This is a genomic window from Rossellomorea vietnamensis, from assembly GCF_025398035.1.
Classification (GTDB): Bacteria; Bacillota; Bacilli; order Bacillales; family Bacillaceae_B; genus Rossellomorea; species Rossellomorea vietnamensis_B.
The window spans coordinates 2,832,501-3,282,500 of sequence record NZ_CP104558.1 but is presented as its reverse complement, the minus strand read 5'-3'; the positions used below and the strand labels follow the sequence as shown (position 1 = coordinate 3,282,500).

The following is a 450,000-nucleotide window of genomic DNA, read 5'->3' as shown; positions in this document are numbered from 1 at the left end:
GTTATGAGCCGTCTGCTCTAACCAACTGAGCTAAGGGTCCTTATAAATCGCACGTTATGTATTAAGTAATAGCGGCGGAGGGGATCGAACCCCCGACCTCACGGGTATGAACCGTACGCTCTAGCCAGCTGAGCTACACCGCCACGAATCTACTATATGTTTGATTTCCTGAGAAACCAATGAAGTATATTTCACTTCCGTAAATAAACTTGGTGGAGCCTAGCGGGATCGAACCGCTGACCTCCTGCGTGCAAAGCAGGCGCTCTCCCAGCTGAGCTAAGGCCCCAAAGAAGTGGTCGGGAAGACAGGATTCGAACCTGCGACCCCTTGGTCCCAAACCAAGTGCTCTACCAAGCTGAGCTACTTCCCGATATATATGGCGCGCCCGAGAGGAGTCGAACCCCTAACCTTTTGATCCGTAGTCAAACGCTCTATCCAATTGAGCTACGGGCGCAAATTAATTCTATATTAGTGATGTATGGAAAGTTATTTTGCTATCGCAAAAAACTTTGGTGCCGAGGACCGGAATCGAACCGGTACGGTAGTCACCTACCGCAGGATTTTAAGTCCTGTGCGTCTGCCAGTTCCGCCACCCCGGCTTACTTGGAGCGGAAGACGGGATTCGAACCCGCGACCCCCACCTTGGCAAGGTGGTGTTCTACCACTGAACTACTTCCGCGCTAGTAATGGTGCGGGTGAAGGGACTTGAACCCCCACGCCTTGCGGCGCCAGATCCTAAGTCTGGTGCGTCTGCCAATTCCGCCACACCCGCATATTCTATTCATTTTCACATTAGAGAAAATGAAGGTAAGATATTTTGCTGGCGCAAAAATCTTTGGTGAGCCATGAAGGATTCGAACCTTCGACCCTCTGATTAAAAGTCAGATGCTCTACCAACTGAGCTAATGGCTCATTTTCATATAAAACCAAATGGTGCCGGCAAGAGGACTTGAACCCCCAACCTACTGATTACAAGTCAGTTGCTCTACCAGTTGAGCTACACCGGCATGTGTTTTGCTGCTTAATGAAAGCAACGCATGGAAAGATATTTTGCTGGTGCAAAAATCTTTGGTGGAGGATGACGGGATCGAACCGCCGACCCTCTGCTTGTAAGGCAGATGCTCTCCCAGCTGAGCTAATCCTCCATAATATAATGGTAAGTTCATTTTACATTCTAAAAAAATGGTGACCCATACGGGATTCGAACCCGTGTTACCGCCGTGAAAGGGCGGTGTCTTAACCGCTTGACCAATGGGCCATTCTGATGAAAAAAATCCATGATGGCGTCCCGTTAAGGACATGTATAACTATAACAATTTATTTCGTAGAAGTCAACTTCTAAATAATCAAAAGTGAAAACTTTTTTCTCTTACTTATCGCACATTTTTTTGTGAGCCGAAAAAGAATATACCACATCTTCAAAGAGTATATCAATAGATATTTTAACCTTAATAGATTATTTTCTAATATTAATGTTAATATGCAAAGGTACATCTGTTATTTTTATATTTCCCCAGAAAAGATAATTTGCACTATTATAAACAAAGGTGTGTTTAGTCGATATACCTTCTGTCTTATAATGTATTTACCCATTAATCATAGTTTGTTTTTAAATTTTTTATATTACTGAATCGATAAAAGGATCTCACCCTTTACCCTTAAAATGAGATCCTTTTACCATTGCATTATTTCTTCTCAATCACGGTAAAACATGTACTATCCGGAAGGCGCACCGGATTTCCGGTTTCATCGGTAAGCTCGACTTTCTTTTCTAAATGTTCTTCATACCCTTCTTGCAGGTAATGCTCAAATAACAGGATTTCAGCCTGGTCTCCGAGCGTCGCCTGGATAAACTCCCGAAATCTTGATGGAGTGAAATAGCCGAATTGTTCCTGTACTTCATGGGGGTAAGCTTCTTCACCCCATGTATACGTATAAAGGAATTCCATCGCATCGTTTACATCAAGAAGGACGGCATCTTCTCCTACTAAGGTATAGGTGATCGACCTCCCCTTGAAGTCCCCCACGTATCTCTTGAAAAAGGAAAGGCCCCGTGGATCTTTAAAGCGAATGATCCGCTTCTCTTCTCCGGGCTCTGTCATGATGCCGTCCCGGATGATGATCCTTCCTTTTGGTCTGAGAGCTTTAAGGGAACTCTTTAAGGTTTGGGCAATGACCCCATGATTGAATTTTTTACCTTCGTACGGAATATAGGAAAACATCTCATGGAGGATCGACGAGAATACGATCGTGTCGGCCCCTTCGTTCCCGATGTAGTCTTCGAGCTTGAGAGCATCTCCCTGCATGACTTCCCATGGGGCGTTTTCCCTTTGCTTCTTCCGTTTCAGCTCCTCCACCACATTGACGGCAATGTCGATTCCGATGACGGTGGCTCCGGGGTGGTGACGGGTCAACAGGTCCAGCATGACTCCTCCCCCCGGACCGATATCGACCATTGTCTCTCCTACAGCGTAGTCCGAAATCTTTTTCTTGAAGTCCTGTGAGCTATTCATATCACTTAGGTAGGTTTGTTCATTGTTCAGCCTGTCATAGGCATCCTTCCTGAAGTTGAACAGGTCATATAACAGGACGATGGCCCGATCATAAAGGGGTGATTTTTCAGCTTCCTGGCAGAATTCAATCAGCTTCTCCCCTGCCCGTGAAAAAGAAAACCCGACCCCCGCCATTTCTTCCTGTGCATGAAGGGGCGCTGTGATCAAACGGACATGATCGTTTGAAGGGTGCTTACCGTTGACGATCTCTTCGATTGTGCATTCTGCAAGATACGATTCTATGATTCTTTTTTTATAAACATTGACGGTCTTTCTTCCTTTATAGTCGTAATACAGCTCCTTCATCAAGGGCTCAAAGGAAAGGTGTTCCAAGGCAATCTCCCGTGTGTTTCGTTCAATGAGCAGAAAGATCTTAATGCATTCTTCAAACGTAAAATCCGTAAGAGAGCCCTCAACATACCACATATCCGTTTTCCGAAAAAAATGTTCCAGAAGCTTTTCTGCATCGGGATGGGAACTCAGCCTTTCATCGTATACAGCGCCAACGTTTTCCCCCTGTAAAGAAGCAAGATTTCGCAACCTACGGAGCCTTTCTTGAAACGTTTGCTCTTTGGACACTTTTCCATCGCAAATCCAGCGGTTCACCTCTTCCATTTCCTTTTGTACCGAACTCCAGATCTCAGGGGATACTCCCGCTACAATACATTGATTCAAAGCATACAGAAGAGGAAACATTTCTTCTGTCGCCACGTCGATCAGAGGTCTCATGGATGAGTATCTGACTTCACCCCGTATGTATTGACCGGCGAGACCGTGTGTCAGGATCAGCACGTACAGTAGCTTCTCCCTCTCACGATTACGTTTTGCTTCCGGTCGTTTTTCCATTTCCGAAGCGTAAATTTGGGCTGACCCAATATTATGAATGGCGAGATGAAAGCCGTGATCGATCCACTCTCTTCGTTGGTGGGGTAGGCCGCACTTGGCCGTTTCGCTCCACATGAGGACTTCTTCCACTAACTCTTTCTCTTGTTGGTGCAGACTCAACCCGTCCAGTACTTGGAGTGTTCTTTCTACGTATTCCAGCACCGGATTTTGTGCCATTTGTTCAAGCGATTCAACTTGTTCAAGGTTCACGTTTTTCTCTTTCGTAAGAGAAAGGTATTTGAGCCACGTATGTTCCCGCAGTATGAGTGTATTTCCTGATCTCAATTCTTCTATTGCACGTAAGGATGAAAGCATTGTTTTCGCTCCCTTTTTCTCATTATTTACCTTTCCATCATACCTCACTCTGGTAAAGGAATGTCTGAATTTCCTTTTTCATAGACTTAAAGTAAAGGAAGGGAGCTGGTCTCAATGCTTGAGTGGAGCGCTGTTATCGCAGCCGTCGCGTTAGATTCTTGTGGCTTATTTGATTTTGACATTAAGGAGAGTCATGAACACGCTGGACGAAACGAAGAAGACACTGTCTGACATGAGGAAGGCCGTGAATGGGATTACAGAGGAGGCAGAAGAACTGATCCATACGGCCAACCAGATTTCTGTTGATGTAAAAGGAAAGATGAAAGCCGTTGATCCGCTGGTCGAGTCCGCACATGATGTCGGGGACATGATCCACAGTGTGACAAGCTCCGTGAAAAGGGCCGCTTCGCAAAATCGCACTCCGAAGACCATCCATACTCAGGAAAGCAAGCAGGTGCAGATTAAATTGAAGTAAACGGAAAAGAGGCCTGACTAAACGGCCTCTTTATTCTAGTCCATGCTCAAACCAGTCCACCTGCGACCTCCAACAGCCAGTACCCATGCATGAGAAAAACACAGCTGTAGGATACTGCCGCAAAGACTGACACGAGGAGCAACACCCTTGAGGACCGTTTATCCGTTTTAAGATGAAAAAGAAGGAACAGCAAAACGAACGAAAGACCGACCTTCAATAGTAGAAACAACCAAGGGTCCGTGAGATAAAGGGTATGCATGAGGGGATTGGATTCTGATATATACTGAAAATGCAAACCATACATTGTGACGAATGCATCTACGAGGTTAAGGAGTAAGATATAAAGCAGCAGGTACCTCATTATTAATCGATTCTCCTATTCGCTATTTATCGTGGTTTTAAACCATCATACCATACATTTCATTATAACACTCCTGTTTTGTTCTTAATAAAGAATATCAAACAAACGTTTATTTAGATCCTTACCACCTTTGTATTGATATGGTTGGGACCACTATTCAAACGTTTGTTTAAAATTCCGCAAAAAAAATCCCAACCCTACGAATAAGGTTGAGATTCCATAAATCTATCAATGTTTCTTTCTCTTCTTTCCTTTCTTCCCCTTCTCCTCCACTTTGATAACCACGGTAGTCAAAGGATCCAGGGTCAATGTGTCGTCGCTCATGGTAAAGCCTGACTTTTTTGAAACAGGATGCGTCCCCGCTTCATCATTATCCACCACAACTTTTCCTTTAGAGAAGTCATAGTCTCCGATAGACAGCGTCCTTGCTTCGTCATCTGCATTTACAAATACATAATACTCACCCGTATCATCCGTCGATACGTTCTTATACGCAAGCAGTAAGTCCGTATCAGCGATTTCAGGGATATCCATCAGGGATACATTTTGGTCGACCAGTTCTTTGTCGCCGAGTCGGAACGCATTGGTGGATCTTCTCAGCCTGATCAGACCTTCTGTGTATTCCCGTGTGGTTGTGTTGATTTCGTATTTCTTCTTGTTCGTTGCTTTTTCCCAGTCAAACATGTTGATGGCGTCGGATGAATCGTATGAGTCGTGGATGAAGTAGCCGAATGGGTCTCCATTTTCGTCCTCTAGCTCATGATATTTCTGTTCCGGTACGCCTTCGCCGAGCCACTGCTTGGTCCGGCCATATTCCTGGCCACCATGAAGGAATGCCGTCCCTTGTGATGTAAGAATCATCGAGTTCCCGAGTCGAATCCGCTTATGGATTTCCAAGTTATTTTCCGGGATGGCCGGGTCCTTTTTGATCGATTGGGCAATGACGTCGTACAGCGGCAGATTATCGTGGGCCGCGATGTACTGAACCATGTCGCCCGGATCGTCGTCAGCCGTGTTACCCGGCTGTCCCTTGATGTTATTAAAAATAGTGTTGATGTCCCGTGCGCCACCGGTCAGGAAGCGCGGCTCACCTTCTGAACCGAAACCGGATTTCAGTTCGTTCCGGATTTCGTCGGAGAAGACTCCCACGTCGTCGGTTTTGTCCATCCAGTCCTGATCAGCTCCCATTCCTTTTAAGGAAGGATCCGACAGGTGACCGGCGAATGTTCTCCAGCCTTCCCCGATGAACAGGGCCTTAGGGTTGATTTCGGCCGCTGCGTCGTAGGCTTTCTGGATGGCAGGATAGCTTGCATCCCCCATCATATCGAAGCGCATACCGTCGATCTTGTATTCGTCGAACCAGTATTTCACGGAATCCACCATCAGCTTCTCAGCCATCACATGGTTGGTGGCGAGGTTATTCCCGAAGCCGCCGAGGAAGTTCCCCTGCTCATCCTGGAACGCATAATAATTCGGCACGATATCGTTCAGTGTGCTTGTTTTGGCCATATGGGTGTAGACGACGTCGAGGACGACTCCCATGCCTTTATCATGAATCGCATCAATCAATCGCTTCGTTTCTTCGATGCGCAGCTGTGGATCGGTGGGATCCTCTGAATACGCACCGTCCGGGGAGAAGTAGCTGTGAGGATCATATCCCCAGTTGTACTCGTTGCCTCCCGCGGAATACTCAAGCTCCCGTTCTCCCATCTTCGTTTCATCACCGTAATACCAGGCCATGATCGGAAGCAGCTGGACGTGGGTCACACCCATTGATTTGATGTAATCAAGCTTTTTAATGAAGGCGTCATACGTGCCCCAACGTTCCTTTTTCAAATCCTTCTCGATGGACGGGTCGGACGTGAAGTCACGGACATGGATTTCATAGATGACCGCATCCTCCCGTTTTTCATAGCCATCGATGGAAGCATGAGTGAATTTCTTAGGGTCCGTCCCCTTCAAGTCGACGATCGCCGCTTTTCCGACGTTATCGTCGTCAGGTCCTGTTTCACCCTCTGTGTTGACGGTGAAGGCCGCCATGGATTTGGCGTACGGATCGAGTACTTTTTTCGTTACGCCATCATTGGTCACTTCGTATTGATAATAGAAGCCTTTCAAATCTTTCACTTTGAGGTCTTTTGCTTTCAAGTCCGTTGACCAGACACCCTTTTCACCTAAAGTCATTTCCACTTTTCCAATTAGTGACCTTGCGTCTTTTTTATGATAAATATTTGCGACCACCTTACTTGCTTTCGGTGCCCACAGTTTTAATGTGGCATTTCCTTTTTTATACGTGGCACCCAGGTCATCCCCATCGTAAGCATACTTGTTATCAAGCAGTCGCCATCCGGCTTCTGCCGAAACGGTCCTGCCCGAGTAGGTGATGGAAAGAGGGAGCTTTTTCAGGTCAAAATCAGCTTTCACTTCCACTGTTTTGTCTCCGGTAATTTTAACGCTATTTACTTTCACATCGGAACCAGCACTGTCTTTGATGGCAATGCCTGAAAGCAGTGCTTCCTCCGTCAAACCATCTGTCATCGTAAAATTCAGGCGGATCGTGTCATCCGAAATGACTTCAGATGAAACGAGTCCCGTCGCCACATCTCCATGAGGGGAAATGAAGACAGTATCTTCGCCCTCTTTTACCCAGAGTTGATCATATTTATCGAGGAGGTTGAAGGTTTTGTCTCCGCCGTCCTTATTACCGGTCGCTTCATTAAGAACTAGGAAGCCGATCTGTTTGGCATCGGCATTCAACTCAACGTCTACATACGCTCCGTATCGATCCTTCTTTGAAAAGTCGAGCGCGCCCGTCGGCCAGTCTGTTGTCGGGGATTTCACATCTCCCCACGTCCATAGGCCGAAGTTTTCATAATTCCCGTCTTCACGGTCATAGTGGATTCGGACCGTGTTCGCAGGCAGATCAACCGGCTCATACGTATACACCTTATCCGATCCCTGCTCGATCCAGATTTCATTCACGTCAGGGTTTGTGATGGAGAAGGATTTGTCTCCGCCATCTTTCCCCGCATCTCCCTTCGTCACATCCATGACGAGGAATCCGATGTTTTTTGCCCCTTCAGCAAGCGGCACGTCAATGTAAGCCCCGTAGCTGTCGGTTTTTTCAAACATCGTCGCGCCTGTCGGCCAGTTTGCTGATGGAGAGGCGACATCATTCCAGAGCCATGCACCGAAGTTTTCGTAGTTAGCATCCGTCCGGTTATAGTGGATGCGGATGTTGTTTTCAGGTACAGGTTCCGCTTCTGGATCTTCTCCTCCAGCCACTGCACCCTTGATGCTGCCGCCTTCAACCGTGAGAAGTGCCGTACCTCCGTCTGTTTTGGAAGGAAGGGTCAACGTTACCTTACCCGATTCAGTTGTAGGATAGGTTTCTCCGGAATAAGCATTGGTCACGACCGCATCTGGTGAATCAACCGTCAGCGTGATCTCTTTCGCTTCATCCGCGACGTTTAACCCGACGTACACGGAGTCGTCTTCATAGTCACGAGAGAATAATAGGAACTGGTCGCTATTCGAGCCGCCGACTGTATGCCTCTCACCCTTTGCAAACACATCCGAATGGGCTCCCCTGAAGTTTAGGATCTTCGTATAGTGATCCAGCACATCATTATTCTCTACATCATCCCAGTTCAGGTCATAGCGGTTATCATACTGAGGATAATTATTCGCACCACTCTGCCCAAGCTCTTCACCATAATAAATGACCGGCTGTCCTTTCGACGTAGCCTGAAGGGAGGCAGCAAGCTTCAGCTTGCCTTCGTCACCGCCGAGTGAATACAGGAATCCGTCTTCATCATGGCTCCCCAGGAATTGTCCAAGTGTGGCCGTGTTATCAATCTTCCCGTTTCGGGCCGTCAGTTTATCATTGGCCGCTTTCAAGTTGCCGCTCACAAACTCACGGGCGATATCCTTGAATCCGAAGTCAAGGAGGGAATCCATCATCCCTGTATCAAGGTAACCGTAGTCATTGTCGGAACTTGCGCCCCAGGCTTCCCCGATCATTTTGTGCTTCGGCATTTTTTCAGTGATCGCATTCTTGAACGACATCCATGTGGCGTCTTCCACATGCTTCACCGTATCGACACGGAAATAGTCGATCGTATTGCCTTTATCCGTTTTCGCTTTCTCGATCCAATCGGTCTGCCAGTCGATGATCTGCTGACGCGCTTCAGGATCTTCGGTCATTACGTCAGGAAGCCCGGCCAGTTCACCGACCACTTCGTCACTACCAACATTGCCCTGACGAAGGATGTCGCTGTACTTTTCACGTTCGGCGTCAGTCGGATATCCGGCAGGACGCTGATCTTCAGGCAGCTCGCCGTCGATTTCTTTCAATCCGTAACCGGTGTGGTTCAACACGACATCGACCATAATCTTGATTCCGCGATCATGTGCCTCATCAATCAGGTTATGGAAGTCGTCCATGCTTCCGAAGTGAGGATTAAGCTCGCCGAAGTTGCTCGCCCAGTAGCCGTGGTAGCCGAAGTAAGGCTCCCCCTCTTCCCCTTTTCTCACATCGTACTTCACATTCTCCACAACCGGACTGATCCAGATCGTGTTCACGCCAAGCTTATCAAGGTAATCGAGTTTGTCCGTGATCCCTTTAAAATCTCCGCCTTGATACGTGCCGCGTTTCGACTTGTCATAATTCAGGTTGTAAGGATCATCGTTCGACGTATCTCCGTTAAAGAACCGGTCCGTCAGCATGAAATAAATGATCGATTCATCCCAATCAAGGTCGGAATCGCCGACAGACTGCCTTGCTTTCACTTCGATTTCAGTACTTCCTTTATAGACGTTTCCGTAGGAGTCGACTGCGGTTAGAGGAATCGACTTCGTCCCTGCCGTAATGTCATCATCCACGGAAAGGGTCACTTCATTCAGTGACGGATCGATCTCAAACTTCTCCGATCCGCCTAATGAAGAAACATCCGCCGTGATTTTTTGAATCTTTAAACCATCTGTCAATCCTTCGATGTCAACATTCAAGACGGCATTTTCGTTATAGTCCACAGCTGCAGGAGCCACAGAACCCGTCACTGTCAGATCGGCTTTCTGGAAATCAAGAACCGATTTGCCGTCCACCGTATTGTAAGGATCACTCACTTCCGTCGTCACACCATCTTTTGTGACTAAAAAACTGTACTCATTTTTCCCGTTAGGAATGTTGTCGTATGGCAGAACGAACCGCTCATTCTCCGGCTCATACGTCATTTCCTTCGTTTCTCCGTTGTACTTTAACTCCACTTTTTCGATCGTATCCATTTGATCGTTTTGGAAAAGGTTCTTGTCACGATAGTAGAATGTCGCATCCCCCTGATCGATGACCGGTGCGGACCCGTCCGGTACGATGCGGATCTCCTCGACACCACTTGTTATGTAGGCCTTGGTGAGGGTGTCGTTCTTATTCACTTTAATGAAGCGGTCGCCGAATTCTTTTTGAGCCGTACCCCAATCCTCGGTACTGCGCAGAACAAACCCGAACTGCTCCGTTTCAGGTGCGACGGCGATGTTCGCTACCGCCACTCCGTTTTCATAGGAGTCGAAGTTGATTTGATCATCCTTCACCCCTGTATTCCATGCCCATATGTTCCAGCCGTCGTACGTTTCGTCTTCACGGTCATACGTGAAGCGTACCGTGCGGTCACCGGAATCCGCTGCTGTCGCCGCCTCATTTCCATCGGCAACCGCAGAAGCCGCCGGAGCGAATGGTGACCACAGACTGATCAGCATCATCAATGTCATTACCACTGAGAAGTGACGCTTTGTCCTATTTCTCATTCATGTTTTCCCCCTTAATTGGATAATAGAATAATAGAAGTGCTCGTGATGATAGTTGTGAAAACGTTTGCACAAATGGTTAAAAAAATGTAAGGTGACTCCCGGGGTAGTATTTTCGAACTAATGCAAACGCTTGCAATTGTCTGTCTTTTTTATTCTACAATAGATGGGTTGGGGGTGGCTATATGACTATTGGGGGATTTTTTACTTATTTTGCTTGTTCAGTAGGAACGATCTACGGTTTAGAAATGAAGGGTTTGAATACTCCCCTCTTGCTCCTCCATATATTAGCCTATTTCCCTCGCGCCATCATATAATAGAAGGAAGGATTTCATGACAGGGGTGAGTTTTATGAAAAAAATGGTTTCACTTACCTACTTATTCGGAGTTGTCTTCATTTTAACCAGTGCACTTTATTTTTTCGCTTCTAACTGGCAAATGTTTTCGCGGCTTGAAAAAGTGGCCTTAGCGGGGGCATTGATTCTATTGTTCTATGGAGCGAGTTTCCTGTTGGAACGTGTTTTGAAGGGAGCCCATTTCCTTTCGAATTGGCTGTTGGTCAGCGGGGTGATTTCCTTTGGTCTTTCCGTTGCGTTGCTCGGGCAGCTGTACAATTCCCATGCGGACAGCTATTTATTGTTTCTTGTCTGGTCCATTCCCGCCCTGCTGTTCAGCTTGTACACGCGATACGGCGGATTTTACTCATTGACCCACATCCTCCTCCATTTGACGATCTACTTTTATTTGTTCCCTTCCACTCCATTCGGGCACTGGACCCTCGCCCATGTGTGGATTGCATTCGGAGTCGGCATCGCGAATATGCTCTTATTTTTGATTATCAAAAAAGGATATATCCATTCAAAGCCATTGCTTTACCTGAGTCTCGTCTCTGCCAATCTTCTTCTTATCGTCACGGCTTTCGAAAATGAGTATTCCGCTTTCTTCACTCTGTTCTATATAGGCATCCTCGGAGTCGGGGTGTACCGGTATTTTCATAAGGAAACATCCATCTTTATCATTCTATCAATGTTCGGAACGGGGTTTATCATCATCAAAATGTTCGAGCTGATGGCAAGATACGTGTCCAGCCTGTTCTTCATCGGTCTTTTACTGGCAGCCATTCTGTTATTAACGGGAAGTGTTTTCCTTGTGAGCTATTTACGGAAGCATTCCGCTTCCCGGCATTGGACAAAGACGATCTTCGTGGCAAGTGTCACGACTATCGCGTCTGTTTTCATCGTAGCGTCTGTTTTCGGCCTGCTTTCATTGTTCATGGTGGATGTCTCCATGACCACTCTATTTGTATTGGCGACGGTATTTCTCGTCATTCCGAGTACAGTAACCAACTGGCCGTCCCCTGTAAAATATTCGCTTATAATGACCGGCATCGTGATCGGAATGATAGCAAGTGTATTTGATGAATTTTCGTTTGTGATGTTCTTTGTTTTCGCCTTTGTATTCTATTTTGAAAAACGGACTGCTGCGCGATTTATCTTTTACCTGCTTTTTCAATTGAATACAGCGATCTTCTTAGGGCAAACGATGGAACTGGGTGCTCATGCCCTTCTGCTGGTGATGGTGCTCTTAAACGTGATTGCATACCTCCTGCTGAAAAATAAACAGGTCCTTCAGTATGGAGCGTTTCTCAGTGGATTCACAGCCCTTTTCTCGTTAACGACGATTGATCTATCGTTGAGTCTTCATATTATCTATTGCACGTTGTTTTTCCTGATAGCAACCTTATGCGTGTATGTTTTCAAAAAGCAGGGTCTCCGGCTTTATTGGGTATCATCCCTAGTATTCTCGTTCATGCTCATCGTCCAGTTGTATTACGATCTGGCCTGGAAGCTCGTTCATAAATCCTTGCTCTTTGCCGTTTTGGGGATCGGCTTCTTACTGGTGGCCGGTTACCTGGATAGGAAGGGTGGCTTTGAACGGAAATCGCACTCGATACTGGCAGGGAAAACGCTCGGCATCCTGTTCATCATATGTCTTCAAGGCGGATGGATCGGGTATCAGGTGTATTCGAACGAAACCTTACTCCAAAACGGGGAAACGGTCATCCTGGAACTTCAACCAGTCGATCCAAGATCTCTCCTCCAGGGGGATTATGTGGAATTGAACTACAGTATTTCTCAACTGGAGGATACCTCCATCGATGACAACGGGCCCGTCACGATTGTATTACGTGAAAACCCACAGGGGGTCCATGAATATTCAGGAGTTTATAAGTTTAATGGGAAATGGAATGCGTCTTATGAAAAGAAACCCGATGACGTGCTCTTAAATGGGAAAGTGACAAGCTCGTGGGACAACAGTGCCCAGGTCACGTATGGAATCGAACATTTCTTCATTCCCGAAGGAACCGGCCTCGATGTTGAAGGGAAGATGAAGACTGCGGTGGTGAAAGTGAGTGATAAGGGGGATGGGATATTGGTGCGGTTGCGGGACTAGAGGAATGGTTGTTATGTGAAACTGTTTTTATGGTATGGGGGGTGGGATCTTTCCACCTCTATTTTGGATGAGGGTCCGGGGTAACATGTGCGATGCCAGCCCCTCATTGTTCACCTTTATTTAGATTTAATGAGTTCCGTCATAATTGAATTCTCCTTATATCCCTCAGATGTTTCTTTATGTACCCCATTATCATTGACAATGATTTGATAAGTCCCTTTAGGAATTGTGTCCATACTTTCTAAATCATTTGAAACTTTTTCTAGAATGCTTTTACTCGGAGATACCCTCTCCTCTTTCATAAACAAAATAATATTAATGTTTAGATATTCTTCAGCAAATAAGTCCTCATTGAATGCACGTTTCAGATCTTCTTTTTTGGCATCCGGATTTTTCATATATAATTCAAACACTGGCTGTATTGCCTCATCACCATAAAATGAAGTCATCGTATAATAAGGGGTCATGACACCTGATCCACCGACTTTCTGCAGTGATTCGACCGTTCTCCCTGTTACCTTATTATCCGACACCACTTCGTCAAGGTATTCTTCCAGGTTCTGAAACTCATCATCAAATATCAGTCTATATAAACCTTCCCTGATCCCTTCTTCCACCACATCTTCCTGGGACATGACATCTTCAGACATGATTTCTTTCGTTTCCTGATTGATTGGGACAATGGCATAAGAATAGAAATGAACAGGTCCGGTTGATTCAACAAACACCGTCATTCCATCAGCATTCCCCACTAGATTACGAACTTCAATTTCAGTCTTATATTTCTCTAAGAAGAAATCCTTTACCGCCTTTTCCACTTCCCCGCATTTAGCCTCGGCAATCTTATCGTTTTCGTCACCATTTTTCAAAGAGTAACCTTCTCCTTTGTATTCCTGCACGCTGGCATATTGAGCTTCCTCTTGATCCAGCGTACTCTTCTTTTCTGAAAATGTATTCATACATCCAGCTAGAAGAATTGTCAGTCCTATTCCCAATATGACTCCTCTAATTTTTCTGTCCATGAGTATCTGCTCCCCCTATACGGGTCTATGTACCAACAACTAAATGAAATCCCTTAAAATCGGCAAAAAAAGAGGAACAAGCAAAGGACCTGTCCCCCTATAATGTGACACGATCCACTTGTTCTCGCAGTAGGATCATGTTGTCTTTCAGTCTTTTTGAAATTTCGCATAAAGCCTGGACGGAGTTTCCTTTATGATGGCTAAGCTGGTAGACTATATCGTCAAAGAGCAGCTCCATCTCTTCATGGATGGCCATGGCCGATACATTGTAAAGGTGGATATTGGCGTAGTCCGTTGAGTCAAAGATGGCAGAGTCGATATAGGGCTTGAAGCTCTCCAGTAAAGCAGGGAATCCGATGGTCAACCTGGTTAATCCATCCCTGAGACCTTCAATGGTTCCAGCCAGTTCGTCGATTGGCTCCAATGCGGAAGATACGTATGAGCGGATTTTGTCATCGAAGTCTGAGAAGATGCTGATGATTTTTCCAGGGACCGTTCCGCTTAGCGCTATGTTCATGGCGCCTTTGATTTGAGCTGATATCATCTCCAACGTATTCTCAATGGCGAACGCAATTCCGGTCAAGGTTCCTAACAACGGAAGAAGCAGACCGTGTGAAGCTCCTTTGAAACTCTCAAAAGATCCTTCTAGAATGACTTCTTTAACCTTCATTCCTATAAGCATATGATCAGAGGTTTGCAGGATATAATCGTTTTTCTTCGGCATCGTCACCGTATGTTGAACGGAAGCCCCAGAAGAAATGCTGGCGCTCAAGGAGGCATCCCGCTCACCGAAGTTCGTTCCCAAATCGGAGACCTGTTGTTTGAACTCTGCAATGTTACTATTCAGCTTTGCAGTATTGTGGTTGATAATTTTATAGTGTGCCAGAATATCGTTTACAAGGACATCCTCAAGGGTCTCTTTCCCCCCGCTAAATAGCTGCGGGATTTCTTTATGAAGGATGTTCTGAAGGAACCCGGTCAGATTGGTGATTCCACCTTTGAACTCCAATAACTGACTACGTGCCTGCCCGAAAATACTCTCCACACTGATACTTCTGTTGAATAAGTGCTCAACCAATTCAGCAGGCGGGGAATTCAACACTCCATTGAGGGATCGGCTTGCATTTTCAGCCATATCGACAAGGGAAATGAGATGATCGATTTCTGAGGTCAACCGGTGACTGGTTGTCGTGATACCGATGAATAAAGGGTTACCAATCAGATTTTCAAAGGAATCCTCAAAGATCATCTGCAATCGGCTTAACCGCTCTGAATGACGGTCGCCTTCATGCTGGGCGATCTCTTCTGAATGGATCAGGTACTCCTGAGCATGACCCAGCCTTTCAGAAACATCCCCTTGCATCGCTTCCGCCAACAGGTTGAGGTTGTCACGATTGATCTCGATTCTATCTGAATGTCCGCCATAAAGGGGTTCGCCGGTCCAGATGCTTGTCATGATGTGGGCATCAGCTTCGTCGTAGATTTTACCATAACCCGGTTCTCCATCTATGCCTATAACATATTTCCCCCCATCGGTATATCCTGTGTGATTATTTTTCAGGATGTTAAACTTATCACCGATCTGCGGTATTCCTGTTGATATATCATACCTCTTACCGGGGATGCGTGAATCGAGATGCAGGGCAATAAGGGTGCCTGTCAGGACATCATAGTTGGTGAAGTAGTTGGTGATGTTGTCGTAGCTTTTGTTAGGGTCCGCCATCCCTTTTGGGAGAAGAGCAGCGTTAAGCGTAACAGATTTCACTTCTGGATGTTCAATGGCTACTGAATTGGCCAATGGTCCACCTAAAGAATTTCCAGTAACTGATTTCACACCTCCCAAAGATTCATATTTTTTGTTCATCTTATTATAGTACTCCTGAGCTGCCTCCAGTTGGGGAAGTGTAAGGTCACTAAGTAGTTGAGCGTCGGTTAGGAGATCTTGTTTTCCATTATCCGCTGCTGCATCAGTCCCTACATAAACTATAGAGACTTCCTTTGTTGTATCATTTATTACCGTCATTGCATCCAAACCCGTAATATCACCATATTTAGAGTCCATTACTATATATACTTCATTATTTACTGTTAAAATGTCACCTGTTTCTGCACCCTTGTAAGCGTGTAACCCCGCCAACTCTACTAAATTTTTATCATTGTTTTTCGTATTAACCTTTTCTAGTTTGGTTAAATTATTCACTAGGATACACCGCCTTACTCCTTAATAATTTCATTTGGGATAGCTTTTTCTAGTGAATTATCTTTTACCCCTTCAAATGATTGTTTCAGAACTGTATTGTCGTTAAGGAAGATGCTATAAGCCCCTCTTGGTATATCAACCATACTTTCAATATCGCTAACTACTTTATTAAAAACTTTTTCATCTGGATCAGTATTTTTATCTTTCATAAACAAATTTATAACGACTCTAAACTTAGTAGGATCAAATGCTTGCTCATTATAAGCAGCCCTTAATTCTTCTGTGCTAACCTGAGGATCTTCCATATATAAATCATAAACCGGTTTAATTGATTCATCATTCACAACAGTAGATGACAGGAAATAATAAGGAGTCATATAACCAGATCCACCCACATTTTGGAGGGATTCAACCGTTCTTCCAGTAACAGGTTCTTCGTTTGCAATTTTTTCTAAATAATTATCTAAGTGATCAAATTCGTCTTTAAATATACTCCTGTATAGGCCCTCAGTTATAGCACTCTCCACCTGTCCCTCTTGAGAAAACACACGGTCGGATTGAATTTTTTCATTGGATTTATCAATGGGAACAATTGCATACGTGTAAAAATGAAGCGGATTGGTTGATTCCACAAATACTGTAGCTCCGTCTTCATTGCCCACAATATTATGCACCTTCACATCTGTCTTATATTCTTTCAAGAAAAAGTCTTTAACCGCTTTCTCTACCTCCTCATGATTCGCTTCTGCAATTTTGTCTGTTTCTTTCCCGTTTTTAAGGGTATACCCTTCTCCCGTGTATTCCTGCACTCTTACATATTGATTCTTGACTTGTTTTTCAGCACTCTCTTTCTCATCCACACCATTACCATTCGCATTATCCATATTCATACATCCTCCAAGTAATAATGAAAGTCCGATTCCATATATGATCCACTTATTTTTTCTGTTCATGAATGTCTGATCCTCCTAATTGGATGGGTTCATTTTAAAGAATTACCTTTATATTGTATAAAAGTCTGTAAAGTATTAACAGTTCAATTGGGAATTCCTTAGATCAATCAGGAAAAACAGGAAAAAAGTAGTGGTGATGATTCGTTTCTACATTTCTTTTAACCTATTCTTATTGCTGGAATTGTCGTGAGTCTTCAGACTTATACATTTGTATAATTACCCCAATTATTCAAATCATAACCTGTTGGTCTAGAAATTTTTGTAAGGTATGAACAGGGTAAGAATCCCTATTTCCCCCTAATCACTTCCTGCTCGATTGAATTATCTTTAAAGCCTTCAAACGATTCTTTATGGACGCCGTTGTCATTTATCGCTACCCTGTATGTCCCTTTTGGGAAATCGTTTCTTTCCTTTATATCCCTTGCAATCCGTTCCATGACCTCTTCACTGGGCTGGACGTCCTCTTCTTCCATGAAGAGCATGATATTAATCCTTAGGTTATCCGCTTCGAATAAGTTCCCATCATATGCTTGCTTCAATGTTTCGATACTCATTTGATGATCTTTCATATATAATTCATACACAGGCTTGATGGCTTCATCGCTGTTTAGTGATGACACAAAATAATAAGGCGTCATATATCCAGAGCCGCCAACATTTTGAAGGGATTCTACGGTTCTACCAACAACCTTTTCCTCCGAAACCACCTTCTCAAGATACGAATCCAGCTTCTTAAATTCTTCCTCGAATATCAACCTGTATAACCCTTCCCGAATGCCTCTTTCCACTTCCCCTCCCTGTGTCCTCACCACCCCAACGGAAATACGATCTGTTCCCTGATGAAAGGGGACGATGGCATAGGTATAAAAATGGACAGGTCCCGTCGATTCAACAAACACCGTCACTCCGTCCTTATTTCCTACGAGATTATGAATCTCCACCTCGGTTTCATAGTTCTCCATGAAAAATGCTTTGACAGCTTTCTCCACTTCTTCACGGTTCGCTTCTGCAGCCTTACCGTTTGCTGCTCCATTTGTCAGTCGATACCCTTCCCCTTTATAGTCCTGCACCCGTTCGTATTGTTCTGTCACTTCTTTTGATGTGCTGCTATGTTTCATACAGCCTCCCAGTAACATGGAAAGTCCGATTGCATACTTGATCCACTTATTTTGCCGAACCATGAAATTTCACCCTCCTATCCATTCCATCTATTCCTTCACGATGGAATCCGGAAACGATAATTCCAAGGAGTTCTCTTTCACCCCATCATCCACCTTTTCATTGATTAAATTGTCATTGATGAAGATGTTATAATTTCCTTTCGGTATCGAGTCCATCGCCTTTAGGTCTTTTTTTATTTGATTAAATAATTTTTTATCAGGTTCTGCCTGTTCCTTTTCCATATATAATTGAATCGTAATCGTATAATCCTCTGCTGAAAAGTCCACCCTTGAGAATAGCGGTTTCAGTTTACTCACCGGAGTATCCGGGTCTTGTAGATATGCTTCATATACTGGCAGGGTCGCTTCATCATCAGGAGGGACGGACAGATAATAGTATGGAGTCATATAGCCTGATCCCCCTACATTTTGAAGGGACTTTTCCGTTTTCCCGACCACTGGGTTCCCAGAAACAATTTCACTCAGATATTGATCCAATTCCTGAAACTCTTCCTTAAATAAAAGTCTGTACAGCCCTCCTTGAATGTTGCCTTCAATGTCCCCGTCCAGAGATGAAACGTCCCTGACCTTTTTTTCACTTAAGTCCATCGACACAATGGCACTATTATAAAAGTGGACGGGGCCTGTCGATTCTACAAATACTGTCGCACCATCCACATTTCCCACTATGTTATGGACTTTGACATCCGTTTTATAGGTTTCCATAAAGAAATCTTTCACTGCTTCTTTTACTTCTTTGCTTTTTTCTTCAGCGATTTTGTCCGCTTCTTCTCCACCTCTAAGCACATATCCATCCCCATCGTACTCTTGCACTCTTACATAAGTGTCTTTATACGGACCATTCGTTTCATCCTTTTTATTTAAACAGGCTCCCAGCAATAAGGACAGGCCAATCATTCCACATATACTCTTCTTGTATTTAGTCTTCATGCGTTGCTCATTCCTTCCATATATCAAGGGTCAATTACCATACCTCACTGCTGCTTGAACGACCGCTTCATAATCTCATCCGGAGTGGTTCTTTTAACGGAATTTTCATTTATCCCTTTAGACTAAGATGGTTTGAGTACGGAATTGTCCTATACCAACCCTTCTGTTATGGCACTTCTCCCCTGTCCTTCGTGGTAAATAGACCTAATTTTCACGTTATCCCATAAATGTATAATTACCCCAACTCCTATCGTTATAAGCTATTTGTTTGATTACAAATGAGTTGTTCGGAAAAAAATTACATAAGGAGATCACGTTGCCTGAGCTAGGAACGAAGTCAATAAGGTCTCGGATATTCCGGGTTGAAATATCCAAGCCCCATCTATATAACCCTCTCATTTAAGAAGCCCAAAGGAACAAGTTCCCTTGGGCACATAAATACGATCAAGCTATTGAGTGATTTGCATTTCTAAGTGACTCAAAACGTTCCAACCGACTAGGCTGCATCCCCCCGCTCTTTCTCCAAAGCTCTCCTCCGAAGGCCTCTTCCACCGATCACACAGGAAATTCCTATTAATGTAAGGGCAATCAAAGATAAAGTGCTTCCTTTTTGGTAAGGAAGATTCGTGTAATATCCATACTTCTCTCCAGAGAGTCCCCTAATCCATTGTGTCTCCATTTTAGACTTACGATTCACCCCGAAATTACTTACCTTTATCACTCCATTTTCATTTACGTGGTACGTACGAAATTGTTTTGATTCAGGTGTCAGGCGAAGGGCCATGATAAATGATTCTTTCCCGGTTTTCTTATCCACCATGACCTTGTATTGAATGGCATCAGTAAACGCACTCATTTCCTCTGCATCAGATTCAACCTTGAAGCCTTTCATCTTTGCCTCAGGTTCATCTTTCACTTCCAGAATAATCGCTCTGTCCGGTCCATCTTTCTCTTCCAGAAACGTATTCACCTTTACTCCATGAAACACCTGGACAGGATAGACCTCGCCATCTTCCTCCAATGACCTGAACTCATACTGTTGATCGAATCGGGATTGATAGAATGTTTCCCTGATGGATTGAAGGACAAAATAAGCAGCCAGGGTGAGGATAAGCAACCCTACTATGAATATGAAGTGACTTACATATAACAACCGTTTTTTCATAGTGATTCATCACTCAAATCTATAGAATTTGATTTGTATACTACTTCTTTAACTGTTCTCCATTCCCCTTTGGGAAACACGCCAATTTTTTTGAAACTTTTTGTTGAAACAGAGGGATTGATGTCTCATTATAAGAGCCAAGGGACCTGTACCTGTGAGATATCTGTAGGGGGTGGGAAAATGGATTATTCAGTGATAGGAAAGAAGATTAAAGAAATGCGGAAGGTAGTCGGAATTACGCAGAAGGAACTGGCTGAAGGTATTTGTACACAAGCACTTATCAGCCGGATTGAAAAAGGAGATATTTACCCCAGTGCCACCACCTTATACCAAATTGCCATTAAATTGGGGGTGGATGTAAACTACTTCTTTGAGATTGGCACTACACCCCGGCTGGATTACATAACTGAAGTGGAAAAACAATTACGGCACTTTAGGATATATAGGGAATACGAAGAAATGATGGAGCTGATCAAGACAGAGGAAAAGAATCCCCTATTCTATAAAGATGACGAGAAACTTCAACTTCTTTATTGGCATAAGGGAATCTATCAGTTCGAAGTCGAGAAGGATCCTTCGAAGGCTTTTTCTCTTCTAGACCAAGCCTATCATTTGACTGCACACCGAAAAAAGGCCATGTCAGAACGCGAAATGCAAATCCTTTCAAGTAAAGGTTCCATGAACTTCACGTTAAAGCACTATGACTCAGCCCTTCATTATTATAACCAAGTGGAGACGGCCATTCATAAAACCGTTCCATTGCAGGATAAATCGATCAAGACCAAATTATATTATAATATAGCCAGAGTATTGACACGTATGGGCGAACTGGAACAATCAACTCGCTATTGCACCAAAGCCATTAAATGGTGCCTTGAGGAAGAATTGTTATGGGGCGTCGGGGAATTGCATTATCAAATAGGCTATAACTATGAGCTGGCTCATCAATATGAAAAGGCACTCTCATACTTTCGCAGGGCTTTGCATATGTTTGAACTGCGGAAGGACGTTGCCTACATTTCATTTCTCCGTCCAAAAATGGAAGAGATGGCAAAAGACCTCTCGGATTAAGATGAAATGACCTCCAACAGTAGGGGGACGGTTCTTCTGCTTCCTCCAAAATGCAAAAATAAGCACGGGAACCGTCCCCGTGCTTCCCTTGAAAGGTTGATGATGTATGCCCATAATACGACATGATATTTTTATCGATGCACCCATCCACGTTTGCTTTGACTTAGCAAGAAACGTAGATGTCCATACCGAAACGACAAAGAAGACAAAGGAAAGAGCGATTGACGGTGTGACAAAGGGACTGATGGAGAAAGGAGATACCGTTACTTGGGAAGCCACCCACCTGGGAGTCAAACAAACCTTAACCGCCAAGATCATAGAGATGAAAAAACCACATCAATTTACAGATGTCATGATAAAGGGAGCATTCCACTCATTCACCCATGTACACGAATTTATTGAAAGTGGCACAGGGACGATCATGAAAGATACCTTTACGTATCAATCTCCACTTGGCGTACTGGGAGTCATAGCTGATAAGATATTCTTAGAAAAATATATGAGAGATTTTCTTGTTGGTCGTGCGGTAGAGTTGAAACGGATTGCTGAGAAAGATAGATGAGACACTTAAGATTCGAGGGTGTGATTTCTTTCTTCTCGGGCAATGTCGAATTGACCTTTACTCTCATCTAAACAGTTGTTTACATAAATGAAAAGCATAACAGAAGCAAGGGGACGGTTCTTCTGCTTCCTCCAATACTTAAAAAGAAGCACGAGAACCGTCCCCGTGCTTCCTTTCATTCTCAATTTTTAATCTATCGTTTCACTGTGAATTTTTTCGGAACCGTTGAGAGGGTCAATCCACTCTCATCTTTCACCGTCACCTTCACATAATAATCTCCATCCGGATATTCACTGTCAGGAACCCAAGGCAGATTATAGATGGAATGCTCGTTATAAATATCTGCTTCTTCAAGCGGGTTCCCCTCTGCATCGGTGATTTCCAAATGCCAATCAAGGCGTTTGTACTCGAAGAGCGTCAGGCGCAACGGTTTCGTTTCACTTACGCTTGATGCGTTGTTGATGCCCAGATAGTTAATCAGTGGCTCGGCGTTTAGATACGATTCATCCCCCTGATACGCAACCCCTACATTTCTGGCGTTGTCTAAACCTGAGATAGTGACAAGCTCAGGCTTCACTTTGGAGATATACTCTGATGCCCCGTTTTGAAGCCTTTTCCATTCACCATTAACCCAAAGCATGCTGCCAAGGGGTCCGGTGCCTGTGTCTGTTACATCCCAACTGATATGGTAGTTTCCATCCGGCATTTCTTCCACCTTGATGTCTTCCACTTTAGGAGCTTTGGAATCTACCTTTACCGGAATCTTGGTCACTTGTGGCTCTGCACCTTCATAATTCAATGTACTTGTATAGACGTAATAGTACTGTCCATCCGGTACTATTTTTCCTTCATGATCAGTAGAGTTCCAGAAGAATCCTTCCATTTTATAAGAGTAATTCCTGAAGCTCATAATGTTTTTTCGGAATGGATACGGACGTCCATCCTCTGTGAATTCACTGAAGTTTCCTATTTCTTTTATGGTATTGCCTTTCTCATCCTGAATACTCAAGGACATCTCCTTCAGATTGCGCAACGCGGTGAAGGAAGGAAAAACCCCTTCACTGACGGATTGTGGCGAGACACCTATCTTTTCTTTCTTGAATGTTTGGGTAACGGGATCATATCCGACAGGCAGGTCATCTATCTCATTGAATAGGACGGTGTACCCCAGGAACGCATCCCCTGTCACAGGGCTTTCATCCACATTCGCCATGGAATCCCAGTCACCGTAGTATCCCATAAGCGGGACGGAAAGAGTCGTCAGGTCTTTTACCGAGCTTCCCTTTGGCACAAAACGGACAAACCCTTCGATGAAGCGCCCTTCGCTCAACTCTTCAGGCAGTTCAACCGAAATCTTCACCTCTTCATCACGCTTAGGTTTGTATTGGATCGGTTCGTCCTGGTTGTACGTCCGGCCGTTGATCTTGATGTCCGCTCCTGTCACCGGGACACTGTGAAGCGTTAAGTATTCTCTTTCCACTCCATCATGTGTTTGCTTCGTCGTTTCATCTGTGACGAGATCAATCATAATTTCATATTGATGCTGAGGCTTCACCAGGTTTTCCTTTAAAGGCTCCACATTCAATGTAAAATCAAAGCTGCGTCCCACCTCTTTTAGAGCAACAGATGCAGCCTGTTCTGTCGGTACCCCGACACGTTCAAGAAGATAAGGCGTCTCCACTGCACGGTCGATTTTCATGATTCCGGCACCTTGTCTTCTTGGGGAATAGACCGCATTTTCATCGGTTGGATCTGTCAATGTTTCGGACGTATTCATCAAGGCGTTCTTCGCTTTCAACACGGTTTCCTTATTTTTTGGAAGACCCAGCTCCTGATAATAATGCTGTAAAAGAAGGGCTGCGCCGCCTGCTACCTGCGGGCTCGCCATGGACGTTCCGCTCATGGTTTCATATTCGTTATTGATCACCGTCGAATAAATCTTCCCGCCCGGCGCCGTGATTTCCGGCTTGAAGCTTAGATCTGTTGGAGATCCGAAAGAGGAGAAGGTCGACATCGGCTCTGTTGCCGTGTTTTGAACCTTTAGTACATCGTCAGTCAGCTGAGCCGTCAATTCTTCACCAGACTTCAATCGCTCTGCGAGTTCATTTCCTCCTGCTTGATCCGTTGTGACAGCCGGAATGAAGTACGGGCTGAAGTATAGATTTGTTGCATACGATGTCAACTGGGGAGGCGGAATCACCATCACCGCTACCGCACCTTTTCCTGCAGCTGCTGTCTGCATATACGTTGATGGGGCATAGTATTGTGATGGCTGTGCGACTGCAATCTTCCCTTTCAAATCAAGATCCTTGACCGCTGCTGAATTCCCCTCACCAACGTAGACCAGTTCGTATTCCTTAGATGGATCCAGCGTCCCGTTCAATTTCTTGATCCCCTGTTGAATTTGATAGCCCAACAGACTTCCATCCGACAAACGCAGACCGTCCACGGTCATCATGTCGTTCTCTGAAGAAGCGACTTGCAGGGCATAAGGCGTCACGCCGGGATCTCCTACGAGCCCGATGTCAGGATTTTTCGCTAAAGGCAGTTGAGACCTTTCCAGCAAATTGTTCTTTGTGCTGTAAGCCGCATTCCCTGCCGCCGCAACAACCAGTACGCCTTGTTCCGTTGCATATTGAATCGAACGCTGGACGGGATCATCCGGATCGACATTCCCAGCCTCGGATCCGAGGCTGAGGTTGATGACATCCGCTCCCATTTCCACAGCATGATAGATTCCTGCCGCGATATCATCGTCATAAGCGCCGCCACCCTTATCGGAGAAAACCTTTTCCGCTAAAAGCTGTACATCGGGAGCGACTCCCTCTACTTTTTTCTTTTTTTCTTCATAGGCTCCAACGATTCCGGCTACGTGGGTACCATGGGAATTGGAAGATGGAATGACGTCAGTATCGTTGTCTGCCCAGTCGTATCCTGTAGGGACTTTTTCTGTATACCACGTTTCATTTACTTCGGTTTGCTGAAATTCATCCTGAAGATTGTCCTTGGTCAACTTTGCAGCCTTTTTTCCTTCTTCTGAAAGCTGCATCGCTTCATGACGATGGTCCACCCCGGAGTCAACGATCCCTACGACCATCCCTTCTCCGCGCGTGTTATATTTCGTCCACGTGTCCATTGCTTTCACGAGTTCTTTGCTGTCTACAACGGTATGCTCATACTGCCTGGAAATGCGAACATCCTTTACCCCATCCAGCTTAGCAAACTTTTGGGCTTCCCCGAGGGTTGTATCAACGCTGAATCCGTTGAAGCCTTTGAAAAATGTATGTCTGACTTTAGTCGTTGAAGATTTCTTTCCGGAAATCGCATTCTTCACTTTCTCCACTTGTCCCAAGGTGGATGACTTCGCATTTTTGTCCACCTCGACCTCCACAATGACCCTTACCTTTTCGTTCGGATTGAAGGCAGATTGATCCATCCCATACAGTGGATCATGATTCTCCTCCATCGCCTTTGCAAAGGGATTGGATTTCTCAGCAAGCACCGAATGTGGCACCTTGTTCTGTTTAGAAAACTGGAATTCCGCACTTGCTGATGCCCCGAACGTCCCTGCAGCCATCACGCATGCCAATAAAGATGGTACGATTTTTTTCTTCATGCCCTAACTTCCCCTCTACTATCTTGTAATCTAACGTTTCTTACTTTTAATAGTAGATAGAGAGGTCACCGCAGTAAATGGGGGTTTTCCACGCACAATCCTAAGGAAAAATAAAGGCCTTTTCTACCAAATATAGTCATCGAGAGCATAAATATATAGTTATAAAGCCTGTCATTTTGTGCTAGAACCCCCCTTTTATTAAAATACCTTCCACTCAATAACCCCAAGTTGGGAAGCAAGTGCTTCCGCTTAGAAGCAGGGGGACGGTTCTTCTGCTTCCGCTTAAACGCAAAAAGAAGCACGAGAACCGTCCCCCTGCTCCCTCCCAAAAAAGATTACACAAATCCTTCAACGGGTATATTGTCTTGTAGACTATATAACTAAGAAAGGATGATTCTGTGCTAACAACGATTTCGTGGATTTTTCTGGGGATAGGGTTGTTGTCTTCCCTGATTATATTAGTGGATGTGCTCAAGCATCCGCAGAAGATGAAGATCATGAACATAGTGTGGCCAATCAACGGATGGTTCTTCGGCCCAATCGCTCTGTGGACGTACTTCAAGTGGGGGCGGGTGAAAGCGAAGGATTTAGAGAAGGAAGACAACCGAGGTCATGGGGCCAAGGTATTCGTCTCCACCAGCCACTGCTCGGCAGGATGCTCCTTCGGTGATGCGGTCGGTGTTCCGATTGTCGCCATGACGGGTCTCACAATTGCAGGCTCTACCTTATTTGCTCATTATACTGTGGAATTCATACTTGCCTATTTATTTGGTATCATCTTTCAATTCTATGCAATTTATCCTATGAACAAGGACGATGGGAAGCTCAATGCCTTCAAACAAGCAATCAAAGCCGACTCCCTCTCCCTGATCGCCTTTGAAGTCGGGATGTTCGGATGGATGGCCGTTGTCCATTATCTGCTATTCGCTGAGCCGCCGAAGCCGACAGAACCTTCTTATTGGTTTATGATGCAAATTGCGATGATATTAGGATTTCTAACGAGTTATCCCGCGAATCAGTGGTTAATTAAGAAGGGGTTAAAGGAAGCGATGTAGGAGCAGGAGGATGGTTCTTCTGCTTCGCCCCCCCCCTCCCTAGCAATGCTCTCAAAAAAGAAGCCCGAGAACCGTCCCCATGCTTCCCTTCACAATCTAAAAGTCAAAGTGATCTGGATCGGCACCTGTCCGCTCATTCAGATTCAAACTGCTGATCCGTTTCATGTCTTCTTGTTCGATATTAAAATCAAAGATGTCTGCATTTTCCTTTATACGGTGTTCCTTGGTCGATTTTGGTATCGTGACGACACCATTTTGAAGATCCCAGCGTAAAAGAATTTGGGCGGGGGTTTTTTGATATTTTTCAGATAGGGCTACAATGGTTTCATCTTTCATCAATCTCCCTTTCTTAAGGGGAGACCATGCTTCTAATTGAATTCCCTGCTGTTTGCAATAGTCGTGGAGTTCTTCCTGGGTTAAACTGGGATGATATTCAACTTGATTGACCATTGGCTTTATTTCACCGTCTTCAATGAGATCTTTAAGATGGTGAATTTGAAAGTTACTTACCCCGATCGCTTTTACTTTTCCTTGTTTATATAAGGTTTCCAGTGCTCTCCAAGTATCCATGTATTTTCCCTTAACCGGCCAATGAATTAAATATAAATCCAGATACTCCAACCCTAAATTTCTCAAGCTTACGTCAAATGCTTTCAGTGTTGAATCATATCCCTGATCTGAGTTCCACACCTTTGTGGTGATAAATAACTCTTCCCGCGGGATGGCAGTCTCCTGGATTGCTTTGCCCACCCCTTCCTCATTATCATAAAAGGAAGCCGTGTCGATACTGCGATAACCGTGATGAATGGCGGCTTTTACAGCATTCGTTACTTCTGCGCCATCCTCCACTTTAAATACACCTAACCCCATCCAGGGCATTTGTACACCGTTTGATAAAACAGTAGTATCCGATAAGCTATTCATTCAGTTCTCTCCTAACTGATACATTATTTTTTACATCTACCATTATTGTGATTTTCTCATGACTCGGATGTATGTTTCTCCAGCACTTTCTCGGTCAAATGACGTAACTCCTTCACCACGTTCGGGGGCGTGTTGCCTTTGAGATACTCCACCATATTCTCCGCTGCTTTTAAAGCCATATCAAACCGGGCTTTTTGAGTGGCCGATCCGATGTGAGGGGTAGTGACCACATTTTTCATTTTCAACAAAGGGTTTTCACGATCAATGGGCTCCTGTTCATAGACATCAAGGGCTGCCCCCCTAATCCACTTCTCTTCCAATGCTTGAATCAAGGCCGGTTCATTGACCGTCTTCCCACGTGAGCAATTAATAAAAAACGCTGAAGACTTCATCCGTTTGAATTGATCGGTATCCATGAGGTGATAGGTTCCTTCAGACAACGGCACCATTAGCAAGACAAAATCCGATTTCTGAAGAAGAGCATCCATTTCACTGTATTCTATCCCATATTCCTGCTCCATTTCAGGTCTTCTTGAACGGTTATGATAAAGAACACTCATACCGAATCCAGCCGTTGCCCTCCTTACAACCTTCTCCCCGATTCTCCCTAACCCAATGATCCCTAATGTGGCATGATGAACGTCCACACCGAAAAAGAACGGATCGTCATTCTTTACCCATTTCCCCTTTTTCACATAGGAATCCAGCTCAGATATCCTTCGGGCTGAGGAAAGAATCAGTCCAAATACGAGATCAGCAACCGTTTCATCAAGAACGTAAGGGGTATGGGTGCCCAGTACTCTTCTTTCTTCCATCAACTTCAGATCAAATGCATCATAGCCTGCAGCTATATTACTGACTAATTTCAATTTAGGGGCGTGATTCAGGAGGTCCTCCGTAATGACTCCTTTAGGCGTGATTAACCCGACGACATCCTGTAATTCTTCTATTAATCTCTCATATGGTATCGGTTCTTCATGTTCCCATACCTTATAATCGCAATAGGAACTGAGGTAGTCTTCTACCTCTTGCGGTATAGGTTTTGCAATAAACACTTTAGGTTTCATCATTCCTTTTCCTCCCACATTACCATTCTGCGATACTCCCATCTTTATGTCTCCACACAGGGTTTTTCCAGTTATGCCCGATTTCAGCCTGTTTCCGGATAAACCCTTCATTGACTTCGATTCCTAAGCCTGGACCTTCGGGTATCTTGACATACCCATCCTTGTATTCAAAAACAGAAGGATCCATGACATAATCCAACAGATCGCTTCCCTGATTATAATGAATGCCTAAACTCTGTTCCTGTATAAACGCATTATGGGATGTGGCATCAACCTGCAGGCAGGCAGCCAGAGCGATCGGTCCAAGAGGACAATGAGGGGCAAGGGCCACATCGAAGGCTTCTGCCATGGAAGCAATCTTTTTACATTCTGTGATTCCCCCTGCATGAGACAAGTCAGGTTGAATGATATCGACATATCCATCCGTCAGGACCTTTTTGAAGTCCCACCTGGAGAACATTCTTTCACCTGTGGCGATGGGAATCGACGTATGAGCGGCAATTTCACGCAGTGCCTCGTTATTTTCAGGAAGGACAGGTTCTTCTATGAACATAGGGCGAAAGGCTTCCAGTTCTTTGGCCAGAATCTTTGCCATCGGTTTATGTACCCGTCCATGAAAGTCAATGCCGATTCCGATATAATCCCCAACTGCTTCTCTTACAGCTGCGATTCTCGCAACAGCTTGATCAATCTTTTCATAGGAGTCGATATACTGCAGCTCTTCCGTTCCGTTCATCTTCACGGCAGTAAAACCCGCATTTACGACCTGCTTGGCCGCACTCCCTACATCAGAAGGACGATCTCCCCCAATCCAGGAATAAACCTTAATCGAATCACGACAGGCACCACCAAGCAGTTCATAGACGGGAGCATCATAGTATTTCCCTTTGATGTCCCATAGTGCCTGATCGATCCCGGCAATGGCACTCATGTGAATAGGGCCCCCTCGATAGAAGCCGGATCGATACATCATATTCCAATGGTCTTCGATTCTCATGGGGTCTTTTCCAATCAGGTTTTCCATCATTTCTTCCACGTATGCTTTCACTGAATGTGCCTTGCCTTCAATGACCGGCTCTCCCCACCCAACAAGTCCTTCATCTGTTTCGATCTTCAGAAACAGCCAGCGTGGGGGCACTTGAAATAACTCAAAGCTTGTAATTTTCATCATGTATCCTCCCGTTTCTTCTGCCCTTCATCACTTTACCCACTAATGGGGAGAATAAAGTGGCAATGGCCAAGCCGATTAGTACTGCCGTAATCGGTCTCGTATAAAATATATCAAGATTTCCCTGTGACATTAACAACGAACGCCTTAAATTACTTTCTAACATCGGTCCGAGAATCAACCCTAATATAATAGGAGACGCGGGGAACCCATATCTCTGGAGAAAATATCCTGCAACCCCTGCTATAAACATGACTAAAACGTCAAAATAGTTATTCCCCAATGAATAGGCCCCCAGCACACACAGTACCAGAATGATCGGAGTCAGGATCGTTTTAGGGATCAAGAGGACTTTGGTGAAAAGTCTGATTCCGGCCAAGCCGAATACAAGAAGTAACAGGTTCGCAAGTAACATGCCGACAAATAGTGTATAGACTAAAGGACCGTTTGCTTCAAATAACATTGGCCCCGGCTGCAGCCCCTGAACCATCAAAGCCCCGAGGAGGACTGCTGTCACGGCATCACCAGGGATACCCAATGTTAATAACGGGATCATGGCACCTCCAGTCACACTGTTGTTGGCAGCTTCCGGTGCAGCAACCCCCTTCATCGATCCTTTTCCGAATTCTTCTTTGTTCTTAGAGAATCTTTTCGCTTCATTATAAGCAACAAAAGCGGTTATATCTCCCCCCGCTCCCGGGATCATCCCGATGAACGTACCGATTCCAGCTGATCGAAGGATAGTCCCAATGAGTGTTCTGAACTCATGCCACTTCAATTTCACTTTCTCAACCATGATGACCTTCTGGTTGGTTGAAAATATTGTTTCCATTGACTTAAATGCTTCTGAAGCAGCAAATAACCCAATCATCACGGCAATTAAATTGACCCCACTGCTCAGGTTAAGGTTACCGAATGTAAACCGGGGGAACCCTCCCATTGGATCCAACCCGATTGTTGAGATGAGCAGTCCGATAAACCCAGCAATCAATCCTTTTATCAACGACTTTCCCGCTATACTGGAAATGATCGATAACCCGAATAGCGCAAGGGCAAACGATTCCGGTGCACTGAACTTCAACGCGAATTCTGCCAGCTGCGGAGCCACCACAATCAGGACAATCACACTGATAACCCCACCGATTGTCGAAGCAAGGGTTGAGATCGTTAATGCTTTATGTGCCAGCCCCTTCTTGGCCATTGGATACCCATCAATGGCAGTAGCAGCAGACGCCGGGGTGCCAGGTGTATTAATCAAGATCGCCGTTAATGATCCCCCATATACAGATCCAAAATACACTCCTATTAATAGAAGGATCCCGGTTACCGGATCCATTCCAAACGTGACGGGAAGAATCAGGGCGACTCCCATGGTTGCCGTCAAGCCTGGAAGAGAACCGATACAGATTCCGACAACAGTACCCGTCACTAAGAAAAGAAGTACCTGCCACTGAAAAACGTTGACTAAACCGTCCATAAATAAGCTCATCTAATTCCCCTCCCTTATGTAAACAATGTCCCGAGTGGAAGGGACACGCTTAAGAATTTCTCAAAGAATATATATATAAAAGCAATGGTACCTAGAGGAACAGCAGCCAAAGTATAGATACTTTTCACTTTAGTGAATAAGAGGAAGCTGACTATGACAGCTGCGGTTGAAAGATAGAAGCCTACATATGGAATCAAGATTAAATAAACGGCCACCATGGCCATAGCTGCAACTGCATATAACATCGCAGCTTCTTTCTTTTCTTCCTTCGCTTTTGACCTGACTTCTTTCACTATCAAAATCAAACTTAGCAAAATAAGAAACCCACAATATATTTTCGGCATGAAATCCGGCCCCGTCTCCTGCATCTGATTCTGCGGAAACGCTTGGGACATCGAATAAAAATACGCTGAAATTCCAATTATAATGACACTCATGATTACAGTAGGTACTCGCAAAATATTCACTCCTTCAATCTTGCCTCAAGATAAACAACAGGAAAGATTGGGGCATAAAACCCCAACCTTTGTGTATCATCCATTCAGATCAAGTTCTTTGATCATCCCTCCGAAGAATGTATCATTTTCTTTCATGAATTCTTTGAATTCAGATGAACTTTTTAATGAAACTCCAAGTCCATTGGATTTCATAAAGTCCATGAACTCCTTCTCTTCTGCACCTTTCATAAAGGCATCTTCCAATACTTTCACCACTTCATCAGGAGTGTCCTTCGGTACCGTCAACCCTCTCCATGTTGCAATGGTATTCATATCGAACCCTTCCTCTTTAAAGGTCGGGACATCGGGTACGATGTCTGAACGATCGTCGGACATGACGGCAAGCGTCTTCACATTACCTGCTTCCAATTGGGATTTCACTTCTGCAGGACTGACAGTAACAGCATCAACATGGCCGCCTACCAGAGCTGTCACAGCTGGAGCCGCTCCCTCAAAAGGAATATGATTTAACTCAATATCGGCATTTTTCTCCAGGCTTTCGGCAGCAATATGCCAGATGGAGCCTGTCCCTGCGTTGCCCACTTTGACTTTACCAGGATGTTTCTTGGCATAGGCGACAAATTCTTCGACCGTATCATACGGTGCATCTGCCGGTACAGTAAGAGCCGCCGGGTCAAGGTTAACTAACCCGATTGGTTTGAACTCTTCATAAGATAACGGTGAAAGTCCTAAATGATCCAGCATCGTCAATTCAACAAATACCATTGATACGGTATACCCGTCCGGCTTGGCATTCGCTCCTTCTGTCATTCCTACCGCTCCGCTTCCACCTGGCTTATTGACCACTCCAATGGATTGACCCAAATGTTCTTCGGTAGCTGAAGCCAAGGCCCGTGCAGTAGAATCGGTACCACCACCGGCAGAAGAAGGAACGATTAACGTAATCGGTTTCTTAGGAAAATCAGAAGCATCTCCAGACGATTCGTTCGAAGATGATTGTGAAGTAGATCCACATCCTGCGACAGTCAACACTAAACTTAATAAGATGAATACCCCTATCATTCGTTTGAACAGATTCATATATATGTCCCCCTTATACTTTTTTACAAGCGCTTTCAAATAATTATAAATTTATTGCCAAATATCTTGAGGCGATTTCCTGTGCTCCCAATACAACAGAGCCTTCCACCTGTTCGTCCGTTGCCTCCAGAATTTCTCTTTCTGGATATGAATGGCGTAGTAAGAAGGTAAACGCTTTCCTAAGCGGATACGAGCCTCCCACAATCATCCAATTTGTCGGCACGGAATCAAGCGTAGAGCCTAAAGCTTTTATATCATGAAACAAGACGGCTCCCACAAGATAATTTGCCCTCTCATTCTCATTCAGTTCCGTAAACAGTTGCAGTAACCGGATTTGATAGAAGCTTCGGGTTAACCCCACTTTGCCTGCTGCCTCGTATCCCTGAAGGAGCAAGTCATTGTCCAGCGATTCGATTAACACCTCACTTAAGGAGTTTGATAGAATCGTCTCTTTTTGGATGGCGTGCAATACTTCGCCTCCTAAAGTAGAGAGGCAGGATCCTATCCGTCGATCCTCCAAGACCTCCACAAACTTTGTGTGAGAGCCGGGCAGGACCATCACCCCTCTACCTGAAACCTGAAATTGCTCCAACAGACCAAATGTTTCTACTTCTTCCCCTCTCATCACATCAAACCCATTGATATGATGGTGAGGCTCTTCTTCCATAACTTCCGGTGTGTTTTTTAAACCCGGCACCAATATGCAAGGAATCCCTCCAAATTCATCTGCCCCATTTACTACCTTCGAGTGCTGAACGAAATCATTCAGACTTGCAGGTCCCGGTACATGAGGAACTTCAGCCAGACCGAGATTAGACGTGATCATTCCGGATGCCACGATATACCGGATATCCTCATCAGATAGAGCATTTTGCTGTAAGATCTCTTGAATCCCTTCCTGAATGGCCGTTTTCAACTGAGCATTATTCCCGTCGATTGCCGTGTTACGGACACCTACGCGTTTCTTTACGACAGCCTTGACTGTTCTTTCCTTTTCATCAACCAGTCTTATTCTTGAATTAGTTGTTCCAGAATCAATTAGAATCACATTCATATCAGCACCACTTTTTTCATACTTTATTCGTTGTCGCTTCTTGCTGTATTTGTACAAACCTTCTTGCTCGCTCCTCGATCTCAGCGAAATCACCGGATAGGATGAGGCGTTCATCTACTAATGAGCTGCCAATACCAAGGGCCGCGGCTCCCGCCTCAATATAAGAATGGGCATTATCCAGTCCAATCCCTCCGACGGCCATACATTTCAACTGGGGAAGAGGACCGTGCAGATCACGAATATAGGATGGGCCAAATGTCCGGGCCGGAAATATCTTGACCATGCTTGCACCGTATTCATATGCAGTAAGAGCCTCCGTTGGACTTAATACTCCTGGTATCACGGCAACGTCATAACGACGACCCATCTCGATTGTCTCTTTCTTTAAGGTTGGGGTCAGAATGAAATCGGCTCCTGCCAGTATGGCACTTCTGGCTGTCTCGGGATCCAATACGGTACCGGCTCCGACTACCATCTCGGGAAATACTCTCTTCACTCTTTCAATCCCCTGTAAAGCACCTGGTGAATTCATGGTGATTTCCACTATCCGTATCCCGCCTTTAAATAAACTGTTCACGACAGATTCAACTTCATCTGTTGATGTTATGCGAATAATAGCCACTAATTGGTTTTGCTCAATCGCTTGGATCACTTGATAGGACATATTTCCACCTCCTCATCACTTTGTTCCTTATTAAGGAACACTATTCCATTTAAATGTTATAAAATATTCGTTCCGCAATAAGGAACGATATTCCATAAATAATTTATTTGTTTAAATTATAAACAAAGGTGGAAAGCGCTGTCAATTTAATTTTTTGAAAAGTTGAAAAACACATTAGACCCTGGCTCCCAGCAGGCGAGATATTTCCGTTGAAGCGTGAAGAACTTCTTCGGCCATTCTCTCAAGCTTATCATCCGTTACTCTCATAATCGGACCTGCTACACTGATCCCTGCCACTACTTCTCCATTATGGTTAAAAATCGGTGCAGCCGCACACTTGATTCCCATTTCATGCTCTTCATCATCAATGGAAAAGCCACGGTCCCGTATCAAATTTAAATTCTGCAGTAAGTCATCCCGATTCGATAACGTTTTTTCGGTGAATTTGTGTAACCCTTTTGTACTGATAATATCCTCTACCTGCTGCTCTGGTAGAAATGCCAGAATCGCCTTCCCAACTCCCGTACAATGCATAGGTGCTCGCTTTCCAACCTTGGAAAACATTCTTATCGTCTGGGAACTCTCAATCTTATCAATATACACAATCTCTTGTTGATCCAGTATGACCAAGTGAGCAGTTTCCTCCATCGTTTCAGCCAACTTATGTAAATAAGGGGATGCCAATTGGCGCACATCTAAATTCTCCGATACAACCTGTCCATACTCAATCAACTTCAAACCCAAGGAATATTTATCATTTTCCTTATTTTGCTGAACAAAGCTTTTCTTCAATAAAGACATTAACAATCGATGAACCGTACTCTTTGATACATCCAAACGATTAGCCAACTCAGTAACCCCATAGCCTGAAGGATTCTCCTGTAAAATATCCAGAATCATTAAAGCCCGATCAACCGATTGCACTGACGTAACCTCTGCCATATAACCAACTCCTAAAATTTCTAGTGTGAATTTCATCATACCATAGGAAGCAAGGGGACGGTTCTTCTGCTTCCATTTCCCCTCTCTCGCAATGCCCTCAATAAAGAAGCAAGAGAACCGTCCCCATGCTTCCCGCTTCCCCCATGCTTCCCCCTAAACCTTAAACACCAAACTAGGAGAAACCCCCAGTATCCTCGCAGCCTGCCTTTGTGACAATCCCTGAATTCCTTTTACGTTTCGCAATATGGTATTTCTCTCTTCCCTGGACAAGCTTTTCACTTGTGGGATTTCATAGGATCCGAGACATTTCATGATTTCAACTCTGGCCTCATCGTCGGTTAATCTTCTGAGTGAGCTCGCCTCCAGGCATTGATCATCGTTATTTCTCTCGTTAAATTCTTTAAATTCAGTCTGGGCAATGGATGGATGGGGAGAAAACATACTGAATAGATAGTGGGGATCAAGCAGGGTTGGTGGATAGACCGTCTTCCCGTAGTAACCGGGACAGCTGCTCCACTTCCATTCATGGGGTCGAGAAGCCATTCCTGCCTTTATTGGATTCTGGTGGATGTATCGTGCGACAGTCAAAAAATACATGCGGTTTTCTACATTTTCACTTTTAAACCGGTCTTGGAAAAGGTGACCCGTCGTATTGTACTTGAAGTTGTAATAAAAGGCGTAACTCACACCCACCCGTTTCATCACAAGTGAAATATCTTCACTTCCCTCTTTCATCAACAGGTGAACGTGATTTCCCATCAGGCACCATGCGTACATTCGAAAGCCTGATTCGCTTTTATATTTCTGCAGGAGATCCAGGTATTTTATGCGGTCAAAATCATCGTGAAAAATTTCCTGTTTATTCGCTCCCCTCACAATGACATGGTATACTCCCGTTTTGCTTTTCCTTCTTGCATGACGAGGCATTCATTTCACCTCCTTCTATCTTCCTTTTCTGATTTTAGAACTTTAAACAAGAACATTTGCTTACTATCACAAAACAGCTGAATTTCCACCAAATTGAAGTATTACAGATAAGTAGATTAAATCTGTAGACTTAAAGAGAGTATAACGAAGGAAAAATCTGGAGTTCATTCTAACTTACCATAATATTCTAAAAATAAGCAACAGGAAAAAAGAAGCACGAGAACCGTCCCCGTGCTTCCCTTCCAGAATATAGTTTACCCAGACCCAACTTTCAGCATTTCCAACACTTTTTTAACGGACTGAACGGATTTGTCTAAATTAGATTTTTCCTCGCCTGTCAGTGAAATCTCGATGACGCTTTCTATTCCCTTCCCGCCTAATACGGTAGGGACTCCAAGATAAACATTGTTGTAGCCGTACTCTCCCTCAAGATAAGCGATGGATGGCAGGATTCTCTTTTTATCCATTAAGATCGCCTCAGCCATTTGGACCATTGCTGCCGCGGGGGCGTAATAGGCGCTTCCCTGTCCTAGGAGGTTGACGATTTCCCCTCCTCCTTTTCGTGTTCTTTCAACGATGGCATCGATTCTTTCTTGTGGAAGGATTTTTTCGAGTGGAATGCCTCCTGCGTAGGAATAGCGCACAAGTGGGACCATATCATCTCCATGCCCCCCGAGGACGAATCCTGTGACATCCTCGACGGAGACATTTAGCTCCTGTGCGACAAAGGTATTGAATCGAGCTGTATCGAGGACTCCTGACTGTCCGATGACCCTGTTTTTGGGGAATCCGGTGGTTTTATAGCAGACATACGTCATGGCATCGACCGGATTGCTCAAGACGATGATATAGCTGTTTGGGGCGTATTTCTTTATGTTTTCAGAAACATCCGTCATGATTTTTTCATTGGTTGCGACCAGGTCGTCCCGGCTCATGCCCGGTTTTCTGGGCAATCCCGCTGTAATGAGGACGAGGTCGGCATCTTGAATGTCTTCATAGCTGGATGTCCCTGAAATCTTGGCATTAAAGCGCTGTACAGGACCTGCTTCGAGCATATCCAGGGCTTTGCCTTTGGTCGGATTGGTTTGCGAAGGAATATCAACAATGACGATATCTCCAAGGTCTTTTTGAGCGAGCATCAGCGCTGCGGTGGTACCTGTGAACCCAGCCCCGATGACGGCAATCTTTCTCCTTTTAAATGACATGCTTCTTTCCTCCGTTCTCTATCATCCTTGATTTTCTCCACTGTTACTACTTCGGTGATGGATTTTCACTATTGTCTTCTGCCTTTTTCGAGTCGGCTTTTGAAGGTTGCCGAACTTCCTCCTTTTTCTTAGAAGGTCTTTTCCCTTTAGGCTGCGGGCCCCTCTTATCAGGCTTTACCTCAGGTAATTTTTTATCTTTCAAAAGAACATTCCCAATCTCTTCATCCGGATGGGGAATAACCAGTGCGGATACGAGTTCTCCAACCCGTTTGGCAGCTTCTTTCCCCGCATCGACAGCCGCCTGTACAGCACTGACATCTCCCTGTACCAAAACGGTCACGAGGGCGGCATCGACTTTTTCCTGCTTGACCAGTGTGACATCGGCTGATTTCAACATGGCGTCCGCCGCTTCAATGGAACCGATCAGTCCTCTTGTTTCGATTAATCCCAATGATCTGCTCATCGTTCTTCACCTCTTTCCTTTTCCACATCAATCGAGTCAATGATTCCTATAATGAGGGCATCGATGGGCAAATTAGGGTCCATGGACATATTGGCCGCAGCACTTCCCCGGGTTACCAGTACTTGATCCCCGACGCCTGCCCCGATCCGGTCAACCGCAATGAAGGGCACTTCCATCGACTGGCCATCGGGGAGTTCAGGCTGAACGACGAGGAATTTCAACCCTTTCAGATCATCCTCTTTCCTTGTCGCCCATACGTTGCCAATTACCATCCCTAATTGCATGATCTTCTCTCCCCTTCTTTAGTCCATCACCTTGATCCTCTTCCCTAAATCCCTTGCTGTATCACGTGCCAGTGGGGTGATGATCGTCTGTTGATCGACTTTGATTTCATCTTCCTGATGATCTTGAACATCTCTTTGTGTGAGTAGTGGTTTCTTTGGCACAGTCGCCGTCAATTCCTGTTTTCCTTCTTCCCTCTTGTGATCGATGAAGGTACTCCATTCTTCTACCTTGACTCCAAATTTCAGCAACAGCTTTTTGTAAGAGAGTAACTGCTGAATATAGTCCGAGTTCTGTCTGCTGTGATCAAACAGAAACTGGCTAATATACTTCTTTGGAATAAGGGTAACGGGTACATACTCCAGAATACAACGTGATAGGAGTTCACTTTCGGGCGTATCCCCTATACCGAGTGCTCCTTTCACGATCAAATCCTGTGTTGCCTCTAAAAATACGACTCTCTCAGCTGTATGGAGTTCCGCGTGTTCAAGAGAGTCGCAGAATAACAGGTTCCACGATGATTCCATTTTCACGAATTGCTCAGGCTCTAAGCTGGCTATGTCTCCTATCACAAGGAGGTTGGGCTTTGATATATAGGGCGGCTGGACTTCTGTAGTATGGAGCTTCCTCAACACCTCAGTGACGATTTGTTCGACTAATTCGCGATCGATCATAGAATCTCTCCGTTTTTCACCAGTGTCCCTGTCGTTTTCCCCGTAATCAATCCAGCATTTGCTTCGTCCGTATCGACATGCATTTCAAGCTTGTACCTGGAAGATACACGAATCAGCACCTTACCCAATGTAACAGGACGATCGCCGTCCACTTTCACTTCCACTATTTCTCCATTTCCCACTCCAAAACTCTGAGCGTCTTCCGGTGTCATGTGAATATGAGTCTGGGCAATGATCAGTCCCTCTTTCTTGTAGAGACTCCCTTTTGGACCCACAAGCGTGATAGGAGCCGAACCATTTATATCACCGGATTCCCGGAGAGGAGGCTTAACCCCCAGTTTAATCGAATCGGTCCGGCTCACTTCTACTTGGGTCATGGTTCGGGCAGGACCAAGAATGCGCACTTTTTCAAGGCTTCCTCTTGGTCCCACAATGGTGATGGATTCGTTTGCAGCGAATTGACCGGGTTGGGACAGATCGGCCTTCTTCGTCAGCTTATAGTCTTCTCCAAAGAGAACTTCCAGATCGGACTGACTTACATGGCAATGCCGAGCAGAAACCGCCATCGGAACAGAGTGCTTCTTTTCTGTTTCCTGAGATAATCGGGACATGACTTCTTCCACAATCGTTTGAATGGCTTTATTATTCATGTTTCATACTCCTCACTGTTTGACCGATTTATACTTCAACCGTTTGTTTCGGCAGAATGCTTTCTAATTCGTTATGTGGGCGTGGGATCACGTGGACACTCATGATTTCGCCTACGCGCTGTGCGGCTGCAGATCCTGCGTCAGTTGCCGCTTTAACTGCACCGACATCCCCTCTTACTAATACCGTGACAATTCCGCCACCTACATGGACTTTTCCGACTAAATGCACATTTGCTGCCTTTACCATGGCGTCAGCTGCCTCAACGGATGCTACCAATCCTTTTGTCTCGATCATTCCTAATGCTGTTAGTTCTCTACTCATTTTTCATTCCTCCAATTTATTGTAATTGATATTTTTTTATAACTTGATTCACCATTTCAGCAAACTGCTCAGGGTCCATCTCGTTTTGAGGTACCTGCTTTAATACCTGTTCCACAATTTGTTCGACCTCTTGATTCTCTTTCGACTCTTTCTTTATAGAGACGGGAGGTGATGCTTTCGGTATGGAAGGCTCCTTGATCCCATAGGCCATTCTCTTAATATTGATGAGATGGCGGGCAGAAACATTATCTGATGTAATATTGCCTCCGAAGGACCCGCACCCGAGCGTCAAGGATGGCTTTAAGCCTGTTGTGGCCCCTACTGCCCCGATGGATGACAGAGTATTGACCATCATCCGGGACACAGGCATCTCAATGGCCATTTCCTTAGCCACATCATCATTGGTCGTATGGAGTGATAAACTGTGGCCCCTTCCCCCAAGATGAAGGAGCTTTAAGCAATAATCCTTCGCTTCCCCGTAACTGTCGGCTGTATATAAAGCGAAAATCGGTGACAGCTTTTCAATGGAAAAGGGGATATGCTTCCCAACCCTGGTTTCCTCTGCGATTAATACTCTTGTGTCTTCGGGTACGGTGATCCCTGCCAAACCGGCGATCTTCACTGCATGCTGACCGACAATATGAGGATTTAATTTACCGGGTGCAGGGGAAATGATCTTCTCCAGTGCAGCCTTCTCTTCCTCATTCAGGATATATGCCCCGTTATTCTTCAGCTCCCTCATGACCATTTGCTGAATATTACGGTCGACCACGATGGCCTGCTCCGTTGCACAAATCGTTCCATTATCGAATGATTTGCTGTCTACGATCATGGATACCGCCTGACTCACCTTCGCGGATTTTTCAATATAAACCGGAACATTCCCCGGTCCGACGCCATAGGCAGGCTTTCCGGAGCTATAGGCTGCGCGGACTAAGCCTCCGCCACCTGTTGCCAATATCACATCGATTTCCCGGTGCTTAATCAACTCATTGGTTGCCGCCATGGAGGGCTTCGAAATCCATCCGACCAATCCTTCGGGAGCCCCCGCTTTAACAGCGGCATCATGGCATATCTTTAATGCTTCAACGGTACAGTTCACTGCCCGGGGGTGGGGACTGACGACAATCGCGTTTCTCGTCTTTAGCGAGATCAATGTTTTGAAAATGGCCGTTGAAGTAGGATTGGTTGTCGGGATGATTCCTGCTACGACTCCGAACGGATAGGCAATTTCCGTTACTTTCTTTACCCGATCCTCACCTATGATCCCTACCGTCTTTTCATCCTTGATCGATTCATAAACGTCCATGGATCCGACTTCATTTTTGATTTTCTTGTGCTCCACTAATCCCATACCAGTCTCTTCTACAGCCATTTGAGCGAGCTCGAGTGATTTTGCATAGGCGGCTTCTGCCACCTGCTTCACAATATCGTCTACTTGTTCCTGGCTAAAGGACAAGTATTTCATTTGAGCCTCTTTTGCCCTGCTGACAGCATCCCTCATTTCCTGGATGGATTGGAGATCTTTATCGAATGGCACATTACCACTCTCCTTTCCTGTTCTTAATGGTGATCAATATCTGGCTGGATTGTGACTGATGTCTGTTATGGCTTCACGAAAGGCTTCAGCCGCAGCCTGACATGCTGATTGTGATCCTGTCAGAAGACCACCTCCAAAGTTGGTTTCAGATGGCGGACCGAAGAATTTAACCAGCTCCACATCAGCTGCCTTTAACGCAGCATCCAGACCATATACCGCTTCCAGCGGAGGGGCGATCAAATAGGCCAGCGGCTCTCCCTGTTGGATTCCTGCCTCTTTGGAAAGATACGTCCCAGTCCTGGATACCACATGGGCATAAATCGCATGACTCTTCTCAACATCCAGGGCTTCAAAGAAAGCTCCTGACTCAGACGTTTGAAGTACGGCCTCCATCCCACTTTTCACTTCATCGGGGGAAGGTCCTGCCATGATCCCGATCATCTCCCCGGATAGCGGACCTGACGAATGGGCGGCACCTCCGTAAAAGGACCGGGCGTAGACCACTTCCACTTCAGCGCGCTTTGTCGCTTCATCAAGTGCTGTATATCCAATATCATCGACGGTCGAGGTGAAGATGGCCAGGCTCCTGTGATGTGGCTCCAATTTAAACTGTTTGGCTAATTCGTCATCTACATTCGGGATGATCCGTATCGCCAGGATATCTGCATAGATCCGTTCTAATGCCATTTCCGTCCCCTCCTATTCTTCCTTCTTCACAAGTGACACACCGCTTGCTTCATATTTTAAAATTTTCTGAATGACCGTCCCCAGATACGCGCCTGCTTCAACAGGGGGGATACCACCTTTATGAATGTTGGAGATCACCATACGATCGGCTTCAATGATCCCCTTTCTCGGTTTGTAGCATAAATAGGCACTTAACGATTCTGCACTGACAAGTCCAGGTCTTTCTCCTATCAATAACACGACGACCTTAGGCTTCAGCAGTTCCCCGACGTCATCCATGACAGCCACTCTTCCCTTTTCGATATAGAACGGGGTTCCCATATCAAGATCGAGACTGGTAAGGGATTGCTTTAGTGAAAGAAACACATCTTCTACATTTTCTTCAATCGCACTTGAACTCAAGCCGTCCGATACGACGATTTGGACGGTCGGGGCTTGTTTGCAGCGATCTGAAATGGTTCGTTTTGCCTCTTCAGAGAGCTTCCTTCCATAATCCGGCCTGCGGATATATACCTCTTTATCCTCGACCTGTGTGTTCACCTTGAACAATTCCAGACGGGATAAAAGCGATTCCTTTACATCTCCGTATACGGCATCCACTGCCGCAGCATGGTCGAAGCGGAATTTCAGCCATGTATCGGTTTTGGGCCTTACCCCCGCCCTTCCCACTCCGATCCTTGCCGGCGTCTTATCCTTCAGCTCCTGAAGTTCCTGAGAAACTGATTCCTCTCCCCGACTTGGCCGCTTTTCTGAGGGGGGCTTCGCCTCACTCTCTTGAGGAGCTTCACTGTAAGGATTGAATTTGATCAGCTCACCCTGGTGTTTCGCAGGCGATTCATCCTGCTTGCGGGAATAAGCGGTTTTATTTTCATTCCCCGATGTATGATCCCAAAATTTGACCGGTGACGCTGTATTTACTCCTGTATGTTGCTGGCCTTGCATTTTCTCCATGACCAGTTTGGTTACGTGTTCGATAAGCTCTGGATTCAATTCCTTCAACTCCTATCGTGAAAAGATGGTCGGGTCTCCGGCGATTTTACCGAGTTTACCGTTTTCAAAGATTCCCATTTTCTCAAGCCATTCTTCAAATACCGGGGATGGGCGTTTCCTCATCGTCTGTCTGATGGCGGCCACGTCATGATAGCTCAGAGATTGATAGTTCAGCATGCAGTCATCCCCCATCGGAGTCGCGATGACAAAGTTCACACCGGAAGCGGTCAAGAGTACACCCAGATCCTCGATATCATTTTGATCCGCTTTGATATGATTCGTGTAACACACATCCACCCCCATTGGAATGCCGTGCAATTTCCCCATGAAATGGTCTTCGAGTCCGGCCCGGATGACCTGTTTATTGTTGTAGAGGTATTCGGGTCCAATGAAACCGACTACCGTGTTGACAATAAAAGGATCGTAACAGGCGGCAAATCCATAGTTTCTTGACTCAAGGGTCATCTGATCGATATCGTAATGGGCTTCAGCAGAAAGCTCTGATCCCTGCCCTGTTTCAAAATATAACCTCTGAGGACCTGTTCCCGTCCCAAGCGTCCTCGCCGTATCATTCGCTTCCTCAAGTAAGGACGCCGAAATACCGAAGGAGCGGTTGGCCGCTTCCGTGCCTGCGATGCTTTGGAAGATCATATCTGCCGGCGCGCCTTGTTCAATCGCCTTCATTTGGGCCGTCACATGAGCAAGGACACAGTTTTGAGTGGGAATGTTCCAATCGTCCATGAAGCTCTTGGTAGCATGAAGCAGACGTTTGACGCTTTCAACTGAATCATCCACAGGGTTAATTCCAATGACAGCATCCCCCATACCGTAGGAAAGTCCTTCTTTAAGGGAGGCGATCATCCCGTCCACATTATCCGTCGGATGGTTTGGCTGCAGCCGTGAAGCGAGTGTCCCCTTATAACCGATCGTACTGTTACATGTAGTTAAGATTTCCATCTTATTCGCTGCATGGACGAGATCGAGATTGGACATGATCTTTGCCGCCGCCGCAATCATCTCACTGTTCAATCCTCTACTGATTCTCTTTAAATCACTACCCGAAGTGGCGTCATCCAGGATGTACTCCCTCAACTCTGCCACGGACCAATTCTTAATGGATTCATAGACAGGCTTATTCACCTGATTCTCTATCATTCTGGACACTTCATCTTCTTCCGGCGAAAGGAGGGGATGTTCCCTGATCTCTGTAAGAGTCAAATGACTCAATACTTCCTTTGCTGCGATCCGTTCCTGAACCGTCTCAGCTGCGATGCCTGCCAGGCGGTCACCTGATTTTTCTTCGTTCGCCTTAGCGAATAATTCTTTTAAAGACGAAAATGAGTATACTGCTCCTTCATACGTTGTTTTAAGCTTCACAACGGCGCCTCCTTTCTCAATGATGGAAGGTTAATGTTTTGATGACGACCGGGACGACACTTGTCTGCAGGAGATTGCCTATATCGATATAATCTCCGTGCTCTACATTGATCTGGTCGATGCAAAGGATCGTCTGTGTCGGGTTCAGGACCTTGAGTGTCTGTCCCAGCACTTTTGCATGGTCACTTTCAAGGACAATCACAAGTGCCTGACCCGGATTTGGCTTTGTTTTGATAGCGTCGAGTAATGCTTTCGCCATCCTCTGTACATCCTGAAATCCCAGGTAAGGAATTTGGGTCAGGTACAGGGCAAAGTTAATCCCCTCCCGCTGCGAATCGTACACTTGCACAGCCTTCTCAACTGCTTCATGTATAAGGCTCAGCCCCTTTTCTAAATCATGTACAAATGGAACCTGGTAAACTGGAAGATTCCTTAATGGAAGATCTCTGCTTTCAACATGAATGGTTGCCCCACTTATTTCAGTGGTCTGTGTCCCGGCTCCAAGTACAGTGGCACGGACCGTTTCTTTGGGATTCACCCACTCCCACCCATTCAACTCTTCATTTTCTTTTAGAGAGGCTGCGAGCATTTTCCCGATATCATCATATTGTGCTTCGGAATCCTCTGGATTTTCATATTGATAGATGCACTCACTGATTCCACCGGAAAACATGATAGCATCTATCCTTTCCGTCCAATTCGGCTGATGACCCAATAGAAGGGGAAGATCGGTATCCAATAGATTCCGATTCAGCATCCTGGCGATGACTTCTGCCATAAAATTGGTTATTTTTTTGATTTCTGATGAGGAATTTACTTCCCCTTCCAGGAGGGACTCTCCCCAGCTTTGCAGAACATTTACAATAGGGGGGGAAATACGTTGTATGGTATCTCCCTTGAATTCGATTAATCTTCCTCCAATATGGAGTGTACAAGTCCCGCAGAGTCTGCCGGATTGATAGACAGCCACGTTTGCTGTGCCACCGCCGATATCGATATTTGCGACGACCTTCCCCGTCTTCTTTGAATACTCGTAAGCACCGGATCCTTTGGCCGCAATGATTCCCTCTAAATCAGGACCTGCAGTCGCTACAAGAAAATCCCCGGCGTGGTCGGATAAATGGTGGACCATTTCCTGTGCATTTTTCTTTGTGGCTGTCTCACCCGTTATGATCACAGCCCCGGTCTTTATATCACTGGGACTGATACCCGCATTTTTATATTCTTCAATGACTAGTCTTTCCACTGCTTCTATATCAATTGAGGTGCTGGATTGAAGTGGAGTCCTGAAAATAGGGCTTCTGTAAAGAATCTCTTTATCAATAATCTCAATACGAGGCATATGGGTCCCACCGGCCATATTCATCAGAGAAAATTTACTGATCACCATCTTGGTCGTACTCGTCCCGATATCAATCCCGGCACTCAAGATCTCCTCTCTCTCTGGATCGTAACGTTTCAAAGTATCCACCTCCCAGCTGCAAAATCATTCGTAAAGATAAAAAAAGACGCCCAATACGAACCGTCATACGTCATGACAGTTGTATTGAGCGCCTTTGCCCGGATATCTTGTTATAATTAGAATATAGTCTATTTTTAGAATTTTGTAAAGGTTTTCATATGAAGAATACGTTCTCTCCACTCAAAGTGGAAATATACTCCCTCATATCACCGAGAGAATCACAGTTTACCAGATTCCGAATTTCCTGCATGCCCCTTCCGTTAAAAGAAGACGTGAGCACGATGGGACCAGACGGAATCACACGTTGCAGTTGTCTTACAGCTTCTTCCACATCGGCTTGATCGTGATCACATTTGGTCACCACTCCGATAGGAAGTTTATTGATACCTGTACTGAAATTTGGTGGAAAGATGGTCTTCTTTCGGGTCGCATCCTGCAAGTATAAGACATGGGTCACTTCCAGGGAAGTTGCCATGATGTTTTTATAATAAAATGGGTTTTCCGTGTATTCACCAGGAGTATCAACAATCCAGTCAGAATAGCTAAGGGATTGTGTCTTCACTGCCTTTTGCTTCCTTTCCAGTAGGGCATTCGTCAGAGTCGATTTCCCAGCTCCGATCGATCCGATCAGCATAGCCCTGTTCTTTCTCGTCATCCTTCATCCCTCCTTATGATTTGGTTATTCGTGAAGGGGTGTAATGCAGGGTTTCAGATAGAAAACGGTTGATTTCTTCCATCGCCATCTCAACGGAAGAAACACTCCCGACAATGACCAGACTCCCCGTAAAGCGATCCAGAAATCCCAATTGCACATCGGCTGCTTTCGTTGCCAAGTCTCCTGCGATGATGACCGTCTCACTTGGCGTCAAGGTTAAGATTCCCAACGCCCCCGCCTGTTGTATCCCTAAGTTTTCAAACATACCTTCATCGGGATTGGCGATCACATGACTTAATGTGACCTGTTTACCCGGTACGAACTCTTGTATAAATCGCTTCTTCTCATCCATGATGGATTCCCGCTCCCTTCGCTGCCACAGCCTTTACACTGCTTTTGCTTTATCCTCTTCCGGCTTTTCTATATATTCATCCTTCCCTATGATTCCTTCAGCTCGATCTTTCTTCTCAAGCTCCAAAGCTTTCGGTACAGATAACCAATAAGCAAGACCTATCCCGATGACCCCAGCGGAAATTTTCCCAACGATAATCGGAAGGATCAATGTCGGCTGAAAGTTGGCTGTAAAGGATAAATGATCCCCAAGGAGAAAGGCCGAACACACAGCAAATGAGATATTGATGACTTTATCCTTTGGCGGCATCGTTTTGACCAGCTTGAACATGGCCAGGATGTTCGCGATGGTCGCGACGATCCCGGCACTTCCTTCTTTACTCAATCCGACTTTTCTTCCCATCGCTTCAAGGGGACCGCCTGCATATTTCTGCAGTAAGTAAACCATAGGGAACGCCCCTGCAAGCATAATCCCGATGTAACCCGCCGTCTCTAGCGCACGGAATTGATCCTCTTGATCCGCCATGATCGGATGGAACCCCCAGCCTCCCAAGACTGTTGAAAATACACCTGTAAAAATCTCAACGATTGAAAAGACGAGAACCAGCTTTATCGCCGCATCCATAATCCGCCCAAACCACATAAATCCATTGATCATCAAGTCTGGCAGGAAGTAAAGTCCTACTGCGATCAAAACGACAAAGAGAAGGAGTGGACTTAAATTCAATAGAATCTGCCCGTACCCCAGGGCAAACTGATATTTCGCCTCTCCTGAAGTTGAAATGAAATCCCGGACATACGAATTAGATAATAGAATGATCGTACTTGAAATAAGGGCACCAATCGGAATGGTCAATACGCCTGACATGACTCCCAGTGCCATATATTTATGATCACGCTTATCAAGCATGGCAAGTCCCATTGGAATCGAGAACACAATGGTGGCCCCTGCCATAAATCCGACGATCATCGCCATGATCCACCCTTCTTGTGTCTCCTTTAATACTTCCGCTAATTGATAGCCCCCCATATCCGTCGCCAATATGGCTGTCGCAGCGATTGCCGGATCGGCTCCGATGGATGCGAAGAATGGGCCGCATACCTTATTAATGAACCATGAAAGATACGGAATGGACGCCATGATCCCAGCTGCGGGTACGAAAATATGGCCAATTGCATGCAAACCTTCCATAAACTGTGCCCCAAGACCTTCATCACTGTTACGGATTGCTGCGAATGCCCCCAGTACGGCACATGTCATAATGATATAGATCACAATATTCCCGATCATTTCCATACAATTACCTCCTTGTTTTTTCTCAGCACTAGTATCGGATCTTTTAAAAATGCACAAAGGTGCCTAACGGTCATGAATAGCACTAACCGCTTAAGCACCTTTGCCTGGTTTTTTCACTTGTATAGAAGTCCTTAGCTTTTGTATTTCAGAAGTACCTTTTTGGCCACGATTTCAAGGGACACCTGCTTGTCCATGCTGATTTTTCTCATCTTATTGTAGGCCGTGTTTTCTGGAACATGAAATTTTTCCATGATCAATCCTTTTGCCTTTTCAATCATTTTCCGCCCTGTCAGTTCGTCCTTCATGTCTTCCACTTCTTGTCGATAAGCTTTAGCTTTTTCCGCTTGCTGCAGGGCGATTTCTACTGCCGGGATCAGACTTGATTCTTTCACAGGCTTTACCAGGTACCCCAGGATATTCGCCTGCTTCGCTTTATCAATGTATTCCCGCTGGCTGTAGGCCGTCAGGAGGAGTATTGGAATAGTTGTACGCTTGGAAATGATTTCACTTGCCTTCAGCCCGTTTAATTTCGGCATCTTAATGTCCATGACGATTAAATCAGGATTTTGTGAAAAAGCTTGTTCAACCGCACTTTCTCCGTTCCCGACCTGGGCAACCACGTCATATCCTGCATCCTCGAGCATCATCGAGATATCCAAGCGCACGATGGATTCATCTTCGACCACCATAATCCGTTTACTCATACAAGAGCCTCCTCCTTTTCAAGCGGAAATGTCACCAGAGCCACTGTACCGGCGTTTTGAGCCGGTTCGATCGAGAAATCGCCCGACAAATCATGCTCAATCATCATCTTGACAATATCCAATCCGAGTGAAGGTTTATATACGGTCGATAAACCTTCACCATTATCAATGACCCGGACCTCCAAATGGTCTTCGACGCGCATGAAGACCACTTGAATTTCCCCCTCCACTTTTTGTTTAAAGGCATGCTTCATGCAATTCTGGATCAATTCATTCAGTACTAAAGCAACGGACACTGCCTTATTCGATTGAATCAGCAATTGAGGACCGGAGTATGTGATGTTGATTGACTTATGTCCTTCTGCTTCTGATACCAGCATATTCCCGATTTTTTCAATTAAGCGATAGAGATCAACCTCATCCACACTGGAAGTGGCCAGGATGATTTCATAAACCGACGCTATGCTTGATATACGATTCAGGCTTTCAACAAAATATACTTTGCTTTCTTCCGGTAACCCTCTTCTCATTTGTAAGCGCAATAAGCTCGCTACCGTCTGAAGATTGTTTTTTACGCGATGATGGATCTCCCGTATCGCAACAGACTTCACGATCAGTTCCCTTTCCTTCTCCCTAAGTTCCGTAATGTTTTTAAAAATGATGAACGTCCCATTTGGCTTGTCCGGGTTTCCGAGCTGAATTTTCTTCACTTTGAAGACATGCTGGTAGAATTTAATTTCCTTCACCAGCAACTCTTCCGGACACTTAAGGATTTCTTTCATTTCCGGAAAGTAGTGTGCCAAATAATCCCCGGGGAGGCACTCTCCCATTCCCAGATTTTGAATCATACTGGCTGCAGCCGAATTACTATACAAGATCTTGCTGTCATCCTCGATAAAAAATAAGGACTCTTCAATGACTTCGGGAATGATAGGGTGACCTTCACTTGCCCCTATCAGGATTTCACTCAAGGCTTCCGTCGCCTCTGACAAGGCATCCAACTTTTGCTGACGCTGCAGCTGTTCACTGATATCCTTTTCCATAATCAGTGTACCGATAACGCTTTCATTTTCTCCCTTTATCGGAACAACACTCTGTTCAACGGTCTTTCCTTCTTGTGTAATCGCCCGATTATGAAAGACGTGCTGACCCGATCTCAACGTATATAAAACGGAAGGCTCGAATGGTTCATAGACAATTTTTCCTGCGACAGCATTTTTATAAATCGCTTTGGAAGTCGATGGTGCCGCCTCAGCTACCACAATCGCCTGTGTTCCTTCTTTGGTAAGACAATCCACAAATATATGCGCTTTATTCAAGTCAGCCATTAAAGGAAGATTCACTGCTACTTCTTTTATTTTCTCTATCTCTTCTACTGATAGATTCGTATGGATTTCGCATAAATGTTCTACTGTGTGATGTTCCATTGACAAAAAACCCCTGTTCCGCACAGAAAATTCTGAATATAGAACATTATATTTCTCCTTTTTTATGGTTGTCAATGGTAATATCTATAAACATTCTTTCAAAGGCTCATACATTAGCAGCGTTGCGGGCCTTATTTTAGCTTTGCATACTTCACACCGCTTACCTTATGCTTGAGGACATCCTCGAGTAAGTCCGCCAGGTAGGCACCTGCTTCCACCGGTGGAATCCCCCCGTCGTGGATGTTGGAAATGACCGTACGATCTGCCTCGACGGTATCGTCACCAGGCTTATAGATCAGGTAGGCACTGATACTCTTTGAAGTCGCAAGCCCCGGTCGCTCTCCTATCAGTGAGATCACTACATCACAGTTGGTGATCTCCGCTATCTCATCCTGTATCCACACGCGGCTTCTTTTAATAAATACGGTTTCTCCGAGGGAAATATTTTTACCCTCCAGACCTTGAATCAATGCGGGCAATAAATCAGCGATATTCTCTTCGATTCCCGTGGAGCTCAATCCATCCGATACGATGATTTGAACCTGTTTATTCTTTGAAAGGTTGTCTTCTGCCCACTTTTTTGATTCGTCATTCAGTCTGCGGCCGCTGTCCAGATTCATTAAATATTCATCCATCGATTCGGATTTCGACTGAAGGACGGGAAGCTTCATCTTGTCAAGGAATTCTTCTGAAACACCTTTGAATACGGCATCCTGGGCAGCTGCATGATCAATACGAAAGTCCAGGTATTCTTTTGTTTTCATCCGGGTTCCCGTCCGTCCGATGCCGATTCTTGCAGGTGTGATTGCCCGTGCCCGCTCGATGACTTCCCGGTCAACCGGATGATCGACCCGCACAACCTTCTGTTTTTGATATGTGAACGTTTTATCAGCTTGTGACTCTTCCTGTTGTGAAGTTTCCGGACGCTTTGTTGTTCCTTTTTCCAGCTCCTCCAGTACTTGTTGAACAATTGTTTGAATATCCATTATTTCTTCCTCCTTTCTTATTTGAATATGGAAAGATCTCCAGCCCTCGCTGTCAACCGGCCATTTTCCATGATGCCCATTTTCTCCAGCCAGCCTTCGAACTCCGCAAGTGGACGGAGCCCCAGCATCTCCCTTAAGCTTGCATCATCGTGATAGCTCGTATCCTGGTAACTGAGCATGACGTCATCTCCTCCCGGCACCCCCATATAGAAGTTGGCTCCTGCAAGCGCCGTCAGCATCCCGCCGATCTCCTGATCATTTTGATCCATCTGCATATGATTCGTATAGGTAGGTGCGATTCCCATCGGCAGTCCATGAAGTTTCCCCATGAACAGATCTTCAAGGTCGGCACGTATCACTTGTCTTCCGTCATAAAGTGTTTCGGGACCGATGAATCCCGAAACGTTATTCACCATGAACGGCTTCCAATGACGGGCATATCCATATGTTCTTGCCTCCAAAGTTTGCATATCGACTTCCGCATGAGCATCAAGTGAGACTTCCGATCCTTGTCCGGTTTCAAAATAAAGCTGGTTCGGACCTGTAGAAGAACCCAGTTTTGCCATCATGTCGAATGCCTCGTCCAATAGTTCCTTCGAGACTCCGAAATCATTATTTGCTTCCTGAGTACCTGCAAGACTTTGGAACATCAACGCCAGGGGAGCACCCCTTTCCAAGGCTTTCATCTGAGTGGTAATGTGGGCCAGGACACAGTTTTGAGTGGGAACTTCCCACTTTTGCATAAAATCATGGGTCATGTGTAAAATTTTCGAAACGGACTCTACCGAATCATTATTGGGGTTGACACCGATCACTGCATCCCCGGACCCATAGGACAAGCCTTCTTTCATGGAAGCCAGGATCCCTTCCGGATTATCCGTCGGGTGATTCGGTTGACACCGGAACGCCAGGCGACCCGCTTCCCCGATGGTCGTATTACAGTGAGCAGTCGGCCTGATTTTCTGCGACGCCATCACCAGATCAATACTTGACATCAGCTTCGCCACCCCGGCAATCATCTCACTCGTCAGTCCTTTACTGATCCTGAATAAATCGGAGGTACTCGTTTGATGGGCTAACACATAGTCCCGGAGCTCCCCGACCGTCCACCCTGAAATTTCTTTATAAATAAATTGATTCACATCATCATAAATGACCCTCGTAATTTCATCCTTTTCATAAGGGATGACCGGATTTTCAAAGATATCCTTCAAGGTCATTTCACTTAACACAATCTTGGCGGCCATCCGTTCCAAATAGGATTCAGCCGCAACCTTTGCCATGATGTCCCCCGACTTCTCTTCACTCGCCTTTGCGAGAACCTCCCTCACAGAGCGAAACTGAAACCTGACATTCTTGACTGTACATGTATACATGTGTTCCTCCCACCTTTCATTTTTCAAAAAAAACCAACACCACAAAGAAAACGTTTACATAAATAGATAATCCTTGTTTAAACCAAAAAGGCGCCCGAATAGATCAACCAGACAATGGTTTATCTATTTAGGCGCCTTCACCAGAAATGTTCACTTGTGTTTTCATTATAGCAAGTTGTTTTCAGAAAAAAAAGACATTTTATGAATAGATACATTTTGTCTGGGAGCAGGGGGACGGTTCTTCTGCTTCCTTTTTTCATTTAAAGAAGCACGAGAACCGTCCCCCTGCTTCCCCCTACAACTCCCTCCTCACCCTCTTCACAAACTCCTTCACCCTCCGCGATGGAACCTTGTCCTTCCGCCTGATCCACGCAAGATGAAGCGGTTCACTCCCCGCCCCTTCAATCTCTACCGGAATGATCGGTTGATTCGTATAAGGCGCACGGGTCCGGAACGAGTAATCCATCCCAAGGGTCACCGCCACCCCGCTTTGAACCGCCCTCTTAATCGCTTCGGTATTATTCGTGGTAAAAAGAATATCGATGGGTCCATACGGCGATAAGGTATCGTGGGCAAATTGTTTAATATAGTCATCATTATAAAGAACAAATGTCTCTCCTATCAGCTGCTGAGGTGAGAGTTGGTCGAATGCGGCCAACGGAGAATGTTCGTGGACACCCGCCACCATCCTTCCTTCCATGAGCTCCTCCGCAACCAGTTCATGATGTTGCACACCGAAGGTTTCTGAAGTCAAAATCAATCCAATGTCCAGCTCGTTATTCTCGACTCCTTCGATGATCTTCACCGGACCCATCTCATGTATCTCCACTTTCACGTTCGGATAATCGCTCTTATACGCCGATACCATATCAATCAGAAGGTTAATGGGACCGGGAATGATGCCGATTTTCAACTCCCCGCCAAGGGTATCCGTACACCGGTTTGCTTCTTCCTTCAGTTCCCCAATGGCAGCAAGAACATTGTCCACTTTCTTCATAATATTCTTCCCATCTGCCGTCAACACAGTCCCCTGACGATTTCGGGTAAAAATCTGCACTCCCAACTCCTGCTCCAGCTTGCTGATGGACTGACTCACGGCTGACGCGCTCACATGCAAATGCTCCGCCGCCTTCGTAAGCGCCCCTGCCCGTGCCACCTCTGCCACATGCTCCAACTGTTCAATATTCAAGGTCCGTCCCTCCTTAAGTAATACTTAACTAAATGTTATTTTTATTAAATTATAATAAATTTATGTGAATGTTAAAATTTATTTAGATTTAAAAATAAGGAGGAAATACACATGACGAAAAGAGTAGCGGTTATTACAGGCGGAGCAAGCGGTATCGGTAGAGAAACCTCTCTGAAATTTACTAAAAAAGGTGACCGGGTTGTTGTCGCGGACTTTAATGAAGAATTGGGAAATGAAACAGTCGAGATGATCCGTTCTGCGGGTGGCGAAGCGATCTTCATCAAAACGGACGTCTCCAACCACGAAGACGTAACCAGCTTAGTCGAGAAAACCGTCGAAGAATATGGAAGAATCGATATCATGTTCAACAATGCCGGAATCGGATCACCTACACCTGTACTCGATATGAACATGGATGCCTACCACAGGATCATCAATATCAACCAGCACGGCGTCGCATACGGCATCATCGCAGCGGCTAAGAAGATGAAGGAACTGAACATCAAAGGCGTCATCATCAACACCACCTCCGTATTCGGGGTACTCGCATCACCGAACACATTCGCCTACCACGCCACCAAAGGAGCCGTCAACATGATGACCAAATCAGCGGCATTGGAACTAGCTCCATACGGAATCCGAGTCGTCGGCATCGCACCGGGAGTTGTGGACACCCCGATCATCCAAGGCTATAAAGACCACGGCATCATTGATTCCATGAAGGCGAAAGTGATGGGGAATAAACTCACCCAGCCTAAACAACTTGCTAATGCAGTTTATCTTCTCTCATTGGAGGAAGCGGATGCGATTAACGGCAGCGTTGTAATGGCTGATGAGGGGTACGCGTCGTTTAAATAAGAAGCAGGGGGACGGTTCTTCTGCTTCCCCCTAAAACACAAAAGAAGCAAGAGAACAACGAACTCGCTGTCGCGATGGCTTAAAAGATTCCTTCCAACTAAAAAAAGTATGTTCTTTTGTGGTATTGTTTAATCGCCAAACCAAACAATCCGTAGTAAGAACGTACTTTTTCATGTGCCTGTTATTTCATCGAATTCCTCATATTTGTATACCATTATTCTTATTACCAAAAACACACCACCTCCATAGAGTAGATTTCTAGGAGGCTATTTGCGTGGACACAACAGAAGAAGATATGGAAGCAACAGAACCGTCCCCCTGCTTCTTGTGTTTTTTTATAGGGTTAGATATAGTGGGATAGATTGAATTTTCTGGGAGGAAACTAAATGAAATCCATTATTGATATGGTCATCGTCATTCCCGCTTATAACCCTGATGAGAAGTTGAAAATGTTGGTTGATGACATTATGGCAGCCCATTTTTCACGCGTTATTGTTGTAAATGATGGTAGTAAAGAAGAATGTGCCGGCATTTTTAGAGAGTTGGAGGGCATTGATGAATGTGTGGTCTTACATCATAGTGTTAATCAAGGGAAAGGTCAGGCTTTAAAAACTGCCTTTGCATATTTTAAAGATCATTATCATGATTCACTTGGGCTTATTACCATTGACTCTGATGGTCAGCATACAGTAGAAGATATGAAGAAGGTCGCTGCTAAATTAGAAGGCCATCCTAATAGCTTAGTACTGGGGTCCAGAAATTTCTCAGAAGAAAATATTCCTTTGAGGAGTCGTTTTGGAAATAACCTTACTAAAGTCGTGGTCAAGTTCGCCAGTGGAATAAACGTTTCCGATACACAAACGGGTTTGAGAGGAATACCAGCAGTGTATGTGGATGATCTTCTAGAGGTAAAAGGTGACCGCTACGAATACGAGATGAACATGTTACTGGAATGTAAGAAGAAGAATATTAAGATTGAAGAAGTGAATATTAAAACAATCTATATAGAAGAGAATAAATCGTCTCATTTTAATCCAATCAAGGATTCTATCAAAATCTATTCCGTTTTCTTAAAGTTCATCGTGTCTTCCTTTGCATCATTTGGGGTGGATATCCTATTATTTACGTTTTTCGCGTTGATGCTAAAGGATACAATACCAGAATCCTTCATCATTGTTTCAACGGTTCTGGCAAGAGTTTTATCTTCATTCATCAATTTTATGATTAATAGAAATGTAGTATTTCAATCAAACTCATCCCATACGATGATCAAATACTATGCCCTCAGTATTGTGCAGATGGGGATCTCAGCGCTGGCTGTACAGTATATCTATTCAGCGGTCAGTTCAGGAGAGGTATTTATCAAGATTATAGTAGATTCCCTTTTATTCCTTGTTAGTTTTGTCATTCAACGAGAATGGGTATTCAAAAATGAGGTTGACCGGAGTGAGCTGTTGAATCATGAGTAGAAGCAGGGGGACGGTTCTTCTGCTTCCCCAGAATATACAAAAGAAGCAAGAGAACCGTCCCCTTGCTTCTTCCTTGCTTCTTCCAATCATGAAAACTTCTTCCCTGAAATCCTTCTCATCAACTTGCAAAATTCTGGCCATTCTTTTGGGAACCGGTTATCTCCGTGTTTTATTATCTTTCGGTCCCCCTGATGAATTTCCACCCGCCAGTGGGTACCATCAAGGACGCCAGGTTCCACGTACTTCGCTTTCCAGTTCAGTAAGTCCAGTCTCTTAAGCTCGGCTTTTAGATTGTCGGCCGTTTTCCTTCTTATCGATTTGCGAATCTCTGTTTCCCCATCTTCGTTCCGTTGGTTCCACGAAAGCTGGAAGCGATCCAACTGAATGTCGATTGTGTATGAGTCACCGAAGAATCCTCCCACTGAAGCTTTCAGCCTACTAACCTTCTCATATTCCCTTTCAATGGCTTCCTCCCTATTCCACTGGTTTTCGCAATGCTTACAATAGAATTCAGGTCCATCCACTAATGCAAAACATCCGCCCAGCTTAAACTTTTCATTTTCCTCATTTGGATATGCAAGGGCCGGTTCACCGTAGAGGATCGGCACAGTATCCTTACTACCGCAGGCGGGACACTTTTTAACGTTGATAGTCATTGATACTTCTCCTTTTTGTTTAAGAATTTCGTAAAGTACTATCTTTTATTTTATACGGTGAGTCTTCCGTTTTTTTGAGGGGGTTAAAGAAGAAGCAAGAGAACCGTCCCCTTGCTTCTCTAACTCTTCCTATACTTGTCTTCAATAATGCTATAATTCTCATGATTGATTTTATCCCACTTGGTCTTCTTATAGTTAAGTCCTTTGAGTATGTAATTGATCCGTTCAGGGTCATATTCCCTGAAGTATACGGAATTGGCCCACGTTTTCATTTGCTGGTGTTCCGGATGCTTCTCATCACGATAGGCTTCAAGAAATTCATAAAAACCATGCAGACCGCCTACATCTTCGGGGGGAGATTCCTCTTCTCCATCCAGAAGGGTTGGATAACCAAAGTAGTAATCGTCGACAATCTCCTCAAGCTTTACGGTGAACTGCCAGCCATCACCGAAATCATAGGCATACCGTACCTCCCCATACTTCTCCAGATACTCATCGATCTTTAATCCGGTTGGTTTCCGCACTTCAATCTTCAGTCTCTCCAGGGCATTCTTTTCAAATTTCAGCATTTCTGGTGGAACCGATTTTAGCCTTTCCTCATACGCGGCCTTGTTTTTCTTATAGTGCTGATGCTCAAGGTAAACTTCTTCATGGTCTGTGACAATCTTATTCTCTTTCGTCAGGTCGAATTCATAGTTGTGATACCCTTCACTGGGATATCCGCCTCGGAAGTTCGTCACGTTCTGGATGACGTCATGAAGCCTTCTATATGTCGCACCCGCTGGCATGATGACTCTTCTCCATATCAACGGCTCGGACTCTTCTAATTCAATTTTGACAATGTAAGATTTCAATTGGATTCCCTCCCAATTAAGAGTTTCATTTCAGATAAGGTGTAAACTGCTCCCCGAAGGAATAACCCTCCCGCATCCCCCATAAATTTAAAGTATACGAAAGGAGCTGGGCCCCATGCTTGAATGGAGTGCTGTTATTGCAGCCGTCGCATTCACCATTCTCGTCGTCTATTTAATTATGACATTAAGAAAAGTAATGACAACACTGGCTGAAACGGAAAAGACGCTGTCTGATACGAGGAATGCCGTCAATGGCATCACAGGCGAGGCAGAAGAACTGATCCATACAGCCAACCAAATTTCCGATGACGTAAAAGGAAAAATGAAAGCCGTCGACCCTTTAATCGAGTCCGTACATGATGTAGGTGATATGTTGCACAATGTGACCAGCTCAGTAAAAAGGACTGCTCTACAGAAAAGTCCTCCAAAGACCATCCATGCACAGGAAAGGGATTCAATTCAGATTAAATTGAAGTGAAGCAGGGGGAAGCAGGGGGACGGTTCTTCTGCTTCCCCCTTTGAAATACGGGGAAAGGAAGCATGAGAACCGTCCTCTTGAATTCTGATTGTTGTACTAGCCCTCGAAGAAAGCTCTTATTTAAACCTTCAACTCACTGAACAGCATTCCCCTAGCTATCACCTCTCATCCTCCTCATTCAAAGTGGCCTGACTGGTTCATCATATTTAATCCTCTTTGTATTCTTGCTACCGCAAATGGCAGGACACCTCTTCATGTTTGTTGTCATGAACACTTCACCTTGACCAACAAGGATATTCATATAAACCGACTATTTTATACGGATAGTTTTCGTTTTTTGGTGAGGACAAAACAAGTTAAGTTATCTATTATTAAAGAAGCAGAGGGACGGTTCTTCTGCTTCCAGACAAACTAAAAGAACCTACTTTTTCATACGCTATTATGTCATCAAATTCCTCTTTACCCTATTATAGTCGGAAGAAATGTTCCAACCATCGCGATAGCGATGTATTTCACTTCTCCCAAATGCCCCAAAAAGAAGCAAGAGAACCGTCCCCCTGCTCACAAAATAAAAAACTTGAAACTTATTCATCCCATCCCCACTCTAATAATCAAAAAGGAGGGCAAGCAGTGAATGAACTTAGTCTTATCAGGAAGGCCATAAAGGGCAATAAGAAGTGTCTTGAGGAGCTTCTTGTTATGCATAGTGATCAGTTGTACCGCTCGGCGTTCTTGTATGTCAGAAATCGTGAAGATGCCCTGGATGTGGTTCAGGAGGCTTCTTACAAAGCGTTTAAATCAATCGGCAAATTGAAAAATGAGAAATTCTTTTTAACCTGGCTAACCAGGATCCTGATTCATTGTTCTTATGAGGTATTAAATAGAAAGAAGAAAGAGATTCCTCTAGACATTGTAAAAGAGAGAAACGTTGATCGAGCGGAACAAGGAGTCGAGAGTCTGGACCTAATAGATGCCATCAACCAGCTAAATGAAAAACATAAAGATGCCATCATTCTTTTCTACTTTCAGGATCTCCCCATAACCCAAGTAGCTAAAATTATGAACATACCAGAAAACACAGTGAAAACCTATCTGAGCAGAGGCAAAGAGAGATTGAAAAAATCGTTAGGAGGAATGAACCACAATGGAAAAAAACTCATTTCAAGAAGCATATGAAAAGATTGAGGTGCCCCAGGAGGATGTATTAAAATCCATCCGGAAAGGAAGGAACCGGGCTGATTCTGATGCACATAAAACGAAAAAGAAAACCGCTATATGGTCGTCCGTTGCAGCTGCCACCCTTTTCGTTTCTTCCAGCTTCCTTTCCCCTTCCCTGTCTCATGTCATGGCGGATGTCCCTATCCTCGGGAAAGTATATGAAACGTTTAACGATTCCGTTGGCATAAGCTTGCAATCACAAGAACTCATAACGGAACTCAATCAAACCGCCAGCAGTAAAGGAATCGATGTCTCTATTACCAACGCCTATTATGACGGAGCGGTTGTAGGAGTGACGTTTAAGGCGAAAGGAAAGATGAACACAGAGGACAATGGACAGGTCGCAGGATTTTATGAGATTTTTGACGGAAATGAAGGAATTTCAGATAGCAAAGAATACGTGCATATGGAACCGGCAGATGATGGCTATATCGGCCACATACAGCTAAGTTATCCAAAATCGGAATTGCCATCAGACACGACCTTCCCACTCGAATTCAAAACGATTGGCGGACAAGAAGGTAGCTGGAGATTCGATGTCCCCATTAAGCAGCTGCCTTATGAAACCGTCACACTTGATCAAGAACGAAGTGATGAGCTTTCAGACGTCAACGTCCATTTTGATTCCGTCATTCTCGGGAAAGCATCGACCGCCATTAACTACACGGCAACATTCCCTGTTCAAGGAAAGCATGATCAGATGCGCCTGGAAGTCTATGATGACAAAGGAAACGAAATGAACCTTTCCATGGATGGCATTGACCTGGAAACGACGAAAAATGGGGATCAATACATTGTTAAAGGAAGAAGCATCCTTCCACAGTCGGTAATAGGAGAAACAAAATACCTGGAAATACATCCGAAGGTAGCCCTTAATACAAAGGACCAATTTGTTCCACTGAATGCCTCAACTCCTACGGAAGTGAAGGCAGCTAGACAGAATCTATCTGTTACGATTGAAGATATAACGGTTGATGACAATACCCTTGCCGTTGACTTCCAATGGAATAACGGGGATGCAGTGAACAAGGACTTTAGTTTCTTTAAGGATTTCGTCCAACATGATGTCATTCTAGTGAAGGCATCAGAAAAAGAAATCTATGAGGAACCTATCAAGCACTCCGTCAAAACCCTTCAAAAGGATGAATTACGATTCAGAAGTACATTTGATATCAGTCAACTCGATGATTTCAGCCTGAACTCTTATGTCTTGAGAGCTGAATTAGGCTCGTTAAGTGCCAACATCCCTGTTGAATTAGATGAAGTGAAGATTGAGTTAGAGTGAAGCAGAGGGACGGTTCTTCTGCTCCCCCATTAAAATGCAAAAAAAGGAAGCAAGAGAACCGTCCCCTTGCTTCCGGCATTATTTATTGAATCTGAATTAAACTATTATCCAGTGCATCCACCACTTTATCCGCTACGGCTCCAGGTCCGCCCCATACGATGAAACGAGAGTATTCTCTCAGAAGGGATTGGGTAGGAGTCGGGATAGACTGATCGCTTACCAATAATATTGGCACATTATGTTTAGCTGCCAGTGCCGAACCTGCAAGAGCATCCGGGAAATTATTTCCTGTTGCTACATAGGCTGCGTTCTTCCCGAGTGGTAAATGGTTGATGATCAACTTGGCTGTTTCATACCGGTCTGCTCCACCGTAACGAACCGGATTTGGCAATTGACTTTCTACGAACTCACTGACCGCCCCTTCCCCACCTACAACAATGGACGATGCTTTACTTGCCAATGCTTTTTTCGTCACATCCGGTAGGGACGATCTATCGGTTAATAGAATAGGAATACTATTCCTGGAGGCATATGGTGCCACAGAGAGAGCGTCAGGGAATTTTTTCCCGTTGGCAACGACGGCTTTCGTTGATGGTATTTCTTTCGCAATAAATGCAGCTGTCTCGTAACGATCGTTTCCGCCTATTCTTTTCACAGAAATCCCCAAGTATTTCAATTCATCTGTAACATGACTTGAAACGGCTCCTTCACCACCTAAGATGATGACCTTCTTCGCTTTGAGACGCTGCACTTCCCTCCACGTGGCAATCGGAAGTTGTTTCTGATCCGTCAAGAGGACCGGTGCGTTGTGATAATAAGCCAAAGGCCCCCCTGCCAGGGCATCCGGGAAGTCATTCCCTGAAACCAGCACAACGGTATCAGATGTTTTCCAACCATGCTGAGAAATTCCGACGGCTGTATCGAAACGTTTGGCTCCCTGAATCCGATCCGTTAACTCCTGGACTTTGAATTCATAGTTCATCCCTGGCGTCCCCCAATTATTCTCAAGCCTCACATAATAGGTTCCCGCAGGAAGGTCCAGTCTCTCTTCATCAGGACCATATTCCGCAAAATGATGATCCGTATCGAGGTCTACATACTCTTTTCCATTTTCATCTATGAGTTTTATGTTCCATGAACCTTGAGCATACCGGTCTATGCTCAGGGCAACATTATTGGCACGATTTAACGTGAATGTGAAATAATCGATATCATCATGCGTTTGTATCTGTCCTTTGTAGGCTCTATTGATTTGGATGGCAGAAGCAGCTTCAGCCTTGTCGTTAAACTCTTTTTCGTAGAAGTCGTTCGCTGTTTGCTGAACGATGAACGTATAAGGGACTCCTTTGGATTTATATTCCTCGGTGCTCACTTTAATAAAATATTCACCAGCAGGCAGCCCAATACTTACCTCTTCATACCCTGTGACCCCAGAATGATTTCTTGTGAAAAAATGGGTATAAGGATGTCCATCCTTATCCGTGATTTCCACATTCCACGTAGCACCCTCTGCCCGATTAAATCGAATCACCGTATTTCCCGCTTTATCCAGATTGAATCGATAATAGTCTACATCCACCGTCGTTTCCAACGTTCCTTCATATTCCTGATCAAGAAGAATGGGAACAGCATCTTCCATCGTGTTCGCCTGGGAACTAGACGCTTCCACCGGTGCACGGTTGTTAATGATTAATAGCAACATGGTCATCATACAGAATATACTCAATACTTTCCTCACAATTGTCCTCCTAATAAAATGGATTTTTTTTACAACAAATCCATTATACTATGACTTCAGACCCGAAATAACCTTAAATGGCAATTTAGTGTATTAATATATTAATAAGGGAAGCACGGGGACGGTTCTCCTGCTTCCTCACAACACAAAAAAGAAGCACAAGAACCGTCCCCCTGCTCCCTGCTTCCCCCCAAAAAAAGAGCCGGGGGACCTGTCCCCCGGCTCTTAAGAATATTAGTTATTTTCCGGATCCGTATCATCGTGATACGTCGAGTCACCACTCATGGCGTTAAATGTCCAGTCCACTTTCAACGTATCACCCTGGAATTGGTTCTGGTCTTCCCCGTTGTCCACGAACTCGAATAATACGAAGATCTTTTCTTCCTGTCCGACAGAGATCCCATCCGGTACTGGCAGGGCTCCGTCATTGCTGCTTCCAATAAAGGAACCGATGGCGGTTACGTCCGGTGTTTCCCCTTGCAGTTCAGCCAATGTGGTTTCAACCGCTACGTTGGTGGCACTGCTTGTGTTGTACATGATGGTGACTTTGATATGCTCTGCCATGTCGCCAGTGTTATCACCTTTTGCATCCTGCACTTGATACTTGGTGTCCAATAGAACCTGGTGGATATCAAGGGACCCATTGTTTTTCAGGGTGAATTCACGGTAAATTTCGTCACCGGGCTTGATGTTGTCGATGTTGACAACGGCACTTGGGTTCATGGACAGGTCCAGTGTACCCGCGGCGAAGGTATTCTCTGTCGCCTCTGCATCGCTGAAGTAGGCGAACGTCCCCCCTCCGATCAATGATAAACCCAATGCGGCACTCATAATACTTTTGCTTACATTCTTGGTAAAACTCATGAATAATTCCTCCCTTTTTAATAGAAAAAATATAGTAAACTTCTATGTATGTTTGGTGATACATAGGAGATGAAACCACATTATGCTTTGCTTCCTTCAAGTTCGTTTTTAGCTACAAGGATGGAGCGGAATGATGAAACCAGCAATAAGATTCCCGGCACGATCATCAATAATGCGGAACCGGCTTTGGAATGGGCATAGTTCAAGACATAACCTATATAGGGAATCGTCAAGTTGGTATACTTTCCGATGATCGCTGACTGAGGAACCGTCCATAGATCAGGGCCGTTATTGTGATCCCCTTTGGTTTTATACAGAGCTTGTCCATTTTCTTGGATGACTTCCGTGATTCTGTGTGTAATCAGCTTGCCCTCCATGCGAAAGGTGATGATATCTCCTTTTTGATAAGAGGTCTGCATGTCTCCAAGCTTGATGGAAATGATGGAACCGGTCTGGAAGGTGGGCTCCATGGATCCTGATAAAACGGCTTTCACCTGGTACCCCAGAAAAGTCGGTTCCCCCCCTGACAATCTGGAAGAAAGAACAATAAATGCCGTTAAACAGATCATCACGAGAAAAAGCGTTCCCACTGCGCTACTCACGATTCTCCATCGCTTCTCTTTCATGTTCTGTCACCCCCTTTACTTCATCCCCGGATTCCGAGTTCTCTGGATCCGTCTTAGATGGTTCCGTTTCCGGAGCAGTCTGAATGTCTTCTGCAGCAGGTTGGTCTCGGTCCTCCAGTTCCTGCATCTGCAATAGGATCGAAGAACGTATCTCCTCTATATGTGAGAAATCAACCTCCTTCCACAACCCTTCAATGTGCTGAAATCCCTCGCGTACATAATCATATGTATGGACGTCCGCGGCCTTCTGTTGCTGGATGCCCCTGTAATACGTGGCCATTTCCTCATATAGATGCTGCAACATACCCATTTGGCGGGTCAGCTCCCCTTCCACTGCCGTCACTTCTTCCAATTGCCTTTCCAATTCTTCCATTGAAGCACCAGGTGAGGGAGCTACAATCTTCTTCAACGTGTTTTCCATATCTCCTGACACCTTTTGGGCGCCTTCCTCAAGATCCTGAATGGTTCCCGGAAAAACAAATGCCGCCTTCATGGTGATGGATTCCGGTGAAGCCTGACTTGTAAATGCCGCTTCTGTTTCCCCCACCAGCTGAGTTCCGGCATAAAAGGCCATGCAGCATAGCGAAGGCATTAGAATGGTTCGATGAATCCGTCTCACACCATCACTCCCCTTTTGCAGAACCACTCATTTGACTCTAAGTATACAGAATCATCAAACAATTTAAATTGGGTTAATTTCGTTGAAAAACAGGAAGGAAATATGTCGAATTTACTCGTAAATCGGAAGAACCGCATGTCACCGGACAAAAATTAACCCAATTGATTTCACGGTCCATTTTCTAAATAATTTAAATTGTTAGATATCTCAATCCAACGAGAGGGTGAATGTATTTGAAAAAGAAAAAAAAGAAGAAGATGAGTAAGAAAGCGGCGATTCCTGCTGTACTGGCATTATCGGTCACATTAGGAGGACTGGCACCGACTTTACCTGGATTGGCGGGACCTGCAAGCGTCGTTTCTGTACAAGCTGAAGGCTTAAGTAAGCAGGAGGTCGTGAAGGCGTTCCTTCAATCGAAAGTATTGGAGAAAACAAAATCGGCGGCGACAGGAGATCAGTTCAAAATCATCAGCGAGGAAGCGGACAGCGAAACGGGTACATACCATGTACGTACGGTGGAACAGTATAACGGCATCCCAATTTACGGATCCGGCCAGACTGTTGCTCTAGACGCCAATAACAACGTGTATGCATCCTTCGGTAACGTGACACAGAAGCTAGCCCGTACCATCATTCCAACAGAAGCAGCCATTGAAAAGAAAGAAGCTGAAAATATCGCCAAAGCAGGTGTAGCATCCGAGATTGGCGTGGATGAACTGAAAACCTATGATGGCCTTGACACAGAGTTAACGATCTATCCGTATAAAGGGAAATACTACTTAACGTACCTGGTAAAAGTATCCACTTCGACCCCGGCACCGGGCTATTTCCACTACTTCGTGGATGCCACGAACGGAGAAGTGGTCAACAGTTTCAACGCCATGCATGAAGTGGACCCGACAAGTCTTACGGTAGCTCAAGGAAGAGGATTGAACGTATTCGGGAAAATGCAGTATTTCCCTGTAGGAAAGGACGCGGCAACGGGAACTAGCTATTTATATGGAGGATCCATTGCGGGGGGAACATTCGGCAACCCGAATATCGTCCCACTTGCGACGTTCGATGCCCGCCGCATGCCTGAAACGTCATTCATCCTGCTCTCGGCACTCTTTGGCTTCACCGGATTTGAAATCAATACGAAGAGTTCTTCTAACTACTTTTATGACCCGGCAGCCGTATCGGCCCATACCAATGCCGACAAAATCAATAAATACTATCAAGGTGCCCATAAGCGTAACGGGATCGACGGCAAAGGGACGCCGTTCATCAGCACGGTTCACATCGGTTCCAAATGGAATAATGCAGCCTGGAACGGCAAGCAAATGCTATACGGAGATGGGGACGGGGTAACCCTTGGTTCCTTAGCCGGCGGACTTGACGTGGCCGGCCACGAAATCACGCACGGTGTCATTACCAATACGGCCAACCTGACCTATCAAGGCGAATCGGGAGCCATCAATGAATCACTCGCGGATATCTTCGGAGAAATAGCGGAAATGTACTCTTCCGGTTCTTATAACAATCCTTCAGAGTGGGAAATGGGTGAGGATATTTATACACCGAACAAAGCAGGGGACGGCGGTCTACGTTCATTGAAGGATCCACGTACTAAAACCCTTCCTGCCGCATACGAAATGAGGGATAACCGCTACCCGGATCACTATGACGACCGCTACACGGGAGAACTGGATAAAGGCGGCGTGCACATCAACAGCAGTATCAACAATAAAGCGGCCTACTTAATTTCCGAGGGCGGTACACACAACGGCGTAACCGTCACCGGACTTGGTGCCAGTCAAACAGGTGCCATTTTCTACAGTGCACTGACAAAGTATCTGACGCCTTCCTCCGGGTTCAAAGAAATGCGCGAAGCTGCCATCCAGGCAACCCGCGACAAGTTTCCGGATAAGAATGGACAGCCATCCGCACAGACGCAAACTGTCATCAATGCTTATGATGCTGTTGGGGTGTCAGCACAATAACTATGACAGAGTATTTTGGGGAGCCAGGGGATCAAATCCTTTGGCTTCCTTTTTCAGAAGCAGGGGGGAAGCACAGGGACGGTTCTGCCGCTTCCGAAGAAAAAGCAAAAGAACCGTCCCCCTGCTTCCTTTATTTTCATTTCACATGACCACACTAGTCCCACGCTCCCGGAACGCTTCAAGTTCCGCCATCAACTTCGCCTTCTCCACTTCAAAATCTTCGTCTAACGATTCATCTGGCGCTTCCACGATTCCTTCTTCTGTAAACCAATCCGGTAGCAGCTCCGTACGTACCGGTTTCCGTCCAGCCCTGCGTGAAGGGTTTTTAACCACTTTCTCAACCATAACCTGCTTCTCTTTCTCCCGCTCATCGTTCACATCCTGCACTTGCAGCAGCTCCCACTTCACAAGGATCGCATCCACATAGCTCCAATAATGCTTCCCCTGCTCAACCGCTCTCTTCATAGCTTCCACAACGAGGCTGTCTGAAAGTCTTTCAGACCAGGACTTAATTTTCTCCTGCATATAAGACCCTAAACGCCCAAATTCATTTTCTTTAAAAAAAGTAACAGGACAATTGCCGCGCTGTTGTTGTTCATTCTTTTCTGAAGGATTCTTTGAAGTACTCTCTGTATACGTCCCCTGATCCATCTCAGGTCCCCACTTCTTGTGACGGGACAGGTTTTCCTTTGGAACGGACGGGCTGGTACGTTCCGGCGTAACAGGTGGGCAAACGGAAGTGAGCTCACTCACATTACACCGCTCCTCCATCACCCGTTTGATATTCTCAGAGATTGGCTGTACATACATCACATTGCTTAAAATGATACTAGAGGATGAAATCGTCCTGAACTCCCTGATAAGCAAATGTTGATCCACAAGAAAATCAATCGCATCCTTCACCTGGCGCTTCGTAAAACCATATGTATCGGCAAAAGCCTGATAGCTCTTCTGCAACATATCACCCTTGAATTTCGTCCTGGCCCCCGTGATCATCCCACTCTCATCCCGGATCATCGTCGGCCGGTACCAATACACAATATCCGCAAGTAGAGTAATCGCAACAAAGTGTGCCTTCCCGCTTGAAAACGTAATGTTCTTATACCATAAATGAGGAACGATATTCCCCACAATCTCCAATTCAGCAATTTGATCCGCTACCTGACACCCTGATCTCATACATTTCTCCACCCTTCTCATCTATTCATCTCTTAAATAGATTGAAAGAGAGAAAAAGGACACCCTATAGAAAAATTAAATTTAATAAGCAAAATATTTTTTATTATGTATTAAACTTCTAATAAAGGTGTTTGCTGGTATTATTAGTACATGAGAATATAGTACCTTCTAAAGGAGCACAAACAATGACCTCTAATTTAAAATTCGATACAAACCATAGAACGCTGACATAATTAGTAGTCAAAGTGACCATATTTCTTGGACACCTTAAAAAGGACCAGAATCGAATACTACTTTTACGTGTAGTAGTCAATCTATATAAACCATTAAAATCTTAGAGGAGGTGATTTGTCATGATTTTCGACCATTACGATTTATTAGAACTATTTGAAAGAGAGCCCTTAGAGTATAGGAGTGATCAAGGATTCTACATGAATAGTAAAACAGATCCACTTGGAATAAAATTACTATTCAGCATGTCCATCTATACTGATAAATGCATGGTCAGTTTAATTTATAAAGAGCATGAACTGACTCTCGTAAGTTTAGAGATTAATAATGTTATTAAAGTGGAGAAAAGGGAGGATCTTCTATTTATTCATTCAAAAAGTGCAAGTTCACCAATCATAATCAATTTCAAGCCAAGATTTTCTATAAGTGAAATTTGTTTATAATAGATTAGGATAAGGGAGGTAAATTCATCATCTGTCGCGGGGCTGGCCCCATATTACCTCTCCTTCCTATAAGGACTAACCTCAACCTCCTCTACCTCCCAATCACGCCCTTGTTTCGTTAAATAGATGTTAGCAGTCCCTTCATATATAGCCTCTATTCCAGTTTGCTCATTATTCTCAATGATTTCAAACGTCACCTTCACAATCTCAGGTCTGTCAGGGTAATCACTAATAATGGTATTCGGACTCTCTAGGTCTTTCTTTCGAGGATATTCAAAAAAGTATCGAAGCTTCTTTTGGTCTTCCTCTGAGATCCCTTCGACTTTCTTGTTTTCTTTAAGGTCCTTGATCATATTCGTTACTACCCTTTCCTGTGTTTGGTTTACCATATTGAATACAAGATACAGCGTTGCCACTCCCACTAGAATGACAGCTATGATGAGCAACGGCTTTTTGTTAAGATTCAATCGTCACACCCCTTTCCACATTCCCTATCTGAACAATGACCCGTCTGTCTTATCATTCCACGTATTTAGATCTTGAGTGAATCCAAGGGTGGAACACGCTAACAGTTGTAGTAAGATGAGAGAAAGGTCTCTTGGGTGTACACGCATGTTGAACTGAAACGTCTTAACTAAAAAATATCATTCTTTATCTCACACTGCCTCTAGTCGTACTATTCCCATAATTTGTTACACCAATCCCCAATTTAATAGAATGATAATAAAAAAGGAGAGATACATATGAAGAATCTATTCGATCTAACCGGAAAAGTAGCAGCCATTACAGGAGCAACACGAGGTATCGGACGCTCCATGGCAATTGCCCTGGCAGAAGCCGGAGCAGATATTGCCTTACTTCAAAGGAACCCGGAACAGACTGATGTGAAGGAAGAAATTGAACACCTTGGTAGAAAGTGCTCCATCATACCATGCGATCTTGAAAAGCCAAACGAAGTGAAATCCGCTATCCCGAATGTGATCTCGACATTTGGAAAAATTGATATTCTCGTAAACAACGCCGGCATCCAACGCCGCTCTCCTTCCGTTGATTTCCCGGAATCGGATTGGGATGATGTGCTGAATATCAATCTAAAAGTGGTCTGGCTATTATGTCAGGAGGCAGGACGTCACATGGTGGCTCAAGGAGGAGGCAAAATCATCAACACCGCTTCCCTTCTATCATTCCAAGGAGGATTGACCGTTCCAGCGTATGCAGCAGCCAAAGGCGGTGTTGCTCAACTGACAAAAGCCCTCTCGAATGAATGGGCAAAAGAGGGTGTCAATGTGAACGCGATTGTTCCAGGGTATATTGCTACAGAAATGAATACTGCTCTAATCGACGACCCGATTAGAAACAAACAGATTCTTGATCGGATTCCTGCCGATCGTTGGGGGGAGCCCGATGACTTTAAAGGGACCGTTGTGTATTTAGCTTCAGAGGCTTCAAAGTATGTACATGGGCATTTGTTGGCTGTTGATGGGGGATGGCTTGGTAGGTAGTTCGATGGTTAAAAAGATCCGGAGATCCCCAGTGACGAAGCGCATGGATTGTATATGTTGAGTATGGGTTGATTATTTTATTGCGCAGGAATAAAGAAGAAGCTTGAGGCACCAGCCCTCAAGCTTCTTCTTTACGGGTTCCCGATAACGGGGAGCACGTATAAAATATTGTTCAGTTGTCGGATTCCATTGTTAATTGTGTAAACCCTCTATCTCTTTTCTCTCTTCTGACTCTCGATATACTTCTTTTCCTGCTCGGCACTCAACGGAGACGTCGCTTTCCCGATATTTCCGTCCTGCAACCGCCAAATCGTATTATGATCCTCCACCACTCCGGAAAAATCACCTTCTTTCCAGGCTGTGAGGATATCCTCATACACGTACTCATCTTCATATTTGTTAATTTGTAATTGATCCAACAGATAATCAATCCGTTCATCGGTGATCTTATAGAACGACCACTTCTCTTTCGCCCTCACCTTTTGGTGGCTCATGGCATGTATGTATTGGCGCATCAGGTTTTCACTCAGAGGCGTCTTCACCTTTTCACCGAATGGATTCTCTTCCCCATTTGGATTCATTTCTACTCCCGCTGTGGACACAGCCTCTAATTGATTCGATTGATTACCAGTTTCCGAATTTCCCAGACTGCCAACTGCAATATAAACACCCAGTCCCGTCAGGAGCACAACACTTCCTACTATAACGCTCACCGTTTTTTTACGCAGCATGGTTTTCCCCCTGTATGATTTCTGTCCTACCTTCTTCTAGATGTCAGGCTGAAAGTCCTGCCAAGTATTGTTATATTACCATATTTTTCTTTGAGTCAAAAGAGATGGTCGCTAAGTTGGTTGTCAACGGGGACTGAATTCCGTATAATGGATCGTTGTTTGTTAAAAAATTTCCAACTATACATAAAGGGAGATCTGATATATTTGAAGAATCAGTCGTGGTTGTCACTTCAGTTCTTTGCGATATTTTTTACATGGGGGATTTTCATTCCTTACTGGACAGCGTGGTTAGTGGAGAGTAAGGATTTCTCCATTTCGGCTGCGAGTACCGTGATTGCCGTCGGGATGATTGCCCGTTCGTTTTCGAGCTTCTTCGTATTTCCGAAGTTGAGCCAGACGGTTTCATTGGGACGGTTATCCAGATGGATTGTATTGGTTTCAGGGGTAGCGCTACTGATGTTTTTGCCTATGGATTCTTTCGGGATGGTGCTCGGGTGTATGGTGTTATTCAGCCTTGTGTATCCGATGCTGCTTCCGATGGTGGAGAGCATGGCGGCTGTGATGATGAAGGAAGACGGGATTGATTATGGCCGGAGCCGTTCCTGGGGATCGATCGGGTATACGACCGCACTGCTTGCGGTTGGATTTTTGACATCGATTTTTACAGAGGGTGCCGTGATTTATCTTCTGTTTGGCGGGATCGTCGTGATCTTGCTTTCTTCCCTCACGAAACTGCCACAGTCCATGAGCGGTACCCGTGGTCAGGAGAAGCTTTCTTACGGGAGACTTCTGAAATCCCGTAAGTTTGTCTGGGCGATGGTAATCGTTGTCTTGAGTCAGGGAGCACATGCTTCTTATTATAATTATGGCGTTCTTTATTTGAAGGAATTAGATGTAAGCGCCGTGTATATCGGCGTGATCTTAAATGTTGCCGTGTTGTCTGAAATCCTTTTCTTTGCATTTTCAGACCGGTTGCTGAAGGGAAAGAGCATTTCCCTCATGTTCATAATAGCAGCAGGGGCTGCTGTGACGCGTTGGACTTTGTTGTTCCTCTTCCCCAGCACCCCTGTCTTCATCTTTACCCAACTTTTCCACTCTCTAACCTTCGGATTGACGCATTATGCATTTATGCGGTTGATTTATGAAGAATTGGAGAGCAAGGATATTCCCGCTGCCCAGGGTGTGTACACCTCCCTAGGTATGGGATTGAGTACGGCGGTGCTGACGTTCATCGGTGGCTTCCTGTATGATATCTCACCTAGTATGGCGTTTATGGGAATGGCTATTGTTGTGGCGCCTTGTGTGGTGCTTGGTGGTTGGATGTATTGGAAGTATGATCGTGGGGTTGAGGGTGTGTTTAGTTATAAATAGAAATAGGTTGACCGTTCGGACGTTAGGTTCCGGGCGGTTTTTTTATATTAATTACTTTGTATAGATGGTGCCTTTTGTGGATCCGCTTTTTGTCAGAGGGAGTGATTTCAGGATTTCTGCTGCGGTTTTTGCAGAAGAAAGGTGAAGGAAATCTCTCAGTTTTTGGTTGGTGATGGTAGGTTCTATGAGGAAGAAGTAGTCTTCTATGGCTTTGACGTGGGCGGTTCTGGATAGGTGATGGCAGTTTGGACAAAGCCATGTTCCTATTTTCCTTATCATGATGTGGGAGCATCTTTCACATTGGACTCCTTTAGTGAGATCAGCTTCTGTCAGTTGGTAGGTTGAGAGGATTTTCGGATAGGGTGGTTGATGCTGATTCAAGAGGAGTCTTTTTACTTTTTTGAGATCGGTGACTTCACGGGTGAACCTGTTATTGAGCTTACTGATTTCACTTACGATGTTCTGGGCATGGATCATTTTGTCGTATGGAGGAATCCTTTTGTGACCTGGAGCCATTTTAAGAATTGTAGCAGGGTTACTGAAAGCGACGAGGAATTCAATTGGCGGACAAGGGAGTTTATTATTGAAGAACCATTTCTGGAGGAATATTTTTTGTCGGGTGGCCTGGATGATGGGATCCGGGTAGCCCGTTTCGACTCCTTTGTAATATTGCGAAAGCTGATTGAATTCGGGATCAATGGTCAAGGTTCCGGCAATATTCTTGATTTCGATTAGCAGGGAATAACAGGGTGTGACCAGAAGACAATCAATCTGGAAATGATCCGGAGCGAGTGGCAGCCTGAGGTCACTGAAAATCATATACTTCTTGTCGGTGAGGAAGCTTACATGATAATCCACAGTCTTCTCTCCCTGGTAACCGGCTTTTCGTTTTCTGAAATCTTTTTCAATGAGGGGTCTTTTGGGATGGTTTGGTGGGGTCAGCCTTTGTAGTAAGGCTTCTGTTTGTAGGAGTTTGATAGGAGGGGTTCGTTTTTTTACATTCATTTAGAGGGGGTTCACTCCTTTGGGGATTTGATTGTTTATTAGTTCTACTTTTGTGGTGAAAATCCTGCTTTTTGAGGGGAATTTGTTTTGGATTGTCTGGTTTTGGGTTGGTGTGGTGTTGTGGATGGGGGTTGCGGGCCGTTTGGGGCCTGGTTTCTTTGTTTGGATCCTTGTCGCGAAGGAATCATGCGGGTTTGGAGGAGGATCGTGCCGGATTTGGGATTATCGTGCGGGCTGTGGGGTTTTCATGCGTCATGCTGATTAATCATGCGAGATTCCAAATAATCGTGCCACCGTGTCGAATTCTCTTTACCCGTGCCTATTACTAACCTCTTCCAACTCCACTCTCCCTTCTCCGTGAACAGGCAGAGGCTCCGTTCTCAAAACAGCGTATTTTTAGGCTTTTGATCTTCGTTCTGAACGAATTTATTCTTTAGATTGTCTGTTTTAGTTGGGAATGAGGTCCTTGCCAAGAATCATGGGCCGTTTTAGAATCGTATCTTCCTAAACAAGCCACCCTCGCGAAGGAATCATGCGGGTTTTAAAGAGGATCATGCCGTATTACAGATAATTGTGCGGCATATATTCCTTTCGTGCGAGAAACAAATTTTTCATGCGAGATTTCCAATAATCATGGCACCGTGTCGAATAATCTTCATAACTCAATAAAAAACGCCCCACCCATCAAGGGCGGGACGTTCCAATCAAACTTAAAATCTCTTATACCCAACAAACTTAGGATTCCAGTACGTATTGCTCAACTTCGATACGACCACTCCACTGTCGGATGCGTGGATGAATTCTCCGTTTCCAACGTAGATCCCCATGTGGCTGATGCCGGCTTTATACGTATTTTCGAAGAATACGAGGTCGCCTGCTTTCGGGCTGGATACGAAATAGGATTTGCTGTAGTAGCCTTCGGTGTTCGTACGTGCAATCGATTGTCCTGCCTGGTTGAAGACGTAGTAGATGAATCCGCTGCAGTCGAAGCCGGATGGTGATGTGCCTCCCCACGCGTACGGAGTTCCTACATATTTCTTGGCGATGTCGACGACGCTTGATGATGGCGTTTGAGTTCCACCGTCAGATGTACCGTTAATGGAAAGCTTTTGACCGACGTAAATGGTGTCTGAGCTTAACCCATTCCAGGACTTGATGGATGATACGCTCACGTCATAACGGACGGCGATATGTGACAGGGTGTCCCCTGATTGTACTGTGTATGTACTTGATCCTGTTGGTGCTGGTGTCGTCGTTGTCCCGCCTGAAGAAACGATCAACGTTTGACCAGGGTAGATGACATCACTACTCAGGTTGTTCCATGATTTCAATTCGGCAACATACACATCGAATTTGGCACCGATTTTTGATAGATAGTCACCTGATTGGACGGTATAGGTTTTGGCAGAGGAACTGCTTGGAGCCGAAACCTCCAGTACTTGGTTCACATAGATCAAGTCGGAGCTCAGGTTATTCCAGTTTTTCAAGTTTGAAACGGACGTATCATATTTATATGCAATCACGGAAAGGGAATCACCTGATTGTACGCGGTAAGAAGCCGCTTCCGCTGAATTGGCAGCCATTGTCGAGACGAGTGCAGCAGTTGTAAAGGCAATGATTGTTTTCTTCAAAAAAATGTCTCCTTCATAAATAGTGTCGAATTTTGTTGCTTGTCCATTATGGCTGAAGGAGGTCGATATTTTAATAGGCTAAAATTCTTATATGAAGAAAAATCAGGAAGAAACCCCAGTATAATAAGGGTTGGTACTTTATGGTTATATTTCCATTTGTAAATGTTTACACTGCAAAAGTGGATATCTCTTTGAGGAACTCCCTGGGTGAATGTCCTTATTTGTCAAAAAATCGTTATCAGCCCTGGTATCATACCATTTAGAAATTTATGGTTGCGCTTACAAGATTGAAGTGACACATTATTGGGTCTATACTCTCTATTTCCGGAGCTGTATGACGGCTGACGGACATCCAAATGAACCAGTCGTTTTCCACCTCCTCATCCCTATGACCCATCGCTCATTTACTTCAAGAAAATTCTGAATGACAAGATGATTTTTATCGATTAAAATTAGTAGAATTTATCTTACATATAAGCAAGGGGCGGGTTGTGTTGGCAGGAAAAATAAGGCTGTCAAACTTTGAATCTCTCAGGGTCCTTTCCATGATCATGATTGTTCTGTTGCATTTTGGGACCTACGGTTTTTCGAAGTATATTAACATATCGGAGTTAAGTAGTATCAATCAATTCCTTTTTAACTTCATCAAGGTTCTGTGTCTCGTTGGAGTCAACGTGTACGTGTTGATCAGCGGATACTTCTTGTGTACGTCAACATTCAAGATGAGCAAAGCGATAAGGGTGGTTCGGGAAACCTTTATTTTCTCGGTGCTGATTTTTGCCGGTATGGCGGTCCTGCAGCGGACTGATGGATCTCTTGCTGGCATGCTGCCATCGTTCCTTCCAGTCTACCTGTCGACTTATTGGTTTATCACGGTGTATATCCTGTTATTCCTGATTTCACCGTATCTCAATATCGTCATCAACCAGTTATCAAAGAAGGAATACGAGAAATTGCTACTCCTATTATTCCTGGTCAATTGTGTCTGGCAGTTCTTCCATCCCCTGCAAAGCTTCGGGGTCAATGGAGGGTACAGTATCGTGCATTTCATCTTTCTCTATTTTGTCGCCGGGTACCTCAGGCATCACGGAACGTTTATCTCTTCCTTAAGCACGGGCTATTATTTAAGCGTTTACATTCTTATAGGGGCAGGCACTGCCCTGATGCTGCAGCAGGCATGGGAGCTGCCGTTCAAGCTGCTGACCTATAACTCCCCACTCACTGTGATCATGTCGTTGGCACTGTTCCTGTTCTTCTCGAAGCTCAGCTTTGTCTCGAGACCCATAAATGCCATATCAGGCTATGTACTTGGCGTCTACCTGATACATGAGCATCCCCTGATCAGGCAGCGATTATGGGGCAATGTAATGGAATGGATGAATGTCAGGAGCGAGTCTCTCCTGATTCTGCAATATCTCGTGTATGCTGTGATCATCTTTGGCGTTTGCCTGGGAATCTCTTATGTGGTGTATTCCCTCATTAACTATAAAACGTTTATTAAAAGAAAGAAGCCGGCCGGGAAAGTGAAGATGGCTGGTTGACTCTACTGCGCCAGCTGGGAATCAGCTGGTTTTTTTATTGCTATCTTTCCAAAAGAGGTTTAACTCTAGAATAATTAGGTAATTTTACATATAAATGTAAATAGGGAGGGATACTTTGGACGCCTTAATGTTTATACTCAATATTCTGATTGCCGTTTATTTGTTTGTGGATGCCCCAAAACATAATAAAAATAGATGGTTATGGGGGATTCTTGGACTATTTTTTAGTTTTATCGCACTGGGAATCTACTGGATACTGACTGGCAGGAAACTGTTGGGTTGGATTGTCCTGATTGCCTATATCATCTGGGTTATTTTAGGGCTTATTGGAGTGGTGACGGTTGGTGTGTTTAATGGCCTGAATCAATGATAAGAGAGGATGTCTGCTTTTGGATCGCAGGCGTCCTTTTTTTAGGAATGAAAGGAGAATTCTCATGTGGGACGATCATACTCAACGAACAGACAAAGGATTTGAATGGTATTACTTCAACCTCACTTATAGAAGGAAGATGATCCGTACATTATGGATGACACCGCTCGTCCTTGTTTTGTATTTTCTACTACGATTTATCGGTTTGGATCTTATGTATACGCTCATCTTTGTAGGGGTCGGGCTGTTAAGTCACATCCTTCAACTTGCGTATAACTATCATATGTGGAACAAATACGAGAGGAATATTTCATGACGTAATGAATTCACCTTCATCTATTGATATACTTTTTACAGCAAACGAAGAAGGTGATCCCATGATAAAAGATAAGTTAAAAGTAAGCTTCATCTCCATTCTACTCGTCCTATTACTAGCCCCTATCCTGTTCCCGATGGAGTCCTACTTTCAGGCAATGGTCATTTATGCATTAATCGGTGGGGCACTCATGCTTTTGGTTGGCGTCCCCGCTACGTTCCTGGCGGGAGTGGTCACAAAAAAAATTAAGAGAGCGATTCATTTAGTCAATTTCATTATTCATGTTCTCCCTGCCCTTCTTGTCAGCATAAAGATGTTCACCCCTGTCTCTACCCTATTTTCTATGCCTTATGCAGGTCTGCCGATTTTCGCTTCAACTGTTTTCTATGTTGTGGATGAAGTGATTTATCAAAAGATTGACTTAAAGGGCCGGCTTGCGAAAGGAATCTTTTTGATTCCGGTCGCTGTCTTTTTGCTGTTTGTCGGCCCTTCTCTTTTCACTGGATTTTCATCCCACCTAACGGCCACACAGATTAAGGAAAAGGGCTCGCCTGAGGTTGCCCTAATTTTCCAAGGAGAAGAGATTCCCATCAACAGCAGCTATTGCTGGATTTCAGACGGTGATGGTTGTGTCTATGGCACAGACCCTTTTCCCCTTCCTGAGGAAAAAGTGAAGAATGTGAAGGAAATAACGATGACTTCACCCGCTACACTCGATTTTTCATTTGAGAATAGTGAGGGTGAGCCCACTATTTATGCTTACTATCATGATGGAAAGGGTTTCAAAGAAATAGAAGCAGCAGGAAACAAAATAAACATCTCAAATGATATTCCTGAACAAGCGATCAAATTTGTTGTGAAGTGGGACAATAATAAAATGGTCAAGTTCTTTGTTGGTGTGAGGACTGGGATACTTACAAATGGGAGAACATTTTAAGGACTCTATTAAACCTTGAGGCATTCAGTTGCCTCAAGGTTTTTTATGATCACTACCAACTTAAATGTAAACGGCTACACTTTTTCGTTGACAACTTGTATATACATGAATACAATAAGAGTATATCTTGTATATACAACACTCCCCACAAAATGAAAGCGTTTTGACAAAAGCATGGTTTAAAGCGTTTTTCACATACTATTTAGGGGAATTCCATTAATAGAAATGAAAGCGGGTACAAGTTAGGCGGCCGGCAGCTTTCACCATTCCAAGGGAGGGAATTTCATGAGCGTGAAACGTGAGGACGTTCTCGAAATCATTGAAGCGATTGGCGGCAAGGATAATATCCGTACAGCCACGCACTGTGTGACTCGTCTGAGGCTTGTGCTGAATGATGAGAAGAAAGTGGATAAAGAAAGATTAGAGGCAATTGATCTGGTGAAGGGTTCCTTCTCCTCCAACGGTCAGTTCCAGGTTGTCATCGGACAAGGTCTTGTGAATAAAGCGTATCAAATTTTGGCAGAGGAAACAGGGATCGAGCATGCATCGAAACAGGATGTAAAGGATGCGGCTACCCAGAACCTGAATCCCCTGCAGCGCGCGATCAAGGTACTGGCGGATATCTTCATTCCGATCCTGCCTGCGATTGTAACGGCCGGTTTGTTGATGGGTCTGAATAATATTCTGACCGGACCGGGGATTTTCTATGATGAGAAATCGGTCATCGATGTTCATAAGCAGTGGGCAGACTTTGCCTCGATCATTAACTTGATTGCTAACACGGCCTTTGTGTTCCTGCCAGGGTTGATCGGTTGGTCAGCAGTCAAGCGTTTTGGCGGAAGTCCATTACTCGGTATCGTATTAGGTCTTATGCTTGTTCATCCGGACTTACTGAACGCTTGGTCCTATGCAAGTGCAGAGAAGATTCCTACATGGAACTTATTCGGATTTGAAGTCGACAAGATCGGGTATCAAGGACAAGTTCTCCCGATTCTTTTCGCTTCCTATCTATTAGCGAAGATTGAAATGTTCCTGGATAAGAGAGTTCATGACTCCATCAAGCTATTGGTCGTGGCCCCGGTAGCCCTTCTGATTACTGGATTCGCCGCTTTCATCCTCATCGGACCTGTTACCTTCTTTATCGGGAACATGCTGACGGATAGCGTCGTATGGGTGTTCGATCACGTATCATGGTTAGGTGGTCTCCTGTATGGTGGTTTATACGCCGTCATGGTTATCACGGGGATGCACCATACGTTCCTTGCAGTGGACTTACAGCTGGTCGGTAGTGAAGGTGGAACATTCCTATGGCCGATCCTTGCCCTATCGAATATTGCACAAGGTTCAGCAGCGCTTGCCATGATGGTGGTAGCGAAAAAGGAAAACGAAAAGCTTCGCGGCCTGGCAGGTACGTCAGCCATCTCGGCTTATTTAGGTATTACGGAACCGGCGATGTTCGGGGTCAACCTGCGCTACCGCTATCCGTTCATCAGTGCCTTGATCGGATCTGCCATCGGTGGTGTACTCTTAGCGATGACAGGAACGAAAGCATTCTCCATCGGTGTAGGTGGATTGCCTGGATTCCTATCCATCATTCCTGAATACTGGCTTCCGTTCTTCATCGGAATGGCCATCTGTATCGTCGTACCGTTCGTACTGACAATCGTCTGGTCCAAATTCAGCAAAAATGAACCAGCCTAAACAATAGAGAGAAAACAGTTGCAACAACTTGTATATACAAGTTAAACTTAGGGGGACAAATCAATTCTTAGCACTTATCTGTAAGGGATAGTGACGGGGATGTTTGTCTCCCTTTTTCTTGGGAGGGACGGACCTTCAAATCTGCTTGTTTTGGAGCGTCTTTTCCTATTAGATAAGGGTTTGTGACGAAGAATGGAAGGTCCGTCCCTCTAAACAGGCAGACCTTTCAAGAACAAATCGCATTAAATCAATGATGATATGAAATAAATGAGGCGGATGAGCTAAAAAGTTGAGGTCCGTCCCTCAAAAATATGTGAAGGATGGTGCATGTGGTATGAAGCAGGCTTGGTGGAAGAGGTCGGTTGTGTATCAGATTTATCCGAAGAGTTTTTATGATACGTCGGGGAATGGCGTTGGGGATATTAAGGGGATTACGGCGAAGCTGGATTATTTGAAGGAGCTTGGGATTGATGTGGTGTGGATCACGCCGATTTATAAGTCTCCTCAGAACGATAACGGCTATGATATCAGCGACTATTTCAATATTCATGAAGAGTACGGGACGATGGAGGATTTCGATGAGCTTCTGGAGGAAGCTCACTCCCGCGGCATCAAGATCATCATGGACATCGTGATCAATCATACGTCGACAGAGAATCAGTGGTTCATTGAGTCCCGGAAGTCGAAGGACAATGAGTACCGTGACTTCTATATTTGGAAAGACGGCAAGCCGGACGGATCCGAACCGACCAACTGGCAGTCGAAGTTCGGAGGGAACGCATGGCAGTATGATGAGGAAACAGGTCAGTACTACCTTCATCTCTTTGACGTCACTCAGGCTGATTTGAATTGGGAGAACGATGAGGTGCGAAAGAAATTGTATGACATGATGCACTTCTGGCTGAAGAAAGGTGTCGACGGCTTCCGTCTTGACGTCATCAACCTCATCTCCAAAGATCAGGATTTCCCTGATGATGACGGTTCGGTTGCTCCCGGGGACGGACGCAAGTTTTACACGGACGGTCCCAAGGTTCATGAGTATATGCAGGAAATGAACAAGGAAGTCTTCTCCCAATACGACATCATGACCGTCGGGGAAATGTCTTCGACCACGATCGACAACTGTATCAAGTATTCCAACCCGGAACGCAATGAGCTCAGCATGACGTTCAATTTCCATCACTTGAAAGTGGATTACCCGAACGGGGAGAAATGGTCGGTGGCTGACTTCGACTTCCTGAAATTGAAGGACATCCTGTCTACCTGGCAGCGTGAAATGAACAAAGGCGGCGGTTGGAACGCCCTCTTCTGGTGCAACCATGATCAGCCTAGGATTGTGTCCCGCTACGGTGATGACAGTGAGTACCGTAACGAATCGGCTAAGATGCTCGCGACAACGATCCATATGATGCAGGGTACCCCTTATATCTATCAGGGGGAAGAGTTCGGAATGACAAATCCAAAGTTCACGAGCATCGAGGAGTATCGAGATGTAGAGTCCCTCAATACGTTCAATATATTGAAGGAACAAGGAAAAACGGAAGAAGAGATCCTCGAGATCCTGCGGCATAAATCCCGTGACAACTCACGGACACCGGTGCAGTGGAACAGTAACGAGAATGCCGGGTTCACAAGCGGTACCCCTTGGATCCCTGTGGCGAAGAACTACCAGGAAATCAATGCGGAACAGGCACTGGATGACGAAAATTCTGTCTTCTATCACTACCAGAAGCTGAACCGCCTCCGTAAGGAATATGACATCATCGTGGATGGTGACTACCAGCTGATTCTGGAAGATCACCCGGACATTTTTGCTTATGTACGGAATGGTGACGGCGAAAAACTGCTTGTGGTGAATAACTTCTACGGTCGAGAGACGGAGTTCACGCTTCCGGATGAGGTGGATGTTGCAGGCTGGTCGAGTGAGATTCTGATTTCGAATTATGATGATGCGAAGAATGTGTATTCTCAAATTTCGCTTCGTCCTTATGAGTCTGTGGTGTTCCGATTGACTAAATAAAGAAGATGAGGCATTGTTCATTTGAGCAATGCCTTTTTTCACGTAAAGACGATTAAAAACCCATAATATGGGTATATGGTAGTTAAGTCACGAAGTCAACTTCAGTACAAATCACCCATACCCAACTACTATTTCCATTTGATACCATTATATCTGTATGTTTACTATTAAAAAGGGGGATGAAAGTCTTGTCCTATTTATCATATTTAACTTCCCAACTACATGAAAAAAAAGAGCAGCTTGTACGCTTGAGAAATTCCCTCTCCAGCCTCAATGCCCTTCAGGGAGAATTTCTTCAGCATCAATCTTCCGTTACAGCACCGGACCTTACCCCCACTACCTGGCAGGGTACATTAGCCAAAGCTTTCTCGGAAATACGGGAAGATATGTTGCTTTCCTATAAAGATCTATCTCATAACCAATTGGATACAGCCATCACCACCATCGAAGACAAAATCGCCTCACTCCGGACAGAGATCCAGTCCCTCGAAACGAGCATCGCCAATGAACGTGCCCGTATAGAGCAAGAACAGCGAAAGGAAAGATGACCATGAACCAAAACATTATCCTGCGCATGGGTGAAATCAATGAATCCTTGAAGAACATCCAGGCTGCCACGGAATCTTTTGAACCAACCCTAGTAAAGGACATGGCGTCCTCCAATAACCTGGACGTTGTGACGAGATTGAACGAATTGAATACGCAGCTGGAGGATGTCGCCCGGGTATATAAGAACCTCCTGACAGCGAATAATGCATCTGCGGCCAACGCCATCCAGGACTTTAAAGAAGTCGACGACACCATTTCCGCTTCCATCCGGTCGCGTTAGGAGGAAATAGAGGAAAATGAAAACTCTTGATAACCAATCATTACATAGCGGTATAGAAGATTTACGAAGCAAGCTGGAAACCCAGAAAGAACAATTGACGGGGCTCAGGCAAGCCGTCGAGCAGTTCTCCGGTTCCCATGATGCCTTCAGCGGGCAGGGTGGTGACGCCGTCAGGTCTTTCTACCAGGATCTTCACACCCCTTTTCTGACGTTCTACAGCCTTACCCTGCTAAACTATGAAAGGGTCCTGACCGCTTTGAAGTCGGCCTCCATTCAACTGGAATCCGACACTTCAGGATTTATTCGTCAACCATTCCTCGATGGGGAGCTGAGGGATGGCCTGAACAAAACGGAAAACACCACCCTGGATCTCGTAGATGAGACGAATCAGGCATTGGACGCCATCCGGGATATCATTCATGTCCCTTCCATCCAGGACCAGACGTTCCTCAGTAATACGAAACGAGCCGAACAGAAAATCACACAGACCCTGGAGGATTTAACTTCTTTTGACACGGACCAAACGAAAGCCCTGGATACTGTGGACCATGACATTCAGCTGATGAAACGTTATATTTATGAAATAGAGGGAATGTTTAAGAATGGGAAGATCACAGTCGATAGCTACTCCGGTACAGAATTGAATCAATCCTTTCACCGCCAGCCTTTCATGAGTACGCTCTCAGACAAGTTGGAGTTTGAAAGTCTGCTAGTATCCAGAATGACCATTTCGAGTGAATACGATTCCCTGAAGCAATTGCTGATGCTGAACGGGCAGGGGAATACCAGTTCATTCATCTCTTATTATTCAGATGATCTTGCTATGTCAAGTGTTGGTAAAGCCCAAACTTCTTACAGGGTATGCTACCCTCCGGAGAAAAATGAATATGTCATAGATAAAAAAGTAGAAGATGGATTTGGTTCTGACGGTGTCGGGAACGCAGGTCTGAACTTTACGAATGACTATGATGAGGGTCACCTTGCATTTAATTTAGACGGCTCTGTCGTAAATACCAATAATATGGACGACGTTCCCTCCTTTGTGGAGCAAAAGGTTTTATTCGGAGAGATGGACGCCGACATTCCTTATTCATTCAAATCCACAGGTGAAGCGCTTCTCTACGGTCAAAATATCGGGTTGAAAACTGAAGCAAACGTATCGAAAACGACCTTTGCCCACGACAATTCACCTGCTGCCCTTGACCTGGCATTTGGTCAGGCAGAAGCGAAAGCAAACGTCGAAAACTACACGGCAAGTGCAGGTATAGGAGTTGCCGCCGCCAAAACGGAACTAAAACTTGAACCCCTGAATTGGTTTGGCTACGAACCCCTGGAAGAGTGGTTTGGTTTCGATTATGATCCATACATCGCTGTCGATGTATCCTTAGGCAGCGCAGGTGTCAGTGGTTCAGTCGGGATGGAAACCGGGGTTTATGCCGCCTACGGAATTGGCGTAGGAGTCAAAGGCGGACTTGAAGAAGATAAGAAATAACCAGATCAAGGAGGATCACATGCCAACCACCAAAGACAAATCCAGAAAATTAATTCGATTGCTCCTGCTTATTTATCCCATCTTTATGGGCCTCATGGGGACCATTAGCTTGATTGTCCTCGTCACATGGGGAATACCACAGGAAGACTTGCAATCCCAGCTGCCGGCCATCTTGATCTTGGCCCTGGTCATTTACGGAACGTGTGCAGCTTCCATCGCCATCCGTGCCATTTTTTTTAAAAAGGAAAAGATTTCTCAAGAGTAGGTCATCCCCTGCTCACTATTCTTCAGGAAAGTAGGGATATACGATGAGTAAAAAAGACACCACCCTCCTCCCCATCGGAACGGTCGTGAAGTTAAAAAAGGTAGACAAACCGGTTATGATCTACGGCCGTCACCAAATTCAAAAAAAGACCGAAAACATCTTCGATTACATAGCGGTCCCTTATCCAGAGGGAAACCTGACAGAAGAATTCAACGTCTTCTTCAATCGTGAGCTTATCGAAGGCGTCATCCATCCGGGACTCGTTTCTCCTGCAGAAGAACTGATGAGGGAAAAAGTAGAAGAGGATATGGAGAAGAATCGTAAGAATGAAAGGAACCAAGATGAAAATTAAATTTCTATTTATGCTTATATGTATCACATTCACTTTACTTGGCTGCAGCCAGACAACTGCCGATAAACCTGATAAGAAAGAGGAAGTAAAAGAAGAAAGCCTGGATCCGACTAAGCTTCTTCCCATTGGAACCGTCGTAAAGCTGTCTAAAGTGGATAAATCGGTCATGATTTATGGCTACAATCAAATCCAGGTGAGTACGAATAAACAATACGACTATATCGGGGTTCCTTACCCGGAAGGCAATATTTCGCCAGACTACAATGTTTTCTTTAACAGGAACCTGATCGAAGAGGTTTTACATAACGGCTACGTGACCGATGAAGATAAGAAGATTCGTGAAGAAGCCGACCGTGAGGAAAATACTTACTAGGAGGTGTACCGATGTTTTCAGACAATCCATCCCTAAGAAAAATCATCCGGACCGGACTCCTTGTATTTGCCATCATGGGCTTCATCAGCGGAACCTTGCCACTGGCCATCATCAGCCCTGCCATTTTCACCGGCACTTCCATGCCTGAACAGCTTCCTGCATTTACGGTCATTGCCGTGGTCAACTATGGCTTTGCCATCCTTTTGCTTGTTGTCCGTTCTAAATTTTTTAAAAAGTAAACTTAACCCGTTTTCGAGTTAACATTTAAACACTTATATGGGATAATAAAGGAAAAAGGAGTTCCTGCCATGAATGCTGCTCCAATGGTTCAAACCCTCAAGCAAGAAATGGAATCAAAACGTCTGGAACTAAAATACTTTGCCCAATACCATGGTTTCTCACATCCCGCGACGGTGAAACTCAGCCAGGAACTTGATGAACTCTTTAACCTCTATCACCAATTGAATCAAAAATAAAAGGCTGTGCCCGGGCACAGCCTTTCTTCATTATTCCGTCGCTTCCTCTTCTCCCTCACTTGCCAAGAAGAAAATCGCTGCAACCTTCCATCCATCTTCTTTCTTATGGAAGACGGTTACCTGCTTCCCTGAACGGGTCACTTCCTTATCACTGTTCGGATCTTTCGTCGTCGCTTTAATTTCTGCATACACATCCGCTTTCTTGCCGGCATAGTTGATGATCTTCACATTATCCACCGTACGCTTCGAATCGACACTATCAAAGATCTGCTTCACATAGCGCTCTTCATCTTCGTACTTGAAGTTCACCGGTGTCTTCGAGATGACACTCATATATGATTCGAAATCTTCTTCGTTAAAGGCATTGATATATTGATTAAAGGCAGCGTCGATCGCCGATTTTTCTTCTGCCGGGATCCCTTCCGCTTCCTTCAGCTCACTTGCATCCTCCACGATCTGCGTCATTTGGGTCAGGGATGCCGCTTCATCAGTCGCAGGATCATCTTTCGGGCTGACCTCTTCCGTCTTCTTTGCCGTCTCTTTGTCTTCCTTCTTCTCTTCGTCTGCCCCACAAGCACCCAATAATAACGTGCTCATGCCAATTCCCAACATGATTTTCTTCCAATGCTGTTTCGACAATGCTCTTCACCCTTTTCTAAAATTTGCACTATCTCCATTCTATTGAAAATATTCACAACACTCAAGTTCAATCTCATTTCTTCCTATTAATTATGGTAAAATAATAGCAGGTGATATTATGACGAAAAGCAATAAATACCAACAAATCTTCGAGGATCTCTCTGAAAAAATACAGAACGGCACGTACACAGCGAACTCGATCCTGCCATCGGAAAACGAGCTCTCGGTGATTTATGCCACTTCACGTGAGACTATTCGTAAAGCGCTTACATTACTTGCTCAAAAAGGGCTGATACAGAAACTGCGCGGAAAAGGCTCCCTCGTCCTCGACGTGTCCCGCATGAGCTTTCCCATCTCAGGACTGGTAAGCTTTAAAGAGCTGCAGACCTCCATGGGTCGCGATCAGATCGAGACGTTTGTCCACGACTTCGGATTGATTTCTGCCGATGAAGGGATCGCTACTCAACTAGAAACGTCCCGTGACGCTGAAATTTGGAAAGTCGTCCGTTCCCGTAAAATCGGCGGCGAAAGGATCATTTTGGACAAGTCCTATTTTCTTAAAGATCAAGTCCCTCTCCTGACAAAAGAAATATGTGAGAACTCCATCTATGAATATCTCGAGGGAGAGCTCAGACTGCCCATCGATTTTGCCAAAAAAGAAATTGTTGTGGAAGAGTGTACGGATGAAGACCGGGAGTATCTGGATCTGAATGAATATGATCATGTAGTAGTTGTGAAGAACTATGTCCATTTGAAAGATGCGACGTTGTTTGAGTACACAGAATCGCGGCACAGGCTGGACATGTTCCGGTTTGTGGATTTTGCACGGAGAAAGCATTGATTGAGTTTGGTCCACTTCCTGGATTGGGGAGTGGATTTTTTTATTTGAAGCTGTTTTAGGAACCGAGTATCTGCTTGTTGACGAAGACTGGATCTGAAGCCGGGGGAGCATCATGATGGGGACTGGTAAAGAAAATTCGACACGTCGGCACGATTATTTGAAATCTCGCTTGATTAATCACAACCCCGCATGAAAATTCCATCTCCCGCACGATTATCTCTAATCCCGCATGATCCCCCCGAAAACTCGCACGATTCCCCGTGAAAAGAACCCAACTAAGGAGATCCCGCCTCTAATACGGCCAACAATCCCCTTCCCGGACCACACTCCCACCCAAAACAGACAATCAAAAAGCGACCCTCCACCAGGAAGGGCCGCTCTCTCAACAACAAATTCACAATACTCTATCTATCAACCGGACCTTATCGTACTTCCACCCAACCGTTCTTGATGGCAGTGACTACTGCCTGGGTACGGTCGTTTACGTTCATTTTTTGTAGTATATTACTTACATGATTTTTAACAGTCTTTTCACTGATATATAATCCTTCACCGATGCCACGGTTGCTCTTACCGTCTGCAAGCATTTGCAGGACTTCACATTCGCGGCGTGTTAACAGGTGAAGCGGGCGGCGAACTTCGGATTGCTGGAACCCGCCTGAATTTTGGGCGTTTGCCAGGCGCTTGTATTCTGCAACCAGATTATGCGTCACTTTAGGATGGACGTATGAACCGCCTTCAGCGACGATTTTCACAGCGTCAACCAGTGCGTCTGAGTCCATTTCTTTTAATAGGTAACCAAGTGCACCCGTTTTCAGTGCATGGTTCACATAGTTCTCGTCATCGTGGATGGACAGGATGATGACTTTCGTATCCGGGTACTTGTCCATTAGTTCACGAGTCGCTTCCACGCCGTTTGTCTCAGGCATGTTGATATCCATGAGGACTACGTCGGGTTCATGTGCTTCGACGAGGTTCATTGCTTCTGAACCGTCATCACCTTCTGCTACTACGTTGAAAGAAGGTTCGAATTCGAGGATTCGTTTAACCCCTTCCCTGAAAAGCTGATGATCGTCAATGATAACAATATTTGTTGCCATGTCTTTCGCCTCCCTAAACCTTCGAAAATTTACGTATTAAGCGGAACCTGGATCAGTATGACCGTCCCTGCTCCTACTTTTGAGTCAATCGTGATGTCTCCTTCGAGAAGGTCGACACGTTCTTTCATCCCCATGATTCCAAAGGATCCTGTTTTTTGTTTGTCTTTATCGAATCCCTTGCCGTTGTCTTTGATGACAACTATTATTTGGTCTTTCTTTACTTCTACTTTAACTTGGATATGCGTGGCTTCTGCGTGCTTAAGGGCATTCTGGACACTTTCTTGTACCAACCGGAACAGAGCGACTTCGAATTTGGAAGGAAGTCTGATATCGAGCCCCATATTCACAAACTGTATGGAGGTCTCCTGGTTATACTCTTCGATTGTACTCAAGTATTTTTTGAGGGTCGGTATCAACCCGAGGTCATCAAGCGCCATCGGTCTGAGGTCATAGATGATGCGGCGGACCTCATAAAGGGCTGATCGGACCATCCGTTTCAAATCGCGGATTTCCGTGATGGCATGCTCTGTACTCTTTTCCCTGAATACTCGTTCAATCAGATCCGAGCGAATCATCACATTGGCCATCATTTGAGCAGGGCCGTCATGGATCTCCCGGGATAAGCGCTTCCGCTCGTCCTCCTGGGCCTCGATGATCCGTAGCCCGAAATCCTGCCGCTGCTTCGCGTCCTCAAGCGCCTCGCCCACTTGCCTTAAGTCACTATTCAAATAATTGAGAACGACGGATATCTGTGAGCAGAGATTCTCTGCCTTTTCAATCGTGTCCCCGAGTGCCTGCAAGCGTCTTTCCAGTTCATCCCTGCGGTTCCGAAGCTGCTTTTCCTGCTGTCGGTTCATGGATAGCTTCATCTGCAGGTCATGAGCCTTCTCGTACGCTTCTCTTACCTGGTCTTCTGAATAGGTTTGGAAATGCTTGCTGACTTCAGATAGTCTGAGCCGGGCAAACTTTGATTTCTGCTGGAGTTCATCTCCTTCATCAATCACCCTCAGGACCATTTCTTTCACTTCCAGTAATTCTCTCATCAATTCTTCATAATCAGTTCGACATTGCTCGCCAATCTGGAAGATCTCATCCTTACTTTCGTCAACCGTATCGACCATCTTTTTCAGGATGCTATCCAACATCTTGGTGTCTATTTTTTTAAGTGACACGGTACACCCCTCTTTTGTTCCACAATAGTCGTCCGCCTAGCTTCATGGAAACTATCCTTGCATAGTAATAATCGGTTTTATTCGTTCAGGACATCATGTCCATAGACCTACTGTTCATCTATACTAGATCGTACCTATTATCATTTCAATGGAAAGTCACTAAACTCCTTTATTCATCTAGGCATATTCCTATGTAATACTTCTACCAAGGGATTATTCGCTCCAGGAATAATAGAGAAACTATGGCAATTATCTAGACCATTCGGCTTCCCTAATGAAGCGTTGGAACAACTGAAGTATTACTATCAGCGTCCATTATACCATGTCACATATTGTCGGAGATTAAAGTTTGATTACATTGTATTACCATTATTTCATGCAGAACCAGTTTTTGCCGTGGAAAGCATCCAGAATTGTGCATTCTTCACCATTTTTCTATATAGTAGAATTAGGATATAAGCGCGGACTTTGTCGTAAGCTGCGGCAATCATGAAAGGAGAAATGATTTTGCTACATCAGTATAATACCGTCAAGGGTTTTGGAGAAAATGAAATCAATATCGAACGCTCACGATTCATCACTTATGTGAATCGGGTCGAGACCGAGGAAGATGCTCAGGAATTCATTGCATCGATCAAAAAGAAGCACCATGATGCCAATCATAACTGCTCTGCCTATATGATCGGCGAGCAGAATATGACCCAGAAAGCGAATGATGACGGAGAACCGAGTGGGACAGCCGGGGTTCCGATGCTGGAAGTGTTGAAAAAGCGGGACTTGAAGGACACTGTCGTTGTGGTGACACGTTATTTTGGCGGGATCAAGCTTGGGGCTGGCGGACTGATCCGCGCGTATGGACGGGCCACGTCTGAAGGCTTGAACGCGACAGGGATCGTCGAAAGAAGATTGATGCGCATCATGAAGTCCACGATTGATTATACGTGGCTCGGGAAAGTGGAGAATGAAGTGAGATCCTCCCCTTATCAACTGAAGGACATTCATTACCTGGAGTCTGTAGAGGTTGAGGTCTATGTGGAAGAAGCAAATACATCTGCATTCACGGAATGGATGACTGAGCTGACAAATGGGCAGGCCGTCATAACGGAGGGTGATGTGGAATACCTTGAATCCCCTTTAGTAACCGACTCCTAAAAATGTTTAGATTGGAAAAATCTTTTTTCTTACAACGCCATCATTAAACTCATACTAATTGTATAGAGAGTACCCTCGAAAAAATGACTCTTTTGACGGATAGTGCTCTCCATTATTTTCGCCTACAATGGTGAAATTAATCGGACAAACTGACGTTTAAGATGATCTGGTTATGGGGTAGTAGTAAATAACTTGTTACTTTTTGAAACTTTTACTTGTATTTCGACGTCTAAGTAAGTAAATTCAATTCATTTTTTGACAAATGAACCCACTACGCATTTTAGTAATTCTTGCCTTTAAAAAAGTGTTGCACATCATCAAATATGTGTTATTCTTACAATTGGAGTGCCTATAGAAGAAAAAGAGGTGAACGAATGTACTCTCTAATTGATTTTGTAATTGCTTTTGCTATTTCTTTAGTTGTTTCCGTAGCAGTGACTCCATTAGTGATCAAATTCGCCAAACGATTTGGCTTTGTCGATAAACCGGATCATCGAAAGGTCCATAAAGGGCTAATGCCCCGTGTAGGTGGATTATCGATCGTCATCGGTGCATCAGCCGGCCTGTTGTACTTGAATGATTTGATCTTACCACTATGGCCCGTCATTCTTGGGGGAGGAATCATCCTGATCGTCGGGATCCTTGATGACCGCTTCACCCTATCACCAAAAGCAAAACTTGTTGGACAAATCCTGGCAGCATGCATCGTCGTGTTTGCGGATTTTAAAATTGACTTTATCACATTGCCGTTTGTGGCAGAGCGTATATATTTAGGGAATTTCAGTTATGTGTTCGGGATTTTATGGATTGTCGGTATCACCAATGCCATCAACCTGATTGATGGTTTAGATGGACTGGCAGGCGGAGTATCCGTCATCGCCATGACGTCCATCATGGCTCTCGCAGCCATGAATGGCCAATACATGGTGGTTGCCCTTACGGTAATCTTAATCGGTGGGACCATCGGATTCCTGTTCTTCAACTTTAACCCTGCCAAGATCTTTATGGGTGACACTGGAGCCCTGTTCCTTGGCTATTGTATATCGATCATCTCATTGCTTGGATTATTCAAGAGTGTGACGATCTTCAGTTTAGTTGTTCCAATTATCATCCTGGCTATACCGATCTTCGATACGTTCTTTGCCATCATCCGACGTATCCTTAATAAACAAAAGATTTCAGCACCAGATAAATCGCATCTGCACCATCGCTTACTGGACATGGGCTTCTCTCATAAAGAAACCGTACTGATCATCTATGCGATCGGAGCATTTTTCGGACTATGTGCCATTCTTTTCACACGATCTACCCTATGGGGAGCCATTCTTTTCTCTGCAGTGCTTGTCATATTGATTCAACTGACTGCAGAAGTGGTCGGACTGATCGGTCAGCACAAACCGCTTCTTAATACGATGAAGAAACTGCGTGAACGTTAATACGCACCCGTTTATTTGACGGAAATGCTAGTTTACTAGAAAACCTTGGATGGATATCCAAGGTTTTCTTTTTTATGATTGGAATGGTTTGTGTCGCATTCGACAGGAAATGCGTTAAATTGCGTTCGTTTGGATACGGATAGTCACTATAGCCTGTCTACGACTCAGATCGCAGGAGAAGGCCTTAGAAAGCATTTTAACGTTATATCGTGCTTGAACCTGTGTATTTTACCTTTAATTTGTATGTTTTAGCTGAGAGTGTGCTCCTGAATGCAGCCAATGGGCCGGATCAGGTGGATTATTCTTTGCTCGGAACGTCGGCGCAGGATAATCATGCGGGAATGGACCATGATCATGCGGGATATAGGATAATCGTGCGGGTTATGGGTTTTTCATGCGGAATTCTAGATTTTCATGCGACATTTCGCAATAATCATGCCGGCATGTCGAATTTTCTTTACCCTGTTCACGAGCCACGCCACACTCCAGCCAAAAAAACGCCCATCCCCCAAGGAGACAGGCGTTCACTCTTTATTCCTCTTCTTCTTCAAAGAAATTACTGCGGATGACCAGATCAGATACTTGCTGTGCACGTAGTTCGAACTCTTTGTGTGCCTGGTCTGCTTCGTTTTCCATGATGATTTTGTTTTCCAGCGGAATCACAGCGAAACTTTCTTTTGTCGTGAGGATGTTTCGGCCTGTGATGGACTGGTCATATTTTTCTTCAGGGATTCCAAGCATGTAAGCCAGAGTCGGGTACATGTCAATCTGACCTACGGCTTTCGTGATTTCAAGTTTCTCAAATTCAGGATTGTAAATGATGAATGGTACTCTTCCTAATTCATCGATTCCCTCGACTTTCGGATTTTCCTTCATCATTTTTTCTTTGTAGCTGTTTTCAAATCCGGCGTGATCTCCGTAAATGGCTACGATGGTGTCGTCCATCATGCCCCGCTCTTCCAGGTCAGCTATCATTTTACCGATCGCCATATCCAGGTAGTGAATGGTCTGCAGATAATTAGCCGCGGACGTTTCACTATATTGAGATTCAAATTCCAGTTCTCTGTATGTGTCCGGCAGGATGAACGGCGTATGGCTTGTGAGCGTGATCATCAGGCCGTAAAACGGATCTTCCTTTTTGCTCAGGATGTCGACGGATTGTTTGAAGAATTCCACATCGCTCAGACCCATGCCGATGTGTTCCCCTTCTTCGAGATCCTCTATGTCATAATATTTATCGATCCCGATATGAGGATACGCTTCTCTTCGGTTCCAGTAGGTTCCTTCGTCACCATGGAAGGCCAATGTGGAATACCCTTTTTCCTTCAACAGTCCTGGAAGGGTTGTGTAATGATTGGTTGGATACCTGAAGAAGGTACTTCCCTCTGCCACCGGAAGCATGGATGTGTTCAGGATGAACTCGGCATCCGAGCTCCTGCCCCCTTTTGTTTGAGGGTAGAAGTTGGAAGCATAGATGCTGTGCTCCAGCAGGCGATTCAGGTTCGGCGTGATTTCCTTGCCGTTGATCTTCTGTCCGATCACCCAGTTTTCAAGGGATTCGGCTTGGATCAGGATCAGGTTCTTGCCTTCTGCAATCCCCTTATATTCCGGATGGAGATCCTTATCTTCTTTCCGGAACTCATCTTTCTGTTTGTACCAATCTTCCACCAGCTGTCTTTCTTCGTCACTTAAATTCATATACCGGTTATTTTGATAGAACAGGTACAGATCCAGCGCGCTGTATTGAAGTGGATTGAATTTCATCATGTAATCATATCGATCATAGATCTTGAAGATTTGTGCAAATGGAGCTCCATCGATGTAGTGATTCTTCATCGGTTTAACGGCAAGGATACAGAAACCTGCCAGGAACACGATGATGAAGGTTCTCCAGTGTATCTTCGGGATGGAGAATGATTTCTTTTTCACTAAGACGAATAGAAGGATGATATCCACGACGAATAAGATATCAAGTCCGTTCATAAGCTCCCGGATGCTCGGTCCGAGTCCTGAAAGATTCGATGTCTGCAGGACAGCAAAGAATGACAGCGGTGTTCCAAAGTAGCGGATATACCACATTTGAGCGAGAAGCAGGAACGTGGCCACCACATTGATGAGGATGATCACTGTTTTCCTTGACCATGTCTTGAATAAGAACACAAAGGAGAATAACATCAAGATTGTCCCTGGGAGGGTAACGAATAAGCTCTTTACTTCGAATAACCCTTTGCCTAAAAATAAATAAAATAAGACAACTTTAATGGACAGTCCAATGGCAGAAATCAATAAAAGTTTGTCCTGCCATATGGATAATAATCCTTGTTTCAGCTTGTTTACCAGATTCATAGTTTTTTATACCCCGTTTACATAATTGTAATAAAATTTTAACACTTTTCCTCTTACTTATAAAGCGAAGAAGTGACATTTTATTGTATCCTCCGACATGCTGGAACAGAAAAAACCCGATTTGAGTCGACTCAAATCGGGTTTCACTTCCATTATCTACTAGTCGGCGTCCAAGTGGCCTGCCTCTTACCGGAGATCGCTCTCAAGGTACCGAGGAGGGCTGCATAGTTCACCAGGCAGAAGTAATATGGAATATAGGTAATCTTATTGCTTGTCACTTTTCCTAGCAATGCGAGGATATAGAATAATAACTGTAAACCGAACATGACTTGATATAACGGTTGATCCAATAAGAATAGATTGATGATGAAGATCGCAATCATATAATAAGGGACTAACCATCTCAGGAATTTATGTGACATGTATTTATAGAAGAAATCGAAATTCTTGAACGGATTCAAGACATTTTTATAGCTCATGATGCCCGTGAAGCTTCGTGTGACGATCCGTACCTTCCGGCCAAATTCTTCTGAAGACTTTGGTGACGTTTCTTCCATCGTGATGGCATTTGGCTCATAGACGAATCGCTTTTGCTGGCTGATGATGATCAACGGGTTCTGCATATCATCCCCGACATTCGGATTCATTTCTTTGAACAACTCTTTGCGAAGGGCATAGATGGAACCGTTCGCTACGATGGTCGTACCTGTTGCCGTCTCAAGCATCTTCAGGAGCTTTTCATACTTCCAATAAGCGCCCTCTGATTCTCCGATAGATGAATTGGTTGGGTTCGTCAATCGAAGCTCTCCGCAAACCCCGCCGATTTCCTCATCTTTAAAGTGCTTCACTAAATGATGGACGGCGTCCTTCTGGTAAAGGGAGTTCGCATCAGAGAATACGAGGACCTCACCAGTTGCTAGAGGGACGGACTTGTTAAGGGCTGCCGTCTTCCCTTTCCGGCCTTTCACGACATTCAATTTTACGTTCGGGTATTTCGCCACAAACTCATTGACGATGTCATTCGTTCTGTCTGATGAATCATCTGAGACAACGATGATTTCAAGCTTGTCCTGTGGATAATCAAGTTCCACGGAGTTTTGGACTTTTTCAGCGATGACTTTCTCTTCGTTGTATGCTGCGATGAAGAGCGTTACCTTTGGTTCATAGCCCGTTTCCGTCATTCGATCCTTTTTTACTACTCCACTTATGAGTTTCAAGAGAATCGGATAACCGGCGTAGATATAAACCGAAAGAACGATCAGCAGCCAAAAGATTATTTCTAGTATCATATCATGACTTCCTCTCATACCGATTGAAGGTGGACCCCTGTGAAGGATCCACCTTTGTTATTATGATGTAACGGTTTTTCTGCCGATGGATGCATAATAGAATCCGTTCTCTTCCATATGGGCAGGGTCGAAGATGTTACGACCATCCACGATCACTTTGCTTTCAACAAGCTTAGACACTTTCTCAAGGTCAAGCTCTCTCACTTCATCCCACTCCGTCAGGATCAGGATCGCATCTGAATTCTGGATGACTTCATATAAATCATCACCCGTACGAAGATTTGGGATCAATGCCTTTGCATTCTTTTCTGCAATGCGGTCATACGCGAGTATGTCCGCTCCGAGCTCCTGCAGTTTCGGAATGACGTCGACAGAAGGTGCGTCCCTCATGTCGTCCGTATTCGGTTTAAACGCAAGACCGAGGACGGCAATCTTCTTATCTTTCAGGTCGCCGTTGAAGGCTTCCACGAGCTTGTCGACCACTTTGAAGCGCTGAAGCCCGTTCACTGCTTCTACGTCTTTCACGATCTTGAAGTCGTATCCTACTTGATCGGCAATCTTTACAAGGGCGCTTGTATCTTTAGGGAAGCAGGAACCACCATATCCGATGCCGGCATTCAGGAACTGCGGGCCGATCCGTGGATCATATCCCATTCCCTCTGCCACTTTCGTTACGTCCGCACCTACAAGCTCGCACACGTTGGCCACTTCGTTGATGAAGCTGATCTTCGTTGCAAGGAACGCGTTGGATGCGTATTTGATCATTTCAGATGTTTCGATATTCGTCACGACGATATTTTTAGTGAAAGGGGCATGTAATTCCTTCAGGATCGCTTCCGCTTTCTCTGATTCCACACCGATGACCGCTCTTTCCATATTCACCGTATCGTGAATCGCTGAACCTTCGCGAAGGAACTCAGGGTTGGACGCGACATCGAATTCGTCATGTCCGACTACTTCTTTGATGACACCTTTGATCATGGCACCTGTCCCGACCGGCACGGTGCTCTTCGTGACAATCACTTTGTAATCGTTCAGGTGTTCGGCAATCGAACGGGCAGCCGCTTCGATATACTGCAGGTTCGCCTCGCCGTTTTCTTTAGGCGGTGTACCGACTGCGATGATGACAAGATCCGCGTCACTCATCCCCTCGGCATAATCCGTCGTGAAGAATAGGCGGCCTTCATTGATATTCTTCTCCACTAATTCCGTCAAGCCCGGCTCATAGATGGGAATGATCCCGTTTTTCAGGTTCTCCACCTTTTGGGCGTCTATATCTAAACAAGTCACTTTGTTCCCGGCGTCACTGAAGCAAACACCCGAAACAAGTCCTACATAACCTGTACCAATTACACATATGTTCATCTTAATTTCTCCTTGTTCATTCTGAAATGATGTCTTTTAACCAATCTTTCAATGGACCTTTCAGGTCATCTCTCATTAGAGCAAACTCGACTGTTGCTTGAACAAAGCCGTACTTGTTTCCAATATCATACCTTTTACCTTCAAAAGAATATCCGTAAACATTTTGCTGCTCGTTCAGTTTTTGAAGGGCGTCCGTCAATTGAATTTCGTTTCCTTGACCAGGCTCCAGGTCCCCGAGGATATCCAGGACATCAGGTGTCAGTACATAACGTCCCATGATGGCCATGTTCGAAGGGGCATCTTCCAGGTTCGGTTTTTCAACAAGTCCCTTGACTTTGAAAAGCGGACCATCGTTCGTCGGGTCTTCTACGTCGATGACACCATACTTGGATACGTCCTCGTCGGAAACTTCCTGTACACCGATGATGCTCGACTCCTTCTCTTCGAATTCATCGATCAATTGTTTCAGACAAGGTTTCTCGGAAATCACGATGTCATCCCCAAGTAAGACAGCGAAAGGATCGTCGCCGATGAATTTTCTCGCACACCAGATCGCATGTCCAAGTCCTTTCGGTTCTTTCTGACGGATATAGTGAATGTCTGCCAAATGAGAGATTTGCTTGATCTCCTCAAGCTCATCATACTTCTCTTTCATCGCAAGCATTTCTTCCAGTTCCAACGATTTATCGAAGTGGTCCTCGATGGCACGTTTTCCGCGGCCTGTCACGATCAGGATATCTTCAATGCCTGAGTTGACGGCTTCTTCAATAATATATTGGATTGTAGGTTTATCTACAATTGGTAACATTTCCTTCGGTTGTGCCTTTGTTGCCGGCAGGAATCGTGTTCCCAACCCCGCTGCCGGGATAATCGCTTTTTTCACTCTCAAAGAACTCACCTCTTAGTTTTGTATAAATCCATTGTTCTTATTCTACCGGTTCGAAGTCTTTTAAATAGTTTCTGCATAATGTGGCCCATTTACGCTCTTGATGAGCCAAATTCATTAAATTTCACGAGTATTATACCATATGTTATTGATTTCTTAATCTCACAGGTTTAATGTGCTATAATATAGCGAGTAATTTCAGATGTGAGGATGAAGAAAATGATTAGTGTAATCGTACCAACTCTTGGAACGAAACCAGAGGAATTGAAACGATTGTTTGAAAGTCTTAATAATCAAGTATATAAAGACTTCGAAGTCATTATTGTATCACAAGACAATCACAATTATATTACATCCGTTTTAAAAGATGTTAACTTTAAATACAATCATATTGAAATAGATCGCAAAGGCTTATCACTCGCTCGCAATGTTGGCATAGAGCATGCCACGGGAAGTATCCTGACGTTCTCTGATGACGACTGCTGGTATAATGATGATTCATTCCAAGTGGTCGTGGACTATTTTCACGAGAACCTGGAAACGGATGTTGCCTGCTTCCAAATCTATGACCCGATCAAAAATGTCTACTACAAAGAATATGACGAAGAAGAGCAGAAACAGGTTACAACCGGTAAGCTGTTAAAGAAATCTTCTATTGAAATTTTCATCCAAACGGCGAACATCGAACGCTCCCTCATTCAATTCGACGAGAAGTTCGGATTGGGCGCAATCTACCCTTCAGGGGAAGAAAATATCTTTTTATTCGATTTAGCACGGCATAACAAGTCGATCAGCTATTTCCCAAAGGTTGTCGTGAACCACGAGAAACCCGATATGCAGACCCGCTTATATGAAAAATCATTTATCGGGAAAGGGCCTTTGTTTAAGAGAATGTATAATACGCCGACAGCTGTTGTACTCCTGACTCTATTTACGTTGAAGAAATATCGTCATCTGGAGGAGCCGTTCGGGTATTACAGTAAGGCATTCAGAGAGATATTCCGGTATGAGAAGAAGTAAGGATTGAATGGTTTTAAGAGAAGCAGATGCCTGGTAGGGGTGTCTGCTTCTTTTTTTGTGGTTTACGCTGATCGATTCTCTACGAGTATTTCACTCGATGGGAGGTTTTCGTTCTCACTAGACTGGTTTTTAGCTGAAGTTTGTCTGTTTTGGTGGGAGTGTGAGCCTGGACGGGGATTTATGGCCGTATGAGTAGGCGGTTTCTCCTCATTGGGGTACCCTCGCTTCGGAATCATGCGGGTTTTGAAGGGGATCGTGCCGGATATAAGATTATCGTGCGGGTTATAAATTTTTCATGCGGGATGCGGATTATTCATGCGAGATTTCAAATAATCGTGCCGCCGTGTCGAATTTTCTTTACGCGACCCCCTCCCCAGTTAAAGCTAAAAAAAGGTGCAGCCCACACAGGCTGCACCTTTTCCATTACTTCTCTTTTAAAATGATTTCCGTAATGGTTCCATTCTCTTCAGTCAGTTTCAGTTCGTTATCACCGAGATCCATGTCATTTTCAAGATCTCCATGGATCTTTTCAAATTCGTCTGCCGGGATATTGACCGGGAACTTGATTTCGATGAGTCTTTTATCTTCGTTATATCCTACAAATGCGTTGAATTGTTTGTAGTAATAGAAGAATTGGACATCGCCTTTGCCTTCGAAGATGTATACGGGTTCGCCGTATTTATTGAATAGGTTCTTTTCTGAATACCCGATTGGCAGTGGGGTTTCCGGTAAAAGACCTGCATCGAGATATTGCTGGAACTCATCAGAAAGTACTTTTCGATTGTTTTTCTCGTAGTCGATCCGGAAGCTGAGCTTTTTGGATTCATCCAGGAGCTCTTCGTCGGTCATCTCCAGAAATTCATCGGTTGCCAGATCTTCATTGAAGGCACCGATCAGTTCAACAACCGGGATTTCCTCCTGGGCGAGAAGGATTTTCGAGATTTTACCTTCTTTCACTTCAAGTACGACGGTTTGCTCGTCCACGATCATATAGACATAGGACTGTTCATCGGTTTCATCTGCTTTGTATTCAAAAAGGTCCAAGTCCAGATGGTTATCGATGACCTTTTCGAGATCATCCCCTACGTTGATCGTCTTTTCAATCTTGAATTTCTTATTGGATGTGATCAAATAGTCCGCTTCGCCGCCGGTAAAATGGACACGGAGCTTCTGTTTCTCATCATCCAGTACTTCATCCTTGGATTCGGGATTTTTCATGACCTTGGACACTTCCTGGTATCTTTCCCCCAGGCCAAAGTTCAGGAGTGAATATTCATTTCCGACCGATTTATATTCACTTTTTTGCACCTCTTTTGTTTTCACGCCAACGACAATGCCGAACAAAAGAACCACAAAGATCAAATAGGATAGAAAGATTTTATATGAACTCAATTGTATCACTCCGTTACATTTTGCTTGTGCTTCATTTCACCGAGTTTCACCAGCACGGCGATGACTAATAGGACTGCCCAGAACCTTGGTGTCACATAATCGGCTCTGTATAAGGATGTGACCATCAGGTGAAAGTACTCTGTTAATGCAATGAAGTAGTACATATTTTTCATCCCGTTCTTTAATAGGAAAACGGCGATGGATAAAAGACCTGCGAGTAAAAGGAGAAGTCCTACCACTCCTTGTTCGAAGAGAACGTCGATGAACATATTATTGGCGGATATCGCCAGGCTCATCTGGGTATGTGGGACGATCTTCGTTCCTGCCAGGAATTCATAGGCTCCTGGACCGTATCCAAACAATCCTGACACGATGGAATGATCGAACAGCCATTTGAAAGGCATGACGTACATATAAATCCGGCTCGATTGTGTCGGATCGAACAGATTATCCCTTCTCCCCCAGATAGGCGAGAAGAATTTGGCCAATAGATCCGGATTCACGAGATATAGACCTGCAATTCCGATGACCCCGACCAATGGAATCATCCAGAGGATCTTTTTCGGGAATCTTGGATGGAACATGAGATAGACCATCAGGAATCCGATGACAATAACAAGATTAAAGTAAGCACTCACTGAGAAAGTGAAAGCCAGGATGAAAAGAGTCGGCAGAAGCAATGCGACTGCATAGACCCATTTACGCTTCACGACAAGATAACCGAGAATGATCAGGTCGATCAGGAATGGTCCCATATAACTCGGTTCATTGGTGAAGGACGTAATCCTGAAATCGAACAGGGTCACCCCTTCCACGCTGTGAACGAACGATCGCGTGTTCAAATTCAGGAATGGAATATTAAATATGAAGTATGCCAGCTGCCAAAATGCCACCGCCACTAGAAGAGTGATCGACAACGCATAAACGTTGATGATGCTCTTACTGTCCTTCGGCTCATTCACGAGCAGGCGGTAACCGAAATAGACAAACATGAAAAAGCTGATATAGTAAGCGATTCGAGTGACCATGGAGCTTTTCAGATAGTTCACATATTCTACACTATTCAACACGGTAGCCGTGTAAAAAGCAGATAGTACGGCCAGTCCCAATGAAATCAGGAACAGGATCAGGAAACGTTTCAAATACTTATCAAACTCAGAAGTTTGCGTTAATTTTTTTCGATTGAGCAAGTAGTAGAGAAATAATAATCCCCCGACTCCCAATGTCAATACCGCCGGAACCGGTACAGGTAGCAGCTTAATGTATTTTGCTTGAGTAGAGAATTGCGCGAAGAACAAATATCCGGCCACTAAAATCAAGATGATCTGCTTCAGCCTGGGCTCATACTTGTTCATGAGTGTGGAAAAATTCATACTAAACTCCTCATTGTCTTTTTAGTTTATTGAATATAATCTATATCTTTTAACAGGAGAACTCCGTCTTTCTTCTCCCACTCTGTCATATACACGAGCTCATTCTGCTTATTAAAACGATAGAATTTATCGACGGCTTCGGTGTGAAAATAACTCTTGTGCTGAGAAGTAAGTTTCTCTTTAAGATAATTGAAATCCGTTTCCGTCACCGAATTATCCGGACTCAGCATAAGCTTGAAGGTACCCCAATCCGTATTCTCAATATTATTGCGGATATATTGATCGGCTTCCAATAGGTTTCTGAATTTCAACGGCTGTTCCCCGCATCCACTAATCAGGATCGTGGTCAGCATCAATAGAGCAGCAAACTGTTTCTTCATTACAAACTCCTTCCCTGTGAGGACTATCGTCTCTTCCATGTCAGCTATTCTTTATAGTAAAAGGGACGCACCCTGTTAAGTATTGATAATTGAACAACAATAAAAAATTATACAGGAAAACCGGTCATTTGAAAATGCTTTGTTCCATGCGTCCCTAAGGCTGTCTCGGCGTTGGGAACACTGTAAAAAGGACAGAGCTTCATACATCCCTATATGTTAAATATGTGTTACAAACATGTTTTGTAGTCATAATTATGGGATAGTGTTCCATTTTGTTTGGATTGGCGTGATAAAGATGACGGGATTCGGGTTAAGAAATTTCGACACGGTGGCATGATTATTTGGAATTTCGCATGATTAATCAGGAGGCTGCTTGAAAAACTCACCTGCCTCACGAATATCCTAAATCCGGCATGATCCTCTTCAATCCCCGCATGATTTCGACCAAGCTGCCCCCTTGAGGTCACCCCACCCCTAACAATAACAGGAAAAATTCCGCTTATTTAGGATTGATGCACGAAATATTGAGAAATAGAAGGAATTATTCCGGCTATTTCCTCAAAAGCATGAAAATAGAGCACCTTTATCTTGCCTTAACCGGAAAAACTCCGCTTATATGCACCCATTCCAGCCCTATTATGCAGGATAACCGGAAATATTCCGCTTATTTAAACAATCCGAAGACACTCATAATGAACAAAAAAAAGCAGCCTCATTCAGTTACGAATAAAACTGCTCATTTGTGTGTTTACTTAGTTTTTGTATTCAAAATTCAAATCAATCCGCAAATGCTTCTTGAATATCGCGTCGAACAGTTTCGTTTATCGCTCCGTTCCCTCCAAGGAAGTACGTGTCGGCTAGGACGGTGCGTTTATCGAGCCAGTCCCCTACATGATCCGGTAGCGCATCTTTACGCGTCAGGACAAGTGGGGATTTCATGGCTGCTGCAAGGGCAGAAGCTGGCAGGGCATCGATGAAGACGTCACCGCGGGCAAAGAATAATGTCTTTTCTTCGAATTGATCACTGTATTTCTCTGCAATCGTCAAGCTTGTCTGGTAACGATCCAGGCCGTAGACCCGTGTGACATTCGGCGCCAGGTTGGAAAGTTCTCGCTCCACTCCGGTTGAGACGGCTGATTGTCCACCGATGATGGTTACGTTCTTGATGTCATGTTCCTTCATATATGCTTCTACACTTTCATGCAGGGTATCTTTCGTTGTGTACAGAATCGGAATCTGCATCATGCTCGCATATGAAGCGATCGACAGGGCATCCGGAGATTTCTCGTCTTTCGTCACCACAAAAATTTCATCCTTATTGTTTACTTCGTCTGCCACTTTGACGGCTGTCTCATAACGTTCTTTTCCGCTGATGCGGGTAATGTCACCATCGTTGATAAAAGATAGACCTTTTAACTGTGTTTCCACATTGGTACCGATGGCATTGCTTCCGCCCAGTAAGTAAACCTTTTCAGGCTGCAGGCGTTTAATTTCATTCAGGACCGTGTCCGGAAGTGATTTGGACGTAGTCAGCAATAACGGAGAATCCAGCTTCTTCGCAAGGACACTTCCTGTCAGTGCATCAATCGATAAATCCCCGCGTCCGATGACGACGGCCTTTGATCGATTTTCCCAACCGTAGTCAGAAACGCTTACGCTTGTTTCGTAGCGGTCGATCCCTTCAAGTTCGTGGGAATAAGCGCCTAAGTCAAGTTCTCTGTTCACACTGGTTGTCGGGTAGTAATAACCAAGAATCGTCCTGAAATTGTTGCCTTCTTTGGACATTTGGTAGGCACCGTATTGGCTCATACCGATTCCATGACCGAAGCCGCCGCCGTTGATAGTGTAGGACTCATCATTTTTATCCAGGCTTTTTACATAAGGGCTCTTCATGATGGAAGTCCCCAGCATGAAACGGATATTATACGAACGATCTTCAACCGTTTTGGTTTGAAGCTTGATGGTCTCGTCTTCATTTTTCACGAAGCCATCGTCGGTTTTTTCATAATACGTAAATGATACTTTTCCTTTTAACACATCTGTTGACGTGAAGGAATCATCCGGGATATCAAAAAACATATCTTTGATTTCTACGATTTTGATGTCGCTTTTTCCGTCGATCATCTTTTTACTTTTCAGCCACGTTTTCATGTTAGAGATGATAGTTTGATCTGTTTCCTTTACATCTGTCCACCATGATTCGGGTTTCTTGAGATCCAGTTCGCTATTGTCAAACTGCGACTTGGAAAGAGCGACCTTCCAATCGCTGTGTGGAGAGAATTTGGCATCATAGATGTCCTTTTTGGTTTGCAGATACGGAACCAATGCCGATCCCCAGACATTTTGATTTGAAAAGACTCTTCCACCATTGGATGAGGAGTAGAATGCTTCCGCATACTTATCGCCGTTCTTCAGGACTTCCCCTTGAGTTTCATTAACGGCTTTTGTCGTATGGGAATCCCAATCGTATCCCTTATAGACTTGGTCGCTTTGACCATCATAGATGGACCAGTTTCCTTTTTTCAGTACGAAGGTCCTTGCTGCTACGGCCTGTGCTTTAAGGGCATCCAATCCGCCATTTGCGCCCCATGAAGAAGGCATTTCAGCCGGAACGACCCCTTTTAAATAGTCTTCGAGATTAATATGGTTGACGGGACGGACGTATTTACCGGATTCCACGGTAAATTCCACTTCGCCTAAGTATTGCTTCTCGGAATTTCCTTTGATCGTCATGGCTCGGTCCATCGATTCTGTGATGGTCGGAATGATGGTTACATTGCCACTGAACTTTTTCACTAAAGAACTGCCTTTATAAAGGGATAGGTCCCCTGACTCCACTTTCATGGTATAAGAGGCACCGGGCTGGATGAAAATGGACGTTCCCTTCACCTGATAGTCACCATTTGTTGTAAAAGGTAGTGCGGTCTTGCTTCCGATATAGTTTTGCAGTTTGACCTCGATTGGCTGACCTGCTGCCTGGGTGCTTAGAGGGGCTGCGACCAGGGCCGTGGAAAGGAACAACATGGATAGTGCTTTCTTCAAGAGTTTTCCTCCTTGCAATATGTAGTAGGGAAGGTGCCCTGGTTGAGGACACCTCCAAGTATTAAAGTTCTTCTACTTTTTTCAATACGGATTCTATTTTCTTGCCGTTTTTACCGGTGTCTTCATATACTTCCTTGATCATACCGATTCCCGGAGCATAGTAGATGGTATTGATGGTTTCCTTGTTTCCGGCTTTCACCGTGTTGCGGACAATGACGACATGTTCGAATGTGTCATATGGGACTTCCAGCGTTTCGTTCTCGCTGATGATTTCCCATTGAGGGGTGTCCCCTTTTCCCTTCCGGCTGATATCCGCCATCGGCTGCATTTCTTTATTCGGTTTGAAGTTACTCAGCTTGCTTTCTTTCGGATCCTTCGGGCTGCTTTCTTCATACACCACCTGGATGGCATCCTGATCCCATTTAAGGATTTGAAGAGTGACCATTTCCCCTACTTTGAATACACGTTGAACATGTGTATCGTTGTGATCCACGATTGTCTCTGTCAGGCTGAAATCTTTGTTTTCAAAAGTCTTGATCATATTCTTTTCAGGCTTCAGCTGTTGAAGCAGCAGATTCACTTCTTCTTTTTCAGAGGAAGAATCCTGATCTTCTTCTGCTGCGGGTTCTTCTGAATCTGTGTTTTCTTCTTCCGCTTCTTCACTGCTCTCTTCTTGGTCGGCAGGAGCCTCCACGGTTCCTTCATTTAATGCAGCGTCTTCTTCAGACGGTGTTTCTTTTTCTACACTTGTATTCTCAGGCTCCTTCTTCTCCGCTTTCTCACTTGGTGAGGAAGCGCTGCAAGCAGAAAAAACAGTCATAGACAAGATGAGTAGGTACGTCAGAAAGATATTTTTACGACTGTTAGACATGGTTGTCCTCCTTAATACAAGACATTTTTCATTTTTTCGATAATGGAATCATCGACCTTACCGCCGACTTTGATGACTTCCTTCACTCCACCGGATGGCTGGTATTCAAGAATGAAGTCTTCGAGTCGGCCATCCAATGAACCGCCTACCAAGATGATCGGTGCCTTTGTTTTCACGGAAAGGGCAGAAGCTGTCAGGGCATCAGGGTAATTCGTTCCAGTCGACACGATGAACTTGTCTGAACCCATGACTGATTTGAATTCAGTCAGCACTCTTGCAAGGGTTTTGTACCGGTCGGCTCCTGAAAGTCTTTCCACGTTCGTTGAATATTTCTTGATCGATTGTTCGACGGTTGAAGAAATCGCATTTCCTCCACCCAGTACCTTCACTTGTTTTCCTTTTAAATAGGTAAGAGCGGAAGAATTGATGCTGTCCTTCCCTGTTAACACGATCGCCCACTGATTCGCTGAAGCAATCGGTGCCGCTCCCAAGGCATCCGCATAGTTCTTACCGGATGCTGCGAATACACCTTTCACATTCGTCAGCTGCTTATTGATGAGCAGGTTCGTTTCATAACGGTCGGCTCCACCTAATCGTGTCACTTTCATTCCAAGCTTGGCCAAGCGATCCTGAACCGCGTTCGAAACGGCTCCTTTGCCACCGATCATGAATACTTCGTCAGCATTCAATCTTGCAAGCTCTTTTTCTACTTCGGCTGGCAGATAGCCTTTGTCCGTTAATAGAATAGGGGCATTATCCAATTGGGCTGCGAGCGGTCCAACAGACAGTGCGTCTGCAAAATCGAAGGCTGTCGCCAATACGACGGCTTTTTTCGCTTTTGAGCTTGCGAAACCGTTCGGATAAAGATCTTTGGAAACCTTGATGGACGTCTCGATTCGATCGAGGCCGATTAAGTTTGTATCGTTGATGAAGCGATTGATCTTCACGCCGTCGATGCTGGACCAGATGACGCCTTTGGAATCAATATCCACCACTTTAAGAGGCGTCGCTTTCCATTTTGCGTAATCGATTGCACTGTTCAAGTCATAATACGACCATAAGCTCTTTCCATCTTTGGTTTGAACACTGTATTTTTTGGGTAAATAATTAGACCAAAGGATCTTTTCAGTGTGTTCATCTATCACTCTCGTATTTGCAAGTGTTCCGGCATACTTTATGGCGTCATCTTTAATCGGGTAGGTTTTAAGCTTGTCCTTCCCTTTTTGATAGACACCGTATTCATTCAGATTCTCATACACTTTCTTTTGCTGATATTTATCAAATACATATGTATTTGCTTGAGATTTCGAATATTCTATGGCTTCATTCTGCGTGTCATAGATCTTCAGGCGTTTTCCTTCTGCATTGTAGACCTCGAACACTTTGAAGAACGAAATGATTCCGTTTTTAATTCCTTCTGCGGCATTATTCTGGAATGACCATGTTTTGATCAGACCTTCTTCCGCGGGGTTGGACATATAGCCCATTTCCAGTAGAACAGAAGGCATTTGCGTATTACGGATCACATAGAATGCCTGATTATTCCTCATTCCATTATCCTCAGTTCCGATTGCGTTCACAGTACTTGGATGGACCCTTTGTGCTAATCTCCTGGACTCACTTCCATAGGCCACCTGGATGGGATCTGGCGGATATTCCGCTTCCCACGCATATTTATTATCATAATGATACGATTCGAATCCACTTACATACGGATTGGTAGGTGCCGCATTGTGGTGGACGGATACGAATACGGTTTGATCATTTTTCCCTTTGGCAAATGCATTGGCTAAATCTGTACGTTCCTGCAAACTCAAATAGTTTGTATTGTCCGTACGCGTCATGTAAACATTAAACCCTGCAGCTTTCAACTTATCTCTTAATTTCTCCGAGATTGCCAGATTGGCATGCTTTTCATAAAAACCAGTTGAATTCCCAGAAAATCCTGATGTTCCTGAATCCCAACCTCCGTGACCTGGGTCAATGACGACATTCTTCTCTGCTGATGCCAGCATAGGAACGACAAGTACCATCGCCATTGTAACAACAAGCATCGCAATCTTTTTCTTCATTTTTTTGCATTCTCCTCCATAATATTAAAATTTTCCTTTATTCTACCATTATTATCGGCAACATATGACATACTTTTGACATGTTTTCGCAAAGTTTTACATAATTGTAAAAAAAGACACCCATACGCCTGGGATACAGGACGCATGAGTGTCTACTAATTTTATAGGTAGTGAGGATCTTATTTCTCTTTTTTTACTATTTTATTATAAAGGTCTATCATCCGTTTGGAATTCTCTTCCCAGTCATAATGATGGAGAACATGTTCCCTGCCGTTTCTCCCCAATTTTTCCCGTTCAGACGAATCCTTATAGAGGAATAGTAATTTTTCTGCCAAAGCTTGTGGGTCCTTTGCCGGGATCAAATATCCGGTTTTCCCGTCCAGGACTACTTCCGGAAGCCCTCCCACATTCGTGGCGACAACCGGTACCCCGCATGCTTGTGCCTCTACGGCCGAAACACCGAAGCTTTCAATTAAAGATGAGATGACGAAAATTTGGAGGGACGAGATGAATGCAGGCACATCCTCATGAGCGATCCTGCCCAGGAAGTCCACGTTCCCAACAATCTCCAGCTCCTCTGCCAATTTCCTGTATTTCGCAAAGTAAGGTCCGTCCCCGGCCAGTTGCAGGCGGACGTATTGGCGTTCAGGGCCCAGTTCATCCAAAAAGAGCTTGAAGCCTTTCAGGAGGTATTCGATCCCGTACTTCGGTTCCATCCCTTTCGCAATCCCGATCCTGAATTGACCTTCCACCTTCTCTTCCGGATTCGGCTTGAATTGGTCAATATCAACCCCAAAAGGCGTGATGGAAAGCGGCTTGTTTGCATCGATGTACTTTTTCGTTTCAAGCTCCAGGGCAGGACTCGTAGAACAAATATAATCCGCCTTTTTCAATGCATACTGAAGGATGATCCGATTCATCATATTCTTATTGGGAAAATCATAAATATCCGAACCCCAGACGGATAAAATGTAAGGGTTGAATCCTGTAAGTGCCCCGATCAGCCCATAGCTTGACGCATAATGAGAATGAATCAGGTCCGGATGCCAGTTCCGGATGATCTTCTTTAGTCTCGATACCGTAAATAAATAGGAAATCTTATGATTCAATTTCAAATTTAAATAGACTCTGCTTACATTCTCCCATGGGATTGTTTCAGTAGAGTCTTTGTGGTTCTCTAAACTAATATTCATGACCTCGATACCAATCGAATTATAGTAATCAAGCCATTTCTTCGTATGCACATTATTCGCTGGTGCTAATAATAAAACTTTCATAACTCGGGTACCACACTCTCTTTTTTACTACTGCCTAGCTGTCATGCCTGGTCATTTGTTTCAAGCTGTTGTAAAAATCCGTTCAACAAAAGAAATATATTCAACAATATCGTTTGTGATATAATATACTAATTGATTTGATACTTCTTATCATAATATAAAATGCGAAGAAATTGAATTTATTTGTAAAATCTACAACAATTTTGTTAATCCACCAGTTAAAAATCGTACGTTCAGAGAGGGATTTTCATGTTTAAGCATACATTCATATATTTTCTATCAAAAGGTGTACCCGGAATCATCAACTTTGTGGCCATCGCCCTTTATACCCGTCTTCTCTCACCAAGTGAATACGGGGAATACGCCCTGGTGATTGCAGCGGTCACCTTTGTGAATACGACTCTATTCCACTGGCTCCGCTTAGGACTGCTCCGCTATAACCCTAAGTACGAAGGCAATCAGAAAGCGATGTTCATCAGCTCGATCACAGCGACGTTCATCTCCATGACGATCTTGACGATTTTCCTTGGTACAGGGGCATTCATCGTCTATACTCCTTTCCACTCCATGGCTCTGCTCTGGTTCCTGGGGATCGGATTGCTGACGATGCAAAGCATGTTCGACCTGTTCACGGAATACTTACGTTCAGAGCTTTCATCTAAACTGTTCGGTGTGGTCACCGCTTTAAAAGTGGTGCTGTCACTGATCGTTGCCGTCATTTTAATTAAGTTCTTCGGATTCGGTGCGGAAGGGATCGTCCTTGGGCTGATCATCGGGATTTTCTTATCCCTCGTCTTCTTCATTCCAAAGTATATGCATTTGGTTTCAATCAAAATGATCGACCGGGATATGATCAAGGAAGTCGTGAAGTATTCCGTTCCGTTCATTGCGGCCCTTTCAATGGAAGCCATCATCCTGAATACGGACCGTTATTTGATCGGCTGGTTAATGGATACAGCGTCTGTCGGTATTTATGCCGTTTCGTATGACCTCGCCAAACAGATTCTGTTCCTGTTGATGATGATCATTAACCTCGCCGCCTATCCGTTGGTGGTGAAGGCACTTGAAACAGGCGGCATCAAGGAATGCCAGAAGCAGCTGAACGAAAATACGTCCCTGCTTTTACTTGTTTCCGTTCCGGCCACAACCGGCATGATTCTATTGAGCGAATCCTTTACAGATATCTTCCTGGGGGAATCCTATCAAGGAAAAGCAGCGGTCATCTTTTCACTGATCTCCCTGGCGATCTTCATCCAGGGATTTAAGATGTACTACTTCGACCTTGCCTTCCAGCTTGGTAAAAATACGAAGCTTCAAATCTGGCCGGTTTTGGCAGCAGCCGTTCTCAATGTCATCCTGAATCTGCTGCTCATCCCGAAGTACGGGATTTTCGGATCGGCTTATGCAACCATCATTTCATACGTTGTATCTGTTCTATTGAGTGCTTTGATCGGGAAGAAGATTTTCCCCCTCACTTTTCCATTCAAGGAAGTGGGTAAAATCTTTATCGCGACGGGCATCATGGCCCTTTGCGTCTGGCCGGCACTCGGGATCGGCGGGATCCCCGGCTTCATCGTCCAAATCGTTGTCGGCATTGCGGCCTACGGGGCTGTCGTATTGGCACTTGATATCAATGGAATTCGACGGCTTATTATGCGTCGAGTGAAGAAATCTCCTCAGTGATTGAGGGGATTTTTTTGTTTTTGGGGTTGTGAGTGGATGGCGGTGGGTGCCTGGCACTATTTGTGGCTTTTGTGCCTGGCACCATTCAGGTTTTTTGTGCCAGGTACAACTTAACGTTTTTGTACCAGGTACAATTCACAGGTCTTGTACAAAGTACAACTCACCACTCCTGTACCAGGTACACCTCCCAACTTCTATACCCCCCCAACTCAAAAACAACCAAAAAACCCACAGAGCATCCGCCCCGTGGGTTCCATCTATCATCTTTCCTATTCCTCGTAACTACCCGACTCCTCGATTCCAGTCGAGTCCTCATAAGCACCGCTCTCCCCGGTTTCATCGTAACTACCGGTATCTTCGGCGGCACCATCTTCACTCATCGTTTCTTCCTCTGCATATTCTTCGTACGACTTAGGTTCTTCACCGTTCAAAAAGTCTTTTATCGCTTCCGTATTGGCTTCAAGGTCTACGTCCAACACGGCGCCGGCCCCTTCATAGCGGGCGTTTTCAAACGAATTGTCGATTGGTACCCTCATCGTTTCGATTTTATCGGCGGGATTCAGGACGAATTCCTTCGCAAGGCTGATCCGGTCCATGGCTCCGATATTCGTTTCGATATAAGGTGACACCGTCCCCATGAGTTTAGGGATCTTGGAAACCCCGTTCAAGGACAGCATTTCATCCTTCAATGCATTGATGACTTCCTGCTGGCGTTTCACCCGCCCGAAGTCTCCTTCTGCATCGTGCCTGAATCGTGCGTAACCTAGTAGTTCTTTACCGTTCAACTTCTGCAAGCCGGGTTCGAGGCTCACATTTATATTCGTGGACATTGCTTTTTCAACATTCATTTCAATTCCATTCGGTGCCAGAACATCGACTACTTTTTGGAATCCTTTAAAGTCCATTAACGCATAATATTGAACATCGATATCGAAGTTCTCTTTCAGCGTTTGACGGAGCAGCTCAGGGCCACCAAGGAAATAGGAAGTGTTCAATTTATACATTCCGTATTCCGGAACGTTCACATACATATCTCTCATCAAGGAAACCAATTTGGCGTCCCCTTTTTCTGGATCGTACTGAGCGATCATGATGGTATCTGTACGGGCCTTCTCTTCACCCCTTGTATCAGATCCCAGCAATAGTACATTCACTTTACCGTGTTCATCTTTTTTTCCATGAAATTCGGGAACTTCTTCAGAAGCCGCCTGTGGCTTCCCTGCCTGCATGATTCCCCTTTGGTATTGATAGAGAAAATAGGCTGTGACAATACTTGCCCCTAAAAAAGATAATACGAGAAATATCCGGAAGAATCTCTTCCTTCTTCTCATCCGCTGTCTATAGTCATTTCGAGTCTTCATGTATGTTTTTCACCTTTCAAGTCGAAGATCAATACGAAAAATAATTTTATCATGAAATAGAGTAAAAAAATAGAATCTTACATAAATGTAATCTCTGTTTAATAAACCTATGAAAAAGACTCTATCGATGATCGATAGAGTCTTAGCTTTATATCTTAATAATACAGCTTTTTGTATAAATCTCCAAGCTCATCTTCCACATTGATCGCGCCTGGACCTCCAAGGAGGAAGAACTCTTTGTATCTTTCAGAAAGGATGAAATTATTGACGCTTGTCGGCAGCTGCTCCGGATTCGATAACAGCAGTGGAGCTTGCTGTTTCGCCGCTAAAACTGAACCAGAGAGCGCATCGGGGTAATTCTTCCCGCTTGCTACAAGTACGTTCTCCCCTGGGTTGGACAGTGGCAGCTTTCTCGCAATTTCAAGGGATGTTTCATAACGATCGATACCGCTGACCCTCTGTTCTCCTTTTACCTTCTTCATGACTCCGTTGGTAATAACACCTTCTCCTCCAACAACAATCGTACCGTCCACTCCGTTCAGAGCTTCCGTTGTGTATTCTGAAACAGAATCTTTCGCTGTCAGAAGAATCGGGTACCCTTTAACTGACGCATAAGGAGCAACGGAAAGAGCGTCCGGGAAGTTCTTACCTGAAGCAATGATCGCTTTATCCGGATTGGCCGCTACCTGTTCGGAAATCAGCTGAGCCGTCTCGTAACGGTCGATTCCACCGATGCGGTCCACCGTCAATCCCATTCCTGTGAGGGTGTCCTGGACGCCCTTGCCAACTGCGCCTTCCCCTCCGAGTATGATGACCTTGGATGCTTTCAGGCGTTGGATTTCGTTCTTTGTTGATTCCGTCAGTTTCGCTTTGTCTGTTAAAAGAAGCGGCGCATCCTTTTTATAGGCAAGCGGTCCACCCGTGAGTGCGTCCGGGAAATTATATCCTTGAGCAAGGACCACGGTATCCGCCTGGTTCCATCCAGCTTGAGAAATGTCCACCGCCGTCTTGATCCGATCGATCCCGGAGAGCCTCTCCCCGATTTTATTCAGTTCACTTGAAGCCACATAGGCTTCCTGCTTATTATCTTCCCGTTCCACATCGTACCAGACGAAGTGATTCGGATTTTTGGATGTGTCGTACTCGAATCCTTTAAGGATTTCAAGGACTTCCGTTTCCTCTGCTGGAAGTTTAGTAGAAACCTCTTTCGTATCAGAACTCGGGCCTTCCCTGAACTTCGATCCATGGGCAGAGATGACTAAATCCCCCGGCTGATAAGCGTGTCTCGTGGTATGGGAAAGGCCATCCACCTCATATTGCTTCTTATTAAATAGAAGATAGAAGTTCGGGTCTCCCGTATAAGTGAAATCTTCTTTCGCAAACGGGATTTCGACTGCATCACTCGGGAATATCCCTGGATTCCCACTTGAAAGCTCGGCGTATACACGATCCTGATAGCTGCCGAAGTTTCTTTCTCCCGTTGCCATTATAATCGGACTATTGGATTGGACCTGTCCGTTGTAAGCCAAAATAGCAAAATACCAATTTTCAATGATGTTCCGCTCATTGTCACCGATCGTCGGGATGCTCGTGGATCGATCCCAGTCTGTCAGACCTTTTTCACCAAGCTCCCATTTTTTGTTGAGAATCTTGATTCCTGCTTCAATATTGAAGGCTATATCGCTTTTTAACCGCTCAACATCGTAGCCGGCAGTATTCGTCACCTGCATGATCCCGATACCGCCATCACCGGATATGTTCGGTTCACCGTCAGCCGTGAATTGCTTCCAGCCGCTTTCCTCGGCAGCCAGTGCCTTCACGACTTCCGCCGGTACGTCGTATTTCATTGCCGCTTCCGTCAGTAGTTTATTGATTTCATATTTTGAAGGGTTCTCGTACCCTGCCGCTTTAGATGTGATCGGATTTGCCAATGTTGCAGTAAGAGCCACAGCCGCGATTCCAGAAACCAGTTTCTTCATATTAAAGTTCATTATATTCCCCTTTTAATGTTATTTTATTCCATCTTATCATAGTATCTAGTAAACTTTAATACTTCGAGGGCAAAAAAAGATAGAGAGGTATTCTCCCTATCTTACTTGCTCTTCATATACTGATCGATTTGCCACGCCTTTTGAACCGGTATGGCGCCTGGTCCCCCCAGGATATGATACGACTTTCGATTCGTAAATACGTTGATGGATTTCTGTAATTCCGGGTTTTCCTTGTTATCCACCAGAACGATCGGGCTGTCGGTTCTTGATGCCAACGGACTGATGCTGAGGGCATCGGGAAACTTTTTACCCGTGGCAAAGTACAGGGACTCTGCTCCTTTTGATGCGAACGTCTGATGAACTTTCATATTGGTCTCATACCGATCAAGTCCGTAAATACGGAAGTGCCCCGGCAGGTTATCCTCCACTTTAGAAGAGATGATTCCTTGACCGCCGATGACGTACGTCTTGGAAATATCGTTCTCTTCCATATAACTGCGAACGGTCAGTGGAATATTCTCTTTTTGGACAAAGAGGACGGGGTATTGCAGCCTTCCACTATACGAAGCGATTGAAAGAGCATCAGGATAATTTTGCCCTGAAACGACAAACGCTTTATTGGATGTATACGGAATCAGCTCATTGATTGCTACCGCTGTTTCATAACGGTCCAGCCCATAAATCCTGCGGGTATCGATTTCCAGATTCTTCACTTCATTTTCAACACCGCTTGAGATAGCATTTTGCCCACCCATCATCAATACGTGAGTTGGGTTTAATCTCTTTAACTCTTCCTTGACCGATTCACTCAACTTTCCGTTTTTCGTTAAAAGAATCGGGCTGTCCAAATATGCTCCCAGGGGAGAAGCCGCTAGACTGTCAGGGAAGGAGTTACCGCTCGCCAGAATCACAAACGAGCCATTCAATGTTTCCCCATCCATCTTCAATTCTTTCTCCTTTAAAGACGGCCAGCCATTTTGAGATATATTGACGGCCGTTTCCACAGACGTCTGGCCATAGATGCGATTTTTTGTTTTAACGTAGTTCAATGCTTCCTCTGCATTGATCAAGCCTTTCCCCAATAGTTCGATTTGGGGTAATGGTGTTGCCGAGTTTTCCATTACATCTTTCACCTGTAAACCTGTCAGGAAAGGATACTGCTGCTTCACCATGGAGGAAACCGAGCTTACGATGGCCGTGGACATGCTCGTCCCATCCAACGTTTCATACCCACTCATCCATGTACTGAAAATATTTGTACCCGGTGCTGAAACATCTATGGTTTCCCCGTAATTGGAGAACGCAGATTTCGTTCCTTTCGCACTGTCTATACTCCCAACGGCCAGAACATCTGCATACGTTGCCGGATAAAGAACCGCATGGTCATTATCATTGCCTGCGGCCCCCACTACGAGTACCCCCTTGTCCACGGCGTAATCAATGGCGTCTTCCAGGGCATCCATATTGTTGTAGCTTCCAAGGCTTAAATTGATGATATCCGCCCCATGGTCAACGCTATATCGAATTCCTTGAATAACCGTAGACATATATGTAGTCTTGCCTTCAAACACTTTTACAGGCATAAGTTTCACGTTTTTAGCGGCTGAAGCGATGCCCATTTTATTATTAGTCACAGCCCCCACAAGTCCTGCTACGTGAGTTCCGTGTCCTGTACTATCCATTGGAGGCTCATCTTCATGTATAAAGTTCTTTCCTTCTATTAGTCTGCTGCGGAGCTCAGGATGTTTCAGGTCGATGCCTGAGTCCACAATGGCTACCGTCACTTCTTCTTCCGGTTCATACTGTTCCCATGCTTCTACTACCTTCATTACCTCGAAGTCACGGGACTGTTTTTCAAAATACGTATCGTTCGGTGGAAGAGCCTGGGTATAGACAAGTTGATCGACTTCTGCCGATTCTATGTCTCTATCTCCATTGAGCTTTGACAAAGTATCTGAAACATCTTCTTTGGGAACCGACACTACCTCGTATTTGTCCTCTGATGTTGTCGATGACTGCGTCGACACATCCCCTTCGTCTTTATGCACAATCAAAACCCGAACGTCATTCTCATTTTCTGCCTGAGCAAATCCGTTTGGAAGTACAACACAACCTATTAAAAATAGTATAGAAACGATGACCCTCATCTTCATCAAGCGACTCCCCTCTCAGTTGAATGCCATTTACATCATCTGTAAAAAGTATATAAGAAGGTAGTAGGTCTGTCCATGAATTCCGGGAATTTTCAGAATGATAGTCTGAAAGACCTTAAAAAAAGCCACCCGCTATAAATAGCGGATGGCTGAGCAATGGCTTACTCTATTAGTTTGATACTTTTTCCTGAAGATCTTCTCTTGCACCTTCACCAACTGCACCTTTACCACCAAGCACAGTCACAGAAGAGATTTTGTTCTGGTACAGATACTTCGTTAAGAACGCATCCACTTCTTTAGGTAATCCGTTTGGATCTGTCAGTAATAATAATCCTGAGTTATCCGTTACAAGAGGAGCAGCGGATAATGCATCAGGGAAGTTCTTGCCGCTTGCCACATACAATTTGTCAGTGCTATTAGCGAACTCACCGAGGATTGCTGCAAGAGTACCATAACGGTTCACACCAGAAAGTACTTTCACGTCTACGGCAACCTTCTTGGCTTCTGCTACAACACTTTCAGGAACAGCTGATTTACCACCAAGCACATAGACCTTCTCGTCTTCAAGAATCGCCTTTGCTTCGTCGGATAAGCCTTTGCCGTCTGTTAACACGATCGGCATATCATTTGCACCGGCAATAGCTGCAGCACTTAGGGCATCTGCAAAGTTCTTACCAGTGGCAACGAATACTCCGTTTCCTTTGAATCCAAGCTCTTGAAGCTTCGAAACGATGGCAAGATTTGTACCATAACGGTTTGGCATTCCATCTGTTTCTAAACGTTCGATATCGGAAGAGTTGATTGAAATGCTGTTTAATTGTGCAAATACATCGGCAGATACGACACCTTCTCCACCAAGGATGTACACATTTTCAGCACCAAGTCGTTCGATTTCATTCAACACGTCTTTCGAAAGCTTTCCATTGCTTCCCACCGGCAGGATCGGAGCATCGATTGCTGATGCTAAAGGACCAGCGGATAAGGAATCAGGGAAGTTATATCCTGTAGAAAGGATAACCGTTTTGTACTTATGGTCATCTGCAAATCCGTCTTCATGAAGTTTCTTGGACACTTCGATTGCCGTACCTTCACGGTTCAGACCAGACACTTCGGAGATGATGTCACCGTCTACTTTAATAGGAAGAAGTGATAGTACTTCATCTGTTTTGGCGTCAAGTAAATATACTGCTCCGATTGAGCTGACTGACTCGGATGGAGTGGTAATGTTTACATCCGCCTTTAAGGATTTTCCTACTTTAAGGTTTTGTGACGCATTAACATCTACTTTACCTTTTCCTTTTTCACCAGGAGAAAGTACTCCGAACTCATTGATTGATAGATCAAGAGTCGTTGTCGGATCCATCGTTGCGTACCCTTCAATGGCAATGGTATACGTATCATCCGGTAATGACGTCAAGGAAACCTTTTCATCAGATGTGGCACCAGCAGAGTAAGATACCATGTTCCCTTTAGAGTCATAGATATATAAATCCACATCATCAGTTGGATGTGATGGATTTGACGTTTGGACTTCTAAAGATACATTGTTCTTTACTTTGATATCTTGGAAGTAGTAATCGTTGTTGCCTGGTACTTCTACTTTCTTGGAAGAAATCTTCGGCGTACTGAACGGTGCACCCACAACCTTCACATCTCTTGCTTCAGATAAGTAGTTTGAGAATGTGACAGATTTCGTCATTTCACTACCAGCTGCAGCATTACCCAAGTCGATTTCACCCGGTACAGCAACTACGTCCTGAACGACTGCCTCTAATTGATATTTATTGACTTCTTTACCTGCTTGAGGTCCGGAAGTTCCATATACATGTACTTCCCATACCCCTGGTTTAGGTGATTTGAATACATGGTCTTCAACACCTAACCCACCGTAACCGGCATATCCTTGGAATTCACTTACTTCCACTCCGTCAGGATTAAAGACAATCGCGCGGACGCGGCCTTTATAATCTTCGTTTTCACTGAGTGCATTCAGTGAGAAACGAACTTCACTCACACCAGGTTTCACATCAAATGTATACCCTTTTGTTTGAGAAGATTGTACTTCACCTTCTTCGCGGAAACGGAAACGATTATCTTGGTTAAATTCATAACCAGTGACAATAGTTTGAGCAGATCTTGCTTCTACATAAGGAGTAGAGGCATCGTCGAATACTAACGTCTCAGCATTCACACCTGTTTTTAACTTAGACTGATCGTAATCAACCGTGATCGTTTTGCTCTCTCCGGCTTTCAGATTCAATGTTGAAACAGATGGCTTGATCCAGTCCCCTGTTGGAGATACATCCAGCTTCTTATCTTCATCTGACTTGTTCTCTACTAATACTTCAACTTTTTCAGGGATTTCTTTATTTCTTACGTATAGACCCGGACCACCGGAGACTTTCTCTCCATGATAGACCGTTATGTCTACATCTTTAATGTCAGAAATGAAATTCTTGCGCAGATACTCATAAGCTGCCGGAACATCGATCAGTCCGCCACCTTCCTGCGCACGGTTGTATCCATCCAGATGATTGGCCGTTGCAATCAATGCTTCACGGGCAATTTCATAGTTAAATGGAATACGATCTTTCTCTGCTGCAGATTTAAGTAGTGCCACTGCACCAGCTACATATGGAGAAGACATACTTGTACCCTGCATGACGACATACGGTCCATTTTGCACCGGATGAGCAGCAAAAGCAGATCCCGGTCCAACGATATCAGGCTTTTGATTTCCAGCTTCGTTTGGTCCTACAGAAGAGAAGTACCATAATCCCTGTCCTTCTTTCGGAGTGCCGTCTGCATTTTTACCATAAGGATATGAATTGTATTCCTTTGCCCACATGTCAGCCGTGATATGTGCACCGACCGAGATGATAGGTGCTACGTCTCCAGGTGATCCAACTGTATCGACACCAGGTCCGGCATTTCCGGCAGATGTAACGAATACAATGTCCGTATCTTCACTTAAAACGGTCATTAATTCCCCATAAGAACCTAAACCGTCATTTAAATCCGGTGAAGAACCCAAGCTTAAGTTGGCAACATCGACGCCGAATCCACCTTCGGATTCTGGAAGCGCAGCATCAACCATAGCCTTTTGGATACTGAACGTAGGCGCACCACCTTCAGCTTTAAATACACGCATACCAACAAGTTCAGCTCCAGGAGCAACCCCTTCACCCGCTACAGCTCCGAATGCATTTGCTCTTGCAGGGCCATTTGCAGCCGAGATACCTGAAACGTGAGAGCCGTGACCGTTGAAGTCAGTGAATAGATTGATCTTCTTCAGGCCGGCACCGAACCAGTCCAGCTCCATATCATTAACGCGGAAGTTCGCTCCGTATTTGTCATCTTCCACATTCACATCGAATGTACCTGTTTCGTTATTTGCATAAGCCGTTTCATCAGTGAAATCATTATCCATATCTGTATCGATATAGACTTTGTCTCCTGCCAGTAAAACAGTGAAGTTATCTGTATTCCCATTTGTTCCATCCGCGTTTAAATCCTGGTTGGTCCAATATGGGCTTTCTTCCGGCTCCGGATTTGGCTCAAAAGCCGTCCTTCCAAAGAATAATGTATCATCGGAAGCGTCAATTCCTGCTGTATTATATGTAGTTTCCCCTACCGTAACGGAGTCCCCTTCAGCATGCCCGCCATCGAATAGTACGTCTCCCTCAGCAAGGTAGTTCAAACCGCTGCCTAAGTATTCTTTATAACGATCTTCAATGCCATACCCAAGTTGGCGATTCGAAATCGTGTAGTCCCTTACTGCAACAATTTTAGAATCCCCATATTTACGGGTTCCCTCTTCCAAACCTTCTGTAAAGGATTCGTGACCTGGATCCGGACCTGAGTCAATAATTCCGATACGTACGCCGCTGCCATCGAACTTATCGTGGAAATCATCCACTCCAGTCGGAGCATGAGTTTCTGCCTGATTCGGTTTAACGACCGCATCCTGATCCACTTTATTTTGGTTTTTGACTTCCAATTCAGGATCCTTGACTTCACCTAATTGGATTTCACTATTTTTCCCTACAGTACGGACACTTTTAAGATCCAGAACTTCCATCACTTTGCGCGTCGGTACATCTGCAAGGTAAACATAGTTCTTGTAATTCTGTTTCACTTTAACCCCAAGCTTTTCTAATTGACTTGTCGCATCTACCTTACCGTTCCCTACGATCACAAGCTCCTGTACAGCTTGATTACTCATTGAAAGAGCTACGACTTCCGAGAAATTAGAAACCTTGAATTTCTTCGTTTCCTGTAGAGCGGCATCCGCTTTATCAGGATTGAATGTTGCTACACCAGCGAAAGAAGAGGCTACCAAAGTTGCACTAGCCATGACCGAAAATACCTTTTTCTTAAACGTCAATCCGTTTTCCCCCTTGATAGTTTAGTATTAGTCCGAAATACTCCGTATCTTCCAAAAAAATATAATTATGGAAAAATTCGAACTCTATTTCCCATTTTAAGGCCACTATCTTCTTTAGTCAATAAAAGGAGACGTTATTTTCAGAAAAAATAATATATTATAACTATTGCATTTTTGCTTTCTACCTATTTTCTAATTCAAAAGAAATGTTTAATCGTATCCACAGCCGGGTAAATAGAAAAAAACTGCTTGCCAATTCCGGCAAACAGTTTCTCCTAATCTATTAATTTACTACCTTTACAGCGCCTAAATAACGAGGTTTCCAGTATACGTTATTCAAACTTGTAATCTCTACCCCACGGTCGCCTGCATGGATAAATTCATTATTTCCAATATAGATCCCTCCATGGGATGGACCTGGTTTATATGTTTCGAACATGACGATATCCCCTACTTCCGGAGATTTAGAGCGGCTTCCGAAATTCCAGATATCCGCTGTTGTCCGGGGTAGATCAATATCATATTTATCATATACATAGTTTAGATAACCGCTGCAGTCAAATCCACTTGGCGTCGTACCTCCCCATTTATAAGGGGTTCCTAGATACTGCTTTGCCGTTTTGATCAAAGCACCTGTATCGAAGGAAAATAGACTTTGAGCCTTTTCGGATATGACAGATGTCCCACCGATGATTGTGAACTGATTGATCCCTAACTTATCCACGGTCGACTTTACAGAAGACGGGACGTTATTAGATTGGATCAACATAACCGGTGATCCTTTTTTTGCTGCCAGAACAGATCCGGTCAGTGCATCTGCATAGCTTTCGCCTGTTGCGATCACTGTACTGTTGGATGCCGAGTAATACTTCTCAGCCACTTTTGTCGCTGTATCGTATCGGTCTTTTCCTGAAATACGTGTAGCCCTTGGTAATTGGTTCTTCACTCCATCGCTGATGACACCGGTTCCACCGATAAGGATGGATGAACTGTACTTGCTTAAAGCCTTTTTCGTTTCTGCCGGAACATGATTTTTCTCGGTCAACAGGATCGGGATTGATTTACTAGCCGCGACAGGAGCAATGGCCAGGCTGTCAGGAAAGTCCCTGCCGTATGTAACGATCGCCTGGGACCCACCAACTAAGTCTGCGATTTTTGCCGCTGTCTCATATCGGTTTTCCCCTGCCACTCTTGTACTGGTGATGCCTAAACTTTTAAGCTGATTTTCAACGGACGGTGAAATGACGGAACTTCCACCTAATATGTATGCCTTACTCGGTTTTAACCGTTTTAATTCTTCTTTCACGCTATTCGGTACGCTGTCCTTGGTGACCAACAGGATCGGCGCATTATATTTATCTGCTAACGGTGCTCCAGCCAGTGCATCGGGAAAGTTATTCCCCACTGCGATCACGACTGTGTTCGCACTGCTCCAGCCCTGCTTGGAAACTTTGACCGCCGTTTCATAACGATCTATACCGCTTACTCTATTTATTTGTGTATCTGCAGCCGATGCAGATGTCTGAAATAACAATAGGAACAAAAAGCTTATAACCGTGACGAAGGTAATAGATACAGGTTTGTGATTATTCAACATTTCTCAATTCCCCTTCTCTATTTCTCTATAATTCTACAAAACCCATCTTACCATTAAAGTTTTCGAAATAATTTTACATTTATGTAACAAAGCCCGTCATATTTCCCCGTTTTCTGTAATATTATCTCCTTCAAACGACATAAAAAGGGCCGTATCTCCCGGGATACGGCCCCTTTTCTATTATTCGTTTTCCTTGTTCCAATATTCCAAAAGTCCCTCTCTCATCGTGAACTTCGGTTCGAATCCAAGTGATTTCAGTTCTGAGATATCAGAGTAGGATTCTTTAATATCGCCGGACCGCTCTTTCTTTTTCTCGATTGGTAATGTCGTTTCCGTAATTTCTTCATATAAGCCGATCAGTTCATTCAGGCTTGTCGATCCACCCGTACCTACATTGAACACCTTCCCGATCGCATCCGAAGTTTCGGAAACAAGGAAGACGGCTTGAACGACATCTTTTACATAGATGAAATCTCTCGTTTGTTCCCCATCACCAAAGAGAGTAAAGGTTGTCTCTTCCTTTTTCATCAGCTGTTTAAATTTATCTGTCAGGATCGATACGACTCCTGAATACGGCGAAGATGGATTTTGTCTGTTTCCAAAGACGTTGAAGAAACGGACGGCTGCAGTCGGAATATCGTATAACCGGCTAAAGGCCAACACGTACTGCTCAGAAGCAAATTTATCAATGGCATATGGCGTGAGTGGTCTGATCGCTGACGTTTCTTTCTTCGGAAGTGTCGGTTCATCCCCATATACGGCGGCCGATGAAGCAAAAACGAAGCGTTCCAAACCACCTTGTTTCCGGGCTTCTTCTAGTAAGTATAAAGTCGCTTCCAAGTTCGTTTGATGAGTATGGAGCGGGTCTTCAACCGAGGCAGCCACACTTGCAATCGCGCCCAAGTGGAAGATTTTTTTGAATTGGTTCTGCTGAAATAAATCCGATATCGTTTCTCTTACGGAAATATCCCCTTCGACAACCGTCAGTTGATTGCTTTTCGGAAGATTATCCATTGAACCCATGGAGAAATTATCTATCACGACTACTTGCTCGTTATTATTTAATAATTCTTCTACAATATGTGAGCCTATAAATCCGGCTCCCCCTGTGACAAGGACCTTGCTCATGTATGTTGTTCCCCTTTCAATATGGAGAGATTATCTTCATTCACTTCTGTAAGTATAGCAAAAAACACATTGGGTTTCTATTCAGTCATCGAAATGTAACCAAGCCTTAAATTATACCCCGTTCATTACCATTTCAATCACCTTCGTTCGTGTCATAAAAAGGCGAAAAATATTTATTTCAAACCATCTAGAAAAAATTCGAAAACGCGATTATACTATTCTAGATGTGAGTTTCAATTGGTATGGGAGTGCCTCTGCACATCATTTTCCGTTCAATATTATTGAACAGTATTCACAAAATCATACAGAAGAAAACTATCGGGGGAAAGAAAGATGAAAAAAGGATTATTTGCTTCAATCAGTTCAGTTTTACTAGCTTCCTGTTTCCTTGGATCTCCTGTTTCAGCTGAAGGTCCAGTAAAGGAAAAGATGGACCTGTTAGCTTATGACGGGGAAGGCTTTTTCACAGAAGAAGAGCCGAATGACAGCTTTACCGGAGCCAATGACATTCTTTTAGAGGATATCGTTACAGGGACGTTCTCGAAAGATGATGTGGATATGTATAAAATCCAGGTCGAGACAGAAGATCCCCTTGAAATATATGGTGGCAGCTGGGCTGAAGACCCAAGCATCCTATTAGACATTACTTTATACGATGAGAATAAGAATAAGCTTGCACCTGAAGAAGCCAGCGCAGATGAGGCGATCGGTTCCATGGCCTCCTACTCTGTCACTCCAGGTATCTATTATATATCTGTTCGTGATCGACATAACCTCGCTAACGGAGAAGAATACGCATTCATTGCGACTCAGGCACTCATGGAAGTGGGTGTAGACCGACTGTATGGAGATGACCGGTATGAAACGGCACTTGAAATCGCCTATCAAGGATTTGATTATGCTGATGAAATCATCCTGGCGACAGGCACCAACTTCCCGGATGCCCTGGCAGGAGCACCACTTGCCTATCACAGGGACGCTCCCATCTTGTTAACGGGAAAAAATACCCTTCATCCAACTGTTAAAAAAGCCATCAAAGATCTGGAAGTCGGGAAAGTGACAATCCTTGGTGGACCCGGTGTCATTTCTGATAACGTGGTGAAAGAACTGAAAGCACTTGGCGTCAATGTGTCTCGCATCAGCGGAAATGACCGGTATGAAACGGCCGTAGCCATTGCTAAGAAGCTTCCACACAATGACGCAGCCGTAGTCGTGAGCGGAAAGAATTATCCGGATGCCTTATCGATTGCATCCATCGCCGCACAATATGGATATCCGATTCTACTATCCGATAAAGACAGCATCCCTGCCTCCAGCCTGACTCAAGCCAAGACATATGAGACCAACTATGTCATCGGCGGTACAGGAGTGGTAAGCAATACTGTCCTGAAGAAGTTAAACATGCCAACAAGAATCGCAGGTCAAAACCGTTACCAAACCAATGCGAACATCATTCATGAGTTCGATATGTCGACTCAATATGTTTTCGTTGCAACGGGTACTCAGTTTGCCGATGCCCTGACTGGATCAGTCCTGGCCGCTAATTGGGGAGGGCCACTATTACTGACGCCTCCGAATGAACTTCATCCTGAGATCAGGGATTTAATGATGGATTCTACCTATATGGCAACGATCCTTGGTGGACCCAACGCAGTCTCTGATAAGGTGGAAGAGGAGATTTGGTCTACTATTGTTGGAAATGAATAACCAGGATGCGCTCTTACAAGGGCGCATTTTTTTATTCGGAATAATTAATAGAATTTTCTGTATTTTAATGGTAAAATAGTAACGGATAACGATCATACATAAGAAAGAAGGCTTACCAATGGAATCTCTCACACAATCTGTCGCAACCATCTTTAAGAAACTTATGATCCACCTTGATCAAGACGAACTTCGTGAAGAAGTAAATACCCGTTTACTCCAGACGATGAAACAATCACCTACAGAAGATGAATATAGACAAAACCTGATGAGGGCCATCGTTCTTCATGGTGAATCAACCAAAGCGCTTCACGGGATCCTTCACCCTCTTCTATCAAACTCGAAATATCCTGATCTAGAAGGCGTTTCAAAGCTGAGGAATCTTGCACAGGGCAGGATTGAAAAAGAGATGGATACACTTCTTACCCTATATAAGGAGCAGCTTGAAAAGGAAGGCATTCCAAATGATGCCGTCACCCAGCTTGAAATATATTTCACCACGACCATGGTTGAGCTTCGATTGACGTATAGGTTCATCGATGCGTTTGGCACCGAAAGCAACCGGGCATTATTTGTGCCGTTATTTTCTTACCCAGCAGAGGAAGTCGGTGAGACCATCTTAAAGTATTCAAGAACCTATTCAAGCCTCCTCTTCGAAAAGACCCTCAGTCAACAAAACTAAAGAAGGTCCGTCCCTCGTGTGAGAGGGACGGACCTTCTACTATCTACACCTTCAAGTACCATTTCTTCCTGTGACAGATAAAAGCAACGATGGTCCAGAATAACAGGTTAAGCAGTCCGTATGCCAGTTGGGGATGAGGGGCAAAGGTGCCCATCCACTCATTGATCACCCTTGATAATGATTTCTCAATGCCATCATCCATGACCGATAGATGGATCAACACAGAACCAAGCATGAACTTGCCGAAATAGATTAAGAAGCTATTGCGTCCATATGCCTCCAAAAACCATACGACCGGCTTCAATGCTGTTTCTTTCGCGTCCACTTTCCTCTTATCAAATATAAGATACAAAACCGAAAGCATGCTGGATGCAAAGCCCGCTGCCAATAAAGCAAACGCCGGCGTCCAGAGCCTTTTGTTATAAGGAAGGAAATGATCCCATACAAGGGAAAGAACAATCAGTACAATACCAATCCCCAACAGCTCTCTCCATGCACCGGTTTTTTTACGTGTGAGGATCAAGCGTCCAAATGCATATCCAAAAAGAACATTGGATAATGCCGACAAACTGGTGACCAGGCCTTCGGGATCATAGCCTCGCTCCCCTTCATGATACAAATGCGCTTCCCCGAACACAGCGCTGTCGATCATATGGAAAGGATTGCAGTCGGGCTGTGGCAATCCTCCTTCACATGATTGTCCCGATTGAAGGATCAGTCCCCCATATAAAGAGGACACCAATAAGGCAATCAGCATCAGCTTCCAAGGAGATTGGACAAACTTCGTGATCAGCACGGTCACGATTCCCAGAAGAGCGAACATCTGAAGCACACCGCTCAATCGCAGAGTAGGGAAATCCAGCGTCCACTCCACGATAATGGTGAAAATGACCCCATAGACAATCAGGCGAACCGTCCGCTTCAGTATCTTCTCCCATTTCACCCCACGTTGGTAAGCAATCGCCATACTCACCCCAAAGATGGTGATGAACGTAGGCAGAATGATATCAATCAAGGTGACCCCGTACCATTCCGCATGCCGGAAGAAAGGATACTCAATCTTCCCATAAGGAATCGTACTCAAAAAAACGGATAACGCGACAATGATCCCCCTGAGCATATCAAGGGAGTAAACTCTTTTTTTCTTTTTCACTTGAATGGGTTCTTCTAATGGTTGAACTTGTTCCATACTTCGATCCTTTCACTTCACGTTCTATACTTTCCTACTATGAAAGTATACACCAGCACAAAAAACTTTGATAGAATCAATTAGTAAAGATTTAACTATTTTCACACCCTGGAGGTCATCATGCGCATCGTCTATGTTTCTCTCATATTGTTACTCACAACACTACTCGGGGCATGCTCCCTTTTCGAAAAAGAACCCGAAACATCCGTCTTCTACTCCCCTCATGCAGACGACGAAACTCTCAGTCTCGGCCCGTCCATCCTGCGTCAGATCGATAAAGGAAATGAAGTCGCCGTGGTCCTCCTTTCACATGGGGAAGCCAGCCAATCGATTAAAAAGGTCAACGAAAAATTAAAAGACAAAGACCTGCCTGCCATCTCCAAAGAAGAGTTCGGCAACTCCCGGGTAAAAGAATTCAAAAAATCCCTCGAAGAGCTGGGAGTCAAGCCAGAGAACGTCTACATCTATGACCTTCCCGACGGGGACATCCAAAAAGAGGACGTCATGAAAATCATGAAGGAAATGGATAAACGCTACCCCGATGCCCGCCATCATGCCCTATCCTATAACGACCCTCACAGGGACCATGCCGCTTCGGGAGCCGCTTTAAAGGAACTTGCTGATGATGGGACCATTTCATCTGCACTCTTTTATCTGCCTGTGCAGGAGTTTGAGAATATGGACTATGATGATACTTATCCTGTGCCAGATAGTCTTAAGGACAATTACAAAAAGAGTTTGGCAGCCTACCGGATTTGGAAGCCTGAGGAAGGGTTGTATTCGATTGGGTATACTTCTGTGAAGCCTTATTTTATGGAGGCTGGGAGGTATGGGGAGAGTCGGTGGCATAAGTGAAACAGAGTTTAGGATAATATAAAATCAATATTCCAATATAAAGGAGTTAGATAGATGAAGACATCGAGACTTCCCTATCACTATATTTCCATTGTCATTGTGGCAGTCATATCTGTTTATGTATGTTTAAAAGTGTATCCCATTAAGAACACCGCGGATTTGGTCTTATTTGTGACCACTGTGGGTAGTCTGGTTGTTTCGTTTTCTGCTTTTATCTTTGCTATGAAAACGTATTTGTCGATTGATAGTGTAAATGTGATTACTCAAATGGAAGGAAACGTGCTTGAGAACGAGAACTATGTCACGTCTTTCACTAGTTTATTGAAGCAATATGATATGGAAGATCCTGATCAAGTGGGTGAAGAAATCTTCAAGAATTTAGAAAAGAAGTTTACCAAACAGTCAAAGACTGCCATTGAGTTTGCTTCAAGTCTTCAGTATTTTATTGATATTATTGTATTTTTCCCATATCTCTTCAACTCTAAAGATGACACCTATCGTAGTAAAAATATTATTCGAATGGGGAAGTTGGTAAAGTTGATTGAAAAACGAAAGAATGCGTTAGTCTCAATCAGCACCGGAAATTTAATTCTTATAGAGGAAACCGTTAAATTGATTCGTGCCATTATCAATTATCAAAAACTTGTAGATGAGCGAGACATTGTGGACTCTACTCTCTTAGAAGTAAAAGGAACCATGTTGAAGAATTCTGTGACTCAAACTGTTTATTATAACTACTTAGGATTGTATTATTACCGAAAAGCAAACCACGTACTAAGAAGAACAATCTCTTTAGACAGCATGGATGTTTTCTCTATAGAAGGACTCAAGAGAATCCACCAACATATTTCACTATTCTCTGACGACGAAAGGGAACTAATCCAGATTTACCTGCAAGAGGCAAAGACCTGTTTTCACAAAGCGATGGATGTTAGTGAAAAAGATATTATGTGGGAAGGTTTCATCTTGTACAATGAGGCAAAATCTACGTATTTACTTCAGTTGTTGCAAGGCAATCATGAAGGACAGAACTGGGAAGCGATGATGAATCAAGCTTTGACCGCCAGGAAAAGAATCACAATCTTCCTCCATGACATACTGGAAAGAGATACCCCTTCTCACCTACAAACCGCTTTTGAGTTCGAAAATCAACTAGCTGGATTAGTAAAGATGAATATACTTATCGCAGAAAAGAAAGACATCACGGATTCATTTAATAAGGAGAAATATGTGTACCCCCTATATGAAGGTTTACTCCAGAGCAGGCTGATACAAAGACCCAACCCGGGAAGTTTTAAAAAAATTGAGGAATTTCAAGAGGATATTGTTAAGCGTTTGGAAAATAAATAAACTCTTAGGGACTACTGAATATTGCCAAAGGAATTGTTTTATCAAATTGAACAATAGGTGTCATACAGATTTCCTAAAGAAGTAATGAGGCATTTTTAATAAAGTGAGATATATCCCTTCTGACAGCCCAGAAGGAATACACACACATATAACCATTATCGAAGTAAAGTAAATTAATTTAAAAACCCTTTAACCAGTTTTACCCAACCGAAAAAAGAAACCCAAAGGGGGATACTTAACAGAGTTCCCCAGTACATCCCGACAATAAAGTTACCTTCTCTCTTCATTATTCAAGCACCCCTTACGTTATAATCATTCGGTGTCATGAAATGTGTATATTCATTATATATAGTGTAAGTCTAGAAAAGTGTCGGATTAAAAGTAAAATCCTTAGGAACTTTTATCATAATTTATCGAAGAGCTTGTTATGATTGTTAAGTAATAAGTTCCCGAATCATTCACTCATCAAACTTTGTAACCTTTCAGACACATCCCTTATACATATATATTCTCTCATGATGCTTTGACTAACGTGAAGATATACATTGTTTCCATGCATGTATGCGATTGCCAATAAAGTTAATATATTGAGAGTCAAACATGATATACTATATATTGGATATTATTAGAAGAATGCGAGGAAATCCTGAAATGAAAAAAGCAATTATTATCATCTCAAGTATTATCGGTGTCATCCTGTTGGGTGGGGGAATCTACGCTGGCTACCTGTACCAATCAGTCAAGAACACTACCAGCGAGATGCATGAAGAGGTTAAGAGGGAACATAGTACCCCTAAACCAGTGTTATCTCAAAAAAATGATGTTCCCGTTGAGCCCATTTCCATTTTACTAATGGGAGTAGACGAGAGAGCAAATGATAGAGGAAGATCAGATACTTTAATTGTCATGACATTAAATCCAGAAAAAGAAAAAATGCAGATGATCAGTATCCCCCGGGATACCCGAACAGAAATCATCGGGCATGGTACAACGGATAAAATTAACCATGCTTATGCCTTTGGCGGTGCAAAAATGGCCATCGAAACCGTTGAGAATTTCACAGATATCCCTGTCGACTACTACATCAAGGTAAATATGGAAGCCCTTAGCTCCTTAGTCGATGCCATGGGTGGGGTGACAGTCCATAACGACCTGGATTGGTATGACGAGGGTTATTATAAAAAAGGGTACCATTATCGTGAAGGGGATATTAAGTTGAATGGCCCTAAAGCGTTAGGGTATGTACGAATGAGGCACTTAGATCCCAATGGGGACTTTGGACGGAATGAGCGACAACGTCAAATCATCACAGCCATTATCGACAAAGCTTCCGACGTAACAGCAGTAACGAAATTCGACGACATTCTGAAAGTGCTAGGAAGTAATGTGAAAACCGACATGACGTTTGAAGATATGATGGATATCCAGAAGAATTATCGAAGTACCAAGAATACAATTGAACAATATGAAATTAAGGGGCAGGGCGGTTTGATCGGCGGAACGTATTATTTGACCGTTCCTGATAATGAGCAGGAAAAGGTTACAGAGATGCTGAGGGAGAACTTGGCTGCAAGCTAAAAAGGTTTTGGGAGAATCGGGCTCCCAAAACCTTTTTATTTACTGCTGTTTCTCATAATAATAATTCAACCACTTCTCCACTTTATCCATCTTCTCCACTACTCTATCCTTCACTATTGGATTCAGTGTTTTAAAGGAGTTAATCAGTTCAACCGTCTTCTCAAACTCCTTCTCTACTTTGTCTATTTTGAGAGACTGATCCGGCCGCTTCATCATTTTCTCCCATTTACTAAGATTATTCTCCAGCTCTTTTCCTTCTTCCTTGTTAACCGCTCCCTTTGGTATATAAATGGAAGCCACCTGTTCCTTCAACTGCTTAACCGTAGCATGGACAGCCGCTTTGGGATCTTCCCCAGGGTTAATTGCCGCATTTCTCCACGGCCCTTTCCCCAATGCGTCCACAGAAGGGGCACTGGCCTGACCGAAGGCGAACATGTTCACACCTGACGTTCCATGACCTGCTGCCAATACATCATTGACGGCTGCTTTTTCACCAAGGTGATGGAAGAACGAATAGATCCCCGTATAATACATCATCGAAGGCGGAGTCAGCTTTTTACTGGCGATGACCGTCGATTGGATGCTATTGAAATCATGTCCATACGCCTGCGGGATGACACCATCGATGTCCTCTACCCAGTCGCTGATCAGGACAGCCTCTGCCCCCGGTTCAGGAGTCGCCGTGACCATAAAGGCAGGGTATATGTCTTTACTCTGTACATGAAGCTGATCGACAAACGTGTTTTCCTGTTCACGCAGCCAATTCTCCCACTCTTCCCATAACGCATCGGACTCTTCTAAATCCATTGGATCGACTCCGAATTCCGTTTCGAAACGTTCACGATTCGAAGCACTGAAACCATAGCTCTTATCAAACGGATGGTGCGGATAACGCATATAGTCGATATTTACACCTGTGATCTTATAGTCCTCTTGCTGTTCTTTATAGATATCCAGCATAAAGTCCTGGACGTCAGGGTTTGCAATGTCCAGCCAGTAATAGTTGCTGCTGGAATCACTTCCCGGTGTGCCCGGTTCATCATTTCGCTGTACCGCGCTCCATTCAGGGTACTTTTTGAACTGTGACGGCAGACCAAGGCTGCTGTGGCCGATCATGAAGCCATCCGTCCACGATTGAATCGTGATCCCCCGCTTCTTGCCTTCTTCAATGAAAGCTTTCAGGATGTCCGAACCGTATTTCCCATAGTCCTGATTGGCGAAGTTCGGGTGCTGCTTTGGCAGACCGTAGGCTTCCATCGTGTCACTCGGGAAGATCGTATATCCCCAGAACGTCGTTTCAAGATACAGAGAGTTGAAGCCTGCCTCTTCCATCCGGTCCAACGTCGTGATGACGTCATCCAGATCCTTCTCTTCCGGTCGATACCAGATCGCACGCTGCTCCCCTACTTCAGAAGGAAGGGAATAGTAGTACGCGTCGTAGGCGGCCTGAGTCGCTTCTTCCGTATATTCCAAGGCCTTTTGAGGATCTTCACTCTGGATATCTCCTGCCTTTTTCAAAAAATCCTCCGCTTCCTTTACAGAAGCATGTGCTTTCTTAAACTCTGCATCAATATAATTTTCCTCAGCATGAGCGATGCTTTGCTTCGCTTCCTGCAAGGTTTGTTCACTTTTAAAAATATAGGTGGACGCGTCGCGGATCAATTCAATTTTACCGTCCGCATCATACTCCACTTTCATCCCAATCTCTGCTTTTTTCAGGTATTCCGCTTCTGTTCCGTGTCCGCTTACGACAAATCCGTTGGACGGAATGCTACTGTCCCCTCCGCCGATTTTCGTGACGACTCCATCGGTCACGGTAATTTCATATCCATATGGATTTGTTCCTGTGCTTGAACCAAAGGCAGGAGTATACAGCAAGAGTTGGTTGGCTCCACGATTTCCCGGAAACGGGGCTCCCTCAGGATTTGATTCATCGGTTGGGTCAATATCATCTAATGTATTGGCATAGGTCCTTTCAACCGGTTCATTGATCGAAACACTCTCTCCCTTTTCCAGGCTCTTCAGGAAACGCATGATCTCATCTGTCGTTTGCGGTCCCGTTGACAGGACGACCCCGTCTTCAGGAATCGCACTGTCTCCCTGCCCGGAAGACACAACATGATAACTGTTCCCCTCATCCTTCTTGAGGATCACTTCATACGATGACCCGTTTGTTTCGGTAAAATAACTGAACGTGGGATCAAACACGACAAGCTTGTTCGTATTGTTGCGATCATTTTCTGCATTGACGATGATGCTGATTCCATCCTCATCGACGACTTTGGTCGCTCCCCCTTCATCCGCTTCCGCTGTGAGTGCCGGGGCTTGAAGAGCCGGGATTGTCAGTGCGAGGGCCATGGCTGACATTGTCATTTTCTTTCCGATTAACCACTTTTTCATAGAGTACCTCCATATAATCGTTTTATATGTATGCGCTATCATGATGTGGCAGTTTCATTCTATCATAATTTTCTGAATAAAAGGAATACTTCTTCATAATAGAATATTAAGATGGATAAATTCTTCATTTTTAGACAAATCGAACGTCCAACTCTAGACCTTTCGACTTATAAAACGTGCGGAGAGACCCCCTGTTAACAGGGAGCCCTCCTAGATCGGCCCTACTTCTGGCCACTTCAATTCAATCCCTTCTACCACCAGCAGTGCCTGAAATTTCCGCAACAACGCTTGATCCTCCCTCACTTCACGGGGCAACACGCCTTTCTCCATGGCAAAAGAAGCAAGATACCCTGCCGATTCCCCGATATTCCATTCCACCGGATGCACCCTGAAGCAGCCGTTCGTAATATGGGTAGATCCGATATTCTTACACGCTGGAAGCACATTGTTCACCCGCACCGGCAGCATAGCCCCCAAAGGAATCTCAAACGGATAACTTTCAGCGTAAAAGAACGTATTCGTCTCCGTCGTCGGATGCAAATCGATCCGGTAACAGCCGATCCCCACAGAATCATTCACCTGTTTTATGCCGTCCCTCGTATTGGCATTGATGTCTTCTTCGACTACCGTCGACACGGCTTTGATTCTCCTCGATTCACGAATATAAGGATATTTGGCGAGACCATCCTCCGTCCCGAGAACATCCCCCCGCAACCTCAGTCCAGGGTACCCTTTTCCCCCATCCGGCCTAGGCGCTTCCGTCTGCAGCCAGTACAGCAGGGAAAGACTCAGCTGCTTCGACTCATGGATATGCTTTGCCCGGTCTTCATCACTGACATCGATGATCGAACCACTCCAATAATCGTTCTGCGGCCAATTGATCAGGGAGATATCCCCTTCATAGGCGCCCTCAACAAAAAGGCTCGGGTCCACGATCCGCCGGTAATCCCACAGCCCCCACAGGTCTTCATGATGGAACATCGCAAATTCCTTCGAACCACCCGTATGGGCATCGGGGGCGAACCAGCTTAACTGCTGATGCTGTAAAAACGGGGCACGATAGTCTTTCCAGAACTCATACTGTTCCGGCTTTTCAATGACAAAATTTCCGCCCTCCACATAGTCCACTGCGAACACATACGTGAAGGACTGCATGTCCTGCGGCCTGGCTTCTTCCGGGGCATGCAGCTCGCCTGTATCCTTTTTGGCTTCTGCCCCTGTGACGTATTCCACTCCTGCCAATGGCAAAAGCTCTCCGGTTTCCGTCGCATCCAGATAATAATGCCCCTGCAGGACTTTGACAGGTCCGTCCCTATGCTGAACGGTAACAGATCGAACATCGTCTCCATCCACGTCCGCACCGGTCACTTTATAATCAGTAAGAATTGATAACCTCCCGCTGCTCGTATAAGGAATGAGCATCTCCTGAAGGACGGCTAGGGCCACTTTCGGTTCATGGCAGAGCCTGCTGACCCATCCCTTTCCTGGATTCAGCCGTTCATCCCGCCTTGCCTCTTCCTTCAGAGGATAGTGACGACGGTAGTACTCCCGCACACGGTTCCGGAACTCACGGTATGTCCTCGTGCAGCCAAACTGCTCGATCCACTGGTGCTCATCCGGCGGGACCGCCTGGCTCGTCAGCTGTCCCCCTATCCAATCGGTCTCTTCGGTCAGGATGACTTTTTTTCCACGTTTCGATGCAGCGAGTGCAGCCGTACATCCCCCGATTCCGCCACCGATGATGATGATGTCTGCTTGTAACGTTTCCATTCCTTTCACACCTTTCTCATAAAAAACTAAACGATGAATCCTGCCCCGATCACCCCTGAGTTGGAACCAAGCTTTGCAGGGACGATCTTGACGAGTTCTTTCAATTCCGGATACACATACTCTTTCACCTTGGCCCTTAATGGATGGAGAATCTGCTCTTCTGAACTCATCACGCCCCCACCCAATACGAAGACGTCAGGATTGATGGCATGGGTGAGATTGGCGATTGCCATGGCCAGGTATACGACAGCTTCATCAATAATGCTCTGGGCCGCTTCATTTCCATTACGAGCTTCGTTAAACACGGCTTCGGACCCACCGGGGATCCCAATTGACTCCCCGGCTGCCCCAATGGCCGTTCCGCTTGCCAAACTTTCAAGTGCGCCAGGATTTAACGAAGGATGCTTTCTTCCATTCGGCACCACAATCATATTGCCAACCTCTCCGGCATATCCATTTGCACCTTGAAATACCTTCCCGTTAATGACAAATCCACCACCGACACCCGTGCTTACCGTCAGATAATAAACACTTTCATAGCCGGCGCCCGCTCCAAGCTTCGCTTCAGCCACAGCCGCCACATTCGCATCATTATCCACCTTCACGGGTAATTCAAAATGCTCCTCGATAATCGCAGCCAAGGGAATCCGCTCCCAGCCAGGTAAGTTAGGGGGAGAAAGAATCGTGCCGGATCGCGCATCCAGGGGACCAGGGCTACCGATCCCGATGACGAGCACACTCTCGTCCCCTTTCACCGTTTCAATGAGTGAAATCAAGTTGGCGATGACCTTCACCGGCCCTGCGTGAGCCTCCGTCTTCTCTTTGGCTTCTTTCAGGATCCTGCCTTTGTCATCTAGGAGTGCGGCCCGCATATTCGTTCCACCCAAGTCCACCCCGATCCGTAAGGTCATGACTCACCACCCCTGCCTATACCGATTTCGAACGTCCTGTCCCAAGGCAGGTAAATGTCCTTCAATGAAAAATGGAGATGGTATCGTTCCAGGAAGTCAGAAGCCTCCTTACGGAATAGTTCCGTCACCCTGCTCAACAGCTCTTCCCGGCTGACTGCCGACTCATCCACTACAGCCCTAACCTCTTGACGGACAATCGACTGATACACATAATCATCCAATAATCTGAGGGTGATTTCAGCCTGCAGCCTTTCCTTTACCTCTGCTTCAGGAAGGGAAGGCTTCTGCTTCTGAAGGTGAACCATCGCCGCCTGTGCCACGACCGTCCCGAGCGTATTGCCCGCTGTATTCCAGCCTGCAAATCCGGCAAGCTCACTCACCTTGACCTCAGACAGCAACTCCGGCAGCATACGAACATCGACTCCGTTCGCATAGGCTGTATCTGCCACCGCCACAAGCTTATCCTGACGAAGATAATGAGAGATGCGCTTGATCCACTCCCCTATATTCCGATCAGGGGTGTCGACTTCCCCCAGGTATTTTTGCAGGGCAAGATCTCCCTGTCGCTTCCCCGGTACATTGGCGGCAAACACAATATCCGCTTCCCCCGGGTGATTAACCGTGTACCCGCCAAAGGCAAAGATCTGTCCCTTCACCGATTCACAGATCGGCCGGTCTTCATACATGGCCGTCGATAACGCACCCGTTTCACCACTGTATATCGGAAAAAACGTCGGGAACGGGACATTTTCAAGCTGATAGATCATCTTTGCCACAAGGGTATTGGCCACTTCATCCGCTCCCGGATAAATGAATACACCCTGAAATAACTCCCGTTCAAATACCTTCCTTGAAAGGTCTTCCTGCTCCCCGATATTCAAGCCATACTCGGACGTATCATCCTGCGGGAATACCAGTACATCAAGTGTTCGATCTTCCACCATATCCAAAAGGGAAACGTTTACACGATAGTTTTTCAGTCTCGTTGATAAGTAGTCTTCCAGCACCTCTGAAGGGATCCGACTCCTGAGATTCTGTACATTTCGATTGGATTCCTCACACCCCGTTTTCTCAAACCGGTGAATATGGAAGGAATACTCCCAAAGCTCGACTCCGTAATCACTCCAGTATTCCTTCTCTTCCTCATTGACGTAGTTATTGGAGATCCTCATGGTGGAGCTGAACGCCATCAGGGCTTTGCCGGGATACTTTTCTTTTAATGAGCGAAGGATCCTGATGCGCTGCTTGATGGTCTCCTCTCCGTCGGTACAAACACGGGAAGGAACCAGTCCTCCATATCCGAGCATGTCAACGGAAAGGACAAATCCATCCACATCGGGAGCCACTTCCCAGATCCACTTTTTCAAAGCCTCGATATCTCCGGGGTTCTTCAAAAAGCCCAGGAGATCTTTAGACGGAAGCAATACTTCCCAATTGCCGATCGAGGCGATCTGCCTTGGAAGCTCCCTTGTTACCGGTCTCCCATCCACAGGCAGGAGGGCAATCTTTCTATTCATGCTTGTTTCCTCCTTTTATGAGGTAAGTAGCGATTTCCTTCGGTTTCAATGTATCCCTGCCATTGAGGACAGGTTCACGCAGAAAGTTCACTCGCTCACCACGTGGGGTTAAACTAAACGGCTGTTCCTGTTCCGTCGGATTCCATAGACGCAGCTCCACTCCATCCTCTACTCTTCTAAGGGAACTCCACTGTACCTCTTCATTATCGATCTCTACTAAACGACCGATTCCCTTCGCTTCACCGGGATAGATCCGTGGGGGAACACGGAACAAGTGGGCTTCCGTCGCCACGCGCCCCATACTCTTTTGGGGGTGGAATTCAAATGATGCGCGGAAGGTATACGTGCCGATACACTGGGCATCCGGCGTTTCCATATTTGGTCCCGCTCCCCCGCCACGTGTCCGTAAATCATCACGGGACAGCCAGCCGACGCTCCTGATCAGCGTCACATCAAGGGAATCTTCTTCTTCCATTCTGGTAATCTGGTACTCCTGCAACCCTCGATGGTAAAAAGTGAATCCGCTATCCGAACGCACAAATGATAGAGAAGGCTCGACGACAACCGGCACTTCCTTTTGTTTCACTGCGTCAAACGCTTCATCCTTCTTCGCTTCCCGCTTCACCACATCGAACGCCGTATCACTATACGTGTGATCAACGGACGTTCCCAACGGATATTGAACACGTAACCGCTGGTCCCTCGAGCGATTATCGATCACATACGATACATCGATTTTCCGATCTTTTTCTTTTACAGTAAGAGTGATCTCTACAGTCGTTATAACCGTTTCTTCTGAAGGACCGGTTCGATCCCCATTCAACCCTGACGGTGTGACAAGCTTCAGATCATACGATAACTCTTGAACGCCTGACGCTCTCCGGACCTTTCCTGTGCCCTCAAGCTCAGCTACCGTCTTCACATCGTTCACTGGCGGGGAGTAGTTATACTCGTCACCAGCGTCTAAGGTGCTGTAGAACCGATGCAACCCCTGATGATGCTTGCCCGTTTCTTTTTCAAGTAGTGAAAGGGTTCCATCCTCGTCCAGTTCGATAGAATAATATTCGTTTTCAATCACGCTGTCCTGTGACTCAAGGATTTCTTCATAGCTTCCCTCCACGACTGTAAAAGCAGCGAGTGAAGTGGCAGCAAGATCCTCCACATAAAAGTCCAGCTCATAAAATGTCCCCTCTTTAAAATCCGGGAACGCGTCCAAAGGAGAAGCAAAATGTCTACCCTTCCGCTTATTCTTGATCACAGGGGTAAGAAGCTTCCCGTTCTCGTCCTGTAAACGGAACGATCTTTCTTTCTCGAGCCAAATCTCCCCCGACATCCAGCCGGTGAACGGCCTTGGATGAGGATTGAAGACCGTAAATACGCTGTTATCATCAAACGGCTTTCTCCGTCCTGCTCCTGAAAACATTGGATCCTGAACGCCGAGATGAGTGAGCGATCCCTTCTGTATGGACGAAAGCCTCTGCCTGAGCATCATCGTTCTCGTCTCCATTTCCTTATGGACCTCATCAATGCTGCAGCCACAAATACTGTCGTGAGGATGATTCAAGAGTAGAAGCTTCCAGGATTCCTCCAGGTAACGAAGAGGATACTTCTCTTGCCCGGCAAGTGTCGCCAGTGGTTCCGTGTAGCCCGTCAACTCATCCTCCATCTCCTGATTTTGAACCTTGAGATAGCTTCTTGCCGAAAGGACATTGGGAAGAACATAAATATGCTCATTGCTTCTCATCTCCCCGACAAACACAGGCAAGTCAGCCGGGATTTCGGCCTGAACGCTCTTCAGAAACGCTTCATAGGTGCTGGACACAAACTCCACTTCCCCTTGAAGCTCATGGATCTGCTTCATCAGATTTCCGTGCTTCGGCATCAGATGATCCCCGCCATTCGTCAACAACAGCTGAGACGTTGTCGCATACGGTGTGACCTTCTCCACATAGGACGTCAACTGCTCTTCTGGATGGTCTTCATTCAAAAGGGGCTGATAATACCCTTCTGGCAAAAAGGCCGTGAAAACGCTGGACCCGTTCGGCGCTTCCCAATGAAACTCAGACGTTTCGGGCTTGATTCCCCGCCACAAAATGGCGTTATCAATCCCAAATCTCTGTAACAGCTGAGGCATCTGACTTACGTGACCGAATGTATCCGGTAAGTACCCGACCTTCTGGGTCTCTCCATATCGACCGGCGATCTTCAGTCCCATCTCCATATTCCGGATCAGGGATTCTCCGCTCACAAGAAACTCATCGGCCAAGACATACCAAGGACCGATGATGATTTTCTTTTCTTCTATGAAATGAAGGACTTTTTCCTTCAGGCTCTCTTCGCAAACCTCAAAATAATCCTCCAGGGCAGCCATCTGGCCATCCAGGACAAATTGCTCCAACTCTCCCTTTTCAAGACCCGACACAATCCGGTCCATCACCTGTACGAGCCGGTGGCGGAATACTTCAAATGGTAAGTACCACTCCCTGTCCCAGTGGGTCTGGAAGACGATATGACACGTCATTTTCTTGCTCATTATCCTTTCACCGCCCCTTTCATGGCACCTGCAATGAAGTGGCGCTGCAGGATGGAGAAGATGATGATGATTGGAAGAATCGAGATGATCGATCCTGCCGCGATGTATCTCCAGTTAGCCGAGAACGAACCGGCGAGGGTGTTGACGCCGAGTGGCAGTGTGTACATACTCGTATCGTTCAAGATGATGAGCGGCCAGAGGAAATCACCCCATGCCATCATGAACGTAAAAATGGCCAATGTGACGAGTGATGGTTTAACGAGTGGCATGAGGACTCTCCACCAAATTTGAAACGCATTGGCTCCATCCATACGGGCTGATTCATCGAGCTCATACGGGATCGTGAGGAATGCCTGACGCATCAGGAAAATCCCGAAAGCCGTGGTGGCGTGGGGCAGGATCAATCCTGCATAGGTGTTTTGCAGTCCTAGGTCCAATGCCAATAGGTAAATTGGAATCATCAGGAGCTGAAACGGTACCATCATCGTACTGAGAATGAGGACGAAGACGATGTTTTTCCCGCGGAAGTTCATGCGGGCGAGCGGGTAGGCGGCCAGTGAACAGAAGACGATATTCAAGATCACCGTCACCACGGATACGACAACACTATTAAACAGGTAACGCCAGAACGGGAAGAAATCCATCACTTCCACGTAGTTACCGAACGTGATTTTTTCGGGGATGAACTGAGGCGGGTACGAGAAGATATTCTCGCTGCCCGATTTGAGCGACGTGGCCAGGAGCCATAGGAATGGACCGACCATGATGAGTGTGACGAAAAGTAGTGTTGCATATTGAAGAACGACTTTCCCTACCTTTTTTACGTTTATCGGCTTTTTGACAGTTAGTTCGGTTGAATGTTCGTTACTGGTTCCAAGAGAAGGAGAACTCATGGAGAATCACCCCTTTATCGCAGATTCTTTTTTGCTCATGAACTTGATATTAATGACAGAGAAGATCAATGTGATGATGAATAATACGACGCCCGCCGCACTGGCATAGCCCATTTGCAGCTTATCGAAGGCTTCTTCATAAATGTAGAAGACGAGTGTTTTCGAGCTGTTCAGCGGTCCTCCGCCGGTCATGACGTAGATTTCTTCGAATACCTTCATGGCGGAAATCGATGACATGATGGTGACAATCATAATGGAAGGCATTAATAAAGGAATGGTAATATGCCAAATCTGTTTCCATTTGCTTGCTCCGTCAATGTCCGCTGCTTCATAAAGATCATCTGAAATCGACTGCAGTCCCGCCAGGTAAATGACCATATAATAGCCGAGTCCCTTCCAGATGGTGACGACCATGACGGCAAAAATCGATGTCGACGTCGAGGTCAGCCAGTTCACAGGTTCGTTGATTAAACCAAGTGATTCCAATATGTAATTCAGAATTCCTTTATCGGCGTAAACCCATTTCCACGCAATCCCCACCACGACCATGGAGGTGACGACCGGTACATAATAGGCGGAACGGAAGAACCCGATCCCCTTCACCTGCTGGTTCACAAGGATTGCAAGGAAAATCGGCAGGATCACGAGTGCCGGAACGACGATGACCAGATATAATAAGGTCTGCCCGAGCACTTTCCAGAACAGGTCATCAGCGAACAGCCCTTTGTAGTTTTCAAGTCCGATGAATTCAGCATCGGTGACGATATTGTAATTGGTGAAGCTCAGCCAGATGGCATTGAGCATGGGATAAAAGATGAACGCACCCAGGATGATGACACCAGGTATCAAAAACAGAAATGGTGTTAACGGATGATTTCTCATACGGACTCCCCTCTTTTCTCCATCGCTTGAAATACGAGCTTGGCAGCTCCAAGCATTCCCGCCTGATTTCCCAGTAATGCAGGGTAAATGCTTGTATTAACAAAATATTCCTTCAATTTAACCTGGAAGTCGGCCCACCAATGGTCCTTGGAGTCAATGACCCCTCCCCCGATGAAGAGGACTTCCGGATCGACGCTCACAGAGATGTTGTACGCGGCGATGGCCAAATAATCCAGATAACGGTCAACCACCCTCTTGACCTGTTGATTTCCATTTGAATATTCTTCAAAAATCTCTGAGCCATGCGCGAAAGAAGATTTCGTTTCGGTGAAAACGTCCTGCACCAGTGCCGTACCCGACAGATACTGCTCCAGGCAGCCCTTCTTCCCGCAATTGCATGGCTTTCCATTTGGAACGAGCACGACATGTCCCCATTCCCCACTTTGATGGTGATGGCCGTGCAAGACCTCACCTTGTATGGCGTTCGCTCCCCCGACTCCGGTCCCAAGGGTCAACATGATCGCTGATTCGGGGTTTCCTTCCCACTTCCAAAGCTCTCCAAGGAGAGCGACATTCGCATCATTGTCGACGGCACATGGCAGTCCGTAGCGCGTTTCGATTTCTTCTTTCACATGGGTTCCCTGCCACGATGGCAGGTTATCGGTTGCATAAACGACGGTCCCTTTCACCGGATCCACACGACCTGCCGTGCCAATCCCGATTCCTGAAATCGTGCCGTCTTTCTTCATTAATAGATCAATCACTTGAAAGATGGAGCCGAGGATTCCCTCTCTCCCGTTCGAGATATCGGTGGGGACCGTTTCCTGATGGAGGATCGTGCCATCCCGATGGACAATCGCCCCTTTGACCCCGGTACCACCGACATCGATTCCTATGACCTTCATCGTTTCACCTGCTTACCAGTTTAATAGATTTTATCTACAACGGCTCTTGCGGTTTTCTCCTTCATGCCAAGGGAGAACTCTTTATTGTGAAGGGCAAGTCCGGTGCATAACAGATCGATGACGAAAAGCTGTGAAATCTTCGCGATCATGGATCCACCTTCAAGCGGAGATTCCTTCCCGCCGCTTAACAGAACGGCATCGGCAAGCTTCGTAATCGGTGAACGGGCATAGTACGTGATGGCAATGACGCTTGCTCCGTTTTCTTTGGCCAGTGTCAGGGAATCGATCGTGTCCTTCGTACTTCCCGAGATACTCAATCCAACCACCACATCCCCTTCTTTCACAGTGGCAGCCGTCATGGATTGGATGTGGGGATCGATGACCGCATCCGACCGGTATCCGATCCGAAGGAAACGATTCTTCGCATCCAATGCCGTCAATCCTGAAGTCCCGACTCCAAAGAAATGGATGGATTTTGCTCCCGAAAGAAGTCTGATCGCTTCCTCCAGCGTTTCTTCATCCAGCTTATTCACGGTTTCATCTACCGCGTTCTTTGTATAAGCAGCAATGGATTGAATAAAGCCCGTTGGCTTGCTCGGATCGGACTCTTCTTCTTGAGACATAGAGGATAAATCCTTCGCCATGGCCAATTTAAATTCCTGATATCCCTTCATGCCAATCTTACGACAGAAGCGCAGCACCGTCGTTTCCCCCACTTCCGCTACATCGGCAAGATCTGTCACCGAGTAATAGAGTGCCTTCTCCATCTGTTCCAACACAACCGTCGCCACTTTCTGTTCAGACTTTGTGAGGGAAGGATAATAGCTGTTAATTAATCCTCCTAATTTGCTCTTTGATGCCGTTTGTGCCTGCATCTTGATTACCTCCTTTATTCTGGATGGATTGTACAAACCGTTTCGTGATTTCCTGCGGCCTTGTGATGGCCGAACCAACCACAACGGTATGAGCTCCCATATCCAATGCCTGACACACTTCTTCGGGAGTCGAAATCCGCCCTTCGGCAAACACCGGAATCTTGATAGTCTCAACCAATCTTTTCAATAATGTAAAATCAGGTTCACATTGCTGAGGCGAATACGGCGTGTACCCCGACATGGTGGTGCTGACACAGTCAACGCCCAGTTCCACAGCGTTGATGGCTTCTTCATAGGTGGATACATCTGCCATGATCGTTTGTCCTTTTGACTTCAGATAAGCGATCAAGCTTTCCAGTGACTCACCGTTTGGACGTGTTCGCGTTGTCGCGTCGATAGCAATCATGTCCACCCCTGCTCTGATCAGTTCATCAGCTTCCTTCGTGGTAGCCGTTATGTAGACATCACTTCCCGGGTAATCCCTCTTCACCAATCCAATGATCGGTAAATCCACGTACTCTTTAATGGCCATAATATCAACCGCACTGTTTGCCCGGATCCCCGACGCACCGCCGACGTAAGCTGCCTTCGCCATTTTCCCCATTACATCCGCCCCGTGCAACGGTTCATGCTCAAGGGCCTGGCATGACACCACAAGCTTTCCCTTTAATTGTTCAAAAACGATTTCCTTGCTGATCATCCTGTCTTCACCGTACTTTCATTGAAATGCAGAAAGGGAGATATACTCCCTTTCCGTCATTCCCTTATTTAGATAGCGTTTCGTTCCATTTCATTTCAGCCTGATCTAATGCTTCGTCCACTGTCATATCCCCAAGCATCGCTGCATGAAGGGCTTCGTTCATCGCTGTACGCAGCTCTTCAAAGTTCTTCATTGGTGGGATCAGCACTTCACTGTCCTTCAATTGACCAGCCGATACGATGCGGGCTTTATCAATAGGTGTCGCATCCGCAGGCTCTTCACTGAAGTACGGATCATCAAGAGCCGTTTCAATCGATGGAAGGATCGCTGTCTGTTTATCAAATTCAACCTGGTTCTCTGCATTCGTCAAGAAGATGGAGAAGTCCACAGCTGCCTTTTGGTGCTCAGATTGCTTAGGCACCACGACGTTCATAGCCGCTACGTTTTTCTTGTTTGTGTCACCCGTGATGATTGGAGCTGTTCTTGTCGCTTTTAAAATATCAGGAGCATTTTCTTCGACGATCGTCAGGAATTGTGGACCTGAAGGCAGGATCGCGATTTCACCCGCTTGATACAAATCGACAGCTTTAGAGTGTCCTTCCGTCAATACTTCACGTGGAATCAAATCATTCTTGTAAAGGTCTACGAAGAAGTTGAATGCTTCTTTCCCTTCAGGCGTGTTGAACGTTGCTTTCGTCATATCTTCATTCGTTAAATCCACGCCCATCATGACCATCGTTTCAAGAAGGTGACTTCCATCAAGAGCCGGGAAGAACGCGTATTTACCCGTTTTGTCTTTGATCGTTTTTGCGACATCTGATAATTCTTCGAATGTAGCTGGTGCCTTCTCCGGATCAAGTCCCGCTTCCTTGAAGATATCCGAGTTATACATCGTTACCTGAGAAGACAGGTACCAAGGAATACCGAACGTCTTTCCGTCGAATGTGTTGGAAGACCAGATGTTCTCGAAGTACTTACTCTTCACATCTTCCGGAACCATTTCATCCATATCGACAAGCGCATCAAGCTCGGCAAGTTTCGCTGCGAATTGTGGATTCAGGTTCGCCACGTCAGGAGCCGTTTTGGATGCGACGGCTGAAAGGATCTTCGTCTCCATATCCCCCCAAGGAATGTCCACCCATTTCACTTTCACGTTTGGGTTTTCCTTTTCAAAGTCAGCGATGACCCCATTTAAGTAATCATCAAAAGTTGGAGATAATTGCATCGTCCAGAATTCAATCTCGACCGGATCCTCTTTGGTTCCTTCTTTTTGTTCCCCAGTAGAGCTTGATTTGCTGCTGTTACAGGCAGCTGTAAATAGCATAGCAAACATCAACATAAGCGTTAATAGAAACTTTCCATTTTTAAACATTGTGTTCATCCCTTTCCCCTTTTGTATTCGTATCAATAAAATAGTTCAATGCCCGCGGCAAGTCCCTTCTCCAAAAATCCCACAGGTGCTGCTCGTCTTCTTCGCAGTATGTAATAGTATCTGTGATAGATTGAAGTTGGTTATGAAGAATCCGGTTGAAAGATAAGATTGGTAGAGTTTCTCCGGTAAGTGGATAGATAACGGACTCTTCCCCACGGCCTACTACTTGATACACAAACCAATCTGTTTTTTGAAGATTGCGAACTTTTACCCCGTGAAAATCTGTAAAGGCACCGGATTGTAGTAGCATGTGTGACCACGACTCAGGAGAATCACAAGCTATACCCATAGAGACTGCTGCACCAAGAGAATCCCCTAACAACCCTATTTTGCGAAGCGTCTTGCCATTACTGGTAAATCGACGACGTATGTCCCGAAGAAGTTCCTTATTAAAGAATTGGACGTAGCTTTCATGTTGCTTCCCCTTTGGATGATAAAAATGATAGCGTTCTTCTGAACTGGACGGAGGTACGAGCACCAGTACCACATGATGAGATTTCGTGTTTTCCAGAATCGTTTCAAGTGTCGGGAGAATCTCTCCATGCTCCACATAATCCATTCCATCCTGAACAAATAAAACATCGACTGTCTCTTCATGACCCCTTTTGTACTCATGGATGTAGTATCGTTGATCACGGCGTAAATACCGGCTGGTAATCACGCATTCTTCCAAGCTTGCATTCAATGACCGTATTCTCCCCCTTTCCAAGAGTAGGTTCCCCTATTAGGTTCTATCCTAGCATATGAAAGCGCTTTTGTGAATATGTTCTCCATTTTTTATTTTTTTGGTGGATTATTACTCCAAAATTAATCAATAGGGATACCACTCTTCCTTTTAAACCAATACAGAACATTAAGGACGTAAGCTAATCTCCAGATTTCCGATCGCTAATTGATCCTTTAACCTTAGTACTAATAATCCTATTAACTTACCTTTTTATAATTTGAAAAGTAACCCAGGGACGGACCTCCCCACTAACCTTCTAAAATTGACTCCCATAAGGTAAAATAATGACATGATCCAGAACGAACAAGGAGGATTTTGATTGATCACAATCAAGGAAGTGGCCAGAAGAGCCCAAGTATCAAGCGCAACAGTATCCAGAATGTTGAATGATTCAGGGTATGTAAGTGAAGAGGCACGAGATCGAATTCTGAAAGTAATAGAAGAAACAGGATATGTTCCAAGTGAGAATGCGAAGTCACTGCGGACGAAGAAAACGAAGGTGATTGGGGTCGTCTTGCCGAAACTCGGTTCAGAAACGACGAGCCGGATGGTGAATGGGCTGGATCAGGTCTTTGCCGAGAAGGGTTATCAAATTTTACTCGCCAACACCAATTTAAATGCTTCTAAAGAGATCGAGTTTATCAGACTGCTAAAAAGCAGGGATGTTGAAGGAATCGTCCTTTCGGCTACGAATACGAGCGGACCATTGATGGATGAAGTTCAAAAGTTGAAGATTCCGGTAGTGGTCGTTGGGCAGGACCTCCCCGACACGCCTTCCGTTGCCTTTAATGAGATGATGGCTTCAAAGGACATGATCGAATACTTCATCGAAAAGAAGCATGAGAAGATTGCCTTCATCGGAGTGAGTGAATCGGACAGGGCAGTAGGAGTGTTAAGAAAACAAGGCTACTTGTCAGCGATGGAAGAGCATGGACTCCGGATCGAGGAGCATTGGATTCAAACGGCTGTTTTCGATGTGGAGTCCGGTTATCAGGCGATGCAGAACATCATGGAACATTCCAAAAAGCGACCCACAGCGGTATTTGCTGTGACGGATCGTCTTGCCATCGGAGCCATGAATTATATCAAGCAGGCTGGGTTGCGGATACCTAAAGACATTGCATTGGCTGGAGTAGGTGCTTCCGAGCTCTCTCAATATGTCACTCCCTCCCTCACCACTGTTGACTTCCATTATCATAAAGCCGGACAGGAAGCAGCCAATATGATCCTGGCTCAGATCAATCAAGAAGACATACCGAACGATAAAATGGTATTGGACTATAGACTAGTAAAAAAAGATAGTGTATAATTTTGTGTAATCGATTACACAACGTTTTTCCTGTACGTATGTAATCGATTACACATCATGTTTATTCATTTCCATGGTATCGGCATCAATCTGCTGATACTATTAATTTTCTGAAATATGTAATCGATTACACACAAAAGAAGGAGGAGAAATCATGTCTGATAACAGAAAGATTGCAGAAGACATTCTATCAGGTGTCGGCGGTGAAGAGAACATCCTTTCCGTTGCCCATTGCGCCACCCGTTTACGAATCATGGTAAAAGATAAAGAGAAAATCGACCAAGCTGCCATTGAAAATACGGAAAAAGTAAAGGGAGCATTTTTCAACTCCGGTCAATATCAAATTATATTAGGAACCGGCACGGTTAATCGCATTTATGAAGAAGTGAGGCAATTAGGAGTCGCAGGATCCACAAAGGCTGAACAATCGAAAGAAGCTGTAAAAAGCGGAAACGGTTTTCAACGTGCCATTCGTACATTTGGAGATGTGTTTGTACCGATTATACCCGTCCTTGTCGCAACCGGTCTGTTCATGGGATTACGGGGACTCGTACTACAAGAACAGATTTTAGCGATCTTCGGCATGACACCGGATGATATATCACAGAATTTCATTTTATTCACCCAGATCCTTACAGACACAGCATTTATCTTCTTACCCGCCCTCGTCGCCTGGTCGACCTTCAGAGTATTCGGCGGGACACCGATCGTTGGAATGGTCCTTGGACTGATGCTTGTGAGTCCAGCGTTGCCAAATGCCTGGGGGGTTGCAGGAGGGGACGTCCAGCCACTTGAGTTTCTTGGATTTATACCTGTAGTAGGGTACCAGGGTTCCGTCCTTCCAGCTTTCATCGCCGGTATTCTAGGGGCAAAGCTTGAGAGACAAATACGGAAATGGACCCCGGAAGCACTGGATTTAATTATCACACCCTTTCTTACGTTATTGATTATGATCACTCTCGCACTGTTCGTGATCGGACCTATATTCCACAGTCTGGAAAATGTAATCCTTGATGGAACAGTGGCTGTTCTGGAATGGCCTTTTGGCATTAGCGGACTTATTATTGGCGGGATCAACCAAATTATCGTTGTAACCGGGATTCACCACATCTTTAATCTCTTGGAAATTCAGCTTCTTGCCAAATTCGGAAACAATCCCTATAATGCGATCATTACTTGCTCGATTGCAGCACAGGGCGGCGCAGCTTTGGCAGTTGGATTAAAGACCAAGTCCAAAAAACTGAAAGCACTGGCTCTTCCTTCTTCCCTCTCAGCATTCTTAGGGATCACGGAGCCAGCTATCTTCGGAGTCAATCTACGCTACGGAAAACCGTTCATCATGGGGCTTATCGGCGGAGCGGCCGGAGGTTTCATTGCATCTCTCATGGGATTGAAAGCAACAGGGATGGCCATTACGGTTATTCCCGGTATGTTGCTATATTTAAATGGGCAAATCCTTCAATATCTATTCATTAACCTTGTAGCAATCGGAGTAGCCTTCGTCCTTACCTGGATGTTCGGATATTCGGATAAGAAAAATCTTGAAACTGGAAAGTAGACAAACACTATAGAAAAGCAGGTGAATGGCCCTCACCTGCTTTTCTTTCATACACGTAACGAACCCTACACGAAAGGATTTATCCATTATGACAAAATATACCGAACCGAAATATAAAACCCTCCACGAAGCAGAAGCAAACGAGTTGGAAATCCTTAAAGAAAAAGTGGCAGCATCCATTTGGAAACCCGCTTTCCATATCCATCCGGAACACGGTCTCTTAAATGATCCCAATGGTCTTGCCTACTTCAATGGTACGTATCATGTCTTCTACCAGTGGTTTCCGTTCGGATCATACCACGGGATGAAGCACTGGGCCCATGTGAAGTCCGATAATCTGGTAGAGTGGGAACAGCAGCCCACAGCCCTTGTCCCTATTGAGGATTATGAATCACACGGTGCCTATTCCGGAGCTTCCATAGAAGTGGATGGTAAGTTGTACCTTTACTATACCGGTAATATAAAATACAGCGCAGAAGAACGATCGGCCAATCAGTGTCTTGCCATCATGGAAAAGGATGGACAAGTCCGGAAATATGATCATAATCCGATCATCGAGGGTGTCCCGGCTGGATACACCGGTCATGTCCGTGACCCCAAAGTGTTTAAAAAAGGGAACATATATTACATGATGCTCGGGGCTCAACGCGAAGATAAAACCGGAGCGATCATTGTATATGAATCGAAGGATGCCCTGGACTGGTCCTTTAAGGGAGAGTTGAGACTGGACCTGGATTTACCGGAATCCTGCTATATGCTGGAGTGCCCTGATTACTTTAAGATCAATGGTCAAGACGTGCTCGTAGTCTCACCACAGGGGCTTGAAGCCAAACACCACGACTATCAAAATCTTTACAATGTGATATACGCACTTGGCAAACTGGACATCGAAAACCTTACATTCGACGTGACCGATTATCAGGAATTGGACAAGGGCTTCGACTTTTATGCTCCTCAAACATTCGAAGGAAAAAGCCATGAACGGTTAATGTTCGGCTGGGCCGGTATGGCCGAAGTGGAATATCCAACCGACAAAGAGGATTGGGCCCACTGCCTTACACTTCCCAGGAAGCTTGATATCGTGAACGGCCTTCTCGTTCAAAAGCCGGCTACTGAATTGAAGCAGCTTCGAAGCAAATCACATTCAGGGAGCCTGACGTTGGATAAAGACTCAACCAATCTCCATTCCGGTTTCCGTTCATTTGAGTTGGAAGCATCCATCGAATCCCATGGAGCAGACTCTTTCGGGCTGGAACTCTTCTCATCGGAAACAGAGGGACTTGTCTTAGCATTTGATCGTTCGAACCAAACGGTGACGTTGAATCGCGAGAATTTCCATTCCTCATTTGATAAGCAAAATGGTTTGGTGCGAAGTGCTGAGCTCAGCATCGGGGACAGCGTTAAACTACAGGTATTCTGTGACAGAAGCATCGCCGAAATTTTTATCAATGACGGTGAAGTGGTCTTTACAACAAGGGTCTTCCCCATAGAGCAATCAACCGGAGTCAAACTGTTCACCGATAAAGAACTAACCTGCAGCTACGCGATCCATCAAATGAAGAGTACGAACTCACTTTAGATAAATGTCTTCCCCCCACTGGTATGATTTAGATCGTTGGGACGTAGGAACGGGTACACATAAAGACGAAGGGAAGAAACCCTTCGTCTCTTTTTTATTTTGATCGCTTACTTGTTCCGAGATTTTATAAATGAATAGTGAGCTGGAGATTTTTCGACACCTTGGCATGAATATCTCGAATCTCGCATGATTAGTTGGATACAGGGTGTAATCTTTCGAAAAGAGGCATGATTTTTTGATTTCCCGCTCGATTATAGCCAATTCTCGCATGATTCATTTAAAAATATTGATTTACTTAGTCCAAGTTTCCCCCCCCAAGATGGGCTTCTAACCTAAATAAAGAAAATGCGACCTGAAATATGGGAAAAAGACGAGGTCAACACCCTGTCCAACTTATTTCTTCAATAATCGCACAACCTGCTCCACCGTCACCCGGATCTGTTCACTCGTAACCTCACTCCTCAAGGCTTCCTCCAGCGACCGGCATTCCGTCTGAATCGAAAACACCGCATCGAGATACTGATTCACCTCAGCCAAATCCGTATCGATCCGACCCGCAAGCCCGATCACTCTCTTACCGTGCTTCTTCGCAAGTCGCGCAACCCCAACAGGTACTTTCCCCATTAATGATTGCTGATCGAGACTTCCTTCACCGGTAAAAACAATATCCGACTCCATTACTTTCTCTTCCAACCCCGTAAGTTCTATAATCGTGTCCACGCCTGATTGAAGATCACCATTTAAAGCGGCCACGATACTTCCACCGAGTCCTCCGGCAGCTCCAGATCCGGCTACCTTTTGAACGTCAACACCATATGCTTCTTTAAATAGGGACGCAAGCCTCACCAACCCGGCATCAAGCTCAAGAACCCCTTCAGTTGTGGCCCCCTTCTGCCTGCCAAAAATATGAGCAGCACCTTTCTCTCCATAAAAAGGATTCGTGACGTCACTCGCAATCGTAAACGAGCATTCCTCCAGTCCGGGTAACCGTTCACGATCAGAAAACGAAGCCGCGTGAAGCATCGGATTCCCTTCCACACCGAGCTCGGCTCCATCCCCATCATAAAACGTCCATCCCAAAGCCTGCAGCATCCCGGCGCCACCATCATTCGTCGCGCTACCCCCAAGGGAAATGACGATTTTACGATATCCGTTCTGAACAGCATCCTTGATCTGTTCACCCAAGCCATACGTATTCGCCTTCATCGGGTCCCGCTTCTCAAACGGAACAAGGGGAAGTCCACTGCTTCTCGCACTCTCGATAAACGCCGTGTCCCCGTTCAGAACAACATATCGGGCAACAACAAGATTCATTAACGGATCATGGACCTCTACTTCTTTCTCTTCTCCATCAAGGCAAGTGAGCAGGGCATCCAGGGTCCCCTCTCCACCATCCGCCATAGGAGAGTTTTCTACATAAGCGGATGGGCAGGCAGATAGAATCCCCTTCCGCGCTGCTTCCCCCACTTCAAAGGCAGATAATGAATCCTTATAAGAATCCGATGCTATTAAAACATTCATCTCCTACACGCTCCTATAAAAAGATGCCAGAAGCCTGACAAAGCGACTGACATCTCCATTCATCTATTGTTTTACCCACATAAATTCATATGGACGTAATTCCACAACTTCACTTACTTCTTTCCCGCTCACGAGATCAACTCCTGAGTGGGGCAGGTTCACTTCAACAGACTTCGCATCCAGATTGACGACAAACAAGATGCTTTCTCCTGTTTCCTCATTGAATCGCTTCAGTCCGAATACATTCCCACCAAGTTCCAACACTTCCTGTCCTGCGTACGGAGAAAAAGCTGATTCCTTCTGACGGATCGAAATCATTTCCTGCAAGCCTTCGAAAATCCCTTTGCGACGTGAATCCGTCTGTAATTCCTCTAGGATACTGCCAAGCTCCAGCTTCTCACGATTGATCCGGCGGTTGATGCCAGATGCTTCAACACCGGCTTCATCATTATGAGAACCAAGTAAAGAATGATAATAAATAGCCGGGACTCCCACAAACGATAACAGGATGGAATGTGCAGCCAGCATCTTCTTCACTTCAAGTTCTTCCGTCGTATCCTCGCCTTGATTGACCAGGGCTGCCGAATAGTTGATGTTCAGTTCATAGACAGACTGGCTGCCGTCACTATTGGCCTTATACGAAACACGACCGCCGTTTTCTTTCACTTTATTCACAAGCAGCTGTTTGTCGTCCTCGGTCAGGATCCCTTCAGTCGGACGCATCCCGATTCCATCATGGCTTGCAAGGAAATTGAAATAGGTTGCAGTATCCGAAACAGTATCAATCGTTTTCGCCCATTCCGTCAGCTTTTCACCATTGTGCGTCGTCAGTGAAAACAGCACCAATGGAGGCAGGGAGAATTGATAAACCATATTGGCTTCATCCGTTCCATCACCGAAATAGCTGATGTTCTCTTGATGAGGGACATTGGTTTCCGTGATGATCTGCGTATTCGGCTTGAAGTAGTCCATGACCTCTCTCCACAGCTTGATGATTTCATGTGCCTGTGGCAAATGGATGGAAGTGGTGCCTGATTCCTTCCAGATGAACCCGATGGCATCCAGGCGAATGCTTGTCCCGCCTTTACTTGCATACTCCAGTAATATATCCGTTGTTTCCTCTAATACCGGGAAGTGGCGGAAATTCAAGTCAACCTGGTCTTCACTGAAGGTCGTCCAAGCCGTTTTCACGCCGTCACTTCCTTCGTATTCATGATACAAAGGCGAAGTGCGGGGACGGACCACGGCACTCGTGTCAAAAGAAGGATCTTTCGGAACGAAGTATTCCTGATATCTCTCTTCACCCTTTAGATACCCTTGGAACCATTCACTCGATTTCGAAATATGATTGGCTACAAAATCAAACATTAAGCGGTAATCCTGAGACAGCTCTTCAATGTTCGACCAATCACCGAGCTTCTCATCCACTTGACGATAGTCCACGACAGAGAATCCATCATCGGACGTATAAGGAAACATCGGCAGCAAGTGGACATCCGTAACAGAACCCTTCACCTTTTCATTTAAGAAGGTGTGAAGAGAGGAAAGCGTGGGCTTGCCCTCTTCATAAATACTGTCACCATATGTGATGAGATACACGTTTTCTTCTGACACGGGTGCTGCACTTTCCCAAGAGTAGCGGCTCCATTTATCCAAAAGCTCCGTAAAAGAAGTCAGGAACTCCTCTTTGAAATCATCCCCGTAAATCGTTCGCAATCTCTTTTCTACATTTTGTACTAATTCTTGCTTTGTCATCTTTTCACCTTCTTAAGATAGTTTTAATGTAAGGTAGCCCTGCGGATTGACTTCAATCTCCGTTTCAGCATCCTCTTGATATTCCTCTGCCAGATTCGTGATGGACACCTTACTGAATTTGTGTTTCAACGTCACGGTTTGAACGGTTTCCGTCGGGTTGAACAAACGAACAACCATCGACTTGTCATCATAGGCCCGCTTGCAGCTGCTCATCACAATAGAAGGATTGTCCATTTCCAATAATGAAACCTGGTCATCCATCTCCTTCACCGGATAAGGAATCTCAAAACGCTCCAACCGCTCTTCAAAGGTATTTAAGTTTTGTTTCTGATAAGAAGCATGTCGATCAACGTATTGATCCGTCAGCCCGAACATCTCCACAGGCTCTGCATCCCCGACATAAAGTGCATATTCAAACACCATCTTCTGCTTCATCTGCGCGTCAGGGGTGTAGACAACTTTATTGTTAATACCCGATGCTCTTCCCGGACGCCACATAAGATCATCTTTCCCTAACAAACCGACGCTTCTGAATAGAGTAAGAGCAAGTTCTCCTGTCTCCTTCACCACTTCATACTCCTTGATCCCTCTAGTAACGGCAGCAAATGTATGAGAGTCGGTCGAAACCCCGGCAAAGTTCTCAAGACTATAAATCGGTACCGGCGCTTCCGCAAAACCATTCTCTTTCCACCCCGTCATATACGGATTGTCCACACTCCGCTCAATCAGCCCGAAGCCCTGATCGGCAAACGTAGTTTGAGGCTGCTTCACTCCAGTATTCAATCGAACCCGTACACGGTGATCTTCCACTGCATTGTTGATCGTATGCTGGACCCGAACGAACTTCTCCTGTTTTCGAAGTTCAATCGTTGTGATGATTACCAATGATTCACTGTTGATTTCCCCCTGACGGTCCTCCAGATTCCCTGGAACAAGTGCCTCATGCTTCACCATGATTTTCTGTGATAGCACGCCTGCTTCAACAGAAAGCAGTTCACCCTTTTCCATCCAGAGAGGTTGATCCCCTTCCAAAGGAGAGAAGTCATAAGAATCTCCCGCATCTCCTACATTTTCAAAACGAAGCAGATTGGAGATTACAGTGCCATTGTCTTTCTCCGTCAAAGTGAGGTTCCCTTGGGCAAATTCCACTTTAACGTGTTCATTTTCAACGGTCTGAGTACCGCTCTCTTCAAGCTTATTCAACCCATCGTTCATTTCTTCCACGAGGTACGTCTCATACCCTAATCCAGCAACATCCCTCACATCTGCCATCACGACGGTACGGTAATAACCCGGCACTTCTACCTGCTTCTCACCTTCTGCTGTGACCACGATTTTCTTGCCACCGCTGATATATTCCTGGTCAATGGCTTCGATCGCTAGATGCTCTCCATCACGTTTCTTCACGTTGAATTGGTCAGACTTCGTAAACAGGATAGCCTCAACCGTTCCGGAAAAAGTAGACGCATTCGTATTAAAGAAGACAAAAATGGAGTCATTACCGAGTTTCCTACTGATCGCTTCTGTCATTTGTTTCTTTAAGATATTCAGGAGCCCGTCTGCGATCCGGTTCACCTTTTCCAGTCGCTGGACGATATCACGATTGGTATCATCTGAGTTACATCCGCCGATGCTATCATGGGCATGGACATCAAAGAGTTCCTTCCACATTCCGTCCAACCACGCTTGCGGGTAACGCAGACCGAGAGATTGACCGATGACAGCCAATGGCTCCAGTATATTCAGGATTTTATGTTCGACTTCATAATTGGCTTTCTTAATATCATAGCGCTGGGAACGAATCGTGTTATGAATGCGGGACTTCTGGGTCGCCGTCAGTTCGCCTTCGATCACATTTGTGAAATCAGACCCATTTTCCCACGCATCCTTCATGAACGTTTCATAGTCGGAAAGGACAAACTCATAGTCCTCGGAGTCCTCATTGAGCTTCTTGATGGTCTCAGGGAAATGCTCACGGACAAGCACCTGATCCCCGCCTGCCGGAAGTAAGAGAAGATCACTATTCTGATTCATATCAGCAAGCTTCTCCAGAATCGGAAACAGTCGTTCTTCCTTATACGCCTCTGAAGCCTCAAGAAATTTCCCCGGTCCATAACCGAAGTAAATATTGTTGGCATTCACCGTTTCGCCATCAGGGGATTTCCATGTGAAGTTCAAATCACCCTTTAACTGATCCGTATAAATCCCGCGCTGCAGCACACTGTTATCAATCCCGAAACCTTTAAAAATAGAAGGAAGATACTGATTCTGTCCGAAAATATCCGGCAAATACCCGCAGTTCATGCTGTGACCGAAGCTCTTTGAAATCTTCGTTCCGTATAGGAGGTTACGAGTGATGGATTCTTTATTGACAAGTAGGGAATCCGTCTGCGTATACCACGGTCCGATAAACAGCTTCTTTCTTTCCACAAGCTGCTTCATTCGGTCCCTGTTTTCAGGGCGGACCTTCAGATATTCTTCTACGATGCTTGCCTGGGCATCAAATACATAGCCCGTATAGTCTTCGTCTGTTTCCAGGACATCCAAGAGATGATCCAGGTTTTCTGCAAGTAACACATTCGAATCTTCTATTGTAAAATACCATTCACGATCCCAGTGGGAATGAGGTACGACATAAACGCGCTTTTTCATGGATGTTCCCTCCAAATAATAGGTAAAGGGTTCCGGATCATTGACGACCCGGCCCCCTTTTTATGATTATTTTTCGTTCTTTTTCAAAATGGCAAAGCGGATGAAAATGTTTGCGAAAGCGATGAACAATACCCCGACGGCAAGTCCAATGAGATATGCCCAAATGTTTTCAACAAGCGGCCATCCCCAAACAGCCGGAAGTGGATACCACTGAACAGCTCCCAGAACAACTGCTGTTACAGATCCTAAAATCGCTCCGATGATGTTGATCGGAATCGTGATCAATGGGTTCCGAAGCATGAATGGTATCGCACCCTCACTGATGGCGATAAATCCTAGTAATAATGACGTATTTCCTGCCACACGCAGGTTCGCATCGAACACACGGCGACCCACAACATACTTATCGATAACCGTTGCCAGTCCCAATCCGATCGGCGGGATGACAATCGCCAATACGCGGGCAGTCAACGGATAGATTTGATCTGCTGCAAGTCCGATGGCAATGGCACCGGCTGCTTTATTAATCGGTCCACCTAAGTCAAAGGCTGTAGCTGCAGCGATGATACTTGCCAGTACGACATTCCCTGCACCTTGTGCCGCTGTGATCCAGTCACTAAGAAGCGCATTTAGTCCTCCGAATACAGGATCCACAATATAAAAATTCAAGAAGAAAATCGTTAACACGGAAATCGCTGGAATGATGAGCATCGGCTTCATCGCGATCAGATTTTTATTCAGCTTGATTTTTTCATTTAAGAATTTAGACACATAACCTGCTGTCAGTCCAAGGATCAAGGCTCCGAGGAAACCTGATGGAATTCCGCCTTCAATTCCCCAGAACGTATAGTGAAGACCGGCTGCGAATACCCCTCCGATAAATCCGGACACGAGTCCGACACGATCGGCGATGGCGTATGCCACAAATGCACCGAAGATCGGGTACATGAATTTAAAGATCATCCCACCGAACTTATCGAGATGATGAAGAATGACCAATAGCTCATTTGAAGATGTAGCATATTTAATATCATTGATGGTATCAACAAGCCCGAGCGGCATGGCGGCGAGCTTTGCAATCCCCATCATAAGACCCGCTGCCACAAGCACCGGAATCATATACGAAATACCAGTCATGACGGCCTGTGTGATCTCAGACATAAGCCCCTGTTTACTTCCACTCGAGGAAACTTCGTCTTCACTGCTGTCTCCCGTTACAGTTCCATCAGGATTCGTCAATGCACGGTTGATGATATCCTTAGCGTGCTTTAACGGTTCGGCCACACGCGTCTGCACGTAAGGCTTACCAGCAAAGCGCTCTTTATTCTTAGGCGCAATGTCAGTCGCAAATACAACGGCATCCGCTTCTTTCAAGATCGCCCCGCGGTGCTCGTCTTCAATTCCATTTGCACCCTGTTTCTCCGTAAGAACGCGAACACCCAGCTCTCGCCCTGCCTTCTCCAGAGCTTCAGCAGACATATACGTGTGGGCAATACCCGCAGCACACGCCGTAATCGCCAGTACTGTTTTGGTATACTCTTGCGGGGTCTCGATCACATCTTCTTTTTGATCCAATAATGTTAAGAACTCTGAAGGAGAAGAAGCGTTCATCAAGTTATCGATATAGCCCTTGTCCATCAGTCTTGTACTCAGTTCAGACAGGACGCTCAAATGGGTCGATCCAGCCTCCGAATCCGGAATGGCAAGCAAGAACACGAGCTGCACTTTGTTCATCGGATCTATGCTTTCCCACGTATCGAGGCTGTTTCGAAGCCTCGCGACAGCAAACTTCGCTTTCTTCACAGCTTTACTTTTCCCATGAGGAATGGCAAGTCCAGCCTCAAGCCCCGTAGGAGAAATCTCTTCCCTCTCAAGGACCGCCTGTAAAAATTCTTCCTTCGATGTTAAAACGTCCTGTTGAAACAATGCATCAACCATTGTTTCAAGAACTTCTTGTTTCGTGTTTGATTCAATATCAAATATGACTAGTTGTTCATCTGTCATTTGTCTTAATTCCAATGAGGTTCACCTCTCAATAAATAATATGCGTGTATGAAATCCCTTACAATGTAGTTATATCACAGAAAGAATCGGGACTTTTGTACATAGAGCGTACAATTGTACAGAATGAAAACCTTTTCTTTAAAAGGAGTATGCCAAAGAGCATAGGAATCAGTGTTATAATGAATGATAGATAATGAAACGGTTTACAAAAGGAGTATCGTATGGGGAAAGTATTGGATCGGTTTTCTTCTTCTATCGGAGAATTAACACATGCTGAAAAACACGTCCTTTATTATGTAGAGGAGAATCTGGAGACGGCGAAGAATCAGTCATTGACCGCAATGGCTGAAAGCAACAGCGTAAGCACAACCACGATCATCCGCATGTGTCATAAGCTGGGGCTAGGCGGCTTCTCTGAGTTTAAGTTTAACCTAAAGAGCATCGATGAAAACGTGGGGCCGGCTGACAATATGCTGGACCGTTACCGCCAGGATACGAATCGGACATTGGAATCGTTGCGCGTGGAAGAATTGGAGAAAATCAGCGAACAGCTATTGAAGGCGAATCGCGTCATGATTGTCGCCGTAGGACTGACGAAGATGGCAGGAGAATACTTCAGCAAACTGTTTATGCAGGTGAATAAGCCAACATCTTACGTGTATGAATCACATATCATCGACCTGCTCCCGAATATGGTACAGCAGGACGACCTCATCGTCTTCATTTCATCCAGCGGCGAAACGAAGACCATTGTCGGGGCAGCTGAGAAGATCCGTTATAAAAATGCGGACTCACTGGCGATCACCAATTCAGCTGATAGCACGCTAGCCAAGATCACCAGGAATGCGATCAGTGCCGATGTACAAAAAGTACAGTTTGCCGGGTATGACTTGACGCCAAGGTCAACGATGGTGATCTTGATTGATTTGATTTTTGAGTTTTATTTGAAGAAAGTGATGAAATGATCACTAAACGGGTGTTTAGTTGGATTTTCCCTATAAAATAGGGATTACCTTTCTTCAATCAAACGTTTGTTTAAACGAAAGAAAAGCACGAAGCTCCATCCCTAAGGGAGGGCTTCGTGCTTTTTATTATTCTTTACACATGAGAAACAATCAACTCAACCTGTCCTTCAATCTCAAATGTCTCAATATCGGCAGGCAGGATGAAGTGATCTCCTTTTGTAAGAGAATACTCTTCTCCGTGCACCTTCAGTACTCCGCTTCCGTCCAGTACACTTGCCAGTTGGAATGGCTGGTCTTGTACGAATGAAGAATGGCCGTCGACTTTCCATTTATACACCGTGAAGTATTCCGCTTCCACAAACTTCGTGGATTCTACTCCTTCACGCTTCTCCACAACCGGTTCAACTGCCTCAGTCTTATGAGGAATCGTGGTCACCTCTATGGATTTGTCGATATGCAATTCACGGGTATTTCCTTCTGCATCCCTACGATCATAATCATACACCCGGTACGTCGTATCAGAACTTTGCTGTGTTTCTAACACCAATGTCCCTTTGCAAAGGGCATGAATGGTGCCGCTTGGGACGTAGAAGAAGTCACCAGGTTTCACCGGGATGCGGCGCAACAGGTCATTCCACTCGCCTTTTTCAATCATCGACACGAACTCTTCCTTTGTTTGAGCAGTATGTCCGAAGATCATTTCGGCATCCTCATCACAATCAATGATGTACCAGCATTCTGTTTTACCCAGTTCTCCGTTTTCATGCTCTTTTGCATAATCATCATTCGGGTGTACCTGCACAGATAGATCCGCGTTGGCGTCCAATATTTTCGTCAACAACGGAAATACAGGTGACGGGTGCTGACCGAATAATTCACGATGGTCATTCCAAAGCTCACCAATCGTCTTACCAGTAAACTCACCGTTGATGACGGTGCTCTGTCCGTTCGGATGCCCGGATATAGCCCAGCATTCGCCTGTAATATCTGATGGAATATCGTAATTGAATTGGTCTTTTAATGCCGTACCTCCCCAGATTCTTTCCTGGAATACGGGTTGTAGAAATAGTGGTTGGTTCATGATAGCCTCCTCATTTTTGCTTTTCATATGTACTTGTATGATTTCTTGAATCTTATCCACGACCTCATTCAATTGATTCTTTTGACTATCACTACGTGGATGCTTCAACTCTTTGATCAAGCTATCATCAATCGTTAAACTCTTTAACTCTTCCTCACTGATTGTCTTACATAAGTGACGTTCTTTCAAGAAGGAAATGGTATTTTGATCTTCTTTCATGGTTGGACGGTCGATCATTAATAACGGGGTGTTTCCGACGACCGCCTCAGTTACCGTACCCCACCCAGCCTTTGTAATGGCGAGATCCGCAGCAGCGATGAAGTGATGAGTGTCCAGGTAGTCTGGAGGGATTCGATAGACATTCTCTTTCTCGATATGTGTATTGGAAGAAACAATATAGATGACATTCCGATTATCCCAAAACGCAAACTGATCAAGGGCATTGTGAGAGATTTTCATCCCCAACCCAAAGTACACGATGATCTTCACCCCATCGGGATTAAGCATCCTACGAATTCTTTCCACTTCATGATGATCCATTTCACGAGAAAAGAAATCAAAGGAATATTTTTCACCATCCCAAACTGGTTCATTCTCACCAGCCAGGGCGATCAAGGTATCCATCGCATCATATGCCTTCCTAAAAGGTGCAAGCTTCTCTGCACTGATTAATCCATCGTAAGCCGTATACCAAGTAAAGTTCGATATCCCAATTGAAGGGACACCTGCCCTTTTCCCGGCTTCAAATGCCGTTGGGACGATATCCGATAGGATCATATCCACTTTTCCATCTTGAAGAAATCGGATTTCCTTCTCTACCTTTTCATCCCATTTTTCCATATATGCATCATATTCTGTATTTAACCGAACAACATCCGGCTCCAGAGAATCTTTCTTAAGAAAATACCCTAAATCCGTGGTGACATGTCGGAACCTGACCCGCTCATCACAGAGATACTGTTCCAGAAAGGGCATAGCGAACGAATTACACATCACTATTTCCACTTGTGGTAAAGCCTTAAGGAGACCTTGGATGATAGCAGAACTTCTCGTCGCATGCCCAAAGCCATAATCAGAGATATAATAAGCAATTCTCAACATCATTGTCCTCCTTTCTTATAAAACTAACCCCAGTGCCCCGACCAGTCCTGCATTGTTTCCTAGACCAGGTGGTACGATGTAAGTATCCATCTCTTCAAGGATTTGCTTGTGGTGTACATACCCCGCCAGAATCGTAGTTACCTGTTCTCTTATAAGCGGGAACAAGTGCATCTGATTCATCACCCCGCCACCAAGAATGACTTTCTTCGGTGATAGGATCAGAATGTAATTCGCAATCGCCTGAGCGAGATAATAGGCTTCCATTTTCCATACCTGATTGTTGTCTACCAATTCAATGGCTTTCTTTCCCCATCGGGCTTCAATCGCAGGTCCGGATGCCACTCCCTCTAAACAATCCCCATGGTAAGGACAACCACCTGCATATGTGTCATCCGGGTGTCGCCGGACCATGATATGACCCATTTCAGGATGAGTAAGACCATGTACGAGCTTGCCTTCCGTCAGGGCTCCTACGCCGATTCCTGTACCGACCGTTATATAGAGACAGCTGTCTAAGCCCTTGGCCGCTCCCCAGACGCTTTCACCAAGTGCAGCGGCGTTAACATCTGTGTCAAATGTAATGGGGATAGGAAAGTGCTTCTTCAGCTCTCCAATCAGGTTAAAATGACTCCAATGAGGCTTTGGTGTGCTGGTGATCGACCCGTATCCCCGGCTTTCCGGATCAAGATCGATGGGACCGAAAGACCCCACACCCAATCTTTCTATCTTCTTCCCGTCGAAAAACTCCACTACCTGTTTTAACGTCTCTTCCGGGGTCGTCGTAGGAATCGTGACCCGCTCCAGAATGTCCCCCGTCTCATTTCCGATTCCACAGACGAACTTTGTCCCACCGGCTTCAATCGCTCCAATAATCATGCCGATTCCTCCTTCTCACATTCAACTATTATATTACCATTCAAAAACCAGTCGAGTGGTTATCCACCATAAAAAAAGCCAAAACCGGCATGCGATTTTGGCAGATGATTACTCTATGTAGGTCAGTGAGTCCAGAATCTCCATCAAGCTTAACTCAGCACATGCCATGGACGTGTCTGCTACTCCATAATACATTTTCACGACATCTCCTTCGACCAGGACACCACAGGAAAAGACCACATTTCCAAAGAATCCGTTCACTTCATAATCCGCTTCAGGTTCTACTAACGGGGTTTCGGAGCGAGCAATCACCTTTGAAGGATCATTCAAATCCAGTAAAACCCCGCCCATACAATACCGGTGATCATCTGATGCCCCGTGATACAGTTCAAGCCAGCCTTTGTCGGTCTTAATCGGAACGGCACCTCCACCGATGCGTCCGTTATCCCACATTCCATCTCTCAAACCAATTAGATGTTTGTGGTTCCCCCAGTACAATAAGTTATCTGATTCAGCAATCCAGACTTCAGGATTTCCGTTACTGTTCGGAACGGGACGGTGAAGGGCATAATACTTTCCATTGATCTTCTCAGGAAAGATCAATACGTCTTTGTTCTCCGGAGCAAAGATCATCCCATGATAGGTCACCTCTTGGAAATCCTTTGTAGACACCATGGACTCACCGACTCCCACCGGGGATACGGCGCTATAATAAATATAATAAGTCTCTTCTATTTTCGTAATCCGCGGGTCTTCGATTCCGAAGGTTTCCAGCTTGGTAGATGGGTAGATAAAGGGCTTTTCATCGATGGAAAAGGTTCGTCCATCCTTACTTCTCGCAATTCGGAAATAAGATAAGGAGGTTAAATAAGCAAATTTGCTGCTCCCACTATATCGGATGACTCTCGGGTCGGAAAAATCATAAGCCGGGTCGTTGATATCCAGTTCAAGAATGTCGAGTTCTCCTGTCTGGTCATTTAAAATGGGAGCTTTCACGATTGAATCATTTTCTGATAGGGGTCTTTCTGCTACGCGAAGTAACAGGATCGTTTCACCATTGTATGTCGTCACTCCCGCATTGAAAGCACCGATCACTTCAAATCCTTCATGAAAAGGCTTCACATTCAAGGGGGTAATCAATGGATTTTCTTCATATCTGTATACATTCATCTGCTTTGCTCCTCACTTCTCAAATTGTAAAAATGGATCTTCCACCACGATTTTTTGGGCTTCCGCATCGCTGATCCCTGCATAGAAATGAGCGGTTCCATCACTCTTTCTGACTAAGCCGCCGCTAAAGACGACGTCCACTAAATCCGGACGTTTGGCTTCCCCTTCAAGGAAATCAGAACGGGTTCCGATCAATTGAATATCTGAATGGTCCCCTGTCTCCGGGTTCAAGACAAAGACCATCGGATAATAATGTCGGTTTCCTTCCTCATCGAAAGAGGCGATATGCCCGAGGATCCCAACTAGCCCATTCGAAAGGAGGTGGGCCTCATTTGCGCCTCCCCATTCATCATCGATAAATTGACCTACTAGTAAGGGAGCGCCCTCGATTACCTCAGTCGTTAATTCTTCCAAGGAAGCGATCTTCACAAATCCAATTTTGCCCCTGCCTCCCTTATCACCTTGAGGTCGCGTTAATACACCGATTGTGCCATCCTTAAGCTCTACCAACCGAATATCTTTCATTCCATCAGGTCCTTTTGCACATTCCGTTAACTCGTCAATTGAATACCCTTTGTAGAAAACGGTTCTCCAACCCAGTGCATTCTCGATCGTCGGGTGAGGGAAGATTTGAACCCCTCCAAACAGAAGTTCCCCATGAATAATCGTGTAAAAAGGATCTTGAAGCTCAAAAACAGGTGCACCTTCTCTTCGAACCCAGACACCATTCTTCTCCACGAAGAAAACGACTTCGGAATGTTCGGTATCCCTTCTTTCAACGCGTCCGGCTATAACATATTCCCCCCTGTCCAGAAATGGGGCGGTGATATTATACACGTCATGACCCTCCACTCCTTCAAAGACCAATTTCTCTGCCTGTTCCGGCCCCTTTTTATGTTGAAGCTCGTTCACTAGTTCCTGACATGTTTTCACGTTTCCTTTATGTAATGCCATTAGCTAAAACCCCTTTATAATGTGATAATCATTGCCTCGTAAGGTAACAATTCGATCGTATTTCCAAACTTCAATTGTGAGCGCTTACTTGAAAGGGCCAAATGTGACTCCTTCGAGATCATATTCTGCAAGTTAACTTCTAGGCATTTCTCACTGAAATTTAAGAGAACGAGTACTCTGTCACTATCATGACTCTTCACATATGTAAGAACCTGACCGGACATACCCATTTCCTCATATTCCCCGGAATGAAGGGATGACCACTCTTTCCTAATCGCTATAAGCGTTCTGTAGTAAGATAGGATTGAATCGGGATCGGATTCTTGACTAGAGACGTTCGTATCATTCGCAGCCGGGAAAATCCAAGGTTTCTTTTCAGAAAATCCGTGATACCTTTCAGCATTCCACTGCATCGGAGAACGAGAGGCATCTCTACCTTTGTCATTCGCAACACGCAACGCTTCCTGTTCTGTCTTCCCTTCACGGATGGCCGATTCATAAGCGGTCTTACCTTGAACATCCTTCATTTCCTTGATGTCATGAATCGTGACGTCTTCCATCCCTATCTCTTCTCCATAATAAATGAACGGAACTCCTTTGGCCGTCAGCATCAAGGTGGCGATCAGCTTAGCCCGATCCAGGTCTTTCTTTCGATCACCACAGCCAAACCTGGAAAGTGAACGTTTCATATCATGGCTCCCAAAGAATAATGTGGGGATCTGTTCCTCGGAATGTCCTTTTTCCATATCGCTTAGTTGCTTATACATATCCGGGAGATTGAAAGATTCTAAGCTTCCCAGGTTGAAATTAAACACGACATCCAGTTTGTCTTTTCCGCTATATGTCGTTAATACATCGAGTTCATCCGATCCGACTTCCCCGACCATGAATTTGTCCGGGTATTGATGCACAATGGCGGAGAGGTCCCTTATGACATCCAGAATCCCTTCCTGATCCTTATCATGGAGATGGATTTGTTCTCCTGTCTCTTCATCATATGGATTGTCTTTCATGTCAGGATGTACTTTCAAGAAGTTGATGACGTCCAACCTGAATCCATCCAGACCCTGGTCGAGCCAAAATTTCATCACATGGATCATTTCTTCCCTCACTTCAGGATTGTGCCAATTTAAATCCACCTGCTCTTTGGCGAAGGCATGGTAATAGTATTGGTTCGTTGCTTCATCCAACTCCCACGCGCTGACTCCGAAGAAGGATTCCCAATTATTCGGATGGTCCTTCCATATGTACCAATCCCTCTTCGGATGATCCTTGGAAGATCGGGATTCTTGAAACCAGGGATGCTCACTCGAGGTGTGGTTCAATACGAGATCCGCCACCACCTTGATGCCCCGGTCATGGGCTTCTTTGATGAAAAGTTGAAAATCATCCATCGTTCCGTACTCTTCATCAACTCCATAATAATCCGAGATATCATATCCATTGTCCACTTTAGGAGAAGGATAAAAAGGAGTCAGCCAGATACCGTCAATTCCGAGCTCCTTTAGATAATCCAATTTTTCAAGAGCTCCCTTAAAGTCGCCTACCCCATCTCCGTTCCCGTCGAAGAAACTTGGCACATACAGTTCATAGAAGACTGCTTGCCTCCACCATTCCCCTTTCATAAAGAACACGTCCCTTCTGAACGAACAACATTACAAATTAAATTATTTTAAATTACAAAAATTCTATATACGTCATTCTTACATTACAAATATAGTTAAGTCAATAAGCTTTTACAATTGAATTCTTCCGCTCTATTAAAAGAAAACCACTATTATACATCTATTACCTCTTATTGATAGTTCACTATTTTTTAAAAATTCCAATTGACTACTAGATTTTAACATGGCATAATCATGTCAAGAAGTAACGTTACATAATATCAACTCACTTATTTTGTAATGCAGAAAAATGATAACGCTACCAAAACAATTCACAATGGGGGTTACGAGATGAAGGGAAAATGGTTTTCTAAGCTTACTGCAGGACTATTGATGTCTTCTTTACTGGTTGCAGGCTGTTCAAACTCAGAGGAAGGAAGTACCGGGGAAAAAGGCGGTCCAGTTGAATTAAAGGTTGGGACGTGGGCTGGAGCAACAGAATTGAAAGAGTTCCAGGAGATTGTAGATCAATTGAATGAAGAAACAGATGAATACAACTTGACGATTCAAAGTATTCCTGCTGACTACTATAAGAAAATCCAGACAATGGCGTCAGCCAAACAAGCACCTGACCTCTTCTGGCTTTCACAGGAATATATACCGATGTATGCGGAACTTGGGGTGATTTCGCCTCTCGATGAATATGTAAAGGATCATAAAGAAGTCGATCTCGACGATTATTTCGAAGGGCCGTTAGCGATTGGACAAATGAAGGACAAGCTATACGGACTACCTTGGATCAATCAACCCATCATGCTGTATTACAATAAATCTTTATTTGAAAAAGAAGGCGTAGAAGTTCCACAAGCAGACTGGACGTGGGACGAGTTCTCAAAAGCTGCGAAAGCCATCACAAAGGATACAGACGGCGACGGCAAAACGGATCAGTACGGAACCAATATTGATGGATGGCCTCCTATTTCCACTTGGGTTTGGACATATGGTGGGGAAATCATCGATAAAGACGGAAATGTGAAAATTGATGAGCCAGAAGCCATTGAAGGAATCAAGAAGTTCGACGAGCTGATCAATAAAGATAAGGTCGCTCCGGATAAGACTCAATCTCAAAACACGGGGGGGCCTGAAATGTTCAAAACAGGTAAGATCGGAATGTTCTTCGGTGGTGCGGGGGATGACTTCGAGAAGCAGATCGGTGATTCATTTGACGTCGGTATGACTGAAGTTCCTCACGCTACTGAACAAGCGACATTCAGCTGGATTGCCGATACGGTCATGTCGAGCAATACAAAGAATAAAGACGTTGCGGCAGAAGCGTTAATCGATTTAACCAACGCCATGCACGAGTGGAAGATCCTCCCTCCTACAAAATCAGATCTTGAGAACGTAGCAGACATCCGTCCTGAGAAGGAATACGCCCTTGATGTGATGAAGAAGGCGTCAGAATACTCCAGAGGATACAATAACCAAAGTAAACAAGCTGAAATCGATACAGCGATCTGGCAATACCTATACGAACCGATTCTACTTGGAGATAAATCTCCTGAAGACGCTGCGAAAGAAACAGCAGAAGCATTACGTAAAATCATTGGCCAATAACATAATTCAAGAGGATAAGCTGGTGCAAATCAGCTTATTCTTTTTCCAAAGGTGTTGATAAACATGAATAAGTTTAAAAAGTATGAAGGACTATTATTTATTTCACCCTACATTCTCGGGTTTCTCATTTTCACCCTTTTCCCGATTTCCTTCGCATTCTATATCGGGTTTACCGATTGGAACTCGTTTACGGATCCAACGTTCATCGGACTTCAAAACTATGTAGACTTATTTAACGATCCCAACTTCTTGAATTCACTTAAAGTGACATGTATTTACGCTCTATTCGCCATTCCCCTTGGAATCATGTCTTCCCTGACGATTGCAGCGATCGTGAATATCAAAGTAAAAGGCGTCTATTTCTTCCGGACGGCTCTCTACATGCCGGCAGTCGTATCAGGTGTTTCCATCGCCCTCTTATGGCGCTGGATCCTTGATCCCGAATACGGTCTTATCAATCTATTACTCTCTTACATAGGGATTGACGGCCCGAACTGGCTTGGGGACCCGAACTGGGTACTCCCTTCCTATATTATGATGGCCATCTGGGGAGCAGGCGGCGGAATGCTCACCTACCTTGCCGGACTACAGGATATTCCCCGAAGCCTTTATGAATCGGCGGAAATCGACGGAGCGAATTGGTGGACGAAATTCACCAAGATCACCATCCCGATGCTAAGTCCTGTCATTTTCTACAATCTTGTCATGGGAATCGTCGGTGCCTTCCGTAAGTTCAACGATGCCTATATCATCGGAGGAGCAGGAAACCAGGGTCAATTCTATATGGTGTACCTTTATGAAAATGCCTTTAGCTATTATAAAATGGGTTACGCAACGGCCATGGCCTGGATCCTGTTTCTCATCATCCTTCTCCTGACACTCCTTGTCTTTAAGTCTTCATCCCTATGGGTGTTTTATGCAGGGGAAGTCGAGCCCTCTCAGAAGAAGAAACGGAAGTTCACATTATTCAAGAAAAAATCTTAAACCCAGGAGGTGAAAGACCTTGTCAGCTACAACCATGACGAACCAGCAACGAAAAAAAGTCGAAACTCTATTCGTCTATCTATTCTTAATCCTTGCATCCATCGCCACCATCCTGCCATTATTCTGGATGATTTCAACATCTTTGAAGTCAGGGGACATCATCTTTGAAATCCCTCCGAAATGGATTCCGGAAACGTTTGAATGGGAGAACTATAAAAAGGCCGTCACGGACATCCCTTTCTTTCTTTACTTTAAGAACACCGTCATCATCACCGGATTCCGGATGTTCGCCGAAGTGTTCGTATCCGCACTTGTCGCTTATGGATTTGCACGATTCAACTTTCCCGGAAAGAACTTCTGGTTTGTGATCCTGCTCTCAACCATTATGTTACCTGGAGAAATCACGATGATCCCTGTCTTTATCATGTTCAGTGAAGTTGGCTGGATCAACACGTTCAAACCGCTGATCGTCCCTTCCTTCTTTGGGGGACAGGCCGTGTTTATCTTTTTACTGCGTCAATTCTTCATGTCCATACCGAAAGAGTTGGAAGAATCAGCTGTCATGGACGGTGCGAACAGGCTTCAGATTTTTTATAAGATCTTCCTGCCATTGTCGAAGCCAGCTCTCATCACAATCGGTTTATTCTCTTTCCAGGGCTCCTGGAATGACCTATTGGGTCCATTGATGTACTTAAATGATTCCAGCAAGTTTACCCTGCAGCTTGGACTCGCCATGTTCAACGGAATGACCAAGGTGGAGTGGGGTCCATTGATGGCCGCATCCTTACTCGTACTCCTTCCGACCATCGTGATCTTCTTCTCGATGCAGAAGCACTTTGTTGAAGGAATTACCGTGACCGGCATCAAGGGGTAATCAACAAGGGGTGAAGGGGATTCCCCTCACCCCTGCTATTATTCTATTACATTGGAGATGACACATATGAATCTCTCAAAAGACTTGAACGAAAATATCTTTTACCGCATTCTTAATTTCACGTATTGGTTCTTACTGACCAATATCTATTTCTTTCTGTTTACCATTCCATTTTGGCTGGTGGTACAGCTCTTCTGGGACCCTGCCAATCTATTCAGCTGGGGCATTCTTCTCGTCAGCTTGCTGCCGTTGGGTCCGGCACTGACCGCCGTATTCAGTGTCATGGGGAAGCTGCATCGGGAGAAGACCATTTCAATTACCAAAGACTATTTCACAGCCGTGAAAGAAAACATGCGGCAAGCCCTGCTTCCATGGACCATCCATTTATTGATCACGTCCATCGTCACAGCAGATATCATATTTCTTACAGACCATGAAATCGGATCTTATATTACGCCGCTATGTTATTTGATCCTGATTACAAACGCCATATCTTCCTTATATCTATACCCCATACTGTCCCGTTTAGAAGTCCCACTTAGAGGGCTCTTTAAACTTGCCTATGGGTATACATTATTCAATATTAAAACGACCCTTATCCTTATTAGTATGGTAGCCGTAACTGGTATACTAATATATATCATTCCATTTATTTCATTATTCTTTATAATCGGACCATTTTGCTATGGGGTCATGTGGATCATGAAGAGTATCATACAAGAACTAGAGAAGAAATTAATTGTTTAGCAGATTGCGAGTGAATATTGATGAAAAAGAAAGTAACGATGCAAGACATTGCCGATCGTTTAAATATATCGAAGAACTCTGTCTCACAAGCCCTAACAGGAAAACCCGGAGTCAGTGAAGAAACAAGGGATCTAGTAAAAAATGCCGCGATGGAGCTTGGCTACGATTATCCGAAAGCCCGCCAAGTAGCTAATGGAAGAAAACAAGGAAGCATCGCGCTCATTGCATCGGACCTGGCCTTCTCACTGAAAAGCTTCTTTGGTGAAATATTCTTAAGCATTGAAAAAGAAGCAGTGCAGAGAGGGATGACCTTGCAGATTCAGTCCATCAACAAGGAAGCTACAAAACAACTCATTCTCCCTTCCTTCATCGAGAATCAATCAGTTGATGGCATTATCATCCTCTCACATATCAGCAATGACTACATCAACAAAGTCATTGCGACAGGCATACCGACCGTGATGATCGATCACCACCATCCAACGAATCACTCAGATGTGATCATCACCAATAATCGATTCGGCGCCTATAAAGCCGTCGAACATTTGATCAACCTGGGTCACAAAAATATTGCCTATATAGGAAATGTCGACTACTCCCCCAGCTACCAGGAGCGATATGAAGGATATGTCCATGCACTACGGGATCATGGGCTGACACCCGCTGAACCTCATATGTTCACCGATGCAGTCGAAGAAGAAAATGTCATCTTTGATTATATTCAGAACCTGACAGATAAACCGACTGCCTGGTTCTGTGTCAATGACGGGCTCGGGTTTCTCGTGAGTTCGTGCCTTCAGCAGCAGGGATACAAAGTCCCCCAGGATGCTTCTGTATGCAGCTATGACAATGGGCAACTTTCACAGTTGGCCAATCCTAAGATCACTACGATGAATATTGACTTGGAGCTGTATGGAAAGAAAGCTGTTGAGCAGTTATGTTGGAGAATGGAGAATCGGGGGGAGCCATTTCAGGAGATATTGATTTCTTCGCAGTTGGTTGTGAGGGCGTCTACCAGTTCACCACCGGTGAGAGTGTATTAGACATAACAAAAAGACCTTGAAGAAGGGAATACCGCTCTTCAAGGTCTTTTGTATTATAGTTAAACCATTACCGTACTATTTCTGTGCCACTTCCAAGCACTCTCGATAATATTCTCCAGCTCATACCCAGCCTTCCACCCTAATTCCCGATAAATCTTCTCAGAAGAAGCTACGAGTATTGCCGGGTCTCCAGGACGTCTATCTGAAAGAATAACATTCGCTTCAATACCTGTTACTCTTTCACAAGTATCTATGATTTCTTTTACAGAATATCCTTTACCATTTCCTAAGTTATAGGTCGCTTTTTGGAGCTTCCCTTCTAATAAAGCATTCAGGCTTAAGATATGAGCATTGGCCAAATCTGTCACGTGGATGTAGTCTCGAATGCATGTCCCATCATGAGTGTCATAGTCTGTCCCAAATACGGAAATACTTTCGCGTTTTCCTAATAATTGTTCAAGGACAATCGGGATTAAGTGTGTTTCAGGATCATGATTCTCCCCAATCTCTTCCGATATATGAGCTCCAGCAGCATTGAAATACCTTAACACAATATAGTTTAATCCGTAAGCCTGATGGAAGTCCTCCAAAATCTGTTCAATCATAAGTTTAGAACGTCCATATGGATTTATAGGATTGGTTACAGTTTCTTCTGTAATGAGATCAGTATCCGGAATACCATATGTAGCCGCTGTAGAAGAGAAAATAAAGTTCTTCACGTCCTTCTTCAGCATCACATCTAATAGAGTTAAAGTATTTGAAACGTTGTTGTCGTAATACTTATAAGGATTCTGTACCGATTCTCCTACTAGACTATTAGCAGCAAAATGCATAACAGCTTCGATTGGATATTTTGAGAAAAGTTGTTCCAGTGTTTCTCTATTTCCTAAATCTCCTTGGACAAAACGAACCCGTTCATCAATCAAATTCTCGTGTCCGGTTGATAGGTTATCCAGAACGACTACCTCTTTTTCCTCAACCAATTCCTTTACTAGGTGACTGCCAATATACCCCGCACCGCCAACTACTAGAATCATGTCACTTTCTCCTCTCATACTGTCACTAGATTATGAACCCTATCCATTACTCCAATTTCAAGCTTCTTTAACTTTTCTTGGCTATGAGCCAGTGAATTGCCTTGCACTCCAAAATAAAACTTAGCTTTCGGCTCTGTCCCTGATGGGCGTACACAGAACCAAGAACCGTCTTCTAAGAAATACTTGATGACATTTGATTTTGGAAGGTCGATTGCTTCCTTTATACCGGTTTCAAGGTACACCCTCTCTGACGTCTTATAATCTTCAATAGACTTCACCTTAATACCAGCAATCTTTGCAGGAGGTGTATTTCTGAAGTCTGCAAGAATTTCAGAAATTTGCTCCGCCCCCGCTTTTCCTTTAAGGGTTAGAGACTGAAGAGATTCTTTATAATATCCATACTGTTCAAATATCTCCATTAGCCCATCATACAAAGACTTACCTTGTGACTTATAAAATGCCGCAACTTCTGCAGTAAAGATAGCTGCCTGAACAGCATCTTTATCACGAACAAAATCCCCAATCAGATATCCATAACTTTCTTCATAGCCAAATAAGAAAGTATACTCACCATTTTCTTCATACTGTTGGATTTTCTCTCCAATGAACTTAAAGCCAGTTAGAGTATCAAGAGTTGGAATGCCAAAGCTTTCTGCAATCACTCTTCCAATTTCCGAAGTAACAATTGTTTTAATAACGATTCCATTTTTAGGTAATGTTTCATTCGCCATTTGCTGATTTAAAAGATAATGAAGCATCAGTGCTCCCATTTGATTTCCTGTTAACACTTCATATTTGTCTTCAGCATTCTTCACTGCAACACCTAAACGATCAGCATCTGGGTCTGTACCCATCAAGATATCAGCATTTTCTCTCTCACCATACTGAATAGCCAATTCAAAGGCTGCATGCTCTTCCGGATTAGGAGATTTTACTGATGAGAAATTAGGGTCCGGTAACTCTTGCTCTTTCACGACGGTAACATTCTTAAATCCAAATTTTTTAAAACCTTTTCTTACTGGGTGGTTGGCCGTCCCATGAAGTGGAGTGAAAACGATCTTTAGAGAATCAGCAACTTCTTTGATAACATCAGCATTCTGGCGAATTGTTAATAATTCTTCATGATAAGCCGTATCTACTTCTTCTCCAATATAAGTTAAGGTTCCATTGCTCAATAAATCAGACTCATCAGCAACTTCCACATCTAGTTCATTTTCCACACCATTTACATATTGGATTAATTGGTCAGCCATAATAGGAGGAATTTGTCCTCCATCAGGTCCATATACTTTATATCCATTGTATTCGGGTGGGTTATGGCTAGCTGTTATCACTATCCCCGCATAAGTATTTAAATGGCGTACAGCAAATGACAGAACTGGGGTGGGACGTAATTCCTCAAATAAGTATGACTTAATTCCATGCCTACCAAGAGTCTTTGCAACTTCTAATGCAAATTCTGGAGATTTGTGACGGGAATCATAGGCAATGGCAACTCCCTGTTCTATAGCTCCATCTCCTTTTTCCATAATAAATCTAGCTAATCCTTCTGTTGCTTTACGGATCATATAGATATTAAGACGGTTTGTTCCAGGCCCCAGCTCACCTCGAATTCCTCCAGTACCGAATTCAAGGTATTTATAAAAAAGTTCTTCAATTGCTTGCTTATTATTATCTATATTTATTAATTGCTTCTTTAAATCTTTATTTAAATCAGGATAACTAATCCATCTTGTATAATTATGTTTCCAATCCATATTCTCACCCCATTCTTAACTTAGTATTTTTCTTAATAAGAAATCATTTTCGATTTAGAAGCTTGGAAGTTTTCTAGTACCTCTTCCCAAGTAAAATACAAACGGGTAAAGTCTTCTTCTGTAATCGTTACTCCTGATTGTACTTCAATGAATTCCAAATCTGTAATTGCCTTTATTCCATGTCTTTTTCCCGCAGGTAAGTGAATAGTATCCCCCGCTTTTACTCGTGTCAAGTGATCGTCTAGAGCTAGCTCACCTTCACCTTTAACAATGGTCCACACTTCATCTCTTAAATTATGACAATGATAGCTAGAGTTTTTACCGGCATGAATGCAAATGCGCTTCGTAACCATTTCTGGCCCATCCTTATATTTAGCGTAATCTAACACTCGTGACCAACCCCAAATACGCTCTTCGTACATTGGGGGCTGAGTGATTCCACCGATGTATTCCTTTATTCTAGGGCTAGATGCCTTGTCCGCTACAAGAATCCCATCAGGACTGGCAGCTACTACAAGATCCTTAGCCCCTATAACTGTTACAGGAATATCCAGTTCGTTTACTAAGTGTGTGTTTACATTATCTTCTGAAAGTATTCCTTTACCAATTTGATTAGTATCCATTTCTTCGGTCAATGTATTCCAGGTACCAAGGTCTTTCCAATATCCCTCATATGGTAGTGCAACAATATGCTTCGCATTTTCCACTACTTCATAATCAAAGCTAATTTTAGGAAGTTGATTGTATTCTTGAATAAGTTCTTCATAGTATATTGGAAGACCTTTTTCTCTCAAGACATCTAAAATATAACCTAACCTGAACGCAAATACACCGCAGTTCCAAAGTGCATCAAGTTCAATTAACGATTGTGCTTTCTCTTCACTAGGCTTTTCTGTAAATCTACCTACCTTAAAGTGCTTTTTATTACTTTTTTCGTGAGGGACAATATAACCGTACTTTGAGGATGGGTAAGTTGGAGTTACGCCCATTAGAACGAGATCAGCATCAGTTTCTTTTAGAACTGATTCTAACTCTCTTACTTTATCAAAAAACTTATCTTCTACATATGGATCGACTGGAAGTACTGAAATTACTTCATCAATTGAAGTGTTTTCAGCTGAGTATAGATAAGATGCTGCAAGTGCAATTGCAGGAAATGTATCACGGCGTTCAGGCTCAATAATTAAAGGTACATTTGTTCCCAATTGACTATGGATCATATCTCGCTGCATTTTTGAAGTGGCGATTACAGCAGAATCACTTAACCCCACCGTTTCAAGTTGGCCCCATACTCTTTGAACCATTGATTGACTTTTTGCTTCTTTACCCTCTAACACCTTTAAAAATTGTTTTGATCGTGTATCATTAGAAAGTGGCCATAATCGCTTACCTGATCCTCCTGATAATAATACTAACCTCATTGTGTTTCTCCCTTCACACAAAAAAACAGATCATAAAAGTGGATCTGTTTTTCATTAAGTATTTATTATGAATTTATAACCTCATGTAATGTTTTTCTATATTTATTAATGGAAATATCTCTCTTTAAGTATTTATCTAGATAATCTCTACCATTGTCACCTAAAATTTTCAGGTCTGCCTTATCCATTTGGTAATAGTATTCAACTTTTTCAATTATTCCTTCATAATCTTGAGGCTCTACCACATGGCCAGAATTACTTTTAGAAATAAGAATTTCAGCCTCACTATCTTTTTCCAATACTCCAAGAATCGGTTTACCAGCTGCCATGACACCGTATATTTTACTTGGAACTGAAACACCTTTGATACCTTTTTGATTGACTACTAAATGAACATCAGCAGCATTTAAAGAGTATTTGATAAATTCTTTTGGTTGATAAGGTAAGAAATGAACGTTTGATATATTATTCTCTCTAATGTAAGACTGCATTTCAGACTTTACTGCACCTTCCCCTATAAAGACAAAGGCAAGGTCTTTATAATCCTTAAAGTGTTGAGATATTTTAATAATATTTTCAAGGTCATAATAAAGCCCAATATTACCAGAATACATGATGATAAATTTATTCTCTAATTCATTATCTTTGAGAAAGTGTGTGATTTTAGTTTCATATTTAGAGAGTGGTTTAATTTCATCCTCATCTGTCCAGTTATTAATAACTACGTGGTTTGGAGTTTTATTAGAACCAAAGCGATCTTTAAGAGTTTGTTTCATATCATTCCCTACAACAATCACACAATCCGAGTAACTACAACTCAACTTATCTACCTTTTTTGCCCAATTGAAAATAAACTGTTTATTCGTATAGCTTACAGCCATAGCTTGTTCTGGATTAAAATCTTGAATGTTGTAAATATGTTTTGAGCGTTTAAAAAACTTTCCTATAGACCCTATTAACCCGCCCAACACAGGTGGTTGAGATATAGTATAAATTGCATCGATACTATTTTCCTTTAAAAGAGCAACATTTGCTAATATGAAATAAGTAAATATGTACTTTATTCTACTTACCTTAGAAGTTTTATCCACATTTGGCAAACGTAAACGAATAACTCGAATATTCTCTAATTTATCTTTTGCAAATATTTTTGAGGTATTTGAATATTCACCAGCATACCCTGGTTGAGCCGCTATTACAGTGATCTCAAAATCCTTTTGTAAATTCAAACATAATTCAGTAAGTAACTGACCAGTAGAAGCTAAGTCAGGATAAAAATAATTAATTACAAATACTATCTTCTTTTTCCTCAAAATAGTTCATCTTCCTTAAATCGATTTTTAACATATTTTGCTGGTGATCCTGCATAAACTTGGTTAGCAGGTACGTTTTTTAGAACCGTGCTACGTGCTGCTACAACTCCCATTTCATGAACTGTTACTCCTGGATATACAAACACATCACTAGCAATCCAAGCTCCATCCATAATTATTATAGGTTTAGTTATTAAACCAAAGTGTGGGTCTTTAATATTGTGACTACCTGTACAAAGATAAGACTCTTGTGAAATTACACAGTTACTCCCTATTTTAATTTCGTCAAGACTGTATAATTGGACATTATCGCCAACCCAAGAATATTCACCGATAGAAACCTTCCATGGATATGTAAATTTTGCGCTTGCCCGAATCTTAACTCCTTTTTCAATTTCAGCTCCGAACATTCTTAATAAAAAATTTCGCCATTTAAACATATTATGCAAAGAAAATCTAAATAAAGTACCTTGAACAAACCACCAAATTAATACAACGAAGCTACTTTTCCCACGAGAGTACCAGTCTTGATTATAATTATTTAAATTAATTTTATTCATAACTATCACCTATTTTTAATAGGCCTTCATAAATTTCTACAGTCTGAGATACATATTTTTCTTGAGTGAATTCTCTTTCCAATAATTCCCTTCCATTTTTACCCATTAATTTATAGTCATTGTTCAATATTTCCTTGACCCCTTGGGCTAATTTTCTACTATCAGAAGCGGGTACAATAATTCCTGTGTTATTTCTAACCATTTCAGGTACACCACCGACGTCTGTACCGACTATAGGAATGCTACAACTCATTGCTTCAAGGATTACTGTAGGAAAAATATCATAAACGGATGGTAAAATAAAAATATCTGATTGATTAAGTAGGGAAGGGACATCTCTTCTCAAACCTAAGAAAAATACTGTACCCTCTAAATTTAATTTTTTAGATTTATTAATTAAAACTTCTTTATATTCTTTTTCGTGTTCAAAAGCCACATCACCAATTATCACAAACTTTAAATTAGGGTTTTCTTTCTTCAATTCGTTTGCAGCGTCTAATAAAAACTCGATTCCTTTCATTGGAGAGAGTCTCGCAACCGTTATAGCAATTTTGTCTTCTTTTGAAAGGTTCAACTCTTCTCTTATATTAGATCCTAATGGGTTATTGTCCTTTATGCTAATACCATTATATATTTTTCTAACTTTATTGGACTTAAGTCGCCCCCACTCCATCACTGATTTGCTACGATTACATAGAACTATTACAGCGTCATTAAATAGATGGTTTAAATATCCTACAGCTTTATACGCTATGAGTGGATTTCTAGGTAATTCATGTATAGTCTGTACAGTAGGAACGTTAAGGATTTTACCCACTATATTCCCTCCCATCAACTCCATTTTATGGGAATGTATCAGATCAATTTTATGATTTTTTACAATTTTTTTCAAACGACCAATTGATTTAATTAGTATATAAAAATTTTCAATATAATATTTCCAGCTAGTAGGTTTACCAAAAACCGCTAATGGTTCAAATAGTACTGTAGCTCCTAATTTTTGATACTTTTCTACATAAGGACTCTGATTAGGTAAAACTACAAAAGGCTCATAAATATTTTTATTCAACCCATCAATAAGTTGAAGTAATACTGAGTCTACTCCTCCAACATGGCTTGCATATGGCTGGATATACAATATTTTCTTTTTCATTTTATCCCTCACCAACCCCTAATTTTTTTAATCTCATTCTTCAACTGTGTTTCTATTTCTCTAATTTTAAAGCTGACTTTTTCAACCGGAAAGTCCTGTTTCTTAACTATATCATTCATTTTTCTGTATAAATCATCTACAGAAAAATCATCTACCTTAAGTGTATATTTTTCAAGGCCCATATCTTTAAAGGTTCCTATTGTTTTATATTGATAAGCTAGAGCTATAGTAGGTGTTCCTCCGGCCAATGCAAAAATTGTAGAATGCATTCTACTTCCTATGAACATGTCCATATCACCGTATAAGTCAACCAGAAATTCAGGAAAATTCTCAATTTTGTCTAAATTAACAATACTGCTATTAGTAGCTCCTAATTTTGCATTTAATTTTTTTGAAACTATCAAGTCACTATCATTTTCTCCAACTGTGACTTGAGGGAAGATATAAAAATGGCAATTCTTATATTCTTTTAATAGGAGGTTGCATGCTTCTGATACTTTATTTATATAAAGGTCAATATCTTTTTCACTACTATTCTCTTTCGCAAACCTCCAATCTAACAAAGTTAAACCTACATTTATTTGGTCTGCTCTAAATTGTTTGAATTCCGATCCTAGTTCTTTTTTTGGTAACGTAAAACCAATATCAGGTATTTGTATTACATTACTCAGTCCTAAATTTTCTAATAAATTTGTAGTTATATTTTCTCTACTTATGAAAGTGTCTACTTTTCTTAACACTTTTTTCACTATCAATTTATCAATACTATAGTTAAGAGGTCCTACACTTTGTGGAAATGCAATTGTTTTCTTCGACATCTTTTGGGCTAACCAGATATGAAATAAAGAATTTAATAAACCTATACCTAAAGGTCCTCTTCGTGAGGAATATAGGTACCCTCCCCCAACGCTAATTACTACATCAGATTCTTTTATTATCTCAGCATGTTTTGAATTCTTTGAAAGTGATTTAAATAATATTTTTGCTCCATTAATATAACGTTTTATACTAGATTGATTTTCTTCTAGTTGCCATACAGTTGGTACAGAATTCACATTATATTTTTCGTAAAAGCCTTGGTTCTCTTCTGAAAATGAGGACATTACTTTTATTTCTGCCCCTGGATATATCCCTCTTATAAGGTGAATCATTGCAACTACAATTCCTGCATCTCCTCTATTTTTTGCCGAGTATGCATTAATAAATAAAAATTTCATTTTTTTTCCTACTTTCATTCTGTATAATTTTTGATCACTCTTTTAAAAGAAAGAATAAAATAAAAGGTACTTATTATTGCAGATATTAATATACTAAGAGCAGAACCTAATACATTATAACTATTTGCAATAAGCATTCCTATCGTTAAAGTGAACAGTGCAGACAAAAAATTACCTATAAAAAAATATTTAGTTTTGTTCATACTTCTTAGAGCAACAATAAAAGGTCTATTCAGACCCAATACCAATTGATATATTCCAAAAATTAATATTAAGTATTTATAGCTACTATATTTATCATTAAAAAACAGATCAAATGCTATATAAGAAAATAAGCTTACAATTACCACTAATCCAATTAATGGAAAAAAATATTTTTTCCCAAGAGTACGGATATAAGTTTTAAATTCTTCTTTAGTTTTCTCAGCAAACACCGTAGAGGATAATGGTGTATAAGTATTTTCAAAAAGCACTAAAAATATTGTCATTAGTCCTAAAAAGTTTAAAGTTGTTCTTAATGCACCTAACTCGACATCTAAGAGAACTTTTGAAAGTAAAATAAAATATCCTTGTAAAGATGACCAATATAGTGCGCCACCAATAATTGTCCACTTTGAAAAATTCCAATGTAAATTTAAAATATTTCGGTTCCTTATTTTTTCAATTTTTATATTATTAATACTTTTACTAAAAAAAACATAAAATAGTATAGAAAATAAATAGCTAAAAAGTAATATCTCAAGACTAAGTGTAAGATCCAACTTCCTCAAAAATATAACATTACCTATAATATAAGTCATAACTAAAATACTACTGCTGACAAACAAGCGACCTAATTTATTCCTTGCATAAGATTGCTTTCTAATTAGTTCATAAGTGGACCATAAAATTGTTAATATAACAGCAACTGCTACATTATAAAATATCATCTCGTAAAGAAAAAATAATTTTATTAATATAAGAACAAGTACTGACAAGACCGTAGAAGTTATTATGTTAATCTTAAACAAGTATTTTAAGTACATAATAGTTGAATGATTAAATTCAGTTGGTAAAAATACTAATACCGGATTCGCACAGAAGTTCGATACTATCAAAAATATAAATGTAATCGCAGAAAAAATTACAATAAAATCAGCAAATTCCTCATTGGATAGAAATTTACTGTTTGCGAATATTATTATAAAATTTAATAAAGATATGAGCGACTGTTCGAGTAATCCATAATTAGAAATTATTTTTTTAATTTTGTTAAGCATTATCTAAGCAATCCCTATCTAAAATATAAATTTATTAATTGCAATTGATTTTTGTAACTACTTATTCCCAATAATCTATTTTTTTCGCAAATTAGAGATTTAATTAATAAAAGCACATGGTAGCTTTCCATGTGCTTTTATACATATTTGTATTTAAAAATTAATCAAACATTCTTTTAATCACATTTTCATCTTCAACCTTTTTCATATCTGATTTAACCATTATTTTTACTAATTCATCAAATGAAGTATTAGTAGGATTCCAACCCAACAATGCTCTTGCTTTAGTAGGATCACCTAATAATTGATCTACTTCTGCTGGCCGGAAAAACTTGGGATCTACTTCTACGATTACTTCACCAGTAGCCTTATTAATTCCTTTTTCCTCTACTCCATTACCAGTCCACTCAATTTCAATACCAGTGTGTTTAAAAGATAACTCTACAAACTCTCTTACAGTATGCATTTCTCCAGTAGCTATTACAAAATCTTCAGGTTCATCATGTTGCAGGATTAACCACATACATTCCACGTAGTCTTTTGCATAACCCCAATCACGTAACGAATCAAGATTCCCTAGTGATAACTTCTCTTGCTTCCCTTGAGCAATCCTTGCTGCTGCAAGACTAATTTTACGTGTAACAAAAGTTTCCCCACGACGTTCTGATTCATGGTTGAATAATATACCGTTTACAGCAAACATGTTGTAGGATTCACGATAGTTCTTTGTAATCCAGAAACCATATATTTTAGCTACTCCATATGGGGATCTTGGGTAGAATGGTGTTGTTTCTTTTTGTGGAACCTCTTGAACTTTTCCATATAGTTCTGAAGTTGATGCTTGATAGACGCGGGTTTTTTCTGTTAAGCCAAGAATACGTACCGCCTCTAAAATGTTTAAAGTTCCTTTTGCATCAACATCTAGAGTATAACCAGGCATATCAAATGAAACTCGAACATGTGATTGAGCTGCTAAGTTATAAATTTCATTCGGCTGGATTTCACTAATTAAACGGGTGGTATTTAAAGCATCTGTTACATCTCCATAGTGAAGGTGGAAATTTTGATTATTTACTAAAGCATCTGCTTCATCAGCAGACATAATGTCTTCTAAGCGTTCTTGGTTATAAGAAGAACTTCGACGAATTACTCCATGAACCTCGTATCCTTTTTCTAATAAGAATTCCGCTAGATATGATCCATCTTGTCCTGTTACTCCGGTGATTAATGCTTTCTTCATTTTAGTCCTCCATCTATATCGACAATTAATTTGTATTGTTGAGTTTATTTTTTAGGAACCATTGGTATGCTTTTTGCAATCCTTCTTCTAGGGTTATTGATGCTTTCCACCCTAATGAATTTATTTTGGTAACATCCACTAACTTACGCGGTGTTCCATCTGGCTTTGTGGTATCAAAATGAATATCCCCTTCAAATCCCACTACAGCTTTAATTTTTTCGCCTAGTTCTTTTATGGCGATGTCTTCCCCAACACCAATGTTCACAATCTCATTACCTTCATAGTTTTCCATCAGGAATAGACATGCATCTGCTAAGTCGTCTGAATACAAGAATTCACGCTTAGGGGTCCCTGTTCCCCACATTTCTACATAAGGAGCATTTGTCTCTTTCGCTTCATGAAATTTACGAAGCAACGCTGGTAGGACGTGAGAAGATTGCAAATCAAAATTATCATTTTCTCCGTATAGATTTGTTGGCATTGCCGAAATGTATTTCGTACCATATTGACGATTGTATGATTCACACATTTTAATTCCTGCTATTTTAGCTATTGCATAAGGCTCATTAGTAGGCTCTAATTCACCAGTAAGAAGATAATCTTCCTTTAGGGGTTGAGGAGCCATCTTAGGATAGATACAAGTACTCCCTAGGAATAATAATTTTTCAATATTATTTCTATAAGAGGCATCGATCACATTTGTTTGTATTAAAAGGTTATCTCTAATGAAATCTGCAGGGTATTCATTATTTGCGACAATCCCACCAACTTTTGCGGCAGCTAAGAATACGAATTCAGGTTTTTCTTCTTGGAAAAATTGACTTACTTGACCTTTGTCTCTTAAATCCAGCTCTTTACTCGTTCTATATAGAAGATTTGTAAAACCTTCAGATTGTAATTTTCTTAGAATAGCAGAACCAACTAATCCTCTGTGCCCTGCAACATAGATCTTAGCATCTTTTCTCATTGTTGACCTCCACACTCAGTATGCATTTTTCGAACCAAATAATAATAACACTGTCTTAAAGATAATCTTTATATCAAACCATGTATTTCTGTTCCTTATATACTTCAGGTCCAATTCAACCATTTCATTGAATCCAATAGTACTTCGGCCACTCACTTGCCATAAACCAGTGCAGCCCGGTGTAACCAGTAAGCGCTGCTTATCATAGTTTGTATATTCAGCCACTTCCCTAATTAATGGTGGTCTTGGACCTACTAGGCTCATTTCACCTTTGAGTACATTAAACAATTGAGGAAGTTCATCAATACTTGTTTTTCGAATGAACCTTCCTATTCTTGTAACACGGGGATCATTCTTCATTTTAAACATGGCCCCGGTCGTTTCATTTTGATTCAAAAGCCCAATCAAGCGCTCTTCTGCATCGGCCACCATGGACCGGAACTTATACATATTGAACTCTTTACCATTTTTGCCAACTCTTTTTTGAGTAAAGAATATTGGTCCTTTCGGATCTTCAATTTTAATAAGAAGAGCAATAAGTGCAAATAGCCCACTAAGTGCAAACAACCCTATAGAAGCTCCAATGATATCAATTATTCTTTTTTGAGATGAATATAATTTTGAGTCCTTTACTTTTATCTTCGCACCAGATTGACTATTTATAAAATCTTCTCCAGCTAGGTTTGTCATATTTTTACCTACCTTTACTTAATTATTAATTTCTGGTTTTCCTCCACTAGGGAACCCATATACTCTAGGATCGAATTTCTAATTTCATCGTGTTGTAATGCAAAATCAATTGTTGTTTTGACAAATCCAACTTTTTCTCCGACGTCATAACGTTTGCCTACGAAATCATAAGCATATACTTTTTGAGATTTATTTAATTTTTGAATTGCATCCGTTAGTTGAATTTCTCCTCCTGAACCAGTTTCTTGATTTTCAAGTAGTCCGAATATTTCTGGAGTAAGTACGTAACGTCCCATAATCGCTAGATTTGAAGGAGCGGTACCTAACGCTGGCTTTTCCACAAAGTTATTTACCTGATATCTTCTATCTTCATTTGTAATTGGATCAATAATTCCGTAACGGTTTGTTTGGCTCGGTTCCACTGTTTGTACACCAATTACAGAAGATCCTGTTTCTTCATATTGATTTATTAGTTGCTTAACACATGGTGTCTCACTTACTACGATGTCATCACCTAGTAATACTGCAAATGGTTCATCTCCAATGAAGTTTCTTGCACACCATACAGCGTGTCCTAAACCTTTCGGCTCTTTCTGCCGAATATAGTGAATATTTACTAGGTTGCTTGAGTGTTGAACTTTCTCTAGTAAATCTAGCTTTCCTTTTTCAGCTAAGTTTCTTTCTAGTTCAGGTGCTAAATCAAAGTGATCTTCAATCGCTCGCTTACCTTTACCAGTTACTATAATAATTTCTTCTATTCCAGAAGCAATTGCTTCTTCTACTATGTATTGAATAGTTGGTTTGTCTACAATCGGTAACATTTCTTTAGGCATAGCTTTCGTTGCAGGTAAAAACCTCGTCCCTAATCCGGCTGCTGGAATAATTGCTTTTCTTACTTTTTTCAATTTCAAGTCCCCCTTAAGTGTGTGTTGAAGGTTGTTTTAGAATACGACATAATAAATACCTAATGAAAAAACACCATTTCCAAATGTTTTTTCATTAGGTATCCAATTGGAACCCCAACCAACTATTACATAAAGCGTTTTCATTGTTTTTCTTTACTTATGTTTATTAAAATAGTAAATGTGGGCATCTAACCCTTCCTCACATCTCACCACCGACGACGAGCGTCTAAGGTAAAGTTTCCTCTTCACCCACGGCGTGACCGAGTGCCTCCAATGATAATGGTAAGGAGACATTCCCAAAATTCTACTGTTGTCTTTGTGCAACTTTATGTTTCCAACTTACCAACGACAATAGTACCTTAGGATTACCTGTATCTTGATTTTCTTATTAGAAGATTCCGAGGAACTTCTTTTTCTTAATCAATTCAGGTATTTCTTTATATATATTTTTTCCATCCACCAGCAATTCTGCGTTTTCTGTAAAGTAATAGACCATGTCTACTCCGTACTTTTTCTCGATATAATCCATAGCCTCTTCCATTTTGAAGGTGCGATTGCGTATGTTATGAGCATCTGATGCGATGAAGTGTGTCAGGTTGGCGTTGATCATTTGCTGTGAGAATTTCTGGATGTTCTTGCCGAAGTATCCTGTCAGGCTTGATGCAGTCAGTTGCGTAACCGCTCCTCCTTGTACAAGCTTGTAAAGCTTTTCCGGTCGCTCGATCAGCTCGGCATTCCGTTCGGGATGAACGATGACAGGGGTCAGACCCCCTACCTGAATGTCATATAGAAGCTTTTCCGCATATCTCGGAACTGAACTCGATGGGAATTCTATAAAAAGATACTGGGATACTAGGTTTAGGGGTAAGATGTCTCCCTTTTGGTAATCTTCTAAAATCTCACCATAAATGCGGCACTCTTGTCCCGGAAGAACTTCCAGGTTGATCTGTTCTTCTTTAAATCGATCATTTATTTCTTTCACAAGTGACAGGATGTCCGACTTCACGTTGTCGTATTTTCCATTACGGTGATGAGGAGTTGCAATGATTGTATGGATTCCTTCCGAGACAGCCTGCTTAGCCATATCGATACTGTCGTAAATCGTATTGGCACCATCATCTATTCCCGGCAGAATATGGCTATGAATATCAATCATTCCTAACTCCTCCTTATTCTAGTTCTTTCGACTTAATTTTACATCGACTACAATTTTACATCACTAGGTATATTTGTAAAGGGGTGAATTTTGTCGAATTCAATTTAATTTCCGTAATAGTAATAATAGTCTGTTTCGGTAGCTTTTTTATTGTTAAGTACGCATCCTAGCAATTTTCCCTTTGTTGATTGCAGAAGCTCCTTCGCTTTCTTCGCTGGTTCCATTTCCGTTTTCCCGCTTGAAACAACAAGGATGCTTCCGTGACACTGATTCGCCATAATTTGGGCATCGGTTACGACCAGTACCGGTGGGGTATCAAATATGATCAAGTCGTACTCTTGGTACGCTTCTTCAAAGAAGTTCTCCATTGCTCTTGAACTTAGAAGCTCTGCCGGATTTGGTGGAACCGGACCGCTTGAAAGAATATGAAGCCTGTCTACCCCGCTGTCTTTAACGGCTTCCTTCAATGACACTTGTTTCGACAGGATATTCGTCAATCCTGTTGTGTTCGGGAAGTTAAACGTATAGTGAACCGTCGGCTTTCTCATATCTGCATCCACAAGCAGTACCGTCTTACCCTGCTGAGCAAAGACTACGGCTAAATTCGCTGCTGTTGTAGACTTTCCTTCTCCGGGTCCTGCAGATGATACCATGATTGAACGGTATTCCTGATCGACGGATGAGAATTGAATATTGGTACGGATCGTACGGTATTGCTCCGAGACGGGAGACTTCGGGTTCACTTTTGCTATTAGCTTACGTATATTTGAGTTCATTGATTTCTTCTGCTTATTAAACACCGACACTTTCACCTCTGCGTCTTGACGTTCTTTCCTGACGATGAGCTACCTTTTGAAATTCACTATCGGTAATCGTTGGAATGACTCCCAATACAGGAAGTTCGAGACCTTTCTCTATGTCTTGCTCTGTTTTCACTGTGTTATCCAAGAATTCTAATAAGAAGGCAAGTCCTACTCCTGCCATTAATCCCACTACAAGCGCTATGGCGATATTCAATAGTGGCTGCGGTTTAATTGGCGAAGGGTTCTCCCCGAGCTCCGCCTTGGCAAGAATGCTCACATTATCGACGTTCATGATTTTCACAATTTCAGTTTGGAAGACTTCCGCAATTTTATTCGCGATGGCCGCCGCTTGTTTAGGATCTTCATCCTGAACAGAGATGTTAACCACTTGTGAATCTTTTTCACTTTGCACCGTCACTTTTTCATTCAGTGCTCCGGTTGTCATATCCAACTTAAGATCATCAATAACAATATCCAGAATAGCAGGGCTCTTCATTATGACATTATATGTATTGATTAATTGCAGGTTCGTTTGCACTTCTCCTACATTAAATGACTGTTGGTCGTCATTCGATTTATTCACGAGCAATTGAGTGGACGATTGATAGATTGGCGTGAGGGCGAAATAGCTGATTGCCGCACTTACCAATACTGCCATTAGGGTCAGTATGATGATGAGACTCATGCGCTTTTTCAGCGTCTGAATGAGCTCCTTTAAACTGATGGTTTCTTCCATGATAGCCTCCTAAAATTCTTTAAAAATAAAAATCTCGTCATATTATATCATAAGTTCTTGTTATTTTTAGGGAATCTTGTCATAATTTTAATAGAATTGAAATCTTTTGTTATATATCTATTAAACACTAGATTGTTTTTTATTGGAAGGGTCCCTATGGATTTGGTTCCATTTTCCATGTTTATTACTTTTAGGAGGTTCGTAATGAAAAAGGTCTTTATTTTGTTTTTACTTATATTATGTGGTGGTGTCATTGTATACGGAAACCTGCACTGGAAGTCTATGACGTCCACCTCAGATGTCAAATCAGATACTGTGGCTAAAGAAGATGAGCCCAAATCGGTTACTGATGAGAATTCCGATTCCGTTGAAGGCGATGAGAAAGAGCTGGCAGAGATGGGAAATTGGCCGGAAGACGCCCGTGCCCTTTATAAAGGAAAGCTTGAAGCAGGCGAAACATTCCATGTGGTCCTCTTAGGTTCAACTGAAATGGATTCGGTTGAGAACGGCTGGAATGACCTCGTGACGAGCGCTTTAGAAGAAGAATACGGTGACACCATATCCGTTGAAAGTCTGTCTTATGACCTCAACACACTTGATTTCGTCCGGGAAGAAAAGTATGAAGAGGTCGGGGAATTACAACCTGGGCTGGTCATCTTCGAGCCGTTTGTCTTCCAGGATAACGGAAACGTTCTGATTGAAGACACGCTTCAGAACATCGAAACCATCCGCGAGGAAGTAAAGACATTATCCCCCGGGGCTTCATTTGTTCTTACTCCCCCCCAACCCATTTACCAGCCGGCAAACTATAGGGCACAAGTTACGGCGATCAAGGAATTCGCCGAGGATAACGACATTCCGTATATCGACCATTGGTCAAACTGGCCGGATGTTGAAGATGAGGAAATCAAGTCTTATTTAGATGAAGTAAGCAGTCCTAACGAAAAGGGTCACCATGCTTGGGCTAAAGGGATCATTGAATTCCTGATCAAAAAGTAATGTTTTTTTACTAATTAAGGAATAATTTAGCTTTTCTCACCAAATTATGTGATAAAATGACGGTATCATCTATCAAACTATGACAAAAAAGGAGAAGTGTATGTGAAAAAGACATTAGTATCTGTAGCAGCTACGGCTGTTCTCTCGTCTTCGTTTGTTAGCTATGCCGCTGCAAGCACCCATAAGGTGGAATCAGGTGACTCCCTTTGGCTGATCGCAACTAAATACGACACTACCATCGCCAACTTGAAGAGCTTGAACAAGCTCCATTCGGAAATGATCTTTCCGAATCAGGTATTGAAGGTGGCAGCCAACGGGTCTCAACCTCCTAAAGCATCTAAGCCGACAAAGCAAACTACGGGGCAAACGTCCGCCAATACGTATACGATCAAATCCGGGGATACATTAGGTCAGATTGCTGCTACTCATTCTATTACGCTAAATGATTTAATGAGCTGGAATGGTTTACGTAATCACCTGATCTATCCAGGACAGGTATTAAAGGTGTCGAAAGCGGGAACCACGACTGCTCCAAGTAAACCGGCTGCGCCCTCACCTGAAAAGCCAGCTCAAGATGCTCACACTTCAAGCTATTCGGTGAAGTCAGGGGATACGTTATCTCATATCGGGATAAAATTCGGTGTGACTGTAGCAGAACTGAAAAAACTGAACGGTTTATCAAGTGATTTCCTGTTTATTGGACAAGTTCTGAAAGTGTCGAACTCAGGATCGCAGACTGCACCTGCCAAACCAGCACCCGCTCCTGCTAAACCGCAACAGAATCATTCAGTGACTACATACACGGTAAAGTCCGGTGATACCTTGTCTTATATCGGTGCAGCATTCGGTGTCAGCGTAAGCGAATTGAAGAGCCTGAACGGACTTTCGAGCGACTTCCTTCGTGTTGGACAGGTGTTAAAAGTAAAGGGAACAAAAGGGACGGCTCAAGACGTTAAGCCTCCTGCCTCAAGTTCATCATCCACTTTCTCTGTAAATAAATTATTAAGTGAGGCAACGTCTCATATAGGAACTCCTTATGTATGGGGAGGATCTTCGGTTGGCGGCTTTGATTGCAGTGGTTTCATCTACTACGTTTTCAAGGAAGCCGGAGCCAAGGATGTCAAGCGTCTTTCAAGTGAAGGGTATTATAGCCGTTCCTATTATGTGAATTCTCCTCAGCCGGGAGATATTGTATTCTTTGAAAATACATATAAAAAAGGCATTTCTCACTTAGGCATTTATGTAGGGAATAATGAATTCATACATGCAGGGGATAATGGAGTCGAAATATCCAGCCTGAGTAACTCCTACTGGAAATCCAAGTTTGATGGTTTTAAGAGATTTTATGAGTTATAAAATAGTAGATCCCGATGACGATGATGTCATCGGGATCTATTTTTTTATGGTGTGTAGAAGTCCTGGGTGTAGTACACTCCGTACTCTCCTCCGTAGTATGTACCCACTCCCAGTTTTTCATAGAGGGGACTGAGGATGTTTTTGCGGTGGCCGGGTGAATTCACCCAAGCGTCATGGACGGCTATGGCATTTAACTGACCCGCTGCGATGTTTTCCCCTGCTGATGAGTAGGAGATACCCGCCTGTTCCATTCTCTGAAAGGGTGTGAGGCCATCGGGGTTATCATGACTGAAGAAGTTTCGGATGGCCATGTCTTTACTATGGGCCCTTGCCACTTCCCGGGCCCTTGAATCTTCCTCGAGAGGCTCGAGGAAATGACGGGCACGCAATGCATTGCCTTGATCGAGAAGTTGTTTCTCCATACTGATTCTTACGTTTTCTTTATTGAAATCAGGGTTAGTCATCGTGAAGTCCTGCCTGACCATGAAAATCCCTGTTAATGTATCACCGTCGTTCTGGTCATAATACAAACGGATGAGCTTCTCATCATAGACGTAGTCGCTTCCCTGGTCATACTCAGCACCGATTTGATCCATGAGACTCCGCACTTCCGGTTTGTTCATGCCCAGCTTAAGACCCGACTGCGACGTCCAGCTATCGGAATTTGAGTACATCGCCACCACGATCCCGTGAAATACCCCAAATTGAATATATGTTTTAGGATCTTCGTTATACACATACCAATCAAAGTTGAACCGGCTCTCATCGATTCGGTCAGGTTCTCCTAAGACGGAACGCAAAAATGCTTCTGTCGCATCCACATGGACTCCCTGGAACTGAAACTCTTCGGTACTGCCTACTAATTGTTCTTCCACTTTATAAGATATTGCATTTTTCCCGCCAAAGATCGAAAACGATGGATAGGAGTTTACTAGACTTTCAATGGAAGGAGGGATATCATCCTTCTTCACTAGAAGAATCGGGGCGTTGTCTTTAGCCGCCAGAACAGACCCTGCCAGTGCATCGGCGAAATTACCGCCCGTAGCGACGTAGGCCGTTTCCTTCCCAAGGGGCAATCCTTCTATGATATTCTTTGCAGTCTCATAACGATCGGCACCGCCATAGCGGATTGAAGAAGGAAGATCTGTTGCGACACGTGAAGAAATCACGCTTTTCCCTCCTACAATGATGGTGTCTTCTTTTTCATCTGTTATTTCTTTAGTACTTTCAGGTAAGTCTGTCGATTCCGTTAAAACAATCGGGATGCCGTTCTTTGCGGCATATGGTGCCACTGCCAGTGCATCCGGGAAGTTGCGGCCGTTTGCCACGATGGCTTGATCAGAAGGGAGATAGTCTGCTATTTTCGCAGCGGTCTGAAACCGGTCATCTCCTCCGATTCTCGTAATCTCCAAGCCTAAGTCTTTTAGCTGCTTTTCCACATAGAGGTCAATCGCTCCGACCCCGCCTAATATGTATACCTGCTTTGCTTCCAGTATGTTGATGAACTTTCTTGTTTCCGCGGGCAGCCGATGCTTATAGGTCAGCAAGATTGGGGCATCCAATTGATAAGCAAGGGGGCCCCCTGCCAGTGCGTCCGGGAATGTTTCCCCGCTGGCGATGACAACGGTTTCCGCCTGATCCCATCCCCTTAGAGAAATCATTCCAGCTGTATCATATCTGCTTTCGCCAAATATTCGATCTACACTCGTATCTGCTTTTGCCTGGTCCATCTGAATCAGACTGAATACAAGACTGAATAACAAAAGTGTGATTCCGACTTTTTTTATCAAAGTATCCTCTCCCTCCGGTTGTCTACTTTTATTATACCAAAATAATCCAACTCATCCGTGTAAAACCTTACATTCATTGGGATTTTCTTTATGCATTTCCATAGTCAGACAAAATTTTACTAATGTATTTCTTTTTCGACGATTTTCTAGTATATTTTTCTTATATGTAAAAAAAATTATTATAGGTGGGAAACAATTTGAGAACGGATAGACATCAAAAAAAACGCAAGTGGCCGAAAGTGGTGGGCATTATCTTCCTCCTCCTTCTAGTAGCAGGGGCCGGATATGCCTATTCCATTTATCATTCCTTGAGTAAAACGGCTGAAACGATGAACGAAGAGATCGATCGACCGAAATCGGATAAACGAGCGGAAGAAGTGAAATTTGAGAAAAAGCATCCCTTTTCAGTTCTGCTTCTTGGAGTGGATGAGAGGGCCGGTGATAGGGGCCGTTCCGATTCCATGATTGTCGTAACGGTAAATCCTCATGAAAAATCAACGAAAATGCTTAGTATCCCCCGAGATACAAGAGTGGAAATTGTGGGTAAAGGAACAGAAGATAAAATTAACCATGCCTATGCTTTCGGCGGGGTTGAAATGTCCATGGATACTGTAGAGAATTTCCTTGATATCCCAATTGATTATTACGCCAAAATCAACATGGAAGGCTTTAGAGATATCGTAGATGCAGTTGGAGGCGTAAATGTACAAAACAAATTCACCTTCAACTACGAGGGGTACACATTTAAAGAAGGCACATTGTCCCTGACTGGGAAAGAAGCCCTTGCGTATTCCCGTATGCGTTATGAGGATCCAAGAGGAGACTTCGGAAGGCAGGCCCGGCAACGCCAGGTGATTGAAGCCGTAATCCGAGAAGGTGCCAGCGTCTCTTCACTTTGGAACTATGGCGATATTTTCGGAGCGATCGGTGAGAACGTAAAGACCAACCTAACGTTGGATGAAATGGTGGAAATTCAAAAGAACTATAAGAGTGCAACCGGAAGTATTTCTCAAAGCCAAATCGCAGGAGAAGGTACGAAAATCGGCGGCATTTACTACTATCTTGTGCCTGAAGAAGAAAGACAAAAAGTACAGAGTGAATTGAAGGATCATTTGGATTTGAATGAATAAAGTGGAAGGTCGGCCTTGGTGGCCGGCTTTTTTTATGAGGGACGGACCTTTGGGTGATAGACATGGTGGAATTGGATGGAACGATGAAAAAGAACCAGCCTGGAGCTGGTTCTTTTCGCACAGCTGGTAAAAAGCAAACGGTTTAATTAACCTCTGACAGCTCTTTAATTTTATTTCGGATAAAGTTAATGTATTTATCATCTTCCTGGAGTTCAAACACTATCAGTGCTTTTTCCATATAGCTCTTCGCTTTCAATGGCTGATTCAACAATTCTAAATTATAACCGATTTGATAATGCAGTTCTCCTAATAAATATAAACTATCCTTGTTTAAACACCATTTAATGGCATCCTCGCAATATTTATTAGAGTCATTAATCCTGCTTAACTTCGTTAACACCCTCGACATGTTATAGTATAGTCTCGTCTTAAGGGTATAGTCATTGATGTGAGGTAGCGTTTGGATATGGCCTTTTGCTTCTTCAAAGACCGTCAATGCCTTTTCGTTATTCTCCTTATAATAAATACCCCCAATGGTCAAGAGAATTTCAATTTCCCGTTCTAACATTACTTTACCCTTAACATGTGTAATTTCTAAAGCTTCTCTTAACGTGGAAATGGAAGATTCAAGATCCTTCTTCACTTCCCAAAGATAGATCCCTTTATGCCAAAGGAGCAGCTGCATATTCTTTTTATTTTGAAGGAAGAGCGGATTGACTTCTTCTGTCCGTACAATATCCATCATTTCTTCAAATCGCAGACTTCTTCTCATGATTTGAAGTTGTTTAAAAACTTCTTGCACATAGTCCAATCTGGGGGTTGTACCGATATCAAAAAAGTAGTTGACATCCACCCCTAACTTCTGTGAAATTTGATATAATGTAGAGGCATAAGGAAAAACATCTCCCTTTTCAATCTTACTGATTTGAGCCTGCGTACAAATTCCGTCAGACAATTCTTCTTGAGATAGTCCACTATTCTTTCTTAACTCTTTTATCTTTCTTCCTACTGCCCCAAAATCCATTAAACCCTCTCCTAAATATGCCTAGAGTTATATTTTTGTCTATATACCGTAGAAAACACCGTAATTTCTTAGTAAAATAAGAATAAAGAAGGATACATTCCCTTTTTACAAACAAAGGAAATGTGTTTTAATAATTATAACATTACTTACAATTATAATAACGAATCTTCTTTCAAAGAAGAAAGGGAGGAAAGACCTATGAAAAGACGTTTTCTTACAATCTTGACAGCTTCAGTCCTGCTCTTAGGATTTGCTGGAACCACTAGTGCAGCTGGTACATCTGCAGATGCAAATGTTACTACTCCTCAAACAGATTTACCTGGTTGGGCATACTAAGTATTTAAACAATGTTTTATAGGGCTTTCTCATCTTGAGGAAGCTTTTTTTCTTGTTATGAATTTTCCTGTTTATATGCCTAGAGTTATAAGAATGAGTGAAAAACGGTATATTTAGACCTTAATCAAAGTTGTATATCCAATATTGCTTCATAAGCCTAAATTCCCTCTTTTTTGAATTGTGATAGGATAAAAGTACAATAAAAGAAAGGGGGCTTCATGATGAAAAGCATAAGCATGAAAGTAAATCCTCTATATTCTGATGTAGATTTGTCGATTGTATTTCAGTTCGAATTTTCCAAAGGTAATTGTAAGGTCGGGGAAGCCATGGTGTCTACGTATTCCATGGACAACAGTGTTACCTATCGAAAGTCCCTACTAGTTCCAGCAGCAAAAGTTGATAAGTGTGCGGTCATTGATCAGTTCGATATTATCGGAGACCTTGAAGAACTCTGTATGAAAAAACTCCAGCATTTCCTTAAAGTCATTGGGATGAAAGAAATTCATTCGGGTTATGACATGGTTATGGAAAAAAAATAGTTCGATTAATATTTTTATTCTCAACGCATTCGTTCTTTCGCTATCGTTCTTGGTAAATTTTTCACAAACCATTGAGTGGTAAGATAAAGAGGTACAAATTTCTCTTAATTACAAATTAATATAATCAGATTGAAGGGGGATTCTTAATACTACCTTTCCTCTGTTTGTGGAGAGAACAATGGCTTTTAACAATTGTTTTAATTTGAGTTAAAGCATGATTAAGGAGAGAGCAAAAGAACGCCGCCTCTTCATATCCAATAAATCCAATGAGGAACAAGTAAGTCCTAAGAGTAATAATAGGGCTTATTTGTTGACTATAAAGACGAGTCAATCAACTAATCCTCAATATATCTGGAAAACGCGCTTGATTAGTCAGTGGTGCCTTAAAAAATGACAAATGACTATCATTCAGCAAATTTTAAAAATTAGCATTTATAATCAACATATACATGACTCACTATAAAAATTTACCAATTCAAGTAGTCGATTGGCTGCGTAATCTCTTTTTATTGTGCACTTAATAGGGGGCATTTTATCTTGATAGTCTTTCATTTATTTTTTACACTATACCCTCTATTGATGTTTGTGCTTAATCAATCCGGAAGTACACTAACTTCTCCTTGACTTGAATTAAGAATTTGCAAATTCTTATTTGTATTGCCACTGAATAATCCGTCCACTTGAAACCTTTTACTACCCTTTATTAATACTCCCTGTTTCGAATCACTTACATTCATTTCAATATCAAAATCAGAACTATTAACTATAACAACACCTACCTCATCAAATCCATTTACTATTCCATCCACATTGAAGTTAGAAGAACTATCCAAATAAATGGCAGATTTCTTATATTTAGAAAAAGTGTTACCTGTTATAGTAAAATTATCACTATTAATAGCTTTAATAGCATGGCCATCCTGTTTTTCTGCTGGTATGAGATTAGTACTTGGAGTATAGCCGTTAAAATTATTTCCGCTAATTGAGAATAAAGATATGTTGTTCAGATCAACTGCATTTCCACTAGGAGAGAAACCTGCAATATATGCTGAGGATAAACCTTGATCAAATTGATTTCCAATAATAGTTATATTATTCATCGATTTTTCATTAATGTTTGTATTATTTAGTTTTATATGAGCTTTATTATTAGCAAAAAAATGGTTATCTGCGATAATGACTTTTCTGAAGGTATCTCCTTCAACAACTAATCCTCCACTTTTGTTTAATTCAATTGTATTTCTAGAAAAATTAAGTGTGACAAATTCTCCCCTAACAGCCATATTGGTTTGAGTAAACCAACAATTTTGAATAGTCACATCTGTCAGGCTTCCTTTAGTTAGTATACCTGAAGCATTATCTGAATCTGATTCAATGATTTGAAATAATAAATCACTAGCAATAAATTTTGCACTTCCTTGATTAGAAACTGTGATTAACGGAAATGATATTGGCTTATCATTTGTACCTTTAGCTCGGATAACACTTGAGAACCCTTCCCCCGATATTTGAACCTTACTTTTTTCTGATATCAACAAAGTTGATGAAATTATATACGTTCCGGTCGGAAAGTAGACTAATCCACCTTTAGAATTGTCAATAGAATCAATTGTCCTTTGTATAGCTTCGGTGTCATCGTTTTTACCATCACCCACAGCACCAAATTTTTTTACACTATATACCTCGTCTATTACTTTTGGAGCAAGTCTATTTTCTAGTTCGTTTACAATTCCACTTAACAATAATAACAAACAAAAAAATATCAAAATACTGTACCACTTCATAAAATAGCCACCTTTTGTATTATAAGGATATCATCTTTAATGATATATTGTTATTTTCGAAAAGAACTTCTAACATAAATTATTTTAGATTTTACGTTTACATTTTTGCATGGTATAATTCTCTAAGTTTAGTAAGTGGAGGTAAAATTTCATATATGTCTATTAAATTCTCATTTCACAAGAATATTACTTTTCTTATATCCCTTCTCATATTAGTTTCATTAATTACCTATTTGCCACAGACTTTGGCACTCATGAAAGGCTCAAACATTCATACTTCTGAAGAAGCAGGCTTAAGATTTCTAAGAGAAGCTATATTATGTATTATTGTCTTCTATATGATTTTTTGGATTAAAAAATATCCATCTCCTTCTAAGTCATTTTTGGCAGTCACTATTTTCTTTTTCTGCTATACATTATTAGAAATAGCAAATATGATTTCTAAAGAGTATCCTTTACTGGTCCCTATTTCCGGCCTAAGGATTTTTCAATATACTCCTATTGCGTATGCAGGATTTATTTTAGCTTCGAATAACTATACTGTTTCATTGGAAAAAATCGCTAATTCGCTTAAATTTTTTCTCTTAATCCAATTAGTAGCTGGAATTTATCAAATATTAAATGCTCCTCCTTTTTTCGGATCAACTATTCTTGGAAGTAGACCTTTCGGTACGTTTTCAAGCCCAAATATATTCGGACTTACATTCGCTTCTTGTGGTCTTCTATTCTATTTCACTAATAACAAAAAAAATAATAAATGGATTCTATTAAGCTTGATTGGAGCCTCTATAAGTGGTTCAAGATCAGCTTTTCTTGGTGCGGTAATTATTTTGGGTTTTATATTTTTATTTAAATTGACCAAAAAAAGTAGATTATTATTTATTCCATCCATTCCATTGATATTAACCTCTATATATTTCATATCACGCTCCCCTTTAATAAGTGGTCGTGATATTCAAGGAGAGCCACGTTTCGCAGTTTGGGATACCATTTTACAAAACCTAAACTCTTCCTTTGACTTCTTATTTGGTTGGGGGTTAGGATTGGGATCTAATACTGTCACAAATATTTTTGGTTATGACTTTTTTGATGGACAGTTTTTCTCAGATAGTGTATATATTTTTGTTTTTAGTAGTTACGGCATAATTGGGTTTTTATTCTATTTAGCTGTATTAATTTTCACATTGCTATATTGTAAGAATATGAAGTCTACACTTTTAATATTTTTTATAGCATTTTATAGTAACATCTTTGTTATATGGGAAATATTTCCAGCCAACGTCATTTTGATGCTTCTATGGGGATGGGTTTTAGGGGATGTAAAATATTCAAATAAGCAAACTGAAAACAATACTTTATCCCTAAAGTTAATTCCAAACGCAAAAAGCTCATAATTGGAAATGTTTTCTCTTTCTATTAATTCTTACTCCAGCATTTTAAGCGAAAGTTCTTGACCCCTTGAAACTCTCTGAATCCGTATTGCCAACATATCTTTAATGGGTCTCTTGTTTTGGTTTCTTAAGTAATATTTATAGATAATGATCCTGAACTCAAATTTATTTATTTTTTCATAAAATCGCACTTGTTCTAATATGAATTAGTTTTAAATCTCTACTAATTCATTCACTTAAATATTGGTACCATCAATAAAATTGTTTCTTGATCAATCAGTTTTTCTTCACTGAACAAACATTCGCGAATTCATTCTGTCACTACTAGTTAAACATTGAATTAGCTGAATGTGCGATAACTTAGTTCATATTTTTTAGCTAGCAAGATCAATCGAGGATGATAAGCCGACAGCATTCATCTCGAAGAAATGGTTCGAACACCTCATGAGAGATACTTCCAACCAAATGATGGAATGGAATTAAATAATTCTTACAGATAAAATTGTGTATGATATTTTATCAGAAGTGGTCCTTATTTTATTTCATAGGAGGATTTTGTCTCTCCCTCTTTATTGAAATGGTACTTATTAATGTAATTTCAGACCATCCGTCCAAATAATTTCTGGATATCCCCATTGATTTATGGGAGAAGAGTCATTTGTCGTGCTCCCATAGCTTACCCCCGTATCGTAATACCCATCTATTCCATTCTCAATATGGACAATATAGGAGAAGGTATTCCATAGGGATTCTTCTTCCTTCTCTTCACTTGAAGCATCCGTTAGTTTCTTCAAGAAGGAGTGAGCGATGTGTTTTATTTCCTTTTCGGATGTTTCTTGTGGAACAACGATGTTAAATTCCAAAGGATCCTGCTGAGATCGTAAGAGGACTTCAATCGCCTTGGTATTGTTCACCACTTCTTCTCTCGCCTCATCAAGCCACTCTGTACGGAAAACCACCGTTTTTTCCTCATCACCGAGGTACTTTACATCGGAACTTGCCGTTGCAGGAGAACGATCCTTTTTTAATAAGGAAATGGACGTAATATATGAGCTGCGATCAATGATTTGCACCCCAGCCTCTGTATAAGGTTCCCCTTTATTTTGTCCATCGAGATTCAATATCACCATATAGTCGCCATAATAATACTTAGCGTTAAAAACCTCCCGGGTGCCATCATACGCATAATAAGGGTCTCCGAGAGTCTCAATGACCTGCTTCAATGTATATACAGAGCTGATACTGGATTGAATCTGTGATAACTTCCTTTCTTTCTCACGATATTGTAGGAGGTAATTTTCCACTCGATCATACTCTTTGCCGACTTCATATCTATCCTCAAATTGCGCTTGGATATCATCCATTGAATCTCCTATTGTAAAAGGTGTTCCCATGAATGTTCCTTTCCCGGCTTCCTGTTTGAATACTTCAGGACGATTCAGAATATCTGTGAAGTCAAAGAGAGCTAAAGGCACCACTTTATCAGCTTCAGGTGTCTCTTTCTGTTCTTCGTTCTGCACTTCTTCTTCCTTAAATTCTCTTTCTTCTTCTATTTTTTTAACAGGGTTCGCAGACCTCCTTGTCCAGGCTTTTTCATCTTGTATCTGCTCGTCAAACTTGTCAACAGGGATGAATGTAAATTGATCTTCCGTCTCTTCTGTTTCGTTCTCTTTCACTTTTTCATCCTGGAACAGATAACTGCTCGTTAAAATGGAAAGGATGACGATGAAACATAGGGGAGCCGCAATGTTTATACATATCGTCTTAAATGAAAATCTATGTTGTTTCTCACTTCTGATTTTTTTCATGATGGCTCTTTTTTGACTAACAGGAGTTGTTTTCTGAAAAATTTCCTTTTCAATTTCATTCTTGATGTTTTGGAATGGGTCCTTATTCATTTGATAACCTCCCTCCCATTGTTTTCTTCAGTTTTTCTCTCCCACGGTCCAGTCTCGTCCGGACGGTAGAGGGGTTGATCCCAAGCATATCGCCGATTTCCTGTGTGGTGAGTTCTTCATAATAATATAGTAGAATGATTTCCCGGTATTTGATAGGCAAAGCCAGTATATGGGATATGACTGAGTCATTTGCTTCATTGGTCATCAATTCCTCTTCCGGAGTGACTGTCGTCGATTTGTTCAGGATCTTATGGAATGTATGTACGACTGTATTTCTTCTAAAATAAGCTGAACACTTATAATCCTTGCACTGGTTAATGACGATACGATATATCCAGGTTTTGTAAGAAGAATGTTGATTAAACTGATGCAGGGCCTGGAAAGCCTTAATGAACACCTCTTGGGTAATATCCTGTGCCGCTGACCAGTCCTTCACATACAAGTAGGCCAATTTGGTCACCTGCATCTCATACTCATCAATCAAATCTTCAATCACCCTTTCCCTGCTTACCTCCATCTGCATCACTCCCCTCTTCTCCTGCTGCCACGCTTCTTCCACTTTCCATCCCCCTTGATCATCCGGGTGCCCCCGCTTAGTCCGCACCCGGCAAGGTCCGTCCCTCACCGCTTTGAGGGACGGACCTTCATTCGTTTAATTGTAATGTATTATTTTACATTTTTGTAAGTTTTCTTATATTAGACGAAGGGGGAAGTATGGGTGTCTCAGATTCTTAAAAATTCTCTATCCTTTTATCTGCACAAAATGAACTCATCCATAGAAAAAGCTTTGGCAGCATGGACGCTTCCAAAGCTTTTTTGCTATTTTGATAGTGTTTCAAGAATAAGATGCGCCGCCACCCTGCTCGTCATGTCTCTGGTGTCGAGGGTCGGGTCGATCTCGACGATGTCCATGGTGGTTACCTTCGGGTGCTCCAGCGCGGTCTGGACCGCCTCCATGAGCGTATCCGGATGCATCCCCCCGGGACCGATCGCCGGGCAGCCCGGGGCGAATGCCTGGTCGAGGACGTCCATGTCGACGGAGAGGTAGATGGTGTCGACCTTGGATTCCAGTTGGGTTAGAGCATGTTGGATGAGTTCGGTGATCGACGAGTTCGATTGTCTGACGTCCTTCATCGTATACACCGTTACACCCTGCTCGATGGCGTAATCATGGTAGGCTTTCGCATTGGCGTAGTTGCGGATGCCGATTTGAATCAGGTGATCACCCTGGAGATGCCCTTCTTCTATTAATCTTCTGAAAGGTGTTCCGTTGGTCGGCCCTCCGTCTTCGGTGTTTCTGAGGTCATGATGAGCATCAAACTGGATGATGCCCACAGTCCCTTTCGTTTCCTTGATGGCTTTAACCGTTGACGTAGTGATGGAATGGTCTCCGCCAAGGATGATGGTGAAGGGTGCGGTGTTTGTTTCGGTTACTGCTTTGGTTGATTCATAGATTCGTTGATGTGATTCTTCGATGGAGGTCGGATGCATGGAGATGTCACCGAAGTCGATGATGGTTTTGCTGTCTTCTTGGAGGTCCGTCCCTCTCTCAATATTGTAGGTTGTGAACGAGTTCAGGCACCTTCTGATGGCGTCGGGTGCGAAGCTTGCCCCTGAGTGGGAGATGGAGGGTTTAGAGAGGGGGGCGCCGATGATGGCGATGTCCCCTTTCTTTCCCTCTTCCCATGGTGTCAGGAGTTCTGCTGCTTTCGTTGTGTAGCGGTCTTTGAACTGCGCCTTTCCTGCGGGCTTAATGTGTTGAAATGTGCTCATGAAGCTTCTCCTTGCGGTAGATGATGCATCCGTCTTTCATGACGGTGTTGGTATGGTTGACTCCGTAGTGATACGGGACATAGTGATAGTTCGGGACATCCCACAGTACAATATCGGCTTTGCGGCCTTTGATTAACTTTCCTGCCGAGTCTCCCCTGTTGATGGCATAGGCGGAGTTGACGGTGACGGCGTTCCAGATTTCTTCCGGCGTCATTTTCAATTGTAATGACGCAAGGTTCATGATGAACTGCAGGTTCTCCGTCGGTGAGCTGCCAGGATTGAAGTCGGTGGATAGGGCGACAGCCGCTCCCGCTTCGAGCATCCCTCTTGCGTTCGCGAATTTTCCTTTGTTTAGGTAGAAGGATGTGCCTGGTAGGAGGACTGCGATTGTGTCGGTTGCTCCCAGTGCAGCGATGCCTTTGTCAGACGCGCCCACTAAGTGGTCTCCGCTGGTGGCGCCGATTTCTGTTGCCATTTCAGTTCCGCCGAGTGGATGGATTTCGTCGGCGTGGATTTTGACGGAGAATCCTTTTTCTTTGGCCGCTTTTAAAAACTGGCGGGACTGTTCGACGGAGAATACGCCTGTTTCGCAGAAGATGTCGACGAATTCAGCTAGTTGTTCTTTTTCGATGTCGTTTAACAGGTCAAGCATTTCCTGCAGGAATTCATCGGAGCGGCCTTTGAATTCCGGTGGGATGGCGTGTGCTCCCAGGAATGTGGAGACGATTTCTGCCGGGTGTGTTTCGTTTAGTTGCTTGGCTACTTTCAGCTGTTTTAGTTCGGTCTGGCGGTCAAGACCGTATCCGCTCTTTGCTTCTACTGTTGTGACTCCGTAAGAGATCATTCTGTTCAGATGGAAGCGTGCTTTTGTTAGAAGTTCTTCTTCGGATGCTTCGCGGGTAGCACCTACTGTAGATAGGATGCCTCCTCCCCGCTTGAGGATCTCTAAGTATGGAACACCCTGCTGCTTTAGGGCCATTTCGTGTTCACGGGAGCCGCCAAAGACCAAATGAGTGTGCGGGTCGACTAGACCGGGTGAGACGAGCTTTCCTTCTGCGTCGATCCGTTCCGTTGCTTTCATGGATTGCGCGTCTTCATGCGTGCCAATCCAGGCGACAAGGCCGTCCTTGATAGCAAGTGCCGCATTTTCCAGAACAGGGAGGCTGTTCATCGCCCCTCCTTTCAAAGGTCCGTCCCCGTGATCCATGGTCAGGAGCTGGCCGATGTTGTCGATGATGGTGTCGAATTGTGTAGTGGTCATCTTATTCTCCTCCTTTGTTCATCGGGATGTGAATGTTGTGTTTTTCGGCTGTTTTTTCTGCAATATCATAGCCTGCGTCGACGTGGCGGATGACGCCCATTCCGGGATCTGTTGTGAGCACCCTCTCAAGACGTTCCTGTGCAAGGTCCGTCCCGTCTGCCACAACGACCATTCCGGCGTGCAGAGAATACCCCATCCCTACTCCGCCGCCGTGGTGGAAGGAGATCCAGGAGCCGCCTGCCGCTGTGTTGATGAGGGCGTTCAGGATGGCCCAGTCACCCACTGCGTCACTGCCGTCCTTCATACTTTCCGTCTCACGGTTTGGTGAAGCTACTGATCCGCAATCGAGGTGGTCACGGCCGATGACGATTGGAGCTTTCAGTTCGCCATTTCGTACCAGTTCGTTGATGGCAAGACCCATTTTCACACGCTCACCGTAGCCTAACCAGCAAATTCGGGAAGGAAGACCTTGGAATGCCACCTGCTCCTGCGCCATATCGATCCAGCGATTCAGTGCTTCATTTTCAGGGAAAAGCTCTTTGATCAATCGATCCGTTCTGTAGATGTCTTCCGGGTCACCTGACAGTGCCGCCCAGCGGAAAGGTCCTTTTCCTTCACAGAATAATGGACGGATATATGCAGGAACGAATCCGGGGAAATCAAATGCATTCTTGACCCCTTCATCCTTCGCTACCTGACGGATGTTGTTGCCGTAGTCAAATACGATGGAGCCACGGTGTTGGAACTCGAGCATCGCTTCCACGTGTTTGGCCATACTTTTTTGTGATAGTGCTGTGTAAGTTTTCGGATCCTGTTTACGTAGTTCAGCTGCCGCTTCGAGTGTATATCCTTCAGGGACATAGCCGTTGAGTGGATCGTGGGCTGATGTCTGGTCGGTTACGATATCAATTTTGACGTCACGCTTGAGGAGTTCATGATGAACCTCAGCCGCGTTTCCAAGTAAAGCGATGGACAGAGGCTTGCCCTGGTCCCTTGCTTCATATGCCATCATCAACGCTTCTTCGATGGACTCGGTTTTCACGTCACAGTATTTTGTATCGAGGCGCTTCTGGATCCGCTCTGCGTCCACATCTACGGCGATCACGACTCCTCCGTTCATCGTGACGGCGAGTGGCTGTGCCCCACCCATTCCGCCTAATCCGGCTGTGAGGGTGATCGTCCCTTTGAGGGAGTTATTGAAATGTTTCTTCGCCAGTGCCGCGAACGTTTCGTACGTCCCTTGCAGGATTCCTTGGGTCCCAATATAAATCCAGCTTCCCGCTGTCATTTGGCCGTACATCATGAGGCCTTTTTGATCGAGCTCATGGAAGTGCTCCCAGTTTGCCCACTTTGGAACGAGGACTGAGTTGGATAGCAGGACCCTTGGCGCTGCTTTATGAGTTTTGAACACACCAACCGGCTTTCCGGATTGGACGAGCATGGTTTCATCGTTCTCCAGGTTTCTGAGCGTAAGAACGATGGCATCGAAAGACTCCCAGTTACGGGCCGCTTTCCCGATTCCGCCGTATACGACGAGCTCTTCCGGTATTTCAGCTACTTCAGGATCGAGGTTATTGTAGAGCATGCGGAGGACCGCTTCCTGCTCCCATCCTTTACATTCGAGGTCCGTCCCTCTTTTTACGTGTACGATTCGTTTGTCTGCCTTAACCATTTGTCGTTTCCTCCTTTGTTTTGGTTGGTTTGATCAGTGTGCTCAGGGTTGTTTGCTGCAGCCACTGGTTGGCTTTTTCTATATCTTTCGAGAAGATCCGGTCCTTCGTGATGGAAGGAATGACTTTTCTCGCTTCTTCGTAAAATTGTTTTGTTTTGCTGGCCATGAGGTCCGTCCCTCGATGTTCTGCTGCCTGCAGGTTGCAGATGAGCTCGACGGCGAGGACTCTTCTCGTGTTCTGCAGGATTTGATAGGCGTGACGGGATCCGATTGTCCCCATGCTGACGTGGTCTTCCTGGTTGGCAGATGACGGAATCGAGTCGACGCTCGCCGGATGGGCAAGGGTTTTGTTCTCGGATACGAGTGATGCCGCGCAGTATTGCATGATCATGGCGCCTGACTGCAGCCCAGGTTGCGGGCTCAGGAACGGTGGCAAATCATTGAGCTGCGGGTTCACGAGTCGTTCAATGCGTCGCTCTGAGATGTTGGCGAGTTCTGCTATGGCAATTTTCATGAAGTCCATGGCGAATGCAATCGGCTGTCCGTGGAAATTCCCGCCTGAAATGATTTTTTCACCATCGTCAAAGATCAACGGATTATCCGTCGCTGCATTCATTTCGATTTCGAGCTTTTCCTTTACATAATCAAGGGCCTGCCAAGAGGCTCCATGTACTTGGGGGATGCATCTTAAGGAGTAGGCGTCTTGGACTCTCAGCTCTCCTTGTTTGGTTGTAAGCTTGCTGTCTTGTAAGTAGTCTCTGATTCTTTGCGCCGTTGCTACCTGTTGAGGATATCCCCTCACTAAATGAATATCTTCGTCGAAGGCATCCATGATTCCTCTTAATCCTTCTAAGGTCAGACTGGCGATCATTTCACTTTGGAAGGCCAGTTCCTCTGCTTCCAGGTATCCGATGACGCCCATTGCCGTCATGGCCTGGGTTCCGTTGATGAGTGCCAATCCTTCTTTCGCCTGAAGCTGGATTGGGAAGATGTTTTCTTTAGAAAGGACAGTGAGTGTCTGGTGAACATCACCCTGATAGTGGACTTCCCCTTCACCCATCAACGCCAGTGCCAAGTGGGATAGCGGCGCTAAGTCACCGCTTGCTCCTAATGAACCCTGTTGCGGGATCACCGGATGGATCCCTTTGTTCAGAAATTCAGCGAGCCGCTCTACGATGACCGGTCTGACACCGGAATACCCTTTTAACAGAGCATTACATCTCAAGAGAAGCATGGCCCGCGAAACGTTTTCCGGAAAGGGATCACCCACTCCACACGCATGAGAATGAATCAGGTTCAACTGAAGCTCCTCCACATCATCCGCATCGATCAACACATCACTGAACTTCCCAAAGCCCGTATTAATCCCATACACCACACGCTTCTCCTTCACAATCCTCTCAACCGCCTCGCGACTCTTCCGCACCCTCTCCATACTAAGCGGCGAAAGCTCCACAGGCTCCTTCCCATAAATGACCCTCTTCGCCTCATCCAAACTCAAACTGCAACCCGTCAACTCCACCATCTTGGATCACTCCTTCTATTTTTAGGGACGGACCTCTGAAAATCAGCTGTTTTCGATTCGTCCCCACTGCTATTTACCGTTATTACTGGTTTTTTTGCTTTCATGCTTTAACCTGCTGCGGGACGGACCCCTTCGTAAGTTCCTCTGTCCACACAAAAAGGAGGCTCGACCAAAGACAGACTTCTGCCTTTGGTCGAGCCTCCTTTCAACTAATATCTCTAGGCTCTCATTATTTAAATGTGATTGATTCCAAGTCCGATCGTTTCGTGCTCCAACCCCTTAATGGGCGCACCAATCGTTCCATATAGCGCTACGGCGATCCATTCGCCTTCCTCTTCACTTTCATACGGAGTCCCTCTCACAACGGAGAAGCGCAGGCCCACTGTCCGCAGAATCTCGCCCAATTGAGTCTGACCGCGGGTGACCCCTGTCAGTGCTTCCATGATCGCGTGATACAAAGCATGCATCTCCCGGTACAGATCTTCCCGGACCAGGTCACTCCGCTTCGCCGCTGTTTCTATCGCGGCCACGATTTTCTGGCTGTCCATCGATCCGATCTTACCGGTGCAGTAACTCCAATTCAGCTCATTGAAATGACGGTTCCACTCTTCCTCTTCCCTGTCTAACAGGAGAAGGAGCATGGCGTTCTTTCCGATACGAGTATGATCTGTCTTCTTCAAGTGGCATTCGCACCTTACATGAAAATTCTAAAAATACTAATAACTACTATTATTGTATGGTGTGATTCATAAGAGGTCAACGAAAAAAAGGGTGATTTTAGAAACTTAGAGAGGTAGTTTGGTAGCGTGGTAAAGGGTTTGCGGCGGGATGGGATGGGGAGGTCCGTCCCTCAAAAAAAGACGTACCTGTTCAGGTTCGCCTCATTCCTCCTTTACTCTTCTTGTTTTTTTCCTTTTCCTTTGAATACCTGGGGATTGTTCATAAGGTAGGTGACGGTTCCGTCATCGGACTTCAGGCTTAAGTAGGATAGGATATCCTGCTTGTCTTCGCTGGTGATCGGGCCGTCTACAGGGTATAGGGGCAGGATATTCAGTTGCTCCGTACCCTCCCGCTTTTCGAGTACGATCTTGCAATCCTTTGGTGTGTTGTCGCCTATCCGGACGAATTTGAACGGGATGGAGTGACTCCGGTCGACGGGAACGGCAAACAATGTCGTGAACCCGACTGTTTCAAGAATCTTATCCGAGTACATGATGCTCTCAAGGGCATGAGAAAACCCCGGCGGACGGTTGACCACGACCAACTTATTATAATAATGCTGCCCTTGAAAAACGACTAAATGTTTCTTTGATCTCTTGACGATTCTTTTGGAAACATGAAAATCCTCGAATACTAACAGAAATTCTTTTCTCATACTTTCCTCCTCCTTGAAATAGGAATTTTGTCCTACTGACTATGAATTTCGACACCAGTATCCAAAATCCTCTATATCTCTCCAAAAATATTTTATTTTTTTAACTTTTTATTTGGATTTTATTATGATTCTTTGTGCTGTACTTCTTTCTCTACATATTCCTTATATCGACTGATTTGTGGTGCCGGAAAATAATTGAGGGTGCGTTCCTTTGAAAGTAAGGGGTTATCAATGGAATGGATGTAGAAAGGATAACTGCTCCAGGGGTATGTCTCGGGATGGATGGTGAGTTTCGCTTCAACCGGATTGTGGTGGATATACCTGCTCGCTTTAATGAAATAGGATGGTGTATCTATCTTGGTCGATCCATACCGCCCTTGAAACACATGACCTACATAATCATATTTCTTGTTGAAATAAACGGCATAGCGGGTGTGAAGGATACGGATGATTCTCTCAAGTGGAACATCGTGGGTTTCGATCAGCAGATGGATGTGGTTGGACATCAAACAGTAGGCGTGGATGGTAAATGGGTCCTTTTCTTTCGTTTCCTGCAAATACGTTATATACTTCCTGCGGTCTTCATCATCATGAAACAGATCCTGCTTCCGGTTGCCCCTCGCCGTCACATGATACGTCGTTCCCGGACTCCAATTCCGAGGCGTTCGAACCATAACAACAACTCCTTTTCTTCAATCTCCTAATCTTACACATTACCTATTCGACACAAATGCGTAAAATCCTCTTTTTCATTTGAGGGACGGACCTCTATTCATTCACGGACCTCTGTAAATGAAACGGGTAGAGAGGTCCGTCCCTCACTCTATCTCTCTCTTCTGTCGTAGTCAAGATTGGTGATGTTTCTGTGTGTGTAGTAGATGACTCGTTTTTTTCCATGATGTTTGGTGCTGAATATTAGATTCGACTCCGGTTTCAGCTGGATCCATGTAATGACTTTCTTTTTGCCCTTCGTTGAAAGACTGGCCACTCTCTCTTTTTGCTGTTCCCCCATTCTATCTCCACCTTTTCCCCCAATTCGACAAAATTACAATTATATTTACATTTTAATACGTATTACTGTAATTTTGTATACCTTTTCCAAATTATCTTAAATCGTAATCAAAATAACGATTTCAAAACGTGTAATTCTCTAATGCGTGAACATAAAAGCTTTATCTTGAAGAAAAAAGGGATAGTCGGTGAAAACAATGGATTTACATGTAGAATTACAGCATTATCGCAATGATGTATTGGAGCTTACCCAGAGAGAAGCCGCCCTTCGCCTGAATATCAGCCAGGGCGCATTATCAAACTATGAAACTGGTGCAAGGGACATCCCCTACAAGATGCTGCTTACCTTTAAGGAAGTCTATAAAATCCCCACCCACGAAATGAACCGGATCATGTACGGGGAGGAAAGCGACAGCCTTGGACAAAGCCACGACCCCATGATCCTGAGGGAAACCTTCGAAGACGAAGAAACAAAAGAAATCCTGAAAACCCTCGGGGAGCATCCCAAATTCAAGCGAACCCTGTCATCCCTCTCCTACTTCACAGAAAAGCGCAAAGAAAAATTCATCGCCCACGTGAACCACTTCTATCAGACTATGAAGGGCTGGTAGAGCTCGCTGAGAGGGACGGACCTCAGATTTCTTCTTATGAAATAAGGGAAATGCCTGGTATGACAGCGTTCCTTATGAAGTTCACGTATAAAAATAAGGTCCGTCCCTCAAAGATGAGGGGCGGACCTTGAGGGGCGGACCTTTGTTTTAGTTGGTTTTTCCGTAGCTTAGGAGGTTGGTGAAGATTCGGTAGCCTCCTGGGACTCCTCCTTGGATTTGGCGGTAGAATACGAGGTTGGTGTATAGGTAGGTTCCTTCACCGTATTCGGCCATGAGGATGCCTCCGTCGAATGAGTCTTCGCCCGGGTCTGCCATGCGTACGAATGTTTCGTAACGGTCATCCCAACTCATCGGGTAGTATAAGCCTCTTTCTTGTATCCAGTTATCCCAGTCCGATCCGGTGATCGTATTAGGGTAGTTGAATAATGGTGATTCCGGCTGCAATACCGTCACGGCCGCGTCTTCATCCGTCACTCTCCAGCGGATCGACGGGTTACCGATGGTTAACGGATATGGTGCTGTCGTCTCTTCATCCCATCTGTCGTTCGGCTTATGGTATTGAACAACCAGATGGCCCCCGTTTTCGACGTATTCTTTCAGGCGTGGATTATTCGCAACAAGGTCATCCCTTGATAAATAGGCGCGGATCCCGGTCACGATCGTATCGTATTGGCTGAGATCTCCCGATGCCAAATCGTCCTCCGTGAGGGACGTGATGTCCATCCCCACATTGCGTAGATAGTCTGCCACTTTATCAAAGCCGCTTTCAATGTAACCTACTTTCAAGTTGTCGGGAGTCAGCAATTCAAACGCCACTCCGTTCACCTTTGAATCATACAAGTAATAAAACGTCCCGATATGGTCATAGCTTATTTCCTGGACCGTTGAAGAGAAGGTTTTACCGTCGACAACGGCTTGTGCATCCACTTTGAAATTCCCTTCACCGATGTCTTCCGGCGGACTGAGTGTAAAGGTAACGTCTTTCTCCTCCTGTGACTCATCAAATTGAACGGTCACCTCTTGTGGGGATACCTCCCAGCCTTCGGGAGCCGATAAGGATACCTGTGAAGTGGTGGCTCCATCGCGATAGTTCTTCACCTTCGCCACCACCGGGATTTCGTCCTGTACATCAGCCCGGTTAACCACGATATCTTCCGGATTAAGGGTGATGCCTACATCAGGTAAAACGGCGATGGTTCCGTCCAGGTTCTGGACGTGGGTCGATTTAGCCCCGGCAGACTCAAAGCTCACTTTCGCCTGGATGGCCGGATCTTTGTATGCGTGATAATAGTCAGCATCTTCCGGTACTCCTACGGTAAAGGTCATTTCACGCTCCTCACCAGGTTTCAGGTCTACCGATTTTCCATTTTTGGATACCTTCCATCCTTTTGGTGTCAGTAGCTCGACTTTCGCTTTTTTCAGCTTCTTTTCTCCCTCGTTGGAAAGCTTAACTGTCACCTCTGCATCTTGACCCTTTGTCAAAATATTGGTTTCTGAAGAAGCCTCCACATTTAATTCCGAAGCGACAAAGCTCACAGTGTTCAACTGCTCTTTCTTCAGGGAAATCTTATGAAGCAAATCTTTCTTCATTTGGCCATCAAGCTTTGCCTTTGCGGTTTTCTTCTCAATTTTTTCTACTTCTTTCAATGCCTTCTGTGTTTTATCGAATGCTTCCCCTCGATCAGGATAGCTTGAAATGATCCCTTCCAGGCTCTTTTGGAACTTAGTGAAATGAACTTTGAGTGACTTCTCACCCTTAGGCATCTCTTCCGCCCACTCTTTAAAATCATATGGGATCCCTTCGAAAAGTTCATCAGTTCCAGTCGTTTGTACAGAACTCTTCTCTAAGTCCAATAGAGTCTGTCTTGGCTCGACATCCACTTCACTCCCCATCCCCTGGCTCTTATGCATATAGCGGGATTCTTCCCCGATTTGCGGGTAAGACATTTCATAGATGGGATCATAATCCCCTACTTCTATAGACGTGGTGGCTGTCTCTTCTGATTCCGCAGGTAAATAGAACTTTTTCACCTGCCAAACCGACAAACCTTCTTTCAATTGGTCCGGGAACACGTCTGGGTTTGCAGCGTCCTCGAAAGCACGTTCACTAAGTATGGAGATGGCACGATGATGTCCATGTTGGGTGTCTGAGTTTCGGAAGGATGGCATTAGAATATCCGGCTGGTAGGTCCGAATGAACCGGATGAGCCTTTCGTAAGTGAGTTCTTCCCCCCACTTTTCCAGTGTTTCATCTGGGGTCTTTGAAAATCCAAAGTCGTAAATCGGATCTGAGGTGGTTTCACTGAGGTGGTAGGCTTTTACGCCTGTGATCTTGGCTGCTTCGATCATTTCCCTGGAGCGGATGATCCCGAGGGCGTTCCCGAGCTCCTGGCCGATTTCATTTTGGCCGCCCTCTCCCCTATTCGCAATCAAGCTGGAGGTCTTCACTCCGAGACCCCTGGATAAGTACGCAAGGAAATCGCTTCGTTCATCATCGGGATGAGCCCCGGTGTTCAAGAACGTTACCGTCGTATCCAACGGCTTGACGGCATTCCACAATTCTACATCATGCTCTTCTGAATGAACGACACCACTAAAAGGTAAAAAAGAAAGCACCAACAACAGCGAAAGCAAATAGCTCATAAACTTCATTGTGTAACCCCTTTCATTTTTCAGGAATTTGGTTTACCGTTCAAATGCCGCCAACACTCCTTTCGTCATAGGTCTTTAGTATGTTAGTTAAATTACCTAACTAACTAAACCCAGCAGCCTCTCCTAATTAGTATCACACCAGGATAATATTGTAAATATATATTTTACAGAAAATTCAAACTGTTGTCATATTACTTTTTTAAATGTTCATAAAATTAAAATAACTATTGTAACTTATTCCATAATAAGGTATATTTCTTGTTAATTAGTAAAGTTTACTAACCAAAATAAAGAAGGCCGTGATGCAATGAGTTTGAGAGGGGCACCTATGCAGATGAAATCGATGAATAAAAAGAGAGTACTTCAGTGCATTCAAGAGAACTCGCCTATTTCCAGGGCAGAAATTGCTGCACAGATGAACCTGAGTAAGCCGACCATCTCGTTGATTGTAGATGAATTGATAAAGACAAATTGGGTGTATGAAAAAGGGATCGGGCCCTCTTCATCACATGGAGGACGGAAGCCGATCCAGCTCTTTTTCAATGAAAAAGCCGCCTATGTGATTGGAACGGACATCGGAGGTACGAAGGTCAAGACGATTGTTTCCGATTTGAGCGGAAACGTCCTTCATTCAAAAAGCTTTTCAACATCCCATTATTTGCAGACAGGTCTTTTGGATCAGATTGCAAAAGATGTCTTCCGCATGCTAGATCATCTGGACATTCCGACCGGTGATGTATTAGGAATGGGCATCGGTGTTCCGGGGATCACACAGAATGGGGTGGTCCTTGAAGCCCCGAGCCTCAATTGGATCCGATACCCGATCCTTTCAGAAGCTGAAAAACACTTCCCCTTCCCCATCCACGTCGACAACGATGTCAATGTTGCTGCACTGGGGGAGCAGTGGGTCGGAAGCGCGAAAAACAATCGCCATGTCCTGTTCATGGCTGTCGGGACCGGTATCGGAAGCGGGATTATCATCAATAACCAGCTTTACAGGGGTCATTCCAATGCCGCCGGCGAGATTGGGTATATGGTGACGGATAAGGAGGACCTCCAGAATGATTTCAAACCGATGTTTCATCGGTATGGTTATCTTGAGAGTGTAGCAGGCGGCAAGTCCATTGGACATAAACTGACAACCCTCGTATTGGAGAATCCTGATCATCCTGCTTATGAAGAGGCGAAACAATCAGAGTTATCCGGGGAAAGTGCCTTTCAACTGGCAAAGTCCGGAGACCCGACTGCCATCTCCGTCGTCCATGATGCGATTGACCATTTGGGATACGGAATCATCAATGCCGCAAGCTTACTGAATCCAGAGGTCATTATTTTAGGAGGTGGTGTGTTAAAATCATCGGATTTCATTCTTCCCAGACTGCGGAAAATGGTTGATGAGTATCTTCCCAGTTCAGTAGAATTGAAGATTTCACAATTAGGGGGAAATGTGGGCGTTTTAGGTGCAGTTTCACTATTTTTACGCGAGCATGAGGGTTTGATTAATTTTTGATAACAAGGGGGATTTTTCATGAAGTTGAACAAGAAATTATCGATGGTGGCAACGGTATCTCTATCTGCTTCTTTACTGCTTTCAGCTTGTGGTGGATCAGAGAAAGGGTCAAGTTCAAGCAGCTCTGGGGAAAAGGATAATAAACTTGAAGAAAAGATTGTTGTGTATTCTCCTCATGGAAAAGACATCCTGTCTAAATTCGAACAGCAATTCGAAGCAAAATATAATATCGACGTTGAGTGGCTCGATATGGGTTCCCAGGAAATCCTGGACAGGATCCGGTCGGAAAAAAATAACCCGCAGGCAGATGTCTGGTGGGGGGCTCCTTCCACCAACTTTGATCAAGCGAAAGATGAAGGACTGTTGAAACCTTATGAACCATCCTATGCGTCAAGCCTGGATGAAGGCTTCCACGATCCTGAATGGAACTGGTCCGGTACGAGTCAGACTCCGGAAGTCATCATGTATAACAGCAAAGAAATCACGAAAGAAGAAGCCCCTAAGGACTGGGATGAACTACTGGATCCGAAGTGGAAAGACGAAATCATCATTCGTTATCCTCTCGCTTCCGGAACGATGAGAACGATTTTCTCGGCGATGATTTATCGTGATTACAAAGATTCCAATGATCCGGCTAAAGGATATGAATGGCTCGAGAAGTTAGATGCAAACACGAAGGAATATTCAGCAAACCCTGAAATGATGTACAACAAGGTCGCGAAAGGCGAAGGAGCCCTTTCCGTCTGGGCGATGCCTGATGTCGTCATGTTAAAAGAAAACAAGAACTATCCGTTTGAATTCATCATTCCTGAGAGCGGGACGCCGGTCTTGACGGAGGGTATCGCTCTTGTTGAAGGTGCACCTCATCCAAAGGCAGCTGAAGCCTTTTACGAATTCGTCAATACTCCGGAAGCCGCTAAGATCCTGGCGGAAGAATTCTACCGTATCCCGACGAGGGACGATGTCGAGGGACTTCCTGAATGGATCACGAACACTGAAATCAAGAGTATGGACATCGACTGGAAAGTATTCCAGGAAAAAAGTGATGAGTGGATGAAGCATTGGGATGAAAACATCAAAAACGGAGAGAAAGAAATTAAAGAATAGGAAGTGTAACCGGTATGGCGTCGATAAAAATAGATAATGTCCAGAAAGCCTTTGGAAAGGTTGTAGCAGTTGATGGATTAAACTTGGATATCAAGGACGGTGAATTCTTTACCTTCCTTGGTCCAAGCGGTTGTGGTAAGACAACCACCCTAAGGATGATTGCCGGATTCTACTATCCTACTAAAGGTGTCGTCCGTTTTGGTGAAAAGGACATGACGCGCGTACCTCCTGAAAAAAGAAATACGGGCATGGTTTTCCAGAACTATGCCCTTTTTCCTCACATGACGGTATTTGAAAATGTCGCTTTCGGCTTAAAGGTCCGGAAGCTGGCTGTTAAAGAAGTAAAGGCCCGGGTTCAAGAGGTATTGAATAAAGTCAGACTTGAACAATATTCCGATCGTCAGGTGAGTCAATTAAGTGGAGGTCAACAACAGCGTGTCGCGTTAGCCCGTGCATTGGTGATTGAACCGGAAATCCTTCTGTTAGATGAACCACTCAGTAATCTGGATGCGAAACTTCGTGACGAAATGAGAAGCGAGATCCTCAGGTTACAGAAAGAATATAAGATCACCACCATTTATGTGACCCATGATCAGGCAGAAGCCCTCTCCATGAGTGACCGGATTGCCGTTTTCAACTTCGGTGTATGCCATCAGGTAGGGACACCGACTGAAATCTATAATTCCCCTGCCAATGACTTTGTCGCAAGTTTCATCGGGGAGATCAATCTATTACCCGTTTCCCTCAACCGCGTCGAGGAAGACAGCGTGTATGTCTCCTCCAAAAACGGCACCATCATCCAAGAGATCACTGTACATAACCACCCTCACATCGGTGAAATGAATGAACAAGGTGACATTGCCCTCTCGATTCGTCCAGAAGCTATAAAACTCGTGGATGTTGACGGGGAAAATGTTTTCAGGGCAACCGTGAAGGAAGTTCACTTCTTTGGGTCCGTCATCAATGTGCAAATAGAAGTCGATCAACAACTGTTACAAGTTCATACCTTGAATACACTACTTTCCAGCAAACTTCAACCAGGTGATGTCATCCGGATTGAATTGCCTAAGGAACATATGCGTATCATTCCAGTGATCAGCGGTGATGCCCCATGATCAAAAACCGTGATACTCGTTTGACATTATGGCTGCTGCTTCCTGTACTCCTGGTGTTGATTGCTTACGTCCTTTATCCTTCGTTGCGGACATTTCTGGAAAGCTTGAACAAAAACGGCAGCATAGGCTTTGAAAATTACTCAGACTTTTTCACTCAAGAATCGAAAACCAATCTGGAAGCTTTATGGAACTCCGTTTATATTTCGGTGTTAAGCGTTCTCGTTTCTGCCCTCATTGGAATTCCACTGGCGTTTATTTTTAACCGCTATGATTTTCCGGGTCGCAATTTCTTTTCAACAGCCGCTATTATGCCCATCGTCCTCCCTTCCCTGGTCGGGGTCATGGCCTTCATGTTTTTATACGGTGAGACGGGATTAATACCGAACGCCATCAAGGATTTGTTCGGTTTAAAGGACGTCCCCTTTAAAATCGGCGGTGTATCGGGAATCTTGATTGTCCACGCATACACCATGTATGTGTATTTCTATATGACTGTCTCATCAGCCATCAATAAAATTGATCCATCCCTGGAGGAAGCGGCCTTTAACCTGGGGGCCAACCGATTCAAGGTATTCTGGAAGGTAACCTTTCCATTATTGACTCCAGCGATTGTCGCTGCTTCATTGCTTGTATTCATGATTTCAATGGCATCGTTCAGTGCCCCGTTTCTACTGGCGGGCGGATATCGCGTTCTAAGCTTACAAATTTATTTTTCCAAGATCAATGGTGATATGGAAGTCGCCGCTACACAATCTGTCATTCTATCAATTGTATCAATCAGTTTCTTACTTTTCATGAGATGGTATCAAAATCGTAAAGATTATCGCATGGCTTCGAAGGGGATCGGTGCCCATCGAAGTGAAGTGAAAAATCCATTGATGAAGTGGGCATTGGTCGCTGCAGGTGTCATTGGGGTGATCATCCTTCTCCTCCCTCACTTCACCATCCTGCTTCTCTCACTCGTTCCGGATGGTACCTGGACTTGGCAAACGTACCCTTCGGTGTTTAATTTCGAAAATTACCGGTTACTCTTTGAGGACCCGAATATATTTAAACCGCTTAAGAACAGTTTGATTCTTTCTTTCATTGCAACAACGGGGAACCTCGTTTTCGGGGTACTGACATCTTACTTATTGGTCAAACGCAAATTTGTCGGAAAAAGCTTTGTGGATATTTTAGTGATGATTCCTTGGGCACTTCCGGCAACCGTTATCGGGATGAACCTGATTTTCGCCTTTAATGAGCCGACCATCTTCTCTTTCGGCAACATTCTTGTCGGCACGTTCTGGATCCTGCCGCTCGCCTACTTCATCAGGCATATCCCATTGGTTGTCCGTTCAACGAATGCCGTACTTGAACAGCTTGATGACTCGATTGAAGAAGCTGCAAGGAGCTTGGGGGCCAAATGGTTCTATACCTTCAGGAAAGTCATCCTGCCGATCATCATGCCGGGCGTCCTTGCCGGGACACTCCTTGCTTTCGTAGAATCCGTCGGGGAGTTTCCAACGTCCGTCTTACTTTACACCTTATCCAACCGCCCTATATCCATTGAAATCATGAACCAGCTTCGCATGTTCAATATGGGGCAGGCTGCTGCTTATGGAATGATTCAAATCGCGATCATCGCCATCATTCTGTTCATTTCAAATAAGTTTTTCGGTGTGAAAGCCGAGAGATCATTATCTTAGAATCGGAGTTGAAAGAATGGTCAATTTAGACGATTTCATTAAAAGTGAAGGCAGTTCTTTCCCTGGCAAGACCTATGTTGAAGAGCTGCTCATGCCTGTGTTCAATGATCAAAGGGACTATCTGTTTCATGTCATGTTCGATATTCACAGGGCCCATGTCATCATGCTGTCCGAACAAAAGATTCTTTCTAAGCACGAAGCCGAAAAAATGTTAGAGGGGATCAACCGTGTAGCAGAAACGGATGTAGTCGGAGTATGCTACCAGCCACAATTTGAAGACCTGTTCTTTATGATGGAGGCTAAAATCGGGGAGGAAATCGGAGACGAATTAGCAGGGAAAATCCATATCGGACGAAGCAGAAATGACATGGGGGTCGCCATGTACCGCCTTGTACTGAGAGAGCACCTCCTGCGACTCTTACAGACTTCCAACCAATTAAGCGAAGTATTACTCTCTCAAGCCGAGCAGCATACGGAAACGGTCATGACAGGATATACGCATACACAGCCCGCTCAGCCAACCACTCTGGGGCATTATTTCTTAGCCATTTACGATGTCCTGCAACGAGATATTAAACGGCTTGAATCAGCCTATGAAACAGTGAATCAGTCTCCTTTGGGGGCCGCTGCCCTTACCACAACCGGCTTTCCCATCAATCGGGAGCGCACCCGTGAATTACTGGGATTTGATTCAATCATCGAAAACTCCTATGATTCGATCGGAGGCGCTGATTACCTCCTGGAAACCTCTACAGCCCTGATGACATGCATGGTCAACACCGGACGATGGATCCAGGACTTCCTTCAACATGTCACAAGGGAGTTCGGAACGTTTCTGGTGGCCGATCCATATGTGCAGGTAAGCAGTATCATGCCCCAGAAAAGAAACCCGGTGTCCATCGAACACTCCCGCTCCATCGCGAGCAGCGCATATGGGGATGCCCTTGCCGCAATGAACATGGTGCATAACACCCCGTTCGGTGACATCGTCGATACGGAGGATGACCTGCAGCCGCATCTCTATCGTGCGTTCAACAACGCGAACCGTGTCTTAAAGCTTATGTATGCCGTCATCGCCACCTTAAAAGTCAACAAGGATCATGCCAAAGAAATGTCCAAGAAATCCAGCATTACGATTACCGAGCTTGCTGACACCCTGTCCCGGGATTACAGCATCCCATTCCGAAAAGCACATTCCATCGCCAGCTTCATTTCCAGAAAAACGATTCAGGAAAGAAAAGAACTTTACGACTGGGATGTTGAAGAGATCAATAAAATGATTCAAGAACATGCCGCCATTACATTGACCGATGAAAAATGGAAGAAGATCATCTCTCCGGAATATTTCATCAAAATAAGGGATATCCAAGGGGGCCCAAGCCCTGAGGAAGTAAAAAGAATGATCAACACCAGAAACAAAACTCTCACCCTTCAAAGGGAAGAACTGGATTACACGGTTCAAACGTTGATCCAAAGAAGAAAAGATTTGGTGTCCTTCCGTTTTTAATACAAAAAAACCAAAAGCGCTGAGACTCCCCATTAAGGATTCTACAGCGCTTTTTCGCTTTGATTTAATGAAAAACCATTCTGTAACTCTTGCTTTAACCAATCAATCATCTTATCCGTATCCATATTCCCCTGCTGACCCTTGTCATATGCTTTCTGGATAACAGAAAGGACATGCTGATCCTTGCTTATATTTCTATTCAAAACGGACAACCTCCTACATTATCAAACAGTTTCTATCACTTTATTACACTATTATACGAAAGTTCAAACATCAATTACTAGATAAAATACCATATTAATACAATTTACAACAAAATATTTTTCGACACCCTCCGAAATAAACAGGACTTTTCACCCATTAACTTTTAGCAATTATTTCCGATAATAGGATGGTATGGGGAAATACCTAACGATCGATAAATATAAAATACATACGTTCGTTATTGTCTAGCAGCTTCAAGTCAGGAAAAGGGGGAAATTTAAAGTGGCATTTTTAACACCGGAAGAGGCAATGAAAAAGAAGAAAACCCAGAAAGTTATTACATATGTAAGTTTCGTAATTATTACGATTCTACTAATAGCAGGAACCACCTACTTAACCTATCAAGCATAAACTGACCAAAAAGCGTCCATTTGACGCTTTTTTATTTTATTTCTTTATTCGTTCTACAATTTATGGAAAAGTTCGATGATTTTCGATAGAATAATAGATGGAATCTATTCAAGTTGGAGGACAACATTTTATGCATAGAGAAGTCAGACTTTTCAGGGGTTTGAAACACCCATCAACCTTCTTTTATCAACTTAATGAGATGGAGGCACTAAACGGATATAAGAAAAGAGTCTCATTCCTCTTCTTACTGTCCATTATAATATTTGGTTTGATTTCGTCTTTCGGAATAGGAATGGACCCTTTGTCTAAAGAATTGACAAAGCTGTCCCCGACTGCATTCGAATTGGAGAAATTTTTATTTTTCTTAGGGAGACTAATAGCCGGATTGCTTTATGCAGCCATTATTCTCTTTTTATCATCACTCATTTTCTGGACCATTTCAAACGATGGTGAGTACAGGAAACTGGTTGTCACTCAAGGTCTGGTCCTGATCATTTTATTACTTGAAAAACTGACCTACATACCATTATCACTCTTCTTTTCCCTTGAATGGTACTCCTCACCGGTCTCTCTAGGGGTACTTGCTCAATATGTAACATCAAAATCGTATGTGATTTATTTAATGGGAAGCTTCTCCCTTTTTAAAATATGGGTTTTCTATATTCAATACAAAGGAATCAAACGACTAACCAATCAAAAAAACTGGATCATCTGGCTAGCCATTCTTTTGACAAATATATTCTTATGGGCTCTAAATGCGTTATTGGCTTTTTTAAATATATCGACCCTAATTTAACTTTCTAAAGGCTGTGATACATAATGAAGAAACGAACCATATTTTATAGCACATTGACGTTCTCTCTATTGTTTATTGGTACAAACACCTATTTGATCGAAAAAGCAAATAGCAAGGTGGACCGTGAAGTGCATGTGGACAACTGGGAAGTCAGCAGCAAAGATGACCTGGCCAAAGAGCTCCCCAAGCCCGGTGTCGTTACAGCCGAAGATGAGAGCTACATCTATTTTAACGACGAATTCGGATCCTTCAAGAAATTCTTAGTGAAGGAAGGTGATCAGGTTTCGAGCGGAACCCCCCTCTACGAATATGAAGTAACCGATCAAACACTACAAAAAAGTGTCTTGAAATCCGAAGTGGAAAAACTGGAAGATGAGATCGATAGCATCGAGAATACCATTGGCGACTTAGAAAGCTTGGAATCTTCACTTCCGTCTGTGTCATCCGATGAAAAGGAAATTCCCATTGCGGCAAGCGCACTTCAGTCCGAAGTGGAATTAAAAAAAGAAATCGCTGCAAAAGAACTTGAAGTCGAACGAAACGAAAGTCAGATTGATAATCTGGAACGGCAAATTTCAGATATTGACTCGTATGAAACGACCTTGACCTTTCAAAGCAGCGTGGATGGAACGATCAAAAATCTCTCACATAAGTTAGACAATCCTTTAATCACGATCGCTTCAGAGTCTACCATCGTGACGACCGACCTGACAGAGGAAGAAATCGTAACCGTGAAAGAAAACATGAATGCCACCGTCCAATCGGATGTGGAGAAAGCAACCCTAAAAGGCATTGTTACAAAGGTCTCCAACCTTCCCAAAAATGATCCGCACTTGCAAACGGATAGTATGTATCCTGTCGAGGTAAAGATCCAAGATGATAAAAATAACCTTCTTCCCGGGCACCACGTGTTTTTATCCATCATTACAGAGAATATAAACGGATCCATTGTGCTTCCTGTTACAGCGATTGAAAAAGACAGTACAGGAAAATTTGTCTGGATCCTTTCAAAGGACGGAACCGTTGAAAAGAGAAAAATTAAAACAGGGCTGGAAGTGGGTGGTCAGCAGCAAATAATATCAGGAGTAAAAGCCGGGGAATATTATATTGTTTATCCTGATGACATCACGGCATTAAAACACGGGACGCCCTTCATAACAGGGATTGATTGGAACAGGATCAATTGGAAGGGATTAAAGAAATTGGACCGTGCAACTGTATTAGAAAACCTTTTGGTCGGAATATTAGAGCGTAAATAGCATTCCACGGGACAATATTAGGCGATTCGTTTAACTGACGAATCGCTTTTTTCATTTCATTGATCTCTTCATACATACTCCTCCCCTACCAACAAATACTATACCCACACTAAATGAAAAGGAGCCCGAATCCACCATGAAAACACTCAAACGCCTCACCATCCTCCTATCACTCCTAACCCTCACCCTGCCCACCACCACAACCGCCGCCCCGCCACCCCACAAAAACGTCATCCTCATGATCATGGACGGCACCAACTCCGACATCCTCACCCTGTCCCGCTGGTATCGAGGGACGGACCTCAAGCTCGATACGATTTTGAGAGGCGGCGTCCGAACCTATTCCGCCCAGTCCGCCATCACCGATTCCGCTGCGGCAGGTTCTGCCATGGCAACAGGTGTGAAGACGAAAGCTGATTATATAGGAATGAATCCCGACAGACGGCCCGTTCTGACCGTCCTCGAAGGCGCTAAGCTGTCCGGCTACAACACTGGCATCGTGTCCACCTCCCCCATCCAGCACGCCACCCCCGCTGCGTTTACGTCCCATGTATTGAACCGGGATGAGTTTGGAGATATCGGTGAACAGCAGGTGTACCAAGGGCTGGATGTCGTATTGGGAGGCGGCGGCGCATGGCTAAAGCCGCAATCCAAGGAGCCCACCAAAGACGATGACGGCATGCTAAAAACAAAGCAGGTCAGCCGTGAAGACGGAGAAAACCTTTTTAAAGAGATCCATTCTTCAGGCTATGAGTTGGTTCGGAAGAGGGACGGACTTCTAAGGGGGACGACCTCACCCAAGCTATGGGGCGTGTTCGCTGATGAGGATATCTCTTATGAACTGGACCGCCCTCATCTGAACCCTGATGAGCCTTCCCTTGCAGAGATGACCCATGCAGCCATTGACCGACTTTCTCAAGGGGAAAAGGGATTCTTCCTCATGGTCGAGGGCAGCAAGGTGGACTGGGCCGCTCATAAGAACGATCCGGTCGGCATGATCAGTGAGGTATTGAGCTTTGACGATGCTGTACGTGAAGCCCTTGATTTTGCCCGTAAAGACGGGAACACCATGGTGGTTGCCGTGACGGATCATGGAAACAGCGGACTGACACTTGGGAATCACGGGACAAACAGAGATTATAAAAGTCTGCCTGCCGATAAGTTCATCAAGCCACTGAAGAAAGCCAGGCTTACCGTCAAGGGCGCCACATCCCAGTTGAAGAAGGATCGATCGAATTTAAAAGAGGTTCTTTCAAGCTATGGGTTGGGTGAACTGAACGGGAGGGAATATGGCAGGATGGAAGCCGCAAAGAGCGTTGACGATCTTGAGAATGAGATGGTGAAACTGATGGCGAAGCGGGCAAACCTCGGCTTCACCACCCACGGTCATACCGGGGAAGACGTCTTTTTATACTCATATGGACCAGATAAGCCGGTCGGACTGATCGAAAACACCGACATCCCGCGGGTGATTTCTACTTATATGGGATTTTCATTGGGCACCGACCCGTTCGCTTCATGGTATGTGGATGGGGTGAAATTTTATCGGGAGAGGGGCTATGAGGTTTTGGTTGAGGGACGGACCTCTAAAAACCCTGTGATGGTGGCGGAGCGTGACGGCGAGGTGCTCCGCTATCCCGAAAATAAGGATTTTTACTGGAGAAATGATGAAAAAGTGGGGTTGAAGAGCGTGAATGTGTTTGATGGGGAGAGGTTTTATGTGCATGTGGAGGAGTAGGTGGGAATTGGGACGGTTTTGAAGGGGGACCTTATATAATCGACTTCCTAAATATATTATCGACCGCCCCCTTCACCTCCTTGCCAGGCACCAAACCACCTCCCCTCCCACACCATTCGACAAACCCCACACCCTCTCCCCACCACTTCCCCCACCCCATGTTCCTTTTCCCCCTCCTTTTGCGTTATAATAAAAGAATGCGATTTTATAGATTGGAGAGGTTGGTTGATGTCGATTCGTATTCAGGAGTTGAAGGATAAGTTGCTTCCCATGAGTCAGTCGATACAGGGTGAGCTGGACCCGAATCAGGACGAGGGCAAGAACGTCGTGTCGAAGGGCCTTCTTTTGTTCCGTCAGAATCTGGTTTCGAACGTAAAGGTCCGGGATGATGAAGTGACGGCGGAGGTGCAGGACGTGACGCCTGTGAGCTTGGAGCTGAACTTATTGTTCCCCCTTTTAAGCAAGTGCTCATGTCCTAAAGGTAGTTGGTGCCGGCATCAAATGGCGACCTTTTTTATGCTCTATAACAAAGTGGGACGGGTCAGTGAGTGGATCCAGAATTGGCGGAGTCAGTCACAGCCCGCCACTCCGGAAGCACAATCACTGGATGATTTAATGAAAAAGCACGGTGCCTTAAAAAAGGCAAGCGATCTATTGAACGAACGGAAAACACGTGGAAATACCCCTGAGGAATGGTGGCAGTTCTTTGACTCCCTTCTGAAAAAGGAAGATCTGGAGCTACTTGAAAGACAGCCCTATTTGATGGACGTCCTCGTGCAGAATATTACGAAGCGATTTATGAAGGAAGCGCCGTTCGAACGGGAATGGAAGCCTCTTTATCAGCTGTTTGCGACCTTTTATCTCTCGATTGAAATCGACCTTTTTCTACAAAAACGGAATGTCGAGCTGAGCCGCGAGCAGTACAGCATGTATGATTTCCTGTTAGGAGAAATGGAAGACGCCGTGGAGAAGCTGTCGATCCATGCCATGCCGTTCAGCTTCGATCCTTATATTGCTTTCTTGAAAAAGCAGACGATCGAAATGAGTGATTCAACGGAGAACAGCACGATGATGAAGGCCGAGGTGTACCGCTTTCTATGGTACTACTTGTTCAAACAGAAGTCGTGGCGCCGGGAAGAAGTGACGCGCTTGGAGGAACAAGACAAGCAGGATCCGACCTTCTTCAACGTCGCCCTCCTTCATCAATACCTCCTCCTCGAGGATTTGAATAAAGCAAGTGAAGTCGTCGATGAACTTGGAACAGAACTTGTCGCTTACAGTGAGTTCTGGCTCCGCAAATTTTTCGTCGGGAAGCGGTACGAAGTAGGTTTCTTCCTGGTACGGAATATCCTGTCCAGGATGCCGGATCATCTCGAGACCCTTGATTATTATGAAGCGACCCGGTTCGTCCGCTGGTTCGTGCGGATTTTACCGATGGATTGGCTGATGGAAAAGGATAGCACGCTAGTGAACGAGCTGCTCCTCTCCATGCTTCCGTACAGCTTTTTCTCATACAACGAATATCTCATCACGGCGAAGGCTTACCGTGAATGGGTCGAGCTGCAGAGATATATGAACTACAGCATCGGTGAAATGGAAGGCATGGGTCTCCGTGACGTCACGAAGGAAGCACCCGAGCTCGCCCTGCCCATCTATTACACCGGCGTCATCACAGCGATCGACCAGAAGAACCGCGACAGCTACAAGCTTGCGGTCCGTTATATGAAGAAGATCCGGACCATTTATAAAAAAACGAAGAAAACCGATAAGTGGGATGTGTATCTCACCTATATTCTGGAGAAATATAAGCGTTTACGCGCGTTCCAAGAAGAGTGCAGAAAGGGTAAGTTAATCGATGCTTAAACTGTCTTCCGTGAAAATCAATGTCCATACAACTGAATATGAAGACCGTTTCTTCATTACTGCGGAAAACGACGAAGGCAAACTCCTTCCCCCGAAAGACTGGAAAGGGCAGCTGTTTCTTTGGCATGAAGAAAGCTACTACGGTACTCTGCTTGAAGAAACCGAGGGCGGAATCACTGTCACCAAGTGGCAGTTCCTGACCCTTCTTGCCGGCGAGCATTTCAGCGGCATGATCCAGTGGGACTGGGATGAAACCGGTCAGGCATGCATTGCGATTGCCCCTGTCATCTATGAGGCAGTCGAAGCCGGTCGCTGGCTTCCGCGGTTTGAAGAATGGCAGGAAAAAGGACTGCAGTTTCACATTCCCGATGAAGTCTGGTCGAATTTTAACGACGAATTCTGGGAAGAAGAGCTTCCCGGTGGAGGTCCGTCCCTCAAGAATTTAACGGAAAAATGGTTCCAGGGAGCGTTGAATGAGGCGATGGAGTCGGGTGGGTCCAGTGCGATGAAGCGGATCCAGAAGCTGAAGGAGAGTACGCTGACGTCTGAAGAGCTGGATGCGTATTTTGATGAAAGACGATGGAGTGAATGGATCGCCGGGGCTGATGAGGAGCTGCCGTTTTCCATCGGGCTCCGGATCACGGAACCTCTCGACGAAGATGAATCCTGGGAGCTTGAAACGATTTTACGGGACCGCAAGAAACAGAACCGGATCATATCCCTTGCTGAAGACACGGTCCCTCCTTCCTGGAAAAAACATCTGAACGACGTATCCGCTGAGCAGGAACGGTGGATGAAGATGCTGCCGATCCTCCGCGACACGGATGGCTCACTCAGGACGGCTCTCGGTGAGCATGACGCATGGGATTTCCTATCGGTCTTAAGTGAGAAACTCATCGACCTGGACATTGAGATCCTCCTCCCATCCTGGTGGGAAGCGATGAAGGATGCACAGGTGCTGGTGAAAGCCAAGCTAAAAAATACGGATACGACCTATCGTAAATCCTTCGTTGGCCTCAACGCCATGCTCGATTTCGACTGGCGTCTCTCCATGAACGGCGTCAATCTTTCCGAGGACGACTTCAATCAGCTTGTCGACGACCAGCGCCGTCTGGTCAAAATCCGCGGTCAGTGGATGAAGCTCGATCCTGCCATGATTCGCCGCATTCAACAGATGATGACAAAAGCCAAACAGGAAGGAATCTCGATCCAGGATATGCTCGAACAGGAGCTTGTCCCCCGTGACGGTGATGAGTCGGACGTGGATCCAGATGACGATGAGCATGATCCTTATCAATACGCACGGATTCAGCTCGAACTCAACCGCTCCATGAAAAAAATGGTGCATCAGCTGACGAATGTATCGTCGATTCCGCTTACGGAAACGCCTGATACCTTTATCGGCGAGCTCCGCCCCTACCAGCAGCTGGGGATGAGCTGGATGCTCTTTTTACGGAAGTTCGGCTTCGGTGCCTGTCTTGCCGATGACATGGGACTTGGAAAAACCGTGCAGCTGATCACCTACCTGCAGCATGTGAAGGAAACCGAAAAGCCGGAAACCCCTTCCCTGATCGTTGCCCCTACTTCCGTTCTCGGAAACTGGCAGCGTGAGTTGGAGAAGTTCGCACCTAGCTTGAAAGTTCACCTACATTACGGGCCGACCCGTGCGAAGGGTGAAAATTTTGCGGCTGCCCTCAAGGACGTCGATGTGGTGCTCACCTCTTACGGTTTGTCCCATATCGATTATGACGAGCTATCACTCGTCGAATGGACATCGATTTCCCTTGATGAAGCCCAGAATATCAAGAACGCCAATACGAAGCAGTCCCGTGCGATCCGAAAGCTGAGCGGCAAGCATCATATTGCCCTCACCGGGACCCCGATGGAAAACCGTCTGTCGGAACTGTGGTCGATCTTTGATTTCCTGAACCACGGCTATCTCGGTGGGTTCACCCAGTACCAGAAAAATTACATCGCTCCCATCGAAAAAGATGAGAACGAAGAAAAAGTCAAAGAGCTTCAGGCCAAAATCAAGCCGTTCTTACTGCGTCGTACGAAGAAAGATCCTGAAGTAGAATTGAACCTTCCTGAAAAACTCGAGCAGAAAGAATATTGTCATCTCACTGCCGAGCAGGCGGCCCTGTATGAGCAGCTCGTGAAGGACACACTTGCTAAAATTGAAACACTGAGCGGATTTGAGCGCAAAGGACTGATCCTGCAAATGCTCAACCAGCTAAAGCAGCTTTGTAACCACCCGGCTCTTTATTTAAAAGAACCGGATCCGAAGTCGATCCTCTCCCGCTCTGAGAAAATGCAGAAACTGAAGGATATCGTGGAAACCGCGTTGGAATCAGGAGAGGCGTGTCTGATCTTCACTCAGTACATATCGATGGGTGAAATGATCCAGGAAGTAATGAAAGAAGAGTTTGATGTAGACGTGCCGTTTTTAAACGGAAGCATGACCAAAGGAAAACGGGATGAGCTCGTGGAGAAATTCCAGAACGGCGAATTCCCTGTCTTCCTTCTGTCACTGAAAGCCGGCGGTACCGGTCTGAACCTGACCGCTGCCAACCACGTTGTCCACTACGACCGCTGGTGGAACCCGGCCGTTGAGAACCAGGCCACTGACCGTGCCTACCGGATTGGACAGAAACGTTTCGTCCACGTTCATAAGCTCGTATCATCCGGTACGTTAGAAGAAAAGATCGATGCCATGCTGATGAAGAAGCAGGCTCTGAACGACGAAATCATCCGCAGCGATCAGTGGGTGACGGAATTATCGGATCAGGATTTGGAATCGTTGTTGGTGTTGGAATAGAATTGATGAGCCTCTTTCCTTTTGTGGGAAAGGGGTTTTTTGTTGAGAAATTGATTGGTTGTGATTTTTTCACAAGTTAGATTTTTTACAAATATAATTGTATTTTTAATTTAAAAAGGGGGCAACAACCATATCGATTCTCGTTTACAAACAAAAAAACACCAGTCTCCCCTCAAGGAAACCGGCTCAATATGAAGACTAAAAGGGGAATATTTCACTTCCTAACCGCTACACATGTTTATGTCTAATGAGGCAAATCAGGGGCATCGTGCGGGTGACCATTGGAATTTGAGACATTGCTTATAGGTTGGTTGGATTGACGCTTATGGAAAGAAATCTGGTTGAGGATTATAAAAAAATCAGGATGAGGTTTTCAAAACCGGGTTCGGGTATTCGTACCCTTGTTCAAGGGCGGTTACCCGTTGAGATAAATAGAAGTTTTCGACATTGACTCTTGCTACTTTTTTAATGAGGTCCTCCGTCATTTTTTCCAGTCGATCGACTCTTTGTTCAAGTTCTTGCAGTGTGGCCACAACTCCATCTCCCTTTAAAAATATTAGAACGGCAACTCGATTGGTTCCTTCTTACTTGGTTCAGGTGTCACCGGGGACGCCTGCTTACTGTCCAGGAACCGGATGTTTTCAGCGACGACTTCTGTGATATAGGTGCGCTTTCCTTGATCATTTTCAAAGTATCGCGTTTGGATGCGTCCCGTCACCCCGACGACGGAACCCTTCCTGCAGTATTTCTCAGTATTTTCCGCTGCACGGTCCCATATCGTACAGAGTACAAAGTCGGCATCGATCTGACCTTGCTGGTTTTTATATGGCCGGTTCACGGCAATCGTCACGCTAAGTACTGATTTTCCTTCCATCGTTTTTCTCGCTTCCGGGTCTTTTGTCAGCCTTCCCACCAGGGTCACTTGGTTGATCACTTGGGTTCATTTCCTCCTTTCTGTTAAGGTGTACTCATCTTACCTCCGAACTGCAATTCTTGTAAAATCGTGAATTTCCGAAATTCGAGGCAAAAACGGCTTGAATTTCGGAAATTCGCCTAGGGAGATTTTCCGGTTTTTCATCAAAATCATGCTCAAAAACACAAAATTGCATCTTTCGTCATTTTTTTCATTGTTAAATGTATTTGGGAAACAATTCCCCCCTGTGATATAATTTGATAAAACCTTTAAATGGGAGATGTTCGTTCATGAAAACCTTTAAAGTGATTTCCCTTCAAGTAGTGGAGGACGAGGAACTGCATGACTTTGAGCTTGTGGACGGTCTGATCATCAACAAAGAAGACGGTCAGAAAACATGGCTTGTCGAAACCTATATGTCGAATGAATACATCGACTTTTTCCAAAAGGCTCAGCAAAGTAAAAATGATTTGGAAATCCAGGTCGTGATTTCCCATGCAGCCAATGATCCCGCCGCCTTCATGACATCCATCCGTTGCATCAAGGAAATGGATGACCATATCAGCATTATGTTTGAAGGGAAACTGAAGAAACAGCGGAATGAGTATGCAGAGATCCTGCTTGATGACCTCGTACAAAAAGGGTATTCCGGGGATGAACTTATTCGTGAGTTCCGTGAGAAAATGGTGTCTAAGCCAAGAATTCCGGCAACGGCAAAGCCGAGCGTTTGATTATACGAAAATATGTAATTTCTTGTCGAAATATTTATGATATAATAATATTTAATATTGTGACTTCAAACATGAAGTTCTTAGGTAGGTGTCCATGATGATTGGAGAGAGAGTGAAGAAATACAGACAAGAAAAAAGGATGTCCATGACGGAGCTCGCCGAAAAAGCAGGCGTAGCGAAGTCCTATTTGAGTTCAATTGAACGTAACCTTCAACAAAACCCTTCCATTCAGTTTCTGGAGAAAGTATCCGCTGCTTTAGGTATCCCAATGGATGCTTTATTGTACGATCAACCCGATGATCAAAACATTGATCACGAGTGGATGAAAATTGCAGAAGAAGCGATGGACTCAGGAATCACCAAGGAACAGTTCCGGGAGTTCATTGAATTTAATAAATGGAAATTAGGCAATAAATAAAGTCTTGCGAAGGGTTCGCAAGACTTTATTTATATTAGATCACTTTGTATCCGGCCTTTACTTCCTGGGATTGCTTTTGTAAATATTCCCTGATTTGTTGCTTAGATATTCCTGCTTCCAAGGCTTCTTTGACTAGCTCAACCCATTCTTGGTCCAATTCTTTATTCCCCAAATTGTTTCCCTCCTAAAATACACTAAACGTATTCCAGGCAATCCAGCCGCCGTCGTATTAATATGTATTTTTAAATCACGTATGAAGCTTTTCAATATGTAGTCTTATCGGAAAGTGATTTACCATTAATACTTTAGACCTGTGACTTTGCGTCCCCATCTTTCAATGGGTTTGCCTTTTTCTGCCCCCACTCTTCATCCCTTTTCGTTATATCAATAGTACCATCTTTTTTCATAATTTTTTGTCTTTTCTAAGAAAAAATTTACACTTTTTTCCTACAAGTGAATGCTTTTTTCGACATTATCCCCGATTATTACTAAATAAATTGATGAATATTTTGAAAACATAAAAGTATTTGTCGAATTTTAAAGATATTTCTTATTCATATTCTTTTCATAAGCTTCTAACTTTTTTCGAAGCGGGACGAAATCACCATGCCTTAAGAAGGGCGTATAAAGTGGTGCTTCAGTTAAGTCATGACCGCATGAAGGACACATCCAATCACCTATTTCAGTGCTGCTAAACGAAGATCGAGTGCATCGATTGCAAACTTTTTTATACATTTGTCCACCTCTCTAGTTTTATTACGGCGACGTTCTTATTAATATATACATATTGTTCTATATAAAGAACTACATAAGTCAACTATAGTCTAATTTCCAAAAAAATGAAAGCCTGTATGTTCTATTTTATAAAAAAACAGAGACAACCCTTAGTCGCCTCTGTCTTAACATCTTACTCGTCCTTATTATCCTTATCCTTCATATCAATATCATCTTCTACAGCGTCTTCTTCAGGGGTGTTGTTATCCTTCGCTGCATCTTTATCGCCTTGCTTGTTCTTGTCTTCTGACTCAGGGTAGTTCTCTTCATTCAAATCCCCATTGTCGTTCATATCGTTATTCTCATCCATGTTGTCGTTTTCTTCCACTGGTGCTTCGTCTTCCGGAGGAGGCTCCTGATTGGCGTTACATCCTACAAGAAGGAAAGCGGCAAGTGCTGATCCACTAAGGACCGATAGTAACTTTTTGCTCATGATGTATGGCTCCTTTCGATGTTGGTTAATGTAAGACCGTTACGTTGGTCTTTTGTTAGCTTTCCCGGAAAATGAATTAACTTGCATATGGAAATATTTTTTCACTATAAAAAAAGCCGGCTTTGACGTGAAATGAATCACACCAAACCCGGCTATCTATACGTGACTACTCCTACTTATCCCCAAGAGCAAACATCATCTCTAACTCACAAGCAACTTCACCATCAACGGTTGCAACACCTTTTCCTTTACCGATCGGTCCTTTAAAGCGGATCATCTCCACTTCGAGTCGGAGCTGATCACCAGGCTTCACCTGACGCTTGAAACGGCATTTGTCGATGCCTGTGAAGAACGCAAGACGTCCGCGGTTATCCTCCACCTTCAGCATTGCCACGGCCCCTACCTGAGCCAGCGCCTCGACGATCAGTACACCCGGCATGACAGGGTAATCAGGAAAGTGACCATTGAAAAACTCCTCATTTGCCGTCACATTCTTGATCCCGATTGCCTTCTTGCCTTCCTCCACTTCTAAAATCCGATCCACAAGCAAAAACGGATAACGATGGGGAATAATCTCTTTAATCTCATTAATATCAAGCATGCATGATTCCTCCTACCAATATGTATGTACACCTTATTGTACAGAAACCGGGGTTATAATAGCAACAGGATGGGAGGGACGGACCTCGAAAATAGGTTCAATTGTTCAAGGGAATCGCTTTATACCAACGTTATTTATGTGAAAGGGGAGCAAATTCGAGGTCCGTCCCTCCCCGCTCCACACCCCATTAAAAAAGGGACGGACCTCGAATCACAAGCTCCATCCGCAACGAAACCTTGGTATATCAAGGTTTACTGCCGCAAAAGCTAACGATTTCGAGGTCCGTCCCTCAAAATTATTTCTTCACTACGATATCAATGATATGCTGCCAGGTTTCTGCTTTGAAGACGTCGGCTGCGTTTCCGTTGCCGATGCCTGCGAAGCCGATGACGGCACCAAGTGCAAGGCTTCCTGCAAGAAGAAGGATGAACAGAAGGATTCTGAGCCAGATGGGAAGCATGCGAACACGCACCCAGCGTGATGGCTTGGTTTCGTCCTTTTGCTTTGCCTTTTTTTCTGTTTTCACTGATTCTCTTGTCACTTTTTCTTGCAGTAGCTCTTTTTCACTCATAGCATTTAACTCCTTTTAGCGTATCCCATTTACAAGGCCCATCATTTGATCTGCAAGGGAGATCGATCGCGCCTGGAATTGATATGATCGTTGGACACTCAGCATGTCCGTCATTTCTTTGCTGATATCCACGTTCGAACCTTCTAATGAACTCTGAACCATGGAAATATCCGTTCGTGCTCCACCCGTCACGTTGGTCACGACTTCATCTTCCGTGACGCCCAGTTGATCAAGGTTGTCTGCAAATCCTAAAAGATTCCCGCCATACTGCTGAAGAAATTGAGATTTCTCAACGGTCACAACGCCTAGGTTAAAGCGTTCTTCCCCGCCGCCGGAATCCGTAACAGTCAGAACCCCGTTATCTCCAAGCTGAAAGGAAGTGGCGTCCTCAGAAAACGTAATATAGTTATCATTCTCATCCAGAACCGGCAGCCCGCTTCCGTTCACGAGCATCATTTCCCCGTTCCCGACAGGACTCGCTGAGAATGCTCCGTCCCTCGTATAGCGCACGGCACTCGAGTCCTCATCTTGAGACAGCACCTTGAAGAACTGACGATCGTTGGTCAAAGCAAAGTCCAACGAACGGCCTGTAGCTTTCAGCGACCCTTGATTCAAGATCAGCTGGGCCTGTGAAAGCTTGGCACCGTTCCCTTCCCGGACTCCCAGAGGGGTGAGCCTGCCTGTTTCGAATTTGTCTACGCTTTGATTTTTCACCTGCTGCACAAGCATTTCGGAAAATGTTGCATCCCGGCGCTTGTATCCGTTTGTATCTGCGTTCGAAAGATTATGACCAATCATATCCATTTGTTTCTGCAATTGGCCCAATGTGTTGGTTGCTGTAATCATCGTCCGATTCATGACACGTTCTCCCCTATTATAAGGTATTCAGTGACGAAATTCATTTACAATACTTGCTATCCGTTGACCCTGCCGATTTCGTTGGCTGCCTTTTCCATGCTCCGGTCATATGCCTGAAGCACCTTCTGATTGGCTTCAAATGCCCGGTACGCCGACATCATGTCGGTCATGGTACGGGAGGCATCCACATTGGATCGCTCCAGAAAGCCCTGCTTGGCGGCAAAAGAAACATTATCCTCTGCATAGGCATCAGGTAGGGCTGCATTGCCTTCTGTGGCAAACAGCCCATCTCCCTGCTTGACTAACTGGTTCGGGTTATCCGAATATCCGACTCCCAATGTTGCGACTGCATTCCCATCCACGACAATCTGACCGTTTTCACCGACTGTGAACTGATCGCTTTCCAGTTGAATCCGGTCACCATTTTCATCCAGCATATAAAAGCCGCTGTTTGTAGTGAGGAAACCGTTGCCGTTTACCGTCAGGTTTCCGTTTCGCGTATAGCGGGGACTTCCATCTTGCCCTTCCACCGTCAGGAACACCGATCCACGGACCCCTGTCTCTTCATCGACAGGCATGGAACCATCCAGAAGCGCCACATCCAAGCCACGACCCGTTTCCTGCAGGTCACCCTGTACAAAGGAAGGAATCGTTTCCTGCATATACACCCCTGTATTGAGTGCCCCCACTCGTTGATTAAAAGGAAGCGACAGCTTTTTTTCAGTCGGGATCGATGAAGAATCCATCCGGTCCATCAGCATTTCAGGAAATGCCCGCATCGAAGCTTGATCCGCTTTATAACCCGGTGTATTGGCATTCGACATATTGTTTGTCAGCATCTCAGTCTTCCGCTGCTGAGAAAGCATGCCGGATGCTACTGTATAAAATCCTCGAAACATCTACTTTCACCTCTTAACCGTTATATCGGATCGATGGTGCAGTGGTTTTAGCCGATTCTTCTTCTCGAAATTTTATCGATATTCTCAAGCATCAATCCCGTTCCGATAGCTACGCAATCCATCGGGTTCTCAGCGATCAATACCGGAACTTTCAATTCTTCTGCAAGAAGCGTATCCATTCCGTGAAGAAGGGCGCCCCCTCCAGTTAAAATAACTCCGCGGTCAATGATATCCGCTGACAATTCAGGCGGCGTCTTCTCAAGGACATTTTTCGCAGCCTGTACGATGACCGCCACTGACTCACGAAGCGCCCCTTCGATTTCTTTGGACGTCACTGTGATTGTACGTGGAAGTCCTGATACCATATCGCGTCCACGGATGCTCATTTCCCTGCGATCTTCATCAAGTGTTTCAGAGAATACCGTCCCGATGTTCACCTTGATATCTTCAGCCGTACGCTCCCCGATCAGAAGCTTGTACTCTTTTTTAATATAATTCAGAATTTCATGATCAAATTTATCCCCGGCCATCTTGATGGACTGACTCGTCACGATGTCACCCATGGAAAGAACCGCTACGTCCGTCGTTCCTCCACCGATGTCCACGACCATGTTACCAGTCGGATTGAAGATGTCCATACCGGCACCGATCGCCGCCACTTTAGGCTCTTCCTCAAGATAAATCTTCTTTCCGCCGCTCTTTTCAGCCGCTTCCCTGATCGCCTTTTGCTCAACGCTCGTGATGTTCGTCGGGCAGCAGATCAAAATGCGCGGCTTCGAAAGGAATCCTTTTACATTCAATTTGTTAATGAAGTGCTTCAGCATGGCTTCAGTCACATCAAAGTCTGCGATGACTCCGTCTTTCAGCGGACGTGTCGCCACAATATTTCCAGGAGTACGTCCGACCATGCGGCGCGCTTCCTCACCGACAGCCAGCACCTTACCCGTATTCTTATCCAGTGCCACGACCGATGGCTCATTCAAGACAATCCCTTTTCCTTTAACATGAATCAATACATTAGCCGTACCAAGGTCAATCCCAATATCTTTCGCGAACATCTTGTGTTTCTCCCTTCTACTTTTACAATTTCATGAACTACATTCATCTATGGTTTCACTAGTATGTCATTACGTTTTAACGTTAAGGCAGAACTTTCACCTAATTAATTATTTTACCATAAATATGTCGAAGAGAGATGGTATTTGTCAAAAAAATGTATTGATATTGTTATTATCTTGGAAAAAGGTGGGTGTTTTGGAGGGGGATGTTACAGGAGTGTTAAGTTGGGGTGTTGGTGGGGCGATTATGGGGGGCAGCTGCTGAATATTCGAGTGATTTCAGCTGCTGATTTTTCCTTATTTTTTGACAGGTGAATTTCACCGTAAAATCAGCTGTCAAAAATTCAAGGATATTCAGCTGCTGAACGGACATTCCCCTAAAACGCAAAAACACACCAAGCACAACCCATCACTATGGGGCTTGGCGTATTTTGGTTAGCTGTGGAGCTCTTCTTTTTTGTACTTTTGCTTGGTTGCCTCTCCACCTCGTAGATGCCGGATTGATTTATGGTAATCAAGTATGGTTTTGACTTCATTTGCGAGATCCGGATTGATTTCTGGCAGTCGTTCTGTTAAATCTTTATGGACAGTACTTTTGGACACGCCAAACTCCTTCGCAATTACACGAACAGTTTTCTTCGTCTCCACGATATACTTACCAATCTTGATTGTTCTCTCTTTGATGTAATCGTGCACACCACTCGACCTCCCTAAATTGGATGTGAGAAGTGTGAAATGAGACTCGCTTTCGCATCAATGAAATAGTACAGACCCCTTGCCCATGGGCAAGCGGCAGAAAGCCTTATTTAGGACGGCAGCTTCCTGATGTTACAACGTATAAACAACTTATTCAGCTAATGACCAATAGTATAATGACGATTCCTCACCTCAAACACTCTCTGTTTTGATAGGTTTGTTTCATTTTATTAGCTTGTGCCCACATATATGCACAAAAAACACAATAAGGACAAGGTTTCGCTTGAATTTTCTGAAAAATAAGCGTGAGGGACGGACCTCTACATGGATAAATGGACCCAAATGCCTGACATGACGAATGATCCGATGCCATTCGACACCATCTGTATCGTTTCCCCTTCCCTCACTATTTCCTGAGAAATGAGTCGATGAATCTGTGAAAATGTCTGATGATCTCTGCACACAGGAAAAAGCCGTACCGGGATTCACCCTTAGTACGGCTTAGCTCAGTCATCCTTTAAAATTCACCTCATCATCCACCCAGACTTCCCCGTCCTTAAAGGTCATCTGCTCCGGATAACGAAGGTCCATTACTTCTTCCTGGATCTTCTGTGAAGGAGCTTTCGTCATGAGGGACACGACGATATTGGCAATGGCCGCTGAGGCTGCTCCGAACACACCTGCTCCAGTATCAATGATGCCGAACAGGGTCACGCCTGATCGTGCCAGGAAAATGTAGGTGAGTGTCACGGCGAGCCCCACAAGCATCCCTGCAATCACTCCCTGGGCATTGGAGCGCTTCCACCAGACGCCTAGTAACAGGGCCGGGAAGAACGTCCCTGACGCCAGGGCGAAGGCCCAGGCGACGATTTGCGTGATGACTCCTGGAGGATTCAGCGCCACCACACCTGCCAGGACAGTAGCCACCACGATCGACCAGCGTGCAACCGCCAGACGATTCCGCTCTGTCGCATTCGGTTTGAAAACACGGTAGTAAATATCATGGGCAAATGAAGACGAAATGGCGATCATCAATCCGCCTGCCGTCGATAACGCCGCTGCCATGGCACCTGCCGCCACAAGCCCGATGACGACTACGCCAAGGTTCGCAATCTCCGGTGTCGCCATGACCACGATATCATTCGAAATGATGATTTCCTTCCATTGAAGAATTCCGTCTCCATTCGCATCGGCCACCTGCAGTTTTCCCGTATCGACCCATGAGGCTGTCCAGGCAGGGAGATCGCTGATTTTACTTCCCGCTACTTTTGTCATCAAAATAAAACGGGAGAATGCCGCATAAGCTGGTGCTGATAGATAAAGAAGGCCAATGAAAAGAAGTGCCCAGGCACCTGACCAGCGCGCCGCCTTCATCGTGGACACCGTATAGAACCGGACGATAACATGGGGAAGCCCGGCGGTACCGGCCATCAGTGTGAACATGAGGGCCATGAACTGCCACTTCGTTCCGTTTGTAAAAGGAGCGAAGTATTCCGACACACCGAGCTCACGGTCGAGTTCCCCGATCTTCCCGACCAGCTCACCGTACGATATCCAAGGGGCAGGGTTCCCCGTGATTTGCAGGGACATGAAGATGACCGGGATCAAGTACGCAACGATCAACACGATATACTGAGCCACCTGGGTCCACGTGATCCCCTTCATGCCGCCGAACGCAGCGTAAAAGGCAATGAGGACGACCCCGATCATCGTACCGACCTTGGCATCGATTTCAAATAAACGCCCGATGACCACGCCAGATCCCGATAGCTGACCGATCGAGTACGTGAAACTGATGATAATCGTACAGATCGCGGCGATGACCCGGGCCGTATGACTGTTATACCGGTCCCCGATGAATTCCGGCACCGTATACCGCCCATACTTCCTGAGCTGTGGTGCAAGCAGGAAGGTCAATAATAAATATCCCCCTGTCCACCCCATGATATAGGCAAGGCCGTCGTAACCGAGAATCATGACGGTACCGGCCAGTCCGATGAATGATGCCGCACTCATCCAGTCTGCCCCGATCGCCATCCCGTTGAAGATCGGCGGCACCCCACGTCCGGCTACATAAAAGTCCGATGTCGCCTTCGCTTTGTTATAAACCGCAATTCCGATATATAATGCAAACGTCAACAGAATAATAGACGTCGATACGATAAACTGAGTATCCATTCATTCTTTCCCCCTGATTCTTCTCTTTTTTGTTTAATGATCCAGTGTTTTCCCGTAGCTGATCTGCTCATTCCGGCTTTCATCCAGCCCATATTTCTTATCGATCCCGTCACTCACCCTCGCATTCACGTAAAGTAACACAATGAAAATGATGATCGATCCTTGTGCGCCCATGAAATAATGGAACGGAAATCCGTTGATGGTGAAGGTGGAGAAGCTTTCGGCAAACAGCACGACACCAAAGGAGGAAAGGAGCCAGATGACTAAGTACAGTGCCATGTATCGATTTTTTTCTTTAAAATACTGATCGGCTTTCGCTCTATCAATCTTCTTCATGTACGTATCCCCTTTTCAAGCTCATTATTTTAAACTGAATATAAATTTCACTGTTTCAAAAAACGGCACCGGAACAATGGCGATCTGCACAATAAAATAGATAAATAAAGACAGAAATGGTATGGTCAGAAAGAATGCCCGCTTTTTCCTCAGGGCAAGGATGATGCATCCACCTGTGATGAGTAAAAATAGCATGAAGTAGATCAACGTTTCACCTCCCTCTTTATAAAGACTTAATTTTCTGAAATTTTATTCATGCCATCATTATCTTTACTGGAAAAAGCCTGGTCAATAAAGAAAAAACGACAACTGTGCGACACAGGTTCACCAGTCATTTTTCTAAAATAAGGATATTTCAAAAGATATGGATATTAAACGGTAGAATGATAATGGAAATGCTTTACCAGTAAACCTTCCTCCCTGTCGAATTTCCAAGGAAATTTTTTAGGACAAGCAAAAAGACTGACCGGTATTTCGGTCAGTCTTCATTTATGTGTGTTACTCTTCGTCTTTTACGTCAGCGTTGTCTTTGCTTTCTTGTTTCGGCTTGGCCTGGTTCTGCTTTTCTTCAGTTGACTTGTTTTCTTCAGTGGACTTGTTTTCTTCAGCTGCGTCTTTTTCTTCCGTAGCTTTGTCCTCAGTAGCTTTGTTTTCGCTAGCTTGGTCTTCTACGGCATTTTCTTCTGCAGCTGCTGCATCCGGCTGTTCACCTGAAACTTTCTTGTCTTCAAGCTGTGCTTCTTGAAGTGTGGCAAGAGACTTATTGAAGTATTCCATTGGATTCACGGCTACATCCGCTTTACGAATTTCAAAGTGTACGTGAACACCGGCTTCTTCATTGAATAAGCTCTTTCCTGCTTTCGCAATGGCTTGTCCTTGATCGACTACATCTCCAACCGCGACTTCAAAATCTTTCACTGATTGATAGCGAGTCACGATGCCTTTGCTGTGCTCGATTTCAATCGTGTTACCAAGTAAGGAATCTTCCTGAACCTTTGTGACTGTACCGCTCATGGCAGCCAGAACATCGAATTCTTTTCCATCTTTGGAGATGTCGACTCCTTGGTTCGGGTAGTACATGTTTCCATACACGACTAGGGCAGCTTCCTGTTCTTCAGCTGAAGCTTCAGTGTCGTAGAATTGTTTTTCGATCACTGTATCTTCAGGGCTTGAAACAGGCATTACAAAGTTTTCCAATGAACGATTGACTTCTTCTGCAGGCTGGTTGAACTCATTGTCAGTAGGAACTCCATCATAGCTGTAATCCTTGGCTTTCTCGTTTACATCATTTCCTGCCTGGTACCACAGAATCCCCGTGATAATGATTGCTGCACTTGCTAAATAGATTGCTGGGTATGCCCAACGTCTTTTCAAAAAGTTTTGAGAAGGTTGTTTCTTTTCTTCCTCTCTCATTTTCATCACCTCAGCAATCATTCTGAACAGAATTCAGAAAATATATACACATCCGGAAAAAAATTTTAATTTCTTATGTTTCGACAAAGTGGGGAGGATTATGTATGGTTGTTGAATTTTTCTCGAAAAAAATGTGGCAAACTTCGAAACTATGGAGTGATGATAACGAAATCCCGGTCCCCCGTGGTACAATACTAGAAACTGAAAGGACGGGACCTATATGAAGAAGCTACTTAAATATCTGCTGACGGCTGCGCCTTTCCTATATATGATCCTGATCTGGGTCATGTCGAGCAATCCCGATGATGCTGTGCTGCGGTTCCCTGATGATGGGATGGACCGGTTCATCAAGGAATCCCTCCACTTGGTCGAGTTTGGGATTTTATATGCATTGTTTGTCGTCGCCCTGCTCGCACACGGAAAACTTCGGTTCACATTGAATTTCACGGTTGCACTAATAGCCATTTTTTATGGATTCACAGATGAGATTCATCAGTCCTTCGTGCCGTACCGGTCTTCCACGATGATTGATGCCGCCAAGGATCTGATCGGGGTCACGGTTCTGTTCTGGATCGTGAACCGGACGTATTTCCGGAATCCGGATCACAGGTTGACGAAGGCGATGAAGAGGTTTGAAGCTTATGTAAAAAAGGATTGAGTACGGTCACCATGACCATACCCAATCCTTTTTCTTATCTTTGTGCCGTCACCTTCTGCAGGAGTTTGCTGGATTCTGTTATTTTGACGTCTTTATAGTAATGGGTCACAATATCTTTATAATTCTTGCCTTCCTTCGCCATCCCGTTTGCCCCATACTGACTCATCCCGACTCCATGGCCGAATCCTTTCGTGGCAATGACGATGTGGTCGTCCTTCAAGTACCAGGTGAAGTCCGACGACCTGAGGCCCAATTTATCCCTGATCTCCCGCCCGGTGAATTCCTTCCCGTTGATTTCTACTTTTGCCACCCTTTTGCCTTCGGTCCTTGATGTGATCGTTCCCACCGACCCATCCTTAGGCAGGGTGACACCTAGCTTCTGCTTGAATTCATTGATCGGGATGATCTTTTGATCTTCAAATTTAGGTGATGCTTTGTCCCAAGGACTTTCCACACTCCGTAAATACGGAATATCATCTGTCCAATATGCTTCTGAGTTTTCCGTATAGCCGTTGCTTGTTGAGAAGAAGGCGGCCGTAATCGGCTTATCATCATATGTGAGCACTTTCCCCTTCGTTTCAAGGACGGCTTCTGAAATCTTCTTGATTTTCCAGTCATAGTCGGAGCCCCATAGGGTGGCCAGTTCCTTTTGGTTTTTGTACACCTGATGGGATACCGTATCCGTCACATCGGCTCCCTTCGGCACAGAAGGATCATCTGACATAAGCTGATTCACCATATAGGTCCTTGCCGCAAGGGCCTGTGCCTTCAACGCTTCCTTTTCAAAATCTGCCGGCATTTCACCTGCCACCACCCCTACGACATACTGCTCAAGGGGAAGCTTCTCGATGAGATCCTGGCTGGATCGATACACCGCCACCTCGACCGAGTCTGCCAATTCTTCAACGGATGGTTGATTTTTCAGCTTTTCGTCCAGGTTTGCCGTGTCCTTGTCTGATGAAAATGGGAGTACCAGCAGAGTGGGTACAAGAAAGATGATGCTGATAAAGATTGAGAAGATGATCACTACGGGTTTCAACTGCTTCATGTTCGCGGCCTCCAATGAAAGATTAAATAGGAGAATGTCCTAGCACACTTCTCCACTCTCTTTCATATGTATGGTAGTGGACAAGCAATTATGATTGTGAATTGGGAGAGTTTGTGAGTAGGTGTGATTGAGTGCAGAGGGATGTGACTTTTAAAAATAATCACTTCAATAGACAGCATGAGATTCCGCCAAGACTTATGGGAATCCAGCCGTTTTCCTTGCAAATAGAGCCGATCCAGAGCATAATCCGGCCACTTTCATGATAAATCCGGCCGATTCCGACCAAAATCCAGCCGAAATCACAATAAATCCAGCCGAATTACTCTTTTTACCAATTAACGTCACCCACAACAGGCAACAAACCACTCACCAGACCGACACACATCCCCCACACCAAAAACACCAAACAAAAAAGGCAAGCCCTCCAAAAAGAGCTCACCTTTTCCACTATCTATTTACGCATCTTTAATCATGTCTTGCTGCTCAGAAACAGGTGTTTCTTCGACTTCCTTCACACGCTCGATATCGGCTCCAAGGCCTGCAAGCTTCTGATGGAAGTTCACATATCCACGATCTAAATGCTTGAGTTCTGTTACGCGGGTATAACCGTCTGCCACTAGACCAGCGATGGAAAGTGCTGCTGCTGCACGAAGATCCGTTGCAGCCACTTCTGCCCCTTGAAGAGGTGTTGGTCCGTTCATGATGACAGAGCGTCCTTCGATCTTGATGTCTGCTCCCATGCGACGGAATTCTTCTGCATGCATGAAACGATTTTCGAAAACCGTTTCAGTGATGACGCTGGTACCGTCAGCTGCAAGAAGCAAGGCCATCATTTGGGATTGCATATCTGTCGGGAAACCTGGATGTGGCATCGTTTTGATATCGACGGATTTCAGTTTCTCCGGTCCGATGACGCGAAGTCCTTCTTCTTCATCGATGATCGTAACGCCCATCTCTTCCATCTTCGCCACTAATGAAGACAGATGTTCAGGAATCGCACCTTTTACAAGGACATCCCCTTGAGTGATCGCAGCTGCCACCATGAATGTTCCCGCTTCGATACGGTCAGGGATGATGCTGTGCTCGACGCCGTATAGACGGTCTACACCTTCGATACGGATTGTGCCGGTTCCTGCACCTACGACGCTTCCTCCCATTTTGTTCAGGAAGTTCGCTAAGTCGACGATTTCAGGCTCTTTTGCCACGTTCTCAAGGATGGTCGTTCCTTCTGCAAGAACGGCTGCCATCATGATGTTTTCTGTTGCCCCAACGCTTGGGAAGTCCAGATACACCTTGGCACCCTTCAATCTTCCGTCTACTTCCGCTTCGATGAAACCATTTCCTACCTTCACTTTCGCTCCCATTGCTTCGAAGCCTTTCAAGTGTTGGTCAATCGGTCTTGATCCAATCGCACAGCCACCAGGAAGAGCGACACGCGCTTTACCTGTACGGCCCAAGAGTGAACCCATTACAAGAACGGATGCACGCATTTTACGCACATATTCGAACGGTGCTTCAACAAACAACTCTCTTGATGCATTCACGATGACTTCACCATTGTTAAACTCTACATCTGTATTTAAATGACGTAATACTTCATTAATCGTATATACATCGGAGAGTGGTGGTACATTTTTAATGACACTTTTTCCTTCACTTGCTAATAATGTAGCAGCGATGACTGGTAAAACGGCATTCTTTGCTCCTTCAACTTGCACTGTACCGCTTAAACGCTGACCGCCGCGGACGATAATTTTTTCCAAGAGTATTCCCCTCCGCGTCCAATTTCTCTATATTAATATTCAATAATTAGGATGGGTGTGCCAATCACAAAGGTTGTCTTAGCGCCCATTCCGCTTTTCCGTAGACCTAGTTGTATATTCATATCATCATTTTTTGTTGGTATAGTCCGTGACATTTGTTCCGAGTAAGCTGAAATGGAATAAAAGTCTTCTTCTTTAAGTGATTCCAGTTCTTTTGCGTCTAATTTCGACATTAGTTCGACAGCCTGATTCGACAAAACTTTCTCAAGCTTATCATTGAATTCGCCTTTTATACAAGAGAAAATCATAGGTTTAGAAGTAAAAATGATTTCCATATTTGGGATAAATTCGGATTTGATATATTGCTTCGTCTTTTCTCCCAACGCTTTCTGATTTCCGCGCATTTCATACATAATGTACGATACGGAATGCCCGTTTGTGGGGGTATGCTGCAGTTTAATGGTTTCTTCCCCGTGAGACGTCTGACGTTGTCCCACAACCACTACTCCTTCAGCCGACTTTTCTGTATCCCAGTCAAAATCAGAAAATGTTTCCTGCATAGTAGTACTATATTTGGCAAACCCTTTATTCGTGAAGCTTTTTTTGTTTTCTCTTGCATATAGAGACCATTCAGTTATCTGACCTTGAGAATGAACAATGGCTTGATCAAGCTTTTCAATGTCTAATAAATGTTTGGCTACGATAGTGTTGTTCCCATTAATGACCGGAAGAAAACCTAATCCAACCAAAAAGATTAAAATAAAGTAAAAATACCGACCCATTTTTCATTCCTCCCCTTACCTAAAAGTCTGTCCGAATAGGGGGAGAACATACTTGAAAATTGTCGTCATCTTTTTACAATTATTGAGGCTTTCAAGCGAGTCTTGTGAAAAGGGTTTCACTTTGAAACTTTTTCACAAAGGGACGAACACAAAATTAATCTTACTCAAAACAGTGTCCCTTGAAAACATGCAGGAAGACCTATTTTTTGTCAGAATCTCTACTTATTCAAAGAAAACCGGCAAGCTCTGAGACCATAGGTAATAATCCAGTAAAAAACGGCTGACGGCTGATCCGATTGCGACCGTTAGTAGGACATACAATAGTCTCCCTTGTGCGACCCGATTCTTCTTCAGGAGCTTGTCCAGCTGAATGGCTTGCAACGCCCAAAACGTGATCCCGAATACAAACAGATGCACAAGCATGCTGACAAGGGCCTGTTGACCAAAGCTTTCCACCACTCTTCTCACTCCCTCAAATAACCTAGTTCGACACACATAGACCATTTTAGCACATTATTCAGTAACATTATATGTATTTTGCAAAATTTTTGAAGAGGTCCGTCCCTCAACAAAACCACCCATTACAGAGGGTTGTAATGGGCGGTTTTTATTTATTAGAGGGCGTATGTTATAAGGTGGTGAGGTGTAAGGGAGAGGTGTTGGCAGGAGGTTTTATTTCTTTTTCTTTTTGCCTGTTTGTCCTTGTTGCATGCATTCGTAGTAGTATCCCTGGCAGCCGCATTTAGCCTGTTTGCCCTGGCCCTTTTGTTTATCTTTTCCGCCTTTGGCATCGGGCTTGGCCATATCACCGATCATCCACTGATATTCTCCATAGCTTTGACACTGCTTCTGACCTTTTCCTTGTCCTTTTTTCGAACTCATTTTCCCATCCTCCTTTTGTCCTTTCCTATAGTCTACGTTCCTCTCCCCTCCCGCGTTTGGGTTGTCCCCGCCTAAATCAGAGCCTATTTTTCTTATCCCATCAGCTCTCACTCCCCCTCCATCCCCCCGCCCATTTCGTCTCCAATGGCAACTAGTCCACCAAAAAGGGCGTCTGTAATAGTACGGCATCACGGCATGACACATATACATAAAGTGAAAATGTTTATATACAACTGGAGGGAACAGGTATGAATAAAGAGTTAATGTCTTCGCTAGTCGGGAAGATTGTCAAGGTGAATCGCGGCGGCCCTGAGTCACGTACCGGAAAGCTTCTATATGGAGGGGACGATCATTTTGCCCTTTTAACAGAAAAAGATGGTGTGATTTACTACAATACATCCCATGTTAAGAGCATTTCCCAGAACATTAAATCAGGCTTGCCGTTTAATGTGGAGGAACTTTCTGAAGAAGGTATGGAGTTTATGAAGGAAGACACGTTTGGCGCTTTACTCACAAGCTTGAAATATCAATGGGTGAGCATCAACCGCGGTGGCCCTGAGAAGCTTGAGGGGATTCTTGAGAATTCGAATGATGAGTTCGTCACGCTTGTATTGAATGAAGAGGTTGTCCGCCTGGCCGCATTCCATGTGAAAAGCATCAGCTACGGCGTGAAGGCCAAAAAAGCCGAGAAAACGGAAGAAGAGAAGTAATTTTCTCTATAAGGAAGGAGAATAATTGAATGAGTAATTTCAACGATTCATTAAAAGGGTTAACAGGTCATCAGATCAATATTGTTCTAAATGACGGTACAAAGCTGTCAGGTCAATTAGCGGAGGTCAGCATGGACTACCTGACCGTCTACTCCAGTGAAAACGAAACATTGTATTACCCAATCTCACAAATCCAGGCAGTAACGAAGAATTCCAAGTATGTGGAAGCGCTGCCTGTAATGGATGATCACTTGAAGGGTGAAAAAATGGCCGATGTATTATCCCAGAGCTTACTCAGCTGGGTGACGATCAATGGATCCGGCAAAGCTTCCTACTCAGGAATCCTTTCAGCCGTGGAAGAAGATCATATCATCTTGACCCAGGGGAAAGACCGGGTGTACCTAAAGCATGCTTCCGTTCTGAACATTTATGACGGAACAAAGAAAACGACATCGGATAATCAAGAAAACTCATCCAGCAGCAACTCATCCAGTAAAGACAATTCCTCACAGAAACAGGACTCTTCAAAGAATCAGGAATCGTCCAACAAGAGCAGTTCAAACCAGAAATCATCCCAGCAAAGTTCCAAAAACCAATCCTCTACTAAAAACACGAAGAAAAAACAACAGCCTGCTTTCTATTACGATGAACTTGAAGGGGCAAAATCCTCTTCCTCCAAAAAATCAACCTCCAAGTAAAGACGACAGAATCCTGAATAAAAGTTGGTCATAACGAATGAACAGGCTTATGATATGCATGAAAAATCTCAGCATCCTCCATGATTGACAGGTTGCAGTTAAAGAAGATGCTGGGATGATTCATAAAGGATTGCGATTCGAAAGGAGGAATGATCATGTTCTTGATCATCTATTTCGTACTATTAGGAAGTATCTTTCATCTCCTGTTTATTAAACCCGCTATTTCAAAGGTGGACAAACATCCAATCTTTGAGCATTTAGATACTTCGCCTTCTTCCATTATAAAAGAGGCGAAATCACATGCCCGATAATATGTTTTGGATTATGACATTCATTTTTTCCCTTACCATCATCGTCATGTTATGGAGACCGTTCGGAATCAACGAAACCATCCCCACATCCATCGGGGCGGCCATCGTCCTTCTTATCGGGATCGTCCCCTTCAGCGATGTGTTTACCATCGTGGATATTGTGAGCGGGGCGGCTCTTACGATCTTATCGACGATCATGATGTCCATCGTCCTTGAGAGTATCGGTTTCTTCCGGGTCGTCGCCGTGAATATCGTCAACAGGTCGAGGGGTTCGGGGCTCAGGCTGTATATCTATGTGATGTTGTTGTGTTTTATGATGACCATGTTTTTCAATAACGACGGAAGCATCCTCATCACCACTCCGATCATCATCCATATGACCTCCCTATTGAAGCTCAAGAACCATCAGAAAATCCCCTACCTGCTTTCGGGTGCCCTTATTGCCACTGCAGCCAGTGCACCGATTGCCGTCAGTAATATTTCCAATCTCATAGCCCTGAAAATTGTCGGTCTTACCTTGCAGGACTATGTTCAGATGATGTTCGTGCCATCCATGATCGCCATCCTCGTCATTGCCTATCTTCTCTACCTCTACTTTCGTAAATCAATCCCGAAAAAAATCCTGGATGTCTCAATCAACTGGAAAAAAGATGCCCAAGCCTACTCTTACTCCCACCCGCTTTCCACGAAGGCGGAGAAGAAAGAAATCGATTTTACCCTGATCAAGTATTGTTTGCTGATTGTCGTCCTCACAAGGGCCGCCTTTTTTGCCCTTACCCCTTTTGGCATCCCACTTGAACTCATCGGCATGGTCGGGGCCGTCATCCTGATCTTCTTCCGGTATATCCGGACCAGGATGGGTGTCGTGGATATTATACGAAGGACCCCTTGGCATGTTCTATTATTCGCTTTCAATATGTACGTGCTGGTGTATGGACTGAAAAATGTCGGGTTGAGCGACTTCATCGTCGAGCAATTCAGGGATCATATTGTCGGACAGCCCTTCAATGCCAGTATCATCATGGGGATCTTCCTGACCGTCATCTCCAATCTCTTTAACAATCTGCCGGCGGTGATGATCGGCACATTATCCATTACGGAAATGGGACTGGACCCTCACATTTTGCAGATTGCTTATCTCGCCAACGTGCTCGGGAGTGACATCGGTGCGTTATTGACTCCAGTCGGAACGCTCGCCACATTGATCTGGATGTTCATCTTAAAGACCCATGGAATCAAAATTTCCTGGAGCCGCTACCTGAGGGTGACCATATTCATTGTCCCAATCAGCCTACTAGTCGGATTATACAGTTTGTACCTTTGGATAGAGTGGTTATTTTAAACTAGGAAGGAGTATCAAAGCTTATGAAAAATGTTTATTCTGCCTTTACCGGTGAAGCAGTCATGATCGAACTGACCGGAAAGAAAGTCATCAACGGATTTCTGATCGAGGTGGGCAGCGAGGTCATGATCGTCTATAACGGAGACGATTATATCTATATCTCCACGTCTCATATAAAAAGTATGTCGGTTGTGTCGAAGGACTCCATCGGGATCGATGAACCATCTGTAAGTCCACAGCTCGAACAGGAAGATCAATTATCCCTGCGAAAGATCCTGACCACGGCCAAGGGGGTCTTCCTTGAAATCTACACAACGGGCAATCAGTCGATACATGGCTATATAACAGGGATCATGAACAATTACTTTGCCTTTTATTCCCCAGTGTACAAAACGATGTATATCTCCCTGCAGCATTTAAAATGGCTGATTCCCTATTCCACCAATCTCTCTCCCTATCGCTTGAGTAAGGAAAACCTGCCTGTTAACCCGTCAAACTCCATCACCCTGGCCAGAAGCTTCGAGGTTCAACTTGAAAAATTGAGCGGGCACCTCGTCGTATTAAACCTGGGAGTCCAGGAAGAAATGATTGGCAAGATCGAGAGAGTGTCGGATAATATCATGGAATTGATTACAGCCAAGGGAGAATCGACCTACTTGAATATGCAGCATATTCAAACCATCCATTTGCCATAAAAAAAGAAACCACCTCTCTAAAGGAAAGGTGGTTTCTTCGTTATTAGAAATTACGTTCGGAAACGTTAATTCTGTTCATGGCACGCTTCAGAGCGAGTTCGGCACGACGGAAGTCTACGTCGTCCTGTTGTGCCTGCATGCGGTCTTCAGCACGGCCTTTTGCTTCTTTCGCGCGTTGTACATCGATAGCTTCTGCTGTTTCAGCAGACTGTGCTAAAATTGTCACCTGTTCAGGACGTACTTCTAAGAATCCGCCACTGACAGCTACAAGCTCAGTGTTGCCACCTTTTTTCAGGCGAACCGCACCGATTTGTAGTGGAGCAACCATCGGAATGTGTCCAGGTAAGATTCCAAGCTCACCGCTTTGAGCTTTCGTGCTCACCATTTCCACTTCTGAATCGTACACTGGGCCATCGGGAGTGACAATATTGACTTTTAATGTCTTCATTTTCTTCCCTCCTGGTCCCTAATTATACCTCTACGCCCATTTCTTTAGCTGCAGCCAGTACGTCCTCGATCGGACCTACAAGACGGAATGCATCTTCTGGAATGTGGTCGTATTTACCTGCAAGAATATCAACGAAGCCTTTAACTGTGTCCTTTACTTCTACGTAAGAACCTTTTTGGCCTGTGAACTGTTCTGCAACGTGGAAGTTTTGAGATAAGAAGAACTGAACGCGGCGTGCACGTTGTACTGTCAGCTTATCATCATCAGAAAGCTCATCCATACCAAGGATCGCGATGATATCTTGAAGTTCTTTATAGCGCTGTAACGTTTGTTGAACGTTACGTGCAACATTGTAGTGTTCTTCTCCAACGATTTCCGGAGAAAGAGCACGGGAAGTCGATGCCAATGGATCTACCGCAGGATAGATACCCATTTCAGAAAGCTTACGCTCAAGGTTCGTTGTTGCATCCAAGTGAGCGAATGTCGTTGCAGGAGCCGGATCCGTGTAGTCATCGGCAGGTACATAGATCGCTTGGATCGATGTTACAGAACCTACGTTTGTTGACGTGATACGCTCTTGCAGTTGACCCATTTCAGTCGCAAGTGTCGGCTGGTAACCAACGGCAGATGGCATACGGCCTAGTAGGGCAGAAACCTCTGAACCTGCTTGTGTGAAACGGAAGATGTTATCGATGAACAGAAGTACGTCTTGACCTTGCTCATCACGGAAGTATTCAGCCATTGTAAGACCCGTCAAGGCAACACGCATACGTGCTCCTGGCGGCTCGTTCATTTGTCCGAATACCATCGCTGTTTTCTTGATAACGCCAGAATCGCTCATCTCGTGGTAAAGGTCATTTCCTTCACGCGTACGCTCTCCAACACCGGCGAATACAGAGATACCACCGTGCTCTTGAGCGATGTTATTGATAAGCTCCTGGATTAATACGGTTTTACCAACACCGGCACCACCGAATAGACCGATCTTACCACCCTTGATGTATGGAGCAAGTAAGTCTACTACTTTGATACCTGTTTCAAGAATCTCAACTTCTGTAGAAAGTTGATCGAATGTAGGTGCCTGTCTGTGAATCGGATCACGACGGATACCTGCTGCTAGAGGCTCGTCTAAATCGATTGATTCACCCAGAACGTTGAATACACGACCTAACGTTACATCCCCTACTGGTACAGAGATTGGTGCTCCTGTATCGAGTACTTCGGCTCCACGTTGTAAACCATCCGTAGATGCCATTGCGATCGTACGTACAGAATCATCACCTAGGTGAAGGGCAACCTCTAATGTAAGTTCAGCTCTATCTGCAATTTGGACCTTTAAAGAGTTGTAGATATCAGGAAGTTGGCCGCTGGCGAACTTGACATCAACAACTGGACCCATTACTTGAAGAACGTGTCCTTTGTTCATCTCTTTCCCTCCTAACTAGCTTTTGACAAAAACTTTATAAAGTATAAACGGTTCTATTAACCGTCAGAGTTCTATTCGAGTGCCGCAGCCCCGCCGACGATCTCCGTGATTTCCTGAGTGATCGCTGCTTGACGCGCACGGTTAAATGATAGTGTAAGGTCACTGATGATTTCTTTTGCATTATCGGTTGCATTTCTCATCGCTGTCATACGGGCGGCGTGCTCACTTGCTTTACCGTCAAGGAGAGCCCCGAAAATCAGGCTTTCAGCGTATTGAGGAAGCAATACCTCAAGGATTTCCTCTGCAGAAGGCTCGAATTCATATGAAGCAAGCTTTCCTGAAGGAGTCAGATCCGTTAACGGTAATACTTTTTTCTCCGTAACATCCTGTTGGATCGCGCTCACATAGTGGTTGTAGAACATATACAGTTCATCATATGCCTCGGCAGAGAACATACCCACCGCTTTGTTTGCGATATCTTTAATGTCTGCGAAATTCGGTTGATCCGGAAGACCCGTTACCGACTCAAGGACATTAAAGCCTTTTTTACGGAAGAAATCAGCACCGACACGGCCCAGAGCAATAATGGCAAATTCATCATTCGAACTGTGACTTTCTTTAATTCGATTGCTAACAGCACGGATTACACTGCTGTTATATGCCCCCGCCAAACCACGGTCTGATGTAATGACCAGATACCCGGTTCTTTTAACGGGGCGGGAGACTAGCATCGGATTCCTCACACCTTGACTGCCCGCTGCAACGGATGTCACCACTTCAGAAATTTTATTCATGTAAGGTACGAATGACTTAGCATTCGTCTCCGCACGATTCAATTTAGAAGCCGATACCATTTCCATTGCTTTGGTGATTTGACTTGTCTTTTTGGTAGAAGTAATACGAGTTTGTATATCGCGTAACGATGCCACTGGTTCTCACCACCCTTTACATATTGTCAGACATAGGGAGCGGGGCTATTTAAGCCCTACTCCACTATGGTCATTGCCGTCAGACGGCAACCCTTATTCAGACTTGATGAACGTCTTCTTGAATTCGTTGATCGCGGTTTTCATTGCATCATCTTCAGGAAGACCTTTCGTCGTACGAATATGGTCTAACAGTTCAGTATGGTTGTGATCTAACCAGCTTAGAAGTTCAGACTCGAAACGACGGATATCTACAACTGGAATATCGTCTAAATGACCTTTAATCAGTGCATAGAAGATCATGACTTGTTTTTCAACTTTAAGTGGTTTGTTAAGATCCTGCTTCAGTACTTCTACAGTACGGGCTCCACGATTCAGTTTCGCCTGAGTCGCTTTATCAAGATCCGATCCGAACTGAGCGAATGCTTCAAGCTCACGGTAAGCGGCTAAGTCAAGACGAAGCGTACCGGAAACCTTCTTCATTGCTTTGATTTGTGCGGATCCACCAACACGTGATACGGAAAGACCCGCATTGATCGCCGGACGTACACCGGAGAAGAATAGGTCAGATTGTAAGAAAATCTGTCCGTCCGTGATGGAGATAACGTTTGTCGGGATATAAGCGGAGATATCTCCTGCTTGTGTTTCAACGAATGGCAATGCTGTGATGGAACCGCCACCTTTAGCATCACTCAATTTCGCCGCACGCTCAAGTAAACGAGAGTGCAAGTAGAATACGTCACCAGGGAATGCTTCACGGCCTGGAGGACGACGTAATAATAGGGAAAGCTCACGGTAAGCAGAAGCCTGCTTGGAAAGATCATCATACACAACAAGAACGTGCTTGCCACTGTGCATGAATTCTTCCGCCATTGTGATACCAGCGTATGGTGCTAAGAATAGCATCGGAGCCGGTGAAGCAGCTGATGCCGTTACAACGATTGTGTAATCAAGGGCACCGTGCTTACGCAATGTTTCTACCGCGTTACGTACAGTTGATTCTTTTTGACCGATGGCAACGTAGATACATACCATGTCCTGGTCTTTTTGGTTAAGGATCGCATCGATGGCAACAGATGTTTTACCTGTTTGACGGTCACCGATGATCAATTCACGTTGTCCACGACCGATCGGAACTAACGCATCGATCGCTTTGATACCCGTTTGAAGTGGCTCGTGTACGGATTTACGATCCATAACACCAGGTGCTCCACTTTCAATCGGACGTGTTTTCGTTGTTGCGATTGGACCCAATCCATCAACTGGTTGTCCAAGTGAGTTTACTACACGACCAACTAGTTCTTGTCCTACTGGTACTTCCATGATACGTCCAGTACGACGAACCTCATCGCCTTCACGAATGTCAGTATATGGTCCGAGAATGATGATACCTACGTTGTTTTCTTCTAAGTTCTGTGCCATACCCATGACACCGTTAGAAAATTCAACAAGCTCTCCAGCCATGACATTGTCGAGGCCATGAGCACGAGCGATACCGTCACCGATTTGGATAACTGTACCTACGTCGCTTACTTTCATCTCAGACTGATAGTTTTCAATTTGCTTTTTTATCAGCGCGCTGATTTCTTCCGCCTTGATGCTCATGAATTTCACCCCTCATTTATACGAAAGTTAACGAATTAGTTCACGCTCAAGACGAGTCAACTTACCTTGCAGGCTGCCATCATAGATGCGAGTCCCGATTTGGACCTTGATGCCGCCCAGTAAATGTTCGTCTGTCACATTGGTAATTCTTAATGATTGTTTTCCGACTTTTTTTGCAAAAGAAGACGACAATGCTGTTTGCTCATCTTCAGTTAAAGGACGTACAGAGTACACTGTCGCATCTGCAATCCCGCGTGCTTCGTTTGTCAATTCGATGAATGCCTCAACCATGCTTGTGATTTCGCCCGTACGGTGACGGTCCGTCATCAGCATCAATGTGTTAAGGACATACGGGGAAGCTGTGGAAAATGCTTCCTGAATCAATGACTTCTTCTTATCTAACGTAAGCTTAGGATTTTCAAAAAGAACCGTTAATTCGGTATTCTCAAGGAAAACCGCTCTCACTGTACGCAGCTCTTCTTCGATTCCTTCAAGCTGATTATGATCCTGGGCAATCTCGAAAAGAGCTAACGCATAGCGTTTTGCAACTGTAGAGTAGCTCATCGCTCTTCCCCTACCTCTTGAATATAATCGTTAATTAACTTCTGTTGATCATCTGCAGAAAGTTCTTTCTCAATGACCTTAGAAGCAATAAGTACTGATAAAGAAGCAACCTGTTTCTGAAGTGCTGCAACAGCTTGTTCTTTTTGCGTTTCGATTTCGCGTTTTGCAGATTCTTTCAATCTCTCTGCCTCTTGACGAGCAGTTGCGATAATCTCTTCACGTTGTTCAGAACCTTGTTTCTTAGAGTTTTCAATCATCGTTTGAGCTTCAAGACGGGCTTCTTTCAGAAGTTTCTTTTGCTCTTCTAAAATATTGTTTGCCTCAGTGCGGCTCTTTTCGGCTGCCGTGATCTCACCGGCGATGTGGTCTTCACGCTGCTGCATGATTCCCATTAATGGACCCCAGGCGAATTTCTTAAGTAGCGCCATAAGGACCAGGAACATGATCAGCTGAAAGACGATATCCCCCGTGTTAAGGCCGCCGTGACCTGCTGCCTCACCTATAACGAATGCGTTAGTTAACATACTCGATTCACTCCCTTCAAGAATCGATTGGATCGTATTTTTTATAAATGAACCGTTCTTGCAAAGAATCTATTCTCTAGTACATAGGAATGGCGAAGATAATCGTCAAGACGAACTTCGCCATTCAACCTGTCCGTTTTATTAGCTTCCTAGTGCGATGAAAGCGATAACTACGCCGATGATAGGAAGTGCCTCAACTAGTGCGATACCGATGAACATTGTTGTTTGTAAAGTACCACGTAATTCCGGTTGACGTGCGATTCCTTCTACTGTACGACCTACGATAAGACCGTTACCAATACCTGCTCCTAGTGCTGCTAAACCAACTGCAATTGCTGCTGCGATAAGACTCATTCTAAAGTTCCTCCTTTAATGTATAAGAAAAATATTTTTTACATATATGTTTGTCCACCGTAATGAACAGGTATATATTAATGGTCGTGGCTTACTTTGTGAGCCATATAAACCATTGTTAACATACAGAAAATGAACGCCTGGATCGATCCGACAAACACCGAGAATCCTTGCCAAGCAAGCATTGGTGCGATCGCTCCGATCGTTCCGCCGATACCACCGTTAACGGCTAGACCCGCAAGTAGTGCAAGCAGGATTTCACCGGCATAGATGTTACCGTAAAGTCGAAGACCCAATGTAAGAGTATTTGCAAACTCTTCAATGATTTTTAGCGGGAATAACCACCACATAGGTTTGAAAAAGTCTTTCCCATATTCGCCAAACCCCTTCAATCTGATTCCGTAGAAATGGGATAGTACCACTACCATAACCGCCAGGGTCATCGTGATGGCAGGATCGGCTGTAGGTGACTTCCACCATAATTCGCCGTCATATACGACAGAGAATGGCAGACCCAGCATATTCGACACAAAGATATACATGATAATCGTGAGACCTAAGATATGAAAACGGCCACCCGTCTTCCAGTCCATGTTGCTCTTAATGATCCCCTTGACGAAGTCCATCACCCACTCGAAAAAATTCTGCATTCCGGTCGGTTTCAGGGCTAAGCGACGTGTAGATAAGAGGGCAATAATAAACACTATGGCCGTTGCGACCGTGATCATCAAAACGTTCGCAAGGTTAAAAGTCAAACCCAGGAAATGGGCTGTAGGTGCTCCATGATTCAAAATACTTCACCTCTCTTCCCCGCTATTTATTAGTTTTGAAGCTGCTGAAAAAATAATCTATCATAATGACAATATAGGTCGTCATTAATCCAATAATAAGACTTAGGAGATGAAATGTTTCTGGAAATCGTGTGGCAATGATGACTCCAAGGGCGGCTGCGGCCATACGGGAAGTGGTTCCTAGTGATCTCACTTTTTTCCCGGCTACCACGGCGTCCCCGAACTTCGAGACCCGCTTGGTCATGCCCCAGTGCATATAAAGACTTAGTAATGTCCCTAAAATTAACCCTAAGAATACTGATTTGTGGGTGGTGAATCCCCAACCCAGGACGTAAATAGAAAGCACATAAATTATGTATTTCCGCTGTCTATTAAACATTTGATGGAGTTCCGGCATATCTTATTATTCTCCTAAGAAGAAATGTCGTACTGTTCGAAGCATCGCATAAATCCCTGCGGCAAGGCCGAGGAGCAAACCGATGATTAAAAAGAGTGGTGCTGAATCAACCTGCTGATCGATCCATCTCCCCAGGAAAATCCCGACTAAGATAGACCCGACAAGCTGTGCTAAAATGGCCGAATAAATCGCCATCGCTTTATATGGGCTTTCGTTTTTTTGACCCATTTCAACCTCTCCCATTCAAACGAAATTTGAACATGAGGCAAGCATTTCAGACATGATGTAAAACCGATTGCATAAGGGTTTACGCATTGTGAAAACCTTATCATTTTACATCCTTTGTAAGCATACAATAGGGCTTAATCTATGTCAATGCGTTCAAGTTAAAAAGTTCACAACCTATCCACGTGTTCCCAGATTGTTCACATTTTAAACACAATTAGAAAAGCGGAGGCGGGTTGGTCAGGCCCGACAAGCATAAGATGAAATGACCGGAAAGGCGTTCTTTGCCTTTTTGGTCGGCTTGACTTATGACCTCGAGCCCCAAGCCCCCGGAGCTGGACATCGCGATAAGCGTACCCTCACGCACAACTTAGTAATATATTAACAAATTCATAGTTCCCCACTTCACATGCCACTCCATTATATAGAAGATTCCCTTGCTGAGTAACCCTTGAATTTAATGTAAATACTTCCAGTCAAATAGGAAAAACCGGACTATCGTTTCCGATAATCCGGTTTTTGGCGTTCACTGATTATTTCGTTCCGTACAAACGATCTCCCGCGTCCCCAAGTCCAGGAACGATGTAGCCTTTTTCATTCAGCTTCTCATCAAGAGCGGCGATGAAGATATCAACATCAGGGTGTGCTTCCTTGATGGCGTCGACACCTTCAGGACAAGCAACCAGGCACATGAACTTAATGCTTACGGCACCGCGCTTTTTCAATGAGTTGATCGCTTCAACAGCAGATCCGCCCGTTGCAAGCATCGGGTCAACCAGGATGAAGTCACGCTCTTCCACATCACTTGGAAGCTTCACGTAATATTCAATCGGCTTAAGAGTCTCAGGGTCACGGTATAAACCGACATGTCCCACTTTCGCAGCCGGGATCAATTTAAGGATTCCATCGACCATTCCAAGGCCGGCACGCAAGATAGGGACGATCCCTAATTTTTTCCCTGCAAGGGTTTTCGCTTTCGCGTTACTTACCGGCGTTTCAACGTCGATATCTTCCAGTGGCAGATCACGTGTAATTTCAAAAGCCATCAGTGTTGCAACCTCGTCAACAAGCTCACGGAACTCCTTAGTTCCTGTTTCTTTATCACGGATAAACGTCAATTTGTGTTGGATCAACGGATGATCAAATACATATACTTTGCCCATACGACTCTCTCCTTTTAATTCAGTTTTATGTAAAAATGGTTTGTCCACTTCATTTACACCTCAGACTATTGTACATAAAAGACAATTTAAGAGCAACATGAGATGGGAAGTGTAATGGAATCGTTAGAATTGAGAAAGTTGGATGGGGAATGTTAGTTGGTGTGAGTGAGGTTTTGTTTTTTGGATAATTATGTTAATCGGCTGGATTTTTTTGAAAAGTGGCTGTATTCTCGGTGAAAACGGCTCGATTATTACGAAAAAACGCTGGATTCACGGCTGTTCTGGCTGGATTATTCCAAAAAACGGCTGGATACCCAACAATTCCAGCTGGATCCCCGCCACTTCCCAATGGCCCACATTCAAAATCGACCACTATATCCTTAAAAATCTATTTTTCTACTCATTCCCCAACCAAAAAAACCTCCCCACCAGGAACATCCGTCCCTAATGAAGAGGCCAACATCTATTATCTCTCAGGATATAATTCAAATTTGCTTGTTAGATCCAACACACGCTTGCGTGCTTCTTCCAATTTCGATTCATCTTCATGGTTCTTAAGAGTCAACGCCATGATGGAAGCAATTTCGTCCATATCATCTAAACCGAATCCTCTGGACGTCACAGCTGCCGTACCAATACGGACACCGCTTGTGACAAATGGACTTTCCGGATCGAATGGAATCGTGTTTTTATTGACGGTAATTCCGATTTCATCAAGAACCTTTTCAGCGACTTTACCAGTCAACCCAAGTGAACGAGTGTCAATCAGTAATAGGTGGTTATCAGAACCGCCTGATACAAGATCGATTCCTTCCTTCACAAGACCTTCTCCTAAGCGCTTCGCATTGTCGATGATGTTCTGTGCATATTCTTTGAAAGAGTCCTGCAGTGCTTCACCGAAAGCCACGGCTTTAGCAGAAATCACGTGCATAAGAGGTCCGCCCTGGATTCCAGGGAAAATAGACTTGTCTATCTTCTTCGCAAACTCTTCTTTACAAAGGATCATGCCGCCGCGTGGTCCGCGTAATGTTTTGTGAGTGGTTGTTGTAACGAAATCTGCATACGGAACCGGATTCTGATGAAGACCAGCCGCTACCAGTCCGGCGATGTGAGCCATATCCACCATCAGGTATGCTCCCACTTCGTCTGCGATTTCACGGAATTTCGCGAAATCGATCGCTCTTGGATACGCACTTGCTCCCGCTACGATAAGCTTAGGTTTGTGCTCTAACGCTTTTTGTCTAACATCTTCATAATTGATCAGGTGCTTTTCTTCATCCACACCGTACTCTACGAAATTATATTGAATACCGCTGAAGTTGACCGCACTTCCGTGAGTCAGATGTCCCCCATGAGATAAGTTCATTCCAAGAACCGTGTCGCCCTGTTCAAGGATGGTGAAGTAGACTGCCATATTGGCTTGTGCTCCTGAGTGAGGCTGAACGTTGACGTGTTCCGCTCCAAAAAGTTCTTTCGCACGGTCGCGGGCCAGATTTTCGGCTACGTCCACATGCTCACAGCCACCATAATAGCGACGACCTGGGTACCCCTCTGCATACTTATTTGTCAGAACGGAGCCTTGTGCTTCCATAACGGCTTCACTGACAAAGTTTTCAGATGCAATTAACTCGATCTTTGTTCGTTGACGCTCTAATTCATCTTGAATCGCTGCATAAATTTCCGGATCTTGCTTGGCAATTTTACTCATACATATCCCCCTTTAATTCATAGGCCCAACTTGCGGCGCCCCGTTGATTCATTCAATCCCATTCTAACACGATTCACCAAAAGGCGAAATAAAAACCTATAGTCAAAACGTAACGTTCGTGTTTAGCACCTCATGTATAGATCAATCCAATATAAAGGTCCGTCCCTCAACAAAGAGGGACGGACCTTCTTCCATGTTTTATTCGTATACGGCCCTGGTTCCGCCGATGAGTTTTGGTCTGGTTTTGGCGAGGGTGACGTGGGCTTCTCCGAGGCTTTTTTGTGATACCCGGATCGGGACGGCAACGTGTTTCAGGTGCATGCCGATGAAGGTGTCCCCGATGTCGATGCCGGCGTCGGCTTTGATGTGCTCGACCATGACCGGGTCGTCGAAGGAATGATAGGCTTTCGTCGCCATGGCTCCTCCTGCTTTTCGTACAGGAACGACGGTGACTTCATCGAGTCCCCGCTTTTCCGCTACTTCCCTTTCAAGGACAAGGGCCCGATTTAAATGCTCGCAGCATTGAAACGCCAGGGAAACTCCTGTAGAATCCGCCCAGCTCTTCAGCTCGTCATAAATCATTTCCGCGACTTCAATGGTTCCCGACGTTCCGATCCGCTCCCCCATTACTTCAGAGGTGGAACAGCCGACGACAAAGACTTGTCCTTTTTGCAGTGGAACCTGACTGCTGAAATCACGCAGGATCGTTTGCAGTTCATCTTTCAATTGAGCGATTTCCATGAAACCCACTCCTTATTGTTTGTCTTCGTATGCCGTGATCTTTCCGACTCGATTTGCATGGCGTCCGCCTTCGAATTCGGTTCCAAGCCACGTTTTGGCGATTTCTCGTGCCAGTCCCGGGCCGATGACGCGCTCACCCATGGCCAGCATATTGCTGTCATTATGTTCGCGGGTCGCTTTCGCACTGAATACATCATGTACAAGGGCGCAGCGGATCCCTTTTACTTTATTCGCAGAGATGCTCATGCCGATCCCTGTCCCGCAGATCAGAATCCCGCGGTCGAATTCGCCGCTTGCCACTTTTTCCGCAACGGGAACGGCGTAGTCCGGATAGTCGACGGATGTGCCGCATTCACAGCCGAAATCCTCATATTCAAGACCCATTTCTTCCATTAATGACTTGATTTCTTCTCTAATATTCACTCCGCCGTGATCCGACGCAATCGCAATTTTCATCTTCTCCCACTCCCCATAACCTTTGATACGTTTATTTTGCCACATCCTCTTCATTATATAAAGCTTTTCAGCATGAAAAAAAGGGTGTGAGGTCCGTCCCTCACACCCGCTCATTTTTCACAAATGAAAACGTGTAATCGTGCTTTTCAGTGCTTCTGCCTGTTCTTTCAGGTTGAGGGCCAGCTTCTCGACGTCATTCATGACGACCGCTTGCTCTTTCGTGGAAGCTGATACTTCCATGGCACCCGCTGATGTTTCTTCTGCGATGGCGGCTACTTCCTGGGATTGCTGGGAAGTGAGCTGGATGCTGTCCATCTGCTGATCGACGAGGACTGAGATGTTCTGGACCGCGTCTGCCACTTCATGAATGGTTGTCGTCATGGTTTCAATCATTTCATTCGTCTGCGTTCCTTTTTGGGCTTCCGTGTTGGCAGAATCGACCTGGGTCGTGATCTGTCCAACCACGTTCCCGACTTCTGTCTGGATATTTTTGATCAGTTCCGAAATGCCTTGAACCGCTTTTCCACTTTCATCGGCCAGTTTCCGGACTTCCTCTGCAACCACTGCGAACCCTTTCCCATGCTCCCCGGCACGTGCCGCTTCGATGGAAGCATTCAAGGCAAGAAGATTGGTTTGGTTCGCGATGTCCCCGACCAATTGGATGATCTGCTCCACTTTTTTCGCATTGTCTTCAAGTCGGCGCACGGCGTCCAACGAATCTTCATTCCCTTTTGCCAGTCGATTGATGCCTTCGACGAGGGAATGAATCACTTCTTTACTTCCCTGAAGCTCCGTCACCATGTTTTTAGACATATGCTCGGATGATTTCGAATGATCCTGTACTTCCCGGGCAATCCGGATGACATCCTCCACGGATTCAGCCGTCGTTTGAATCGCCGTTGCCGAGCTTTCGGCACCCGCTGAAATTTCGCTGATCGTTTTGGAAATCGAATACGCCTGTGTAGAAGCGATTTCCGATGCTTTAGAAAGCTCGATGACATTCGTATTGGTTTTGTTAAAATTGTCATCGATGCTTGAAACCATGTCACGTAAATTATGCAGCATTCGGTTGAACGCCAGTGCCAGTGAACGGATTTCGTCATCGGATTTCGGTACATCCACTTCGATGGCGATGTCCCCTTCAGCGGCTTTCAGTGCAACCTGTTCCAAGCGTTGCAGCGGTTTGACGATGAATCCCGCTGCAAAAAAGGCCAGAACCGCCGACCAGAATACACCCATGCCAAGGGTCATGATCGTGAACCACAGCTCATTCATATCCGGCGCAAAAGCAGGTTTGATTACATAAATAAAAAAGGCACTTGTGGTATACGTCACCAACGCCAGAAGCGTGATAAAGAAGACCAATTTCTTTCTAAGACCCGACTTGTAGCTCTTCACTTTCCCCATCTTTCTCTCTCCCTGTCTCTAGCCAAGCTTTTTCATTAATTCCTCGATCAATGAATCCAATTCCCTGTATGTATGTCTATAGATGTCCACGCTTCCTCCATACGGATCCGATACATCCACGTCAGATGGGTCTTCAATGACAAACTCCTTCAATGTAAAAACCTTGTCCGCCACATGTGGATACTGATCCACAATCGCCCGCTTATGATTCGATGTCATCGTGAAAATATAGGAAGCCCAATCCAGGTTCTCTTTTGAGAGCGAACTCGATTGATGTCTATGTATTATATCGTTCTCTTTCAGCACTTCTTTAGTCTGAAATGACGCATCATTTCCGTCCATGGCAAAAACACCGGCAGACTTCACGTCAAACTTATCTTTTCCCTTATGCCTCAAAACCGCCTCCGCCATAGGACTCCGGCAAGTATTCCCTGTACAAACAAACAAAATATTCATCACGTCATCCTCCTTACCACCTATTATAAAATATTTTCCAATCTCCCAATAGTCCATTCACAAAGAATACAAAAAGAAAGGCGCGGCTCAGCACCAGAACCTAACAAAAAAAGCCCACCCCGAGGGACGGACCTTCACCATCTCATTCAGATTGGCAACAGTAGCTTCACCCCAAAGGCAAACAGGATACTTCCCCCAAGTGCCTCGCTGTATGTTCCAAGCACCCCCTGGAATTTCCGGCCGATCAATAATCCTGCCCACGTCAACACGGTGGCCGCAATCCCGAAGCAGAAGAGGGCGACGGCTGTCCTTGCACCGAAGATCCCGAGGGTCAGTCCCACTGAAAAACTGTCCAGGCTTACACTCAACGCAAAAAGGATCAATCCAAAGCCCACCGGTGAGATGAGAGTAGTTTCCTCCTCTTTGAAGCTCGACATGAACATCTGGATTCCAAGGACGATGAGCAGGACACCCCCTGCGTAAGCCGCAAAGGACCCGAACGTTTCCGATAAAAATTTTCCCGTCATCATCCCTAAGAGCGGCATCCATACATGAAAGACCCCGACAACCAACCCTATATAAAAGACCTGCTTTAATCTCAGCTGGAACATACCCATCCCTATCCCGATCGAAAAGGCATCCATCCCAAGAGCAAATGCCATTAACATCAAGGTCATCAGTTCGCCGATAATTGTTGTCATTTTGTTTTTCCCCCTCCGGACATGCCTACAAAACAACTTATGCTCGTCCAAAGGGATTTAGAATACAAAACAAAAACCCCTATGAAAGACCATAGGGGAAGCTAATCATCCTTTTATTACCCGGTAACCCGCAGCTTTTTGAAGACGGTTCATGATCGCAAGCCCGACTCCTTCTTCCGGGAACATCTCGGCAAAAATAATATCCACATTACTTCTATTAAAAGCGCGCAGGGTGTCGTAGAGATGCTGTGCCACTGTTCTCAGGTCATCCCGGCGTCCGGCTGACAGGATGAGATCAGCCTGATACCAATCCATTCGCTCCTCCGTCGTCAGGACCCCGACTTTGAGCCCTTCTGCCTTTTTCTCATCCACCAATCGCTGCACATCTTCCTTCGTTCCGTCCACAAGATAAACAGGGGCATCCGGGGCGTAGTGGGTGTATTTCATCCCGGGTGATTTCGGGGCTCCCTTGCCTTCTTTCAAGGAAGGGTCCACTTCCACTTTCCCGACGACTTCTTCCAGCTGCTCTTTCGTGATACCGCCTGGACGCAAAATGACCGGGATTTCTCCCGTACAATCCACCACCGTCGACTCAACCCCTACTCCCGTTTCGCCGCCGTCCACCACTCCGGCGATCCGACCATCAAGGTCATCGATCACATGCTGAGCCGTTGTTGGACTCGGTTTACCCGAACGATTCGCACTCGGAGCGGCAATCGGCAGTCCCGCTGCCTCGATAATGGAGAGCGCCACGGGATGGTCCGGCATCCGGATCCCGACAGTATCGAGTCCAGCCGTCACCCTTTCGGAAAAGACGTTTTCCTTATTTTTAAAAATGATTGTCAGTGGCCCCGGCCAATACGCGTCAATGAGTGTCGAAGCATCCGACGGGATCTCTTCGACAAGACCCTCTAACTGCTCTTTATTTGATATGTGGACAATCAGTGGATTATCCGACGGCCTGCCCTTTGCTTTGAAGATTTTTTCCACCGCAGTATCCGATGTGGCATTCGCCCCCAGTCCATAAACCGTCTCTGTCGGGAACGCAACCACCTCATCCTGTTGAAGAATCTTCGCTGCATCCACAATTTGTGGATAACTTTTGTTTTTATCCACATCACTTTCCACAACCCAATGTTTCATCATCTATGTCATCCACCTTTATGTAACTAAGCTAAATCTCATTACTTTTTAACTACGAATACTGAATTTACGAGTTCCTATACTTTTGAAAGTATAAAAGAAACACCTTGAATTCTCAAGTATTATCCACAAACTGCGTATAACTTGTTGAAAATTGTGGATAAACCTGTGGATGGTGTGAATAATTCTGAAAAAAGAAATAGTTACCGCTTTCTCGTATTTTGTCGAATTGCAAACGAAAAAAACCGAACCATTTTTATGAGAATGGTTCAGTCCTGAATTCCCCGACAAAATCCTTGTCGAAAAATCTATAAATCCAATTTCATGGTGATACAGTTATCCACAGTGGATAACTTTTTTGCATGAATGAAGTTCTCCAGCTCATCCACAACAGGATCTGCTTCTTGTTGAAAACCCAGCAGGTCAAAGAACGCGAGGGATGCTTTCCGGTTGGAAATCAAATAGAGACGCTTCAGATCCTTTTCTTTCGCAAGCTTTAAAATCTCCTGAAAGAGAGCAAATAACTCTTCACTTTCAAATGAAGATGTGACGACGAGGGATCGAAGAAGGCCGACCGTCCCCTGCACCTCGATTCCAAGCGTCCCGATCAAGCGGTTTTCCTCATCTTCCACTACTAAAAAACAATCAATGCTATGTTTAATGCCTTCCGTGCTCAATCCTGCTTTCGTCAAGAAGGCCACGACTTCATGAATGTCCTCATTCGTTGCCTGGCGGATCACTTTCAACATCCTTTCATCCTCCCTTTTCTCTCATCCTCTAGTATCAATGTATGAAGGAGGAAGGAGATTAGAACAAGGAATGCTAGAAAGATAGATTTTTTGCCAAGAAAAAAGCTCCATCCACACGGGATGCCGCTTTCTTAATTGAATAACCCTTTGAATAAATCTACCACGAAGAAGCGAACTTTTACTTCTTCCTCTTCGGAATCTTCTACATAGACCGGTTCTTCTTTTTCTACCTCTTTTTTAACAGGTGCCTTTACTTCCTCTTTTACAGCCTCATCGATCACACCGGCTTCTACCGCTTCCACTTCGACTTGCTTATAGGCAATCACGTTATCTTCCGAGTCATCCTCACTCACCTGAGTTGCCTCTTCGGGATCTACTTCCGTCACTTCATTCCCGCTAGCCTCCACTTTCGTTTCAAAGCCTGTGCTTCTTACGGCATTTCCAGTAGAGAAATCCAGGAAGCATAGTGGCGGGTAGAGAACGCACCACCAGTTCGCGCCTTCCCCTTTACCAAGTGTGATCAACACCGCTTCGTACTCACCAGCAGGATAAAGATACTGACCATAAAGTTTCGTAGGAAAGTCCACTTTCCCAAACTCTACTTTCACTGATTGATCCATTCCTTCTGCAGCGACAACGTCCTCCGCAATCTTCTGAAGCTCTGGCAAACCTTCCTTGATGACTGCTTTCGCCTCATCCTGTGACGTCAGATTCGATACCCACTTTGTAATCTCTTTGTTGACTTCATCCCGAACAAGTCTCTTTACGTTCTGATCCCCATCCAGATCGCTATTGGCGAGGATCCGCAGGCGAATCGCCTCATCCGGAATCACCATCGTCTCCTGAGCCGCCATTTCCTGCTTCGGTATATATAAACTTAGAATCGTTCCTAATGATAGAATCAAGATATACAATAGTACTGTGTGTTTTGTTTTCATGTCCTCTCCCCCTTGGTAAACAGTGTGGACAAAATGGGGGAATCTTAAACTAGTAAAATAACATTTTTGTTTGGACTTCAAAAAAACACCCCCGATCATTGAAACCGAGGGCGTACACTTATTTTCTTACACAAAACACCATACGATCTTTCCCATTGATATCATGGACGACTTCTGTTTCTGCATCCGGGAAGGTCGCACGCAGCAGATTCGCAACCGTCTCTCCCTGGCCGACTCCGACTTCAAAGCCGATCAAGAATCTTTCCTTTATGACAAGAGGAAGTTCTTCCATAAATCGCCTATACAGATCATATCCATCTTCTCCGCCAAATAATGCGAGTTCAGGTTCGTGTCCGATGACGACATCAGATAGCGTTTCACGGTCCGTCAGTGGGATGTATGGTGGGTTGGATAAAAGAATATCCAGCTTCACTCCTTCTTCAATCAAAGGCTGTAACAAATCGCCTTCAAAAAAGCGTACATCCGCCTCGAGCTTAATGCTATTCTCCCTGGCAACCGCCAGTGCCTCGCTAGAAATATCGACGGCCATCATCTCAAGAGGCACTCGCCTTGACTCAAGCTTCAGCGTCACCGCTATCGCACCGCTTCCCGTCCCGACATCGGCAGCCTGCAAAGGAGCGACCGCATCAATAAACAAATCCTTCATCTTCTCCAACCCATAATAGATCAGTTCTTCCGTCTCCGGTCTAGGAATCAGCACATGCTCATTCACCACAAACTCACGGCCATAAAACTCCTCAGTTCCAATAATATGCTGAATCGGCACACCAATGCTATGTCGGCGGATGCCCGCCTGAAACTCTTCCCATTTCTCTTGAGGGACGGACCTCCGCTGTTCTGCCAGCAGCTGTGATCTTGACATGCCGAGCAAATGCCGCAGATAGATTTCTCCCACATTCTCATCGCGGCCATTTTCGACTAAAAAAGAAGAAGCCCATTTCAGGGCTTCAAATACCGTCACCATGACTATTCTTCCAGTCTTTCAAGAAGTTTGGACTGATCTTCGATGATCAATGCATCGATGACTTCATCCATCTTTCCTTCTAGGATTTGATCAAGCTTCTGGATCGTCAGGCCGATGCGGTGATCCGTGACGCGGTTTTGTGGGAAATTGTACGTACGGATACGCTCTGAACGGTCACCGGTACCGACGGCAGATTTACGATTCGCATCGTATTCTGCTTGAACCTCGCGCTGGAATTTATCGTACACGCGGGCACGGAGTACTTTCATCGCTTTTTCTTTGTTCTTGATTTGGGACTTTTCATCCTGACATGATACAACGACGCCTGTCGGGATATGCGTCAGACGCACGGCAGACATGGTCGTGTTAACGCTTTGTCCTCCCGGGCCGCTGGATGCGAAGGTATCAACACGGATATCTTTATCGTGGATATCCACTTCGACTTCTTCCGCTTCCGGCAGGCAGGCAACCGTTGCCGTCGACGTATGGATACGTCCGCCGGATTCTGTTTCAGGAACACGCTGCACACGGTGTGCCCCGTTTTCGTACTTCATTTTAGAGAATGCACCGTTCCCGTTAATCATGAAGATGATCTCTTTGTAACCACCGACACCAGTGGAGTTCGCTTCCATGACTTCGATCTTCCAACCTTGGGATTCAGCGAAGCGGCTGTACATGCGATATAAGTCACCGGCAAACAGGGCGGCTTCATCTCCACCTGCTGCACCGCGGACCTCCATGATGACGTTTTTGTCATCATTCGGGTCTTTCGGGATCAATAATATTTTCAGACGGGCTTCCAACGCTTCGATTTGCTCTTCAAGCTCGGAAACTTCTTCCTTCACCATTTCACGCATATCAGCATCAAGCTTATCATCCAGCATCGCCTTCGCGTCTTTATACTGCCCGGTCAATTCTTTATATTCTCGATATGCTTCTACCGTTGCTTGGATGTCTGATTGTTCTTTTGAATAATCTCTTAGCTTCTTTGGGTCATTCACAATTTCTGGATCACTCAACAGTTCATTTAACTTATCATAGCGATCTTCCACTGCTTGTAAACGATCGAACACAGCTATTCACCTCAATTTTAATCCATAACAGTACAATTATATTATATGGTGTATGTAAACACAAGGAGGAGCGGGAATGGAGAGGGGAGGATTTTACGTAAAAAGGGGCAGCCGATTGAGCTCCCCCTTTTCATTATCTTTCGGTGATTTTCACATTGATATCGTATCGGGGAATCGCTCTTTGCAGTTTGTCTTTGAGCATAGCTTCCTCTTTATCGGTCTCGGCCATGTTCATCTCTTTCTTCGTATGAGCCGTCACCCACATTTGATTCCCATTGATCCAGACCTCATCCGGCTGGAATTTCGAATAATCCCTTACCACTTCACGGGCTTTGTCTTCATACACACCGGTCGTCGTGGAAGTCGTACCTTGAGAATTGGTCAGGTTCGGGAAATTGGGATTTTGATCGGTGATTTCCCGCACATTTTTATCCTGGCGCTTATCCATCTCCGCTTTTCGATTATCAATAAAACGGGTACCGCCGCTGTCATTATGCACGCCGTATTCCGACTCCTGATTCACCCCGCATGCTGTAATCAAAAGAAAGAAAACGGTAAATGATAAAGCTAATGCGATCTTTTTCATGCTTTCACACCTCCTGCTTTTAGGTTTTCCTGGAGGAGGGTGGTTATGCATGGGTTTGAATCGGGCTGTAGATGTGCGTAGAGGGAATATATGTAAAAATACGCAATTACACATAGAAAAACATAAAAAAACAAAGCCCCAAACCCAAGACTTTGTTCAAAAATTTTATACTTCCTTCACCATATCCGGAGTGACGCTCATCCCGGTCGGTACTTCATGATGATGGCGGCATCTTGGCTCGTACGCTTCAGATGCGCCGACAAGGATGACGGGATCATCGTAACAAGCCGGTTCACCATTGATCAGACGCTGAGTACGGCTTGCCGGAGAACCACAGACGGCACAAACGGCTTGAAGCTTCGTCACTTGTTCTGCAATGGACATCAAATCCGGCATCGGGCCGAATGGCTCTCCCCGGAAATCCTGATCAAGACCAGCGAGAATGACACGGTATCCGCTGTTCGCTAATTTTTGGACGACGTCGACGATGCCTTCGTCAAAAAATTGAACCTCATCGATGGCAACGACATCCACCTCTGGATTCAGGTCATCAAGGATCAAGCTTGACTCCTCGACTGCTTTGGCAATGACAGAGGTACCATTATGAGATACAACCGATTCATCGCTGTAGCGATTATCTAGTTTTGGCTTATACACAGCAATTTCTTGTTTGGCAAATTGAGTGCGTCGGACCCGGCGGATCAGTTCCTCGGATTTCCCTGAGAACATGCTGCCGCAAATGACTTCTACCCAACCCGTTTGTTTCATGACATACACGAAAGCGCCTCTCCTTCCTTACACATTGATCTATAAAAAACAGCCTGGCTGTTAGTGAAAACGGACTACTTATTAGTATAAAGCATTCCTTTATGTACGGGAATCATGCTTAGAATTCAGTAATTTGGCAGAAAAAAAGAGGCACAGCTCAATTGGAACTGCCTCTATTTCTTCAACCATTTGCTTTAAACGTAATAAAAAACAGGCAAGCATGAAGATCCTTGCCTGTTTTTCTAATAGAAGAGAAGGGTGAGCACCTACGCACAAAGGCGTTCGATGCGGCCTTCTGTCTCTTCATTATTGTTGTTGATTTTTAAGACCGTATTTTTTGTTGAAACGGTCAACACGTCCACCAGCGTCAGCGAATTTCTGACGTCCTGTGTAGAATGGATGGCATTCAGAACATACCTCAACGCGCATTTCTTCCGCTACAGAACCAGTTTCAAATTCGTTACCGCAAGCACAGCTAACTTTGATCGTGTTGTACTTAGGATGAATTCCTGATTTCATTTCTTTCATCTCCTTCCGCCCTGAATCATCTGAGACAGAGTAATTTATTACGAAGATATATGTGATATGAGCATAAGCATGAGAGTAATAGCCAGCCCCTTACCACATCCAGTTTTTAAAAACACATTGATATCATTATAACAAGGACAAGGTATTTTTGCAACCTGCAAAACTGGAAATTCCAGTCACCCTTTTCCTTGAAAAATCATTCGATTACTAGATTAACGCTTCTTGGACTCTTCTGTCAACACATTGAAAAATTCTTCATTCGTCTTCGATTGCTTCAGCTTGCGCATAAGCTTCTCGGCGAAATCAGGCTGATCGGACATGGCTTTTCTGATTGCCCACAGTTTTTCTAGATGATCCGGTTTGATAAGAAGTTCCTCACGACGCGTTCCGGAACGACGGATGTCGATGGCCGGGAAGATGCGTCTCTCTGCAAGGGAACGGTCCAGATGAAGTTCAAGGTTACCTGTCCCTTTGAATTCTTCATAAATGACGTCGTCCATACGTGAACCTGTGTCAACAAGGGCCGTTGCAAGAACCGTCAAGCTTCCACCCTCTTCAATGTTACGGGCTGCCCCAAAGAATCGTTTCGGACGGTGGAACGCAGCAGGGTCGATACCACCGGAAAGAGTTCGTCCACTTGGCGGGATGACGAGATTATACGCACGTGCGAGACGTGTGATACTATCCATCAGGATGATGACGTCACGCTTGTGTTCCACTAAACGCATGGCGCGCTCAAGAACAAGTTCCGCGACCTTGATATGGTTTTCCGGGACTTCATCGAATGTCGAGCTGACCACTTCTGCTTCAACAGAACGTTCGATGTCCGTTACTTCCTCTGGACGCTCATCGATCAGAAGAATGATCAATTCTGCTTCCGGATGATTCGTCGTGATTGAGTTCGCGATTTCTTTGATCAGCATCGTCTTACCAGCCTTAGGCGGTGCTACGACGAGACCACGCTGTCCAAATCCGACCGGTGCGATCAAATCCATCACACGTGTGGAAATTTTATTCGGTTCTGTTTCAAGCTTCATTTGACGGTCAGGGTATAAAGGCGTCAATCCTGGGAAATGCACGCGCTCTTTCGCAGAATCAGGTTCTTCCCCGTTCACCATTTCAACATGAAGCAGTCCGAAATAACGCTCGTTTTCTTTCGGAGGACGTACTTTTCCCGATACTTTATCCCCGTTTCGAAGATCGAAACGACGGATTTGCGATGCAGAAATATAAATATCCTCAGAACTCGGAGAATAGTTGATCGGACGCAGGAAACCGAAGCCTTCTGATTGGATGATCTCCAGGACACCTTCCATGAAAAAGAAGCCTTCTTGTTCTGCACGAACCTTAAGGATGGCAAAAATCAATTCTTTTTTTGTTAATTTACTATAATAAGAAACTTTGTATTGTTTGGCTAGCTCATAAAGCTCTTTCAGCTTCATATTTTCTAAGCTAGAAATTGTTAACTCTTCCATTATGACACCACGCTTTATTAATTTGTCCTACCTAAAAATAAAAAAAGAAGGATAGATTTTCTTAAAAATGAAGAAATAGTTGAAGCATATATAAAGAAAAAACGCTGAAGATAAAAACCTTATCTATTGTAACCATACTTTTCATTAAGAATCAATGACTGGGTAAAAAAAGGAAGGTAGATTTGGCAGATAGGCAGCATTTTTTCAGCTAAGAAGAAAAAAAGTGAGTGATAAGAGTGTGGATGGGCATGTGTTCTGCCCATCCGTTACTCTTATTTAAGAGGAGTTGGTTTCTCTCTCTGTATGGCTTGTTTCTATTATCTCATGACCAGGTTCGGCTTTTTCTGAAGACTGTGGCGTCCGTCGATGAATCGGACGGTACCGGACTTTGCACGCATGACGACTGAATGAGTCAGGCCGTATGTGCCTTTGAGCTGAACACCTCTTAGCAGTTCCCCGTCTGTTACACCTGTTGCTGCAAAGATGGCATCGTCACCGCATACGAGGTCTTCCATTCGAAGGATCTTGTCCACATCCAGCCCCATGCTGATACAGCGCTGAAGTTCCGCATCGTTTTGTGGAAGAAGCTTTCCTTGGATTTCTCCTCCAAGGCATTTCAACGCAACGGCCGCAAGAACTCCCTCTGGAGCACCGCCGGATCCGAACAGGATATCGACACCCGTATGATCGAATGCCGTGTTCATGGCGCCTGCCACGTCTCCATCATTGATCAGCTTGATGCGGGCTCCCGCTTCTCTCAACTGCTGGATGATATGTTCATGACGCGGGCGATTCAAGACTGTCGCCACCACGTCTTCTATATCCTTATTCTTTGCTTTCGCAACGGCTTTCAGGTTATCGATGACAGAAGCGTTGATGTCGATTTCCCCGACCGCTTCCGGTCCGACTGCGATTTTATCCATATACATATCTGGTGCATTCAGTAGGTTTCCATGGTCTGCCACCGCGAGTACCGCCAGTGCATTCCAGCCTCCGGAAGCAACGATATTCGTTCCTTCCAGCGGATCGACGGCTACATCGACGCGCGGACCGTAGCCTGTCCCTAATTTTTCACCAATATAAAGCATTGGAGCTTCATCCATTTCCCCTTCACCGATGACGACCGTTCCTTTCATCGGTACGGTATCGAATACATCGCGCATGGCAGAAGTTGCAGCGTCGTCCGCTTCATCCTTCTTTCCGCGACCCATCCAGCGTGCCGATGCAAGGGCAGCCCCCTCTGTTACTCGAACTAGCTCCATTGATAAACTTCTTTCCATGTATATAGCCTCCCGTAATCCCTTTTGTTTTACAATATTCTTAAATTGTATAACATATTGACAGATTTATTGTAACACATTAAACCTGTTTGAGAGACTATTTTTCGAAAAAAGTAGGACATAATGGGCCGAACAGGCAAAACTTTTACGGAAACTACGACTTCATCTGCTCCATTTCCTCAACGGACATCTTCTCACGCCAGATGGTGGCACCGAGGCCTTCGAGTTTGGCGACGAGGTCGCTGTAGCCGCGGTCGATGTGTTCGAGGCCGGTGACTTCGGTGATGCCTTCTGCCATTAAGCCTGCGATGACGAGGGCGGCTCCTGCCCGGAGGTCGCTTGCCTTCACTTTGGCTCCCTGCAGTTGGACGGGACCGTTGACGATGGCGGAACGACCTTCCACTTTGATTGTGGCATTCATTCTTCTCAGCTCATCGATATGCTTGAAGCGGGCTGAGTAGATCGTATCCGTTACGACGGCAGAGCCTTCTGCACGATTCAGCAGCGTGGTGAATGGCTGCTGAAGATCCGTTGGGAATCCTGGGTAAACCAATGTTTTCACATCGACGGATTTGAGCTTGTCTGCTCTTCCGATGAAGATCTGATCGTCATTCGTTTCGACGGGCACTCCCATTTCACGGAGCTTGGCGATGACCGATTCCATATGTAACGGGATGACATTGTCGACGAGTACCCCTTTACCGACTGCAGCGGCAAGGATCATGAATGTCCCCGCTTCGATACGGTCAGGGATGATGGTGTGACGGCAGCCGTGAAGCTCGTCCACTCCATCGATGCGGATCACGTCTGTTCCTGCTCCTTTGATCTTCGCACCCATATTGCTCAGCAATGTCGCAACGTCAATGATTTCAGGTTCTTTTGCCGCATTTTCAATGATCGTTCTGCCTTTCGCGCGAACGGCTGCAAGCATGATGTTGATCGTTGCACCGACGCTCACGACATCCAGGTAGATGCGGGCACCCTTTAGTTCATCGGCACGGAGATAGATCGCACCCTGTTCGTTGGTGACTTCCGCTCCAAGTGCTTCGAACCCTTTAATATGTTGATCGATCGGACGCGGCCCGAGGTGGCATCCACCCGGTAATCCGATGACCGCTTTTTTGAAGCGTCCGAGCATCGCACCCATTAGATAATAGGAAGCACGAAGCTTTTTCACCTTTCCGCTTGGTAAAGGCATGGACACCATTTGACTTGGATCTACTCTCATATCCCCATCTTCCAATGAGACGGTACCGCCGATTTCTTCTAAGAGATCTTTCAGCGTTCTTACATCAGAGATATCTGGTAACCCTTCGATTGTGACCGGAGAATCAGCAAGAATGGTTGCCGGGATCAAGGCTACCGCACTATTTTTGGCCCCACTGACTTTAATGGTACCTTCAAGGGGATAACCTCCTGCAATTTTTAGCTTTTCCATATTAAACTCCCTTCCACTGTTCATCGATTTAGGGCATGCTTCCCTATACCTAAAACAAAAAGGATTATTTTTCCAATAGAAGACGTTCTAAGAAGTATTGTCTACTAGTGTATACATAATTCGTCAAAACATGTATAGGATAATCGGATTTTTTTCCTTTGGACCGATTGACCTAAAATCAGCGATTGTTCCAGTCTTTCAAGAAGGCATCGATTCCTTTATCCGTCAGGGGATGCTGGAATAGTTGCTTCAACACTTTAAGAGGAACGGTTGCGATATGTGCCCCTCGGAGCGCCGCTTCCGTAATATGCTGCGGATGACGGGTGGAAGCCGCGATGATTTCCGTTTCCAGGCCGTGAATCGCAAAGATCTCGGCAATCTGGGAAACCAGTTCCAGGCCGTCATGACCGATATCATCCAATCTTCCTAAAAAAGGCGAAACATACGTCGCTCCAGCACGAGCCGCTAAAAGCGCCTGATTCGCACTGAAAATCAGCGTGACATTTGTCTTGATCCCTTCTTTAGCAAAAGTGGATGCAGCCGTCAGACCGTCCGGCGTCATTGGAAGCTTCACCGTAATATTCGGAGCGATCTTCGCAAGCTCCCGGCCCTCTTTGATCATGCCTTCAGCATCCAACGCGATGACTTCAGCGCTTACAGAACCAGGGACAAGATCCGTGATTTCTTTTAATCGGTCCTCGAATGTTACGCCCTTTTCTTTTGCTACAAGGGACGGATTCGTCGTCACTCCTGAAATGATACCCCAGTTAAATGCTTCCTTGATTTCACTCATGTTTGCTGTGTCTATGAAAAATTTCATTTCCTCTACCCCATTTTCGACAAAATTTTCAATCATCTTTTAATGAACGGAAGGGACTGACCCAAAAGGTATAAACCTCTCCCGGTGCCAGTCCCATCCTACAGCTTCATTCTTTTTCTACCACATAAGGAAAGCCCCTAACCTACACGCAAGGACTTTCCAAACATTACCTGTCTACTATTACGCCTGGTTAGAAGAACCGAATTCGCGCATTTTGCCAGCGACTGTTGCTTTGATCGCTTCGCGTGCAGGTCCCATGTATTTACGTGGATCATATACTTCTGTATCTGCTGCAAGTACTTCACGTACCGCTTTGGCAGAAGCAATTTGGTTTTCAGTGTTTACGTTGATTTTAGCTGTTCCGAAAGAAATCGCTTTTTGGATATCTTTTGTAGGGATTCCAGTACCACCGTGAAGGACTAGAGGTACTCCAGTCGCTGCACCGATTTCTTCCATTTCTTTGAATCCTAGGTTTGGTTCACCTTTGTAAGGACCGTGAACAGAACCAAGAGCAGGTGCAAGAGTATCGATACCCGTACGTTCAACCATCTCTTGGCACTCTTTAGGATCTGCATAAATAACGCCGTCTGCTACTACGTCATCTTCCTGTCCACCGACAGTTCCAAGCTCGGCTTCAACAGAAACACCTTTAGAGTGAGCATATTCAACCACTTTAGAAGTCGTTTCAATGTTCTCCTCGAAAGGACCGTGAGAAGCATCGATCATAACAGAAGTGAATCCTGCATCGATCGCTTCTTTACATTTTTCAAAGCTTGAACCGTGATCTAAGTGAATCGCAACAGGAACGGTGATGTTCAGGTCTTCCATAAGACCTTCAACCATTTTCACAACTGTTTTGAAGCCGCTCATGTAACGGGCAGCACCTTCAGATACACCAAGGATGACAGGTGATTTTTCTTCTTCAGCCGCTTGCAGGATCGCTTGAGTGAACTCAAGGTTATTCAGGTTGAATTGACCTACTGCGTAGCTTTTTTCTTTTGCTTGGATAAGCATGTCTTTCATTGAAACTAAAGGCATAGTTATTTCCTCCTTGTATTCAGTCAGTCGACCATTTTGGTATAAATGGCGGTGTTATGTATAACACCTTGTGACATAGTTAACAAATTCACTTGTATCATACCAAAACAGAATTAATTTTACCAACTGCAGAGGCGAAATGTTAAAAATACTACTATTTTCACTATTCAAATAACTTCCTTATACTGGAATATACTGTCTGACGGCCTGTCTGATATCATCAATATCAAACGGCTTCGCAAAATGGGTAAGCGCTCCCAAGTCCTTTGCCTCCTGAATCATGTCGAGTTCTCCGTATGCAGTCATGATAATGACGCGGATATCCGCATCTTTCTGCTTCATCCGCTTCAGGATTTCAATTCCATCCATTCCAGGAATTTTCATATCGAGCAAAACCAGATCAGGGGAATGCTTATCTACTATTTCAAGAGCCTGGATGCCGTTCGCAGCTTGAAATGTTTGGTAGCCTTCCTTTTGCAACACTTCATTTAATAGAATCCTAATACCAAATTGATCGTCCACAATCAGAATCTTCTCATTCATATACCCCAATCCCCTTTACATTTTAGTGAATTATGTATTCCGACGGTAAATAATTGTATATTTATTACTTATTCTCTTTTTCTGTAAAAAAATCCTGCTTGTTCTCAAGATTTTGCTAGAGACCTTTTTCCCCTTTATAATAAGGGTTATGATGAAAAATGTCGAAGATGAATATGGAAGGAGATTGAATTTAATGATCAAAATGTTCACCACACAGTTAACGGGACTGTTCAAACGGATTTATGATAAACAAGAATTCGAAATCGAGGACGGCGCACGCCTCCTTGCCCAGGCCGCCATCGGACAAGGAAGCATCTACATAAAGGCATACCGTGAAATGGAAGCCGTCACAGCAGAAGCTCTGTTCGGTGCCGAGCCGCTTCCTTCTGCCAAACGATATGATTCTTCCATTGAACTGACGGAAGCGGATCGTGTGCTGATCGTCACCCGCTATTCGACTGATGAAGAGGCCGTTGCCTTCGCAAAGAAACTTTCTGCTGACGGTGTGCCATTTGTAGCGGTGTCCGGCATGGTGGAAGGGGAAGAAAGTCTTATGGACCTTGCCGACATTCACCTGGATACAAAAGTGATCAAAGGGATGCTCCCCGGCGATGAAATCGGTGAGCGCGTGAGCTTCCCGTCAAGCATGGCTGCCCTTTATCTCTATTTCGCATTGGGGTTTGTGATCCGTGAGATGTTGGAGGAGTATGAGGACTAATTCCTGAAAGTAATCGAGAGGCATCCGACCGGGATGCCTCTCTTTTTTCAAGCCTTGCGCTTCTTCGCATGAATATACGTCACGGCCAACGCTAATACCAGTACACTCCCTTTGATGATTTCAAATGCATAGTATGGAAGGTTCATCATGGTCAATCCATTCAGCAGGACCCCGATCAGGGCTGCCCCGAAGAAGGTTCCGAGTATGTTGGGCTTTCCGGCACCGAGGACGGAAAAGCCGACAAATACGGCTGCGACGGCTTCCATCAGCAGCGGGGCACCGGCGTCCATCTGGCCGGATCCGACCCGGGCCGTGAACAGGATTCCGCCGATCGATGCGAATATGCCTGACAAAACATAGGCAATCAGCTTCACCCGCTTCACGCGGACCCCGGATAAGCGTGAGGCTTCTTCATTTCCTCCCGTCATATACAGGATGCGGCCCCACGTGGTGAAGTGCATGATCACATACACAATCGCGACCAGTACGAGCATGATCCATACCGGTACCGGCAGGCCAAGCCATTTTCCCTGACCGATCCACAGGAACGTGTCGGAGAATTCCCCTGGCGCCGTGCCTCCTGTGGTCATGGGCATGTGATTGTAAATCGAATAACCTTCTGTATATGTACGGTGAACACCTGAAATGATGTACATGGCCCCCAATGTTGCGAGGAGGTCGGGAATACCGAATTTCACGATCAGTAAGGAGTTGAACAACCCCACCCCGGCCCCTACCAGTAATGGAGCGAGAAGGACGATCCACAGCGGGGCTTCATACCAGACCATCAACGATGCCGTCACGACCGTGGATAAGGAAACCGTCGATCCGACAGACAAATCGAAGCCGTCGACAATGAGGGTGAATGTCACCCCGACGGCTACCAGCGTGACGATGGAAATCGACCGCAGGATATCTGACAGATTTCCATATGTACAGAAGAAGGGATTGTAGAAACTGAAAAAGAGAAGGATCACCGCCATCAGCACGATGGCACCGTATTTAAATAGTAAGTCGAGTATCTTGCCTTTCATGCACATCCGTCCCTCCTGAAGCATAAAACAATATGGTTTCCTGCGTCGCTTCTTCTTTTGTTAGTTCTTTGACGATCCGGCCATCATACATGACGAGAATCCGGTCCGAGATCGTCAGGATTTCTTGTAACTCACAGGAAAAGTAGAGAATCCCCCTCCTTTTTTCTGCGAGGGATTGAATGAGGGAGAAGATTTCCTTTTTCGTTCCCACATCCACCCCTTTGGTCGGTTCATCAAATAAGAAGACCGAAGCCTCATCCGTCAGCCACTTCCCGATGGACACCTTCTGCTGATTCCCCCCACTTAAAAAGTTCGCCTGAACGTCCTCGTGGGCAGTCTTGATTCCAAGGGAGCGGATTTTTTCCTGAGCAAGCTTTCGTTCCTTCTTCTTATTGATCCATAACCCGTTGGATACTTTCTTCAAGGAAGGAAAGCTGAGATTGTGCTGAACCGATTCATGAATGAACAGCCCCTCTTTCCGCCTCTCTTCGGGAACGAGTGCCAATCCATTTTGAACCGCTTCCTTGGGAGAGTGAATCTTGAGCTTTCTCCCTTTGAGGAAGAACTCTCCTCCTTCAAGGTGTGAGGTTCCGAATAAAGCTTTGGCTAGCTCCGTTTTTCCAGCGCCGACAAGACCCACTACCCCGACTATTTCTCCTTCCTTGACCGATAAGTGAATATCTTTCACTTTTCTACCGTCGTCCAGCCCCTTTACCTCATACAGTGTTTCACCTGCCACAAGGGAGCCCTTCTGGAAATCTGTCTGGAATGCCCCACCCAGCATGGCCTCTATGATTTCATGTGAGCTCGTTTGATGTGTTTCATACGTTCCGACTGTCTCACCGTCTCTCATCACTGTGATGCGGTCGGAAATCTGAAACACTTCAGGCAGCCGGTGGGAGATGAAGATGATCCCCACTCCCTCTTCTTTTAAATCGTCTATCACCTGGAATAACCTTTCTGTTTCTGAAGAACTAAGTGGTGCCGTCGGTTCATCCAGGATCAGGACTTTTGCTTTGTGGAGAAGGCTACGGGCAATGAGGACCAACTGCTTTTCAGCCAGACTTAACGAAGCGGCGGGCTGATGCAGGGGGATCGATTCAGCCCCGATTTTACTCATTGCCGCCTCTGCTTCTTTTTTCAGCTTTTTTTGAGTGATGAAGAGGGAACCTTTTTGAGAGAATTGATCCAGGCAAATATTTTCCGCCACCGAGAGTTCGGGAACGATGGCGGTATCCACTTCCTGGTAGACACAGTGAATACCGTGTTCCTTGGCTTCCTTCGGAGATTCATAGACTCTTTTTTCAGAGAGAAGAATGATGTCTCCGCTGTCCCCGACATAGGCTCCTGATAAAATTTTCATCAGGGTGCTTTTCCCTGCCCCGTTCGCTCCCAGCAGGGCATGAACTTCTCCCTCCCGCACATCGAATCTAGCATTTTTCAAGGCTTTCACTCCCGAAAAGCTCTTGTTGATACCCGACATAGTCAATAGTGGAGACGCCATCGCTCCCAACTCCTTTCTAGTTTGTGAACGAAGATTCGAGCTCTTTCAGCTCATCTGTATACCCCTGCTCACTCGCTCCCCATCCTTCAATATGCTCGTTCAATTGATCCGTTGTAATCGATTCTTTCGGTAAAGCAGTTTTTTCAATGAACACGGGATCCAATTTCACCTTTTCAGGCGTTTTTTTTCCGTTCAGCTTTTGATAAAGGAAGCGGACCTGGACCCTGCCGATATCTTTCGGATCTACAGCTGCCGATGCCACCCATGGGCTGCCGTCTTTTTGAATGATCTGAAGATCCTCGTCACTCATGTCGATTCCGTATACTTTGATTTCATCTCTCCCCGCCGCTTCGATTGCCCGGACGGCACCTTTCGCAAATTCATCCCACGCTGCCCAGACAGCATCGATGTCCCCTTTGTTTGGATATTGTTTCAAGATGGCCTCCATCTGAGCCTGTGTATCCAGCGCTGTATTCTGACTCGCCGCTCCAAATGCCGCGACCTCTTTGATATCTGGATTTTCCTTTAAAAATTCTTCGTATGCCGCCTGACGTCTTTCCATGGGCGCAAAGCCTGCGACCCAAATCTTTACGATTTCACCCTTGCCGCCAAGCTCAGCTGAAAGCTTCGTCAAGGTTTGTTCAGCCATTTGTTTGTCCCCCTGCTCGAGGACCGTCACTCCTTTTGATGCCACATCCGCATCGAATACAACAACCGGAATATTTTGTTCTTTCGCCTTTTCCACCCCTGATTGCAGTGCTTCTTTCGTTCCATGGTCGATCAGAATGCCATCAAATTTCTGGTTGATCGCCGCGTCCAGGTTAGAGGACATTTTGGCCAGGTCCCCTTCCGAAGTGAACACTTGAACCTTCCCCCCGAACTTTTCCACCTGTTCCTTGACCCCTTCTATGTATTGAGCGGAAAATGTCCCGAGATTGATTTGCATAATAAGGGCGATTTTTTTATTGGCTAACGGATGATCGGAAGTCGCTTCCCCACCGTCTGCTTCCGCCTCCTGTGATACCTTTGGCTGACAAGCCGCCAAACTGAAAAGTAGTGCGATTAATACGAGTAATGATGCCGTTTTTTTCATCTTTCTTTTCTCCTCCCGAGGGTGTTCCCCTCTATTTTTTTCAATAAAAAAACCTCTTTTCCCAAGAGAAAAGAGGTTTATGTATAAATAAACGTGCTCTTATCACTCAGGAAATGCTTCCTGCAGGTCTTAGCACCTTTCCGTCGTAAAACGGTAGGTTGCCGGGCGTCATCGGGCCAGTCCCTCTGCCAACTCTTTATAAGAGAATATGAAATTGGTTGTGTTCGCTTTTGCTATAATCGCTATATTAACGATATGTGGAAATATTGTCAATATTCTTTTTTAAAAAAATTCTGTGGCGGGTCTCCGGAAATGATCACCCAACAATATAAAAAAGCCCTCCCAAACCGGGAGGGCTCTATCATTCAAATCTTATTTCTCACCATACGCAAGGGACGCTTCCACAAAGTCTCTGAATAGAGGCTGCGGGCGTGTCGGGCGTGATGTGAATTCCGGGTGGAATTGAGATGCGACGAACCATGGGTGGTCGCTCAGCTCGATGATTTCCACAAGACGGCCATCCGGGCTTGTGCCTGAGAAGATGAAGCCGGCTTTTTCCATTTGCTCTCGGTAGTGATTGTTGAATTCGAAACGGTGACGGTGACGTTCGTATACGACTTCCCCGTCGTAGGCTGCATAGGCTTTTGAACCTTTTGTCAGCTTACATGGGTATAGTCCGAGACGAAGGGTCCCGCCAAGGTCTTCGATATCCTTTTGTTCCGGTAAAAGGTCGATGACCGGATATGGCGTTTCAGGATTCAGCTCAGCCGAGTGTGCTCCTTCAAGTCCAAGGACATTACGCGCATATTCAACAGATGCCAGCTGCATACCAAGGCAGATTCCAAGGAAAGGAATCTTGTTTTCACGGGCATATTGCGTCGCAGCGATCTTTCCTTCGACACCGCGGTCACCGAAGCCGCCTGGTACAAGGATTCCATCCACGTCAGCAAGCTTCTCTGCCACATTTTCGTTGTCGACAAGCTCAGAGTTCAACCATCTCACTTCAATGTCGCTGTCGAAATGATATCCTGCATGACGAAGGGCTTCGACTACAGAAATATAAGCATCCTGTAATTCAACATACTTCCCGACAAGGGCGATCCTTGTTTTGCGGGAAAGGTTTTTCACCCGGTCAACCAGCTCATTCCACTCGGTCATGTCTGCTTCATGGCAGTTCAACTTCAAGTGCTGACACGTGATTTCATCGAGCTTCTGATCCTGAAGGGCAAGTGGTACTGAGTAAAGCGTATCTGCATCCATCGCTTCGATTACGGCATGTTTATCGATATCACAGAATAACGCGATCTTGTCTTTCATATCCTGGGTCATCGGCATTTCGGTACGTACGACGATGACATTTGGCTGGATCCCGAGACTGCGAAGCTCTTTTACACTGTGCTGGGTCGGTTTCGTCTTCATTTCGCCCGCCGCTTTGATATAAGGAATCAGCGTACAGTGAATGTACATCACGTTGTCACGGCCGACATCACTCTTGATCTGGCGGATCGCTTCAAGGAATGGAAGGGATTCGATATCCCCGACCGTTCCACCGATTTCCGTGATCACGACATCGGAATTCGTTTCGCGGCCGGCACGGTACACGCGCTCTTTGATTTCATTTGTGATATGCGGGATGACTTGCACAGTCCCGCCAAGATAATCCCCGCGGCGCTCTTTTTTCAGAACAGTAGAATAGATTTTACCCGTTGTCACAGAGCTGTATTTCGTCAGGTTGATGTCAACGAAACGCTCGTAGTGGCCAAGGTCCAGATCCGTCTCAGCACCATCATCGGTTACGAATACTTCACCGTGCTGATAAGGACTCATCGTTCCCGGATCCACGTTGATGTATGGATCGAACTTCTGGATCGTGACGCTCACTCCACGGTTTTTCAATAGTCTTCCAAGGGACGCTGCTGTGATCCCTTTCCCTAGTGACGACACTACGCCGCCTGTTACAAAAATATACTTAGTCATGTATATGTCCCCCTTCAAAGTAAGTTTGGTTCAAAAAAAGTAGAGGGTGTCTATTGTAGGTATGTCATGAATTTATCTTGTTCAAAGAAGGACAAGTCCATTCTCTTAAAATAAATTCACCTGCATACTCAAGCTTTAAGACAGCCTCTTATGATCAAGATACATAAAAATGGAAGGGGTCTTGAAAGAATCGATCCTCCACTTATGAAAGGTTGGCAACAACCCGTTCATGTCAATGCATTCTTCTTATAAAAACAAAAAACGCCCCGCTTACAATCTTGTAAGGGGAGCGTGATATACGTGATCTGTCCCTTTTTAGGGAGCCCAAATAAAATACTACCTTCCTAAGAGGTAGAAGTCAAGCATAGAATAAGGGATAGAATTTTCACTCATTTCACGCAAATCAAAAGGCCCCCAAAAGGCCCAAAAGCCTGGCGGGAGCCATACTGATTCGGGAGAGATTATTTCTCTTCCTCTTCTTCCAATTCATCTTCTTCGTCTTCATCTTCATCGTCGACATCGTCGAATTCATCGATCTCGAGCTCTTCCTCGTCGTCATCAAGATCCAGATCCTCGTCTGCATCATCCACATCGACATCGTCGTCGTCATCCGTAAGATCATCATCATCGTCCGCATCATCAAGATCATCATAATCCAGATCTTCATCATCCAGATCATCGAAATCATCCAGATCCAGATCTTCGTCTTTCTTCTTCGCCTTTTTCTTTTTGCTGGATTTCATCGTTGGAACGGTCTCTTCCTCGATTTGATCAACCGGGTACCATTCTCTTAATCCCCAACGGTTATCCCCCATGGCGATGTAACGTCCGTCGATATTCAAGTCCGTGTAGAATTGAAGTAAACGGCTCTTAACCTCTTTATCAGAGATTTCAAGCAAACCTTTGATTTCGCTAACGATCTCTTCAAATGCCATCGCTTGCTTTTTCTCTACTAAAATTTCATGTGCCAATTCAATGAATGATGTTTGACGCAATTCTTCTTTGGATAATTGCTTAAGACTCACTTTACGCACTTCCTTTCTCTATTTCACACTCTACTAAGTAGAGTAAAAAAGGGCAAAAATTCTCCATTATCAATTTTAACCATATTCAACATTATAAACAATATAAATCACTTTATGCCAGACATATCTCGTATTTCCCGCATTTTTTTCGCATTTGATTTCAGGAAGGCCTGCCATTTCCTAACTTCTCTTCTTTCTGACCGTTTTTGATCACCCGGAACGCTTCATAAAATAGATAAAAAGAGAGCAGGAAAAAAGGGATGGCACCGAGTTGAAATTGATATAAAAGGATGGCGGCGTATATGGTGATGATGAATAGTATGCAGCGTAAAATGGTCTTCACAGTCTCACATCCAAACGTATGTATCGTACTTCCCCGTTCACTTGTCTGATAATTCTTATTATATAGGATATCTTACCCTATAAGTATTAAGTTCATGTTAAAAGTTGGTTGATTTCGTATAAAGGATAGACGGTTTGGCGGGTTTTTAAACTTGTTGTGGTTTCTTTTTAATTTTTTATGAGAGAAACGCGACCCAAAAAGCTTAATGCCACCATCATTCATACTATGCATACTGACCATCAAATATAAGCCATTTGTAAAAAAGAGACCACTGCATTTGTACAGTAGTCTCATTTTCCTTTTCGTTGTTACATGTTGCGTCGGTATTGGCCGCCTACTTCGTAGAGGGCGCGTGTGATTTGGCCGAGGCTTGCGACTTTCACGGTTTCCATGAGTTGTTCGAAGATGTTTCCTCCGCCGACCGCTGCCTGTTTCAGGCGGGTGAGGGCTTCTTCGGTTTCGTCTTTGTGTTGTGATTGGAAGTCCCGCAGATTATGGATTTGTGTTTCTTTTTCTTCTTTTGTGGCACGTGCCAGTTCCATGCTGTCCATGTCTTCTTCAGATGGTGGATTCGGATTCAGGTACGTGTTCACTCCCACGATCGGAAGCTCACCTGAATGCTTCTTCATTTCGTAGAACATGGATTCCTCTTGGATCTTGCCGCGTTGATACTGGGTTTCCATCGATCCGAGTACGCCGCCGCGGTCATTTAAGCGGTCGAATTCCGTGAGGACCATTTCTTCCACGAGATCCGTCAGCTCTTCTACGATGAACGATCCTTGAAGCGGATTTTCATTTTTCGATAATCCGTGTTCTTTCGTGATGATCATCTGGATCGCCATGGCACGGCGCACGGATTCCTCCGTCGGTGTCGTGATCGCTTCATCATAAGCGTTCGTATGCAGGGAATTACAGTTGTCCTGCAGAGCCATCAACGCCTGGAGCGTCGTACGGATATCATTGAAGTCGATTTCCTGGGCATGCAGGGAACGACCTGATGTCTGGATGTGATATTTCAGTTTCTGACTGCGTTCATTCGCCCCGTATTTATCCCTCATCACCGTCGACCAGATGCGTCGTGCGACACGTCCGATCACCGTATACTCAGGGTCGAGGCCGTTCGAGAAGAAGAATGATAGGTTTGGCGCAAAGGCATTGATATCCATCCCACGGCTTAAATAGTATTCCACGTACGTGAAACCGTTCGCCAACGTGAAGGCAAGCTGGGAAATCGGATTCGCTCCCGCTTCCGCGATGTGATAGCCGGAAATCGATACAGAGTAATAGTTCCGTACTTTGTGATCGATGAAATACTGCTGGATATCCCCCATCATGCGCAGGGCGAATTCAGTTGAGAAGATACACGTATTCTGACCCTGATCTTCTTTTAAAATATCTGCCTGAACCGTTCCGCGGACGACTTGAAGGGTCTGTTCCTTCACTTCCACATACTCTTCCACCGTCAACACGCGGCCGAGTTCTTCTTCCTTCATGCGGATCTGCTGATCGATCGCCGTGTTCATATACATGGCAAGGATGATCGGTGCAGGACCATTGATCGTCATGGACACGGATGTGGAAGGAGCACACAAGTCAAACCCGGCATACAGCTTCTTCATATCTTCCAGCGTACAGATGCTCACACCGCTCTCCCCGACTTTTCCGTAAATGTCAGGACGGTGATCCGGATCTTCCCCATATAAAGTCACAGAATCAAAAGCCGTACTCAGGCGTTTCGCATCATCATCTTTCGACAGGTAGTGGAAACGGCGGTTCGTCCGTTCAGGCGTTCCTTCACCGGCGAACTGACGCTTCGGATCTTCCCCTTTTCGTTTGAAAGGGAACACTCCTGCTGTATAAGGGAATGATCCCGGAACATTCTCTTTATAGACCCAATCCAAGATTTGACCGTAGTCTTTGTATTTCGGAAGGGACACCTTCGGGATATCGAGTCCGGATAAGCTCTTTGTCTTTAATTCAGTGACAATCTCATTATCGCGGATCTTTGTGATGAATTGATCCTTGCTGTACGTTTCTTTGAGGTTATCCCATTTTTGTAAAATCTGTTTCGATTCTGATGTCAGTTTGTTTTCGACTTCTTCTTTCAACGTTTGAAGGGACGTTACGACCCCGTCATTCGTTTCTTTTTCATTGACCGCTTCGATTGCCCCTTCAAGCTGGAACAAACGGCGTGCCAGGTTTACCTGCTCTTCTGCTTTTTTATGATAATTGCGGACCGTTTCCGCAATTTCACGGAGATAATAACGGCGATTGTTTGGAATGATGACGTTTTGCTTTTCAACATCGACGTCTTTGGAGAAGCTTGTTTTCCACTCGAGCTCCATCTTCTTGTTCACCGTTTCAATGATGGCTGCAAATAAAGCATTTGTGCCCGGATCATTGAACTGGCTGGCAATCGTACCGTACACAGGCATGTCATCCAGATCTTTATCAAACAGCATATGACTGCGCTGGTACTGCTTCTGTACCTGGCGTCTCGCATCCTCAGAGCCTTTGCGCTCGAACTTATTGATGACGATAAGATCGGCATAGTCGATCATATCGATTTTCTCCAGCTGGGACGGTGCACCGAACTCACTCGTCATGACGTACATAGACATATCACAGATCTCGGCGATTTCCGCATCCCCCTGCCCGATTCCGCTCGTTTCCACGACAATCAGGTCATATCCTGCCGCTTTCACGACATTGATCGCGTCCTTGATGGCCAATGAAAGTTCCGTCTTCGAACCACGTGTGGCAAGGCTTCGCATGTAAACACGCGGATTGAAGATCGCATTCATGCGGATCCGGTCCCCAAGTAGGGCTCCACCCGTTTTTTGTTTCGTTGGATCGATGGATAGAATCGCAATCTTCTTTTCAGGAAGTTCATTGATGAAACGACGGATCAGTTCATCCGTCAAGGAACTCTTCCCCGCTCCACCGGTTCCCGTGATTCCAAGGACAGGCGCTTTTTTCGCCAAACTCTTGATTTCAGAAAAAACGGTCTGGGCTGTCGCTGCCACTTCTTCATTGGCGCCGACTTGATATTCCGCAAGTGAGATCAGCTTCGATACCGTATTCACATCTCCGGTTGAAAGCTTCTCGACTTCCTGATTCACGCTTCCCTTGATGGTAGGAAAATCGCATTCCTCGATCATCTTATTGATCATGCCTTGAAGACCCTGAGTCCGTCCGTCTTCAGGTGAGAAGATGCGGGCGATCCCGTATTCGTGAAGTTCCTTGATTTCACGCGGGATGATCACTCCGCCGCCTCCGCCATAAATGCGGATATGGGAAGCCCCTCTTTCTTTTAAAAGGTCGTACATATATTTAAAGTATTCCACGTGTCCACCCTGATAGGATGAAATCGCAATCCCCTGAACATCTTCCTGAATAGCGGCATTGACGACTTCCTCTACAGAACGGTTATGGCCCAAGTGGATGACTTCTGCCCCACTTGCCTGGATAATCCGACGCATTATGTTGATCGACGCATCATGTCCGTCAAACAGGCTCGATGCCGTGACAAAACGAACATGGTGCTTTGGTTTATAAATCTCAACCGTGCTCATATTACTCCCCCTGTTCTCCCTTGTTTTTCAAATCCTATGATCCCTGCAAAAAGCAATTCGATTTGAAGATCAATGTATTCCTCGAGTGTAAAACGTTTCTGCATGGCCCAGCGACGGAATCCCCACATCTGTCCCTGGACGAATACATTTTGAGCCAGCATATGGCACTGATTTTCATCAAGCCCAAGCTTTCCGCTTTCCACGCAACCTTTGATCAGGTCTTCCACCATCCCGACCATTTCAAGTTCCTTGCGAAGGACATAGGGTAAAGCATCCTTAGACAGGGATTTCGCTTCCTGATACATGACAAGCACTTCATCCTGCATCCGGTCCATCACCTTGAAATAATGGGCGATGCCTAGCCTCAAGCTCTCAATCGTTCCTTTACCGACATCCAGCTCCTCAAGCTCCAATCGAACCTGCTCATAAATACTGTCACACACTAAATACAGGACATCTTCCTTTGTTCGTATATATTCATACAGCGTTCCGATACTGAATCCGGCGGCCTTTGCAATCTCTCTGGTCGTGGTGCGGTGAAACCCCTTTTGTTTAAACAGAGAGACGGCCCCGCGAATCATCTGATCACGCCGTTTTTCCACCAAACGCTCATCCTTAACCGAAGCATGAACTTCCCTCTTCTTATTCAAAACAACCGACCGCCTTTATATTCCGATTCTCCCATTGACCCCTAATTCCACAGCACCTGCTTCATCCCCCAACAAAGCAGATACCCCTCTATCTCTCTTAACCCAGCTATCCTACTTCGTCACCATCCGCGAAATAACCAATCTCTGAATCTCCTGCGTCCCCTCATAAATCTGAGTGATCTTCGCATCACGCATATAGCGCTCAACAGGATAATCCTTCGTATAACCATATCCACCAAAGATCTGAACCGCTTCCGTCGTCACTTTCATCGCTGTATCACCGGCCATCAGCTTCGACATCGCCGATTCTTTTCCGTATGGAAGACCTTCAGACTCAAGCCACGCAGCTTGATAGGTTAATAGACGGGAAGCTTCGATGGATGTTGCCATATCAGCGATCTTGAATGAAATCCCTTGGTTTGCCGCGATCGGTTTACCGAACTGCTCACGTTCTTTTGCATAATCAACGGAGGCATCAAGAGCTCCCTGGGCAATCCCGACTGCTTGAGCGGCAATCCCGTTACGGCCGCCATCAAGGGTCATCATGGCAATCTTGAAGCCATCGCCTTCGTTTCCAAGCATGTTTTCTTTCGGTACCTTACAGTCTTCAAATACAATCTCAGTCGTTGGAGACGAACGGATTCCAAGCTTCTTCTCTTTTTTCCCAACGGAGAATCCTTCGAAGTCTGCTTCTACGATGAAGGCACTCGTTCCACGCTGGCGCTGTGATGGATCCGTCAAGGCAAATACGATATACGTATCCGCGATTCCACCGTTTGTGATGAAAATTTTAGAGCCGTTCAGTACGTAGTGATCTCCTTCTAAGCGGGCCGTCGTCTTCATGCCGCCTGCGTCAGATCCCGAGCCCGGCTCAGTCAAGCCGTAAGCCCCGATCTTTTCACCCTGCGCCATCGGACGAAGGTATTTCTGTTTCTGCTCTTCCGTACCAAATTTATAAACAGGCCAACCCGCTAACGAAGTATGGGCAGACAGGGTAACACCTGTAGACGCACACACTCTTGATAGTTCTTCAACAGCGATACAATACGCCAGATAGTCGCTGCCGATCCCGCCGTACTCTTCCGGCCAAGGAATCCCCGTCAAGCCAAGCTCCGCCATCTTCTTGAATAAATCCATATCAAAACGCTCTTCCTCATCACGCTCAGCAGCAGTAGGAGCCACCTCATTCCGCGCAAAATCACGCACCATCTTACGTATCATTTCATGCTCTTCCGACAATTTAAAATTCATCTCAAACTCCTCCTCATATCTACTACATACCGGGTCTGGCACCCTCAAGAGACAAGCTATGCCACAAACCCCTTTACTCCACGAAACATCAAATTATATATCAGGTGCCTGACACGCTAAGAATATATGCCCGAAACACCCTTCAAACAGCTCTAATTACTCAGCCCACTACACCAACAAATGCTTCCCAATCACCATCCGCTGAATCTCACTAGTACCCTCATAAATTTCCGTCACCTTCGCATCACGGAACAACCTCTCCACCGGATACTCCTTCGTATACCCATATCCGCCATAAACCTGAATCGCTTCCGTCGACACTTCGACGGCTGTTTTCGAAGCAAACAGCTTAGCCATACTCGCTTCTTTCCCACAGGAGATGTTGCTGGAGCGAAGATTAGCCGCCCGGTACACAAGAAGCTTCGAGCCCTCAACCGCCGTCGCCATATCGGCAAGCTTAAAGCCGATTCCCTGCTGGGCGGCGATCGGCTTGCCGAATTGCACCCGTTCTTTTGCATAAGCCGTTGAGTAATCGAAAGCCGCTTCTGCGATTCCCAGCGCCTGCGCGGCAATTCCGATCCGGCCGACGTCCAGGTTCGCCATGGCGATCTTGAAGCCTTCCCCTTCTTCACCGAGAAGGTTTTCAGCAGGGACTTTCATATCTTCAAACGTCAGCTGGACGGTCCGGGAACCGTGCAGCCCCATTTTATGTTCATCTTTCCCGATCACAAGACCAGGTGTATCCTTCTCGACGATGAAGGCCGATACCCCGCGGCTCCCCTTCGTCGAATCCGTCGTCGCAAATACAATATACGTATCGGCTTCCCCACCATTGGTGATGAAGACTTTCGATCCGTTCACCACATAGTGGTCACCACGCTTTTCGGCCCGGGATTTGAGACTCTTCGCATCGGATCCTGCACTCGGCTCCGTCAGGCAGAAGGCACCTAAATACTCACCCGTTGCAAGCTTTGGAAGATATTTTTGTTTTTGTTCTTCGTTTCCAAAGTAAAGGATCGGGTTCGTGCCTACCGACGTATGAACCGACAAAATGACCCCGATGGTGGCGCTTACTTTAGACAGCTCGTGAATCGCAATGATATAAGAAGTGAAATCCATCTCAGATCCGCCGTACTTCTCAGGGATCGTAATCCCCATCAAACCAAGCTCAGCCATCTTTTTTAAAATATCTCTCGGAAACTCTCCCGCTTCCATCTTCTCGATGAACGGCTGGATTTCTGTTTCGGCAAAATCCCGGACCATCTTTCTCATCATCTGCTGCTCTTCCGTGAATCGTAACTCCATGACTGTTTCCTCCCTGATGTTCGTCGTAATCACTCGTACGAATAGAAGCCGCGGCCCGTTTTCTTACCCAGCCAGCCTGCTTTCACATATTTCCTCAATAGAGGACATGGACGGTATTTATCGTCACCGAAGCCTTCGTGCAGGGTTTCCATTATATAGAGGCATGTATCGAGTCCGATGAAGTCAGCCAGGGTCAGAGGTCCCATCGGGTGATTCATCCCGAGCTTCATCACTTCATCGATGGCCTCTTTGCTCGCCACCCCTTCATAAAGGGTGTAGATCGCTTCATTGATCATCGGCATCAGGATGCGGTTTGAAACGAATCCCGGGAAATCCTCTACCTCTACCGGCACTTTGTTAAGTGACTTTGTCATATCTTCAATCACTTGATACACTTCATCTGTTGTCGCAAGCCCACGTATGATCTCAACCAATTTCATCACCGGTACCGGATTCATGAAGTGCATACCGATCACTTGTTTTGGCCGCTTCGTCGCTGCCGCAATTTCCGTGATCGGAAGTGAAGACGTGTTAGAAGCCAGGATGGTATGCTCCGGCGTGATCTCATCCAGCTGAGCAAAAATCTTCGTTTTGATTTCCATATTTTCCACTGCCGCTTCAATGACAAGATCCACCTTCTTGGCGTCCTCGATATCCGTTGAAGCCGTCAAACGATTCACTGTCGCTGTTTTATCTTCTTCAGACATTCTTCCTTTTTCAACGGAACGCGTCAGATTCTTCGCGATGACTCCCATTCCCTTTTGGACAAACTCTTCTTTCAAATCGTTCAGGTATACGTTGAATCCTGCCTGTGCACATACCTGGGCGATCCCCGAGCCCATTTGTCCGGCGCCGATGACCATTACATTTTTGATGTTCATTTTGTTCTCCCCTTTGTTATATGAGACTAGTAATCTAGTTGGTTTTTTTGTGGGTCAGCTGCTGATTTTCTTCGAAAATTCAGCAGCTGAACTCAGGTGTATACTGGTACAACAACTCACCCTACTGCTTCGCCACCTCAATCATGATCGCATCCCCTTGACCGCCTCCACTGCAGATCGAGGCAATCCCGATTCCTCCTCCGCGGCGTTTCAGTTCGTATGCGAGTGTCAGAATGATGCGTGCCCCGCTTGCTCCGATCGGATGACCAAGGGCGACCGCTCCACCGTTCACATTGACTTTTTCAGAATTCAATCCGGCGATTTTTCCGCTTGTCAATGCAACCGCTGCGAACGCTTCATTTATTTCAAAAAGATCGATTTCTTCAAGGGATTTGCCTGTTTTCTTGAGAAGCTCGTTGATCACAAGCCCTGGTGTTTGCGGGAAGTCCTTTGCCTCAACGGCGATGGCCGTATGCCCAAGGATCGTCGCTAATGGTTGCTTCCCTTCTTTCACCGCTCTTTCTTCGCTCATGAGGACCATGGCAGCCGCTCCGTCGTTGACCCCTGGAGCGTTCCCGGCTGTGATCGTTCCTTCTGATCCGAAGACCGGTCCTAATTTAGCCAGTGCTTCGATGGATGTTTCTTTCCTTGGTGCTTCATCTTTAGCGACGACAACCGGATCTCCTTTGCGCTGCGGAACCTCAACGGCGACGATTTCTTCACCGAGTACTCCCTCTTCAGTCGCTTTTACGGCTCTTTGATGGCTTCTGAGTGCCCATTCGTCCTGATCTTCTCTTGATAGTTCAAATTCCTTCGCTGTTTCATTACCGTACGTTCCCATGTGGACGTTGTTGAAGCTGCACGTCAAGCCGTCGTGAACCATCAGGTCTTTTACCTGTGAATCTCCCATCTTGAATCCCCAGCGTGCTTTCGGCAGGATGTAAGGGGCGTTCGACATGGATTCCATTCCACCAGCCACGATCACTTCGCCGTCGCCTGCACGGATGATCTGGTCTCCCAGTGTGACGCTGCGCATTCCGGATGCACAGACTTTATTGATCGTTTCCGTTTTGACATTCCAAGGTAAGCCCGCGTGGCGCGATGCCTGACGGGAAGGGATTTGCCCCTGTCCCCCTTGTAAAACAGATCCGAGGATGACTTCTTCGACTTCTTCCCCGTTTACGCCGGCCCGTTTCAAGGCTTCCTTCACAGCGAAACCGCCAAGCTCTGAAGCTGTAAAACTGCTGAGGCTTCCCCCGAATTTACCAAAAGGCGTTCTTGCTCCGTCTAGAATAACCGTTTTCCCCATCTCCATCGCTCTCCTTTATATGGTTTTATCCGTCAATTTGTATCCGCTTTCAATTTACCTTAAAAAAATTTGATCGACTTTCGACTGAACGCTCGCTCAACTAATCCTCATAAGAGAAGGGACAAATTTTGTCCCCCATATACCTTTATTGTACTTCATTTCGAGTGCGAACGCACCCAATTTTTAGAATGTTTTTATTCTTCCATCAAATTTATTATTGTAGAAAAACAATAGGAGCGAAACGCAATAGAGACTATTTTGTTTCACTCCTGTTTGTTTTCATGAACTGGTGTTCCATTCATTATCTAAAGGATAATATTCTTTTTAAGATGCAGCCGGTTCGTCCTTCAGATCGCCACAAACGGCTTTTTCAAGGATTTCTGCTACGTCGAGAGTAGAAACCGTTTCTTCCACTTCCTTCGCTTTCGTACCATCCGACAGCATCGTCAGGCAGTATGGACAGCCAGAGCTGATGACCGACGGACTGACAGCCAGTGCCTGCTCGGTACGGGAGACGTTGACGCGGTGTCCAGCGTCTTCTTCCATCCACATGAGTCCTCCACCCGCTCCACAGCACATGCCTTTTTCACGGTTACGTTCAATCTCGACCAACTTCACGCCGGAAATGGATTTCAAGATCTCACGCGGTGGATCGTACACTTCGTTGTATCGGCCAAGGTAACAGGAGTCGTGGAAAGTGATCGTTTCGTTCACTTCGTATTGCGGCTTCAAGCGTCCTTCTTGTACGAGCTGATGCAGAAGTTCTGTATGGTGATATACTTCCGCTTCCAGACCGAAGTCCGGATACTCATTTTTAAAAATGTTGTACGCATGCGGATCGATCGTGACAATTTTCTTGATTTCATGCTTTTCGAATTCGGCGATGTTTTGTCCGGCAAGCTCCTGGAATAAGAATTCATTTCCAAGGCGGCGCGGTGTGTCACCGGAGTTCTTTTCTTTATTCCCAAGGATCGCGAACTTCACTCCCGCTTCATTCATCAGCTTGGCGAAGGATAAGGCAATCTTTTGGCTACGGTTATCAAATGAACCCATGGATCCGACCCAGAATAGGAATTCGAAGTCTTCTCCGGCCTTTTTCATTTCTTTTACCGTAGGGATCGTGACGTCTTCTCTTGCTTCACGCCAGTTTTCACGCTCTTTACGGTTCAGACCCCAAGGATTCCCCTGGCGCTCGATGTTTTGCATGGCGCGCTGTGCGTCTGCATCCATCTTCCCTTCCGTCAGAACGAGGTAACGGCGAAGGTCGATGATTTTATCAACGTGTTCGTTCATGACCGGACATTGGTCTTCACAGTTACGGCACGTTGTACATGCCCAGATTTCTTCTTCCGTGATGACGTCCCCGATCAGGCTTGGGCTGTAAGTAGCTCCTGCAGCTGCTTCTTCTGCAGCCTGAGTCGCACTTGCCATTGCTAATTGGTTCCCTTTTGTACCGTTGAATGCGAATGTCGGCACCCAAGGCTTCTTCTGTGTCACGACAGCACCGTGATTTGTCAGGTTATCTCGAAGCTTGACGATGAGATCCATCGGGGAAAGCATTTTCCCTGTCCCGGTTGCCGGACACATATTTGTACAACGACCACATTCTACACATGCGTAGAAATCGATCATTTGGTGCTGGGTGAATTCTTCAATTTTCCCGACCCCGAAGCTTTCAGCTGACTCATCTTCAAAGTCGATGGGCTTAAGTTTCCCAGGGTTGTCTAAACGATTGAAATACACATTGGCAGGTCCTGCGATCAAGTGAGCGTGCTTGGATTGCGGCACATACACAAGGAATGCCAGTAAGAATAGTAAGTGAATCCACCAGGCTACATAGAAAATGGCGATGGAAGCCGTTTCCCCGATAGCTCCAAGGGCTCCTGCGATCAGCGATGCAACAGGCTCCGTCCAGGCAAGGTCTTCCCCATGCCAGATGATGCCCATTCCATTTCCGACAAGGACAGACAGCATTAATCCACCGATGAATAATAAGACCAGCCCAGATTTGAATCCTCTTTTTAAACGGACCAGTTTTTCCACATAGCGGCGATGGAATGCCCACACAACTGCCACAAGGATCATGAGTGTGACGATTTCCTGGAAGAATGTGAATCCAGGATATAATGGTCCAAGTGGTAAGTGACTTCCCGGTGCCAGTCCCTTCCATATGAAATCGATGGCCCCGAACTGGACGAGGATGAATCCGTAGAAGAACATGACGTGGATCGCTCCACTTTTCTTATCCTTCAGGAGCTTCTTCTGTCCGAAGACATTGACCAGGATTTTCTGGAATCGTTCTTTGAATCGTTTGTCGAATTCCACTTTTTTCCCGAGCTTAATATATTCAATTCTCGTCTTTACTACATACACAAACAGACTCAGTGCATAAACGGTCACAAGGATAAATGCGACCCAATTGAGAATGAGTAACCCATTCATAGACAAACACTCCCCCTTCTTTGGTCCGATGAACTTCCCCTTTGTTCAAACTTTTACAAACCAAATTAATATTCTGAATAGTTCATATCTCCATTATATTATGAATGAGCATTCAGTCAATGGTTTTTCCGAATAAAAATGAAAACCTTTTCAAGGAAGATCCTTCCTCTCGTAAAAAAACAGGACTTTCCGTACCCCCACAGGTTTCAAAAGGACTAATGAAAGGGAAAAAGAAGAAAGGATGCAATGTACGAAAGAAAGAGGACATACTAAAGACAATGCAAATGAGAGAGTGATTTTATGTGGTGGTTAATTCTATTGGTGATCCTTGTCGCAATCATCGGATGGCTGATGCTCGATTTCAAATTGGGAAGAAGTCATTTCATCCGGACGCGGACAAGAAGAGATTATGAGACAAGAATGAGTGATATCCAACTGTTTTCAAGGGGACCTGAGCTTTTCGATCAAATGTTTAAAGAGATGAGAGAAGCAAGGGCCTCCATTCATGTATTATTTTATATCGTCCAGGATGACCATTTTGCACTGAGGTTCCTGGAATTACTGAAAGGAAAGGCACAGGAAGGGATTGAAGTCCGTCTTCTGATGGATCAGCTAGGCAGTCATAACGTCCCGAAGTCGAAGGTGAAGGAGCTTCGGGACGCGGGTGTGGAAGTCGATTTCTGCCGGAGGGTCAAGCTTCCCTACCTGTTTTTCTCTTCCCAGCAGCGTAATCACCGAAAGATTACCGTCATTGATGGTACGATCGGTTATTTAGGTGGCTACAATATCGGGAAGGAATATATCGATGAAAATGATAAGCCTGAGCTTTCTCCCTGGAGGGATTATCATCTCCGGTTGGAAGGGGAAGGCGTACACGATCTTCAGACTGAATTCTGCATTGACTGGTTCCGTGCCACACAGAAGGATTTGAAGAACGAAGCAAAGTACTTCCCTCCCGCTGAAAAAGGAAGCATCCAGCATCAAATTTTCCCGACCGAGGGGGTTAATATCGAGGACTTCTTTGGGAAATTCATCGATGAAGCACAAAGCGAAATCATTATCGGGACACCCTACTTCATTGCAACTCCCATCTTGATGGACGCGCTTTTGGGTGCTCTGGACAGAGGGGTTACCGTCAAGATCATCATCCCGAATAATGCCGATCATATGCTGGTGAAGGAAGCGGCCTTCCCTTATTTCAGGCCTCTGCTTGCCAGGGGTGCGAAAGTGTATCAATTCATGGACGGCTTTTATCATGCAAAGGTGATGGTCGTGGATGACCATTTCTGTGATATCGGCACGGCCAATTTTGATAAGCGGAGCTTCTTTATCAATTTTGAAATCAATAATCTGATCTACGATAAAGGATTTATCCAGACGTTGAAAAAGGAAATGGAAAAAGACATGTCGGCATCCGACATGTTAAGCGAAAGCGACCTCTCTTCGGTTTCCATGCTCACCCGGTTAAAGGAACGCGTCGCTTCAGCCATTTCAATCTTACTTTAGGGGGATGACACATGAAAGTCCGACTTGGATTCGTGGCGAACTCCCTCTCTTTATGGGATGCAAGCCCGGCCAAAACCATGACATACAAGCGATACACAGAGTTACCTAAAGCCGAGCGGATGGACCGCCTGAAGGAAGTGACGAGATTAAACCTGGAGCATACGAAACGCATCCTGTATCTATGTGCGGCTCACGAAATCAAGGTGTACCGATTATCCAGCTCCCTCGTTCCCCTTGCCACCCATCCTGAGGTGGAATGGGATTTCCATTCCCCTTTTCTGCACGAATGGAAAGAACTTGGCGATCTGATCAAAAAGTTCGGGATCAGGGCGAGCTTTCACCCGAACCAGTTCACCTTATTCACGAGTCCCAAGCAGCATGTGACGGACAATGCCGTGAAGGATATGGTGTATCACTACCGGATGCTTGAATATATGGGGATCGAGAAGGATTCCGTCATCAATATCCATATCGGCGGGAGCTACGGGGATAAGGAAGAAACCCTGGTCCGTTTTCATGAAAACCTGAAGGACCTCCCTCCGGATGTAAAAGACATCATGACCCTTGAGAATGACGACAAGACCTATACCGTCGAGGAAACGCTCACCGCTTGTCGAAAAGAGAATATCCCCATGGTCCTGGACATTCATCACCATGAGGCAAATCCGGGTGAGAAACCTCTAGAGGGGTACCTTGAGGATATTTTCTCCACTTGGGACAGGAGAGATTTAGTGCCGAAAATACATATTTCCTCCCCTAAATCCGCTAGTGCCTTCCGCTCCCATGCCGACCTGGTCGATCCGGGATTTGTGGAAGGTTTCTTCAAAACCCTGAAAACGTTGGATCAGGATGTGGATTTTATGATCGAAGCCAAACATAAAGATCTTGCCATGCTGAAGCTGATTGAGGATCTGTCCTCTATTCGCGGAGTGAAAAGGATCGATGGCGGGACCCTTGAGTGGTAAAGAAGAAAAGATGGACACTTGGGTGTTCATCTTTTTTATGTACATATTATTTAAATACAGACTCAATCCAGGGCTGGATCGCCATGAAGGCTTTGAACCCAAGATAAATACCCACGATTCCTGCAATGCCTGCCAGTGCTGGCGGGGCAGGTATCGGTAACTTAAATAAAGCAAAGATAAACCCGACTAAAAACCCGGTTACGATAGCCAATACGACCGTTTTCATACCATTCTCCTCCTTCATCCATCTTCCATTATTATACGTTAAAGCAGCCGAAATATAAGAAAAAGGTCCATCCTGATGAGGGACGGACCTTTGGTATGCGCCTATTTACATTTTTTCCGGAGCTGCTACACCGATCAAGGCAAGAGCGTTTTGTAACGTGACACGTACGACTTTCACTAAAGCAAGACGTGCTGTCGTCAGTTCACGGTTTTCTTCATCAAGTACCTTGTTGGCGTTGTAGAAGCTGTGGAAAGCAGATGCCAGGTCGTTGATGTAGTTTGCCACACGGTGAGGCGTGCGTTTCTCCGCAGCGTCGGCGATCATTTGCGGGAATTCACCCAGCTTTTTCAGTAGGTCGACTTCTTTTTCCGTACCGATCAGCTTTAGGTCGATCTTGTCTTCTGAAGCAAGTCCCTGTTCTTCTGCCTGGCGAAGGATGCTGCAAATACGCGCGTGGGCATATTGAGCATAGTACACAGGGTTTTCGTTGGACTGGGAAACCGCTAAGTCCAGGTCAAAGTCCATATGCGTGTCGGCACTTCTCATGGCGAAGAAATAGCGGACAGCGTCGAGGCCCACCTCTTCCACAAGCTCACGTAACGTAACCGCTTTTCCTGTACGCTTACTCATCTTCATCTTTTCACCATTTTTATAAAGGTGAACGAGTTGGATGACTTCCACTTCAAGTTTGTCCCGGTCAAAACCAAGTGCTTCGATGGCCGCTTTCATACGCGGGATGTATCCGTGATGGTCGGCTCCCCAGATGTTGATGAGTACATCATGCCCGCGCTCGAATTTATCCTGGTGATACGAAATATCCGGAGTCAGGTATGTGTACGTACCGTCGTTCTTGATCAGGACACGGTTCTTGTCATCGCCAAGTTCAGTAGAACGGAACCAGGTCGCGCCGTCCTCTTCGTATACGTGACCGTTATCTCTCAGCGTCTTCAATGCCGCATCGATTTTCCCATTTTCATAAAGGGATGTTTCAGAGTACCACACGTTGAACGGAACGCGGAACATTTCGAGATCCTTTTGAAGCTTGGCCATTTCGATCTTCAGGCCATATTCACGGAAAAACTTGTAGCGTTCTTCATCGCTTACTTCTGCGTATTTCGAACCGAATTCTTCAGCCAGTTTCTTTCCGATTCCGATGATGTCCTGGCCGTGATACCCGTCTTCAGGCATCGCCTTATCTTGTCCAAGGGCCTGGAAGTAACGTGCTTCAACGGAGACCGCCAGGTTGTGGATCTGGTTCCCGGCGTCATTGATGTAGTACTCACGGGTTACGTTATAGCCCGCTTTTTCAAGGACGTTACATAAGGAATCACCGACGGCCGCTCCACGTGCATGACCAAGATGAAGGTCGCCTGTAGGGTTGGCGGATACGAACTCGACGTTCACTCTCTCGCCATTTCCGGCGTCTGATTGACCATATTCCTGATCTTGATCAAGAATCAACGGGATCAAATCTGTTAAGTATTCGTTGTTCATGTAGAAATTGATGAATCCTGGTCCAGCAATCTCCATTTTTTCAATGGACGCTTTGGACTGGTCGAAGTTAGCGACGATGTCGTCAGCGATCATGCGCGGCGCTTTTTTGGCGACTCTTGCAAGCTGCATCGCCATATTCGTTGAATAATCCCCGTGGGACTTTTCTTTCGGGATCTCAAGGATGACATCCGGGATCTGATCCTCAGTTGCAAGTCCCGCTTTCAGGACCGCTGCTTTAATTTCGGCTTTCAGGTTTTCTTGTACTTTTTCGACGATATTCATATCGCTATGCTTCCTCCTTATAGTGAATGGACATGACATAATCCCCCACTGGACTGTCCTGCATCTTTAACTCGTAAGAAAGGTTGAAGTTCCCTTCAAGCTCCGAGTCACTCTGTGTATGTGAAAGTGTTTTCGTTTTGGTTGTAAGTAAAAGGGTACCGAGTTGGCTCTCGTAAGAACCGTTCTGTTCCTCGAGTTCGTTGAAGGCCATTCTCATTTTGACTGCCCCGCTTCTGAGGATGAGGGCCTGTCGATCCGTGACTTTAACGATCGTATGAGTGGTCCCTTCCTCTTGTACTTCATCGTACTTTAGAAAAACGGCATCTCCTTTTTCATAGTATCGACCAAATGATACCAATTCAAAAGAGTCACTTTCCTCTCCTATTGTGATTTTGGTTTTCAAGTGAACTTTGACAGGGGTAGAATCCGCTTTTGCCGTCAAACCACTCACATCCTTTTCTTTTTAGGGTCCGATCAAGTGATGGGTCCGTCCCTCAAATAGACGTCCCTTCCTTCTAACTAATTAAGTATAAGAAGTATTGTGGGAAATTGCAATGGAACACGGTGAGTTTTCATTTATTGGAGGAATGTAAGCGGATTATCGGCAGAAGAAAAGCCTCTTCTGCCGATGAGAAGAGGCTTTGATGGTTTATTTTACCCAGCCAAGGAGCATTTCACGGATCAGCTTGCTTGCCGTATTCGCTGTCTGCTCGGATGGATCATAGATGGGCGCCACTTCCACAAGATCCGCTCCCACGACGTTCACGTCAGAGTGAGCGATGGCATGGATGGATGCGAGTAATTCCTTGGATGTGATGCCGCCGCAGTCCACGGTTCCAGTTCCAGGAGCGTGGGCAGGGTCTAAGACGTCAATATCGATCGTCACATACACAGGGCGTCCTGCAAGCTGTGGAAGGATTTCCTTCAATGGCTCGAGCACTTCGAATTTGGAAATGTGCATGCCATTTTCCTTCGCCCATTGGAATTCTTCCTTCATACCGGAACGGATCCCGAATGAATAGACGTTCTTCGGTCCGATATGCTCGGCGATCTTGCGGATCGGAGTCGAGTGGGATAGCGGCTCCCCTTCATACTCTTCACGCAGATCAGTGTGAGCGTCCATATGGATGATGGCAAGATCCGGGTATTTCTTCGCGATGGCTTTCATCACCGGCCATGAGACCAGATGCTCTCCACCCATTCCGAATGGGATCTTCCCGTCACCAAGGAGCCCGTCGATATAGTCTTCAATCATATCGATGCTTCGCTGCGGGTTACCGAATGGTAGCGGGATATCACCGGCATCATAGTATTTCACTTCTTCAAGTTCCCGGTCAAGATACGCACTATACTCTTCCAGACCGATCGACACCTCGCGGATACGGGCAGGACCGAAACGGGAACCAGGACGATAACTCACCGTCCAATCCATCGGCATCCCATAAAGGACCACCTGGCTGTCCTCATAAGAAGGATGGCTCTTAATAAACACATTACCTGAATAAGCCTCATCAAAACGCATATTCTTCAACCTCTCTTTTAGAGAGGGACGGACCTAGCTTTAGGTCCGTCCCTCCTTGATATTATAGGATTTCACCTTGAAATTTGAGGTCCGTCCCTCACATTTATTTTGTCAGGTCTTTAACGAATTTTGGAAGGGCGAATGCTGCTTTGTGCAGTTCCGGTGTGTAGTATTTCGTTTCGATGTCGTGGAAACGCTCTTCCGGTACTTCGATTGGGTCGTGCTTTTTGGAACCGATGGTGAATGCCCACAGGCCGCTTGGGTACGTTGGGATGTTCGCTGTGTACAGGCGGGTAATCGGGAAGATTTCCTTCACGTCGCTCTGTACCTGGCGGATAAGGTCTGCTTTGAACCATGGGTTATCACATTGAGCAACGAAGATTCCGTCTTCTTTCAATGCTTTGGAGATCCCTGCGTAGAATCCTTTTGTGAATAGGTTAACAGCTGGTCCTACAGGCTCAGTGGAATCGACCATAATCACGTCATATTCGTTCTCACTCTTCGCGATGTGCATGAAGCCATCGTCGACTTGTACGTCCACGCGCTCGTTCTCTAACTCTCCCGCAATCTCAGGAAGATATTTCTTAGAATACTCGATTACTTTTCCGTCGATTTCAACAAGAACGGCCTTTTTCACGCTTGGGTGTTTCAACACTTCACGGATGACGCCTCCGTCTCCTCCGCCGACAACCAAAACAGTTTCTGGGTTCGGATGCGTGAATAATGGAACATGTGCGACCATTTCATGATAGACGAACTCATCCTTCTGGCTCGTCATGACCATGCCGTCAAGGAACAGCATATTGCCCCATTCTTCTGTTTCAGCCATTTCAAGATATTGAAAATCCGTTTGCTCTGTATGTAAAGTATTCTTGATTTTCATCGTGATCCCGAAGTTTTCTGTTTGTTTCTCTGTGTACCAAAGTCCACTCATTGTTTCAACTTCCCTTCTTGTTTTAATGGTTTATTGCCGTTTCTGTAAAAATCATATACCACTAGTTTGATCCTTCACACGTTCATCTTTAGGACAAAGTGAAGCGAAACCCTGACATAACAGGCTTTACTCCTATTTATAAAAACATCCGCATCGGACGTCATTTTTATCCTTCCCTATCATGATAAATACAAACATGAGAAAAAGTATAGTGGAATCTAGCAAAATTTCAAGTGAAATTTTTTCTAAACCTTTGACGTTTAAAATCTCGTAAATCTTTTCATACTGTTACTACACAGTAATCAGTATAAACCAATGCACTTATATAAAAAAATCCGAGGTCCGTCCCTCAAGAGATGCGGGCCTTTGCAGGGAAAGTAGGGAGAGGTATGGAAGTGATGGCTCGAATGGAGAAGACAAAGAAATATGCGAGATTTGCAGTGGTCGGGACTCTCGCGGGCTTGGTCCTCTTTTTGGTGGGGATCATGGGGGTTTTGATTTATGCCAAGGTCCAGGGGCCGCCTCCCCTTGCCGTTCCTCAATCTACTTTGATCTATGGTGAGGATGGTTCGGTCATAGGGGAAACGAATACAGGCGAGAAGCGCTACTGGGTGGGTCTGAAGGAAATTTCCCCGGCCCTCATTGAAGCGACGATCTCCATTGAAGACAAAAGCTTCTACCAGCATTACGGGTTTGACCTGAAGCGGATGGCAGGGGCAGCCCTTGCCGACGTCAAAGCGATGTCAAAGGTGCAGGGGGCCAGCACCATTTCACAGCAGTACGCTCGCAATCTATTTCTTTCTCATGATAAAACATGGAAGAGAAAGATCTCAGAAGCCCTCTACACGATCAGGATCGAAATGAACTACTCCAAGAAGGACATTCTAGAAGGCTATTTAAATACCATCTATTACGGACACGGCGCATACGGTGTCCAGGCAGCGAGTCAATATTATTTTGGCAAAGATGCCAATCAATTGACCGTCTCAGAAGCCGCCATGCTCGCGGGGATTCCGAAAGCACCCTCCTACTATTCGCCAGTTACTCACCCTGAAAATGCCAAGAAGCGCCAGGAGCTCATCCTTCAGTCCATGACCGGGGACGGCTTTATAACCAAAGAGCAAGAGGCCGTTTCCAAAGCGGCACCAATCCGCATCACAGGGGAGCACGCCCATCAAAAGGCGGAAACCGCCCCCTATTTTCAAGATGTCGTGAAAAGCATCCTCCGCTCGGACTTGGGGATTGAGGAACGTACCATCGAGATGGGCGGCTTGAAAGTCTATACGACACTCAACCCCGATCATCAACAGGTGGCCGAGAAAGTCGTGAAGGAACAGATCCCCGATGAATCGGATATCCAATTGGGATTTGTGTCCATGAACCCGAAAAATGGATATGTAACAGCTTTAGTAGGGGGAAGGGATTATGAAGAGAGTCCGTTTAACCGTGCCGTGCAGGCAATCCGCCAGCCGGGATCAACGATCAAACCGCTACTCTACTACTCTGCTTTAAAGCAAGGGTTTACGCCAGCCACGACGATGAAGAGCGAAATGACGTCCTTTACATTCGATGATGGAAAAAAGTACACCCCTCATAATTACAACAACAAATATGCCGATGGAGATATCACCCTGGCCCAGGCCATCGCTCTATCTGATAACGTGTACGCCGTGAAGACCCATCTCTTCATCGGTCAGGACACCTTGACGAAAACGGCAAAAGACAAGTTCGGATTGACGACAAAGGTGAAAAAATACCCTTCCTCGGCACTCGGTACATCAGGGGCACGGGTCATCGATATGGTCAACGCCTACAGCATCTTTGCCAACGGCGGCTATAAAGTGAAGCCCGTTTTCATTACAAAAGTGGAAGACTGGTCTGGGAAGGTCATCTATGAAAGCGAATCGAAAAAAGAGCAGGTGCTCGACCCGGATCTCACATACGTCATGACCCATATGCTCACCGGGATATTCGACCCTAAGCTCAATGATTACTCGACGGTAACGGGGATCCAGATCCGAAAAGACGCGACCCGTCCATATGCAGGGAAATCCGGGACGACCAATACAGACAACTGGATGATCGGCTACTCCCCCCAATTAACCGTAGGAGTGTGGACCGGATACGATAAAGGAAAAGAGGTCTCCCTGGTCGATGATAAATACTACGCCAAGAAAATCTGGGTCCACTTCATGGAAGAAGCCCTTAAGGATGAACCCGTCAAGAACTTCAAACCGACCAAGGGAGTCGTCGGCGTGGCCGTGAACCCCCATAACGGACTGCTCGCAACAGAAGACTGTCCCGTCCAGCGCTTCACCTACTTTGTAAAAGGCACCGAACCGACCGAATACTGCCATGAACACTTGGGTGAAAAAGAAGCACCGAAAGAAAAGGCACCAGAAAAAGGGAAGAAGCCTTGGTATGAGAAAGTTAGGGATTGGATATTTTAGCAGAAAAGCGGAAGGGGCTCGCACTGGGGCGACAAGCATAAGACGAGTCACCCGGAAAGGCGTTCTTTGCCTTTTTGGGTGACCTGGCTTATGACCTCGAGCCCCGAGCCCTTGGAGCTGGACATCTCGAAAACTCCATTTCCATCTATATAACAATAAAAACAACACAAAAAACCCCGGGCTTGTGCGAACCCGGGGTTTTTCATGTCCTAGTTTATGTGCAAACTGTGATTTAAGTGTACTTTTTTTCCACCCATAGAGCAAGATGTGAACGACATATTCAAAGAAATGTCACATTTTGTTCACAAAACAATCTATTTTATTTTCAGCGCTTCCTTCAATTCATCCTTTGAGCGTTCCCACATACCTTCATCATGATTCTTTAAAAAGTCCGTCAGAATGCCTTTGGATTTGTCGTCCAGTTGGTCAAGGACGATCTTCCGCTTGATGGATTTATCCATATTGTTCACATGTTCCGGCATGGACTTGTAGCCTCTGCGCTTCTCGCGGTTCACAACGAGCTCACAAGCCGTCACGCCTGCATAGTACGGGCCGTCTTCCATCCGGTCGATGGTCACCCAGATCAGCCAGTACGGCTTTCCGCCTGCCGAGTCCTCACGGTTATTCGTAAATTTGATCCCTTTTTCAATCGGGCTCCTTGCGTGCATGGCTCCGATTTCAATCGTCGCTTCCCCTTCTTCGACATCAATCATGACAGGCGAAACATTATCAAGGCTCAATGATCCCACCCCGTAACCGCCATGACCGTCAGTGGGGTCACTTTTGATGATATTGAATCCAATGTTTTTTTTCTTTTCCATGAAACGTCACTCCCTAGCTAAAGATTGAAAAAATCGTCGTGAATATCGCACTGAATGCCTGATTGGTCGCCGTCATGCCACCCTGTAATAACGGCCAGATCGTATATTCGTCAAGAGGCGTGATGACAATGATCAAAAATAATAGAACGCCATATTGCTCATACTGGGTCAGTTTCGCCCTGACATGATTCGGTGACAAGTCCTCGATGATCCGGTACCCATCCAGCGGAGGGAACGGCAGTAAGTTGAAGACAAACAGCAATACGTTCAAATAAACGATCATCTGCAGAAGGTCAATGATGAACGGTGGAACCCCGACGCCACCCGTCACCCCTACAAAGAAGTAAAAGATCCCGAATGCAATAAAGGCAAGCAGGAAGTTACTCAATGGGCCGGCAACGGATACCAGTACACCTGCCAAACGCGGATTCTTGAAACGGGATCTCATGACAGGCACAGGCCGCGCCCAGCCAAATCCCACAAATAGTATTAAAAGGGTCCCAAACGGGTCCAGATGTTGAATCGGATTCAATGTGAGTCTTCCCTGATCCTTCGCCGTCGTATCCCCGAACTTGTATGCCACATAGGCGTGTGCGAACTCATGAACCGTAAAGGCCATGACGAGGGCGATCACGACAAACGGAAGCTCCTCCAACCGAAAGACGGAAATCGACTCAAAAAGTGAGCTAATCGTATCCAAAGTATGTACTCCTTTAAAAAATGTTTTACTTTCTTATTCCATAGTATACAGATAAATTCCTGCATTCATGACATATCATATCAAACTTGCTCTCTCTTCCCCTAACCATTACATTTATAGAGTAAGAGCCTACCACAGATTGTACCAAATCCGAAAGCAAGGAGCGAATCATTATGCCTTATATCACCGTAAAAATGCTCGAAGGCCGTTCAGAAGAGCAAAAGCGTGCCCTCGTCGAAAAAGTGACCGAAGCCGTCAGCGAAACCACTGGTGCCCCTGAAGATAAAATCGTCGTCTTCATTGAAGAAATGACGAAAGGTCATTATGCCGTCGGCGGCAAGAGACTCAGCGATCAATAGAAGAAAGCATAAGACAAGCCCGCTGAAAAGGCATTCCTTTTCAGCGGGCTTGTCTTATGCTTCCGCTTTTTTTAGATCCGGAATTCCCAACGGGCAACATTTGCATCTTAGGAATACGATATATCATACACCCGATGGAAAGGATGAAAACAATGGACCTGACGATTGGCGATGTGTTCTTACAATTGTTCATGATGGCTTTTCTACTAGCCATTGTCGTTGTCGCTTTTATGGTGGCGAAAGGGCTTCGAAACAGAAGGATCCAGCAGCGGAAGCAAGACAAACAGGTGGAAAAAAAGCTTGATGAAATCATCGAAAAAATGGATCAATCACCTAAACCGTAGAATTTTATATAAAAGGGGGGATCACTCTTGGCGAGTGATCCCCCCTTTATATCATATAAGAACGTTCTCTACTGAACGATTTTTTTCGATTTTAGTCCGTCAATATAAGCGAAGGCTTCGTCGATTTCTTCTTCTGTATATTTCTGCTTGCTCTTGAGTGTGAACACTTTTTCCACGACTTCTTCTTTTGGAAGGTTGTCAAAATATAAGACGGTCGAAACAAGTTCAAGGAAGCGTGCTGATTGAACGTTCATATCCGTAAGGCAATCCTTCAGGCAGGGCATATCCTTTTCGTAGATTTCCAGGAAGTCCTCCCCTTCTTTCGTGACCGTATAGCGGTATTGATAGTAGCCGCCCTTTTTTTCCTTCACCTCGGAGATGAACCCCATATTACATAGCTCCTCCACCCGAAGCGTCAGTTCTTCCGAATACGGACCATAAAAATGAAATTGAAATTTTTCCTGAAACGGGAATTCAAGCTTCTTCGCGATATAGATCATTTTCTGAAGCTTCTTTCTTCCCACCACTTCACCCGAGGCAAAGAAGGCACTCATCAATTTTGCATGCTCTTTTAACAATGTACGTCATCTCCTACTCCTAGTATTGCATAAGTCAGGTCCTCGTCTACAGCTCCAGAATCTTTCGGATCTGGCGCTTAATGTTTTTCTTTGTTGATTCGTCATATAGTAAATCCACTGGATAGTATAATTTATGATCGGTCCGGCGCTTTCCAGAGATGGAATCCACGATATCCGACTGCCTGGATAATTCGCGCAGCTCCTCATTCTTCATCAACAGATGTATCGGGAGCCGTTCCTCTTCCTCACCCGGCCTGTAGAAATCGTATGGAAGGTCTGAAGATGAATCTACCACCAGGTAATAATCGGGATCGATTCCCGCCTTTTTAAAGAGGGCTTCAAGCTCACTGTGCTTCTTGTATTCCTTCGCCGGATCGAATTCCACATACTTGAAGAGATTCCGGTTCATGAACCGCTCGCATAAGTCCCGTAAAATCGGATCCTCTTCTTCCTGCCAAATCTGAAAATAGTACATGATGACCGCTTCATCGAGCTTTAAATAATCCTCAAGGGCCACTTCCCCCTCAAACAGGGAATAAAAATGGATTGGACTTTGCTTAAAGGAATAGAACTCTTCATGAAGCTCCTTCGCCCTATGTAGAATCTTCGTCAGGATCACTTCTGCACTTCTCGTCACCGGATGGAAATACACCTGCCAGTACATCTGATAGCGGCTCATGATGTAGTCCTCCACGGCATGCATCCCGCTCTGCTTGATGACAACCTGGTCTTCACGGGGCCTCATCACACGGAGGATACGCTCCATGTCGAAATGTCCGTAGCTAACCCCTGTAAAATAGGCGTCACGCTGCAGATAATCCATGCGATCGGCATCGATCTGGCTTGAAATGAGGCTGACGACCAGCTTGTTACTGTACGTCTTCGCGATCACTTCTGCCACATGCTTCGGAAATTCCGGTGCCACTTTAACGAGAACCGCGTTCACCTCTGTATCCCCTAAGATGATGGCTTGGGTAAAATGCTCGTGATCGAGGTGAAACACCTTTTCAAAGGAATGGGAAAACGGACCGTGTCCCAGATCATGCAATAACGCAGCACACAATGACAATAAGCGCTCATCCTGGTTCCACTCCGGTCTTCCGACGAAGACATCATCGACGATGCGGCGGATGATTTCATACACGCCAAGAGAATGATTGAACCGGCTGTGTTCCGCTCCGTGAAAGGTCAAGTAGGTGGTTCCGAGCTGTCTGATTCTGCGGAGTCGCTGGAACTCTTTTGTCCCGATCAAATCCCAAATCACGCGATCCTTTACATGAACATAGCGATGAACAGGGTCTTTAAATACTTTTTCTTCATGTAATTTCTGCTTGGCATACTCCATCTTCTACCCTCTTCCTAAACTAGCATATTTCTATTATAGCGACTTGCTCCATCGCATTCATCTCGAATTTTGTCGAAAAAAATAGGTATTTGTCCTTTGATTGTTCCACCGCAAGCGTTCCAAATCCTTCAAAAAAATTTGGACGCTTGACAAAAAAATCTCTCCTATTATTTCTCTACCCCTTATGTAGTTTCCTTTTCCAAAGAGGCGCAAACCTTTATTTATTTTTATCAGTAGAAAAGAAAAAACTCCCTCAGGAGGAAGTTTCCCTTTATTTCTTTATTTTCTTGATCACTTTTTCCATCAATTCTTCTTCAGTCAACGCCGCTACAGGACGATTATTCACAAAAGCGAATGTCTTTTTGCGTCCTGGACCACAATAGGATTGGCACGCAATGTCAATCGGTGCGTCCGGATCGATCTCCTTTAATTTTGGAATCAAGGTCTTTAGGTTAACGGCCTGACAATCATCGCAAACACGGAATTCGTTTGCCATCTGTCAACAACCCTTTCTATCTATTGAAATGCATTTTATACGTCGTAAACATCGATTTATAGAATACAGTTTTCAGTCATGTTTTGCAAGTGAACATCGTTTCCATCCCGCATGGTTCCTCACTGATACAACGAAACTAGCAGACAGAAAATAATTTTAACATATTCGTATAAAAACCTGAGAAATGGTCCATCCTTTTATCAACGAATACTTTAAGAAAACTTTGGGAGTTGAGATGAAATGATGATGAAAACAAGACAGGATGCCTGGACGGAAGAAAATGATCTATTATTGGCCGAAACGGTCTTACGTCATGTGCGTGAAGGCAGTACACAACTGAATGCCTTCGAGGAAGTCGGGGATAAACTGAACCGCACATCCGCCGCATGTGGATTCCGCTGGAACGCCGTCGTGCGCCATCAGTACGAGAAAGCTCTTTCACTAGCAAAAAAACAACGCAAACAGCGCCACCGCATCCTCGGAAAAGACCAGGGCGGCAAGAAAAAGCTATTATACCAGCCACCGACACCTTCCTTCGAAGATTTAGACGCTATGTCTCTATCAATGACTGAGGCGGAAGAAGAAATGGAATTTGCCGAGTACGAGAACTACGTACCGGAAACAGAGCAACTGGGGAAAGAAACCGAAGAAACAGCGCAGGACTTTAAAGTCGAAGCAAGTGAGGAACAGGCTTATGCGGCGCAACAGGCACCTGCTGCCAACCACGTGGTAAAGCCAGCGGGACTAAAAGGGGAAGTCACACTTGAAAAGGTGATCGCGTACCTTCAGAACCTGGCCCAAACCAACATGAACTCCGACTACATGAAAATTGAGAATCAGAGATTGAAGCAGGAGATTTCCGACCTCCGAAAAGAAAATGCCGAGCTCGAAAAGAAAGTCAAAGCCCTTGAAAACAACTCCGTCACGATGCAGGAAGACTACGAAACACTCATGCAAATCATGAACCGGGCCAGAAAGCTTGTCGTATTCGATGAAGACGAATCAAAAGCACCGAGGTTCAAGATGGATCGAAACGGAAATCTCGAAAAAGTAGCTGAATAATGGTATTCCCAACCAGTGCGCCTGTGGGCGTGCTGGTTTTTTGCGTGGGGTGGGATGTCGGGATAAAAAAAGCCGGCCTCCCATTTCCATAGAAGTCCAGCTCTCCCCATTACCCCAACACCTTCTCATTCCGATCCAAGACCCTCTGATAATACATCTCGTACATCCCATACTCTTCCCCCTGGAGGGCACTGCTGTAAAATTCGCCGCTGAATCCTTTCAACGACTGCAGGAAGCGGAGCATCACATCTTGAATCGATAATTCGACGCCCAAGAGCTCCGATAAAGAAGCCATCACCTCAGGGTCAATCGTCGGGAACGTAAACTTCGACGTTCCATCCTTCAGTCCGGTCTCATAAAAACGCTGGATCAGCTTCGCCCGCTCAGAACCGCTCCCACTGACGCAAAGATACACCTGAACAGCTACCCCGTTGCGGATCCTCCGCTGAGAGATTCCTGCAAACTTCTGATCATTGATGCTGAGATCATAACTGCCGGGACAATACGATTGTGTGATCTCCTTCGCTTCAATTTCCACTTCAAACTCCTTGAACATATCCTTTACCAGCAGCCACATAGCGTCGTAGCCACGGTTAATGTCGATGCCTTTTTCAGAATCAGGGAAAACCAATGAGAGATTCAGTACACCCTCATCCAATACGACCGCAAGGCCCCCGGAGTTTCGTACAATATATCGATAGCCTTCTTCTTCCAGCACCTCCAAGGCATCCGAAAGAAACGGCAGCTTTGTATCTTGAATACCTAATACAACCGTTTGGTGATGGACCCATGAGCGTGCTGTCGGATCAGACTGACCTGCTCCGATCACCGTGCACAATGTATCGTCCATGGCAAATGACTGCAGGGCTCCGAACATCGGTCCCAAACTTGATTGATCGATCACTCTCCATCGATCTTGACGGAGCAGTGCATATGCTTTTTCCTTATCCATAACGCTTCTCCTTCACTTACAACATGCGAGCTCATTATATCACATAATGGTAGGATTTCTGAAAAGGGGTTGGACAATCTTATGGCACAAAAAAACCGAACCCCCTAAAGGATCCGGTTTCCCGATACATCTATCTCCTTACAGCGCCTGAGCAGCCGTAATCAATGCAAGCTTATACACATCTTCCTCGTTACAGCCACGGGAAAGATCGTTCACAGGGGCGTTCAGTCCTTGAAGGATCGGGCCAACTGCTTCGAAGTTACCTAAACGTTGAGCGATTTTGTACCCGATGTTTCCTGCTTCAAGGCTTGGGAATACGAATACGTTGGCATTCCCTTGGATGTCGGCACCTGGTGCTTTCTTTTCGGCTACGGATGGAACGAAGGCAGCGTCGAATTGGAATTCACCGTCGACAGTCAGTTCCGGTGCTTTTTCTTTCGCAAGAGAAACGGCCTCTACCACTTTTTCCGTTTCAGGGGATTTAGCCGATCCTTTTGTCGAGAAGCTCAGCATCGCAACGCGTGGATCGATGTCGAACATATCAGCTGTCTTCGCACTTTCGATGGCGATTTCAGCTAGATCCTGGCTGTCAGGTGTGATATTGATCGCACAGTCAGCGAATACATACTTCTCGTCTTCACGTACCATAATGAAGACACCGGATGTCTTACGGACGCCTTCTTTTGTTTTGATGATCTGCAGGGCAGGGCGAACCGTATCAGCCGTTGAGTGTGCTGCGCCGCTTACAAGTCCGTGAGCCTGGCCGGTGTAAACGAGCATCGTACCGAAGTAGTTGCCGTCCAAGAGGATCTTCTTCGCATCTTCTTCAGTCGCTTTTCCTTTGCGGCGTTCCACAAATGCTTTCACAAGCTCGTCCATGCCAGCAAATGACGCAGGGTCGACAACGTCACAACCGTCAAGCTTCACACCCAGCTCATCCGCTTTGGCGTTCACTTCATCCACGTTTCCGACTACGATCGGTGTCAGGATGCCGTCAGCAGACAATCGGGATGCTGCTGTCAGAATGCGTTCGTCTGTCCCCTCAGGGAAAACGATCTTTAACTCTTTACCTTTTACTTTATCCGTTAATGTTGTAAATAAGTTGCTCAATAGAGGAACCTCCTTGATTTATACATATCCAATCTTAGAATACTCTTCTCATAGAGGAATTCAAGGAAAAGGAGAAATGATACCGGTTTCAACTTAAAAGTCTTTGTTTTCTAATAATTTTTACCCAATCCGTGAGTATCCTAAGCCTGTATGACAATCTACGAGGATAGTGTGTTCCATAAATCCCCCTGCTATCCACCATTTGTGCCATTTTAGCGACATTGGGTTTTGTATTCTTACTCTGGGGTGAAACTATGATATAGTAAAGTTGGAAAAAGTACTTTAAGGAGTGATTACGTTGGCAGAACCGGCACAAACATTAGATGGTTGGTATTCCCTGCATGATTTTCGCGCAATGGACTGGACTTCATGGAAGATGCTTCCGAGTGAAGAAAGAGCCTCGGCGATTTCAGAATTCCACCGTTTCCTAGATCGATTGAACAGCACTCAGGATGCAAAAGAAGGAAGTCACGCCCTTTACACGATTGTTGGGCAGAAAGCGGACTTCATGCTGATGATCCTTCGTCCGACAATGGAAGAATTAAATGAGTTGGAAAATGAATTCAACAAGCTGAAAATCGCTGAGTTCACCATCCCGACATTCTCATATGTTTCTGTAGTGGAACTTGGTAACTATATGCCTTCAGAAGGCGACCCTTACGAGAATCCTTACGTACAGGAACGTATCTACCCGATTCTTCCGAAAGCGAATCATGTCTGCTTCTACCCGATGGACAAGCGTCGTCAGGGGAATGATAACTGGTACATGCTGCCGATGGAAGAGCGTCGTGACATGATGAGAAGTCATGGTATGATCGGCCGCCAATACGCAGGCAAAGTGAAACAGATCATTACGGGTTCTGTTGGTTTCGATGATTACGAATGGGGTGTCACCCTATTCGCCGATGACGTGCTTCAGTTCAAAAAGCTTGTATACGAAATGCGTTTTGACGAAGTAAGCGCCCGCTTCGGTGAATTCGGTGCCTTCTACGTAGGAAACCTATTAAAAGAAGAAGCTATCTCAAAATTCCTTCACGTGAACTAAATAATCGACAAACGACAAGTCCCTGTGGCTTGTCGTTTTTTTATGAGGTCACTCAATAAAACAAATGAATAAATATTTCTCCCCCCACATAGACATGAAATAGTGAGACATAGCATCTCCTAAAGTGAGGTGGGAAGATGGCTGTTATTCCTTATAACGAGAAGGAAGTGAAGCTCCTGGCTCGATTGATGAGGGCTGAGGCCGAGGGTGAAGGACAGCAGGGAATGCTGATGGTAGGGAACGTCGGGGTGAACCGGGTTCGATCCGATTGCCTTGACTTCAAGAAACTGGCGAATCTTCAGGACATGGTGTTTCAAAGCCCTGGTGGATTCGAGGCCACCCAGAAGAGCTACTTTTATCAGCGGGCACGGCAGAAAGAGATCGATTTGGCGCGGAAGACCATTAAAGGCGGCAGATATCACCCTGCATCTTACTCCCTTTGGTTCTTTAAGCCCGCCGGGAATTGCCCTGCCGAGTGGTATAACCAGTCCAATGCGGGGCGATTCAAATCCCACTGTTTCTATCAACCCACTCAAGGTGATTGTCCGAAAGTATATTAATCTTACTTAAAGGAGGTATTCGGTTTGGCGAACCAACAATCAAACCCGTATCAGGGGTATAATCAATCTGCTTATAATCCTTATGGTCAGTATTACGGTGGTGGGCAAGGTCAGGGACAATACTATCCCCAGCAGCAAGGTCAAGGTGGTGGAGGGTATCAGATTCCTTCCCCTACGAATGCCCCGGCGCCTTCTCAAAATGTTCCGGGAATGCTTCCGATTGAAGAGTCGTATATCGAGAATATTCTCAGGTTGAATAAAGGAAAAGTCGCAACGGTTTATACGACGTTTGAAAACAATAAGGAATGGAATGCGAAGGTGTTCAAGGGGATCATTGAAGCCGCCGGCCGGGATCACCTTATCCTGAGCGACCCGCAAACCGGTACACGGTACCTCATTCCGATGATTTATCTTGATTACATCACATTTGATGAAGAAATCGAGTATGAATATCCATACGGTGCGGGAGGCTCCATGCAAAGCTATTCCCAACGCTAAAAAAATACCCTGTCAGGAAATCCTCTTCCTGACAGGGTATCTTTTTTGTTTATAACGTTTTCGCTGCGAATACGATCAAGAGTACCCAGGCGACGAGGAAGCTGACTCCTCCAAGCGGGGTGATCGCCCCAAGGATCTTCACTCCTGAGATGCTCAGTACATAAAGGCTTCCAGAGAAAAGAATCGTTCCAATCAGCATCAGCCAGCCTGACCAGGAAAGCAGCGATGTCGGCGTGACATTCCCCATCAGCACTCCGACGATGATGATCCCGATCGCATGGAACATTTGATAAAGGACCCCTGTATTCCACGTATCAATGTACTTCTGTGAAATCTTCCCTTCCAATGCGTGGGCACCGAAAGCTCCAAGTGCCACGGATAAAAAGGCGTTGATGGCACCGATAATGATAAATGTTTTCATGTTTATCCTCCTAGGTTAAAAGTCAAATAACGAATTGCCATTGGCTCCGTCATCCGTTTCGAGAGGCTCTTCCTTCTGAATGGAAACGGGCTTCTGAACCGGCTGTGATTCCTGGAAATACGGCATGGTTTGCTGAGGTTGGGAAAACGTGCTTTGAGCGGATGCCCCGTTGTTCTCCTCCAGCAATACTTCACATAGTGCTTTTATTGAATAAACATGCTCACGGATCTGCTGGGACTTTTCAGCAGACTTCGCTTTACCGAGTTCATGTTCGATTTTCTTGATTAATGATTGATGTGGGATATTCACATTGATTACTCCTTCCACAAGGTCTCCAGTATGTACGTCTTTATCCTAATTCTTATTGAAGGATTTCGCAAATATCATCTTTGTTTTGCCTTGAATTTCATGCATGGACTCCCGGAGGATTGAAAAACCACAAGGGAAGGCATCGCCTTTGTCTTAAATCCGTAGCCCTTACATCCCCGCGGATGAGCCTGCTCCCATGTGGTATAAAAATACTGACATTGAAAACAGTTAATCCTTTCTTCCTTTTTCACAAAGCTTCCTCCTTCACTGTTTCACGTGAAACATTGCTACTCTATACACCAGTCGATCGCTTCCATTCCCTGTTCACGAAGATACCCGTTCGTCTTTGAATACGGTCTGCTTCCAAAGAAACCGCGGTGGGCCGATAACGGGCTTGGATGGGGAGCCGTGACGATGTAGTGCCTGGAAGAATCAATTAACGACTGCTTTGCCTGGGCAGGCTTCCCCCACAGCAAAAACACCACCGGCTTCTCCCGTTCATTCAATAAGGAAATGACTCGATCGGTGAATCGTTCCCACCCCTTCCCTCGATGGGAATGGGCTTGGCCGTCCCCGACGGTAAGCACGGTATTTAAAAGGAGGACACCCTGTTCAGCCCATTTCACCAATGAGCCATGTTCGGGAATCGGACATCCCACGTCATCGTGAAGCTCTTTGTACATATTTCGCAGGGAGGGAGGGATTTTCACCCCTTTTTTCACTGAAAAGCTCAACCCCTCTGCCTGATTTGCTCCATGATAAGGATCCTGCCCCAATAAGACAACTTTTACGTCCTTATAGGCTGTATAGTGAAAAGCATTAAAAATATCGTGCATGGGTGGATGAGTGACGTTCGTTTGATACTCGCCTTTCAGCCATTCCCGTAAATCCCGGTAGTACTCCTTCTGAAGTTCATCTTCCAGAACGTGTGCCCAATCATTTTGAAAAATCGCCGACACTCCAAGACACCCTTTCTAGTTTTGAAATTCAATCGTCACATCGTACCCTAATTGCTCAAAGAATCCCTTCAATGACTTTTCAGCATTTTTTTCAGCCGCTGAAAGGATCCCCTGATCGATCGCTTCCTGACTGATTTGATCCTTCGCCACTTCCGCAAGGGCAAACCCTTCATTCCAATCCACATCATTCCGGAAGATCCCTTCTACGGAGAAAGTTTTAATATTGTCCGTATCGATCGACGGTTCCTGAAGGATTTCAGCGCGGGGAAGTGTTAATTGAATTTCTTTCTTCTCTTCATCTACTACTATATCCTTCTCATCAATTCCTTGTAAATCGACCCCTGCAAGAACAGTCCCGGGCACCACCATCAGAAGCTTCCGTTTCGTACCCGGGAGGTCCGCATTGATTTCTTTCCCGAATAATTGATTATCTTCCTGCTCGATCACAGCTTTCACAAATCCTTGAGCCGTAGCCAGTGAACTCATCTCTTGAATCCGTTCTACAAATGAACCCTTTTCTTCTGTAAAAGTAGAGCCCGATAATAAGGAATAGATCCCTATCGCTGCTCCTCCCACCACCAGCAAGAACACCAATAGAAAGAGTACAACTCTCCTTTTCCAAAAAGTCAGGAGTGTGTTGGTCAATCCCCGACGCCTGCTGCTTCTATTTTCAATGGCCAAAGAGGCACCTGTTTGTCTTTCAGTCGCCTTCAAATCCGCCAAAATCTCTTCCATTTCTTGTATTTTCTTATATTGACTTGTCAAATCCTTCACCTTCCTCTCTTCTATTATAGGAAATAATGTAGAATCTTGGAAACAATTATTCTACTTCTATATTTTGGAAAGTTTGAAGTTAATCCTACCGGGAAAAGAAGGGACAAGACATAAAAACACGGAGGTAATGATCATGTACAAGGTTCAAACAGTTGAAAATGCAGTAGAAGCTAAAAAGGAAATTGACATGTTCACCAGTGAAGGCTATACGAAAGATGATATTTACGTATTCGCTCATGACAAGCATCGCTCTAAACACATCACCGAGGCAACAAATACGGAATCAACCGGTATCAAGGAGCAGGGAATCCTGGAATCCATGGGGAATATGTTCAACAGCCGCGGAGATGAACTGCGTTCGAAAATGAAGTCCGTAGGGATGAATCAGGCAGAAGCCGATGCTTATGAGGAAGAACTTGATAAAGGCAAGCTTGTCATCGTGGCTTCCAAGGAAGCAACGAATAATAATGCGAAACCTTTCTAAGTTGGCCTGACAGCTACCGTAAAGACGTCGATGGATTTTCATCCGGCGTCTTTTTTGTCGTCATCCATAGTCAAAAGGATTTGTATTTAACCGTCCGATATTATATTCTTTAGTCAGACTTTTACAATGAAACGAAATCACAGGAGGAATGCAGCCATGAAAAAAACACTTACAATTGCCGGATCCGACACAAGCGGAGGCGCCGGGATCCAAGCCGACCTTAAAACGTTCCAGGAGCACGGCGTATATGGTATGACAGCTCTCACGACCGTTGTGACCATGGACCCGAACAATCACTGGCACCACAACGTCCATCCATTGTCCATCGATACACTGGAAGCACAATTGGAAACGGTCCTGTCTGTCGGAGTGGATGCCATGAAGACAGGTATGCTCGGTACCGTTGAGATCATCGAACTGGCAGCGAAAAAAATCGATGCATTCGGATTAAATAAAGTGGTCATTGACCCCGTCATGGTATGTAAAGGCGAGGATGAAGTCCTCCACCCTGAAACCACTGACGCCATGAGGGAACATCTCTTGCAGCGTGCGACCGTTGTAACGCCTAACCTGTTTGAAGCTGGTCAGCTTGCTCAGACGGGTCCGATCAAAACAATTGATGAAATGAAAGAAGCAGCCAAGAAGATTCACGACCTGGGAGCGAAAAACGTTGTCATCAAAGGCGGAAAGCAATTAAAGCACGATAAAGCACTGGATCTATTCTTTGACGGGAATGAATTCACCCTGCTTGAAGAAGAAAAAGTGGAAACGACGTATAACCACGGGGCTGGATGCACGTTCGCAGCAGCCATCACCGCAAACCTTGCCAATGGACAAGACGTGAAGGAAGCCGTCACAAACGCCAAAACATTCGTCACAGCCGCCATCAAACACGGCTTCAAACTGAACGAATACGTTGGACCCGTCATGCACGGAGCCTACAACCGCTTCAATAAATAATTCTTTCCCGGCCAGGTGCCAGGCACGAATCAACCCTTTCGTGCCTGGCACTTTTTTTGAGGGACGGACCTCTATTGTCACGAATCCCCCCTGCTCCTCAATCATACTTTTCGCAATCACTCATGAATTTTAGTAAGATAGTACATAATGGTTATGAGTCTTTTCTGTATTTAAGGAGGAAAAAGAATGGAACCGATCAAGATTGCCGATGTGCAGGGAATCATCACCCAGCTTGCCCGTCAGGACGTTTATATACATTTAGAAACCACCAATGGAGCCTATGCTTCACACTTCAATGAAGGCTTCTTCTCCGCGGGAGCCTATATACGCAACGCAAAAGTGAACTATGAGCACGGAAAAATCATCGGGGACGGACCTTACCGTGTCGGCCTGAAAATCGAACTCGGCTGGATCTATGCCGAGGGCCTGACTCATTATGAATTCGATGAACAGGGGCGCCTCCTGCTTGCTGGACATGGCGGGGACGGGAAACTCGCCGTTGCCCTTGAAATCAGTCCGACACCTTTCAATTAAACTACTTGAACTTTATATATAAAGGAGAGGTCAAAATGGAAAAAGAAAGACAGGTACTGGTCATCTTCCCTCACCCGGATGATGAAGCATTTGGTGTATCAGGGACCATTTCCACCCACGTGAACAACGGAACTCCCGTCACCTATGCATGCCTCACATTAGGGGAAATGGGAAGGAACTTAGGGAACCCGCCATTCGCGACACGGGAATCCCTTCCTTTAATCCGGAAAAAAGAGCTGCAAAAAGCGGCTGATGTGATGGGGATACAGGATCTTCGCATGATGGGTTACCGTGATAAGACCCTTGAGTTTGAAAATGATGAAAAGCTTTCAAACATGGTGACGGAGCTGATTGAGGAATTAAATCCGTCCCTCATTATCACGTTCTACCCGGACTACTCCGTCCACCCCGATCATGAAGCAACCGCAAGAGCCGTCGTGCGTGCCGTCAGACGCCTTCCGAAAGAATCAAGACCGAAGCTTCACTGCCTGGCATTCTCTAAGAATTGCGAAGAAGAATTAGGCAAACCCGATATCTTTGTTGATATCACACCTGTGAAAGACCAAAAAATCGGTGCTATGAAGGCCCATATCTCCCAAACGGCCTGGATGCTGAAAGATCTTGAAAAAGGGATCCAGCAAAATGACCCTGAATCATTGAAATGGGTCACCGTTGAACGATTCTGGAGCTATCAATGGGAAAATGACAACGTAAAATAATGAGGTAAGAAGAGTCTGGGCCGTTGCTCAGGCTCTTTTTTTCATGCGGAATTCTTCTACTTCTAAAGAGTAAGAATATAATAGTGAGTGATTACTCACTTTACAAATCTTCTCACAACCTTTATATTATAAGTGAGTAATCACTCACTATTTTCTTTGAAAGGTGTGATTCACATGGACTCCATTATCCAATTACGTGACTTGTCAAAATCATTTGGCTCACAGAACGTATTACAAACAATCAATCTCAACATTCCTAAAGGCCAAATCTATGGATTATTGGGCCCGTCAGGTTCAGGGAAAACGACGATCATCAAGCTCATGATCGGACTTGAAACGCCCTCATCCGGAACGGTGACCTTCAAAGGAAACAAGCTAAAGGCAGGCGACCTTTACCCGACCATCGGATATATGGCTCAATCCGATGCCCTGTACGATGAACTGACGGCTAAAGAAAACCTATCCTTCATGGCCTCCCTGTATGGATTAAAGAAAAACGAACGAAAAGCGCAAATCGAAAAAGTGATGAACACCGTTGATCTACTTGAACACCTGAACAAGCCGGTCCATCAGTATTCAGGCGGGATGAAGCGAAGACTCTCCCTCGCCATCGCCCTTCTTCATGACCCTGAAGTCCTGTTCCTTGATGAACCGACCGTCGGGATCGATCCCGTCCTGCGAAAAGAGATCTGGGACAGCTTCCACCGGCTGAAAGAAGAAGGCAGGACTCTGATCATTACGACTCATGTCATGGATGAAGCAGAAAGGTGTGATGTACTCGGTCTCCTCCAGCATGGAGAAATCATTTCAAGCGACACGCCTGCCGGGATTAAAGAAACGTACGGAGTCACTTCAATTGAGGATGTCTTTTTGAAAAATGGAGGTGTTTCCGTTGAGAATTAGAGGATTTGTCATCCGTATCCTTCAGCAGCTACTCAGGGATAAACGCACATTGGCCTTGATGTTCCTGGCCCCGCTCCTAATCCTCAGCATGCTGTCCCTTGTTTTTGACACGGAGGATTATGACGCAAAGGTCGCCATTGTGGATCTGCCGCAACAACTGGAAGCGAAAGTTGATACAGAGGATTTTCAAGTCTATTCAAATCCCGATGAAGCATTGAAGGACATTAAAAGCGGCGAATTGGATGGCTATATTTCATTTGAGGCCCCCACTTCACCATCCATTGTCATCGAAGGCAGCGATCCCACAGTCAATGGGGCCGTCATGAAAAAAATCCAGACCCTCTTCCCATCTCCTTCACAAAACATGACCGATGAAGTGAAGTATGTGCACGGGAGTAAGGATATGGGGATGTTTGACTCCTTTGGACCCGTCCTCCTTGGATTTTTCGTCTTCTTCTTCGTCTTTTTAATCAGTGGAGTCTCCTTTTTAAGAGAGAGAACGACGGGGACTCTTGAGCGGCTGCTTGCTTCTCCCATTAAAATTTGGGAAATGGTCGTCAGTTACGTCATCGGCTTCGGGATCGTGACGCTCCTTCAGGCATCCTTGATTTCGTGGTATTCGATTTATATCCTGGACATGATGATGAAAGGCAGTTTTTTCAACGTATTGATCATCATCGTCTCCTTATCGTTCACCGCTCTTACTCTCGGAATATTGCTGTCTGCTTTTGCTAAAAATGAATTACAGATGATGCAGTTCATTCCAATCGTCGTGGTTCCCCAAATCTTCTTCTCGGGATTATTCAATTTAGATACCATCTCCGAGTGGCTGAGCTGGATTGGACCGTTCACCCCGCTTTATTATGCTGCCGATGCCTTAAGGGACGTCATGATACGCGGCTATGCATTCGGGGATTTACTCTTTAATCTCTCCGTACTGATCGGTTTTTCTTTACTCTTTATCGTCCTGAATGTTGCAGCCCTCCGAAAATACCGTAAAATATAGGGTAGGAATGAACGACAAGTTAGGGGTTTAAAAATGTCTGAAGAAAAAAATATATTCAAACAGTTATTCGATGAAGAAGAATCACTGACAGAAAAACAACAGAAAATCGTGGAGGCCGCCATCGAAATGTTCGCCGAAAAAGGCTACGCCTCCACTTCCACTAGTCAAATCGCCAAAAAGGCAGGCGTCGCAGAAGGAACCATCTTCCGGCATTACAAAACAAAGAAGGATCTGCTTCTTTCGATTGTCTCCCCTACGATGGCCAAACTGATCGCTCCCTTTGTGATCCGGGATCTCAATAAAGTGCTTGATGCCAAATATGACCGGTACGAAGATTTCCTGAAAGCGATGATCTTGAATCGCCAGGAGTTCCTGAAAGAGAATATGACCGCTTTTAAAATATTGATACAGGAAATCCCTTTTCATCCCGAATTGAAAGAACAGTTCAGAGAGCATATCGCTGAAAAGGTATTCGAGAAATTCGTCCGCCTCGTTGATCATTATAAAGAGAAGGGGCAGATTATCGACCTGCCATCACCTGCTGTCGTGCGATTTTCAGCTACCAGCATCTTCGGCCTGCTTATCGTTCGGTACCTCTTCCTTCCTGAAGCAGATTGGAATGATGAAAAAGAGATCGAAATGACCGTGCAAATGATTGTAAACGGGATCGGGAAGGGTTAAAACATGTGAAAGGACTCCAAAGCGGGGTCCTTTTTTTGTTGCAGGTGGAATCCTGAAGCGTTTATTTTCAATTCCACTACTTTTATTTTCAAAAACGGGATTTTATTTTCAAAACGGCCCCCTTCCGTTTCCCGCCTCCCCCCATCGGGTAAAAACGTACTATACATCACAAGGAGGTAATAGAATGAGTTTCCTTTTCCATGAAAGCACGTTGAAAGATCAGCATGTCCTCATCACCGGTGCGACTGGCGGCATTGGATATGAAACGGCGAAGGCAGCCGTTCAAGCGGGTGCCAGGGTGACGATTACTGGGAGGAATGAAGAAAAGCTGAATGAGCTGAAAGCAGACTGCCAGGATCCGGACAGGGTCTTCCTCTATAAAGCGGATCTGACGAGTACTGAAGACCGCGAACAGCTTCTGTCTGCGGCAAGAGATCAGCATGGGCCCATCACTGGTCTCGTGAATTCAGCCGGGATAGGCGGCGGTGACATGGTGGAGAAATTATCCGAAGACGACTTGCGAAAAATCATGGAGCTGAACTATTTCTCGCTTGTCCAGCTTTCCCAGGTCGTCTATAACCAAATGAAGGGCGTAGAAAAAGGAGCGATCGTCAACATCTCTTCCCTTTCCGGACTGAGGGGCACCCACGGAAACAGTGCGTACAGTGCATCGAAGTTTGCAGTGACAGGGTTCACACAGGCCTTTGCCCATGAAGCGATCGAGCACCATATCAGAGTGAACGCCATTTGCCCCGGATATGTCGATACAGAGATGGGCCGAAACGCCATTCAGTCAAAAGGGGAACGGGAAGGGAGAAGCTACGAGAAACAACTGGAAATCGCGAAGGACAGCATTCCTTCAGGAAGATTAACCTCACCTGTTGAGGTCGCAAACACCATCGTTTATCTATTAAGTGATGCTGCAGAAAACATTGTCGGGGAATCCGTCAAAATTTCAGGAGGCAGCGTCATGCGCTGATCTCATGAAGAAACGGGCAGGGGTTGTTCACCCTTGCCCGTTCCCACTTTTTAGCTGCCCTCTTGAATTTTCTTCTTGATTTCATCAATATATTTTTTCTTTTCTTTTTCATTGGTGAGCTGGTCACTGTTTTTATCCTGGAGGTATTTCTGAAGAGCCTTTTCAATCTCTTCATGTGACGCGTCTTCCGCTATGACTCCGGTCTTCTTTAACATCTCTATGATCTTTTCATCGTTGGCCAGAACGTCCATCTTGCTCGCAGGCTGATCCGTTTCGGCAGCAGGTACATCCGAATTGACTTCAGTAGAATCCTGATCTTTCTTCCCATCATCCGCAGCACATCCACCCAGCAACAAACCTGCCAAAAGAAAGACGAACATCCATTTACCACTCATCCCATCACTTCCCTTTCATAGAGAATGAACCTTGTATACTATATTATATAAACTACCCTTCAACCCCTTTATAAAATCATAAATCGTTCTAATATGTGGATAATAAGGGAAAATTAGTGCATTCATCACTTACTTGATTCTGTAATATATGGTTTAATAGATAGTACTATGGATCGATTAAAGAGAAGAAGGTTGTGGAAATGGGTCCCTTCCGCTTCTTTATAGAGTAAAAGCAGAGAGAATTTTTCTCCTCTTTTTTTTACTTCAAAATCGAACATATGTTCTATTGGTGGTGAAAAAAATGGATCCATTAGTGAGTGAATTTTATCGTCATTATCCTCATCTTCAATACAATAAAGCCGTTGAGTCCTTTATCAGTCAAACGGAGAACCGGAAGCTAGTCGAAGATTTTTTACGTCACCCCAGTGCAAGTAAGGAAGAACGTTTAAACGAAGCGTTTAAGGCCTATTATTTTGATATCCGATTTACCTCTTACGTCAGTTCATCCCTTTATTTTCACAGTGTGAACTTTGATAAAAAGATAAGAAAATATAGCGAACGGCATCCTCTTACCCTGGATGACCGTGTGGGTGAAGATGGCGGATCATATGTCGAACTTGTTCCGGATCCGGCCTCGGAAATTGCACCTTTCACCAATTATTCGACATTAATGGAATGCCTGGAGAGCGAGGAACTCCTGAAGGCCTATAAAACGTTGACCGACAAACAGAAGCATGTCCTTGATTTAGCCTATGTACAGGAACGATCTGATACAGAGATTGCAAGAATGCAGGGCGTATCCCAACAGACAATCTCGAAAACCCATCGAAAAGCGTTACACAAATTAAAATCCATTTTAGAAAAAGGAGAATCATAAATTATGGGAATTTTATACGATCTAGTCAAAGAAGCGAAGGGCAACACGGAATATGAAACGAAGATCATCCGCAGGTTCGAACCGAAAATCAGGAAATCACTGTACCTGACCCGACTCGAAAACAGGGACGACCTCGAGCAGGAATTAAAAATCAAATTGATCAGGTATGTCAGGGACTATTCATTGGACAATGTACCTGGTTTATTTGACGAAAAGAAGCAGTAAAACATTCCATTTATTTCAAGCGTATAGGACAATCTTGAATCCGGGAAGCCTTAGAATAAGGAGGCGATGTATACAATGAATACATTCGAAGTATTATCTCTGATGCTTAGTTTTGGGATGTTCGTAATTGCGATTCTGAAAGCCAATGATGAAAATAAACATTCTTGAGCACGCTTTAGAGCGTGTTTTTTTTTTGCAAAAAAACCTCCCCAATACAAAGGGAGGTTTCCGTCACTCTATTCTTCTTTCATCACTGACTTCAAATCCACCTCATACAGCTTATCGTCGTTCTCACGGGGGATTCCCCGTCCATCTGTGTTGTTGGAGACAAAATAAAGGGTGTCCCCTTCCACCAGCACGTCCCTGACACGCCCAAATCCAGTGAGAAGATCGGTGACTTCCCCCGTTTCCGTATCAAATCTCTTTACGCTTTGACCAGCGAGAGCTGCAAACACAACATCTCCATTCCAGAAGTCTGTTCCTGAAGGGGCCCATGAAGGTTCGCCGGAGTGTGCCAGCGGGGAAATCATGGACTCTTCCTTTTCATCTCCTGTGATCTTCGGCCAGCCGTAATTGTTTCCGGCTTTGATCAAGTTGACTTCATCATATCCATTCGGGCCATGTTCCGTTTCATAAAGTTCACCATCCCCATTCCATGCGAGACCTTGGGGATTCCGGTGGCCGTAGCTGTAAACAGGTGAATCTTTAAATGGGTTATCGGACGGGATTCCTCCATCCAAGTCCATGCGAAGAATTTTCCCTCCAAGGAAGGATAGATCTTGAGCATGATCCTGCCTGGTGGCATCCCCGGTGGTAATGTAGAGTTTGTGATCGGGACCGATTTCAAGCCTGCCACCTTGATGATACTGACCGCTTGGAATCCGGTCCAACAGGACTTTTTCCTCGGTCCATTCGTTTGCAGTCCGCTTCAGGGTTACGACCCGATTGTAGTTGGCATCTGAATCCCCATACGTATAATAGACAAAGGCCTGCTTATTCGTTTCGAAATCCGGGTGAAGCACAAAGCCTAACAGTCCCGCTTCAGGTCGATCCGATAGTGGCTTTGAAAGCCTGGTCTTGACCACGGATTTCTTCCCATCCTTCATCTCAACGATTCCACCTGTCCGCTGTGTGATATAGAATACATCGTCCTGCTTCTGGATGGACCAGGGAATGGAAAGATCCTGCGCCACCACCTTACTCTCGACACTCGGTCTCGTGACGGATTCACTTTCTTCCTGCTGCACATCTGGCTGTCCGAACGAACACGCACCTAGTAGTATACCCTGACTTATGACCAACACGAGCCAACCCATTTTGATTTTCATCCCTACCAGCTCCCCTTATTCACTCTTTTTAACCAGTATGGACAACAGAAGAGGTTCTCATTACTTTGCCGGTTGTTGGATGACTTCCTGGATCGCTTTGGCCACACCATCTTCCTTATTGGTTGCCGTGATGAATGGACAGAAGTCCTTGATCTGATCCAAGGCGTTCCCCATGGCTACAGGCCTACCGACTACTTTCATCATGGACAGGTCGTTCAAATTATCCCCCATGGCCATGGCATTTTCAGGGGACAGCCCTTTGTCCTTCAGCAGTTTCTCAAGAGCAACACCTTTTTGTGCCTCAAGACTGTTCACTTCAATATTCTCTTTACCAGATGAGCTGATGGCGATGCCTGTAAGGGCACTTAATTTCTCGTTCGCTTCCTGCAGCTGCTTCTCATCAAAGGAGAATACAAGGAATTTGTATACAAGCTGATTGTCATCCTCGAACAGGACCCCGTAATCTTCCACCAATCTGATATGCCCTTTTTCAAAGCGTTCCCTGGCAGCTTGTCTCACTTGTTCTTCAGACACGCCGGGATTGGCCGTTGTGAAAATGTTGACGATCAATTCAACTCCCATTTCATAGTTTTCCGTATACGTTCCCTGATCGGTATAGATTTCAAAATAAATGCCGGTTTCATTCAAGACAGCAGCAATCTCTCTTGCGCGTGTTGATTCAATCCCTGCCTGATAGATAATCTCGCCTTGTTTATTCCGCACTTCTGCTCCATTGGCACAGACGATATCGCATGAGATGTCTGCCTCCTGTATAACGTAACGGGCTTCCTCATATGACCTGCCTGTGGCAACCACTACTTCGATTCCCTGCTCCTGTGCGTCCAGGATAGCCTGTTTATTCGCTTCACTGATTTCCTGATTTTCATTTAATAGCGTTCCGTCCATATCTGTAGCAATGAATGTAATCATTTGTAAACACCTTCCTGTTGTTGAATATTCTTAATTTAGCCATTGTATCATGAATTATTTATTCACTTATAGTAATGGACGTTCAAAATCTAGATTCTGTCAATTATCAGGAATTGAAAGGGTTTTCATTCATCACTATAGAAGAATAGTATGGAGGTATATTTTTATAAGGGGGATGAAGATGAAAGGACTTATTTCATTATCTAACAAAATCATGCAGCGTTATTTGCCGGATCCATTTTTATTCGTGGTCATTTTAACGTTGGCCGTATTCGGTCTTGGGCTCATTTTCACTGAAAGTTCGAGCCTTGAGATGGTCCAGTATTGGGGGGATGGATTCTGGAGCCTGCTCGCCTTTTCCATGCAGATGGTACTTGTCCTTGTGACAGGGTATGTCCTTGCCAGCAGTCCATTGTTTAAACGTTTCCTCGGATTTCTTGCTTCGTTCGCCAAATCTCCCGGCTCTGCCATTGTGATCGTGACCGTCGTTTCCATGATTGCAAGCTGGATCAACTGGGGGTTCGGACTGGTCATCGGGGCTTTGTTTGCAAAAGAACTGGCCAAACGGGTGAAGGGCGTCGATTACCGCTTGCTCATTGCCAGTGCCTACTCTGGATTTGTGGTCTGGCATGCAGGATTCTCCGGGTCGATCCCGTTATCGATTGCGACTGACGGTCATCCGTTCCAGGATTTGATCGGGGTCATCTCGACCAATGAAACCATCTTTGCAACATCCACTCTCATCATCGTGGCCGCATTATTCATCGTCCTACCCATAACCAACAGGATGTTAATGCCAGCGAAAGATGAGACGATTACGGTTGATCCTGAACTCTTCAATGAGACAGCTGCCACCCTTGAAAAAGAGGCGATGACTCCTGCCGATAAGCTTGAGAACAGTATGATCTTATCGATTATCGTGGCGGTGCTCGGGATTGTGTTCTTATTCTCGTACTTTATAAAAAATGGTTTCGCACTCAATTTAGATATCGTCAACTTTCTTTTTCTATTTCTGGGCATCCTCTTTCATGGTACGCCGAAGCGCTTCCTTGCCGCCGTACAGGAGGCCATTAAGGGGGCAAGCGGGATTGTCATCCAGTTCCCTTTCTACGCGGGGATCATGGGGATGATGACGGCATCCGGTCTCGCTGTCGTCATGAGTGAAGCTTTCGTATCGATATCAAATGATGTGACGTTTTACTTCTTTGCCTTCCTGAGCGCGGGGATTGTCAACTTCTTCGTTCCGTCCGGTGGAGGACAGTGGGCAGTTCAGGCTCCAATCATGCTCGATGCCGCTCAAACCCTCGATGCATCTGTGGCCAAGACCGCCATGGCCGTTGCTTGGGGGGATGCCTGGACCAATTTGATCCAGCCATTCTGGGCTTTACCTGCTTTAGCCATCGCGGGACTGAAGGCAAAGGATATTATGGGATATTGTGTGATCATCCTTGTCATCAGTGGAGTCGTCATTTCACTGGGGTTACTATTTTTATAACAGAAAAAGCGAAAGCATCATTCTCGTTGATGGTGCTTTTTTTCTTGGATCAATAAAAAGGCCAGCCTCCCTGAGAGACCAGCCGTTATGTATGGACGTTCTTTATCTATTATATTCGCATGTCTTCTAGCGTACGCTTTCCCTTCTTTCCATCTCCCCTTCTAGCATCTCAATAAACTCTTCTTCCAACCCTTCTTCCTGCGCCAGTTGATACACATTGGTCAATTGCTCTTCAGTAAGTTTTGTTAAAGATGTCATCGATTACAACTCCTGACTATCTAAGGTATGAATTCTTTATACCCACTTAAATAAAGGATAAACCTCTATTTTCAAAATATAAAATCTTTTCTTAGTTCGAAATTCACCTTGTGTCCCTGTTATTATTGAAATTTTTAAAAATTTTAGTAAAATAAAAGATATACATAAAGATAGCGCTTTCTTTTTTGTAGCATTATATTTAATGATTAATTTTCTACTCTATGTTTGACCTATCCATCCTTCGGGAAAACCATCTGAGGAATACATACGTCTCCTTCCTGGAACTTTCTATGGACAAATTTATATGTATGCATTAGAATGAATAATGTTTCATTTTTCCGTTACTGTTACTACTACTTCTGAGGTGAATTTATGAATCAGCAACATCGCTTTACACTAACAAGTCATTTACGATTTATCATCCCTTCCTTATTGGGAGTTTTCTTATTTATGATACCGATTCCGGGGAAAGACGGGATTACGATACCGATCGCGGTCTTATCCGGACTTCTGCAGGACTGGATCGGCAGCTACGTACCTTCCATTATGACAGGCTTGATCATCCTGACGGTCATCGGGACGGTCATCACAAAGATCGCACACCCGGATTTCATTGTTAAATCACCGTTTTTTTCAAGTCTATTCGATGTTAGACCTGTATGGGCCGTTGTCAGAGTAGTCGGCGCCATATTTGCCGTCATGACTCTATTCAAACTGGGACCTGAATGGGTCTGGTCTGATGCAACAGGGGGACTTCTATTAAACGCCGACGGACTTCTCACCATTCTTTTTTCTGTGTTTCTTTTTGCAGGTCTTTTCCTGCCGCTATTATTGAATTTCGGACTACTGGAGTTGTTCGGGGCACTCTTAACGAAAATCATGCGTCCTGTATTCGGCCTTCCGGGTCGTTCTTCCATTGACTGCTTAGCGTCATGGTTAGGGGACGGTACGATCGGCGTATTATTGACAAGTAAGCAGTATGAAGATGGTTATTATACGAAGAAGGAAGCAGCGGTCATTGGGACAACCTTCTCAGTTGTATCCATCACCTTCTGTCTTGTCGTCATTTCACAGGTGAATCTTGGGGAATACTTCATTCCATTTTACCTGACCGTATCTGCCTCCGGACTCCTTGCAGCGATTATCCTGCCGAGGATCCCGCCTCTGTCCCGAAAACCTGACACGTATTTCAATGGTCAGGAAGGGAAGAACACGATGGAAGAGATTCCTGAAGGGTACAGCCGGGTCGGCTATGGATACGAGCAGGCTCTTGTACAAGCAAAGAACAACAACAGTGCATCGAAGTTCTTCTCAGATGGAATGAAAAACGTGTTGGACATGTGGATGGGGGTCGCTCCCATCGTCATGGCAATAGGGACAACAGCCCTGATTGTAGCCGAGAATACGAAGTTCTTCGAATACATCGGTATGCCGCTTATCCCGATCCTCGAGCTTCTGCAAATCCCGGAAGCTACGGAAGCATCACGCTCCATCCTTGTCGGGTTTGCTGACATGTTCCTGCCGGCCATCTTCGGATCCGGAATTGAAAGTGAGCTGACGCGCTTTGTCATCGCCTGCTTATCTGTCACTCAATTAATCTATATGTCTGAAGTTGGCGGACTGCTCCTTGGTTCCAAGATCCCGGTCGATTTCAAGGACCTGGTCATCATCTTCCTGCAGCGTACATTCTTGACGTTACTTGTGATTGTAGCGATTGCTCATATGATCTTTTAAAAATAGGAAACCCAGGTTCGGATTCGAACCTGGGTTTTTTGTTTTACTTATCCACTTTTCTTTCAACGTTCATGAACATTCCGCCTTTTGGCCTCAGGGTAATCAATGGGTGACATTCCACCCTATGGTCACTCGATAATGTGAAGTTGAACCTTTGAACATATAAGGCCGCAATCACCAATGCCTCCTGAAGGGCAAAGTGATTGCCGATGCACACTCTCGATCCCCCTCCAAAAGGGAAATATGCATACGGGGGAATGCTTTCTTTCCTGGTTTTATAAAAACGGTCAGGATCAAAGCTCAATGGATCCTGAAAGTACTTAGGATTCCGATGCATGATATAGGGAGAAATGAGGACATTTTCTCCTTTCTTTATGAAGTGGTCACCGATCTTCACGTCCCTTACAGAAGTCCTTCCAAACATCCAAACGGGTGGATATAGACGTAAGGTTTCCTCTAAAGCTTGGCGTGTATAAGGAAGGTTTGGGAGGTGCTCACTGCAAAGTTCTTCTTTCCCCACTACCCGATCGACTTCTTCATAGACAAGTTCTTTCACATGTTCGTTATTTTCCAACGCATAGAAGAACCAGGAAAGAAGATTGGCCGTTGTCTCATGGCCCGCCACAAAAATGGTCATCACTTCATCGATCAATTGATCTCTCTTCATATGATTGCCTTCATCATCCCTGGAATGGAGCAGGGCATGAAGGAGGTCCTCTTTTTCTTCAGACAGAATTTCTCTATGCTGGATGATTTCCTCTACGACTCTCTTAAGTTCTTCAATAGAGGCCTTATATTGCTTCAGCTCACGAAGCGGCCATGAGACAGGGGGCTTAAGGAAAGAGCGAATCCGCTTTGTCGCCATTTCCAGGATCTTTTCCAGGTGGACCCCTACTTTCTCATGCGCTTCGTGATCATTCATATTAAACATGGTCTTCGTTATGACCGCCAATGTCACTTGCATCATATCCTTGGATATATCCCTTAAGGTCCCCGTCTCCCAGCCTTCCATCGTGCCAGTGGCTGAACCAATCATTTCACTCACATACTTCTGGATATGGCGGGGGGTGAAATAAGGCTGCATAATTTTTCTCTGCTTTGTATGTAAGGGACACTCACTTGTGACAAGTCCTTCACCGATCAGGAGAGACAACTCTTTGAATTGGTTTGATTTTTGAAAGCTTTTAGATTGAGTGACAAGTACTTCTTTTATCAATGCAGGGTTCAACAGTAAATGAACAGTACGGTTTGCAAAACGGAATTGTACCCTTTCATCATTCTTCGTTGCCTGTGATTCTAAAAATAAGAGTGGATCTTTCCTGAACTTATCTAACTGACCCAGTGGATGGAGGGAATGAAGGATCGTTCCGTTGGTCATCCTTTACAGGCTCCTTTCAGTTTTTACGTTTGGAAACTCCCTTTATCTTATTCATCCGTTCTCTTTATTAATCCATTTTTCATGCATGCAAAAAAATCCGAATGATTTAGAATCAAATCGTTCGGATTTTCTTTTGGCTGAAACCCTTGGGTCGCAGCCTCTATATGATTAGTGATCCTCCAAGGGAAAGGTGACTTCCACCCTCGTTCCCTTGTTCACCTCTGAATCAATCTGAAGAGATCCTTTATGGTCTTCGATGATCTTTTGACTGATCGTTAGACCCAGTCCCATGCCCTTTTCCTTCAGGGTGAAGAACGGCTCTCCCAGTCGTTTCAAACGGTCGGGAGGGATGCCGGTCCCCTCATCCTCGATGATGATATGAATGGACTCATTCCTTATTTTCCAGTCGACATCGATTTCCCCTTCATCCATGGATTCAATGGCGTTTTTAATGATGTTGATAAAGACTTGTATGCATTGATTCTTATCCCCGAACACATGAATCGGGGAGGATGGAAGTTGGATATTCAACGTAATGCCTTTCAGAAGGGCTTCATGCCCCATGACCTTGACTACATACCTCAGGACGTCACTCATATCAAATGACTGGTATTCCCTCATTTGAGGCTTGGATAAAATGAGGAGCTCCCCGACGATTTGATTGATTCTGTCCATTTCAGAAGACATGACTTTAAGGTAGTGGCCGGATACATGTTCGTTTTCTTCCAACAGCTGAATAAAGCCTTTGATGCTTGTGAGGGGGTTTCTGATTTCATGTGCGATCCCTGCCGCCAGTTCCCCCACAACGGAAAGCTTCTCTTTTCTTAACAGCATTTCTTCGGCGATCTTCTGCTGGGAAATATCCCTGCCGATGATGACCAGTCCCTTTCTTTCCTGATTCGAATGGAATAAAGGGACCTTAATGACGTCAAAGGTTTTGAACTCTCCGTTCGGAAGATAAAACCCTTCTTCACATCGTGTGACTTGTTCTGCTTTCCATGACTCCTCATCGGAATCGATGCAATAGTCGAAAGCGTCTTTAAAGAATGGAACCAGCTTGCCCAGCTCCCTATCCGTTTTACCGACATAATCAATATCCTCAAGATTATACAGCTTACGTCCAAACTGATTCACCTTCAACCAGCGTCCTTCCCCATCCTTAAAGCAAACAAAGTCCGGGAGGGAATGGAGGAGGGTGGATAGCTGATTTTCTTCTTCCAAAAGCTTTTGGTGCCGCCTCATGAAACGGTTCCCCCTTTTTAACAGGATGAGGAGGACCGCCACTATGGTGCACACAAGAAGAAGTGAAGCAATGACATCCCATGGTGAATCAAGGATGAGTATGGCGATGACCTGTAATATGGAAAGAGCCATGAGTATGAAGATTAACTTATGGAATGTCGGTTCCTTGCTATTCATTTTCTCTGCCATCTAAGTCACCAGCCTCACTCTTACTTTATTTTTTATTGGGGTTATCGGCTTATATAGTTCATATGTACCACCAAGCGATTTATAAGAAACCTTTCATTATCACCGTTTTAAACTGTTTCTGTTGGATTCCTTTTTTCTGTTAATTGAAGTATATCATGTCCCCCTCTACAAATGTCATTTTTTGTCGCTTTATATATTTTAATGAACGCAAAAAAATCCCCCTGATCTGCAGAGGGATCCTTCCACTTATTTCGTTTTCAGTTTATCCAGCATATCCGATGTCATCTTGGCTAAATCGTATTCCGCTTTAAAGCCCCATTCGTTCATGGCTGCACTGGAGTCGATGGCGTTTGGCCAGCTCTCGGCAATGCTCTGGCGAACGGGATCGACTTTATAATCCAGTTTAAAATCCGGCTGGTGCACACGGATCGCTCCGGCGATGTCTTCAGGCGCCACGCTCATGGCTGACACGTTGAAGGAATTACGATGCTCAAGCTTCGAACCGTCCGCTTCCATCAAGTCGATGATCGCATTAAGGGCATCCGGCATATACATCATATCCATGTAAGTACCCTCACCAATATAGGAAGTATACTCATTATGTTTGATCGCTTCGTAGTAGATTTCTACCGCATAGTCCGTCGTTCCACCGCCTGGCAGGGTTTCATATGAGATCAGGCCAGGGAAACGCAATCCTCTTGTATCCACTCCGAATTTCGTGAAGTAGTAATCTGAAAGAAGCTCACCTGATACTTTGTTCACTCCGTACATGGTCGTAGGGCGCATGATCGTATCCTGAGGCGTTGAATCCTTCGGTGTAGATGGACCGAATGCTCCGATGGAACTCGGTGTGAAGAATTGGCAGCCTAATTCCCTCGATGTCTCAAGGGCATTCACAAGCCCGCCCATGTTCAGGTTCCATGCAAGCAGCGGCTTCGCTTCTGCAGTCGCGGATAATAGAGCGGCCAGGTGAATGACCGTATCCACGTTATGTGTTTTAGCAATATCAAACATTTTCTCGCCATTGGTGACGTCAAGTTGTTCAAACGGTCCATTTTTCACGACCGGACTATCGGTTTCACGGATATCCGTTGCAATGACGTTATCCGAACCGTATACTTCGCGCATTCTATTGGTGAGCTCGGAGCCGATCTGTCCAAGTGCACCCGTTACTAAAATCTTTTTCATCGTCTTTCCTCCTGCATTTACCTTTGGTGATATCGTAAACATAGAGGGCCGGCTATGTAAGTCGCACCCTATACGATTTGTCCTGTTTGATTAGATAATACCCATTTCTTTTCCGACTTTCTCATACGCTGCAATCGCCTGATCAAGCATTTCCTTCGTATGTGCAGCGGAAGGCATGTTTCTGACACGACCTGTTCCCCTTGGTACAGTCGGGAACACGATGGATTTGGCATAAACCCCTTCTTCATACAGACGTTTACTGAAGTCCTGCGTTGCCTGTTCCTCACCGATGATGACAGGTGTGATAGGTGTTTCACTGTTTCCGATATCGAATCCAAGCTTCGTCAGCTCTTCTTTTAAATAACGGCTGTTTTCCCACATATTATCCTGTAGTTCTGTGGAATTCATGATAAGATCAAGTGCTTCCGTACAAGCCGTCACATCTGCGGGTGTCAAGGATGTAGAGAATAGGAATGGACGGGAACGGACCTTTAACCAATCGATCAGGTTTTGTGTTCCGGCCACATATCCGCCGACTACTCCGATGGCTTTCGATAACGTACCCATTTGGAAGTCGACTTTATCCGATAAACCAAAGTGCTTGACCGTACCGGCACCTTTACCAAGGACACCGGAACCGTGGGCATCGTCTACATACGTCATGATATCGAACTCTTCAGCTATCTCAACGATTTCAGGAAGCTTACATACATCCCCGTCCATAGAGAATACGCCGTCTGTGATGATCATGATTTTGTTGTATTGACCGGATTCCTTCGCTTCTTTCGCTTTTGCACGAAGATCTTCCATATCGGAATGACCAAAACGGATGATCTTGGCTTTTGACAGGCGGCACCCGTCAATGATGGATGCGTGATTCAGTTCATCTGAAAGGATGGCATCATTTTTGTCCATTACCGCTGAAATAGCCGCCATATTACAGTTGAAACCGGATTGATAGGCAATCGCCGCTTCTGTTCCTTTGAATTTCGCAAGCTTTTCCTCAAGCTTCACGTGAAGATCCAGCGTACCGTTGATTGTACGGACCGCTCCTGCTCCCACACCATATTCTTTCACTGCTTCAATCGCTACCTTTTTCAGGCGTTCATCTGTAGCAAGTCCAAGATAGTTATTGGAAGATAGGTTCACGAGCTTTTTCCCGTTAATGGTGATTACCGGTCCATTCGCACCTTGCAATGGATCGATTTCATTATACAAACCGCGTGATTTTAAATCTTCAAGGTTCTCTTGTAAAAAGTGATCTAATGTCTTGCTTGTCATATACTCGTCCTCCTGTTATGTAAGCGTTTTAAAAACAAATGTCCACTCCAAAAATACATTATTTATCAGTTGATTCTTTGTGTTTTCTAAGGATTGTTCTATTTTTTAGTTTAACATGTTTTTTTGTGATGGACAAAAAATATCTTCAGATTTCGGTTTAATAGTAGTGTTCCCTTAATGGTTGAAGTTAGTTGATTTTATTGGGGGAAAAATAAAAGATGAACAAAAGCCGTCACTTCTGTTCATCCACGTTTGTTATTTACTTATCCTGCTTTTTACCCGGTGTTCGAGTATGGCTTCGTGCATTCTTCTCAGGGCAAGGTCGACCCGTTCTTTAGGGCAGGCGATGTTCATCCGGACGAAGGATTGGCCGCTTGCTCCGAATTTGAAGCCTTCGTCAAATTTGACCCGGGCTTTTTCCAGGAAGAATCTGCAAAGCTCTTCCCCCTGCATGTCGAGATCTGAGCAGTCGATCCAGATCAGGTGGGTGGCCTGTGGCTGGATGGCCCGGAGTTCCGGCAGATGCTGTTCCAGATAGTTATGCACATACTGTTTATTCTCTTCCAATACCATCAGGAGCTCATTCAGCCACGGTTCCCCTTCCTCATAAGCCGCGATGGTTCCCTCGATCCCGAACACATTCGGGCGCATCAGTCCAAAGCCGGTGAGCTTGTCCTGATACCTTTCCCTTACCTCTTCATTCGGGATAAGGAGGATGGAGGTTTGTAGCCCGGCTATGTTAAACGTTTTACTTGGAGCGGCACATACTATGCTTCTCTTAAGCAGACTCTCATCCACTTTAAAGAGAGGAATATGTTCAAATCCTTCGTACACTAAATCACCGTGCATTTCGTCAGAGATGATCCATAAATCATGACGTTTGGCGATATCACCGATTTTCAACAGTTCCTCATCCGTCCACACCCGACCGACAGGATTATGCGGGCTGCAAAGGATAAGGATCTTGGTTCTTGACCGGCTTGCTTTCTCTTCCAGATCGTCGAAATCGATGGAATACACGCCATCTTTATAGAGTAACGTATTCTTCACCACCGAACAGCCGTGATTCTCAATCGTGCTATAGAAAGGATAATAAACCGGATCCTGAATGATGACGCCGTCTCCAGGCTCAGTCAGCACGGACAGCAGTACATTGATTCCGGGAATGATCCCGGGACTGAAACTGATCCACTCTTTCTCAATATCCATATGGAAACGTCTTTTCCACCATGACATAATGGACTCAAAGTATCGATCGCTAAATGTCGTATAGCCGTAAATGCCGTGCCGGGCCTTCTTGTTCATTGCTTCCACAATGGCAGAAGAAACCTGGAAGTCCATATCTGCTATACACATAGGGATCACATCCCCTTTTGGAAACGACCATTTGACGGAGTGTGTATTCGTTCTCTCGATGCAATCATTCCAATTCATATCCCAATGCCCCTCTCGAATCTATCTTTCTTTACTTTATACCAGATTGGGGCCCGGGTGAATACCTGAAAAATAAATAGGAATTTTCCCTTATCTCTTTTCATGACCCCTTGCTACTTTACCGTTTTCTCCACCTTAGCTTTTCGATTCACATGCTTCAACCCTTCCCGTATGCTAAGTGGAGCCAGCTCCTCTGAAGCGATGAAACGTTCCACCGATTCGGGATTCGTTTTGGAATACTCCCTCAGGGCCCAGCCGATGGCCTTCTGGATAAAAAATTCCTTCGATTGACGATGCATTTCGATATATCTGAAAAGGCGCGCCTCATCGGTTTTGTCTTTATACTTCAATTGATAGAGTATGATAATGCGGTTCAACCACATATTATCCGATTGAATCCATTTCTCTAAGTATGTGTCATCTTCTTCTTTTTGATAGATTTTCCCTACATGATTGGGTGCGATATGATCAATTGTATCCCACCAGGATTTCGTTACGATCATTTCTTCCAAAAGGGGAAGATGGTCTTTTGTTAAGTATCTTGATTGTTTATCGATCAGGCCGAGAGCGGCGTATTGACATTCCCGCTGAGGCCGGGACCAGAGAGAACGGACAATATCAGGCAATTCTTCAATAGGCGGCTTACCGTTCTCCTTCAGAAAATCACGGAGCAAGACAGTGCGTTCCGGACTCCTGATGCCAAAGAACTCAAATTGATTTCTCATATAAGCTTCCATGGCTTCCCGGTTTTCATTGTTTTGATGATCTTTCAATAGGGCAATCAGTTTATCAGCATACTCATTATTCATGTATCGTCTCCTCCTTTTGACTCCGTTCCTCACATTCAAAACAACAGCTCTTTCCATCCCCCTTTTGAACACCGTTAAAGAAACCGTCCAAACAATAGAGGGGCTTTTGACAGAGATAACAATAGTCTACAAGCTCTTTCATACTCCCACCCATTCCTCTTCACATAATAGATCCCGAATACCAGAACTCTATTCATACTTCTGGATGATCGTTTGAAATCCCTTTTAGACTGTAAAAAAAGACAACCCTTAGCTTGCTAAAGGATTGTCTCGTTTTGTCATCTGTCTTGCAATGAGAAAGTGAAGCAGCTTTTTGCTTTGAGGCAATGAAAATCCAACGATGGAACCGAGTCCCAAGGCGATGATCACGGTACCGATCCCGACAGGACCACCCAATAACCACCCGAAGAAGAACACGATGATTTCCATTCCATTCCGAACCCATTGAACTTTCCAACCCGTTTTCTCAACGACCAGCAGCATGAGACTATCCCGCGGTCCCGCTCCGAGGTCCGCTGATACGTACAGACCGATTCCATATCCGATCACCACGATCCCAATGGCAAACATGATGGTTTGAGCCACGAGGGAATGAGGATCAGGCAGGATAAAATTGAATACATCTATGAAAATACCAATTAACAGCATATTGATAAAAGCACCGGCTTTAGGAAATGACCTGGTCCCAACCCCTGTCACAAACAGGATGATGAAGCCCACAATGATGGACCACGTCCCGATCGTCAGACCCAGTTGCTTGAATAACCCATAATGGAATACATCCCAAGGTCCGATCCCAAGGTCTTTCCCCTTGATCGTCAAGCTGATGCCAAACGACAGCACGAGCAGTCCCACAAAGAAAAACGACCAGCGTAAACTCTTTTCTTTATTCATGAAAATCCCTTCCTACACCATAGTCAGTTCATTTATTACCCGGATAACTGTATCACAGAATGCCGGACAAAAAAATTTCATAAAGCCTATGGGTTTGGTAGGGATAAGGGTGCATGGTGTGAGTTGTTGAACGGTGTGTATTTTTACATATATTGTTAATCAGCTGGATTTCTTTGGATTCCGGCTGGATTTTTGTAAAAAACGGCTGGTTTCGTCACTATTTCCGCTGGATTTTCACGTAAAACGGATGTATTATCCGACAAATCGGCCGGATTCACAAAGACCAGCCTTGTCAAAAACAGTGATAAGAGATAAACCATCCTCTACTCTTCAATCAACTCAATGATTTCTCCATCGGGACCCAAGAAAAAAGCCACTTTCCATCCATTTTCAAGAAGAAGGGGGCCTTCCACAGGCATCAACCCCTTTTCCTTTACGAATCCAACTTCCTTTACAAGGTCGTCGGCTTCCAATGCTAGATGAAGGAATGCACATGCTGAGCCCTCACCATCTCCAGACTCCTCTATGAGCTCCAACCGGCAATCTCCCTTTTTCAAAAACAGGATGTTCTCACTTCCCCAATTAAAAACCATTTCTTCCGCAAACCCAAAGTGGGATTGATAGAACTCCTTCGACCTCTCCAGGCTCTTTACATTCATCCCAATATGATGAAGTCTCATACCCATTCTCCTTACAAAATGATATTCATATCCCCGAATTCATGCCATTGATAGTTCTTTGCCAGGGCCGTTTGATAGGCATGGCGCAATTTGTCCTCGGACATGAACGCCTTTAAGAGATTCAAATGACTCGCTTCCGGTTCGTGCAGCCCTGTAATGAGGCCGTCTACAATTTGGAGGGGTGTATCGCCGGATATATACAAATTTGTGATGCCTTCAGCAGGCTGCAGCTGCCCGTACTGAGTCATGACCGTCTCAAGTGCCCGTACAACCGTCGTCCCCACTGCGATGACCCTCTTCCCCCGATCCTTTGCGTGGAGGATCTCTTTAACCGCTTCGGAACTCACCTGATAGTCCTCGGGATGGTGCTCCGGCATCGGCCAGCGATCATTTCCATAGTAACTCAAGCCTGCGTGGAGCTGGATGAACGCAATGCCCACCCCTCTTTCCTTTAAGGCTCGTAATAACCTCCATGTAAAAGCCCTTCCGGCAGATGCCATTTCCACGGAACCCGGTACCGACCCATACACATTCTGGTAATAATCCAGGGGCCAGGGCTCAGTGATGTATTCGTAACGAATGGGCTCACCGTATTTGAAAATGAAGTCCATCAGTTCACTGCCACCCTTGTTGAACTCCAGCTGTACAAGGGGGCTTTCACTCCCTTGACCCTTTATACGCCCTGATACACCCCCTGGAAAATCAATCGGTTCCCCCGCTTGATGGAAGTCTCCAAGGATGAGGGCATCCCACTTGTTACCGCTTCGTTTCCTGGAAAGGTGAACAAGGACATTGCGATTTCCCTGCTTCCCTTTGAGTGAAGCGGGAAGGGTTCTGCTGTTATTAAAAACAAGCACATCCCCCTCATGTAAAAAGTCAGACAGGTTTTTAAATACTGTATGCTCACACTTACCGGTCTCACGGTTCAGCACCATCAGCTTTACATCATCCCTCTCAAGCCCCTGAAGCTCGATGGGTGTCGTCGCGTTCAAACGGGAAGGAATTTGAAAGGAACGTTCATTCATGCCTCCTCCCTCGCTTTCCCTTGATATTCCTGTGCTTCAAATCTCTGACCATTTTCCATTGTCGAAGCATCAGATGCGAGGTAAAGAAAAACATCAAGGTGATCGTGTGGATTCGCAAGGGGATAATCACATTCGGGTACAGCCTTGTCGTGCATTTCCGTGTCCATCTCACCCGGATCCACCATATTCACCCGCACACCTGTCCCATCCAGCTCGTCAGCCCACGTCTGAGTCATTCCTTCTACCGCGAATTTTGAAATTCCGTACGCTCCCCATTCGCTGAACCCTGTTTGGCCCGCTTCTGACGTTACATTTATGATGGACCCCGTCCCCCTGCTGATCATACCGGGAAGAACCCGCTTCGTTACTAAAAATGGGTTTAACGTATTGATTCTGAGCACCTCCATAAACTCCGCCTCTGGATAATCCGCCAACAGGCGTGGACCCGGTCCAAAAACAGAAGCATTATTTATCAGAACATCCACGCTTCCCCACACTTCCTCCGTTACCGACACGAAGCGATCAACATCCCGGGCATTCGAAACATCGGCCTCCAGTGCCACAACTTCAGCTCCCAATACTTTCAGCTCTTCCTCAACTTCCTTTAGTGGACCGGCATTCCTCGCACAGATGGCCACCTTTGCTCCTTCTTCAGCAAACTTCATGGCCAAAGCCTTCCCCAGTCCCTTTGAAGCACCCGTTATCATGACGACTTTATGTTTGAACATATTCCATACCCCTTTCATTTCTCTTGTTATTCAAATTGTATGAAATAATTAAAGGCAAAAAATCGTCTATTCGGGGTTGAAACTTATAGAAAATTAGATGTAGCACACTCTCAGCCTTTTGATGTATCCTAACAAAAAACACGAACATTAATACTGGAAATCTATTTTATATTCGTGTTATAATGGGTTTGAAGATAATTAGAGCAGTGACTGGCGAAAATGTGGAATCAACCACAAGGGAGCTGCGAATTTTACAAAACATGAGCCATTAGCCGTTCGCCTGGGCAGAAGGCAAGGGATACCCTTGTCTTTTTTTACTACTATCAGGAGGGATTGCAGTGGAACCACTAGTATTAGACGGGAAACTTGTTGCATCTGAAATTAAGGAAAGCCTGAAATCAAGAGTAGCTGCACTAAAAGAGAAGGGAATCACTCCGTGTCTTGCAACGGTGCTCGTTGGAGATGATCCATCTTCTGCCACGTACGTCAAGATGAAGGGTAATGCCTGTGCCAAGATCGGAATGGAATCAAGACGCATCCACCTTCCTAAAGAAACGACAACAGAAGAACTGCTTGACGTGATCGGTGAGCTGAATGACGACTCTTCTGTACATGGGATTCTGTTACAGCACCCGGTACCTCATCATATCGACGAACGTGCCGCCTTTGAAGCAATTTCCATTGAAAAGGATGTGGACGGGGTCACGAGCCTCGGCTTCGGTCAAAATTCTTTGGGGTTCGGTGAATATCCATCGTGCACCCCGGCTGCCATCATGAGCATCATCGATTACTACGGAGTCTCTCTTGAAGGGAAACACGCCGTCGTCGTTGGAAGGAGTCCGATCCTGGGTAAACCTGTTTCCATGATGTTACTGAACCGGAACGCGACCGTGACGACATGTCATTCCTATACAGAAAATCTACCTGACCTACTGGCTACTGCCGATATTGTCGTGGCAGCTGTCGGCAAACCGAACTTCATTCAAGGGGAATGGGTAAAAGAAGGTGCTGTCATCCTTGATGCCGGCTACAACAAGGGGAACGTCGGAGACATCGATTATGATGCGTGCTATGAAAAGGCAAGTGCCATCACACCCGTTCCAGGCGGGGTCGGTCCTGTTACGATTTCCATGCTATTAAAACAAACCGTTGAATCTGCAGAGAAAGATGCCCGTATTCTGCAGAATTCATAAAAACGCTCCATGAAGAGACTGGCTTTAGCCGGTCTCTTTTTTTCTTCATTCTTACTTATTTTTTCTTCAAATCGGGAGAGAATGGTAAGGAATAGAAAGCTAAAGGAGCGTTCATATGAGTACACATCAACAAAATGCATTCTCCAACACACCTGAACCTTACTGGAGAGAAACGGCTAAACTCCCCGTATTTAAAAAGCTGGATCAAAATATTAAAGTAGACGTGACTGTTGTCGGAGGCGGGATAGCAGGGATCACCACTGCTTACCTGTTGGCAAAAGGCGGGAAGAAGGTTGCCCTCATAGAGGCCGATCACGTATTGAATGGCACGACAGGCCATACTACAGCCAAAATTTCGGCACAGCACGGATTGATTTATGATGAACTCATCCAGCACTTCGGGGAAGAGTTCGCAAGGAAATATTATCTGTCCCAAACAAAGGCTATCCAGTTCATCAAGGACACGATTAAAAACGAAAACATAGACTGTCATTTTTCAGAAGAAGACGCCTATGTGTATGCAACGACCGACCAATATGCTGAGCAGATCGAAAAGGAATATGAAGCGTATCAGAAGTTGGATATATCAGGTGAGCTGACAGAAGACATCCCCTTCGACCTGGACATCAAAAAAGCGGTGATGATGAAAAAACAGGCTCAATTTCATCCATTGAAGTATTTAAAAGCCTTGATCGATTCTTATACGGGATTGGGCGGCCAAATCTATGAAGGAACGGCTGCCAAGACGATCAATGAAGGAGATAGCACGCAGGTTGTGACCTCTGATGGTTATCATCTCGATAGTGAATATGTGGTCATCTGCTCCCACTTCCCCTTTTATGACGGCATGGGTTTCTATTTTACGAAAATGCACGCAGAGCGCTCGTACATTATCGGGGTGAAAGCCAAGAAGGATTATCCGGGAGGCATGTATATCAGTGCAGAAGATCCCACTCGTTCCCTCCGCTATGAAGTGGATGAAAACGGTGAAAAACTCATCCTGATCGGCGGGGATAAACATAAGACGGGTCAAGGAAAAGATACGATGGACCACTACAGGGCTCTTGAGGAATTTGGGGAAGAGGTTGTCGGTGTAGAGGAAATACGGTATCGCTGGTCCGCACAGGACTTGATCACCCTTGATAAAGTGCCTTATATCGGAAAGCTGACAGAAAAGCACGCATCGATTTTTGTCGCAACTGGCTTTAATAAGTGGGGAATGACTTCCGGTACTCTGGCCGGTCAGATTCTCTCTGACCAGATCTTAGGAAATCATCACATTTATGCAGACGTCTACTCACCTTCGAGATTTGTGGCTGACCCAAGTATCAAGCATTTTTTCAAGGAGAATCTCAATGTAGCCGGCGAGCTCATGAAAGGAAAACTCCAAATTCCATCTAAAAAGCCCGGGGACCTTGAGAAAGGGGAAGGCGATGTCGTCAATTTGAACGGGCGCCGATGTGGAGGATTCCGGGATGAAAACGGAAAACTGCATGTCGTGGACACTACATGTACCCATCTCGGATGCGAAACCGAGTGGAATCACGGAGACCACACCTGGGACTGCCCTTGCCACGGCTCGCGCTTCTCCATTGACGGAGACGTCATCGAAGGCCCTGCAAAGAAACCCCTCACACGAATCGAAGTAAATGCAAGAGGGACGGACCTATAGAAAATATGAGGGTTTTTGTCGAATATAGCCTGGGAAATAAACTGAAAAACCAAGGTATCTGACATATTTTGTCGCATGATACAGAAGAATATTTCCTGCGTAACTCCTTAAACTATAGATGCTTGACTATTTAGGGAGGGATTCTGAATGGGACGCACGAAAAAAGGAAACCGCAATGCTCAAAGCAACACGAATGCTAAAAGAGGAAATCGCACAAGTTCCGAATTAGTCGAATTTACAACCGGGCAGGAAAATGCCAAGAAAAACCGACCACAACAGTAGCAACCTCCGCCATAGATACAGCACAACCGGAAGCAGTGGGACATCGTCTGCTTCCGGTTGTGCTTTTTTGTAAGGAGGAATCCCCCACCCAATCCCGAATTAATACATGTAGAACACGATTGGGAGGAATCCGAAAATGAAAGAACATATGCTGTTTCAACAAATGGAGTTTATCCGGATGCGCACACTCGCTGCACTGGATGCCACTACCGAACAACAGGCGGATGAAGTGCCTGAAGGGTTTAAAAATTCGATCCGGTGGAATCTGGGGCATGTCCTGTTATCCCAGGAAAACCTGTTATTCTCTTTTGTCGGAGAAAACGACCGTAAATCCCTTCCGCCTGAATATGGAGAGCTGTTCGGCTTTCAGACCAGCCCCCATACCTGGAACGATCTCACTCCCCCTGCACTTAGTGAGCTTCGGGAAAAGTTGGAGGATCAGCCCCGACGGATGAAAGAAGCATTCTCGGGGCGCTTGGATGAATTGGGAGAGAAACCGTTTGTCCTTGGTGAACATACCACGTTTACCACATTAGCCGAAGTCCTCTCCTTTACGAATTGGCATGAGGGTCTGCATCAAGGTACCATCACAGCCATCAAGCGGGTACAAGGCATAGAGAATCTTTGGGAAAAGGCTGAAGAGAAGGTAGAAAGATAAAAGGACATGTCGGCATACTCCGCCGGCATGTCCTTATTTACTATGAAATAATAACAGAAAATCTCCATATCCTTCCTCTTCAAGCTTTTCTTTAGGAATAAACCGCAAAGCTGCAGAGTTGATACAGTAACGAAGTCCTTTGGGACCCGGTCCGTCCGGAAAGACATGGCCAAGATGGGAATCCGCTTCCCTGCCCCTCACTTCCACCCGGGTAGTCCGATGGGAGAGATCGTATTGTTCGCTGACGCTTGCGTCCATGACCGGCTTTGTAAAGCTGGGCCATCCACAGCCACTGTCATACTGGTCTTTCGACGTGAAGAGGGGTTCCCCTGACACAATATCCACGTATATTCCTTCTCTCGTGTTATCCCAGAATTCGTTTTCATATGGTGGCTCCGTCCCATTTTCCTGGGTGACGAAATATTGCATCTCTGTCAGCTGTTCCTTTAAATAGGATAGATCTTTTGGCCAATATTTCTTCAGGAAGTCCTCCCTGCTGCGTTTGTACAGAGCATATCGGAAAGCGTTTTTCTTGTGGAAATCCTGATGATAGTCTTCCGCAAGATAAAATTCCCTGGCGGGTAGGATTTCGGTCACAATAGGGTCTGCAAACCGTCCACTCTTCTCCAATTCTCTTTTAGAGTCCACGGCAAGCCTTTTTTGATGATCATTGTGATAAAAGATCGCTGTCCGGTATGAGCTTCCCCGATCTTTGAATTGTCCTTGGGGATCGGTTGGGTCGATTTGTCTCCAGTAAAAATCCAGGAGTTTTTCATACGGAAATAAGGCAGGATCAAATAGGATCTGCACTGCTTCATAATGACCCGTTTCGCCTGAGATCACTTCTTTATAGGTTGGATCAGGCGTCTGCCCTCCAGTATAGCCGGAGATGATCTCTTCGATTCCTTCCTGATTCTCAAAGGGTTCCACCATGCACCAGAAACAACCTCCTGCAAACGTCGCCTTTTCCATTTCAACATCTCCTTCGTTTCACGTGAAACATTGCTGTCATTCACCCTTCAAAGTACAGGTGGTAATGGGTCTGACACCCGGGATTAAAAGCGGACTGACAATGGGGGCAGACCGATTGGCAATTCATGTATTGTAAAATCGTTAACTCGTTATGGCATTCTCCGCACAGAATCGCTTTCGTATTCCACTCTTCCGGTGACCAGAGGATGGGATCATGATCCGCCACTTCTTCGTGACATGAGTGGCAAGGATAATAGGTGTTACAGCATTTGAATTTAATGGCGATGATATCCTTTGATGTTCGATAATGCTTACATTTTGTTTTAGAATCCACTTCTACGCCGGATACCGGAATCAGCTTTTCAGTCATGATCTTCCTCCCCTATCAGTATGTAGTAGTCTTCTATATTCAGGTAACGTATTCCTCTCTAAAAAGAAAGGAAACCAGTCTAATGATCTACTTGTACTATACAATGAATTTAAATGGAAAGGGAGTGGGAAGATTTTTGAAGTTCCCCGAAACCGTCGAAAAAAGAAAAAGCTGATCTTCTAATGTCTTTCACGACGTAGGAAGATCAGCCCCTTGATCCTAGCTCTTATGCTCAAGTATTCCATTCAGATCACGATAGACAAAATCGGGTTTCACACCCAGCTCATCCATCACCTTATCCTGGCGATTGATCCATGCCGTATGGAATCCAAAGTTGGCGGCTCCTGCAATATCCCAGGGATTAGAAGACATGAACAGGACTTCCTCCCTTTTGACACCAAGCTTTTTAAGGACAAGCTGATAGGCCATGGGAGTAGGTTTGAACTGCTTCACCTCATCCACTGTCAACACTTCATCCAGTAAGGATCCAAACGAAGACTGTTCAACCAGCGGTGAAAGCATATCCAGGGAACCATTGGAGAAAATCGCAGTTTGATGAGATGTTAATTCCCCAAGCACACTCTCCACTTCTTCATAATGAGTTAATTCAAGGTAGGCATCCAATAACACCTTCTCTTTTTCATCAGTAAGATCGACCCCTACTTGCACACAGGCGTAATGCAGGGCATCCCTTGTGATGGAGAAAAAGGTCGTATATGTTCCCATCAGCTGACGGAGAAAGCTGTATTCCAATTGTTTCTGCCGCCACACCTGACTGATCTCCTCCCCTTTATCCGGAAACAGTTCATTACATTTCTCAATGACGGAATGGACATCGAATAACGTGCCGTACGCATCGAACACAAACGCTTTTATCGTAAGATTTGACATACTTCTCCCCCTAACAGATTCTCCTTATATAATAGACCATTTCCAAAATCTTAAACTTCCACAAGCCCACCCGGACGAAGGCACATTCATTTTCAGTACGTCTTTGTTTATGGTATAGTACTTCGAGCATCAATATCTAATATGGAGGTGGTCAAAAATGACTGGTGAACAACATGCTCAAGCATCTCCTTCACATACAAAGACGATTCTTTTTCTAAGTTTGACGATTTGGCTCGTGGTCATGAATACGACCATGTTCAATGTAGCCCTTCCCAATGTATTGAACGATTTCTCTTTAGCTCCTTCTGAAGGAGCCTGGATCGTATCAGGGTATTCAATTGTACTTGCTATTTGTACCATTACGTATACCCGTTTAGCTGATTACATTCCTATCAAACGGTTGCTCATCATCGGGATTACCATCTTCGGCATAGCCTCACTAACTGGCTTCTATGCCAATACGTTCCCATGGCTATTGCTTTCCCGTTTGTTTCAAGCGGCTGGGGCAGCAGCCATCCCCGGTCTATCCATGGTGTTTGCCGGCCGTTTTGTCCCCTTGGAAAGGCGCGGCCGTGCTCTCGCGATGATCGCGTCTGCCTCTTCCCTTGGATTTGGGTTGGGGCCCGTTGTGGGAGGCGTCATAACCGATTACCTGAGCTGGAACTATTTATTCCTGATTACATTGTGCGTACTCGGGATGATCCCCATATTGTATCGATTTCTACCAAATGAGACGACAAGAAAGGGATACTTCGACGTATGGGGAGGAATCCTGACGGGAATTGGAATCACTTTCTTCCTGCTATTCATCTCGACGTTTCATTGGTACTATTTCGCAGGGGCCGTCGTGTTCTTCGGTGGATTATGGGTTCGGATCCATAAGATTGAGATTCCCTTTATCCAGCCCAGCTTGATTCGGGATAAAGGCTACAGACAGATTTTATATATGAGCTTCCTGGGGTTTGTCACCCATTTTGCCATCTTGATCGTCATGCCCCTCATGCTTCAGCATGTATTCGGCAAAAACCCGACAGCTGTCGGATTCATCATTTTCCCAGGTGCGATGCTGTCAGCCGTCGCAGCCATATTTGTTGGAAGACTGATCGACCGATATGGAAATATCAGAGTGATGTTTCTCGCTCATATTCTTCTCATCGTTTCGACTGTCCTTTTTTATCTCTTATCACCGCACAGTGAGTACATGATCATGTTAGCCTATATGTTTACAAGTTTCGGATTCTCCAGTCTTTCTTCAAGCTCGACAAACGAGGTATCCCGTGTCATGAGCAAGGAATTGACTGCTTCGGGAATCGGGATGAAGCAGCTGATCCATTATGTCGGGAGCGCATCCGGTTCTGTCCTTGGCGGAATCATCGTGGAAATGGGTGGAGCAGACTTCCCGGTAAGCTCCTTTCAGAACACGTTCCTGGTTCTGATCGGACTCATGACGGTGTCTCTCTTACTCTTGCTTTTATATCGCAGACATGTTCATCCATCCTAGGTAAGGAGTCCAGGCAGATTTTTCTGCCTGGATTTTTTTTGGACTTTTCCACCAGATCTCCATCTATGTGGATTCCCCTCATGCCATTAAGGGTATAGTAAAAAAAAACAATAGAACAGGGGAATTCATTTGAAGACCAAGAAGAAGTGGTATAAGAAGAAAGGATGGTGGATCGGCGGAGCCATCATTTTAATCCTGACGGCGGTCATGATATACAACCGCGTAAAGCCTTTGCCGAAAGGAATCTCCTACGCCAGCGACACCTACGCCATACCGGAGAGTGACGTAGAATTCTTATACGACCTCACCTATCAGAAGGATGGGAAAGAACAATATGATCAATCGATCTTTGATGAGGTATATCAAACCATTGAAGAAGCAGATGATTTTTTGATTTTGGACTTATTCTTAGTTAACGGCTATACAAAGGGTGACCGTGATTATCCCAAGATCAGTGAAACATTATCCAGAAAGATTGAAGACCAGATGAAAAAGAAGCCCGACCTGAAAGTGGTCTTTATCAGTGACGTCGTCAATACCACTTACGGATCACATCAGGCGAAACAAATCGAACCGTTGGAAAAGCTTGGAGCTGAAGTGGTCTTTACCGATTTGAACCGCCTCAGGGATCCAAACCTCATCTATTCCGGTGTATGGAGAACCGCTTTAGGATGGTTCGGGCAGGATGGCTACGGCTGGCTGCCTAACCCGATGGCCCCCTCAGCCCCGAAGGTCACGATGAGATCCTATTTGAAATTATTGAACGTGAAGGCCAACCATCGAAAAGTCGTCATCACGGAGGACTCCGGGCTCATCCTGTCCGCCAATCCCCATGATGCCAGCGGCTTTCACTCCAATATCGCTTTTAAGGTAAAAGGGGACATCATCAAAGATATGGTCAAAGCTGAAAAAGCCGTAGCGGATTTTTCAGGTGGGAATCTTGATGCTTTCCCTACAGAAGAGAAGGTAAATGATTCGGTCAAAGCCTTACCTCCCGGGGAAACATCTGTCAACGCCCAGATCCTGACGGAAAGGGAAATACAAAAAGGCGTGGTAAAGGCACTGGACGATGCCAAAAAAGGCGATGAAGCCTGGATCGGAATGTTCTACCTCGCGGACCGGGACATCATCGACGCAATTGAAGACGCGGCAGAACGTGAAGTGGACATCCGGTTAGTCCTGGATCCGAACCAGAACGCCTTTGGACAGGAAAAAATCGGACTTCCAAACCTGCCGATTGCAGCAGAGCTTCATAAGCTTGAGAACGAACATATCACCATCAGATGGTATAACACGAATAAAGAGCAGTATCACACGAAATTCATTTATGTAAAAGGGAAAAAGCAAAGTACCGTGATCGGGGGATCGGGCAATTATACATCCCGAAACCTGGATGATTATAACCTGGAAGAAAACCTGAAACTGACGGCTCCATCAGATAGCAAAACCATGACCGAAGTCGACGACTATTTCGACCGGATATGGAATAACAAAAACGGGACATACACCGTTGATTATGAAAAATATCAGGATAAGTTACCTGCTGTAAAATATGTCATGTATATCCTGCAGAAAATTTTTCAAGTGACAACATATTAGGTTTTGACATTTAAAAAAAGGGGAAATTACCTTATAACAACACAAAAACATTACATGGAGGTAAGAAAAAATGGGTATTATTTTGTATTTAATTGTTGGTGGAATCATCGGTTGGTTAGCTGGTCTCATTTTAGGTAAAAACGTTCCTGGTGGAATCATCGGAAACATCATAGCAGGTATCATCGGTGCTTGGATCGGTGGAGAACTTCTTGGAAGCTTCGGACCGTCACTTGCAGGAATCGCTATCATCCCTGCATTACTTGGAGCGATCATCTTCGTATTCCTATTAAGCTTACTTCTAAGAGGAATGAGAAGAACGTCTCATTAAGAATACTGAACCCCCTGGAATCCCAGGGGTTTTTTATTTGTGCAAAATGACATAAAAAAACAGCCCCTGCAGGCTGCCCTCTTAATACGTCATCGATTTCTTATGTCTTCTTTTATTCCGATACTTCTTATAAATCGGGTAAATGATAGGTCCCCATTTGATCAGTCTTCCAATTAAACGTTTCATGAAGGTAACCTCCTTTGTATAGTATTCTTTACCCGAATATGGGGAAAGAAAACATATGCTAGAATGAAGGAAATACCATTATTTAGATAAAACATTACAAAATAAATTGAAGTAAAGGAGCCTCTATGAATATTCTGATTGCACCCGATTCTTTTAAAGGCAGTTTAAGCTCCCTCGAGGTTGGAATCATTATGGAAAAAGCGTTCCTGGATGAGTCTTCAAGCTTTCATACGAACGTCATCCCCATGGCCGATGGTGGTGAAGGAACGCTTGAAACCTTGATTTACGCTACGGGAGGAAAGAAAATAAAAACAACCGCAACCGGACCATTAGGTGTGAAAATCCCTACTGAGTACGGTGTGTTAGGGGATCAAAAGACGGCTGTTATTGAAATTGCCTCTATTGCAGGTTTAACAATGGTTCCGCCCGGAAAACGAAATCCCTTCTTCACGACGACAAAGGGCATAGGGGAAGTCATCATATCAGCTGTTGAAAGCGGCCTTCGAGACTTCATTATTGCCCTTGGAGGGAGCTCCACTAATGATGGGGGATTCGGAATGCTCCAAGCACTCGGGATTACCTTCTTAGATGAAAAGGGCATTGCCGTCGGGTCCTTCGGAAAGGATCTTGGATCCATTTCCAAAGTCGATTGGAGTACCCTTCACCCCGCAGTGAGAGAGTGCTCCTTTCATATTGCGTCAGACGTCGAAAACCCTCTGTGCGGGAAAACAGGCGCCTCTACTGTATTCGGTCCCCAAAAAGGCGCCACAGAAGAACAGGTGAAAATTCTTGATCAGCAGCTCTTTCACTTTAGTAAGTTGCTCCAAAATGAAAAAGGAATCAATTTTCGGGATGCAAAAGGGGCCGGAGCAGCAGGAGGACTGGGGTTTGCCTTTCTGCATTTGGATGGTATCACCGAATCTGGTGCAAAGCTGGTTGCTGAAGCTTCCAACCTTACCTCTGCCATTCAGGTGGCTGATTGGATTCTCACTGGTGAAGGACAGAGCGATAGTCAAACACTGTTTGGTAAACTCCCCTCATATATTGCGACGATTGCCAATCAACATCACACTCCCATATCTCTTATTGCAGGGGCATTAGGAAAAGGGTATCAACATCTATACAAAGACTTTACAAGCTGTCATTCCATCGCAATTGGACCCATGGATCTTCACGAGAGCATCCGTCGGGCTGAAGAACTTCTTTACCACGAAACGAGGAACCTCGCACGGATTCTTCACGTTACAAAAAGTTTGTAAGGACCCAGAAACTGTTCCGGCCACCACTGGAGAAGATACTTGTCGAAAAAAGTCACTTCCTCCCCGGGAAATAATTCCTTGTCGAGGGTTAAACAGACAAAAAAGCAGCCTGGTACTTTACCTGGCTGCTTTTTTGTACTATTTACTACTTTTCGATTCTGATATCTTTCCTAGGAAGAACCCATCGATTTCATTTAGTTTCCCACGCCACATGATTTTCCCTTTTGAAGGGGTCGGTTTGCTGTCGCCACAATACACCTTTGCGTTCTTCAGGTGAATAAAGTGGGCTTCAGGACTTTGGTTTTCTTGTACAGATTCCCCGGCTTTGGCAAGCTCCTCACTCAGCTTTTGAGCTATATCACTGCCATCCTCAAAGGTTTCACTCAATGAATCGAAGTATTCCTTTGCGGAGACGAGGGTGCCTGTTACGACAGCTCCCTTGACGTTTAACGTGATGTCTAATGAAAAATCATGCTTGTTTGATGCCTGTACAAAAAATTCTAAGATGCTATCCTTCCCTGTACCTGATTCTACACTCATTTTCACATCTCCTTTATCGTTAAGCTACAGTATCATCTTCGGTAGAGAGTGTTGTATCTTCATCTTGATCTTCTTCTTTATCATCATCTTTTTTTGCAGATTTTTTACTTTTAGCTGAAGACTTGCGAGTAGAACGTTTCTTTCCCTTTGAACCGGATTTTCCGTTTGATTTCTTCTTGCTTGAAGCTTCTTCTTCATCATCACTATCATCTTCATCTTCTGTGTTTTCATCTTCATCAGTTTCTTCGTCTTCTTCATCTTCTTCATCAGACGCTTCTTCTTTAGACTTTTTAGAAGATTTCTTGCTTGAAGATGTTTCTTCTTGTTCTTCTTCCTCGTCGTCTTCTTCTTCATCGCTTTCATCTTCACGCGCTGCGGCAATTTGATTCATTTTCTCCTCTAATTGCTGCAGGCGGTCCTGAAGCTCTTCATTTTCCTGTTTAAGAGCTTCATAGTCTTGGTTCGACTCTTCTTCCTGGCTGTTCGTTTCTGTCGAATTTACGGCCGTTTCCGAGTCTTCTGAAGCTTCTTCCTCTTTATCACGCTTAAACAGGTTGGCTGTTGACGATTTTAACGAGACAGCGGCTTTTCTGGATCTTTCCTTTGCCGCTTTCCCGAAGTCCAGGCTTTTGCTTTTGATTTTCTCCTGATCAATACGGTCCAGCAGTTTTTTTCCGTTTTCAGGTGTTGCCAGATATCCTACCGTTGCTCCCAATAGACTCCCGGCTACAGTTCTCTTGATTGGGCCGCTTCTTCTTGTTTTGTTCTCATTTGTTGAATTCTTTTCTGTTGAATTCTTTTCCTGTCCTTGATTCTCAATTGTTGTGTTTTGCGTATTATTTTTTTCTGCCATCGGTAAAACCTCCAATTAGTTTGTTGTTTCCGCCGTATTAAGACGGTTTGTATCCAGTTTCTTTTCAAGTGATTCCAGTCGTTCCTGTAATTTCTTATTTTCCTCTTCCAGTGCTCTCGTGTTGTTATCTGCGGCTTTGGAACTTAAATAGGGATCATTTTCCCACCAGTCCATGCCTATTTCTTTTGCTTTATCTACAGAAGCAACGATTAAGCGGATCTTTATCGTAAGCAGCTCGACATCGGCGATTCCCACCGTAATATCTCCTGCAACAACAACTCCTTTATCTAAAATCTTTTCTAATACATCCACGATTGTGTTGGATTGTACCGGATGCTCCATACCCATCATGTAACCTCCCTAAATGGCATTACATTAAGCTCCCTAAAGGACCAAGATCTATATTCAAGTCTTCTGCATCAAGACCAAATACCTCTTTCAATTCTTCCATTTTTTCTTCTAAGTTCATTAGGGCTATGCCCAGATTCTCTACCTGTTCATCTGTTAAAGTACCGCCTTCTACACGCCGCATGGCATGCCTTTCGACGATTTGCCTTAATAGTTCTACAACGGTCAATACAAGCTGTGCCAGTCCTTGTTCTGCTTTTTCCGGGTCGAAATTAATTCGCCCATTTGTCCCGCTGGCCTGTTGCATGAATCAATCCCTCCCTTTCTTGATCGAATTGATCGGACGTTACCGTTTTACGCGTTCCCTGTTTATGCTGAACCAATGTTTCTACTGAGGAAATCAGCACTCGCAAATCCAGATACACAAGGTCGACCCCGGCAATGGATATGATCAAATCTCCCTTGATCGCCACACCTTTATCGAGAATGACATCTAAAATATCAATTAGGGCTATATCTTTGTTCTCGATTGATTCTCTGACTGTCATATTTCTCATTCCTTATTTTATGATTAAGAAAAACTAGAAAAATGATAAGGTGGCCAAGGGCCGGAAGCTTCAATTTTCCAACCTGCGTGTCCCAGTTCTTCTTCGTATTGCTTTATTTCTTCAACAAATTCATCTACTTTGGATGCAGGAAGGAGAAATACACTATTCCAAGCCATATGTTCCTGTCGGCCCGTTACATCCTTACTCCAATTTTTTTTGATATTCCCATGCAGGGAGTGTTCTTTCAGCTTTTCATGAACCTCTTCGCAAAGGCGGTTCTTTTCGTTTTCAAGTTCCCGATCAATCAGCTGATCGATTTTTTTCTTTTCAAAGAACTGCCTCCCCTTTGGTAATTCGCTGATTTCTTTCCTTTTGGCTTCGATGGATGGATTGCTTTTACTTACTTGATCTTTCAGCAGCTTATCGTCACAGTAGATCTTGACGTTCCACTCTTCGTTGCCATCAAGCTGTTCAAATGTCGTTTCCAGCTTGTTTCGATTGCCTTCTATCGTGGACTTGAGGCTATCTTCGTTTTTGTATAATGTACAGAACTTCAAAGGGACGATGGTATATAACTTTGAAACCATCAATACCGTTTCGTGATGATGGAACGCCTTTTCCTGAAGCCAGTCCATGTCGTTATCAACTTTGTCTTTGATTGTCTCTTCAGAGTATTCATTTGATGGCAAATCACAAACAATGGCTGTCACGTCACCGATTTCTATCGTGTACAGCTCACTTTCTCCATCGAAGCCTTTCATGGAAGGCAGGTTTTCTTTATTTGCTTCTTTTGTCGGAATCAAGCCGTATAAATAAAGTAAATCGCTCATCTGATCACCCTTGTTTCTTTTTCGTTAATTCTTCCCATTGTTCCATTTCCATCTGTTTCGCGATTTCATACCTTGTTAAGAGCTCATCTTCTTTTTCCTGGAATGCTTCCTCAGGAATTTCTCCTAATTCATACATCATTTGAAGCTGAATCAATTTTTGCTGGATGGTAGGAAGGTCGTACAATTCTTTGTCTGCTTCTTCTTTGATTTTTTCAGCGACTTTTATGACCATATTAATTGGTGCACTCACCAATTTATGAATCATCAGCCTTCCTCAACCTTCAAGCGTATGTTGACAAAGTTGTATGCTGGCCAAGGGCCGCTGTAATTAAATTCGACCTTATCCTTCCATTTTTCGTGTGCTTCATTTATCTTTTGATCGAATGACTCTTCCTGATCCCGGTCAATTAAGAAAGAAGCGTTAAGAAGCATTTTCTCACTTGATGGATCGTTAGCTTTTGCCGATACTGCCTGTTCCTCAAGAGGTGCAAACACTTCTTCCTTAATCTCACTTTGCAGGGAGGCAAATAACTTCTGAGCCATTCCGCCAAGCTGAATCCGATCATAATACGCTGCGGATTCAGATTTCCCTTTAACGGCTGTGGCCATTTTTTCTACTTGAGGGTTATCTTTTACCATGGCTTCAAGCCATTCCTTTTTACCGATAACCTTCAAGCCCAGCTCGATTTTCCCTTTAATAGCCGGGAAAAGGGTTTCGAACTGCGGATAAAGGTTTTCAAGCAGGGCCTCAACATCGTCTGTCGACTTAAAGACATTCCCAAAGCTGATCGGGATGACTGTATCCTTTTGTTCCATCACCCTGGCTACAGCTCCTTGGTGCATCAGTAAATTCTGCTTCTTCGGATGATAAATTTTCATGGGTACTTCTGCCGCCACCATCGCTGCGTCCTTATATCTGATCGTGAACGTCTCGCGTTCTTCGCCTTCTATTTCAATCGAGCAAAATTGATCGTCTTCATTGGTTTGTATAGCACAAAAAATATAAATTCCCATTTCTTCCTGACTCATCATAAAACTCTCCTTTATTCCTCAGATACCTTCATTCGTTTACATGCATCTATAATGAATTGCTCTGCTTTTTCTTGTGGGTTTTCTTCGTCGATACATCGACTTATACTATGTGCTGCTATATCAATACATAGACGTTGAAAATCTGTATCCTTACCGTCTATGGGAATGTCTGATTCAATGGCAAGTCGTGCAATCATTAAGGAAGCACGCAAGCTCGGTCCGTTCATGTCGTTTGTACATTGATCGCGTAATGTTGAGATGAGTGTAGTGATCGCTCTTGCTTCACTCATCACCAGGTTAGCTTTTTCTGATACGATCTTCGCCTCTTGTTCTGGTCCCTTGTAATCTACGTTTATTGTGATTAACCGATCCAACAGAGCATCCTGTGTTTGATAAACCCCTGCATACTCTGCAGGATTACTAGTAAATATGATGGCAAATTCCGGATGTACTCTAATAAAAGGCTCTGTCAACTTCGAACCGTATAAAGGAATGATTCCTTCTTCCAAAATGGATAGGAAGATATTATTCGTCGTCGGCTGTGATCGCGTAAATTCATCGTATACAAGGGTATAACCATTCTTGACGGCTTCCAGTAAACGTCCGTCTCTCCATGTCTCTGTGACACTTTCGTCCTTTTTATAAACGGATCGTACGTATTGATCAACGACCTTTTTACTTGTATAACCCGTAAAATCACCGATTAAGTCTTTATTATTCAGTTCGTGATTACCGTGCATGAGCATCACCGGTCTTTTTCTCTTTTTCGCCAACGCGAGGGCAAGAGATGTTTTTCCGGCACCGGAAGGACCCGTGAAATGCACAGGATATCCAGCTTTGAGGTATTGCAATGAGCGCGAAAGCAATTCTTTCGTTTCATCGTCTTGTATTAATGCCCTGCTATCCTTTTTGATCCGTTTTGTTAAGACCGTCACGTACAATTCCCTCCTACTCGCTCAGGACACTACATTTCCTGTCCAATAGCACTTCTGTAACGGATATCCCGTCGCTTAAAAGACGTGACTTCCTTTTCTTTATTAAGGAGAACATCATATGTTCCAAGCATTTCGTCTTTCGCATATTTCTTCATGTATTCCTTCTCTTCAATTACTTCCACTTGCAGTTTCCAGCCTTCGTCTTCTGTCAATTCCACTGACGTGATCTTATGGACCGGAGCTACATGTTCATTGAAGAAATCCGTTACACTATTCATGATTTCTTTGATTACCATAGCTGCCTCCTACTTTGGATGAAGGGGAGGGTGCCAATAATGGCCCCCTTCATACATTTTTTCTTTTACTGGCACTCCATTTAGATGCTGAACTGGGAGCTTCTTTCGTTTTGCTGTGTAGCGAGTCCGTTTTCTTCGACGTCATCCCGTAAGAGACCGACTGCCTCTGCATAACGCAACCATGTATCGACGCTGGCGATGACGACCCTTGCTTCAACGGTCAAAATTTCAATTCCAACGACAGATACTCTTGCAAATGCGTCAATGACGATCCCTTTGTCAAGAATACGGTCGATGACTTCTGCTAAACTTGAACTGTTATTACTCTTTTGAATAGCCAATTGTTATTCTCCTTCCGTTGTTTAGGAACAGATTGTCTTTATGTCTTTTGATGATTTAATATTTTCTGAACTTTTTATTTCGGTGGAGCTCTTAATGTTAAAGGAACTCTTGAGGTCACTTGCTCCCTTGATATTTCCCACGCCTTTGATTTTTGTTTGTTTATCATTCGATGAAGAAACTTTCTTTTGGAACTCTTCTCCTGCTTCTTTTGCATTTCCTAACTTTTCCCGTACGGAAAGCAGGACATCCTGGACTTTTTCTTTTGCTTCTTCTGCTTTGGTATGAACATTATCGGCATTTTTCTCTTTAGCCTTCTCTAATTTCTCTGATGCTTCGTTGGCCTTTGATTGAATGCCATTTTCTACACCGTTCACAAATGTTTCTTTCGCTTTCTCTTTAAGCGTATCTTTCACTTTCTCTTTCACAGGCTCTGGAGCATGGTCGTATGCTTTTTTAGCCATCTTACCAATGGCTTTTTTTACAGGCTTACTCATGTAATGCCCCCTTCAGGGATGCGGTTATTTCTTGGATTCCACCAGGCTGTTAAGCATCTCTTCAATTCGTTCCAGACGTTCATTCAAATTCTTGTTTTCTTCCTTGATTTCTTCTAATTCTTCTGATTGGCCAGAAGATTTTTCACTACTTTCAACCTTGGCATCCGACGCTTCATCTTTTTTCTTCTTAGGTGACAACAAGCCGCCTTCGAGCCTGCTCATATATCCGGTAGCGGATTGTCTAAGGGTGATGATGGCCTGTTCTGTCAAAAATTCCTGTGCTGATCTTCGAAGTTCTTTACTTGCGGCTTTCATCACTTCTGACTTCCCTAAACTGTCTACCATTTTCTTACCTGTACCTGGATTCGAAAGTAATCCGATACCAGCTCCGACTACCCCACCGATAATCGCATAATTCATGGATTGTCTGTTTTCAGCTGATTGCTCTTCATTTTCTTCCGTATTTTTCGTTTCTTCTGCTTGTTGACTGCTTTTCACTTCTGACATATTCATCCTCTTTTCTATTAAATAGTAAAACTATATTTTATTTACTTGTTTATATGCTGAATGCGGTCCCTCTTTCATTCTCCTGCTTGGTGAGACCCTCTTCCTGGACCTCGTCTCTTAATAGTCCAACTGCTTCTGCATATCGTAACCACGTATCCACACTTGCAATTACGACCCGCGCCTCAACCGTCAGAATCTCGATTCCTACTAAGGAAACCCTGGCGAATGCATCAATGACGATTCCTTTATCCAGGATTCTATCAATTACTTCTGCGAGACTTGAGCTATCATTACTTTTTTGAATACTCATCCAATCTCTCCTCTTTAGTGGTGTAGCCAACGACTGACGTGCCAAGTTTTATTCTGTTTAATCGGTGTTTACCTCGATCTATGCCTACCGTAAACTAGGTCATGGGAATCATTTGAAATAAACTGCCATTTTTTATACATGTTTAATTCTTCATATGACACCTTGTAACATTTCTCCCTTAGAGAAACATACCTTGTCGGGTTTCGAGTAGAAAATATAATTCAAATAAGACAAATTGATTACAGTTACCAACTATAATAGGTGGTTGTATTTAGAGGGGAGATATGCTTTGGATGGGTTATCACAGGACTGCTCTTTCCTGCAGTCCGTTGAGGCAAAAAAAAAGAACCTGAAACCTCAGGCTCTTGCCTGTCTTCAGGTTCTTCCTTCATTTATTCATTTGGGCGAGAAAATCTCCTAAGAGGTCGTCCATCGATTCTTCTTTAAGATCTTCATTAACCGTTTCCTGGGGCTTCATGGCACTGTCCCAGTCGAAGTTGTCCAGTTCCTCATCTGTTGAGTACGAACGCTCGTCCACTGCTTCTTCAGGTGAATCATCCATCACTTGATCAAGGGACCATTCCCGTCCCGTATCGTGACTTGCTGCCGATTCTTCCTGAAGATACAGTGCTTCATCGATATCCAATGAATTACTGCTTAAAGAAGCGAGAAGGGAGGCTGTTCGAACCGGGTTTGAAAGCAGCTGGTACACGATACTGCCGAGCAGCGCTTCTGAGTGTTCATGCTTCAACCAATCACGCTGGGATTTGTCCAGTCCCTTCGGAAGAGGGATCGTAATCGCTTCCCGCCTCTTTGCAATCGAATCATTTACCCCGTTCAGGACAAGCTCTGCAATCTTACTGGAGAAATTCCGTTTTTCTTTTTCTTTGAGCTTTTGTAAATGTTTTAAAACGTGGTCAGGTGTATCTGAGGGAAGCCGAAATGTGATCGGCTGTCCCCTCGACATCCCTTTTTCAGTCATACCATCACCCTATTTGGTTTTCGCTAATTTTTGTTCTTCTTTCGGGGCTTGTTGCTTTTGCGTTTTTCTTGTGAAGTCGCCAATCAGCTTGTAGTAAGCGTTGGCCATCATCCAGATACTTTCCTTCTCATCTTCAAAGAAGTCGATGTTGTATCCATCAAGGTTATTGTTGAGCGTCTTGATGTACTCTTTAAGAACGCTTGAGCCGCCACCGATGAAGTAACAGATTTCCGTTTGGGAGTTCTTTTGCCACATATTACGCAAGTGACGGTATTGCTTTTTAGCCAGTTCAAGCATAATACGGTCTACGATGTCATGGACGCTTGTACGACTACCTTTTACCATAATATGATTGCGGTCATTTTTCTTCGTGATGATTTCGACCACATCACGGCGGCTGTCAAGCTCAATACCATGTCTTGAACGGATTTCCTCACGGATCAATTCAAGTGATTCAGACACACCCAGGTTAAATCCTTGAGCTTTATCATCGTCTACTTTACGATCTTTGATGACCGCGATATCTGTTGATAATCCACCGATATCCTGAATCAAGATGCGCTTATCAATCAAATCTTTGTTGATGATGTTTGAATTATTATCCATCACAAGGTTGATGAAAGCAGCAAATCCTTCAGGATAAACCTTTACTTCATCAAATTTAATATTCACTTTGATGCCTTGATAGCGTGGAGTGACAAGGAACTCGACCTGGTGAACCGAACCTACTAATCTTGAACGGTATCCAACATCTTTTCCTTCCTTTACTTCACGTAGGGGAAGACCTGTTCCAAGCGTATAGTTTGCTTCGATTACATTATTATTCTTTTTAAAATCCGATCCGTTACGGGCTGCATCCAAAGCGATAGAAGCAAACAGCATGACCAATGTTTGATCTTCTTCTGATTTACTGCTGCCCGGATCCAGTTCAGTCGAGTTATTGCTCTTTGTCGCAAGATTACCGACACGATAAATGGCATTATTGTCTTTCAGGGCAGGGGAGTGGACACGGATATGTATGCCGTCTAGTGGGTCTTGCGTATCCAGCTCCTCGATACCGATGATCGGACGGTCTTCAACATCCCTTGCGATGACGTTCGGAATATTCACCTCAGCGTCCATTTTTCCAAAAATACCTTTTAAAGAATCATTACCAACATCAATGGCTGCAATGCGAGAATTCGTCATTAAAAAATCATCCTTTCATTCATGAGTAAGAATTTGTCAAAACATTTCAACTCTTACTCTCAGAGTATACAATTTCCCGCCTCTGGTCAATCCTACTTTTCTATCGATTATAGAAAGAGCGAGTTTGTTGATTTGTACACATTTTTGTATCGTTGTACACATTAATTGTACACATACCTTTATATCAACATGTGTACTTGTTTGTGTACATGTATACTTTTTTGTATACAATTGTGTACGTTATTGTTTACATGTATACAAATTTGTAAACTTAATGATTTTTACATATTCTTACTCCAAATCATGCTCTTTCTACTACATTATGAAACCAGAAAACTACCTTTTTATTACATTTTAAGCAGCTAATCATTGAAGAGAAAAATGCTGATGGAAGAACGTATGTGTTGAAACTAACATGTCGTTAAACGACTCGATAAAAGGATAGAAAAAAGACATCGGCATTTTACACGCCGATGTCTTTAGGGAATGAAACGATTTATTGTGCCGTATATCCACCGTCGATGACAACTGCTTGTCCCGTTACACTCTTCGCTTGATTACTGGACAGGAACATTGCGTAATCGGCAATTTCACTGACATCGAGCAAGCGTTTTTGAGGGACTAACGGATAGATGACCTCTTCCAATACTTTTTCTAAAGGAACGTTGCGCGTAGTGGCAATATCCTTCAATTGTCCTCTTACGAGTGGTGTATCCACATAACCAGGGCAAATGGAGTTCACTGTAATGCCAAATGGAGCAGACTCAAGTGCCGCTACTTTCGTCAATCCGATCACACCGTGTTTGGCGCTGTTATAGGCAGCTTTCCCTGCAAAACCTACTAAACCGTTGATGGAAGAGACATTGATGATACGGCCGAATCCTTGTTTCTTCATGATAGGAAGAACGTGCTTGATGGCGACGAAAGGAGCCGTTAGCATAATCTTGATCATGAGCTCGAATTTCGCTGTCGGAAACTCTTCAATTGGTGATACATGCTGTAATCCCGCATTGTTCACGAGTACATCGATGCGTCCATATTGTTGGTAAGCTTTATCGATCATGTTCCGGATATCCTCTTCACTTGTTACGTCCGCTTTAAGGCCGATCGCTTCATATCCAAGGTCTTTAAGGTTTTCGGCTGCCGCCTTAACGCCTTCTTCATTCAGATCCGTCAGTACTACTTTACTTCCGTTTTCTGCATAGGATTTTCCTAATTCAAATCCGATTCCGCTTGCTGAACCTGTTATGACTACTACTTTATTTTCTACCATTTCCAAACACTCCTTTAAATTATATTAGACCGATGCTTGCCATAATGATCCCTGCAATTACTGCGATCGTAGGGATGACGAGGCCGACCATGAATACATCCTTATAACAGTCTTTATGGGTTACATTCGTCACTGCCAAGAGCGTCAGTAATGCTCCATTATGAGGCAGGATTGATGCACCTGAAGCAATCGATGCCATGCGGTGAAACGCTTCGGGACTTATACCCGTTGTCTGTGATAAGTGGTAATAGGTATCGCCAAGTGCCTGCATGGCAATTCCCATTCCACCTGAAGCAGAACCGGTGATCATGGCAAGGATCTGTACGATCAGTGACTCAGAGATCAAAGGATTTGACGAGATTCCCAATACTAGATCCGTGATGCGGTCAAAATCAGGTACACTCGTCACGACTGCACCGAAGCCTACTGCGGCACTTGTATTGATGATGGCCATCACAGAGCCTTTTGCCCCTTCATTGATGGAAGGGATGAATTTCTTATATCGGCTCAAATTGATTAGGAGAATCAGAACAATCCCTGCCAATAAAGAAGGGATGGCGTCCAATTTGATACCGTTCAATAACACGACAACCAAAAGTAACGGCAGCAAGGAGACAATCCAATTGGGTAAAGCTTGCTGCTCTTCATTGGACCCTGCCCCTGCTTGGCTGATTTCCTTAAAGGTATCACCGCTAGCAGCCATCTTCTTCTGCCTGCCCACGAGCCACAGATATCCCCCGACAGCCATGATGAGTGAGGATACTAAGCCCATCCATGAACCTGCCATCGGTGACGTGTGAAACGTCTTCATCGGAATCAAATTCTGTATTTGCGGAGTTCCCGGAACAGCCGTCATGGTGAACGTAAATGCCCCCAGCACGATCGTCGGGGCAATAAGCTTTCTAGATATATCCGCATTCCTGAATAAAGCCAAAGCGATGGGATAAATCGCGAATACCACGACAAAGAGACTCACGCCACCATAGGTCAGAACGGCCGAAGCGACAAGTACACCAAGAATGGCGCGCTTCTCCCCGATCAATTTAGTGATTTGGTAAGCAACCGATTTGGCAGCACCCATATCTTCCATCAGTTTTCCAAATACAGCTCCCAATAAGAAAATAGGAAACCACTGCTTGGCAAAGTTCACGAATCCCGACATATACGTGTTGGTATACGCATCCATCAGGTCCATACCGCTCATCAGCGCCACAATGCCTGCGACGATTGGTGCGATCCATATGATGGACCACCCCAGATAGGCAAAGACCATCAACAGGATCAATCCTATTAAAATACTAAACAACTTCTTTCCACCCTTCTAAAGAAAACAAAAAGAGAGTACGCGCTTTCACACCTCTCTTCCAACGTTTAAACAGTAAATTTTTTGACGTAAGAAATTTTACTCTTCTCCTATAAATAAGTAAAATGAATTAAAACTATACTTATCATGCAAAAAAGTTATAGATTAAAAAGGAGAGAAACCATTGGATATTCGACAGCTTACCTACTTTAATGAAGTGGCCAAATTCAAAAGTTTTACGAAAGCTTCAAATGTTCTTCATCTATCCCAGCCCACCCTTAGTAAAATGGTCCGGAGCCTGGAAGATGAACTGGAGATGGAACTGATTGACCGGTCCGCCCGTCAAATCGAACTGACTGAGGCGGGGGAAATCGTTTATGAACAGGGGCAGGTCATCCTGGAATCCCTTGATCACTTATCGACTCATCTGTATGACTTAATGAACTTAAAGAAAGGGAAAATCAAAATTGGAATCCCGCCGTTGATTGGATTTTTATTTTTCCCAAGCATCATAAAGGAATTTAAAACATTATATCCGGACATCCAGATACATCTGAACGAATATGGTGCCAATAAAGTGGAGGAAGAAGTGAGGGATGGGATGCTGGACCTGGGGGTGGTCGTCTTACCTATGGATCAAGAGCAGTTTGACGTCGTCCCCTTCGTTTCTGAGAAACATATGCTTTTTGTCCATCACTCTCACCCTTTGGCGGAAAAAGATTCGGTGGAAATGAACGAATTACATGATGAAGACTTCATCCTCTTCAGTGAAGACTTTGCCCTGCATGACAAAATCATTGAAGAGTGCAGAAAGGCGGGATTTTATCCAAAGGTCGCCTATGAGAGTTCACAGTGGGACTTTATAGGCGAAATGATCGGGCAAAATCTTGGCATTTCCATCTTCCCTCAATCCATTTCTAAAAAAGTGGACCAGGGAGTCGTAAGATCCATTCCCATCGTAAACCCGGTCGTTCCGTGGAACTTAGGGATCATCACGAAAAAAGGAAGATACGAATCGTTTGCTGTTCGTGAATTCAAGAAAATGCTGGATGACCGATAAAACCTATAACAATAATGCATACTTTTTATAAATTATATGTATTTTACGCATATACACTTACAGCGTTATAGTATTCCTGTAGCAACTTAGACAGGAGGAATGGAACATGAATCAAGACAGATATCAAAACGGTTTGGATAAACTGATGGAATATACACTGACCGATAATATAGAAATCTCCACTCATCTCAAAATCTCGGAAGCACTGGAAGATATCGCTCCCGATGTGGGAAAATACATCATCGAATTTGCCTATGGTGAAATATATACTAGGAAAGGATTGACGAATAAACAGCGCGCCCTCGTCACCATTTCCTCCCTTGTGACACAAGGAACGGAGCCCCAGCTTGAGCTCCATATCAACACGGGACTAACAGCAGGGTTAACGGAGGAAGAAATCGTCGAGAGCATCACTCATTTAATTCCTTATACCGGATTCCCACGCGTTCTTAATGCGTTAACGGTTGCGAAGAAAGTATTCGCTATCCGTCATGAGGATAAACACTGATCAAAAAAGAGACCTGATGAATTGTTCAGGCCTCTTTTTCGTTAGATTGCTTTATTTAGGTCTTTCACCTCTAATAATATCCTTACCCTTACTATGATCAATTGGACATCACCAAGGGCCTCCTGAGCCTCTTAAAAGGTTGGTGGATGAGACTCATGACTAATTTAAGAAGAGGTGCCCTTAATTTGCTGGGCGCCTCTTTCTTGCTTTTTATTTCAACCCCTGTTTCCTTTGAGCCGTTCTATTCCAGATAACAATAACCGCTATGAGAAGTACTACACAAATCCCAACAAATATAGCAATCAAAAGAGAAAGGGAAGAAGATGATTGACTGTCTTCTTCCAATCCCCCTAATCGGGCCGATTCGGATTGACTGAACAGTTTCAGATTTACAGCTTTTGCTTTTATTGTATTGGTATCTTTTTCTTCACTGTAAAAAATTCTATCTTTCAGCTCGTTCAACCCGTTGCTTGGACGCCCTTCAAAGGTCAGGCTCTTCTGTTCATCGGGAATTTTTATCTTCTGGTTTGTTGATGACTGATCATGGATCAGGTCACTGTTTTTTTTGAACTTATTTTCCTGATAATCGTTCGGTATCAATTCGTTTATGTTTGTACCTGCAAATATAGGTGAACCGAACAACATCATGACACTGACGATGCATGTCAGGAGAAGAAGGATTTTACCCCTCATAAGCTTCCGAACTCTCATCGGTTTGGGTATTAGAGCGCCTATTCAACAATACTTGTAAGACGGCAAGACCAATCACGACCAATCCCAAAATAATGACAGCTTGATTGAAAAGTGACTCCGTGCCGTATTGAATCGACATATACACAGTAGACATCGGATCTTTAAAATTGAAATTCGGCGTAGTCAAGGCTAATAGTGGTGTCACAAACAGGGTGATGAGCCCTACAGAAACAAACCAGCCCACTAAACGATGTGCCACAAAAGCCACTCTGACAAGTCCTGATGCAGTCAATAATAGAAGGATCGTAAAGACCGTCCACTCGACAGAACGTGATTCCACCAACGGATAGATGTCCAACCCATACAGACTGATCACGAATCCGACAATCATATTCAGGAGGAGAAAAATAACTCCTTGAATCCAAAGAGGTGCATTTTGGAAGTAATAGCTTGTATATCCGATAAGTAAGCTGGATAACAAGACGATAAACAGGATAACAACCGGTGGAAGAACGCTCGCACTCTTCTCTTCCGGAACATCACCCTTTACGTTTAAAGGATTTGTTAAGAAATCATATACATACCCATTGGATTGTCCGTCAACGAACGCATTTCCGAGGACGCTGAATACATCATCACGGATCAATTGAGTGGAAGCTACATTCGTTGCCCACTTATTATTCAAGGTATCCGCATCACTTTGTACATTGGATACATTTGATTGAAGCTCGTTCGTATAGGAAACGATTGTACTTTGGCTTTCATTCACTGTATCCAGGAAGGAATGGATCGACTTGATTTCACTTCCGATTTGCTTTTGGTTCCCTACTAAATCAGGACCTGCTGCTCCCTGAACAGGAGTTGGAGCCGCTTGTTCAGGCTGCTGGATTCTATTTAATACATTTGTTGCCTCTTGATTAATCGCATTCAGGCTCTCTGTAACCTGTGCTTGCTGATCATCTATGGTTTGATTGTATTCAGCAGCAAATACAGTGTAAGAGTCTTGAAGTGTAATAAGGGCATCCTCAGTAGTCGGCAACCCTGTATTTAATTGTTCCCACTCCGCTTGTTCCGTCTGACTCACTTTCAAGATCTCATTGACCTCATTTTTAAGATCTTCATCCTGAAGAACGGCCGCTTTCACTCCATTCTCCGTTAACATCCCGTTTAGAGTCGCTTCATAGCGATCGAGGTAAGAGTAGTACTGTAGAAGATCCATAAGCTTATAGTTATTAATCCCGCGGGAAAAATAGCCATATAAGGTGTTTCTCCTATTTTCCGATAAAGCGGCTGAGTTCAGGATCGAACTCTCCTTATCCTCAATTTCGGCAACGATATTCGAAATGTTATCTGAGAACATCTCCAATTGGTTTATGAGAGCTTCATTTGTCTCAGTCAATGTCTTGACTTGATCTTTGAGCTCTTCATTTTCGGTTGTAAGAGTTTCAACCTGTTTGGTCAGTTCATCAATTTTATCAATCAGTGTCTGATTATCTTCAAGAAGTCTTGATACTTCTCCCAACAGTCTATCCACTTCGGCCTGAAGAGGGTTCTCAGAACTATTATTTTTCCCTTGCAGCTTCGTTCGGACCTGTAGGATGCGATCATTGATCGTTTGAATATTGGTCACAGCTGCCGTTATGTCTTCGGGTGTTGGTACGGTTAAGTTAGTCAGTGTTTCTTTCAACGTATCGATTTCCGCAGAAATAGCTGTCAGCTCCGTTATTTCCGGTTCTAAATTCGGTGGTGCCGGAGAAGGGTCAGTTGGTTCCCCTGGCTCGGTCTCTCCTTCCTGTGAGGAAATCACGACCTGGTGAGGGGCGGGATCCTCTCCATCTTTTGGCGGCTCAGGAATCTCAGGTGGGGCAGGTGGATTGAAGATCTCCCCATCTCCTTCAGCCAACTTATTATTAAGCTCGAAAATATTTCCTTGCAGGTTATTCAGCGTTGTTGTGTCCTGAAGCTGCTGATAGAAATTCAACACTCTTTCCTGAAAGGAGTAGAAATCTTCCACCTGTCTACCTACTTCTTCAAATCTGCGCTTCTGCAGGTCGGTGAATATCTCCTGGTTTGTATCCATATTGCTATTCAACTGAGTCAAACCTGCCGTTAAAGCCTCACTTTGCTCTGAGAATAGTGATTTGGACTTTAAGTAGCGCGGCTGCTGGTTTTCAGTTGATTCATTGATCATCTGTACGGATTGTGACTGAATATCCGCTAATAATTGCTTTTGATTATCCTGATATTCTCTATATTGGTTCACATATTCTACGAAGCTTGAAAGGCTTTGTTCAAAGGATTCCAACGTATTTTGCTGTTGTGGTGTCCGACTGTCAGCCTGCTGGATCGAGTTTTGAAGATTTGATAGCATCGATGTCTGCTGTTCGATCTGACCAGCGAGATCCTTTGAACTAGGTTTATAGAATGCCAGCATCGTTTCTTGGAATGTCTGTTCTTTTTGTAAAATTTCATCGAATTCCGCCCGGATATTCTCCATATCCGCTGATACATAATTCCAATAAAGGGAGGACATTTTATGATTGACCCTTTTGGTGGCCTTTTCGATTTCCAACTGCACCTTTTCTTTATTTACAGCATTCAGTTGGGGTTGAACTTTAAAATTCAGGTTAGTCTTTTCCGGTCTTTCTTCATCATATGTCATGACTTTGTCAGAGAAGTCCGAAGGGATATAGACCACTGCGTCATATTTTGAACTTTGAAGACCGTTTTCTCCTGCACTTCTGCCAACGACTGTCCATTCAAAGGAAGATTGATCCTCCAATATGGACGTAACATCCCCACCAAATGCCAAGGGCTCCCCATCTACTTCTGTCCCTGCATCTTCATTCACAATAGCAATGGCTTTAGTGGCGTTTTCTTTCACTTTCAGCGGGTTTTCACCTACTGAACGGAAGAATAGAAGAGGAGTTGCAAGAATCATCATGACCGCTAATAAAAGTTTGAACAGGCTTACCTTCTCTGTCATGCGTGTACTTTCCTTTCCGTTACCATAAGTGGTATTTGAATTTTGATTTCTTTTCCATTCTCAATATAATAACCAAAACCAGGCTGGATTTCCGGCTCTCTCCGGTCATAACTGAGAGTGAATAGAGTTTGTTCTGATTTCTTCATCAACACAAGGGCTTGTCGAATTTGTTTCATTTCAACCGTTAATGTATCGTAGCCTTTCGTTAACTCACTGTTGTTTCCGGAAACGATCACACAGAAGCCTAAGTGACTGTAATTTTTCATGCACTTCACAATTTTGTCCTGGAGAAGGGGATCCAGATTTTGCAGGAATCTTGCATACCCATCCACGATCAACATCACAGGAGAGAAGGATGGGAGAGTGCTTCCCTTTTGAATGGATAAGTTATATTGCTCTTCTCTTGAACTGAATAGCTCCTCCACTCTGTTAAGCCACATGGAAATATGCTCTTTGTTTTCCATATATACAACCTTGTCTTCCCTCATCAAATTCGATAATCCCCTGTCTATGGAATCGAAGATCGCAATATGTTCACTATCCTGGAGGAGTGCTGTGTTGGCTAATACTTTCAACACATTTGTTTTCCCTTTTTGTGCCTGTCCCAATACAAGGCAATGCTTTGTTTTCTTGAAGTTCACATACACTGGTTCAACCGTCTCTTCATCCAGCCCGATCGGCAGCAGGCCTGCTTTTATCCGTGAATCTGTATACTGGGTGAAGTTGACCATGGTCAGTTCTGTCGGCAACATCGGCACCGGTTTAGGTGAAGACAAGCCCTTATATTTCTCTTTCAATAACTGAATATCTTCTTTCAACAGATTCAGCTGTTCATAATCATCTTTTCCTTCAGTAGGTAGGAAGACTTGAGAGAAGTAAGCCGTATCTTTCTTAACGATCGCTCTGCCTGGAATGGCTTCCGGAGAAAAAGGTAATCTCCCTAACATCGTATACGCCTCTGAACTGTCCATTAAATAGTGGACGATTTTCGTTTTGAGATTATTCATCAACGACTGTCGTACAGAATTTACACGTGTAGCTGTAAAATACATATATACTCCAAGCGATTGGCCATCCCTCGCAAACTGATTGATCTCTGCTTCAAGCTCCTGCATCTCTTCTTTGACCAGATCAAAATTATCAATGGTCACAAATAAAAGAGGAAGTTTATCTTCACTTACCGTGTTATACATCTTGATGGAACTGACCTCTTGTTTTTGGAAGAGTTGTTTTCTGCGTGCCAGTTCATCGTCTAAAATCCCAATGAATTTCTCTATTTTCCTCTCTTCGTCAATCAGGAAGTAATCTGCCGTATGAGGTAGCTGTTTCAGTGGCAGCAATCCGCCATTCCCAAAGTCGAGAAGATAATAATGGATCTCTTCCGGGGTAAACTGTGTAGCCATGCCCATTAATAACGTAATGAGCGTTTGGGTCTTCCCGTACCCGGATGAACCGAAGATACCAACATTACCGTCCTCAATCACCTCATAATGATATGGGGTCTGGCTCTGTTTCTCCGGCTCGTCCACCATGGAGAGGAGGATTTTATTCTCCTCAGTCTGGGCGAATCCTGTTCTGTAAATCCGATTGGATAAAGGAGGGAGCCAAGGACTGGATAACTTCTTCAAGTCCATTTGATTCTGCAATGCTTCGATCCGATCGACTACGGCGTCGATTTCACTGGTCATTTCTTTTTGACTGCCGGGATTCGTCGATACTTCGGATAAAGGAATGAGTCCCAGATCCGTGACGATCGCCACTTCATCCTCTGCTTCAAAGGACTCCTCCTGGTAAGGGGCACCGCTCCAGGCTGATTGGAATAAGTCATACACTTCATTGTTTCCAACCTGTAGGTATCCTCTTCCTGTCACCGTCAGGGATGCTGCATCTCCATTTTTAAGGATTTCGCGGCTGTCCTCTGTGTTTTGTACTTTCAAAGCAACTCTAAAACGGGCATTACTCCAGATTTGATTGTCTATGACGCCGCCCGGCTTCTGGGTGGCAAGAATAAGATGAACCCCCAGGCTACGACCGATACGGGCTGCACTGACCAATTCTTTGATAAACTCCGGCTCTTCACTTTTTAATTCCGCAAACTCATCCGAGATGAGGAATAAATGGGGAAGGGGCTCTTCCGTTTTCCCTCGTTTGTAGAGACGCGTGTAATCGTTAATATGATTCACTTCATAACGATCGAATAAGCGCTGTCTCCGTTTCAGCTCACTCTTAATGGAGGCAAGCGCCCTGGTACTGAAGTTCTTACTTCCCTCGATATTGGTGATCGTTCCCAATAAGTGAGGAATGTTCTTGAACGGTTGGGCCATTCCCCCGCCCTTATAATCGATTAACAGAAACGCTACTTCATGGGGATGGAAGTGAACCGCTAACGATAGAATATATGTCTGCAGGAATTCACTCTTACCTGATCCAGTCGTCCCTGCAAGTAATCCGTGAGGCCCGTGGGCCTTTTCATGCAAGTTAAGCTCGACGATATCTTCCTTACCTTTTAAACCGACAGGCACAGCCAGCGACTTAGCTGATTCTCTCGATAGCCAATTTTCTTCAATCGGCAGTTGATCCACATCCCTCACTCTGAGCATGTCGAGGAAAGACACGCTTGTAGGGATCGAGTTAGTCATCCCGATCTGATGGTTAAGGGTTCGCAGGGTTCTTGCATATTTCTCATTTCCGTCATGCTCATACCCATCCATGGTGAAAGGAATCTTTACAGCTTTCTTATCCTGAATCAGGATATCCCCGTCGTTATCATTAATGTAACGGACGAGTGTGTGAACATTATCTGATAAGCTTTCTTTGGCCTCTGCCGCGAATATGACAGACATCCCCAGGTGTCCATACTCCCCTTCCAGGTATTCCAGGATCACATGGTCAGAAATAAGCTGATGATTCGTGATGACAAAGACGAAATGAGGAGCATATCTTACCTTTTCTGAATCTTCATCTATATCTCTTTCACGCAGGATTTCATAAATGGAGGAGAGGATTTGATCCCTCGTTTTCTCGTTGTAAATGAACCCTTTTGCAAAGGACTGGGGTAATTGAAAATGGGGTAACCATTTCATCCACTCCCAATCCTGGTACTCTTCTTCATGAAAGATGGAGACGAATCGTACATCATGGTAGCTATGAAAGAACGTCAATTGGCCGATAAGCTGGTGAATCTCGTTTTTGTAGACGGATTCTTTCCCGATCAAACCGATGGCCCCTTTATGAAGATCGGCTGTTACCGGTAATTGTTCGATTTCCCGATAGGCCTCTTCTAACTTCTGTGATTCTTCCAATAGCTCATCCATTTCACGATTGGACATATCGGAAGAATTCACCGAAATACTGTAGCTGGCAGGTAGCTTCCCCCTGCCCAATCGGAACTGAAGGAAGTCGGGACTTTCAATCGTCCTCTCCCAAAGCCTGTCGGAAAGCTGATCTGTCAGGTACTTCATTCTTTCAAATGAAGGGAAATGAAATTGAAGGACATCGGACTGTCTCTCTGCAAGGGACTGAAGCTCTTCCCTTTTATTCTCCAAGTATTGAGTATAGATGCGTTTTCTGCGTTCCTGAGATTTCTTTTTGCTGCTTTTATCTTTGAAGAACTGGACGGTCGATGTAACAAGGGTGGTGGTGAACATGACCATCGAGATAATGATGAAAATTCCCCTCGGAATGACAATGGCTACAATCCCCATGACGATCAGCATCATGAGTGGAGGGAGGATGATTAACCACAAACTCCGGTTTGTATCACTGGATTCCTGACTCGGAAAGGATAATTGAACCTTTTCATCCGGCAGATCGTAAACCATCCTCGGTGTACGGCGGTAATTGGGATATTTCTTCTGCATCTCGGACATCGGTCTCACAGTTTCCACTAACGAAGTCTGATAGTCTTCGATACTATGTATCTCGATTAAATCATCCTCTAACAGGGTAACGGATAAGAAAGCAGTAAATAGAATGTCACCAGTTTGTAGCTTCTGTTTTCCTGTAACCAAATGACCATTTAGATATAGAGAAGAAGAATCACCCGTTGCTACTATCCATCCACCATCGGAATCCTTGTACCAGAAGCAGCTTGCTTCCCTGTTCCCGTATGGATGATAGATCGTTGCTTCAGGTTCCACAGTCGACATACTGATTTCTTCTTTATGGCCTATATAAAAGATCTCCGCCTTTGGTTTGAATGAAGTGATGATGATATGCAGCTCATTATCCCCGATCTGCAGGCGATGATCACTGCCTGGTTCAAGGATGCTGCCTTCTTCCCCTTCACGATGAAGACGGAAGGTTGATCCGAATTTCTCTATTTCGACAGTTGAAGGCAAGGACAGGATCGTGATCGTATCTTCTATTTGGGGACCCAAAGTGATTTTTTTGTTTTCATCCTTCAAGAGGATCGTTTGATAATAATGGTCGTGAAAAACCCATAGGGCATACATGTGCTCACCCCCCTGTTAGTTTGTTTTCTTCTTATCATCTTTTGGTTTTGAATCTGCAGGTGCAGATTCCGTTCCATCCGTAGCCGGATCTGCTTTTTCTTCAGTCTGCTGCGGCTGCTCTATCGACTCTGTCGGCTGTGATGATTGTTCCTCTTCCAGAGCCTTCATTTCTTCTTCATATTCAGCAATTTCACTTTCAATTTCATTTAGTTCCTGTTGTCTTTCTTCGCTATCAAGGTCTCCGTCCGCCTTCACTTGTTCCCTGTATTTTAAGAGTCCAAATAGGATCAGATCGCGGTCCTCTAAGAAACGGGCGGTTTCCAAGGCTTCTTTCGCCTTTCCTCTTCCGATATTGATCCAATACTCATAATAAAGAGGATCTGATTGAAGGGAGACCGTGTTGCGCACATTTTCCTTTTGATCCTCGGTCAAGGATTCATTAATGATATAGGAAAGGGCAAGCTGGTATTGAGTGACCTTAGGTATTTCATCGATTTCATATGGTTGGAGCTCCGTCACAACGTCACTATATTTTTCAAGCAGGAAACTCTCCTGTGCCGCTACCACCCTGTCCTGCTTTGGATTCATAAAGAAAAGAGAATAAATGGAGTAAAGGATGGCAGGGACTAAGCATATAGAGACCCCAAGAAGAACATACCGATTGACCTTCCATTTCTTCTTGCTGACCTTTACATATAAACGTTCAGTTTTCTTGGCCTCTGCGATGGAATGGTTCAACACTTCACTTAATTCCTGCAAGCTCCCCGCTTCCAGAATGGCCTTTGTAATGGAAGATAACTTTAATGTTCCATTGAATTTTAAGTAGTCCTCGAAACGATGCTGTAAATCTACAATGGCTGCTACCGTGGCTTTCGTTTCTTTAAGCAGGAGCTCCTGGTCTCTTTCGTATGGGGGAAGACTCTCTTTCACACCGTAGTGAAGGAAATGTGGTGTCATCCCCTGGTCAAATACAATGTTTTCGGGACATATTATGAGGTGGAGGCGTGACAGCGCATGTCTTTGAATCTTCTGCACCAACTGATAGGCAGTCATCAAACGTTCTTTCTCATTTGCCTTTAATTGAGGATGAAACGAGAAGGACTCCGGTACGGTATTCACGATGCATAATTCATCATTTTCCATGGTGATTTCTCTTTGGATGAAAGGGGATAATTCCTTCAGGAAGCCGATCTCCGTTACGTCATCCAATTTAATTTTTTCTTTTTGAAAAATAAGCGCGATCCGATTTTCTTTTCTATGTATTACGGCTTCCAGCTTTTCTTGTAAGTAAGATCCACTTTTTTGTGCCATTCTATTGGTCTCCTTTATAAAATTTCAATTCGATCTCCCGTATGGATCCCTGCATCGACCAGCCGTATATTGCCTGGAACCACTTTATGCTTGTTGGCAATCCGTATCCAATAGCCATCCCTGGTTTCAGCCGTAAGCTTTTGGGACTGCCATACAAGATCAATCAGTTTTTTCACAGTATGATAATTTGATAGTCTGAGATCGAAAGAATTCTCATCATAACGATTAAGATCAATGGTGATTTCTATATACATGTCCGGGTTCACCTCATAAGGAAGGAGCGCCCCACATAATGATAAGCGCTCCTTCATGTTTAAAATGGATTGGGATAAACTTATCCGCGAATTTGATTAGCGATCTGAGCATCTGCATCTTCAAGAGACTTGGCTGTGCTTGTCAACTGCATAGAGATGTCTTCAAGAAGCTGTTGCATTTGCAGGAATGAAGGACGAAGTGTTTGATATTGTTCACCAAACGCACGGCTTGATTCACCTTCCCACATACCTTCCAACTCAGAAATCATATTGTCAAGGCGTGAGATCTGTTCACCCACTTGGCTGCTTTCGCTTGTGTATCGATTTGACATACTAATCAATTCTGCTGGGGTAACACGAATAATTCCTGACATGTAATTCCTCTCCCTTAATTAAAATTGGTGGTAATCATCTATTTCAAATCAGAATACCCAAATAAGAAACATGAAATCAACTAAACTATGTAACCCGTTTTCGCTTAATATCCTTATAATTACAATTGTTTCCACACTTCCAATATCATACTATTATAAACATACATATAAACACAATTTTTACAGGAAAAAGGAAACTTTATAACTACAGGAATAATCAATTTCAGGTCATTTGATATAAGATCTACTATCGTTCATTAGGTAAATAGTATGAAAAAAATTACTATAGGCTCCCCTGTATTCACGAATCAGCAGATTCAAGATTGGATAATCCTATCAATTAGTTACAAGTACTTACTATATATCCTTATTTTTACTTTTATAAACCGTATTTTTTATAAAATTTTCTTATATAGAATTTTTTTAAAAGATCCATTTAGCACCTTAAAAAACCTCACTCCTATCATTTTGGAGTAAGGTTATAATTTATTTCCTTATAATTCTTCTACATTTTGTTTCGGTTCATTCAGGTCATACGTCACATTGTACTCTTCGGCAAGAAGTTCCATGTCCGAATGATAGGCGTCCACCAGTTTGTAATACTCCTCCATTTTGGTATTGGATTCATTGATCAAACCTTCATCCTGGTCTTCAATTGCCTTCTTTTCAAGAATGAGGGCATCATAAAAGGTCTGGGTTGCCGTCACGACCCGGTCCGCCATTTCTTCAAGCTCAGGGATCCCCGCCTCAATCCCCTGGGCTTCATTCAGGGCTTTCTCGTAGGCTGGTATGGTGATGGTGGTCAACTCCCTGTAAACGGTTTGATCATCCGTATAGTTGACTCCTGATACGGAGGCCAGTGACTGGAAGGCGACGACTTCATATTCTGCCACCTTATAGATATCCTCGTTGATGAATTGAAGGATTGCCTTTTGCTTATCTGCTTCCTTCATCTTTTCGTTTTCCGATTCATCACTGATCAGATCCACTTTTTCCTTCTTAGTGCTGCCGGTCTCCGCCTCCACTTCCTGATCCTTATTAATCGAAATCTGCACTTCACCACATCCACTTAACAGAACGGCTGTTATCAAGGCTAACCCGAGAAGTTTCTTCATGATTTAATTCCTTTCTTATGCAATTGGGTCAATTGCTTTTAGAAGTTAAATACCCATCTTTTGTAAAAATAATCTAAATATTTCTAAATAAAACAGTTCCTATCTTCAGTCATATGGCAAACGCATGCAATTTCCTATACACTTTATGTAAACAGCAAGAATGAGTGGTGAAAGAGTTGAAATTATTGTTAATCGAAGATGATACAACCCTATTCAATGAAATCAAGGAACGGCTTTCCCAGTGGTCCTATGAAGTATATGGAATCAACGATTTCAATCATGTCATGCAGGAGTTCACCGAGGTGAAACCGGATCTTGTGATCATTGATATTCAATTGCCTAAATTCGACGGATTCCACTGGTGCCGGATGATACGCTCACATTCCAATGTGCCGATACTGTTCCTGTCCTCCCGGGATCACCCGACGGACATGGTCATGTCCATGCAACTCGGGGCAGATGATTTCATCCAGAAACCCTTTCATTTTGATGTCCTGATCGCAAAGGTTCAGGCCACTCTCAGAAGGGTGTATAACTATAACACCGAACAGGTGAGCATCAAGACCTGGTGCAGTGCAACCGTTGACTTTGAACGGAATACGGTATCCAATGAAATCGGTTCTATCGAATTGACGAAGAATGAAATGTACATATTAAAACTTCTTATTGAACAGAAGAATAAGATTGTCAGCAGAGATGCCCTGATAAACAGCCTCTGGGATGACAAGCGGTTCATCAGTGACAACACGTTGACCGTCAATGTGAACCGCCTCAGGAAGCGCCTTGAAGAGATCGGACTCGGCCGCTTCATTGAAACGAAGGTCGGGCAGGGGTATCTGGCCATTGAAGAGGATTCGCCATGATCCGTACATTCTTATGGGAACGGAAAAGCTGGATTTCATTCGTGCTTGGACTCCACCTGTTATGGATCTTTATCGCCTTTATCGATACAGCCATCCCGTTACAACCGATCATATATATGGTGTTTCTGTCGCTGCTCTTTTTCACTGTTTTTGTGTTCATCCGCTATCAGAAGGAAACCCGATTCTTCAAACGATTGAAAGAATGGGATCATAACCTCAACATGACAGGGGTGGATGCCCCGGATACTCCCTTCCAGGAAATCGTTTCGGATAGTCTATCGGAGCAGGCAAACCTTTTGAGAAAGACAGCAACTGAGAACCGAATCATGCTTGAACAGGAAAAGGACGACCTTCTGTCCTGGATCCATGAAGTGAAAACTCCGCTGACTGCTATGCATTTGATGATTGAGCGTTTGGGAGAGGACCCTGTGAAGTCTCATTTAAAATATGAATGGCTGCGCATCCACCTTTTGTTGGATCAGCAGCTGCACCAGAAACGTATGTCTTTTATGGAGAATGATTTATTCATTGAAGACACCAATCTCGAATCTGTTATTTTTCAGGAAATAAAGACCTTGCAATCCTGGTGTATTCAGAAGGGGATCGGATTTGATATTCAACTTGAGGTCATAAACGTGCTGAGCGATGCGAAATGGCTCTCTTTTATGATCAGGCAGCTTTTGACTAACGCTGTTAAATATAGCTCTAAAACGGATATTGCCATAGTAAGCGAAAAAAGAGCTGGAAAAGTGACTCTCTCTATACAAGACTTCGGCAGGGGAATAGACTCCAGGGACCTGCCAAGGATCTTTGAAAAAGGATTCACCTCGACCACCGACCACAATGATCATGCTTCTACGGGAATGGGCTTATACTTAACCAAGAGAGTGTCAGAACCTCTGCTGATTTCCATAGATATTGAATCCAAACGGGAAGAAGGGACCCGGGTCACCCTCACCTTTCCTGAGAAAAATGATTTCGTCCAACTTACCGGCGTGTGACAAAAATGTCACATGCTTTTCTGTTTTGTTCGAACAATAAAAGGAAAACAACCTTCCTGCTTTTTATAATAAAGGTATCAAATCAAAGGAGTTTTAAGTGATGACTATACTGGAAGCAAGCAAACTTCATAAAAGCTACGGAAATAAATTCAATAAGCAGGAAGTGTTAAAGGGGATCGACCTGTCGATCCAAAAGGGTGAATTCGTCAGTATCATGGGGGCGTCGGGTTCCGGAAAGACGACTCTCCTAAATGTCCTATCCTCCATCGACAAAGTCAGTGAGGGCTCGATTAAGATTGAAAGCAATGAAATGACGATGATGAAAGAAAAGCAGCTCGCACAATTCCGAAAGAATCACCTCGGCTTTATCTTTCAGGATTACAACCTGCTCGACACGTTGACGGTGAAAGAAAATATCCTTCTGCCATTATCCATCACCAAGACCCCTAAGAAAGAAGCCGATCAGAAGTTCAAGGACCTTGCTTCGGAACTCGGCATCCTTGAACTGAAAGATAAATATCCGAACGAAATCTCAGGCGGGCAGAAACAGCGGACATCAGCCGCCCGTGCCTTCATCCATGAACCAAGCATCATTTTCGCAGATGAACCGACGGGGGCCCTGGACTCGAAATCGGCCTCTGACCTCTTGAACAAACTGAGTGAGCTGAACCAAAAGCTGAAGGCGACGATCGTCATGGTCACCCATGATCCCGTAGCGGCAAGCTACTGCAGCCGGGTCGTTTTCATCAAGGACGGGCAAATCTATACCCAATTAAATAAAGGTGAGCAGGAAAGACAGCATTTCTTCAGTGACATCATGAAAACCCAGGGTGTGCTCGGCGGGGTGCAGAATGAACATTAATACCCTTATATTCAGAAATCTGAAGAAGAACCTGAAGAATTATTACCTTTATGTATTTGCTTTAGTTTTTAGTGTTGCCCTTTATTTCGCTTTCGTGACCCTTCAGTATGATCCATCCATGGATGCAGCGAAGGGAACCATCAAGGGTGGGGCAGCAGTAAGGGCAGCATCTGTCCTGCTGGTCGCCATTGTCTCGATCTTCCTTTTATACGCCAATACCCTATTCATTAAGAGAAGAAGTAAAGAAATCGGGCTATTTCAGCTGATCGGCATGACAAAGAATAAAATCTTCCGCATTTTAAGTGTAGAAAATTTCATCCTATATTTTGGAGCTTTGATACTTGGTATCTTAATCGGGTTTTCCTTCTCCAAGTTAATCATCATGATATTATTCAATATAACCGGCGTTGAAGCGATTGCCACACTGCATTTCTCGGCCAAGGCCCTTCTCCAGACCATCATCGTGTTCTGTGCGATTTACCTGCTGATCATGCTGATGAACTTTGTATTCATCAAAAGACAAAGCATCTTATCCCTTTTCAGAGTCCGATCTTCAACGGAAACGAAAGTGAAAAAGATGTCCAAGTTTGAAATTGTGATCGGAATCTTTGGCATGATTCTAATTGCCTCCGGGTATTATGTATCTTCTAAATTGTTTGGCGGGGACTTCACGACCATGCCAGAACTTTATGGAGCCATGCTATTTATTCTCGGCTCGGTGATTCTGGGTACCTATCTTTTTTACAAAGGATCTGTCAGCTTTATATTTAATGTCATCCGTAAGAAAAAGGATGGTTACTTAAACATCAACGAGGTCCTGTCTCTTTCATCCATCATGTTTAGGATGAAATCCAACGCCTTATTGTTGACGATTATTACAACAGTCTCGGCACTGGCTATCGCACTACTATCTTTGAGCTATATCGGGTATTATTCAGCTGAAAAAACGGCTGAAAATAATGTCCCGGCGGATTTTTCATTAATAAACAAACAAGACTTCAATGATTTTAAAGAAACCCTTTTGAATGATGGTATTGAATTCAAAAAAGAGGAAATTGAAGTCATCAGAGCTCTCGTTAACTTGGAAGACATTGCAGACTCTGAATTTAGTGAATTGAACGGATCACAAGATGCCATGCCTACTGCTGTCATCAGTGAAAAAAGTGTAGAAGGTGTTGACGTAAAAATAGACGAAACGGTCTTTACAGGCTATAGCGACTTACTTCAAAAGCTGATGCCACTACACGATTCCGGCAAGACAGAGCTGAAAGGAAAGACGAAGAACATAAAGCTCAAATACTTGGGAATGCGGGATGAATACCCGATCTCTGGGTGGTTTACAGGGTTCGGTTCACCTGCGGTCATTGTGGATGATGATGTTTTTCAGCAGCTAAAAAAGGATCTGGATCCAGAAATTCAGAGAGAATCCTCCCTTTATATCGGTGTGAACATCGAGAAGGAAAAAGACGTAAAGAAAGCAAACGACCTCTTTCATGAATTAAATCTAGTTGAAAGATGGGGGAACACTTCACAGTACGACATGAAAGCCGAACAAAAACAAAGCATGGGCCTCACGATGTTCATCGTCGGCTTTCTCGGCCTCACCTTCCTGATCACATCGGGCTGTATCCTCTACTTCAAACAGATGGACGAAAGTGAAGATGAGAAACCGAACTATACCATTTTACGAAAATTAGGATTCACCCAAGGTGACTTATTGAGAGGCATTCAAGGTAAGCAGCTCTTCAGCTTCGGGATCCCTCTCCTCATCGGACTTCTGCACAGTTACTTTGCGGTTCAATCAGGATGGTTCCTATTCGGGGCCGAAGTCTGGACGCCGATGATCATTGTGATGGTTTTATATACGGTGTTATATTCGGTCTTTGGTGTATTATCGGTTTTGTATTATAAAAAGGTGATTAAAGCGGCGTTATAAACGGATAGAGCCATCCCTGATAAAAGTTGGGATGGCTCTTTTATGTAGTGCGGTATTCCTTTTCCGCCATCTTTTTCACGATAGCGTGTTTTCTATACCTATTTTAAGATTCTGGGACGTAGACAAGCAATGAAAGATAAGATTATAAGAAGTGCTTCCCCCTGAACGGCAAATAATGTTACGTAATCCTCTCCGTCCAGAGCCCAACTGTTTTTATTCAGAAAGAATAATAGAGTGAATAACAGAAGGAGAACATTACTCTTTATGAGAAAAACAAAACCTCGTTTAATTGAAAAGAATTTTTCATCTTTTTTGTTACCTTTTTTGCTGAATTTTGAAGTTAAATATTCTACTACAGTTAGTTGAACAACTTCAAAAAAACTCTTGAAAGAGCTACTAGTGGCAATGATTTGATCATCATTTACTTTCTCATGATTAATCGACCATATGTATTCTTCTGCGGGAATGAATAGATAAACATCCTCTGTTTTATTAGCCGTACTATTTACATAAGTAATGTGGTTGGTTTTTTGTCCATTAGCTTTAAATGCTTCCAAGAATAAGCGAATTTGAAAGGCCTGACTCTGGTCATTAATCATGCGATTAAGCTCTTTTTCCTCAATAGCATGAATCATATCGAAGGTACTGGTAGCAAGATCCAGATTTATCTTGGCCGGATCTTCATCGACTTCAATGTTAAGATTGTAGAATTCACACACTATCAATGAAACTTCCTTATCTAAATTCTGATAAAAAAAAGTGTGTTTAGAACGATTGATCCTTTCAAAAAGAGCCAGTTGCTTATCTATAGAATGGATTAATAACTTTTCTTCCCCATTCTCAAAGCGGACATAGTGTTCTGACTTTCCAATATCATCTATTATCTTTCTAAATTCTTTCGAGTTATTTTTGGATTCACCTATTTCCTGATCCCTTTTTTCTTTGTGTTTATTGCTTTTTCTCTTCAGTTGGTTCGCTTTTTTGCTAAATCCTGCTTGCTTTAAGCCGTTGATAAGTTCCGTTGTTGAAAGATTAAAGATTGTTTCCTTCTTCATGCTATGTCCCCCTAAAGATCATTCCTTTTACTATTAATCAAAGATACCAACTATTCCAAACCCTATCCACATAAGAGATATGAAAAAACCTAGGCCCAAAAGCTTGTTAACCAGAAAAGGAAGACGGTTTAATACATTTTGAACATAATAGTTTATACCTGAAGTGAAAATAGCCACGTATTTATAGAAGTAGCTGCCTAGACTATCTTTTTCTTCAAAGACATTTACTTCATATAATGCAATAATCAACCGTTGAGTAAAGATAGAAATAAAAGCAAACACGCAATTAGCCGCAATCATTAGAGGGACGAAGGCACTTGGAAGAGGAATATTTATTCCAGATAAAGAAAAAGAAATAAGAGTCATTACTATAACCATTAAAATAAATCCTAGCATTTTCTTTTTATTAAACATGCGTGGAGTCTCCTAAAAAAAAGTAATCAAGTATTTCCTGATTTATCTTTTCAAAATAAGTATCAATTTTTGTAGGTATAACATAAACCTCTTTATCATTAATTCTTTCATAATCTAAGTGCCAGACAAACTTTTCACTTGGTAGCATAAAAATCACTTGATGAATATGTAAGTTATCATTTATATAATCCATTTCCATAAATGATAGATTATCGAATTCCTTATTATTATTTTTAAAATCTTGAAGGAATTGTTTCAACTCCACTTCTATCTTCTTATCGTTAATTATATTATCAATAACTTTAGGGTCTAAATTATGAAGCTCATCATACATTTGATCTGATAATAGTAAAGTCTGTTGTATTTCAACACTCTGGTCAGGTAAATCATTTTTATAGTATTTTAATAAAAGCTGAAAAACATCATCTTTTATTTTGTGAATAGCGAAAGAGTGAATTTGGTTTTTAATTTCTTGTATCAGAACTGTTTTTTCATCTAAAAGATGAATAAATAGTATTTGCGTAGCTTTTATTAATCTCACTTTTTTCTTTGAATGAACAAGTAAATGTAAAAGATCCTCTAACCCGGATACAAGGGATGAAGAACGTTCTTCTTCCCAATATCCCTTTGATTTTAAAGAGATTTCGACTTCCTCAATGTATCTAGTTAGTTTTTCTTCATCATTGATTAGGTGCATATTATTCAACACTTGGCTAGCCATATTTTCATAACCGCATAAGGCCAAGGAGGCCGCAAATTCCATAGTAGTTAAATCGATAGAATTACCCATAAAATTCTCCCGTCAAAAATAATCTAATTAAACAATCCAGAAACAAAATCACCGACACCTGAAACTTTATCTTTTACATCATCAACAGTATTATTAAACGTTTCCTTAACTTCTCCGATTTTCTCTTCACTCCACTTCCCTGCTTTTTCTCCAATATCTTTTATTTGATCTTCGAAATTAATTGATGCAACGATACCTGCAGTTGCACCAATAGCACCTCCTATAAGAGTACCAGGACCAGGACAGATAAGAGTGCCAATAAATGCTCCACCTGTAGTCATTCCTGCCACTCCTACATCCATTCCGATTCCAGCAGTTGCTCTCCCCACCTTTTCTGCTACCGACTTATTCTTATTCTGATCACTAAAAAATTCGCCTGAGTTTGTACCAATCGAAAATAAAATACCTGCATAAGGAATTTTTCTCGCAATAGCTTTTACTGCCTTCATATCGGTAACTTGAGATGCTGTCCCTTTTAAATCTAATACGGCACGCTTATAAACTTCCGTTTGACTTGGTGAAAACTTTAAATACGGGTGTTGATGTTCTAATATTTTTTTATAGCTTTTTAAATTAGTTCCTGGATTTAACCCCGCTAGATGGCGTAACATCCTACTTGGAGCATTTTGAAATTTGGAGAAATAATTTTGGATGCTAGATATAGAACTAGAACTTCCTTTTTTTAGTATTCCATGAATCGTATTTGCAAGTTTTGATCCGTATGCACCATTCTTACCCTTGATCCAATCAGGGTGAGCCTTTACGATAAAATTTCCTTTTCCATCTCTAGTTAGAATAATTCGTTTGGATAATAAAATTGAAGCAGCCATCGTACCCTTTAAGGCATCCATTCCCCCATTCATTTTTCCCATTTTATCTAACCAATCAGCTACGTTACCTGCCATTGTAGAATCGTTTTGTTGTTCAGAAAGTTCTGTTGCGGAGTCGATTAACTTATTAATGAAATCATTCTCTGTAAAATATTTGTTAATCTCTTTAATCGTACTTTCACTTAACACTACTCCCCCTTTTGACCAACCCTTAATATTCCCTATGAGTTCAGAGATATTTTGGATTTGATCTATAGAAGGCTGTAGAATATTTGAACCTTGATAATCAGTCTTGGCAAGATTTTCTACCGTTTCGTGATTGTGCCTGCGCGCTTGTTCTACGGAGGAATGAATGAGATTCATTGATAGAGGTGAGGCACTTACCAAATCACTCACCTTACTAAAATCATGATTAATACTTTCAATTACATCCTCTGTTAATCTATCAAGCTTTTCAAGTCCTTGCTTAACGTCATATTCTATAAAATCCTGACTAACTACCCCATTTTCACTTTCATAGTCTAACAGTATGTTCTGGATTTCTTTCAATTGGTTTATATATTCATCTAAAAATTGATTGAACAATATGAGTGCAGGTACGTGAAGGACAGTAAAATGTTCTTTAATTGCCTCTCCTGTACTTCCCGAAAGCGAACGTTCTAAGTCTATCACCTTATTCAAGGAATTACGTATATCTAAAATCTGTTTTTTTTCATCTTCTTTCTTACTAACTGTTAATTCCAACTCAGTAAGGATTTCAGAAACGTTAAGTACCTTCATTCTATTTTCTCCTTATTAGCGTATTCTTTTGGCAAGTCCTTGATCTCTTGCAAATAGCTCCTCCACACTATCAGAGGAATCTTGCTGTACATTCTGTAGAATAGACTTATATTGATTTAATACTTGATAATAGTTTTTTTCAATCTGTAATAACTTATTAATTAGATCTAATTTATTTTGGGTGAAATTAATTTGGGGATTGCTTGCATCTAGTGAATGTATAGTATTCCTAAGTTCTTCTAATGCACTACTCACTTCACTTTTTACAATTTGTATCTCTTCTGTCATAATTTCAACTCTCTTCTATGAATTGATTAATTGTGAAATATTTTCTCTCTTTGAAGATATTGAATTCATTACTTGTTGGTTTTCTGCTTCAAAATAGGAGATTTTCTCTTCAATACCATGCAACAATCCTTCTATACCTTCATTTCCTACTTTATTGTAGGAATCTTCAATAGTAGATCTAATTCCTAGAAATACATTGGCATGTCTTCCACTCCAAACATCGACAGTCAATTGAGGTTCCTCAACGAGCCTTTTGTTTGCAAAATATATTTCTTGATTTGCTTCGATATCCCTCTTGGCCAATTTCAACCTGATGAGTTTCTCTTGATTGTCTGCTAGTTGAGTATTTAAAAATGATAAATCACTTTGCAATTGATTAATTATAAAATCATTATTACTCATGGCATTTCCTCCTTACACTCCAAAACCGATTCCCACTTTTTTCTAATATAATCATTCTATAAAAATATTGTTATTTCCGACATAGGAAGTACTAAAATGAACAAAAATGAATCTTTTTTACCACAACCTTTTATTCATTATTAAATACCATTTAACTTTATTTAATAAACATTTTTTTACAATTAAATATTATTTTTATTGGAGTGATCGAAAAAGCGAAAAACAGTCCTTTCCTAATTTCCTAATTCACCTTACCTTTGTTTTCTTGCCTTCTTAGGTAACCCAAACTGAGGATATACCTTCTTAACTGTCTCTTCATGTTTCAAAATAAAATAGTATCGGTGGACAGATATTGAAAAAAAAGCGGTGAGTATTGATAGGATGGACACTCCCGTAATGATGATGATCACAAAAAGAGATTCCGTCATGAACGTAGAAAGCAGAATATGGGCAATGACATACCCGATACTTGAAGCGGTTAAAATAGGAGATAACTTGAACTTATGGTCATTCCGCTGAAGTCTTGTATACGTCCCAGAATACAACATTCTATGATTAAACAGCTGGAAAAACACCAGCAAACCCAGTAGGAAAAGCACACCTAATATAAATGGAACCCTGCCACTCAATCCGGCATGCACATACAAAAATTTTTGAATCACCAAAAAATACACATATGTATTCACGATGCCATATATACCGAAAAACAGGTAGTACGACTTTTCAAACTGAAACGGGGCCACCACGTAAAGGATTGCCCATATATGTAATAATGCCACCGGTAAAACAGCCGGCCAGACAAAGGCGTAGGAGAAGGGCTCCCCCAAAATGGGAAGGAGTCCAATGATGTCTAAAAAAATGATAAAAAACGTAATGATATTTCTTCTATTTTCTTTCGGTGTTTGCAAATTTAAATAAGATAATATGATCGGTTCAATACATTTATGCTTTTTCATGTTTTCTCCTCTTTTCACCTTTTCTCTCAATCATCGTTCTTTCTTTTTCCGGTAACCCGAATTGGGGATAAACCTGTTTTACCTTCTCGATGTTTCTTCTGATATAAAAATATTTATGGATGCTGGTCGAAAAGTAAGCTGTCGCCACGGAGAGTATAGAGAACACTGCAATGATCATAAGGGTTTTTACTGATTCTACAAAGAAGGACGATAGGATTACCTGTCCCAGTACGTAGCCAATGCCTGAGGCGGAAGCAATCGGAGAAAGGTTTACAGTTTTTTCTCCTTTCTGAAGACGTGAGTACGTCCCTGAATACAATAAGCGGATGTTCATCCAATTCATGATGAGAAGGAGGGAGGCAAATAGAATTAATCCTAAAACCAATGGGGCTATTCCGATTATTTGAAAATGAGAATATATCAATTTTTGTATGACTAAAAAGTATATGAAGGTATTGATAACCCCGTACACTCCGAAAAATAGATAATAGGATCTCTCAAACGTATAAGGAGCAATTATATATGGAGTGGCCCACAGGTGAATTAATATCACCGGAATCATGCCACCCCAAAATAACGAAGGAATCAATGGCTCTCCCAGAAGGAAAAGCACACCAATGAGATCCAGAAAAACGAAAAAGAACACGAATATATTACTCCTGTTTTCGCTGGGTGATTGGAACCTTAAATAAGACAGAGTAATATCATCTACCTTCTCATGCTTCAACGATAAAATCCCCCTAACCAAACTTTCTGGAATCCTTTGGTTTCCCAAAATCAGGATACATTTTCAACACTTTTTCCTTATTTTTTTGTATATAAATATACCGGTGAATGAAAGTAGATAAATAAGCAGTAACGACCGATACAACCGAATACGCCATCATTAATACAATCATAAAAGCTGAGTCAGTGAGCATATAGGACATTAAAAACTGTGCAGCAACGTATCCAAAAGTTGAGAAAGCGACAATTGATGAAATAGTGAATGGGGACTTTCCATCTTGGATTTTGACATAGGTACCGGAATAAAGCATTTTCACATGAAAAAACTGAATAAATACCAATAGAAACACCATAAGCACTAATCCTATGTAAAAGAAGCGGCTGCTTTCTACACCGATATGAAGATATAAAAGCTTTTGAATAACAAGGAAAAATACATACGTATTTACAATCCCAAAAACTCCAATGTATAAGTAATAAGATCGTTCAAATTTATAGGGAGCAACGATATAAAGAATGCCCCATAAATGAATAAAGACAGCCGGTGCCAGTGCAGCCCAGAAGAAGGAGGAAGAAAAAGGAATGCTCAGTAAAGGAAGCAATCCTAAAAAGTCCAAAAGGAGGATTAGAAACCCTATTACATTTCTTCTGTTTTCTTTAGGAAACTGCATATTGCTAAGGTACACACGGGTAATATCATCTATATCTTTCAATTTCTTCAGTTCTACTCACCTCAATAGTCGTACACTTATCTAAAATTTACCATATCACTCACTATATCACAGAAATTTCTTAGTGATATTATCTATCAGTTCGAATTACTTAATAGATATCACGATTAATTTCCATATTCTATGAAACTATTTATTTCTTAAAACCGTAAATATAGACAGAGGTGAACCATATGTACTTACATATAACAGAACCAACGGAAACCATATCAAATAAAGCCACCAAAGTCTGGAGGATCTCCAACACGATTGGGCATACAACTGCACTGCTCATCATAGGAATTTCTATATTTTGTACAAACCAATTGGACTGGTACGACTGGGTTGGGATCGTCCTGTACCTACTGGGGGGTCTACTCATTCTTTCTGCCATTTTCTCCATCTTCATTGAACCTATTTATTTACAAAGAACATGGCGCTACCAGGTTGACCGGGAATTTGTCCAGCTGAAATTCGGAAAGTGGCAGCAGCAGCACATTTTGATCCCAATGGAAAAAGTGGAATACGTCCGAACCGAGCAAGGACCGATCATGCGTCGGTATGATCTTTATGACCTGGAAATCGGGACCACGACTTCCAATCATAAAATACCGTCCATTTCATCCGATATTGCAAAATCATTAAAAATAGAGATTGCCACCTTTGCAAAAATAAGGGATACCGAAGAAGGAGAAATGGGAGCATGATCAAACCTTCGAAACGATATCATCCCGCGTATATTCTCGTTGAACTAATATCAATCGTAAAGAATCAGTTTGGATTCTATCTCCTCCTGTTCATCCTGAAGGCAAACTCCACTGCCGGATGGGTAGTATGGAGCCGCTATGCATTGTTAATCGTGACAGCGGGTTCTGTTGTCTCTATTTTCACCAAGTGGTTCTCAAACCGCTATGAATTAGGAACGGAGTCCATCATCTTCAAAGAAGGGATGTTCATTAAAAAGCAAAAAACCGTTGCCTGGAACCGGATCCATAGCCACAGGTCCCACACCACCTTCGTCCATCGCTGGTTCGGATTAACCTCTTTAACCATGGAGACCGGAACAAGCGACGAGGACGCAACCTGCAATTTTCCTGTTATTACACAGGCTGAAAAGGAACGAATCCTGACTCACCTTGAACAAACCCAGGAATTCACTGAATTGAAAGAAGAGACGATACCAGAACGAAGGGTACACTTCCAGACGACCAGGAAGGATCTGATCAAAGCATCTTTTACCTCACTCAGCTTTCTGGCGATCTTCCCGTTATTAAGTGCCGTCTATTTCAATTTGGCAGACTTCTTTGCCATTGAGAAATCTGCGGAAAGTGCCTGGCATTACCTTGTTGGACATATATGGATTCTTGTCATTTTATTCCTTGCTGCCATTTTGCTGTCCATTTTGATTGGCTTCGTGAAAACGTCTATAAAGTACGGAAACTACGTCATCAGCGATGATCACGAACGGATTTATATCGAGAAAGGGATTGGAAATGAGGTAAGTTTCTCTATTCCAAAGAATAAAGTGCAAGCGGTCAGAGTCGAACAATCCATTGTCAAAAGAATGATAGGACTCGTATCCGTCAAATTGATCAGTGCCGGTTCGTCCGAAGAGGAGATCAGTTCGTTTTATCCGTTTATGCCGAAAAAGGAAGCCTATGACATGCTACACACCATCCTACCCCAGTATCCAGTCAAGGAGAATACCGAGCGCTTTCCTCTAAAAGTCCTTTGGCTGAAGCTTATCCAGCCGTATTATCTGACAATCGTTTCGATTGCTGGATTTTGGATCTTCAAAATGGAATGGATGTGGGGGGCAGGAATAATCTTTGCCGTTTCCATTTTACTTAGATTTCTTGATTATTGGTTTACGAGCTATTCACGTCAGGGACAAACGATCCAAATCCGTAAAGGAGGTTTGATCAATGAAACCTTCATCACTCATCGTAATCGGATCCAGCAGGTAATGGTAAAACACTCTTTTCTCGAGCGTAAGTTTGGTGTGGCTACCATCACGTTTTCAAACCGGGCAAACCCCGCCCATGAAAGTTTGTTGTTTGGAGTATCAAGTGAGGAAGCTGAAACATTTTACCAATGGTACTATCAAAAATCCGTCTCTTAGTGAGACGGATCTGTTCTAGCGTTCTCGATAGCACTTGCTTAGTTGTCCAACACATGGTTTTCAATTAATTCATGGTGGTGGATCAACATAAATTGTTGTTCTACTATCTGTTCAAATTCATCACATTCTTCCTTATTAATGAACTTATTTAGAAGATATATCCACATTTACCTCAAATCAAACCAGATCGTAAAGTAAAAAAGAAGACGCTGTGCAGGACATGAAAATGGAGTCCTGCTCTTTTGCGACTATTTTAATCAGAAGGCTTCCTGTATAAAAACGGTTTATGGTATGATGGTTAAATTGTTTGCCCACTCTAACCCATATGGATATTCAACTTAGAAAAGAGGTACTTATGAAAGAAACGGTATTATCTAAACAACATTGGTTCCTTATTTTTACTCTTACATTACTAACATTTGTTCTCGGGACAAGCGAATTTGTCATCGTCGGGATTTTAACGGAGATTTCTTCAAGTCTTCATATAACCAATGCAAAGGCAGGCACGCTCGTTTCAGCTTTTGCGATTACCTTTGCCATAGCCACGCCCATTGTCATGTCGGCAACAAGCCATTTTCCAAAGCGAAAATGGGTGTTGTGTTTGATAGGGTCGTTCATCGTTTTGAATGCTTTGTGCGTGATTTCAACAAGCTACGTCATGCTTATGGCGCTTAGGATGCTGACAGCGATTGTGACAGGCGTATTGATCTCCCTTGCCATGACAATCGCCAGTGAAGCCATTCCCGTCACAAAAAGAGGCGTCGCCATCTCATTCGTGTTCGGCGGATTCACCCTGGCAAACGTCATCGGAGTCCCAATCGGAACGGTCATTGCCGAATGGTACAACTGGCATGCTACGTTCCTTTTGACGACGTTACTAGGTGTTGTTGCCTTTTTGGCATCTTTCATGAATTTACCGAGTAAGCTTAGTCAATACCGCAGTTCCATGCGTGATCAGTTCTCCTTATTGACCCACCCCAGGATTCTGATGGCTTTCTTCATTCCGTCCCTTGGCTTCGGGGCGACCTATGCAGTATTTACGTATCTTGTCCCAATTCTGAACAAGATGGGAGCACCAGGCAGCTCCATCAGCTTGATCCTGTTCGCTTACGGGTTCATTTCGATTTTCAGCAACATCCTTGCAGGGAAGATTGCCAGTCACAATGCCATCGGACGCCTCCGATTCGTGTTTCTTATCCAGGCATTTGTCCTGTTTGCCCTGTACTTTACGACCGATCATTTTATTGTTGGATTAATGAACATTGGATTGATGTCTCTGATGGCCATCCTCCTTACCACCTCGACCCAGCTTTACTTGATCGACCTTGCCGGTGTGTATCAACCGAAAGCGACCGGCCTCGCCGCTTCCCTGATGCCGGTTGCGAGCAACGTCGGCATCGCCATGGGATCGGCACTCGGTGGTCTTGTCTACCACCAGGGACCGTTGATGAATGTGACGCTCGTCGGCGGAGTGGTTGCGATTTGTGCGAGTCTGCTCACTTTCTTGAGTTATCGGTTGGATCAGAAGCAGGTTACAACTGCATAACGTTCATAAAAGAAGTATCCAGAACGTTTTATTGTTCTTGGATACTTCTTTTTTATGGAGTATTTTTTATAGAAAGAATCATGCGAGAAATGAACTGGATCGTGCGGGGATTTCTATTATCGTGCGGTTTAAACGTTTTTCATGCGAGATTTCAACTAATCATGCGTAGCTTAGAAAAATCGTGCCGGCATGTCGAATGTTCTTATTCAGCAGCCAAACAGCCACTCTTTATCTCAACCCCTGAGGGAACCTGAACACATTATACGGATCATATTTCTTATTCACCTTATCCAATCTTTTCGCATTCTCCCCAAAGTACTCACATTCATAATTCCTAAGTTTGTTGATGGGAAAATTCACATAGGACCCTTCTGTGATGCTTTTAATATATTCAAAACGGCCTCTGACCCATTCCCGGTTTTCTTCCGCAGCAGAATCTTCTGTCCATACCGACTGGATACCCATGATGTATCTTGCATCCCTATAGAAGAAGGCCGTTTCTCTTTTACCGACACACCTGATTTCCCCGCCCATTGCATAAAAGGATACCGCCGCGTACACGGAACCTGCTGCCGGTTCCTGCACCAGGTCTGCGATATGCTTAAGCTCGGAAGGTGAATAACGCCTTTGAACAAATCTGCCCGTCGACTTGAATTTTTCAGATGGAGGATACGTTTCTTCCACTTTTTTCACCGCTTCAAGGAATGAGGAGGTCTCAAGCTCTACCCGGAATCCTTCCACCTCTGCAAAAGGCTGTAAAATCTCCCTGGCACGTGCAGATGAGCCATAGAAAAATCCTGTCGCAAAGATACCCAGTCCTTCACCTTCAGCGTTATAGAAACTGACCACAATCGTCATCCGTTTATCAAGTCCAGGTAACCAGTTCTGCCAAACGTTCATCACTTGTGCCTGCTTTTCACTGGTGGTGCCCACATAATAGAACCTTACTAGCGTGACAGGACAATTCGTCGGTTCCGGAAGTTGGAAGGTCATACTGACAATGACCCCGAAATTCCCTCCGCCGGCACCACCGCATGCCCAGAACAGATCGGAGTTGCAATATTTGTTTGCCCTGATAAGCCTTCCCTGGTAGTCGACCAGCTCCAACTCAATCAGACTGTCACATCCCAATCCGTAAAGCCTGCTCGAAAATCCCCAGCCACCACCGAGTGTAAATCCCGACACACCAACCGTCGGACAAGTCCCCCCCGGGAAAACATAGCCATTGGATCCTATCAGATCATATACTTCTGTATTCTTTGCTCCCGCTTCTATTTTCAACATGTTCCGTTGCTTGTCCAATTTCAGCTCATTCAAACGACTGATATCAATGACCAACACCAAATCACCGGTAGAATACCCTTCATAATGATGCCCGCCTGACCGTATACGGATACTGACATGATGCTTTCGTGCCCAACAGATGGCATTCACCACATCCTTCTTTCTTTCACAATACACAATCACCAACGGAAACTTATTGATGGCTCGATTCCATTCCTGTCGGGCTTCGTCATAAACCGAATCCTTCACCGTCACCACTTCGCCCGTAAGACCTTTTAAAAACCCTGGATCTTGGTACACATTTCTCACCTCTATAGATACTGATTAATCGTCTTGTTACTAAAGTATTCGTATTGACGATGAGATGAGTGGGCTTGTCAGGAACGTTTTAACGACAAAGGGCAGTACTGTAATCAGTACCACCCCCATCATTAATCTCTGTCTCTTGCCACCTGTGTGTCCCTGATATTTTTTTGAATCGTAATGGCCGCAAACAGACTAAGAACAAACGACATTCCATAAAATCCTTTTTCACTTAAGATGATACTTCCGGCGTTATAAAGTCCGATGGTCATCAACGATACGGCTACAATGACGGCAAACCAGCTGAGCCCATAATAGATGCCCGAAACAGGGATATCCTCTTCCTTGTCTCTTACCGCTTTTTGCAGGGATACAGCTGCATAGAGTCCGAATACCAATACTGCAAAGTAATACCCCTTCTCATTCAGTTCCATTCCGGCATTGAACAAGCCGATCAAATAAGCGGAAACCCCAATCACAAGAGCTGCCCAACTTGCCCCTTTAAATGCGGAAGTTGGTTCCCCTTCTTTTCTTTCCACCTTAATTTTCGGTTTCTTTTCATCACTCTTCATTAACGGATTTTCATTCAACTCAGACATTGGCCGCTCCCCTTTACTGTCGCAGGTCGATACACTGCTTCTGTAAACAATTATAGCAATTTTTTACAGATTGTGTTCGGTATTATAAAATAAATTCTTCCATATTCAACGTACTGAAAGCCCTATTCCGACCGCCTTATTAAACGATTTGGGATTTGGTGCATTTTTCTTCAATAATTAGTATTTCCCTCCCAACAAGACGACACGTTCCCTTGCACTTTTCGTCCAATACCATTAAAGTATATACTGGTTGGAATCCATCCTGACCGGGCATGGATAACAGTAAAGCATCTTACTTTTTAATTTTGGGAACATGCTTCCCTAAAGGAAAGGGTTTAAATAGAGTATGAAAGAAAATTTCTGGCATGAGTTGCCTAAGCCATTTTTTGTTCTGGCACCGATGGAAGCCGTGACCGATGTCGTTTTTCGTCATGTGGTGAGTGAAGCGGCGAGACCTGACGTGTTTTTTACAGAGTTCACGAATACAGAAAGCTACTGTCATCCGAAGGGAAAGGACAGCGTACGCGGGCGTCTGACGTTCACGGAAGACGAACAGCCGATGGTCGCTCACATTTGGGGTGATAAACCTGAATACTTCCGTCAAACGAGTATCGGTGTGGCTAAAATGGGCTTTCGCGGAATCGACATCAACATGGGATGTCCGGTGCACAATGTGGCAGCGAATGGAAAAGGATCCGGCCTGATCCGCCGACCGGATGTCGCAGCGGAAATCATCCAGGCAGCCAAAGCAGGAGGACTTCCCGTCAGTGTGAAAACACGACTTGGTTACACAAAAGTCGAGGAGTGGCACGACTGGCTGAAACACTTGTTGGAACAGGACATTGTCAATCTTTCCATCCACCTTCGCACGAAAAAGGAAATGAGTGACGTGGATGCCCACTGGGAGCTGATTCCTGAAATCAAGAAGCTTCGTGACGAAATCGCCCCTCATACATTACTGACGATCAACGGAGACATCCCTGACCGAGAGAAGGGACTTGAACTTGCGGAGAAATACGGTGTGGACGGCATTATGATCGGACGGGGGATCTTCCATAATCCGTTCGCTTTCGAAAAGGAGAAGAAAGACCATACGAGTGGGGAATTGCTCGATCTTCTTCGCCTGCAGCTCGATCTTCATGATAAGTATTCGGAAGAACTTGAGCCACGCCAATTCAAACCGCTTCGCCGCTTCTTTAAGATCTACGTACGTGGATTCAGGGGAGCGAGTGAGTTACGAAATCGCCTGATGGAATCAGAGACCACCGATGAAGTCCGTGCTTTGCTTGATGAATATGCGGATGCAGTGAAAGATGCGGAAGGATTTTCTGTGTCTAAGTAAATAAAAGTAATGAAAAAAGAGAGAGGAGCTAACCAATGCACCTCTCTCTTTTTTTACCGATGCTTTATAGCAGCAGGCTGCTAATTCCCTACAATCTTATCCATTACCCAGTTAGTACGTGCACCAGAGTCTCCAGTACTCGTACACGAAACGCCACTCCCGGTCAGCTCCTTCACAATGGTTTCGACAAGCGGCTGATGGACATGAAGCGGCCGATCAAAACTCCATTGCTCTTTTCCTTCGACAGTCGTCAATGTGACGGGATCATCTCCAAATGTAGAAAAGCTGATTTTCCCTTTGCTTCCGACGATTTCATTCTTATCCACATTTTCAAAAGCCGTGAAACACCATGTCCCAACACCTTGAACGCCGGATTCAAACTGATATGTACCCGTCACGATATCTTCCGCCTCGTAAAATCCCCCTTGATTGGAAGCAAAACCTTTTGCTTCTTGAATCGGTCCGAGTAGAAAATCAAGTATATCAAGGGTATGGCTGGCCAAATCGAAGAACAAGCCACCTCCCGCTATCTCAGGCTGAACACGCCAAGGTAATTGATCTGACCCTTTTACGTCTTCACCTGCTGTTTGATACTGAGTCGATGAGACAAAACGAACGTCTCCGATTGCATTTTGATCAAGCAATTCTTTTATCTTCAAAAAGCGTTCCTGAGCCCGGCGATAGTATGCCACATACAAAGGGACACCGGCTTCCTCACAAGCAGCCACCATCTCATTGCATTCATTGAAGGTACGTGCCATCGGCTTCTCCACATAAACAGGTTTCCCAGCAGCCGCTGCCGTCAGCGTATATTCCTTATGTGAGCCTGGCGGCGTAGCAATATAAACTGCATCCACATCAGGATCGTTAATCAGGGCATTAGCATCATCGTACCATTTCGCTACCCCATGTCTTTCAGCATAATCCTTCGCCAGCTCACCTGTCCTCCGCATGACGGCAACAAGCTCTGAGTTCTTTACCTTTTGAAATGCAGGGCCACTTTTCTTTTCTGTCACATCTCCGCAGCCGATGATTCCCCATCGGACTTTATTGTATGTCATGATCTCGTTCCCCCTAGTGATTTTCGTCTTACTTCCATTGTAACAATGAGCGTTATCTTTTGCTCCTCATCCGATACAAAATAAATAAGAGAATGAACCATAGAGGAGTCAACAGTAAGGCTGGGCGAGTAGCCTCGGAAAAAAGCATAATCACAAGGATCCCCACAAACAATGTTAGCACCACGTAATTTATCAGAGGAGTGAACGGTGCTTTAAATGACGATTTCTCGTGTAAGTGCGGACGGGTTTTTTTATACTTAATATGACAGATCAGAATGATGCCCCATACCCAAATAAAGCAAATGGCACTGATCGTCGTCACGATGCCAAAGGCCTGTTCCGGTATAAGCTTACTTAATAGAGCCCCTGCAGAAATAACCAGTGTGGATAGGAATAACCCGTTACCCGGAACATGGTTTTGATTCAGTCTGGCAAAACGAGGTGATGCCTGATGATCTTTACTTAAATGATACAGAATCCTGCTGGTAGAAAACATCCCGCTATTACAGGCAGATGCCGCTGATGTTAAAACGACAAAGTTGATGACGCCTGCCGCCAGCGGAATTCCGACCAAGCTAAATGTTTTCACAAACGGACTTTCTCCCGCATTCAGTTCCATCCATGGATTAATGAACAAGAGGACGGTAAGAGCTCCAACGTAGAAAAATAAGATTCTCAAAGGAATTTTATTGATGGCAGACGGGATGTTTTTCTTCGGATTCGATGTTTCCGCTGCCGATACGGCGACTAATTCCACACCGACATAGGCAAAGATGACCATTTGGAAAGCAAGGAGGAACCCTGATATTCCATTCGGGAAAAATCCGCCATGCTCCCACAGGTTTTGAACCGTAACCACTCCCGAGTCAGTCACCAGCAAAATGACACCAAGGGCAATTAACCCAAGGATTGTAATGACCTTGATTAAAGCAAACCAAAATTCCAATTCCCCAAACAGCTTGACCGTTAATAGGTTCAGTCCCAACAATATGATGACACAGATGAGGGCAGGGACCCATTGCGGGATATCAAACCAATATTTCACATAAACACCAACAGCGATCACATCGGCCATCGCCGTCATGATCCAGCAAAACCAATACGTCCAACCCGTCACAAAGGAGAACCGGGGTCCAAGATACTCTTCCGCAATGTCTGGCAGCGATTGAAACCCGGCTTTCGATAACAACAGCTCCCCAAGCGCCCTCATTACGAAAAACAGGGCAATACCCACAATCAAGTAAGCCAAGATGATAGAGGGACCGGCAAGCTGTATCGCCTTGCCGGAACCTAAGAATAGTCCCGTACCGATCGTCCCCCCGATAGCGATCAGCTGAACGTGCCGGTTTGATAGATCCCTCTTTAATTCTCGTTGTTCCAACTTTAACTCCTCCTCATAACCAGTAAAAATAAGCACAAAAAAAGAGATTGGATGGGCTCCAATCTCGTGGTCATAAGAATAACAAATACAATTTATCATGCTAATAATAAATATTACCTGCACGCCAAATACATATCCGATACTCTTCTGTCCTTTTGCCTGAGATAATGAACCCTTCGGCGCCGCGGATCTCCCGCGGTCTCTCCAGAAGCTGCTCCTGCCATGGGATGATCCATAGCAATCATAGCTTTCTATTAATTATATTTTTCGCTTAACGTTTCACTGTCGAATAGTTGATAATTTTAAGGGGTGTTGTGGATTTTGTCAACAGGAGGGATTATTTATGATACGGTTCCCCCCGATTAATCCGAAATGCCCGATAAATCTGCTCCACCAATATCAACCTCATCAATTGATGAGGAAAAGTCATTTTCGAAAAAGAAAGCGTCTCATTGGATCTTTTGATCACGTCATCACTAAGTCCCAATGATCCTCCGATCACAAACGCCACTTTGCTTTTACCGTAGGTTGCAAGCTTGTCCAGGTTATCGGCGAGGTCTTCTGAAGAACGCATTTTCCCTTGAATGGCAAGGGCAATGACATGATGATCGGGTGAGATCTTCGCTAAGATCCGTTCACCTTCTTTATTCTTCACCTGCTCCATTTCGGAGTCACTCAATACTTCTGGTGCCTTTTCGTCTGCCAACTCTACAATTTCGATTTTTGCGTACGCACCGAGACGCTTCACATATTCGCCGATGCCCTGTTTTAAATATTTTTCTTTCAGCTTTCCAACCGTTACTATTGTGATGTTCACTATCCACACTCGCTTTACAAACAATTTACAAACACGTTATCCACAGAAATTATCCACATATCCACAATACCTATCTTTATATGGTATGGGAATATTAGTTCGCCACTATATATACGGCGTTATTCCCACAATATTCACAGGTTGTGGATAACTTCTCATCTTCAGAAAGTTCCGTTAGTTGAGGCGCTACCTCATGCTCATCGACGACAATATCCATGGCCAATTCTACATGCTCCAAGCAGCAGTAAATCATGTCGTTTCCTCCCTAAATGTAGTTTATATACTTATCCACAATCATCATATCATGTAAAGAAAAAGCAGGAAAGGGCGCATTGCCTTCCTGCTTTTCACTTTATCCACATTCTATAATCGGGATTCATCCGTCAGTTTCATCGTGACTTCTTTCTTCTTACCATCCCGGTAGAAGGTCACTTTCATTTGATCGTTCACTTCTTTTTTATTATATAGATGCTTCCTCAAGTCGATTACATTCTCGACCTTTTCACCATCAAGTTCAGTGATCACATCAAGCTCCTGCAAACCAGCTTGAGCAGCAGGGGAGTTCGGAACAGTTTGTCTGATCATCACACCATAATGGATATCTTTCGGTAGCTTCAAGGTTTCCTGCTGGTGATAGGCTGAAATCTGATTGACATCTTCCAGTGTCACACCCATTGCAGGACGCTTCACTTCTCCGTATTGCTCAAGGTCTTCAATGATAGGTCGAGCAGAATTGATCGGGATGGCAAGTCCGATTCCTTCTACCGCTTCCTGGGCGATTTTCATGGAGTTGATCCCGACCAGCTGACCTGAAATATTGATGAGGGCCCCACCGCTGTTCCCGGGGTTGATGGCTGCATCGGTTTGCAGAACCTCTGCGTTCCAATCCTCCATACCATCCTGATTGATGTCGACAGGAATCGTTCTCTCCACACCTGATACAACACCCTGCGTCACGGAACCTGAGAATTGAAGTCCAAGTGGGTTCCCGATGGCGATGACAGGCTCACCCGCTTTCAGTTCATCCGAATTTCCAAACTCGGCAATGTCATCATCCTTGATCTTGCTTCCATCGATTTCAATGACGGCAAGATCTGTCCAAACGTCAGTACCACGGAGTTTAGCAGGCACCTTTGTACCGTCGGCGAGGGTGACCTCCAATTGGTCAGCCCCTTCCACAACGTGATTATTCGTCACGATATAGACCGTTTTTCCTTCTTTTTTATACATGACCCCTGATCCCGTTCCTGCCTGCTGGTCCTGGGTCTGGCCACCCCCCTGACCCCAGAAGCTCTGGGATTGGATATTCGTGATTCCGACCACGGAGTCCCCGGTCTTTTCAACGGCTTTCGTCACATCCGTCGTCACATTGACAGACACATTCTTGGTAGTTCCATTATGATACGTCTGATCGGTTTCTTTCAAATCTTGATCCGGTTGGACCGAATAAGGTAATATATCAAAGTTCGTCAGCTGAGGAATGGCTACGATTACGAGGATTGCCCCAAGGACGACTCCCAACAGCCCCGCCAGGAACATTCCTCCCCGATTTCCCTTTTGCCTGCCAGTCCTGCCTTCAGAATTATGATCACCATCATAATATCCCATTGCGTCTTCATCCTTTCTTACAGCTATTCCTTTTGTTATTTTATCTTTACAAGCCCGATTATAGTCAGATTAAATTAAAAAATGATGAAAAGATGGTAAGAAATTTATTAGGTTACTATTTATGTAAACAAAAAAGGCGAAGACAGAAGTCCTCACCTTTTTCATACCTTTATCAGAGAAATCATAAACATTTGAATCGGTTTAAATCGCCACTAAAGGTGTTGGTACTTTAGGATCCGTATCAAATAGATCGATTTGTTCTCCTACCAGGATTCCTTTTGATTCGAGTGTTTGGGTGACACTCATTCTTGCGAGATCTTTCATATTGTTATCAAGGCTTAAATGAGCCAGGTAAATACCCTTAGTGTTATCACCCATCACTTCACTCATGGCAATGGCCGCGTCTTCGTTGGATACATGACCGTAATCACTCAGGATCCGGCGTTTGATATTCCAAGGGTAACGGCACATCCGGAGCATCCCTACATCGTGATTGCTTTCAAATACATAAGCGTCGGCATTCGAGATGATCCCTTTCATCCGATCGCTTACATACCCTGTATCGGTGACAAGAACAAGCTTCTTATCCCCATGATGGAAAATATAAAACATCGGTTCTGCAGCATCATGTGATACCCCAAATGACTCGATGCTTAATCCCCCGAAGTGCTTGGCCGTTTCCATATCAAAGGTAAACTTCTGCTCTGTATCAATCTTCCCCACTAGACCGTCCATGGCGTTCCACGTCTTATCGTTCGCATAGATCGGCAGCTTGTACTTCCTCGCCAATACACCGATCCCCTTAATGTGATCACTATGTTCATGGGTGACCAGAATCCCCGACAAATCTTCAATCTTCCGGTCGATCTGACTGAACAATCCTTCCATCTGCTTGCCGCTCAATCCGGCATCGACAAGAAAGGAGTGTTCCTCCGATTCAACAAATATCGCATTTCCCGTACTGCCGCTTGCAAGTACACTAAAATGCATCGTCATATCTCTCACTCCAATGTTTCTTTTTCCGGTTTGGTGACCTCTACAATCTGTCCTTCTACGGCATTGATAAATAAATCTTCTTCTTTATCCCCTGATTCCACGACAAAGTGCCAGGTTGGTGCAAGGACCTGGGATTCCTCGGACAGGAACGTCCAATACCCCAATTTCGGTTTATGAACCACACTATCCGGACTGATTTTTTGGTTCGTATAAAGGCCCTGCAATGCTACGAAGGAAGGAATGATGGATTTATCTTCTCCAAACTCATTCAGATCCTCAAGCATGGACTGTTTATACGATACAATTTTATTATCATTATTGACGGTAAGGACGATCTTTCCATTCGTGTTATTGAATAACTGCCTTCCCCGATACGTCTGATAATACGTGATCGTCTGTTCTTCCGTGTTGTAAGCCCAGAAACTGTACTTATCACCATCAATGACCTGGTTTTCCATGAAGTCATTTAAATCGTCCGGTGAAAAATCCTTATCTAATGGAACAGGTTCATCCAACGTAGAATGAATCGTACTTTCGTTAATAACGGTAACATCCTGGTCCTTTAAGATACTGATATCTTCATCCTTGAATTTCTTTGATTTAGCCTGGATATATTTTTCTTCCGTTGGATCCTGGGAAAGTGTCTTTGGGTATTTAATTTTGTCCGCCTTTAATTTTTCCTCAAAAGTAGCCTGACTAAGTGTTTCCGGGTTACTTTCAGACACTTTATTAATAAAGAGGGACATCAAAAAGATATCTAATACGAGAAAAACAATGATGAAAATGCTTTTCGTTTTACTCCAATCCAATTTACAGTCCCTCCTTGTCATCGACGGATAACCTCATCCAATTACCGTCATATTTATAATACCAGGAGGGTTCGAAATTAAGCTTTCTGCTTTCATTTGGGTCCCTTGTCATTTTGTACCCAACGGCAATATCCTCTACATAATCAAGGTCGATCCCATCCACTTGATTCAAAGCATAGATGACGGAAGATCCTGATGGTAACAGGACTTCAGCCGTGTCTTTAAACGAGAAGTCGAGTTTAAAGTATGGCCGATTGTATTTATTGATACCATTCTGACCCCATGTTTGGGAAACTTCAGCCATCCCGTTATCGTTGAAGACAGGGTGGTTTTGCAGAAAAAGGCGATAAACAATTTTATTTTCATAAGGACTTATAGAAAAGAGTTGATAATCATCTGTCCAACCGCCATGATCATTGACGAACTCCATACTCTTTTGTACGAGCATGGCAGGTGAGGATCCATCATCTTTCTCCTCAGAAGGGTTAACGAACGAGAAGGTATTGTGATTCTTATCCACCGTCAATATGGAGGAAACGTCCATGAACGTCACCAAATCGTCCACAGAACCCATATTCACACTATTGGGATCACTGAATAGCGCCTGTTTATATTCTTCAAGAGAACTTAATTCCGTGTAGTAATAATAACTGACATAATCCTCGGGATCTTTTGGCAGAAAAATGGTTTTCCTATCATTTATCGGCTGTTTTATATATTCACGATAAACACTATTATATAACGCTCTTTGCACGAAATTTCGTTTAAATGTATCGAGGCTGGCAAGGCTCACCTGACTCTCATACACTGCCTTCTCCTCTTTATCGTCACTTACCGTAATAAAGAAAATGGAACCAGTCTCACGATTTACGTTGTTCAAATCAATGATAATCCGATTAAACGAAGCCGTGGAAACATTTTTTTCCTCGAGATTCAATCCTTGACTAAAAACCGATAAGGGAACAATATCTGGAAATACAAGTTCAAACTTGTCTTCACTTTGAATAAGAGTATTGATTTCTTGAAAACTATACTCATCTGATACATTTTTTATTTCGAAAAGAGACCACTTTCCAAGTTGCTCGGTCACTTTATCCATTTCGGTCTGATTGGTTGTACCGACTGTTTTGTCCCGCCCATGATAAAAGAGCTTAAACGGCTTAATCAGATGGGTATTCAACTCATTATCCTTCAGCTTTTCCCCGACTGAAACATCATAAGCTCCGTCACTGTTGATCGTATCGTAACTTGGTGAATAGGTCCACAGATTAAAGGTAAGGAAGACACTTATGCAAACAAGTACGGTTAAGACTATCGATTTAATTTTTTCATAATTCATGACCATTCATCCTCTTGTGTGGAATCATATGGGAGGGTAAATACGATTGTCGTCCCTTTACCTTCTTTACTTTTCGCCCACACATCGCCACCGTGTGCTGATATCATTTCTTTCGCAATGGCAAGCCCTAATCCAGTACCGCCCATTTGTCTCGTACGGGCTTTGTCCACACGATAGAAACGTTCGAAAATCTTCTCCAGATTATCTTTCGGAATCCCTAACCCCTGATCGGATACGCTGATCTCGATGAATCCTTCTTTTTCTTTCACCGTAAAGGTAATGGTGCCGCCTTCTGGTGAATACTTTAATGCGTTGGAAATGATATTATCCAGCACTTGAGTGATCTTATCCTGATCAATTTCTACGAACATCGCTTTATCCGGCAAGAAGCGGTTAAATGTTACATTTACATGTTTCGTCATTTCAAAACGATCGATGATTTTATGGAAAAACAGGATGAAGTCCACCCAATCTTTATTAAAACGATAGTCTTTGCTATCCATTTTCGATAATTGGAGGAGGTCATTGACGAGACGGATCATCCGCTCAGTCTCGTTCTGGGTCACGTCAAGAAATTGGGGGGCTATTTCCCTATCCTCCCATGCTCCTTCTGCCAGTGCCTCCAGGTAGCTCCTCATCGTCGTCAAAGGAGTTCTGAGCTCGTGGGAAACGTTGGCGACAAATTCCCGTCTCTCTAAATCTATCTTCTCTTGTTCCGTAATATCATGCAAGACTGCTATAAGACCATTCACGAAGCCCGTCTCTTTTTGGATAATAGAGAAATTCGCGCGTAAAATATACGGTTTATCCTTTGTACTATAATCTAAAATGATAGAGTCCTGTTCATTCGATAAGTCATCGAATGTATACTCTTCATCCAGTCCCAACAACGAAACGATCGGTTGGGAAACGACTGTTTCACGTGAAACATCCAGCATATCAGCAGCAGGATCATTAATGAGAATGACCCGGCCTTTCCGATCAGTCGCAATGACCCCATCGGTCATATAAGACAACACTGAAGAAAGCTTCCTTCGTTCCCCCTCAGTCGTTGCCTGGGCTTCTTGAAGACGCTTCGTCAGATTATTGAACGTAATGGCCAATTGACCGATTTCATCGTATCCGTAGACCTTTACCTTCCTCGAGAAGTTACCTTTTGCCATGGCTAAGGCCTGCTTTCTCATATCCGATATGGGTCTGGTAACGGTTTGGGCCAATAGGACACCCAAAACAGCCGTTATCGCCAGTGCAATGATGGTCCCATTCGTAAAGATCTTATTGATTTCACTCATTTGATCATAAACGGTTTCGATTTCTCCGGCGATATAGATAGTCCCGATGACTTCGTTGTTGGATTCAATCGGTTTGGTGTATACCCATATCCGATCCTTTGTCTTATCATCGAGGTAGATATCATCGTCACCAAATCCGAGTGCAAGGGCTTTTTTAACCTCTTTCTCCGCACTGATCTGACCGACGAGACCTTGATTATTGGGATCAGAGGTCCCCTCGATCCTGGCTCGGCTATTGATGACCCTGATTTCAGCTATATCGGACGTTTTACTGCTATCATCCAATATCCTATATATATCCTCCTGAAGGGTGGGATCGTCCTCGGTCCTTTTTTTCAACATGGCTTCTTTTACGGTATATTCTAATAAGTTCACTCTATTGGTAATAGAGGTTTTAAAGTTCTCCACGAGCTTCTGCTCCAGTTCCCGCACAAAATAAACCCCGATGATTTGCATGGCGAGAAGGATGAGCAGGACGTAGATCAGAACAAATTTCAAATGAATCGAACGGGTTAAGCCAACTTTCTTCATTACATATTACTCCTGTTCAGGATTTCGTAAGTAATAACCTACTCCTCTACGTGTTACGATCCAGGTAGGGTGACTTGGGTTATCTTCAATTTTCTCGCGAAGACGTCTGACAGTAACATCGACTGTACGTACATCCCCGTAGTAATCATAACCCCACACTGTTTGAAGTAAATGCTCACGGGTCATGACTTGTCCGATATGCTTCGCCAAGTAATGAAGGAGCTCGAATTCACGGTGCGTCAATTCGATTGTTTCTCCCCGTTTTGAAACAACGTAGGCATCCGGATGGATCGTTAAGGATCCGACGGTGATTTCATTATTTTCATCCTCAACAGCTTGCTGCGCCCCGTGCTGGTGGCGTCGCAGATTGGCTTTCACCCTGGCAATCAATTCACGTGTACTGAACGGTTTAGTCACATAATCATCCGCCCCAAGCTCCAGTCCCAATACTTTATCGATTTCAGAGTCTTTCGCTGTCAGCATGATGATCGGCATTTCATACTTCTTCCTGATTTCACGGCACACTTCCATTCCATCACGATTCGGAAGCATGATATCAAGAAGGACAAGATCCGGTTTAATTTCTTCCGCCATCTTCACCGCTTCATCGCCATCATATGCGCAATGAACCTCATATCCTTCCTTCTTCAAATTAAACTGTAATATATCTGCAATTGGTTTCTCATCGTCAACGACTAATATCTTCTTTTCCATATCGATTGATCTCCTTTAGAAAAAAGTAATGGATCATATAAAGTTGTGATTAGTATAGGATTCTTCCTTTAAATTTATCACTTTCTCCATATTAATTCATCTTTAACTCTATCATACCCTTTATTTCAATGCTTGTTGATTATAATCTAAATATAACAAAGGGGACTGACAAATAAAATGATTGTGTCAGTCCCTTGCTTGATTCCCTCTATAAAATTACAATACATCCAATGGATTAATCAATGATCCATTTTTGAAGATTTCAATGTGAAGATGAACACCTGTTGCTTCACCCGTTTCGCCCATGATCCCGAGCTTCTGTCCTCTTTCAACCGTTTGTCCGGCAGAAACAGAGATGGAGTCTAAATGAGCATAAAGAGTTCTATATCCATTTCCGTGATCAATGATGACCTTATTTCCATAACCGCCATCGTCCCAGCCTGCTGATACGACTCTTCCATTATCAACGGATTTGATGGTACGGTCACTTGGACGGGCGATGTCGATGCCCTTATGCATTTTCCCCCATCGTTGTCCCTGCTTGGAAGAAATATATCCGCCATTCGTCGGCCATGCAAAACTTCCCGATCCTCGTGAAGGAATGGCTTTTGTCCCTTTAACCACAATATATTTCACCGGATCTTTTAATTTCTTTTCTTCTTTTACATTTTTAGAGATTTGAGAACCATTTACCTCTGTTGTTTCGAAGGTAACGGATTTCTCACCATCCTGACCCTCTTGCTTCACTTTCGTATCGCCCTTATTCATAGAAGAGTCTTCTTCAACTTCTTTATCATAAGCGATCTTTTCAATCTTATTTGCTTCCTTCTTAACGAGTACGTGAACAAGCGGCTCGTATACAGTAACGTTTAACTCTGCACCCACCTTAAGCGCGTCGTCCTCTTTCAAGCCTTCATTTAACTTGAGTAAAGTACCGGTCGTCAATTGATGATCTTCGGCAATCGTACTAAGAGAGTCGCCTTCTTGAACCTTGTACTTCTTCTCTTCTAACGCACCTTTTTTAAGAAAATCAGCCGCTTCTTCAGGGGACATCATTTCTTCCGGTTTCACCTGGGCCTTTTTAACGTCTACATTCTCTTTGAACGAAACTTCTAATAAACGAGTTTCATTTTCTTTTAAAGCGGGTAAAGAAGTAGTGGAAGAGTCTTTTTTCCTTGTCTCTAGTTCAGCCAGCTCTTCTTCGGAAACATAGTTAAGCTTAAAGGCTTTTAAAGCTTCTTCAGCCGCCTGTTCGTCTTTCACATAAGCAACCGGCTTATTGTCAACAACCAAAGCAAATGCATTTGCTTCGACTGCTACAGATTGGTTTAAGCTCTCAATGACTTGTTGATTATTTGTTTTGGAAGCTTCAAATACATTCTCAGGTATGTACGTTACTTCATGATCAAAATCAACCTGGTAATCACTGTATTCCTTCTGAGCCTTCTCAAGCTTCTCCTCTAATACTGCCTTTACTTCGTCCTGACTTGTAACGGCACCTACATACTCACTACCCATGTACACATGATAGATGGTTTGTAAATCTTCTTCAGATCCCGCAGCCGCAGCAGAAGAAAAGGTTAATGTGGTAAGAGCAAGTGTTGTAATCCCTACTCTCTTCACTAATTGACTTGATCTATGTCGAATATTAAGTTTTTTGTATTTGTCTAAAACGGGTAATAACTTCTCTCCAAAACTCATTGACTTGCCTCCTATAAACTAAAGCAAAAATCCCAGTTAACGGTAGTTCATTAAGCCTAATTTAGTCGAATTCTATAAAATTGCTACTTTACTAATTTACCATAATTCGACGAAAACCGGGACGCAGAATCATGATTGTAATATAACTGTATAATTTATCTGAAAATACACTTTCAACTTTTGGGCGATGATCCGCGTCATAATGGGAATGATATGGGTCTAAGGATGGATTTTCGATTGAAATAGGGTTGGTAGAAATTAGAGGATTTTCGATGTTTTATGTTACATGAATATTACAGGGGCATAATAAAAAAGTACTACGAGAGTCTAAGTCGTCGCAGTACTTTTTGTGTGATGGCTCAGGACGGAATCGAACCGCCGACACATGGATTTTCAGTCCATTGCTCTACCAACTGAGCTACTGAGCCAAATAGTTTTCGGCTTCCGCTAAGCTTCGAATCTCTTCGTCAGCTCACTCAGTCACATCCTCACGTATGTAAAATACGCTCCGGTGTTCCTTCGATCGCTTCCTCGACCTTCTCGCTTATCGAAACCCTTTTCCATTTCATGAATATCAGATATGTAAATGGCGGTCCGGACGGGACTCGAACCCGCGACCTCCTGCGTGACAGGCAGGCATTCTAACCAACTGAACTACCGGACCAGAGTTTTTTGACGATAGTCAAAATAACTATCCTTACTTTGCTCTTGCAAAAAAATATGTATTCTATTTCCATATAGTATTACCTAGTAAACCAGCAGTCTAAGGAAATAAAATATGACCCATACGGGATTCGAACCCGTGTTACCGCCGTGAAAGGGCGGTGTCTTAACCGCTTGACCAATGGGCCGTAAAAAATGGTGAGCCATGAAGGATTCGAACCTTCGACCCTCTGATTAAAAGTCAGATGCTCTACCAACTGAGCTAATGGCTCTCTAAGTATATATAAACACGAATCCAAGGCTTGATCAAAGCCTCTTTCGTGACAACGAAATTAATATTATCACAGTATGATTGTCGAGGGCAACAGTTTTTTTGGTTTTTTTGTCGAAAATTATTTCTCGGGGAATAATGTGGGCAATAGTAGGGGGATGAGGAAATGGATTTCGTCTAAATGTACCCCCACCACATAAAAAAGACCCGCCACCAGAGCCACATTACCGCTCCAGCAGCAGACCTCCACCTCAAATAACATCAATAAGTCAAACTAGCCGCCACAACCAAACCGACAACAATAGCTGCGGAGAATAGGCTGAATCCGATGGCGATGTTTCCTTCTTCCACTTTCTTGGCTAAGTTCGTGCGCGGGGTGAGGACGTACTCGATGATCCAGTAGGCGATGACCTGGGTCGCGATTCCGATCAGTCCCCAGATGAACGCGTCTAGGAGGTTCAGGCTGTTCGCCCAGACCGTGTAGATGACGATGGCGAGCCCGATGGCCTTACCCCATAACTTCAGTGCTACGGCAATGTTTCCTTCTTTGATTAACTTCGCTTCTGAGAACTTGGTGGTGAAGGCGAAGACGGTGATTCCGAGGAGCATGAGTCCAAGGCCGGTACCGACATGGGCCAGAAAGCTGAGTAGGGCGTCACTTGTAATGATTTGCATATGTTTCTCTCCTTTTTAATTCTCCCGTATTCCTACAGGCAGAAAGTATGATTCGTTATCGGTGATGGCATTTCCGGCTCGTATGCCGATGGCGCCGGGGTTGCCGTTGATGATGAAGCTTCCGACCATCAAGCTTGCTTCCTTTTTCCCTTCATCGGTCGTGATGACCGAGACAGGAAGGGGGCAAAATTTTTGATAGACAGGGAGGGTTTGTTTATAGGTTTCATTTTTATCTTCCAACAGGACCTTCCCTGTCGCTTCCATTATCTTGACCGTATCTCCTTCGCGGCCGAATGCAGGTTTCTGAACGTAGGTCATCCCGCTTTCTTCGAAGGGTTCGGGATCCAGATAGGTTGGAAGGAAGTAGCGTCCGATCCACTGATGTTCTTCTTCGGTGAAAAAGGGACTTCCCTCTTCATGCAGCCCCCATATGAGTGCCTGCACCCCTTTTGATTGCAGTAAAAAGGCGGAGGGAGGGTTCAAGATGGCAAGCTTTCTATCCAACACCATCTGCATCATTTCCAGACCGACTTTTTCTTTGGTCAGTGGATCTTGATCATCGACGAGATGCTCGACGGGATAGGTTTGCCGGTATAAGACATCGATCCGCTCTCCGCTTGGAGTATAAAGTCCATCATCCCGAATCTGCAGCTGATCCAGACTGACATATTCTGAAGGGACGCCGGAAAGCTCCTGGATATACTTTGTCGTCAAGTAATCTTCTTCGTGATCGGCATGAGAAGTGAAGACGATTTTTGCGTCTCCTTTTCTTCGAAGGGACTTCCAGGAAGATAAGAGACCCCGTTTCAACTCCCTGGCTAATCTTTCTTCCATTCCCGCGTTCGGGTTTGGACAATCAAAATACTGACATACCTTTTCATTTACGAAATAGAGCTCTTTTATGAATGTAGGGGTATCACTATTAAATTCCAATAGTTTCATACCTTCTTCTGAAACGACAAAATCGAATCTCCCGATGAGACACTCTTGCGGGATGGATCTATATTTTATATAAGAAAGGGATTCCTTGGGGTATCCAAGCTCGAGGAGGGTATCATCGTCCAACTCCCGGAGCAGATCAGCTGTCTTATCAAAGATGGCATACACCCGCCTTGACGCTTCACGAATCGCCGCTATCGTTTCAGGTGATTTTATATCGATATCCAGTAAGGCATATTCCATGTCGTATAAATTGTGCCAAAATTCCGGAATGTCGTGGTAAAATGCATTTCTTTTTTCACGATGAGCGGTTGTCATATTATCCTCCGAATCCACCTTTAGAGCCGCTTCCGATTCCCGATTTATAGCTTTTGGAATATGATTTGTATTTCGAGAAATTTTTCAGGTTTGATTTGTTTTTAAACATCCTGCCGGCGAACCAAAAGTAGCCAAAGTGAGGGGATCGATTGTCATCGCAATAGTACGTCCCGCTGTCGTCATCCCAATCCCAGTCGTCACAGTCTACATCCGTCGGCTCCGGTGGAAGGTCCTGATTCCCGCATCCAGTAACAGATATGGCCATGACGGAAGCGGCCACTCCCGCCATCATTTTTTTCGTTTTGTTCATTTTCTTTCCTCCTCCAGCTTATATCCCGTTGTCTTCACATATAGTATATACACATAACGGTCCTCATCGATTTCAGCAGAATCCCGTTCCCATTCAACCCCATCTATATAATAGTAAACAGAACCGATGACACTTAGAATATCAAGATGGTAATCATGGTGTTCTATTTTTAAAATGGGATTATTTTTCCGCTGATTTAATTCCCGGATTTCCAGTACCAGTCGTTCAGGGGGAAACAACGGATCCTTCAGCGGTTCTTCTTCATAGGTTTCAACATAAATGATGAATAGGTTCCCTTCGATGGCAGAAGATAGCTGCCGGTAGGTGACTCCTTCCTTTACGAAGAACTCACATTCCCTTCTTGCCAGGATCTGCTCCAGCTCAATATCCTGATAATGATAAATCGCTTCGAAGGTGTCGTTCCCTTTTCTGAGTCTATATTCTAATATCGGTGCTTCCATTGATCACTCCAGCCTCCTACAATGATTTCTTTTAACTATACGAACCACTGCGGAAAAGGTTTCATTTCCCGGAGGTTCATTGGTATGATTGAACTATGATTTTTTTAAAAAAGGAGGGGCTGTATGCTTATTTTCCAAAGGATTTGGAAACAAATCACCAAAATGGACTTTGGTTTCATTCTTCTATTATCTCTGATTATTATCCTGTTGGGAACCGTCGGCAGTCATTTTTTGGAACCTGAAACCTTTCCAACGCTCTTTGACGGATTCTGGTGGACGATGACGACCTTGACCACTGTCGGTTATGGGGATTATTTCCCTGTTTCAGTTGGAGGACGGATGCTTGGGATCTTCCTCTTCATCTTTGGAATCGGGATCATCGGGGTGTTGATCAGTAAGACCGTTGATTCGATTACCACGTTTCAGAAATTCAAAAGGGAGGGAAAATTAGTGTATACATATGAAGATCATTATATTTACATCAATTGGTCAAAGAAAACGGAAAGAGCCATTCAAGAAATTCTTGCCCATGTACCCGATGCCGAAATTGTACTCATTGATATGCTTCCCATAACACCAATCGAGCATGAGCAGGTCCATTTCATCCAAGGGGACCCTTCTGATGAAAACGTCTTGTTGATGGCGAATATCTTTGAAGCTAAGCGCGTGGCGATCTTTTCGGATTCCAAAATTGAGGATCCTTCGCTGATAGATGGTAAGACGTTGTTAATAGCGTCCGCTGTTGAAGGATTATCAAAAACACATCAGAAGGAAGTCCATACGATCGTGGAGGTTTCGGAAGACCGTCATATCCCTAAGTTTCAGCATATCGCCGTCGAGGACTTTATTTTATCCAATGATTCTGTCTCCCTTCTCATGGCAAAAGCCACCCTGCATCCCGGGACGACGAATTTATTCAGACAATTACTCAGTAAACGTTACGGAAATAACATTCATGAATTCAAGGTGAAGGAAAATTGGAAGACGATCAAGCAGGCATCTGAGGAACTTCTTGAAAAAGGGGCCATTCTCCTCGCCGTGAATGATAATATGGATTTCACCGACGCCACGAACCGGCAGCTTCATTCAGATGACATCCTCTATGTCGTCTGTCATGACCGGGTGTACGAAGAATTAAACCAATAAAAAAATCTCAGCCCCTTGAAGGCTGAGATTTTTTTTATCATTAATTCGGGCTCCAAACGCTGCGAACCACATTCGTTTGAGAACGGTCGGGTCCGACTGAGAAGATGGAAAGAGGAATCCCTGTCAATTGTGATACCCGCTCTAAGTAATGACGGGCATTTTCAGGAAGATCCGTTAACGTCTTGCATCCTGTGATGTCTTCCGTCCAGCCTGGAAGCTCTTCATACACAGGCTCACATTCAGCCAGGATGTTAAGGTTAGCCGGGAACTCTTCCATGACTTCACCTTTATATTTGTAAGCAACACAGATTTTCAATGTTTCGATTCCTGTCAGAACGTCGATCGAATTCAGTGAAAGATCCGTTAATCCGCTGACACGACGGGCATGACGTACAACCACACTGTCAAACCAGCCGACACGGCGAGGGCGTCCAGTCGTTGTACCGTATTCACGGCCGACTTCACGGATTTGATCTCCGATTTCGTTGTTTAATTCTGTAGGGAAAGGACCGTCCCCAACACGTGTTGTATATGCTTTTGAAACACCGACTACGTGATTAATTTTTGTTGGGCCGACTCCGGAACCGATCGTCACTCCACCAGCTACCGGATTAGAAGATGTGACAAACGGATATGTACCTTGATCGATATCAAGCATAACCCCTTGAGCTCCTTCAAATAGAACGCGACGGCCGTTATCGATGGCATCGTTCAGGACAACGGATGTATCGACAACATAGTGCTTGATCTGCTGACCGTACTCGTAGTACTCATCCAGGATGTCTTTAATATCGAAGCCTTCTGTTTCATAGAATTTTTCAAAAAGGCGGTTTTTCTCTTCCAGGTTACGTGCAAGCTTTTCTTCGAACGATTGACGATCCAGAAGATCTGCGATACGGATACCGACACGAGCGGCTTTATCCATATAGGCAGGACCGATTCCTTTTTTCGTTGTACCGATTTTGTTGGCACCTTTACGCTCTTCATCAATTTCATCCAGCTTTAAGTGATATGGAAGAATCACATGTGCACGGTTGCTGATTCTTAGGTTGTCTGTTGTCACATCGCGATCGTGAAGATACTTCAACTCTTTCACAAGAGCTTTCGGATCGACAACCATCCCATTTCCGATTACGGATGTTTTTTCGTTATAGAAAATACCTGATGGAATTAAGTGTAATTTATATGTTTCACCGTCAAACTTAATTGTATGACCCGCGTTGTTCCCACCTTGGTAACGCGCGATTACTTCTGCATGTTCAGAAAGGAAGTCAGTGATCTTTCCTTTTCCTTCGTCTCCCCATTGCGTTCCTACTACTACTACTGAAGACATATTAAGCACCTCCGACGGGAATTAGTATTCCCTCTTTTATCAAACAAACTCATTTTATCAACACTAAAACTGAAAGTCAATCAAAACACGAACGTTTATATAGGTAATTATATTTATGTTCGTGTAATTTCGGACTTTCATCCATGAAATCCTCTAGTTAAAGAATTTTGAGACAAATAAATAATTGATAGGGTGTCGGCAGGTTATGATAGCGCAATGTAGAATCTTTTGCTAATCTAAAATAAGCATTTTGAATTTTACATACAATTGAATAGTGGGGTGACGATGTGATGATAAGACGATTTTTTAGTTATTACCGTCCGCACCGGCGGCTTTTTTATATTGATTTCGTCTGTGCGGTGTTGGTGGGACTTTTAGAGTTGGGATTTCCTTTGGCGGTATCGTGGTTCATTGATTCTTTATTGCCTGAGGGGAATTGGAGTACCATCCTGGCTGTTTCAGCGGGTCTCCTGGTTCTTTATTTGCTCAGTTCGAGTATGCAGTTTGTGGTGAACTACTGGGGGCATAAGCTTGGGATCAATATTGAGACGGATATGAGGCGGGAATTGTTTCATCATGTTCAGAGGCAATCCTTCCGCTTCTTTGATAATACGAAAACCGGTCATATCATGAGCCGGGTGACAAATGACCTGATGGACATCGGGGAGCTTGCCCACCATGGTCCTGAAGATTTGTTTATCGCCGTCATGACCTTTATCGGGGCATTCTGGATCATGCTCTCGATCAATATGGAGCTTGCTTTGGTTGCGATCATCATTGTTCCTTTCCTTGTGTGGCTCATTTCGTATTCGAATATTAAAATGAATGCGGCCTGGACGAAGATGTACGGAAATATCGCTGACGTCAACAGCCGCGTTGAAGACAGTGTTTCCGGGGCGAGAGTGGTTCAATCATTCACAAATGAGTCCTATGAAATGGAACGCTTTAACGAGAATAATCAATTTTTCCGGAAGTCGAAACTGAAGGCTTATAACGTAATGAGCGTGAATTTATCCGGGATTTATATTACCACACGGTTGATGACGTTAATTATTTTAGTTTACGGAGCCTGGCTGAGTTTTTCAGGAGCTCTCTCCTATGGGGAGCTTGTCGCCTTCATCCTTTATATCAACGTTCTTTTTAAACCGATCGACAAGATTTCGGCCCTATTGGAACTGTATCCGAAGGGAATGGCAGGCTTTAAGCGGTTCACAGAGCTGATGGATATGGAGCCGGATATCGAGGATCGCCCCCATGCTGTTGAAGTGTCCACGCTGAAAGGGGATATTGCCTTTAACGATGTGACGTTTGGATATGAACCTGACCGGCCCATTCTGAATGATTTATCCTTCGCCATCCAACCAGGACAGACCGTCGCATTTGTCGGTCCTTCCGGTGCCGGGAAAACGACGATATGCTCATTGATCCCCCGCTTCTATGATATAGAAGAAGGAGCCATCACCATTGATGGGATCGACATCCGTGAGATGACGAAAGAATCCCTTCGTTCCCAGATCGGGATCGTACAGCAGGATGTGTTCCTATTCACCGGGACGCTCCGTGAAAATATTGCTTACGGGAAGCTTGATGCCACCCAGGAAGAGATTGAGGAAGCGACGAGACGAGCGCATTTGACAGATCTGATCGCATCCCTTCCAGACGGATATGAAACCCAGATCGGGGAGAGGGGACTGAAACTTTCCGGTGGCCAAAAGCAGCGCTTATCCATTGCCCGTATGTTCCTTAAAAATCCACGGATCCTGATTCTGGACGAAGCCACTTCCGCTCTGGATACAGAGACAGAAGCGATCATCCAAGAGGCGTTAAATGAACTCGCAAAAGACCGGACCACCCTGGTGATTGCCCACCGGTTGGCAACGATCCGGAAAGCGGACCGCATTCTCGTCGTCACTGAAAACGGGATCGCCGAGGATGGGACTCATGAAGAGTTGCTCTCTAATGAAAATGGGATCTTTACGAGGCTTCATGCCCATCAACATGCGACCATCTTATAACAACAAAAAAATCCAAGCCTGATAAGCTTGGATTTTTTCTATTAAGCCGGAGCGTCATCGAACCGCCGCTCCAGATTCACGAATTTATTGTATTCCTTCACGAACGCCAGAGACACGTTCCCAACCGGACCGTTACGCTGCTTGGCGATGATGATCTCGATGATATTCTTATTTTCCGCTTCTTTGTCGTAGTAATCTTCACGGTATAGGAAGGCTACGATGTCAGCATCCTGCTCGATACTTCCTGATTCACGGATATCGGACATCATCGGGCGCTTATCTTGACGCTGCTCCACACCACGTGAGAGCTGGGATAAGGCGATGACCGGCACTTGAAGCTCACGGGCCAGCCCTTTCAGTGAACGGGAGATTTCAGAAACCTCCTGCTGACGGTTTTCGCCTGAGCGACCGCTACCCTGAATCAGCTGCAGGTAGTCGATGAGGATCATTCCAAGACCGTGCTCCTGTGCGAGTCGTCGGCATTTGGAACGGATTTCCCCTACTTTGATCCCCGGCGTATCATCAATATAAATACCGGCATTCGAGAGGCTCCCCATGGCCATGGTCAGCTTTCTCCAGTCTTCATCCGTCAGATCACCGGTACGGAGATTCTGTGCGTTAATGTTCCCTTCTGCACACAGCATACGCATGACGAGCTGTTCCGCACCCATCTCGAGTGAGAAGATGGCTACATTTTCCTTGGCTTTAACGGCAACGTTTTGAGCAATGTTCAGGGCAAAGGCTGTCTTACCCATGGAAGGACGGGCCCCGACAATGATCAAGTCATTTCGCTGGAATCCGGCCGTCATATGGTCAAGATCGGCGAATCCTGTTGAAATTCCCGTCACGTCACCCTTACGATTCGTGAGGGTTTCGATATTGTCATAGGTCCGTACGAGTACATCTTTAATATTATGGAAAGCTCCGGCGTTTTTACGCTGGGCGACTTCCATGATGTTTTTTTCCGCTTCGCTCAGGAGGCTGTCCACCTCATCCTCACGGGCATAGCCGTCAGAAGCGATATCGGTAGCAGTACGGATCAACCTTCTCAGTAACGACTTCTCTTCCACAATCTTTGCGTAGTATTCAATATTCGCAGCGGTAGGAACGGAAGCGGCCAGTTCACTTAAGTAAGCGACCCCGCCGACATCCTCGAGCTCTTTCGCTGCTGCCAGTTCTTCAGTCACCGTTATCAGGTCGACGGCTTTTCCGCCATCCCCCAGATTCAGCATGACATTGTATATTCTTTGATGAGAATGACGATAGAAATCCTCTGGAATCAATATTTCCGATGTGGTCGTCAATGCACTGGGCTCCAGGAAAATGGCCCCTAATACCGCTTGTTCAGCCTCGATATTCTGAGGTGGAACCCGGTCCTGAAACATTTCATTCATCTATGCTCACGCCTCCCTTACGATCAAACAGATCCTGACTTTCATATCTATATAAAAAAGAATGGTATTTTACCGAAAAAATGTGATCAGGATAAAATCCAGATCACATTTTATATCAAGCTATATTCATTTTAACATGTTTTTCTCAAAATGAAGTTACCAAATTTCGTATATTCAGTGGAAAACTATTCTTCCGTTACATGTACCTTTAATGTTGCGGACACATCTGTATGCAGTTTCACAGGAACATTTGTGTAACCAAGGGCACGGATGGCGTCATTCATTTCGATTTTACGTTTATCGATTTTGATGTCATGAGCCTTTTTCAGCGCATCGGCGATTTGCTTGCTCGTGATGGAACCGAATAAACGGCCGCCTTCACCGGACTTCGCTTTCATCTCGACCGTGATTTCTTCTAATGTCCCTTTTAATTTTTTTGCTTCTCCCAGTTCTTCTTGAGCGACCTGTTGTTCTTTCTTCTTTTGACCCTCAAGTTGACCCATGTTTGCGTTCGTTGCTTCGACAGCCAGTCCCTTTTTCAATAAAAAGTTATGTGCATAACCGTCTGCTACGTTTTTTACTTCGCCTTTTTTTCCTTTACCTTTAACATCTTTTAAGAAAATGACTTTCATATCTCTTTTCTCCCTTCAAAATAATCATTTAGTGCTTCTTTCAGCTGCTCTTCCGCTTCCAGGACCGATACCTGCTTGATCTGGGTGGCGGCATTGGTTAAATGACCTCCACCGTTCAGGTTTTCCATGATGATCTGTACGTTAACGTCACCCAGTGAACGGGCACTGATACCGATTGTGTCAGGGTCCCGCTTCGAGATGACGAAGGACGCAATGACTTCATCCATGGTCAATAAGGTGTCTGCTGCCTGGGCAATGAGAACGGGATCATAAATGACATCTTCCTCGGCTTTCGCTATGGCAACTCCTTCACGGAAGAACTTGACCGACTCGATCAAACGGGAACGCTTGATGTACGTATCGACATCCTCTTTGAGGAATTTTTGGACCAGCACTGTGTCTGCACCCTGTGCCCGCAAGTAGGAAGCCGCATCAAACGTCCTCGATCCCGTCCGGAGCGTAAAGCTCTTCGTATCGACAATGATCCCGGCGAGGAGTGACGTCGCTTCCAGCATCGTGATCTTTTCATGCTTCGGCTGATATTCAAGCAGCTCTGTCACAAGCTCTGCCGTAGAAGAAGCATAAGGCTCCATATAGACAAGCAGTGGATTTTTGATAAAATCTTCGCCCCGGCGATGATGATCGATGACGACGACTTTATCCACTTTGTTTAATAGCTTTTCTTCAATGACCAGGGAAGGCTTATGGGTATCGACGACGACGAGCACCGTATCGTCCGTTGCCATCTCAAGTGCTTCCTCCGGTGTGATGAAGCGTGGGTGAAGATCGGAATTCGCTTTGATTTCCTTCATCAATCGTTTCACACCGTTGTCGATTTCATTAAAGTTCAAGACGACATAGCCTTCACGCTGATTCATCTGGGCCACTTTCCGGATCCCGATCGCTGCTCCGATGGCGTCCATATCAGGATGCTTGTGCCCCATGATGATGACCTTATCACTCTCGATCATGATTTCCTTTAAAGCATGGGAAATGACCCTTGCCCGCACACGGGTCCGCTTTTCCATAGGATTGGTTTTACCGCCATAGAACTTGACCTTTCCATTGGTCTGTTTAATCGCGACCTGATCCCCGCCTCGTCCAAGTGCAAGGTCAAGGCTTGATTGAGCCAGTGTCCCGAGTTCCGGAAGGGAGGAGACTCCTGTCCCGACACCGATACTCAAGGTAAGGGGGACATTCTGCTTCGAGGTCGTATCCCGGACATCATCCAGGATCCCAAACTTCTCCTTCTCCAGTACTTGAAGGATCTTCTCATTTATGACGGCGATGAACCGTTCGGAAGAGACCCTCTTCAGGAACACACCGTACTCTTTCGCCCACTTATTCAGGATGGATGTCACAAGGCTGTTCAAGCTGCTTCTCGTCTGATCATCCATGCCTTGCGTCAACTCATCGTAGTTATCTAGAAAAATGATTCCAATATTCGTGCGTTCATCATGATATTGCTTTTCTATTTCTTTTTGCTCTGTGACATCAAAGAAGTAGAGTAGTTTTTCCTTGAGCTTCAATACGACATGATACTTTCGTTCATTAATCGTCACAATTTCCGAATCGACTTCCTGTTTGATTAATGGAACGAGTGATTCAGCCACATCGTAAAGGGACCTTCCAACGACTGTGTCTTCATTGAAACAAGAGGCAAGAAAAGGATTCGTCCATTCTATGTAATATTCATCATTGATCAGCATGATCCCAATGGGCATCTCCATCAACGCTTCTTCCCCTACACGCTTGACGCGATAGGATAAGGTGGAGATATATTCCTCTGTTTCTTCGTGTGACCTTCTTTCAAAATAGAAAGCGAGAAAGTACACGATTCCAAAGACAATCAACCCTATTAACGAAATGATCCATTGGTAAAAGGAAACCGATACTAACAATAGAGCTGTTAATATAGCTAGACCGTACAATGGGTAGCGGATCATTCGCTTATTAAAATAAGATGGCATGATTTCAGCTCCTGGATCTTAAATTTCTATGACTTGCGTTGCAGGCGTTGTCTTAGATCAAATCCTAAGTCAATTATACCTAAAATTCGCACGAGATAAAGAAGAGGAATCGAAATGATTGTAATTAATACCAAAATTCCTTTGGACCAGCCTTTCAGATGAGCAAAGAAATAAATGAATGACAATCCTTGCACCGCCATCAGTGTCTGCAGTACATACAAAATATTAATCAGCGCCGTATAAACGTATGTTCCTTTTTCCGGCTGAAGGATCATGGACAGCACAAGTGTGATCAAATAATACCAAAGAATGCTCTTAGGGAGCTTCCATTCCCTGAATGGCTTGAAGACCGGTACATCTCTTCCCAGACGCTTCATGATCGGAAAATTAATCAAGATGAAAATCAGGGCCAGTACAACCGATATTCCGACAAACAACGTAGGCATTAAGGTTTGAACAAGATCAATCGAGCTCTCAAGACTATCGACCAGCTTTTTGTCCGGTTCCTGGCCGAGGGTTTTAAATAATGAATAATAAGCAGCCTTCGATTCCTTCAGGCTGTCTTCAATCACATTTACACCTAAAAATAGAATGGAAACAACATAACCGATCACAATGTTGATAACAAGTGTGAGACTTGCTGCCATAAACAGCCTCATCTTATCCACTCTTGCCTTTACACACCAGCCAATGACCAGCCCGGTTGTAGCCACCATAAAGGCAACCGGTAATGCAAGCAGTCCTCCGAATAAGAAAGACAGACCCAGTGATCCGATCAATACTAAGATCGAATTCCATACCGAATACTTGGAACTGAATAAAATAAGAGGGAGGGGCAACACAAAAAATGCCAGGGTCCCAATCAGCGGAACATATAAACTCAATAACATTAGCACAGTAAAGATGGCGAGCATCAGCGCACCTTCTGTCAAAACACGGGGATTCCTCACTCAAAACGCTCCTTACGATAAATTAAACAATGCAATAGCACTATCATATCAATTTTGAAGATAGATTTCATCTAATGGGGATTTGGAAGGGGCTTTTGTCAAAGTTGTGCCACTTTCAGTGAAACATGGGTTACTTCTGGTCGAACTCGTCCCAAATTGTGAATATCCTTCAATATCATATTAAAAAGAGGGCATCCCTCTTCACAGCTATTCATCTACTCTAGTATGCACTCACTCTAAAAAGGAGTATACGTAGTAGATAAAGAAAGGCCATGTGTCAGGACTACCCTATTATCGCAGATTATGAAATTTTGAATCGTTCAATGGAGGACTGAAGCTCCTGGCTAAGGTCCGTCAGACGCTCCGCTGCTTCTGTAACGGATTGTACGGCCCTAACCTGCTCCTCTGTCGAAGCACTCATTTCCTCGCAGGAAGCGGCTGTCTCTTCGGCTGTCGCGGCCATCATTTGGATCACATTGACCACTTCATCCTTTTCGAGATTGATTTGACCCACTTCATTATACATATTCTCAATTTCACGCTGCATGGATTTCATTAATTGAGAGGTTTCATCAAATACATGATTCGTTTTTTGAATCACATCATTCTGCACCTCGAATGTTTCTTTTGTCTTAACCATTTCGTCCACTGCTTGATGAGAGCCCTGTTGGATCTCAACAATCGTGCGCTTGACTTCTTCCGTTGCTTTCACGGATTGATCAGCAAGCTTGCGAACCTCTTCGGCTACCACAGCGAACCCTTTGCCGTGTTCTCCGGCTCTTGCCGCTTCAATGCTCGCATTGAGGGCAAGCAGATTCGTTTGAGACGAAATTTCCGTGATCGTTCCCATGACGGATTCAATCGTCTTCACTTTTGCTTCCAGGCTAAGAATGACTTTTTCCATGGAAGTGATGTATTCACTGGAAGAGTGATAGGCATTTTCCAATGCTTTCACCTGATTCAATCCAGACTGGTTCATGGTATCCGCTTTCCCTGCAAGTTCAGACATGGCTTTGGATTTTTCATAAACCCCATCAATTCTCGATCCTAATTGCTCTGTTTGAAGGTGAGCCCGATCAGAGTCAGCCGCTGACTGTGAAGCTCCGGTGGCGATTTCCGTTACGGCCCTTGCCATTTCCTCACTTGACGCATTTGTTTCCTCAGAAACTGCACTTAGCCCTTCGGCAGATTCCCGAACATTATAGATCGATTCCTGAACGACTTTTATCGTATCTTTCATATTCACGATCATTTTATTTAAATCTGTAGCCAGGAGGCCCGTTTCATCTTTTGAGTTGATCGTAGATTGAATGGATAAATCACCCGACGAAACGTCGGTTACCGTTTTTTGCAGCTCTTTAATCGGTTTTGTCATCATATTGGCTACAATGACAACCAGCACCAGCATGATGACCAGCGTGATCAGAGCTGTGATTTGGAGTAAATGTTCAATGTCTTTAGAGGATTGAATGAGATCCTCCATGTTATAAGCGGAACCCACTTTCCAATTCGTTTTCGGTACCGTACTGTATATCAATATTTTTTTATCGCCATCTAAGTCATAGCGGATAGTATCTGAGTCTTTTTCAGATTTTAACATCTTGCTGATAAACGGTAACGTAGACAGATCTTCACCGCGTTTGGTCGGATGAACGATGGCTGTACCATCAAGACCAATCAAAAACGGATAACCATTATATCCGATTTCCATTTTGGAAACACGGTCGGTCAGTTTCGACAGGTTAATATCGACACCGAGGACACCCACCACTTTGTTTTCAGAGACAATCGCCCTTGAGGCGGTTATGATGTATTCCTCCGTTGCCGTATCCACATAAGGTTCGCTCCATACGACTCCAGCCCTTGCTTCTGCAGCGGTTTTATACCACTCTCTGCTCGTCGGATCAAAATCACTCGGCAGGGAAACGGAAGGGACGATTTTCAGTTTCTTATTCGGTGATGCAAAGTAGATGGAAGTGGCTTCCTCGTACAAACCAAGATAATTATCAAAATCCGATTGGATATTCGCATATAGCTCTGTATTATCTACGTCCTTTTCTGTTTGCATTTGTGCCTTGGCATAGTTTTTCAATGAGTTGGAAACGGAGTACTGGTCTATACTCTTTTCATATTGTCCTAGGAATAGCTGTACGGAATTATTGAGTTCCCCGACGATCCCTTGAGTTTGACCGATGACTTCATCCTCTGTTTTCATTCTCGTCTGCCAGCTGGTAATGGATATGATGACAGCCAAGGAAACCATAAATAAGATAGAAATGATGACAATAAGCTTCATTCTGATGGAAGATAAAATAAATGTCTTTTTATGGTCTTTTTTGTTTTTCTTTCTGATTTTTTTCACCAAAATTCCCCCTTTTACTACAAAAAACATCAATGTACACACACTTATTCATCGACATTTTCCTGTGATTATTTATAGTTTTGGGGGAATTCTTACTTCTTATAGATTTAAAATCAATTGTCGTTGGATAAGTGTTGGTGTGAAAATAAGACCGTTCCGTTTCGCTACAGGCACTTGCTTTCCTCGGGGAGGAAGTCGAGCCTCCTCAGGCTTTGCCTTGCGGGGTCTCGACCTTTCCTCTATTTCCCGAAGGAGTCAAGTGCCTTCCGCTGCACTCCACTCTGTGCTTTTACAGGATGAGTTTCTAATTATGAAAAGACATTAATTCCTTACTAAAAGGGAACAAGTATCTTCACATAAGGATCTTTTCTTAGAAAGAGTTATTGTAAAAAAGCTGCCGTCAAAGGTCTAATAACCAGTATGTGTTTGTGTGAGAGGAGTAATATTTGAAGGACAGAACTAGTAATAACAAAAATCAATCGACAGAGCCGACAACACTTCGAAAAATGCTGAGTTAATACTTATATGTATTTATATTTTTCTATATTTATATACTCTTGCTTATTAAGTTGATTGAAGCGGAAGGTGCTCGACTCCTGCGGGAAACGCGGGAAAGTTGAGACCCCACAGGGCAGAGCCCGAGGAGGCTCAACTCACGCCCCGCGGAAAGCGAGCACCTGCAGTGGAAATCAACCAGCACTCACTCATCTATAAGCAGCCATACTACGAAAACAGCCATAAAAAAAGCAGCAGAGACAAGTCTCTGCTGCTTTTAAGTCGATGATATTATTCACCAGTAACGTATGGAAGTAATGCCATTGTACGAGCGCGTTTGATCGCACGAGTCAACTTACGTTGGTACTTAGCGTTCGTTCCAGTTACACGACGTGGAAGAATCTTTCCACGTTCAGATACGAATTTCTTAAGAAGATCAACATCTTTGAAATCGATATGTGTAATTCCGTTTGCTGTGAAGTAGCACACCTTACGACGTCTACGTCCACCTCTACGTCCTCCTGCCATTTGTTTCGCCTCCTATCTTGTTTGGATTCGTTATCGTTCGTTTAGAATGGCAGATCATCATCGGAAATGTCGATCGGCTGACCGTCATTTGCAAATGGATCCTCATCTACACGTGTATAGTTGTTGTTATTATTGTTGTTGCGTTGTTGATTCTGATTCTGACTATACGGATTTCCTTGGTCACGCTGACCTCCACCCGAATAGCCCGGACTTCCTCCACGATCGCCTTGATTCGCACTACGCGGCTCTAAGAACTGAACGCTTTCTGCTACAACTTCCGTCATAAACACACGGCGTCCATCCTGTCCTTCGAAATTACGTGTTTGAATGCGACCGTCAACGCCAGCTAAGCTGCCTTTTTTAAGAAAGTTTGCTACATTCTCTGCAGGGCGACGCCATACAACACAGTTAATAAAATCTGCTTCCCGTTCTCCTGATTGGTTCGTAAAACTACGATTGACAGCCAGTGTAAACGAAGCAACAGCCACTCCACTTGGAGTATATTTTAATTCAGGGTCTTTGGTTAAACGCCCTACTAATACAACTCGGTTCATCATCAGAATCAACCCCTTCCTTCTAGTTTACTGTTTCACGTGAAACAGATGATAGAAGTGTATATCTTAAAAAACGTACGGATTATTCTTCTTCTTTAACAACGATATGACGGATAATATCATCGCTGATTTTAGCTAAACGATCGAATTCGTTAACTGCATCAGAAGTAGCGCTCATCTTAACTAGTTGATAGAAACCATCACGAAAATCGTTGATTTCATACGCTAAACGACGTTTACCCCAATCTTTTGACTCGATGATTTCCGCGCCGTTAGTTGTTAAAACGTTATCGAAACGCTCAACTACTGCTTTCTTTGACTCGTCGTCAATGTTTGGGCGGACAATGTACATAACTTCGTACTTTCTCATCTGAATGTCACCTCCTCGTGGTCTATGCGGTCCTTTCTTTGTGAAAGAACAAGGAGCAATGCGTTCATTACTCACGAAATAAAATTATAGCATAGGTTCCCTATTATTGCAATATGACGTAAAAAAAAGACTAGAATCGAAACTCTAGTCTTTTTATATAAAACTTACACGTTAAAGCGGAAGTGAATGATGTCTCCGTCTTTTACAAGGTATTCTTTCCCTTCCAAACGGACTTTTCCTGCTTCGCGGGCTGCACCCATTGTACCGGCAGCAACTAAATCTTCATAAGATACGGTTTCGGCACGGATGAATCCTCTTTCGAAGTCGGTGTGGATGACACCTGCACATTGAGGGGCTTTCATTCCTTCACGGAACGTCCAGGCACGGACTTCTTGTACACCTGCTGTGAAATAAGTAGCCAGTCCCAATAGGGAATAGGTAGCACGGATCAGCTGATCAAGGCCAGATTCTTCGATGCCTAATTCCTGCAGGAACATCGCCTTTTCTTCATCATCAAGCTCGGCGATCTCAGATTCAATCTTCGCACAGACAACGATCACTTCGGCATTGTCGTCCTTCGCAAATTCACGTACTTTCTGAACATACTCGTTATCAGAAGGATCCGCAATCTCGTCTTCACTTACGTTCGCTACGTATAATACAGGTTTGGACGTCAGAAGATGAAGCTGTTTTACAAGCTTCATTTGCTCATCCGAGAACTCAACTGTACGAGCTGGCTGTTCTGCTTCCAAAGCTTCTTTGATTTTCACAAGGATGTCGTGCTCAAATACCGCTTCTTTGTCTTTCTGCTTCGCCATTTTCTGAACTCTTGTAATTCGCTTGTCCACCGTTTCAAGGTCAGCCAGGATCAACTCCAGGTTGATGACTTCGATATCCGCAATCGGATCTACTTTACCGGATACGTGTGTGATATTATCATCTGCGAAACAACGGACAACCTGACAGATCGCATCCACTTGACGGATGTGGGATAAGAACTTATTCCCCAATCCTTCCCCTTTACTTGCGCCTTTAACAATCCCGGCAATATCCGTGAATTCGAAGGCAGTGGGAACCGTCTTCTTCGGGTCCACAAGTTCTGTTAATTTATCCAGGCGGTGATCCGGAACCTCTACGATTCCTACGTTCGGATCAATGGTACAGAACGGGTAGTTCGCAGATTCTGCACCTGCTTTTGTAATTGCGTTGAATAGTGTGGATTTCCCTACGTTAGGTAGTCCTACAATACCAGCTGTTAATGCCATTTCAGTCACTCCTCATCCATATTCTTATCTATTAAAAATCCTGTAAGATCAAAAAACTAGTAAACGGTCGAACCTTTCACAATTATAGAGATAATAGTGGGAAAAGACAAGTGAAGCTTCCAGTGTCCCCCAGGAAAACATTCCAGCAGAAAAAAGCATCCGCTCTTTGGGAAACGAGTGGATGCTCTTGATTACATTCATGTGAACATAAGGTGGATTAGGTCAAAAGAATTATGGGTAAAAAAAGAATACTTATTCTTCTTCACCACTGCTGATGACCTTTTTCATTTTTTTCGCAAAGTCTTTTCTGGGGATCATGACACTGTGACCGCACCCGACACACTTGATACGAATATCCATCCCCATACGGATCACTTTCCAGCGGTTCGTGCCACATGGATGAGGCTTCTTCATTTCTACAATATCATTTAATGTGAATGTCTTTGGTTCCACCGGTTATTCCTCCTTATTCGCTTTCAAGTCTTCTTTGCTTTTCACGGGGGTGAATCTCTTCTTCATCCTTACGTGAATACATCACCATACGAGGGAATGGAATCTCGATACCATGCGCATCCAGGCAAAGTTTTACTTCTTTCCGGATCATTCTGGCCATATACCAGTGCCTCATTGGAACCGTTTCAGCAACTATGCGGATGACGACATCGGATGCTCCAAGAGTTTGAACCCCCAACAGCTCAGGCGGATTCACAAGGTCTTCGTACTTTTGCGGCAAAGCGAGAAGAAGTTCCTGCATCACTTTCTCGGCTTCTTCAATATTTTCTTCGTATGCAATGCTGACATCCACGACTGCGATACTGTTATGGATGGAGAAGTTCGTCACTTCCGTAACATTCCCATTGGGGAAGATATGTAATTCCCCGGTCCAGCTTTTGATCTTTGTCGTTCGCAGGCCGATCTCTTCCACGGTTCCCTCTGCAGAACCGATGCGAACATAATCGCCAACTGAAAATTGATCCTCGAAGATAATGAAAAAACCGGTGATGATATCACGTACCAGATTCTGTGCACCGAAACCGACGGCAAGGCCGACGATCCCGGCACCGGCGATGAGTCCTTTCACATCAATTTCCAGAGTCGATAAAATGGTCATCAGACTGATGAAATAGATCACATAGGTGAGGACGTTTTCCAACAGTTTGGATAATGTCGCCTCCCGTCGTTCAGTGAACTTAAGAGGGGACCGGGAACGGACTTTGAATACGTTTCGAATCGCCGACCTTCCTACCCTTAGGGCAAGATATGTAATGACCATAATGGCAATAATCTTTACAGCACCTGTTCCCAGGGCCATCCACATTTCATTATCTATCAGTTTCTCAGTTGCTTTATTAATGGTGTCATCTACCTTAGTTTTGGTATCATTCGCACTCATATATCGAACCTCCACTTATCATTCAATAAGAAGTATTCCTTATTTTATCAACTTTCCCTCTCCTTGTGTAGATATAACCTCATAAAGTATAGTTTCTAGAAAATTTTTATTTTATGAAAAATCCGACCATATTATGTATGAAAAAAAGAAATCGTCCGTATACTGATAATACTTAAAAATTTGACTGTGGGATAAGGGGCCAGCGACTCAAAGGTCACCCCTCTGAACACATCCAAAGGAGTGGAAGCGATGAATCTAAAAAAAGGACTATTTGAACGAAGATCTGAACCTTTTAGAGTCCTTCATCAGGAAGAGCGTGCGGCACAGGATCTTTCTGTTCAATTGTCGTCGATGCTTCCCACTTATTATCGTACAAGGCCCATCGTGTTTGTCTGTATCGGTACGGACCGCTCGACCGGGGATTCATTGGGGCCTTTGGTCGGCACTTTAATAGAGGAACAGGATATTAAACCATTCCATGTCTATGGAACATTGGATGATCCGATCCATGCCGTCAATCTGGAAGAGAGGCTCAAGGACATTGCTTCTAAGCATACCAATCCCTTTATCATAGGTGTCGATGCCTGTCTCGGACGATTAAAGAGTGTTGGTGCCATTCAGTTGAGTGAAGGCCCTTTGCGCCCGGGAGCAGGAGTGAACAAAGAGCTGCCTGAAGTCGGGGAGATTCATTTGACCGGTATTGTAAATGTCAGTGGATTCATGGAGTTTTTTGTCCTGCAGAATACCCGTTTGAATCTTGTCATGAAAATGGCGAGGACGATTGCGGAAGCGATTGTGCTGGCAGGTCATTCTGTAGAACGGAGAAATGCCGTCAGTATCGAAAAATGGCGGGAAGAATTGCAGCAATAAAGAAGAGAAGGGAGATGGCGCGTTCCGCCATCTCCCTTTTGATTACATATACAAATGATAGGCGTGGATGATTCCGACTACCATGGCCACCACGATGATGCCTGGAAGTAAATTAGCGACTCTGATTTTCGTCACACCCAGAAGGTTGAGACCAATCGCGAAAATCATGATGCCTCCTGTGGACGTCATTTCGACAATATACGCGTCCATCAATTCCTGAGGCACCCATTGATGAATTTGAGTGGCGAATAGGGCGATGATCCCCTGATAAAGGACGACTGGAATGGCTGAGAACATAACACCGATCCCGAGGGTCGTTGTTAGAATTAACGATGTAAACCCATCAATGATCGACTTGGTCAAAAGAACATCATGATCTCCCCTGATCCCGCTATCCAGCGCACCGATAACGGCCATGGCCCCAATGACAAATATCAGGGTGGCGGTGACAAAGCCTTGGGATATGGACGTTTCATTTTTGCTGCCTATCTTTGTTTCCAGCCAGTTCCCAAGGGCATTCAGCCTGTCCTCGAGATTCATCCACTCTCCCCAGGCAGCACCAAGGGCAAGGCTGATGATCACGATGAGAAAGTTCTCGCTTTTCAATCCCATCTGTAACCCAAGAACGATAACCGCGAGTCCGATCGCTTTCATGACCGTTCCCTTCATATCTTCAGGTATGCGGTGCAGGATCTTCCCAAGAAGCGTCCCGATGATAATACAAACTCCATTTACTAGCGTTCCTAAAAGTACCATGACGTTTCCCCTTATGATTATTTCCCAAAGAATAGTATATGTACCATATGGAAGAGGACTGGCTTAAATGGCATGAGATATACCACTTAAGTCAGTCCCTTTTCACAATGATCTTACTGCAATAATTCCAAAATCCGATCCAGGTCTTCCTTCGAAAAGAATTCCAGTTCGATTTTCCCTTTTTTCTTCGATTGTTTGATCGTGACGGTTGTACCGAAGCGCTCACGCAAGAGGGATTCCTGTTCCTGGATGAAGACATCTTTCCGCTCTTTCTTTTTTGTTTCACGTGGAACATTGTCATTGGCTTCTTGAATGATTTTTTCTAATTGACGGACGTTTAATGATTCTTTCAGGATCCGATTGACGATCATGGACAGCTTCTTTTTATCTTTTAATCCAAGAAGGGCACGGCCATGTCCCATTGACAGCTTCCCTTCAGAAATAAGTTCCTGAACGGGTGCAGGAAGGGAGAGTAAGCGAATATGGTTCGCGATATGAGGTCTGCTCTTCCCTAATCGTTTCGCCAGTTCTTCCTGTGTAAGATTTAATTTATCCATCAGCATTTGATAGGCTGCGCCTTCCTCGATCGGCGTCAGGTCCTCGCGCTGAAGGTTTTCCAACACCGCGAGTTCCATCATTTGTTGATCATTCAATTCACGCACGACAACGGGGACGGTCTCTAGCTTAGCCGCTGTAGCTGCACGATAGCGGCGTTCACCGACCACAATCTCATATCCTTTGATGGACTTGCGGACAATGATCGGTTGGAGGATCCCATGCTCCAGGATCGATTCTTTCAGTTCTTCGATTGCCTGCGGCTCAAAGATCTTTCGTGGCTGATAAGGGTTCGGCCTTATTTCTTTCAGGCTCACTTCCTGGACGGACTCTTCATTTTGAGTTGTTTGCATATTGGTAAAGAGAGCATTGATGCCCTTTCCTAAACCTTTAGCCATTCGCCACCACTTCCTTTGCCAGTTCTAAATAAACTTCTGCTCCCCTGGATTTCGCATCATAGATGATAATCGGTTCACCATGACTGGGTGCTTCACTTAATCGAACATTACGTGGGATAATTGTGCGATACACTTTGTCTTGAAAGTATTTTTTCACTTCTTCGATGACCTGGATCCCAAGATTCGTCCTGGCATCAAGCATCGTTAACAATACACCATCAATCATAAGGTCATGATTCAGATGTTTCTGCACTAAACGGACCGTGCTTAACAGCTGACTTAATCCCTCGAGGGCATAATATTCACACTGGACCGGTATGACGACAGCATCCGATGCGGTTAACGCATTGATCGTCAGGAGTCCCAATGAAGGGGGACAATCGATAATGATGAAATCGAATTCGTCCTTTACCTTCTCCAGCGCTTTCTTTAAACGGACTTCACGGGAGATGGTCGGAACCAATTCAATTTCCGCTCCGGCAAGTGAGATCGTTGCAGGGACAATCGATAAGTTCTCTACTTTTGATTGTTTGATCGTGTCTTTAACATCTACATCATCCACTAACACATCATAGATACACTGTTGTACATCCCCTTTTTCAACGCCGACACCACTAGTGGCGTTTCCCTGAGGGTCGATATCTACAAGTAAAACCTTTTTCCCTATATAAGCTAAACAAGCCCCCAAATTGACGGATGTCGTGGTCTTTCCCACTCCGCCCTTCTGGTTTGTAACGGCTACGATTCTGCCCAAGGTTGTCACCTACCTTTTGACTTCCTAAGATTGATTTCATTTTTACACAGTATTCTTTTATTCTATCAAAATTCCCTGTTAATTGTCTGTCAATTTTTCAAAAAGAAGCACCTTTCCATAAATAGGAAAGACTCTGTTGCTCGGTTTCTATCTATCCATGGCTCGCAATAAAAAAAGTGAGAAACGGATCGAATATGTTTCTCACTTTTAGACTACGAATCTATTTTTTTTTTGGAATACGAATGGTGAATTGATAGAATTCCTCGTGCTCTTCTTCTTCTGAGTCGAGATTGATTCCGCTATCGGATACCATGGACAGCGATTGACGAATCGTATTCACGGCAATCCTCATGTCTTTGCTGAAGGCCTTCCGTTTAGGCTTCGGCTTTTGGGTCGTTCCTTCCTGCATTTTCACAACCCGGTCTTCGGTCTGTTTGACATTTAAGCTCTTTTCAATGATTTCTTGAAGTAACTGGATCTGCTTTTCAGCATTCTTCAAAGGAATCAAAGCCCTGGCGTGACGTTCAGTGATTTGTTTATCTAGTAGAGCTGATTGAATTTCTTCTGGAAGCTTTAGGAGACGAAGCTTGTTCGCCACGGTTGATTGTCCTTTTCCTAAGCGTTGAGCAAGGGCTTCTTGAGTTAGATCATGTAATTCCAACAGTTTTCCATATGCGATTGCTTCCTCTATAGGAGAGAGCTCTTCTCTTTGTAAGTTCTCAATTAATGCGACAGAGGCTGTTTCTGTATCATTAAGATTCTTCACAATTGCCGGTACGGTTTCCCAGCCAAGCTTTTGAACGGCCCTGTATCTCCGTTCACCCGCAATGATCTCAAACTGGTCATCATCGTACTGTCTCACCACGATCGGTTGGATGATGCCATGAGTGTGAATCGTTCTGGATAACTCTTCTATCTTTTCATCATTAAACACAGTCCTTGGTTGAAATCGATTCGGGATGATTTGCGAGACCTGGATCTTCCTCACTTCATCACGATCTTCTTCCACTACATTCGACTCTTCAGATTCAACATCTTGCTCCTTTTCACCTAGGCCAAAAAAACGAGAGAAAGGATGCTTCATCTTCCTACACCACCTTTAAGAAACTCCCTTTATTAATATTCTCTAAAATATGTCCATTTCCTGCCTTCTCACTATATGTCGATTATACCATGACCGATGAAGGCAGGAGAGTGACCATACTATTCTAACGGTAATTTATTCGGTGTCCCGGGTTTTCTGGGATATTTGTTAGGCGTTTCTTTCACTTTGTTGATTTTCACGATATTCCGTTCACTTTCCTCTTCAGGAAGAATGAAGGAATACATTTTATCGGTTTGTCCACCAAGTGTCCCGATGGCTTTCTTTGCATTCGACAGCTCTTCATTGACATTGGAAGCCTTCATGGCGACAAATGCTCCACCTTTTTTCACAAGGGGCAGGCATAATTCGCTTAAAACGGACATTCTGGCTACGGCTCTTGCTGTAACCATATCATATTTTTCACGGTGAGCCTTGTTTTTTCCAAATGTCTCTGCACGATCATGATAAAAATGGGTATTGGAAAGTCCCAGTTCATCCGACAAATGATTTAAGAATGTAATGCGCTTATTCAAGGAATCAACAATCGAAATATGTAGATGCGGGAAGCATATTTTAAGCGGGATACTTGGGAAACCGGCACCTGCCCCAACATCACACAGAGATTGAACTTCCGTGAAGTCGACATAAAATGCTGCACTGATTGAATCGTAAAAATGCTTTAAATACACATCTTCTTTGTCAGTGATTGCCGTCAAATTCATTTTTTCGTTCCATTCAACAAGCAATTCATAATAACGTTCAAACTGATCTAATTGCCCGGAAGAAAGGGATATCCCCTTCTCCTCAAGCATTGATTGAAATTCATTTACGTTCATGAAATGATCCTTCCTTTACTTCTATTGATCACCGGATACCTTGGCGATTTTCCCCTGTTCAATGTAGACCATCAAAATGGATACGTCTGCAGGGTTCACGCCTGAAATGCGGGAGGCCTGTGCAAGGGAAAGAGGCTGGACCTCGATCAATTTCTGTCTTGCTTCAGAAGCCAATCCGCTGATTGCACTGTAATCAATGTTATCAGGAATTCGCTTATTTTCCATCTTCTTCATTTTATCGACCTGTTGAAGGGATTTTTCAATATACCCCTCGTATTTAACCTGGATCTCCACTTGTTCTTCTACATCGGGATCATGCTCGATGTCACTTGGGACAAGTGCCTTAATATGGCTGTAATTCATTTCCGGCCGCTTCAGGAGATCAGCCGCCAGTATCCCGTCTTTCAGCTCGCTTCCGCCTGCTTCACGGATAACCCTTTGAGTTTCTTCACTCGGCTTGATGCGCACGGATTCAAGTCGCTTCTTCTCTGCTGATATCGCTTCTTTCTTCGCCGTGAATCGTTCAAAGCGATCCTCTGAGATCAATCCGATCTTATGACCGATATCCGTTAAGCGAAGATCGGCATTATCATGACGGAGCAACAAGCGGTACTCAGCACGTGAAGTCAGAAGACGATACGGTTCGTTCGTCCCTTTTGTCACGAGGTCATCGATCAGTACCCCGATATAAGCATCGGAGCGGCTTAAGATCACTTCGTCTTTATCAAGAGCACGGCAAGCAGCATTGATTCCTGCCATCAATCCTTGTCCAGCCGCTTCTTCATAGCCGGATGTTCCATTGATCTGCCCCGCGGTATAAAGATTTTTAATTTTTTTCGTTTCAAGGGTCGGCCATAATTGCGTTGGTACGATGGAATCATACTCGATGGCATAACCGGCACGCATCATTTGTACTTTCTCAAGACCCGGAATGGTCTGCAGGATTTTTTGCTGTACATCTTCAGGCAGGCTTGTCGATAATCCTTGAACATACACTTCCTGAGTATTTCTTCCTTCCGGCTCGAGGAAGATTTGATGACGCGGCTTGTCGTGGAAACGCACGACTTTATCTTCAATAGAAGGACAGTAACGAGGTCCTGTTCCTTTGATCATACCTGAATACATTGGCGAACGATGTAGATTGTCGTCGATCAGTTGATGAGTCAGTTCATTCGTATACGTCAGCCAGCAAGGAAGTTGATCCGTGATGTATTTGGTCGTTTCATAGCTGAAGGCACGTGGAACGTCATCACCTGGCTGAATCTCCGTTTTCGAATAATCGATGGTCGAACTGTTGACCCGTGGCGGTGTCCCGGTTTTAAACCGGACCGTATCGAAGCCAAGCTCATGCAAGTGATCAGATAATCTGATGGAAGGCTGTTGGTTATTGGGACCGCTTGAATATTTCAAGTCTCCCAGGATGATTTCACCACGAAGGAATGTACCAGTGGTGATGACGACCGTTTTGGCACGGTAGGCGGCACCTGTCATCGTGACAACACCTTTACATTCATCATCCTCCACGATCAATTCCTCAACCATTCCCTGCATCAAGGTCATGTTCGGTTCGTTTTCGATTGTCCGCTTCATTTCATTCTGGTAGAGGAACTTATCTGCCTGCGCGCGCAATGCACGTACAGCAGGACCTTTTCCTGTATTCAACATCCTCATTTGTATATGCGTTTTATCTATATTACGACCCATCTCTCCACCGAGAGCGTCGATTTCCCTTACAACGATCCCCTTTGCCGGTCCACCGACAGACGGATTACACGGCATAAAGGCGACCATATCCAGGTTAATGGTGACCATTAACGTTTTAGCTCCCATACGTGCAGAAGCAAGTCCCGCTTCTACTCCGGCATGGCCAGCACCAATGACAATGACATCATATTGCCCTGCGTCATATTGCATGGTTTGTTATTTCCTCCTTGTAGGACGGATAAGTGCCGTCCACATTATAATAGTGTTTATTTCCCTAAGCAGAACTGGGAAAACAGCTGATCAATCAGGCTTTCATGAACGCTGTCCCCGATGATTTCACCTAATAGTTCCCACGTTCTCGTCAAATCGATCTGTGCAATATCAATCGGTGTCCCCATTTCCACGCTGTCGATCGCTTCATTGATTGCAAGGGAAGCCTGGTTGAGTAAGGCGATATGACGACTGTTGGACACATATGTCATATCCCCCGCTTCAATGGATCCCGCAAAGAATAAGGATGAAATGGCTTCTTCCAGTTCATCGATTCCCTGTTCCTCCAGTAAAGCCGTTGTCACCAGCTGATGATTTTCGGAAAGCTTCCTTACCTTATCTATATCAATCTTCTGAGGCAGATCGGTTTTGTTCACGATGACAATGACGTCCATTCCTCTCACCGCTTCGAATAACTGTTCATCCTCAAAGGTCAATTCATCCGCATAATTGAGTACAAGTAAAATTAAATCGGCTTCCTTCAACACCTGTCTCGAGCGTTCCACGCCGATCCGTTCAACGATGTCTTCAGTCTCACGAATTCCGGCCGTATCAACAAGTCGGAGAGGGACCCCCCTTACATTTACATATTCCTCGATCACATCACGTGTAGTTCCGGGAATATCCGTTACAATGGCTTTGTTTTCGTGAACAAGGCTGTTCAAGAGGGAGGATTTCCCTACATTGGGCCGTCCGATGATCACCGTAGAAAGACCTTCCCTTAAAATCTTCCCTTGTTCAGATGTGCGAACCAGCCGGTCAATTTCATCCCGGACGTGTTTGGATTTTTCCAGAAGCACGTTATGCGTCATCTCTTCTACATCATCATACTCCGGATAATCGATATTCACTTCCACATGGGCAAGGGTTTCAAGGATTTCCTGACGGAGCTTCCTGATCAAATTGGAAAGGCGGCCTTCCATTTGATTCAGGGCTACATTCATGGCCCGGTCGGTTTTCGCCCGAATGAGATCCATCACGGCTTCCGCCTGAGAAAGATCGATTCGACCATTCAGGAAAGCACGCTTCGTGAATTCACCGGGTTCTGCGAGTCTCGCCCCGTTTTTCAACACCAGCTGCAGAACTTTATTCACCGACACAAGTCCTCCGTGGCAGTTGATCTCGATAATGTCTTCACGGGTGAATGTCTTCGGTCCTCTCATCACGGAAACCATGACCTCTTCCACCACTTGATCGGTGTCAGGATCAACGATATGTCCATAATGAATGGTATGGGAGGCAAATTCCTTCATGGAACTCCCTTTCATTCCCTTAAAGACTTTATCACCGATATCGAATGCCTGATCACCGCTCAAACGGACGATGGCGATCGCTCCCTCTCCCATCGGAGTGGATATGGCTGCAATTGTATCTAATTCCATTATGTTCACCTCTCTTATAGCTGACCTATTTATATGAAATATAAAGTATAAAGTAACGTTTCCCCAAATTATTAGAATATCACAATCCGTTTCAATACTAAAGAAAGGAAACCCTTTGTTCGTCACCAAATAATGTTATCCACATAGATAACATCTCATCTCTATTATTTTAACTTATCCACATGTGAATAACAATAAACCGGGGTGAAAATAAGAATAGGCAGGTGGGAAGGAAGGAATGAGTGGAAGGAGAATTCTGGAATGATATTTGCATTCTACAAAAAATGACAATTTACGCCAGCTGTTTCAAAAAAAAAAAACGATCCCCCGAAAGGAATCGTCTCTCATTATTTTGGTGCAATGACAATGTATCGATTGGGTTCTCTTCCCTCTGAATGGGTATCGACCCTTTTGGAATCCACTAAAGCGGAGTGGATCACTTTTCGTTCATAAGAGGGCATCGGTTCCAGTGAAACAGAGCGATTGGTGCGAAGGGCCTTTTCTGCCAACCGTTCCGCAAGCGTTGTCAGCGTCTGCTTCCGTCTTTCCCGATAGTTCTCGGCATCCAACAGGATCGTGATGAACTGACCGGATACACGATTGGCGACCAATTGCGACAAATGTTGAAGAGCATTCAACGTTTGTCCTCTTTTGCCAATCAATAGAGCCATTTTTTCACCGGAAATGTTGAATTCCACATCTCTTCCATCCCGTTTTACTTCTATGGACGCTTCCACGCCCATTTCACGTGCAACGGATAGAAGAAAATTCTTCGCTTCCTCTACCGGATCAACCGCTTTCTTCACTTGGACGACTGCCGGCCTTCCACCGAACAATCCGAATAAACCCTTTTTACCTTGATCAATGACGTCGATCTCTGCTTCTTCTTTGGTGATATTCAGTTGAGACAAGGCTGATTCAATGGCTTCTTCCACCGTTTGACCAGTCGCTTCTACTTCTCTCACTTTTTCTTTCCTCCCGAATTCCCACCAGCTTTGACGGCTTGCGCTTCTTTGATCTCAGGTCCCTTGATGAAGTAGGTTTGAGCAATCATGAATAGATTTCCGACCACCCAGTAAAGGGATAGAGCTGCAGGGAAGTTTATCGCAAAAATGATGATCATGACCGGCATGATATAAAGCATCATGGCCATTTGCGGATTTTGATTCGCTGTACCCGCCATCATTAATTTTTGCTGGATGAACGTTGTCAGACCTGCTACTAAAGGTAAAATATAGTATGGATCCGGATTACCGAGATCGAACCATAAGAAGTTATGCGCTTTGATTTCCTGTGTTCTGACGATCGCATGGTAGAAACCGATCAAGATCGGCATTTGAACGATCAATGGTAAACAACCCGCTAATGGATTTACCCCGTGACTTTGGAATAAAGCCATCGTTTCTTGTTGAAGCTTTTGCTGAGTTTGTGCATCTTTGGAGCTATATTTTTCACGCAGTTTTTTCATTTCAGGTTGTAATGCCTGCATGGCTTTTGAATTTCTCGTTTGTTTGATCATCAATGGCAGAATCGCTAAACGAATGAGCAATGTAACGATGACAATCGCTAATCCGTAAGATCCGCCCATGAACTCTGCAACCATGGTAATCAATTGCGATAAAGGATAGACAATATATTCATTCCATATTCCGCTACTATCAGATGTAATCGGCTTATTGTAATCTGTACAACCTGATAGAATAGCCATTAGCCCAATGATTCCCACCAGGGCTATCATTCTCTTTTTCACCCTTATTTTCCTCCCAACTAATATCTTTCAAATAAAATGTAAACAAGTACCATCATCCCGTACCAAAAAAAGTACAATCCCTCGTATTGTAACATCTTTTCCTTGGCTTGTGATGACGAAACCTGTCATTCTCTCAAAATGTTATGACTTCTTCCTATCATATTTGCCATAAGAAGACCTTTTCAATACTTTTCCTCTTTTTAATACATGGGTGAGACTCCCCTTCACCTCATGGAAATTCATTTCGGCCGCCGGTTTTCTGGCGATGATAAGATAGTCGTACTGATCGTGCACCTCTTCTTGTAATTCTAAGAAAGCCTGCCTCACGTAACGCTTGATCTGATTACGGCACACAGCATTCCCGATTTTCTTACTGACGGAAATCCCGATTCGAAATGGCTGAGGCTCTTCCTTCTTTAATAGATACAAGACGAATTGACGATTCGCGAAGGATGTTCCTTTTTTAAATATTTCCTGGAACTCTTTATTTTTCTTTACTCTTTGTTCTTTCCGCATGGACCACACCTAATTTTCATTTTTGTCTTGATCTAACCTCGACATTATTGGCTCATTCATATGAAATTATAAGTACTTTTTCTCGTTAACCAAAATACGAACGAGCCAAACCGTCTGATCTCCTAATAGAAAGGAAAAAAAAGACCACTGAGTCAGTTCAGTGGTCTAGGCAGATAATACTTTTCTTCCTTTGCTGCGACGGCGAGCTAAAACATTGCGTCCGTTTTTAGAGCTCATGCGTGCACGGAAACCGTGATTCTTTTTTCTTTTGCGGTTATTTGGTTGAAACGTTCTTTTCATCTATGACACCTCCCTGAAGGATATCTTTAAAAAAGTTAAAGACATTCCTCACTATTATAAAGACGGTACCCATAAAAAGTCAACACTCAGATTATTTTTCTTTTTAAGTGTTAGTTAATCAGTCTTCTCTCATTTGCTATGAGCCAGTGGTGGTTGATTTCCTTCGATCGTCATGTCTCTCCAAGAACACTCAAATTACTCATTCTCATTTTCCTTCTACAAACCCTATCCCATTTTTCTATTCAACGTGCCTGTGGATAGGATTCGACATGGTTTTAAATTATCCACAACACATACTGACAACTTTTTCACAAGTTCTTGGGTTGTGGACAATTTCATTCCACAAGGTGTGGGGGGTTGTGGATAAAATTTAAAAAGCATTGCACCTCTAAGGATATTTTGATATGATTATTGTGTTTTCACTCTTGATAACTGTGTTTACAGAAATAACTTATCCACAAAATGTGGATATCATGTGGGTAACTTATACAGAGGGTTTGTAAAACGTTGTCCACAAGTGGTGGATAATGTCGAAAAACCATTTTCCTTCCTTATTATATATATTTTCCACATTCAACGAATTGTATTTTTATAAAATAGCGTGAGTTTAAGGAATGTATAGCGCGTAATGATTATACAGAAGTTATACAAACTAAAAAAAGGAGGGATCAGGATTGGAGAATATCGGGGATCTTTGGAGCAAGGCCTTAGAAAATATCGAAAAAAAGATCAGTAAACCAAGCTTTGATACTTGGTTGAAATCAACTAAGGCCCATTCCATTCAAGGGGACACCCTTGTGATTACAGCTCCAAATGAATTTGCTAGAGATTGGCTGGAAGGCCGTTACTCTCAGCTAATCTCAGGGGTTTTGTATGATATTACGGGCGAAGAATTAGTCGTGAAATTTATCATTCCCCAAAACCAGGAGCCGGAAGAGTTTGATATTCAAATACCGCCAAAGTCGATGAAGGATGATGATCAGCAGGATATCAACCAAAATATGCTGAACGCAAAATACACTTTCGACACGTTTGTTATCGGTTCGGGCAACCGGTTCGCCCATGCCGCTTCTTTGGCTGTGGCTGAAGCACCTGCCAAAGCCTATAATCCCTTGTTTATTTATGGGGGAGTCGGTCTTGGAAAAACTCACTTGATGCATGCCATCGGCCATTATGTACTTGAGCATAATCCCGCTGCAAAAGTGGTTTACTTGTCATCTGAAAAATTCACCAACGAATTCATTAACTCCATCAGGGATAATAAAGCAGTCGATTTCCGCAACAAATACCGGAATGTTGACGTTTTATTAATCGATGATATTCAATTTTTAGCCGGTAAAGAACAAACACAAGAGGAATTTTTCCATACTTTTAATACCCTACATGAAGAAAGCAAACAAATTGTCATTTCCAGTGATCGGCCACCAAAGGAAATCCCGACACTTGAAGATAGACTTCGTTCCCGATTCGAATGGGGGCTTATAACAGATATCACTCCACCGGATCTCGAGACGAGAATTGCGATTTTACGAAAGAAAGCAAAGGCTGAAGGACTGGATATTCCAAATGAAGCCATGCTTTATATAGCTAATCAGATCGATTCAAATATTCGTGAGTTAGAAGGCGCATTGATCCGTGTCGTTGCGTACTCTTCTCTTATAAATAAAGACATCAATGCAGATCTTGCAGCCGAGGCTTTGAAAGATATCATTCCAAGCTCGAAGCCAAGGGCGATTACCATCCAGGAAATTCAACGTGTCGTTGGTGAGCACTTCAATGTGAAGCTCGAGGACTTTAAAGCGAAGAAACGAACAAAGTCCATCGCATTCCCGAGGCAAATCGCCATGTATTTATCGAGGGAAATGACGGATTCCTCCCTTCCAAAGATCGGGGAAGAGTTTGGCGGACGTGATCACACGACTGTCATTCATGCCCATGAGAAGATCAGTACATTACTCGGAACGGATGCACTTCTTCAGCAGCAATTGAAGGAAATTCGTGAAACATTGAAGGCCTGATTCTACACACAACCAAACTGGATAATGTGAATAACTTTGACTAACTAGCACACAGTCTGTCCACATGTGGATAGGCTGTGTTTACGTTCGATTCACACACTTATCCACATATCAACAGGCCCTACTACTTCTATTACTATTTTTTAAATAAATTATTAGTATATGATTCAGTCCATAAAATTATGTGCAAATTGGAGGAATAAATCATGAAATTTGTTATTCAAAGGGACTATCTTGTCCAGAGCGTCCAGGACGTCATGAAAGCTGTCACATCAAGAACGACTATTCCCATCCTGACCGGTATCAAGATCATTGCCACTGAAGATGGAGTTACATTGACTGGTAGTGATTCGGATATTTCGATTGAATCCTTTATCCCGAATGAGGAAGAAGGCACTGAAATTGTTGGGATCATGGAAACAGGAGGCATTGTCCTCCAAGCAAAATTCTTTAGTGAAATCGTTAAAAAATTACCGAAAGATACGGTGGAAATCGAAGTTCAAAGTCACTTCCAGACAGTCATCCGATCAGGACAGGCGGAATTCAATTTAAACGGTTTGGATCCTGAAGAATATCCTCATCTTCCACAAATTGAAGAAGGAAACGGAATTAAAGTGTCAACGGATCTTCTTAAAACAATGATCAGACAAACCGTATTCGCAGTGTCCACCTCAGAAACACGCCCCATCTTGACAGGTGTAAACTGTCAGATCGAAGACGGGGAGTTAAGCTGTATTGCAACAGATAGTCACAGGCTTGCCATGAGAAAAGCACCGATCGAAACCAATCATGATGCTTCTTACAATATCGTGATTCCAGGAAAGAGCTTAAATGAGTTGAACAAGATCCTTGATGACACGGATGAACCGGTTGAAATCGTCATTACGGAAAACCAGGTCCTGTTCAAGGCAAAACACTTATTATTCTTCTCAAGACTATTAGAGGGGAACTATCCCGACACAAGCCGATTGATTCCATCTGATACGAAAACAGAATTGACCCTTAATACAAAAGAATTTTTACAAGCGATCGATCGTGCATCGCTGCTTGCGAGAGAAGGCCGGAACAACGTCGTGAAACTTTCGACCCTTGATGGTGGAATCATTGAAATTTCGTCAAACACTCCTGAAATCGGGAAAGTCATCGAGCAGGTGGAAAGCCAATCGGTGGAAGGCGAAGAACTGAAAATCTCTTTCAGCGCAAAATATATGATGGACGCGTTAAAAGCGATTGAAGGAACGGAAATTCATGTAAACTTTACAGGAGCGATGAGACCGTTCGTCTTGAAGCCGCTTCATGATGACTCCATCCTTCAGCTGATTCTTCCTGTAAGAACGTACTAAAAATCAAAAGCCAACACCTTCGAAAAAGTTCAGGTGTTGGCTTTTTACATTTAGGGGATCCTTCGGAAATCAACTGCGACCATTTTCTCCATTTTTCGTTAGTTGTGACTTAACTCCATTTAGAGTAAAATAATATATTAGAGACTTTATACGGAAAGTAGTGATTTTAGTGGCGAAAGAGATCACCATCGAAACAGAAATCATCACATTGGGACAATTCCTGAAGCTTGCTGAAGTGATTCAGTCCGGTGGGATGGCGAAATGGTTCTTAAGTGAATATGAAGTATACATAAACGGGGAACAAGACCAAAGAAGAGGGAGAAAACTTACGGTTGGAGACAAAGTTGAAATTCCTGAAGTTGGGGTCTTTGTGGTTGCTGGAGAATAATAAAGGGTGTTATGTCCATGTATATTGAACAATTGGAATTAAGAAACTACCGTAATTACGAGTCAATCGACGTGAGTTTCGAAAATAAGGTGAACGTCATTCTTGGAGAAAATGCCCAGGGGAAGACGAATATCATGGAGTCTATCTATGTCCTGGCCATGGCTAAATCCCACCGTACCTCGAATGATAAAGATTTAATCCGTTGGGACCAGGAATATGCTAAAATAAAAGGTAGGATTCAGAAATATAACGGTGGTTTACCTTTGGAGCTGATCCTGTCCAAAAAAGGGAAAAAGGCGAAGAGTAATCACCTTGAACAGTCTAAATTGAGTCAATATGTCGGGAATATGAATGTTGTCATGTTTGCACCTGAAGATCTACATTTGGTAAAAGGGAGCCCTCAAGTCAGGCGCCGTTTTATTGATATGGAAATCGGTCAGGTTTCTCCTGTTTATTTACATGATATCAGCCTTTATCAAAAAATATTACAGCAGCGGAACCATTATTTAAAACAGTTGCAGACGAGAAAACAAAAAGACCAGACGATGCTTGATGTCTTGACGGAACAGTTCATCGAGATGGCGGTGAAGATTACGAAGAAACGATTTGAGTTCGTTCAATTGTTGGAAAGTTGGGCGAAGCCGATCCATTCAGGGATTTCAAGAAACCTGGAAACGTTGGAAATCGTATATAAACCGTCTTTGGATGTATCAGATAATCAAGAATGGTCAAAAATGGTAGATATATATGAGCAGAAATTCAATGATATACGGGAACGGGAAATCGATCGTGGTGTGACCCTTGTCGGGCCGCATCGTGATGATCTTCAATTCATTGTGAATGACAGGGATGTTCAAACATTCGGGTCACAGGGGCAGCAACGGACGACAGCCCTCTCTGTGAAGCTTGCAGAAATCGAGCTGATTCATTCTGAAATTAAAGAGTATCCCATTTTACTTCTGGATGATGTGTTGTCTGAGTTGGATGATTATCGTCAGTCTCACTTATTAAATACCATTCAGGGGAAAGTTCAAACCTTCGTCACCACAACCAATGTGGACGGGATTGATCATCAAACCTTAAACGAGGCGACTACGTTCGAAGTGGAAGCCGGATCCATGAAAAGATTGAAATGAGGTGTTACCTTGTACATACATGTTGGAGAAGATGTCATGGTACGTACAGATGAAATCATCGCAATTATTGATCGAGACACCGTTCAATTTTCAGAGGAAATTCAACATTTTCTAAAAACGAAAGATCATAACCTTTGCAATCTTGCAAAGGGTTCATATAAATCTCTTGTTATCACAACGGGCCAGTTGTATCTTTCACCGCTGGCATCAAGTACGTTAAAGAAGCGATCAAAGAAATACTCAAACTATGAGAATTTATTATAGAAATATAAAGCCCTGAAGGTTAGAAAGTGTAGGTGAATCAGTATGGCTATAGAACAAAATCAAGCGCAAGGCGGCTCCTATGATGAAAATCAGATTCAGGTTTTAGAAGGTTTAGAGGCCGTTCGGAAAAGACCGGGTATGTATATTGGATCAACAAGCGGCAGAGGTCTGCATCACTTGGTGTGGGAAATCGTTGATAACAGTATTGATGAAGCATTAGCCGGACACTGTAGCGAAATCGAAGTCATTATTGAAGAGGATAACAGTATCACTGTGACGGATAATGGACGAGGGATTCCGGTCGGTATCCACGAAAAAATGGGACGTCCTGCCGTAGAGGTCATCATGACGGTCCTTCACGCAGGCGGTAAGTTCGGAGGCGGCGGATATAAAGTATCCGGCGGTCTGCACGGAGTAGGAGCGTCGGTTGTTAATGCCCTTTCCACAGAACTTGAGGTACATGTCCATCGTGATGGGAACATCTACTATCAGAAATTCGAAAAAGGTGTTCCGAGCTTCGACCTTAAAGTGGTCGGAGAAACGGATAAGACCGGGACGATCATTCATTTCACTCCAGATCCCGAAATCTTTACTGAAACGACGGAATACGATTATGACACACTGGCAAACCGTATTCGTGAATTGGCGTTCTTAAACAGAGGGATCCAGATCAGTATTGAAGATAAGCGCGGAGAAGGGAAAAGACGGGACTACCATTATGAAGGTGGAATCAAGTCCTACGTTGAGCACCTTAACCGTTCGAAGGAAGTCATCCATGAAGAACCGATTTACATTGAGGGGGAAAAGGATGATATCACCGTTGAAATCGCCCTTCAATACAATGACGGTTTCGCAAGCAATCTTTACTCATTCGCCAATAACATCCATACCCATGAAGGTGGAACCCATGAGTCTGGATTTAAAACGGCTTTAACGAGGGTCATCAATGATTACGCCCGTAAAAATAATGTATTCAGAGAGAACGACGCGAATCTTTCAGGGGAAGATGTCCGGGAAGGTCTGACAGCCATCATCTCGATTAAACATCCTGACCCTCAATTTGAAGGTCAGACGAAAACAAAACTCGGGAACTCGGAAGCAAGGACAATCACGGATTCTCTTTTCTCAGAGCATCTGGAAACATTCTTACTTGAAAACCCGGTTGTTGCCCGAAAGGTCGTTGAAAAAGGCCTGATGGCTGCCCGTGCCCGATTGGCTGCGAAAAAAGCAAGGGAGCTTACCCGCCGTAAGAGTGCCCTGGAAATCTCGAGCCTGCCTGGTAAACTGGCTGACTGTTCATCCAAGGACCCAAGCATCAGCGAAATCTATGTGGTTGAGGGTGACTCAGCCGGTGGATCGGCCAAACAGGGACGTGATCGTCACTTCCAGGCCATCCTTCCACTGCGTGGTAAAATCATCAACGTTGAAAAGGCACGTCTTGATAAGATCCTTTCTAATAACGAGGTCCGTGCGATCATTACAGCTCTCGGGACTGGTATTGGTGAAGACTTCAATCTGGCGAAAGCAAGATACCATAAAATCGTGATCATGACCGATGCCGACGTTGATGGCGCTCATATTCGCACACTTTTATTAACGTTCTTCTATCGTTACATGAGAAATATCATTGAAGCAGGTTATATTTACATCGCTCAACCACCTTTGTACAAAATACAACAAGGGAAGAAGATCGAGTACGCCTACAATGATAAAGAACTGGATCGAATACTTGCAGAAATTTCTCCGACGCCTAAACCTGGAATCCAGCGTTACAAAGGTCTTGGAGAGATGAATCCAGAGCAGCTATGGGAAACAACAATGGATCCAGAAACAAGGACCCTGCTGCAGGTAAGCCTTCAAGATGCGATCGAAGCCGACGAAACCTTTGATATCCTGATGGGTGACAAAGTAGAGCCGAGACGTAACTTCATCGAAGAAAACGCAGCTTACGTCAAGAACTTGGATATCTAAAATGAAATAAACAGGATAGACCTGGGTGCTATCCTGTCTTTTACATAGCGGACAAGGTAAAGAGTGAGAAAGGTATAAATCTTTCTTTAAAAGGAGGTCCCTTTTACTATGGCAGAAACACCAAGATCGAATGTTAAAGAGATTAATATAAGTAGTGAAATGCGCTCGTCTTTCCTGGATTATGCGATGAGCGTTATTGTTTCACGTGCCCTACCAGATGCACGTGATGGCCTTAAGCCCGTCCATCGCCGTATTTTATATGCGATGAATGACCTCGGGATGACGTCTGACAAAGCGTACAAGAAATCAGCACGTATCGTCGGTGAAGTAATCGGTAAGTATCACCCTCATGGTGACTCGGCTGTTTATGACACCATGGTCCGGATGGCACAGGATTTCAACTATCGCTATATGCTGGTTGACGGTCACGGTAACTTCGGTTCTGTGGACGGTGACGCCGCAGCGGCCATGCGTTATACAGAAGCACGTATGTCCAAGATTTCTATGGAGCTCATTCGTGACATCAATAAAGACACAATTGATTATAAAGATAACTATGATGGCACGGAGCGGGAGCCGGAAGTATTACCTGCCCGTTTCCCTAACCTTTTGGTTAACGGTTCTTCAGGAATCGCCGTAGGGATGGCAACGAATATCCCTCCCCATAATCTTGGAGAGGTCATCGATGGGATCCTGGCATTAAGTAAAGATCCTGATATTACGATCCAAGAGCTGATGGAATTCATCTACGGACCTGACTTCCCTACTGCCGGTCTGATTGTAGGAAGAAGCGGAATCCGTCGCGCTTACGAAACGGGTAAAGGCTCCATCACCATGCGTGCCCGTGTGGAAATCGAAACAAAGAGCAATGGAAAAGAAACGATCATCGTTCATCAAATCCCTTATCAGGTGAATAAAGCGAGATTAATTGAGAAGATTGCGGATCTTGTCAGGGATAAGAAGATCGATGGCATCACGGATCTACGTGATGAATCGGATCGTAACGGTATGCGGATCGTCATTGAAGTAAGAAAAGACGCCAATGCGAACGTCCTGCTTAATAATTTATATAAACAAACGGCACTTCAAACAAGCTTCGGGATCAATCTTCTGGCACTTGTAGACGGTCAGCCGAAGGTATTGAACTTAAAAGAATGTCTCTATCACTATCTTCAGCATCAACGCGTCGTCATTCGCCGCAGAACGGAATTTGAATTGCGTAAAGCAGAAGCAAGGGCTCATATATTAGAAGGTCTTAGGATTGCCCTTGATCATATTGATGAAATCATTGCCCTTATCCGCGGTTCACAAACAACAGAGCTTGCGAAACAAGGGTTGATGGAGAACTTCTCCCTATCCGATAAGCAGGCCCAGGCGATCCTGGACATGCGTCTTCAACGCCTAACTGGTTTAGAACGTGAAAAAATTGAAGATGAGTACCAGGAACTGGTGAAGCTGATTGCTGAACTAAAAGCGATCCTTGCAGATGACGAAAAGGTCCTTGAAATCATCCGTGAAGAACTGATCGAAATCAAAGAACGCTTCAATGATGAAAGAAGATCTGAAATTGTAGCGGGTGGAATCGAGAACATCGAGGATGAGGATTTGATCCCTAGAGAAAACATCGTCGTTTCCCTCACCCATAACGGTTATATCAAGCGTCTCCCGGTTTCGACCTACCGCAGTCAAAAACGTGGCGGAAGAGGGATCCAGGGTATGGGGACCAATGATGAAGACTTCGTCGAACATCTATTGACGACTTCCACTCATGACACGATTCTCTTCTTTACGAATAAAGGAAAAGCGTATCGTGCAAAAGGATATGAAATTCCTGAGTTCAGCCGTACTGCGAAAGGACTTCCGATCATCAATCTCCTCGGAGTGGAAAAAGATGAGTGGATCAATGCCATGATCCGGGTTGAAGAATTTGTGGATGATTGGTATTTATTCTTTACGACGAAGCAAGGAATCTCAAAACGTACGCCGGTATCAGATTTCGCCAATATCCGGACGAACGGGCTGATCGCCATCAACCTTCGGGAAAATGACGAACTGATTTCCGTCAAACTGACAGATGGCGAAAAAGATATGATCATCGGAACGAAGCAGGGTATGCTGATCCGTTTCCCTGAAACAGACGTTCGTTCCATGGGAAGAACCGCCACTGGAGTAAAGGGAATCAATCTCAGTGATGATGATATCGTTGTCGGTATGGAGATCCTTGAAGACAAGAGTGATGTCCTGGTTGTCACGGTAAATGGTTACGGTAAACGTACTCCAGCCAGTGAATATAGAGTCCAAACCCGTGGTGGTAAAGGATTGAAGACATGTAATGTGACTGAGCGTAATGGAGAACTCGTCTCTGTCAAAGCCGTCACAGGCGAAGAAGACTTAATGATCATCACCGCCCATGGTGTCCTCATCCGTATGGACGTCAATGACATTTCCACAACGGGACGTAACACCCAAGGGGTCAAGCTGATCCGTCTTCAAGAAAGTGAATTCGTTTCAACCGTTGCCAAAGTTGAAAAAGAAGATGAAGAAGAAACGGAAGCACCGTTGGAAACTGTTGAAGAAATGGAACAGCACGACTTGGAAGACCAACCAGCTTCTGATGAGGCTGATGAAGACACAGAAGAATAAATAATAGAGTAAGCTATTTTCAGTAATGGGCATCCATACTGGAAATAGCTTATTTTTTTATCAGGTACCTATTTATTTTTTGAAAATAACAACTATACCCCGACAATTTTGGTAAAATAAACTAAAAGACAGTCGTGAGGTGTGTATAGTTGAAGGTCCATCGTGGCGAAATACAATTAGGCTGCATCGTAGCAGAGGATATCATGGGATTGGCAGCAAACCCGATCATTCCGAAGAATACGGTGCTGGAAGAAGAACATTTGAATATCCTGCAAGCATTCCATATCAACGAGTTATTCATAGAGAAGACAAAAGCCGACGGGAACCCATTCAAGTCACCTCTTTCTTCTGATAAAATCTCGGATCAGGAAGAGACAAATTCACAGGAGACAATGGGATTTGTTGACCTTTACTTAACGACAGTAAAGGAATACAAGAAGGAATTCTTGAATTGGCAGTCGGGTACGGCCGTTAATGTGGCAAGAGTGAGAGAACTCATCCTCCCCGTTATTCAAGAGGTGGAACAAAATCATATCTACATATATTCCCTTCCTCACTATTCAACGAAGAAAGAATATCTCCATCATCACTCTGTTTCAGTCAGTATCATCAGTGCGTTAATAGGGAAGAAGATCGGTTTGCAATCGGGACAGATCAATCAATTGGCATTAGCGGGAGCACTGGCTGACTGTGGAATGGCGAAGGTTAGTCCCCACATATTATCCAAGGATCAGCCCCTGACAGAGAGTGAATTTAAAGAAGTGAAGCTACATACAGCAAATGGGTATAAGATGGTCAAAGACACTCCACTATTAAAAACGGAAACTAAACTTGCGATCTTTCAGCATCATGAACGTTTTGATGGAACAGGATATCCTGCATCCGAAAAGAGCGAACGCATTCATCTCTATTCACAGATTGTCGGGATTGCCGACGTGTTTCATGCCATGACATCAGAGAGAATGTATAGAAGCAAGCAGCCGATCTTCAAAGTATTGGATATGATCAGCAAAGACTTGTTTGGTAAATTTGATATTAAAGTAGTGGAAGGGCTCCTTCAATTAATGGGAGACTTAAGAACCGGTACCCCGGTAAGGTTATCAACGGGAGAGTTTGGAGAAGTCATCTATACCAAACCGAACGCATTCACCAGCCCGCTCGTTAAACTCAAGACAGATGAAATAGTAGATTTATCCCAGCATAAGAACATCTATATTACAGAGGTTTTTATTTAAGATCGTCTACGATTTAGCTTCAAAATGAAAAAAGTCGCAGGTTATTGAAAT

General features: G+C 44.3%; 416 protein-coding genes, 16 tRNA genes, 1 pseudogene and 4 riboswitches (1 of these 437 cut by a window edge). Of the genes and pseudogenes, 124 read left to right on the top strand and 309 right to left on the bottom strand.

Annotated elements, in window-relative coordinates:
• The 13 genes from N5C46_RS16835 to N5C46_RS16775 all read right to left on the bottom strand — a co-directional run.
• Positions 1-40, bottom strand: a tRNA-Ile gene (locus tag N5C46_RS16835) (it extends 34 nt beyond the left edge of the window).
• A gap of 29 nt (positions 41-69) precedes the next feature.
• A tRNA-Met gene (locus N5C46_RS16830) sits at positions 70-143 on the bottom strand.
• 67 nt (positions 144-210) lie between these two features.
• Positions 211-286: transfer RNA gene (locus N5C46_RS16825), tRNA-Ala, on the bottom strand.
• Positions 287-293: 7 nt separating this feature from the next.
• Positions 294-370 (bottom strand) — tRNA-Pro (locus N5C46_RS16820).
• 7 nt (positions 371-377) lie between these two features.
• A tRNA-Arg gene (locus N5C46_RS16815) sits at positions 378-454 on the bottom strand.
• A 56-nt stretch (positions 455-510) separates the two neighbouring features.
• Positions 511-599, bottom strand: a tRNA-Leu gene (locus N5C46_RS16810).
• Between the two features lie 5 nt (positions 600-604).
• Positions 605-679, bottom strand: a tRNA-Gly gene (locus N5C46_RS16805).
• A gap of 8 nt (positions 680-687) precedes the next feature.
• Positions 688-772: transfer RNA gene (locus tag N5C46_RS16800), tRNA-Leu, on the bottom strand.
• Positions 773-836: 64 nt separating this feature from the next.
• A tRNA-Lys gene (locus N5C46_RS16795) sits at positions 837-912 on the bottom strand.
• A 19-nt stretch (positions 913-931) separates the two neighbouring features.
• A tRNA-Thr gene (locus tag N5C46_RS16790) sits at positions 932-1,007 on the bottom strand.
• A 62-nt stretch (positions 1,008-1,069) separates the two neighbouring features.
• A tRNA-Val gene (locus N5C46_RS16785) sits at positions 1,070-1,145 on the bottom strand.
• 38 nt (positions 1,146-1,183) lie between these two features.
• Positions 1,184-1,258 (bottom strand) — tRNA-Glu (locus tag N5C46_RS16780).
• Positions 1,259-1,685: 427 nt separating this feature from the next.
• Complete coding sequence (locus N5C46_RS16775; protein WP_261749492.1) at positions 1,686-3,752, bottom strand: class I SAM-dependent methyltransferase; 2,067 nt, start codon at positions 3,750-3,752, stop codon at positions 1,686-1,688.
• A 193-nt stretch (positions 3,753-3,945) separates the two neighbouring features.
• On the opposite strand from N5C46_RS16775, the gene N5C46_RS16770 reads away from it, so the two are divergent.
• Positions 3,946-4,227, top strand: coding sequence for a DUF948 domain-containing protein (locus N5C46_RS16770; protein ID WP_261749491.1), 282 nt, complete (start codon positions 3,946-3,948; stop codon positions 4,225-4,227).
• Positions 4,228-4,273: 46 nt separating this feature from the next.
• Here the strand turns inward: N5C46_RS16770 and N5C46_RS16765 are convergent, their stop codons facing one another.
• On the bottom strand, positions 4,274-4,588 hold the full coding sequence (locus N5C46_RS16765; protein ID WP_261749490.1) for a DUF5658 family protein: 315 nt from the start codon (positions 4,586-4,588) through the stop codon (positions 4,274-4,276).
• A gap of 228 nt (positions 4,589-4,816) precedes the next feature.
• Positions 4,817-10,390, bottom strand: a complete 5,574-nt coding sequence (locus N5C46_RS16760) for a pullulanase (protein ID WP_261749489.1) — start codon at positions 10,388-10,390, stop codon at positions 4,817-4,819.
• 351 nt (positions 10,391-10,741) lie between these two features.
• On the opposite strand from N5C46_RS16760, the gene N5C46_RS16755 reads away from it, so the two are divergent.
• Complete coding sequence (locus N5C46_RS16755; RefSeq protein ID WP_261749488.1) at positions 10,742-12,844, top strand: GDYXXLXY domain-containing protein; 2,103 nt, start codon at positions 10,742-10,744, stop codon at positions 12,842-12,844.
• A gap of 116 nt (positions 12,845-12,960) precedes the next feature.
• On the opposite strand, the gene N5C46_RS16750 is transcribed toward N5C46_RS16755, so the two are convergent.
• The 6 genes from N5C46_RS16750 to N5C46_RS16725 all read right to left on the bottom strand — a co-directional run bounded on the left by N5C46_RS16750 (position 12,961) and on the right by N5C46_RS16725 (position 20,295).
• A complete protein-coding gene (locus N5C46_RS16750; protein ID WP_261749487.1) occupies positions 12,961-13,866 on the bottom strand; it encodes a DUF1672 domain-containing protein in 906 nt (301 codons plus the stop codon).
• Positions 13,867-13,963: 97 nt separating this feature from the next.
• Positions 13,964-16,066, bottom strand: coding sequence for an SA1320 family protein (locus tag N5C46_RS16745; RefSeq protein WP_261749486.1), 2,103 nt, complete (start codon positions 16,064-16,066; stop codon positions 13,964-13,966).
• A 14-nt stretch (positions 16,067-16,080) separates the two neighbouring features.
• Entirely contained in the window at positions 16,081-17,019 is a 939-nt protein-coding gene (locus N5C46_RS16740; RefSeq protein WP_261749485.1) for a DUF1672 family protein, read from the bottom strand.
• A 287-nt stretch (positions 17,020-17,306) separates the two neighbouring features.
• Complete coding sequence (locus N5C46_RS16735) at positions 17,307-18,200, bottom strand: DUF1672 domain-containing protein (protein WP_261749484.1); 894 nt, start codon at positions 18,198-18,200, stop codon at positions 17,307-17,309.
• Positions 18,201-18,227: 27 nt separating this feature from the next.
• Positions 18,228-19,130, bottom strand: coding sequence for a DUF1672 domain-containing protein (locus N5C46_RS16730; protein ID WP_261749483.1), 903 nt, complete (start codon positions 19,128-19,130; stop codon positions 18,228-18,230).
• 496 nt (positions 19,131-19,626) lie between these two features.
• A complete protein-coding gene (locus tag N5C46_RS16725) occupies positions 19,627-20,295 on the bottom strand; it encodes a hypothetical protein (RefSeq protein WP_261749482.1) in 669 nt (222 codons plus the stop codon).
• A gap of 180 nt (positions 20,296-20,475) precedes the next feature.
• Between N5C46_RS16725 and N5C46_RS16720 the strand changes: the two genes are divergently transcribed.
• Positions 20,476-21,366 (top strand): helix-turn-helix transcriptional regulator, encoded by an 891-nt coding sequence (locus tag N5C46_RS16720; RefSeq protein ID WP_261749481.1) that lies wholly within the window; start codon positions 20,476-20,478, stop codon positions 21,364-21,366.
• Between the two features lie 106 nt (positions 21,367-21,472).
• Complete coding sequence (locus N5C46_RS16715; protein WP_261749480.1) at positions 21,473-21,928, top strand: SRPBCC family protein; 456 nt, start codon at positions 21,473-21,475, stop codon at positions 21,926-21,928.
• A 193-nt stretch (positions 21,929-22,121) separates the two neighbouring features.
• Here N5C46_RS16715 and N5C46_RS16710 read toward each other — a convergent pair whose 3' ends face one another.
• On the bottom strand, positions 22,122-25,544 hold the full coding sequence (locus tag N5C46_RS16710; RefSeq protein WP_261749479.1) for a S8 family serine peptidase: 3,423 nt from the start codon (positions 25,542-25,544) through the stop codon (positions 22,122-22,124).
• Positions 25,545-25,942: 398 nt separating this feature from the next.
• On the opposite strand from N5C46_RS16710, the gene N5C46_RS16705 reads away from it, so the two are divergent.
• The gene (locus N5C46_RS16705; RefSeq protein ID WP_261749478.1) at positions 25,943-26,599 is read left to right on the top strand and encodes a DUF4396 domain-containing protein; all 657 of its coding nucleotides are present in this window, start codon (positions 25,943-25,945) and stop codon (positions 26,597-26,599) included.
• A 96-nt stretch (positions 26,600-26,695) separates the two neighbouring features.
• Here the strand turns inward: N5C46_RS16705 and N5C46_RS16700 are convergent, their stop codons facing one another.
• From N5C46_RS16700 to N5C46_RS16560, 29 genes are all read right to left on the bottom strand, one after another.
• The gene (locus tag N5C46_RS16700; protein ID WP_261749477.1) at positions 26,696-27,523 is read right to left on the bottom strand and encodes an aldo/keto reductase; all 828 of its coding nucleotides are present in this window, start codon (positions 27,521-27,523) and stop codon (positions 26,696-26,698) included.
• Between the two features lie 56 nt (positions 27,524-27,579).
• On the bottom strand, positions 27,580-28,590 hold the full coding sequence (locus N5C46_RS16695) for a 2-hydroxyacid dehydrogenase (protein WP_261752367.1): 1,011 nt from the start codon (positions 28,588-28,590) through the stop codon (positions 27,580-27,582).
• Between the two features lie 19 nt (positions 28,591-28,609).
• Positions 28,610-29,758, bottom strand: coding sequence for a galactonate dehydratase (gene dgoD, locus N5C46_RS16690; protein WP_261749476.1), 1,149 nt, complete (start codon positions 29,756-29,758; stop codon positions 28,610-28,612).
• Positions 29,739-31,247: a tripartite tricarboxylate transporter permease gene (locus N5C46_RS16685; RefSeq protein WP_261749475.1), complete on the bottom strand. Its 1,509-nt coding sequence runs from the start codon at positions 31,245-31,247 to the stop codon at positions 29,739-29,741. Before N5C46_RS16685 ends, dgoD begins: the two co-directional genes overlap by 20 nt.
• A gap of 14 nt (positions 31,248-31,261) precedes the next feature.
• Positions 31,262-31,705, bottom strand: a complete 444-nt coding sequence (locus N5C46_RS16680; protein WP_261749474.1) for a tripartite tricarboxylate transporter TctB family protein — start codon at positions 31,703-31,705, stop codon at positions 31,262-31,264.
• A gap of 75 nt (positions 31,706-31,780) precedes the next feature.
• Positions 31,781-32,785, bottom strand: coding sequence for a tripartite tricarboxylate transporter substrate binding protein (locus N5C46_RS16675; RefSeq protein ID WP_261749473.1), 1,005 nt, complete (start codon positions 32,783-32,785; stop codon positions 31,781-31,783).
• Positions 32,786-32,828: 43 nt separating this feature from the next.
• Entirely contained in the window at positions 32,829-33,839 is a 1,011-nt protein-coding gene (locus N5C46_RS16670; protein WP_261749472.1) for a 2-dehydro-3-deoxygalactonokinase, read from the bottom strand.
• A gap of 16 nt (positions 33,840-33,855) precedes the next feature.
• Positions 33,856-34,503: a bifunctional 4-hydroxy-2-oxoglutarate aldolase/2-dehydro-3-deoxy-phosphogluconate aldolase gene (locus N5C46_RS16665; protein WP_261749471.1), complete on the bottom strand. Its 648-nt coding sequence runs from the start codon at positions 34,501-34,503 to the stop codon at positions 33,856-33,858.
• A gap of 174 nt (positions 34,504-34,677) precedes the next feature.
• Positions 34,678-35,445 carry an IclR family transcriptional regulator gene (locus N5C46_RS16660; protein ID WP_261749470.1) on the bottom strand — a complete coding sequence of 256 codons (768 nt, stop codon included), beginning with the start codon at positions 35,443-35,445 and terminating at the stop codon, positions 34,678-34,680.
• Between the two features lie 153 nt (positions 35,446-35,598).
• Positions 35,599-36,372, bottom strand: a complete 774-nt coding sequence (locus N5C46_RS16655; protein ID WP_261749469.1) for a transposase — start codon at positions 36,370-36,372, stop codon at positions 35,599-35,601.
• Between the two features lie 254 nt (positions 36,373-36,626).
• Positions 36,627-37,577: a malate dehydrogenase gene (gene mdh, locus N5C46_RS16650; protein WP_261749468.1), complete on the bottom strand. Its 951-nt coding sequence runs from the start codon at positions 37,575-37,577 to the stop codon at positions 36,627-36,629.
• A gap of 46 nt (positions 37,578-37,623) precedes the next feature.
• The gene (locus N5C46_RS16645) at positions 37,624-38,040 is read right to left on the bottom strand and encodes a BMC domain-containing protein (protein WP_261749467.1); all 417 of its coding nucleotides are present in this window, start codon (positions 38,038-38,040) and stop codon (positions 37,624-37,626) included.
• Positions 38,037-38,324 carry a EutN/CcmL family microcompartment protein gene (locus tag N5C46_RS16640; protein ID WP_261749466.1) on the bottom strand — a complete coding sequence of 96 codons (288 nt, stop codon included), beginning with the start codon at positions 38,322-38,324 and terminating at the stop codon, positions 38,037-38,039. Before N5C46_RS16640 ends, N5C46_RS16645 begins: the two co-directional genes overlap by 4 nt.
• An 18-nt stretch (positions 38,325-38,342) precedes the next feature.
• Positions 38,343-38,996 (bottom strand): hypothetical protein, encoded by a 654-nt coding sequence (locus N5C46_RS16635; protein ID WP_261749465.1) that lies wholly within the window; start codon positions 38,994-38,996, stop codon positions 38,343-38,345.
• A complete protein-coding gene (gene pduL / locus N5C46_RS16630; RefSeq protein ID WP_261749464.1) occupies positions 38,993-39,646 on the bottom strand; it encodes a phosphate propanoyltransferase in 654 nt (217 codons plus the stop codon). The genes N5C46_RS16635 and pduL overlap by 4 nt, the downstream gene beginning before the upstream one ends.
• A gap of 28 nt (positions 39,647-39,674) precedes the next feature.
• Positions 39,675-39,968 (bottom strand): BMC domain-containing protein, encoded by a 294-nt coding sequence (locus N5C46_RS16625; RefSeq protein WP_229596682.1) that lies wholly within the window; start codon positions 39,966-39,968, stop codon positions 39,675-39,677.
• Positions 39,969-39,984: 16 nt separating this feature from the next.
• Positions 39,985-41,508 carry an acetaldehyde dehydrogenase (acetylating) gene (locus tag N5C46_RS16620; RefSeq protein WP_261749463.1) on the bottom strand — a complete coding sequence of 508 codons (1,524 nt, stop codon included), beginning with the start codon at positions 41,506-41,508 and terminating at the stop codon, positions 39,985-39,987.
• 33 nt (positions 41,509-41,541) lie between these two features.
• Positions 41,542-42,195 (bottom strand): ethanolamine utilization microcompartment protein EutL, encoded by a 654-nt coding sequence (gene eutL / locus N5C46_RS16615; RefSeq protein WP_261749462.1) that lies wholly within the window; start codon positions 42,193-42,195, stop codon positions 41,542-41,544.
• Positions 42,196-42,207: 12 nt separating this feature from the next.
• Complete coding sequence (gene eutC / locus N5C46_RS16610; RefSeq protein ID WP_261749461.1) at positions 42,208-43,185, bottom strand: ethanolamine ammonia-lyase subunit EutC; 978 nt, start codon at positions 43,183-43,185, stop codon at positions 42,208-42,210.
• 12 nt (positions 43,186-43,197) lie between these two features.
• Positions 43,198-44,562, bottom strand: coding sequence for an ethanolamine ammonia-lyase subunit EutB (locus N5C46_RS16605; RefSeq protein ID WP_261749460.1), 1,365 nt, complete (start codon positions 44,560-44,562; stop codon positions 43,198-43,200).
• A gap of 16 nt (positions 44,563-44,578) precedes the next feature.
• Positions 44,579-46,024, bottom strand: coding sequence for an ethanolamine ammonia-lyase reactivating factor EutA (locus tag N5C46_RS16600; RefSeq protein ID WP_261749459.1), 1,446 nt, complete (start codon positions 46,022-46,024; stop codon positions 44,579-44,581).
• A gap of 154 nt (positions 46,025-46,178) precedes the next feature.
• On the bottom strand, positions 46,179-46,679 hold the full coding sequence (locus N5C46_RS16595) for a EutP/PduV family microcompartment system protein (RefSeq protein WP_261749458.1): 501 nt from the start codon (positions 46,677-46,679) through the stop codon (positions 46,179-46,181).
• A 13-nt stretch (positions 46,680-46,692) separates the two neighbouring features.
• Positions 46,693-47,034: an ethanolamine utilization microcompartment protein EutS gene (gene eutS / locus N5C46_RS16590; RefSeq protein WP_229596748.1), complete on the bottom strand. Its 342-nt coding sequence runs from the start codon at positions 47,032-47,034 to the stop codon at positions 46,693-46,695.
• A gap of 30 nt (positions 47,035-47,064) precedes the next feature.
• Positions 47,065-48,327, bottom strand: coding sequence for an ethanolamine utilization protein EutH (eutH, locus tag N5C46_RS16585; protein ID WP_261749457.1), 1,263 nt, complete (start codon positions 48,325-48,327; stop codon positions 47,065-47,067).
• 131 nt (positions 48,328-48,458) lie between these two features.
• Positions 48,459-49,031, bottom strand: coding sequence for an ANTAR domain-containing response regulator (locus tag N5C46_RS16580; protein ID WP_261749456.1), 573 nt, complete (start codon positions 49,029-49,031; stop codon positions 48,459-48,461).
• Entirely contained in the window at positions 49,028-50,458 is a 1,431-nt protein-coding gene (locus N5C46_RS16575) for a sensor histidine kinase (protein ID WP_261749455.1), read from the bottom strand. Before N5C46_RS16575 ends, N5C46_RS16580 begins: the two co-directional genes overlap by 4 nt.
• Positions 50,459-50,589: 131 nt before the next feature.
• A complete protein-coding gene (eutC, locus tag N5C46_RS16570; protein WP_261749454.1) occupies positions 50,590-51,444 on the bottom strand; it encodes an ethanolamine ammonia-lyase subunit EutC in 855 nt (284 codons plus the stop codon).
• 17 nt (positions 51,445-51,461) lie between these two features.
• On the bottom strand, positions 51,462-52,820 hold the full coding sequence (locus N5C46_RS16565; RefSeq protein WP_261749453.1) for an ethanolamine ammonia-lyase subunit EutB: 1,359 nt from the start codon (positions 52,818-52,820) through the stop codon (positions 51,462-51,464).
• A 295-nt stretch (positions 52,821-53,115) separates the two neighbouring features.
• Positions 53,116-54,009: a LysR family transcriptional regulator gene (locus tag N5C46_RS16560; protein ID WP_261749452.1), complete on the bottom strand. Its 894-nt coding sequence runs from the start codon at positions 54,007-54,009 to the stop codon at positions 53,116-53,118.
• A gap of 111 nt (positions 54,010-54,120) precedes the next feature.
• On the opposite strand from N5C46_RS16560, the gene N5C46_RS16555 reads away from it, so the two are divergent.
• Both N5C46_RS16555 and N5C46_RS16550 read left to right on the top strand, forming a co-directional pair.
• Entirely contained in the window at positions 54,121-54,867 is a 747-nt protein-coding gene (locus N5C46_RS16555; RefSeq protein WP_261749451.1) for an SDR family NAD(P)-dependent oxidoreductase, read from the top strand.
• Positions 54,868-55,253: 386 nt separating this feature from the next.
• The gene (locus N5C46_RS16550) at positions 55,254-56,336 is read left to right on the top strand and encodes a bifunctional glycosyltransferase family 2/GtrA family protein (protein WP_261749450.1); all 1,083 of its coding nucleotides are present in this window, start codon (positions 55,254-55,256) and stop codon (positions 56,334-56,336) included.
• A gap of 86 nt (positions 56,337-56,422) precedes the next feature.
• Here the strand turns inward: N5C46_RS16550 and N5C46_RS16545 are convergent, their stop codons facing one another.
• Together N5C46_RS16545 and N5C46_RS16540 are read right to left on the bottom strand one after the other, a co-directional pair.
• Positions 56,423-56,992, bottom strand: a complete 570-nt coding sequence (locus N5C46_RS16545) for a hypothetical protein (RefSeq protein ID WP_261749449.1) — start codon at positions 56,990-56,992, stop codon at positions 56,423-56,425.
• Between the two features lie 119 nt (positions 56,993-57,111).
• On the bottom strand, positions 57,112-57,846 hold the full coding sequence (locus N5C46_RS16540) for a plasmid pRiA4b ORF-3 family protein (protein ID WP_261749448.1): 735 nt from the start codon (positions 57,844-57,846) through the stop codon (positions 57,112-57,114).
• A 115-nt stretch (positions 57,847-57,961) separates the two neighbouring features.
• On the opposite strand from N5C46_RS16540, the gene N5C46_RS16535 reads away from it, so the two are divergent.
• The 3 genes from N5C46_RS16535 to N5C46_RS16525 all read left to right on the top strand — a co-directional run bounded on the left by N5C46_RS16535 (position 57,962) and on the right by N5C46_RS16525 (position 60,827).
• The gene (locus tag N5C46_RS16535; protein ID WP_261749447.1) at positions 57,962-58,324 is read left to right on the top strand and encodes a DUF948 domain-containing protein; all 363 of its coding nucleotides are present in this window, start codon (positions 57,962-57,964) and stop codon (positions 58,322-58,324) included.
• Positions 58,325-58,954: 630 nt separating this feature from the next.
• Entirely contained in the window at positions 58,955-59,500 is a 546-nt protein-coding gene (locus N5C46_RS16530) for a sigma-70 family RNA polymerase sigma factor (protein ID WP_261749446.1), read from the top strand.
• Positions 59,469-60,827, top strand: a complete 1,359-nt coding sequence (locus tag N5C46_RS16525; RefSeq protein ID WP_261749445.1) for a DUF4179 domain-containing protein — start codon at positions 59,469-59,471, stop codon at positions 60,825-60,827. Before N5C46_RS16530 ends, N5C46_RS16525 begins: the two co-directional genes overlap by 32 nt.
• Positions 60,828-60,909: 82 nt before the next feature.
• Here N5C46_RS16525 and N5C46_RS16520 read toward each other — a convergent pair whose 3' ends face one another.
• From N5C46_RS16520 to N5C46_RS16505, 4 genes are all read right to left on the bottom strand, one after another.
• Entirely contained in the window at positions 60,910-62,565 is a 1,656-nt protein-coding gene (locus N5C46_RS16520; protein WP_261749444.1) for a cell wall-binding repeat-containing protein, read from the bottom strand.
• Between the two features lie 234 nt (positions 62,566-62,799).
• Entirely contained in the window at positions 62,800-63,429 is a 630-nt protein-coding gene (locus N5C46_RS16515; protein WP_261749443.1) for a TasA family protein, read from the bottom strand.
• Positions 63,430-63,509: 80 nt separating this feature from the next.
• Positions 63,510-64,055 (bottom strand): signal peptidase I SipW, encoded by a 546-nt coding sequence (gene sipW, locus N5C46_RS16510; RefSeq protein ID WP_261749442.1) that lies wholly within the window; start codon positions 64,053-64,055, stop codon positions 63,510-63,512.
• Entirely contained in the window at positions 64,024-64,674 is a 651-nt protein-coding gene (locus N5C46_RS16505) for a DUF4047 domain-containing protein (RefSeq protein WP_261749441.1), read from the bottom strand. The genes sipW and N5C46_RS16505 overlap by 32 nt, the downstream gene beginning before the upstream one ends.
• Before the next feature lie 257 nt (positions 64,675-64,931).
• Between N5C46_RS16505 and N5C46_RS16500 the strand changes: the two genes are divergently transcribed.
• The gene (locus tag N5C46_RS16500; RefSeq protein ID WP_420720464.1) at positions 64,932-66,656 is read left to right on the top strand and encodes a M4 family metallopeptidase; all 1,725 of its coding nucleotides are present in this window, start codon (positions 64,932-64,934) and stop codon (positions 66,654-66,656) included.
• 141 nt (positions 66,657-66,797) lie between these two features.
• Here the strand turns inward: N5C46_RS16500 and N5C46_RS16495 are convergent, their stop codons facing one another.
• The gene (locus tag N5C46_RS16495) at positions 66,798-67,835 is read right to left on the bottom strand and encodes a DnaD domain-containing protein (RefSeq protein ID WP_261749439.1); all 1,038 of its coding nucleotides are present in this window, start codon (positions 67,833-67,835) and stop codon (positions 66,798-66,800) included.
• A 353-nt stretch (positions 67,836-68,188) separates the two neighbouring features.
• On the opposite strand from N5C46_RS16495, the gene N5C46_RS16490 reads away from it, so the two are divergent.
• Positions 68,189-68,509: a hypothetical protein gene (locus N5C46_RS16490; protein ID WP_261749438.1), complete on the top strand. Its 321-nt coding sequence runs from the start codon at positions 68,189-68,191 to the stop codon at positions 68,507-68,509.
• 53 nt (positions 68,510-68,562) lie between these two features.
• On the opposite strand, the gene N5C46_RS16485 is transcribed toward N5C46_RS16490, so the two are convergent.
• Positions 68,563-68,976, bottom strand: coding sequence for a hypothetical protein (locus N5C46_RS16485; protein ID WP_261749437.1), 414 nt, complete (start codon positions 68,974-68,976; stop codon positions 68,563-68,565).
• Between the two features lie 276 nt (positions 68,977-69,252).
• Here N5C46_RS16485 and N5C46_RS16480 point away from each other — a divergent pair, with 276 nt between their 5' ends.
• A complete protein-coding gene (locus tag N5C46_RS16480; RefSeq protein ID WP_261749436.1) occupies positions 69,253-70,011 on the top strand; it encodes an SDR family oxidoreductase in 759 nt (252 codons plus the stop codon).
• A 209-nt stretch (positions 70,012-70,220) separates the two neighbouring features.
• Here N5C46_RS16480 and N5C46_RS16475 read toward each other — a convergent pair whose 3' ends face one another.
• Positions 70,221-70,742, bottom strand: a complete 522-nt coding sequence (locus tag N5C46_RS16475; RefSeq protein ID WP_261749435.1) for a DUF6241 domain-containing protein — start codon at positions 70,740-70,742, stop codon at positions 70,221-70,223.
• A gap of 204 nt (positions 70,743-70,946) precedes the next feature.
• Between N5C46_RS16475 and N5C46_RS16470 the strand changes: the two genes are divergently transcribed.
• Entirely contained in the window at positions 70,947-72,113 is a 1,167-nt protein-coding gene (locus N5C46_RS16470; protein WP_261749434.1) for an MFS transporter, read from the top strand.
• 51 nt (positions 72,114-72,164) lie between these two features.
• Here N5C46_RS16470 and N5C46_RS16465 read toward each other — a convergent pair whose 3' ends face one another.
• Both N5C46_RS16465 and N5C46_RS16460 read right to left on the bottom strand, forming a co-directional pair.
• On the bottom strand, positions 72,165-73,118 hold the full coding sequence (locus tag N5C46_RS16465) for a nuclease-related domain-containing protein (RefSeq protein WP_261749433.1): 954 nt from the start codon (positions 73,116-73,118) through the stop codon (positions 72,165-72,167).
• Positions 73,119-73,828: 710 nt separating this feature from the next.
• Positions 73,829-74,749: a peptidoglycan endopeptidase gene (locus N5C46_RS16460; protein WP_261749432.1), complete on the bottom strand. Its 921-nt coding sequence runs from the start codon at positions 74,747-74,749 to the stop codon at positions 73,829-73,831.
• A 494-nt stretch (positions 74,750-75,243) separates the two neighbouring features.
• Between N5C46_RS16460 and N5C46_RS16455 the strand changes: the two genes are divergently transcribed.
• The 14 genes from N5C46_RS16455 to N5C46_RS16390 all read left to right on the top strand — a co-directional run bounded on the left by N5C46_RS16455 (position 75,244) and on the right by N5C46_RS16390 (position 85,421).
• Positions 75,244-76,290, top strand: coding sequence for an acyltransferase (locus N5C46_RS16455; RefSeq protein ID WP_261749431.1), 1,047 nt, complete (start codon positions 75,244-75,246; stop codon positions 76,288-76,290).
• 127 nt (positions 76,291-76,417) lie between these two features.
• Positions 76,418-76,660, top strand: a complete 243-nt coding sequence (locus N5C46_RS16450) for a hypothetical protein (RefSeq protein ID WP_261752366.1) — start codon at positions 76,418-76,420, stop codon at positions 76,658-76,660.
• Between the two features lie 64 nt (positions 76,661-76,724).
• Positions 76,725-76,976: a hypothetical protein gene (locus N5C46_RS16445; protein ID WP_261749430.1), complete on the top strand. Its 252-nt coding sequence runs from the start codon at positions 76,725-76,727 to the stop codon at positions 76,974-76,976.
• Between the two features lie 61 nt (positions 76,977-77,037).
• Complete coding sequence (locus N5C46_RS16440; protein ID WP_261749429.1) at positions 77,038-77,913, top strand: hypothetical protein; 876 nt, start codon at positions 77,038-77,040, stop codon at positions 77,911-77,913.
• A gap of 285 nt (positions 77,914-78,198) precedes the next feature.
• Positions 78,199-79,614 (top strand): PTS system trehalose-specific EIIBC component, encoded by a 1,416-nt coding sequence (gene treP, locus N5C46_RS16435; protein WP_034765394.1) that lies wholly within the window; start codon positions 78,199-78,201, stop codon positions 79,612-79,614.
• Between the two features lie 334 nt (positions 79,615-79,948).
• Positions 79,949-81,634, top strand: coding sequence for an alpha,alpha-phosphotrehalase (gene treC / locus N5C46_RS16430; protein ID WP_261749428.1), 1,686 nt, complete (start codon positions 79,949-79,951; stop codon positions 81,632-81,634).
• Between the two features lie 188 nt (positions 81,635-81,822).
• Positions 81,823-82,182, top strand: coding sequence for a DUF5082 domain-containing protein (locus N5C46_RS16425; RefSeq protein ID WP_261749427.1), 360 nt, complete (start codon positions 81,823-81,825; stop codon positions 82,180-82,182).
• A gap of 2 nt (positions 82,183-82,184) precedes the next feature.
• Positions 82,185-82,463, top strand: coding sequence for a YwqI/YxiC family protein (locus tag N5C46_RS16420; protein WP_261749426.1), 279 nt, complete (start codon positions 82,185-82,187; stop codon positions 82,461-82,463).
• Between the two features lie 16 nt (positions 82,464-82,479).
• On the top strand, positions 82,480-83,955 hold the full coding sequence (locus tag N5C46_RS16415) for a ribonuclease YeeF family protein (RefSeq protein ID WP_261749425.1): 1,476 nt from the start codon (positions 82,480-82,482) through the stop codon (positions 83,953-83,955).
• Positions 83,956-83,974: 19 nt separating this feature from the next.
• On the top strand, positions 83,975-84,220 hold the full coding sequence (locus N5C46_RS16410; protein ID WP_261749424.1) for a hypothetical protein: 246 nt from the start codon (positions 83,975-83,977) through the stop codon (positions 84,218-84,220).
• A gap of 43 nt (positions 84,221-84,263) precedes the next feature.
• Positions 84,264-84,572, top strand: a complete 309-nt coding sequence (locus tag N5C46_RS16405; RefSeq protein WP_261749423.1) for a DUF4176 domain-containing protein — start codon at positions 84,264-84,266, stop codon at positions 84,570-84,572.
• A complete protein-coding gene (locus N5C46_RS16400) occupies positions 84,562-84,945 on the top strand; it encodes a DUF4176 domain-containing protein (RefSeq protein ID WP_261749422.1) in 384 nt (127 codons plus the stop codon). Before N5C46_RS16405 ends, N5C46_RS16400 begins: the two co-directional genes overlap by 11 nt.
• 11 nt (positions 84,946-84,956) lie before the next feature.
• Positions 84,957-85,184 carry a hypothetical protein gene (locus N5C46_RS16395; protein WP_261749421.1) on the top strand — a complete coding sequence of 76 codons (228 nt, stop codon included), beginning with the start codon at positions 84,957-84,959 and terminating at the stop codon, positions 85,182-85,184.
• Positions 85,185-85,253: 69 nt separating this feature from the next.
• Complete coding sequence (locus N5C46_RS16390; protein WP_261749420.1) at positions 85,254-85,421, top strand: aspartyl-phosphate phosphatase Spo0E family protein; 168 nt, start codon at positions 85,254-85,256, stop codon at positions 85,419-85,421.
• 30 nt (positions 85,422-85,451) lie between these two features.
• On the opposite strand, the gene N5C46_RS16385 is transcribed toward N5C46_RS16390, so the two are convergent.
• Complete coding sequence (locus tag N5C46_RS16385) at positions 85,452-86,060, bottom strand: Cif family virulence factor (RefSeq protein WP_261749419.1); 609 nt, start codon at positions 86,058-86,060, stop codon at positions 85,452-85,454.
• Positions 86,061-86,178: 118 nt separating this feature from the next.
• On the opposite strand from N5C46_RS16385, the gene treR reads away from it, so the two are divergent.
• Positions 86,179-86,901, top strand: coding sequence for a trehalose operon repressor (gene treR, locus N5C46_RS16380; RefSeq protein WP_261749418.1), 723 nt, complete (start codon positions 86,179-86,181; stop codon positions 86,899-86,901).
• Between the two features lie 422 nt (positions 86,902-87,323).
• On the opposite strand, the gene N5C46_RS16375 is transcribed toward treR, so the two are convergent.
• Together N5C46_RS16375 and N5C46_RS16370 are read right to left on the bottom strand one after the other, a co-directional pair.
• Positions 87,324-88,001: a response regulator gene (locus N5C46_RS16375; protein ID WP_034765382.1), complete on the bottom strand. Its 678-nt coding sequence runs from the start codon at positions 87,999-88,001 to the stop codon at positions 87,324-87,326.
• 29 nt (positions 88,002-88,030) lie between these two features.
• Positions 88,031-89,173, bottom strand: coding sequence for a sensor histidine kinase (locus tag N5C46_RS16370; RefSeq protein ID WP_261749417.1), 1,143 nt, complete (start codon positions 89,171-89,173; stop codon positions 88,031-88,033).
• Positions 89,174-89,680: 507 nt separating this feature from the next.
• Here N5C46_RS16370 and N5C46_RS16365 point away from each other — a divergent pair.
• Both N5C46_RS16365 and N5C46_RS16360 read left to right on the top strand, forming a co-directional pair.
• Entirely contained in the window at positions 89,681-90,325 is a 645-nt protein-coding gene (locus tag N5C46_RS16365; protein WP_261749416.1) for a YigZ family protein, read from the top strand.
• Between the two features lie 374 nt (positions 90,326-90,699).
• Entirely contained in the window at positions 90,700-91,761 is a 1,062-nt protein-coding gene (locus N5C46_RS16360; protein WP_034765373.1) for a glycosyltransferase family 4 protein, read from the top strand.
• A 531-nt stretch (positions 91,762-92,292) separates the two neighbouring features.
• Here the strand turns inward: N5C46_RS16360 and N5C46_RS16355 are convergent.
• The 4 genes from N5C46_RS16355 to galU (N5C46_RS16340) form a co-directional block, all read right to left on the bottom strand.
• On the bottom strand, positions 92,293-94,107 hold the full coding sequence (locus N5C46_RS16355) for an LTA synthase family protein (RefSeq protein WP_261749415.1): 1,815 nt from the start codon (positions 94,105-94,107) through the stop codon (positions 92,293-92,295).
• A 152-nt stretch (positions 94,108-94,259) separates the two neighbouring features.
• Positions 94,260-95,396 (bottom strand): glycosyltransferase family 2 protein, encoded by a 1,137-nt coding sequence (locus tag N5C46_RS16350; RefSeq protein ID WP_261749414.1) that lies wholly within the window; start codon positions 95,394-95,396, stop codon positions 94,260-94,262.
• A gap of 60 nt (positions 95,397-95,456) precedes the next feature.
• Complete coding sequence (locus N5C46_RS16345) at positions 95,457-96,761, bottom strand: UDP-glucose dehydrogenase family protein (protein ID WP_261749413.1); 1,305 nt, start codon at positions 96,759-96,761, stop codon at positions 95,457-95,459.
• A 16-nt stretch (positions 96,762-96,777) separates the two neighbouring features.
• Positions 96,778-97,650, bottom strand: coding sequence for a UTP--glucose-1-phosphate uridylyltransferase GalU (gene galU / locus N5C46_RS16340; RefSeq protein ID WP_261749412.1), 873 nt, complete (start codon positions 97,648-97,650; stop codon positions 96,778-96,780).
• Positions 97,651-97,866: 216 nt separating this feature from the next.
• Between galU (N5C46_RS16340) and N5C46_RS16335 the strand changes: the two genes are divergently transcribed.
• On the top strand, positions 97,867-98,667 hold the full coding sequence (locus tag N5C46_RS16335) for a glycosyltransferase family 2 protein (protein WP_261749411.1): 801 nt from the start codon (positions 97,867-97,869) through the stop codon (positions 98,665-98,667).
• A 423-nt stretch (positions 98,668-99,090) separates the two neighbouring features.
• Here the strand turns inward: N5C46_RS16335 and N5C46_RS16330 are convergent, their stop codons facing one another.
• From N5C46_RS16330 to N5C46_RS16300, 7 genes are all read right to left on the bottom strand, one after another.
• The gene (locus tag N5C46_RS16330; RefSeq protein ID WP_261749410.1) at positions 99,091-100,059 is read right to left on the bottom strand and encodes a hypothetical protein; all 969 of its coding nucleotides are present in this window, start codon (positions 100,057-100,059) and stop codon (positions 99,091-99,093) included.
• Between the two features lie 5 nt (positions 100,060-100,064).
• Positions 100,065-101,432, bottom strand: coding sequence for an O-antigen ligase family protein (locus tag N5C46_RS16325; RefSeq protein WP_261749409.1), 1,368 nt, complete (start codon positions 101,430-101,432; stop codon positions 100,065-100,067).
• Positions 101,433-101,458: 26 nt separating this feature from the next.
• Positions 101,459-101,812, bottom strand: coding sequence for a hypothetical protein (locus N5C46_RS16320; protein ID WP_261749408.1), 354 nt, complete (start codon positions 101,810-101,812; stop codon positions 101,459-101,461).
• A 777-nt stretch (positions 101,813-102,589) separates the two neighbouring features.
• Entirely contained in the window at positions 102,590-104,854 is a 2,265-nt protein-coding gene (locus tag N5C46_RS16315; RefSeq protein ID WP_261749407.1) for a SpoIID/LytB domain-containing protein, read from the bottom strand.
• A gap of 61 nt (positions 104,855-104,915) precedes the next feature.
• Positions 104,916-105,725, bottom strand: a complete 810-nt coding sequence (locus N5C46_RS16310) for a hypothetical protein (protein WP_261749406.1) — start codon at positions 105,723-105,725, stop codon at positions 104,916-104,918.
• An 11-nt stretch (positions 105,726-105,736) separates the two neighbouring features.
• The gene (locus tag N5C46_RS16305) at positions 105,737-107,797 is read right to left on the bottom strand and encodes a cell wall-binding repeat-containing protein (protein WP_261749405.1); all 2,061 of its coding nucleotides are present in this window, start codon (positions 107,795-107,797) and stop codon (positions 105,737-105,739) included.
• A 179-nt stretch (positions 107,798-107,976) separates the two neighbouring features.
• The gene (locus tag N5C46_RS16300) at positions 107,977-109,074 is read right to left on the bottom strand and encodes a glycosyltransferase (protein WP_261749404.1); all 1,098 of its coding nucleotides are present in this window, start codon (positions 109,072-109,074) and stop codon (positions 107,977-107,979) included.
• Between the two features lie 249 nt (positions 109,075-109,323).
• Between N5C46_RS16300 and N5C46_RS16295 the strand changes: the two genes are divergently transcribed.
• Positions 109,324-110,757 (top strand): lipopolysaccharide biosynthesis protein, encoded by a 1,434-nt coding sequence (locus N5C46_RS16295; protein WP_261749403.1) that lies wholly within the window; start codon positions 109,324-109,326, stop codon positions 110,755-110,757.
• A gap of 269 nt (positions 110,758-111,026) precedes the next feature.
• Here the strand turns inward: N5C46_RS16295 and N5C46_RS16290 are convergent, their stop codons facing one another.
• The 6 genes from N5C46_RS16290 to N5C46_RS16265 all read right to left on the bottom strand — a co-directional run bounded on the left by N5C46_RS16290 (position 111,027) and on the right by N5C46_RS16265 (position 123,374).
• The gene (locus N5C46_RS16290; protein WP_336275504.1) at positions 111,027-112,118 is read right to left on the bottom strand and encodes an LCP family protein; all 1,092 of its coding nucleotides are present in this window, start codon (positions 112,116-112,118) and stop codon (positions 111,027-111,029) included.
• Between the two features lie 155 nt (positions 112,119-112,273).
• Complete coding sequence (locus N5C46_RS16285; protein WP_261749402.1) at positions 112,274-114,109, bottom strand: cell wall-binding repeat-containing protein; 1,836 nt, start codon at positions 114,107-114,109, stop codon at positions 112,274-112,276.
• 101 nt (positions 114,110-114,210) lie between these two features.
• Positions 114,211-116,262, bottom strand: coding sequence for a cell wall-binding repeat-containing protein (locus N5C46_RS16280; protein WP_261749401.1), 2,052 nt, complete (start codon positions 116,260-116,262; stop codon positions 114,211-114,213).
• A 169-nt stretch (positions 116,263-116,431) separates the two neighbouring features.
• The gene (locus tag N5C46_RS16275) at positions 116,432-120,649 is read right to left on the bottom strand and encodes a cell wall-binding repeat-containing protein (protein ID WP_261749400.1); all 4,218 of its coding nucleotides are present in this window, start codon (positions 120,647-120,649) and stop codon (positions 116,432-116,434) included.
• A 283-nt stretch (positions 120,650-120,932) separates the two neighbouring features.
• Positions 120,933-122,246, bottom strand: a complete 1,314-nt coding sequence (locus N5C46_RS16270; RefSeq protein ID WP_261749399.1) for a cell wall-binding repeat-containing protein — start codon at positions 122,244-122,246, stop codon at positions 120,933-120,935.
• A gap of 180 nt (positions 122,247-122,426) precedes the next feature.
• Entirely contained in the window at positions 122,427-123,374 is a 948-nt protein-coding gene (locus tag N5C46_RS16265) for an NAD-dependent epimerase/dehydratase family protein (RefSeq protein WP_261749398.1), read from the bottom strand.
• A 333-nt stretch (positions 123,375-123,707) separates the two neighbouring features.
• Here N5C46_RS16265 and N5C46_RS16260 point away from each other — a divergent pair, with 333 nt between their 5' ends.
• Together N5C46_RS16260 and N5C46_RS16255 are read left to right on the top strand one after the other, a co-directional pair.
• Complete coding sequence (locus tag N5C46_RS16260) at positions 123,708-125,081, top strand: cell wall-binding repeat-containing protein (RefSeq protein ID WP_261749397.1); 1,374 nt, start codon at positions 123,708-123,710, stop codon at positions 125,079-125,081.
• A gap of 118 nt (positions 125,082-125,199) precedes the next feature.
• Positions 125,200-125,760 (top strand): hypothetical protein, encoded by a 561-nt coding sequence (locus N5C46_RS16255; RefSeq protein WP_261749396.1) that lies wholly within the window; start codon positions 125,200-125,202, stop codon positions 125,758-125,760.
• A 43-nt stretch (positions 125,761-125,803) separates the two neighbouring features.
• Here N5C46_RS16255 and N5C46_RS16250 read toward each other — a convergent pair whose 3' ends face one another.
• On the bottom strand, positions 125,804-126,949 hold the full coding sequence (locus N5C46_RS16250; RefSeq protein ID WP_261749395.1) for a heparan-alpha-glucosaminide N-acetyltransferase domain-containing protein: 1,146 nt from the start codon (positions 126,947-126,949) through the stop codon (positions 125,804-125,806).
• Positions 126,950-127,069: 120 nt separating this feature from the next.
• Between N5C46_RS16250 and N5C46_RS16245 the strand changes: the two genes are divergently transcribed.
• From N5C46_RS16245 to N5C46_RS16235, 3 genes are all read left to right on the top strand, one after another.
• Positions 127,070-127,804: a PIG-L family deacetylase gene (locus N5C46_RS16245; RefSeq protein WP_261749394.1), complete on the top strand. Its 735-nt coding sequence runs from the start codon at positions 127,070-127,072 to the stop codon at positions 127,802-127,804.
• A 54-nt stretch (positions 127,805-127,858) separates the two neighbouring features.
• Entirely contained in the window at positions 127,859-129,154 is a 1,296-nt protein-coding gene (locus N5C46_RS16240; RefSeq protein WP_261749393.1) for a hypothetical protein, read from the top strand.
• Between the two features lie 651 nt (positions 129,155-129,805).
• Positions 129,806-130,732: an LCP family glycopolymer transferase gene (locus N5C46_RS16235; protein ID WP_261749392.1), complete on the top strand. Its 927-nt coding sequence runs from the start codon at positions 129,806-129,808 to the stop codon at positions 130,730-130,732.
• Positions 130,733-130,771: 39 nt separating this feature from the next.
• Here the strand turns inward: N5C46_RS16235 and N5C46_RS16230 are convergent, their stop codons facing one another.
• The 12 genes from N5C46_RS16230 to N5C46_RS16175 form a co-directional block, all read right to left on the bottom strand.
• The gene (locus N5C46_RS16230) at positions 130,772-133,132 is read right to left on the bottom strand and encodes a glycoside hydrolase family 10-like protein (protein ID WP_261749391.1); all 2,361 of its coding nucleotides are present in this window, start codon (positions 133,130-133,132) and stop codon (positions 130,772-130,774) included.
• A 210-nt stretch (positions 133,133-133,342) separates the two neighbouring features.
• Positions 133,343-134,902 carry an FAD-dependent oxidoreductase gene (locus N5C46_RS16225; RefSeq protein WP_261749390.1) on the bottom strand — a complete coding sequence of 520 codons (1,560 nt, stop codon included), beginning with the start codon at positions 134,900-134,902 and terminating at the stop codon, positions 133,343-133,345.
• 26 nt (positions 134,903-134,928) lie between these two features.
• Positions 134,929-135,813, bottom strand: coding sequence for an ROK family protein (locus N5C46_RS16220; protein WP_261749389.1), 885 nt, complete (start codon positions 135,811-135,813; stop codon positions 134,929-134,931).
• Positions 135,810-137,330 (bottom strand): DUF4127 family protein, encoded by a 1,521-nt coding sequence (locus tag N5C46_RS16215; RefSeq protein WP_261749388.1) that lies wholly within the window; start codon positions 137,328-137,330, stop codon positions 135,810-135,812. The genes N5C46_RS16220 and N5C46_RS16215 overlap by 4 nt, the downstream gene beginning before the upstream one ends.
• Positions 137,323-139,863: an alpha-mannosidase gene (locus N5C46_RS16210; protein ID WP_261749387.1), complete on the bottom strand. Its 2,541-nt coding sequence runs from the start codon at positions 139,861-139,863 to the stop codon at positions 137,323-137,325. Before N5C46_RS16210 ends, N5C46_RS16215 begins: the two co-directional genes overlap by 8 nt.
• Complete coding sequence (locus N5C46_RS16205) at positions 139,863-140,756, bottom strand: carbohydrate ABC transporter permease (protein ID WP_261749386.1); 894 nt, start codon at positions 140,754-140,756, stop codon at positions 139,863-139,865. The genes N5C46_RS16210 and N5C46_RS16205 overlap by 1 nt, the downstream gene beginning before the upstream one ends.
• Before the next feature lie 6 nt (positions 140,757-140,762).
• Positions 140,763-141,638 carry a carbohydrate ABC transporter permease gene (locus tag N5C46_RS16200; protein WP_261749385.1) on the bottom strand — a complete coding sequence of 292 codons (876 nt, stop codon included), beginning with the start codon at positions 141,636-141,638 and terminating at the stop codon, positions 140,763-140,765.
• Positions 141,635-142,543, bottom strand: coding sequence for an ROK family protein (locus N5C46_RS16195; protein WP_261749384.1), 909 nt, complete (start codon positions 142,541-142,543; stop codon positions 141,635-141,637). Before N5C46_RS16195 ends, N5C46_RS16200 begins: the two co-directional genes overlap by 4 nt.
• A gap of 20 nt (positions 142,544-142,563) precedes the next feature.
• Positions 142,564-143,418 carry a MurR/RpiR family transcriptional regulator gene (locus N5C46_RS16190; protein WP_261749383.1) on the bottom strand — a complete coding sequence of 285 codons (855 nt, stop codon included), beginning with the start codon at positions 143,416-143,418 and terminating at the stop codon, positions 142,564-142,566.
• The gene (locus N5C46_RS16185) at positions 143,372-144,118 is read right to left on the bottom strand and encodes an N-acetylmannosamine-6-phosphate 2-epimerase (RefSeq protein WP_261749382.1); all 747 of its coding nucleotides are present in this window, start codon (positions 144,116-144,118) and stop codon (positions 143,372-143,374) included. Before N5C46_RS16185 ends, N5C46_RS16190 begins: the two co-directional genes overlap by 47 nt.
• Positions 144,119-144,182: 64 nt before the next feature.
• Positions 144,183-145,499 (bottom strand): ABC transporter substrate-binding protein, encoded by a 1,317-nt coding sequence (locus N5C46_RS16180; protein WP_261749381.1) that lies wholly within the window; start codon positions 145,497-145,499, stop codon positions 144,183-144,185.
• Positions 145,483-146,235 (bottom strand): alpha/beta hydrolase-fold protein, encoded by a 753-nt coding sequence (locus N5C46_RS16175; RefSeq protein WP_261749380.1) that lies wholly within the window; start codon positions 146,233-146,235, stop codon positions 145,483-145,485. The genes N5C46_RS16180 and N5C46_RS16175 overlap by 17 nt, the downstream gene beginning before the upstream one ends.
• A 361-nt stretch (positions 146,236-146,596) precedes the next feature.
• On the opposite strand from N5C46_RS16175, the gene N5C46_RS16170 reads away from it, so the two are divergent.
• The 3 genes from N5C46_RS16170 to N5C46_RS16160 all read left to right on the top strand — a co-directional run bounded on the left by N5C46_RS16170 (position 146,597) and on the right by N5C46_RS16160 (position 150,723).
• Complete coding sequence (locus N5C46_RS16170; protein WP_261749379.1) at positions 146,597-147,586, top strand: LacI family DNA-binding transcriptional regulator; 990 nt, start codon at positions 146,597-146,599, stop codon at positions 147,584-147,586.
• Between the two features lie 154 nt (positions 147,587-147,740).
• Positions 147,741-149,144 carry a sucrose-specific PTS transporter subunit IIBC gene (locus N5C46_RS16165; protein ID WP_261749378.1) on the top strand — a complete coding sequence of 468 codons (1,404 nt, stop codon included), beginning with the start codon at positions 147,741-147,743 and terminating at the stop codon, positions 149,142-149,144.
• A gap of 88 nt (positions 149,145-149,232) precedes the next feature.
• Entirely contained in the window at positions 149,233-150,723 is a 1,491-nt protein-coding gene (locus N5C46_RS16160) for a glycoside hydrolase family 32 protein (protein WP_261749377.1), read from the top strand.
• A 393-nt stretch (positions 150,724-151,116) separates the two neighbouring features.
• On the opposite strand, the gene N5C46_RS16155 is transcribed toward N5C46_RS16160, so the two are convergent.
• The 4 genes from N5C46_RS16155 to N5C46_RS16140 form a co-directional block, all read right to left on the bottom strand.
• Positions 151,117-152,244 (bottom strand): glycerate kinase family protein, encoded by a 1,128-nt coding sequence (locus N5C46_RS16155; RefSeq protein WP_261749376.1) that lies wholly within the window; start codon positions 152,242-152,244, stop codon positions 151,117-151,119.
• A 63-nt stretch (positions 152,245-152,307) separates the two neighbouring features.
• Positions 152,308-153,999 (bottom strand): alpha-amylase family glycosyl hydrolase, encoded by a 1,692-nt coding sequence (locus N5C46_RS16150; protein WP_261749375.1) that lies wholly within the window; start codon positions 153,997-153,999, stop codon positions 152,308-152,310.
• 12 nt (positions 154,000-154,011) lie between these two features.
• Positions 154,012-156,651 (bottom strand): glycoside hydrolase family 38 N-terminal domain-containing protein, encoded by a 2,640-nt coding sequence (locus N5C46_RS16145; RefSeq protein WP_261749374.1) that lies wholly within the window; start codon positions 156,649-156,651, stop codon positions 154,012-154,014.
• A 66-nt stretch (positions 156,652-156,717) separates the two neighbouring features.
• Positions 156,718-158,670, bottom strand: a complete 1,953-nt coding sequence (locus N5C46_RS16140; RefSeq protein WP_261749373.1) for a fructose-specific PTS transporter subunit EIIC — start codon at positions 158,668-158,670, stop codon at positions 156,718-156,720.
• A 206-nt stretch (positions 158,671-158,876) separates the two neighbouring features.
• Between N5C46_RS16140 and N5C46_RS16135 the strand changes: the two genes are divergently transcribed.
• On the top strand, positions 158,877-159,620 hold the full coding sequence (locus N5C46_RS16135) for a MurR/RpiR family transcriptional regulator (protein WP_261749372.1): 744 nt from the start codon (positions 158,877-158,879) through the stop codon (positions 159,618-159,620).
• A 133-nt stretch (positions 159,621-159,753) separates the two neighbouring features.
• On the opposite strand, the gene manA is transcribed toward N5C46_RS16135, so the two are convergent.
• From manA to N5C46_RS16105, 6 genes and pseudogenes are all read right to left on the bottom strand, one after another.
• Positions 159,754-160,701 (bottom strand): mannose-6-phosphate isomerase, class I, encoded by a 948-nt coding sequence (gene manA / locus N5C46_RS16130; RefSeq protein ID WP_261752365.1) that lies wholly within the window; start codon positions 160,699-160,701, stop codon positions 159,754-159,756.
• Between the two features lie 126 nt (positions 160,702-160,827).
• Positions 160,828-161,160: pseudogene (locus tag N5C46_RS16125) on the bottom strand (glycosyltransferase); the annotation flags it as partial.
• Positions 161,161-161,817: 657 nt separating this feature from the next.
• The gene (locus N5C46_RS16120) at positions 161,818-162,678 is read right to left on the bottom strand and encodes an ROK family protein (RefSeq protein ID WP_272501212.1); all 861 of its coding nucleotides are present in this window, start codon (positions 162,676-162,678) and stop codon (positions 161,818-161,820) included.
• Positions 162,679-162,786: 108 nt separating this feature from the next.
• Positions 162,787-163,848, bottom strand: a complete 1,062-nt coding sequence (locus N5C46_RS16115; RefSeq protein WP_261749371.1) for a BtaManbiosPhlase — start codon at positions 163,846-163,848, stop codon at positions 162,787-162,789.
• A 12-nt stretch (positions 163,849-163,860) separates the two neighbouring features.
• Positions 163,861-164,802 carry an MTP-1 family protein gene (locus tag N5C46_RS16110; protein ID WP_261749370.1) on the bottom strand — a complete coding sequence of 314 codons (942 nt, stop codon included), beginning with the start codon at positions 164,800-164,802 and terminating at the stop codon, positions 163,861-163,863.
• Positions 164,803-164,816: 14 nt separating this feature from the next.
• Entirely contained in the window at positions 164,817-166,427 is a 1,611-nt protein-coding gene (locus N5C46_RS16105) for a glycoside hydrolase family 13 protein (protein ID WP_261749369.1), read from the bottom strand.
• Between the two features lie 330 nt (positions 166,428-166,757).
• Here N5C46_RS16105 and N5C46_RS16100 point away from each other — a divergent pair, with 330 nt between their 5' ends.
• The 5 genes from N5C46_RS16100 (at position 166,758) to N5C46_RS16080 (ending at position 171,671) form a co-directional block, all read left to right on the top strand.
• Positions 166,758-168,023: an ABC transporter substrate-binding protein gene (locus N5C46_RS16100; RefSeq protein WP_261749368.1), complete on the top strand. Its 1,266-nt coding sequence runs from the start codon at positions 166,758-166,760 to the stop codon at positions 168,021-168,023.
• Positions 168,024-168,086: 63 nt separating this feature from the next.
• Positions 168,087-169,007: a carbohydrate ABC transporter permease gene (locus N5C46_RS16095; RefSeq protein ID WP_261749367.1), complete on the top strand. Its 921-nt coding sequence runs from the start codon at positions 168,087-168,089 to the stop codon at positions 169,005-169,007.
• A gap of 19 nt (positions 169,008-169,026) precedes the next feature.
• Positions 169,027-169,881, top strand: coding sequence for a carbohydrate ABC transporter permease (locus N5C46_RS16090; RefSeq protein ID WP_261749366.1), 855 nt, complete (start codon positions 169,027-169,029; stop codon positions 169,879-169,881).
• A gap of 66 nt (positions 169,882-169,947) precedes the next feature.
• Positions 169,948-170,628: a YesL family protein gene (locus N5C46_RS16085; protein ID WP_261749365.1), complete on the top strand. Its 681-nt coding sequence runs from the start codon at positions 169,948-169,950 to the stop codon at positions 170,626-170,628.
• Positions 170,629-170,648: 20 nt separating this feature from the next.
• The gene (locus tag N5C46_RS16080; RefSeq protein WP_261749364.1) at positions 170,649-171,671 is read left to right on the top strand and encodes a substrate-binding domain-containing protein; all 1,023 of its coding nucleotides are present in this window, start codon (positions 170,649-170,651) and stop codon (positions 171,669-171,671) included.
• Between the two features lie 59 nt (positions 171,672-171,730).
• Here N5C46_RS16080 and galE read toward each other — a convergent pair whose 3' ends face one another.
• The 15 genes from galE to N5C46_RS16005 all read right to left on the bottom strand — a co-directional run bounded on the left by galE (position 171,731) and on the right by N5C46_RS16005 (position 187,885).
• On the bottom strand, positions 171,731-172,708 hold the full coding sequence (galE, locus tag N5C46_RS16075; protein WP_261749363.1) for a UDP-glucose 4-epimerase GalE: 978 nt from the start codon (positions 172,706-172,708) through the stop codon (positions 171,731-171,733).
• A gap of 14 nt (positions 172,709-172,722) precedes the next feature.
• Positions 172,723-174,465, bottom strand: a complete 1,743-nt coding sequence (locus N5C46_RS16070; RefSeq protein ID WP_261749362.1) for a phospho-sugar mutase — start codon at positions 174,463-174,465, stop codon at positions 172,723-172,725.
• Between the two features lie 32 nt (positions 174,466-174,497).
• Complete coding sequence (locus tag N5C46_RS16065) at positions 174,498-175,886, bottom strand: sugar phosphate nucleotidyltransferase (RefSeq protein ID WP_261749361.1); 1,389 nt, start codon at positions 175,884-175,886, stop codon at positions 174,498-174,500.
• Between the two features lie 65 nt (positions 175,887-175,951).
• Positions 175,952-177,199, bottom strand: a complete 1,248-nt coding sequence (locus tag N5C46_RS16060; RefSeq protein ID WP_261749360.1) for a glycosyltransferase family 4 protein — start codon at positions 177,197-177,199, stop codon at positions 175,952-175,954.
• Complete coding sequence (locus tag N5C46_RS16055; RefSeq protein WP_261749359.1) at positions 177,196-177,759, bottom strand: putative colanic acid biosynthesis acetyltransferase; 564 nt, start codon at positions 177,757-177,759, stop codon at positions 177,196-177,198. The genes N5C46_RS16060 and N5C46_RS16055 overlap by 4 nt, the downstream gene beginning before the upstream one ends.
• On the bottom strand, positions 177,752-178,912 hold the full coding sequence (locus N5C46_RS16050; protein ID WP_261749358.1) for a glycosyltransferase family 4 protein: 1,161 nt from the start codon (positions 178,910-178,912) through the stop codon (positions 177,752-177,754). Before N5C46_RS16050 ends, N5C46_RS16055 begins: the two co-directional genes overlap by 8 nt.
• Before the next feature lie 8 nt (positions 178,913-178,920).
• The gene (locus N5C46_RS16045; protein WP_261749357.1) at positions 178,921-180,129 is read right to left on the bottom strand and encodes a polysaccharide pyruvyl transferase family protein; all 1,209 of its coding nucleotides are present in this window, start codon (positions 180,127-180,129) and stop codon (positions 178,921-178,923) included.
• A 14-nt stretch (positions 180,130-180,143) separates the two neighbouring features.
• Positions 180,144-181,388: a lipopolysaccharide biosynthesis protein gene (locus N5C46_RS16040; RefSeq protein ID WP_261749356.1), complete on the bottom strand. Its 1,245-nt coding sequence runs from the start codon at positions 181,386-181,388 to the stop codon at positions 180,144-180,146.
• A gap of 160 nt (positions 181,389-181,548) precedes the next feature.
• Positions 181,549-182,628 (bottom strand): GDP-mannose 4,6-dehydratase, encoded by a 1,080-nt coding sequence (gmd, locus tag N5C46_RS16035; protein WP_261749355.1) that lies wholly within the window; start codon positions 182,626-182,628, stop codon positions 181,549-181,551.
• 25 nt (positions 182,629-182,653) lie between these two features.
• The gene (gene fcl, locus N5C46_RS16030) at positions 182,654-183,595 is read right to left on the bottom strand and encodes a GDP-L-fucose synthase (RefSeq protein WP_261749354.1); all 942 of its coding nucleotides are present in this window, start codon (positions 183,593-183,595) and stop codon (positions 182,654-182,656) included.
• Positions 183,596-183,610: 15 nt separating this feature from the next.
• On the bottom strand, positions 183,611-184,285 hold the full coding sequence (locus N5C46_RS16025) for a sugar transferase (RefSeq protein WP_261749353.1): 675 nt from the start codon (positions 184,283-184,285) through the stop codon (positions 183,611-183,613).
• 14 nt (positions 184,286-184,299) lie between these two features.
• Positions 184,300-185,190: a UTP--glucose-1-phosphate uridylyltransferase GalU gene (gene galU / locus N5C46_RS16020; RefSeq protein WP_261749352.1), complete on the bottom strand. Its 891-nt coding sequence runs from the start codon at positions 185,188-185,190 to the stop codon at positions 184,300-184,302.
• Positions 185,191-185,578: 388 nt separating this feature from the next.
• Entirely contained in the window at positions 185,579-186,346 is a 768-nt protein-coding gene (locus N5C46_RS16015) for a tyrosine-protein phosphatase (protein ID WP_261749351.1), read from the bottom strand.
• Between the two features lie 104 nt (positions 186,347-186,450).
• Positions 186,451-187,122, bottom strand: coding sequence for a CpsD/CapB family tyrosine-protein kinase (locus tag N5C46_RS16010; RefSeq protein ID WP_261749350.1), 672 nt, complete (start codon positions 187,120-187,122; stop codon positions 186,451-186,453).
• Positions 187,123-187,138: 16 nt separating this feature from the next.
• On the bottom strand, positions 187,139-187,885 hold the full coding sequence (locus N5C46_RS16005) for a YveK family protein (RefSeq protein WP_261749349.1): 747 nt from the start codon (positions 187,883-187,885) through the stop codon (positions 187,139-187,141).
• 204 nt (positions 187,886-188,089) lie between these two features.
• Here N5C46_RS16005 and N5C46_RS16000 point away from each other — a divergent pair, with 204 nt between their 5' ends.
• Positions 188,090-188,884 (top strand): SGNH/GDSL hydrolase family protein, encoded by a 795-nt coding sequence (locus N5C46_RS16000; protein ID WP_261749348.1) that lies wholly within the window; start codon positions 188,090-188,092, stop codon positions 188,882-188,884.
• A 102-nt stretch (positions 188,885-188,986) separates the two neighbouring features.
• The gene (locus N5C46_RS15995) at positions 188,987-190,240 is read left to right on the top strand and encodes a C40 family peptidase (protein WP_261749347.1); all 1,254 of its coding nucleotides are present in this window, start codon (positions 188,987-188,989) and stop codon (positions 190,238-190,240) included.
• A gap of 44 nt (positions 190,241-190,284) precedes the next feature.
• Here N5C46_RS15995 and N5C46_RS15990 read toward each other — a convergent pair whose 3' ends face one another.
• The gene (locus N5C46_RS15990; RefSeq protein ID WP_261749346.1) at positions 190,285-192,030 is read right to left on the bottom strand and encodes a cell wall-binding repeat-containing protein; all 1,746 of its coding nucleotides are present in this window, start codon (positions 192,028-192,030) and stop codon (positions 190,285-190,287) included.
• 197 nt (positions 192,031-192,227) lie between these two features.
• Here N5C46_RS15990 and N5C46_RS15985 point away from each other — a divergent pair, with 197 nt between their 5' ends.
• Positions 192,228-193,160, top strand: coding sequence for a polyisoprenyl-teichoic acid--peptidoglycan teichoic acid transferase TagU (locus tag N5C46_RS15985; RefSeq protein ID WP_261749345.1), 933 nt, complete (start codon positions 192,228-192,230; stop codon positions 193,158-193,160).
• 142 nt (positions 193,161-193,302) lie between these two features.
• On the opposite strand, the gene N5C46_RS15980 is transcribed toward N5C46_RS15985, so the two are convergent.
• Positions 193,303-194,184, bottom strand: coding sequence for a helix-turn-helix domain-containing protein (locus tag N5C46_RS15980; RefSeq protein WP_261749344.1), 882 nt, complete (start codon positions 194,182-194,184; stop codon positions 193,303-193,305).
• A 557-nt stretch (positions 194,185-194,741) separates the two neighbouring features.
• Here N5C46_RS15980 and N5C46_RS15975 point away from each other — a divergent pair.
• Positions 194,742-195,059: a hypothetical protein gene (locus N5C46_RS15975; protein ID WP_261749343.1), complete on the top strand. Its 318-nt coding sequence runs from the start codon at positions 194,742-194,744 to the stop codon at positions 195,057-195,059.
• Between the two features lie 593 nt (positions 195,060-195,652).
• Here the strand turns inward: N5C46_RS15975 and N5C46_RS15970 are convergent.
• Positions 195,653-196,843: a glycoside hydrolase family 55 protein gene (locus N5C46_RS15970; RefSeq protein WP_261749342.1), complete on the bottom strand. Its 1,191-nt coding sequence runs from the start codon at positions 196,841-196,843 to the stop codon at positions 195,653-195,655.
• A 155-nt stretch (positions 196,844-196,998) separates the two neighbouring features.
• Between N5C46_RS15970 and N5C46_RS15965 the strand changes: the two genes are divergently transcribed.
• Positions 196,999-198,237: an O-antigen ligase family protein gene (locus tag N5C46_RS15965; protein ID WP_261749341.1), complete on the top strand. Its 1,239-nt coding sequence runs from the start codon at positions 196,999-197,001 to the stop codon at positions 198,235-198,237.
• A gap of 584 nt (positions 198,238-198,821) precedes the next feature.
• On the opposite strand, the gene N5C46_RS15960 is transcribed toward N5C46_RS15965, so the two are convergent.
• The 10 genes from N5C46_RS15960 to N5C46_RS15915 all read right to left on the bottom strand — a co-directional run bounded on the left by N5C46_RS15960 (position 198,822) and on the right by N5C46_RS15915 (position 208,750).
• Complete coding sequence (locus N5C46_RS15960) at positions 198,822-200,132, bottom strand: hypothetical protein (protein WP_261749340.1); 1,311 nt, start codon at positions 200,130-200,132, stop codon at positions 198,822-198,824.
• Positions 200,125-200,691 carry a sigma-70 family RNA polymerase sigma factor gene (locus N5C46_RS15955; protein ID WP_261749339.1) on the bottom strand — a complete coding sequence of 189 codons (567 nt, stop codon included), beginning with the start codon at positions 200,689-200,691 and terminating at the stop codon, positions 200,125-200,127. The genes N5C46_RS15960 and N5C46_RS15955 overlap by 8 nt, the downstream gene beginning before the upstream one ends.
• 260 nt (positions 200,692-200,951) lie before the next feature.
• The gene (gene hutG, locus N5C46_RS15950; protein WP_261749338.1) at positions 200,952-201,905 is read right to left on the bottom strand and encodes a formimidoylglutamase; all 954 of its coding nucleotides are present in this window, start codon (positions 201,903-201,905) and stop codon (positions 200,952-200,954) included.
• Positions 201,883-203,166, bottom strand: coding sequence for an imidazolonepropionase (hutI, locus tag N5C46_RS15945; RefSeq protein ID WP_261749337.1), 1,284 nt, complete (start codon positions 203,164-203,166; stop codon positions 201,883-201,885). The genes hutG and hutI overlap by 23 nt, the downstream gene beginning before the upstream one ends.
• A 1-nt stretch (position 203,167) precedes the next feature.
• Positions 203,168-204,838, bottom strand: coding sequence for a urocanate hydratase (gene hutU / locus N5C46_RS15940; protein WP_261749336.1), 1,671 nt, complete (start codon positions 204,836-204,838; stop codon positions 203,168-203,170).
• Positions 204,831-206,363 carry a histidine ammonia-lyase gene (hutH, locus tag N5C46_RS15935; RefSeq protein ID WP_261749335.1) on the bottom strand — a complete coding sequence of 511 codons (1,533 nt, stop codon included), beginning with the start codon at positions 206,361-206,363 and terminating at the stop codon, positions 204,831-204,833. The genes hutU and hutH overlap by 8 nt, the downstream gene beginning before the upstream one ends.
• A gap of 233 nt (positions 206,364-206,596) precedes the next feature.
• On the bottom strand, positions 206,597-207,043 hold the full coding sequence (gene hutP / locus N5C46_RS15930) for a histidine utilization transcription antiterminator HutP (RefSeq protein ID WP_420720419.1): 447 nt from the start codon (positions 207,041-207,043) through the stop codon (positions 206,597-206,599).
• 212 nt (positions 207,044-207,255) lie between these two features.
• Positions 207,256-207,738, bottom strand: coding sequence for a hypothetical protein (locus N5C46_RS15925; RefSeq protein ID WP_261749334.1), 483 nt, complete (start codon positions 207,736-207,738; stop codon positions 207,256-207,258).
• A gap of 122 nt (positions 207,739-207,860) precedes the next feature.
• On the bottom strand, positions 207,861-208,412 hold the full coding sequence (locus N5C46_RS15920) for an REP-associated tyrosine transposase (RefSeq protein ID WP_261749333.1): 552 nt from the start codon (positions 208,410-208,412) through the stop codon (positions 207,861-207,863).
• Positions 208,413-208,561: 149 nt separating this feature from the next.
• A complete protein-coding gene (locus N5C46_RS15915; protein ID WP_261749332.1) occupies positions 208,562-208,750 on the bottom strand; it encodes a hypothetical protein in 189 nt (62 codons plus the stop codon).
• A 196-nt stretch (positions 208,751-208,946) separates the two neighbouring features.
• Between N5C46_RS15915 and N5C46_RS15910 the strand changes: the two genes are divergently transcribed.
• On the top strand, positions 208,947-209,360 hold the full coding sequence (locus tag N5C46_RS15910) for a helix-turn-helix domain-containing protein (protein WP_229595956.1): 414 nt from the start codon (positions 208,947-208,949) through the stop codon (positions 209,358-209,360).
• Positions 209,361-209,507: 147 nt separating this feature from the next.
• Here the strand turns inward: N5C46_RS15910 and N5C46_RS15905 are convergent, their stop codons facing one another.
• The gene (locus N5C46_RS15905; RefSeq protein ID WP_261749331.1) at positions 209,508-212,012 is read right to left on the bottom strand and encodes an NEW3 domain-containing protein; all 2,505 of its coding nucleotides are present in this window, start codon (positions 212,010-212,012) and stop codon (positions 209,508-209,510) included.
• Positions 212,013-212,340: 328 nt separating this feature from the next.
• Between N5C46_RS15905 and N5C46_RS15900 the strand changes: the two genes are divergently transcribed.
• Genes N5C46_RS15900 through argH form a run of 5 tightly spaced genes read left to right on the top strand, consistent with a single transcriptional unit; the run spans position 212,341 to position 218,939 of the window.
• Positions 212,341-213,522 carry an ROK family transcriptional regulator gene (locus N5C46_RS15900; protein WP_261749330.1) on the top strand — a complete coding sequence of 394 codons (1,182 nt, stop codon included), beginning with the start codon at positions 212,341-212,343 and terminating at the stop codon, positions 213,520-213,522.
• 18 nt (positions 213,523-213,540) lie between these two features.
• Positions 213,541-214,629 (top strand): extracellular solute-binding protein, encoded by a 1,089-nt coding sequence (locus N5C46_RS15895; protein WP_261749329.1) that lies wholly within the window; start codon positions 213,541-213,543, stop codon positions 214,627-214,629.
• Between the two features lie 14 nt (positions 214,630-214,643).
• Positions 214,644-215,744, top strand: a complete 1,101-nt coding sequence (locus N5C46_RS15890) for an ABC transporter ATP-binding protein (RefSeq protein WP_261749328.1) — start codon at positions 214,644-214,646, stop codon at positions 215,742-215,744.
• Positions 215,741-217,432 carry an ABC transporter permease gene (locus tag N5C46_RS15885; RefSeq protein WP_261749327.1) on the top strand — a complete coding sequence of 564 codons (1,692 nt, stop codon included), beginning with the start codon at positions 215,741-215,743 and terminating at the stop codon, positions 217,430-217,432. Before N5C46_RS15890 ends, N5C46_RS15885 begins: the two co-directional genes overlap by 4 nt.
• Before the next feature lie 16 nt (positions 217,433-217,448).
• A complete protein-coding gene (gene argH / locus N5C46_RS15880) occupies positions 217,449-218,939 on the top strand; it encodes an argininosuccinate lyase (protein ID WP_261749326.1) in 1,491 nt (496 codons plus the stop codon).
• A gap of 41 nt (positions 218,940-218,980) precedes the next feature.
• On the opposite strand, the gene N5C46_RS15875 is transcribed toward argH, so the two are convergent.
• On the bottom strand, positions 218,981-219,142 hold the full coding sequence (locus N5C46_RS15875) for a YwzD family small protein (RefSeq protein WP_261749325.1): 162 nt from the start codon (positions 219,140-219,142) through the stop codon (positions 218,981-218,983).
• A gap of 283 nt (positions 219,143-219,425) precedes the next feature.
• Here N5C46_RS15875 and N5C46_RS15870 point away from each other — a divergent pair, with 283 nt between their 5' ends.
• From N5C46_RS15870 to N5C46_RS15845, 6 genes are all read left to right on the top strand, one after another.
• Positions 219,426-219,554: a hypothetical protein gene (locus N5C46_RS15870; protein ID WP_261749324.1), complete on the top strand. Its 129-nt coding sequence runs from the start codon at positions 219,426-219,428 to the stop codon at positions 219,552-219,554.
• Positions 219,555-219,855: 301 nt separating this feature from the next.
• Entirely contained in the window at positions 219,856-220,350 is a 495-nt protein-coding gene (locus N5C46_RS15865) for a hypothetical protein (RefSeq protein WP_261749323.1), read from the top strand.
• Positions 220,351-220,373: 23 nt separating this feature from the next.
• Complete coding sequence (locus tag N5C46_RS15860; RefSeq protein ID WP_261749322.1) at positions 220,374-221,609, top strand: efflux RND transporter periplasmic adaptor subunit; 1,236 nt, start codon at positions 220,374-220,376, stop codon at positions 221,607-221,609.
• A 136-nt stretch (positions 221,610-221,745) separates the two neighbouring features.
• Positions 221,746-223,347: an alkaline phosphatase gene (locus N5C46_RS15855; protein ID WP_261749321.1), complete on the top strand. Its 1,602-nt coding sequence runs from the start codon at positions 221,746-221,748 to the stop codon at positions 223,345-223,347.
• A gap of 228 nt (positions 223,348-223,575) precedes the next feature.
• Complete coding sequence (locus N5C46_RS15850; RefSeq protein ID WP_261749320.1) at positions 223,576-225,210, top strand: hypothetical protein; 1,635 nt, start codon at positions 223,576-223,578, stop codon at positions 225,208-225,210.
• The gene (locus N5C46_RS15845; protein WP_261749319.1) at positions 225,203-228,028 is read left to right on the top strand and encodes a DEAD/DEAH box helicase; all 2,826 of its coding nucleotides are present in this window, start codon (positions 225,203-225,205) and stop codon (positions 228,026-228,028) included. The genes N5C46_RS15850 and N5C46_RS15845 overlap by 8 nt, the downstream gene beginning before the upstream one ends.
• 359 nt (positions 228,029-228,387) lie before the next feature.
• On the opposite strand, the gene N5C46_RS15840 is transcribed toward N5C46_RS15845, so the two are convergent.
• Positions 228,388-228,561, bottom strand: a complete 174-nt coding sequence (locus N5C46_RS15840; protein WP_156477277.1) for a hypothetical protein — start codon at positions 228,559-228,561, stop codon at positions 228,388-228,390.
• 23 nt (positions 228,562-228,584) lie between these two features.
• Positions 228,585-228,962 carry a single-stranded DNA-binding protein gene (locus N5C46_RS15835; RefSeq protein ID WP_261749318.1) on the bottom strand — a complete coding sequence of 126 codons (378 nt, stop codon included), beginning with the start codon at positions 228,960-228,962 and terminating at the stop codon, positions 228,585-228,587.
• A 269-nt stretch (positions 228,963-229,231) separates the two neighbouring features.
• Between N5C46_RS15835 and N5C46_RS15830 the strand changes: the two genes are divergently transcribed.
• Together N5C46_RS15830 and N5C46_RS15825 are read left to right on the top strand one after the other, a co-directional pair.
• Positions 229,232-229,672 (top strand): YwpF-like family protein, encoded by a 441-nt coding sequence (locus N5C46_RS15830; protein WP_261749317.1) that lies wholly within the window; start codon positions 229,232-229,234, stop codon positions 229,670-229,672.
• 97 nt (positions 229,673-229,769) lie between these two features.
• Positions 229,770-230,090: a helix-turn-helix domain-containing protein gene (locus tag N5C46_RS15825; protein ID WP_261749316.1), complete on the top strand. Its 321-nt coding sequence runs from the start codon at positions 229,770-229,772 to the stop codon at positions 230,088-230,090.
• 34 nt (positions 230,091-230,124) lie between these two features.
• Here N5C46_RS15825 and N5C46_RS15820 read toward each other — a convergent pair whose 3' ends face one another.
• The 12 genes from N5C46_RS15820 to N5C46_RS15765 form a co-directional block, all read right to left on the bottom strand.
• A complete protein-coding gene (locus tag N5C46_RS15820; RefSeq protein ID WP_261749315.1) occupies positions 230,125-230,262 on the bottom strand; it encodes an anti-repressor SinI family protein in 138 nt (45 codons plus the stop codon).
• Positions 230,263-230,295: 33 nt separating this feature from the next.
• A riboswitch (cyclic di-GMP riboswitch) is annotated at positions 230,296-230,448 on the bottom strand.
• Between the two features lie 549 nt (positions 230,449-230,997).
• On the bottom strand, positions 230,998-231,297 hold the full coding sequence (locus N5C46_RS15815; RefSeq protein ID WP_261749314.1) for a hypothetical protein: 300 nt from the start codon (positions 231,295-231,297) through the stop codon (positions 230,998-231,000).
• Positions 231,298-231,469: 172 nt separating this feature from the next.
• Positions 231,470-231,898 carry a 3-hydroxyacyl-ACP dehydratase FabZ gene (fabZ, locus tag N5C46_RS15810; RefSeq protein ID WP_261749313.1) on the bottom strand — a complete coding sequence of 143 codons (429 nt, stop codon included), beginning with the start codon at positions 231,896-231,898 and terminating at the stop codon, positions 231,470-231,472.
• Between the two features lie 295 nt (positions 231,899-232,193).
• Complete coding sequence (locus tag N5C46_RS15805; RefSeq protein ID WP_261749312.1) at positions 232,194-232,469, bottom strand: DNA-directed RNA polymerase subunit beta; 276 nt, start codon at positions 232,467-232,469, stop codon at positions 232,194-232,196.
• Positions 232,470-232,484: 15 nt separating this feature from the next.
• Positions 232,485-233,327, bottom strand: coding sequence for a flagellar hook-basal body protein (locus tag N5C46_RS15800; protein ID WP_261749311.1), 843 nt, complete (start codon positions 233,325-233,327; stop codon positions 232,485-232,487).
• Positions 233,328-233,383: 56 nt separating this feature from the next.
• Positions 233,384-234,226 (bottom strand): flagellar hook-basal body protein, encoded by an 843-nt coding sequence (locus N5C46_RS15795; RefSeq protein WP_261749310.1) that lies wholly within the window; start codon positions 234,224-234,226, stop codon positions 233,384-233,386.
• Between the two features lie 47 nt (positions 234,227-234,273).
• Positions 234,274-235,284, bottom strand: a complete 1,011-nt coding sequence (locus N5C46_RS15790) for a rod shape-determining protein (RefSeq protein ID WP_261749309.1) — start codon at positions 235,282-235,284, stop codon at positions 234,274-234,276.
• 435 nt (positions 235,285-235,719) lie between these two features.
• Positions 235,720-235,980 carry a sporulation transcriptional regulator SpoIIID gene (gene spoIIID / locus N5C46_RS15785; protein WP_034765200.1) on the bottom strand — a complete coding sequence of 87 codons (261 nt, stop codon included), beginning with the start codon at positions 235,978-235,980 and terminating at the stop codon, positions 235,720-235,722.
• 510 nt (positions 235,981-236,490) lie between these two features.
• Positions 236,491-238,158 (bottom strand): sodium:solute symporter family protein, encoded by a 1,668-nt coding sequence (locus N5C46_RS15780; protein ID WP_261749308.1) that lies wholly within the window; start codon positions 238,156-238,158, stop codon positions 236,491-236,493.
• Positions 238,159-238,191: 33 nt separating this feature from the next.
• Complete coding sequence (locus N5C46_RS15775; protein ID WP_224522560.1) at positions 238,192-238,494, bottom strand: DUF4212 domain-containing protein; 303 nt, start codon at positions 238,492-238,494, stop codon at positions 238,192-238,194.
• 24 nt (positions 238,495-238,518) lie between these two features.
• Positions 238,519-238,701, bottom strand: a complete 183-nt coding sequence (locus tag N5C46_RS15770) for a hypothetical protein (RefSeq protein WP_034765190.1) — start codon at positions 238,699-238,701, stop codon at positions 238,519-238,521.
• Positions 238,702-238,992: 291 nt separating this feature from the next.
• Entirely contained in the window at positions 238,993-239,907 is a 915-nt protein-coding gene (locus N5C46_RS15765; RefSeq protein WP_261749307.1) for a stage II sporulation protein SpoIIQ, read from the bottom strand.
• Between the two features lie 220 nt (positions 239,908-240,127).
• Between N5C46_RS15765 and N5C46_RS15760 the strand changes: the two genes are divergently transcribed.
• Positions 240,128-240,565: a VanZ family protein gene (locus N5C46_RS15760; protein ID WP_261749306.1), complete on the top strand. Its 438-nt coding sequence runs from the start codon at positions 240,128-240,130 to the stop codon at positions 240,563-240,565.
• A gap of 34 nt (positions 240,566-240,599) precedes the next feature.
• On the opposite strand, the gene spoIID is transcribed toward N5C46_RS15760, so the two are convergent.
• From spoIID to N5C46_RS15735, 5 genes are all read right to left on the bottom strand, one after another.
• On the bottom strand, positions 240,600-241,613 hold the full coding sequence (gene spoIID, locus N5C46_RS15755; RefSeq protein ID WP_261749305.1) for a stage II sporulation protein D: 1,014 nt from the start codon (positions 241,611-241,613) through the stop codon (positions 240,600-240,602).
• A gap of 455 nt (positions 241,614-242,068) precedes the next feature.
• Positions 242,069-243,376: a UDP-N-acetylglucosamine 1-carboxyvinyltransferase gene (gene murA, locus N5C46_RS15750; RefSeq protein ID WP_261749304.1), complete on the bottom strand. Its 1,308-nt coding sequence runs from the start codon at positions 243,374-243,376 to the stop codon at positions 242,069-242,071.
• 32 nt (positions 243,377-243,408) lie between these two features.
• Positions 243,409-244,158, bottom strand: a complete 750-nt coding sequence (locus N5C46_RS15745; RefSeq protein WP_261749303.1) for a YwmB family TATA-box binding protein — start codon at positions 244,156-244,158, stop codon at positions 243,409-243,411.
• 222 nt (positions 244,159-244,380) lie between these two features.
• Complete coding sequence (locus N5C46_RS15740; protein ID WP_034765174.1) at positions 244,381-244,617, bottom strand: DUF1146 family protein; 237 nt, start codon at positions 244,615-244,617, stop codon at positions 244,381-244,383.
• Positions 244,618-244,830: 213 nt separating this feature from the next.
• Entirely contained in the window at positions 244,831-245,040 is a 210-nt protein-coding gene (locus tag N5C46_RS15735; protein ID WP_261749302.1) for a hypothetical protein, read from the bottom strand.
• Positions 245,041-245,288: 248 nt separating this feature from the next.
• Between N5C46_RS15735 and N5C46_RS15730 the strand changes: the two genes are divergently transcribed.
• From N5C46_RS15730 to N5C46_RS15710, 5 genes are all read left to right on the top strand, one after another.
• Positions 245,289-245,750: a hypothetical protein gene (locus N5C46_RS15730; RefSeq protein WP_061808913.1), complete on the top strand. Its 462-nt coding sequence runs from the start codon at positions 245,289-245,291 to the stop codon at positions 245,748-245,750.
• 29 nt (positions 245,751-245,779) lie between these two features.
• Positions 245,780-246,448, top strand: coding sequence for a hypothetical protein (locus N5C46_RS15725; RefSeq protein WP_261749301.1), 669 nt, complete (start codon positions 245,780-245,782; stop codon positions 246,446-246,448).
• 155 nt (positions 246,449-246,603) lie between these two features.
• Positions 246,604-246,759 carry a hypothetical protein gene (locus tag N5C46_RS15720; RefSeq protein WP_261749300.1) on the top strand — a complete coding sequence of 52 codons (156 nt, stop codon included), beginning with the start codon at positions 246,604-246,606 and terminating at the stop codon, positions 246,757-246,759.
• Complete coding sequence (locus N5C46_RS15715) at positions 246,749-248,101, top strand: arsenic transporter (protein WP_261749299.1); 1,353 nt, start codon at positions 246,749-246,751, stop codon at positions 248,099-248,101. The genes N5C46_RS15720 and N5C46_RS15715 overlap by 11 nt, the downstream gene beginning before the upstream one ends.
• Positions 248,102-248,124: 23 nt before the next feature.
• Positions 248,125-248,796: a DUF2642 domain-containing protein gene (locus N5C46_RS15710; RefSeq protein WP_261749298.1), complete on the top strand. Its 672-nt coding sequence runs from the start codon at positions 248,125-248,127 to the stop codon at positions 248,794-248,796.
• 43 nt (positions 248,797-248,839) lie between these two features.
• On the opposite strand, the gene N5C46_RS15705 is transcribed toward N5C46_RS15710, so the two are convergent.
• The 31 genes from N5C46_RS15705 to N5C46_RS15555 form a co-directional block, all read right to left on the bottom strand.
• Positions 248,840-249,244 carry a F0F1 ATP synthase subunit epsilon gene (locus tag N5C46_RS15705; RefSeq protein ID WP_034765168.1) on the bottom strand — a complete coding sequence of 135 codons (405 nt, stop codon included), beginning with the start codon at positions 249,242-249,244 and terminating at the stop codon, positions 248,840-248,842.
• A 22-nt stretch (positions 249,245-249,266) separates the two neighbouring features.
• Positions 249,267-250,670, bottom strand: a complete 1,404-nt coding sequence (gene atpD / locus N5C46_RS15700; RefSeq protein WP_034765166.1) for a F0F1 ATP synthase subunit beta — start codon at positions 250,668-250,670, stop codon at positions 249,267-249,269.
• A 71-nt stretch (positions 250,671-250,741) separates the two neighbouring features.
• Positions 250,742-251,599 carry a F0F1 ATP synthase subunit gamma gene (locus tag N5C46_RS15695; RefSeq protein ID WP_224522548.1) on the bottom strand — a complete coding sequence of 286 codons (858 nt, stop codon included), beginning with the start codon at positions 251,597-251,599 and terminating at the stop codon, positions 250,742-250,744.
• 93 nt (positions 251,600-251,692) lie between these two features.
• Positions 251,693-253,201, bottom strand: coding sequence for a F0F1 ATP synthase subunit alpha (atpA, locus tag N5C46_RS15690; RefSeq protein WP_034765162.1), 1,509 nt, complete (start codon positions 253,199-253,201; stop codon positions 251,693-251,695).
• 27 nt (positions 253,202-253,228) lie between these two features.
• The gene (locus N5C46_RS15685) at positions 253,229-253,765 is read right to left on the bottom strand and encodes a F0F1 ATP synthase subunit delta (protein ID WP_034765161.1); all 537 of its coding nucleotides are present in this window, start codon (positions 253,763-253,765) and stop codon (positions 253,229-253,231) included.
• On the bottom strand, positions 253,762-254,289 hold the full coding sequence (gene atpF / locus N5C46_RS15680) for a F0F1 ATP synthase subunit B (protein WP_034765158.1): 528 nt from the start codon (positions 254,287-254,289) through the stop codon (positions 253,762-253,764). Before atpF ends, N5C46_RS15685 begins: the two co-directional genes overlap by 4 nt.
• A 141-nt stretch (positions 254,290-254,430) precedes the next feature.
• Positions 254,431-254,643, bottom strand: coding sequence for a F0F1 ATP synthase subunit C (gene atpE / locus N5C46_RS15675; protein WP_032086923.1), 213 nt, complete (start codon positions 254,641-254,643; stop codon positions 254,431-254,433).
• 77 nt (positions 254,644-254,720) lie between these two features.
• Positions 254,721-255,434 (bottom strand): F0F1 ATP synthase subunit A, encoded by a 714-nt coding sequence (gene atpB, locus N5C46_RS15670; RefSeq protein ID WP_034765155.1) that lies wholly within the window; start codon positions 255,432-255,434, stop codon positions 254,721-254,723.
• Positions 255,435-255,456: 22 nt separating this feature from the next.
• Positions 255,457-255,831 (bottom strand): ATP synthase subunit I, encoded by a 375-nt coding sequence (locus tag N5C46_RS15665; RefSeq protein ID WP_061808909.1) that lies wholly within the window; start codon positions 255,829-255,831, stop codon positions 255,457-255,459.
• 6 nt (positions 255,832-255,837) lie between these two features.
• Positions 255,838-256,059 (bottom strand): AtpZ/AtpI family protein, encoded by a 222-nt coding sequence (locus N5C46_RS15660; protein WP_098438721.1) that lies wholly within the window; start codon positions 256,057-256,059, stop codon positions 255,838-255,840.
• 530 nt (positions 256,060-256,589) lie between these two features.
• On the bottom strand, positions 256,590-257,219 hold the full coding sequence (gene upp / locus N5C46_RS15655) for a uracil phosphoribosyltransferase (RefSeq protein WP_034765147.1): 630 nt from the start codon (positions 257,217-257,219) through the stop codon (positions 256,590-256,592).
• Positions 257,220-257,685: 466 nt separating this feature from the next.
• Positions 257,686-258,927 (bottom strand): serine hydroxymethyltransferase, encoded by a 1,242-nt coding sequence (glyA, locus tag N5C46_RS15650; RefSeq protein WP_261749297.1) that lies wholly within the window; start codon positions 258,925-258,927, stop codon positions 257,686-257,688.
• Between the two features lie 198 nt (positions 258,928-259,125).
• Positions 259,126-259,668 (bottom strand): TIGR01440 family protein, encoded by a 543-nt coding sequence (locus N5C46_RS15645; protein WP_261749296.1) that lies wholly within the window; start codon positions 259,666-259,668, stop codon positions 259,126-259,128.
• A 12-nt stretch (positions 259,669-259,680) separates the two neighbouring features.
• A complete protein-coding gene (gene rpiB / locus N5C46_RS15640) occupies positions 259,681-260,124 on the bottom strand; it encodes a ribose 5-phosphate isomerase B (RefSeq protein WP_034765248.1) in 444 nt (147 codons plus the stop codon).
• A gap of 117 nt (positions 260,125-260,241) precedes the next feature.
• Positions 260,242-261,531, bottom strand: coding sequence for a methyl-accepting chemotaxis protein (locus N5C46_RS15635; RefSeq protein ID WP_261749295.1), 1,290 nt, complete (start codon positions 261,529-261,531; stop codon positions 260,242-260,244).
• Between the two features lie 18 nt (positions 261,532-261,549).
• Positions 261,550-261,987 (bottom strand): low molecular weight protein arginine phosphatase, encoded by a 438-nt coding sequence (locus tag N5C46_RS15630; protein ID WP_261749294.1) that lies wholly within the window; start codon positions 261,985-261,987, stop codon positions 261,550-261,552.
• A 146-nt stretch (positions 261,988-262,133) separates the two neighbouring features.
• Entirely contained in the window at positions 262,134-262,688 is a 555-nt protein-coding gene (locus tag N5C46_RS15625) for a manganese efflux pump MntP (RefSeq protein ID WP_261749293.1), read from the bottom strand.
• Between the two features lie 105 nt (positions 262,689-262,793).
• The gene (locus tag N5C46_RS15620) at positions 262,794-263,834 is read right to left on the bottom strand and encodes an L-threonylcarbamoyladenylate synthase (RefSeq protein WP_261749292.1); all 1,041 of its coding nucleotides are present in this window, start codon (positions 263,832-263,834) and stop codon (positions 262,794-262,796) included.
• A gap of 305 nt (positions 263,835-264,139) precedes the next feature.
• Complete coding sequence (locus N5C46_RS15615) at positions 264,140-264,580, bottom strand: GNAT family N-acetyltransferase (protein ID WP_261749291.1); 441 nt, start codon at positions 264,578-264,580, stop codon at positions 264,140-264,142.
• A gap of 131 nt (positions 264,581-264,711) precedes the next feature.
• On the bottom strand, positions 264,712-265,518 hold the full coding sequence (gene spoIIR / locus N5C46_RS15610) for a stage II sporulation protein R (RefSeq protein WP_261749290.1): 807 nt from the start codon (positions 265,516-265,518) through the stop codon (positions 264,712-264,714).
• Between the two features lie 118 nt (positions 265,519-265,636).
• Positions 265,637-266,503: a peptide chain release factor N(5)-glutamine methyltransferase gene (prmC, locus tag N5C46_RS15605; RefSeq protein WP_272501211.1), complete on the bottom strand. Its 867-nt coding sequence runs from the start codon at positions 266,501-266,503 to the stop codon at positions 265,637-265,639.
• 2 nt (positions 266,504-266,505) lie between these two features.
• On the bottom strand, positions 266,506-267,576 hold the full coding sequence (gene prfA / locus N5C46_RS15600; protein WP_034765126.1) for a peptide chain release factor 1: 1,071 nt from the start codon (positions 267,574-267,576) through the stop codon (positions 266,506-266,508).
• A gap of 133 nt (positions 267,577-267,709) precedes the next feature.
• Entirely contained in the window at positions 267,710-268,162 is a 453-nt protein-coding gene (locus tag N5C46_RS15595; RefSeq protein ID WP_261749289.1) for a hypothetical protein, read from the bottom strand.
• A 165-nt stretch (positions 268,163-268,327) separates the two neighbouring features.
• A complete protein-coding gene (locus tag N5C46_RS15590) occupies positions 268,328-268,939 on the bottom strand; it encodes a thymidine kinase (protein WP_261749288.1) in 612 nt (203 codons plus the stop codon).
• 297 nt (positions 268,940-269,236) lie between these two features.
• Complete coding sequence (gene rpmE / locus N5C46_RS15585; protein WP_034765123.1) at positions 269,237-269,449, bottom strand: 50S ribosomal protein L31; 213 nt, start codon at positions 269,447-269,449, stop codon at positions 269,237-269,239.
• Positions 269,450-269,670: 221 nt separating this feature from the next.
• Positions 269,671-270,933, bottom strand: coding sequence for a transcription termination factor Rho (gene rho / locus N5C46_RS15580; protein WP_261749287.1), 1,263 nt, complete (start codon positions 270,931-270,933; stop codon positions 269,671-269,673).
• A 317-nt stretch (positions 270,934-271,250) separates the two neighbouring features.
• Positions 271,251-272,213 (bottom strand): class II fructose-bisphosphatase, encoded by a 963-nt coding sequence (gene glpX, locus N5C46_RS15575; protein ID WP_034765120.1) that lies wholly within the window; start codon positions 272,211-272,213, stop codon positions 271,251-271,253.
• 154 nt (positions 272,214-272,367) lie between these two features.
• Entirely contained in the window at positions 272,368-273,651 is a 1,284-nt protein-coding gene (locus N5C46_RS15570) for a UDP-N-acetylglucosamine 1-carboxyvinyltransferase (protein ID WP_261749286.1), read from the bottom strand.
• A 178-nt stretch (positions 273,652-273,829) separates the two neighbouring features.
• On the bottom strand, positions 273,830-274,471 hold the full coding sequence (gene fsa, locus N5C46_RS15565) for a fructose-6-phosphate aldolase (protein ID WP_261749285.1): 642 nt from the start codon (positions 274,469-274,471) through the stop codon (positions 273,830-273,832).
• Positions 274,472-274,651: 180 nt separating this feature from the next.
• Positions 274,652-275,509, bottom strand: a complete 858-nt coding sequence (gene fdaB, locus N5C46_RS15560) for a class IIb fructose-bisphosphate aldolase FdaB (protein ID WP_034765113.1) — start codon at positions 275,507-275,509, stop codon at positions 274,652-274,654.
• 180 nt (positions 275,510-275,689) lie between these two features.
• Positions 275,690-276,052 (bottom strand): response regulator, encoded by a 363-nt coding sequence (locus N5C46_RS15555; RefSeq protein ID WP_034765110.1) that lies wholly within the window; start codon positions 276,050-276,052, stop codon positions 275,690-275,692.
• Positions 276,053-276,245: 193 nt separating this feature from the next.
• Between N5C46_RS15555 and N5C46_RS15550 the strand changes: the two genes are divergently transcribed.
• The gene (locus N5C46_RS15550) at positions 276,246-276,770 is read left to right on the top strand and encodes a DUF2529 domain-containing protein (RefSeq protein WP_261749284.1); all 525 of its coding nucleotides are present in this window, start codon (positions 276,246-276,248) and stop codon (positions 276,768-276,770) included.
• A gap of 47 nt (positions 276,771-276,817) precedes the next feature.
• Here N5C46_RS15550 and N5C46_RS15545 read toward each other — a convergent pair whose 3' ends face one another.
• The 13 genes from N5C46_RS15545 to N5C46_RS15485 all read right to left on the bottom strand — a co-directional run bounded on the left by N5C46_RS15545 (position 276,818) and on the right by N5C46_RS15485 (position 295,159).
• Complete coding sequence (locus N5C46_RS15545; RefSeq protein WP_261749283.1) at positions 276,818-277,804, bottom strand: ABC transporter permease; 987 nt, start codon at positions 277,802-277,804, stop codon at positions 276,818-276,820.
• Positions 277,773-279,308: a sugar ABC transporter ATP-binding protein gene (locus N5C46_RS15540; protein WP_261749282.1), complete on the bottom strand. Its 1,536-nt coding sequence runs from the start codon at positions 279,306-279,308 to the stop codon at positions 277,773-277,775. Before N5C46_RS15540 ends, N5C46_RS15545 begins: the two co-directional genes overlap by 32 nt.
• Before the next feature lie 16 nt (positions 279,309-279,324).
• Complete coding sequence (locus N5C46_RS15535; RefSeq protein WP_261749281.1) at positions 279,325-280,401, bottom strand: sugar ABC transporter substrate-binding protein; 1,077 nt, start codon at positions 280,399-280,401, stop codon at positions 279,325-279,327.
• Positions 280,402-280,497: 96 nt separating this feature from the next.
• Positions 280,498-280,606, bottom strand: a riboswitch (SAM riboswitch).
• A gap of 167 nt (positions 280,607-280,773) precedes the next feature.
• On the bottom strand, positions 280,774-282,378 hold the full coding sequence (locus N5C46_RS15530) for a CTP synthase (protein ID WP_224522532.1): 1,605 nt from the start codon (positions 282,376-282,378) through the stop codon (positions 280,774-280,776).
• 461 nt (positions 282,379-282,839) lie between these two features.
• On the bottom strand, positions 282,840-283,403 hold the full coding sequence (gene rpoE / locus N5C46_RS15525) for a DNA-directed RNA polymerase subunit delta (protein WP_261749280.1): 564 nt from the start codon (positions 283,401-283,403) through the stop codon (positions 282,840-282,842).
• A gap of 160 nt (positions 283,404-283,563) precedes the next feature.
• Complete coding sequence (locus N5C46_RS15520) at positions 283,564-283,746, bottom strand: hypothetical protein (protein ID WP_061810870.1); 183 nt, start codon at positions 283,744-283,746, stop codon at positions 283,564-283,566.
• A 308-nt stretch (positions 283,747-284,054) separates the two neighbouring features.
• Complete coding sequence (icmF, locus tag N5C46_RS15515) at positions 284,055-287,321, bottom strand: fused isobutyryl-CoA mutase/GTPase IcmF (RefSeq protein WP_261749279.1); 3,267 nt, start codon at positions 287,319-287,321, stop codon at positions 284,055-284,057.
• Entirely contained in the window at positions 287,318-287,902 is a 585-nt protein-coding gene (locus tag N5C46_RS15510) for a TetR/AcrR family transcriptional regulator (protein ID WP_420720463.1), read from the bottom strand. Before N5C46_RS15510 ends, icmF begins: the two co-directional genes overlap by 4 nt.
• Before the next feature lie 180 nt (positions 287,903-288,082).
• Complete coding sequence (locus tag N5C46_RS15505) at positions 288,083-289,222, bottom strand: acyl-CoA dehydrogenase (RefSeq protein WP_034765086.1); 1,140 nt, start codon at positions 289,220-289,222, stop codon at positions 288,083-288,085.
• Between the two features lie 168 nt (positions 289,223-289,390).
• Positions 289,391-290,527: an acyl-CoA dehydrogenase gene (locus N5C46_RS15500; RefSeq protein WP_261749277.1), complete on the bottom strand. Its 1,137-nt coding sequence runs from the start codon at positions 290,525-290,527 to the stop codon at positions 289,391-289,393.
• A 29-nt stretch (positions 290,528-290,556) separates the two neighbouring features.
• Positions 290,557-291,408, bottom strand: a complete 852-nt coding sequence (locus N5C46_RS15495) for a 3-hydroxybutyryl-CoA dehydrogenase (protein ID WP_261749276.1) — start codon at positions 291,406-291,408, stop codon at positions 290,557-290,559.
• A 121-nt stretch (positions 291,409-291,529) separates the two neighbouring features.
• The gene (locus tag N5C46_RS15490) at positions 291,530-292,717 is read right to left on the bottom strand and encodes an acetyl-CoA C-acetyltransferase (protein ID WP_261749275.1); all 1,188 of its coding nucleotides are present in this window, start codon (positions 292,715-292,717) and stop codon (positions 291,530-291,532) included.
• Positions 292,718-293,041: 324 nt separating this feature from the next.
• The gene (locus tag N5C46_RS15485; protein ID WP_261749274.1) at positions 293,042-295,159 is read right to left on the bottom strand and encodes a 4Fe-4S dicluster domain-containing protein; all 2,118 of its coding nucleotides are present in this window, start codon (positions 295,157-295,159) and stop codon (positions 293,042-293,044) included.
• Between the two features lie 300 nt (positions 295,160-295,459).
• Here N5C46_RS15485 and cls point away from each other — a divergent pair, with 300 nt between their 5' ends.
• Both cls and uvsE read left to right on the top strand, forming a co-directional pair.
• Positions 295,460-296,665, top strand: a complete 1,206-nt coding sequence (gene cls, locus N5C46_RS15480; protein ID WP_261749273.1) for a cardiolipin synthase — start codon at positions 295,460-295,462, stop codon at positions 296,663-296,665.
• An 11-nt stretch (positions 296,666-296,676) separates the two neighbouring features.
• The gene (gene uvsE / locus N5C46_RS15475) at positions 296,677-297,630 is read left to right on the top strand and encodes a UV DNA damage repair endonuclease UvsE (RefSeq protein ID WP_261749272.1); all 954 of its coding nucleotides are present in this window, start codon (positions 296,677-296,679) and stop codon (positions 297,628-297,630) included.
• A 46-nt stretch (positions 297,631-297,676) separates the two neighbouring features.
• Here the strand turns inward: uvsE and N5C46_RS15470 are convergent, their stop codons facing one another.
• From N5C46_RS15470 to speE, 5 genes are all read right to left on the bottom strand, one after another.
• The gene (locus N5C46_RS15470; RefSeq protein ID WP_032086963.1) at positions 297,677-297,856 is read right to left on the bottom strand and encodes a XapX domain-containing protein; all 180 of its coding nucleotides are present in this window, start codon (positions 297,854-297,856) and stop codon (positions 297,677-297,679) included.
• Positions 297,857-297,961: 105 nt separating this feature from the next.
• Positions 297,962-299,632 carry an arginine--tRNA ligase gene (argS, locus tag N5C46_RS15465; RefSeq protein ID WP_261749271.1) on the bottom strand — a complete coding sequence of 557 codons (1,671 nt, stop codon included), beginning with the start codon at positions 299,630-299,632 and terminating at the stop codon, positions 297,962-297,964.
• 4 nt (positions 299,633-299,636) lie between these two features.
• Positions 299,637-300,074, bottom strand: a complete 438-nt coding sequence (locus N5C46_RS15460) for a YwiB family protein (protein ID WP_257141080.1) — start codon at positions 300,072-300,074, stop codon at positions 299,637-299,639.
• Positions 300,075-300,281: 207 nt separating this feature from the next.
• Complete coding sequence (gene speB, locus N5C46_RS15455; RefSeq protein WP_034765069.1) at positions 300,282-301,154, bottom strand: agmatinase; 873 nt, start codon at positions 301,152-301,154, stop codon at positions 300,282-300,284.
• A 103-nt stretch (positions 301,155-301,257) separates the two neighbouring features.
• A complete protein-coding gene (gene speE, locus N5C46_RS15450) occupies positions 301,258-302,088 on the bottom strand; it encodes a spermidine synthase (protein ID WP_261749270.1) in 831 nt (276 codons plus the stop codon).
• Between the two features lie 389 nt (positions 302,089-302,477).
• On the opposite strand from speE, the gene N5C46_RS15445 reads away from it, so the two are divergent.
• On the top strand, positions 302,478-304,538 hold the full coding sequence (locus tag N5C46_RS15445) for a transglycosylase domain-containing protein (RefSeq protein ID WP_261749269.1): 2,061 nt from the start codon (positions 302,478-302,480) through the stop codon (positions 304,536-304,538).
• Between the two features lie 314 nt (positions 304,539-304,852).
• Here N5C46_RS15445 and N5C46_RS15440 read toward each other — a convergent pair whose 3' ends face one another.
• Both N5C46_RS15440 and N5C46_RS15435 read right to left on the bottom strand, forming a co-directional pair.
• Complete coding sequence (locus N5C46_RS15440) at positions 304,853-305,359, bottom strand: YwhD family protein (protein WP_224522521.1); 507 nt, start codon at positions 305,357-305,359, stop codon at positions 304,853-304,855.
• Between the two features lie 13 nt (positions 305,360-305,372).
• Positions 305,373-305,978, bottom strand: a complete 606-nt coding sequence (locus N5C46_RS15435) for a site-2 protease family protein (RefSeq protein ID WP_261752361.1) — start codon at positions 305,976-305,978, stop codon at positions 305,373-305,375.
• Between the two features lie 254 nt (positions 305,979-306,232).
• Between N5C46_RS15435 and N5C46_RS15430 the strand changes: the two genes are divergently transcribed.
• Together N5C46_RS15430 and N5C46_RS15425 are read left to right on the top strand one after the other, a co-directional pair.
• Entirely contained in the window at positions 306,233-306,418 is a 186-nt protein-coding gene (locus N5C46_RS15430; RefSeq protein WP_261749268.1) for a 2-hydroxymuconate tautomerase, read from the top strand.
• A gap of 152 nt (positions 306,419-306,570) precedes the next feature.
• Positions 306,571-306,762, top strand: coding sequence for a DUF4083 family protein (locus tag N5C46_RS15425; protein ID WP_261749267.1), 192 nt, complete (start codon positions 306,571-306,573; stop codon positions 306,760-306,762).
• Positions 306,763-306,830: 68 nt separating this feature from the next.
• On the opposite strand, the gene N5C46_RS15420 is transcribed toward N5C46_RS15425, so the two are convergent.
• The 3 genes from N5C46_RS15420 to N5C46_RS15410 form a co-directional block, all read right to left on the bottom strand.
• The gene (locus N5C46_RS15420) at positions 306,831-307,340 is read right to left on the bottom strand and encodes a YwgA family protein (RefSeq protein ID WP_261749266.1); all 510 of its coding nucleotides are present in this window, start codon (positions 307,338-307,340) and stop codon (positions 306,831-306,833) included.
• 46 nt (positions 307,341-307,386) lie between these two features.
• Entirely contained in the window at positions 307,387-308,685 is a 1,299-nt protein-coding gene (locus N5C46_RS15415) for an HD domain-containing protein (protein WP_261749265.1), read from the bottom strand.
• Positions 308,686-308,956: 271 nt separating this feature from the next.
• Positions 308,957-309,181: a YuzB family protein gene (locus N5C46_RS15410; protein WP_034765044.1), complete on the bottom strand. Its 225-nt coding sequence runs from the start codon at positions 309,179-309,181 to the stop codon at positions 308,957-308,959.
• Between the two features lie 246 nt (positions 309,182-309,427).
• On the opposite strand from N5C46_RS15410, the gene N5C46_RS15405 reads away from it, so the two are divergent.
• On the top strand, positions 309,428-310,243 hold the full coding sequence (locus N5C46_RS15405; RefSeq protein WP_272501238.1) for an RsfA family transcriptional regulator: 816 nt from the start codon (positions 309,428-309,430) through the stop codon (positions 310,241-310,243).
• Positions 310,244-310,352: 109 nt separating this feature from the next.
• Here N5C46_RS15405 and N5C46_RS15400 read toward each other — a convergent pair whose 3' ends face one another.
• Positions 310,353-311,195 carry an octanoyl-[GcvH]:protein N-octanoyltransferase gene (locus N5C46_RS15400; RefSeq protein WP_261749264.1) on the bottom strand — a complete coding sequence of 281 codons (843 nt, stop codon included), beginning with the start codon at positions 311,193-311,195 and terminating at the stop codon, positions 310,353-310,355.
• A 138-nt stretch (positions 311,196-311,333) separates the two neighbouring features.
• Positions 311,334-312,305 carry a phosphate acetyltransferase gene (gene pta, locus N5C46_RS15395; protein WP_261749263.1) on the bottom strand — a complete coding sequence of 324 codons (972 nt, stop codon included), beginning with the start codon at positions 312,303-312,305 and terminating at the stop codon, positions 311,334-311,336.
• 298 nt (positions 312,306-312,603) lie between these two features.
• Here pta and hemQ point away from each other — a divergent pair, with 298 nt between their 5' ends.
• The 3 genes from hemQ to gerQ all read left to right on the top strand — a co-directional run bounded on the left by hemQ (position 312,604) and on the right by gerQ (position 314,408).
• Positions 312,604-313,350 (top strand): hydrogen peroxide-dependent heme synthase, encoded by a 747-nt coding sequence (gene hemQ / locus N5C46_RS15390; RefSeq protein ID WP_254652647.1) that lies wholly within the window; start codon positions 312,604-312,606, stop codon positions 313,348-313,350.
• Between the two features lie 137 nt (positions 313,351-313,487).
• A complete protein-coding gene (locus N5C46_RS15385; protein ID WP_034765031.1) occupies positions 313,488-313,910 on the top strand; it encodes a cell wall hydrolase in 423 nt (140 codons plus the stop codon).
• Between the two features lie 24 nt (positions 313,911-313,934).
• Positions 313,935-314,408, top strand: a complete 474-nt coding sequence (gerQ, locus tag N5C46_RS15380; RefSeq protein WP_261749262.1) for a spore coat protein GerQ — start codon at positions 313,935-313,937, stop codon at positions 314,406-314,408.
• A gap of 49 nt (positions 314,409-314,457) precedes the next feature.
• Here the strand turns inward: gerQ and N5C46_RS15375 are convergent, their stop codons facing one another.
• The 4 genes from N5C46_RS15375 to N5C46_RS15355 all read right to left on the bottom strand — a co-directional run bounded on the left by N5C46_RS15375 (position 314,458) and on the right by N5C46_RS15355 (position 316,871).
• Positions 314,458-314,829 carry a DUF423 domain-containing protein gene (locus N5C46_RS15375; RefSeq protein ID WP_034765025.1) on the bottom strand — a complete coding sequence of 124 codons (372 nt, stop codon included), beginning with the start codon at positions 314,827-314,829 and terminating at the stop codon, positions 314,458-314,460.
• Between the two features lie 15 nt (positions 314,830-314,844).
• Positions 314,845-315,138 (bottom strand): YwdI family protein, encoded by a 294-nt coding sequence (locus N5C46_RS15370; RefSeq protein WP_034765022.1) that lies wholly within the window; start codon positions 315,136-315,138, stop codon positions 314,845-314,847.
• 287 nt (positions 315,139-315,425) lie between these two features.
• Complete coding sequence (locus tag N5C46_RS15360) at positions 315,426-316,097, bottom strand: uracil-DNA glycosylase (protein ID WP_261749261.1); 672 nt, start codon at positions 316,095-316,097, stop codon at positions 315,426-315,428.
• 15 nt (positions 316,098-316,112) lie between these two features.
• Positions 316,113-316,871, bottom strand: coding sequence for a DUF4230 domain-containing protein (locus N5C46_RS15355; protein ID WP_420720418.1), 759 nt, complete (start codon positions 316,869-316,871; stop codon positions 316,113-316,115).
• A gap of 133 nt (positions 316,872-317,004) precedes the next feature.
• On the opposite strand from N5C46_RS15355, the gene N5C46_RS15350 reads away from it, so the two are divergent.
• From N5C46_RS15350 to N5C46_RS15315, 8 genes are all read left to right on the top strand, one after another.
• A complete protein-coding gene (locus N5C46_RS15350; RefSeq protein WP_224522512.1) occupies positions 317,005-317,355 on the top strand; it encodes a YflT domain-containing protein in 351 nt (116 codons plus the stop codon).
• A 156-nt stretch (positions 317,356-317,511) separates the two neighbouring features.
• Positions 317,512-318,315, top strand: coding sequence for a pyridoxine/pyridoxal/pyridoxamine kinase (gene pdxK / locus N5C46_RS15345; RefSeq protein WP_261749259.1), 804 nt, complete (start codon positions 317,512-317,514; stop codon positions 318,313-318,315).
• Between the two features lie 186 nt (positions 318,316-318,501).
• Positions 318,502-318,849 (top strand): YojF family protein, encoded by a 348-nt coding sequence (locus tag N5C46_RS15340; RefSeq protein ID WP_034765008.1) that lies wholly within the window; start codon positions 318,502-318,504, stop codon positions 318,847-318,849.
• A gap of 35 nt (positions 318,850-318,884) precedes the next feature.
• Positions 318,885-319,568 carry a bacillithiol biosynthesis deacetylase BshB2 gene (gene bshB2, locus N5C46_RS15335; protein ID WP_034765006.1) on the top strand — a complete coding sequence of 228 codons (684 nt, stop codon included), beginning with the start codon at positions 318,885-318,887 and terminating at the stop codon, positions 319,566-319,568.
• 174 nt (positions 319,569-319,742) lie between these two features.
• Positions 319,743-320,471, top strand: a complete 729-nt coding sequence (locus tag N5C46_RS15330; RefSeq protein WP_261749258.1) for an ABC transporter ATP-binding protein — start codon at positions 319,743-319,745, stop codon at positions 320,469-320,471.
• A complete protein-coding gene (locus N5C46_RS15325; RefSeq protein WP_261749257.1) occupies positions 320,461-321,477 on the top strand; it encodes an ABC transporter permease in 1,017 nt (338 codons plus the stop codon). The genes N5C46_RS15330 and N5C46_RS15325 overlap by 11 nt, the downstream gene beginning before the upstream one ends.
• A 33-nt stretch (positions 321,478-321,510) precedes the next feature.
• Positions 321,511-322,158: a TetR/AcrR family transcriptional regulator gene (locus tag N5C46_RS15320; protein WP_261749256.1), complete on the top strand. Its 648-nt coding sequence runs from the start codon at positions 321,511-321,513 to the stop codon at positions 322,156-322,158.
• A 184-nt stretch (positions 322,159-322,342) separates the two neighbouring features.
• Positions 322,343-323,137: an SDR family NAD(P)-dependent oxidoreductase gene (locus tag N5C46_RS15315; protein ID WP_261749255.1), complete on the top strand. Its 795-nt coding sequence runs from the start codon at positions 322,343-322,345 to the stop codon at positions 323,135-323,137.
• Positions 323,138-323,187: 50 nt separating this feature from the next.
• On the opposite strand, the gene N5C46_RS15310 is transcribed toward N5C46_RS15315, so the two are convergent.
• The gene (locus tag N5C46_RS15310; protein ID WP_261749254.1) at positions 323,188-323,532 is read right to left on the bottom strand and encodes a hypothetical protein; all 345 of its coding nucleotides are present in this window, start codon (positions 323,530-323,532) and stop codon (positions 323,188-323,190) included.
• 301 nt (positions 323,533-323,833) lie between these two features.
• Between N5C46_RS15310 and N5C46_RS15305 the strand changes: the two genes are divergently transcribed.
• The 3 genes from N5C46_RS15305 (at position 323,834) to N5C46_RS23330 (ending at position 324,802) form a co-directional block, all read left to right on the top strand.
• Positions 323,834-324,409, top strand: a complete 576-nt coding sequence (locus N5C46_RS15305) for a sigma-70 family RNA polymerase sigma factor (protein ID WP_261749253.1) — start codon at positions 323,834-323,836, stop codon at positions 324,407-324,409.
• A gap of 3 nt (positions 324,410-324,412) precedes the next feature.
• Entirely contained in the window at positions 324,413-324,634 is a 222-nt protein-coding gene (locus N5C46_RS15300) for a helix-turn-helix domain-containing protein (RefSeq protein ID WP_261749252.1), read from the top strand.
• Positions 324,635-324,700: 66 nt separating this feature from the next.
• Positions 324,701-324,802, top strand: coding sequence for a putative holin-like toxin (locus tag N5C46_RS23330; protein ID WP_420720417.1), 102 nt, complete (start codon positions 324,701-324,703; stop codon positions 324,800-324,802).
• 68 nt (positions 324,803-324,870) lie between these two features.
• Here the strand turns inward: N5C46_RS23330 and N5C46_RS15295 are convergent, their stop codons facing one another.
• Together N5C46_RS15295 and N5C46_RS15290 are read right to left on the bottom strand one after the other, a co-directional pair.
• Positions 324,871-325,962 (bottom strand): PQQ-dependent sugar dehydrogenase, encoded by a 1,092-nt coding sequence (locus N5C46_RS15295; RefSeq protein ID WP_261749251.1) that lies wholly within the window; start codon positions 325,960-325,962, stop codon positions 324,871-324,873.
• Positions 325,963-326,022: 60 nt separating this feature from the next.
• On the bottom strand, positions 326,023-326,892 hold the full coding sequence (locus N5C46_RS15290) for a Cof-type HAD-IIB family hydrolase (RefSeq protein WP_261749250.1): 870 nt from the start codon (positions 326,890-326,892) through the stop codon (positions 326,023-326,025).
• Between the two features lie 181 nt (positions 326,893-327,073).
• Between N5C46_RS15290 and N5C46_RS15285 the strand changes: the two genes are divergently transcribed.
• Positions 327,074-328,387 carry a short-chain fatty acid transporter gene (locus N5C46_RS15285; protein ID WP_229596214.1) on the top strand — a complete coding sequence of 438 codons (1,314 nt, stop codon included), beginning with the start codon at positions 327,074-327,076 and terminating at the stop codon, positions 328,385-328,387.
• 126 nt (positions 328,388-328,513) lie between these two features.
• Here N5C46_RS15285 and sda read toward each other — a convergent pair whose 3' ends face one another.
• Complete coding sequence (sda, locus tag N5C46_RS15280; RefSeq protein WP_079532306.1) at positions 328,514-328,645, bottom strand: sporulation histidine kinase inhibitor Sda; 132 nt, start codon at positions 328,643-328,645, stop codon at positions 328,514-328,516.
• Between the two features lie 372 nt (positions 328,646-329,017).
• Here sda and N5C46_RS15275 point away from each other — a divergent pair, with 372 nt between their 5' ends.
• Entirely contained in the window at positions 329,018-330,379 is a 1,362-nt protein-coding gene (locus N5C46_RS15275; protein WP_261749249.1) for a YjiH family protein, read from the top strand.
• Positions 330,380-330,422: 43 nt separating this feature from the next.
• Here the strand turns inward: N5C46_RS15275 and N5C46_RS15270 are convergent, their stop codons facing one another.
• From N5C46_RS15270 to N5C46_RS15225, 10 genes are all read right to left on the bottom strand, one after another.
• Positions 330,423-331,757: a cytochrome P450 gene (locus N5C46_RS15270; protein ID WP_261749248.1), complete on the bottom strand. Its 1,335-nt coding sequence runs from the start codon at positions 331,755-331,757 to the stop codon at positions 330,423-330,425.
• Between the two features lie 168 nt (positions 331,758-331,925).
• The gene (locus tag N5C46_RS15265) at positions 331,926-333,188 is read right to left on the bottom strand and encodes an ATP-binding protein (protein WP_261749247.1); all 1,263 of its coding nucleotides are present in this window, start codon (positions 333,186-333,188) and stop codon (positions 331,926-331,928) included.
• Positions 333,189-333,434: 246 nt separating this feature from the next.
• A complete protein-coding gene (locus N5C46_RS15260; RefSeq protein ID WP_261749246.1) occupies positions 333,435-334,376 on the bottom strand; it encodes an L-threonine 3-dehydrogenase in 942 nt (313 codons plus the stop codon).
• Positions 334,377-334,466: 90 nt separating this feature from the next.
• Positions 334,467-335,657 (bottom strand): glycine C-acetyltransferase, encoded by a 1,191-nt coding sequence (locus N5C46_RS15255; RefSeq protein WP_261749245.1) that lies wholly within the window; start codon positions 335,655-335,657, stop codon positions 334,467-334,469.
• A gap of 255 nt (positions 335,658-335,912) precedes the next feature.
• Complete coding sequence (locus N5C46_RS15250) at positions 335,913-337,091, bottom strand: MalY/PatB family protein (protein ID WP_261749244.1); 1,179 nt, start codon at positions 337,089-337,091, stop codon at positions 335,913-335,915.
• Positions 337,092-337,204: 113 nt separating this feature from the next.
• The gene (locus N5C46_RS15245) at positions 337,205-337,900 is read right to left on the bottom strand and encodes a DNA alkylation repair protein (protein ID WP_261749243.1); all 696 of its coding nucleotides are present in this window, start codon (positions 337,898-337,900) and stop codon (positions 337,205-337,207) included.
• A gap of 249 nt (positions 337,901-338,149) precedes the next feature.
• Positions 338,150-338,794, bottom strand: coding sequence for a YczE/YyaS/YitT family protein (locus tag N5C46_RS15240; protein WP_261749242.1), 645 nt, complete (start codon positions 338,792-338,794; stop codon positions 338,150-338,152).
• A gap of 323 nt (positions 338,795-339,117) precedes the next feature.
• Complete coding sequence (locus N5C46_RS15235; protein ID WP_261749241.1) at positions 339,118-339,474, bottom strand: VOC family protein; 357 nt, start codon at positions 339,472-339,474, stop codon at positions 339,118-339,120.
• 11 nt (positions 339,475-339,485) lie between these two features.
• A complete protein-coding gene (locus tag N5C46_RS15230; RefSeq protein WP_261749240.1) occupies positions 339,486-340,499 on the bottom strand; it encodes an S-adenosylmethionine:tRNA ribosyltransferase-isomerase in 1,014 nt (337 codons plus the stop codon).
• The gene (locus tag N5C46_RS15225) at positions 340,496-341,227 is read right to left on the bottom strand and encodes an SDR family NAD(P)-dependent oxidoreductase (protein WP_261749239.1); all 732 of its coding nucleotides are present in this window, start codon (positions 341,225-341,227) and stop codon (positions 340,496-340,498) included. Before N5C46_RS15225 ends, N5C46_RS15230 begins: the two co-directional genes overlap by 4 nt.
• Positions 341,228-341,423: 196 nt before the next feature.
• Positions 341,424-341,520: riboswitch (ZMP/ZTP riboswitch) on the top strand.
• A gap of 39 nt (positions 341,521-341,559) precedes the next feature.
• On the opposite strand from N5C46_RS15225, the gene N5C46_RS15220 reads away from it, so the two are divergent.
• The 4 genes from N5C46_RS15220 to N5C46_RS15205 all read left to right on the top strand — a co-directional run bounded on the left by N5C46_RS15220 (position 341,560) and on the right by N5C46_RS15205 (position 345,032).
• Complete coding sequence (locus N5C46_RS15220; protein WP_261752359.1) at positions 341,560-342,420, top strand: bifunctional 5,10-methylenetetrahydrofolate dehydrogenase/5,10-methenyltetrahydrofolate cyclohydrolase; 861 nt, start codon at positions 341,560-341,562, stop codon at positions 342,418-342,420.
• Between the two features lie 115 nt (positions 342,421-342,535).
• Positions 342,536-344,092 carry an FAD-dependent oxidoreductase gene (locus N5C46_RS15215; RefSeq protein WP_261749238.1) on the top strand — a complete coding sequence of 519 codons (1,557 nt, stop codon included), beginning with the start codon at positions 342,536-342,538 and terminating at the stop codon, positions 344,090-344,092.
• A 147-nt stretch (positions 344,093-344,239) separates the two neighbouring features.
• On the top strand, positions 344,240-344,374 hold the full coding sequence (locus N5C46_RS15210) for a hypothetical protein (RefSeq protein WP_261749237.1): 135 nt from the start codon (positions 344,240-344,242) through the stop codon (positions 344,372-344,374).
• A gap of 136 nt (positions 344,375-344,510) precedes the next feature.
• On the top strand, positions 344,511-345,032 hold the full coding sequence (locus N5C46_RS15205; protein WP_261749236.1) for a DinB family protein: 522 nt from the start codon (positions 344,511-344,513) through the stop codon (positions 345,030-345,032).
• A 33-nt stretch (positions 345,033-345,065) separates the two neighbouring features.
• On the opposite strand, the gene msrA is transcribed toward N5C46_RS15205, so the two are convergent.
• From msrA to N5C46_RS15190, 3 genes are all read right to left on the bottom strand, one after another.
• Positions 345,066-346,004 carry a peptide-methionine (S)-S-oxide reductase MsrA gene (msrA, locus tag N5C46_RS15200; RefSeq protein ID WP_261749235.1) on the bottom strand — a complete coding sequence of 313 codons (939 nt, stop codon included), beginning with the start codon at positions 346,002-346,004 and terminating at the stop codon, positions 345,066-345,068.
• A gap of 40 nt (positions 346,005-346,044) precedes the next feature.
• The gene (locus N5C46_RS15195; protein ID WP_261749234.1) at positions 346,045-346,374 is read right to left on the bottom strand and encodes a CHY zinc finger protein; all 330 of its coding nucleotides are present in this window, start codon (positions 346,372-346,374) and stop codon (positions 346,045-346,047) included.
• A gap of 219 nt (positions 346,375-346,593) precedes the next feature.
• Complete coding sequence (locus tag N5C46_RS15190; RefSeq protein ID WP_261749233.1) at positions 346,594-347,265, bottom strand: haloacid dehalogenase type II; 672 nt, start codon at positions 347,263-347,265, stop codon at positions 346,594-346,596.
• Between the two features lie 157 nt (positions 347,266-347,422).
• Between N5C46_RS15190 and N5C46_RS15185 the strand changes: the two genes are divergently transcribed.
• The 4 genes from N5C46_RS15185 (at position 347,423) to N5C46_RS15170 (ending at position 352,138) form a co-directional block, all read left to right on the top strand.
• The gene (locus tag N5C46_RS15185; RefSeq protein ID WP_261749232.1) at positions 347,423-348,766 is read left to right on the top strand and encodes an MFS transporter; all 1,344 of its coding nucleotides are present in this window, start codon (positions 347,423-347,425) and stop codon (positions 348,764-348,766) included.
• A gap of 129 nt (positions 348,767-348,895) precedes the next feature.
• Positions 348,896-350,365: a phospholipase D family protein gene (locus N5C46_RS15180; protein WP_261749231.1), complete on the top strand. Its 1,470-nt coding sequence runs from the start codon at positions 348,896-348,898 to the stop codon at positions 350,363-350,365.
• Between the two features lie 70 nt (positions 350,366-350,435).
• Positions 350,436-350,693, top strand: coding sequence for a GlsB/YeaQ/YmgE family stress response membrane protein (locus N5C46_RS15175; RefSeq protein ID WP_034764945.1), 258 nt, complete (start codon positions 350,436-350,438; stop codon positions 350,691-350,693).
• 311 nt (positions 350,694-351,004) lie between these two features.
• On the top strand, positions 351,005-352,138 hold the full coding sequence (locus N5C46_RS15170; RefSeq protein WP_261749230.1) for a glycerate kinase: 1,134 nt from the start codon (positions 351,005-351,007) through the stop codon (positions 352,136-352,138).
• A gap of 138 nt (positions 352,139-352,276) precedes the next feature.
• On the opposite strand, the gene gvpU is transcribed toward N5C46_RS15170, so the two are convergent.
• From gvpU to N5C46_RS15080, 18 genes are all read right to left on the bottom strand, one after another.
• A complete protein-coding gene (gene gvpU / locus N5C46_RS15165; RefSeq protein ID WP_261749229.1) occupies positions 352,277-352,678 on the bottom strand; it encodes a gas vesicle accessory protein GvpU in 402 nt (133 codons plus the stop codon).
• Positions 352,679-352,697: 19 nt separating this feature from the next.
• Positions 352,698-353,531, bottom strand: a complete 834-nt coding sequence (locus tag N5C46_RS15160) for a YtxH domain-containing protein (RefSeq protein WP_261749228.1) — start codon at positions 353,529-353,531, stop codon at positions 352,698-352,700.
• A gap of 15 nt (positions 353,532-353,546) precedes the next feature.
• A complete protein-coding gene (gene gvpJ, locus N5C46_RS15155; protein ID WP_034764928.1) occupies positions 353,547-353,879 on the bottom strand; it encodes a gas vesicle protein in 333 nt (110 codons plus the stop codon).
• 22 nt (positions 353,880-353,901) lie between these two features.
• Entirely contained in the window at positions 353,902-354,186 is a 285-nt protein-coding gene (locus tag N5C46_RS15150; protein WP_034764925.1) for a gas vesicle protein K, read from the bottom strand.
• A complete protein-coding gene (locus N5C46_RS15145; RefSeq protein WP_034764922.1) occupies positions 354,152-354,427 on the bottom strand; it encodes a gas vesicle protein in 276 nt (91 codons plus the stop codon). The genes N5C46_RS15150 and N5C46_RS15145 overlap by 35 nt, the downstream gene beginning before the upstream one ends.
• Positions 354,428-354,450: 23 nt before the next feature.
• Positions 354,451-355,257 (bottom strand): GvpL/GvpF family gas vesicle protein, encoded by an 807-nt coding sequence (locus tag N5C46_RS15140; protein ID WP_261749227.1) that lies wholly within the window; start codon positions 355,255-355,257, stop codon positions 354,451-354,453.
• A 4-nt stretch (positions 355,258-355,261) separates the two neighbouring features.
• Positions 355,262-355,522, bottom strand: coding sequence for a gas vesicle protein GvpG (locus N5C46_RS15135; RefSeq protein ID WP_034764916.1), 261 nt, complete (start codon positions 355,520-355,522; stop codon positions 355,262-355,264).
• Positions 355,522-356,289: a GvpL/GvpF family gas vesicle protein gene (locus tag N5C46_RS15130; RefSeq protein ID WP_420720416.1), complete on the bottom strand. Its 768-nt coding sequence runs from the start codon at positions 356,287-356,289 to the stop codon at positions 355,522-355,524. The genes N5C46_RS15135 and N5C46_RS15130 overlap by 1 nt, the downstream gene beginning before the upstream one ends.
• A gap of 11 nt (positions 356,290-356,300) precedes the next feature.
• A complete protein-coding gene (gene gvpN, locus N5C46_RS15125) occupies positions 356,301-357,224 on the bottom strand; it encodes a gas vesicle protein GvpN (protein WP_261749225.1) in 924 nt (307 codons plus the stop codon).
• Positions 357,225-357,253: 29 nt separating this feature from the next.
• Complete coding sequence (gene gvpO / locus N5C46_RS15120; protein WP_034764910.1) at positions 357,254-357,520, bottom strand: gas vesicle protein GvpO; 267 nt, start codon at positions 357,518-357,520, stop codon at positions 357,254-357,256.
• Between the two features lie 80 nt (positions 357,521-357,600).
• Positions 357,601-357,861 carry a gas vesicle protein GvpJ gene (gene gvpJ, locus N5C46_RS15115; protein WP_034764908.1) on the bottom strand — a complete coding sequence of 87 codons (261 nt, stop codon included), beginning with the start codon at positions 357,859-357,861 and terminating at the stop codon, positions 357,601-357,603.
• Between the two features lie 21 nt (positions 357,862-357,882).
• Positions 357,883-358,356 carry a gas vesicle protein GvpQ gene (gvpQ, locus tag N5C46_RS15110; protein WP_261749224.1) on the bottom strand — a complete coding sequence of 158 codons (474 nt, stop codon included), beginning with the start codon at positions 358,354-358,356 and terminating at the stop codon, positions 357,883-357,885.
• 24 nt (positions 358,357-358,380) lie between these two features.
• Positions 358,381-358,863: a GvpT/GvpP family gas vesicle accessory protein gene (gene gvpT, locus N5C46_RS15105; RefSeq protein WP_261749223.1), complete on the bottom strand. Its 483-nt coding sequence runs from the start codon at positions 358,861-358,863 to the stop codon at positions 358,381-358,383.
• Between the two features lie 49 nt (positions 358,864-358,912).
• Positions 358,913-359,173: a gas vesicle structural protein GvpA gene (gene gvpA / locus N5C46_RS15100; protein WP_261749222.1), complete on the bottom strand. Its 261-nt coding sequence runs from the start codon at positions 359,171-359,173 to the stop codon at positions 358,913-358,915.
• Between the two features lie 388 nt (positions 359,174-359,561).
• Positions 359,562-360,155 (bottom strand): ribosomal L1 domain-containing protein, encoded by a 594-nt coding sequence (locus tag N5C46_RS15095; protein WP_261749221.1) that lies wholly within the window; start codon positions 360,153-360,155, stop codon positions 359,562-359,564.
• 9 nt (positions 360,156-360,164) lie between these two features.
• On the bottom strand, positions 360,165-361,343 hold the full coding sequence (locus N5C46_RS15090) for a ParM/StbA family protein (RefSeq protein ID WP_261749220.1): 1,179 nt from the start codon (positions 361,341-361,343) through the stop codon (positions 360,165-360,167).
• A gap of 496 nt (positions 361,344-361,839) precedes the next feature.
• Positions 361,840-362,616, bottom strand: coding sequence for a 3-hydroxybutyrate dehydrogenase (locus tag N5C46_RS15085; RefSeq protein WP_261749219.1), 777 nt, complete (start codon positions 362,614-362,616; stop codon positions 361,840-361,842).
• Positions 362,617-362,635: 19 nt separating this feature from the next.
• Positions 362,636-363,922, bottom strand: a complete 1,287-nt coding sequence (locus tag N5C46_RS15080) for a GntP family permease (RefSeq protein WP_261749218.1) — start codon at positions 363,920-363,922, stop codon at positions 362,636-362,638.
• A gap of 181 nt (positions 363,923-364,103) precedes the next feature.
• Between N5C46_RS15080 and N5C46_RS15075 the strand changes: the two genes are divergently transcribed.
• Together N5C46_RS15075 and N5C46_RS15070 are read left to right on the top strand one after the other, a co-directional pair.
• Positions 364,104-364,979, top strand: coding sequence for a LysR family transcriptional regulator (locus N5C46_RS15075; protein WP_261749217.1), 876 nt, complete (start codon positions 364,104-364,106; stop codon positions 364,977-364,979).
• Between the two features lie 106 nt (positions 364,980-365,085).
• Entirely contained in the window at positions 365,086-365,487 is a 402-nt protein-coding gene (locus N5C46_RS15070; RefSeq protein WP_261749216.1) for a carboxymuconolactone decarboxylase family protein, read from the top strand.
• A 210-nt stretch (positions 365,488-365,697) separates the two neighbouring features.
• Here the strand turns inward: N5C46_RS15070 and essA are convergent, their stop codons facing one another.
• The 7 genes from essA to N5C46_RS15035 form a co-directional block, all read right to left on the bottom strand.
• Positions 365,698-366,180, bottom strand: coding sequence for a type VII secretion protein EssA (gene essA, locus N5C46_RS15065; protein ID WP_261749215.1), 483 nt, complete (start codon positions 366,178-366,180; stop codon positions 365,698-365,700).
• Positions 366,170-369,166, bottom strand: a complete 2,997-nt coding sequence (gene esaA, locus N5C46_RS15060) for a type VII secretion protein EsaA (RefSeq protein WP_261749214.1) — start codon at positions 369,164-369,166, stop codon at positions 366,170-366,172. Before esaA ends, essA begins: the two co-directional genes overlap by 11 nt.
• A complete protein-coding gene (essC, locus tag N5C46_RS15055) occupies positions 369,163-373,620 on the bottom strand; it encodes a type VII secretion protein EssC (RefSeq protein WP_261749213.1) in 4,458 nt (1,485 codons plus the stop codon). The genes esaA and essC overlap by 4 nt, the downstream gene beginning before the upstream one ends.
• Positions 373,621-373,635: 15 nt before the next feature.
• A complete protein-coding gene (gene essB / locus N5C46_RS15050; protein ID WP_261749212.1) occupies positions 373,636-374,931 on the bottom strand; it encodes a type VII secretion protein EssB in 1,296 nt (431 codons plus the stop codon).
• A 14-nt stretch (positions 374,932-374,945) separates the two neighbouring features.
• A complete protein-coding gene (locus N5C46_RS15045; RefSeq protein ID WP_079532350.1) occupies positions 374,946-375,185 on the bottom strand; it encodes an ESX secretion system protein YukD in 240 nt (79 codons plus the stop codon).
• 80 nt (positions 375,186-375,265) lie between these two features.
• Positions 375,266-375,559 (bottom strand): WXG100 family type VII secretion target, encoded by a 294-nt coding sequence (locus N5C46_RS15040; RefSeq protein ID WP_034764875.1) that lies wholly within the window; start codon positions 375,557-375,559, stop codon positions 375,266-375,268.
• 494 nt (positions 375,560-376,053) lie between these two features.
• Entirely contained in the window at positions 376,054-376,674 is a 621-nt protein-coding gene (locus N5C46_RS15035; protein ID WP_261749211.1) for a putative periplasmic lipoprotein, read from the bottom strand.
• A gap of 176 nt (positions 376,675-376,850) precedes the next feature.
• Between N5C46_RS15035 and N5C46_RS15030 the strand changes: the two genes are divergently transcribed.
• The 4 genes from N5C46_RS15030 to N5C46_RS15015 all read left to right on the top strand — a co-directional run bounded on the left by N5C46_RS15030 (position 376,851) and on the right by N5C46_RS15015 (position 381,336).
• Entirely contained in the window at positions 376,851-377,537 is a 687-nt protein-coding gene (locus N5C46_RS15030) for a response regulator transcription factor (protein WP_261749210.1), read from the top strand.
• A complete protein-coding gene (locus N5C46_RS15025) occupies positions 377,534-378,538 on the top strand; it encodes a sensor histidine kinase (RefSeq protein WP_261749209.1) in 1,005 nt (334 codons plus the stop codon). The genes N5C46_RS15030 and N5C46_RS15025 overlap by 4 nt, the downstream gene beginning before the upstream one ends.
• A 100-nt stretch (positions 378,539-378,638) precedes the next feature.
• Complete coding sequence (locus N5C46_RS15020) at positions 378,639-379,400, top strand: ABC transporter ATP-binding protein (protein ID WP_261749208.1); 762 nt, start codon at positions 378,639-378,641, stop codon at positions 379,398-379,400.
• A complete protein-coding gene (locus tag N5C46_RS15015) occupies positions 379,390-381,336 on the top strand; it encodes an FtsX-like permease family protein (RefSeq protein WP_261749207.1) in 1,947 nt (648 codons plus the stop codon). The genes N5C46_RS15020 and N5C46_RS15015 overlap by 11 nt, the downstream gene beginning before the upstream one ends.
• 98 nt (positions 381,337-381,434) lie before the next feature.
• Here N5C46_RS15015 and N5C46_RS15010 read toward each other — a convergent pair whose 3' ends face one another.
• The 9 genes from N5C46_RS15010 to N5C46_RS14970 form a co-directional block, all read right to left on the bottom strand.
• On the bottom strand, positions 381,435-382,391 hold the full coding sequence (locus N5C46_RS15010; protein ID WP_261749206.1) for a hypothetical protein: 957 nt from the start codon (positions 382,389-382,391) through the stop codon (positions 381,435-381,437).
• Positions 382,392-382,424: 33 nt separating this feature from the next.
• Positions 382,425-382,805, bottom strand: coding sequence for a hypothetical protein (locus tag N5C46_RS15005; RefSeq protein ID WP_261749205.1), 381 nt, complete (start codon positions 382,803-382,805; stop codon positions 382,425-382,427).
• A complete protein-coding gene (locus N5C46_RS15000; protein WP_261749204.1) occupies positions 382,798-383,595 on the bottom strand; it encodes a hypothetical protein in 798 nt (265 codons plus the stop codon). The genes N5C46_RS15005 and N5C46_RS15000 overlap by 8 nt, the downstream gene beginning before the upstream one ends.
• Before the next feature lie 23 nt (positions 383,596-383,618).
• Positions 383,619-385,205 (bottom strand): T7SS effector LXG polymorphic toxin, encoded by a 1,587-nt coding sequence (locus N5C46_RS14995; protein WP_261749203.1) that lies wholly within the window; start codon positions 385,203-385,205, stop codon positions 383,619-383,621.
• Between the two features lie 15 nt (positions 385,206-385,220).
• Entirely contained in the window at positions 385,221-385,493 is a 273-nt protein-coding gene (locus N5C46_RS14990) for a YwqI/YxiC family protein (RefSeq protein ID WP_261749202.1), read from the bottom strand.
• Positions 385,494-385,508: 15 nt separating this feature from the next.
• On the bottom strand, positions 385,509-385,895 hold the full coding sequence (locus tag N5C46_RS14985; RefSeq protein WP_261749201.1) for a DUF5082 domain-containing protein: 387 nt from the start codon (positions 385,893-385,895) through the stop codon (positions 385,509-385,511).
• 251 nt (positions 385,896-386,146) lie between these two features.
• On the bottom strand, positions 386,147-386,851 hold the full coding sequence (locus N5C46_RS14980) for a hypothetical protein (RefSeq protein ID WP_261749200.1): 705 nt from the start codon (positions 386,849-386,851) through the stop codon (positions 386,147-386,149).
• A complete protein-coding gene (locus N5C46_RS14975) occupies positions 386,838-387,236 on the bottom strand; it encodes a hypothetical protein (protein WP_261749199.1) in 399 nt (132 codons plus the stop codon). The genes N5C46_RS14980 and N5C46_RS14975 overlap by 14 nt, the downstream gene beginning before the upstream one ends.
• A gap of 355 nt (positions 387,237-387,591) precedes the next feature.
• On the bottom strand, positions 387,592-388,290 hold the full coding sequence (locus N5C46_RS14970) for a hypothetical protein (protein WP_261749198.1): 699 nt from the start codon (positions 388,288-388,290) through the stop codon (positions 387,592-387,594).
• A gap of 191 nt (positions 388,291-388,481) precedes the next feature.
• Between N5C46_RS14970 and N5C46_RS14965 the strand changes: the two genes are divergently transcribed.
• The 3 genes from N5C46_RS14965 to N5C46_RS14955 all read left to right on the top strand — a co-directional run bounded on the left by N5C46_RS14965 (position 388,482) and on the right by N5C46_RS14955 (position 391,955).
• The gene (locus N5C46_RS14965) at positions 388,482-388,994 is read left to right on the top strand and encodes a PH domain-containing protein (protein WP_261749197.1); all 513 of its coding nucleotides are present in this window, start codon (positions 388,482-388,484) and stop codon (positions 388,992-388,994) included.
• Positions 388,991-390,409 carry a PH domain-containing protein gene (locus tag N5C46_RS14960; protein WP_261749196.1) on the top strand — a complete coding sequence of 473 codons (1,419 nt, stop codon included), beginning with the start codon at positions 388,991-388,993 and terminating at the stop codon, positions 390,407-390,409. Before N5C46_RS14965 ends, N5C46_RS14960 begins: the two co-directional genes overlap by 4 nt.
• A gap of 355 nt (positions 390,410-390,764) precedes the next feature.
• Positions 390,765-391,955, top strand: coding sequence for an MFS transporter (locus N5C46_RS14955; protein ID WP_261749195.1), 1,191 nt, complete (start codon positions 390,765-390,767; stop codon positions 391,953-391,955).
• A 228-nt stretch (positions 391,956-392,183) separates the two neighbouring features.
• On the opposite strand, the gene N5C46_RS14950 is transcribed toward N5C46_RS14955, so the two are convergent.
• Together N5C46_RS14950 and yiaA are read right to left on the bottom strand one after the other, a co-directional pair.
• Entirely contained in the window at positions 392,184-393,539 is a 1,356-nt protein-coding gene (locus tag N5C46_RS14950) for an FAD-binding oxidoreductase (RefSeq protein WP_261749194.1), read from the bottom strand.
• A 131-nt stretch (positions 393,540-393,670) separates the two neighbouring features.
• Entirely contained in the window at positions 393,671-394,141 is a 471-nt protein-coding gene (gene yiaA / locus N5C46_RS14945; protein ID WP_034764842.1) for an inner membrane protein YiaA, read from the bottom strand.
• Between the two features lie 346 nt (positions 394,142-394,487).
• Between yiaA and N5C46_RS14940 the strand changes: the two genes are divergently transcribed.
• Positions 394,488-395,483, top strand: a complete 996-nt coding sequence (locus tag N5C46_RS14940; protein WP_261749193.1) for a tRNA dihydrouridine synthase — start codon at positions 394,488-394,490, stop codon at positions 395,481-395,483.
• Between the two features lie 80 nt (positions 395,484-395,563).
• On the opposite strand, the gene N5C46_RS14935 is transcribed toward N5C46_RS14940, so the two are convergent.
• The 19 genes from N5C46_RS14935 to N5C46_RS14845 all read right to left on the bottom strand — a co-directional run bounded on the left by N5C46_RS14935 (position 395,564) and on the right by N5C46_RS14845 (position 411,369).
• Positions 395,564-396,544, bottom strand: coding sequence for a Gfo/Idh/MocA family protein (locus N5C46_RS14935; RefSeq protein ID WP_261749192.1), 981 nt, complete (start codon positions 396,542-396,544; stop codon positions 395,564-395,566).
• A 52-nt stretch (positions 396,545-396,596) separates the two neighbouring features.
• Positions 396,597-397,925 (bottom strand): amino acid permease, encoded by a 1,329-nt coding sequence (locus N5C46_RS14930; protein ID WP_261749191.1) that lies wholly within the window; start codon positions 397,923-397,925, stop codon positions 396,597-396,599.
• A 137-nt stretch (positions 397,926-398,062) separates the two neighbouring features.
• Positions 398,063-398,143, bottom strand: a riboswitch (glycine riboswitch).
• A gap of 119 nt (positions 398,144-398,262) precedes the next feature.
• Complete coding sequence (gene rlmH, locus N5C46_RS14925) at positions 398,263-398,742, bottom strand: 23S rRNA (pseudouridine(1915)-N(3))-methyltransferase RlmH (protein ID WP_261749190.1); 480 nt, start codon at positions 398,740-398,742, stop codon at positions 398,263-398,265.
• 94 nt (positions 398,743-398,836) lie between these two features.
• On the bottom strand, positions 398,837-398,995 hold the full coding sequence (locus tag N5C46_RS14920) for a CxxH/CxxC protein (protein WP_261749189.1): 159 nt from the start codon (positions 398,993-398,995) through the stop codon (positions 398,837-398,839).
• Between the two features lie 110 nt (positions 398,996-399,105).
• Positions 399,106-400,350: a S1C family serine protease gene (locus N5C46_RS14915; protein WP_261749188.1), complete on the bottom strand. Its 1,245-nt coding sequence runs from the start codon at positions 400,348-400,350 to the stop codon at positions 399,106-399,108.
• Between the two features lie 201 nt (positions 400,351-400,551).
• A complete protein-coding gene (locus N5C46_RS14910) occupies positions 400,552-401,346 on the bottom strand; it encodes an MBL fold metallo-hydrolase (protein ID WP_261749187.1) in 795 nt (264 codons plus the stop codon).
• A gap of 5 nt (positions 401,347-401,351) precedes the next feature.
• Positions 401,352-402,155: a two-component system regulatory protein YycI gene (locus tag N5C46_RS14905; RefSeq protein ID WP_261749186.1), complete on the bottom strand. Its 804-nt coding sequence runs from the start codon at positions 402,153-402,155 to the stop codon at positions 401,352-401,354.
• Position 402,156: 1 nt separating this feature from the next.
• Positions 402,157-403,494: a YycH family regulatory protein gene (locus tag N5C46_RS14900; protein ID WP_261749185.1), complete on the bottom strand. Its 1,338-nt coding sequence runs from the start codon at positions 403,492-403,494 to the stop codon at positions 402,157-402,159.
• Positions 403,491-405,317 carry a cell wall metabolism sensor histidine kinase WalK gene (gene walK, locus N5C46_RS14895; RefSeq protein ID WP_261749184.1) on the bottom strand — a complete coding sequence of 609 codons (1,827 nt, stop codon included), beginning with the start codon at positions 405,315-405,317 and terminating at the stop codon, positions 403,491-403,493. The genes N5C46_RS14900 and walK overlap by 4 nt, the downstream gene beginning before the upstream one ends.
• 6 nt (positions 405,318-405,323) lie before the next feature.
• Complete coding sequence (gene yycF, locus N5C46_RS14890; RefSeq protein WP_060674576.1) at positions 405,324-406,031, bottom strand: response regulator YycF; 708 nt, start codon at positions 406,029-406,031, stop codon at positions 405,324-405,326.
• A 216-nt stretch (positions 406,032-406,247) separates the two neighbouring features.
• Positions 406,248-407,732: a M23 family metallopeptidase gene (locus tag N5C46_RS14885; RefSeq protein ID WP_261749183.1), complete on the bottom strand. Its 1,485-nt coding sequence runs from the start codon at positions 407,730-407,732 to the stop codon at positions 406,248-406,250.
• Positions 407,733-408,087: 355 nt separating this feature from the next.
• Positions 408,088-408,160, bottom strand: a tRNA-Phe gene (locus tag N5C46_RS14880).
• 159 nt (positions 408,161-408,319) lie between these two features.
• Positions 408,320-408,396: transfer RNA gene (locus N5C46_RS14875), tRNA-Asp, on the bottom strand.
• 115 nt (positions 408,397-408,511) lie between these two features.
• Positions 408,512-408,583, bottom strand: a tRNA-Glu gene (locus N5C46_RS14870).
• Positions 408,584-408,591: 8 nt separating this feature from the next.
• Positions 408,592-408,667 (bottom strand) — tRNA-Lys (locus N5C46_RS14865).
• 260 nt (positions 408,668-408,927) lie between these two features.
• On the bottom strand, positions 408,928-409,341 hold the full coding sequence (locus N5C46_RS14860) for a DUF350 domain-containing protein (RefSeq protein WP_261749182.1): 414 nt from the start codon (positions 409,339-409,341) through the stop codon (positions 408,928-408,930).
• A gap of 15 nt (positions 409,342-409,356) precedes the next feature.
• Positions 409,357-410,598, bottom strand: coding sequence for a glutathionylspermidine synthase family protein (locus N5C46_RS14855; protein ID WP_261749181.1), 1,242 nt, complete (start codon positions 410,596-410,598; stop codon positions 409,357-409,359).
• Between the two features lies 1 nt (position 410,599).
• Positions 410,600-410,908, bottom strand: a complete 309-nt coding sequence (locus N5C46_RS14850; RefSeq protein WP_034764803.1) for a hypothetical protein — start codon at positions 410,906-410,908, stop codon at positions 410,600-410,602.
• Complete coding sequence (locus N5C46_RS14845) at positions 410,905-411,369, bottom strand: hypothetical protein (protein WP_261749180.1); 465 nt, start codon at positions 411,367-411,369, stop codon at positions 410,905-410,907. The genes N5C46_RS14850 and N5C46_RS14845 overlap by 4 nt, the downstream gene beginning before the upstream one ends.
• A 123-nt stretch (positions 411,370-411,492) precedes the next feature.
• On the opposite strand from N5C46_RS14845, the gene N5C46_RS14840 reads away from it, so the two are divergent.
• The gene (locus N5C46_RS14840) at positions 411,493-412,515 is read left to right on the top strand and encodes a potassium channel family protein (RefSeq protein WP_261749179.1); all 1,023 of its coding nucleotides are present in this window, start codon (positions 411,493-411,495) and stop codon (positions 412,513-412,515) included.
• A gap of 40 nt (positions 412,516-412,555) precedes the next feature.
• Here the strand turns inward: N5C46_RS14840 and N5C46_RS14835 are convergent, their stop codons facing one another.
• A complete protein-coding gene (locus N5C46_RS14835) occupies positions 412,556-413,848 on the bottom strand; it encodes an adenylosuccinate synthase (RefSeq protein ID WP_261749178.1) in 1,293 nt (430 codons plus the stop codon).
• A 290-nt stretch (positions 413,849-414,138) separates the two neighbouring features.
• On the opposite strand from N5C46_RS14835, the gene N5C46_RS14830 reads away from it, so the two are divergent.
• The gene (locus N5C46_RS14830) at positions 414,139-415,863 is read left to right on the top strand and encodes an ABC transporter ATP-binding protein (protein WP_261749177.1); all 1,725 of its coding nucleotides are present in this window, start codon (positions 414,139-414,141) and stop codon (positions 415,861-415,863) included.
• A gap of 41 nt (positions 415,864-415,904) precedes the next feature.
• On the opposite strand, the gene dnaB is transcribed toward N5C46_RS14830, so the two are convergent.
• From dnaB to N5C46_RS14775, 11 genes are all read right to left on the bottom strand, one after another.
• Positions 415,905-417,257: a replicative DNA helicase gene (gene dnaB, locus N5C46_RS14825; protein ID WP_034764791.1), complete on the bottom strand. Its 1,353-nt coding sequence runs from the start codon at positions 417,255-417,257 to the stop codon at positions 415,905-415,907.
• 185 nt (positions 417,258-417,442) lie between these two features.
• Positions 417,443-417,889: a 50S ribosomal protein L9 gene (rplI, locus tag N5C46_RS14820; protein WP_261749176.1), complete on the bottom strand. Its 447-nt coding sequence runs from the start codon at positions 417,887-417,889 to the stop codon at positions 417,443-417,445.
• Positions 417,886-419,859, bottom strand: a complete 1,974-nt coding sequence (locus N5C46_RS14815) for a DHH family phosphoesterase (protein WP_224522420.1) — start codon at positions 419,857-419,859, stop codon at positions 417,886-417,888. Before N5C46_RS14815 ends, rplI begins: the two co-directional genes overlap by 4 nt.
• 26 nt (positions 419,860-419,885) lie before the next feature.
• The gene (locus tag N5C46_RS14810) at positions 419,886-420,809 is read right to left on the bottom strand and encodes a YybS family protein (RefSeq protein WP_261749175.1); all 924 of its coding nucleotides are present in this window, start codon (positions 420,807-420,809) and stop codon (positions 419,886-419,888) included.
• A gap of 301 nt (positions 420,810-421,110) precedes the next feature.
• Positions 421,111-423,171: a methyl-accepting chemotaxis protein gene (locus N5C46_RS14805; protein ID WP_261749174.1), complete on the bottom strand. Its 2,061-nt coding sequence runs from the start codon at positions 423,169-423,171 to the stop codon at positions 421,111-421,113.
• A gap of 786 nt (positions 423,172-423,957) precedes the next feature.
• Positions 423,958-424,194: a 30S ribosomal protein S18 gene (gene rpsR, locus N5C46_RS14800; protein WP_034764780.1), complete on the bottom strand. Its 237-nt coding sequence runs from the start codon at positions 424,192-424,194 to the stop codon at positions 423,958-423,960.
• A 41-nt stretch (positions 424,195-424,235) separates the two neighbouring features.
• The gene (gene ssb / locus N5C46_RS14795) at positions 424,236-424,751 is read right to left on the bottom strand and encodes a single-stranded DNA-binding protein (protein ID WP_034764778.1); all 516 of its coding nucleotides are present in this window, start codon (positions 424,749-424,751) and stop codon (positions 424,236-424,238) included.
• Positions 424,752-424,830: 79 nt separating this feature from the next.
• Positions 424,831-425,118: a 30S ribosomal protein S6 gene (gene rpsF / locus N5C46_RS14790; protein ID WP_034764776.1), complete on the bottom strand. Its 288-nt coding sequence runs from the start codon at positions 425,116-425,118 to the stop codon at positions 424,831-424,833.
• Positions 425,119-425,282: 164 nt separating this feature from the next.
• Positions 425,283-426,383 (bottom strand): redox-regulated ATPase YchF, encoded by a 1,101-nt coding sequence (gene ychF, locus N5C46_RS14785; RefSeq protein ID WP_226677726.1) that lies wholly within the window; start codon positions 426,381-426,383, stop codon positions 425,283-425,285.
• A gap of 252 nt (positions 426,384-426,635) precedes the next feature.
• Complete coding sequence (locus tag N5C46_RS14780; protein WP_034764770.1) at positions 426,636-426,836, bottom strand: DUF951 domain-containing protein; 201 nt, start codon at positions 426,834-426,836, stop codon at positions 426,636-426,638.
• Between the two features lie 13 nt (positions 426,837-426,849).
• Positions 426,850-427,776 (bottom strand): mechanosensitive ion channel family protein, encoded by a 927-nt coding sequence (locus N5C46_RS14775; protein WP_261749173.1) that lies wholly within the window; start codon positions 427,774-427,776, stop codon positions 426,850-426,852.
• A 249-nt stretch (positions 427,777-428,025) separates the two neighbouring features.
• Here N5C46_RS14775 and yyaC point away from each other — a divergent pair, with 249 nt between their 5' ends.
• The gene (gene yyaC / locus N5C46_RS14770) at positions 428,026-428,646 is read left to right on the top strand and encodes a spore protease YyaC (protein ID WP_261749172.1); all 621 of its coding nucleotides are present in this window, start codon (positions 428,026-428,028) and stop codon (positions 428,644-428,646) included.
• Between the two features lie 42 nt (positions 428,647-428,688).
• On the opposite strand, the gene N5C46_RS14765 is transcribed toward yyaC, so the two are convergent.
• The 11 genes from N5C46_RS14765 to rpmH all read right to left on the bottom strand — a co-directional run bounded on the left by N5C46_RS14765 (position 428,689) and on the right by rpmH (position 438,951).
• A complete protein-coding gene (locus tag N5C46_RS14765) occupies positions 428,689-429,402 on the bottom strand; it encodes a DUF554 domain-containing protein (RefSeq protein ID WP_229596306.1) in 714 nt (237 codons plus the stop codon).
• A 113-nt stretch (positions 429,403-429,515) separates the two neighbouring features.
• Positions 429,516-430,355 (bottom strand): ParB/RepB/Spo0J family partition protein, encoded by an 840-nt coding sequence (locus N5C46_RS14760; RefSeq protein ID WP_261749171.1) that lies wholly within the window; start codon positions 430,353-430,355, stop codon positions 429,516-429,518.
• On the bottom strand, positions 430,348-431,109 hold the full coding sequence (locus N5C46_RS14755; protein ID WP_034764762.1) for a ParA family protein: 762 nt from the start codon (positions 431,107-431,109) through the stop codon (positions 430,348-430,350). Before N5C46_RS14755 ends, N5C46_RS14760 begins: the two co-directional genes overlap by 8 nt.
• 220 nt (positions 431,110-431,329) lie before the next feature.
• Positions 431,330-432,193 (bottom strand): nucleoid occlusion protein, encoded by an 864-nt coding sequence (gene noc / locus N5C46_RS14750; RefSeq protein WP_159363164.1) that lies wholly within the window; start codon positions 432,191-432,193, stop codon positions 431,330-431,332.
• Between the two features lie 119 nt (positions 432,194-432,312).
• A complete protein-coding gene (gene rsmG, locus N5C46_RS14745) occupies positions 432,313-433,029 on the bottom strand; it encodes a 16S rRNA (guanine(527)-N(7))-methyltransferase RsmG (protein ID WP_261749170.1) in 717 nt (238 codons plus the stop codon).
• 21 nt (positions 433,030-433,050) lie between these two features.
• Entirely contained in the window at positions 433,051-434,943 is a 1,893-nt protein-coding gene (gene mnmG / locus N5C46_RS14740; RefSeq protein ID WP_261749169.1) for a tRNA uridine-5-carboxymethylaminomethyl(34) synthesis enzyme MnmG, read from the bottom strand.
• 56 nt (positions 434,944-434,999) lie between these two features.
• Complete coding sequence (gene mnmE, locus N5C46_RS14735; protein WP_261749168.1) at positions 435,000-436,385, bottom strand: tRNA uridine-5-carboxymethylaminomethyl(34) synthesis GTPase MnmE; 1,386 nt, start codon at positions 436,383-436,385, stop codon at positions 435,000-435,002.
• A gap of 347 nt (positions 436,386-436,732) precedes the next feature.
• Positions 436,733-437,350, bottom strand: coding sequence for an RNA-binding cell elongation regulator Jag/EloR (gene jag / locus N5C46_RS14730; protein ID WP_261749167.1), 618 nt, complete (start codon positions 437,348-437,350; stop codon positions 436,733-436,735).
• Positions 437,347-438,135, bottom strand: a complete 789-nt coding sequence (spoIIIJ, locus tag N5C46_RS14725; RefSeq protein WP_034764750.1) for a YidC family membrane integrase SpoIIIJ — start codon at positions 438,133-438,135, stop codon at positions 437,347-437,349. The genes jag and spoIIIJ overlap by 4 nt, the downstream gene beginning before the upstream one ends.
• Positions 438,136-438,276: 141 nt before the next feature.
• Positions 438,277-438,651, bottom strand: coding sequence for a ribonuclease P protein component (gene rnpA, locus N5C46_RS14720; RefSeq protein WP_061811180.1), 375 nt, complete (start codon positions 438,649-438,651; stop codon positions 438,277-438,279).
• A 165-nt stretch (positions 438,652-438,816) separates the two neighbouring features.
• Positions 438,817-438,951, bottom strand: a complete 135-nt coding sequence (gene rpmH, locus N5C46_RS14715; RefSeq protein ID WP_034764748.1) for a 50S ribosomal protein L34 — start codon at positions 438,949-438,951, stop codon at positions 438,817-438,819.
• Between the two features lie 674 nt (positions 438,952-439,625).
• Between rpmH and dnaA the strand changes: the two genes are divergently transcribed.
• The 8 genes from dnaA (at position 439,626) to N5C46_RS14675 (ending at position 449,949) form a co-directional block, all read left to right on the top strand.
• Complete coding sequence (gene dnaA, locus N5C46_RS14710; protein ID WP_061811179.1) at positions 439,626-440,969, top strand: chromosomal replication initiator protein DnaA; 1,344 nt, start codon at positions 439,626-439,628, stop codon at positions 440,967-440,969.
• A 206-nt stretch (positions 440,970-441,175) separates the two neighbouring features.
• Positions 441,176-442,312, top strand: a complete 1,137-nt coding sequence (gene dnaN / locus N5C46_RS14705) for a DNA polymerase III subunit beta (protein ID WP_261749166.1) — start codon at positions 441,176-441,178, stop codon at positions 442,310-442,312.
• A gap of 169 nt (positions 442,313-442,481) precedes the next feature.
• The gene (gene yaaA, locus N5C46_RS14700; protein WP_034764734.1) at positions 442,482-442,700 is read left to right on the top strand and encodes a S4 domain-containing protein YaaA; all 219 of its coding nucleotides are present in this window, start codon (positions 442,482-442,484) and stop codon (positions 442,698-442,700) included.
• Between the two features lie 17 nt (positions 442,701-442,717).
• Positions 442,718-443,836: a DNA replication/repair protein RecF gene (recF, locus tag N5C46_RS14695; protein WP_261749165.1), complete on the top strand. Its 1,119-nt coding sequence runs from the start codon at positions 442,718-442,720 to the stop codon at positions 443,834-443,836.
• 36 nt (positions 443,837-443,872) lie between these two features.
• A complete protein-coding gene (gene remB / locus N5C46_RS14690; RefSeq protein WP_229596311.1) occupies positions 443,873-444,100 on the top strand; it encodes an extracellular matrix regulator RemB in 228 nt (75 codons plus the stop codon).
• A gap of 42 nt (positions 444,101-444,142) precedes the next feature.
• A complete protein-coding gene (gyrB, locus tag N5C46_RS14685; RefSeq protein WP_261749164.1) occupies positions 444,143-446,071 on the top strand; it encodes a DNA topoisomerase (ATP-hydrolyzing) subunit B in 1,929 nt (642 codons plus the stop codon).
• Between the two features lie 108 nt (positions 446,072-446,179).
• Complete coding sequence (gyrA, locus tag N5C46_RS14680) at positions 446,180-448,714, top strand: DNA gyrase subunit A (protein WP_261749163.1); 2,535 nt, start codon at positions 446,180-446,182, stop codon at positions 448,712-448,714.
• A gap of 149 nt (positions 448,715-448,863) precedes the next feature.
• On the top strand, positions 448,864-449,949 hold the full coding sequence (locus tag N5C46_RS14675; RefSeq protein ID WP_261749162.1) for an HD-GYP domain-containing protein: 1,086 nt from the start codon (positions 448,864-448,866) through the stop codon (positions 449,947-449,949).
• The last annotated feature ends 51 nt before the right edge of the window (positions 449,950-450,000 follow it).

What these genes read in the sequence shown, in the direction of transcription:
- N5C46_RS16775 (WP_261749492.1), bottom strand. Translation starts at nt 3,752, where the DNA reads ATGCTTTCATCCTTACGTGCAATAGAAGAATTGAGATCAGGAAATACA.
- N5C46_RS16770 (WP_261749491.1), top strand. Translation starts at nt 3,946, where the DNA reads ATGAACACGCTGGACGAAACGAAGAAGACACTGTCTGACATGAGGAAG.
- N5C46_RS16765 (WP_261749490.1), bottom strand. Translation starts at nt 4,588, where the DNA reads ATGAGGTACCTGCTGCTTTATATCTTACTCCTTAACCTCGTAGATGCA.
- N5C46_RS16760 (WP_261749489.1), bottom strand. Translation starts at nt 10,390, where the DNA reads ATGAGAAATAGGACAAAGCGTCACTTCTCAGTGGTAATGACATTGATG.
- N5C46_RS16755 (WP_261749488.1), top strand. Translation starts at nt 10,742, where the DNA reads ATGAAAAAAATGGTTTCACTTACCTACTTATTCGGAGTTGTCTTCATT.
- N5C46_RS16750 (WP_261749487.1), bottom strand. Translation starts at nt 13,866, where the DNA reads ATGGACAGAAAAATTAGAGGAGTCATATTGGGAATAGGACTGACAATT.
- N5C46_RS16740 (WP_261749485.1), bottom strand. Translation starts at nt 17,019, where the DNA reads ATGAACAGAAAAAATAAGTGGATCATATATGGAATCGGACTTTCATTA.
- N5C46_RS16735 (WP_261749484.1), bottom strand. Translation starts at nt 18,200, where the DNA reads ATGGTTCGGCAAAATAAGTGGATCAAGTATGCAATCGGACTTTCCATG.
- N5C46_RS16730 (WP_261749483.1), bottom strand. Translation starts at nt 19,130, where the DNA reads ATGAAGACTAAATACAAGAAGAGTATATGTGGAATGATTGGCCTGTCC.
- N5C46_RS16725 (WP_261749482.1), bottom strand. Translation starts at nt 20,295, where the DNA reads ATGAAAAAACGGTTGTTATATGTAAGTCACTTCATATTCATAGTAGGG.
- N5C46_RS16720 (WP_261749481.1), top strand. Translation starts at nt 20,476, where the DNA reads ATGGATTATTCAGTGATAGGAAAGAAGATTAAAGAAATGCGGAAGGTA.
- N5C46_RS16715 (WP_261749480.1), top strand. Translation starts at nt 21,473, where the DNA reads ATGCCCATAATACGACATGATATTTTTATCGATGCACCCATCCACGTT.
- N5C46_RS16710 (WP_261749479.1), bottom strand. Translation starts at nt 25,544, where the DNA reads ATGAAGAAAAAAATCGTACCATCTTTATTGGCATGCGTGATGGCTGCA.
- N5C46_RS16700 (WP_261749477.1), bottom strand. Translation starts at nt 27,523, where the DNA reads ATGAATAGCTTATCGGATACTACTGTTTTATCAAACGGTGTACAAATG.
- N5C46_RS16695 (WP_261752367.1), bottom strand. Translation starts at nt 28,590, where the DNA reads ATGAAACCTAAAGTGTTTATTGCAAAACCTATACCGCAAGAGGTAGAA.
- dgoD (WP_261749476.1), bottom strand. Translation starts at nt 29,758, where the DNA reads ATGAAAATTACAAGCTTTGAGTTATTTCAAGTGCCCCCACGCTGGCTG.
- N5C46_RS16685 (WP_261749475.1), bottom strand. Translation starts at nt 31,247, where the DNA reads ATGAGCTTATTTATGGACGGTTTAGTCAACGTTTTTCAGTGGCAGGTA.
- N5C46_RS16675 (WP_261749473.1), bottom strand. Translation starts at nt 32,785, where the DNA reads ATGAATCTGTTCAAACGAATGATAGGGGTATTCATCTTATTAAGTTTA.
- N5C46_RS16670 (WP_261749472.1), bottom strand. Translation starts at nt 33,839, where the DNA reads ATGAATGTGATTCTAATTGATTCTGGAACAACTAATTCAAGAATAAGA.
- N5C46_RS16665 (WP_261749471.1), bottom strand. Translation starts at nt 34,503, where the DNA reads ATGTCCTATCAAGTGATCCAAGCGATTGAGCAAAACCAATTAGTGGCT.
- N5C46_RS16660 (WP_261749470.1), bottom strand. Translation starts at nt 35,445, where the DNA reads ATGGCAGAGGTTACGTCAGTGCAATCGGTTGATCGGGCTTTAATGATT.
- N5C46_RS16655 (WP_261749469.1), bottom strand. Translation starts at nt 36,372, where the DNA reads ATGCCTCGTCATGCAAGAAGGAAAAGCAAAACGGGAGTATACCATGTC.
- mdh (WP_261749468.1), bottom strand. Translation starts at nt 37,577, where the DNA reads ATGTCATTTAAAAGGAGAAAGATTGCCGTCATCGGGGCTGGGTTCACA.
- N5C46_RS16645 (WP_261749467.1), bottom strand. Translation starts at nt 38,040, where the DNA reads ATGAGCAGATCATTGGGATTAATCGAAACAAGAGGACTGATCGGTTCC.
- N5C46_RS16640 (WP_261749466.1), bottom strand. Translation starts at nt 38,324, where the DNA reads ATGCAATTAGGGATGGTAATTGGCAACGTATGGGCGACAAGGAAAGAG.
- N5C46_RS16635 (WP_261749465.1), bottom strand. Translation starts at nt 38,996, where the DNA reads ATGATCGATCGCGAATTAGTCGAACAAATCGTCACTGAGGTGTTGAGG.
- pduL (WP_261749464.1), bottom strand. Translation starts at nt 39,646, where the DNA reads ATGAATAATAAAGCCATTCAAACGATTGTGGAAGAAGTCATGTCCCGA.
- N5C46_RS16625 (WP_229596682.1), bottom strand. Translation starts at nt 39,968, where the DNA reads ATGAGTAGAGAACTAACAGCATTAGGAATGATCGAGACAAAAGGATTG.
- eutL (WP_261749462.1), bottom strand. Translation starts at nt 42,195, where the DNA reads ATGGCATTAGAACGGATCTATGCAGATATCCTGGCGATACGGATCATC.
- N5C46_RS16595 (WP_261749458.1), bottom strand. Translation starts at nt 46,679, where the DNA reads ATGACGAGAAAGAACAGGGCTATGCTGATCGGATCGATCGGAGCTGGG.
- eutH (WP_261749457.1), bottom strand. Translation starts at nt 48,327, where the DNA reads ATGGAAATGATCGGGAATATTGTGATCTATATCATTATGACATGTGCC.
- N5C46_RS16580 (WP_261749456.1), bottom strand. Translation starts at nt 49,031, where the DNA reads ATGAGTAAACGGATTATGGTGGTCGAAGATGAATCCATCGTGCGCTTG.
- N5C46_RS16575 (WP_261749455.1), bottom strand. Translation starts at nt 50,458, where the DNA reads ATGGAACATCACACAGTAGAACATTTATGCGAAATCCATACGAATCTA.
- eutC (WP_261749454.1), bottom strand. Translation starts at nt 51,444, where the DNA reads ATGGATATTCAAACAATTGTTCAACAAGTACTGGAGGAGCTGGAAAAA.
- N5C46_RS16565 (WP_261749453.1), bottom strand. Translation starts at nt 52,820, where the DNA reads ATGTATACATGTACAGTCAAGAATGTCAGGTTTCAGTTTCGCTCTGTG.
- N5C46_RS16555 (WP_261749451.1), top strand. Translation starts at nt 54,121, where the DNA reads ATGACGAAAAGAGTAGCGGTTATTACAGGCGGAGCAAGCGGTATCGGT.
- N5C46_RS16550 (WP_261749450.1), top strand. Translation starts at nt 55,254, where the DNA reads ATGAAATCCATTATTGATATGGTCATCGTCATTCCCGCTTATAACCCT.
- N5C46_RS16545 (WP_261749449.1), bottom strand. Translation starts at nt 56,992, where the DNA reads ATGACTATCAACGTTAAAAAGTGTCCCGCCTGCGGTAGTAAGGATACT.
- N5C46_RS16535 (WP_261749447.1), top strand. Translation starts at nt 57,962, where the DNA reads ATGCTTGAATGGAGTGCTGTTATTGCAGCCGTCGCATTCACCATTCTC.
- N5C46_RS16525 (WP_261749445.1), top strand. Translation starts at nt 59,469, where the DNA reads ATGGAAAAAAACTCATTTCAAGAAGCATATGAAAAGATTGAGGTGCCC.
- N5C46_RS16515 (WP_261749443.1), bottom strand. Translation starts at nt 63,429, where the DNA reads ATGAGTTTTACCAAGAATGTAAGCAAAAGTATTATGAGTGCCGCATTG.
- sipW (WP_261749442.1), bottom strand. Translation starts at nt 64,055, where the DNA reads ATGAAAGAGAAGCGATGGAGAATCGTGAGTAGCGCAGTGGGAACGCTT.
- N5C46_RS16500 (WP_420720464.1), top strand. Translation starts at nt 64,932, where the DNA reads ATGAGTAAGAAAGCGGCGATTCCTGCTGTACTGGCATTATCGGTCACA.
- N5C46_RS16495 (WP_261749439.1), bottom strand. Translation starts at nt 67,835, where the DNA reads ATGAGATCAGGGTGTCAGGTAGCGGATCAAATTGCTGAATTGGAGATT.
- N5C46_RS16490 (WP_261749438.1), top strand. Translation starts at nt 68,189, where the DNA reads ATGATTTTCGACCATTACGATTTATTAGAACTATTTGAAAGAGAGCCC.
- N5C46_RS16480 (WP_261749436.1), top strand. Translation starts at nt 69,253, where the DNA reads ATGAAGAATCTATTCGATCTAACCGGAAAAGTAGCAGCCATTACAGGA.
- N5C46_RS16475 (WP_261749435.1), bottom strand. Translation starts at nt 70,742, where the DNA reads ATGCTGCGTAAAAAAACGGTGAGCGTTATAGTAGGAAGTGTTGTGCTC.
- N5C46_RS16465 (WP_261749433.1), bottom strand. Translation starts at nt 73,118, where the DNA reads ATGAATGTAAAAAAACGAACCCCTCCTATCAAACTCCTACAAACAGAA.
- N5C46_RS16450 (WP_261752366.1), top strand. Translation starts at nt 76,418, where the DNA reads ATGTTTATACTCAATATTCTGATTGCCGTTTATTTGTTTGTGGATGCC.
- N5C46_RS16445 (WP_261749430.1), top strand. Translation starts at nt 76,725, where the DNA reads ATGTGGGACGATCATACTCAACGAACAGACAAAGGATTTGAATGGTAT.
- N5C46_RS16440 (WP_261749429.1), top strand. Translation starts at nt 77,038, where the DNA reads ATGATAAAAGATAAGTTAAAAGTAAGCTTCATCTCCATTCTACTCGTC.
- treP (WP_034765394.1), top strand. Translation starts at nt 78,199, where the DNA reads ATGAGCGTGAAACGTGAGGACGTTCTCGAAATCATTGAAGCGATTGGC.
- treC (WP_261749428.1), top strand. Translation starts at nt 79,949, where the DNA reads ATGAAGCAGGCTTGGTGGAAGAGGTCGGTTGTGTATCAGATTTATCCG.
- N5C46_RS16420 (WP_261749426.1), top strand. Translation starts at nt 82,185, where the DNA reads ATGAACCAAAACATTATCCTGCGCATGGGTGAAATCAATGAATCCTTG.
- N5C46_RS16415 (WP_261749425.1), top strand. Translation starts at nt 82,480, where the DNA reads ATGAAAACTCTTGATAACCAATCATTACATAGCGGTATAGAAGATTTA.
- N5C46_RS16410 (WP_261749424.1), top strand. Translation starts at nt 83,975, where the DNA reads ATGCCAACCACCAAAGACAAATCCAGAAAATTAATTCGATTGCTCCTG.
- N5C46_RS16405 (WP_261749423.1), top strand. Translation starts at nt 84,264, where the DNA reads ATGAGTAAAAAAGACACCACCCTCCTCCCCATCGGAACGGTCGTGAAG.
- N5C46_RS16400 (WP_261749422.1), top strand. Translation starts at nt 84,562, where the DNA reads ATGAAAATTAAATTTCTATTTATGCTTATATGTATCACATTCACTTTA.
- N5C46_RS16395 (WP_261749421.1), top strand. Translation starts at nt 84,957, where the DNA reads ATGTTTTCAGACAATCCATCCCTAAGAAAAATCATCCGGACCGGACTC.
- N5C46_RS16390 (WP_261749420.1), top strand. Translation starts at nt 85,254, where the DNA reads ATGAATGCTGCTCCAATGGTTCAAACCCTCAAGCAAGAAATGGAATCA.
- treR (WP_261749418.1), top strand. Translation starts at nt 86,179, where the DNA reads ATGACGAAAAGCAATAAATACCAACAAATCTTCGAGGATCTCTCTGAA.
- N5C46_RS16375 (WP_034765382.1), bottom strand. Translation starts at nt 88,001, where the DNA reads ATGGCAACAAATATTGTTATCATTGACGATCATCAGCTTTTCAGGGAA.
- N5C46_RS16360 (WP_034765373.1), top strand. Translation starts at nt 90,700, where the DNA reads ATGTACTCTCTAATTGATTTTGTAATTGCTTTTGCTATTTCTTTAGTT.
- N5C46_RS16355 (WP_261749415.1), bottom strand. Translation starts at nt 94,107, where the DNA reads ATGAATCTGGTAAACAAGCTGAAACAAGGATTATTATCCATATGGCAG.
- N5C46_RS16350 (WP_261749414.1), bottom strand. Translation starts at nt 95,396, where the DNA reads ATGATACTAGAAATAATCTTTTGGCTGCTGATCGTTCTTTCGGTTTAT.
- N5C46_RS16345 (WP_261749413.1), bottom strand. Translation starts at nt 96,761, where the DNA reads ATGAACATATGTGTAATTGGTACAGGTTATGTAGGACTTGTTTCGGGT.
- N5C46_RS16335 (WP_261749411.1), top strand. Translation starts at nt 97,867, where the DNA reads ATGATTAGTGTAATCGTACCAACTCTTGGAACGAAACCAGAGGAATTG.
- N5C46_RS16325 (WP_261749409.1), bottom strand. Translation starts at nt 101,432, where the DNA reads ATGAATTTTTCCACACTCATGAACAAGTATGAGCCCAGGCTGAAGCAG.
- N5C46_RS16320 (WP_261749408.1), bottom strand. Translation starts at nt 101,812, where the DNA reads ATGAAGAAACAGTTTGCTGCTCTATTGATGCTGACCACGATCCTGATT.
- N5C46_RS16310 (WP_261749406.1), bottom strand. Translation starts at nt 105,725, where the DNA reads ATGTCTAACAGTCGTAAAAATATCTTTCTGACGTACCTACTCATCTTG.
- N5C46_RS16305 (WP_261749405.1), bottom strand. Translation starts at nt 107,797, where the DNA reads ATGAAGAAAAAGATTGCGATGCTTGTTGTTACAATGGCGATGGTACTT.
- N5C46_RS16300 (WP_261749404.1), bottom strand. Translation starts at nt 109,074, where the DNA reads ATGAAAGTTTTATTATTAGCACCAGCGAATAATGTGCATACGAAGAAA.
- N5C46_RS16295 (WP_261749403.1), top strand. Translation starts at nt 109,324, where the DNA reads ATGTTTAAGCATACATTCATATATTTTCTATCAAAAGGTGTACCCGGA.
- N5C46_RS16290 (WP_336275504.1), bottom strand. Translation starts at nt 112,118, where the DNA reads ATGAAGACTCGAAATGACTATAGACAGCGGATGAGAAGAAGGAAGAGA.
- N5C46_RS16285 (WP_261749402.1), bottom strand. Translation starts at nt 114,109, where the DNA reads ATGAACTTTAATATGAAGAAACTGGTTTCTGGAATCGCGGCTGTGGCT.
- N5C46_RS16280 (WP_261749401.1), bottom strand. Translation starts at nt 116,262, where the DNA reads ATGAAGATGAGGGTCATCGTTTCTATACTATTTTTAATAGGTTGTGTT.
- N5C46_RS16270 (WP_261749399.1), bottom strand. Translation starts at nt 122,246, where the DNA reads ATGTTGAATAATCACAAACCTGTATCTATTACCTTCGTCACGGTTATA.
- N5C46_RS16265 (WP_261749398.1), bottom strand. Translation starts at nt 123,374, where the DNA reads ATGAGCAAGGTCCTTGTCACAGGGGGAGCCGGATTTATAGGCTCACAT.
- N5C46_RS16260 (WP_261749397.1), top strand. Translation starts at nt 123,708, where the DNA reads ATGAAAAAAGGATTATTTGCTTCAATCAGTTCAGTTTTACTAGCTTCC.
- N5C46_RS16255 (WP_261749396.1), top strand. Translation starts at nt 125,200, where the DNA reads ATGGAATCTCTCACACAATCTGTCGCAACCATCTTTAAGAAACTTATG.
- N5C46_RS16250 (WP_261749395.1), bottom strand. Translation starts at nt 126,949, where the DNA reads ATGGAACAAGTTCAACCATTAGAAGAACCCATTCAAGTGAAAAAGAAA.
- N5C46_RS16245 (WP_261749394.1), top strand. Translation starts at nt 127,070, where the DNA reads ATGCGCATCGTCTATGTTTCTCTCATATTGTTACTCACAACACTACTC.
- N5C46_RS16240 (WP_261749393.1), top strand. Translation starts at nt 127,859, where the DNA reads ATGAAGACATCGAGACTTCCCTATCACTATATTTCCATTGTCATTGTG.
- N5C46_RS16235 (WP_261749392.1), top strand. Translation starts at nt 129,806, where the DNA reads ATGAAAAAAGCAATTATTATCATCTCAAGTATTATCGGTGTCATCCTG.
- N5C46_RS16230 (WP_261749391.1), bottom strand. Translation starts at nt 133,132, where the DNA reads ATGAAAAAGTGGTTAATCGGAAAGAAAATGACAATGTCAGCCATGGCC.
- N5C46_RS16225 (WP_261749390.1), bottom strand. Translation starts at nt 134,902, where the DNA reads ATGGAAACGTTACAAGCAGACATCATCATCATCGGTGGCGGAATCGGG.
- N5C46_RS16220 (WP_261749389.1), bottom strand. Translation starts at nt 135,813, where the DNA reads ATGACCTTACGGATCGGGGTGGACTTGGGTGGAACGAATATGCGGGCC.
- N5C46_RS16215 (WP_261749388.1), bottom strand. Translation starts at nt 137,330, where the DNA reads ATGAATAGAAAGATTGCCCTCCTGCCTGTGGATGGGAGACCGGTAACA.
- N5C46_RS16210 (WP_261749387.1), bottom strand. Translation starts at nt 139,863, where the DNA reads ATGAGCAAGAAAATGACGTGTCATATCGTCTTCCAGACCCACTGGGAC.
- N5C46_RS16205 (WP_261749386.1), bottom strand. Translation starts at nt 140,756, where the DNA reads ATGAGTTCTCCTTCTCTTGGAACCAGTAACGAACATTCAACCGAACTA.
- N5C46_RS16200 (WP_261749385.1), bottom strand. Translation starts at nt 141,638, where the DNA reads ATGAGAAATCATCCGTTAACACCATTTCTGTTTTTGATACCTGGTGTC.
- N5C46_RS16195 (WP_261749384.1), bottom strand. Translation starts at nt 142,543, where the DNA reads ATGAAGGTCATAGGAATCGATGTCGGTGGTACCGGGGTCAAAGGGGCG.
- N5C46_RS16190 (WP_261749383.1), bottom strand. Translation starts at nt 143,418, where the DNA reads ATGCAGGCACAAACGGCATCAAAGAGCAAATTAGGAGGATTAATTAAC.
- N5C46_RS16185 (WP_261749382.1), bottom strand. Translation starts at nt 144,118, where the DNA reads ATGATCAGCAAGGAAATCGTTTTTGAACAATTAAAGGGAAAGCTTGTG.
- N5C46_RS16180 (WP_261749381.1), bottom strand. Translation starts at nt 145,499, where the DNA reads ATGAACACAATGTTTAAAAATGGAAAGTTTCTATTAACGCTTATGTTG.
- N5C46_RS16165 (WP_261749378.1), top strand. Translation starts at nt 147,741, where the DNA reads ATGTCTGATAACAGAAAGATTGCAGAAGACATTCTATCAGGTGTCGGC.
- N5C46_RS16160 (WP_261749377.1), top strand. Translation starts at nt 149,233, where the DNA reads ATGACAAAATATACCGAACCGAAATATAAAACCCTCCACGAAGCAGAA.
- N5C46_RS16155 (WP_261749376.1), bottom strand. Translation starts at nt 152,244, where the DNA reads ATGAATGTTTTAATAGCATCGGATTCTTATAAGGATTCATTATCTGCC.
- N5C46_RS16150 (WP_261749375.1), bottom strand. Translation starts at nt 153,999, where the DNA reads ATGACAAAGCAAGAATTAGTACAAAATGTAGAAAAGAGATTGCGAACG.
- N5C46_RS16145 (WP_261749374.1), bottom strand. Translation starts at nt 156,651, where the DNA reads ATGAAAAAGCGCGTTTATGTCGTACCTCATTCCCACTGGGATCGTGAA.
- N5C46_RS16135 (WP_261749372.1), top strand. Translation starts at nt 158,877, where the DNA reads ATGGGGAAAGTATTGGATCGGTTTTCTTCTTCTATCGGAGAATTAACA.
- manA (WP_261752365.1), bottom strand. Translation starts at nt 160,701, where the DNA reads ATGAACCAACCACTATTTCTACAACCCGTATTCCAGGAAAGAATCTGG.
- N5C46_RS16120 (WP_272501212.1), bottom strand. Translation starts at nt 162,678, where the DNA reads ATGATTATTGGAGCGATTGAAGCCGGTGGGACAAAGTTCGTCTGTGGA.
- N5C46_RS16115 (WP_261749371.1), bottom strand. Translation starts at nt 163,848, where the DNA reads ATGAATGTATACAGATATGAAGAAAATCCATTGATTACCCCCTTGAAT.
- N5C46_RS16110 (WP_261749370.1), bottom strand. Translation starts at nt 164,802, where the DNA reads ATGGCATTACATAAAGGAAACGTGAAAACATGTCAGGAACTAGTGAAC.
- N5C46_RS16105 (WP_261749369.1), bottom strand. Translation starts at nt 166,427, where the DNA reads ATGAAAGGGGAATGGTGGAGGCAAGCAGTCTTCTATGAACTGTATGTG.
- N5C46_RS16100 (WP_261749368.1), top strand. Translation starts at nt 166,758, where the DNA reads ATGAAGGGAAAATGGTTTTCTAAGCTTACTGCAGGACTATTGATGTCT.
- N5C46_RS16095 (WP_261749367.1), top strand. Translation starts at nt 168,087, where the DNA reads ATGAATAAGTTTAAAAAGTATGAAGGACTATTATTTATTTCACCCTAC.
- N5C46_RS16085 (WP_261749365.1), top strand. Translation starts at nt 169,948, where the DNA reads ATGAATCTCTCAAAAGACTTGAACGAAAATATCTTTTACCGCATTCTT.
- N5C46_RS16080 (WP_261749364.1), top strand. Translation starts at nt 170,649, where the DNA reads ATGAAAAAGAAAGTAACGATGCAAGACATTGCCGATCGTTTAAATATA.
- galE (WP_261749363.1), bottom strand. Translation starts at nt 172,708, where the DNA reads ATGATTCTAGTAGTTGGCGGTGCGGGGTATATTGGCAGTCACCTAGTA.
- N5C46_RS16070 (WP_261749362.1), bottom strand. Translation starts at nt 174,465, where the DNA reads ATGGATTGGAAACATAATTATACAAGATGGATTAGTTATCCTGATTTA.
- N5C46_RS16065 (WP_261749361.1), bottom strand. Translation starts at nt 175,886, where the DNA reads ATGAGGTTAGTATTATTATCAGGAGGATCAGGTAAGCGATTATGGCCA.
- N5C46_RS16055 (WP_261749359.1), bottom strand. Translation starts at nt 177,759, where the DNA reads ATGAATAAAATTAATTTAAATAATTATAATCAAGACTGGTACTCTCGT.
- N5C46_RS16050 (WP_261749358.1), bottom strand. Translation starts at nt 178,912, where the DNA reads ATGAAAAAGAAAATATTGTATATCCAGCCATATGCAAGCCATGTTGGA.
- N5C46_RS16045 (WP_261749357.1), bottom strand. Translation starts at nt 180,129, where the DNA reads ATGAAATTTTTATTTATTAATGCATACTCGGCAAAAAATAGAGGAGAT.
- N5C46_RS16040 (WP_261749356.1), bottom strand. Translation starts at nt 181,388, where the DNA reads ATGCTTAACAAAATTAAAAAAATAATTTCTAATTATGGATTACTCGAA.
- gmd (WP_261749355.1), bottom strand. Translation starts at nt 182,628, where the DNA reads ATGAAGAAAGCATTAATCACCGGAGTAACAGGACAAGATGGATCATAT.
- fcl (WP_261749354.1), bottom strand. Translation starts at nt 183,595, where the DNA reads ATGAGAAAAGATGCTAAGATCTATGTTGCAGGGCACAGAGGATTAGTT.
- N5C46_RS16025 (WP_261749353.1), bottom strand. Translation starts at nt 184,285, where the DNA reads ATGACAAACCTAGCTGGAGAAGATTTTATAAATAGTCAATCTGGTGCG.
- N5C46_RS16015 (WP_261749351.1), bottom strand. Translation starts at nt 186,346, where the DNA reads ATGATTGATATTCATAGCCATATTCTGCCGGGAATAGATGATGGTGCC.
- N5C46_RS16010 (WP_261749350.1), bottom strand. Translation starts at nt 187,122, where the DNA reads ATGAACTCAAATATACGTAAGCTAATAGCAAAAGTGAACCCGAAGTCT.
- N5C46_RS16005 (WP_261749349.1), bottom strand. Translation starts at nt 187,885, where the DNA reads ATGGAAGAAACCATCAGTTTAAAGGAGCTCATTCAGACGCTGAAAAAG.
- N5C46_RS16000 (WP_261749348.1), top strand. Translation starts at nt 188,090, where the DNA reads ATGAAAAAGGTCTTTATTTTGTTTTTACTTATATTATGTGGTGGTGTC.
- N5C46_RS15980 (WP_261749344.1), bottom strand. Translation starts at nt 194,184, where the DNA reads ATGGATTTTGGGGCAGTAGGAAGAAAGATAAAAGAGTTAAGAAAGAAT.
- N5C46_RS15975 (WP_261749343.1), top strand. Translation starts at nt 194,742, where the DNA reads ATGAAAAGCATAAGCATGAAAGTAAATCCTCTATATTCTGATGTAGAT.
- N5C46_RS15970 (WP_261749342.1), bottom strand. Translation starts at nt 196,843, where the DNA reads ATGAAGTGGTACAGTATTTTGATATTTTTTTGTTTGTTATTATTGTTA.
- N5C46_RS15965 (WP_261749341.1), top strand. Translation starts at nt 196,999, where the DNA reads ATGTCTATTAAATTCTCATTTCACAAGAATATTACTTTTCTTATATCC.
- N5C46_RS15960 (WP_261749340.1), bottom strand. Translation starts at nt 200,132, where the DNA reads ATGAATAAGGACCCATTCCAAAACATCAAGAATGAAATTGAAAAGGAA.
- hutG (WP_261749338.1), bottom strand. Translation starts at nt 201,905, where the DNA reads ATGAGCACATTTCAACACATTAAGCCCGCAGGAAAGGCGCAGTTCAAA.
- hutI (WP_261749337.1), bottom strand. Translation starts at nt 203,166, where the DNA reads ATGACCACTACACAATTCGACACCATCATCGACAACATCGGCCAGCTC.
- hutU (WP_261749336.1), bottom strand. Translation starts at nt 204,838, where the DNA reads ATGGTTAAGGCAGACAAACGAATCGTACACGTAAAAAGAGGGACGGAC.
- hutH (WP_261749335.1), bottom strand. Translation starts at nt 206,363, where the DNA reads ATGGTGGAGTTGACGGGTTGCAGTTTGAGTTTGGATGAGGCGAAGAGG.
- N5C46_RS15925 (WP_261749334.1), bottom strand. Translation starts at nt 207,738, where the DNA reads ATGAGAAAAGAATTTCTGTTAGTATTCGAGGATTTTCATGTTTCCAAA.
- N5C46_RS15920 (WP_261749333.1), bottom strand. Translation starts at nt 208,412, where the DNA reads ATGGTTCGAACGCCTCGGAATTGGAGTCCGGGAACGACGTATCATGTG.
- N5C46_RS15915 (WP_261749332.1), bottom strand. Translation starts at nt 208,750, where the DNA reads ATGGGGGAACAGCAAAAAGAGAGAGTGGCCAGTCTTTCAACGAAGGGC.
- N5C46_RS15910 (WP_229595956.1), top strand. Translation starts at nt 208,947, where the DNA reads ATGGATTTACATGTAGAATTACAGCATTATCGCAATGATGTATTGGAG.
- N5C46_RS15905 (WP_261749331.1), bottom strand. Translation starts at nt 212,012, where the DNA reads ATGAAGTTTATGAGCTATTTGCTTTCGCTGTTGTTGGTGCTTTCTTTT.
- N5C46_RS15900 (WP_261749330.1), top strand. Translation starts at nt 212,341, where the DNA reads ATGCAGATGAAATCGATGAATAAAAAGAGAGTACTTCAGTGCATTCAA.
- N5C46_RS15895 (WP_261749329.1), top strand. Translation starts at nt 213,541, where the DNA reads ATGAAGTTGAACAAGAAATTATCGATGGTGGCAACGGTATCTCTATCT.
- N5C46_RS15890 (WP_261749328.1), top strand. Translation starts at nt 214,644, where the DNA reads ATGGCGTCGATAAAAATAGATAATGTCCAGAAAGCCTTTGGAAAGGTT.
- N5C46_RS15885 (WP_261749327.1), top strand. Translation starts at nt 215,741, where the DNA reads ATGATCAAAAACCGTGATACTCGTTTGACATTATGGCTGCTGCTTCCT.
- argH (WP_261749326.1), top strand. Translation starts at nt 217,449, where the DNA reads ATGGTCAATTTAGACGATTTCATTAAAAGTGAAGGCAGTTCTTTCCCT.
- N5C46_RS15860 (WP_261749322.1), top strand. Translation starts at nt 220,374, where the DNA reads ATGAAGAAACGAACCATATTTTATAGCACATTGACGTTCTCTCTATTG.
- N5C46_RS15855 (WP_261749321.1), top strand. Translation starts at nt 221,746, where the DNA reads ATGAAAACACTCAAACGCCTCACCATCCTCCTATCACTCCTAACCCTC.
- N5C46_RS15850 (WP_261749320.1), top strand. Translation starts at nt 223,576, where the DNA reads ATGTCGATTCGTATTCAGGAGTTGAAGGATAAGTTGCTTCCCATGAGT.
- N5C46_RS15845 (WP_261749319.1), top strand. Translation starts at nt 225,203, where the DNA reads ATGCTTAAACTGTCTTCCGTGAAAATCAATGTCCATACAACTGAATAT.
- N5C46_RS15830 (WP_261749317.1), top strand. Translation starts at nt 229,232, where the DNA reads ATGAAAACCTTTAAAGTGATTTCCCTTCAAGTAGTGGAGGACGAGGAA.
- N5C46_RS15825 (WP_261749316.1), top strand. Translation starts at nt 229,770, where the DNA reads ATGATTGGAGAGAGAGTGAAGAAATACAGACAAGAAAAAAGGATGTCC.
- N5C46_RS15815 (WP_261749314.1), bottom strand. Translation starts at nt 231,297, where the DNA reads ATGAGCAAAAAGTTACTATCGGTCCTTAGTGGATCAGCACTTGCCGCT.
- fabZ (WP_261749313.1), bottom strand. Translation starts at nt 231,898, where the DNA reads ATGCTTGATATTAATGAGATTAAAGAGATTATTCCCCATCGTTATCCG.
- N5C46_RS15805 (WP_261749312.1), bottom strand. Translation starts at nt 232,469, where the DNA reads ATGAGTGAAAAAGAGCTACTGCAAGAAAAAGTGACAAGAGAATCAGTG.
- N5C46_RS15800 (WP_261749311.1), bottom strand. Translation starts at nt 233,327, where the DNA reads ATGAATCGGACGATGATTACAGCAACCAACACATTGGGCCAATTGCAG.
- N5C46_RS15795 (WP_261749310.1), bottom strand. Translation starts at nt 234,226, where the DNA reads ATGTTTCGAGGATTTTATACAGTAGCATCCGGCATGCTTTCTCAGCAG.
- N5C46_RS15790 (WP_261749309.1), bottom strand. Translation starts at nt 235,284, where the DNA reads ATGTTCGCGAAAGATATTGGGATTGACCTTGGTACGGCTAATGTATTG.
- N5C46_RS15780 (WP_261749308.1), bottom strand. Translation starts at nt 238,158, where the DNA reads ATGGATACTCAGTTTATCGTATCGACGTCTATTATTCTGTTGACGTTT.
- N5C46_RS15775 (WP_224522560.1), bottom strand. Translation starts at nt 238,494, where the DNA reads ATGAAGAAGATTGATAGAGCGAAAGCCGATCAGTATTTTAAAGAAAAA.
- N5C46_RS15765 (WP_261749307.1), bottom strand. Translation starts at nt 239,907, where the DNA reads ATGAGAGAGGAAGAAAAGAAACAACCTTCTCAAAACTTTTTGAAAAGA.
- N5C46_RS15760 (WP_261749306.1), top strand. Translation starts at nt 240,128, where the DNA reads ATGAAGAAGCTACTTAAATATCTGCTGACGGCTGCGCCTTTCCTATAT.
- spoIID (WP_261749305.1), bottom strand. Translation starts at nt 241,613, where the DNA reads ATGAAGCAGTTGAAACCCGTAGTGATCATCTTCTCAATCTTTATCAGC.
- N5C46_RS15745 (WP_261749303.1), bottom strand. Translation starts at nt 244,158, where the DNA reads ATGGGTCGGTATTTTTACTTTATTTTAATCTTTTTGGTTGGATTAGGT.
- N5C46_RS15735 (WP_261749302.1), bottom strand. Translation starts at nt 245,040, where the DNA reads ATGAGTTCGAAAAAAGGACAAGGAAAAGGTCAGAAGCAGTGTCAAAGC.
- N5C46_RS15730 (WP_061808913.1), top strand. Translation starts at nt 245,289, where the DNA reads ATGAATAAAGAGTTAATGTCTTCGCTAGTCGGGAAGATTGTCAAGGTG.
- N5C46_RS15725 (WP_261749301.1), top strand. Translation starts at nt 245,780, where the DNA reads ATGAGTAATTTCAACGATTCATTAAAAGGGTTAACAGGTCATCAGATC.
- N5C46_RS15720 (WP_261749300.1), top strand. Translation starts at nt 246,604, where the DNA reads ATGTTCTTGATCATCTATTTCGTACTATTAGGAAGTATCTTTCATCTC.
- N5C46_RS15715 (WP_261749299.1), top strand. Translation starts at nt 246,749, where the DNA reads ATGCCCGATAATATGTTTTGGATTATGACATTCATTTTTTCCCTTACC.
- N5C46_RS15710 (WP_261749298.1), top strand. Translation starts at nt 248,125, where the DNA reads ATGAAAAATGTTTATTCTGCCTTTACCGGTGAAGCAGTCATGATCGAA.
- N5C46_RS15705 (WP_034765168.1), bottom strand. Translation starts at nt 249,244, where the DNA reads ATGAAGACATTAAAAGTCAATATTGTCACTCCCGATGGCCCAGTGTAC.
- atpD (WP_034765166.1), bottom strand. Translation starts at nt 250,670, where the DNA reads ATGAACAAAGGACACGTTCTTCAAGTAATGGGTCCAGTTGTTGATGTC.
- atpA (WP_034765162.1), bottom strand. Translation starts at nt 253,201, where the DNA reads ATGAGCATCAAGGCGGAAGAAATCAGCGCGCTGATAAAAAAGCAAATT.
- N5C46_RS15685 (WP_034765161.1), bottom strand. Translation starts at nt 253,765, where the DNA reads ATGAGCTACTCTACAGTTGCAAAACGCTATGCGTTAGCTCTTTTCGAG.
- atpF (WP_034765158.1), bottom strand. Translation starts at nt 254,289, where the DNA reads ATGTTAACTAACGCATTCGTTATAGGTGAGGCAGCAGGTCACGGCGGC.
- atpE (WP_032086923.1), bottom strand. Translation starts at nt 254,643, where the DNA reads ATGAGTCTTATCGCAGCAGCAATTGCAGTTGGTTTAGCAGCACTAGGA.
- N5C46_RS15665 (WP_061808909.1), bottom strand. Translation starts at nt 255,831, where the DNA reads ATGCCGGAACTCCATCAAATGTTTAATAGACAGCGGAAATACATAATT.
- N5C46_RS15660 (WP_098438721.1), bottom strand. Translation starts at nt 256,059, where the DNA reads ATGGGTCAAAAAAACGAAAGCCCATATAAAGCGATGGCGATTTATTCG.
- upp (WP_034765147.1), bottom strand. Translation starts at nt 257,219, where the DNA reads ATGGGCAAAGTATATGTATTTGATCATCCGTTGATCCAACACAAATTG.
- glyA (WP_261749297.1), bottom strand. Translation starts at nt 258,927, where the DNA reads ATGAGTAAAATTGCCAAGCAAGATCCGGAAATTTATGCAGCGATTCAA.
- N5C46_RS15645 (WP_261749296.1), bottom strand. Translation starts at nt 259,668, where the DNA reads ATGGAAATCGCTCAATTGAAAGATGAACTGCAAACGATCCTGCGTGAT.
- rpiB (WP_034765248.1), bottom strand. Translation starts at nt 260,124, where the DNA reads ATGAAAATTGCGATTGCGTCGGATCACGGCGGAGTGAATATTAGAGAA.
- N5C46_RS15635 (WP_261749295.1), bottom strand. Translation starts at nt 261,531, where the DNA reads ATGGGGAAAGTGAAGAGCTACAAGTCGGGTCTTAGAAAGAAATTGGTC.
- N5C46_RS15630 (WP_261749294.1), bottom strand. Translation starts at nt 261,987, where the DNA reads ATGAATATTTTGTTTGTTTGTACAGGGAATACTTGCCGGAGTCCTATG.
- N5C46_RS15625 (WP_261749293.1), bottom strand. Translation starts at nt 262,688, where the DNA reads ATGACAACAATTATCGGCGAACTGATGACCTTGATGTTAATGGCATTT.
- N5C46_RS15620 (WP_261749292.1), bottom strand. Translation starts at nt 263,834, where the DNA reads ATGATGAAACATTGGGTTGTGGAAAGTGATGTGGATAAAAACAAAAGT.
- N5C46_RS15615 (WP_261749291.1), bottom strand. Translation starts at nt 264,580, where the DNA reads ATGTTGAAAGTGATCCGCCAGGCAACGAATGAGGACATTCATGAAGTC.
- spoIIR (WP_261749290.1), bottom strand. Translation starts at nt 265,518, where the DNA reads ATGAAAACAAAACACACAGTACTATTGTATATCTTGATTCTATCATTA.
- prmC (WP_272501211.1), bottom strand. Translation starts at nt 266,503, where the DNA reads ATGGTGACGGTATTTGAAGCCCTGAAATGGGCTTCTTCTTTTTTAGTC.
- N5C46_RS15595 (WP_261749289.1), bottom strand. Translation starts at nt 268,162, where the DNA reads ATGAAAAAGATCGCATTAGCTTTATCATTTACCGTTTTCTTTCTTTTG.
- rpmE (WP_034765123.1), bottom strand. Translation starts at nt 269,449, where the DNA reads ATGAAATCAGGAATTCATCCTAAGTACAACACGATCAAAGTTAGCTGT.
- rho (WP_261749287.1), bottom strand. Translation starts at nt 270,933, where the DNA reads ATGGAAGAGTTAACAATTTCTAGCTTAGAAAATATGAAGCTGAAAGAG.
- glpX (WP_034765120.1), bottom strand. Translation starts at nt 272,213, where the DNA reads ATGGAAAGAAGTTTATCAATGGAGCTAGTTCGAGTAACAGAGGGGGCT.
- N5C46_RS15570 (WP_261749286.1), bottom strand. Translation starts at nt 273,651, where the DNA reads ATGGAAAAGCTAAAAATTGCAGGAGGTTATCCCCTTGAAGGTACCATT.
- fsa (WP_261749285.1), bottom strand. Translation starts at nt 274,471, where the DNA reads ATGAAATTTTTCATAGACACAGCAAACATGAGTGAAATCAAGGAAGCA.
- fdaB (WP_034765113.1), bottom strand. Translation starts at nt 275,509, where the DNA reads ATGCCTTTAGTTTCAATGAAAGACATGCTTATCCAAGCAAAAGAAAAA.
- N5C46_RS15555 (WP_034765110.1), bottom strand. Translation starts at nt 276,052, where the DNA reads ATGAATGAGAAGATTCTGATTGTGGACGATCAATTTGGTATTAGGATT.
- N5C46_RS15550 (WP_261749284.1), top strand. Translation starts at nt 276,246, where the DNA reads ATGATCAAAATGTTCACCACACAGTTAACGGGACTGTTCAAACGGATT.
- N5C46_RS15545 (WP_261749283.1), bottom strand. Translation starts at nt 277,804, where the DNA reads ATGAAAGGCAAGATACTCGACTTACTATTTAAATACGGTGCCATCGTG.
- N5C46_RS15540 (WP_261749282.1), bottom strand. Translation starts at nt 279,308, where the DNA reads ATGGCGTCTCCACTATTGACTATGTCGGGTATCAACAAGAGCTTTTCG.
- N5C46_RS15535 (WP_261749281.1), bottom strand. Translation starts at nt 280,401, where the DNA reads ATGAAAAAAACGGCATCATTACTCGTATTAATCGCACTACTTTTCAGT.
- N5C46_RS15530 (WP_224522532.1), bottom strand. Translation starts at nt 282,378, where the DNA reads ATGACTAAGTATATTTTTGTAACAGGCGGCGTAGTGTCGTCACTAGGG.
- icmF (WP_261749279.1), bottom strand. Translation starts at nt 287,321, where the DNA reads ATGAGCACGGTTGAGATTTATAAACCAAAGCACCATGTTCGTTTTGTC.
- N5C46_RS15510 (WP_420720463.1), bottom strand. Translation starts at nt 287,902, where the DNA reads ATGATTCGCGGGGCCGTCTCTCTGTTTAAACAAAAGGGGTTTCACCGC.
- N5C46_RS15505 (WP_034765086.1), bottom strand. Translation starts at nt 289,222, where the DNA reads ATGAATTTTAAATTGTCGGAAGAGCATGAAATGATACGTAAGATGGTG.
- N5C46_RS15500 (WP_261749277.1), bottom strand. Translation starts at nt 290,527, where the DNA reads ATGGAGTTACGATTCACGGAAGAGCAGCAGATGATGAGAAAGATGGTC.
- N5C46_RS15495 (WP_261749276.1), bottom strand. Translation starts at nt 291,408, where the DNA reads ATGAACATCAAAAATGTAATGGTCATCGGCGCCGGACAAATGGGCTCG.
- N5C46_RS15490 (WP_261749275.1), bottom strand. Translation starts at nt 292,717, where the DNA reads ATGGGGAAAACGGTTATTCTAGACGGAGCAAGAACGCCTTTTGGTAAA.
- N5C46_RS15485 (WP_261749274.1), bottom strand. Translation starts at nt 295,159, where the DNA reads ATGAATGGGTTACTCATTCTCAATTGGGTCGCATTTATCCTTGTGACC.
- cls (WP_261749273.1), top strand. Translation starts at nt 295,460, where the DNA reads ATGTGGTGGTTAATTCTATTGGTGATCCTTGTCGCAATCATCGGATGG.
- uvsE (WP_261749272.1), top strand. Translation starts at nt 296,677, where the DNA reads ATGAAAGTCCGACTTGGATTCGTGGCGAACTCCCTCTCTTTATGGGAT.
- N5C46_RS15470 (WP_032086963.1), bottom strand. Translation starts at nt 297,856, where the DNA reads ATGAAAACGGTCGTATTGGCTATCGTAACCGGGTTTTTAGTCGGGTTT.
- argS (WP_261749271.1), bottom strand. Translation starts at nt 299,632, where the DNA reads ATGAATATCGTCGAAAAAGTACAAGAAAACCTGAAAGCCGAAATTAAA.
- speB (WP_034765069.1), bottom strand. Translation starts at nt 301,154, where the DNA reads ATGCGTTTTGATGAGGCTTATTCAGGTAATGTGTTTATTAAGAGCCAT.
- speE (WP_261749270.1), bottom strand. Translation starts at nt 302,088, where the DNA reads ATGAGTGGACTTTGGTACACAGAGAAACAAACAGAAAACTTCGGGATC.
- N5C46_RS15445 (WP_261749269.1), top strand. Translation starts at nt 302,478, where the DNA reads ATGGAAGTGATGGCTCGAATGGAGAAGACAAAGAAATATGCGAGATTT.
- N5C46_RS15440 (WP_224522521.1), bottom strand. Translation starts at nt 305,359, where the DNA reads ATGGAAAAGAAAAAAAACATTGGATTCAATATCATCAAAAGTGACCCC.
- N5C46_RS15435 (WP_261752361.1), bottom strand. Translation starts at nt 305,978, where the DNA reads ATGGCCTTTACGGTTCATGAGTTCGCACACGCCTATGTGGCATACAAG.
- N5C46_RS15430 (WP_261749268.1), top strand. Translation starts at nt 306,233, where the DNA reads ATGCCTTATATCACCGTAAAAATGCTCGAAGGCCGTTCAGAAGAGCAA.
- N5C46_RS15425 (WP_261749267.1), top strand. Translation starts at nt 306,571, where the DNA reads ATGGACCTGACGATTGGCGATGTGTTCTTACAATTGTTCATGATGGCT.
- N5C46_RS15415 (WP_261749265.1), bottom strand. Translation starts at nt 308,685, where the DNA reads ATGGAGTATGCCAAGCAGAAATTACATGAAGAAAAAGTATTTAAAGAC.
- N5C46_RS15410 (WP_034765044.1), bottom strand. Translation starts at nt 309,181, where the DNA reads ATGGCAAACGAATTCCGTGTTTGCGATGATTGTCAGGCCGTTAACCTA.
- N5C46_RS15405 (WP_272501238.1), top strand. Translation starts at nt 309,428, where the DNA reads ATGAAAACAAGACAGGATGCCTGGACGGAAGAAAATGATCTATTATTG.
- N5C46_RS15400 (WP_261749264.1), bottom strand. Translation starts at nt 311,195, where the DNA reads ATGGATAAGGAAAAAGCATATGCACTGCTCCGTCAAGATCGATGGAGA.
- N5C46_RS15385 (WP_034765031.1), top strand. Translation starts at nt 313,488, where the DNA reads ATGGCTGTTATTCCTTATAACGAGAAGGAAGTGAAGCTCCTGGCTCGA.
- N5C46_RS15375 (WP_034765025.1), bottom strand. Translation starts at nt 314,829, where the DNA reads ATGAAAACATTTATCATTATCGGTGCCATCAACGCCTTTTTATCCGTG.
- N5C46_RS15350 (WP_224522512.1), top strand. Translation starts at nt 317,005, where the DNA reads ATGTACAAGGTTCAAACAGTTGAAAATGCAGTAGAAGCTAAAAAGGAA.
- pdxK (WP_261749259.1), top strand. Translation starts at nt 317,512, where the DNA reads ATGAAAAAAACACTTACAATTGCCGGATCCGACACAAGCGGAGGCGCC.
- N5C46_RS15340 (WP_034765008.1), top strand. Translation starts at nt 318,502, where the DNA reads ATGGAACCGATCAAGATTGCCGATGTGCAGGGAATCATCACCCAGCTT.
- bshB2 (WP_034765006.1), top strand. Translation starts at nt 318,885, where the DNA reads ATGGAAAAAGAAAGACAGGTACTGGTCATCTTCCCTCACCCGGATGAT.
- N5C46_RS15330 (WP_261749258.1), top strand. Translation starts at nt 319,743, where the DNA reads ATGGACTCCATTATCCAATTACGTGACTTGTCAAAATCATTTGGCTCA.
- N5C46_RS15320 (WP_261749256.1), top strand. Translation starts at nt 321,511, where the DNA reads ATGTCTGAAGAAAAAAATATATTCAAACAGTTATTCGATGAAGAAGAA.
- N5C46_RS15315 (WP_261749255.1), top strand. Translation starts at nt 322,343, where the DNA reads ATGAGTTTCCTTTTCCATGAAAGCACGTTGAAAGATCAGCATGTCCTC.
- N5C46_RS15310 (WP_261749254.1), bottom strand. Translation starts at nt 323,532, where the DNA reads ATGAGTGGTAAATGGATGTTCGTCTTTCTTTTGGCAGGTTTGTTGCTG.
- N5C46_RS15305 (WP_261749253.1), top strand. Translation starts at nt 323,834, where the DNA reads ATGGATCCATTAGTGAGTGAATTTTATCGTCATTATCCTCATCTTCAA.
- N5C46_RS15300 (WP_261749252.1), top strand. Translation starts at nt 324,413, where the DNA reads ATGGGAATTTTATACGATCTAGTCAAAGAAGCGAAGGGCAACACGGAA.
- N5C46_RS23330 (WP_420720417.1), top strand. Translation starts at nt 324,701, where the DNA reads ATGTATACAATGAATACATTCGAAGTATTATCTCTGATGCTTAGTTTT.
- N5C46_RS15295 (WP_261749251.1), bottom strand. Translation starts at nt 325,962, where the DNA reads ATGAAAATCAAAATGGGTTGGCTCGTGTTGGTCATAAGTCAGGGTATA.
- N5C46_RS15290 (WP_261749250.1), bottom strand. Translation starts at nt 326,892, where the DNA reads ATGATTACATTCATTGCTACAGATATGGACGGAACGCTATTAAATGAA.
- N5C46_RS15285 (WP_229596214.1), top strand. Translation starts at nt 327,074, where the DNA reads ATGAAAGGACTTATTTCATTATCTAACAAAATCATGCAGCGTTATTTG.
- sda (WP_079532306.1), bottom strand. Translation starts at nt 328,645, where the DNA reads ATGACATCTTTAACAAAACTTACTGAAGAGCAATTGACCAATGTGTAT.
- N5C46_RS15275 (WP_261749249.1), top strand. Translation starts at nt 329,018, where the DNA reads ATGAATCAGCAACATCGCTTTACACTAACAAGTCATTTACGATTTATC.
- N5C46_RS15270 (WP_261749248.1), bottom strand. Translation starts at nt 331,757, where the DNA reads ATGACCAACGGAACGATCCTTCATTCCCTCCATCCACTGGGTCAGTTA.
- N5C46_RS15265 (WP_261749247.1), bottom strand. Translation starts at nt 333,188, where the DNA reads ATGGCAGAGAAAATGAATAGCAAGGAACCGACATTCCATAAGTTAATC.
- N5C46_RS15260 (WP_261749246.1), bottom strand. Translation starts at nt 334,376, where the DNA reads ATGAAAAAGATTTTAGTAACGGGTGCACTTGGACAGATCGGCTCCGAG.
- N5C46_RS15255 (WP_261749245.1), bottom strand. Translation starts at nt 335,657, where the DNA reads ATGACAAGCAAGACATTAGATCACTTTTTACAAGAGAACCTTGAAGAT.
- N5C46_RS15250 (WP_261749244.1), bottom strand. Translation starts at nt 337,091, where the DNA reads ATGAATTGGAATGATTGCATCGAGAGAACGAATACACACTCCGTCAAA.
- N5C46_RS15245 (WP_261749243.1), bottom strand. Translation starts at nt 337,900, where the DNA reads ATGAATAATGAGTATGCTGATAAACTGATTGCCCTATTGAAAGATCAT.
- N5C46_RS15240 (WP_261749242.1), bottom strand. Translation starts at nt 338,794, where the DNA reads ATGAATAAAGAAAAGAGTTTACGCTGGTCGTTTTTCTTTGTGGGACTG.
- N5C46_RS15235 (WP_261749241.1), bottom strand. Translation starts at nt 339,474, where the DNA reads ATGAGACTTCATCATATTGGGATGAATGTAAAGAGCCTGGAGAGGTCG.
- N5C46_RS15230 (WP_261749240.1), bottom strand. Translation starts at nt 340,499, where the DNA reads ATGAATGAACGTTCCTTTCAAATTCCTTCCCGTTTGAACGCGACGACA.
- N5C46_RS15225 (WP_261749239.1), bottom strand. Translation starts at nt 341,227, where the DNA reads ATGTTCAAACATAAAGTCGTCATGATAACGGGTGCTTCAAAGGGACTG.
- N5C46_RS15215 (WP_261749238.1), top strand. Translation starts at nt 342,536, where the DNA reads ATGAGTACACATCAACAAAATGCATTCTCCAACACACCTGAACCTTAC.
- N5C46_RS15210 (WP_261749237.1), top strand. Translation starts at nt 344,240, where the DNA reads ATGGGACGCACGAAAAAAGGAAACCGCAATGCTCAAAGCAACACGAAT.
- N5C46_RS15205 (WP_261749236.1), top strand. Translation starts at nt 344,511, where the DNA reads ATGAAAGAACATATGCTGTTTCAACAAATGGAGTTTATCCGGATGCGC.
- msrA (WP_261749235.1), bottom strand. Translation starts at nt 346,004, where the DNA reads ATGGAAAAGGCGACGTTTGCAGGAGGTTGTTTCTGGTGCATGGTGGAA.
- N5C46_RS15195 (WP_261749234.1), bottom strand. Translation starts at nt 346,374, where the DNA reads ATGACTGAAAAGCTGATTCCGGTATCCGGCGTAGAAGTGGATTCTAAA.
- N5C46_RS15190 (WP_261749233.1), bottom strand. Translation starts at nt 347,265, where the DNA reads ATGTCAAATCTTACGATAAAAGCGTTTGTGTTCGATGCGTACGGCACG.
- N5C46_RS15185 (WP_261749232.1), top strand. Translation starts at nt 347,423, where the DNA reads ATGACTGGTGAACAACATGCTCAAGCATCTCCTTCACATACAAAGACG.
- N5C46_RS15175 (WP_034764945.1), top strand. Translation starts at nt 350,436, where the DNA reads ATGGGTATTATTTTGTATTTAATTGTTGGTGGAATCATCGGTTGGTTA.
- N5C46_RS15170 (WP_261749230.1), top strand. Translation starts at nt 351,005, where the DNA reads ATGAATATTCTGATTGCACCCGATTCTTTTAAAGGCAGTTTAAGCTCC.
- gvpU (WP_261749229.1), bottom strand. Translation starts at nt 352,678, where the DNA reads ATGAGTGTAGAATCAGGTACAGGGAAGGATAGCATCTTAGAATTTTTT.
- N5C46_RS15160 (WP_261749228.1), bottom strand. Translation starts at nt 353,531, where the DNA reads ATGGCAGAAAAAAATAATACGCAAAACACAACAATTGAGAATCAAGGA.
- gvpJ (WP_034764928.1), bottom strand. Translation starts at nt 353,879, where the DNA reads ATGGGTATGGAGCATCCGGTACAATCCAACACAATCGTGGATGTATTA.
- N5C46_RS15150 (WP_034764925.1), bottom strand. Translation starts at nt 354,186, where the DNA reads ATGCAACAGGCCAGCGGGACAAATGGGCGAATTAATTTCGACCCGGAA.
- N5C46_RS15145 (WP_034764922.1), bottom strand. Translation starts at nt 354,427, where the DNA reads ATGACAGTCAGAGAATCAATCGAGAACAAAGATATAGCCCTAATTGAT.
- N5C46_RS15140 (WP_261749227.1), bottom strand. Translation starts at nt 355,257, where the DNA reads ATGAGCGATTTACTTTATTTATACGGCTTGATTCCGACAAAAGAAGCA.
- N5C46_RS15135 (WP_034764916.1), bottom strand. Translation starts at nt 355,522, where the DNA reads ATGATTCATAAATTGGTGAGTGCACCAATTAATATGGTCATAAAAGTC.
- N5C46_RS15130 (WP_420720416.1), bottom strand. Translation starts at nt 356,289, where the DNA reads ATGATGAGTCAGGAAGAAATGGGAATTTATATTTTTTGTGCTATACAA.
- gvpO (WP_034764910.1), bottom strand. Translation starts at nt 357,520, where the DNA reads ATGGTAATCAAAGAAATCATGAATAGTGTAACGGATTTCTTCAATGAA.
- gvpQ (WP_261749224.1), bottom strand. Translation starts at nt 358,356, where the DNA reads ATGAGTAAGCCTGTAAAAAAAGCCATTGGTAAGATGGCTAAAAAAGCA.
- gvpT (WP_261749223.1), bottom strand. Translation starts at nt 358,863, where the DNA reads ATGTCAGAAGTGAAAAGCAGTCAACAAGCAGAAGAAACGAAAAATACG.
- gvpA (WP_261749222.1), bottom strand. Translation starts at nt 359,173, where the DNA reads ATGAGTATTCAAAAAAGTAATGATAGCTCAAGTCTCGCAGAAGTAATT.
- N5C46_RS15095 (WP_261749221.1), bottom strand. Translation starts at nt 360,155, where the DNA reads ATGACTGAAAAAGGGATGTCGAGGGGACAGCCGATCACATTTCGGCTT.
- N5C46_RS15090 (WP_261749220.1), bottom strand. Translation starts at nt 361,343, where the DNA reads ATGACGAATTCTCGCATTGCAGCCATTGATGTTGGTAATGATTCTTTA.
- N5C46_RS15085 (WP_261749219.1), bottom strand. Translation starts at nt 362,616, where the DNA reads ATGGTAGAAAATAAAGTAGTAGTCATAACAGGTTCAGCAAGCGGAATC.
- N5C46_RS15070 (WP_261749216.1), top strand. Translation starts at nt 365,086, where the DNA reads ATGAATCAAGACAGATATCAAAACGGTTTGGATAAACTGATGGAATAT.
- essA (WP_261749215.1), bottom strand. Translation starts at nt 366,180, where the DNA reads ATGAGGGGTAAAATCCTTCTTCTCCTGACATGCATCGTCAGTGTCATG.
- esaA (WP_261749214.1), bottom strand. Translation starts at nt 369,166, where the DNA reads ATGACAGAGAAGGTAAGCCTGTTCAAACTTTTATTAGCGGTCATGATG.
- essC (WP_261749213.1), bottom strand. Translation starts at nt 373,620, where the DNA reads ATGTATGCCCTATGGGTTTTTCACGACCATTATTATCAAACGATCCTC.
- essB (WP_261749212.1), bottom strand. Translation starts at nt 374,931, where the DNA reads ATGGCACAAAAAAGTGGATCTTACTTACAAGAAAAGCTGGAAGCCGTA.
- N5C46_RS15045 (WP_079532350.1), bottom strand. Translation starts at nt 375,185, where the DNA reads ATGTATATAGAAATCACCATTGATCTTAATCGTTATGATGAGAATTCT.
- N5C46_RS15040 (WP_034764875.1), bottom strand. Translation starts at nt 375,559, where the DNA reads ATGTCAGGAATTATTCGTGTTACCCCAGCAGAATTGATTAGTATGTCA.
- N5C46_RS15035 (WP_261749211.1), bottom strand. Translation starts at nt 376,674, where the DNA reads ATGAAGAAACTTCTCGGGTTAGCCTTGATAACAGCCGTTCTGTTAAGT.
- N5C46_RS15025 (WP_261749209.1), top strand. Translation starts at nt 377,534, where the DNA reads ATGATCCGTACATTCTTATGGGAACGGAAAAGCTGGATTTCATTCGTG.
- N5C46_RS15020 (WP_261749208.1), top strand. Translation starts at nt 378,639, where the DNA reads ATGACTATACTGGAAGCAAGCAAACTTCATAAAAGCTACGGAAATAAA.
- N5C46_RS15015 (WP_261749207.1), top strand. Translation starts at nt 379,390, where the DNA reads ATGAACATTAATACCCTTATATTCAGAAATCTGAAGAAGAACCTGAAG.
- N5C46_RS15010 (WP_261749206.1), bottom strand. Translation starts at nt 382,391, where the DNA reads ATGAAGAAGGAAACAATCTTTAATCTTTCAACAACGGAACTTATCAAC.
- N5C46_RS15005 (WP_261749205.1), bottom strand. Translation starts at nt 382,805, where the DNA reads ATGTTTAATAAAAAGAAAATGCTAGGATTTATTTTAATGGTTATAGTA.
- N5C46_RS15000 (WP_261749204.1), bottom strand. Translation starts at nt 383,595, where the DNA reads ATGGGTAATTCTATCGATTTAACTACTATGGAATTTGCGGCCTCCTTG.
- N5C46_RS14995 (WP_261749203.1), bottom strand. Translation starts at nt 385,205, where the DNA reads ATGAAGGTACTTAACGTTTCTGAAATCCTTACTGAGTTGGAATTAACA.
- N5C46_RS14990 (WP_261749202.1), bottom strand. Translation starts at nt 385,493, where the DNA reads ATGACAGAAGAGATACAAATTGTAAAAAGTGAAGTGAGTAGTGCATTA.
- N5C46_RS14985 (WP_261749201.1), bottom strand. Translation starts at nt 385,895, where the DNA reads ATGAGTAATAATGATTTTATAATTAATCAATTGCAAAGTGATTTATCA.
- N5C46_RS14980 (WP_261749200.1), bottom strand. Translation starts at nt 386,851, where the DNA reads ATGAAAAAGCATAAATGTATTGAACCGATCATATTATCTTATTTAAAT.
- N5C46_RS14965 (WP_261749197.1), top strand. Translation starts at nt 388,482, where the DNA reads ATGTACTTACATATAACAGAACCAACGGAAACCATATCAAATAAAGCC.
- N5C46_RS14960 (WP_261749196.1), top strand. Translation starts at nt 388,991, where the DNA reads ATGATCAAACCTTCGAAACGATATCATCCCGCGTATATTCTCGTTGAA.
- N5C46_RS14955 (WP_261749195.1), top strand. Translation starts at nt 390,765, where the DNA reads ATGAAAGAAACGGTATTATCTAAACAACATTGGTTCCTTATTTTTACT.
- yiaA (WP_034764842.1), bottom strand. Translation starts at nt 394,141, where the DNA reads ATGTCTGAGTTGAATGAAAATCCGTTAATGAAGAGTGATGAAAAGAAA.
- N5C46_RS14940 (WP_261749193.1), top strand. Translation starts at nt 394,488, where the DNA reads ATGAAAGAAAATTTCTGGCATGAGTTGCCTAAGCCATTTTTTGTTCTG.
- N5C46_RS14935 (WP_261749192.1), bottom strand. Translation starts at nt 396,544, where the DNA reads ATGACATACAATAAAGTCCGATGGGGAATCATCGGCTGCGGAGATGTG.
- N5C46_RS14920 (WP_261749189.1), bottom strand. Translation starts at nt 398,995, where the DNA reads ATGATTTACTGCTGCTTGGAGCATGTAGAATTGGCCATGGATATTGTC.
- N5C46_RS14915 (WP_261749188.1), bottom strand. Translation starts at nt 400,350, where the DNA reads ATGGGATATTATGATGGTGATCATAATTCTGAAGGCAGGACTGGCAGG.
- N5C46_RS14910 (WP_261749187.1), bottom strand. Translation starts at nt 401,346, where the DNA reads ATGACGATGCATTTTAGTGTACTTGCAAGCGGCAGTACGGGAAATGCG.
- N5C46_RS14900 (WP_261749185.1), bottom strand. Translation starts at nt 403,494, where the DNA reads ATGAATTATGAAAAAATTAAATCGATAGTCTTAACCGTACTTGTTTGC.
- walK (WP_261749184.1), bottom strand. Translation starts at nt 405,317, where the DNA reads ATGAAGAAAGTTGGCTTAACCCGTTCGATTCATTTGAAATTTGTTCTG.
- yycF (WP_060674576.1), bottom strand. Translation starts at nt 406,031, where the DNA reads ATGGAAAAGAAGATATTAGTCGTTGACGATGAGAAACCAATTGCAGAT.
- N5C46_RS14885 (WP_261749183.1), bottom strand. Translation starts at nt 407,732, where the DNA reads ATGAGTTTTGGAGAGAAGTTATTACCCGTTTTAGACAAATACAAAAAA.
- N5C46_RS14860 (WP_261749182.1), bottom strand. Translation starts at nt 409,341, where the DNA reads ATGCAAATCATTACAAGTGACGCCCTACTCAGCTTTCTGGCCCATGTC.
- N5C46_RS14855 (WP_261749181.1), bottom strand. Translation starts at nt 410,598, where the DNA reads ATGACAACCGCTCATCGTGAAAAAAGAAATGCATTTTACCACGACATT.
- N5C46_RS14850 (WP_034764803.1), bottom strand. Translation starts at nt 410,908, where the DNA reads ATGAACAAAACGAAAAAAATGATGGCGGGAGTGGCCGCTTCCGTCATG.
- N5C46_RS14845 (WP_261749180.1), bottom strand. Translation starts at nt 411,369, where the DNA reads ATGGAAGCACCGATATTAGAATATAGACTCAGAAAAGGGAACGACACC.
- N5C46_RS14840 (WP_261749179.1), top strand. Translation starts at nt 411,493, where the DNA reads ATGCTTATTTTCCAAAGGATTTGGAAACAAATCACCAAAATGGACTTT.
- N5C46_RS14835 (WP_261749178.1), bottom strand. Translation starts at nt 413,848, where the DNA reads ATGTCTTCAGTAGTAGTAGTAGGAACGCAATGGGGAGACGAAGGAAAA.
- N5C46_RS14830 (WP_261749177.1), top strand. Translation starts at nt 414,139, where the DNA reads ATGATAAGACGATTTTTTAGTTATTACCGTCCGCACCGGCGGCTTTTT.
- dnaB (WP_034764791.1), bottom strand. Translation starts at nt 417,257, where the DNA reads ATGAATGAAATGTTTCAGGACCGGGTTCCACCTCAGAATATCGAGGCT.
- rplI (WP_261749176.1), bottom strand. Translation starts at nt 417,889, where the DNA reads ATGAAAGTCATTTTCTTAAAAGATGTTAAAGGTAAAGGAAAAAAAGGC.
- N5C46_RS14815 (WP_224522420.1), bottom strand. Translation starts at nt 419,859, where the DNA reads ATGCCATCTTATTTTAATAAGCGAATGATCCGCTACCCATTGTACGGT.
- rpsR (WP_034764780.1), bottom strand. Translation starts at nt 424,194, where the DNA reads ATGGCAGGAGGACGTAGAGGTGGACGTAGACGTCGTAAGGTGTGCTAC.
- ssb (WP_034764778.1), bottom strand. Translation starts at nt 424,751, where the DNA reads ATGATGAACCGAGTTGTATTAGTAGGGCGTTTAACCAAAGACCCTGAA.
- rpsF (WP_034764776.1), bottom strand. Translation starts at nt 425,118, where the DNA reads ATGAGAAAGTACGAAGTTATGTACATTGTCCGCCCAAACATTGACGAC.
- ychF (WP_226677726.1), bottom strand. Translation starts at nt 426,383, where the DNA reads ATGGCATTAACAGCTGGTATTGTAGGACTACCTAACGTAGGGAAATCC.
- N5C46_RS14775 (WP_261749173.1), bottom strand. Translation starts at nt 427,776, where the DNA reads ATGAGTGCGAATGATACCAAAACTAAGGTAGATGACACCATTAATAAA.
- yyaC (WP_261749172.1), top strand. Translation starts at nt 428,026, where the DNA reads ATGAATCTAAAAAAAGGACTATTTGAACGAAGATCTGAACCTTTTAGA.
- N5C46_RS14765 (WP_229596306.1), bottom strand. Translation starts at nt 429,402, where the DNA reads ATGGTACTTTTAGGAACGCTAGTAAATGGAGTTTGTATTATCATCGGG.
- N5C46_RS14760 (WP_261749171.1), bottom strand. Translation starts at nt 430,355, where the DNA reads ATGGCTAAAGGTTTAGGAAAGGGCATCAATGCTCTCTTTACCAATATG.
- noc (WP_159363164.1), bottom strand. Translation starts at nt 432,193, where the DNA reads ATGAAGCATCCTTTCTCTCGTTTTTTTGGCCTAGGTGAAAAGGAGCAA.
- rsmG (WP_261749170.1), bottom strand. Translation starts at nt 433,029, where the DNA reads ATGAACGTAAATGAATTTCAATCAATGCTTGAGGAGAAGGGGATATCC.
- mnmG (WP_261749169.1), bottom strand. Translation starts at nt 434,943, where the DNA reads ATGCAATATGACGCAGGGCAATATGATGTCATTGTCATTGGTGCTGGC.
- mnmE (WP_261749168.1), bottom strand. Translation starts at nt 436,385, where the DNA reads ATGGAATTAGATACAATTGCAGCCATATCCACTCCGATGGGAGAGGGA.
- rnpA (WP_061811180.1), bottom strand. Translation starts at nt 438,651, where the DNA reads ATGCGGAAAGAACAAAGAGTAAAGAAAAATAAAGAGTTCCAGGAAATA.
- rpmH (WP_034764748.1), bottom strand. Translation starts at nt 438,951, where the DNA reads ATGAAAAGAACGTTTCAACCAAATAACCGCAAAAGAAAAAAGAATCAC.
- dnaN (WP_261749166.1), top strand. Translation starts at nt 441,176, where the DNA reads ATGAAATTTGTTATTCAAAGGGACTATCTTGTCCAGAGCGTCCAGGAC.
- recF (WP_261749165.1), top strand. Translation starts at nt 442,718, where the DNA reads ATGTATATTGAACAATTGGAATTAAGAAACTACCGTAATTACGAGTCA.
- remB (WP_229596311.1), top strand. Translation starts at nt 443,873, where the DNA reads ATGGTACGTACAGATGAAATCATCGCAATTATTGATCGAGACACCGTT.
- gyrB (WP_261749164.1), top strand. Translation starts at nt 444,143, where the DNA reads ATGGCTATAGAACAAAATCAAGCGCAAGGCGGCTCCTATGATGAAAAT.
- gyrA (WP_261749163.1), top strand. Translation starts at nt 446,180, where the DNA reads ATGGCAGAAACACCAAGATCGAATGTTAAAGAGATTAATATAAGTAGT.